389 protein-coding genes, 2 tRNA genes, 1 other RNA gene, 2 pseudogenes, 1 CRISPR repeat array and 1 riboswitch are annotated in these 416,735 nt (G+C 41.3%); of the genes and pseudogenes, 84 read left to right on the forward strand and 310 right to left on the reverse strand.

Translation table 11 applies throughout. From position 1 onward, the window contains the following. Positions 1-421 precede the first annotated feature (421 nt). From topA to ODU46_RS00015, 3 genes are all read right to left on the reverse strand, one after another. A complete protein-coding gene (topA, locus tag ODU46_RS00005) occupies positions 422-2,515 on the reverse strand; it encodes a type I DNA topoisomerase (protein ID WP_024408846.1) in 2,094 nt (697 codons plus the stop codon). 92 nt (positions 2,516-2,607) lie between these two features. Next, positions 2,608-3,450 (reverse strand): DNA-processing protein DprA, encoded by an 843-nt coding sequence (dprA, locus tag ODU46_RS00010; protein ID WP_336372164.1) that lies wholly within the window; start codon positions 3,448-3,450, stop codon positions 2,608-2,610. Between the two features lie 60 nt (positions 3,451-3,510). Then, the gene (locus ODU46_RS00015) at positions 3,511-4,068 is read right to left on the reverse strand and encodes a sugar O-acetyltransferase (protein WP_398579033.1); all 558 of its coding nucleotides are present in this window, start codon (positions 4,066-4,068) and stop codon (positions 3,511-3,513) included. 129 nt (positions 4,069-4,197) lie between these two features. On the opposite strand from ODU46_RS00015, the gene ODU46_RS00020 reads away from it, so the two are divergent. The 4 genes from ODU46_RS00020 to ODU46_RS00035 all read left to right on the forward strand — a co-directional run bounded on the left by ODU46_RS00020 (position 4,198) and on the right by ODU46_RS00035 (position 7,548). Beyond that, complete coding sequence (locus ODU46_RS00020; RefSeq protein ID WP_336372162.1) at positions 4,198-4,509, forward strand: rhodanese-like domain-containing protein; 312 nt, start codon at positions 4,198-4,200, stop codon at positions 4,507-4,509. A gap of 279 nt (positions 4,510-4,788) precedes the next feature. After that, the gene (locus ODU46_RS00025; protein WP_336372161.1) at positions 4,789-5,979 is read left to right on the forward strand and encodes an IS110 family transposase; all 1,191 of its coding nucleotides are present in this window, start codon (positions 4,789-4,791) and stop codon (positions 5,977-5,979) included. A 389-nt stretch (positions 5,980-6,368) separates the two neighbouring features. Further along, positions 6,369-6,908 carry a DUF1836 domain-containing protein gene (locus ODU46_RS00030; protein WP_105211929.1) on the forward strand — a complete coding sequence of 180 codons (540 nt, stop codon included), beginning with the start codon at positions 6,369-6,371 and terminating at the stop codon, positions 6,906-6,908. Then, a complete protein-coding gene (locus ODU46_RS00035; protein WP_398579034.1) occupies positions 6,898-7,548 on the forward strand; it encodes a hemolysin III family protein in 651 nt (216 codons plus the stop codon). The genes ODU46_RS00030 and ODU46_RS00035 overlap by 11 nt, the downstream gene beginning before the upstream one ends. Before the next feature lie 33 nt (positions 7,549-7,581). Here the strand turns inward: ODU46_RS00035 and ODU46_RS00040 are convergent, their stop codons facing one another. From ODU46_RS00040 to ODU46_RS00105, 14 genes are all read right to left on the reverse strand, one after another. After that, positions 7,582-8,592, reverse strand: a complete 1,011-nt coding sequence (locus ODU46_RS00040) for a YdcF family protein (protein WP_398579035.1) — start codon at positions 8,590-8,592, stop codon at positions 7,582-7,584. 2 nt (positions 8,593-8,594) lie between these two features. Continuing rightward, positions 8,595-9,368, reverse strand: a complete 774-nt coding sequence (locus ODU46_RS00045; protein WP_398579036.1) for a ribonuclease HII — start codon at positions 9,366-9,368, stop codon at positions 8,595-8,597. Further along, on the reverse strand, positions 9,355-10,206 hold the full coding sequence (gene ylqF / locus ODU46_RS00050; protein ID WP_105133934.1) for a ribosome biogenesis GTPase YlqF: 852 nt from the start codon (positions 10,204-10,206) through the stop codon (positions 9,355-9,357). The genes ODU46_RS00045 and ylqF overlap by 14 nt, the downstream gene beginning before the upstream one ends. A 99-nt stretch (positions 10,207-10,305) precedes the next feature. Further along, complete coding sequence (locus ODU46_RS00055; RefSeq protein ID WP_398579037.1) at positions 10,306-10,794, reverse strand: YkgJ family cysteine cluster protein; 489 nt, start codon at positions 10,792-10,794, stop codon at positions 10,306-10,308. Positions 10,795-11,123: 329 nt separating this feature from the next. After that, on the reverse strand, positions 11,124-11,798 hold the full coding sequence (locus ODU46_RS00060) for a nucleoside triphosphate pyrophosphatase (RefSeq protein ID WP_205025950.1): 675 nt from the start codon (positions 11,796-11,798) through the stop codon (positions 11,124-11,126). Positions 11,799-11,849: 51 nt separating this feature from the next. Beyond that, on the reverse strand, positions 11,850-13,964 hold the full coding sequence (nt5e, locus tag ODU46_RS00065) for a cell surface ecto-5'-nucleotidase Nt5e (RefSeq protein WP_398579038.1): 2,115 nt from the start codon (positions 13,962-13,964) through the stop codon (positions 11,850-11,852). A gap of 130 nt (positions 13,965-14,094) precedes the next feature. Then, positions 14,095-15,363: a dihydroorotase gene (locus ODU46_RS00070; protein ID WP_398579039.1), complete on the reverse strand. Its 1,269-nt coding sequence runs from the start codon at positions 15,361-15,363 to the stop codon at positions 14,095-14,097. Positions 15,364-15,402: 39 nt separating this feature from the next. Then, positions 15,403-16,056 carry a uracil-DNA glycosylase gene (locus ODU46_RS00075; RefSeq protein ID WP_024407153.1) on the reverse strand — a complete coding sequence of 218 codons (654 nt, stop codon included), beginning with the start codon at positions 16,054-16,056 and terminating at the stop codon, positions 15,403-15,405. A gap of 9 nt (positions 16,057-16,065) precedes the next feature. Beyond that, positions 16,066-16,992: a glycosyltransferase family 2 protein gene (locus ODU46_RS00080; RefSeq protein ID WP_105184236.1), complete on the reverse strand. Its 927-nt coding sequence runs from the start codon at positions 16,990-16,992 to the stop codon at positions 16,066-16,068. A gap of 108 nt (positions 16,993-17,100) precedes the next feature. After that, entirely contained in the window at positions 17,101-17,733 is a 633-nt protein-coding gene (pyrE, locus tag ODU46_RS00085) for an orotate phosphoribosyltransferase (RefSeq protein WP_014637891.1), read from the reverse strand. 137 nt (positions 17,734-17,870) lie between these two features. Beyond that, positions 17,871-18,197, reverse strand: a complete 327-nt coding sequence (locus ODU46_RS00090) for an inorganic diphosphatase (protein WP_015646807.1) — start codon at positions 18,195-18,197, stop codon at positions 17,871-17,873. Next, positions 18,190-18,885 carry an orotidine-5'-phosphate decarboxylase gene (pyrF, locus tag ODU46_RS00095; RefSeq protein ID WP_289888235.1) on the reverse strand — a complete coding sequence of 232 codons (696 nt, stop codon included), beginning with the start codon at positions 18,883-18,885 and terminating at the stop codon, positions 18,190-18,192. The genes ODU46_RS00090 and pyrF overlap by 8 nt, the downstream gene beginning before the upstream one ends. Positions 18,886-19,049: 164 nt before the next feature. After that, positions 19,050-19,991: a dihydroorotate dehydrogenase gene (locus ODU46_RS00100; protein ID WP_398579041.1), complete on the reverse strand. Its 942-nt coding sequence runs from the start codon at positions 19,989-19,991 to the stop codon at positions 19,050-19,052. A gap of 9 nt (positions 19,992-20,000) precedes the next feature. Continuing rightward, positions 20,001-20,774: a dihydroorotate dehydrogenase electron transfer subunit gene (locus ODU46_RS00105; RefSeq protein ID WP_024383447.1), complete on the reverse strand. Its 774-nt coding sequence runs from the start codon at positions 20,772-20,774 to the stop codon at positions 20,001-20,003. Positions 20,775-20,988: 214 nt separating this feature from the next. On the opposite strand from ODU46_RS00105, the gene ODU46_RS00110 reads away from it, so the two are divergent. The 5 genes from ODU46_RS00110 (at position 20,989) to glgB (ending at position 27,686) form a co-directional block, all read left to right on the forward strand. Next, complete coding sequence (locus ODU46_RS00110; RefSeq protein ID WP_012775137.1) at positions 20,989-21,900, forward strand: LysR family transcriptional regulator; 912 nt, start codon at positions 20,989-20,991, stop codon at positions 21,898-21,900. A 165-nt stretch (positions 21,901-22,065) separates the two neighbouring features. Beyond that, positions 22,066-23,193 (forward strand): glucose-1-phosphate adenylyltransferase, encoded by a 1,128-nt coding sequence (locus ODU46_RS00115; protein ID WP_024415421.1) that lies wholly within the window; start codon positions 22,066-22,068, stop codon positions 23,191-23,193. A gap of 12 nt (positions 23,194-23,205) precedes the next feature. Beyond that, positions 23,206-24,321: a glucose-1-phosphate adenylyltransferase subunit GlgD gene (gene glgD, locus ODU46_RS00120; protein ID WP_011922501.1), complete on the forward strand. Its 1,116-nt coding sequence runs from the start codon at positions 23,206-23,208 to the stop codon at positions 24,319-24,321. Between the two features lie 8 nt (positions 24,322-24,329). Then, entirely contained in the window at positions 24,330-25,775 is a 1,446-nt protein-coding gene (gene glgA / locus ODU46_RS00125) for a glycogen synthase GlgA (RefSeq protein ID WP_009909891.1), read from the forward strand. A 72-nt stretch (positions 25,776-25,847) separates the two neighbouring features. Beyond that, positions 25,848-27,686 (forward strand): 1,4-alpha-glucan branching protein GlgB, encoded by a 1,839-nt coding sequence (glgB, locus tag ODU46_RS00130; protein ID WP_012775138.1) that lies wholly within the window; start codon positions 25,848-25,850, stop codon positions 27,684-27,686. Between the two features lie 127 nt (positions 27,687-27,813). Here glgB and ODU46_RS00135 read toward each other — a convergent pair whose 3' ends face one another. The 6 genes from ODU46_RS00135 to uvrB form a co-directional block, all read right to left on the reverse strand. Continuing rightward, positions 27,814-28,614: a transporter substrate-binding domain-containing protein gene (locus ODU46_RS00135; protein ID WP_011922504.1), complete on the reverse strand. Its 801-nt coding sequence runs from the start codon at positions 28,612-28,614 to the stop codon at positions 27,814-27,816. A gap of 171 nt (positions 28,615-28,785) precedes the next feature. Next, positions 28,786-29,595, reverse strand: coding sequence for a transporter substrate-binding domain-containing protein (locus tag ODU46_RS00140; protein ID WP_024410508.1), 810 nt, complete (start codon positions 29,593-29,595; stop codon positions 28,786-28,788). 199 nt (positions 29,596-29,794) lie between these two features. Then, entirely contained in the window at positions 29,795-30,262 is a 468-nt protein-coding gene (locus ODU46_RS00145) for an 8-oxo-dGTP diphosphatase (RefSeq protein ID WP_398579042.1), read from the reverse strand. After that, entirely contained in the window at positions 30,255-30,758 is a 504-nt protein-coding gene (locus ODU46_RS00150; RefSeq protein ID WP_024408815.1) for a GNAT family N-acetyltransferase, read from the reverse strand. The genes ODU46_RS00145 and ODU46_RS00150 overlap by 8 nt, the downstream gene beginning before the upstream one ends. 77 nt (positions 30,759-30,835) lie before the next feature. After that, positions 30,836-36,901 (reverse strand): ZmpA/ZmpB/ZmpC family metallo-endopeptidase, encoded by a 6,066-nt coding sequence (locus ODU46_RS00155; protein WP_398579043.1) that lies wholly within the window; start codon positions 36,899-36,901, stop codon positions 30,836-30,838. Positions 36,902-37,087: 186 nt separating this feature from the next. Next, positions 37,088-39,073 carry an excinuclease ABC subunit UvrB gene (gene uvrB, locus ODU46_RS00160; protein WP_015646791.1) on the reverse strand — a complete coding sequence of 662 codons (1,986 nt, stop codon included), beginning with the start codon at positions 39,071-39,073 and terminating at the stop codon, positions 37,088-37,090. 197 nt (positions 39,074-39,270) lie between these two features. Between uvrB and ODU46_RS00165 the strand changes: the two genes are divergently transcribed. Together ODU46_RS00165 and ODU46_RS00170 are read left to right on the forward strand one after the other, a co-directional pair. Next, a complete protein-coding gene (locus tag ODU46_RS00165) occupies positions 39,271-41,469 on the forward strand; it encodes an ABC transporter substrate-binding protein/permease (protein WP_249549847.1) in 2,199 nt (732 codons plus the stop codon). Beyond that, positions 41,469-42,209 carry an amino acid ABC transporter ATP-binding protein gene (locus ODU46_RS00170; RefSeq protein WP_002940438.1) on the forward strand — a complete coding sequence of 247 codons (741 nt, stop codon included), beginning with the start codon at positions 41,469-41,471 and terminating at the stop codon, positions 42,207-42,209. Before ODU46_RS00165 ends, ODU46_RS00170 begins: the two co-directional genes overlap by 1 nt. Before the next feature lie 60 nt (positions 42,210-42,269). Here ODU46_RS00170 and ODU46_RS00175 read toward each other — a convergent pair whose 3' ends face one another. After that, positions 42,270-42,761, reverse strand: a complete 492-nt coding sequence (locus tag ODU46_RS00175; RefSeq protein WP_074391072.1) for a GNAT family N-acetyltransferase — start codon at positions 42,759-42,761, stop codon at positions 42,270-42,272. Between the two features lie 298 nt (positions 42,762-43,059). Here ODU46_RS00175 and ODU46_RS00180 point away from each other — a divergent pair, with 298 nt between their 5' ends. Then, on the forward strand, positions 43,060-44,586 hold the full coding sequence (locus ODU46_RS00180) for an ATP-binding cassette domain-containing protein (RefSeq protein WP_398579044.1): 1,527 nt from the start codon (positions 43,060-43,062) through the stop codon (positions 44,584-44,586). Positions 44,587-44,659: 73 nt separating this feature from the next. On the opposite strand, the gene ODU46_RS00185 is transcribed toward ODU46_RS00180, so the two are convergent. Continuing rightward, on the reverse strand, positions 44,660-45,940 hold the full coding sequence (locus tag ODU46_RS00185) for an O-acetylhomoserine aminocarboxypropyltransferase/cysteine synthase family protein (protein WP_398579045.1): 1,281 nt from the start codon (positions 45,938-45,940) through the stop codon (positions 44,660-44,662). A gap of 262 nt (positions 45,941-46,202) precedes the next feature. On the opposite strand from ODU46_RS00185, the gene ODU46_RS00190 reads away from it, so the two are divergent. Then, positions 46,203-46,439 (forward strand): hypothetical protein, encoded by a 237-nt coding sequence (locus ODU46_RS00190; RefSeq protein ID WP_032515138.1) that lies wholly within the window; start codon positions 46,203-46,205, stop codon positions 46,437-46,439. A 174-nt stretch (positions 46,440-46,613) separates the two neighbouring features. Here ODU46_RS00190 and ODU46_RS00195 read toward each other — a convergent pair whose 3' ends face one another. Continuing rightward, positions 46,614-47,156: a hypothetical protein gene (locus ODU46_RS00195; protein WP_074391075.1), complete on the reverse strand. Its 543-nt coding sequence runs from the start codon at positions 47,154-47,156 to the stop codon at positions 46,614-46,616. Between the two features lie 19 nt (positions 47,157-47,175). Further along, positions 47,176-47,646, reverse strand: a complete 471-nt coding sequence (locus ODU46_RS00200) for a hypothetical protein (protein ID WP_074391076.1) — start codon at positions 47,644-47,646, stop codon at positions 47,176-47,178. Between the two features lie 130 nt (positions 47,647-47,776). Here ODU46_RS00200 and ODU46_RS00205 point away from each other — a divergent pair, with 130 nt between their 5' ends. Beyond that, the gene (locus ODU46_RS00205) at positions 47,777-48,577 is read left to right on the forward strand and encodes a helix-turn-helix domain-containing protein (protein WP_398579046.1); all 801 of its coding nucleotides are present in this window, start codon (positions 47,777-47,779) and stop codon (positions 48,575-48,577) included. Between the two features lie 671 nt (positions 48,578-49,248). Here ODU46_RS00205 and mutY read toward each other — a convergent pair. The 8 genes from mutY to ODU46_RS00245 all read right to left on the reverse strand — a co-directional run bounded on the left by mutY (position 49,249) and on the right by ODU46_RS00245 (position 57,838). Further along, positions 49,249-50,400 carry an A/G-specific adenine glycosylase gene (mutY, locus tag ODU46_RS00210; protein ID WP_398579047.1) on the reverse strand — a complete coding sequence of 384 codons (1,152 nt, stop codon included), beginning with the start codon at positions 50,398-50,400 and terminating at the stop codon, positions 49,249-49,251. A gap of 233 nt (positions 50,401-50,633) precedes the next feature. Continuing rightward, the gene (locus tag ODU46_RS00215) at positions 50,634-51,026 is read right to left on the reverse strand and encodes a PaaI family thioesterase (RefSeq protein WP_398579048.1); all 393 of its coding nucleotides are present in this window, start codon (positions 51,024-51,026) and stop codon (positions 50,634-50,636) included. Next, on the reverse strand, positions 51,010-52,752 hold the full coding sequence (locus ODU46_RS00220) for an ABC transporter ATP-binding protein (RefSeq protein WP_395382069.1): 1,743 nt from the start codon (positions 52,750-52,752) through the stop codon (positions 51,010-51,012). Before ODU46_RS00220 ends, ODU46_RS00215 begins: the two co-directional genes overlap by 17 nt. Beyond that, positions 52,739-54,478, reverse strand: a complete 1,740-nt coding sequence (locus tag ODU46_RS00225) for an ABC transporter ATP-binding protein (protein WP_395382070.1) — start codon at positions 54,476-54,478, stop codon at positions 52,739-52,741. Before ODU46_RS00225 ends, ODU46_RS00220 begins: the two co-directional genes overlap by 14 nt. Position 54,479: 1 nt before the next feature. Then, positions 54,480-55,454 (reverse strand): phosphate acetyltransferase, encoded by a 975-nt coding sequence (gene pta, locus ODU46_RS00230; protein WP_012775151.1) that lies wholly within the window; start codon positions 55,452-55,454, stop codon positions 54,480-54,482. A 17-nt stretch (positions 55,455-55,471) separates the two neighbouring features. Then, a complete protein-coding gene (locus ODU46_RS00235) occupies positions 55,472-56,365 on the reverse strand; it encodes an RluA family pseudouridine synthase (protein ID WP_012027041.1) in 894 nt (297 codons plus the stop codon). Next, positions 56,365-57,183 carry an NAD kinase gene (locus ODU46_RS00240; RefSeq protein ID WP_002935241.1) on the reverse strand — a complete coding sequence of 273 codons (819 nt, stop codon included), beginning with the start codon at positions 57,181-57,183 and terminating at the stop codon, positions 56,365-56,367. The genes ODU46_RS00235 and ODU46_RS00240 overlap by 1 nt, the downstream gene beginning before the upstream one ends. Next, the gene (locus ODU46_RS00245; protein WP_002935242.1) at positions 57,167-57,838 is read right to left on the reverse strand and encodes a GTP pyrophosphokinase family protein; all 672 of its coding nucleotides are present in this window, start codon (positions 57,836-57,838) and stop codon (positions 57,167-57,169) included. Before ODU46_RS00245 ends, ODU46_RS00240 begins: the two co-directional genes overlap by 17 nt. Positions 57,839-57,924: 86 nt before the next feature. Between ODU46_RS00245 and ODU46_RS00250 the strand changes: the two genes are divergently transcribed. The 7 genes from ODU46_RS00250 (at position 57,925) to ODU46_RS00280 (ending at position 62,760) form a co-directional block, all read left to right on the forward strand. After that, complete coding sequence (locus tag ODU46_RS00250; protein ID WP_230332897.1) at positions 57,925-58,491, forward strand: CYTH domain-containing protein; 567 nt, start codon at positions 57,925-57,927, stop codon at positions 58,489-58,491. Positions 58,492-58,635: 144 nt separating this feature from the next. Then, the gene (locus tag ODU46_RS00255) at positions 58,636-59,613 is read left to right on the forward strand and encodes a ribose-phosphate diphosphokinase (protein WP_012775438.1); all 978 of its coding nucleotides are present in this window, start codon (positions 58,636-58,638) and stop codon (positions 59,611-59,613) included. Positions 59,614-59,624: 11 nt separating this feature from the next. Continuing rightward, complete coding sequence (locus ODU46_RS00260; protein WP_205027917.1) at positions 59,625-60,740, forward strand: cysteine desulfurase family protein; 1,116 nt, start codon at positions 59,625-59,627, stop codon at positions 60,738-60,740. 1 nt (position 60,741) lies between these two features. Further along, positions 60,742-61,086, forward strand: coding sequence for a DUF1831 domain-containing protein (locus ODU46_RS00265; RefSeq protein WP_024402190.1), 345 nt, complete (start codon positions 60,742-60,744; stop codon positions 61,084-61,086). Position 61,087: 1 nt separating this feature from the next. Then, the gene (locus tag ODU46_RS00270) at positions 61,088-61,291 is read left to right on the forward strand and encodes a DUF4649 family protein (RefSeq protein ID WP_205027916.1); all 204 of its coding nucleotides are present in this window, start codon (positions 61,088-61,090) and stop codon (positions 61,289-61,291) included. Between the two features lie 134 nt (positions 61,292-61,425). Next, the gene (locus ODU46_RS00275; RefSeq protein ID WP_002935251.1) at positions 61,426-62,064 is read left to right on the forward strand and encodes a redox-sensing transcriptional repressor Rex; all 639 of its coding nucleotides are present in this window, start codon (positions 61,426-61,428) and stop codon (positions 62,062-62,064) included. A gap of 3 nt (positions 62,065-62,067) precedes the next feature. Beyond that, entirely contained in the window at positions 62,068-62,760 is a 693-nt protein-coding gene (locus ODU46_RS00280; protein WP_029171701.1) for a gamma-glutamyl-gamma-aminobutyrate hydrolase family protein, read from the forward strand. Here the strand turns inward: ODU46_RS00280 and radC are convergent. From radC to gyrA, 3 genes are all read right to left on the reverse strand, one after another. Continuing rightward, positions 62,757-63,437 carry a DNA repair protein RadC gene (gene radC / locus ODU46_RS00285; RefSeq protein WP_002935253.1) on the reverse strand — a complete coding sequence of 227 codons (681 nt, stop codon included), beginning with the start codon at positions 63,435-63,437 and terminating at the stop codon, positions 62,757-62,759. The genes ODU46_RS00280 and radC overlap by 4 nt on opposite strands. A 113-nt stretch (positions 63,438-63,550) precedes the next feature. Continuing rightward, positions 63,551-64,300 carry a class A sortase gene (locus ODU46_RS00290; RefSeq protein WP_002940809.1) on the reverse strand — a complete coding sequence of 250 codons (750 nt, stop codon included), beginning with the start codon at positions 64,298-64,300 and terminating at the stop codon, positions 63,551-63,553. 6 nt (positions 64,301-64,306) lie between these two features. Continuing rightward, positions 64,307-66,751, reverse strand: a complete 2,445-nt coding sequence (gene gyrA / locus ODU46_RS00295) for a DNA gyrase subunit A (protein ID WP_105143083.1) — start codon at positions 66,749-66,751, stop codon at positions 64,307-64,309. Positions 66,752-66,939: 188 nt separating this feature from the next. Here gyrA and ODU46_RS00300 point away from each other — a divergent pair, with 188 nt between their 5' ends. Continuing rightward, the gene (locus ODU46_RS00300; RefSeq protein ID WP_002940816.1) at positions 66,940-67,923 is read left to right on the forward strand and encodes an L-lactate dehydrogenase; all 984 of its coding nucleotides are present in this window, start codon (positions 66,940-66,942) and stop codon (positions 67,921-67,923) included. Positions 67,924-67,965: 42 nt separating this feature from the next. Here the strand turns inward: ODU46_RS00300 and ODU46_RS00305 are convergent, their stop codons facing one another. From ODU46_RS00305 to ODU46_RS00350, 10 genes are all read right to left on the reverse strand, one after another. Continuing rightward, positions 67,966-68,199 carry a dihydrofolate reductase family protein gene (locus ODU46_RS00305; protein WP_024418114.1) on the reverse strand — a complete coding sequence of 78 codons (234 nt, stop codon included), beginning with the start codon at positions 68,197-68,199 and terminating at the stop codon, positions 67,966-67,968. A gap of 20 nt (positions 68,200-68,219) precedes the next feature. Then, on the reverse strand, positions 68,220-68,495 hold the full coding sequence (locus tag ODU46_RS00310) for a dihydrofolate reductase family protein (protein ID WP_153309122.1): 276 nt from the start codon (positions 68,493-68,495) through the stop codon (positions 68,220-68,222). Between the two features lie 253 nt (positions 68,496-68,748). Then, positions 68,749-69,702 carry an ABC transporter permease gene (locus ODU46_RS00315; RefSeq protein WP_012775589.1) on the reverse strand — a complete coding sequence of 318 codons (954 nt, stop codon included), beginning with the start codon at positions 69,700-69,702 and terminating at the stop codon, positions 68,749-68,751. A 1-nt stretch (position 69,703) separates the two neighbouring features. Continuing rightward, positions 69,704-70,765 (reverse strand): ABC transporter permease, encoded by a 1,062-nt coding sequence (locus ODU46_RS00320; protein WP_002935270.1) that lies wholly within the window; start codon positions 70,763-70,765, stop codon positions 69,704-69,706. Continuing rightward, complete coding sequence (locus ODU46_RS00325; protein WP_002935272.1) at positions 70,758-72,293, reverse strand: ABC transporter ATP-binding protein; 1,536 nt, start codon at positions 72,291-72,293, stop codon at positions 70,758-70,760. The genes ODU46_RS00320 and ODU46_RS00325 overlap by 8 nt, the downstream gene beginning before the upstream one ends. 194 nt (positions 72,294-72,487) lie before the next feature. After that, on the reverse strand, positions 72,488-73,555 hold the full coding sequence (locus ODU46_RS00330) for a BMP family protein (RefSeq protein ID WP_002940836.1): 1,068 nt from the start codon (positions 73,553-73,555) through the stop codon (positions 72,488-72,490). Between the two features lie 80 nt (positions 73,556-73,635). Then, positions 73,636-74,025 (reverse strand): cytidine deaminase, encoded by a 390-nt coding sequence (locus tag ODU46_RS00335; protein WP_024418110.1) that lies wholly within the window; start codon positions 74,023-74,025, stop codon positions 73,636-73,638. Continuing rightward, positions 74,012-74,674, reverse strand: coding sequence for a deoxyribose-phosphate aldolase (gene deoC, locus ODU46_RS00340; protein WP_024418109.1), 663 nt, complete (start codon positions 74,672-74,674; stop codon positions 74,012-74,014). Before deoC ends, ODU46_RS00335 begins: the two co-directional genes overlap by 14 nt. Before the next feature lie 15 nt (positions 74,675-74,689). Beyond that, positions 74,690-75,967 carry a pyrimidine-nucleoside phosphorylase gene (locus ODU46_RS00345; RefSeq protein WP_024418108.1) on the reverse strand — a complete coding sequence of 426 codons (1,278 nt, stop codon included), beginning with the start codon at positions 75,965-75,967 and terminating at the stop codon, positions 74,690-74,692. Continuing rightward, complete coding sequence (locus tag ODU46_RS00350; RefSeq protein WP_024418107.1) at positions 75,964-76,554, reverse strand: class I SAM-dependent methyltransferase; 591 nt, start codon at positions 76,552-76,554, stop codon at positions 75,964-75,966. The genes ODU46_RS00345 and ODU46_RS00350 overlap by 4 nt, the downstream gene beginning before the upstream one ends. Positions 76,555-76,662: 108 nt before the next feature. Between ODU46_RS00350 and coaA the strand changes: the two genes are divergently transcribed. Next, complete coding sequence (gene coaA / locus ODU46_RS00355) at positions 76,663-77,583, forward strand: type I pantothenate kinase (RefSeq protein ID WP_002935283.1); 921 nt, start codon at positions 76,663-76,665, stop codon at positions 77,581-77,583. 58 nt (positions 77,584-77,641) lie between these two features. Continuing rightward, a complete protein-coding gene (gene rpsT, locus ODU46_RS00360) occupies positions 77,642-77,890 on the forward strand; it encodes a 30S ribosomal protein S20 (RefSeq protein ID WP_012027069.1) in 249 nt (82 codons plus the stop codon). Positions 77,891-78,153: 263 nt separating this feature from the next. Here the strand turns inward: rpsT and ODU46_RS00365 are convergent, their stop codons facing one another. From ODU46_RS00365 to ODU46_RS00475, 23 genes are all read right to left on the reverse strand, one after another. Then, complete coding sequence (locus ODU46_RS00365; RefSeq protein ID WP_253215086.1) at positions 78,154-79,383, reverse strand: transglutaminase domain-containing protein; 1,230 nt, start codon at positions 79,381-79,383, stop codon at positions 78,154-78,156. Positions 79,384-79,483: 100 nt separating this feature from the next. Beyond that, positions 79,484-80,863, reverse strand: a complete 1,380-nt coding sequence (locus tag ODU46_RS00370; protein WP_136628201.1) for a cell wall metabolism sensor histidine kinase WalK — start codon at positions 80,861-80,863, stop codon at positions 79,484-79,486. Then, complete coding sequence (locus ODU46_RS00375) at positions 80,856-81,527, reverse strand: response regulator transcription factor (RefSeq protein ID WP_024385291.1); 672 nt, start codon at positions 81,525-81,527, stop codon at positions 80,856-80,858. The genes ODU46_RS00370 and ODU46_RS00375 overlap by 8 nt, the downstream gene beginning before the upstream one ends. 191 nt (positions 81,528-81,718) lie before the next feature. After that, positions 81,719-82,144 carry a hypothetical protein gene (locus ODU46_RS00380; RefSeq protein ID WP_398579049.1) on the reverse strand — a complete coding sequence of 142 codons (426 nt, stop codon included), beginning with the start codon at positions 82,142-82,144 and terminating at the stop codon, positions 81,719-81,721. 165 nt (positions 82,145-82,309) lie between these two features. After that, the gene (gene phoU, locus ODU46_RS00385; protein ID WP_024413748.1) at positions 82,310-82,966 is read right to left on the reverse strand and encodes a phosphate signaling complex protein PhoU; all 657 of its coding nucleotides are present in this window, start codon (positions 82,964-82,966) and stop codon (positions 82,310-82,312) included. A gap of 26 nt (positions 82,967-82,992) precedes the next feature. Continuing rightward, on the reverse strand, positions 82,993-83,751 hold the full coding sequence (gene pstB / locus ODU46_RS00390) for a phosphate ABC transporter ATP-binding protein PstB (RefSeq protein WP_105178519.1): 759 nt from the start codon (positions 83,749-83,751) through the stop codon (positions 82,993-82,995). 11 nt (positions 83,752-83,762) lie between these two features. Next, positions 83,763-84,566 carry a phosphate ABC transporter ATP-binding protein PstB gene (gene pstB, locus ODU46_RS00395; protein WP_002940866.1) on the reverse strand — a complete coding sequence of 268 codons (804 nt, stop codon included), beginning with the start codon at positions 84,564-84,566 and terminating at the stop codon, positions 83,763-83,765. 24 nt (positions 84,567-84,590) lie between these two features. Further along, complete coding sequence (pstA, locus tag ODU46_RS00400) at positions 84,591-85,478, reverse strand: phosphate ABC transporter permease PstA (protein WP_014635996.1); 888 nt, start codon at positions 85,476-85,478, stop codon at positions 84,591-84,593. Then, positions 85,468-86,385 (reverse strand): phosphate ABC transporter permease subunit PstC, encoded by a 918-nt coding sequence (gene pstC / locus ODU46_RS00405; RefSeq protein ID WP_002937619.1) that lies wholly within the window; start codon positions 86,383-86,385, stop codon positions 85,468-85,470. The genes pstA and pstC overlap by 11 nt, the downstream gene beginning before the upstream one ends. A 2-nt stretch (positions 86,386-86,387) precedes the next feature. Next, entirely contained in the window at positions 86,388-87,257 is an 870-nt protein-coding gene (locus ODU46_RS00410; protein ID WP_024406953.1) for a phosphate ABC transporter substrate-binding protein PstS family protein, read from the reverse strand. A gap of 137 nt (positions 87,258-87,394) precedes the next feature. Then, a complete protein-coding gene (locus ODU46_RS00415; RefSeq protein WP_105118899.1) occupies positions 87,395-88,696 on the reverse strand; it encodes an RsmF rRNA methyltransferase first C-terminal domain-containing protein in 1,302 nt (433 codons plus the stop codon). After that, entirely contained in the window at positions 88,696-89,454 is a 759-nt protein-coding gene (locus tag ODU46_RS00420; protein ID WP_105242438.1) for an inositol monophosphatase family protein, read from the reverse strand. Before ODU46_RS00420 ends, ODU46_RS00415 begins: the two co-directional genes overlap by 1 nt. Continuing rightward, positions 89,444-89,722: a UPF0223 family protein gene (locus tag ODU46_RS00425; protein WP_105242439.1), complete on the reverse strand. Its 279-nt coding sequence runs from the start codon at positions 89,720-89,722 to the stop codon at positions 89,444-89,446. The genes ODU46_RS00420 and ODU46_RS00425 overlap by 11 nt, the downstream gene beginning before the upstream one ends. Positions 89,723-89,727: 5 nt before the next feature. Then, positions 89,728-90,129, reverse strand: coding sequence for a Spx/MgsR family RNA polymerase-binding regulatory protein (locus ODU46_RS00430; RefSeq protein ID WP_024381367.1), 402 nt, complete (start codon positions 90,127-90,129; stop codon positions 89,728-89,730). 73 nt (positions 90,130-90,202) lie between these two features. Further along, entirely contained in the window at positions 90,203-90,940 is a 738-nt protein-coding gene (locus ODU46_RS00435; RefSeq protein WP_398579050.1) for a potassium channel family protein, read from the reverse strand. Beyond that, positions 90,933-91,856, reverse strand: coding sequence for a bifunctional riboflavin kinase/FAD synthetase (locus ODU46_RS00440; RefSeq protein ID WP_398579051.1), 924 nt, complete (start codon positions 91,854-91,856; stop codon positions 90,933-90,935). The genes ODU46_RS00435 and ODU46_RS00440 overlap by 8 nt, the downstream gene beginning before the upstream one ends. Positions 91,857-91,890: 34 nt before the next feature. After that, positions 91,891-92,766 (reverse strand): tRNA pseudouridine(55) synthase TruB, encoded by an 876-nt coding sequence (truB, locus tag ODU46_RS00445; protein ID WP_161948754.1) that lies wholly within the window; start codon positions 92,764-92,766, stop codon positions 91,891-91,893. 51 nt (positions 92,767-92,817) lie between these two features. Continuing rightward, positions 92,818-94,143: a DUF438 domain-containing protein gene (locus tag ODU46_RS00450; RefSeq protein WP_398579052.1), complete on the reverse strand. Its 1,326-nt coding sequence runs from the start codon at positions 94,141-94,143 to the stop codon at positions 92,818-92,820. Beyond that, positions 94,140-94,373 (reverse strand): DUF1858 domain-containing protein, encoded by a 234-nt coding sequence (locus tag ODU46_RS00455; protein WP_029172144.1) that lies wholly within the window; start codon positions 94,371-94,373, stop codon positions 94,140-94,142. Before ODU46_RS00455 ends, ODU46_RS00450 begins: the two co-directional genes overlap by 4 nt. 12 nt (positions 94,374-94,385) lie before the next feature. Beyond that, on the reverse strand, positions 94,386-94,880 hold the full coding sequence (locus ODU46_RS00460; RefSeq protein WP_105179513.1) for a GNAT family N-acetyltransferase: 495 nt from the start codon (positions 94,878-94,880) through the stop codon (positions 94,386-94,388). A 1-nt stretch (position 94,881) separates the two neighbouring features. Beyond that, positions 94,882-96,135, reverse strand: coding sequence for a DUF2130 domain-containing protein (locus ODU46_RS00465; protein WP_398579053.1), 1,254 nt, complete (start codon positions 96,133-96,135; stop codon positions 94,882-94,884). 15 nt (positions 96,136-96,150) lie between these two features. After that, positions 96,151-96,621 (reverse strand): ATPase, encoded by a 471-nt coding sequence (locus tag ODU46_RS00470; protein WP_398579054.1) that lies wholly within the window; start codon positions 96,619-96,621, stop codon positions 96,151-96,153. Between the two features lie 69 nt (positions 96,622-96,690). After that, a complete protein-coding gene (locus ODU46_RS00475; protein ID WP_398579055.1) occupies positions 96,691-97,146 on the reverse strand; it encodes a GNAT family N-acetyltransferase in 456 nt (151 codons plus the stop codon). A 101-nt stretch (positions 97,147-97,247) separates the two neighbouring features. Between ODU46_RS00475 and ODU46_RS00480 the strand changes: the two genes are divergently transcribed. From ODU46_RS00480 to ODU46_RS00490, 3 genes are all read left to right on the forward strand, one after another. Beyond that, positions 97,248-98,063, forward strand: a complete 816-nt coding sequence (locus ODU46_RS00480) for a Cof-type HAD-IIB family hydrolase (RefSeq protein ID WP_398579056.1) — start codon at positions 97,248-97,250, stop codon at positions 98,061-98,063. A gap of 9 nt (positions 98,064-98,072) precedes the next feature. Further along, positions 98,073-99,293, forward strand: a complete 1,221-nt coding sequence (gene pepT, locus ODU46_RS00485; protein ID WP_398579057.1) for a peptidase T — start codon at positions 98,073-98,075, stop codon at positions 99,291-99,293. A 125-nt stretch (positions 99,294-99,418) separates the two neighbouring features. Then, positions 99,419-99,856, forward strand: coding sequence for a DUF5684 domain-containing protein (locus ODU46_RS00490; RefSeq protein ID WP_398579058.1), 438 nt, complete (start codon positions 99,419-99,421; stop codon positions 99,854-99,856). Here ODU46_RS00490 and ODU46_RS00495 read toward each other — a convergent pair. After that, the gene (locus ODU46_RS00495; RefSeq protein WP_398579060.1) at positions 99,853-100,533 is read right to left on the reverse strand and encodes an AEC family transporter; all 681 of its coding nucleotides are present in this window, start codon (positions 100,531-100,533) and stop codon (positions 99,853-99,855) included. The genes ODU46_RS00490 and ODU46_RS00495 overlap by 4 nt on opposite strands. Before the next feature lie 683 nt (positions 100,534-101,216). Here ODU46_RS00495 and ODU46_RS00500 point away from each other — a divergent pair. From ODU46_RS00500 to ODU46_RS00515, 4 genes are read left to right on the forward strand one after another with little or no spacing between them, the layout of a single operon-like run. Continuing rightward, on the forward strand, positions 101,217-101,534 hold the full coding sequence (locus tag ODU46_RS00500) for a PadR family transcriptional regulator (RefSeq protein WP_002940906.1): 318 nt from the start codon (positions 101,217-101,219) through the stop codon (positions 101,532-101,534). Further along, a complete protein-coding gene (locus tag ODU46_RS00505) occupies positions 101,531-102,643 on the forward strand; it encodes a DUF4097 family beta strand repeat-containing protein (RefSeq protein ID WP_395382079.1) in 1,113 nt (370 codons plus the stop codon). The genes ODU46_RS00500 and ODU46_RS00505 overlap by 4 nt, the downstream gene beginning before the upstream one ends. A gap of 11 nt (positions 102,644-102,654) precedes the next feature. Beyond that, the gene (locus tag ODU46_RS00510; RefSeq protein ID WP_114866419.1) at positions 102,655-103,233 is read left to right on the forward strand and encodes a DUF1700 domain-containing protein; all 579 of its coding nucleotides are present in this window, start codon (positions 102,655-102,657) and stop codon (positions 103,231-103,233) included. After that, positions 103,220-104,074: a DUF4097 family beta strand repeat-containing protein gene (locus tag ODU46_RS00515; RefSeq protein WP_105136207.1), complete on the forward strand. Its 855-nt coding sequence runs from the start codon at positions 103,220-103,222 to the stop codon at positions 104,072-104,074. Before ODU46_RS00510 ends, ODU46_RS00515 begins: the two co-directional genes overlap by 14 nt. 35 nt (positions 104,075-104,109) lie before the next feature. Here ODU46_RS00515 and ODU46_RS00520 read toward each other — a convergent pair whose 3' ends face one another. Together ODU46_RS00520 and ODU46_RS00525 are read right to left on the reverse strand one after the other, a co-directional pair. Further along, positions 104,110-104,469, reverse strand: coding sequence for a DUF1304 domain-containing protein (locus ODU46_RS00520; protein WP_024401803.1), 360 nt, complete (start codon positions 104,467-104,469; stop codon positions 104,110-104,112). Positions 104,470-104,488: 19 nt separating this feature from the next. Further along, positions 104,489-104,914 (reverse strand): MarR family winged helix-turn-helix transcriptional regulator, encoded by a 426-nt coding sequence (locus ODU46_RS00525; RefSeq protein WP_395382080.1) that lies wholly within the window; start codon positions 104,912-104,914, stop codon positions 104,489-104,491. Positions 104,915-105,075: 161 nt separating this feature from the next. Between ODU46_RS00525 and ODU46_RS00530 the strand changes: the two genes are divergently transcribed. The 3 genes from ODU46_RS00530 to ODU46_RS00540 are packed head-to-tail and all read left to right on the forward strand — an operon-like array spanning position 105,076 to position 107,540. Further along, complete coding sequence (locus tag ODU46_RS00530) at positions 105,076-105,834, forward strand: threonine/serine exporter family protein (RefSeq protein ID WP_395382081.1); 759 nt, start codon at positions 105,076-105,078, stop codon at positions 105,832-105,834. A gap of 3 nt (positions 105,835-105,837) precedes the next feature. Then, positions 105,838-106,290, forward strand: coding sequence for a threonine/serine exporter family protein (locus tag ODU46_RS00535; protein WP_074391097.1), 453 nt, complete (start codon positions 105,838-105,840; stop codon positions 106,288-106,290). Positions 106,291-106,346: 56 nt separating this feature from the next. Continuing rightward, positions 106,347-107,540 (forward strand): cation diffusion facilitator family transporter, encoded by a 1,194-nt coding sequence (locus tag ODU46_RS00540; RefSeq protein ID WP_395382082.1) that lies wholly within the window; start codon positions 106,347-106,349, stop codon positions 107,538-107,540. Positions 107,541-107,719: 179 nt separating this feature from the next. On the opposite strand, the gene ODU46_RS00545 is transcribed toward ODU46_RS00540, so the two are convergent. The 6 genes from ODU46_RS00545 to ODU46_RS00570 form a co-directional block, all read right to left on the reverse strand. Further along, on the reverse strand, positions 107,720-108,550 hold the full coding sequence (locus ODU46_RS00545) for an amino acid ABC transporter substrate-binding protein (protein WP_024385321.1): 831 nt from the start codon (positions 108,548-108,550) through the stop codon (positions 107,720-107,722). A 26-nt stretch (positions 108,551-108,576) separates the two neighbouring features. Beyond that, complete coding sequence (locus ODU46_RS00550; protein ID WP_009909533.1) at positions 108,577-109,209, reverse strand: amino acid ABC transporter ATP-binding protein; 633 nt, start codon at positions 109,207-109,209, stop codon at positions 108,577-108,579. Positions 109,210-109,218: 9 nt separating this feature from the next. Further along, on the reverse strand, positions 109,219-109,860 hold the full coding sequence (locus ODU46_RS00555; RefSeq protein WP_002940990.1) for an amino acid ABC transporter permease: 642 nt from the start codon (positions 109,858-109,860) through the stop codon (positions 109,219-109,221). Between the two features lie 153 nt (positions 109,861-110,013). Continuing rightward, positions 110,014-111,825, reverse strand: a complete 1,812-nt coding sequence (gene glmS / locus ODU46_RS00560; RefSeq protein WP_398579061.1) for a glutamine--fructose-6-phosphate transaminase (isomerizing) — start codon at positions 111,823-111,825, stop codon at positions 110,014-110,016. Positions 111,826-112,014: 189 nt separating this feature from the next. Then, positions 112,015-112,557 (reverse strand): signal peptidase I, encoded by a 543-nt coding sequence (lepB, locus tag ODU46_RS00565; protein WP_105119428.1) that lies wholly within the window; start codon positions 112,555-112,557, stop codon positions 112,015-112,017. A gap of 42 nt (positions 112,558-112,599) precedes the next feature. Further along, positions 112,600-113,217 carry a GDSL-type esterase/lipase family protein gene (locus ODU46_RS00570; RefSeq protein WP_074391101.1) on the reverse strand — a complete coding sequence of 206 codons (618 nt, stop codon included), beginning with the start codon at positions 113,215-113,217 and terminating at the stop codon, positions 112,600-112,602. Between the two features lie 84 nt (positions 113,218-113,301). Here ODU46_RS00570 and ODU46_RS00575 point away from each other — a divergent pair, with 84 nt between their 5' ends. Further along, a complete protein-coding gene (locus ODU46_RS00575) occupies positions 113,302-114,411 on the forward strand; it encodes an FAD-binding oxidoreductase (protein WP_274719188.1) in 1,110 nt (369 codons plus the stop codon). Positions 114,412-114,606: 195 nt separating this feature from the next. Here the strand turns inward: ODU46_RS00575 and ODU46_RS00580 are convergent, their stop codons facing one another. The 7 genes from ODU46_RS00580 to ODU46_RS00610 form a co-directional block, all read right to left on the reverse strand. Further along, complete coding sequence (locus tag ODU46_RS00580; protein ID WP_029172157.1) at positions 114,607-114,930, reverse strand: hypothetical protein; 324 nt, start codon at positions 114,928-114,930, stop codon at positions 114,607-114,609. Between the two features lie 353 nt (positions 114,931-115,283). After that, entirely contained in the window at positions 115,284-115,736 is a 453-nt protein-coding gene (locus ODU46_RS00585) for a hypothetical protein (protein WP_024385326.1), read from the reverse strand. 644 nt (positions 115,737-116,380) lie between these two features. After that, on the reverse strand, positions 116,381-116,833 hold the full coding sequence (locus ODU46_RS00590; protein WP_024401815.1) for a hypothetical protein: 453 nt from the start codon (positions 116,831-116,833) through the stop codon (positions 116,381-116,383). Positions 116,834-117,111: 278 nt separating this feature from the next. Next, positions 117,112-120,774, reverse strand: a complete 3,663-nt coding sequence (locus tag ODU46_RS00595) for an IdeS/Mac family cysteine endopeptidase (RefSeq protein ID WP_398579062.1) — start codon at positions 120,772-120,774, stop codon at positions 117,112-117,114. Between the two features lie 160 nt (positions 120,775-120,934). Further along, positions 120,935-122,440 (reverse strand): pyruvate kinase, encoded by a 1,506-nt coding sequence (pyk, locus tag ODU46_RS00600; RefSeq protein ID WP_398579063.1) that lies wholly within the window; start codon positions 122,438-122,440, stop codon positions 120,935-120,937. Positions 122,441-122,505: 65 nt separating this feature from the next. Further along, the gene (gene pfkA / locus ODU46_RS00605; protein ID WP_024385330.1) at positions 122,506-123,516 is read right to left on the reverse strand and encodes a 6-phosphofructokinase; all 1,011 of its coding nucleotides are present in this window, start codon (positions 123,514-123,516) and stop codon (positions 122,506-122,508) included. 84 nt (positions 123,517-123,600) lie between these two features. Continuing rightward, entirely contained in the window at positions 123,601-126,711 is a 3,111-nt protein-coding gene (locus ODU46_RS00610) for a DNA polymerase III subunit alpha (protein WP_208542103.1), read from the reverse strand. 153 nt (positions 126,712-126,864) lie between these two features. Here ODU46_RS00610 and ODU46_RS00615 point away from each other — a divergent pair, with 153 nt between their 5' ends. From ODU46_RS00615 to ODU46_RS00625, 3 genes are read left to right on the forward strand one after another with little or no spacing between them, the layout of a single operon-like run. Then, on the forward strand, positions 126,865-127,239 hold the full coding sequence (locus ODU46_RS00615; RefSeq protein WP_014638280.1) for a GntR family transcriptional regulator: 375 nt from the start codon (positions 126,865-126,867) through the stop codon (positions 127,237-127,239). Continuing rightward, positions 127,232-127,939: an ABC transporter ATP-binding protein gene (locus tag ODU46_RS00620; protein ID WP_014638281.1), complete on the forward strand. Its 708-nt coding sequence runs from the start codon at positions 127,232-127,234 to the stop codon at positions 127,937-127,939. The genes ODU46_RS00615 and ODU46_RS00620 overlap by 8 nt, the downstream gene beginning before the upstream one ends. Before the next feature lie 16 nt (positions 127,940-127,955). Continuing rightward, positions 127,956-128,738, forward strand: coding sequence for an ABC transporter permease (locus ODU46_RS00625; protein ID WP_398579064.1), 783 nt, complete (start codon positions 127,956-127,958; stop codon positions 128,736-128,738). Between the two features lie 43 nt (positions 128,739-128,781). On the opposite strand, the gene add is transcribed toward ODU46_RS00625, so the two are convergent. From add to ssrA, 3 genes are all read right to left on the reverse strand, one after another. Then, positions 128,782-129,783 carry an adenosine deaminase gene (gene add, locus ODU46_RS00630; RefSeq protein ID WP_161948765.1) on the reverse strand — a complete coding sequence of 334 codons (1,002 nt, stop codon included), beginning with the start codon at positions 129,781-129,783 and terminating at the stop codon, positions 128,782-128,784. Between the two features lie 157 nt (positions 129,784-129,940). After that, positions 129,941-130,028, reverse strand: a tRNA-Ser gene (locus tag ODU46_RS00635). Between the two features lie 2 nt (positions 130,029-130,030). Further along, positions 130,031-130,378, reverse strand: a transfer-messenger RNA (tmRNA) gene (ssrA, locus tag ODU46_RS00640). A 109-nt stretch (positions 130,379-130,487) separates the two neighbouring features. On the opposite strand from ssrA, the gene ODU46_RS00645 reads away from it, so the two are divergent. Further along, on the forward strand, positions 130,488-131,081 hold the full coding sequence (locus ODU46_RS00645) for a TVP38/TMEM64 family protein (RefSeq protein ID WP_024385388.1): 594 nt from the start codon (positions 130,488-130,490) through the stop codon (positions 131,079-131,081). Between the two features lie 37 nt (positions 131,082-131,118). On the opposite strand, the gene aguB is transcribed toward ODU46_RS00645, so the two are convergent. The 9 genes from aguB to dnaG form a co-directional block, all read right to left on the reverse strand. Then, a complete protein-coding gene (gene aguB, locus ODU46_RS00650) occupies positions 131,119-131,994 on the reverse strand; it encodes an N-carbamoylputrescine amidase (RefSeq protein ID WP_105116372.1) in 876 nt (291 codons plus the stop codon). Positions 131,995-132,100: 106 nt separating this feature from the next. Further along, on the reverse strand, positions 132,101-133,204 hold the full coding sequence (gene aguA, locus ODU46_RS00655) for an agmatine deiminase (RefSeq protein ID WP_398579065.1): 1,104 nt from the start codon (positions 133,202-133,204) through the stop codon (positions 132,101-132,103). Further along, a complete protein-coding gene (nspC, locus tag ODU46_RS00660; protein ID WP_398579066.1) occupies positions 133,201-134,328 on the reverse strand; it encodes a carboxynorspermidine decarboxylase in 1,128 nt (375 codons plus the stop codon). The genes aguA and nspC overlap by 4 nt, the downstream gene beginning before the upstream one ends. After that, positions 134,329-135,588 (reverse strand): saccharopine dehydrogenase family protein, encoded by a 1,260-nt coding sequence (locus ODU46_RS00665; protein WP_105119421.1) that lies wholly within the window; start codon positions 135,586-135,588, stop codon positions 134,329-134,331. Continuing rightward, complete coding sequence (speE, locus tag ODU46_RS00670; RefSeq protein ID WP_024385393.1) at positions 135,588-136,445, reverse strand: polyamine aminopropyltransferase; 858 nt, start codon at positions 136,443-136,445, stop codon at positions 135,588-135,590. The genes ODU46_RS00665 and speE overlap by 1 nt, the downstream gene beginning before the upstream one ends. A gap of 2 nt (positions 136,446-136,447) precedes the next feature. Then, positions 136,448-137,896 (reverse strand): aminotransferase class I/II-fold pyridoxal phosphate-dependent enzyme, encoded by a 1,449-nt coding sequence (locus ODU46_RS00675; RefSeq protein WP_105116375.1) that lies wholly within the window; start codon positions 137,894-137,896, stop codon positions 136,448-136,450. Positions 137,897-138,414: 518 nt separating this feature from the next. Continuing rightward, a complete protein-coding gene (locus tag ODU46_RS00680; RefSeq protein WP_002935553.1) occupies positions 138,415-138,738 on the reverse strand; it encodes a metal-sulfur cluster assembly factor in 324 nt (107 codons plus the stop codon). Between the two features lie 231 nt (positions 138,739-138,969). Further along, on the reverse strand, positions 138,970-140,088 hold the full coding sequence (rpoD, locus tag ODU46_RS00685; RefSeq protein WP_002935555.1) for an RNA polymerase sigma factor RpoD: 1,119 nt from the start codon (positions 140,086-140,088) through the stop codon (positions 138,970-138,972). Between the two features lie 2 nt (positions 140,089-140,090). After that, complete coding sequence (dnaG, locus tag ODU46_RS00690) at positions 140,091-141,881, reverse strand: DNA primase (protein ID WP_105119419.1); 1,791 nt, start codon at positions 141,879-141,881, stop codon at positions 140,091-140,093. Positions 141,882-142,062: 181 nt separating this feature from the next. Here dnaG and mscL point away from each other — a divergent pair, with 181 nt between their 5' ends. Then, positions 142,063-142,428 (forward strand): large conductance mechanosensitive channel protein MscL, encoded by a 366-nt coding sequence (mscL, locus tag ODU46_RS00695; RefSeq protein ID WP_105119418.1) that lies wholly within the window; start codon positions 142,063-142,065, stop codon positions 142,426-142,428. Positions 142,429-142,518: 90 nt separating this feature from the next. Here mscL and galE read toward each other — a convergent pair whose 3' ends face one another. The 7 genes from galE to hemW all read right to left on the reverse strand — a co-directional run bounded on the left by galE (position 142,519) and on the right by hemW (position 147,911). Then, positions 142,519-143,535 carry a UDP-glucose 4-epimerase GalE gene (galE, locus tag ODU46_RS00700; RefSeq protein ID WP_105136189.1) on the reverse strand — a complete coding sequence of 339 codons (1,017 nt, stop codon included), beginning with the start codon at positions 143,533-143,535 and terminating at the stop codon, positions 142,519-142,521. Between the two features lie 104 nt (positions 143,536-143,639). Beyond that, positions 143,640-143,816 (reverse strand): 30S ribosomal protein S21, encoded by a 177-nt coding sequence (gene rpsU, locus ODU46_RS00705; protein WP_000048054.1) that lies wholly within the window; start codon positions 143,814-143,816, stop codon positions 143,640-143,642. 97 nt (positions 143,817-143,913) lie between these two features. Further along, on the reverse strand, positions 143,914-144,543 hold the full coding sequence (locus tag ODU46_RS00710; protein WP_105136188.1) for a TIGR01906 family membrane protein: 630 nt from the start codon (positions 144,541-144,543) through the stop codon (positions 143,914-143,916). Further along, positions 144,533-145,306 carry a TIGR01457 family HAD-type hydrolase gene (locus ODU46_RS00715; RefSeq protein ID WP_044755313.1) on the reverse strand — a complete coding sequence of 258 codons (774 nt, stop codon included), beginning with the start codon at positions 145,304-145,306 and terminating at the stop codon, positions 144,533-144,535. Before ODU46_RS00715 ends, ODU46_RS00710 begins: the two co-directional genes overlap by 11 nt. A 9-nt stretch (positions 145,307-145,315) precedes the next feature. Continuing rightward, complete coding sequence (locus ODU46_RS00720; RefSeq protein WP_024417634.1) at positions 145,316-145,933, reverse strand: NUDIX hydrolase; 618 nt, start codon at positions 145,931-145,933, stop codon at positions 145,316-145,318. Beyond that, a complete protein-coding gene (locus tag ODU46_RS00725) occupies positions 145,920-146,660 on the reverse strand; it encodes an acyl-ACP thioesterase domain-containing protein (protein ID WP_114866399.1) in 741 nt (246 codons plus the stop codon). The genes ODU46_RS00720 and ODU46_RS00725 overlap by 14 nt, the downstream gene beginning before the upstream one ends. 123 nt (positions 146,661-146,783) lie before the next feature. Then, a complete protein-coding gene (gene hemW / locus ODU46_RS00730) occupies positions 146,784-147,911 on the reverse strand; it encodes a radical SAM family heme chaperone HemW (RefSeq protein ID WP_114866398.1) in 1,128 nt (375 codons plus the stop codon). 111 nt (positions 147,912-148,022) lie between these two features. Here hemW and ODU46_RS00735 point away from each other — a divergent pair, with 111 nt between their 5' ends. Continuing rightward, positions 148,023-148,601: a VanZ family protein gene (locus ODU46_RS00735; RefSeq protein ID WP_336370117.1), complete on the forward strand. Its 579-nt coding sequence runs from the start codon at positions 148,023-148,025 to the stop codon at positions 148,599-148,601. A 23-nt stretch (positions 148,602-148,624) separates the two neighbouring features. Here ODU46_RS00735 and ODU46_RS00740 read toward each other — a convergent pair whose 3' ends face one another. From ODU46_RS00740 to cas3, 13 genes are all read right to left on the reverse strand, one after another. Then, the gene (locus ODU46_RS00740; RefSeq protein WP_398579067.1) at positions 148,625-150,889 is read right to left on the reverse strand and encodes a glycogen/starch/alpha-glucan phosphorylase; all 2,265 of its coding nucleotides are present in this window, start codon (positions 150,887-150,889) and stop codon (positions 148,625-148,627) included. Between the two features lie 175 nt (positions 150,890-151,064). Then, positions 151,065-151,778, reverse strand: coding sequence for a purine-nucleoside phosphorylase (gene deoD / locus ODU46_RS00745; RefSeq protein ID WP_398579068.1), 714 nt, complete (start codon positions 151,776-151,778; stop codon positions 151,065-151,067). A gap of 32 nt (positions 151,779-151,810) precedes the next feature. Further along, a complete protein-coding gene (locus ODU46_RS00750) occupies positions 151,811-152,620 on the reverse strand; it encodes a purine-nucleoside phosphorylase (protein ID WP_014638303.1) in 810 nt (269 codons plus the stop codon). An 11-nt stretch (positions 152,621-152,631) separates the two neighbouring features. Next, entirely contained in the window at positions 152,632-152,988 is a 357-nt protein-coding gene (locus ODU46_RS00755) for an arsenate reductase family protein (protein WP_398579069.1), read from the reverse strand. Further along, positions 152,988-154,199: a phosphopentomutase gene (locus ODU46_RS00760; RefSeq protein WP_398579070.1), complete on the reverse strand. Its 1,212-nt coding sequence runs from the start codon at positions 154,197-154,199 to the stop codon at positions 152,988-152,990. The genes ODU46_RS00755 and ODU46_RS00760 overlap by 1 nt, the downstream gene beginning before the upstream one ends. A gap of 327 nt (positions 154,200-154,526) precedes the next feature. Further along, a complete protein-coding gene (gene rpiA / locus ODU46_RS00765; RefSeq protein ID WP_002935597.1) occupies positions 154,527-155,201 on the reverse strand; it encodes a ribose-5-phosphate isomerase RpiA in 675 nt (224 codons plus the stop codon). A gap of 149 nt (positions 155,202-155,350) precedes the next feature. After that, a CRISPR array of direct repeats spans positions 155,351-160,654; the repeat unit is 32 nt; unit sequence ATTTCAATCCACGCACCCGTATGGGGTGCGAC. A 145-nt stretch (positions 160,655-160,799) separates the two neighbouring features. After that, positions 160,800-161,093: a CRISPR-associated endonuclease Cas2 gene (gene cas2, locus ODU46_RS00770; protein ID WP_395382017.1), complete on the reverse strand. Its 294-nt coding sequence runs from the start codon at positions 161,091-161,093 to the stop codon at positions 160,800-160,802. 10 nt (positions 161,094-161,103) lie between these two features. Next, positions 161,104-162,129 (reverse strand): type I-C CRISPR-associated endonuclease Cas1c, encoded by a 1,026-nt coding sequence (gene cas1c, locus ODU46_RS00775; RefSeq protein ID WP_172082081.1) that lies wholly within the window; start codon positions 162,127-162,129, stop codon positions 161,104-161,106. Beyond that, a complete protein-coding gene (cas4, locus tag ODU46_RS00780; protein ID WP_398579071.1) occupies positions 162,126-162,797 on the reverse strand; it encodes a CRISPR-associated protein Cas4 in 672 nt (223 codons plus the stop codon). Before cas4 ends, cas1c begins: the two co-directional genes overlap by 4 nt. A gap of 1 nt (position 162,798) precedes the next feature. Then, the gene (cas7c, locus tag ODU46_RS00785; protein ID WP_395382018.1) at positions 162,799-163,647 is read right to left on the reverse strand and encodes a type I-C CRISPR-associated protein Cas7/Csd2; all 849 of its coding nucleotides are present in this window, start codon (positions 163,645-163,647) and stop codon (positions 162,799-162,801) included. Positions 163,648-163,650: 3 nt separating this feature from the next. Next, complete coding sequence (gene cas8c / locus ODU46_RS00790; RefSeq protein ID WP_398579072.1) at positions 163,651-165,543, reverse strand: type I-C CRISPR-associated protein Cas8c/Csd1; 1,893 nt, start codon at positions 165,541-165,543, stop codon at positions 163,651-163,653. Beyond that, positions 165,543-166,280 carry a type I-C CRISPR-associated protein Cas5c gene (gene cas5c, locus ODU46_RS00795; RefSeq protein WP_395382020.1) on the reverse strand — a complete coding sequence of 246 codons (738 nt, stop codon included), beginning with the start codon at positions 166,278-166,280 and terminating at the stop codon, positions 165,543-165,545. Before cas5c ends, cas8c begins: the two co-directional genes overlap by 1 nt. Before the next feature lie 502 nt (positions 166,281-166,782). Continuing rightward, on the reverse strand, positions 166,783-169,224 hold the full coding sequence (cas3, locus tag ODU46_RS00800) for a CRISPR-associated helicase Cas3' (RefSeq protein ID WP_395382021.1): 2,442 nt from the start codon (positions 169,222-169,224) through the stop codon (positions 166,783-166,785). Between the two features lie 142 nt (positions 169,225-169,366). Between cas3 and mnmE the strand changes: the two genes are divergently transcribed. Next, positions 169,367-170,740, forward strand: a complete 1,374-nt coding sequence (mnmE, locus tag ODU46_RS00805; protein WP_398579073.1) for a tRNA uridine-5-carboxymethylaminomethyl(34) synthesis GTPase MnmE — start codon at positions 169,367-169,369, stop codon at positions 170,738-170,740. Positions 170,741-170,943: 203 nt separating this feature from the next. Then, on the forward strand, positions 170,944-172,020 hold the full coding sequence (locus ODU46_RS00810; RefSeq protein WP_205041123.1) for a hypothetical protein: 1,077 nt from the start codon (positions 170,944-170,946) through the stop codon (positions 172,018-172,020). 121 nt (positions 172,021-172,141) lie between these two features. Here the strand turns inward: ODU46_RS00810 and ODU46_RS00815 are convergent, their stop codons facing one another. The 14 genes from ODU46_RS00815 to cdaA form a co-directional block, all read right to left on the reverse strand. After that, the gene (locus ODU46_RS00815; RefSeq protein ID WP_161943645.1) at positions 172,142-172,450 is read right to left on the reverse strand and encodes a hypothetical protein; all 309 of its coding nucleotides are present in this window, start codon (positions 172,448-172,450) and stop codon (positions 172,142-172,144) included. Positions 172,451-172,521: 71 nt separating this feature from the next. After that, positions 172,522-173,991, reverse strand: a complete 1,470-nt coding sequence (locus ODU46_RS00820) for a flotillin family protein (RefSeq protein ID WP_024410620.1) — start codon at positions 173,989-173,991, stop codon at positions 172,522-172,524. 11 nt (positions 173,992-174,002) lie between these two features. Further along, complete coding sequence (locus ODU46_RS00825) at positions 174,003-174,584, reverse strand: LemA family protein (RefSeq protein WP_024413347.1); 582 nt, start codon at positions 174,582-174,584, stop codon at positions 174,003-174,005. Between the two features lie 72 nt (positions 174,585-174,656). Then, positions 174,657-175,439, reverse strand: coding sequence for a TPM domain-containing protein (locus tag ODU46_RS00830; protein ID WP_398579074.1), 783 nt, complete (start codon positions 175,437-175,439; stop codon positions 174,657-174,659). 71 nt (positions 175,440-175,510) lie between these two features. Then, complete coding sequence (locus ODU46_RS00835) at positions 175,511-176,089, reverse strand: uracil-DNA glycosylase family protein (RefSeq protein ID WP_172115060.1); 579 nt, start codon at positions 176,087-176,089, stop codon at positions 175,511-175,513. Next, entirely contained in the window at positions 176,076-176,534 is a 459-nt protein-coding gene (locus ODU46_RS00840) for a GNAT family N-acetyltransferase (RefSeq protein WP_172115063.1), read from the reverse strand. The genes ODU46_RS00835 and ODU46_RS00840 overlap by 14 nt, the downstream gene beginning before the upstream one ends. A 202-nt stretch (positions 176,535-176,736) precedes the next feature. Continuing rightward, positions 176,737-178,137 (reverse strand): dipeptidase PepV, encoded by a 1,401-nt coding sequence (gene pepV, locus ODU46_RS00845; RefSeq protein ID WP_395382025.1) that lies wholly within the window; start codon positions 178,135-178,137, stop codon positions 176,737-176,739. 314 nt (positions 178,138-178,451) lie between these two features. After that, a complete protein-coding gene (sstT, locus tag ODU46_RS00850; RefSeq protein WP_239017147.1) occupies positions 178,452-179,627 on the reverse strand; it encodes a serine/threonine transporter SstT in 1,176 nt (391 codons plus the stop codon). A gap of 398 nt (positions 179,628-180,025) precedes the next feature. Next, entirely contained in the window at positions 180,026-180,805 is a 780-nt protein-coding gene (locus ODU46_RS00855; RefSeq protein WP_398579076.1) for a trypsin-like serine peptidase, read from the reverse strand. A gap of 173 nt (positions 180,806-180,978) precedes the next feature. Further along, a complete protein-coding gene (locus ODU46_RS00860; RefSeq protein WP_395382026.1) occupies positions 180,979-181,755 on the reverse strand; it encodes a class I SAM-dependent methyltransferase in 777 nt (258 codons plus the stop codon). A 131-nt stretch (positions 181,756-181,886) separates the two neighbouring features. Further along, positions 181,887-183,431 (reverse strand): ABC-F family ATP-binding cassette domain-containing protein, encoded by a 1,545-nt coding sequence (locus ODU46_RS00865; RefSeq protein ID WP_009910410.1) that lies wholly within the window; start codon positions 183,429-183,431, stop codon positions 181,887-181,889. A 52-nt stretch (positions 183,432-183,483) separates the two neighbouring features. After that, entirely contained in the window at positions 183,484-184,836 is a 1,353-nt protein-coding gene (glmM, locus tag ODU46_RS00870) for a phosphoglucosamine mutase (RefSeq protein ID WP_398579078.1), read from the reverse strand. Positions 184,837-184,848: 12 nt separating this feature from the next. Beyond that, positions 184,849-185,553: a YbbR-like domain-containing protein gene (locus tag ODU46_RS00875; RefSeq protein WP_012775246.1), complete on the reverse strand. Its 705-nt coding sequence runs from the start codon at positions 185,551-185,553 to the stop codon at positions 184,849-184,851. Next, positions 185,543-186,397: a diadenylate cyclase CdaA gene (gene cdaA / locus ODU46_RS00880; RefSeq protein WP_024385422.1), complete on the reverse strand. Its 855-nt coding sequence runs from the start codon at positions 186,395-186,397 to the stop codon at positions 185,543-185,545. The genes ODU46_RS00875 and cdaA overlap by 11 nt, the downstream gene beginning before the upstream one ends. A gap of 181 nt (positions 186,398-186,578) precedes the next feature. On the opposite strand from cdaA, the gene murT reads away from it, so the two are divergent. After that, positions 186,579-187,922: a lipid II isoglutaminyl synthase subunit MurT gene (murT, locus tag ODU46_RS00885; protein ID WP_105119403.1), complete on the forward strand. Its 1,344-nt coding sequence runs from the start codon at positions 186,579-186,581 to the stop codon at positions 187,920-187,922. Continuing rightward, entirely contained in the window at positions 187,922-188,710 is a 789-nt protein-coding gene (gene gatD / locus ODU46_RS00890) for a lipid II isoglutaminyl synthase subunit GatD (protein WP_012027408.1), read from the forward strand. The genes murT and gatD overlap by 1 nt, the downstream gene beginning before the upstream one ends. A gap of 140 nt (positions 188,711-188,850) precedes the next feature. On the opposite strand, the gene ODU46_RS00895 is transcribed toward gatD, so the two are convergent. The 12 genes from ODU46_RS00895 to trpX form a co-directional block, all read right to left on the reverse strand. Then, on the reverse strand, positions 188,851-189,678 hold the full coding sequence (locus ODU46_RS00895; RefSeq protein ID WP_105119402.1) for a putative RNA methyltransferase: 828 nt from the start codon (positions 189,676-189,678) through the stop codon (positions 188,851-188,853). Position 189,679: 1 nt separating this feature from the next. Beyond that, complete coding sequence (locus tag ODU46_RS00900) at positions 189,680-190,156, reverse strand: DUF3955 domain-containing protein (RefSeq protein ID WP_105119401.1); 477 nt, start codon at positions 190,154-190,156, stop codon at positions 189,680-189,682. 197 nt (positions 190,157-190,353) lie between these two features. Continuing rightward, positions 190,354-192,252 carry an ABC-F family ATP-binding cassette domain-containing protein gene (locus ODU46_RS00905; protein WP_398579079.1) on the reverse strand — a complete coding sequence of 633 codons (1,899 nt, stop codon included), beginning with the start codon at positions 192,250-192,252 and terminating at the stop codon, positions 190,354-190,356. A gap of 100 nt (positions 192,253-192,352) precedes the next feature. Continuing rightward, on the reverse strand, positions 192,353-192,718 hold the full coding sequence (locus ODU46_RS00910) for a hypothetical protein (protein ID WP_105105617.1): 366 nt from the start codon (positions 192,716-192,718) through the stop codon (positions 192,353-192,355). A gap of 10 nt (positions 192,719-192,728) precedes the next feature. Continuing rightward, entirely contained in the window at positions 192,729-193,424 is a 696-nt protein-coding gene (locus tag ODU46_RS00915; RefSeq protein ID WP_336372095.1) for a M57 family metalloprotease, read from the reverse strand. A gap of 65 nt (positions 193,425-193,489) precedes the next feature. Beyond that, positions 193,490-194,266 (reverse strand): alpha/beta hydrolase family protein, encoded by a 777-nt coding sequence (locus tag ODU46_RS00920; RefSeq protein WP_014638333.1) that lies wholly within the window; start codon positions 194,264-194,266, stop codon positions 193,490-193,492. A gap of 64 nt (positions 194,267-194,330) precedes the next feature. Beyond that, positions 194,331-195,992 (reverse strand): ribonuclease J, encoded by a 1,662-nt coding sequence (locus ODU46_RS00925; protein WP_024406880.1) that lies wholly within the window; start codon positions 195,990-195,992, stop codon positions 194,331-194,333. Positions 195,993-196,247: 255 nt separating this feature from the next. Continuing rightward, positions 196,248-196,652: a hypothetical protein gene (locus ODU46_RS00930; protein ID WP_014638335.1), complete on the reverse strand. Its 405-nt coding sequence runs from the start codon at positions 196,650-196,652 to the stop codon at positions 196,248-196,250. Then, complete coding sequence (locus tag ODU46_RS00935; RefSeq protein ID WP_398579081.1) at positions 196,649-197,143, reverse strand: prolyl-tRNA synthetase associated domain-containing protein; 495 nt, start codon at positions 197,141-197,143, stop codon at positions 196,649-196,651. Before ODU46_RS00935 ends, ODU46_RS00930 begins: the two co-directional genes overlap by 4 nt. A gap of 182 nt (positions 197,144-197,325) precedes the next feature. Beyond that, the gene (locus ODU46_RS00940; RefSeq protein WP_230333086.1) at positions 197,326-198,084 is read right to left on the reverse strand and encodes an ABC transporter ATP-binding protein; all 759 of its coding nucleotides are present in this window, start codon (positions 198,082-198,084) and stop codon (positions 197,326-197,328) included. Continuing rightward, complete coding sequence (locus tag ODU46_RS00945; RefSeq protein ID WP_230333088.1) at positions 198,081-198,947, reverse strand: ABC transporter permease; 867 nt, start codon at positions 198,945-198,947, stop codon at positions 198,081-198,083. Before ODU46_RS00945 ends, ODU46_RS00940 begins: the two co-directional genes overlap by 4 nt. Positions 198,948-198,969: 22 nt before the next feature. Next, positions 198,970-199,971 (reverse strand): tryptophan ABC transporter substrate-binding protein, encoded by a 1,002-nt coding sequence (gene trpX, locus ODU46_RS00950; protein WP_398579082.1) that lies wholly within the window; start codon positions 199,969-199,971, stop codon positions 198,970-198,972. A gap of 829 nt (positions 199,972-200,800) precedes the next feature. On the opposite strand from trpX, the gene ODU46_RS00955 reads away from it, so the two are divergent. After that, the gene (locus tag ODU46_RS00955; RefSeq protein WP_398579083.1) at positions 200,801-202,459 is read left to right on the forward strand and encodes an NFACT family protein; all 1,659 of its coding nucleotides are present in this window, start codon (positions 200,801-200,803) and stop codon (positions 202,457-202,459) included. 25 nt (positions 202,460-202,484) lie between these two features. On the opposite strand, the gene budA is transcribed toward ODU46_RS00955, so the two are convergent. The 3 genes from budA to ODU46_RS00970 are packed head-to-tail and all read right to left on the reverse strand — an operon-like array spanning position 202,485 to position 205,590. Then, on the reverse strand, positions 202,485-203,201 hold the full coding sequence (gene budA / locus ODU46_RS00960; RefSeq protein WP_029172203.1) for an acetolactate decarboxylase: 717 nt from the start codon (positions 203,199-203,201) through the stop codon (positions 202,485-202,487). Positions 203,202-203,204: 3 nt separating this feature from the next. After that, entirely contained in the window at positions 203,205-204,434 is a 1,230-nt protein-coding gene (locus ODU46_RS00965) for a tetratricopeptide repeat protein (RefSeq protein ID WP_336372092.1), read from the reverse strand. Further along, positions 204,424-205,590, reverse strand: coding sequence for an AI-2E family transporter (locus ODU46_RS00970; RefSeq protein ID WP_002935690.1), 1,167 nt, complete (start codon positions 205,588-205,590; stop codon positions 204,424-204,426). Before ODU46_RS00970 ends, ODU46_RS00965 begins: the two co-directional genes overlap by 11 nt. Before the next feature lie 135 nt (positions 205,591-205,725). On the opposite strand from ODU46_RS00970, the gene ODU46_RS00975 reads away from it, so the two are divergent. Then, positions 205,726-206,730, forward strand: coding sequence for a lactonase family protein (locus ODU46_RS00975; protein ID WP_208573818.1), 1,005 nt, complete (start codon positions 205,726-205,728; stop codon positions 206,728-206,730). A gap of 63 nt (positions 206,731-206,793) precedes the next feature. Then, positions 206,794-206,979, forward strand: coding sequence for a hypothetical protein (locus ODU46_RS00980; RefSeq protein WP_002935693.1), 186 nt, complete (start codon positions 206,794-206,796; stop codon positions 206,977-206,979). 32 nt (positions 206,980-207,011) lie between these two features. Here ODU46_RS00980 and ODU46_RS00985 read toward each other — a convergent pair whose 3' ends face one another. Together ODU46_RS00985 and eno are read right to left on the reverse strand one after the other, a co-directional pair. After that, positions 207,012-207,653 (reverse strand): HAD family hydrolase, encoded by a 642-nt coding sequence (locus ODU46_RS00985; protein ID WP_398579084.1) that lies wholly within the window; start codon positions 207,651-207,653, stop codon positions 207,012-207,014. Between the two features lie 327 nt (positions 207,654-207,980). Beyond that, positions 207,981-209,288 (reverse strand): surface-displayed alpha-enolase, encoded by a 1,308-nt coding sequence (gene eno, locus ODU46_RS00990; protein ID WP_002935704.1) that lies wholly within the window; start codon positions 209,286-209,288, stop codon positions 207,981-207,983. A gap of 149 nt (positions 209,289-209,437) precedes the next feature. Here eno and ODU46_RS00995 point away from each other — a divergent pair, with 149 nt between their 5' ends. Beyond that, positions 209,438-209,890 (forward strand): DUF1694 domain-containing protein, encoded by a 453-nt coding sequence (locus tag ODU46_RS00995; protein ID WP_024377924.1) that lies wholly within the window; start codon positions 209,438-209,440, stop codon positions 209,888-209,890. Positions 209,891-209,899: 9 nt separating this feature from the next. Here the strand turns inward: ODU46_RS00995 and ODU46_RS01000 are convergent, their stop codons facing one another. Together ODU46_RS01000 and ODU46_RS01005 are read right to left on the reverse strand one after the other, a co-directional pair. Beyond that, complete coding sequence (locus ODU46_RS01000) at positions 209,900-210,127, reverse strand: hypothetical protein (RefSeq protein WP_398579085.1); 228 nt, start codon at positions 210,125-210,127, stop codon at positions 209,900-209,902. Then, a complete protein-coding gene (locus ODU46_RS01005) occupies positions 210,118-211,245 on the reverse strand; it encodes a glycerate kinase (RefSeq protein WP_114866365.1) in 1,128 nt (375 codons plus the stop codon). The genes ODU46_RS01000 and ODU46_RS01005 overlap by 10 nt, the downstream gene beginning before the upstream one ends. Before the next feature lie 107 nt (positions 211,246-211,352). On the opposite strand from ODU46_RS01005, the pseudogene ODU46_RS01010 reads away from it, so the two are divergent. After that, positions 211,353-212,002, forward strand: a pseudogene (locus ODU46_RS01010) (HAD family hydrolase). Between the two features lie 173 nt (positions 212,003-212,175). Here the strand turns inward: ODU46_RS01010 and serB are convergent. The 8 genes from serB to ODU46_RS01050 form a co-directional block, all read right to left on the reverse strand. Then, a complete protein-coding gene (serB, locus tag ODU46_RS01015; RefSeq protein ID WP_024406868.1) occupies positions 212,176-212,811 on the reverse strand; it encodes a phosphoserine phosphatase SerB in 636 nt (211 codons plus the stop codon). A gap of 51 nt (positions 212,812-212,862) precedes the next feature. Then, positions 212,863-214,587: a septation ring formation regulator EzrA gene (gene ezrA / locus ODU46_RS01020; RefSeq protein WP_024385447.1), complete on the reverse strand. Its 1,725-nt coding sequence runs from the start codon at positions 214,585-214,587 to the stop codon at positions 212,863-212,865. Positions 214,588-214,675: 88 nt separating this feature from the next. Then, positions 214,676-216,628, reverse strand: coding sequence for a DNA topoisomerase (ATP-hydrolyzing) subunit B (gyrB, locus tag ODU46_RS01025; protein ID WP_024385448.1), 1,953 nt, complete (start codon positions 216,626-216,628; stop codon positions 214,676-214,678). A gap of 181 nt (positions 216,629-216,809) precedes the next feature. Next, the gene (locus ODU46_RS01030; RefSeq protein ID WP_015647132.1) at positions 216,810-217,349 is read right to left on the reverse strand and encodes a DJ-1 family glyoxalase III; all 540 of its coding nucleotides are present in this window, start codon (positions 217,347-217,349) and stop codon (positions 216,810-216,812) included. Positions 217,350-217,362: 13 nt separating this feature from the next. After that, positions 217,363-218,592, reverse strand: a complete 1,230-nt coding sequence (locus ODU46_RS01035) for an FtsW/RodA/SpoVE family cell cycle protein (RefSeq protein WP_029694034.1) — start codon at positions 218,590-218,592, stop codon at positions 217,363-217,365. Positions 218,593-219,105: 513 nt separating this feature from the next. After that, a complete protein-coding gene (locus ODU46_RS01040) occupies positions 219,106-219,348 on the reverse strand; it encodes a type B 50S ribosomal protein L31 (protein ID WP_012027466.1) in 243 nt (80 codons plus the stop codon). A gap of 118 nt (positions 219,349-219,466) precedes the next feature. Continuing rightward, positions 219,467-220,495 carry an FAD:protein FMN transferase gene (locus ODU46_RS01045; protein WP_114866362.1) on the reverse strand — a complete coding sequence of 343 codons (1,029 nt, stop codon included), beginning with the start codon at positions 220,493-220,495 and terminating at the stop codon, positions 219,467-219,469. Continuing rightward, positions 220,482-221,426, reverse strand: a complete 945-nt coding sequence (locus ODU46_RS01050; protein ID WP_114866361.1) for a bifunctional oligoribonuclease/PAP phosphatase NrnA — start codon at positions 221,424-221,426, stop codon at positions 220,482-220,484. Before ODU46_RS01050 ends, ODU46_RS01045 begins: the two co-directional genes overlap by 14 nt. 94 nt (positions 221,427-221,520) lie before the next feature. On the opposite strand from ODU46_RS01050, the gene ODU46_RS01055 reads away from it, so the two are divergent. The 4 genes from ODU46_RS01055 (at position 221,521) to ODU46_RS01070 (ending at position 223,927) form a co-directional block, all read left to right on the forward strand. Further along, positions 221,521-221,982, forward strand: a complete 462-nt coding sequence (locus tag ODU46_RS01055; RefSeq protein ID WP_012775265.1) for a flavodoxin — start codon at positions 221,521-221,523, stop codon at positions 221,980-221,982. 141 nt (positions 221,983-222,123) lie between these two features. Further along, positions 222,124-222,393 (forward strand): 30S ribosomal protein S14, encoded by a 270-nt coding sequence (rpsN, locus tag ODU46_RS01060; protein ID WP_002940393.1) that lies wholly within the window; start codon positions 222,124-222,126, stop codon positions 222,391-222,393. Between the two features lie 81 nt (positions 222,394-222,474). Further along, on the forward strand, positions 222,475-222,753 hold the full coding sequence (locus ODU46_RS01065; protein WP_105184144.1) for a chorismate mutase: 279 nt from the start codon (positions 222,475-222,477) through the stop codon (positions 222,751-222,753). Next, positions 222,743-223,927, forward strand: a complete 1,185-nt coding sequence (locus ODU46_RS01070) for a chloride channel protein (protein WP_398579086.1) — start codon at positions 222,743-222,745, stop codon at positions 223,925-223,927. The genes ODU46_RS01065 and ODU46_RS01070 overlap by 11 nt, the downstream gene beginning before the upstream one ends. A gap of 106 nt (positions 223,928-224,033) precedes the next feature. On the opposite strand, the gene ODU46_RS01075 is transcribed toward ODU46_RS01070, so the two are convergent. From ODU46_RS01075 to ODU46_RS01120, 10 genes and pseudogenes are all read right to left on the reverse strand, one after another. Continuing rightward, positions 224,034-224,105: transfer RNA gene (locus tag ODU46_RS01075), tRNA-Arg, on the reverse strand. A gap of 265 nt (positions 224,106-224,370) precedes the next feature. Then, positions 224,371-224,490 (reverse strand): LPXTG cell wall anchor domain-containing protein, encoded by a 120-nt coding sequence (locus ODU46_RS01080; RefSeq protein ID WP_181728904.1) that lies wholly within the window; start codon positions 224,488-224,490, stop codon positions 224,371-224,373. Positions 224,491-224,940: 450 nt separating this feature from the next. Further along, positions 224,941-230,205, reverse strand: a pseudogene (locus ODU46_RS01085) (DUF445 family protein); the annotation flags it as partial. A 293-nt stretch (positions 230,206-230,498) separates the two neighbouring features. Beyond that, positions 230,499-232,523, reverse strand: a complete 2,025-nt coding sequence (locus ODU46_RS01090) for a bifunctional metallophosphatase/5'-nucleotidase (protein ID WP_398579087.1) — start codon at positions 232,521-232,523, stop codon at positions 230,499-230,501. A gap of 263 nt (positions 232,524-232,786) precedes the next feature. After that, positions 232,787-233,392: a superoxide dismutase SodA gene (sodA, locus tag ODU46_RS01095; RefSeq protein WP_013730459.1), complete on the reverse strand. Its 606-nt coding sequence runs from the start codon at positions 233,390-233,392 to the stop codon at positions 232,787-232,789. Positions 233,393-233,504: 112 nt separating this feature from the next. Then, positions 233,505-234,536, reverse strand: coding sequence for a DNA polymerase III subunit delta (gene holA, locus ODU46_RS01100; protein WP_172076129.1), 1,032 nt, complete (start codon positions 234,534-234,536; stop codon positions 233,505-233,507). A gap of 358 nt (positions 234,537-234,894) precedes the next feature. Beyond that, positions 234,895-240,489, reverse strand: coding sequence for a ZmpA/ZmpB/ZmpC family metallo-endopeptidase (locus ODU46_RS01105; RefSeq protein ID WP_398579088.1), 5,595 nt, complete (start codon positions 240,487-240,489; stop codon positions 234,895-234,897). 316 nt (positions 240,490-240,805) lie between these two features. Then, the gene (locus tag ODU46_RS01110; RefSeq protein WP_398579089.1) at positions 240,806-243,043 is read right to left on the reverse strand and encodes a DNA internalization-related competence protein ComEC/Rec2; all 2,238 of its coding nucleotides are present in this window, start codon (positions 243,041-243,043) and stop codon (positions 240,806-240,808) included. After that, a complete protein-coding gene (locus ODU46_RS01115; RefSeq protein ID WP_398579090.1) occupies positions 243,027-243,689 on the reverse strand; it encodes a helix-hairpin-helix domain-containing protein in 663 nt (220 codons plus the stop codon). Before ODU46_RS01115 ends, ODU46_RS01110 begins: the two co-directional genes overlap by 17 nt. 66 nt (positions 243,690-243,755) lie before the next feature. Then, positions 243,756-244,502, reverse strand: coding sequence for a 1-acyl-sn-glycerol-3-phosphate acyltransferase (locus ODU46_RS01120; protein WP_024407568.1), 747 nt, complete (start codon positions 244,500-244,502; stop codon positions 243,756-243,758). Between the two features lie 360 nt (positions 244,503-244,862). Between ODU46_RS01120 and ODU46_RS01125 the strand changes: the two genes are divergently transcribed. The 5 genes from ODU46_RS01125 (at position 244,863) to ODU46_RS01145 (ending at position 250,224) form a co-directional block, all read left to right on the forward strand. After that, entirely contained in the window at positions 244,863-246,308 is a 1,446-nt protein-coding gene (locus tag ODU46_RS01125; RefSeq protein ID WP_398579091.1) for a UDP-N-acetylmuramoyl-L-alanyl-D-glutamate--L-lysine ligase, read from the forward strand. Between the two features lie 151 nt (positions 246,309-246,459). After that, positions 246,460-247,245 (forward strand): ABC transporter ATP-binding protein, encoded by a 786-nt coding sequence (locus tag ODU46_RS01130; RefSeq protein ID WP_336372453.1) that lies wholly within the window; start codon positions 246,460-246,462, stop codon positions 247,243-247,245. A gap of 12 nt (positions 247,246-247,257) precedes the next feature. Beyond that, a complete protein-coding gene (locus tag ODU46_RS01135; RefSeq protein WP_398579092.1) occupies positions 247,258-248,187 on the forward strand; it encodes an ABC transporter substrate-binding protein in 930 nt (309 codons plus the stop codon). A 13-nt stretch (positions 248,188-248,200) separates the two neighbouring features. Then, positions 248,201-249,226: a FecCD family ABC transporter permease gene (locus ODU46_RS01140; RefSeq protein WP_398579093.1), complete on the forward strand. Its 1,026-nt coding sequence runs from the start codon at positions 248,201-248,203 to the stop codon at positions 249,224-249,226. Continuing rightward, complete coding sequence (locus ODU46_RS01145) at positions 249,223-250,224, forward strand: iron ABC transporter permease (protein ID WP_053866960.1); 1,002 nt, start codon at positions 249,223-249,225, stop codon at positions 250,222-250,224. Before ODU46_RS01140 ends, ODU46_RS01145 begins: the two co-directional genes overlap by 4 nt. A 198-nt stretch (positions 250,225-250,422) precedes the next feature. On the opposite strand, the gene tnpA (ODU46_RS01150) is transcribed toward ODU46_RS01145, so the two are convergent. Further along, positions 250,423-250,887 (reverse strand): IS200/IS605-like element ISSsu4 family transposase, encoded by a 465-nt coding sequence (tnpA, locus tag ODU46_RS01150; protein WP_029172398.1) that lies wholly within the window; start codon positions 250,885-250,887, stop codon positions 250,423-250,425. A gap of 252 nt (positions 250,888-251,139) precedes the next feature. On the opposite strand from tnpA (ODU46_RS01150), the gene tnpA (ODU46_RS01155) reads away from it, so the two are divergent. Next, on the forward strand, positions 251,140-251,613 hold the full coding sequence (gene tnpA / locus ODU46_RS01155) for an IS200/IS605 family transposase (protein ID WP_398579094.1): 474 nt from the start codon (positions 251,140-251,142) through the stop codon (positions 251,611-251,613). Positions 251,614-251,744: 131 nt separating this feature from the next. On the opposite strand, the gene ODU46_RS01160 is transcribed toward tnpA (ODU46_RS01155), so the two are convergent. Both ODU46_RS01160 and ODU46_RS01165 read right to left on the reverse strand, forming a co-directional pair. Continuing rightward, on the reverse strand, positions 251,745-252,227 hold the full coding sequence (locus tag ODU46_RS01160) for a glutathione peroxidase (protein ID WP_398579095.1): 483 nt from the start codon (positions 252,225-252,227) through the stop codon (positions 251,745-251,747). A 13-nt stretch (positions 252,228-252,240) separates the two neighbouring features. Further along, entirely contained in the window at positions 252,241-252,957 is a 717-nt protein-coding gene (locus tag ODU46_RS01165) for a pseudouridine synthase (protein ID WP_398579096.1), read from the reverse strand. Between the two features lie 132 nt (positions 252,958-253,089). On the opposite strand from ODU46_RS01165, the gene ODU46_RS01170 reads away from it, so the two are divergent. Continuing rightward, a complete protein-coding gene (locus ODU46_RS01170) occupies positions 253,090-254,052 on the forward strand; it encodes a glutathione S-transferase family protein (protein ID WP_398579097.1) in 963 nt (320 codons plus the stop codon). Positions 254,053-254,310: 258 nt separating this feature from the next. On the opposite strand, the gene dltD is transcribed toward ODU46_RS01170, so the two are convergent. The 9 genes from dltD to ODU46_RS01215 all read right to left on the reverse strand — a co-directional run bounded on the left by dltD (position 254,311) and on the right by ODU46_RS01215 (position 261,969). Beyond that, positions 254,311-255,576: a D-alanyl-lipoteichoic acid biosynthesis protein DltD gene (gene dltD / locus ODU46_RS01175; RefSeq protein ID WP_398579098.1), complete on the reverse strand. Its 1,266-nt coding sequence runs from the start codon at positions 255,574-255,576 to the stop codon at positions 254,311-254,313. Continuing rightward, positions 255,569-255,808 (reverse strand): D-alanine--poly(phosphoribitol) ligase subunit DltC, encoded by a 240-nt coding sequence (dltC, locus tag ODU46_RS01180; protein ID WP_002937198.1) that lies wholly within the window; start codon positions 255,806-255,808, stop codon positions 255,569-255,571. Before dltC ends, dltD begins: the two co-directional genes overlap by 8 nt. Positions 255,809-255,850: 42 nt before the next feature. Further along, on the reverse strand, positions 255,851-257,092 hold the full coding sequence (dltB, locus tag ODU46_RS01185; protein WP_398579099.1) for a D-alanyl-lipoteichoic acid biosynthesis protein DltB: 1,242 nt from the start codon (positions 257,090-257,092) through the stop codon (positions 255,851-255,853). Then, positions 257,089-258,624 carry a D-alanine--poly(phosphoribitol) ligase subunit DltA gene (gene dltA, locus ODU46_RS01190; protein ID WP_398579100.1) on the reverse strand — a complete coding sequence of 512 codons (1,536 nt, stop codon included), beginning with the start codon at positions 258,622-258,624 and terminating at the stop codon, positions 257,089-257,091. Before dltA ends, dltB begins: the two co-directional genes overlap by 4 nt. Before the next feature lie 16 nt (positions 258,625-258,640). Beyond that, a complete protein-coding gene (gene dltX / locus ODU46_RS01195) occupies positions 258,641-258,766 on the reverse strand; it encodes a teichoic acid D-Ala incorporation-associated protein DltX (protein WP_002937209.1) in 126 nt (41 codons plus the stop codon). A 474-nt stretch (positions 258,767-259,240) separates the two neighbouring features. After that, positions 259,241-259,588, reverse strand: coding sequence for a hypothetical protein (locus ODU46_RS01200; RefSeq protein ID WP_105119444.1), 348 nt, complete (start codon positions 259,586-259,588; stop codon positions 259,241-259,243). Positions 259,589-259,697: 109 nt separating this feature from the next. Beyond that, complete coding sequence (locus ODU46_RS01205) at positions 259,698-260,042, reverse strand: SSU0592/SSU0593 family protein (protein WP_105119445.1); 345 nt, start codon at positions 260,040-260,042, stop codon at positions 259,698-259,700. Positions 260,043-260,459: 417 nt separating this feature from the next. Further along, the gene (locus tag ODU46_RS01210; RefSeq protein ID WP_105119446.1) at positions 260,460-260,804 is read right to left on the reverse strand and encodes an SSU0592/SSU0593 family protein; all 345 of its coding nucleotides are present in this window, start codon (positions 260,802-260,804) and stop codon (positions 260,460-260,462) included. 460 nt (positions 260,805-261,264) lie between these two features. Then, entirely contained in the window at positions 261,265-261,969 is a 705-nt protein-coding gene (locus ODU46_RS01215; RefSeq protein WP_398579101.1) for a glucosamine-6-phosphate deaminase, read from the reverse strand. Positions 261,970-262,316: 347 nt separating this feature from the next. Here ODU46_RS01215 and queA point away from each other — a divergent pair, with 347 nt between their 5' ends. The 5 genes from queA (at position 262,317) to ODU46_RS01240 (ending at position 268,279) form a co-directional block, all read left to right on the forward strand. Next, complete coding sequence (gene queA / locus ODU46_RS01220; protein ID WP_044671593.1) at positions 262,317-263,345, forward strand: tRNA preQ1(34) S-adenosylmethionine ribosyltransferase-isomerase QueA; 1,029 nt, start codon at positions 262,317-262,319, stop codon at positions 263,343-263,345. 63 nt (positions 263,346-263,408) lie between these two features. Beyond that, a complete protein-coding gene (locus ODU46_RS01225) occupies positions 263,409-263,882 on the forward strand; it encodes an arginine repressor (RefSeq protein ID WP_002941715.1) in 474 nt (157 codons plus the stop codon). Positions 263,883-264,110: 228 nt separating this feature from the next. Next, positions 264,111-265,097, forward strand: coding sequence for a hypothetical protein (locus tag ODU46_RS01230; protein WP_398579102.1), 987 nt, complete (start codon positions 264,111-264,113; stop codon positions 265,095-265,097). Then, positions 265,094-266,755: an Hsp70 family protein gene (locus ODU46_RS01235; RefSeq protein ID WP_024411622.1), complete on the forward strand. Its 1,662-nt coding sequence runs from the start codon at positions 265,094-265,096 to the stop codon at positions 266,753-266,755. The genes ODU46_RS01230 and ODU46_RS01235 overlap by 4 nt, the downstream gene beginning before the upstream one ends. A 3-nt stretch (positions 266,756-266,758) precedes the next feature. Then, a complete protein-coding gene (locus tag ODU46_RS01240; protein ID WP_398579104.1) occupies positions 266,759-268,279 on the forward strand; it encodes a hypothetical protein in 1,521 nt (506 codons plus the stop codon). 52 nt (positions 268,280-268,331) lie between these two features. On the opposite strand, the gene ODU46_RS01245 is transcribed toward ODU46_RS01240, so the two are convergent. From ODU46_RS01245 to ODU46_RS01320, 16 genes are all read right to left on the reverse strand, one after another. Next, the gene (locus ODU46_RS01245) at positions 268,332-272,612 is read right to left on the reverse strand and encodes a family 16 glycosylhydrolase (protein WP_398579105.1); all 4,281 of its coding nucleotides are present in this window, start codon (positions 272,610-272,612) and stop codon (positions 268,332-268,334) included. 370 nt (positions 272,613-272,982) lie between these two features. Beyond that, positions 272,983-274,323 (reverse strand): dipeptidase, encoded by a 1,341-nt coding sequence (locus ODU46_RS01250; RefSeq protein WP_105119453.1) that lies wholly within the window; start codon positions 274,321-274,323, stop codon positions 272,983-272,985. A 118-nt stretch (positions 274,324-274,441) separates the two neighbouring features. Beyond that, the gene (locus tag ODU46_RS01255) at positions 274,442-275,944 is read right to left on the reverse strand and encodes a YfcC family protein (protein WP_013730305.1); all 1,503 of its coding nucleotides are present in this window, start codon (positions 275,942-275,944) and stop codon (positions 274,442-274,444) included. A 342-nt stretch (positions 275,945-276,286) separates the two neighbouring features. Continuing rightward, positions 276,287-277,234, reverse strand: coding sequence for a carbamate kinase (gene arcC / locus ODU46_RS01260; RefSeq protein WP_024385497.1), 948 nt, complete (start codon positions 277,232-277,234; stop codon positions 276,287-276,289). A gap of 314 nt (positions 277,235-277,548) precedes the next feature. Beyond that, positions 277,549-278,562, reverse strand: a complete 1,014-nt coding sequence (gene argF, locus ODU46_RS01265) for an ornithine carbamoyltransferase (protein ID WP_011922164.1) — start codon at positions 278,560-278,562, stop codon at positions 277,549-277,551. Between the two features lie 18 nt (positions 278,563-278,580). After that, a complete protein-coding gene (locus ODU46_RS01270) occupies positions 278,581-279,021 on the reverse strand; it encodes a GNAT family N-acetyltransferase (protein ID WP_105151202.1) in 441 nt (146 codons plus the stop codon). Next, entirely contained in the window at positions 279,021-280,250 is a 1,230-nt protein-coding gene (gene arcA, locus ODU46_RS01275) for an arginine deiminase (RefSeq protein WP_029744503.1), read from the reverse strand. The genes ODU46_RS01270 and arcA overlap by 1 nt, the downstream gene beginning before the upstream one ends. Positions 280,251-280,511: 261 nt before the next feature. Further along, positions 280,512-281,207, reverse strand: a complete 696-nt coding sequence (locus ODU46_RS01280; protein ID WP_105147931.1) for a Crp/Fnr family transcriptional regulator — start codon at positions 281,205-281,207, stop codon at positions 280,512-280,514. A 287-nt stretch (positions 281,208-281,494) separates the two neighbouring features. Further along, complete coding sequence (gene whiA / locus ODU46_RS01285; protein ID WP_029171851.1) at positions 281,495-282,412, reverse strand: DNA-binding protein WhiA; 918 nt, start codon at positions 282,410-282,412, stop codon at positions 281,495-281,497. Further along, on the reverse strand, positions 282,409-283,383 hold the full coding sequence (locus ODU46_RS01290) for a YvcK family protein (RefSeq protein ID WP_024400159.1): 975 nt from the start codon (positions 283,381-283,383) through the stop codon (positions 282,409-282,411). Before ODU46_RS01290 ends, whiA begins: the two co-directional genes overlap by 4 nt. Next, positions 283,380-284,267, reverse strand: a complete 888-nt coding sequence (gene rapZ, locus ODU46_RS01295; protein ID WP_024412169.1) for an RNase adapter RapZ — start codon at positions 284,265-284,267, stop codon at positions 283,380-283,382. Before rapZ ends, ODU46_RS01290 begins: the two co-directional genes overlap by 4 nt. Positions 284,268-284,288: 21 nt before the next feature. Continuing rightward, positions 284,289-284,666 carry a RidA family protein gene (locus ODU46_RS01300; protein WP_029171852.1) on the reverse strand — a complete coding sequence of 126 codons (378 nt, stop codon included), beginning with the start codon at positions 284,664-284,666 and terminating at the stop codon, positions 284,289-284,291. Between the two features lie 183 nt (positions 284,667-284,849). Next, positions 284,850-286,169: an MATE family efflux transporter gene (locus ODU46_RS01305; RefSeq protein WP_398579106.1), complete on the reverse strand. Its 1,320-nt coding sequence runs from the start codon at positions 286,167-286,169 to the stop codon at positions 284,850-284,852. A 102-nt stretch (positions 286,170-286,271) separates the two neighbouring features. After that, positions 286,272-287,618 carry an asparagine--tRNA ligase gene (gene asnS, locus ODU46_RS01310; protein WP_205014481.1) on the reverse strand — a complete coding sequence of 449 codons (1,347 nt, stop codon included), beginning with the start codon at positions 287,616-287,618 and terminating at the stop codon, positions 286,272-286,274. A 14-nt stretch (positions 287,619-287,632) separates the two neighbouring features. Beyond that, on the reverse strand, positions 287,633-288,814 hold the full coding sequence (locus ODU46_RS01315; RefSeq protein ID WP_398579107.1) for a pyridoxal phosphate-dependent aminotransferase: 1,182 nt from the start codon (positions 288,812-288,814) through the stop codon (positions 287,633-287,635). Further along, complete coding sequence (locus ODU46_RS01320) at positions 288,811-289,308, reverse strand: DUF5590 domain-containing protein (protein WP_205041087.1); 498 nt, start codon at positions 289,306-289,308, stop codon at positions 288,811-288,813. Before ODU46_RS01320 ends, ODU46_RS01315 begins: the two co-directional genes overlap by 4 nt. 213 nt (positions 289,309-289,521) lie before the next feature. Between ODU46_RS01320 and ODU46_RS01325 the strand changes: the two genes are divergently transcribed. Next, the gene (locus tag ODU46_RS01325; RefSeq protein WP_009909619.1) at positions 289,522-289,971 is read left to right on the forward strand and encodes a MarR family winged helix-turn-helix transcriptional regulator; all 450 of its coding nucleotides are present in this window, start codon (positions 289,522-289,524) and stop codon (positions 289,969-289,971) included. Between the two features lie 62 nt (positions 289,972-290,033). Further along, positions 290,034-290,579, forward strand: coding sequence for an NADPH-dependent FMN reductase (locus ODU46_RS01330; RefSeq protein ID WP_398579108.1), 546 nt, complete (start codon positions 290,034-290,036; stop codon positions 290,577-290,579). Positions 290,580-290,677: 98 nt separating this feature from the next. On the opposite strand, the gene glf is transcribed toward ODU46_RS01330, so the two are convergent. The 19 genes from glf to yaaA form a co-directional block, all read right to left on the reverse strand. After that, complete coding sequence (glf, locus tag ODU46_RS01335; protein WP_398579109.1) at positions 290,678-291,790, reverse strand: UDP-galactopyranose mutase; 1,113 nt, start codon at positions 291,788-291,790, stop codon at positions 290,678-290,680. A gap of 634 nt (positions 291,791-292,424) precedes the next feature. Then, on the reverse strand, positions 292,425-293,108 hold the full coding sequence (locus ODU46_RS01340; RefSeq protein ID WP_398579110.1) for a sugar phosphate nucleotidyltransferase: 684 nt from the start codon (positions 293,106-293,108) through the stop codon (positions 292,425-292,427). Between the two features lie 11 nt (positions 293,109-293,119). Further along, positions 293,120-294,040: a DMT family transporter gene (locus tag ODU46_RS01345; RefSeq protein ID WP_398579111.1), complete on the reverse strand. Its 921-nt coding sequence runs from the start codon at positions 294,038-294,040 to the stop codon at positions 293,120-293,122. Continuing rightward, positions 294,033-295,562 carry a phosphotransferase gene (locus tag ODU46_RS01350; RefSeq protein WP_398579112.1) on the reverse strand — a complete coding sequence of 510 codons (1,530 nt, stop codon included), beginning with the start codon at positions 295,560-295,562 and terminating at the stop codon, positions 294,033-294,035. The genes ODU46_RS01345 and ODU46_RS01350 overlap by 8 nt, the downstream gene beginning before the upstream one ends. A 20-nt stretch (positions 295,563-295,582) precedes the next feature. Then, positions 295,583-296,602 carry a hypothetical protein gene (locus tag ODU46_RS01355; RefSeq protein WP_044768747.1) on the reverse strand — a complete coding sequence of 340 codons (1,020 nt, stop codon included), beginning with the start codon at positions 296,600-296,602 and terminating at the stop codon, positions 295,583-295,585. Then, on the reverse strand, positions 296,602-297,807 hold the full coding sequence (locus tag ODU46_RS01360; protein ID WP_044768749.1) for a glycosyltransferase: 1,206 nt from the start codon (positions 297,805-297,807) through the stop codon (positions 296,602-296,604). The genes ODU46_RS01355 and ODU46_RS01360 overlap by 1 nt, the downstream gene beginning before the upstream one ends. 14 nt (positions 297,808-297,821) lie before the next feature. After that, complete coding sequence (murJ, locus tag ODU46_RS01365; protein ID WP_398579113.1) at positions 297,822-299,300, reverse strand: murein biosynthesis integral membrane protein MurJ; 1,479 nt, start codon at positions 299,298-299,300, stop codon at positions 297,822-297,824. Between the two features lie 16 nt (positions 299,301-299,316). Continuing rightward, positions 299,317-300,366, reverse strand: coding sequence for a polysaccharide pyruvyl transferase family protein (locus tag ODU46_RS01370; RefSeq protein WP_398579114.1), 1,050 nt, complete (start codon positions 300,364-300,366; stop codon positions 299,317-299,319). Positions 300,367-300,404: 38 nt separating this feature from the next. After that, positions 300,405-301,496 carry an EpsG family protein gene (locus tag ODU46_RS01375; protein ID WP_398579115.1) on the reverse strand — a complete coding sequence of 364 codons (1,092 nt, stop codon included), beginning with the start codon at positions 301,494-301,496 and terminating at the stop codon, positions 300,405-300,407. A gap of 30 nt (positions 301,497-301,526) precedes the next feature. After that, complete coding sequence (locus ODU46_RS01380) at positions 301,527-302,507, reverse strand: glycosyltransferase family 2 protein (protein ID WP_398579116.1); 981 nt, start codon at positions 302,505-302,507, stop codon at positions 301,527-301,529. Between the two features lie 13 nt (positions 302,508-302,520). Continuing rightward, complete coding sequence (locus ODU46_RS01385) at positions 302,521-303,495, reverse strand: glycosyltransferase family 2 protein (RefSeq protein WP_398579117.1); 975 nt, start codon at positions 303,493-303,495, stop codon at positions 302,521-302,523. A gap of 8 nt (positions 303,496-303,503) precedes the next feature. Beyond that, positions 303,504-303,872: an acyltransferase gene (locus ODU46_RS01390; protein ID WP_398579118.1), complete on the reverse strand. Its 369-nt coding sequence runs from the start codon at positions 303,870-303,872 to the stop codon at positions 303,504-303,506. 137 nt (positions 303,873-304,009) lie between these two features. Next, positions 304,010-304,990 (reverse strand): glycosyltransferase family 8 protein, encoded by a 981-nt coding sequence (locus ODU46_RS01395; RefSeq protein ID WP_398579119.1) that lies wholly within the window; start codon positions 304,988-304,990, stop codon positions 304,010-304,012. Between the two features lie 5 nt (positions 304,991-304,995). Then, positions 304,996-306,375, reverse strand: a complete 1,380-nt coding sequence (locus ODU46_RS01400; RefSeq protein WP_398579178.1) for a sugar transferase — start codon at positions 306,373-306,375, stop codon at positions 304,996-304,998. A gap of 46 nt (positions 306,376-306,421) precedes the next feature. Next, positions 306,422-307,150, reverse strand: a complete 729-nt coding sequence (gene cps4B / locus ODU46_RS01405) for a capsular polysaccharide biosynthesis protein Cps4B (protein ID WP_398579120.1) — start codon at positions 307,148-307,150, stop codon at positions 306,422-306,424. A 42-nt stretch (positions 307,151-307,192) separates the two neighbouring features. Beyond that, entirely contained in the window at positions 307,193-307,879 is a 687-nt protein-coding gene (locus ODU46_RS01410) for a tyrosine-protein kinase (RefSeq protein WP_398579121.1), read from the reverse strand. Positions 307,880-307,888: 9 nt separating this feature from the next. Beyond that, complete coding sequence (locus tag ODU46_RS01415) at positions 307,889-308,578, reverse strand: YveK family protein (protein ID WP_398579122.1); 690 nt, start codon at positions 308,576-308,578, stop codon at positions 307,889-307,891. Between the two features lie 15 nt (positions 308,579-308,593). Then, entirely contained in the window at positions 308,594-310,039 is a 1,446-nt protein-coding gene (locus tag ODU46_RS01420; RefSeq protein ID WP_398579123.1) for an LCP family protein, read from the reverse strand. Positions 310,040-310,139: 100 nt separating this feature from the next. Beyond that, positions 310,140-310,874 (reverse strand): peroxide stress protein YaaA, encoded by a 735-nt coding sequence (gene yaaA, locus ODU46_RS01425; RefSeq protein WP_398579124.1) that lies wholly within the window; start codon positions 310,872-310,874, stop codon positions 310,140-310,142. Positions 310,875-310,996: 122 nt separating this feature from the next. On the opposite strand from yaaA, the gene ODU46_RS01430 reads away from it, so the two are divergent. Further along, positions 310,997-312,256, forward strand: coding sequence for a PLP-dependent aminotransferase family protein (locus ODU46_RS01430; RefSeq protein WP_398579125.1), 1,260 nt, complete (start codon positions 310,997-310,999; stop codon positions 312,254-312,256). Positions 312,257-312,354: 98 nt separating this feature from the next. On the opposite strand, the gene ODU46_RS01435 is transcribed toward ODU46_RS01430, so the two are convergent. Continuing rightward, on the reverse strand, positions 312,355-313,206 hold the full coding sequence (locus tag ODU46_RS01435) for a DegV family protein (protein ID WP_398579126.1): 852 nt from the start codon (positions 313,204-313,206) through the stop codon (positions 312,355-312,357). Between the two features lie 126 nt (positions 313,207-313,332). Here ODU46_RS01435 and ODU46_RS01440 point away from each other — a divergent pair, with 126 nt between their 5' ends. Beyond that, positions 313,333-313,737 carry a TetR/AcrR family transcriptional regulator gene (locus ODU46_RS01440; RefSeq protein ID WP_398579127.1) on the forward strand — a complete coding sequence of 135 codons (405 nt, stop codon included), beginning with the start codon at positions 313,333-313,335 and terminating at the stop codon, positions 313,735-313,737. 26 nt (positions 313,738-313,763) lie between these two features. On the opposite strand, the gene proC is transcribed toward ODU46_RS01440, so the two are convergent. From proC to ODU46_RS01460, 4 genes are all read right to left on the reverse strand, one after another. Beyond that, positions 313,764-314,549 (reverse strand): pyrroline-5-carboxylate reductase, encoded by a 786-nt coding sequence (gene proC, locus ODU46_RS01445; protein ID WP_398579128.1) that lies wholly within the window; start codon positions 314,547-314,549, stop codon positions 313,764-313,766. A 9-nt stretch (positions 314,550-314,558) separates the two neighbouring features. Beyond that, positions 314,559-315,797 (reverse strand): glutamate-5-semialdehyde dehydrogenase, encoded by a 1,239-nt coding sequence (locus ODU46_RS01450; RefSeq protein ID WP_024407525.1) that lies wholly within the window; start codon positions 315,795-315,797, stop codon positions 314,559-314,561. Between the two features lie 64 nt (positions 315,798-315,861). After that, the gene (gene proB / locus ODU46_RS01455) at positions 315,862-316,938 is read right to left on the reverse strand and encodes a glutamate 5-kinase (RefSeq protein WP_029998657.1); all 1,077 of its coding nucleotides are present in this window, start codon (positions 316,936-316,938) and stop codon (positions 315,862-315,864) included. 154 nt (positions 316,939-317,092) lie between these two features. Then, positions 317,093-319,561 (reverse strand): bifunctional DnaQ family exonuclease/ATP-dependent helicase, encoded by a 2,469-nt coding sequence (locus ODU46_RS01460; protein ID WP_398578128.1) that lies wholly within the window; start codon positions 319,559-319,561, stop codon positions 317,093-317,095. A gap of 107 nt (positions 319,562-319,668) precedes the next feature. Here ODU46_RS01460 and ODU46_RS01465 point away from each other — a divergent pair, with 107 nt between their 5' ends. Further along, positions 319,669-320,307 (forward strand): MBL fold metallo-hydrolase, encoded by a 639-nt coding sequence (locus ODU46_RS01465; RefSeq protein WP_024407523.1) that lies wholly within the window; start codon positions 319,669-319,671, stop codon positions 320,305-320,307. Between the two features lie 45 nt (positions 320,308-320,352). On the opposite strand, the gene ODU46_RS01470 is transcribed toward ODU46_RS01465, so the two are convergent. The 13 genes from ODU46_RS01470 to rplK all read right to left on the reverse strand — a co-directional run bounded on the left by ODU46_RS01470 (position 320,353) and on the right by rplK (position 330,443). Then, positions 320,353-320,856: an N-acetyltransferase gene (locus tag ODU46_RS01470; protein WP_024407522.1), complete on the reverse strand. Its 504-nt coding sequence runs from the start codon at positions 320,854-320,856 to the stop codon at positions 320,353-320,355. Further along, complete coding sequence (locus tag ODU46_RS01475) at positions 320,846-321,868, reverse strand: PhoH family protein (protein WP_024407521.1); 1,023 nt, start codon at positions 321,866-321,868, stop codon at positions 320,846-320,848. Before ODU46_RS01475 ends, ODU46_RS01470 begins: the two co-directional genes overlap by 11 nt. Before the next feature lie 78 nt (positions 321,869-321,946). Beyond that, complete coding sequence (locus ODU46_RS01480; RefSeq protein WP_009910192.1) at positions 321,947-322,162, reverse strand: YozE family protein; 216 nt, start codon at positions 322,160-322,162, stop codon at positions 321,947-321,949. 5 nt (positions 322,163-322,167) lie between these two features. Further along, positions 322,168-322,623, reverse strand: a complete 456-nt coding sequence (locus ODU46_RS01485) for a DUF1801 domain-containing protein (RefSeq protein ID WP_172115115.1) — start codon at positions 322,621-322,623, stop codon at positions 322,168-322,170. Positions 322,624-322,632: 9 nt separating this feature from the next. Beyond that, positions 322,633-323,553 carry a 2-dehydropantoate 2-reductase gene (locus ODU46_RS01490; protein WP_398579130.1) on the reverse strand — a complete coding sequence of 307 codons (921 nt, stop codon included), beginning with the start codon at positions 323,551-323,553 and terminating at the stop codon, positions 322,633-322,635. A 9-nt stretch (positions 323,554-323,562) separates the two neighbouring features. Further along, complete coding sequence (cvfB, locus tag ODU46_RS01495; RefSeq protein ID WP_105212063.1) at positions 323,563-324,417, reverse strand: RNA-binding virulence regulatory protein CvfB; 855 nt, start codon at positions 324,415-324,417, stop codon at positions 323,563-323,565. 130 nt (positions 324,418-324,547) lie between these two features. After that, a complete protein-coding gene (gene frr, locus ODU46_RS01500; protein ID WP_024391695.1) occupies positions 324,548-325,105 on the reverse strand; it encodes a ribosome recycling factor in 558 nt (185 codons plus the stop codon). A gap of 192 nt (positions 325,106-325,297) precedes the next feature. Next, on the reverse strand, positions 325,298-326,032 hold the full coding sequence (pyrH, locus tag ODU46_RS01505) for a UMP kinase (protein WP_015445263.1): 735 nt from the start codon (positions 326,030-326,032) through the stop codon (positions 325,298-325,300). 166 nt (positions 326,033-326,198) lie between these two features. Beyond that, complete coding sequence (locus ODU46_RS01510; protein ID WP_398579179.1) at positions 326,199-327,839, reverse strand: oligosaccharide flippase family protein; 1,641 nt, start codon at positions 327,837-327,839, stop codon at positions 326,199-326,201. Positions 327,840-328,093: 254 nt separating this feature from the next. Further along, entirely contained in the window at positions 328,094-328,882 is a 789-nt protein-coding gene (yghU, locus tag ODU46_RS01515) for a glutathione-dependent disulfide-bond oxidoreductase (RefSeq protein ID WP_398579131.1), read from the reverse strand. Positions 328,883-328,890: 8 nt separating this feature from the next. After that, positions 328,891-329,181, reverse strand: a complete 291-nt coding sequence (locus ODU46_RS01520) for a hypothetical protein (RefSeq protein WP_012775208.1) — start codon at positions 329,179-329,181, stop codon at positions 328,891-328,893. 106 nt (positions 329,182-329,287) lie between these two features. After that, entirely contained in the window at positions 329,288-329,977 is a 690-nt protein-coding gene (gene rplA, locus ODU46_RS01525) for a 50S ribosomal protein L1 (RefSeq protein ID WP_004194879.1), read from the reverse strand. Between the two features lie 40 nt (positions 329,978-330,017). Further along, positions 330,018-330,443 (reverse strand): 50S ribosomal protein L11, encoded by a 426-nt coding sequence (gene rplK / locus ODU46_RS01530; RefSeq protein WP_002935890.1) that lies wholly within the window; start codon positions 330,441-330,443, stop codon positions 330,018-330,020. Positions 330,444-330,597: 154 nt separating this feature from the next. Between rplK and ODU46_RS01535 the strand changes: the two genes are divergently transcribed. Further along, a complete protein-coding gene (locus ODU46_RS01535) occupies positions 330,598-330,966 on the forward strand; it encodes a DUF3397 domain-containing protein (RefSeq protein WP_004194874.1) in 369 nt (122 codons plus the stop codon). 367 nt (positions 330,967-331,333) lie between these two features. On the opposite strand, the gene ODU46_RS01540 is transcribed toward ODU46_RS01535, so the two are convergent. The 10 genes from ODU46_RS01540 to ODU46_RS01585 all read right to left on the reverse strand — a co-directional run bounded on the left by ODU46_RS01540 (position 331,334) and on the right by ODU46_RS01585 (position 341,877). Continuing rightward, entirely contained in the window at positions 331,334-331,720 is a 387-nt protein-coding gene (locus tag ODU46_RS01540; RefSeq protein ID WP_398579132.1) for a VOC family protein, read from the reverse strand. Then, a complete protein-coding gene (locus ODU46_RS01545) occupies positions 331,720-334,089 on the reverse strand; it encodes a DNA translocase FtsK (RefSeq protein WP_395381919.1) in 2,370 nt (789 codons plus the stop codon). Before ODU46_RS01545 ends, ODU46_RS01540 begins: the two co-directional genes overlap by 1 nt. 125 nt (positions 334,090-334,214) lie before the next feature. Next, the gene (locus ODU46_RS01550; protein ID WP_398579133.1) at positions 334,215-335,573 is read right to left on the reverse strand and encodes a glycoside hydrolase family 32 protein; all 1,359 of its coding nucleotides are present in this window, start codon (positions 335,571-335,573) and stop codon (positions 334,215-334,217) included. 18 nt (positions 335,574-335,591) lie between these two features. After that, positions 335,592-337,202: an ABC transporter substrate-binding protein gene (locus tag ODU46_RS01555; protein WP_395381917.1), complete on the reverse strand. Its 1,611-nt coding sequence runs from the start codon at positions 337,200-337,202 to the stop codon at positions 335,592-335,594. 254 nt (positions 337,203-337,456) lie between these two features. Next, a complete protein-coding gene (locus tag ODU46_RS01560; RefSeq protein ID WP_109371251.1) occupies positions 337,457-338,344 on the reverse strand; it encodes a carbohydrate ABC transporter permease in 888 nt (295 codons plus the stop codon). A 9-nt stretch (positions 338,345-338,353) separates the two neighbouring features. Then, a complete protein-coding gene (locus tag ODU46_RS01565; protein ID WP_398579134.1) occupies positions 338,354-339,274 on the reverse strand; it encodes an ABC transporter permease in 921 nt (306 codons plus the stop codon). A gap of 154 nt (positions 339,275-339,428) precedes the next feature. After that, complete coding sequence (locus ODU46_RS01570) at positions 339,429-340,418, reverse strand: LacI family DNA-binding transcriptional regulator (protein WP_398579135.1); 990 nt, start codon at positions 340,416-340,418, stop codon at positions 339,429-339,431. A 103-nt stretch (positions 340,419-340,521) separates the two neighbouring features. After that, positions 340,522-341,061 carry a hypothetical protein gene (locus ODU46_RS01575; RefSeq protein ID WP_044682120.1) on the reverse strand — a complete coding sequence of 180 codons (540 nt, stop codon included), beginning with the start codon at positions 341,059-341,061 and terminating at the stop codon, positions 340,522-340,524. Next, positions 341,062-341,439, reverse strand: coding sequence for a VOC family protein (locus tag ODU46_RS01580; protein ID WP_024407510.1), 378 nt, complete (start codon positions 341,437-341,439; stop codon positions 341,062-341,064). 84 nt (positions 341,440-341,523) lie between these two features. Continuing rightward, positions 341,524-341,877 carry a DUF2500 domain-containing protein gene (locus ODU46_RS01585; protein ID WP_024376769.1) on the reverse strand — a complete coding sequence of 118 codons (354 nt, stop codon included), beginning with the start codon at positions 341,875-341,877 and terminating at the stop codon, positions 341,524-341,526. A 143-nt stretch (positions 341,878-342,020) separates the two neighbouring features. On the opposite strand from ODU46_RS01585, the gene ODU46_RS01590 reads away from it, so the two are divergent. Further along, positions 342,021-342,824, forward strand: a complete 804-nt coding sequence (locus tag ODU46_RS01590; RefSeq protein ID WP_167786841.1) for a peptidylprolyl isomerase — start codon at positions 342,021-342,023, stop codon at positions 342,822-342,824. Between the two features lie 264 nt (positions 342,825-343,088). On the opposite strand, the gene ODU46_RS01595 is transcribed toward ODU46_RS01590, so the two are convergent. The 15 genes from ODU46_RS01595 to ODU46_RS01665 all read right to left on the reverse strand — a co-directional run bounded on the left by ODU46_RS01595 (position 343,089) and on the right by ODU46_RS01665 (position 358,712). Further along, the gene (locus ODU46_RS01595; RefSeq protein WP_205028648.1) at positions 343,089-343,964 is read right to left on the reverse strand and encodes a class C sortase; all 876 of its coding nucleotides are present in this window, start codon (positions 343,962-343,964) and stop codon (positions 343,089-343,091) included. 21 nt (positions 343,965-343,985) lie between these two features. Continuing rightward, positions 343,986-345,524, reverse strand: coding sequence for a SpaH/EbpB family LPXTG-anchored major pilin (locus ODU46_RS01600; RefSeq protein ID WP_105136309.1), 1,539 nt, complete (start codon positions 345,522-345,524; stop codon positions 343,986-343,988). Continuing rightward, positions 345,511-349,743 carry a SpaH/EbpB family LPXTG-anchored major pilin gene (locus ODU46_RS01605; RefSeq protein ID WP_398579136.1) on the reverse strand — a complete coding sequence of 1,411 codons (4,233 nt, stop codon included), beginning with the start codon at positions 349,741-349,743 and terminating at the stop codon, positions 345,511-345,513. Before ODU46_RS01605 ends, ODU46_RS01600 begins: the two co-directional genes overlap by 14 nt. A 344-nt stretch (positions 349,744-350,087) precedes the next feature. Beyond that, a complete protein-coding gene (locus ODU46_RS01610; RefSeq protein ID WP_044679714.1) occupies positions 350,088-350,618 on the reverse strand; it encodes an ECF transporter S component in 531 nt (176 codons plus the stop codon). Continuing rightward, a complete protein-coding gene (locus ODU46_RS01615) occupies positions 350,615-351,463 on the reverse strand; it encodes a pyridoxamine kinase (protein ID WP_044693637.1) in 849 nt (282 codons plus the stop codon). Before ODU46_RS01615 ends, ODU46_RS01610 begins: the two co-directional genes overlap by 4 nt. 350 nt (positions 351,464-351,813) lie before the next feature. Beyond that, positions 351,814-352,503, reverse strand: a complete 690-nt coding sequence (locus ODU46_RS01620; protein WP_398579137.1) for a 5'-methylthioadenosine/adenosylhomocysteine nucleosidase — start codon at positions 352,501-352,503, stop codon at positions 351,814-351,816. Positions 352,504-352,511: 8 nt separating this feature from the next. After that, positions 352,512-352,832: a cell wall synthase accessory phosphoprotein MacP gene (macP, locus tag ODU46_RS01625; RefSeq protein WP_002936700.1), complete on the reverse strand. Its 321-nt coding sequence runs from the start codon at positions 352,830-352,832 to the stop codon at positions 352,512-352,514. A gap of 10 nt (positions 352,833-352,842) precedes the next feature. Continuing rightward, positions 352,843-353,388 carry an NUDIX hydrolase gene (locus tag ODU46_RS01630; RefSeq protein WP_043025385.1) on the reverse strand — a complete coding sequence of 182 codons (546 nt, stop codon included), beginning with the start codon at positions 353,386-353,388 and terminating at the stop codon, positions 352,843-352,845. A gap of 8 nt (positions 353,389-353,396) precedes the next feature. After that, a complete protein-coding gene (gene glmU, locus ODU46_RS01635) occupies positions 353,397-354,779 on the reverse strand; it encodes a bifunctional UDP-N-acetylglucosamine diphosphorylase/glucosamine-1-phosphate N-acetyltransferase GlmU (RefSeq protein ID WP_024411955.1) in 1,383 nt (460 codons plus the stop codon). Positions 354,780-355,092: 313 nt separating this feature from the next. Then, positions 355,093-355,407: a hypothetical protein gene (locus tag ODU46_RS01640; protein WP_136628137.1), complete on the reverse strand. Its 315-nt coding sequence runs from the start codon at positions 355,405-355,407 to the stop codon at positions 355,093-355,095. A gap of 64 nt (positions 355,408-355,471) precedes the next feature. Next, entirely contained in the window at positions 355,472-355,945 is a 474-nt protein-coding gene (locus tag ODU46_RS01645) for an ASCH domain-containing protein (RefSeq protein ID WP_318802845.1), read from the reverse strand. Between the two features lie 11 nt (positions 355,946-355,956). Beyond that, the gene (locus ODU46_RS01650) at positions 355,957-357,225 is read right to left on the reverse strand and encodes an RtcB family protein (protein WP_398579138.1); all 1,269 of its coding nucleotides are present in this window, start codon (positions 357,223-357,225) and stop codon (positions 355,957-355,959) included. Further along, positions 357,215-357,772, reverse strand: coding sequence for a GNAT family N-acetyltransferase (locus tag ODU46_RS01655; RefSeq protein WP_398579139.1), 558 nt, complete (start codon positions 357,770-357,772; stop codon positions 357,215-357,217). Before ODU46_RS01655 ends, ODU46_RS01650 begins: the two co-directional genes overlap by 11 nt. A gap of 12 nt (positions 357,773-357,784) precedes the next feature. Then, the gene (locus ODU46_RS01660) at positions 357,785-358,483 is read right to left on the reverse strand and encodes a 3-oxoacyl-ACP reductase (RefSeq protein ID WP_318802850.1); all 699 of its coding nucleotides are present in this window, start codon (positions 358,481-358,483) and stop codon (positions 357,785-357,787) included. Further along, positions 358,476-358,712: a DUF2829 domain-containing protein gene (locus tag ODU46_RS01665; RefSeq protein ID WP_004194840.1), complete on the reverse strand. Its 237-nt coding sequence runs from the start codon at positions 358,710-358,712 to the stop codon at positions 358,476-358,478. Before ODU46_RS01665 ends, ODU46_RS01660 begins: the two co-directional genes overlap by 8 nt. Before the next feature lie 340 nt (positions 358,713-359,052). Here ODU46_RS01665 and ODU46_RS01670 point away from each other — a divergent pair, with 340 nt between their 5' ends. Next, positions 359,053-359,145 carry a type I toxin-antitoxin system Fst family toxin gene (locus ODU46_RS01670; protein WP_109371243.1) on the forward strand — a complete coding sequence of 31 codons (93 nt, stop codon included), beginning with the start codon at positions 359,053-359,055 and terminating at the stop codon, positions 359,143-359,145. Positions 359,146-359,464: 319 nt separating this feature from the next. Here ODU46_RS01670 and ODU46_RS01675 read toward each other — a convergent pair whose 3' ends face one another. The 7 genes from ODU46_RS01675 to ODU46_RS01705 all read right to left on the reverse strand — a co-directional run bounded on the left by ODU46_RS01675 (position 359,465) and on the right by ODU46_RS01705 (position 365,454). Continuing rightward, positions 359,465-360,259, reverse strand: a complete 795-nt coding sequence (locus ODU46_RS01675; RefSeq protein WP_398579140.1) for a hypothetical protein — start codon at positions 360,257-360,259, stop codon at positions 359,465-359,467. A gap of 1 nt (position 360,260) precedes the next feature. After that, on the reverse strand, positions 360,261-360,578 hold the full coding sequence (locus ODU46_RS01680; RefSeq protein WP_029179536.1) for a PadR family transcriptional regulator: 318 nt from the start codon (positions 360,576-360,578) through the stop codon (positions 360,261-360,263). Then, positions 360,575-360,739, reverse strand: coding sequence for a hypothetical protein (locus tag ODU46_RS01685; protein ID WP_170241524.1), 165 nt, complete (start codon positions 360,737-360,739; stop codon positions 360,575-360,577). Before ODU46_RS01685 ends, ODU46_RS01680 begins: the two co-directional genes overlap by 4 nt. Positions 360,740-360,926: 187 nt before the next feature. Continuing rightward, positions 360,927-362,930: an ABC transporter permease gene (locus tag ODU46_RS01690; RefSeq protein WP_398579141.1), complete on the reverse strand. Its 2,004-nt coding sequence runs from the start codon at positions 362,928-362,930 to the stop codon at positions 360,927-360,929. Position 362,931: 1 nt separating this feature from the next. Then, complete coding sequence (locus tag ODU46_RS01695; RefSeq protein WP_398579142.1) at positions 362,932-363,690, reverse strand: ABC transporter ATP-binding protein; 759 nt, start codon at positions 363,688-363,690, stop codon at positions 362,932-362,934. A gap of 95 nt (positions 363,691-363,785) precedes the next feature. Beyond that, entirely contained in the window at positions 363,786-364,778 is a 993-nt protein-coding gene (locus ODU46_RS01700; protein ID WP_398579143.1) for a sensor histidine kinase, read from the reverse strand. Beyond that, positions 364,771-365,454 carry a response regulator transcription factor gene (locus tag ODU46_RS01705; RefSeq protein WP_002936735.1) on the reverse strand — a complete coding sequence of 228 codons (684 nt, stop codon included), beginning with the start codon at positions 365,452-365,454 and terminating at the stop codon, positions 364,771-364,773. Before ODU46_RS01705 ends, ODU46_RS01700 begins: the two co-directional genes overlap by 8 nt. A 169-nt stretch (positions 365,455-365,623) precedes the next feature. On the opposite strand from ODU46_RS01705, the gene ODU46_RS01710 reads away from it, so the two are divergent. Then, complete coding sequence (locus tag ODU46_RS01710; protein WP_398579144.1) at positions 365,624-366,811, forward strand: DUF2974 domain-containing protein; 1,188 nt, start codon at positions 365,624-365,626, stop codon at positions 366,809-366,811. Between the two features lie 9 nt (positions 366,812-366,820). Here the strand turns inward: ODU46_RS01710 and ODU46_RS01715 are convergent, their stop codons facing one another. The 8 genes from ODU46_RS01715 to ODU46_RS01750 all read right to left on the reverse strand — a co-directional run bounded on the left by ODU46_RS01715 (position 366,821) and on the right by ODU46_RS01750 (position 374,153). Then, positions 366,821-367,951, reverse strand: a complete 1,131-nt coding sequence (locus ODU46_RS01715; RefSeq protein WP_398579145.1) for an aminotransferase — start codon at positions 367,949-367,951, stop codon at positions 366,821-366,823. Between the two features lie 146 nt (positions 367,952-368,097). Further along, positions 368,098-368,859: an ester cyclase gene (locus ODU46_RS01720; RefSeq protein WP_136628130.1), complete on the reverse strand. Its 762-nt coding sequence runs from the start codon at positions 368,857-368,859 to the stop codon at positions 368,098-368,100. Positions 368,860-368,868: 9 nt separating this feature from the next. Then, complete coding sequence (locus ODU46_RS01725) at positions 368,869-370,380, reverse strand: ABC transporter permease/substrate-binding protein (protein WP_136628129.1); 1,512 nt, start codon at positions 370,378-370,380, stop codon at positions 368,869-368,871. Next, the gene (locus tag ODU46_RS01730; RefSeq protein WP_015647177.1) at positions 370,380-371,111 is read right to left on the reverse strand and encodes an ABC transporter ATP-binding protein; all 732 of its coding nucleotides are present in this window, start codon (positions 371,109-371,111) and stop codon (positions 370,380-370,382) included. The genes ODU46_RS01725 and ODU46_RS01730 overlap by 1 nt, the downstream gene beginning before the upstream one ends. Continuing rightward, positions 371,104-371,553, reverse strand: coding sequence for a MarR family winged helix-turn-helix transcriptional regulator (locus ODU46_RS01735; RefSeq protein ID WP_024384984.1), 450 nt, complete (start codon positions 371,551-371,553; stop codon positions 371,104-371,106). The genes ODU46_RS01730 and ODU46_RS01735 overlap by 8 nt, the downstream gene beginning before the upstream one ends. Next, a complete protein-coding gene (locus tag ODU46_RS01740; RefSeq protein ID WP_222759976.1) occupies positions 371,540-372,517 on the reverse strand; it encodes a zinc-binding dehydrogenase in 978 nt (325 codons plus the stop codon). The genes ODU46_RS01735 and ODU46_RS01740 overlap by 14 nt, the downstream gene beginning before the upstream one ends. A 77-nt stretch (positions 372,518-372,594) precedes the next feature. Then, the gene (locus ODU46_RS01745) at positions 372,595-373,341 is read right to left on the reverse strand and encodes a protein-ADP-ribose hydrolase (RefSeq protein WP_222759974.1); all 747 of its coding nucleotides are present in this window, start codon (positions 373,339-373,341) and stop codon (positions 372,595-372,597) included. Beyond that, positions 373,329-374,153: an SIR2 family NAD-dependent protein deacylase gene (locus ODU46_RS01750; protein WP_398579146.1), complete on the reverse strand. Its 825-nt coding sequence runs from the start codon at positions 374,151-374,153 to the stop codon at positions 373,329-373,331. The genes ODU46_RS01745 and ODU46_RS01750 overlap by 13 nt, the downstream gene beginning before the upstream one ends. Before the next feature lie 178 nt (positions 374,154-374,331). On the opposite strand from ODU46_RS01750, the gene ODU46_RS01755 reads away from it, so the two are divergent. Then, positions 374,332-374,667: a helix-turn-helix domain-containing protein gene (locus tag ODU46_RS01755; RefSeq protein WP_024384988.1), complete on the forward strand. Its 336-nt coding sequence runs from the start codon at positions 374,332-374,334 to the stop codon at positions 374,665-374,667. Positions 374,668-374,694: 27 nt separating this feature from the next. Here the strand turns inward: ODU46_RS01755 and ODU46_RS01760 are convergent, their stop codons facing one another. The 4 genes from ODU46_RS01760 to hprK are packed head-to-tail and all read right to left on the reverse strand — an operon-like array spanning position 374,695 to position 377,349. Further along, a complete protein-coding gene (locus ODU46_RS01760) occupies positions 374,695-375,231 on the reverse strand; it encodes a YtxH domain-containing protein (RefSeq protein ID WP_014637092.1) in 537 nt (178 codons plus the stop codon). Further along, positions 375,215-375,625, reverse strand: a complete 411-nt coding sequence (locus ODU46_RS01765) for a DUF948 domain-containing protein (protein ID WP_024376744.1) — start codon at positions 375,623-375,625, stop codon at positions 375,215-375,217. Before ODU46_RS01765 ends, ODU46_RS01760 begins: the two co-directional genes overlap by 17 nt. A 13-nt stretch (positions 375,626-375,638) precedes the next feature. After that, the gene (gene lgt, locus ODU46_RS01770) at positions 375,639-376,415 is read right to left on the reverse strand and encodes a prolipoprotein diacylglyceryl transferase (RefSeq protein ID WP_398579147.1); all 777 of its coding nucleotides are present in this window, start codon (positions 376,413-376,415) and stop codon (positions 375,639-375,641) included. A gap of 1 nt (position 376,416) precedes the next feature. After that, on the reverse strand, positions 376,417-377,349 hold the full coding sequence (gene hprK, locus ODU46_RS01775) for an HPr(Ser) kinase/phosphatase (protein WP_004194807.1): 933 nt from the start codon (positions 377,347-377,349) through the stop codon (positions 376,417-376,419). Between the two features lie 217 nt (positions 377,350-377,566). On the opposite strand from hprK, the gene manA reads away from it, so the two are divergent. Further along, a complete protein-coding gene (gene manA, locus ODU46_RS01780; protein WP_398579148.1) occupies positions 377,567-378,508 on the forward strand; it encodes a mannose-6-phosphate isomerase, class I in 942 nt (313 codons plus the stop codon). Positions 378,509-378,654: 146 nt separating this feature from the next. Here manA and ODU46_RS01785 read toward each other — a convergent pair whose 3' ends face one another. The 9 genes from ODU46_RS01785 to ODU46_RS01825 all read right to left on the reverse strand — a co-directional run bounded on the left by ODU46_RS01785 (position 378,655) and on the right by ODU46_RS01825 (position 390,023). Further along, a complete protein-coding gene (locus tag ODU46_RS01785) occupies positions 378,655-378,927 on the reverse strand; it encodes a PspC domain-containing protein (protein ID WP_002936774.1) in 273 nt (90 codons plus the stop codon). Continuing rightward, on the reverse strand, positions 378,917-379,678 hold the full coding sequence (locus ODU46_RS01790; RefSeq protein ID WP_029188257.1) for a hypothetical protein: 762 nt from the start codon (positions 379,676-379,678) through the stop codon (positions 378,917-378,919). Before ODU46_RS01790 ends, ODU46_RS01785 begins: the two co-directional genes overlap by 11 nt. A 69-nt stretch (positions 379,679-379,747) precedes the next feature. Next, entirely contained in the window at positions 379,748-380,182 is a 435-nt protein-coding gene (locus ODU46_RS01795; RefSeq protein WP_398579149.1) for a SprT family protein, read from the reverse strand. Continuing rightward, positions 380,169-382,325, reverse strand: coding sequence for a Tex family protein (locus tag ODU46_RS01800; protein ID WP_230333312.1), 2,157 nt, complete (start codon positions 382,323-382,325; stop codon positions 380,169-380,171). The genes ODU46_RS01795 and ODU46_RS01800 overlap by 14 nt, the downstream gene beginning before the upstream one ends. A 60-nt stretch (positions 382,326-382,385) precedes the next feature. Beyond that, positions 382,386-383,237: a class C sortase gene (locus ODU46_RS01805; protein ID WP_318802909.1), complete on the reverse strand. Its 852-nt coding sequence runs from the start codon at positions 383,235-383,237 to the stop codon at positions 382,386-382,388. A gap of 67 nt (positions 383,238-383,304) precedes the next feature. Next, the gene (locus tag ODU46_RS01810) at positions 383,305-384,945 is read right to left on the reverse strand and encodes a SpaA isopeptide-forming pilin-related protein (protein WP_318802911.1); all 1,641 of its coding nucleotides are present in this window, start codon (positions 384,943-384,945) and stop codon (positions 383,305-383,307) included. 26 nt (positions 384,946-384,971) lie between these two features. Continuing rightward, on the reverse strand, positions 384,972-387,965 hold the full coding sequence (locus tag ODU46_RS01815) for a SpaA isopeptide-forming pilin-related protein (RefSeq protein ID WP_318802912.1): 2,994 nt from the start codon (positions 387,963-387,965) through the stop codon (positions 384,972-384,974). 584 nt (positions 387,966-388,549) lie between these two features. Then, positions 388,550-389,392: an aldo/keto reductase gene (locus ODU46_RS01820; RefSeq protein WP_398579150.1), complete on the reverse strand. Its 843-nt coding sequence runs from the start codon at positions 389,390-389,392 to the stop codon at positions 388,550-388,552. Between the two features lie 115 nt (positions 389,393-389,507). Further along, positions 389,508-390,023, reverse strand: a complete 516-nt coding sequence (locus ODU46_RS01825) for a QueT transporter family protein (RefSeq protein WP_012027540.1) — start codon at positions 390,021-390,023, stop codon at positions 389,508-389,510. Beyond that, positions 390,021-390,123: riboswitch (PreQ1 riboswitch) on the reverse strand. (Overlaps the previous gene by 3 nt.) A 28-nt stretch (positions 390,124-390,151) precedes the next feature. Between ODU46_RS01825 and ODU46_RS01830 the strand changes: the two genes are divergently transcribed. Then, on the forward strand, positions 390,152-390,589 hold the full coding sequence (locus ODU46_RS01830) for a GtrA family protein (protein WP_024384996.1): 438 nt from the start codon (positions 390,152-390,154) through the stop codon (positions 390,587-390,589). A 161-nt stretch (positions 390,590-390,750) separates the two neighbouring features. Here the strand turns inward: ODU46_RS01830 and ODU46_RS01835 are convergent, their stop codons facing one another. The 9 genes from ODU46_RS01835 to ODU46_RS01875 all read right to left on the reverse strand — a co-directional run bounded on the left by ODU46_RS01835 (position 390,751) and on the right by ODU46_RS01875 (position 399,508). After that, positions 390,751-391,680 (reverse strand): YihY/virulence factor BrkB family protein, encoded by a 930-nt coding sequence (locus ODU46_RS01835; protein ID WP_044763545.1) that lies wholly within the window; start codon positions 391,678-391,680, stop codon positions 390,751-390,753. Positions 391,681-391,727: 47 nt separating this feature from the next. Next, positions 391,728-392,588, reverse strand: a complete 861-nt coding sequence (locus tag ODU46_RS01840; RefSeq protein WP_024384998.1) for a methionyl aminopeptidase — start codon at positions 392,586-392,588, stop codon at positions 391,728-391,730. Then, positions 392,585-393,157, reverse strand: a complete 573-nt coding sequence (locus ODU46_RS01845; RefSeq protein WP_398579151.1) for a GNAT family N-acetyltransferase — start codon at positions 393,155-393,157, stop codon at positions 392,585-392,587. The genes ODU46_RS01840 and ODU46_RS01845 overlap by 4 nt, the downstream gene beginning before the upstream one ends. Before the next feature lie 95 nt (positions 393,158-393,252). Further along, positions 393,253-394,512, reverse strand: coding sequence for a UDP-N-acetylglucosamine 1-carboxyvinyltransferase (locus ODU46_RS01850; RefSeq protein WP_398579152.1), 1,260 nt, complete (start codon positions 394,510-394,512; stop codon positions 393,253-393,255). 150 nt (positions 394,513-394,662) lie between these two features. Continuing rightward, complete coding sequence (locus tag ODU46_RS01855; RefSeq protein ID WP_105120019.1) at positions 394,663-395,274, reverse strand: NAD(P)H-dependent oxidoreductase; 612 nt, start codon at positions 395,272-395,274, stop codon at positions 394,663-394,665. Positions 395,275-395,304: 30 nt separating this feature from the next. After that, positions 395,305-396,495: a methionine adenosyltransferase gene (gene metK, locus ODU46_RS01860; protein WP_114866283.1), complete on the reverse strand. Its 1,191-nt coding sequence runs from the start codon at positions 396,493-396,495 to the stop codon at positions 395,305-395,307. 753 nt (positions 396,496-397,248) lie between these two features. Beyond that, positions 397,249-397,716 (reverse strand): cytidine/deoxycytidylate deaminase family protein, encoded by a 468-nt coding sequence (locus tag ODU46_RS01865; RefSeq protein WP_014638424.1) that lies wholly within the window; start codon positions 397,714-397,716, stop codon positions 397,249-397,251. A gap of 18 nt (positions 397,717-397,734) precedes the next feature. After that, entirely contained in the window at positions 397,735-398,472 is a 738-nt protein-coding gene (locus ODU46_RS01870) for a hypothetical protein (RefSeq protein WP_395376091.1), read from the reverse strand. A 1-nt stretch (position 398,473) separates the two neighbouring features. After that, the gene (locus tag ODU46_RS01875; protein ID WP_398579153.1) at positions 398,474-399,508 is read right to left on the reverse strand and encodes a M42 family metallopeptidase; all 1,035 of its coding nucleotides are present in this window, start codon (positions 399,506-399,508) and stop codon (positions 398,474-398,476) included. Positions 399,509-399,572: 64 nt separating this feature from the next. On the opposite strand from ODU46_RS01875, the gene birA reads away from it, so the two are divergent. Continuing rightward, positions 399,573-400,529, forward strand: coding sequence for a bifunctional biotin--[acetyl-CoA-carboxylase] ligase/biotin operon repressor BirA (gene birA / locus ODU46_RS01880; protein WP_044693680.1), 957 nt, complete (start codon positions 399,573-399,575; stop codon positions 400,527-400,529). On the opposite strand, the gene ODU46_RS01885 is transcribed toward birA, so the two are convergent. The 6 genes from ODU46_RS01885 to udk form a co-directional block, all read right to left on the reverse strand. Beyond that, entirely contained in the window at positions 400,495-400,683 is a 189-nt protein-coding gene (locus ODU46_RS01885; protein WP_002936839.1) for a DUF3272 domain-containing protein, read from the reverse strand. The two genes, birA and ODU46_RS01885, sit on opposite strands and share 35 nt — an antisense overlap. Positions 400,684-400,879: 196 nt before the next feature. Continuing rightward, a complete protein-coding gene (dnaX, locus tag ODU46_RS01890) occupies positions 400,880-402,547 on the reverse strand; it encodes a DNA polymerase III subunit gamma/tau (RefSeq protein ID WP_398579154.1) in 1,668 nt (555 codons plus the stop codon). Then, positions 402,547-403,044: a GAF domain-containing protein gene (locus ODU46_RS01895; RefSeq protein WP_398579155.1), complete on the reverse strand. Its 498-nt coding sequence runs from the start codon at positions 403,042-403,044 to the stop codon at positions 402,547-402,549. The genes dnaX and ODU46_RS01895 overlap by 1 nt, the downstream gene beginning before the upstream one ends. Before the next feature lie 64 nt (positions 403,045-403,108). Further along, positions 403,109-403,378 carry a DUF1294 domain-containing protein gene (locus ODU46_RS01900; RefSeq protein ID WP_002940218.1) on the reverse strand — a complete coding sequence of 90 codons (270 nt, stop codon included), beginning with the start codon at positions 403,376-403,378 and terminating at the stop codon, positions 403,109-403,111. Between the two features lie 87 nt (positions 403,379-403,465). Continuing rightward, entirely contained in the window at positions 403,466-404,005 is a 540-nt protein-coding gene (locus ODU46_RS01905; RefSeq protein ID WP_024400271.1) for a PadR family transcriptional regulator, read from the reverse strand. A 1-nt stretch (position 404,006) separates the two neighbouring features. Beyond that, positions 404,007-404,636, reverse strand: a complete 630-nt coding sequence (gene udk / locus ODU46_RS01910) for a uridine kinase (protein WP_002936217.1) — start codon at positions 404,634-404,636, stop codon at positions 404,007-404,009. 82 nt (positions 404,637-404,718) lie between these two features. On the opposite strand from udk, the gene ODU46_RS01915 reads away from it, so the two are divergent. Then, entirely contained in the window at positions 404,719-405,705 is a 987-nt protein-coding gene (locus ODU46_RS01915) for a Gfo/Idh/MocA family protein (protein WP_398579156.1), read from the forward strand. After that, a complete protein-coding gene (locus ODU46_RS01920) occupies positions 405,695-406,777 on the forward strand; it encodes a DEAD/DEAH box helicase (RefSeq protein WP_114866280.1) in 1,083 nt (360 codons plus the stop codon). Before ODU46_RS01915 ends, ODU46_RS01920 begins: the two co-directional genes overlap by 11 nt. 66 nt (positions 406,778-406,843) lie before the next feature. On the opposite strand, the gene ODU46_RS01925 is transcribed toward ODU46_RS01920, so the two are convergent. The 3 genes from ODU46_RS01925 to ODU46_RS01935 all read right to left on the reverse strand — a co-directional run bounded on the left by ODU46_RS01925 (position 406,844) and on the right by ODU46_RS01935 (position 409,763). Further along, complete coding sequence (locus tag ODU46_RS01925; RefSeq protein WP_398579157.1) at positions 406,844-408,241, reverse strand: polysaccharide deacetylase family protein; 1,398 nt, start codon at positions 408,239-408,241, stop codon at positions 406,844-406,846. A gap of 340 nt (positions 408,242-408,581) precedes the next feature. Continuing rightward, complete coding sequence (locus tag ODU46_RS01930) at positions 408,582-408,965, reverse strand: VOC family protein (RefSeq protein WP_395381871.1); 384 nt, start codon at positions 408,963-408,965, stop codon at positions 408,582-408,584. A gap of 105 nt (positions 408,966-409,070) precedes the next feature. Then, on the reverse strand, positions 409,071-409,763 hold the full coding sequence (locus ODU46_RS01935; RefSeq protein WP_024378952.1) for a phosphoglycerate mutase: 693 nt from the start codon (positions 409,761-409,763) through the stop codon (positions 409,071-409,073). 225 nt (positions 409,764-409,988) lie between these two features. Between ODU46_RS01935 and ODU46_RS01940 the strand changes: the two genes are divergently transcribed. The 3 genes from ODU46_RS01940 (at position 409,989) to ODU46_RS01950 (ending at position 413,839) form a co-directional block, all read left to right on the forward strand. Then, entirely contained in the window at positions 409,989-411,173 is a 1,185-nt protein-coding gene (locus ODU46_RS01940) for an acetyl-CoA C-acetyltransferase (protein WP_398579158.1), read from the forward strand. A gap of 28 nt (positions 411,174-411,201) precedes the next feature. Then, positions 411,202-412,371, forward strand: coding sequence for a hydroxymethylglutaryl-CoA synthase (locus ODU46_RS01945; RefSeq protein ID WP_398579159.1), 1,170 nt, complete (start codon positions 411,202-411,204; stop codon positions 412,369-412,371). Positions 412,372-412,579: 208 nt separating this feature from the next. Further along, on the forward strand, positions 412,580-413,839 hold the full coding sequence (locus tag ODU46_RS01950; RefSeq protein WP_398579160.1) for a hydroxymethylglutaryl-CoA reductase, degradative: 1,260 nt from the start codon (positions 412,580-412,582) through the stop codon (positions 413,837-413,839). 20 nt (positions 413,840-413,859) lie between these two features. On the opposite strand, the gene ODU46_RS01955 is transcribed toward ODU46_RS01950, so the two are convergent. The 4 genes from ODU46_RS01955 to ODU46_RS01970 form a co-directional block, all read right to left on the reverse strand. Next, positions 413,860-414,327, reverse strand: coding sequence for a GNAT family N-acetyltransferase (locus ODU46_RS01955; RefSeq protein ID WP_395381866.1), 468 nt, complete (start codon positions 414,325-414,327; stop codon positions 413,860-413,862). 664 nt (positions 414,328-414,991) lie between these two features. Further along, entirely contained in the window at positions 414,992-415,267 is a 276-nt protein-coding gene (locus ODU46_RS01960) for an HU family DNA-binding protein (RefSeq protein ID WP_024385016.1), read from the reverse strand. A gap of 89 nt (positions 415,268-415,356) precedes the next feature. Continuing rightward, the gene (locus ODU46_RS01965; RefSeq protein ID WP_105184164.1) at positions 415,357-415,953 is read right to left on the reverse strand and encodes a YpmS family protein; all 597 of its coding nucleotides are present in this window, start codon (positions 415,951-415,953) and stop codon (positions 415,357-415,359) included. Continuing rightward, on the reverse strand, positions 415,925-416,735 hold an 811-nt coding region (locus ODU46_RS01970), incomplete at its 5' end, for an SGNH/GDSL hydrolase family protein (protein WP_398579161.1). The genes ODU46_RS01970 and ODU46_RS01965, both read right to left, overlap by 29 nt.

Here is a 416,735-nt window from a genome sequence, read left to right on the forward strand (position 1 = left end):
TTACTTTGAGACGTCTCAGAGCCAGTAACTTTAGTGTACTCTTTTTTTCAACATTTTCAACCCTAAAAATTCCTTGAATCTGCAGCTTTAGGCAAAAACAGAACTTAGTCTGAGACTAAATTCTGTTGGTGTTATGCAGTTTTCTCAAAGTAACTTCTGGAAGGACGGGAACTAGAACTTACTTTGAGAATTTACCATTTTTTTAAACATTTTTTCAAACATTTTTTCAAACTGGTATTGCCGTTTATTTCACTTCAGTTGTAGAGGTCAGACTTGGAATGTGAAACACGAGATGTTGACACTAACCTTGAGAAGTGATGATGGACTTTTTACCCAGCTTCTCGCTTATCTAAGTAAACTAAGATAAACTAACATGACTATAAAAAACAACTGCCATTCCCTTGAGAATAGCAGTTTAATCTTATTTAATCTTGTCTTCTTCGTAGTCACCATTTGGACAGACAACTTGTTTACCACCACCACGAACTTTTTTCTCAACGAGATAGTGGTCGCATTTCGGACAAGAACGCCCGACTGGCTTGTCCCAAGAAGTAAATTCACACTCTGGGTAGCGATCGCAACCATAGAAAAGACGATTGCGTTTACTCTTGCGTTCAATCACTTGCCCTTTTTGGCAAACCGGACAAGTCACACCGATTTCTTTAGTGATTTGCTTGGTATTGCGACAGTCTGGGAAATTGCTACATGCATAGAATTTTCCAAAACGTCCTAATTTAATAACCATTTCATGTCCACAAACATCACAGTCAAAGCCAGCTGGTTCATCCTTAATTTGGATTTTTTCCATCTGTTCTTCTGCCTTAGATAATTCTACCTTGAATGGCTGATAGAAACCGTCAATGACCTTCTGCCACTGCTCTTTCCCGATTTCTACATCATCTAATTTTTGTTCCATATCGGCTGTAAATTTGACATTGACAATATCTGGGAAGAACTCAACAATCAGCTTATTAACGATTTCTCCGAGTTCAGTTGGTTCAAATCGCTTAGCCGCAAGCTTAACATAGTAACGTTTTTGAATGGTTTCAATTGTTGGTGCATAGGTTGACGGGCGACCTACACCATTCTCTTCTAATGTTTTAATTAAGGTTGCTTCAGAGTAGCGAGCTGGTGGCTGAGTAAAGTGTTGTTCTGGATTTGTTGACGCGCGTACCACCGTGTCACCTTGTTCCATATCTGGCAACATTTTATTTTTATCAGCGTCGTTATAGACCGCCATATAACCATCGAATTTTACTTGGCTACCATTAGCAGCAAAAACAATACCATTTTGACCCAAACGAACACTCATGGTATCAAAAACTGCTGCAGCCATCTGACTTGCGACAAAACGATTCCAAATCAGTGTATATAGTCGCAACTGGTCCTTGTCCAGATATTTTGCAATTGATTCAGGTGTTAAGTTAACATTTGATGGACGAATGGCTTCGTGGGCATCTTGTGCACCACTGGCATTTTTTACTTTGTTACCATGCTTTGAATAGGTAGCACCAAAACGCTCCGTGATAAAGTCAGCAGCTTGTGCTTGTGCAACAGGGCTAATACGTGTTGAATCCGTACGCATATAGGTGATCAAACCTTGGGTACCACCTGCGCCAAGACTGACACCCTCATAAAGTTGTTGGGCAACCATCATGGTTTTACGAGTACGGAAATTGATTTTATTAGCCGCATCCATCTGCATAGTAGAAGTTGTGTAAGGCAGAGGTGCATTTCGTTTGCGTTCCTTACGCTCAACCTGTTCTACTAAGAAATCATCCCCATCAAGTCGGGCGAGAATTTCTTTAACCTGCTCATTGTTTTCAATTTTAGTTTTCTTTCCATCTATACCGTAGAATGAAGCCTGGAATTTCTTGCTCCCCTTTTTGAAGGTTGCATCAATTGTCCAATATTCTTCTGGTTTAAAATTGCTGATTTCATTTTCACGGTCGATTATTAATTTGAGAGCAACCGATTGAACACGTCCTGCTGACAGACCTTTTTTGACTTTCTTCCATAAAATAGGTGATATGGAGTACCCTACAATACGGTCTAAGACGCGTCGAGCTTGTTGGGCATCTACCAAGTCTAGGTTAATAGCACGTGGCTCCTGAAAGGCATTTTTTACTGCATCTTTTGTAATTTCATTAAAGACAACACGGTTTTTATCGTTTGCGTCCAATCCCAAAATGTGAGCCAAATGCCAAGAAATTGCTTCTCCTTCGCGGTCCGGGTCACTCGCAAGAAAGACTTGCTTTGCATTTTTTGCTTCTTTTTTCAAAGAATTGATGAGTGGCCCTTTTCCACGTATGTTGATGTACTCAGGTGCATAGTTGTTATCAAAGTCAATAGACATACTAGATTTCTTCAAATCTCGAATATGCCCGACTGAAGCAACGACCTTATAATTTTTACCAAGATATTTTTCGATTGTTTTTGCCTTAGCAGGCGACTCTACAATAACGAGATTTTTCTTGGTTGTTGTTTTTTTCTTACTAACTGTTTTTGTAGCCATTCTTATACCTTACAAATATTTTTAACCTCACAAAGAATATACTATTTTTCAGTCAGTGTCAAGATATTTATTTTCCTATAGGAAGACTTGTTTTAAAATTGATACTCAGAAATGATGTCCAAGCCTGATGTGATGCACTTTGCCCCCTCTTGAATCAGATGATGACAACCATCTGATTTTCCGTCCATAATGGAACCTGGAATAGCATAGACTTCTCTTCCTTCTTCCAAGGCACGTTCGCAGGTAATCAAGCTACCAGACCGCATTTTTGCCTCACAGACCACCAGACCTTCTACCAACCCAGCAATGATGCGGTTACGTTCTGGGAAATGGTATTTGAGTGGCTGAGCACCAGCTTCATACTCTGTCAGCACCAGATGGTGTTTGCCAATATAGGTCTGCAAGTCCTTGTTTTCTTTGGGATAGACCTTATCCAAACCTGTTCCAATTACAGCAATGGTTTGGCCTCCATTTTTCAAACTGGCGATGTGGGCAGCCGTATCAATTCCTCTTGCCAAACCACTGACAATGACAAAACGGTTATTGAGTTCCTTGATAATTTTCTGAACAGATTGGATACCATTTTTACTGGCATTTCGTGTACCAACAACTGCCAGCTTTGATTTTTCTAGCAATTCTAAATCCCCTTGATAAAACAAAAGTATAGGTGGATTGTAAATCTGTTTGAGTGCCAAAGGATAGATGTCATCTAAAATTGAAAATGATGGATACTTATTAAATTCCTCGCGACAGGCTTTTGTATCTAGATTCTTATAATTTTCCATAAATAGCACTGGATTTTTACATTCAGACACTACAGCGACGTTACGTAAGGTCAATTTTTTACCGTGTTTTTCTTGATAGGCCAAAACTTTATTAATATTAAGATTGGTCAAACCTGCTTTTTTCCATTTAAACAATTCAAAATTATTCATTTTCTTCACCTCATTCTTATTGTTCGTAATGGAAAGAAAAAATTCTCCCAAATGGAAGAATTATTTTTGAGGTATTTCTTTGATAACACGCGCAGGATTTCCCGCTAAAACGACACTATCACCAAAAGACTTGGTTACAACAGAACCAGCACCAACAACGACATTGTCCCCCAAGGTCACGCCTGGTAAGATTGTCACACCACCACCAGCCCAGAAATTATCACCAATGGTAATAGGTGCGCCATATTCCAAGCCAGAATTGCGTTCGTCAGGGTTCAAGGGATGCAAGGGAGTCAGCAGTTGCACATTGGGACCAAGCATGGCATTTTTCCCAATTCGTATCGGACAAACATCAAGCATAGTACAGTTGAAATTAGCATAAAAATCCTCTCCGACATGAATGTTACTTCCGTAATCACAGTAGAAATTTGGCTCCATGTAAATCCGCTCACCTGTAGTTCCAAACCAGTTTTTCAAGATTTGAGAACGTACAGAGCCATCTAATTCATTATTGAAGTCCCGCATCTTTTGGCGAGCCAGCGTTCTAATTTGTCTAAGTTCTGGATCGGCAGCTATATAAAATTGCCCAGCTATCATCTTTTCTTTTTCAGTCAGCATACATCTGCTCCTTTTTTTATTCTTACTACTTATCATAGGATTTCTCATTCTAAAAGTCAATCCTTCTTGACAAGTCCAGCTAAGATTTGGTATTGTTCTTATTAATTTAAACCAACGAAAGAGGGAATCATGCAAGAAAAACATGAACAAACTATAACTTTGACTGCTGCAGAATTGCTCGACTTGATGCAAACCGAATCTGTCCAATTGCTAGACGTTCGTGACCCAGAAGAATATTCAGCTGGTCATATTGATGGTGCTATTAATTGTCCCATGGATCGGATTGCCACATTTGATGGACCAGTCGACCAACACTATCTCCTCATCTGTAAGAGTGGAAAACGTAGCAAGCTGGCCAGAGAAATCATGTCATCTAAGGGATATAAGGCAAATGATATTGCAGGTGGCATGGATGCTTGGGACGGTTCAATTGTGAAATAAGGGAGTAGGACAGAACTCGACCAGTCTAAAACATACTAAGATTAGTAGTGAGGAAATCTCCGACGGGAGAGAGTACTCACTACTTTTTTCATTCTCAAGATGATAAAGTAGAGGTGTCTTGTTAAGTCGTGGGACTTTTTGACGCTAGACGTCGCATCAAAAACTGGCAAGGCACCTGTTTTAGAAAGAATGTTATCAAAGTATGTGGGACGCCAGACGTCGAGTATTGAAAATGACATCACTAAAACAAGGAATCATTCAAGACAAAGAGGTAATATCATGCGAGTAGTATTTGGGATTGACGTGAGTAAGGTAAGTTCAGAAGTAGCCATTCTAGTCAATGGCGAGAAGGTTCATGGCTATACCATGTCCAATGATGCCATTGGCTTTTCTCGGCTACTTGGCGATTTGAAAACCGTCCACAAGCCTGAAATCATCTTTGAAGCAACAGGCGTCTATTCTCGTCGTCTTCAAACTTTTCTAGAAGATAATGGCTATGCTTATCCCTTAGAAGCTAAGAAGCAACTGGATAGCTTGCGTGTGCGGAAAACAGATCAAATTGACGCTGAAAAACTGGCTCAGTCTCAGTTTTTACTGAATCGTAAACCGACCTATGTCCAAGAAGAAGTCTATCAAAATCTGCGAGATTTAAGTCGATTCTATCAGAATCTGACCGAGGATATCGTTCGGGCTAAAAACCGCCTGCACAAGGTCTTACAGGTCACTTTCCCTGAATTGGAAACTATCTTGTCAACACCAACTGGTGAACAATACTGGAACTTAGTTATAGCTTTTCCTTGTAAGGACTTCGTGCTTGAGTTAAGCAAGGATAAACTCTCAGAAAGCATTCGTCAATCCACTTCAAAACGGATTTCTGACAAGCGTGTGGCGTACTTAGCCGAGAAACTGATAGCACTAGCTAATCAATCTTATTGTACCGTCAAGAAAACCTCTCCAATGCTGGAAGAGGTCCGTTACTATACAAAAGAATTGCTTAGACTTTCTGAACAGAGACAGGCAGTCTTAGACGAAATGGTGGAACTAGCTCAACCTTTACCAGAGTATGACATTCTGCTCTCTATTCCTGGAATAGCTGAGACTACTGCAACAAGTATTATTGGCGAACTGGGAGATATTCGCCGTTTTCAGTCTGCCAATCAAATCAATGCCTTTATCGGTATTGACCTGAGACACTATGAATCTGGTAACTTCATCGCTAAGGAACACATTACCAAGCGTGGAAATCCCTACGCTAGAAAGATTCTGTTCAAATGCATTCACAATATCGCTTCAGCTAGTCATACCAATCCTTGCCATATCGCAGACTTTTATGAGAAACGAAAAAGACAATCGCAAACGACTTCAACGAAGCCACACACGATTGCCTCCATACATCGTCTCATTCGGACAATGTATTACCTCATTACGCATAATAAGCTTTACGATTATACTTCTACCCAAAATCGGTAAAACTGTTTATGCTCTATCATTGTAACACCTTATCAAAAAATTTCAACATAAGGTGTTGCTTTTGTATACACTTTTTACACTAAACTTTAGTCCAAAATAAAATAATTTCCTTATTTTGACTACTGAATTCAAAATATTGTTCATCAAATACCTTGAAAGGCTTGACAAATGGTAGAAAAAGAGTTCGTCTTCCCACCCCCGCACAGTTGATTAGGTCAGATTTGGAATGTGAAACACGAACAAAGCTGCTAATCAACCACTGCGCTGAGATGTTGACACGAACTCTGAGAATCGAGGCTGAACTTTCTGCCAAGCCCTTTTTCTTTACTTTATTTTTTAAAAATTATATAATCTAGTTATCGATACTAGATAAAAGAAAGTAGATAACCATGAAACAAACTATCCCCTACTGGCATGAATTACCTGATTTAGATTTGTATTTGGACCAAGTTCTGCTGTATGTTAATCAAGTAGTCCATTCTCAGGAAAGCCTTGAACAGAAGAGTTTATACTACAGTAGCCTAGGAAACGAAGCTGATGATAAAACTGGGGTTCATCAAGGCAAGTTGACAAGGGATAATGTTGATTTTCGAAGAGTATTAACTGCTGCAATGATCAACAACTACGTCAAACATAAACAGCTTGAAAAACCTATTAAGAAAAAATATCAAAAACAGCAAGTTGCCCGCTTGATAGCATTGACTATCTTAAAAAATGTCTTTTCCATTCAAGAAATCAGTCAGACCTTAAATCTTCTTCTCCACTCGAACAACTCTGAAACCTTATACAATCATTTTGTTGACTGTATGCGAAATGAGGAGAGCGATGAAACTCCTGAAATCATTCGTTATGCCTGCCAGTCTGTTAAACTATATTACAAAACCCGTCAACTCACTATGGAGTTAGAAAGGAGTCACCATGAATCCTAGTTTGAAATTGAGCCTGCAACTATCCTTTGGAGAGGAGGTTGCTAACAGTGTCACACATGCGGTTGGAGCTCTATTGATGCTTGCTTTGCTTCCTGTTACAGCTATTCATTCCTTTGAAGATTATAATGTGACAGCGATAGTTGGCATGTCTATCTTTGTCATCAGCCTATTTCTCATGTTCCTATCCTCTTCCATCTACCACTCCATGCCCTACGCTTCTACTCACAAATACATCCTAAGGATTATCGACCACAGCATGATTTACATTGCTATCGCTGGAAGCTACACACCTGTTGCCCTATCCTTGGTCGGTGGTTGGTTGGGTTACCTGATTGTTGGCTTGCAATGGGGATTAACCATTTTCGGCATTCTCTATAAAATTTTCGCCAAAAAAATCAATGAAAAATTCAGTCTTTTTCTCTATCTCTTTATGGGCTGGTTGGTTGTCTTTATTTTGCCAGCCATTTTGCAAAAGACAGGACTTGTTTTCGGAATTTTGATGCTAGCTGGTGGTTTATCTTACACCATTGGAGCCCTCTTCTACGCCAAGAAAAAGCCTTATTTCCATATGATTTGGCATCTCTTTATCCTACTAGCTTCAGCACTTCAATATATCGCCATTGTCTACTTTATGTTATAAGAAAACAGCTTCTAGAAACCTAGAGGCTGTTTTTTAATGCATTAAACTGATGATCACTCCAATCAGATAAAGGGCTGACACGATGCTCAAAAAGACCAAATGCGCCTTTCGGCTCATGACCACATAGCCAACAAATTCCCGAATGAAGGCATTAAGGCTAAAGTAAAATCTGGTTTTTGCGCCGTAGCCGATACATTTGATTTTCAATTGTCGTGCCAATAGCAGAGCTCTGAAAACGTGATAGTAATTGGTGACAAGGGCAAATCGACTGCCAGGTTTCATCAGGGCATAAGAAAATTTCAAATTTTCTTCGGTGTTAGTTGATTGGTTTTCTATCACAATATCTTCCACAGGAATACCCTGTTCCAAGGCATAATTAGCCATAGCCTGTCCTTCTGCCATGAGCTCATCTGGACCCTGTCCGCCTGACATGATGAGCTTGCTGCCAGGATGTTTCTGGTAGATCGCTATGCCTTTTTCAATCCGCGAAGCCAAAAGTGGCGTTACCTTGTCACCAATCAAGCCAGCACCTAAGACCACCACATAATCAAGCTTTCCCGGGAATAGATTGACCAGGTTGACAAAACTAGACGTGGTATAGAGCATGCTGATGATAATGGCATAGGACACCAAAAAACCAACGTAGACGAACAGCATGTTAAAAAAGCTGATGCCTGAAAGGGATTGAACCACAAAGGGAGCGATGAAGAGATAGAAAGTCAGGGCGATCGCCAGTCCCATGGATAGGAAATTATGGAAGCGAACCCCTTCTCTCTTCAAAATCTGAAAGCCATTCAGATAAAGTGTGAAAAGTAAGACAAATGGGCCGCTTAACAAGGCTAAAAAGAGCACCATCGCCACGGCTATAGCCAGCAAGCGCAAGATTTCATTGTTTTCGAGAATGCCTGTTGAGATAATCCATGCCAAGGCCCAGACGAGGAGGTTCAAGGCAAACAGTGAGATAAAAATCGACCGCCGCTCCCAGAAATAGATGAGAGCAAACAAACCGATAGCCGCTAAAAATAACCAGAAAAAGACTGTCAAGACTAGTTTCCCCCTGCTACCATAGACTTAATGGGCTCAAAGGTTTTGCGGTGAATGGGCGTGATGCCTTGCTTGTTCAAGCCTTCCAAATGCTCTGCCGTTCCATAACCAGCATTCTTGGCGAAGCCGTAGCCTGAGAACTCCTTGTCATAATCCACCATCATCTTGTCCCGCGTCACCTTGGCCACGATAGAGGCCGCTGCGATAGAAAGGCTGTTGGCGTCCCCCTTAATGATAGAGATTTGCGGTATGGAGGTATCCAACTTCATTGCATCTATCAAGAGATGTTCAGGCTCTTGGTTCAGCTTTCCCAAAGCCTCTAACATAGCTAACTTGGTCGCCTCGTAGATGTTGACCTGGTCGATGACAGCTGCATCTTTGACACCTACACCGACTGCCAGAGCCCGCTCCATGACTTCTTGGTAGATTGCTTCATGTTTGGACTTAGGGATTTTCTTGGAGTCGTTGAGGTAGCGGATTTTGCACCCTTTGGGCAAGATAACCGCAGCTGCCACCACAGGACCTGCTAGAGGCCCCCGGCCGACTTCGTCGATACCAGCGATTAACTCCACCCCATTTTCATAAAGGGCTTTTTCGTAGCATAGCATAGCTTCTAAGCGAGCGTCTTCTGCTGCTTCTTTTTCCAGCTCCTTACGGCGTTTCTTGATAGCAGACTGGACCCCTGTTCGCACGTCCTGAGCCAACTCTGCCCAGACAGGGCTGTCTAGACTGTCCACCTGAGCCAGCAGAGCAGTCACTTCCCTAATCGTTGCCATCTAAGTCACTCACCTTATCCAATGTATAGGTGCCCAAACGCCCGTCTCGAACGTCCTTGACAAATAGACTATAGAAACGGTCATAATCATCACGGAAGCCCAATTTCTTGGTCCAGTCCATGATGAGTTCAGGCGTTTCCTGCTCCAAATCCATGCCCTTGAATCGTTCTTGTAAACGTTCTGGGTAGTTGGCCTTGAAATAGTCCAAACCAAAAATAGTGACCTCGTCCATAGGCAAGAGCTGATCCTTAATGGCTCCTGTCAGAGCCAACTTCAGTCCAACTTCCTGGTCCTCAAACTTAGGCCAGAGAATACCTGGTGTATCAAGGATTTCAAGATCCTTGTTTGACTTGAGCCACTGTTGACCTTTGGTCACACCTGGTTTGTTGCCGACAACGGCGATTTTCTTACCAGCCAGACGGTTCATGAGGGTGGATTTTCCAGCGTTTGGAATACCGATAATCATGGTTCGCAAGGTCTCCTTTTGAATCCCTCTTTCGCGGAGACGTTCAATCTTGTCTTTCATCAGACTCTTGGCTGCGTCGGTCACTTTTTTCACCGTCGCTTGCTCTTTTGAGTTGATAGCCAGGGTGCGAATACCCTGACCTTCAAAGTAGCTCTGCCATTCTTTGGTACGAATAGGGTCAGCCAAATCGACCTTATTGAGAATCATGAGCTTGGGCTTGTCGCCAACAATCTTGGTCAACATAGGGTTTTGGCTGGATAGGGGCAGGCGGGCATCGACCAAAATAGTCACGAAATCAACGTGCTTGATGTTCTCCTGCACCTGCCTGCGAGCTTTTGACATGTGGCCCGGAAACCATTGAATTGTTGCCATGGGGTCCTCCTAAATATAATTCATTGAAAAAAGCCGTAAAAACGGCTTGTTTTTTTATTATTATAGCAGAAAATCAATATTTTGTCTTTCTTGTTCCTCTTAAATTCTCTCCCGTAACTTTTCGACAAAGAGATAGGCTGCGGGACAAATCAGAGTATTTTTTATTGTTAAATTGTTGATTTGGTAAATTTTCTTGCGGTCAGTATGCGGAAATTCTCGACAGGCTTTGGGACGAGCATCATAGATACTACATAGATTATCGCCTCCAAGGAAGGGACAGGGCATGGATTGAAATACCTTATCTCCGTCCTCATCCACACGCAAGTACATGTCCTCAAAAACTGGAAGGTTCATGCGCAAATGCTTGGCAATTCGGGTAATATCTGCTTCTGTAAAGAGCGGTCCCAACGTTTTACAACAGTTGGCACACTCTGTACAGTCGATTTCAGAAAATACTTCGGCATGAATATCTTGAACAATTCTATCCAAATTTTTAGGTGCTTTTTTCTTCAAATTTGCTAGAAATTTTCGATGTTCTCCTTGCTTCTGCTGGGCCAATTGCTTGTATCTTTCAATGTCGACGGTCATAAACTCTCCTTTTCGACCACTATTATACCACAAACTAGCTATTGAGCTCTGCTATTTTTCTGCTGAGCTAAATTATAGCATCACTTAATAAGGTTAGTGTCAGCATCTCAGCGCAGTGGTTGATTGGGTTTAACAGTCCAGTGGACTGTTAAAGGTTGGAGATAAGATTTGCGAAGCAAATCTCAGCAATTCGCGTTTCACACTCCAAATCTGACCGTTACGACTGTTGCGAACAAAGTTCGCTCTATCTCCAACCTCAAACTGTCTCCCAGACAGTTTGAGCTGTGCGGGGGTGGGAGTGAAACAGTCTGGAAATAGACTGTTTCAGCTCAACAACTAGAAATAAAGACTTGCTTGACGAACTCTTTTTTCCCACTCCCAAAAATCCTGCGGGAAACTTCGGCTACAGGTAGACCAATAATGGTGTGAATATCCCCAGAAATACCTGCTACAAAGCGTGGGTCAAGCTCCTGAATACCGTAGGCACCGGCCTTATCCAGTGGCTGCTTTTCACGGATATACGACTGAATAACCTCTTCAAGGGCTGGATAATAGTCGACAAAATCAATCTGTGCAACCGTATAAAAAACATCCAGTGAGTGACTTGTCCGTAGGCAGACAGATGTTACAACATGATGGCTCTTTCCAAAATAGGAACGTAACATGGTTTCAGCTTCTGTCAAATCTTGAGGCTTGTTAAAAATTTGCCCATCTGATACGACGATTGTATCTGCAGAAATGTAGAGATGGCCAGTTACCAAATCCATGTCCGATTTGGCTTTGGAAATTTCACAACAGGTTTTTGCAGCTCGAGTGAGAAAATCATCTGTAGCGAATTGTTTCATAAAATGTTCTTCGATACCACGCTCATCCACTTCAACTGATGCGATTTGTGGTTGTAAAAATCCCAATAATTGTTTACGACGTGGGGAGTTGCTAAGCAGAACGTAAGTACTAATCTGCTCACGATCCCCCTCTTTTTGATATTGAAATACAGTTTGCATGTTTCCTCCAGTCAAAAACAGAGTCCGAAGACCCTGTTTTCAGATGATTGATTAATTTTCTTTTCTACGACCTACTGCCATAGCCAGTCCTGCAAGACCTAAACCAAACAGGCTGAGCGTCAGATTCATCTGGTCACCAGTATTTGGCAAGACTCCTGCTTTTGTAGTTTTTACTGGACTTGCTACTTCTGGTTTTTTATCTCCTACTTTCGGAGAATCAACTGGGACCTTCTTGTCCGTTGCCGAAGTATTTTGTACTTGATTAGATGGTGAATCTGTATTTTCGGCTGGAACAGTTTCTGGACTTGATGCTGGATTTTCTGGATCAGTATCCAATAAAATCTCGATAAAGTCTGGGTAGCCATCTTCATCCGTGTCAATGCTTGAATTTACAGGAATGATACGTGAATATGGGTTGACAACCTCATAAGCTGATAAGTCAGCTGTCTTTAGGTATTCAGCAAAGACGCTGTCCATTGAAGGACCTTCTTCACGTGCTCCGCCAAGCATTGTGTAGCCGTCACCACCAGCAGCAAGGAAGTCATTTGTTGCTAAATAGTACGTTTTTTCAAGATCCAAGGCGTCATATTCGCCAGTCTCTGGATTAAGAATACCGATAAGAAGAACACGTTCTTCTACAGGAAGAGTTGGATCGTAGAATACATTTGCTCCTGAAATGTGTAGGAATCCACCACTAGCTTCAAAGAGTGGCATACCATTTTCATCTAAAAGCATCTCGCCAGTTTCTGGATTCACTTGCAATGTAGATGATAAAGACTTGGTAAACATATCATAAATTTGCTGACCAGTCACAGTGATTTGAGAAACAATGTTACCAAATGGCAAGACTGCAATAATATCACCTTTTGTAACAGGCTGATCTTTATCAATTGTTGCACGTAGACCACCACCGTTAGTCACAGCAAGGCTAGTTTTGTTTGAAAATCCTGTTTGACCATAGGCATAGATTGCATCTGTCACTGCATTCCCCAAGTTGGTTTCACGAACACGCACGTTTGAGCGGTCTCCATTTAATTCCACTGGGTTATTTTCAATAACTACTTGAGCATTTTCAGCTTCATATTTTGCTTTAATTTCATCAACCAAGGCTGCAATTTTAGCATTTGGCGTCACATTTTTAGTATCTGCGGCAGAAATCAAACCAGCTTCACCCAATAATTTATCGGATTTCAAGGTTACTTTACCGATATTGTTCAAGTAAGAGCCTGTTTGATTATAAGTAACGTTATCTCCATAGGTAGTCGCTTCTACCGTGTGGGAATGACCGTCGATAACAATAACACGTTTACCAGCTAATTTACTATTTTTAGAAAGTGCTTCAGCAAGAGTTGAGCCTCTCCATTCAACAGGCGTTGTAGAATCAACACCTAGGTGAGCTAGAATGATATAGTTCTTGTAAACACGATTATCTGCTAGAGCACGTGCTTCCACTTCGTCAATCACTTTATTGACTTCTGTGACTGGGTCGGTAAATGTTACTCCCTCAACATTTTTCGGATGGGTTTTTGTAGCAGTTTCAGGTGTTGTTACACCGATAACTACAAATTCATCACCTACAACAGTTGGAGTTTTATCGACGATAGTTGAAGCTTCAAAAACACGAGCGCCATTAACGTAAGTGTTAGCACTCAATAGCGGGAAGTTCAAGGTTTCCTTGTACTTGATTGCTTGATCCATCCCAAAGTCAAATTCATGGTTACCAACAGCCATTGCATCATAGCCGACTTGGTTCATGATATTGGCGCGGTCTTCACCTTTTGTAGAGTTGGAAATTGGAAGTCCTTGGAAGGCATCACCAGCATCTACTACAATTGTATTCTCTACTTTGGCACGTTCTTCTTCAATGACTGCCGCAGCCTTTGCGTCACCGATGACATTCTTTTCTTCAAGAATGCGACCGTGAACATCGTTTGTGTGGATAATGACTGCCTCTACTGTTTCTTCCGCAGCAGGGACAACAGTTTCCTCCGTTGCTACGTTTTCAACTGACGTTGCTGGTACCGTAGCAGTTGCATCAGTCGTTGCTGGCTGATTGGTTGTGGTAGCTGCAGTCGTTGTCTCAGCAGCTTGTACTTGTTGAGCTAAAACAAATGGAGCCAACAAGAGTGTGGACATTACAGGCAACAAGATTTTTTTCTTTTTCATAAATAGACCTTTCTTCGGCATTTTTTATATCTCTATTATACACTTTTTAACAAAAAACAAAAACATTAAAATCGCTTACATGTTAAAAATGTTCGAAATAAGCGAATTAACTATCTAATCCGCTCATTTCCTATTTACCAAATACTATTTGTCCATTTGCAATGGTGTAAAGGACCTGTCCTTTCAGACTATCACCAACAAACGGAGAATTAGCAGACTTCGAGGCAAAATCCGCTGTGACCAACCGATTTGCATTTGGGTCAAAAATAACAAGATCAGCTGGGCCATTTTCAGCAAGATAGCCAGCATCAAGACCATAGAGCTTGGCTGGATTAATCGTCATTTTCTCCAACAATTGCACGAGTGTCAGATGCCCTTCTTCCACCAGATGCGTCAAACCAAGTGAAAGCGAGGTTTCCAAGCCTGTCATTCCTGACGGTGCTTGAGTGACATCCTCAACGTTTTTCTCATCGGCATGGTGAGGAGCATGATCCGTCGCAATGACAGAGATAACACCAGATTTCACCCCATCAATCACAGCCAAGCGATCACTTTCTAATCGTAGCGGAGGGTTCATCTTAGCATTGGCACCTTTTGTTAGAAGTAAGTCCTCAGTTCGTGAAAAATGTTGGGGTGCTACTTCTGCCGTGACGTTTGCTCCGAGACCTTGAACAAATTCAACCACCTTGACCGACTCAGCTTTGGATAGATGCTGGATATGAACACGCGCACCCGTTTCATAGGCAATCATGACATCGCGAGCGACCATGCTGTATTCTGCTACGCCAGTTGCTCCACAAACATGAAAATGTTTTTCAGCTACTTGCTCGTTTAGTCCCAAGACACCATTCAGGTCAGGGTCTTCTTCATGCAGACTGATGAGACAGCCCTGCTCTTTGGCTAATTTCATAGCTTGTCTAACCACGCCAGCATTTGTCAAAGGAATACCGTCGTCCGAAAAGGCCACCGCTCCAGCTTCTAGCAAAGTAGGAAAATCGGTCAGATTTTGCCCATCGAAATGATCTGTAATGGTTGCCACACTATAAATATGAATAGCTTCTTTTTTAGCGGAATCCAATACTTCTTTTAAGGTTTCAACATTTGAAATCGTCGGATTGGTATTAGCCATCATGACAACAGAAGTAAAACCACCCGCTGCTGCAGAAAGAGCTCCTGTATGAATATCTTCTTTATGGGTCTGACCAGGCTCCCGAAAATGCACATGAACATCGACCAAGCCAGGAGCAACGACTAATCCTGTCGCATCAATCACCTGTTCAACGTCAGCAGAAATTAACTCCGCAATCTTAACGATCTTACTTCCGTCCATCAAGATGTCGCAAACCTTGTCTAAACCGGATTGCGGATCCAATACTCGACCATTTTTCACTAATAACATTCATATTCTCCTTTGTAGTACCAAAGCCATTACCATCTACTATCGAAGCCAATCAATTCCTGTTCTGCCTTGTGAAGTCAAGTAGGCATTTGCTTGTGAGAAGGGCTTGCTTCCAAAGAAACCTCGATAGGCTGAAAGAGGGCTTGGATGAGCAGATTCGATAACCAGATGTTTTGGATTGGTTATCAACGCCTTTTTCTTGCGAGCATAAGCACCCCAAAGAATATAGACGACAGGCTGGTCTAAGCTATTGACCACCTTAATAACAGCGTCCGTAAAAGGCTCCCAGATTTGCCCTGCATGTCCATTTGCCTGACCTGCTGGAACAGTTAAACAAGCATTGAGCAAAAGCACACCTTGTTCCGCCCATGCTGTCAAATCATGATCTTGTTTGACGCCAATATCATCCGTCAATTCTTTTAAGATGTTTTGAAGAGATGGCGGAGCTGGTACCGAGTTCGGAACAGAAAATGACAAGCCCTGTGCCTGACCAGGTCCGTGATAGGGATCCTGTCCCAAAATAACTACTTTAACCTCTTCCAAATCCGTTGTTTGAATGGCAGCAAATACCTTCTCACGAGGCGGATAAATGGTTCCACCAGCATAAACATGATCTAAAAACTGATTGATTTTACAAAAATAATGCTCTGGCAACTGTGCCTTTATCAATTCGTGCCAAGCTGAATGTTCCATAAACTGCTCCTAGTTTGAACTTTTCTCTTTAACAATATAAATCGGACGTTTCTTCGTTTCCAAGAAAACTTTTGCCAAATATTTACCGAGAATACCAATGGTCATCAACTGCAGACCTCCCAAAAATAGGATGATACAAATAGTCGACGGCCAGCCAATTGTAGGATCTCCGAACGCCAAGGTTTTGAAAACCACAAAAACCATTAGAACTAGCGACAACAGGAAGGTGAAGAAACCTGTATAGGAGGCAATATTCAAAGGTGTATCTGAAAAATTGATGATTCCTTCAATAGAATAAGAAAGCAATTTCCAGAAAGACCAACTAGTTTCACCAGCAACCCTCTCGACATTTTCATATGGCAAGTATTCTGTCTCGAATCCAACCCAGGCAAAAATTCCCTTTGAAAAGCGATTGTATTCAGACACAGATAGAATAGCATCTACCATGTGACGACGCATGAGACGGAAATCACGGGCACCGTCTACTACCTCGACCTGGCTGATTTTATTCATCAATTTGTAGAATAATTTTGCAAAAAAGCTTCGAATCGGTGGCTCACCATCACGACTGACACGACGGGTTCCAACGCAATCTAAATCTGGATTTCCATCCAACATAGCCTTCATTTCCATCAACATTTCAGGTGGATCTTGCAAATCAACATCCATGACAGTCACTAGCTCACCTTGCGCAGCTTGTAGACCTGCATAGAGAGCAGCTTCTTTCCCGAAATTCCTTGAAAAGGAAAGATAGCGAACAGCTCGGTCTTGACCAGACAATTGGCGTAAAACCGTTAGTGTCCTATCCTTTGAACCATCATTGACAAAAATATACTCAAATTGTTCCCCCATCTCCTTACGAACTTTCTCCATAGCATCGTAAAAATAGGGAATTGCCTCTTCTTCATTAAAACAAGGCACGATAACTGAAATCATGTTCTTCTCCTCATACGGTCAATTATTGTATTCTCAAAATACGTTAGAGACTATTATACCATTTTACAGGATAAGTTCCCAGAAATCGTGCGTGGGCTCGTTTTAAATCTAGTCTTCCTGCCAAGTTTCTTGATTTTGACGGAACTTTTTAAGCAGATTCAAACCATCTGCATTGATATATCCCTGTACTTTTGCGACCTTGATTAACTCTGAATAATTGCTGAGCGTCACCAATTTCACGCCAGCATTGTCAAAATTACGATCTGCCTTTGGCAATTCATAAGTAAAGATTGCCACAACACCAATAACGTCAGCGCCTTCGCGCTCAGCTGCTGCTACGGCATCTAGAACAGAGCCTCCAGTAGAAATCAGATCTTCAACGACAACCATTTTTTGTCCCTTGACGATGCGCCCCTCTAATTGATTCCCTGCACCATGGTCTTTTGGTTTGCTACGGATGTAAGCAAATGGCAAATTCATCCGATCTGCAATGATAGCACCATGAGGAATACCTGCTGTGGCCGTTCCGGCAATCACCTCAACCTCAGGAAATTCTTCTTCAATACGTTGGACAAAGCCATCTTCAATCAGATTTCGAGTTTCAGGATAAGATAGTGTAATACGATTATCTGTATAGATAGGGGATTTGATACCTGATGCCCATGTAAACGGCTTTTCAGGGCGCAGATGAACTGCCTTAATATCCAATAAGTGTGATGCGATTTCTGTTGCTAGTGTCATAATAGACCTCCTTCTAAATGCGTACCATTCCAACATGACCATCCCGCCGAATAGCCTGTCACTCCTAAAGTATTGGTTCAATCTATGAACCCTACAAAAAACTATATTTATCCCTGTTGAATTCTTACAGATTTCTCTTAGTCCACCATTTCAATCCATGAATCAAAATACTGTTCAATGAAATTAGTTTTCTCTTTTATTTCTGTCACGGTAAGTTTTTCATCAAGACCTGTCAGAACCCATTTATCCTCAACATCATCTCTGCGATGGATAATCGCGACCAATTTCCCCTCGAAAGCTGTCAAGGGCTGCCGAACAGCTTTGGAAATGATGTAAACATCTTGCTCTTCACCATCTCCAGCCAATAGATTTGGAACATAGCCGTAATTAATGGGGTACTGGTTGCCAAATTTATCAATATACCCGAGAGGTCTATCGATTATAATCTGATAAATCTTATCCACGATTCCACTCCTCTTTAATAGACAAATAGGTCTGGTAAGGATGTTCTGATTTTGTAATCGGGCGACCTACCACAATGTAATCACTACCGATTCGAGCAGCATCTGCTGGTGTCATAACTCGTTTCTGATCGCCTACTTCACCGCCAGTCGGACGAATCCCTGGCGTCAGGCACACAAAATCAGAACTCGTAGCATCTTTAATCAAAGCCACCTCATGCGCTGAACAAACCACCCCATCAAGACCAGCTTCTTGTGCTCTTTGAGCATAATGAACAACCGCTTCCTGCAAACTAGTCTGTATATTCTGGTCTGTTCTCATCTGCTCTTCTGAGGTAGAGGTCAACTGAGTGACTGCTATTAAAACCGCAGCCTTACCCAATCCCCTTCGTGCTGCCCGCATCATCTCAACTCCACCTGCAGCGTGAACGTTGGTCATATCCACACCGAGTTTTGCCAAGACTTTCATAGCAGACTCGACGGTATTAGGAATATCATGCAGTTTCAAATCTAGAAAAATACTGTGACCGCAGCCTTTCAAATAATTGATAATACCTGGTCCCTCCGCATAATACAACTCCATTCCAACCTTTACATAGAGTTTCTCATCTGGTGGGAACTGTTCCAGAAAAGACTGAACTTCTTCTTTACCTGCAAAGTCAAGGGCAATAATTGGTCTTGTTTCTTTCATAAAATCCTTTCATTTACACAAAAATCCCTGCCAAATCGGTCAGGGATGTGCACGAATTCAGCTTGAAAATCACCTTTCAAGCATATTACATGACACCTTCCTAGCCTCTCTGGACTTAGTTAAAGGAGATATTTTCTTTATATTACTCTTTTATTTTACCTTTGTCAACGCTTACCCAAGCTATGTCTAATTTCTCGGCGTAAACCTTCCAAACTATCAATACCATAAACTTCCATGCGTTTCGGCAAGTCTTGAATAATCTTTGGACAAGCAAATGGGTCTGTAAAGTTGGCTGTTCCTACCCCTACAGCTGAAGCTCCTGCAACCATCATCTCTATAGCCTTGTCCGCCGTATCCACACCACCCATACCAATAATTGGTAAATCAGTCATCTGAGCAACCTGACGAATGAGTTTGAGAGCAACCGGAAAAACTGCTGGACCTGACATTCCTCCTGTACCATTTGCTAAGATTGGTTGTCGAGTTTTGAGATTGAATCGCATACCAACCAAGGTATTTATCATCGTCAAGCCAGTCGCTCCAGCATCCTCAGCAGCCTTGGCCAACAGGGTTATGTCTGCTACACTTGGTGTCAACTTAACGTAAACAGGTACAGATGAGGCTTCGACTGCTGCTTTTACTGCTTGATAGGCTAATTCTGGCACCTGTCCAATCAAGAGACCATTATTTCCGTGGTCCACATTGGGACAGGAAATGTTCAACTCGATAGCTTTTACATTAGGAGTTTTTGAAATTTTCCCTGATACATAGGCATATTCTTCATTGGAAAAACCAGCCACATTGGCAATGATGGGCAAATCTGGGAAATGTTGCTCTAACCATGGTAATTTTTCAGATAAGACCGCCTCAATACCCGGATTTTGAAGTCCAATGGCATTGAGCATACCTGCTGGTGTCTCGGCTACACGGGGAGTCACATTGCCATAACGAGGATGACGGGTAGTCGCCTTAATCATAATGGATCCAAGCTGGTTAAGGTCATAATAATCTGCATACTCCTGACCAAAACCGAAGCAACCAGAGGCTGGAATGATGGGATTTTTCAAGTCCAAGCCTGGTAAAGAAATCGCTAATCGTTTTGTCATATCAACCTCCTATAAAATCAGACTACCAGTCGCAAAGACTGGACCTTCCTTGCAGACACGCTTGTTCTCGTGTTCTTGTCCCTCTTTGGGTTTGACAACACAGGCATAGCACGCCCCCATCCCGCAAGCCATCCTAGCCTCCAGTGAAATGTAGGCATGAGGATGTTCCTGAAAGCGTTGGTCAACATAGTTCATCATAGCTGGCGCCCCACATGAGTAAATGGCTGCAAACTCGTTTGTCAGCTCTTCAACGACCGTTGCGACATTCCCCTTACGCCCATAGGAACCATCATCTGTTGTAACATAGACCACCCCATAACTTGCCAGCTCCTCTTCCAAAATGACGGCCTCTTTGGTGGCAAAGCCAATGACTGACGTGACTTTGGCGCCACGGTTCGCCGCCTGTTTTGCTACTTCCACCAAGGGAGGAACACCGATTCCTCCGCCAATGATGAGAATGCGGTCACCTTCTTTGAGAAAGTCTACTTCAAACCCTTTCCCAAGCGGTCCCATAACATCCAAATACTGCCCAACAGTCATTTTCGAAAAGACTTCCGTCCCTTGACCTTCCACTCGGTAAATAATCCGACATTGAGACTTATTCCGATCAATCTCGGAAATAGATATTGGTCTCCGCAAGAGCATGGAATCATCTGGGACACGAATATGGATAAACTGCCCCATTTTCATATCTTGGACCATATCACCCTGCAAGGTCATAGCAAAAATTCGTGGTGCTAGTTGGACTTGGTCCACCAGTAACATCTGTTCTTTTAAAATCATCTTTTCTCCTATTCTATATAACAATGACACAGAAAACAAGAAAGTCGATATAGAGAAAAAAACCTTGCTGGCTAGCAAGGTTACACGAAAAGAAGGCAGTATTTGCCCTATTTATCACGTTCCCTTCTTCGCCTCTCTGGACTCAGTTAAAGGATATATTTTCAGCATTATACATTTTTTAGAATAATTTGTCAAATCATGTTACAATAGAGGTATGAGAATCCAACAATTATACTATATTATCAAAATTGCAGAAACAGGCAGTATGAATGAGGCTGCCAAACAACTCTTCATTACCCAACCCAGCCTTTCCAACGCTGTAAGAGACCTGGAAAAAGAAATGAAAATTAAAATCTTTTTCCGTAATTCTAAGGGCATTACCCTAACAAAGGATGGCATGGAGTTTCTTTCCTACGCTCGTCAAATTGTTGAACAGACAGAGCTTTTAGAAGATCGCTATAAAAATCCGAATGCAAAACGCCAACTCTTCAGCGTATCTTCCCAACACTATGCCTTTGTGGTTAACGCCTTTGTCTCGCTTTTGAAAGAAACTGAGATGGAGGATTACGAACTATTCCTACGTGAAACACGGACCTGGGAAATCATTGATGACGTTAAGAATTTCCGCTCAGAAATCGGAGTGCTTTTCCTCAACCATTTCAACCGTGATGTTCTGCTGAAACTTTTGGATGACAATCGACTATCCTATACAACTCTCTTCACTGCCAAACCACATGTATTTGTCAGCAAAACCAATCCTTTGGCACAAAGAAAGTCAATCACTCTCGATGATTTGGTAGATTTCCCCTATCTCAGCTACGAGCAAGGTATTCACAACTCCTTCTACTTTGCAGAAGAAATTCTAGCCCAGGAACACCATAAAAAATCGATTGTCGTATCTGACCGTGCCACACTCTTCAATCTCTTAATCGGTCTAGATGGCTATACAATCGCAACAGGTATCCTTAATTCAAACCTTAACGGAGATAATATTGTATCAATTCCTCTGGAATTTGATGATGAAATCGAATTGGTCTATATTCAACACGAAAAGGCATTGCTGTCCGACATGGGAGAAAAATTCATCAATTACCTACTTGAAGAGGTAAAATTCGACCAAAAATAAATACCATTTTATATAGACAAACAAAATACAATATGTTATGATACATTTATGAAAGACGTTGAAAAGAAAAATGAAAATAATTCATTTTTCTTTAAGGAAACGCTTTCATTTTTTTATACTCTATGCTATAATACATGTATCATATATATATTAAGGAGTGGTTAGATGGCTCAAAATAAAATGTTAGCTATGATTCTTGCTGGTGGACGTGGAACACGTCTAGAAGGGTTGACAAAAAAAGTCGCCAAACCAGCGGTCGCATTTGGCGGAAAGTACCGCATTATTGACTTTCCTCTTAGTAACTGTGCCAACTCAGGTATTGATATTGTCGGAGTTTTGACTCAGTATGAGCCTGTTCTCTTGAACTCATACGTTGCACAGTCTCAACGTTGGGGGCTTGATGTACAAGGATCTGGCGTCTTTGTATTACCACCGAGTGAAAAAATCGAAGGTTTCGGACTTTACAAAGGTACAGCCGACGCTATTACACAGAACATTGATTTCATTGATCTTCACGATCCAGAGTACGTATTGATTTTGTCTGGTGACCACATCTATAAGATGAACTACGACAAACTCCTTGATACACATATTCAGAAAAAAGCAGATGCCACGATTGCGGTTATCGAAGTTCCAATCAAAGAAGCTTCACGTTTTGGTATCATGAATACGGACGATGATTACCGTATTGAAGAATTTGAAGAAAAACCAGAAAATCCTAAGAGCAATTTAGCATCAATGGGTATCTATATCTTCACTTGGAAGACCTTGAAAAAATACCTTCAAGAAGATGACAAATTGGACACTTCATCTCACGATTTTGGGCACGACATCATTCCGAAATACTTAGAAGATAGCCGCACTCTCATTGCCCATCCATTCCGTGGTTATTGGAAAGACGTAGGTACCGTTAACAGCCTCTGGGAATCCAATATGGACTTGATTGACCACGCTGGAGATTTGGACCTTTCTGACCGCTCATGGAGAATCTATTCAGAGGATAAGGGATCTCCTGCCCAAGTCATTGGTGCAACTGCAACGGTTAAATCTGCCTATATTGATAAAGGGGCAATCATCGATGGTACTGTAGAACATTCTGTTATTTCAACAGATGTGCAAGTCAACCAAAATGCCGTAGTAAAAAATTCTGTCATCCTACCTGGTGCTATTATCGGCGAAGGTGTTGAGCTTGACTACGTCATCGTCGCTGAAAATATTAAAATTGCTGACGGAGTTAAACTCACAGGAGACATCGACCATATCCTCTTGATCGACAAGAATGTAACCAAGTAAGAAAGGACTGCTATGCTAAGAAATACTCTCGGAATTGTAAATATTGAAGGAAACAACGTACATTTTGGTGACGTGATGAAGCACCGTGGCGTACAAGCTTTCGGTTTCTTAGGTCGTTATCGCCTAATCGACTTTGCTCTATCCAATATGTCAAACTCTGGAATTACAGAATTCCAAGTATACATGCCTGCCGAAATGCGTTCAACAATTCAGCACGTTGGTACAGGAAAACACTATAATATCAACAGCAAACGCGGTACCCTTCGCTTGCTCAATAGCGCAACAGACCCAAATAGTGTCTATCGTCACGATATTAATGCCTTCACAGAAAACATCCACTACATCGAAAATTCTACAAAAGATTATGTGCTAGTTGCTCCATCTTACTTCATCTATAGCCAGGATTTTTCAAAAGTCATGGATGACCATATTGCAACGGATGCTGATATTACTGTTCTTTATAAAAACGTTTCAGATGCTAAAGAAAATTTCATCGGCTGCCAAACTCTCAAATTTGGTGAAGACCGTCGTGTCGTAGCTTTTGAAGAAAACCACGGTAAATATAAAAACCGTCCCGTTTCCCTTGAAGCCTACATTATGAAACGGACTACATTTATCGACTTGATTAAACGTGCTAACAAAGTGTCGTCTCTCTACTGGTTAAAAGATATTTTACGTGATACAGTTGACCAGTACAAGATTATGGGCTATGCACATCGTGATTATGTCGCATGTATCAATACGACAGCTTCCTACTTCAATACTCAAATTGAATTGATTGACCAAGATACCCGCAAACTCCTCTTCAAACATGATTGGCCAATCCATACTCAAACAAGTGATAGCTCACCATGTTTATATGGTCCATTGGCAGAGGTCAAACGTAGCCTAATTTCAAATGGAGCGAATATCAATGGTCAAGTTGAAAATTCAGTCATTGACCGCGATGTTATCATTGAAGAAGGTGTTGTTATCAAAAACTCAATCATTCTCAATGGCGTGACAATCAAGAGTGGGGCGAATATTGAAAATGCAATTATCGATAAAGCAACTAAAATTATTCACCCAATTGACATCAAGGGAAGCGAAACTTCGCCTTCATACTTGAAACCACACCAAATCATTTAGGAGCTAACATGACAAAAAAATCTGTTCTCTTTGTAGCATCCGAGGGACTTCCATTCATCAAGACTGGCGGATTGGCTGATGTTATTGGCTCTTTACCAAAAGAATTGGTGAAACAGGGTTTAGATGTCCGAGTCGTTCTACCACTATACAAAAAAATTGCAGTAAATAATCACTCTGATTTCGATTACGTATCAAGTTTTGATGTGCGGGCTGGCGACATCCAATCTATGGCAAATGTTTACAGTCAGGTTGTTGATGGAGTAACATTCTATTTTATTGAGCACCGCGATTTCTTTGAACGCGATGAACTATATGGATATGACGATGATGCCATGCGTTTTGGCTATTTCCAACATGCTACATGTCGTCTGTTAGAAGCACTTCATTTCTTCCCGGATGTCATGCACACACATGACTGGCACACTGCTGCCCTTCCATTCCTTTGCCGTACTTTCTATAGCTACCGCGAAGAATTCCGCAATATCAAGCATGTATTCACTATTCATAACTTGGCTTTTCAAGGTATTTTCCACAAACAAGCACTTTGGTCAGCGCTTGGCATGGACTATAGCTACTATTTGGATGGTATTGCACGTTTTCATGATGAATGTATCAGCTTCATGAAGCTTGGTATCCTATACGCTGACAAGGTTACTACAGTTTCTGAAACTTATGCTCGCGAAATCCTAACGGAAGAATTCGGCGAAAACATGCAACATGTACTAGAGTTGCGCAAATATGACTTGGTTGGTATTGTCAATGGTATCGACTATGACAGTTGGGATAGTCAAACAGACCAGTACCTTGTGAGAAATTATAGTCTTGAAACGATTGAAAGTAAAAAGGCTAATAAACTGGCCCTGCAAGCACAATTTGCCCTTCCACAAGATGAGAATGTCCTATTGATAGGTATCGTCTCTCGTTTGACATGGCAAAAAGGGTTCTACCTCTTGACCGAGGTACTTGGCCATCTTCTTCAAGCCCATGTCCAATTTGTTATCTTAGGCAATGGTGAGGAAGACATTGAAAATGCCTTTAATCACTTTAAACATGCTTATCCTGATAAATTTGCATTCTACCGTGGTTACAATGAACCACTTGCCCACCAAATTTATGCAGCAAGTGATCTCTTCCTTATGCCTTCTATGTTTGAACCATGCGGCATTAGCCAGTTGATTTCAATGCACTACGGAACACTCCCTCTAGTGCGTGAAACAGGTGGCTTGGTTGATACTGTAGCACCATACAATATGTCTACCAAGGAAGGAACTGGCTTTAGCTTTGGAGGGCGTGACGCTTACAATATGCGACAAGTCTATGATTTAGCCCTTCAAACCTACTATGACCGTCCCGATGACTGGTATGCCATGGTTGAACAAGCTATGAAGCGTGATTTTAGTTGGACAGCTTCGGCAGAGAAATACATCTGGCTCTACCGTGAAATTAGTGGTTAGGAAATAAGATGAAAAAATATACTGAATCGGAGTGGGACCCTAGTCCACTCCTTTTCGGCAATGGAGATTGCTATGACAGAATTTACTGACCTAGATTTATATTATATGAATACTGGTGAGCATACCACTCTTTACGAAAAAATGGGTGCTCATATTATAAAAGAACGAAACAAAATTATCGGAACCCAATTTCGTGTCTATGCCCCAAATGCCAGAGAAGTATTCTTAGTTGGCAACTTTAACGAGTGGCAACGCAGTCACTCTATGGAGCGTGAAATTGATGGAGTATTTCAACTTTATGTAGACGGATTAAAATCCCTTGAAGATTATAAATACCTGATTATCACACACGATGGGCGTGAAATATATAAGGCTGACCCTTATGCATTTTTCAGCCAAGTTCGTCCAGACACTGCCTCTACAACCTACAATTCGCGTTATAAATTCAAAGATGACATCTGGATGTATAATCGTGTTAACTATGATTTTAAAGAACAGCCAGTATCCATCTACGAGGTGCACTTAGGTTCGTGGAAGCAAAAATTTGCTAATAAAAATGAAGGAGGAGCTCCTGTAGAAGCTTTCAATAGTTATAAGGAAATTACTCCACTTCTCATCGAACATATCAAGGAAAATAACTACACACATATTGAGTTATTGCCAATTACCGAGCATCCTCTCGATGCGTCTTGGGGCTATCAGGTAACAGGCTACTACAGTCCAACTAGTCGCTATGGCAAGCCAGATGAACTTAAGTATTTAGTTGACCAATGTCACCAAGCAGGAATCGGAGTGATTCTTGACTGGGTACCACTTCATTTCTGTAAAGATGCTCATGGGCTCTACCAGTTTGATGGTAGTTGGCTATACGAATACTCCTACGAACAAGACCGTGAAAATCACCAGTGGGGGACTGCTAATTTTGACCTTGGAAAAGGACTGACTCGTTCTTTCCTTCTTTCTAATTTAAAATACTGGTTGGAATATTTCCATTTTGATGGCATCCGTGTTGATGCACTATCTTATCTCCTCTATTGGCGTGGTGAAACAGATGAAGATAAGATAAATCATGCCGCAATTGACTTTATCAAACGTGTCAATGCCATGGTCCATACCGACTATAAGGGAGTCTTGATGATTGCTGAAGACTCTTCAAGCTTCCCTAAAGTCACACATCCTCTAGAAGATGGCGGTATTGGATTTGATATGAAATGGGATCTGGGCTGGATGAATGATACACTAAAATTCGTGGAACGCCCTGCTATTTATCGAAAATATCACTCAAATGAAATCACTTTTGGTATGTACTATAACCAAAACGAGCAATTCTTACTACCACTTTCGCACGACGAAGTTGTTCATGGGAAACACTCCATTATCGAGAAGATGAATGGCGACTACGAAGATAAGTTCCATCTGGCTCGAGTCTACTACAGCTTTTACTTTGCCCATCCTGGAAAGAAATTACTCTTCATGGGAAATGAATGGGGTCACATCCGTGAATGGCACGAATATACAGAAATGGACTGGGGACTGCTACAATTTCCAATCCACCATTCTTTCTATCAAATGATGAAAACACTATCTACTTTCTATAAAGAACATGATGCTTTCTGGAAATATGACTACCAAGCCTATGAAAAAGGATTTAATTGGGTAAAAATAGATGAAGAAGCAAGCCTGTATGCTTTTTCTCGCACTAGTGATGTGCAAGAAATCTTGACTATTCATAACTTTAATGATCAAGAACTATTTGATGTACACTTGGATTTGCCAGCTGACAGCGAATATAAACTTGTCTTCTCATCTAATGCTATTCCAATGGACACATTTAGCCTCTATCCCGATGAAAATGGAGCCAGAATTACTGTACCACGTTTGACCAGTTTTTATCTAGAGCGTGTGAAATAATTATCTATAAAAAATGGAGTATTGAACCGACCCAAATTTTCTGTCTAACTTTTGGTGTGTGGCTCATTTACTCCATTCTTTTTTGCATGCAAAAACAACCACCGTTTCCGATGATTGTTCATTTCTCTTATTCAACACTTGTATATGTTGCAGCTTTCTCAAGGAAAGTATCAAACTCACCACTTGCTTTTACTTCTGCGATAACCTTGTCTATCGCAGTTTTTAGTTCTGTACTACCTTTTGGCAAAGCAATGACTTTCGAATTCTCATCAATCGTTGGAAATTCAACGGATGCAACGGCTAAATCTGAATTCTGTGAAACATAACCAGCAGCAACTGGAGAATCCATTAAAATAGCATCAACTTTTCCTGATTTGAGCTCATTTACAGCTTCACCCATCAAGGTTAAAGAAATTAGGTTAGCTTGACTAATGTTTTCCTGTGCATAGGATTCTTGTGTTGAACCCTTTTGTACCGCGAGAGTTTTCCCGCTCATAGCATCAATTGAAGTGAGTGAATTGGCGCTATCTTTTTTGATAAGTAATACATCAGAAATTTGATAGTAACTTTCAGAGAAATCAAAAACTTTTGCACGCTCTTCCGAATAAGATAGACCAGCAATTGCAATATCAGCTTTGCCATTCTGAACGCTAGACAATACATTGTCAAAACTCATTGCTGAAACTTCAAGCTTGACCCCAAGTTCGTCGGCTATTTTTTGAGCCAACATAATATCTGCACCAACAACTTCATTCTTTCCATCAACTAGTGCCTGAAACTCGAATGGAGCATAGTCTGGACTAGTTGCCACTACTAATGTTCCTTTTTCTTTAATTTTATCTAATGCGGATTGTGATGACGTCGAAGAACAAGCTGCCAATGTCAGTCCAGCTAAAACTGTTGCTGCTAATGCCAAGATTTTTTTCATATTTCCTAAATACCTTCTCTTTATTTTAATAAAATACTTATTCTAAAAAACACAAGCTTATTGATTTTCATTGTATTTTCTTGCATTTTTTCAGAATGTATTCTCATTTTAATTCATTTTTATACATTTGTCAAGAAAATATTATTTTTATTCACTTTAAATGTATAAAATTTAATTGTTAGCAATGGATAATTCATAGGCTTCTTGAACAAATTGATCCATCTGTCCAGATTCCACTAGTTTTGTAATGACAGAGTCAACTTTTTCCTTTAAAGCTGTACTTCCTTTTGGCAAGGCAATAGCATAGGCATCTGAATAGCTACTTTTTATCTCAGTATCTAAAATAACCAAATCATCATTTTTGGCAACATAGGCTTTCGCAATCGGCTCTTCAAAAATAACTGCTTCTACCTTCTGTGATTTTAATTGATTAATTAGCTCGCCGTTCGAAGCTAGAGCAATAACCGTGGAGGACGGAAGCTGTTCTTTAATAATTTGTTCTTGAATAGAACCTTTTTGTGCTCCTATATTTGCCTCAGCTAGAGAATCAAGCGATGTATATTGTGCAAGATCCTCTTTATTTATAATAACTTTATTGGTTGAGGTGTAGTAAGGAATGGAAAAATCATACACTTTTGCACGCTCTTCAGTGGCTGAAATTCCTGAAATGGCAATATCCGATTGCCCTGACTGGACATTGTTCAAAACATTATCAAAACTCATCGCTGAAAATTCGACTTCTACACCCAATTCTTGACCAATGGCTTTTGCAAGCTCAATGTCAGCTCCAACGATTGTATCTTTGCCATCAACCAGTGTTCTAAACTCAAATGGTGGAAATTCTGGATTCAATGCAACAATTAGTTTTCCCTTTTCCTGAACATCCTTCAAAGAAGTATCTTCTTGAGTAGCATTTCCACTACAAGCACTTAGGGTCATCGTTGCCAGTAAAACCAAGCCTGTCATAATATATTTTTTCATCATCATATTCTCCTTTAAAATAATCCTGTGCATACTTATACCGTTTTTTATATAAAACATCGGACTTTCATTGTAGTAAAATGCATATTTTTTCTCCTTTTTTGAAAGATAAAAACATTTTATTTCATTTTTATACATTTGTCAACTTATTTGTTGTATTTTTATTCAAATAACATAAAAAAGAAGCTATTCCTAGCTTCTACCTAAAATTCTTGTCCCACTCTCCATCGTCATTTTTTCTAGTATAAAAGAACTCGGACAAATCTGGCTCATCCATGACTTTCAGGATTTCTAGTAAGTCATAGGCCAAATCCATCTGAGGCAGGTCCGACTTCTCGACCCAACGAACTTCACCCTCTTCCGTTGAATGAAGCGTACCAGTAAACTCCGTTGCCTTATAGAGAAAGACCATATAACGATGCCCTTCCTTGTCCGGCCAATGTTTAAGACCAACCAAGCGAGCATCAGTGACTGTTAAACCCGTTTCTTCTTGCACTTCTCTAACAACCGAATCATGGAAATTCTCGCCTTCTTCAATATGTCCACCTGGAAAGGCAACACCAGACCAACGATAGCGTTCAGGCTCCCTAATTTGCACGACGACCTTCCCTTCCTTGTCTTCGATTAGACACATGTTGGTCAAAGTGACCATTTCTTTTCTAGCCATTTTCTCTCTCTTTCTGTTTTAAAATCATTCTATATTCTGTACGTTCTGCACCTAAATTGACCGTTTTTTTGACACCATCAAATCGGAAACCTACTTTTTCATAGAAGGCAATGGCACGCGCATTCCCCTCCAATACCCAGAGAGTAACTGTTTCGTAGCTCTGCAATTTTTCCAAAGCCACCTGCATGAGCTGGTAACCAATCTTCTGATCATAATAGTCCGCTAAGACATAGAGGGCGTAGAGCTCCCCTGCCCCTTGCAAATCCTCCTGACTAGACGAGCCGTAACAGGCAAAACCAACCACCTTATCATCCATCACAGCTATCAAGATATTCTGAGGATACCGAACCGCCCAGTCTTGACAGCGTTCTAAGGTGTAAGTATTCTTTAAAAATTCCTGAGGTAACAAGTCAGCATAGGCTTCCTGCCACGATTTCCAATGAACATAGGCCTTGCCTAGCATTTCACTTTCCGTTTCCAGTGGTTTAATCATCATCTAATGTACCTCCGAATTTTTTCCTCTAGTATACATTAAAAAACAAGTTGGCACAAGACCAACTTGTTAATGATTATTTAATTAAAAATCGATGTTCTGAAGTCATTTGTAGAGTTCATCAAGGCTTGATAAACTTTCACTTTGAGTGCATGAACACGACTATTGTTCAAGTTGAGGCTGTTCGCTTGGATGTCTGCCTCCATGGCTTCTTTCATCAAGTTTTGCAACTGTTCAAAGCTTGTGACAGTCACTTCCTTGGTCGAATCAGCAACACCAAGTTCATACTGCATGGTAAACGGTTTGAGTTGGCCTGCTGCAGCTTTTTCCAAACGCTCAGTAAACATGGCTTTCTTGAAGTCAGCCCATGATGCGTATTGACCTTGGAAGACATAGTCTAAGACAAGATTGTCTGTAATCAAACCAACATCTTTTTTAGTCCATGTATCGTAAATCTTAGAGCCTTTTTCCATGGCTAGGTCGGATAATTGTCCGGAAGCATACGGCACAAAACCATCTGTGTAGCCTTTAGCTGCAATCAATTCAAAGGCCATACGGCGGAACATGATGTCACCTGGTGAACCGTTTGAGTTTGAAAGGGCTGAGAAGTTAGCTGCAAACATTGGAACGCTGACATAGCTATTTCTATCCCATTTCTTGCTTGTGTTAGTTGGATTGTTGACATATTGGCGCTGAACGATAATGCTCTGATCAATCAAATCATTGAAGGACTTCAAGCTTGCAACTTCATCATCTGTCAATGCACGCGCAGAGTTTCCAGCATGGGTATCAACACCATTATTTTGGACATAGTAGTTTTCAATCTTACGCAACCATGCTTTCTTCGCTGCATCCGATTGAGCCAAAATATTTGTACCTTCTAGGTAATCCAACAAGTAAAGTACATCGAACTGATTATGGTAATACTCATTGAAATCAGCTTCGCTATTGAAACGTGCAACTGGATCTCCGACATGGACACGGTTGGCATCATCGCTATTATAGACAGCGTTGAATCCAAGGTTCATCTCAGTGACATTGAAGACATTTTGCAGAAGACCTTGGGCGTAAACTTCCATACCTTGACCAATACGGCGACCATAGCCTTTCAGATAAATATCGCCATCTTGGTTGTGGACCATTTCGTGGGTATAAAGGGCTGTGCCATAATCTGACAGCATGTCGTAAGTGATATAGTAGGTCTCACTTCCATCCGCAAAAGCAGTCTTAATAGACGGATGCTCACGGTACCACTTGTTGATAGGACCGTAGAAATCTTGGATAGCGTCAACATCGGATGTCAAGTTGCGATAAGACTTCATGCCATCTTTACCGTACATGACGTAACCTTCGTTATTGAGGACAGATCTGAAGAGCTTGTCACGGTTGGCTTCGTCCATCATCTTATACCAGAAGTCTGCATTATCACGCTGACGTTCTGCCGCCAAATCAACCATCTGACGAACCTTATCACGATTTTCAACTGTTGAATAATCATCTACATAGTGCTCGTATGAACCAATCGCGATGGTATTCATGTTGGTGATGATAAAGATATTTTCTTGTGGCAGGGTCAAGAGTGGCAAGAGCATGTGGTTGTACTTCCAAGTTGGGTTAGACACCGTATCATTCACAATCTTGCTGTAGGCACCGACATTGTACTTGCTGTAAGTATCTGTCGTTTCCTGCTTAGCAGCTACTTCTGGAATCAAGGACTTACCTTCAACCACATAGGCTTTAGTCGTTTGTTTGAACCATTCGTTGTTGGTCATTTCTGGTAAGAAGAGCTGACGATAGTCTTCCAGCATATCGAAAAGCTTGGTCTGATTATTTTGTTTACCAATGATGGATGCAAAAGTGGTCACGTTATTGTGGGCACGAAGAACATCATAGCCACCATTACCAATTGCAAGAATCATATCAAGGGCAGATGCTGCATCATTTCCGAAGAAGTCAGGTTCAAATATTGTCAAATCTTTGGTATTCATCTCTCCAAAGTTGATGTCATACCAACGGTTCAAGTAGGTCAAACCGAGCACAAAGGCTTCTTTGTTGTTGGTGATTTTCTCTTTGATGTAGTCTTCAGAAGCCTGACCTTGACCATTTAGACTAGCAACCAAAATCTTACGAACGTTGCTTTCTAGGTTGGCCATCACTTGGTCATAGCTTTCACCAAAGTAGAAGTCTTTTGCTGTGCCAGTCTGAGTATCCGCATTCAAAGTCGTTGGATAATTGATAAGCGCCTTCATAGCATCCGAGTCGAGGACAACCGTAGAAAGGCTGCTTACCAAGTCGTTGACAAGGGCACTTCTGTCATTCAAGAATGATTCTGGCGTGTAAATCAAGTCCGTACCTGATATAGTGTACTCGACCACATGATTATTCTTGAAGTCTTCTAGATAAGAAACTGTCTTGTAGTCCACAGTGCCATCTGCATAGTGAAGCATAATCTTATTGATATTGGCCTTCTCAGCGTAGACATCAGCAACTACAACATTGTCCTTCATTGGAACAACATCCAGCAAACGAACCTTGTTGAGCTTATCGTCTGTCGCAATCTTGTTTCCATAATAGACAAGAAGTTCCTTGTTGTAGAATGGCAAGATTTTCTCCATGTTGTAGTAGGCGATTTCATGGTCAGCCTGTGCCTTATCCAAGGTCAAGTAGTCTACAGAATAGTTGTTTAAGTTGAGCGGAACTGAATCGTCAATTGTCGCTTGAATAGCCATAGCTTCCACTTTTGCTTGCGCTTCTTCATCAGTGATAACAGTGACATTACTCAAGCTATCGGATGTTGTTGTAAATCCGTCTTTAATCTTACCATTTGGATTTGCTGGTTGACCGATAATGCTTGTCGCACCAGTCATATCACTGATAACATTGTTAACATTACCACTATATGGAGCATAGGCACCCATTACTTGGTTGGCACCTGCGATTCCGCCGACAATGGCTGCCGATTCAGGCGTCACAATGGAACCAGTTGCATAAGAATTATAGACGCTTCCTGGTACATCGTAGACAAGCATGGTACGACCGACGATACCACCAGCTACTTGATTTGCCGTACCTGGGAGGGTAATGGTCGCATCAACCTTGGCATTTCCAACACTTGCCATCGTACCGTTACCCAAGATACCACCAGTTAGGCTGGCTTCAGTTCCAGTTACTTCAATACTTCCCTTGAAGGATACATCCTTGATAGTAGAGTTGGTTGCAGAATGAACTAGACCAGAAACATGTTGCGGACCTTTAAGGCTTGCTTCTACTGCTACGTTTGTAATGGTTGCTCCATTGGCATTGATAGCAATTGTCGCAAGTGGGTTCTTAGAGGTTGTGTTTAGGCTAGCATTTTTGATGTCCAAGTTTTGAACTTTACCACCAAGGTTAAAGAACAATGGTGCTTTCAAGTTGCTAATAGAGAAGGCGTAGCCGTCATTTAATCCATCCAAGGTACCGCTAAAGTTGGTCACATACGATGCAACATCTCCAACAGGAACTTCACTTGCGTCCAAATGCGCTCCTAGTTTGAAGGTGCCTTTTGGATTTGCCTTCATAGCATCAATCAAAGCCTTGAAGGATGTGTAGGTATTTGCATCAGTCGCCATCTTTGGAATGTAGAATTCACGGTTGGCAATGTATTTGGCATCCTTATCTTGCACCAATTCATCAAAGGATGAAACTAGTTTGAAGACTGCCTTGCCATTCAAGGTTGTTTCTTCAATGCTTGACACAGGTAGGTATACTTCCTTGAAGCGGTCCGAAGTCACCTTGATAAACAACTCATCTGTGTTTGTTGGCAGTTCTTCCAAGAATTCTTGACCGATGTAACTACCATTCTTACGACGGTAAACAGTCACCGCATCAATATCCTTGATTTCAATCTTCTTGTAGACCAAATCAAATTTGCGCATGCTTTCAAGAACAGCTTCTTGTTCTGAGCTTTGCTCCTGCTCTGCCATTGTGTAAAAAATCTTAGTCTTAACAGTGTAATCTGTGTAGAAATCAAGATTTTCAAGTGTCAACTGGCCATTTGGATCTGTAATGGCCTGTTCCTGTACCAAGGCACCTGTATTATCATAGAGAAGAGCAACAGCTCTTTGGAAGTTGGCAGTTTCATCTGTCAACTTGTAGCTAATTGTCGCTGACTTGGCATCGTCATTTTCAACCAAGTCTGTGATAATCACTTGTGGGACTTTTTCAACCTTTGTACCACGCGCAATCACTTGCTTGACTGGTTGTTTGGTGATTTCTTCTGTTACAGTAGGATTTTCCTGACGAACTCCCTTAATAGTCTGGTAAGTTGTTGTAACTGTCTTAGAGCCATTTACACCCGCCGTTACAACTTTGGTCTTACCTTCTAGCAGTGTCGGGTCATCAACATACTCTGTTTCAAAGGTAATTTCAACTTGATTAGTTTCGGTTTCCGTACCCTCTATTGGTTTTGTTCCTTTGAGAACCTCTTTCGTTGTTGGCTCTTCAAGGACTTTCTCAATCACTGTTGGGTTTGGTTGACGGACTCCGTTGATTGTCTGATAAGTAGTGGTAACTTCCTTAGAACCAACCTTACCTTCATTAACAACTTTTTCTTCTCCAACATAAAGTTCTTCTGTTTCTGTGACTGTCGTTTCAAACGGAATCTCTTCTGTTGCGACAACGGTTTCAACTCCAAGAACCTCTGCTGTTTTCGTGCCGACTCTTACAACTTCTGTTACTGGCGCTTTTGTCACTACATCTGAAACTTGTTCGGATTTAATTAGTACGCCATCGGCATAATAATTCTTAGTCTCGATTGTCCGAACACCAGCTTGTCCCTTCTGTTCAACTTCACGGCTGCCTTCTGCCAAGTTTGCATCATAGATTTCTTGCACATCAAAGGCAATAGCTTCTGTATGAGTAAGTGTTTCTTCCGTTAAAGAAATCGTTGGAACTTCATGGCTAGGTGCCGAATCTGGTACACTTGTGACTGGCTTTGTTCCAACATGGATGATCTGTGGAGCAGCAGTTTGGTTAATCGTTTCAGAAACGGTTTCTGTTTTTACTAAAATACCGTCGATGTAGGTTTTCCTTGTCTCAATTGTCTTTTGTCCAGCTTTACCTTCTTGCACAATCTGTCTTGTACCTTCTAGCAAGGTGTCATCAGCAACTTCTTGTGTTTCAAAAGGAATAGACTCCGTGTAGGTAGATACTTCTTCTGTTATCTGTAAGGTAGGTAACTCGTGACTAGGCGCTGTATCTGGTACTTCTGTAACAATATCATCGGTTGCTTGTTTTGTACCAACTTCAACAATCTTTGGAACAGCAGTTTTTGTAACCGTCGAGGAAATCTCTTCTTCCGAAATAATTTGACCTTTTGAATGGATTTGTTTAATCGTTATAGTACGCTCCCCATCCTGTCCTTCTTGTACCACTCGCTCTGTCCCCTCAGATAATTGGGGATTTTCTACGGTTTGAATTTCGAATGGAATGGCCTCTGTCTTGTTGACAATGATTTCTGTACGGATTCCTTCTGAAGCTGGGAATTCCGCTGTTTTTTCCTCTTCCGAAGTAGTTTGTTCAATAGCTTTGCTATCCTTCAAATATCCTACATACACGTAGCCATCAATCTCAGCTGGGGCCGGTAACGCTTGTTCAGCAGATATTTCGATAGCATGGTTATATTGAGCCAAAATTTGACTCGTCAATGCGGAGCTAGTTGGACCCCAGAAGCTTGCTCCTGTAGCTGTCAAAAGGATGACGCCCGCCAACTCTTTCTTACCTTTTTTACCAAATCTAACAGCCAATAATAGGAGAGACACTCCACCCGCCACCAATAGTCCAGTTTCTACGGAGCCAGTATTTGGCAAAACTTGAGACGTGCTTGTCGATGAAGTAGATGCTGTGCCAGTAGCTGGACGATAGATCAGGTAATAATTTGCATCCGCTTCCTGAGCTAAGCCAGGCAAGTCACGAATAATCAACTCCTTTTCTGCATCTGTCAATTCTTGCTCTGTCACATAGGAATAATTGATAGACTGAGCACTAGCTGACGGTGCTGCTGCGACCGACGATGCAAAAAACAAACTTGCTACAGCTGCCGAGACAAGTCCAATTGACAGTTTCCGAAAACCGAACCGCTGTCGTTTTTCACCAAAAATATTTTTCATAAAAACTCCCCTATTCCCTAAATAGTATAGAAACCATTATAACCTTTTATAGGGACAGGGACAAATTTTTTGTCCCTAAGTCCCCAAGTAAAAATTTTAAGTATTATAAAAGGTGGCAGGTCAATTTCTACCTGCCGCCTCTTGTAATTTCAATCTGCTAAAAATCATGGAACCTAGCAACTCTTACTACATATTCTTCAACTCAATAACCATGTCACGAATCTGGGCTGCCAGTTCAAAGTCAAGCACTTCTGCAGCTTCCTGCATTTGACCTTCCAGTTTCTTGATCATAGCCTTGCGTTCATCTTTGTTAAGAGCATTGAAGTCCACCACTTCTTCCTTGTCCTGAGTGACAGCCTTGGTCACGCTAATCAGGTCACGGATTTCCTTTTTAATAGTTTGTGGAATGATGCCATGTTCTTCATTATAAGCCATCTGGATTTGACGGCGGCGAGCTGTTTCGTCCATAGCCTTGCGCATGGACTCGGTGACCTTGTCCGCATACATAATCACATGTCCCTCAGAGTTACGAGCCGCCCGACCAATTGTCTGGATGAGCCCTCGCTCATTACGGAGGAAGCCTTCCTTGTCAGCATCTAAGATAGCCACCAGACTGACCTCTGGCACGTCAATCCCTTCACGAAGCAGGTTAATCCCTATCAAGACATCAAAGACACCCAGACGCAAATCACGAATAATCTCCGTACGCTCCAAGGTCTTGATATCCGAGTGCATATACTTGACCTTGACGCCCATTTCTTTTAGGTAGTCAGTCAAGTCCTCTGCCATTTTCTTAGTCAGGGTAGTGATAAAGGTCCGCTCACCCTTCTCAACACGGGCATTGATTTCACCCAAGAGGTCATCCATTTGACCCATGGTTGGACGGACTTCCACTTCTGGATCCAAAAGCCCTGTCGGCCGAATGATCTGCTCGACAACGGTATCGGTCTGCTCCATTTCATAGTCACCCGGCGTCGCAGATACATAGACAATCTGGTGGACATGGCTCTCAAATTCTTCCCTGCGCAGCGGACGATTGTCCAGTGCACTTGGGAGGCGGAAACCATAATTGACCAACATCTCCTTGCGTGAGCGGTCACCATTGTACATCCCCTTAATCTGCCCCATGGTCATGTGGCTCTCGTCAATCATGATCAGATAGTCTTCAGGGAAAAAGTCCAGCAGTGTGTACGGAGGCTCGCCCTCGCTTCGCCCGTCCATGTGTCGTGAATAGTTCTCGACTCCGTTGGTGTAGCCCATTTCCCGAAGCATCTCGATGTCGTAGTCGGTTCGTTGTTTCAATCGCTGAGCTTCTAAGAGTTTTCCTTCTGCTTCAAAGACCTTGAGCTGCTCTTCCAGTTCCGCCTGAATCTTGGCAATAGCCGTTTCCATGTGGTCATCGTTGGTCACGAAGTGGGTGGCAGGGAAAATCGCCAAGTGGTCCACATCGCCCAAGACCTTACCTGTCAGGCTTTCAATCTCACGAATGCGGTCGATTTCATCCCCGAAAAACTCCACACGAAAGGCATGCTCATCGCGAGAAGCTGGGAAAATCTCCACCACATCTCCACGTACACGGAAGCGTCCCCGTTGAAAGTCAATGTCGTTGCGCTCAAACTGAATATCGACCAAGGAATTAAGCAACTGGTCACGGGAAATCTCCTGACCTGGGCGCAGGCTGACCACGCTATCTGAATATTCCTTAGGCGATCCCAAACCGTAGATACAGGAAACGGAGGCCACGACGATGACATCGTTGCGTTCTAGCAAAGCTGAGGTCGCTGAGTGACGGAGTTTGTCAATCTCATCATTGACCGAACTGTCCTTCTCAATATAGGTATCGCTAGACGGTACATAGGCTTCTGGCTGGTAGTAATCATAGTAAGACACGAAGTATTCGACCGCATTTTCTGGGAAGAATTCCTTGAACTCACTGTAGAGCTGACCAGCCAAGGTCTTATTGTGGGCGATAACCAAAGTAGGCTTATTGACACGGGCAATGACCTGACTCATGGTGTAGGTCTTACCAGTACCAGTCGCCCCCATGAGAATCTGGGCTTTTTCGCCCCCCTCGATGTTATCAACCAAGGTTTCAATGGCTTGGGGCTGGTCACCAGACGGTGCATATTTTGACACAAGTTTAAATTGGTTTTCAGTATTTCGATTGATCATACTCCTATTTTATCATAAGTTCGACTAATGGAGAAACATTCTAAACCATTCACGACCATGTCCAAAATATTAAATTTTCTCACATTTTAATGACTTTGTATGTCAGAAATTCTAACATTGCAAAAACCTCAATTTTGCATTAATTTTCAGAATATGATATACTAGGACAGTTATTTTATAATAGAAGGAGTATGGAAATGAAGAAAAAACTACTCATGTTATTGGCAAGCATTCTGCCAGTATTCTTTATTTTTACTGGCGTTAAAGCTGACGATACTATTGATGTCGTATTTGACAATGCTTACGCCCCATTCGAGTTTAAAGACTCAGATCAAATTTATAAAGGATTAGATGTTGACATCATCAACGAAGTAGCCAAGCGCTCAGGTTGGACCATGAATCAAAGCTTCCCAGGATTTGATGCAGCTGTCAACGCTGTACAGGCTGGATCTGCGGACGCCCTAATGGCAGGTACAACTATCACCGAAGCGCGTAAGAAAGTATTTACTTTCTCAGACCCTTACTTCGACACTAAAATCGTTATCGCTACCACAAAGGCAAATACCATCTCTTCATATAAGGACCTTAAAGGCAAGACTGTCGGTGTCAAAAACGGTACCGCAGCCCAAAACTTCCTAGAAGAAAATAAAGACAAGTACGGATACAACGTAAAAACTTTTGATACTGGCGATTTGATGTATAATAGCCTTTCTGCTGGTGCTGTTGATGCTGTAATGGACGACGAAGCGGTTATTCAGTACGCTATTCAACAAGGTCAAGATTTAAGCATTGATATTGACGGCGAAGCCATCGGTTCATTCGGTTTCTCTGTCAAAAAAGGTAGCCAATATGAATATCTTGTTGAAGACTTTAACAAAGCTTTAGCTGAGATGAAAAAGGATGGTACCTACGAAACAATCATGAACAAATGGTTGGGAGCTTCTACCACTTCTACCGAAAGTGCCGACTACTCATCTCGTTTAAGCTTAACAGGAAACGCATCAGCTAAAGCAACACCTGTCAAATCAAGCTACACAATTGTGGCAGATTCTTCTTTTGCTCCATTTGAATACCAAGATGAATCAGGTAACTATGTCGGGATTGACATGGAATTAATCAAGGCAATCGCTGAACAACAAGGATTTACTATTACCATTCAAAACCCTGGTTTCGACGCTGCACTAAATGCTGTTCAAGCTGGACAAGCTGATGCAGTTATTGCAGGTATGTCTATCACAGATGCTCGTAAGGAAATCTTTGACTTCTCAAACGCCTACTATACTTCAAACATCCTATTAGCTGTTAAAAATGGTAGTGACATCGCTTCTTACGAAGACTTAAAAGGGAAAACTGTCGGGGCTAAAAATGGTACTGCTTCATATAGCTTCTTAGAAGAAAACAAGGCAAAATATGGTTACACCCTAAAAGCCTTCGACGAAGCTTCAAGTATGTATGACAGTTTAAACTCTGGTTCTATCGATGCTCTTATGGATGACGAAGCCGTTCTTCTATATGCCATCCAACAAGGTCGCAACTTTGCAACACCAATCCCTGGCGAAAAATCAGGTGAATACGGATTTGCCGTAAAAAAAGGTGCCAACCCAGAATTGATTGAAATGTTTAACAACGGTTTAGCTGCCCTGGTTGAATCAGGCAAGTATGATGAAATCCTTAATAAGTATTTCAACTCAACTGAAGAAGCAGGCGCAACAACTTCAACTGTTGATGAGACAACGATTGTTGGTCTTTTGAAAAACAACTACGGTCAGTTGCTCTCAGGTCTTGGTATCACAATTGGACTTGCCCTTCTATCATTTGCTATTGCAATTGTCATCGGTATTATCTTCGGTATGTTTGCAGTCAGCCCAGTTAAAGCACTCCGTGTTACTTCATCTGTTTTTGTAGATGTTGTTCGTGGTATTCCGCTCATGATTGTCGCTGCATTCATCTTCTGGGGTATTCCAAACTTAATCGAGTCGATTACTGGTCAACAATCTCCAATCAATGACTTTGTCGCTGGTACGATTGCCCTATCCCTCAACTCTGGTGCCTATATTGCTGAGATTGTTCGTGGTGGTATTCAGGCAGTTCCAGCTGGTCAAATGGAAGCATCTCGCAGTTTGGGTATTTCCTACGGAACAACCATGCGTAAGATTATCCTACCTCAAGCTGGTAAAATTATGTTGCCTAACTTTATCAACCAGTTTGTTATTACTCTGAAAGATACTACTATCATTTCTGCGATTGGTTTGGTCGAACTCTTCCAAGCAGGTAAAATCATTATTGCACGTAACTACCAATCCTTCCGTATGTATGCAATTCTTGCTATCATTTACTTGGTAGTTATCACACTCTTGACTCGCTTAGCACGCAAACTCGAAAAAGGAGGCAAATAATGGCTCAATTAAAAATCAACGTCCATGACTTACACAAGTCTTATGGAAAAAACGAGGTCCTCAAAGGTATTACTGCTAAGTTCTATGAAGGGGATGTTGTTTGTATCATCGGCCCTTCTGGTTCAGGTAAATCGACCTTCCTTCGGACAATGAACTTACTTGAAACCATTACAAGTGGTCAAGTAACAGTCGATGGATATGACTTAACCGATCCTAAGACAGATGTTGACGCCTTCCGTTCAAATGTCGGAATGGTATTCCAACACTTCAACCTCTTCCCGCATATGTCTGTACTTGATAACATCACATTTGCGCCAATCGAACACAAATTGATGGACAAATCTGAAGCTGAAAAAGTCGGCATGGAATTATTGGAAAAAGTTGGATTGGCAGACAAACGCGACGCTATGCCAGACAGCCTTTCAGGAGGTCAGAAGCAACGTGTTGCCATCGCTCGTGCCCTCGCTATGAACCCAGACATCATGCTCTTTGACGAACCAACTTCCGCCCTTGACCCTGAAATGGTTGGAGACGTTCTTAACGTAATGAAAGACTTGGCTGAGCAAGGTATGACCATGTTGATCGTCACACACGAAATGGGCTTCGCCCGCAAGGTTGCTAACCGCGTTATCTTCACGGATGGCGGCGAGTTCCTTGAAGATGGTACACCAGAGCAAATCTTTGACAACCCACAACATCCACGTTTACAAGACTTCCTAGATAAAGTATTGAACGTGTAAAAATACAAAAAGCCTTTGACCAAGTGTGTCAGAGGCTTTTTAACATCTCACAATTAATACCTATAACATCTTTTTGTAAGACCAACCTTTCTCTTTCTTCTTTACTGCTTCAAAACCACATTTCTCAAATAGCTTTCGTGAACCAAGATTCCAATCGTAAATTTCTTCGACAAGTATTTCTACAAAGCCAAGCTCCCTTGCACGTTCTACCATTCGCTGCAATACCTTGGTTCCAATTCCTTTGTTCCAATACCGCTTATCTCCAATGGCAATGGCAAAATCATCTGCAAACAACGTCACATCACCAATTGGGATAAACTGTTCGTCTTCAAAAATTTCAATAAAGTAACATTCGCCATTTGTTGCCAAATAGCCATACATACGATTGAGCCGATCAAAAGTATAAGGTTCCTCATTTCCATCAACCAGCCAGACCAATTCTAGATCTTGGTGCCATTCAAAAGCAAAATCATGCTGACCATCATACCGACGTAAACGGACTTGTTTGTCTATTTCTAAAATGTCTGCTTGCTCAATTCCAGTGATTGCCATTTCGGATCCCCTCTCATTTACAATAAGTTCATTTTAACATATATCTCTATCAAAATCTATGAATATTATAGCACACGATTGACAAGCTTCTATCGATATGCTATATTAAAACAAATAAAGCATGCGAGGTAAGGAGAAATGGACAATAACAAGTAAACTCAATTTAAGTTCTATACTTATTTAGTAGTTTTCTTGCGTCCATTTTTCTGTTCCCTCTATTCCTTGAATAGGGTCTTTTTGAGCAGATTTCGACACACTACTAAATAGGTAGTGTGTTTTTTCTTGTAAAGGAGGCCTTATGCTACTAACCACTCAACACCTAACCCTCGACCATCAAAAAGATTTGAGAAATCTGGTTCATGACCTAAACCTCATTGTTAACTCTGGCGATAAAATAGCCATCATCGGCGAAGAAGGAAATGGAAAATCCAGTCTATTACTCACCTTGATGGATTCAACTCTTGTCGCCGACTACCTGCTCATATCAGGCAGCATTCACCGATATTTTCACTCGCCAGTCTACATTCCCCAAAGTCTTTCACTGGAAATGGCAGAGCTAACCTTGAACGACTACTTCTTTGGAGATATAGAGAGCAATATTGATTACGGCCTACTCTACCTCTATGCTGACCAGCTCCAGTTTGACAGTGAGCGATTTGCCAGTCAACAATTGATTGGAAGCCTGTCAGGTGGCGAAAAATTAAAAATTCAGTTAATCAAATCTCTAGCAACTCCATCTGATATTATTTTTCTGGATGAGCCGTCCAATGACTTGGATTTAGATACCTTACTTTGGCTTGAAAACTATATCATCACGAGCCCAAAGACCATCCTATTTGTTTCTCACGATGAAGACTTTCTTAGCAGAACAGCTACAAAAATCATTCACCTAGAATCAGTAAAAAAGAAAACACTTGCTCAGACCAAGGTTGAAGATCTTGACTACCAAGATTACGCATTGAGACGCCAACAAGCCTATAAGAAGCAAGTCCAACAAGCTCGGAACGACAAAAAAGAATTTGACAAAGCCATGAACAAGCATCTACGACAAAAATCACAGGTGCGCAATACCTTGCTCAATACACATGATGCTACTATGGGACGCCTCATTGCCAAGAAGATGAAGAATGTCTTATCACGTGAAAAACGCTATGAAAGAATGAAGAAAAATCTCACAGAAGTACCTTTTCATGAAGATGCCATTGCCCTCTTCTTCTCGGACATTTCACCACTACCAGCTAGAAAGCAAGTGCTTCACTTAGAAAACTTCCAATTGAACGTTGAAGAACGACAATTAGTTAGCAATATCCATTTCAACTTAAATGGACAAGAGAAAATTGGCATCATTGGAAAAAATGGAATTGGTAAATCCAGTTTTCTAAAGCTAATCTATCAAGAACTCAGGCAACGAGCAGATATAAACTTGGGATACATGCCCCAGCGCTATTCAGAAGTCCTTGATGAGTCTAAAACTCCACTTGATTTTTTATTTGAAAATGGCAATCGTGAGCAGGAACAACTCATCTTAACACATCTAGCCAGTCTGCAGTTTACACGACAAGAAGTTCAACACAGGATCTGTGAACTTTCAGGGGGACAAAAAGCCAAGTTACTCTTGTTAAAAATGGTTCTTGAACAAGCCAATTTTCTCTTGTTAGATGAACCCAGTCGAAACTTCTCTCCTACTTCTCAGCCATATATTCGTCAACTATTTGCCGATTATCCAGGTGGCTTGGTATGTGTATCACACGACAGACGTTTTTTGAAAGAAGTTTGTCAAAGAATCTACCGACTAACTGAGACTGGACTGGAAGAACTACAATAAATAATAAAAGGAAATTGGCGCACATGCCAAATTTCCTTTTCTAATAGTATTTCGAATGTATTCGCTTTACAGCTTATAGTTTATCAAGAGCAAGCTGTAAGTCCTCAATCAAATCATTGACATTTTCAAGTCCGATGGATAGGCGGATTTGATTTGGTGTGACACCAGCAGCAAGTAAATCTTCTGGAGCTAACTGAGCATGCGTGGTTGTAGCTGGATGAACTACTAGTGATTTGGCATCCGCGACGTTTGCTAAATTGGAAAAGATTTCCAAACTATCAATAACCTTACGCGCTTCTTCTGCTCCACCTTTTACTTGGAAAGAGAAAATAGAGCCAACTCCCTTAGGCAGGTATTTATCCGCCAAAGGCTTATAAGGACTATCTGGAAGTGATGGATAATTGACCGACTCTACCTGAGGATGACTAAGTAAAAAGTCAACAATTTTTTCAGCATTAGATACATGACGCTCTACACGGAGAGACAAGGTTTCTAACCCTTGCAAAAGCAAGAAGGCGTTGAATGGAGAAAGGGCAGCACCTGTATCACGAAGTAATTGTACACGAACTGCTACAATAAATGCAGCTGCACCAATATCACGAGTATAACTAATGTTATGATAGCTTGGATCTTCTTCAACAAATTGCGGAAACTTACCAGATACCGCCCAATCAAACTTGCCGCTATCGACAATCACACCGCCAATGGTCGTACCATGCCCACCGATAAACTTGGTTGCTGAATGGACGGCAATATCAACACCATGAGAAAATACATTAATCAAATATGGAGTTGCGAAGGTATTATCTGAAACAAGCGGGATGTGGTGGTTGTGTGCAATTTCTGCCAATTTTTCAAGATCAGGAATATTGATAACAGGATTTCCCAAGGTTTCAATAAATACAAGTTTTGTATTATCTTGAATGGCAGCTTCTACTGCTTCAAAGTCATCAATATCTACAAAGCTTGTTGTAATACCATAGCGAGGAAGAGTTTCTTTGAATAGGTTAAAAGTCCCACCATAGAGTGTCATTGCCGCCACAATGTGATCGCCAGCATGTGCCAATGCTAGAATAGTGTATGTGATAGCTGCCATTCCTGAAGAAGTGGCCAAGGCACCAATACCACCTTCTAAAGCTGCCACACGATTTTCAAAAGTAGAGACCGTCGGATTAGTGATACGAGTATAGATATTCCCTGATTTACGCAAGGCAAATAAATCTTCTGCTTCTTGAGCGTCTTCAAAAACATAGGAAGTAGTTTGATAGATGGGTACAGCACGTGATTTTGAAGTAGAATCAACTTCTTGTCCAGCATGGAGTTGAAGGGTTTCAAATGAAAATTCTCTAGTCATAAAGGTACTCCTTTGGTCTTTTTCTGTATTCTACCTCATTTTTACCATCTTGACTAATTCTTAAATATTAGAGATATGTATAGTTAACAACTATAGCCATAGGATCAGTTATTCTAGAAAAATAATATTCATTTTCCTTGAATAAAATAAGGACAAGATTTACAATAAGATTATGAATACCTTAATAGAATATATCGGTCCGATTATCCTCATAGCACTAATAATCTCTTATAGCATCTATCGCAGATGCCATCCTAATAATATGGACACTAAACAAGCGCTCAAATGTCCAAAATGTAAGTCAATAAAACTGCAAACTTACGTTCCAACACAAAAAAGATATTCTCGTAAAGCCGGTATGATTGGTCATGCAATCAATGGCATAGAGGGAGCTATGTTTGCAATGCTCTATGAAGCTGATCGGACTTATTATCGTTGTCAACATTGCGGTTACCGATTTTCTAGAAAGGAGAATCGTTTTATTTCTAACATCGAATAACCGCCATAATTTTAATAGCTATAATTCAAAAGTATTCACTCCAATTTTTATTAGCTGAAATATAATCCCATAAACGCATCATCAGACTTCTTCCTTTAAGATTCTAAGCTGATGCGTTTTTTTATTTATCTGTTACTCCAATCAGCATGAGATGTTTTCCTACAACTGTATCGGTTAACTGACTAGCTTAAAAATTCCTGTCCAATTTAGAAATGCCTTTCGACGCATTTGTTCAATTTCACAGCGAAATAATCCTGCTAAGGTTGCTCTATTTAAAACAATATCATTCTTACGAGAAAGGCTAGTTACTTTATTTACAAGCATCTCGACTTCTTCACCATCTCTAATTCCCATATCCCATAACTCTTGAAGTACTGATTTTTTATACATTTTCTCATATTCTGCCATACCTTGTAGTGTCCAGTAACGTTCATTATTCTCAACTTCTAACCATTGCCACACAATTTCTGTATCGGCTACATTAGGTTTTTCATGCTGACAGGATAGACAGAGGACCATCTGATTAGCCAGGCTCGTATCCTTGCTCCATTTGCTTGATACAATCTGACACACAGCTACACCATGAGAACTTTTACATCTCCAGCATTTTCCTTCAAGCAATTCATCAGCGCTCAAAATTCCTCTTTCTATCAAAGTATCATTCCAATACTCTGCAACTTTCGATACTTCAGCTTTCTTATTCAACAAATTAAACATTTTCATTCTCCTGTTATAATTACTTTTCTAATATCTGTGTCCGAACCATACTAGCCTGCAACATTGCTAACTCAACTACACAAGAATAATGACTTAAATCAAGATTTTCCAACAAACGATAAGATACAAATAACTTCGGTTGCAATCGTGTGAGAGGTTTTGACCATATTACTGCTTCTGACTGGAATTGTTTGAGTGCCTGAAAATAAATCTGATTGACTGTAAGATAGGCTCTACCATTTAGTAAATATGCATAATCTTGTATTAAATCTCTACAAAATGAAGCTACCCAAATAGCTGCGGTCTTCTCAGAATCAGCATCGTAATCGGCTAATAAGTCCAGCGTAATCAGACCTCCTTTTCCAAAATCCTTCGATTTCTGATTTCGCAATTTTTCAGCATTTATCGGAGTCGTCAAACCAAAATGATTAGCATAGGTTTCCCACTCTTTATAAATATCATTCCAAGAAATCTCTGTCATCCTTTTCATTTGCGACTCCTATTTTTCTTTTTGTGAGATTATCATAACACCGTTTTGATTTTTTGTCAAACGCGTTAAACAAAAATTGCAAAAAATATTTTTTAATGGTATAATTAGTTAAACAGATAAGGAGACAACCATGATTTTAGGTGATATTTTAAAAGAATACCGAAGCAAGAATAAATTATCAATGGATAAATTCGCTGAATTATCTGGTTTAACAAAAGGCTATATTTCTATGTTGGAAAAGAACCAGCATCCCAAAACCAAAAAAGCTCTCCTGCCAACGATGGATACACTAGAAAAAGTCGCTAAGGGCATGGCTATATCGGTTGGTGAGCTAATCGAGCAACTAGATTCCAATCAGGATATAGCTTTAACGATTACTCCTTCCCAATTTAAACTCTTTCAACAGCCTATTCATCCAGAGGTTCAAACCTTGGACAATGAATTAAAAGGTGATTTCCATGCACGATGGTTAACTTTTGGTCAAGAACAGTTAGCAGCTATGCAAACTGCCTCAGTTACTCCTTCTGCTTCTATTCTTCACTTGGATGACTACCGGGAGCGAATCGAATTACCTGTTCCTGGTAAGGTTTCTGCCGGTACAGGTTACTGGCAGGATACAGATATGAACAATCTTGTATCGTTCTATAACGATGAGATTCCGAATAACCAATCTTATGATACAATCGCTCAGGTTGTGGGAGATTCTATGGCTCCGCATATCAAGGATGGAGACTATCTCTTCATTCGCCTAACTCCTCATATTCCTCTAAATACGATTGGAATTTTTTCAGTCAATGGCGAAAATTTTGTTAAAAAGTTCAAAGGTGACTATTTGCAATCACTCAATTCTGACTATGATAACATCTATTTTAGCCCAGAAGACGATATTCGACCTATTGGTCAAGTTGTAGATATTTATAGTCCAGATTGATTTCTAAGCCTAGTTAATCACTAGTTATATTGGCTACATTCCTCCATCTAGTTTTGGAAAGTCTGTTCGTATAGCTGGCTTTTTTTCCTACTGAAAACAAACTGAAAAGCACAGTAAAAGGAGGCTATGACAGCCTCCTTTTATATGTCAAATTGGAAAAGTCCATTACCAGATAGTTATTTGACAACAAGTTAATGATTAAATAATTATTCTGCTACCCTTATGTCTCTGATTGTCCTCTTACTATTTGTCTAAAGTGTGGAGATTGCTTATTATGATGAAAATCGCTAGAGGTTTTTGTGATTTTCTAAGGTTATGTTCAAAAGTTACAACATCTTGAACACATAGTAGTTACGACACGAATAATCTTAGCCTACTTCTGATTGAACCGGGTAGCAAGGCTAAATAATGAGTTAATGCTATGCATTTGACAATGGATATCACAAATAGATATAAAACAGGGATAACGGACTTTTCCCCCTACTAGCATCCCTCTCTTTTTATTAGAGAAAGATGGCTAATAGTATATACACTTCTACGAACGCTAAAGAACTCCTTTCAGTAATTCAGATGGCGTTCAACATCTTAACTAACTCTTTCCTTTTTTCAATTAGATTATACCACTATTATAAAACGCTTTCAAATAATTATGTGCTCCAAAGTCAACTTTTTTACTTTTCTTTTTCCTTGATGAAGGTTTCCCACATTTTTTGTTGCGGCTTAGCAAATGGGTAGGTAGGAAAATCTTCTACAGAAACCCATTTCAATTCTTTTGATTCTGGAAGGTTAAGTGTTTCTGCCACACCTTCTACCATTTCTATCTGCCATTTGCGGTGACTAAAAATGTGCTGGACGGTATCAAATTCTTGCTCTTGCCAATCAACAGTCAGACCATAAAGTTCCGTAAAGCTCTGCCGAATATCTGGCTGAACAACTTCTTCTGCAACTTCAAAGAGAGAGACTTGTTTGTCAACGATTGCTCCTTTTTCCAAAAGCGGAAAAGACCAGAAACCTGATAGAAGACCTGCTTCATTATTTTTTTCCAATAAAAATTGATTGTCTTTATTTCTAATGAGAAATCCCTGGTAGGCCACGGGAATCGGCTTTTTCTTTGGTGCTTTGATTGGATACTTATCCATTGTACCGTTTAAGTAGGCTGCGCTAAAGGCTTTGACTGGGCTGTCCTGGGGACGTGGATTAACTGGCGATTCAATATCCGACCCCAGATCCATCAGGGCTTGGTTGAAATCGCCCGGTCGCTCTGGATCAATCAATAGCTCCATCATCGCTTGGAAAATCTTACGATTGGCAGGCAAACCAATATCATAATCAACCTCAAACAAGCGGCTGAGAACCCGCATCACATTGCCATCTACCGCTGGTTCTGGCAAGTCAAAAGCAATACTGGAAATTGCTCCAGCAGTATAGGGACCAATGCCCTTTAGGCTTGAAATGGCTGCATGCGTGGTCGGAAATTGCCCATCAAAATCTTCTACCATTTGCTGAGCCGCCTTTTGCATATTCCGCACGCGCGAATAATAGCCCAATCCCTCCCAGAGTTTGAGAATGACCTCCTCTGGTGCTTGTGCTAAATCACTAATCGTAGGCAAGTGATGGAGAAAACGTTCATAATAAGGAATGACCGTGTCTACTCTTGTCTGTTGAAGCATGATTTCAGAAACCCATATAGCATACGGGTCCCTTGTCCTTCTCCAAGGCAAGTCACGTTTATTAGCATCATACCAATCTAAGAGTGCCTTGCGAAAAGCTTGAATCTTTTCCTCCGGCCACATTTCGATTCCATATTCTTTCAAATCTAACATACATCTAGTATAACACAAAGAAAGGGAGTCAGCTTTTGCCAACTCCCTTATATCGTTTATAATCAAAATCAAACTAGCTCCAAAGGTTTGGGGAACCTTTGGAGGTTGGAAATAGAGCGAACGAAGTTCGTCTCTACAAAGGTTTGAGGAAACTTTGGAGGTTGGAGATTGAGCGAATGAATTTGTTTCTCTAAATCTAGCCAAGACTGTCTGTTTTTGATGTTCGAAGAATTTTATTCTACTTTACCTGTTACAAACATGGTAAAGCTTGCTGAAGCAAGTAGATGTTTATCTTGGTTTTCTATCTTAACTTCAACGACCTTTGTCCTGCTTCCATCATGTGTGCAAGAGCCTATTACTGATAAGGTATCACCCAGTTTAGCTGCCTTCATATAATGTATATTGGACTGTAGGGTAACAGAATAAGTCCCCCTTGCTACCGTTGTCAGACCTGCAACTGAATCTGCCAATGTGAAAAGAAAGCCTCCATGTGCTATGCCGTATGGATTGAGAGATTTTTCCGTCACCTTTGTGGTCAGTAGCACCTCTTTCTCATTGAGCATTGTAGCTTGATAGTCATCTAAAACCGTAATCGGTTGTAAGTTTAATTTATCTAACACTTTCATCCTCCTCTGTCTGCTGACTTGTTTGCATTTGATAATAAACGCCTTGTTCAGCCATCAATGCTTCATGATTTCCTTGTTCAACAATTTTTCCGTCCACCATGACCAAAATCAAGTCAGCTGATTGAATGGTTGATAGGCGATGAGCAATAATAAAGCTAGTCCGTCCTTCCATCAATTTGGCAAATGCTTCCTGTACTAAAATTTCTGTCCGTGTATCAATAGAGGAAGTCGCCTCATCTAAAATCAGGATTTTAGGTATTTTAACAAAGACACGCGCAATAGACAAAAGCTGACGTTGTCCCTGGGATAAGGCTTCACCTCCATCTGCCAAAACTGTATCGTACCCCTGCGGAAGCTGACGAATAAAGAAATCTGCATTAGCTGCCTTAGCCGCCTCAATGACCAATTCTCGTGTGGCATTTGGATAGCCATAGGCAATATTATCATGAATGGTACCAGATTTGATCCATGTCTCCTGTAAAACCATCCCAATCTGTCTGCGAAGATTCTCACGACTGTACTGGCTAATCGGAACTCCATCTAAAGTAATTTGACCAGCCGTTACATCGTAGAAGCGCATAAGCAGGTTAATCATGGTTGATTTCCCTGCACCAGTAGGTCCAACAATGGCTACCTTTTGGCCAGATTTGACATTAATGTTCAACTGTTCTATAAGAGAACGGTCAGGGCTATAAGAGAAAGACACATTTTCAAAGGAAATAGCTCCCTTCAGCTCCTCAGAGTCAATTTCCCGCTCAGCCTGATCGTCAATGCTATCTAAAGCCAAGATAGCAAACAGTCTGTCTGCACAAGCTAAGGCGCTCTGCAATTCCGATAGGACCGAGGAAATATCATTAAAAGGCTTGCTGTACTGACTAGCATAATTGAGAAAGGTTGTCAGCGATCCCACTGTGAAATTCCCTGTCATAATTCTCAGAGCTCCAAGTCCTGCAAGCAAGGCATAAATAATAGCATTGATAAAGCGAGTGCTTGGATTGACCGTTGAAGAGGCAAAGATAGCCTGTTGGGAATAGGTCGCATATTGGTCATTCACAACTTGAAAACCTTGCGTAAATTGCTCTTGAGCATTGAAAGATTGAACCAGTGTCAATTGACTGATGGACTCTTCCAAATGCTGAGATTGCTTCCCACGTGCCTGAGTCTGTTGTCTATAATAACCATAGGATTTCTTAGCGATATAGCGTGCCACAAGCAGAGAAACTGGAGTTAATGCCACAACCAGCAACATCATCGTCAAGTCAAGCCTAGCCATAGTGAAAATGGTTAGGAAAATGGTCAAGATACCAATGAAAAATTGATTGAAAATCATCAAGAGACCATTTGTTAATTGCTCACTATCACTTGAAAAACGAGCCACCAAATCACCGACTGATTGACGATCAAGATAAGATAGGGGCATCTGGTGCAGCTTCACATAGACCTGTTCACGCAAATCGGCCACCATTCCGTAAACCAAGCGATTGGTTACCAAAGGTAAGTACCATTGCACCAGCGTATTAAGCAAGATAACCATTACCATTTTGCCTAAGATACCGAGTAAGACCTGACCATCTGCTATCAATACTGCATCGACTGCCTGACCAATCAAAATCGGCAGATAAACTGTCAGAAGCACTTGCACCAAAGTTCCCACCAACATCAAGGACATTCGAAGAGGCTGGCGTAAAACCAATCTGACCAGTTCCTTAAAACTAGATTGTCTCATAGCTATCCTCCTCTCCTTGTTGTTGCGATTGGTGAATTTCTTGATAAATAGCAGAGCTTCTCAGCAAGTCCTCATGGCGACCAAGTCCAACTTGACGCCCTTGTTCCAAGACTAAAATCTGATCAGCTGTCCGTAAACTATTGGTTCTTTGTGACACCATGATTAAGTTTTGACCTGGTAATTCCTGGCGAATCGCCACTAATAACCGACTCTCTGTCAGATAATCCAGAGCAGATGTTGCATCATCCAAGATTAAAATCGGCGCTTTCTGTAAAATAGCGCGTGCAATGGTCAAACGTTGACGCTGTCCACCAGAAAAATTCTTACCAAAGGCTTCGACTGGGCTATCCAAACCACCCTTGTCTTCTATGAAAGATTTAGCTTGAGCAATTTCTAATGCAGACCATAAGTCACTATCAGATATTTCTTCCAATCCTAAAGATAGATTAGAACGAATAGTTCCAGCAAAAAGCTGAGCCTGTTGCGGAACGATAGCAATTCGCTGCCGCCATTCTTTTAAATTCTTGGGACTTTTTCCATCAATGAAGAGAGAGAGCTGATTTATTGGCACTGAATAGAGTGCCTGCAATAAATCTACTAGGGTGGATTTACCTGACCCAGTTCCCCCGATAATTCCCATAAACTGTCCCTTACGTAAGTCAAAAGCAATGTCAGACAGGGACTCCTCAGCAGATTTTGGATACGAAAAGGAAAGGTGGCGCACAGAAAAGATGATCTCCTTATCCTCGCTAACCACTTTTGGCAAACTAGACTCTACATCCTCAGATGTTTGGTCAAAAACCTCTTGAATACGCTGTGCTGAAATGTAGGTCTGGTTGAGAGTAGACACGACCATAATCATCTTGACCAATTCTACTAAAATTTGAAGAAGGTAGTTGATAAGAGCGACCAACATCCCCTGTTCCAACAAATTGTGTGAAATGGCTATATTTCCCTGCCAGATGAGAATGAGTAAGGTGCCGTTGACCACTAAAAATGTCAATGGTGATAAAAGACTAGACCAAAAACCTGCCCGCAACTGTTGCTTCTTATAAATCTGATTTATGCCTTGAAAAGCCTTAATTTCCCGCTCTCTTTGTCCAAATGCACGAATCACTCGCCAACCAGTCACTGTCTCACGTACCTGCCCCACCAAACCATCTAATTCTTTTCGCATCGATTGATAAATACGGCTGGTCATAACAGAAATGACTGTCACTATAAAAATCAATAGGATAATCATTCCTAGAAAATAGGCAGATAGACTTGGGCTAATATAGAATGCCATGATGAGCGAACCAAATACGACAATTGGAGCACGTAAAAACAAACGAAGAAAAGTATTAATACCCGTTTGAATTTGTAAAGTGTCGCTGGTCAATCGTGTCAGCAAGCTGGATGAGGAAAGAATATCTCGGCTAGACTTGGGAAGGGAAAGAACCTTCTGATACAAGTCATTCGTCAACTCTTTAGTCACTCCAACCGCTGCTTTAGCTGAATAATATTGCGCTATTAGTGAGACAATAATTCCAATACATGCTAGACCAACCAGTAAAAAAAGCATAGCAACCAGGTTTCCCTGGCTGCCATTTGGAATAATTGTATCAACGATATAGGCGATAATTAATGGTACCAAAAGCTCAAAACAAGCTTCCAATAGTTTGAAAACTGGACCTAATATGGATTCCTTAATATAGTCCTTAAAATATCGTGATAAAAATTTCATATTAACGGTGCTCCAAAGCCTGAACCGCAGTAATCAAGGTCAAGTTGTAAACATCATCAGGGTTACAACCACGAGACAAGTCGTTTACAGGCTGATTCAAACCTTGTAAAACAGGACCTACCGCTGCAAATCCACCCATACGTTCGGCAATTTTATAACCAATATTACCAGCTGAAATACCTGGGAAGATAAATACAGTCGCTTGACCAGCAACACTCGAACCTGGTGCTTTTAATTTACCTGTAGCAGGGACAAAGGCAGCATCAAATTGCAATTCACCGTCCAAATCCAACTCCGGACGCAATTTTTGAGCAATTTTAGTTGCTTCAACCACCTTATCAACTTTAGGACCTGAGCCAGAACCTTTTGTTGAATAGCTGAGCATTGCAACTTTTGGATCAATACCAAACATTTTAGCAGTACGTGCTGAGTTGATAGCAATTTCTGCCAAGGTTTGAGCATCTGGATCAATGTTGATAGCACAGTCACCAAAAATATAACGCTCTTCACCTTTTACCATCAAGAAGGCACCTGATGTTTTCGATACACCTGGCTCTGTTTTAATGATTTGAAGAGCTGGACGAACTGTTGAAGCGGTTGAATGAATCGCACCAGATACCATACCTTCTACTACGCCCATATATACCAACATAACACCAAAGTAGTTAACATCTTTCAACAACTCATGTGCCTGCTCTTCTGATACCTTACCTTTACGGCGCTCTACCAAAGCAGCTACCATCTCATCATATCTATCATAATGAGCTGGGTCAATAATTTCAAAACCTTCTGTAATCCCTTCAATGTCAAGGTAAATCTTAATACGATCTGGGTTTCCAAGCAAGACCGGTACTACATCCGACTCATTTACCAAACGTTTTGTCGCTTGCAAGATACGTGGTTCTTCACCTTCTGGCAATACGATACGTACTTTTTTACCCTCTAGCTTTGTAGCTAATTGCTCAAAAATTTTCATGAACAAACTCCTTAAATTTATTTACTTATTAACTGATTGATAACAGCCTGAAAATCCTCAGGAAGCGGTGCTTCCAAATCAATCCTTTCGGCTGAAAAAGGATTGTCGAAGGCTAAATTATGACAATGTAAGGCTTGACGTTCTATCCCACATTCCAAACTTCCACCATACATATCATCTCCTAACAACGGAAATCCAATGTGAGAAAAATGAACACGAATCTGATGAGTCCGCCCAGTATGTAGTTGAATATCTACTAAATGAATATCTCCCCAAGATTGTACAACACGATAGGAAGTATGAGCATATTTTCCATTCTTTGTCACACAACGGGTAATGATGCTATCTTCTGGACGACCGATAGGGGCAATAATATCCCCTGTCTCTTCTAGCTGCCCATTCCCCTTCACCAAAGCATAATAACGTTTATGAATAAGCTTGGCCTGTAACTGCTTATCGAGTCGTGCATGGGCATAGCCGTGCTTGGCAAACAGCATGACGCCTGATGTATCCCTATCCAGACGAGTCACAATATGAACCTGCTTATTCTCATAATTCTGCTCAATAAGATAACCTTTTACAAAATTTGCAATTGTAGATGAATGCAAGGCAGAAGGAATGGAGGCGTAGCCAACCGGCTTATTTATCGCCAGAAAATGATCATCTTCATAGACAATATCCAACGGAAAGAAAATCGGCTTTAAACTACCAGTCAAATCCTCTTCAGCAGGTATGTCAATTGTAACCCTATCTCCAATATCAAGCAAGTAAGTTGCATTTTGCTCAATATCGTTGACCCAGATATTGCCGCCGGTATACTTAATCTTTGCTAATAGGCCTTTAGAGACACCGTGTTTTTTAAGGAAAGTCTTTATTTTCGTATGTTGGTCAGCAATGAATTCAAACCGCATTACTCCACCTCTCCAATAAAGGCGTCCTTAACCCGATTCCAAAAACTAGTATGGCTCGGTGTTGCAACAAAATGAATCTTACTATTGTCTATCTGATACTCTATACTTTCAATACTATCATAGACAAAAGTCTTATTGTCCACCGCAATCGAGTAACGGTCACTATGCTTTGGTTCAATCACAATCTTGTCTTTTTTAGGGACAACAACGGATGAACCCAAGGTGCGGTAAACACGATTGTTCAAACTTGCCACTTCTGCAATCTGCAATGCCTCGATTGTTGGATGTAAAACAGCACCACCTAATGACTTGTTATAAGCTGTTGAGCCTGTTGGCGTTGAAACCGAAATTCCATCCCCTCTAAAGCGTTCGAAGGGCACATTGTTAATAATAATATCTGCGACCATGGTCTTAGAAAGACGTTTTACTGTCGCCTCATTTAAGGCACGCGCCTCGACAATGCGGCCATCTGTCATCTTGACCTTAACATTTAAAATCGGATACGATACTCTAGCACCTGTATCAAGCTTAAGATTTTCAATCAGCTTGTCCACTTCAAAATCGCGATAATCTGTATAAAACCCCAAATGACCCGTGTGAATTCCTACAAAACGTACACGATCAATCAACTTTTCATATTTGTGAAAAGCAGATAAAAGCATCCCATCTCCACCGATAGAAATGACAATATCTGGATTTTTAGGAGTCAAAATAAAATTTGCTTCTTTTAACTTTGTCCATAATTCTTTGGACACCGCTTCACTCTTAGGATTTCGACTAGCGAGCAGAGCGATTTTTTTTCTACCTGTATTCTTCATCTGTATCATCACTGTTGCCCACACCGTCATTCAGTTTGCGATAGGCAGGATCAAATAAGGCCTGCGCTTCTTGAATGTCGTTGCGGATTTTTCGCATCTCCTCATCTAATTCATAGGCAATTTTTGCTGTAACTTCCAAGCGTTTCTTGATTTCTTCTGGAAAATTCCCCTTATATTTATAATTCAGAGAATGTTCAATTGTAGCCCAGAAATTCATGGAAAGGGTTCGAATCTGGATTTCTGCCAGAACCGTCTCGTTGCCATTTATAGTATCCACAGGATACTCAATCACCACATGATATGAACGGTAGCCAGAAGCTTTCATATTGTTGATATAATCCCGTTCATGCACAATTTGCATATCCTTGCGTTTCCGCAAAATAGCTAATACTTCTTCAATGTCGTCCACAAATTGAACCATAATCCGAAGACCGGCAATATCTTGCATATCTTGAGCAAGATTTTCCAATTTGATATGTCGCAGGGCCATTTTTTCTTTAATGGATTCAATCGGTTTTACCCGTCCTGTGACAAACTCAATTGGAGAATGCCGATTAGCCTTGCGATACTGCTTGCGAATCCCCCGCAGTTTGATTTTCAATTCACCAACTGTCTGAATATAGGGGTCTAAAAATTCTTCCCAGTTAAAGTCCATACGGCCCCTTTCTTGTCAAAACTTTTAAATTGTATTAGAATAACACAAAGACTAATCTATTATAACACATTGAAAGGGTTTACTGCATGAAAAACCACCTTGAAATTGAGTATAAAACCTTATTGACCAAATCCGAATACAAACGCCTGCTTACTGACTTTTCAGATGTGAGCCCAATTCTTCAAACAAACCACTACATTGATACCCCAGACCTAGATATGAAGAACCACCGCTTTTCACTCCGTATTCGTACATTTGAAGACTCAGCAGAACTAACCTTAAAAATTCCACAAGAAGTCGGAAATCAAGAATATAACCAAGCTCTAGACATCCAAACTGCTCATAATTTACTGGAAAATTTTCAACTACCAGCAGGACAAATTTCTGACATTATTTCTGCAACAGAGATTCCACTTGATAAACTTGCTGTCTGGGGAAGCCTCACGACAAAACGCTATGAGAAACAGACATCTATAGGTCTTATGGCTCTCGATGAAAATGATTATGTGGGACAAAAAGATTATGAATTAGAAGTCGAAGTGACCGATGCAGATGCAGGGAAAATTCTTTTTGATGAATTCCTTAAGAAGAAATCAATTCAATTCAAATATGCTAGTAGTAAGGTCGCACGAACAGCTGCCTACATGAAATAACTATAAAAAATCAGCCAAATAAGGTTGATTTTTTAGTTTCACTACTGAAAATTTTTCATTTTTTTGATAGAATAGAACTATCTATTGTAAAAAATACTTTTATGTCATCATAAAAGCTCAGTGTGTAAAAGGAGTTACTTTAAAATGGTACAACCACTCGGTGAACATAACATTAAATTATTCTCACTCAATAGCAACCGTGATATTGCTGAAAAAATTGCTGATTCTGCTGGAATTCCTCTTGGAAAACTGTCTTCTCGTCAGTTTTCTGATGGTGAGATTCAAATTAACATTGAAGAATCTGTACGTGGCGTAGACGTCTACATTATCCAATCAACAAGCTATCCGGTCAATAACCACTTGTGGGAATTATTGATTATGATCGATGCTTGTAAACGTGCTAGTGCCAACACCATTACAGCGGTCATCCCTTATTTTGGCTATGCTCGCCAAGACCGTACCGCTTCTCCACGCGAACCAATTACAGCTAAATTAGTTGCAAATATGCTGGTTAAAGCTGGTGTCGACCGTGTATTGACTCTTGATTTGCACGCTTCACAAATTCAAGGTTTCTTTGACATTCCAGTGGACAATCTCCTTACGGAACCACTTTTTGCAGCCTACTACATGGAAAAAGGACTCTGCGGAGAAGATGTCGTCATTGTGAGTCCTAAAAATTCTGGTATCAAACGAGCTCGTAATATCGCTGAATTTCTAAATGCACCGATTGCGATTATCGACTACGCTCAAGATGATTCTGAACGTTCTGAAGGCTATATTATTGGTGATGTTGCTGGTAAAAAAGCTATTTTGGTGGACGATATTCTCAATACTGGTCGCACTTTCTCACAAGCTTCAAAAATTGTCCAAGAAGGTGGTGCTACTGAAATTTATGCAGTTGCCAGCCATGGCCTCTTTGCGGGAACTGCAGCCCAACTCTTAGATGAAGCACCAATCAAAGAAATATTAGTTACCGATTCTGTTGCAAGCAAAGAACAGCATCCTAAAAATATCGCCTTCCTAACAGCTAGTGACTTGATTGCAGATGCCATCCACCGCATCCAAGAACATCAGCCACTCAGCCCACTTTTCAAATTTACTAGTCCTGAAAAAGAAAACTAGGAGTAAACTCTTTGATTTATTTAGATAATGCAGCGACCACTGCTCTATCTCCTACTGCACTCCAACGGATGATGGAAGTGGCTCAAGAAAATTATGGAAACCCCTCCAGTATCCATCAAAGCGGTCGGAAAGCCAATCAATATCTTAGACAAAGTCGTCAAGAGATTGCTCAGATTCTCTCCGCCTCTCCTGAACAAATTATTTTCACATCTGGAGGCTCCGAAGCTGATACTTTAGCTATTCAAGGCTATGCACTTGCACATCAATCCAAAGGAAAACACCTGATTACTACGGCTATCGAACACCATGCTGTCCTCCATACCATGCAATATCTAGAGGAGCGGTTTGGGTTCGAGGTAACCTATATCCAACCAGTCGATCAAGTAATCACCGCTCAACAAATTCAGGATGCCCTTCGACCAGATACTATTTTAGTCAGCGTTATGTTTGCTAACAATGAGACCGGTCAGCTACTTCCCATCAAGGAAATTGGAGAGCTCCTAGCCGATCATCAGGCCGTCTTTCATGTAGATGCTGTTCAAGCAATTGGAAAAATTGCAATTGCTCCCACTGACTACGGAATTGACTTCCTCGCAGCCTCTGCCCATAAATTCCATGGTCCAAAGGGGATGGGATTCCTGTATAGTAACGTTCATAAATTTGATTCCTTGATCCACGGCGGAAAGCAGGAACAGCAACATCGAGCAGGTACTGAGAATCTCCCTGCTATTGCTGCTATGGCGACTGCCCTAACAGAACAATATGAGTCCTTAGATACGCATCATAAGCATGTCAGTGAACTGCAACAACATATTATCAAGGGATTGTCTGGCTTAGACTATTATCTCAATCAGGCTGGACCTCATCTCCCTCATGTCCTTAATATCGGTTTTCCTGGTAAACTTAATGAACAACTACTCATGCAACTAGATTTGGCAGGTATCGCTGTTTCTAGCGGTTCCGCATGTACGGCAGGTGTTGTCCAAAATAGCCATGTTTTAGAAGCTATGTATGGAAAAGACTCCCATCGTCTGAAAGAATCCATTCGTATCAGCCTATCTGAAATCAATACAAAAGAAGAGATAGATACTCTTATCATCGAACTAAAGAAAATACTTGGAGGTTAAAATGGCATTCCAACAATCAGTTACCTTAAAAGATTGTAATTTTACTTATCACATTAGCCCTGCTATCAAAAAATATACACTCCGTGATAACACCTTTGAACAAAGCAAAGCAGGTCACTATCAGCTTACACGTCTTCTGGAAGAAATTCCAAATTCAAACCAAGGATTCCTCTTGAAAATTATTATCAATCAAGACCTAACTGGTTTTAAAATTAACATTACCGACAAGTCTGGTCTTCATCTGGTAAACATTTTTAAGCCAGAAAGTAATAAGGTTATTCAAGAAAAATTCTATTTCCTCATGGATAGCTTGATTGACCGTGACATCTTTACAAAAGAGGGTTAGTATGATTGAAATTCACTATCTTGACGCTTACAAGCAAGAGCGTATCCAAACATTTGAGAATAAAGATGCAGCCATTCTGGCTTTTTCTGGTTGCTTAACCCTCCCAGACTATTATCCAGTTACCAGCATTACACAAGACGGACAAGCTCTGGATTACAAAGGGACAATCGGGAATCTCTATCGCTATTTACAAACACTAGATTAGACAGTTTCCTGTTTAATCTTTTTTTAAAATCAATCTGTTGATTTTTTCACAAACTTGGACTAGAATAGAATAAAGAACTGTTTAATATATAAATAATCGATAAAGCGTATTCTATCGAAATAAAGGAGTCTAAAGTGAAAAACGATAAAAAATCTGATATTCCACGCGCAACTGCCAAACGTCTATCCCTCTACTATCGCATTTTTAAACGTTTCTATGCAGGAAATATTGAAAAAGCTAGTTCAAAAGAAATTGCTGAAGCTATCGGAATCGATTCGGCTACCGTCCGCCGAGATTTTTCCTATTTTGGAGAGCTTGGTCGTCGTGGCTTTGGCTACAATGTCAAAGAGTTGATGGATTTCTTTGCGGATATTCTAAATGATACCTCCATCACCAATGTTATGCTTGTTGGAGTCGGGAATATGGGGCGGGCCTTGCTACACTATCGCTTCCACGAACGAAATAAAATGAAAATAGTCATGGCTTTTGAAGCAGATGATAATCCAGCTGTTGGAACGACAGATGAAAATATCCCAATCCATGCAATCTCAGAAATCAAGGAACGTATCAGCGAAGCAAACTCTCAGACAGCCATTCTAACGGTACCCAGCGTCAAGGCACAAGAAGTGACCGATATTCTTGTTGAGGCTGGTGTTAAGGGGATTCTGAGCTTTTCGCCAGTTAACTTGTCTGTCCCAAAAGATGTCGTTGTTCAGTATGTTGATTTGACTAGTGAATTACAAACACTACTCTACTTTATGCGAAAAGGATAAGCAATGAAAAAACCAGTTATTGGTATTTCTGGAAATGAATATAAAACAGGGGATCATACAGAACCCCTGCTTTCTTATACCCAGACTTGCCTCGTACAAGCTATTGAAGATGCCGGTGGACTCCCACTCATCCTTCCTGTTACAGAGCCTGATTTGGCAAAATATTATATCCATCTTATTGATAAACTCATCCTAACAGGAGGACAAAATGTCCAGCCAAGTTACTATCACGAAGAAAGGACTATTGACAGCGATAATTATCTACCAAAGCGTGACGAGTTTGAATTAGCTCTCATAAGGGCTGCCCAAGAAAATCAGAAACCTATCTTCGGTATCTGCCGAGGTCTACAGCTCTACAATGTAGCTCAAGGTGGTAGCCTTCATCAATCAATTTCTGAACATTGGCAAGACATAGACGGACAAGAAGTCAGTCAAACGATTCAACTGACTCAAAATAGTCCACTTTACGACATATATAAGTCCGATCCGAGTGTAAACTCATTTCACCGCCAGGCTATCAAAGACTTAGCACCTGACTTAGAAATCATTGCACTATCGGATAATCAACAGATTATTGAAGCAGTTCATTCAGCCTACCCAACTAAATTTTTAGGGGTTCAATGGCATCCTGAACTACTCTACGGTAAACGTGAGATTGAAAAAGACCTCTTCCACTATATTGTCAATAAACTTTAAAATAACTCACTTTCTTCTCTAAAAGAATAGTAATCCTTATTTCCAACAATTAAATGATCTAATAATACCAGTCCTAGCTTTTCGCAGGACTCTTTTAAATTCTCCGTAAATAGCAAATCATTCCTACTCGGTTGTACTGAACCCGACGGGTGGTTGTGAACGATGATAATCGATGTTGCCATACATTTTACTGCGTAATGCAAAATTTCACGTGGTTCTGCAATGCTACGATTAACACTCCCAATAAAAATCGTTTTTTGACTGATAATCTGGTTCTGTGTATTGAGATAAAGTGCAACAAGATGCTCCTGCTTCTTATGCCCGATTTCATGAATCATCTTACGTCCCAACTTCTCACTTCCCAAAATTCTCTCATTTAAGAGTAGCTCTGATTGATTGATACGTTTTCCAAGTTCAATCATAGCCTTAATTTCAATCGCCTTGACGCGCCCAATTCCAGTCAAACTTTGCAATTCTTCAATTGATAATTCTCTTAGAGCCGCTAAACTCTCTAAACGATTCAATAATTTATTGGAGAGAATAGAAACAGGTTCTTTTTTTGTTCCAGTTCTAATAAAAATTGCTAGTAATTCCTGATTACTGAGACGCTCAGCTCCAACTTCTACTAAACGTTCTCTAGGTAGAATAGCCTCTTCTTTAAATTCAATTTGATACATAATTTCCTCCTCACCTATCTATTCGTAAAATCTTGCAAAAAAAGAAGCCATATAAAACCAAAGAATATCTCCTCAGTCTTATACCACTTCTTAATCCTTAATATATAGATGTTTTATTGTCCATAATCATACTGATTATAACTCTTATTGAAGGAATCTAAGATGTCTTTTGCAGTTTCATTATATGGAGTTGTTGATTCAAGAACTCCTTTTACAATGATACGTTGTGTTGCATTATAGTCCGTACATGTTACCAAGGTAACTTCTGTACGTCCTTCTACATCATCAATGACATAGACACTTTCAGGCGAAACAATTTCCACACTATCAATAACGTAGGTGTAAACATTGGTCTTGTCAGTAATATAGATTTTCATGCCGTTTTTAGCACGATCAAGCGGTGAAAAGAGAACATCTGCCGCACCAGTTACACCAAAAATATGGTGGCTGGCCAACGCATAATTTCCTTTCCCCATCTCTTGATTTTCCTTCATGGTACCAGCTCCATACATGAGCGAAGTATTGAAGACCCCTTTAAAAATAGGAAGATTGATACCAAGCTCGGGAACCGCAATTCCACCAATTACAGGTAAGCGTTGTGCATCCCACTGTGCTGCTAAAATAGCCTCTGTAGAAATAGACTGAACCTGATCGAAATCAAATGTTGTTTCAGCCTGTTTATTCTTTTCTATATCCTCTGTCGTAACATTGCTAATCTGGTATTTATTCGTATTCCAGCCGATAATAAAATTACGGATAGAGGTGTTGAATATCAACGCTAGGGAAATCAGTATCAATACAACTGTTAAAAGATTGCGCCAAAAAGAACCTTTACGCTTCTTCTTGTTTTCACGTTTTGACATGACTATTTATTCCTTTTCTTCTTTAATTTCGGCAGCATCTACCAAGGCAAAGGTCATGATTTTCGCTTCATCATTCAAGCGCATCACTTTTACACCCATGGTTGAACGACCAGTTTGAGAGATATTGGCAACACTTGTACGAATAATAACGCCAGTATCGGTAATAACCATAATATCTTCATCACCAGATACCGTTGTCAAACCTGCCAGAGAACCATTCTTCTCAGCAACTTTAAGAGTCTTGATCCCCTTACCACCACGACCTTTGGTTGGATACTCACTAGCTGGTGTACGTTTACCAAAACCTTTTTCCGTCAATACGAGTACTTCTTGGTCATCAGAAATCATAGTAGCGCCAACTAACTGGTCTCCCTCGCGTAAATTGATACCACGAACACCTGTTGCTGTACGGCCCATATTACGAACATCTGTTTCAGTGAAACGTACAGAATAACCGAACTTAGTCCCCATAATAATGTCTGCTTGGCCATTTGTTAAGAAAACATTGATGAGTTCATCGTCTTCTTTCAAATTCAAAGCTTTCAGACCGCTCTGGCGAATATTGGCAAATTCTGACACACTAGTCCGTTTTACAACACCTTGGCAGGTTGCAAAGAAGAGATAGCTATCTGCCTCCTGGTCCTTAGTTACATTGATAATGGTTTGAATTGCCTCGTTTTCTTCCAATTTAAGCAAATTGACCACTGGAAGTCCCTTTGCAGTACGACCATATTCTGGGATTTCATAGCCTTTGAGACGGTAAACACGTCCCTTATTAGTGAAGAAGAGCAAGCGATCATGAGTGCTTGTAGAGACTAATTCTCGTACAAAATCATCATCCTTGACGCCAGTTCCTTGAACCCCACGTCCTCCACGTTTCTGAGCTTGAAACTCATCCTGTGCCAAACGCTTGATGTAGCCTTGGTTTGACAAGGTGATTAAAACATCAGTTTCTTCAATCAAGTCCTCATCTTCAAGGGAAAGAACTTCACCAACCATCAATTCTGTACGGCGTGGGTCAGCATATTTACGTTTTACTTCTTCTAATTCGTCTTTAATAATCTGAACAACACGCTCAGGCTTAGCTAGAATGTCAGCCAAATCCGCAATCAAGGCCACTAACTCATCATATTCTGATTGAATCTTGTCGCGTTCCAAACCTGTCAAACGACGAAGACGCATATCAAGAATGGCCTGACTCTGACGTTCAGAAAGGTCAAATTTCTCCATCAATTCAGCTTGAGCAATAGCATCAGTTTCTGAATTACGGATAATACGAATGACTTCATCAATATGGTCAAGAGCAATCAGCAAGCCTTCTAAGATATGAGCACGCGCCTCAGCCTTTTCTTTATCAAATCGTGTACGACGAGTGACTACTTCTTTTTGGTGTTCAATATAAGACTCTAGAATCTGACGTACAGAAAGGATTTTCGGTACACCATTTTGGATGGCCAACATGTTGAAACTAAAGTTGGTTTGAAGCTGTGTTTGCTTGAATAGGTTATTCAAAATAACGTTAGCAGAAGCATCACGACGAACTTCGATAACAAATCGTACACCCTCACGGTTGGATTCGTCTCGAACAGCAGTGATTCCTTCAATACGTTTTTCTTGGACTAATTTAACAATATGTTCTTGAACCTTGGACTTATTGACCATGTATGGAAACTCTGTAACAACAATGCGTTCACGACCATTTCCATATTCTTCAATTTCTGTGCGGGAACGAAGAACTATTGAACCTTTACCAGTTTCATAAGCACGGTGAATTCCAGATTTCCCCATAACCAAGGCACCTGTCGGAAAATCTGGTCCAGGCAAGACTTCCATAATCTCACGTGTTGTTACCTCGGGATTGTCCATAACCAGCTTAACTGCCTCGATAGTCTCACCCAAGTTGTGTGGAGGAATGTTGGTAGCCATACCAACGGCGATACCGGTCGTTCCGTTAACCAGAAGGTTAGGGAAACGAGCAGGTAAAACCTCTGGCTCACGTTCACTCGCGTCATAGTTATCCGCAAAATTTACCGTATTCTTGTTAATATCACGAAGCATTTCAAGCGCAATCTTGCTCATGCGTGCTTCTGTATAACGCTGAGCGGCTGCTCCGTCGCCATCCATGGAACCAAAGTTTCCGTGACCATCAACTAACATGTGACGGTAGCTCCACCATTGTGCCATACGAACCATTGCTTCGTAAATCGCAACATCTCCATGCGGGTGATATTTACCCATAACATCCCCTGTGATACGGGCTGATTTTTTATGTGGTTTATCCGGTGTAATTCCTAATTCATTCATCCCATACAAAATACGGCGATGAACCGGCTTCAGACCATCACGTACATCAGGCAGAGCACGTGAAACGATAACACTCATCGCATAGTCGATGAAGGATGATTTCATCTCATTGGTCAGATTAACCGTTACTAAATTTTTATCTTGCATTATATGCCTCTTTCAACAGTCATTGTGCTTCTATTATACCATATTGGCGAATAAATTTCTTTGTTGGAAACTAGCATGTAAACATTTTCAAAGGCGCTTTCACAAGTGACAAAAAGCTTAAAACATGCTAGAATGTATTATGGTCGGGATGAAGTCATCCCCAAATAAAACTAAGGAGATGTTTAGCAATGACTGCAACTAAACAACACAAAAAAGTAATCCTTGTCGGTGACGGTGCCGTAGGTTCTGCTTATGCTTATGCTCTTGTTAACCAAGGGATTGGTCAAGAATTGGGTATCATCGATATCAACAAAGACCGTACTCAAGGTGATGCAGAAGACTTGAGCCACGCATTGGCCTTCACATTCCCTAAAAAAATCTACTCTGCTGAGTATTCAGATGCTCATGACGCAGACTTGGTTGTATTGACAGCTGGTTTGCCACAAAAACCAGGTGAAACTCGCCTTGAATTGGTAGAGAAAAACCTTCGTATCAACCAACAAATCGTTACAGAAATCGTCAACTCTGGTTTCAACGGTATCTTCCTTGTTGCTGCTAACCCTGTTGACGTATTGACTTACTCAACTTGGAAATTCTCTGGTTTCCCTAAAGAGCGTGTTATCGGTTCTGGTACTTCTCTTGACTCAGCTCGTTTCCGTCAAGCATTGGCTGAGAAAATCGGTATCGACGCACGTTCAGTTCACGCTTACATCATGGGTGAGCACGGTGACTCAGAATTTGCAGTTTGGTCACATGCCAACGTTGCTGGTGTGAAATTGTACGACTGGTTGCAAGATAACCGCGATATTGATGAGCAAGGTCTTGTTGACTTGTTTGTATCTGTTCGTGATGCAGCCTACTCAATCATCAACAAAAAAGGCGCAACTTACTACGGTATCGGTGTTGCACTTGCACGTATCACTAAAGCAATCTTTGATGATGAAAATGCAGTACTTCCATTGTCAGTTTACCAAGCTGGCCAATACGAAGGTGTTGAAGATGTCTTCATCGGTCAACCTGCTATCATCGGTGCCCACGGTATCGTTCGTCCAGTCAATATCCCATTGAGCGAAGCTGAATTGCAAAAAATGCAAGCATCTGCTAAACAATTGAAAGACATCATCGATGATGCTTTCGCAAACCCAGAAATTGCAGCTGGTGTTAAAAACTAATTATATAAAATAGTAAAAAAGGTGAGCAATAGCTCGCCTTTTTTACCTTCTAATATCATAACGTAACATAGCAATTCCATCTGTGACAGTGGACTCTACCAAGAGCAATTTCTTTTCTTCCAAAAGTGAGGCGAAAAGTGGAATGCCGTCACCCAAAATAGTAGGAATAATCCCAATAATAAGGTGATCAATCACTCCCGCCTCTAAACAGTCCTGAACCAGACTTGCTCCACCAAACAACCAAATATCTCCACCTTCTCTAGAACGAAGTTTCATAATCTCCCCGATGATGTCCCTTACGAAACGCACATTACATAGTCCGTCTGCTCGGTACGACTCGCAACGATAAATTGCTTTTCCTGATATCCTTCAATCATTTCCAACGGACAATCTTCTAATGATTTTCTCCCCATCACAACTGTATCACAGTTGTTAAAGAATTTTTGATTATCAAACTGTAAGACCGTATCGTATTTATTGGTACCATGTCCTTCAATCCAATCGTAGCTTCCATCCTTACGTGCAATAAATCCATCTAAACTCATTGCAATATTTAACACCAATCGTCTCACAATTAACCTCATTTTATACCTTAGTGACAAACTATTATACCAGTCATTCTCCCTATTCTCAACCCAAAGTCCCTATAACTCCTCTTCCTTTGAATAGGACAATTATTCATTTCCTGTACAGCAAAGAACATGATAAAAAGGTCCACTGGACCTTATTCGCTTCCGTATTTTCAAGCTCATGATAAAAAGGTCCACTGGACCTTATTCGCTTCCGTATTTTCGAGCTCATGATAAAAAGGTCCACTGGACCTTTTTATTTAGATTTGATATAGTTGATACCGTCTGCTTTAGGAGCGACTGCTTTACCAAAGAAAGCAGACAGGGCAATAACAGTAATCAAATATGGTGCAATTTGAAGATAAACCGTTGGAATATCTTTCAATCCTGGTAATTGTCCACCCACTACTGCTAAACTTTGCGAAAGACCGAAGAATAGACTGGCAAGCATAGCGCCAATTGGATTCCACTTACCGAAAATTACAGCTGCTAGAGCGATGAAACCTGAACCTACGATTGTTGTTGCAGAGAAGTTGATATTCACTGATTGAGCACTTACAGCTCCACCAACACCACCAAGGAAACCAGCAATCAACACACCTGCATAACGCATAGCGTAGACATTGATTCCCAAAGTATCCGCTGCCTGCGGATGTTCACCTACTGAACGAAGGCGCAAACCGAACTTGGTTTTATAAAGGATGAACCAAGCAAGAAATGCTGTTGCAATAGCTACATAACCCATCAAGCTTGTATTTTTGAAGAAAATTTCACCAATGATTGGAATATCTGCCAAGATAGGGAATGAAAATTTACCAAATGATTCAGTAATACTATCAGTTTGCCCCTTATTATAGATAACCTTGACTAGGAAAACTCCCAATGCTGGAGCCAAAAGGTTCAACACCGTACCTGAGACAACGTGGTCTGCACGGAAATTAATCGTCGCCATCGCATGAATAGCGGCAAAGACAACACCAGCAAGACCTCCTACAATAACAGCTAATAATGGAGTAGCATTACCAAATGTCCCTGCAAATTCGATATTGAAAACAACACCAGCAAAGGCACCGATAACCATGATTCCTTCTAGACCAACGTTTACAATACCACCGCGTTCAGAGAAAACTCCTCCAAGACTGGTAAAGATTAAGGGTGCTGAATAAATCAACATTTGCGAAATGAGTAAGGCAAGAATTGAAACATTCATCTTATTTCGCTCCTTTCGCTTTATTTCTAGATTTTAATAATTGTTCAAAAATAAATTTCACACCGATAAAGAAAATGATTGATGCCGTAACAACGTTGATCAATTCAGGTGGAATCTGTGCACGTACCATACCTGGGGCACCGACAGAAAGAACACCGAATAGAAAGGCAGCCAATGGAATACCTAACGGTGAATTAGAAGCTAAAAGCGCTACTGACATACCATTAAAACCAATATCCAAGTTACCGCTTTGAATGTAAACGTTTTGGAAAGTACCCAAACCTTGGATAGCTCCCCCAAGACCCGCAAGAGCACCTGAAATAATCATAGATAAAATAATCGTACGCTTCGCAGACATACCCGCATAATCCGATGCTGTTGGGTTAAGCCCCACTGAGCGAATCTCAAAACCAAGAGTCGTTTTGGTCAATAGGAACCAAATCACAAAAACTGCAATAATGGCAAAGAAAATACCAATATTCATACGTGAGTTATCTGTCAATGCACGGAGCCACTCTGTTTGGTAAGAGGCATTTGCTGACACGTTAACTGTCGAGTCTGTATTCTTCATCAAACTATCTGCAAATACATCACGAATGATATAGTTACATGAATAGAGTAAGATGTAGTTCATCATAATCGTAACGATAACTTCACTTGTTCCCAAATAGGCACGTAGAATACCTGGAATAGCTCCAGCAATACCGCCTGCCAACATAGCAATCAAGACTGTTCCCAAAATCAAAACTGGACGTGGTAAGTCAGGATTTGCCAAGGCAAACCATCCAGCAAAAACCCAACCAACATAGGCCTGACCAGACAAACCAACGTTGAAGAAACCTGCACGACTAGCTACTGCGAAACCGAGAGCAGTGAAAACAAGTGGTGCCATTGCACGGAAAATTTCACCAATTGATTTGATATTACCAAAAGCTGAATAGAATAACTCTTCATAGCCCCAAATTGGATCGTAGCCAAAAACAAGCATGACAATCGCTCCAAGTAGGATACCACTGACCACAGCCATTAATGGAAGGGCCAAATTCTTATATTTATTAAGCATGTTCTTCTCCCTTCTCAATATGTCCACCTGCCATCAAGACACCTAACTCTTGTTTATTGGTCTTAGCTGGTTCAACAATACCATGGATGACACCATCATGGATAACAGCAATTCTATCTGATACATCCAAAATTTCATCCAATTCGAAGCTGACAACAAGAACAGCCTTACCCTTATCACGTTCTGCAATGAGACGCTTACGAATATACTCAATAGCACCAACGTCCAAACCACGTGTTGGTTGGCTAACAATGAAAAGGTCTGGGTTGCGATCGATTTCACGCGCGATGATAGCTTTTTGCTGGTTACCGCCTGAAAGAGCCTTGATTGGAACGAGTTCACTCGCCCCACGAACATCAAATTCTTCCATTAACGCGCGTGCTTTTTCATTAATGATATTATAGTTCAAGATACCATTTTTTGAAATCGGTTCTTTATAGTAAGTTTGAAGTGCAAAGTTCTCAGCAACAGTCATCGGAAGAACGAGTCCATCGCGATGACGATCTTCGGGAACGTGGCTCACTTGCATTTCTGTAATTTTACGTGGAGTTTTACCAACTACCTCCTCACCTTTGATAGTGATTGAGCCAGATTTTACCTTACGTAAACCAGTGATTGCCTGAATCAACTCACTTTGACCGTTTCCGTCGATACCGGCAATACCAACAACCTCACCTGCTCGAACATCAAGCGATAAGCCCTTAACTGCTGGGATACCACGGTTTTCATTGACCACCAAATCCTTAATGGACAAAATGACTTCTTTAGGACTCGCTTCAACTTTCTCTGTTTTAAAGGAAACGGAACGTCCAACCATCCACTCAGCCAAATCTTGGTTTGTTGCACCTTCAACGGCAACTGTTTCGATTGATTTACCTCGACGAATAACTGTTACACTATCGGCAACTGCACGAATTTCATCCAATTTGTGCGTAATCAAAATAATAGATTTACCTTCTTCAACCAAGGCTTTCATAATTTTCAAGAGCTCTGCAATTTCCGCAGGGGTCAATACAGCTGTCGGCTCATCAAAAATTAAAAGGTCTGCTCCACGGTAAAGTGTTTTAAGGATTTCTACACGTTGCTGTGCACCCACAGAAATATCTGCAACCTTTGCAGTTGGATCAACTTCAAGACCATACTTAGCAGAAAGTTCTTTAATTTCTGCGATAGCTTTTTTAAGGTCAATCACGCCACCTTTGGTGGTTTCAGAACCAAGAATGATGTTCTCAGCAACTGTGAAAGCATCAACCAACATAAAGTGTTGGTGCACCATACCAATACCCAATTGGGCTGCTTTGGATGGAGAGTCAATCTTCACGGATTGACCGTTGATAACAATTTCACCGCTTGTAGGTTCCAACAAGCCAGCAAGCATGTTCATCAGAGTAGATTTACCCGCACCATTCTCACCAAGAAGGGCATGGATTTCACCACGTCTGACATTCAAATTGATGTGGTCATTTGCTACAAATTCACCAAATATCTTAGTGATATTGCGCATTTCAATGACATAATCCTTAGTCATAATCTATTATCCTTTCTGACTATAGCCTTCTGAAAATTCTTCAGTACTACTTTAGTACCTTAAAATTCTTCATCAACTATACCATTTTTGTCAGTAAAACCTACCATAGCTGATAGGCTTTACTGAGAAAAATCTCAGCCCGAAAACGGCGACCCCGTCGGGTCGCCGAATCGGAATTGTCGAAAAGAAATTCATTAAGGTTTTTCAGGAACTTCTACTTTTCCATCCAAGATAGCTTGCTTAGCATCTGCAACTGCTTTAGAAGCATCTTCTGAAAGGTTAGTTTCTGCCAATTCAACACCTTTATCTTTCAATGAGAATTGAAGTACTTGACCACCAGGGAATTCACCTGCGACAGCTTTAGTTGCAATATCTTTAACTGAAGTACCAACTTGTTTCAATGTTGAAGCCAATACAAAGTTAGAAGACTTACCATCTTTAGAAGTGTATTCACCTTCTGCTGATTGGTCACGGTCAACACCGATTACCCAAACTTTATCTGCTTCATTACGAGTTTCATTTTCTGCTTTAGCAGCAGCAAATACACCGTTACCAGTACCACCAGAAGCGTGGAAGATAACATCTGCACCTGCAGCATATTGAGCAGCTGCAAGAGTTTGACCTTTAGCAGCATCACCAAATGAACCTGCATAGTCAACTGTAATCTTGATGTCTTTGTTTACAGACTTAGCGCCCGCAACGAAACCAGCTTCAAAGCGATCGATGATAACACCTTCCATACCACCGATGAAACCTACGTGGTTTGTTTTAGTTGACTTAGCTGCAGCAACACCAGCAAGATATGATGCTTCATGGTCTGCGAAACCTACGCTAACTACGTTGTCTTGATCTGGAACAACACTATCCACGATTACATAGTGTGTGTCAGGATTATTTGGTGCAACCTCAGCAATCGCACTCTCCAAGGCAAAACCAATACCGAACACAAGGTTGTAACCACCAGCAACAGCTGAATCAAGGTTTGTGATGTATTCTGATTCATTAGCTGATTGGAAGTAATCGTAGCCATTACCTTTAGAAAGACCAGCTGCATTACCCCATTCTTGAAGACCTTCCCATGCAGATTGGTTAAATGAACGGTCATCAACACCACCAATGTCAGTAACGATAGCAGCTTTCACAGATGTGTCCGCTGATGAAGATGCTTCTGAGCTACTGCTTTTTGAAGCACGGTTACCACATGCAGCCAAAGATACAGCCGCAACAGCTGCTAGACCAAGTCCAACAAGTTTCTTGTTCATTTCTGAACCCTCCTAAAAATCTTTTTGCAACTACATTGTTGCAGAGTAATATTGCTACAGTCAAATGACTGTCATACAGACTAGGTTAAGTCTGTAAAGGAATATGGAAGTAATTCCCCGACTGTCATCTCGACTGTCGATTTATCTTTAGCGACCAAGGTCACTTTTAAATCCTTATCAAAAAATTCTGCCATAACTTGGCGACAAGCTCCACAAGGAGATATTGGCTTTTCTGTTTCACCATAAATAATGATTTCAGAAAAATCTTTCACTCCTTCAGAAATGGCCTTGAAAATAGCTGTCCTTTCAGCGCAATTGGTCAAACCAAAGCTCGCATTTTCAATGTTTACACCCGTAAATATTTCCCCTGTCTTAGCTACAAGAACTGCACTAACTGGAAACTTTGAGTACGGTACGTATGCTTTTTGACTGTTTTTTACAGCTAATTCAATTAAATTAATAGTCTCCATCCGCCTGTGCTCCATTCATGATTGCCACGCCTGATGACGCACCAATACGAGACGCTCCTGCTTCGATAAAGGCAATAGCATCTTCATACGAACGTGCACCACCAGAAGCCTTCACTCCCATGTCAGGACCTACTGTTTTTCTCATCAAAGCAACATCCGCTACTGTAGCACCACCTGTAGAAAATCCTGTAGATGTTTTAACATAGTCCGCACCAGCTTCTTGAGATAATTGACAAGCCTTCACTTTCTCATCGTCAGTAAGGAGACATGCTTCGATGATAACTTTGACTAGTTTATCACCACTTGCTTCTACAACAGCTTTAATATCCTCCAAAACCAAATCGTAATTTCCAGTTTTCAGAGCACCGATATTGATAACCATGTCAATCTCATCTGCTCCATTTGAAATTGCATCTTTTGTTTCGAATGCTTTTACAGCAGGTGTGTTTGCTCCGAGAGGGAAACCAATAACCGTACAAACTTTTACATCACTATCTTTCAAGCTTTCAGCTGCTAAAGCGACCCAAGTTGGGTTAACACAGACACTTGCAAAATCGTATTCTTTTGCTTCTGCCAAAATCTTTTCAACCTGCTCTTGTGTTGTCTCAGGTTTCAAGATTGTATGGTCAATATATTTATTCAATTTCATGGTTTTCTCCGTACATTAAGAAATAATCTCTATGATTTCTTTCGTTTTTACACTTTCTTTATCTATTTTAACATTTTTTCGGAAATTTGTAAGCATGTTTTCCGAAATATTTTCATTGGCATAAATCGTTGCGATTTGTTCACCCTTAGAAACAGCTTCCCCTACTTTCTTATGGAAGACAATACCTGTTTCATAATCTAAATCGTCTGTCTTGACTGCGCGACCTGCACCAAGTTTCATTGCAAAGAGACCGAATTCCAACGCAGGAAGCCCCACAAGGTATCCATCCTCCTCCGCAAGAACTGGAACTTGCTGTGTAACCTGAACTGGACGATATAAATCTTCTAAGTCACCACCTTGGGCAAGGACCATCTCTTCAAATTTCTTCAAAGCTGCACCATTGTCAATATGTTGGCGTACTTCTTCAATGCTTTTCTCAACATTTGCAAGCTCCAACATAATTTGAGCTAGTTCACAGATAAATTCGGTAACATCTTCTCGACCTTTACCCTGTAAAATTTCAATAGCCTCTAAAATTTCCAAACGATTTCCAATCGAAGTGCCAACTGGTTGAGACATGTCAGTCAAAACTGCAACTGTCTTACGCCCAACCGCCTTCCCAAGATCCACCATGGTTTTAGCTAGAACCCGTGCTTCTTCAACGGTCTTCATGAAGGCGCCTTCTCCCACTGTTACATCTAGAAGAATCGCATCCGCACCTGCGGCAATTTTCTTAGACATTACCGAGCTGGCAATCAGTGGAATAATGTCAACGGTTGCTGTCACATCTCGAAGGGCATAGAGCAATTTATCAGCTTTGACAAGATTGTCTGACTGTCCAATAACTGCAACACCAGTATCTTGAACTTGCTTGATGAAATCTTCTTGACTAACTTCAATCTGGTATCCTTTGATTGACTCTAACTTATCCAAGGTTCCGCCAGTATGACCAAGTCCACGACCGCTCATCTTTGCAACTGGAATATCAAAACTTGCTACCAATGGCGCTAAGATGAGTGTGACCTTATCTCCGACACCACCTGTAGAATGCTTATCTACCTTGATGCCTGGAATTGCAGACAAATCAATCTGTTCACCCGTTGCAACCATGGACATTGTCAAATCAGAAATCTCACGTGTTGACATCCCTTTGAAATAAATCGCCATCGCCAAGGCTGACATTTGATAATCCGGTACTGTCCCGGCTACATATCCATCAATCAACCATTTGATTTCTTCAGACGATAGTTCTAAGCCATCACGCTTTTTTTGAATTAAATCAACTGCTCTCATTCTCTCACACTTTCAAGGATGTAGTAACCCTTGTCTTTCTTTATAATCTGGCAGTTGCCGAACACCTCTTCCATCTTAGCCTTGGCACTCGGTGCACCTTGTTTCTTTTGAATGACAATGGTCAAGGTTCCGTTTGCCTCTAAGCGTTGAAAGGCTCCAGCAATTACTTCATGTACAACCGATTTTCCGGCCCGAATAGGTGGATTTGAAACAATATGATTGAATGTTTCGTCCACGTTTTCGTAGATATTGGATTGATAAATTTTAGCGGTAACACCATTCCTCTCAGCATTTTTTGTAGCTAAATCCAAAGCTCTGCTATTAATATCAATCAGTGTTGTGTTGGTGCTGAACACCTTAGCAAGTGTCAAACCAATTGGGCCATAACCACAACCAACATCCAACACCGACGCCCCTTTTTCAAAATGAAGGGTTTTTAAAAGCACTTGACTACCATAATCAACCATCTTCTTGCTAAAAACACCTGCATCTGTCATGAAAGACATTGGGGTGTCTAGTAAGTTTACGTGGATTTCATGAATATCATGTGCTACTGTAGGATTTTTTTCGTAATACATATTGGACATGTACTTATTATAACATTTCCTAAAAACGTTTTCAAGAGTTTTTCTTACATGAAAAATATGATAAAATGAAATCGATATTGAAACGCTTACCTATAGGAAGAATTATGTATGAAAAATGAATTTTTAAATTTTGAACAAATTGACCGAGCCACTTGGCAACAACTACATCGTAAGACTACCATTCCACTTAGTCAAAGCGAACTAAATTCTATTAAAAGTTTTAACGACCGCATCCAATTACATGAGGTTTCTGACATCTATCTTCCTTTGGTTAATCTTATCCATATCTATCGGAAAGCACGCAAAGACCTAAATTTTACGAAGAGTTTATTTCTACAGAAAACTATCAAGCCTCAGCCATTTATCATTGGCGTTTCTGGAAGTGTTGCTGTCGGCAAATCAACAACTAGTAGATTGCTGCAAATTCTTATCGCTCGGACATTTAAACACGCCAAGGTTGAATTAGTGACAACGGATGGATTTCTCCATCCAAATGCGGTTTTAGAAGAACGGCAACTGTTAAATAAAAAGGGGTTTCCTGAGTCCTATGACATGGAGAAATTAATTGATTTCCTTGATAAGATAAAAAACGGCTACGACTGCCAAATTCCTGTCTATTCACATGAAATCTATGATATTGTCCCCAACAAAACTCAGGAGATTAAGTCTCCAGATTTCTTGATTGTTGAAGGAATCAATGTATTTCAAAATCCACAAAACCAGCGCCTCTATGTCAGTGACTATTTTGACCTGTCTATATACGTTGACGCTGATGTGGAACATATTGAAACCTGGTACTTGGAGCGATTCCAAAAATTATTGACATTGGCAAAAAATGACCCTAACAACTATTACCATCGTTTTACCCAGATGACGTACCCTGAGATTCTATCTATTGCCCAGAATACTTGGAAAAACATTAATCTAGCTAACTTAGAAAAATTCATTGAACCAACCAGAAACCGTGCTGATATTATTCTTCATAAGGCCGAAAACCATGAGATTGATAAAATTTATCTAAAAAAATAAATTTCACTTGTCAAAAATACTCTTTTCAGATATAATGGTATAGTTAGTACAAGAAAGGGTGGAGGTGAAACCATTGGCAAACATTAAGTCAGCTATCAAACGCGCTGAATTGAACGTTAAACAAAACGAGAAAAACTCAGCACAAAAATCAGCTATGCGTACTGCAATCAAAGCATTTGAAGCTAACCCATCTGAAGAGCTTTTCCGTGCTGCTAGTTCAGCAATCGATAAAGCAGAAACTAAAGGTTTGATTCACAAAAACAAAGCAAGCCGCGATAAAGCACGTCTTGCATCAAAACTTGCTTAATTAAAAAAGAAACCTTTGGGTTTCCTTTTTTTTATTTTTTCCACCATAAGGAGGCGAGACAAAGTGGATCAATTTTTCCCTCGATGAATAACATCATTAACTCGTCAACCACAAAGCCCTCACTAAGATTCTACACCTAGTGAGGGCTTTATGTTCGTTTTCATTATTCTGTGGGTGAGGCGGAGCCATCATGGATGTCTTTCCCACTCCCTATTTTTTTATTATTAGGGAAGAATACGCTCCTTGAGATTCAAACTAATTCGTTAGAACCAATCTGCCAGTTCAAATGTATAGGTTTGATCATTATAATAGTACTGATACTCTCCTACATCGCCCAAAGCCTGAAAAATAGCATTATTTTCAGTAGAGGCCAATGTAATCATTTGTTGCATTGCTTCTGCTGTTCCGAATTGCAAGACTACTTTATCCGTACCTTGTAGTCGCTGATCAGTGATGGACTGTAAAACTGCAGCTTCATCAAAGCTTGTGAAATAGACTCCCTTTTGAACATAGTAATTCAATGAATTATCTGTGCACTTTGGATAGGTCAATGCTCTAGGTTCGTAATATTGTTCTTCTCCCCAGTAGTCGAGGAGGTCGGTATCAGCAATTCTACTTCTCTCTAAGATTTCATCAGGGACACATAGATAATCGTATGAAATATCTGTATGTGCTTCTCCACTTATAGCTTGATCAAAAACTGGGTCTCCCCAAGTCGTATCAACACCATAGTATTGTCCATTTATCTTGACTAGATTCCAAGCATGCCCAAACTCACTGTTTTGCCCATTTTTTGCAAGCCCTGTGACATAGATACAATCAATGCCTGCTTTTTTACATAAATATTGGAAGGTACGACTATAGCCAGCACAAACTGATTTCTTATCTAAGAGTACACTGGTAATTCCTTGGCTTCTCCACGTGACAGAGTTGGTCTGTAGGGCTTCAAGGTCGTAATCCGTTTGCTTTATAATCACCTCGTAAAAATATTTAACCTTCTCATAGTCCGACCCTGTTGGTGCCTGAGCAAGTATCTTATTCACTTCCTCTTCTATTTTATTTCGTGTCGGAGATAAATCAGTCGGATACGCTGGCTCTTCTAAATCCAATATATCCACTCCGCCAGTCATTGCCGCTTCATCTGTTAGCCAGTAAAATTCTGGATAATCATGAGCGACAGAAAAATAGACGCGCGAATATATTTCATCATTAACAGAATCAATATCAATCACTTGCATCCGCTTGCTGAGTCCATTAACAAATTGGAGATAGACACGACGTTCCTTATCAGTATCCAATTGTTGGTAGTAGAAATTTCCTTGAACCTCTTCTTTTAATGCTGTTAATTCTGCTTCTAGTTGCTTTTTTTCTTTAGAAAATTCAATTTTAGCTGCTTCCAAACGTTCACTCAGCTCTTGTCCTCCTCCTGAACAAGCAGAAAGGACTGTCGCCGACAATAATATGGTTAAAACGCCACGAGAAACTTTCCTCATATTTACCTCCATTCTTGTTTAAGTATAACATAATTAGGAGGCTTCTGACGAACTACACAAAAAAATTAGACTAGAATTTTCCTAGCCTAATAATATTGTTTTATTTAGGTAATCCTACCTCAAAAATAGTTCCTTTCGGTTGGTTATCTCTAACAGAGATTTTCCCACCTAGTGTCTTAATAATTTGCTGAGCCAACGATAATCCTAGACCGAAACCACCTTTTTGACGTGTTCTGGCCTTATCAACTCGATAAAAGCGATCAAAGATTTTCTTCTTATCGGCATCGCTGATTCCCAAACCATTGTCGGCAACTGTGAAGTAGACAGATTTATCCTTGATATTAGCTGTAATTTGAATTCTGCCATCATCGTCGGTATACTTCATGGCATTGTCAAATAAAATGGTGAGCAACTGTTTAATCAGGACCTTGTCTGTTCGAATCGGCTGATGAATCAAATTATTAACTGTTAGTGTTTTTCCATTTTCTTCGGCAATCATAAGGTAATTAGCAAAGATTTCATCAAAATAATTCGGTTGGACATCGATCATATCGACTTTTAAGCCATCATCACGACGAGCCAAATTGAGCAGGTTTGTTGTCAATAATCGCATATTTCGAACTTCTTCCAAACTAGATCCGATGCTTTCACTACTCTCTAAAATCGTCGCTTCGGGATGGCGAAACAGGCTCTCCAAACGATTTTGGAGAACAGCCAGCGGCGTACGCAACTCATGACTAGCATTTTCGACAAAGTCCTTTTGTTTTTGATAGCTGATTAGAATTGGACGCATGCTAAGATTCGATAGGTAAATACTGGCCAAGATAGAAATGAGCCAAGCTGATACCATAACAATAGCAACTGTCGATTCATAGGTCTCAATGGAGGATTTTATCTGGCTGACATTCACTAAAATTGTCGCATATTTTATATCATAGGACGAATAATAACCTAGTTCATCTGTAGCCAGCTCAATCGTCACATAGCGATAATCTTCAGACATACCGAAGCTTGATTCAACTGTTGCTTCCTTAATTTCGCCCAATTTTTCCTTATCTAACAGTAGGTCGGCCAAACCAGTAAAAGTATCCGGATTGACCATTTCTCCACTTTTACTATAGAGTAAAACATGAGTATTGACACCTAATCTCAGCTGATCTCCATCTCTAGTATTTTTTTGTTCTTTAGGAACAGGCATGCTATCTGAGCTAGAGCTCGTCGTTTCTTCACTAGTTGGGCTATCTTGAAGTATAAAGACAGAGTTGGGCTCATAGGTTCTTGCGATCGCAAAACCAACAGCCATCGCTGGTTCTTCCTTAATCCGTTTCAAGGTATTATCTGAATTTTGATACATAGTTGAACGCATTAATTGAAAAATGATAGCTGTCATCAAGCCAAAAATCAGGGTAAATACTGCAAAATAACGGATAAAGAAGGAAAATTTATCCGTATACACTAATTTTCTGATTCGCTTAGGCATTTTTTAGAATGTACCCGACACTACGCAGGGTTTGAAGATTTTCCCCGAAGGTCGTTCCTTTCAACTTTTTCCTAATTTTAGAAACATATACTTCTACTACTGAAATAGTAGTGTCACTGTCAAATCCCCAAATACGGTCAAAAATTTGAGTTTTTGGCAAGATAACATTTTGATTTTGCAAGAAGTAGACTAGTAGATCGAATTCTTTTCCTAGCAATTCAACTTCTTCGCCATTTACAGTTGTAGAGTTTGTCGATAAGTCAACGGTCACGTCCCCATAAGTTAGTGTGTTTTCATTAAACTTACCCGCTCGTTTTAATAGAGCTTGAATTCGCATCTTCAATTCTTCTAAATAAAACGGTTTTGTCAAGTAGTCATCAGCTCCCAATTCAAAACCATGGCCTTTATCCTCTAGACTTTCCTTGGCTGTTGTAATCAGAACAGGTGTCGTAACACCTTTTTCACGTAACTCTTTCAAAACTTGGAAGCCATCTTTTTCAGGCAACATCAAATCCAAAAGAATCAAATCATAAACGCCTGTTTCCGCCTCATAAACGCCCTCTTCACCATCAAAAACCTGCATAACATCCGCAAAATCATCTAAGAAATCAAAAACAGAATTTGATAGGCTTAAATCATCTTCCACTAACAATATTTTAATCATCATATACTCCTTACGTTTCGGTTTAATAAACAAACCAAAGACCTGGACACAGGGCATGGTCTTTAATAGAAATGGTTAGATAAAGTCCCACGTGACCATCTAAAAATGAATGATCGGGTAGGCTTTATCTGACTATTTATTGATACGTGTTCATTATATCATGGAACAAGTAGAAACCAAAATCTCAATGTTTATTGATTAGAAGAACTACTATCTCCTGAAATTTGAGCTTTAATTTCTTGATTCCTCTTTTTTAAAGCATTCACTTCATCAGAAGAAGTACTCGAGTTTGACTGGGTTGCTCCACTTGTCGCATCAGGAGGAGTTGTACCTTGTCCAGATGGCATGCCTTGTGTAGGACCTCCTTGACCTGGTGGCATGCCTTGGCTAGCTCCACCTTGGCCTGGTGGCATACCTTGGGTATTCGCAGATGCGGCTACCTGTCCATTCGTTGCTGCAGAATTATTTTGCACCAAACTTGCCTGATTTTGTGTTGAAACTCCTGTTGAGCTTTTCGAAATGCTCATTCCCCCTGCAAAACCCAAGGTAGCAGCTGAAATAGCAACAGCAGCTAGTACTGTTTTTGACTGTGACTTAAATTGATTAATAAATGACATGAAATTCCTCTTTTCAATAGAATATTATCAGAATGAGGCCCACTAAATAACTCCTCTTTACCTGATGATAATAGTATAGTATTAAAAACTTAAACTAAGCTAAAGAAGTCCAGCATTTTTATAAAAGTTTATTGCATAAAAAAGAAGCCCTCTCGGACTTCTGAATTACAACTCTGTAATATCACCTGTGCGTAGATAAACAACCCACTCACAAATATTTTTAGCATAATCACCGACACGTTCCAAGTAGGTTAAAACTTGGTAATAGTCGCGACCAGCAACCAAGGATTCTGGATTCTTCTTGATTTCTTCCGTTGTCAATTCTTGGATACTTGAATAAAACTCATTAACAACCTCATCACGAGCAGCTACTTCATATGCGACTTCCATATCCGCATCACCAAGATAAAGCTCCAAAGTTTCTTCAACAAGTTTTCGAACTTCGCGCCCCATCTTCTTCACTTCATCTTCAACTACTGGAATACGGACTTCGCCTTTCATACGAATAGCAGCTTTTGCGATCGAAACTGCGTGGTCTCCCATACGTTCTAAGTCACTTGTTGCTTTCAAGACAGTGATTACTCGACGTAAATCTGTAGAAACTGGTTGTTGCAAAGCAATAATCTCTAAAGATTTCTTTTCGAGTTTAATTTCAAAATCATTGATTTTTTTATCGGCTTCGATCACTTCTTTAGCCAATTCACGATCATGAGTTGTAAAGGCACGAACAGCATTATTAATTTGAGCCAAAACTTCATTTCCCATCGCGTAAAATTGATTGTGAAGTTTTCCTAATTCTTCTTCAAACTGCGCTCTTAACATATAAACCTCTTTTCTTTTTAACAGGCCTAACCAAACTTACCTGTAATATAATCGTCTGTCTCTTTGTTTGCAGGGTTCATGAACATTTCTTTTGTCAAATTGTATTCTATCAAATCGCCATCAAGGAAGAAACCTGTTCGATCTGAAATACGTGATGCCTGTTGCATAGAACGTGTTACTAGCACCATTGTATACTTATCTTTCAGACCATAAAGTGTGTCCTCAATTTTACCAGCCGAGATTGGGTCAAGGGCTGAAGTTGGCTCATCCAACAAAATAATTTTTGGGCTTGTCGCCAATACGCGGGCCACACATACACGTTGCTGCTGACCACCTGAAAGTCCAACTGCCGAGTCATGCAAGCGATCTTTCACTTCATTCCAAATAGAAGCACCAATCAAGGAACGCTCAACTGCTTCGTCCAAGACCTGCTTGTCCTTGATACCGTTAATACGTAAACCATAAACGACATTCTCGTAGATAGACATAGGGAATGGGTTTGGTTGTTGGAAGACCATACCGATTTCCTTACGAAGATCAACAGTATCCGTACGAGGACTGTATATGTTTTTTCCGTTGTAATCAATCGCACCTGTCAATGTTACCTCTGGATTTAAATCTCCCATACGGTTAATAGAACGCAAGAGGGTTGACTTACCAGAACCAGATGGTCCAATCAAAGCAGTAATTTCATTTGGATAGAAATCGATTGACACATTATTCAAGGCTTTTTTCTTGTTATAGTAAACAGACAAATCTTTTACTTGTAAAATAGGTGATGTCATTTGTTCCCTTTCTATCCAAAATGTCCTGAAACGTAGTCACTAGTTGACTTGAGTTTTGCATTCTGGAAGACGTTTGCTGTCTTATCATATTCAATCAAGTCACCCAGATAGAAGAAAGCTGTGTAATCACTTGCACGAGCTGCTTGTTGCATATTGTGCGTAACAATGATAATGGTGTAGTCCTTCTTCAATTCAAACATAGTTTCTTCTAACTGCATAGTCGCAATCGGGTCCAAGGCTGATGCAGGCTCATCCATAAGCAAGATTTGTGGTTTTACAGAGATAGCTCGTGCAATACACAAACGCTGTTGCTGTCCACCTGATAAGGTAAAGGCTGACTTGTGCAAGTCATCTTTTACCTGATCCCAAAGGGCTGCTTGTTTCAGAGAAGTTTCAACAATCTCATCCAAAACCTGCTTATCTTTCACGCCTGCACGTTCATGTGCAAATGTGATGTTACGATAAATAGATTTTGCAAATGGGTTGGGACGTTGGAATACCATTCCGATATGCTTACGAATTTCGTAAACGTTCATATCTGGTCTGTTAATATCGATTCCTTCATAAAGAATTTGACCGGTTACCTTAGCAATATCAATAGTATCATTCATACGATTAAGACTGCGAAGATAGGTTGATTTCCCACACCCTGATGGTCCAATCAAGGCTGTAATTTTATTTTTTTCGAACTGCATATCAATGCCCTTGATCGCTTCATTTTTACCATAGTAAACATGAACATCTTTTGTCGAAAGGGCGATATTCTCCTCTGGAAAAGTAATGATATGGCGTTCATTCCAGTTGTAATCTGCCATTTTTTCTCCTTATAAGTCAGACTTCTAGGCTGCTGAAGTCATTTTCGCATGAAGTTTCTTACCGATATATCGTGCAGAAAGGTTGAAAATCAAGATGAAAACCAAGAGAATAGCTGCTGAACCAGCAGAAACTTGGGTTGCATCTGGGATTGTCCCTTCGCTGTTTACCTTCCAGATATGAACCGCAAGGGTTTCTGATTGACGGAAGATAGAAATCGGACTAGTAACACTCAATGGATTCCAGTTTGACCAGTCAAGAGCTGGAGCTGACTGACCTGCTGTATAGATAAGGGCAGCCGCTTCACCAAAGATACGACCAGATGCCAAGACGATACCTGTGACAATCCCTGGAAGTGCTTCTGGAATAACAACATGAAGAACAGTTTCCCAACGTGATAGACCAAGAGCCAAGCCTGCCTCACGTTGCGTATGGTGAACGTGACGAAGGCTGTCCTCTACGTTACGCGTCATCTGTGGTAAGTTGAAGACTGTAAGAGCCAAGGCACCTGATAAGATAGAAAAACCGTACTCAAACTGAACAACGAAAATCAAGTAACCAAACAAACCAACTACAACGGACGGTAGGGATGACAAAATCTCAATACAGGTACGGATAAAGTTAGTCAATGGACCTTTTTTAGCATATTCAGCCAAATAAATACCTGCACCGGTTGACAAGGGAACAGAAATTAAGAGCGTTACAACCAATAGGAAGAATGAGTTGTAGAGCTGAATTCCAATACCACCACCTGCTTTGTAAGATGAAGATTTACTTGTCAAAAAGTCCCAGCTTACATGTGGCAGACCACGTAGCAAGATGTAAAGAATCAGTGATGTCAAGATAACGACAATCACACCAGCGATTGAGTAAAGAATACCAGTCGCCAATTTATCAAATTTTTTAGCGTGCATAGTTTTTCTTACCCTCTCTCGTAATAAATTTCATAATCATGTTAAAGATAAGGCTCATCAAGAGCAAGACTAGGGCCAAGGACCATAGGACGTTGTTCTGAACAGTTCCCATAACCGTATTACCGATACCCATTGTCAAAACAGAAGTCAAAGTCGCTGCTGGCGTTGTCAAGGAAGTCGGGATAACCGCAGAGTTCCCCACTACCATCTGAATCGCCAAGGCTTCACCAAAGGCACGCGCCATACCAAAGATAACGGCCGTAAAAATACCTGGCTTAGCTGCGTTCAAAATAACACGCCAAATCGTCTGCCAGCGAGTGGCTCCCATAGCCAAACTTGCTTCGCGGTAGTGACGAGGTACTGCACGCAAACTGTCAACCGTCATAAAGGTTACTGTTGGCAAAATCATAACGAAAAGTACAAATACACCCGACAAGATACCGAAACCTGTTCCACCGAAGATTGAACGTACAAATGGCACAACTACTTGCAAACCAATAAAACCATATACAACCGATGGAATACCAACCAACAGTTCGATAACAGGTTGTAAGATTTTTGCACCACGTTTTGGTGATATTTCTGTCATGAAGACCGCTGCACCGATTGCGATAGGTGTCGCAACAACAGCTGACAGAATCGTAACAATGAAAGAACCTGAAATCATTGGCAGGGCACCAAATATTTTCGAGCTTGGTTCCCACTTGCTTCCAAATAAGAAATCAGTGATGCTCACACCGTCAACAAAGAAAGTCGATAATCCACGCTGCGCAACGAAAATCAAAATCATTGCAACAATAAAGACAATCAATGATAGACAAAGGAATGTAATTACCTTACCAAACTTCTCTAATCGAGAATTTTTAGATGGAGACGATAACTCTTTTGCTAGTTGTTCGTTTTTCATGCTTACTCCTTCTCAGTCACCGTGCCATCAGCACTTTTCACAACTTTCATATCGTTGATAGAAATGTATCCCATACTTTCAACGATACCATTTTGAACTTCATCTGACATCATGTAATCTAAAAATTCTTCTGTCAAATCAGTCGCTTTTCCCATCGTATACATATGCTCATAGGACCAAATTGGCCAATCATTTGTTGCTACATTTTCAGCAGTTGGTTCAAAACCGTTTAGCTTAATTGTTTTAACGGAATCATCTATATAAGCAAATGATAGGTAGGAAATTGCACCTGGTGTCTGAGCAACAATAGATTTTACCATACCGTTAGAATCTTGTTCTTGACTCTGAGCTGCGGTTTGTCCATCCATGATAACACTATCAAAGGTCGCACGTGAACCTGAACTAGCTGCACGGTTAATGATTGAAATTTCCAAATCCTTACCACCCAGTTCTTTCCAGTTGGTAATCTCACCAGTAAAAATTTTACGCAGATCTTCTGTAGTAATATCTCTAACCGATACTTGCTCATTTACAATAACGGCCAAACCAGCTACTGCTACTTGATGGTCAACAAGTTTACTTGCATCAATACCATCTTTTTCCTCAGCAAATACGTCAGAGTTACCAATCTGAACAGCTCCAGACTGAACTTGTGACAAGCCAGTACCTGATCCTCCACCCTGAACATTGATGGATTTACCGATATTGACACTACCAAATTCATCTGCTGCTGCCTCAACAAGTGGTTGAAGCGCTGTCGAACCTACGGCTGTAATAGACTCTCCTCGATCGATCCAAGAAGAACAACCAGAAAGAGCCATACTACTCAAAAGAAACAAAGCTGCAATTCCAAGCTTCTGCTTTTTTTTCATTTCGTTTTTTCCTTTACATTTTTCAGTGGAATCTCCTAAAATTAACTCTGTATTTTACATAGAATTTACAAGATATTTCCACTCATCCACTATATCATATAAAAAGACAAGTTGCAAAAAAAATCTGCTGATTTATTTTAAAATCTCAGCCCTTTTGGAAAGCCATTTTTAAGCGTTCCAGATACAATTTTTGCGAAACCAAGACCGTTCCCCTGAACTGCTACCTGATACCAGCCATTAGCTAAATCCTTGGACACAGCTATTGTATGTCCAGCAGTGTAGGACGAGAATTCTTCTAAGCTGATTTCTACTCGATTTTTAACCTCCGAACTATGGAGTGCTAGACCTAAAGCAAAACTTGGTTCAAATCTTTTTTTCTTAAACGTCCCCAAGTGAAGACCATTTCGAGCAATCTTTACTTTTGACAAATCAGGAAGGCCCTGTGGCAGTAGATAGAGATTGTCGCCAAAAACCTGCAGTAAACCATCCAATTGAACCTTTAAATGCTTCTGTTCAAATTCTTTCCAGAGAGCTTGCTGTTCTCTATTCAAATTGGATTTTCCTGGTTTTAATTTTTTCTGACTGGCTTCCCCTAGAAATCTAAATTTGGCAACGAACTGACCTTCTCCTGCAAAATGGTGGGGATACATACGAGCAACTTCTGTATAGCCGATTCCTTCTACCATTCCATTGATTTTAGGAATGTCTATCAGTTCCAAATCATATTGTTCTAAGAGCCAAGTCACTACTTCTTCATTTTCCTCTGGTGACCAAGTGCAAGTAGAATAAATCAATTGACCATCTGGAGCCAACATGTTCAAGGCCGATTCTAAAATCTCTCTTTGTAAGCTTGCACATTGTGCTGGATAATGTTTGGACCAATATTGAATCGCATCGGGGTCTTTTCGAAACATCCCTTCACCTGAACAGGGAGCATCTAGGACAATCATATCGAAATATCCTGGAAAGACCTTTTCCAAGCGGTCTGCTGATTCATTTGTTACAACAACATTCCTCGCTCCGAAACGCTCAATATTTTCAGCCAAGATTTTTGCTCGTTTGTTGGAAATTTCATTACTAACCAAGAGCCCTGTATTTTCTAAGTATGAAAGCAAGTGAGTAGACTTTCCTCCTGGCGCTGCTGCCAAGTCCAACACTTTCATCCCTTTTTCCGGAGCTGCAATCTGACCGACAACCTGTGCAGCCGGCTCTTGTGAGTAGACTAAGCCAGTTACATGTTCTGGAGACTTTCCTGAGACCTTACCATAGTATGACCAAGTCATATTAGGGATTGGTTGCTCAAAGTCCAATTGGCTTTCTTTAAGAGGATTTGTGCGAAATCCTGAGATTGGATCTTGTTCAAAACTCTCAAAAAATGCTTGGGCTTCACTACCAAGCAAATGATTATATTTATCTATAAAATCCTGTGGCAATTGCATTAGAATATATACCCCTTCACTTCCTCAAGATGGGATTCTGATACTAGCATAACAAACTCTCGTTTATCATAGGCCAGACTCGGACCATCAAAACTTAACATGACTAAACCTAAAGAGGAGCCAATAATACTGGCTGCTGCGTAGTCCCATGGACACAGATAAGAAGCATAGGCAAATAATCTTCCTTCCAGAACGTGGGCGAAACCAATTCCAGCACTTCCTACAGATCTTGTACCTAAACTTTGATTTGCTAATTCTGCCACTCCATGTGCATTGGCTGCATACAACTGTGCATTGATCCCTATCAAACTCTGGCGAAGAGGGCGCAGCTCTGGTTTCTTTAAGCGTTCTTGATTGCAATAAACAGGAAACGAATCTCCTCCATGGAAAAGTTTGTCTCGCATGACATCATAAATGATACCAAACTTTCCTACTCCATTTTCAAAATAGGCAATCATAATGGCAAAATCAGTTTTCTGAGCAATAAAATTTGTGGTGCCATCAATTGGATCAATAACCCAAACATTTCCCTCATGAATAGAAGAAACATCTCCACCTTCCTCACCTAAAATCCTATCACCCTGATAGCGAGATTGAATCTGTTGAGTCAGCATTTCTTGCACTTGTTTATCAAGGTGCGTTACCAAGTCTGTAAAGTCACCCTTTTCTTCAATCTGAAGATCATCATGTAGATGCTGTCGGAGAAAATTTCCAGCCTCCAGGACAATCGTTTGGGCAAAGTGATACTTAGTTTCCAAAACGAATAACTCCTTTCCCCTTATCTCGAGCAGCCTTAACAACTCGATAGGTTGAATAACCCGAAACTGCTTCAAAGTCACGATCAATTTGACGTTCCTGTCCCTTACTTTTAACAACATCTTTGAAGCTTTTATAACTAGCTAATATAGCTACCGCATCTGCTCCTTTTTCATAAGCCGTCTCCACCTGATTCAAAAAAGAAAGCACGGAGGAAATCTCCTCTGTGCTCCACGAAAAATCAAGTGGATATGAATAATTTTTGTTCATATCTTTTATCCTATTTCTGCTCGTAATGTGGCATTTCTCAATTCTTGTTTGCGGTACTTGCGCGGAAGAAATGCACGAATTTCATCTTCGTTAAAACCAATCTGCATCCGCTTCTCGTCCAAAATAATCGGACGTCGTAAGAGACTTGGATAGGTTTCAATTAACCCAATAAGTTGCTTCACAGAAAGCTCATCAACATCAATATCTAGCTTCTGAAAAACTTTTGAACGGGTAGAAATCAAATCATCTGTCCCATTTTCTGTCAATGCTAAAATGTTCTTCAATTCCTCAGCAGTTAGAGGGCTAGTCATAATATTGTGCTCAATAAAAGGGACTTCGTGACTTGTCAGCCAAGCACGAGCTTTACGACAACTGGTACAACTCGGTGACAAAAATAAAGTAATCATGTCTTCCATCCCCTCTAAAAACATTTTTCTTCTTATATTATACTCTAACTTAAAAGAGTTTTCAATAGTAAATCTAATCTCTTCCCTGTAATTTTTCCAAAGATTCTATTTTTTTCTCTAAGCGTAGCAATATTTCGTTTTGTTCATCAATTTTTGCCATCAAGGTATCCAACTTCGTTTCACGCTCTGTTTCAGAGAAAAAACGAGTTATCGTGGAGGTAACCATACCAAAAGTACAAATACCAACCAACATCAGGAGGATGGCTATAATTTTAGAAATCGTATCTTGGGGGACAATATCTCCATACCCTACAGTTGTCATCGTTACAATGGACCACCAAAGTGCATCGAAGAATGATTTCCCTTCAATCACTGATAATAAGACACTTGCAACTAGCACCGCTGAGATATTTAACATCAACACTTTAGATAAACTGTTGGTATGCAAAAGCTTGTTGATTGTATCCCAGAATCGATTAGACAGGGCAAATATTCTCGTTACTTTGACCAATCTGAAGAGTCGTGCAAGTCTTCCCAAGCGAAGAAAACTGAAGAATGAATCAAATGGAATAATGGCAATTAATTCCAAGATATGCCCCTGTACATATTCAAGTATGTTATCCGCATAATAAAGCTGAGCAAAATAATCGCAGACAAAGATAAACCACAGGAGCCAATCCAGTACCCGATAGCCATTAGAATTGGCAATACTAGCATCCATTAATTCAAGTACGATAAGAAATACATAGACTACAGCTATGTAGGTCATAGCCTTCTCATAAAAAGGATGACGAATCAATCGTTTAAGCATATTTCCCCCATTGCAAGGCAAATTCCTCATCAGATTTCATCTGCTCCATCAAACCTTCAATCCCATCAAATTTGACCATATCTCGAATTTTTTCAAGCCAAAAAATAGTTATTTTTTCTCCGTAGATAAAGCGGTCAAACCCCAAAATATGAGCTTCTATCCGCATCTCAGTTCCATCAAAGGTCTCATTTTTCCCAACGCTTGTCATAGCTCGATAGCGTTTTCCATCTACTTCGACATCAGCGACGTAGACTCCCTCAGATGGTAAATGGACTCGGTCAAAAGGAGCCAGATTTGCAGTCGGATATCCAATAGTGCGCCCTCTGGCATCTCCATGAACAACAATTCCCTCCGTCATAAATGGATAACCTAAAAGTTGATTTGCTAGAGAGACATCCCCTGACTGGATAGCCTGACGAATGCGAGTTGAAGAAACTTTTTCTCCGTCCAGGCTCACTTCACTTACAATTTCTACCTGGCCATCAAATAGCTCTGTCAAATCTTTGACATCTGCTCTGCAATTTCCAAAATGATAGTCGAAACCTGCGACCAAAATCTGGGCATTGAGACCTTTGATATAGCGCTCCAAAAACTGCTGAGGAGTATTGTTAGCAAATTCACTAGTAAAATCAGTCAAAATAAGATTATCAACACCATATTTTTTCAATAAGAGGTAGCGTTGCTCTTGACTAGTCAAATGCAGTAAAAGTTCTGGGCTAAAGCGAGAAAAAGCCAACCGAGGTGACTCTGGAAAGGTCAGAACAGTTACTATCAAACCTTGCTCATCTGCTACTTTTCTTGCTCGATCAAGTAAAGCCTTGTGCCCAAGATGAATCCCATCAAAGTAGCCTAGTACTAAAACCGTCGGCTCCTCTTGATTCAATTCACTATAATCTTTAATTGTTCTAATGTTCATGTTTTCTATTTTATCACAGTTATTGAGAAATTTCTTAGACCAAAACCTTGCTCGGTTTATACAGCTGGTCGCGTTTTTCAAAAATAGCAATCAACTGACCATCATGAAAGCCTGCTAAGCGCTCTGCTTCTGCATTCAATTCTACAAATCGACCAAATGTAGCATCTTGCACCTGCTCTTCTTTCAATTCTACAACAGGTAAATCCCCGATACCACGTTCAATAGGTTGGAGAAATGAAAAATCATTTTCAGCTACCAGCGAAGAAATTTCTTCCAAAGTTAAGGCGTCCGCTAGGTCCATTCCTGCTGACCCAGTTCGTTCCAACTTAGACATGTGACTGGCGTAGCCTAACTTAGCCCCTAAGTCAACAGAAAGAGTACGGACGTAGGTGCCCTTTCCACAACGAACACGGAAGGTAAACCGAGCACAGTCATCTGCCAATTCAATAGGACTGGTACGTTCAAAACTATATATGTCAATTTGGCGTTGGGGACGTTCGACTTCTTCACCCGCCCGTGCGTATTCGTATAACTTGCGACCATTTACTTTAACGGCGGAATACATAGGCGGAATCTGGGTAATAGTACCGACAAAACTAGCCATAGCCTCATCAACTACCTGCTCTGCTATGTCCAAAACCGGTGTTCGCTCAACAAGGTCGCCAGATGCATCTTCTGTCGTGGTCGAGTAGCCAATGGTAATCTCCCCCTCGTAGATTTTCCCCTCGTCCTGCATAAACTCAATCATACGAGTAGCCTTTCCGACTGCAATTGGCAGAACCCCTGTCACATCTGGATCTAGCGTCCCACCGTGTCCAATCTTCTTCTCCTGCAGAATCTTTCGGAGTTTAAAAACTGCATCATGCGAGGTCATCCCCGCCTCTTTTTTTAAATTAATAATTCCTGAAATCATGTTTTCATTATAACACAAAGGACCGCTCTTGTGGGCGGTCCGGTTGGATTAAATTTCCCGATGAAAATCGCTGTCAATTTCAAAAAATGGTTGGATATTTTGGACGTATTCCAAGACGCCTTGAAACTCTCCCTGGTCATCACGCACGGCCTTATAGACCACATAGACAAACTTGCCCATACTCTCGGACTTGAACCACATGGTCACCTGGTCTTTTTGCCCTGTGCGGAGCAATTCAAAAATCTTCTTGACCTTGTCTAAGATTTTGGGCGGATGGCAGAGCTCCACATGACGTCCAATCTGGCTCGGAGTACGTTTGAAAATCATGTCTTCAACAGGGTGGCTGTCATTATAGTATTGGAAAATATCGTCCTTGTTGACAAAGGTGAGTTCCAACGGTAAATGGTTGAGAATAAGATTGGCCTGTTCGACAGACAAATAGCCATTACCAAAGCTCTGCGGACTGGTCCTGTCCTGAACAGATTCCGATTTTTCCTTGGGCGTGAAGGTAATGGTGAACTGGCCTTCTGGCGTATCGATAATCTGCTGGTTTGACCCAGCTGGCTGCGGAGCAAGACTGCCGGCTGCCTGCTCTGCTATTTCTCCAAAAGCCTCCCGATGAGGCACCCACTTGGCTGTCGGCTTGACAATGGCGTAACCGTAGGCGTCGCTGTCCTCTGCCACTTGAAGCCAATCATCCTGAGTGAATGTCTCCAGCAAAATCATGAGAAGTATGGCTTCCTCCTTGAAAATCATCTCCTCGAACTCCTTGGCGAAGTTTTCAAAGTAAGCACGTGTCGCAACTAGGTCACCTCCTTCAAGTGCCTTGCGAGCCGTCTTGAAGAGGTTGCGAATCTCGTCGTCCACGCCCCACATGACCTTAGGCGGTGCATCGTGACCGTAGCGTTCCATAATGGGAAAGAAGACCTTTTCCTTGCGCATGTAGTGGTTCTCAAACTGACCGAGGAGGCCAAACTGGCGTGTCAATCCTTGCTGGAGCTGGTCTTGCAGTTCCGCATCTTCTGTCTGCTCATACTGGTCAAGAATACGGCGGATGCGTAAAAGAACCGCCCGCAGTGCTAGGTTTTCCTGCTTAAAGACATAGACAGGGTGTCCTTCCTGGTCCATATCCGCCACTTCCACATCTGCAATGGCTCCTTTGAAAAGGTTGGCATGGATATTGCAGAGGCTCATGACGTCTTCAAAAGTGATGCCCGTGTCACTGGACATGAGCTCATGCTCCATTAAGGAGATTTCGAGGGCAGAAACACCCGTAAAATGCTGATTAAACTGGTCCTGAACAGACTCTGGACTGGCACCATTATGCAAATCCAGTAGAATGTTCTTCAAAATGTCAATCCGTTGGTCTGTCATGCTTCTCCTCCTATTACCTCGTAGCCGTTGCATTCCAAGACCTGCTGAATACGGTCTAACGGAATCTTGGTCATCTTGGAGCCTGTCTTCAGACTGGTCACCTTGCCAACTGTGTTCAGCATGGCTGGATTTGCCAAAGGCTTGAAACCAAGCTCCACCAGAATCTCCTTGACTTCTGGGTGCTGGTTGATAATCTCTGCAACAGGCAGATTTAGGTCGATGGTGTTCATTTTACTTTTCCTCTATAACTTTTTTGTAAAATACAAGGCCAATTCATCATCGTTATAGGCTTTGGCACCTACCGGCAAAGAGCGCCCTCGGTACCAGACACCGCTTCCGTCTGGTATAAAACCATGTTTTACATAGAGCCGTTGAGCCTTTCCATAATTTGCATTCAAACCAACTCCAATACCTACTATATCCGTGAATTCTGAGGCAAGCTGACAGATAGCATCTAATAGTTGCCAACCTATCCCCTGATTTTGAAAGTCTTCAAAAACATTGAAATCAGCAATTTCAGGTATTCCAGATTGGTAAAATGGTCCCTCCTTCACTTGCTTAATCAAGGTGATATAACCTTTACAAACTCCTGCTTCTTCGGCAACTAGGACGATACGTTCTCCCTTTTCTTGTTCCCTTAGATAGTTGGTTAAAATCTCTTTGCGGGAGGGCCAACCTTGCTTCTGGAAGGCCTCATCAAGTTGAAGTATATGCTCAAATTGTAGCGGAACAATCATCTCAATCCTCCCTCAACGCCTCAAACTTGGCTTTCATGGTTGGGTTATTGCGGGTTAGTTTTTTGACGGAGACATCGTCTAGTTTATTATTAGCTAGGCGAAGCTGGTTTTCGCTGGTGGTCAGGGCTGCCTTGACAGCTTCCATTCGCTTGATTGCCTTGTCGATTTCATCAATAGCCTTTTGGAAATTGTTGCTGGCCGATTGATAGTTTTTTGCAAAAGCATTCTTGAAAATTTCCAAATCTTCTTCAAAATGAGTAATATCGATATTCTGCTCCTTAACCAAGGCTAACTCCTGCTGATATTGCAGACTATTGAGCGCAGCATTTCGTAAAATTCCGATTAATTGGATAAAGAACTGTGGTCGGATAACATACATCTTCTCATATTCATGACTAACATCCACAATCCCTGTATTGTAATAGTCATTGTCCGCCTCTAGCATGCTGACTAATACAGCATATTCGCATTTTTTCTCCCGACGGTCCTTATCCAACTCCTTAAAGAAATCAGCGTTTTTATGCTTGGTCTTGGTCGTATCTGCCTCGTTTTTCATTTCGAACATGATGGAAATAAATTCCAAGCCCGACTCGTCAAAATCACGGAAGATGAAATCTCCTTTTGAACCGGACGCTGATACTTCGTTGTCCTTCGCAAATTTGGCACGTGGAAAAGCATAGGAGCGAACCTTGTTAAACTCCGCCTCAGCAAACTGCTCCAAGCTCTCACCAATTGCCTTGGTAGACTGCTGGGCCTTGAAATTTTTGTAAAATTCCACCTGCTCATCCGCCGCCTTGAGCCGTACTTCGTACTCCTGACGAGTGGTCGCCAGGGCTAACTCTTGCTTTTGTTCCTGCAAAACCAAAGCATTTTGTGCCGCATCCCGCTCTTTTTCCACCTGAGCTACCGCCTGCTGCAACTCCAAATCCTTGGCAAGACCGATTTGCCCCAACTGAGCCTTAAGCTCTTGGATTTCTTGGTCTTTTTGGGAAATAGCAGAGCTGATTTCCAGTTCCGTCTGACTAGCAAATTTATCAAGTTTTGCGGTCAGTTCCAGAATCTCCTTATCCTTATCACTCAATCTAGCCTGCAAATCATTTTCAGCCCTCTGCTGTAATAATTCCCGTTCCCGCTCCAAGCGGTCATGGATTTCCTTATCAAACTCCGCACCACGCACCTGGGCTAACAGCTGACTGTATTCTGTTTCATTGACCGTAAAAACGGTATCGCAATGGGGGCAAGTAATCTTGTGCATAGCCTTCTTCCTTTTCTAAACCTGTTTTAATTCTTCTGCCAAAAACGCAGTCCATTTTTCCTGCAAGGGCTGGCGGTCTGGTAATGCTTGACCGTGTAAGAGGGCTCGGATACAGTCATTCTGCACCAGCCAACCTGTCATATCTTTTTGAGCATCCGCAAATTCATTGCCAAAATCGACTGGAATATCTTCTTCAAAGCTGATTTGCGTTTGCTTGTCCTGCTGGCTCAAGCTAAAGGAAACCCTGGCTGTATCCCAGGTGTAAGCAATCGCTTCATGCGGTCGGTAAGCCAACAAGTCCATGCTTTCACGGAAGTCTTCCATTTCAAAGACCAGCTTGTCTCCCTCCACCCTCAGCTGCGGAAACCAGCGGGCAAAACCACTATCCGTTGCCAGCAAGTCCCATGCCTCCACCAAACTAGCTGGAACAGTATAACAAATGCTTAGTAGATATTTCTCCGTCTCTTTTTTAACAGCAATCTTCATATGACACTCCTATTCTATCCTTTTATTATACCAAAAAACACCGGTCCATAACCGATGTTCTCTATGTGTTTATAATTTTTTGACCATGATCAAGCAGGGATTCCATTTATCCCAGAGGCTTGGAAATACTTCTAACTTGACAAAACCGCAGGATTTATAAAAAGCAACGGTCTGGTCGTATTCTTTATAATGCCCTTCATCCACTGTCTTGACTTGTAGATAGGCATAGTCCTTCCGAGCCTCTTCCTCCAAAGCCTGCATGAGCAAACGACCAATTCCCTGGCGATGATAGGCTTTCTTGATGCCTATACAATGAACATCTCCGCAAGCCTCCGAAGAATTAGTCAGGGTCACAAAACCGACAACTTCATCATTAACGTAGGCAGCCCAAAGTAGCAAGGCAGAGCCGTCTTTGATGTACTCTTTGGTACTCTCAGGCAAGCCAAACCATTCTGGCAAGTCCGCCAATACCTCCTCGATAATCCTTGCCTTGTCAGCAACAGTTGATACAGTTACAATCTTCATTTCTACTCCTTTTGATTTTATTATATAGGATTGAGCTTAGTATTTCAATCACTCCTCCCCCATTTTATGCTATACTAGTCTTATGAAAAAAGGAGGTTTGTATGATTAAACTAATCGCCCTTGATATGGACGGAACGCTCTTGGATGAGCAAAAAGAGTTGAAACAACCGCAGATTGATGCCATTCACCAGGCTGTTGAAGCGGGAGTCAAGATTGTTCTCTGTACTGGTCGGCCCTTGGCTGGCGTTAAGCCTTTTGTAGAGCAGCTCGGTTTTGACACCGAGGAAGAATTTATCATTGTCAATAACGGCTGTTCAACCCATTCAACAAAGGATTGGAGCCTGATTGACTGGGAGGAACTATCTAGTCAGGATATTGTCTATCTGGACAGCTTTACAGCCTCAGATCAGGTACAGATTTCCCTCTTCGATGAAGAAGATTACTTTGTTCTTGCTGAAAAAGCTAATGCACGCGTCAACCTAGACGCTGGTTTGGTAGGCATGATACCAATTTCCATTGATTTGGCAGAGGCAACATCTGGCAAACACCGTTTCTTTGAAGCCATGTTTGTCGGTGAAAAAGAAGCCATTGATGCCTTTGAAAACCAGTACAATGACACCTTGAGCAAGGACTACACAACCGTTCGTTCCCAAGACTATCTCTTGGAAATCCTGCCCAACGGAGCTAGCAAGGCTTCTGGTCTAAAAAAATTGGCAGACCGCCTAGGAATTCTCCCCGAAGAAATCATGGCCATGGGGGATGCCAACAACGACCTTGAAATGATTGAATTTGCTGGACTTGGTATTGCCATGGGCAACGCCAACGAGCAAGTCAAGGCGATTGCCCAAGACATCACAGATACCAATGAGAATAACGGCGTTGCCAAGGCCATTGAGAAACATATATTGAACAAATAAGGAGACAATATGAAATACCCAACACTTTTAGATCGCTTTTTAGTCTATGTCAAAGAAAACACCCGCTCAGATGAAAACTCGACCACCACACCTTCTACCCAAAACCAAGTCGAGTTCGCACAGAACATCCTTCTGCCTGAAATGGAACGCATCGGCTTGCAGAATGTCCACTACCTGCCAAACGGCTTTGCAGTGGGAACACTGCCTGCCAACGACCCAAGTTTGACGCGTAAGATTGGCTTCATCGCCCACATGGATACGGCGGATTTCAACGCAGAAGGTGTGAATCCTCAGATCATCGAAAACTACGACGGCAACCCAATTGCCTTGGGAACTTCTGGCTACGAATTGCATCCAAAAGACTTCCCACAACTTGCCAACTACCAGGGTCAAAACCTGATTACCACAGACGGTACCACCTTGCTAGGCTCTGATGACAAGTCAGGAATCGCAGAAATCATGACAGCGATTGAATTCCTAGTCCAAAATCCTGACATCAAGCACTGTGAAATCCGTGTGGGCTTTGGTCCTGACGAAGAAATCGGTGTTGGTGCAGACAAGTTTGATGTAGAAGACTTCGATGTGGACTTTGCCTACACTATGGACGGTGGACCGCTGGGCGAACTCCAGTACGAGACCTTCTCAGCAGCAGGTGCCAAGATTGATTTCCTTGGACGCAATGTCCACCCTGGTTCAGCAAAAGACCAGATGATTAATGCCTTCCAGTTGGCTATTGACTTCCACAATGCCCTTCCTGAAGCAGACCGCCCAGAAAAAACGGAAGGGTATGAAGGTTTCTTCCACTTGATGAACATGGAAGGTAGTGTCGATACTGCTTCTACCACCTACATCATCCGTGACTTCGAGGAAGCAGATTTCCAAGCCCGCAAACAGCTCATGCTGGACATCGCTGAAAAGATGAATGCCAATTTTGACACTCCACGTGTCATTGTCAACCTGCACGACCAATACTACAACATGAAAAAAATCATCGAAAAAGATATGACTCCAATCAACATTGCTAAGGACGTCATGGAAAATCTAGGTATCAAACCACTGATTGAGCCTGTTCGCGGAGGAACAGACGGCTCCAAAATTTCCTTCATGGGCATTCCAACGCCAAATATCTTCGCAGGTGGTGAAAACATGCACGGCCGCTTTGAGTTTGTCAGCCTCGAAACCATGGAAAAAGCTGTCGATGTCATTCTCGGAATCGTCTCTTACAAATAAAATTTCAGACGGCTTTCAATAGAAAGTCGTTTTTTCTGAAAAAATTTTAAAAAATGCAATTTTATATTGTGTTATTGAACTAATACTGATATAATAGAACTATAAAAAAGAAACGGAGTTTTATTATGACAGAAGAAACATTAGCACAGGGAATTCTCATTGGCATTTGGGGTACAACACTACTATTTTCATTTATTTGGTATATTCTTGTTGCTATTTCCAACTACATCCTCTTCAAAAAAGCAGGCTACGCTGGTTGGAAATCATTGATTCCAATCTACAATCTCTATATCCAACAATGCATCACCTTTGGCTATGAAAAAAGATGGTTCATTCTATTCTTACTAATTCCACTAGCAGGACCATTATATGGCATCTATCTCGTTTACAATTTTGGTCGTAGCTTCGGTTTGTCAGCTGTACAAGCTATCTTCTACGTTCTTCTTACACCTATCTTCAACCTCTACATCGCCTTTAATGATGGAAGTCGTTACCAAGGTCCACAAGAATTCTTTATTGACCAATATACAATCAAGCCCCCGCACACGCGGAGGCTTTTTTAAACGAATAGAAAAATAAGAAGAACCATCATGACTAGACTGACCAAAATAGATAAGGAGTTAACATTGGCAGGTTCAGCTGAGCGACTACCTAACTTTAATGCATATATTGGGGACATGACTGAAATCGGAGAGACTAGACAGACCAGCAACATGATTTTCATCGTTTTATCAATAGGTAGAAGAAAATAAATGACTCCTGCTATTAGAATATTCGCACCCAGTCTCAAAGAGAGAAGATAGGCCAATCGACTAATTTCTTTCCAATTCAATTTTAAATCAAGCAAGATTCCCAACATGAGCATGGCTAAAAAAGGATTGGCGTTACTGGCTATCGTCAGCGCAAAGATAAGTTCGCGTGGAAGTTTGATAGAACAGACTGCTAACGATAGGCTAACTAGATAGACTACTAGTGGAACTGAGCGTGAAAGATTCTTTATAAAAGTTGCAACGGTCATTCTTTCCTGCTCTTCATCCACACCAGCTGCGATACTGTAATTCCCACCTAGAACCATGATTGCATTCCCCGCATCAAATACGATGACGCTTAGTAGACTAGAGAGCGGAAAAAAAGCTTGCACAAATGGGAGTGTAAAGGTTCCGATATTATAGCCTGATAACTGCATAAGACCGACGGAAGTCTGTTGACCAGACTTCTTTGCCTCCCAGTATCCCACCATATCCAAAAAAAAGTTTACAAAGAATCCCTAATATGAAGGGAACGTATAAATCTATAGATACTTGGGCTGTCGCTGAAGCTACAAGGAGAGAAGCTGGTAGCGTAATATTCATCACTGAGCAAGAAAAGATTGTCGCATCCTCCCTTCGAACAATCCCTCTGACTTTTAATGTATAACCTAAACCGATAACAAAGATAAAACCAAGAGCACGAGCTATTATAGTCATTTAGTTTGCTTTTAGTACAAGGCAACGAGCTGCAGGCTGTACTGAAGTACGGCAAAGCGAGTTCAAACAATCCAGTGGAGTGTTTGAAGTTGGAAATAAGGAAACGGAGTTTCCTCTTACGTCGAAGTAATCAAAGATAAACTAGTGACTATAATTCAAGTTCATTCATGAAACTAGTACAGCACATAGAAAAGAATTTTGATGATATATAAAAATTTTATATAATCGCTTGATTTTGCCAAACAATAGGTATATAATTTATATATAAAATAATTATACATAGCCTTTCAGTTTGCTTTTAATACTCGCTCCAACTATCTGGGAGATAGTTGGAGACTGGAAATAAAGCGAACAAAGTTCGTGTCAATTTCTGTAGGCTGTACTAGCGTACGGCAAAGCAAGTTAACAAAGTAGTAAAAGATAAACTGGATGGCTATAAAGATAAAGAGGTGAGTTTATGTACTACCCTGTATCCTCTATCTTGATAGAATTTCTGGTCTTAGCCATCGTGGAAAAGCAGGATTCCTACGGCTATGAAATCAGTCAAACCATCAAGATAGTTGCTGATATAAAGGAATCCACACTCTACCCTATTTTGAAAAAATTGGAAAAGGCTGGCTATGTCACCACCTATACCCAAGAATTTCAAGGGAGAAAGCGGAAATACTATACCATCACTCCTGCTGGACGTGAGCACATCCCCTTCCTGCAGGGTGAATGGAATAGCTACAAAGACCATATTGACGGAATTATAGAAGGGAGCTTACGAAAATGACACGCGCAGATTATTTGAACCAACTGGAACAAGCATTATTTCAACTTCATCCAAGTGCCAGACAGGAGGCTTTAGACTACTTCAATGAATATTTTGACGAAAAGGATAACGATGAGGAAGCTATTATAGAGCTAGGAACACCTGATGAAGCAGCAAAAGAAATCATTGCCAATCTACCTGAAGATGCCCTAATCACCGAGAAAGACCAAGCAAGTCCACATTCATCTAAACCATTTGATTTCAACTTTGATTTTGACTTTCAATTTGACTGGGAGAATTTTTTCAACAATTTCAAGCATTCAGCCTATCAAGCTAGGGAAAGGATTGAATTGAAGGCGAAGATTGAAGAATTACCTGATTTTTCAAATCTACAGATTATTCTCGAAGATCAGGCTCTTAGTGTTCAATGCTATGAAGGTGATAAGGTAGTATTGCACAATCTATTTTCTGAAGAGTTGTCCTACCAGGCTTTTGACTATCAACTGGTTCAGGATAGTTTGTACCTATCTAGCAAGCCACTCCCTAACCACCTCTACTTCTCAAACAATCAAACCAGCTCTGCTATTCTCAAAATCCCTAAAAGACTCCTGCCCCTTACTAGTCTCAATCTGAGAACGACAGATAGCAGTCTGACGATGGCGGCTGTGCATGCGAGCGAACAGCTAGTCATCAATGCTGAAGATAGCAGCATCAGCATGACGAAAGTGAGCTGTCCAAGCTCTGCTCTACGGTTAGAAGACTCTACACTAACTATCTCAGATGGACAGCTGAGCGAGTTAAAATTGGAAGCCAGCGATGCCGTTATTACTCTCTCAAGCATGAGCCTTTCAGATGCAAGGATAACATTAGAAGACTGTGTCTGGAAGTTGAAGGAATTTGTCCTAGAAAAGAGCCTTAACTGCCAGGCTGAAGATTCTGTCCTAGCCTTTAAACCAAATACGGACATCAGTTTGGACATCTGGGAGGAAGATTCTATCCTTAAACTTCCAAAGGATATGGCATTTACAATGATGAAAGAGGATGACATCACTCATCTCAGCTACAAGCAAGAAATTAGCCCTGCTCAGCTAGTTATTCATTGTCAAGACTGCCAGCTAAATGTGGGATAAAGGAGGTTCCTATGAATCGCAAGGAATATTTACAGAAACTCGAGAAACAGCTAAAGCATCTACCAAAAGAAGATTTTCAGGATACCTTAGACTATTTCAATGAATATTTTGACGAAAAGGAAAACGATGAGCAAGCTATTCAAGAGCTAGGCAGTCCAAAAGAAGCAGCCCGTGAAATCCTAGCAAATCTCTATGATAAAGAGAGGATTGAAGATAAGCCAAATACAAGCAATATGGTCTGGTTGACCATCCTCGCTATCCTTGCCGCACCAATCGGCGTCCCCCTAGCAATCACTTTGGTCGCCCTCTTCATCACCCTTCTCCTAATTTTCTTTAGCCTCTTTCTGCTCCTTATCTCACTCTGGATTGTCCTCCTCAGCCTGGCGATAGCCCAGCTACTCCTCGCCTTTGACCTCTTCACACTATCATGGTCTACCTCCCTGCTCTTCACAGGCCTGGCCCTCATCTGCTTGGCCCTCACTCTATTGGGTAGTAAATTCACTCTAGACCTTGGAAGCAAAACCTTCTTGCTTGTTTTACACTGGATACAAAGAACGATCCGCAAAGGAGGCTATCATGAAACAGCTTAAGCCATTTACAAAAATCAGTCTGAGCCTGCTAGGTCTTGGAGCCATTCTAAGCCTCATTGGCTACCTGGCTGGCGGGTGGACAAATATGAGACTTATTGCAGAAAACTATTTTCAGCCCCAAACAGCCAGTTTTAGTAACATTAGGGCTATAGAAGTTAATGAAAAACTGTCCATTATGCCCTCGCCTGACAACCAATTCCACCTCCACTACTATCGAAATCAGCATAAAGACATCGACCTCCTCAGTCACCAAGTCCAAGGTGGGAAATTAACCATTTCTAGTACCTATCAAGGCATCGTTACATATGATGGTTTACTCGAACCTATCTTAAATCTTGTCAATGACCAGAATGTTGCCTGCTACCAACCTGTCTTACAGGTCCCTAAAAATAGCACAATCGAATCACTCACAGGTAACCTTGAGGGAGATCTGTATCTGGATAAAGTGACTATTCGAGATCTTGATCTCACTGTAGAAGATGGAGACATGTTGATTGAAAACAGTCAAATCAGCCTTGCTCATTTATCACACCTCAATGGAGAAGTCGCAATCAATCATTCCAAATTAACAAATCCAGCAGACATCACTAATACTGCCGGGAGTATTTTAACTGTTGAGAATGGGGATTTTAAAGCGGAAAACCTAAAACTAGAAGGAAGGCATAGCATCAGTAATTACGATGGCTCAATCGATATTTCTCTTCATTCACAAACAAAAACAGACATCTACATAGATGCCAGTCAAAATAATAGCGGAATTGACCTTCCAAACTATATTAATCCCAAAGCTACAAATTACCTCTATATCTCTACATTAGATGGAGAACTGAATATTCGGTAATTACAAAAAGCCCTCCTCACGGAAGGCTTTTTAACTTATTTAAACAACAAAATAGAGATCAGTGCCAAGATGGCTGGTCCACCTTGGGTCAAGATAATTTTTGGACTAGATGTCACAGCTCCATAACCTGCTGCTCCAATAACAAACAAGACAAAAATAGTTGTAATTTCAAGGTTTCCTGTGAAAATTCCATACAAGAGAAAGACAGCCAACAAACCATTGTAAATACCTTGGTTTTTGAAAAGTGTCGTCACAGACTTACGTTGCAATTCATCCTTTGCCATATTAAAGACACGACTAGTAGAATCTGAATGGGTCGCAAAGGTTTCCAAGTACATGATATATAGGTGCTCAATAGCTACGATACTAGCTAGAATAGTGGTAAAAATAGACATAATGTCTCCTCTCAAAAAATTATATAGGTAGATTTTGCAAGCCAATCAACAGTTTATCAAGAGTGGCTAGGAATTGCTCGCTCTCCTCAACAGTTATAATCTGATTCATCGAAGCTTTAATAGCTAGGTGGTGAGCAGAAGGACTCGTGACTAGCGCTTCCCTAGCCTGCTCAGTTGGCCAGACAAGTACTTCTCTCTGATTGTCAGGATTTCGCTTGCGAATGATATAGCCGCTCTCCTCCAACAATTTGAGATGACGCGTAACCGCTGCGCGGTCTATCTGAAGCTTCTCCTGCAAAGCCAACTGATGCAGGGGTGCATCTTTTAATAATGCTTGCAATATTGAATAGCGTGTCAAACTGATTCCCAACTGCTTTTCAAAAAGATTGGAAATCGTCTCATCTGCCACTTTCAGTCTGTATAACAAATCTTCCATTTCTTGCATTATCTACCTCTTTTGATTGATTAATCAATCATTGATAAGTCAATTATACTACAATCCGAACAATTTTCAACTATTTTGCCTAACTATTTAAAAAATATGTTGTCTACACCTATATTTTGTTATAATTAAGAAAATAACTAGCAGAGGGATGGGACTTACTTATGGAAAACACTCCTAGACTAAACTTGGTCATAGATGTGCTCATGCTCGCTGGTGCCATTTTGGCACAAAGCGGTGCAGAAATTCACCGAGTTGAAGATACCATGATTCGGATTGCACATTCACAAGGAATTGAACAGGCCAATGTCCTTGCCATCCCTGCTGCTATCTTTTTCTCCATCGACCATACGAATATTTCGCGTATGAAACGCATCGTAAATTCAAATTACGACATGCAGAAAGTTTGTGACGTCAACCAAATCTCCCGTTCCCTAGCCAATAAAGAAATCAGCCTAGAAGACGCTTGGATCCAATTAAATGCAATCAAACAACAAAAGCCACCTTATAACAATATGCAAATAACCTTAGCTGCCGTAGTAGCCGCACCATTTTTTACCATTATGTTCGGAGGTTCTCTTTTAGATGCAGCAGGTGCTGTCCTCGCAACGGCTTTGGCTTTCCCTATCTCACTGATTGTCGAGCGCTACGTTGGAATTGATTTTGTTACCACCTTCGTTGGCGCCTTTATCTTCTCACTTACCTCTTACTTATTAAGCACAACCACTACTCTCCCCATTAATCCCAACTTAATTAACGCAGGGGCAGTCATGCCTTTTGTACCAGGGATTGCTTTTACAAATGCTGTAAGAGACCTTATGACCAATCATATCAATACAGGGATGACCAAATTTTTCCAAACAGCGCTTATTATCTTATCGCTCGGTGCAGGTACAACTGTGGCCTTTATGCTTGTGAGGTAATCTATGACACTAGTTAACTTCTTATTACAGGCACTCGCCTCTTATATCGCTATCGCAGCCTTCTTAATTGTTCTCAATGTTCAAAGAAAAATGCTGGTCCCTGGTGGACTCCTAGGCATGCTAGTCTGGCTCATCTATCTTTCATTATTAGGACCAACTAATGTACTGATTGCAACCTTCCTTGCAGCAATTATCGGATCTTGCATTAGTCAAATCATGAGTATTTTACTTAAAACACCATCTGTTATTTTTTCACTTGCTATCCTAGCACCGCTTGTTCCAGGCTATCGAGCCTACATGACCACGACTTATTTTGTTTCTGGTGACCACGCTCAAGCCCTAACCAATATCACTACCGTCTTAACTTTAGCCTTAGTCATTCCCATCGGTATGGCCAGCGGAACAATATTATTACGCCTTTATAAGGTTCTTCGAACAGGCAAAAAAACAGCCTAACCCCTTGAAAATAAGGGGCCTTTTTGTTAAAATGAAAACTTATCAAAGGAGATGCTATGAACCAAAACGTAACCAATCTAAAACTTGCTGAACGTGGTGCCTTGCTATCTATCGGTGCCTATATTATCTTATCAGGTATCAAACTCGTTGCAGGACAGCTCTTTCATTCAGATGCCTTACGAGCAGATGCCTTCAATAATATTTCTGATATTATCGGTAATATCGCTGTACTTATTGGACTAAAAATGGCACAGAAACCAGCTGATACCGATCATAAATTTGGACACTGGAAAATGGAAGATTTAGCAAGCTTGATTACATCCTTCATCATGTTTGTCGTTGGTTTCCAAGTACTCTATGATACCCTCCAAAAACTAATCAGCAATTCTTCTATCGAAGTAGACATTATGGGGGCCATTGTCGGAATTTTTTCTGCACTAGTTATGTTAGCTGTTTATTTATATAATAACCGCTTGGCAAAAAAAGTACGTTCCAAGGCCTTAGAAGCAGCTGCCAAGGATAATCTATCCGATGCAGTCACTTCCATAGGAACTTCTATCGCAATCTTTGCTGCAGCTTTCAACTTCCCTATTGTCGATAAAATTGCAGCCATCATCATTACCTTCTTTATCCTAAAAACAGCCTACGATATTTTTATGGAAAGTTTCTTTACCCTGTCTGATGGATTTGATGAAAATTTATTGAAAAAGTACGAGGAAGATATTCTCAAACTCCCAAAAATCGTTTCTGTCAAATCACAACGTGGTCGGACTTATGGAGCCAATATCTATCTTGATGTTGTTTTAGAAATGAACCCAGACTTATCCGTTTATGAAAGTCATGAAGTGACTGAGCAGGTTGAGCAACTCCTAACACTCAAACATGGAGTTTTTGATGTGGATATTCACGTAGAACCATCTGAAATTCCACACGATGAGATGTATGAGCATGTGTACGATAAACTCTTCCGTTTTGAAACAGAGATACAAGCTCATGCGAATGGGTATGAAGAATTGATTGACGACCAGTATCTCTTAATTGATGCCAAAGGCCGCTATCGAAATAAAACTCAGATGCTTGCCGACCACCCCATCCAAACGACGTATTTATCCAATTACCAAATGACCCCCATTAGCCAAAAATCAAAATTAGTTACGTTTGAAATTGGTGATTATGTTCATACGTCACTTTGGCGCCGTCATGAAAATTGGACTGTTATTTTCCACCAGATCTCAAAAAAACAAGCCTAGTCGAATGACTGGCTTTTCCTTTACCTTAAATTTTGGTTTTATACTCAATGAAAATCAAAAGTAGCCTAGGAAACGAAGCCGAAGATAGAACTGGAGTTCATCAAGGCAAGGTGACAACGGATAATTTTGATTTTCGAAGAGTATTAAAAAAGAGCGCATGGCTCTTTTTCTTTATATTATTAGTTTTTTACTGCATCGGTTGCAACATCCTCACCAAACCATTTTTGGGAGATTTCTTGGAATTTACCTTCTTTATATAATTCAGCAAATGCCTTATTAATGTTTTCTACGAGTGTAGTATCTGATTTACGAGCACCGACTGCGAAGGCTTCATTTTCAAAACCTGCATCAATGATGTTGTAATCTGCAATAATTCCCTCTTGTTGCAAGTAATAATTTGCATACACACGGTCAATCAAGAGGCCATCAATACGATCGTTTTTCAAGTCAATCAAGGCTTCATTGAAGGTCGCATACTGACTTGCATCGTTATTTTGAACAATATCTTTCAAAATAGCTGGTTGTGATTCAAATACTGAATAGCCAGATGAACCTGCTTGCGCACCTAAAATCTTATCCTTCATATCAGATACTTGGCTAATATTGGAAGATTTTTTGGTTACAAGAACTTGTTGGTTATCCATGTAGGGATTTGTGAAGAGAACTTTTTCCTTACGCTCATCAGTAATAGAATAACCATTCCAAATTAAATCAATATTCCCGTTATTCAATTCGGTTTCTTTCAAGTCCCAGTCAATTGGTTGCCATTTTACAGTAATTCCATACTTTTCAAAGACTGCATTAGCCAAGTCAATATCGAAACCTGTGTAAGAACCATCTGTCTGTTCAAATCCCATTGGAACAAAGGTCTTATCAAAGCCAATCGTAACGGATTTTTCAGACTCGTAGGCTGTCCAATTATCAGACTTAGTAGCCGAATCATTGGAGCCACAAGCAGCAAGAGTTAAAGAAGTTACAAGAGCAAGAGCTCCAAGCATCATTTTTTTAATATTCATCATCATATTTGTTCCTTTTCTTAGTGTTTCGGTTCAATTTTGATGATTTCATCTGCGATATTCTCAGCAAACTGCATATCATGGGTGACCACAATTTGCGTGATTCCAGTAGCCCTATTTTCAAGAATCAGTTTCTCAACTTCTTTTCTTAATTCAGGGTCTAGGGCCGAAGTTGGTTCGTCATAGCCGATAATCTCAGGATCAATCATCATCGCACGCGCCAAAGCCACACGTTGTTTCTGTCCACCCGATAATGAAAATGGGTAGGCAGTTGCGTGGTTAGCAAGTCCAAGAGTATCCAAGAGTTTAAGGGCCTTGTCTTCCGCCTCTGAACGCGACATATTTTGCGTTTTCATAGGAGAGAGAACCAAGTTTTCCAATACGGATAGGTGCGGGAAAAGCTGGAAGTCCTGGAAGACAAAGCCCAGCAAATGTCGTTTTCCCAACTCCTCTAATGGCAGTTCTTGACCATTATACATCAAAGTTCCTGAATCAATAGTCTCTAAACCAGCCAACATCCGTAAAAGAGTTGTCTTACCACCGCCAGATTGACCAACGATGGCAACAATTTTCCCTTCTGGAATGACCAAATCATAGTTGGAGAAAATCTGTTTATCTTCAAAGCGTTTTGACAAATTGCGTAACTCTAACATGACTTCCTCCTATCTATAATAATCAAATTTCTTTTCTACTTGTTTCGAAATCAGTGTTACCGCACCGATCATCAATAGGTAGATTGCACCTGCGATAAACATAGGCGCCAAGCTGGCATCACGATTGGCAGCAGTACGACTAGCCAACAACAAATCACTAACCCCAAGTGCATAGACCAAAGAAGTATCCTTTACCAAAGTCATGACTTCATTGAAAACACTTGGCAGGACAATTTTCACGACCTGTGGTAAGACAATATAGCGAATGGTCTGAACAGGGGTAAATTTCAATACCTTAGCCGCTTCATACTGACCTTTTGGAATAGCTTCAATACCACCACGGAAAATTTCAGAGAAATAGGCCGCATAGTTGAGCGTAAAGGCCAGAATCACAGCAGGCATTCGGTCAAATGTAATACCCACACTTGGTAAAACGTAATAAACAAAAATTAATTGTAAAAGCAAGGGGGTTCCTCGCATAATTAATACATAGAAATGCAATAACCATTGTAAGGGTTTAAATTTAATCTGCATTAAAAAAGCGAAAACAGCTCCTAATGGCAAGGATAATATCAATACTAGAAAAAATACTTGCAAGGAGACTGCTGCACCATTTAGTAGACTGGGCAGAACTTCCAAAACATAATCCATAGAGCTCTCCTAAAAGAATTATTAGGTTCTAGTATATCAAAAAATATCTTTAATTTCAAAGAATTTTTCAGAATTTTTAATAAATTTAACAAAATTTTGTATATTTTTTCAACAGTGCAAAAAGAAGGCTGGAAATCCATGCCTTCCTTCTTCTTATTCAACAGTAACAGACTTAGCCAAGTTACGTGGTTTATCAACATCCAAACCGCGTTGCAATGTCGCATAGTAAGCAATCAACTGTGTCGGAACGACCATAGCAATCGCTGACAAGAATGGATGAACAGTTGTAACAGTGATGTCATCTTCTTCCTTAGCTACTGCTTCATCTACAATTGTCAAGACATTGGCACCACGCGCCACTACTTCCTGAATATTGCCTCGAGTATGGCTTGCAAGGTGTGGATGATTTGAAATCAAGGCCAAGACTGGAACACCATCTTCAATCAAGGAAATGGTACCGTGTTTCAATTCACCAGCCGCAAAGCCTTCACATTGGATATATGAAATTTCTTTCAATTTCAAGCTGGCTTCCATCGAAACGTAGTAGTCACTACCACGACCGATATAGAATGCGTTGCGAGTGGTTGATAAGAGTTTTTCAACTTTTTCAGCAATCACATCTTTTTCTGACAAGCTGGCCTCGATAGATTGAGCTACGATGGACAATTCATGCACCAAGTCAAATTCTTTCGCGTAGGCATTGCCATTCGCATCACCGACAGCCTTAGCCAAGATTGCCAAAGTCGCAATCTGTGCAGTGTAGGCTTTTGTAGAAGCTACCGCAATTTCTGGACCTGCATGGAGCAACATGGTGTAAGTTGCCTCACGTGATAGGGTAGAACCAGGAACGTTGGTTACGGTCAGACTTGGAATGCCCATTTCATTAGCTTTAACCAATACCTGACGGCTATCAGCAGTTTCACCTGACTGGCTAATCATGACAAAGAGTGGCTTTTTGCTCAAAAGCGGCATATTATAGCCCCACTCAGATGAAATTCCCAATTCCACTGGTGTATCTGTCAATTTTTCCAAGAAGTCTTTTGCAGCAAATCCTGCGTGATAGGAAGTTCCAGCAGCCAAGATATAGATACGGTCAGCTTCTTGTACTGCCTTAATAATATCCGCATCAACTGTTACCTGACCAGCTTCATTTGTATAGGCGCTAATCAATTTACGCATAACAGTTGGTTGCTCATCAATTTCCTTGAGCATGTAGTATGGATAAGTTCCCTTACCAATATCTGATAAATCAAGCTCAGCTGTATAGCTACCACGTTCAATCGCATTGCCATCATAATCCATGACTTCAACACTATCTTTTTTCACGATAACTAATTCCTTATCGTGAATTTCCATGTATTCACTTGTCTCACGAATCATAGCCATGGCATCTGAGCAGACCATGTTATAGCCATCGCCCAAACCAATCAAAAGTGGAGATTTATTTTTGGCAACGTAGATAGTATCTGCATCCCTAGCATCAATCAAGGCAAAGGCGTATGAACCTTGAATAATCTTCAATGCTTTTTTGAAGGCTTCTAGAGTTGACAAACCTTCTTCTGCAAATTGACCAATCAAATGCACAGCAATTTCTGTATCTGTCTGCCCTTTCAAGTCATGACCTGCAAGATACTCTTCCTTGATTTCTGCATAGTTTTCAATCACACCATTGTGAACAAGGACATGCCCAGCAGTTTGAGAAGTGTGAGGGTGAGCGTTGTTCTCAGTTGGTTTCCCGTGGGTCGCCCAACGAGTATGACCGATCCCTGTTGTCCCTTCGGTCTTATCGCCAACTTTTGCAGACAATTCTGCAATGCGACCAACAGCTTTCACAAGATGAGCTTGCTCACCACCCGTCACAAAAATACCTGCTGAATCATAACCACGGTATTCTAATTTTTCAAGTCCTTGAATCAAAATATCAGCTGCGTTTGTATTTCCTACAACACCAACGATTCCACACATACATATCACCTACGATGTTTGTTAACATCGGCTTTCATTTCTTTAAAAATTGGTCTAGTCTAATTTATATCTAAAAAGACCAGTGAAATCAGTATATAACAAGATTTCATCCTTGTCAACATTTTAATTGGTCTAGTCTAATTTCAAAATACAGATCCAGTCATCTCATACTCAATAAAAAAGCTGATTCTACTGAACCAGCCCTGTCTTAATAAAACCAAATTCTGAAAGTGGACTAATCCGAAAAGTCAGTCTACCAACAATATCCTCACTAGAAATCAAACCAAAACTACGACTATCCTGTTGATTCGTTCGTACATCATTCAACACCAAATAGTGCCCCTCTGGAATGACGTTGTACTTTCCATTTGTCAAGGTTTCCAATGTAAAGTCATCTGTATAACTTTCTTGTGAATGAGGCGTTTTTAAATAGTTCTCTGTAACAATAATATCATTACGATAGAGAACATCATCCATATAGGTAACCGTCTCGTTTTCCAATGCAATCACACGACTCACATACTCTTTTCCCTCATGGTTATACAAAATAAAATCTCCATGAATCGGGCGGACATTTCGCACTGTCATGATAAAGTCGTTTTCCTTCAAATAACTATTTGCCATCTCAGGGGTAATCATGACTGGCTCAAGTAACCAAAATCGTAGGCCAATGATTCCAAAAATCAATAAGACCAATAAACTGATTTGTTTTATTAAATCTCTTTTTACCATAATCTCTCCATTTCACTAGTATTATACCACAATTTAGAGCTATTAGTGTCTGAGATGCTGGTAAATCTCTTCAGCAATAACTTGATTTCCTAGCGGTGTCAAATGAAGACCGTCGCTATAGTATTCAAGATGTCCCTCCGTCACAGTGTAAAGGTTAATAACTGGTAAACCAAGTTCATTTCCGATAGCTGGGATAATCTTTTGTAATTCATCTTCAATAATTTGATTATTCAATCCAAAACGACTGGTTGGTACGTAAGGCGGGATGACTAAATAAACATCCGGCTGGCTTGCTAAAGCCATATACTGCTCGGCCATTTCCCTATACTCTCGAATAAATCTCTCCCTATTCCAATATGGTCCTCGGCTGTCGTTACTACCAATCATGATGATGACAATATCTGCTTCACTCTCAAGTGAAAGTTGGGCATTCTTTTCTTTAAAGTAAGGAAAATCTGCAGTTGACTGAAGTGAACGCCCACTCAATCCGTAATTTGAAACTTGATAGTGATGCCCAAGTTTCTCAGCTAGAATACAAGGATAGGCATCTTTTTCACGATTCTCCAAGCCATATCCATAAGTCAAACTATCTCCGACTGTTGCAACTTTTACGGCCCCACTTCCAACGGTTAGGACCTCAGGATACATTATATCTGACACACGAACTCCTCAATTTTTCTTATTTTCTATTGTATCATGTTGAAAAAAATAAATAAACTTCTGAATTTGTGATATAATTAACTTATGAAAAAACAAGTTATTATTATAGGCGGAGGAATTGTTGGCTCTACTGCAGCCTTTTATCTCTCCCAAGAAGAACAAGTCAATCTTACTCTCATTGATTCAGGTATTGGAACAGCCACACGAGCTGCTGCAGGTATCATCTGCCCATGGATGGCTCAGAAAAAAAATAAAGACTGGTACAAGCTGACTTCCGATGGTGCTGTTTTCTACCGTCAATTGGTAGCCGATTTGGAAAAATCGGGTGCTACTGAAATTCCATTCAAACAGACTGGAACCATCGGCCTAAAAAGTAAGCCTGAACTACTTGATAAAATCCAAAAAATTGCCGAGGAACGTCGCGTAGATACTCCGACTATTGGCGAAATTACTCCGCTTGTAGGCTCGGAAATTAACCAGTACTTGCCACTACTTAAACCAGACTATTTTGGTATCCATTTAGAAGGTGGCGGTCGTATTGATGGTGGGCGTTTGATTGATATTCTTCAGGAACAATTTTTGAAAAATGGTGGTACACGTATCTACGGACAAGCAAAACTGCTCGACAACCATACTGTCGAAGTAGATAATCAAGTGCTTACTGCTGACCATATTATCTTAGCCACAGGGGCCTGGTTGCCACATATTCTTGAACCTCTTGGTTATCAAGTGGATGTTCGACCACAAAAAGGACAATTGTTCGAATTAGATACAGAATTCGATACTGATAATTGGCCAGTTTGTATGCCTTACGGAGAGATTGACATCCTACCATTTGAAAATGGAAAAATCATTATTGGTGCAACTCATGAAGATGATATGGGCTACGATTTAGAACTAGACCCTGAAAAAATCCAAGCCATGCATGATAAAATAGCTGAATTCATGCCTGATTTGGCAAACTATCCTGTAGCCAGAACTCGCATTGGAACGCGCGCCTATACTTCAACTTATTCACCATTCTACGGAAATATTGAGGATATGCCCAATGTCTGGGTAGCTAGTGGTCTAGGCTCTACCGGCCTGACAAATGGCCCAATTATCGGTTGGCAAATTGCTAAAGAAATTCTCAATCAAGAAACAAACTTTGACCGTACACCATATTCTCCAAATAGATATATTCTCAAAAAATAAGATACAATAAGTTTAGATTCTACTAACCCTTTAAATGTAGATACTAAGACTAGTTGTTATCCAATCAATAAATACAATAAGCAACGGGGGAACCTCGTTGCTTATTTCTATCTAGGATGCTACTATCCTAGTTTCAAACAATTTAACATGCGACTATATCAATTCAAATACTATCTCTATATTAGATACATCATATCAGAACTGACTAGGGAACTCAGAAAAGTGATTTATGAGAGCTAAAACTTCTGTGCTACTGCCAAATTCGACCAATGATAAGTACTTGGCTTTCTGACGTGGAGACAAATCACTCTTATTGATGAGACTTGCAGCCTCCGCTTTTTGCGAAGCAAGACAGACGTCTTTTTCATCTAATAGTACTTTCCGCTGAACCTCAGTCAGATTCTGATGAAGTAAAACATCATCATACGAACAGATTGCTTGCGCCGAAGCAGAAGCCATAGGAAAAGCTAAGCCTCCAGCAAGGGCTAGACCCAAAACTGCTTTACCGAGTTTATTCATATTATTACCTCTCTTCAAATATAACATAAGATTTGATAGAATTATTACCTTTGTGGTGCGCATCACAAATTTTTTCTTTTGTAATAACTAGAATACTTCTATCTAGTATACCAGCCACTACACTATTATTATAAACAACACCCCTAAACTCACCGTCAACTTTTTCTGATTTTAATCTATTATATGATTTAGCATTATAAACTACAAATTCTCCTATCCTCGAGATTGGTTGAATATGAAAAGACTGAACCTGAGTCCAGTCTTCCACTATTTCTGACGTCGTTGCTTTCTACGATAGTTGCTGAAAGCATCAATTAAAAAGGGGGTATTTTCGACAAATTTTAAATCTTATCTTAACGACGGAAACTTGATTCTAGTTTGAATGATTTACTTTCTACAATATGCTTATGTGTTCCGTAAGGGATTTTGCTAATAATTTCAACATGGAAATCTTTTGAGCCCTTCAAATCCTCATCTGTCAAGTTAGCAATATAGGATCCTGACGCTGTGCGTTCAAGCGGAATACAGTTATGTTCCCCAAAAACGAAGTAAACATCTGGCGCTTCGTCATAGTATTGTTTCAAGAATACTTCTACTTGCGCACCAGGAACACCAGTTTGTTGTGTCAATTTCACATCCACATATGAATTGCGGGTGTAATTAGCTGTTTCTCTTGTGTTATATTTTACGTAAGTATTTGATTCAGCTGTATTGGCGCTGACAACAGGGGCAAGCGCTGTAAGACCTGTACTCATGCAAGCTACTGAAAGCATAGCAAAATTTTTCATTTTCTTTGAAAAGTTCATAACATTTTCTCCAATTTCTATTATCTTATGTCCATATTACCCAAACTCAAACTATAAAATGGTAATATGATGAACTAATCCGACTGGAATAGTTTCTTTCGTCCGTAACAAATTTTTTGAATGCATTCTGTTGATTGTTACAAGATAATCCTAATTGAAATTTCTGTTTATAGCAACAGATTTTCCCAGCTTTTTATCTATTTTTCATGAGTTTTTCTGGCCGTTCTTAAATAATTCCCTATGGCAGATTTATTCATATCCACAGCTCTGAAGCTGTGAGAAACGGGAGCAGGAAAGAACTTGACTTGACAAAAGAGTTCGTCAACAAGTCTTTATTTCTAGTTGTTGAGCTGAAACGGTCTATTCCCAGACTGTGAATGATGTGAGCTGACTACCGTCAGCCTATATCTCCTACTTCAAAAGGTTCGGGGAACTTTTGGAGCTTGGAGATATAGCGAACAAAGTTCGCATCAGTCGTAGAGATCAGATTTGAAGTGTAAAACACGAACAAATCTGACAATCAACCAATGCGCTGAGATGTTGACGCAAACTCTAAGAAACGAGGCTGGACTTTACGCCCAGCCTCGTTTCCATTAACAATCATATTAAAATGAGCTAATTTTTAACAAATTTTAAACCTTATCCTAGCGACGGAAACTTGGCTCTAATTTGAATGATTTATTCTCTACAATGTTCTTTGCTGAACCGTGTGGAATTTTACTAATAATTTCTAAGCGGAATCTTTTTGCACCTTTCAAATCTGCATCTGTCAAATTAGCTGCATAGTCGCCAGATGGTGTTTGATCGAGTGGGATAACATAGTTTTCACCCAAAATGAAGTAAACATCTGGTGCTTCTGCATATTTCTGTTTTAGTTTTACCTCTACTCGTGCACCTGGAATACCTGTTTTTTGTGATAATGTCACATCCACAGCTGAGCTGCGACGGTAAGTAACCGTCTCTTTTGTATTATATTTTACGTAAGTATTTGATTCAGATGTATTGGCGCTAACAACAGGAGCAAGCGCTGTAAGACCTGTACTCATGCAGGCTACTGAAAGCATGGCAAAATTTTTCATTTTCTTTGAAAAGTTCATAACATTGTCTCCAATTTCTATTATCTTGTGTTCATATCGCTTAAACTCAAACTATAAAATAGCAATATGATGAACTAATCCGACTGGAATAGTTTCTTTCGTCCGTAACAAATTTTTTGAATGCATTCGATTGATTGTTACAAGATAATTTTAATTGAACTCCCCACTTATAGCAATGGATTTTCCCAGCTTTTTATCTATTTTTCATGAGTCTTAATATACTTCCGAAGTAAATTTTACAATAGATAATCACTGATTATTCACTCTCTAAACCTCGATTATTGCTTTCTACTTGCTTTTTTTAATAGTCCCCAAACACTACCAAGTAAGAGAGTGAATAGGCTAACTCCAATAATCTGCCCAGAAGCATTTGTACCTGGTTTTGAAGATTGTTCCACACTTGAAACTTGCTTTGTATCCGTTTTGGAGTGAAGAGCCGGATTCTGACCATATTCCCTCATATTATTTGAGGATTGAGAGGTGCTTCCTACAATTGCCACAGATCCAACCATCTCAAATAGCTCGGTTTCTTTGCGTTCTTCATCCATTTCTCTTCTGAACATCTGAGGCTCTCTCTCTGGAACTTCTGGCAACACAATCTCCTGAGAACTCCTATCCATTTTGACACTGTCCAATGATTTGGATTTAGGGACCAAGATTTTTTCTTTACTCTCCAAATCATTCATCAATGTATTCGGTTGAATCACCTTTGTTTCTGTTAAGATTGAAGACCTATCTGCTTCAGCCAAGACGCTTTCTGTCGTTACTTCTGTCAGAAATTCAACTCGAGGAGCATTCGACTCATTAGTAACCCCCTCAGAATCCACTTTTAATGCGGAAGAAACTCCGTCATCTACAAACTTGTGTTTTTCAGAAATAGTAGATGATGTAGCTACTGATTCGACCACACGAATTGCTGAATGCCCAGGTAAAACTGGAATATCCTCAGCAACAGGAACTAAAGTTGTTTCAGTTTGGATGACTGTTTCACTTTCTGCACTAGCTGGTTCGTCGAGAGAGGCTTCAACTACTGGAGCAGAGATGGTTTCTGGCAATGCAACAGGAGGAATAGCTGTTTCTCCTACCTCCACAGAGACTTCTGGTTGAACGGGAATAGCTGACCTGTCTGGAGACGAAATCGGGGCTGGTTGGGAGACGGGTTCACTTTCTGAACTAGCTGGTTCGTCGAGAGAGGCTTCGACTACTGGGGCAGAGACCGTTTCGGGCAATGCAACAGGAGGAATAGCAGTTTCTCCTACCTCCACAGAAACTTCTGTGACTTCTGGTTGAACGGGAATAGCTGACCTGTCTGGAGACGAAATTGGGGCTGGTTGGGCGACGGTTTCGCTTTCTGAACTAGCTGGTTCGTCGAGAGAGGCTTCAACTACTGGGGCAGAGACCGTTTCGGACAATGCAACAGGAGGAATAGCTGTTTCTCCTACATCCACAGAGACTTCTGGGACTTCTGGTTGAACGGGAACATCTGACCTGTCTGGAGACGAAATCGGGGCTGGTTGGAAGACTGGTTCGCTTTCTGAACCAGCTGGTTCGTCGAGAGAGGCTTGGACTACTGGGGCAGAGATGGTTTCTGGCAATGCAACAGGAGGAATAGCTGTTTCTCCTACCTCCACAGAGACTTCTGGTTGAACGGGAATAGCTGACCTGTCTGGAGACGAAATCGGGGCTGGTTGGGAGACTGGTTCGCTTTCTGAACTAGCCGATTCGTCGAGAGATGCTTGGACTACTGGAGCAGAGATGGTTTCTGGCAATGCAACAGGAGGAATAGCTATTTCTCCTACCTCCACAGAGACTTCTGTGGCTTCTGGTTGAATGGGAATAGCTGACCTGTCTGGAGACGAAATTGGGGCTGGTTGGGAGACTGGTTCGCTTTCTGCACTAGCTGGGTCGTCGAGAAATGCTTCGACTGTTGTGTCTTTTGTGGTGGCAGGTTGTTCAGTAACAGTCGTCGCAACTTGATCTTCTTTTTTTACATTTACCCCCTCCATGCCTATGGGACCTGATAGAAGTTCTGACCTCTGATTCTCAACTGTTTCTGATTCAAGAAGCTCTTCCACAGGGACTACCTCATCATTTTTCACAGCATCTTGATCAACTACTACTGGTAGATTGCTCCCCTCTACTTGAGTTTCCTCCTCTAAAGCTATAGTTGACTGGCTCTGGTTTTCATTAGCAACTAACTGTTCATCATTTACTGGTTCACCAATGACTGCTACAGGCAATATCGCCTGGTCGTCTACTGGTAAGACGGGTTGATTGATACTATCTACAACAAGGGCAACATCCCCTTTTTCTTCTTTCCCATCTGCAGAGCAGATTTCTTGAGATAGCTGAGAATTTTCATCTGCATTGGGCGGAAGCTCGCCTGCTGGCAACTCCACTGTCAGAGCTTCTCCAACTGCTGACATAGGGAAGTCTAAACTTTTTAAACTATCCTCTAACGCAACATTAAGTAGTTCGGAGCTTTCTGCTTTTTGAATGGCTAACACACCTTGATCATATAGCCTATCTAACTTTTCAAGATATGTTACACGTGCCGATTCGGATAATTCAGATTGTCCTTGAATAGACAAAACCAACGCCTTCTTTGTATCAGCTAGTATCTGACTAGCTATTTCTTTGGCTTTTGCGAGCGGATTGAAATATTCTTCCCATAAGTCTTGACCAAGACGAATCGTATGGACATAATCCAAAAGCGCCCCAGCTGAATTGTTTTTCACATGATTATTCAAACGTGGATTTCCAGAAGCGTCACGAGTGATTCCCATACGCTTCAAACCAATTTGTTCTTGTTGATCATCAGAATCAGTGATATAGACAGCCCTAATCTTACCTTGATTATCGTACTCAGCACCCCATACCGTCACAATATGCGTTGCATAGCCTAATGTTCTATAAGTTAGACCGAGTAATCCTTTGCTCTCCAAAACAGTTCGAACATCCTCACCAAAACGCTCATAGCTGCCACTGAAAATACGATTTGTCAGTTTTTTCTCTTTGAAAACGTCGTAGAAAAAGCCACCCCTACTATCTGGTACTAACTGGCTATCTTCCAGATTGACACCACCCTGTACCTTAGGCTTATATCCGTTAATAAACAAATCAACTAAGGCATCTGACACAAAACCATTTGTACGATAACCGTAGTAAGTTTTGAACATATCAAAGACTCGACTATTTTGCTGATCCTGGAACGAATCAATATAGCGACGTAGGTCCGTTATTGCATAGTTTTCCCCAACATTTACTGTACTATTTTTTTCCTTGAGATATCGCTCAACATAGGAACTATTCTGTTCCAACCACCAATGTACCATGTTGGAAGACACGGCCGCAAAACACAGGTTAAGGTCAATAAATGAAGCATTGAGACTTTTATTGGTATCATAATAGCCTTTTCCTGCCTCAAATGGTGCTGTATAGTTTAAATAGTCTCCATACTTTTCCTTTACAAAACCACCGCTTTGTTCCATTGCAGGAGGGGTAATTCCATGAGCCCATATAATTTGTCGTTGCTCGCCACTCTCCGTTTGATAACTGGTCTGATTCAAAATTTCTTTTGTCTCAGCAACCTCTATCTGATTTTGCTCACTCGTCGTAACTTCTGTATCATTTCTAGAAACTACATTCTCGGTCCCTCCGTCAACTTTCATCTCTACCGCTATTTCTCCTTCAGCGATAACAGGTGATGGGATGTTGTCTGCTATTTCCTCTACAATTTCAAGATTAGAACCATCTAGGGATTCATTTTTTTCTGATTCAATAGATGCCTCATCTTTGACTTGTGATTCTTCAATTATTTCATTCACTCCTGTAACAACTGTATCTGCAGCAACAGTGGATGTATGAATAGCACATAGCAAAGAGACTGAGACCAAGCCAACCGCTGATTTTCTCAAAGAAAATCGTTCTTGAATGTTCATCTTTCCTCCGTTTATCATCAAAAATTTGAATAAACTATTCTACTTACGACTTATTTTTATTTCCACATCCCCCAAGAAAATATTTATAAACAAGCGTTTGAAAGAAATTCATAGTCTATTTCCATAATCACGACAAAAAGGTCCAAGAGGACCTTTTTGATTATTTTACTGTACGAACACGCATAGTGTTTGTTGAACCTGCAACACCTACAGGCACACCAGCAACGATAACAATATCATCTCCTGCTTCAACAAGACCTTGCTCTTTGGCAATACGTTCAGCCAAATCAAACATATCGTCAGTTGAATCTGGACGGTTTGTTACAACTGGGATAACACCCCAGTTAAGCATCAATGATTTTTGTACTTTCTCAGTAAATGTTACTGCCAAGATATCAGCATCTGGACGGTATTTAGAGATTGAACGAGCTGAGTAACCAGTTTCAGTAACTGTTACAACCAACTTGATGTTCATTGAGTGACAAGCGTCTTTTACTGCAGATGCAATAACTTCTGTTTTAGATGCACGGTTAAAGTGATCAGAGTTCAAACGACCGTATTCGTTAAGAAGAGTTTGTGCGTTTTTAGCAATAGTTGCCATTGTACGAACTGATTCAACTGGATATTTACCGTTTGCAGACTCACCTGAAAGCATTGTTGCGTCAGTACCGTCGATAACTGCGTTGAATACGTCTGATACTTCTGAACGAGTTGCACGTGGTTTTTCAGTCATTGTTTCCAACATGTTTGTTGCTGTGATAACTGCTTTACCAGCTGCATTCACTTTAGTGATAATCATTTTTTGGTAAACTGGAACCATTTCAAATGGTACTTCGATACCCATGTCACCACGAGCAATCATGATACCATCTGCTGCTTCGATGATTTCATCGATGTTGTCGATACCTTGTTGGTTTTCGATTTTCGCAAACAATTGAACGTGATCGTTACCAGTTTCTTTACAGATGTTACGAACAACTTCTACGTCTTTTGCAGTACGTACAAATGAGATGGCAATGAAGTTCAAACCTTGCTCAAGACCGAAGCGGATATCTGCGTTGTCACGGTCTGCAAGTGCTGGGAAAGGAATTTTAGTGTAAGGAATGTTCACACCTTTTTGTTTTGCGATAACGCCATCGTTTTCAACCAAAACAACAAATTCACGGTTTACAGCATCTTTTTCAACAACAGTCAAGCCAAGTTTACCGTCGTCAACAAGGATTTGTTTACCAACTTCAACATCGTCAAAGATATCCAAACCACCTGCAACGTTCAAAGCAATCACTTCTTTGGTAGATTTGATACCTTGTTTTGTAGCAACACGCAATTTGTCACCAGTTGTATATGCATATTCTTTTGCATCATCTTCAAACAATTCTGTACGGATTTCTGGACCTTTTGTATCCAACAAGAAACCTACTTTTTTGCCAGCGATTTCTTCTGCACGACGAACTGTTGCCATACGGTCACCTTGCTCTTGGTGGTCACCGTGTGAGAAGTTGAAACGGAAAACATTAGCGCCTTCTGTAATCAAAGCAGCGATTTTCTGTGCTGATGCCTCAACATCCAATTTTTCACCCCAGTAACCATCGTCACCGAATTTTTTACCACCGCGGATTTCTACCGCTGGACCAAGGGTTGCAACAATTTTAACACGTTTGTTCATCTTAACAAAACTCCTTTTATTTCAATGGTCTTATGACCCTAATTAACACTTTAAAACAACGATGCCTAGATTGACAAATTACGGTTCAAATCAGCCAATTCCAAATCTGCTTTATGCGGATTATTAACCACAATCTTACCGTCAGCAGTCAAGCTGAACAATGCACCTTCTTCTGCAGTTCCAAGAATTGGGTTTTCAACCATCTGCTCGTTACGGATACCTACTGCAAGACCTCCACGGCCTTCTTTAAGCAATTTAACGGCATGAGCCCCCATACGAGAAGCGAGTACACGATCACGCGCTGTCGGAGAACCACCACGTTGGATATGACCAAGTTCTGTCACACGAAGATCACTTGTATCGCCTGCTGCTTTCAATTCTTCAGCAAACTGTGCAGCTGGCATAACACCTTCAGCCAAAACAATAATGCTATGTTTCTTACCATTGTCGTAGCCCGCTTTAATACGGTCAACAACATCGTTGATATTGAAGTCTTCTTCTGGAACAACAATAACATCTGCACCAGAAGCAATACCAGCCCAAAGAGCGATATCACCTGCATGACGTCCCATTACTTCAATGACGAAAGTACGACGGTGACTTGATGAAGTGTCGCGGATTTTATCAATCGCATCCATAGCAGTTGTTACAGCTGTATCAAAACCGATTGTAAAATCTGTACCCACGATGTCGTTATCAATTGTACCAGGTACACCAATAGCTGGGAAACCATGCTCCGTCAAGCGCATTGCTCCGTGGTAAGAACCATCACCACCGATAACAACTACACCTTCGATACCATGTTTTTTCAATTGCTCAATCCCTTTAAGTTGCCCTTCTAATTTGGCAAATTCTGGATAACGAGCTGAACCAAGGAATGTTCCTCCACGTGAAATAACATCACCTACAGAACGCGCAGACAATTCATGGATATCACCCGCAACCATACCTGCGTAACCTTCGTTGATTCCATAAACTTCCATTCCTTCTGAAATTGCTTGGCGAACAACTGCACGAATAGCAGCGTTCATACCAGGGGCATCACCACCACTGGTCAAAACAGCAATACGTTTCATTCGTTAATGCTCCTTTAACTTTTCATTTTAACTGCCCTATTATAACATACTTAACCTAAACTTGCTTGACTTTTTGCTATTTTTTTATCGAAAAATCGTTTTCATAACAAATTCACTTAACTCTTCTTCTAATTGAGGCGTTTTCATAACCATGTGATGCTCAGCCTGAATTGTCTGATTACTATCTTGATAATGAAGTACTACTGGAATGCTTCCTCTATATTTATCCAAAATACGAGCAACGGCATAATCGTGTTCTCGATTTTCCAAAAGAATCCAAAATTTCTCCAAACTGACAGGCTCTAATTTTTCTAGAACTAATTGCAACTGTCCATCGCGCTCTTGCACTCTACCTGTGATGTAGCCCATTTCCCCTTCTTCCAAAATAGCAGCATATTGGCGATAAGATTCTGGGAAAAGAGTCACGTCAAGCGTCCTCTTGGTATCTGTCACTCGAAGAAATGCCATCTGCTCCCCAGTCTTTTTGGTACGAATCAATCGAATAGCTTGAATCTGCACAAGAACGGTCGCTCGATTGCCAACCGCTAAATCAGCCAAATCTGTAAAACTACGCTTAGACTCTCGACAAATAGTGACTAAAGGATGCGGACTAATACCAACACCTAGCAATTCCTGCTCTAGCATAAATTTTTCGCTGTCACTGTAATCTTCTACATCTGTCCAACTATAACTCTCCTCTGCAAAAAATGTACCAATCGCCTCTGCAAAGACAAAGAGATTGTCTAGATTTTCAATAATCTTTTTACGATTGGCGTCAAAATCATCAAATAAACCAATCTGAATAAGAGGGATTAGTAAATCTTTTTTCTTGAAATTATCTGGCAAGCGCAAAATAAAATCTTCTACAGACTTATAGGGACGATGATCCAATATCCACAAAGCTAAATCTTTAGGCAAACCTTTTAGTGTTTTTAATCCTAGGTAAACCTTACTTTTATCAAACTTATCGTGATAAGGAATATTGTTAATCGTGAGTCGAGCCACCTCAAAGTCAAACTGCATCGCATCTTCAATATAAGCACTGCTAGAATGATTGAGCATGACATCAAAAAAGACATCCGTATAGTGACTCTTGAAATAAGCCATTTGAAAGGCTAAGGCTGAATAAGCATAGGCGTGGCTACGGTTAAAACCATAACCAGCGAACTTAGCCATCATGCCAAATATTTCCCTTGCATTCTCTTCAGCATGTCCGTTTTTCAGTGCTCCCTGTAAAAATTCCGCTTCCATTGCCTGCATTTCTTGGGCATTCTTTTTAGACATAGCCCTGCGGAGTAAATCCGCCTTTCCAAGCGTAAAGCCTGCATAGACCTGTGCAATCTGCATGACCTGTTCCTGATAAAGCATGATACCATAAGTCGGTTGTAAAATAGGAGCAATGGTTGGGTCCAATAAATCAACTGCCTCTTGTCCATGCTTGCGTTTTACAAAGTTATCCGAATAATCACTAGCCCCCGGTCTATTCAAACTCGTTGTTGCAACTATATCTTCAAATCGACCAGGTTTGACCCTTCGAAGCAGGCTAATCGCACCAGGCTGTTCAAATTGAAAAATTCCCTTAGTCCGACCAGCAGCAAAAAGTTCCAAGGTTTTCTTGTCTTCTAAATCTATCTTGGCAATATCAATTTCCTGCTGATAACGTTCACGTACTCCTTCTGCCATTTTTTGTACAAAGGTCAGATTTCGTAAGCCAAGGAAATCCATCTTCAACAGACCATTCGCCTCAACAGCATGTGCATCATATTGGGTTACCAGCATGTCATCCCCTATTTTAAGAGGGATGGTATCTGTCAAATCCTCATCACTCATCACTATCCCTGCCGCATGGATAGAAGTCTGTCGGGGTTGCCCTTCAATTTGTTGAGCAATCGCAAAAGCTTTTTGGTACTCTATCTTACTATTGATAATCTGACGAAAAGCGGCATTTCGCTGATAGGCAGAAGTAAGACTATCTCTAAATGAAATTTTCTTGGTTATATTACTTAACTCATATTCAGGTGTTCCGAAACGCTTAAATACATCACGAATGGCCTGCTTAGCTCCAAATGTCGAGTAGGTTACAATTTGAGCAGCATGGGTTGAACCATAACGATCTCGTACATAACGAATAAAATCTGCTCGATGAATATCTGGAATATCAATATCAATATCGGGCATTGAATAACGTTCAGCATTGAGAAATCGTTCAAAGAGAAGATTATGCTTAACTGGGTCGATACCTGTGATATTTAAGGCGTAGGCAACTAGGCTTCCAACAGCTGAACCGCGCCCCATTCCCATGTAGTACCCCTGGCTACGTCCAAAACGAAGTAGGTCCCATACAATCAAGAAATAATCATCAAATCCCATTTGATGAATAATGGATAATTCCTTTTCCAAGCGTTCCTTATACAGTGAATTAGTCAACCCCTTCTCTTCTAATCCTTGATAGGAGCGCTCGTATAATTCTTCCACTGCAGGTCTGTCACGATTAAAACGTGGCAATTTTAAATCTGTATTTAATTGATAAGAAATCCCTGCAACCAAGTCACGTAAATTATCAACTGCTTGCGGAAACCGATTCGAAAATAGATTGGTTAAGCTATCAGCCGATAAAAGCTTTTGTCGATTATCTATATCTGCAACTTGATTAAGTGGAATATTATCTCGAATAGCATGGAGAACCTGTAGACTTTCCAATTGTTCCTCTTCAAAAAAACGAACCGTATGAATCGGGAGTATTGCTTGCTTAAAGTCTTGAACTGGTGTGTCGACCGTCACTCCGATATAATAGTTAGTACCTAACTCAAGGTGCTCAATGCCAGAAAAATAAGGAACAACCACTGCTATGTCGACTAAATATTGACGAATGGTTTCAAAATCATCTTGCCCTGTCATCTTAGCAGTCGAAATTTTCAATAGATTGCGATAACCTCTGGTTGTCAGAGCAATCAATTTAGTAGTGACGTCCTGCTCCTCTCCCTGTAATTTCCAGTCCAGTTCACAACCAATAATTGGTTGAAGCCCCATTTTGTTACAGGATTCCATAAAACTATAGGCTGCATAAAGACTGTTTTTATCCATTATCCCCAATGCGTGATAACCAAGCTCTTTAGCCCTGCCTACATAATTTTCTATCGTCACCATGCTATCCATAAAGGTATAAACTGTCTTTGTATCTAATTGTGCCAGCATGGTATTCTCCTTTTCATGTTTCTTCTATTATATCAAATATTTATCCAAAAATATTTTTTAAAAATTCAAAACATTTTTCTTGCTAATTTATATAGTTTGTTGTATTATTAAGATAAGACATAAACACGGTGTCATCCTAGAAAGGAAATGATTATGGCTTGGAAATTTGATAATAACATCCCCATCTATATTCAAATCAGCAATACTATTAAATTGCAGATTGTGACTAATCAATTAAAATCTGGAGATAAACTTCCCACTGTTCGTGACTTAGCCGAAATTGCTGGCGTCAATCCAAATACCGTTCAGCGCGCTTTGTCTGATTTAGAAACGGAAGGCTTTGTTTACTCGGTTCGCACAACAGGTCGTTTTGTAACAGATAATCAAGAATTGATTACACAAACTCGCCTACATTTAGCACAAAAGGAACTCGAGAATTTTGTGAACAATATGTTAGATTTGGGGTTCAAACACGACGACCTCACTGGCCAGTTAGATGATTATTTGAAAGGAGTCACTTATGAATAACGCATATACTTTGGTTGAGCTACAACAAGTTTCAAAATCTTATGGTGGAGCTGTCGCCCTAAATAATGTCAATTTGAAGTTGACTGCTGGAAAAATCATAGGACTTTTGGGACCAAATGGTTCAGGTAAAACAACCATGATTAAATTGATCAACGGTCTGTTGCAACCAGAATATGGTCAAGTATTGATCAATGGTCGCACCCCATCGCCAGAAACCAAGGCAATTGTATCTTATCTCCCAGATACGACTTATCTCGATGAGCATATGAAAGTGCTCGAAGCAATTACATTTTTTGAAGATTTTTACGCTGATTTTGATAAGGAGCGTGCTCTCCATCTTTTACAAGATTTGGGCATTGATTTAAACAGTCGTATGAAACATCTCTCTAAGGGGAATAAGGAAAAAGTCCAACTCATTCTGGTGATGAGCCGCCAAGCGCAGCTGTATGTTTTAGACGAGCCAATTGGTGGTGTTGACCCTGCCGCCCGAGACTACATTTTAAAAACCATCGTCAACAACTACTCTCCGACTGCCTCTGTTATTATCTCTACTCACTTAATTTCAGATGTCGAGCAAATTTTGGATGAGGTTATTTTCCTACACTACGGAAGTGTTATTCGCCATGGAAATGTAGATGACTTGCGAATTGAAAGCGGAGAATCTATTGATGAACTCTTCCGCCAAGATTTTAAGGCTTAGTTAGAAGGAGATTGCTATGTTTAAAAAATTATTGAAATACGAATTTCAATCCGTAGGTAAATGGTATTTGGGAATTTATATTGCAGCTCTAGCCCTATCAGCAGTACTTGGTTTTTGGCTACAAGCATTGACCCTCCGTGCACAGGCTGGTAATACTGAACCTGGTGGTGGTGAGATGGTCTTATTGGGAACCTCCTTTATGACTTTCGGAGTTTTGATTGCGGCACTCTTCCTATCAACATTTGTCCTAGTCATCAATCGTTTTAGAAAAAATGTTTATGGCCGACAAGGTTATCTCACTATGACCTTGCCCGTATCTAGCCATCAAATCATCTTAAGCAAACTGCTTGCATCTATTGTTTGGTATATCTTGGCAGGGATTACGTGTTTACTTTCAATCGGAATCATTTTAGCTGTTCTCATGCTCGGAACCGAGGAAATCATGATTCCTGAATTGCATACTGTTGTACAAGCATTAGACTGGCCTGTCATATTTGCACATCTATTCTATATGCTGATTGAGTCAACAATGGGAATCTTGCTGATCTACTTCTCCATCTCTGTTGGTCAACTGTTTAAAGATCACCGTCTACTGTTTGCCATTTTAACCTATATCGGAATTTCAATTGTTCTCGGTGTGTTTGGAGCTCTCATTTTTACCAATTATCTAGAGAACCTTTATAATGCCGCACTACCATTATATCCTAGTCCAGTCTTAGCATTAGTCAATATTATCCTAGCTTTTGCTTACTACTTTGGAACCCACTTCATTATGACAAAGAAATTAAATCTACAGTAAAAAGCTCTTTACTGGTCTAATCGACCGGTATAGAGCTTTTTTCTTAATACTGTTGGTCTAGGAGTTCCAACAAAACTTTCTTTTCTTCTTCGCTGGCAAAACTTGCCTGAATAGCGTTTTGATTGAAGCGATAAAAATCAGCCTTGCTAGTCCCAAAATATTCTACAAATAACTGATATTCTCTATTAAGTGTAGTATTAGAAACAGTACGATTATCTGTATTGATTGTGATGTTTGCTCCCGCCTCAACTAGCTCACGATATGGAAAATCTTCAATCGAATCAGCTGCACCAGTTTGAAGATTCGATGTTAGGCACATTTCAAGTGTTGCTCCGCTATTGACAAAAGCTTGGATAGCTTCAGGATTGCGAGTAAGTGCTGTACCATGACCAATCCTTATAATCCCAAGTTCAAGAGCTTGAATCACATTGGTCACACATCCACATTCTCCGGCATGGAAAGTCATGGGATAACCTAGTGACTGAGTAAATTGAATAATATCCCGAAGTTCTTCCGTAGGATAGTCTACTTCATTTCCTGCGAAATCAAATCCCACAAGTCCTTTTGGTGCCAAATCAGCAATAGCCGAAAAAAGTTCCTTCGTTTGATTCGGTTTTGTTTGCTTTAAACCACAAACCAAAAGTTTAGCAACCACTCCAAAATCTTCCTGCCCCCTGTTTAGTCCAACTAAAACTGCTGAGACCGCTTCTAAAATAGTCAAGTCTTTATCCGTCGACAGTTCTGGTGCAAAACGAACCTCAATGTAAATGATCTTATCTCTTGCAGCTTGTCGTACAAGATCATAGGCTGCCAATTCTAAAGCTGATGCAGTTTGTAAGAGTGGGCGAACAAAATCAAATAACTTTAAATAAGCCATTAAACTATCAACTTTTCCATGAACACTAACTAATTTTCTTAATGCTTCATCTTCTGCAGGAATAGTGATTTTAGCCATCTGTGCCAATTGTCGAATGACTCCGAGGGACAATGAGCCATCCAAATGACAATGCAACTCTGTTTTGACCAATTCATTTACATTCAACACTGTTAACACAACCTCCGTCTGGTATATTGTTAACTATCATATCATATTTTTGAAGAAAAATAAGAATTTTACCATAAAACCTGAACTTTCACTTGTTTTCAGTTGCATCATTCACAGACAAAAAAAGAACGACTACCAGTCGTTCTTCAATAACATACGGAAGACATGGGATTCGAACCCACGCACGCTGTTACACGCCTACCGCGTTTCCAACACGGCCTCTTGAGCCTCTTGAGTAATCTTCCATATATGGAGCTGGTGGGAGTCGAACCCACGTCCAAACACCTGCTAACTTATTCGTCTACAACCATAGGTTATGTCTTGCTTTAACTTGAACTCGATACATAACTCAAACCTAGACCAAGCGAGTCAGTAAATCTCTTTTGGAACTGCCTGACTCAATCCCAACGTAGCTTGCTATTTTAAGACCAATCAGCAAACACAAGCAATTCGCGACTGGTCACGCAGGCAGGTTATTAAGCTGCTAATGCGTAAGTGTTTGTATTTTTTGCAGTTATATTTAACTGGCATTTTTACATCTGCCGATGAGTTGCAGAACAAGCCTCATAATGCCTGTCGAATCCGTAACAACCCCGTAGGATTTGATACAGGAATTATTATAGCAGAATTTTTTATAAATAGCAAAATTATTTTACATTTTCCTTACAATTTAAAAAAATTTTGAAATATGGTAAAATGAAAGTATGTATAAATTTTGGCAAAAAACCATTCAAGTATTAAGTATTTTGACCCTTATCGGGACTGCTATTTTTCTGTTTTGGCTCTATAAGATTGGCATTTTGAACGACCAAAATGTCTTAAGCGATTTAATCAAAAGCCAAGGTGCTTTAGGTAGCCTCTCCTTTTTAGCTATTCAGATTATTCAAGTTGTATTTCCGATTATTCCAGGCGGTGTTACGACTGTTGTGGGTTTCCTCGTATTTCATTTTTGGTGGGGATTCTTTCTCAATTATCTTGGAATTTCAATCGGTAGTATCATCCTTTTCTGGTTGGCTCGTCGCTATGGAAAGAAATTTTGTCTCCTCTTCATGTCTGAAGATACGTTTTACAAATATGAAAGCAAAATTGATAATAAACGTAGTTATGAAATTTTCTTTATTCTCTGCATGCTTTCTCCCATTTCTCCAGCTGACATAGTGGTGATGATTACTGGATTAACAAGCATGAGTTATCGGAAATTTATTATTATTACTTTACTTTGTCGCCCTTTCTCAGTTGTGGCCTATAGCTTCTTTTGGATCTATGGAAGCCAATGGTTGCAGCAATTATTAGGATAAAGATGAACACCCTTATCTTCGGACAAGGGTGTTTTGTTTATTCTACAATCTGCTGATACATATACGGTCGACGGTCTCTAAAGAGTCCCCAATCCAAACGCTCACGCGCTCCCTTGTCCAAATCATAAGTAGCAAGTAAGATTGTCTCTTCCTCACGTCCAGCCTTGGTCAAAATGTCTCCTGTTTCATCTGTCAAGAAAGAGGAGCCATAGAAACGCAAGCTAGACGATTGACCACCATTTTCTTCAGAAGGCTGCACTTCTTCCAAGCCGATACGGTTGGCTGCAATGACCGGCGTGATGTTGGCCGCCGCATGGCCCTGCATAGTCCGCTGCCAATGGCCTTGACTGTCTGTAGCCAAAATCGGCTCTGAGCCGATAGCTGTTGGATAAAAGAGTAATTCTGCTCCATTCAGCGCCAAACAGCGAGCTGTTTCTGGAAACCATTGGTCCCAGCAGATGCCGATGCCAATCTTAGCGTAACGTGTTTCCCAGACCTTGAATCCAGTATTTCCAGGCGTGAAGTAAAACTTCTCCTGATAATAATGATCGTCAGGGATATGAGTCTTGCGGTAAACTCCCAAAACACTACCATCCGCATCAATGACCGCAATAGAATTGTAGAGGCTATTTCCATCTTTTTCATAGAAGGAAATAGGCAAGACAACCTGCAATTCCTTGGCAATAGGAATAAAGTGCTGAACAGCATCATTTTCCTCTACAGACTTAGCATAGTTATAATAATCATACTGGCGTTCTTGACAAAAATAAGGACGCTCAAAGAGTTCAGGCAGGAGAATAATCTGCGCTCCCTGACCAGCAGCCTGTCTGACCAAACGCTCTGCAGTTGCCAGATTTTCCCAAAGATTCTGACTACACTGCATCTGGACAGCTGCTACAGTAACATTTCTCATATTATTTATCCTTTTCATAAATTCTTTATGGAAGATAGAATGTACCTGTGATAAGGAAAGGCGGTACAGGCTATACTAGAGTATGCCAAACCGACTTGACGCTATATCAGGGACATTTAGCCCCATAAAGGGGGATTTGCTGGGTAATACAGTGAATATTCCCACCTCCAAGTAGGATGTCGCGGGCTGGTATGCCGACAACTTTTCTGGTTGGAAAAAGCTGCGCTAGGAGATGCAATGCCTGCGCATCATGCTCATCATCAAACTGGGGCACCAGAACCGCACCGTTGCTGATATAAAAATTAACATAGGAAGCTGCCAAGCGTTCGCCAGCAGTCCGTTCTTCTTCCCCTTCTTCATAGACATAGCCTGGCAAGTCCTCTTCTGTCACCAAAATGGGATTTTTAGGGATAGGCAGTTTATGAACGGTCAACTTTCTGCCCTTGGTATCTACTTGCTCTTCCAAGTAGTCCAAATCAGCCTTGGACATGGTATATTGGGGGTCTGCCTCATCATCCGTCCAGGCTAAAACGATCTCAGCTGGACCGACAAAGGCCGCAACATTGTCCACGTGTTCATTGGTTTCATCATTGAAAATTCCGTATGGAAGCCAGAGGACCTTTTCAGCTCCGAGAGTATCTAGAAGCACTTGCTCAATCTGGTCCTTGGTCAGATGAGGATTGCGGCCTGGGCTGAGCAAACAGGATTCGGTCACCAAGATGGTTCCTTCACCGTCACTGTGAATGGCTCCTCCTTCTAGGACAAAGGGATGGGTATCATGAACTGGCAGACCGATGGCCTGACTAAATCGACTAGCCACCTGATCATCTGCCTCATAGTCCTGATAAAGACCATCATAGCTTCCGCCCCAAGCGTTAAAGGCCCAATCGACAGATAAAGCTCTGCCATTTTCATGAACCAAGACCGTCGGACCTGTATCACGCGCCCAAGCGTCGTTGGTGGGGATGTCCAGGTAGGCAATGCCAGCCCCCAGCATGGATTGAGCCTCCTCACGGTGTGCCTCATCGACCAAGAGATAGACCTGCTCGCTTTCAGCAATGGTTTTAATGACCTGGCTGAAGGCTTTTTTTGCCCCCTGACCATCAAAGGGCCAGGAACCAGGACGGGTCGGCCACACCATTAGTGTCCCGTGATGGGGCTCATACTCAGCAGGCATGCGGTAGCCAGCCGCTTTTGGACTTTCTATCATGACAACCTCCCCTTGAAATCTTCATAACCAAATTCCTTGATAATTCGGCAGTCACCAGTCTTGTCCATCAAGACCAAACTTGGCAGACCGATGCCGTTGAAAGTATTGTTTTTGACAAAAGAATAGATGGCCATATCTTCAAAATAGAGTTTGTCACCAATCTCCACAGGCTTTTCAAAGGAATAATCGCCGATGATGTCACCCGTCAGACAGGTATTGGAAGACAGTCTGTAAGTAAAAGCCTTCTCCCCTTCCTCAAAGCCATTTCTCAGAGGTGGACGATAGGGCATTTCTAGAACATCCGGCATGTGGCAAGTGGCTGATGCGTCTAACACAAGCGTCTCAATGCCATTTTCGACAATATCCAGAACCTCTGTCACCAAATAGCCCGCATTGAGGGCAATGGCTTCACCAGGCTCAATGTAGACTTCCAGTCCATATTTTCCCTGCATGTGCTGGATAGAGGAAATCAGCAAGTCCAGATCATAATCCGCCCTGGTCACATGGTGACCGCCGCCCATATTGAGCCATTTAATACGGTGGAGGTAGGGACCGAATTTGGCCTCGACAGCATCCAAGGTTGTTTTCAAATCATCCGAATTTTGCTCACATAGGGTATGGAAATGCAGACCATCCACCAAGTCCAGCAGGTCTTCTGAAAACTGGTCAATGCGAACACCAAAACGTGAACCTGTTGCGCAGGGATCATAGAGGGCATGATCCCCTTGGGTCGAGCACTCTGGATTGATCCGCAGGCCGACACTGACTCCAGCTGCTCGGCATTTGTCCACGTGCTTGCGGAGTTGTCGCTCTGAATTGAAAACTATATGGTCCGCAATTTCCAAAATCTCCTCCAAATCCGCATCCTTAAAGGCAGGGGCGAAAACATGGACTTCGCCCCCAAATTCTTCACGACCTAATTTGGCTTCGTAAAGTCCTGATGCGGTTGTTCCAGCTAGGTATTGGCTGATTAGGGGGTAAGTGGCATACATGGAGAAGGCTTTTTGGGCCAAGAGGACCTTACAGCCTGTGCGTTCATGGACCGACTTAAGAATTTCTAAATTGTTGACCAGCTTAGCTTCGTCAATGACATAGGCTGGTGTTGGGAGTTGATCGATTCTCATCTAGTCCACCAAAACAGGATTTTCTACTACTTGCCAAGGCAATCCATATTGGTTGAGCAAGTCCATAAATGGATCTGGATCCAATTCTTCCAAGTTGTATACACCTGGTTTTTTCCAAATTCCGTCCATGACAAGCTTGGTTCCAATCATAGCTGGCACGCCAGTTGTGTAGGAAATAGCTTGTGAACCGACTTCCTTGTAGCACTCTTGGTGGTCACAAACATTGTAGATGTAAATGGTTTTCTCAACTCCGTCTTTGACACCTGTGAAAATACAACCAATATTGGTTTTCCCAACAGTACGTGGACCAAGGCTGGCTGGGTCTGGCAGGAGGGCTTTGAGGAATTGGATTGGCACTACTTCTTGTCCATTAAAGTTGATTGGGTCAGTCCGCAAGAGTCCAACATTTTCCAAGCATTTCATGTGAGTCAAGTAGGATTGACCAAAAGTCATAAAGAAGCGGATGCGTTTGACACCTGGAATATTTTTAGCAAGCGACTCGATTTCTTCGTGGTGGAGAAGATACATGTCTTTCTGACCCACTTCTGGGAAGTCATATTCTCGCTTGATAGACATGGCTTCAACTTCTACCCATTTGCCATTTTCCCAGTAGGAACCTGGGGCAGAAACCTCACGCAAGTTGATTTCAGGGTTAAAGTTGGTCGCAAATGGATAGCCGTGGTCTCCACCGTTACAGTCTAGGATGTCGATATAGTGGATTTCATCAAAATAGTGCTTCAATGCGTAGGCTGAAAAAACACTGGTCACACCTGGATCAAATCCGGATCCCAAAAGTGCTGTCAGCCCTGCTTTTTCAAAACGCTCCTTATAAGCCCACTGCCATGAGTAGTCAAAGTAAGCCGTAAAGCCCTCTTCAGCACAGCGTTTTTCGTAGATGGCCCGCCATTCAGGGTCCTCGGTGTCCTCGCACTCATAGTTGGCCGTGTCAATATAGTCCACGCCCGTCGCCAAGCAGGCATCCATAATGGTCAAATCTTGGTAGGGAAGGGCCACATTCAAGACAGCTTTTGGCTGGTAGCTTTCAATCAAGGCAATCACTTCTTCTACCTTATCCGCATCCACTTGGGCAGTTTCAATTTTTACGGAAGTTTTTCCTTCTAGGGCAGCCTTCAAATCATCACATTTGGACTTGGTACGGCTGGCAATCATGACTTCCTTGAAGCTATCTTCTGCCTGGCAAACCTTGCTGATAGCAACTTGGGCAACTCCGCCACAACCAATAACTAACAAACGACTCATTATTTTTTCTCCTCTTCTTCTAAAATGTCTTCCACGTATCGAGGCAAGAGAAATGCTCCGATGTGGAGGTTAGCGGTATAGTATTCTGTGAAAAGCTGGCGCGCCTTCCATTTTTCCTTATCATAATCTTCAATTGGATGGTATTTTTTAGAAGCAAATCCAAACAACCAATAACCCGCCGCAGATGTCGGAATATGGGCCTGATAAACACGGCTGATAGGGAAGGATTGGGTAGCCTTCCGATGCATGGAACGAAAAGCCGATTCATCTTCATCATAGAATGGCGAACCATGTTGGTAGACCATAATGCCATCTTCCTTCAAAGCCCTGTATGCATTACCGTAAAATTCCTTGGTAAACAATCCTTCCGTATGTCCAAATGGATCTGTCGCATCATTGATGATGATGTCATACTCATTTTCACAGTTGCGCAAGAACCGCAAACCGTCCTGCAAATATACCTCTACACGCTCATCTTCAAGTCCTGATGCATAGTCTGGGAAATACTGACGACAAACTTCCACAAGGAGTTCATCTGGCTCTACAACGTCAATACGTTCGATTTCAGGATACATACTGAGAACTTGGGCAACGCCACCATCTCCTCCACCCAAAATCAATATTTTCTTAGGATTTGGATGAACTGCCATTGGTACATGTACTGCCATCTCATTGTAGACAAAGTCGTCCGCATCTGAAAAGAGAACCCGACCGTTAAGGGTCAAAATCTTTCCAAAGGCTGGCGAGTCCAACACAGCAATGTCCTGAAATTCACTCTTGCCTGCATAGAGCTGCTGGCTGGTCCGAATGGATAACTTGACATCTGGCGTTTGGACTTCTGAAAACCACATTTCCATGACTAGACCTCCTTAATGACATTGATGAAGTTGACATCTGGATCTTCTGTCCCTTGGACGGAGCAGCCGCGCTCCTTAGCAAAGATGATGTAGTCAACAATTTCCTGGGTCACTCGTTCTCCAGGGGCCAAAAGAGGAATACCTGGCGGATAGCACATAACAAATTCCCCGCAGACCTGACCAACTGCTTCTTGCAGGGAACGGCTTTCCCGCTCTGCATAAAAGGCTTCCTGCGGTGACAAAACCAGCTGCGGCTGGATGTATTCTCCTGAGATCAAATCCGAACCATCTCGTGAATAGAGTCGCTTAATGTCAGCCAGAGCCCCCACCAGCCGCTCAATGTCCTGCAAGCGGTCACCGATTGAAATATAAGCCAAGATATTGCCAATGTCGCCAAATTCAATCTGGATGTCGTACTCATCCCGCAATAAATCATAGACTTCAATCCCTGTCAGACCAATGCCCTGCGTATAGATGGAGAGCTTGGTTACATCAAAATCATGCACCGTTTTACCATCAATCAATTCTTTAGAATAGGCATAGTAGCCACCGATGGCATTGATTTCACGACGAGCATACTCAGACATTTCAATGACTTTTTCAAAAGACTCTTTCCCACGAAGGGCCAGATTTCTCCGTGAAATATCCAAACTAGCCAGCAAAAGATAGGAAGCGGATGTTGACTGGGTCAGATTGATAATCTGGCGGACATACTCCACATTCATATCTGGACCGACCAATAGGAGCGAGCTCTGTGTCAGACTACCACCTGATTTGTGCATGGAAACAGCCGCCATATCAGCCCCCACATCCATAGCCGCCTCTGGCAATTTGTCTGAAAAATGCAAATGCGCACCATGAGCCTCATCTACCAAAACTTTCATGCCCGCTGCGTGAGCTTTTTCAGTCAAGGTTCGCAGGTCCGAGCAGATGCCATAATAGGTCGGATTGTTAATCAAGACAGCAACAGCATCAGGATGCTCTGCAATGGCCCGTTCAAAGGCAGCATTTTCCAAGGCAAGAGCAATGCCAATCCGTGGCTCCACGCTCATATCCACATAGACAGGGATGGCGCCACAAAGGACAAGGGCATTGAGGGCGGACTTGTGGACATTTCGGGGAAGGATAATCTTATCGCCCGCCTTACAGGTCGCCAAAATCATGGTCTGCACTGAGGAGGTTGTTCCTCCAACCATGAGAAAGGCATGACTGGCACCAAAGGCTTCTGCCGCCAATTCCTCCGCCTCTCGAATAATGGAGACAGGATGCCCTAGATTATCCAAGGGCTTCATGGAATTGACATCAATCCCCACGCATTTTTCTCCTAACAGTTCGACCAACTCAGGATTTCCGCGCCCTCGTTTGTGTCCTGGGACATCAAAGGGAACAATCCGTTTTCGGCGTAACTGTTCCAACCCCTGATAAATAGGGGCTTGGTGTTGATTTTTCATATTGAAAAACTCCTTTGCTTGATGGACTCCCACCCTTTTTTAAACAAGTAAAAAGAGCAGGGTTCATCCTGCTCTACAATCCAAATCGACGTTTTTTATTCTTCTCTTGAGTTTATGTGCCTACCGTTTCCTACTCTCCAGTGCAAATATATACGTACTTTATTGACCGTTTCACAAGATGACGTGTGCTTTCACCACACTAAATTTGATATACGAATTAGGGATGAACCCTAAAATCAACTTATAAAATGTAGGCTTTTAACCCTATCAATAATGTGGCTTACGCCACGCTTCGGCATTCGACCCGCCTGTCCGTAGGCTTTGGTTATGATCAATAGCAGAGCTACTCATCCCATATAGGTCTGATATTTGCTAGAATAGGTATGACTACTTTTCCTAGGCCTGTTTATTGTAACACGGAAATTTCTCTTTGACAAGTATAATTTTTGATATTTTTTACAAAAAATCCAAACATTAATAAAAAAATGGCTTCAAACGTTCGAAACCATTTTATTTTTTTATTTAATTCCTAATGCAATTCGAGCATAACGACTCATTTTTTGAACGGTCCAAGCTGGTGACCAAACCAGTCTCACATCTACTTCTGTTACTTCAGGAACATCCTTCAGCACATCATGAATTTGATCGGTGATTAGATCAGCTAATGGACAACCCATGGTCGTCAAGGTCATATCAATTTCAGCCTTGCCCTCAATAAATCGGATTTCATAAATTAGCCCTAAATTGATAATATCAATACCTAGCTCAGGGTCAATCACATCTTCAAGAGCATGAAAAATACGCTCCTGAATGTCTTTAATTTGATCTTCTGTGTACGTCATTTTTCTCTCTTTCTTGTTCACAAGTTCAATACTAGAAAAGAAACAAACCAAGTTTGTGTCAAAAAGTCCACTGGACTACGCTCCCTTTCTCATTTCAAGGGGAGCGGTTAAAAAGGTTCCCCGAACCTTGTCCGCTTTCGTGTTTCTAGGCGGCCATAAAAAACCTCCCCCAGAAAATTAGGCCTGCTCTCTTATTTTCAAGCAGGCGTTAAAAACGTCCACTGGACGTTTTTAATCCTCAATAAAGTCTCTGAGTGGTTTGCTGCGGGATGGGTGGCGGAGTTTGCGAAGGGCTTTGGCTTCGATTTGGCGGATGCGTTCACGGGTTACGTTAAAGACTTTACCAACATCTTCAAGCGTGCGCATTTTACCATCATCTAAACCAAAACGAAGACGCAATACGTTTTCCTCACGGTCAGTAAGAGTATCCAATACCTCATCTAACTGTTCACGAAGAACGACACGAGTTGTGTAATCAACTGGGTTTTCAATGACTTCGTCTTCGATAAAATCTCCAAGATGACTATCATCTTCTTCACCAATTGGAGTCTCAAGTGAAACAGGTTCTTGGGCAATCTTGAGGATTTCACGAACTTTCTCAGGCGTCATATCCATACGCTCAGCGATTTGCTCAGGAGTTGGATCTTGGCCCAATTCCTGCAAGAGATTGCGTTGTTCACGGACCAATTTGTTAATGGTTTCTACCATGTGAACAGGAATACGGATTGTACGCGCTTGATCCGCAATGGCACGAGTGATAGCCTGACGAATCCACCAGGTTGCATAGGTTGAAAACTTGAAACCTTTAGAGTAGTCGAACTTGTCAACGGCCTTCATCAAGCCCATGTTTCCTTCTTGGATAAGATCAAGGAACTGCATACCACGCCCTACATAACGCTTAGCAATGGAAACAACCAAACGCAAGTTGGCTTCAGCCAAACGTTGCTTGGCTTCTGGGTCACCTGCTTCAACCGCCAATGCCAATTCTTGCTCTTCCTCGTTGGTCAAAAGAGGTACAACACCAATTTCTTTCAAATACATGCGAACTGGGTCGTTTACTTTTGCAGAAGTGCTTCCGAGCAATTCTTCATCAGATAATTCTGGTTCTTCCTCTACCTGCATAGCACGAGCAGAAGGGTTCCCTTCTTTATCGACAATTGAAATCCCTGCGTCCTGAATACGTTGGAGCAAATCATCGATTCCGTCAGCATCAAGCGTAAATGGAATAACCAGTTGGTCATTGATTTCATCGTCTGTAGCTGAACCTTGTTTTTTATGGTTACGGATAAATTCGGCAACTTGTACATCAAAAGTAGTTACTTCTGTTTTTTTATCTTTTTTATTTGTCATATTTACTCCATTTGTCTTCTTCTATCGAGGAGTTTTTGCAACTCATCGAGGGCAATATCTGCATTTCCCACATGGGAATGTTCACGGATTTTCCGTGCTAGGTGCTGGTTCTCCTTCTTTAACAATTCCTTGTCTCGCCGAATTTCTAATTCTTCGATTTCGTGTGGAGACACTTCATTAGGTAAACGTTCTTCCTGCATACGATACCAAGCCTGTTGAGCGGAATCGTTCAACTGTGATAGTTCAAAACTGGTAATTTCCCCAGATTTTTTTAACATATCATAAATAGCTTGCAATTCTGGCGTCGCAAAATAAAAATCTTCTCGTAAACGGAACTCATTGAGAATATAAGGATGTTCAACCATCCGATAAAGTAAATGGTTTTCCGTTCGAATAAGACTCGTTATACGAGCAATCGTTTGGACTGGTGGCAAATAAGACTGACCAGTCTGTGATTGAAATACCTGTTGTGTTCTCTCCTGGCGCTGGTTCAGACGAACAGCATTTACTGCCTGTTCCACCTGATTATAATCAAAGTCAGAAAGTAAATCCGCCACCTTATAAATATAAGAATTTTGAGCTGTAATGGATGATACTTTGGCAATAATTGGTGCAATCTTATCTACAAACTCAATCTGCATTTGTAGATTGTCAGGATTTTCAGGTTTCAAGTATTGAATCAAAAACTCTACATTGCTGATTCGTGACTTGGTTAAAACCTGTTGCAAGGCTTCTTCCGAATTTTTCTGCAAAAATTCATCTGGGTCCATATTATCTGGCAAACTCACGATTTCAACCTGAAAATCTTGTAGTTCGTCCAGCGCCTTCATGGTAGCTGCCTGTCCAGCCTTATCCCCATCATAGGTCAGAACAATTTTCTTACAAAACTTAGCTAGGTGTGCAACATGCTCTCTTGTCAAAGCTGTTCCCATGGAAGCCACTGCATTATCAATCCCTACACGATGAGCAGCAATAACATCTAGAAAACCTTCCATGAGATAGGCTTCACGTTGCTTCTTAATAACCGCTTTAGCCTTGTCCAAATGATACAATTCATAGCTTTTATTGAAAATCGCAGTACTACGAGAGTTTTTATACTTAGCTAATTGTTTATTGTTTCGATCTTCTTCGGTCCAAATCCGACCTGAAAAAGCTACAATTCGACCATATTCATCCGCCAAGGGGAAAATAATCCTCGCTTGAAAGGCGTCATAAATAATATTATTCTCACTTGGATTGAACAAACCCGAATTCAATAGACTTTCTTCGTCATATTGACCAGATAGTTTTTGGTAAAGAATATTCTGTTCGGCCGGAGCTAAGCCTAGCTGGAATGTTTTTATGACATCATCTGTCAAGCCACGTTGGTGTAGATAAGCTCTAGCTTCCTCACCCATTTTGGTTGTCATCAAAAGGGCATGATAAAACTTTGCGGCATCCCGATGAATATCATACAGGACCTGATGCGGACTAACCCTTTTCTCCTCTTGATGATAGGAAGGAGTTATATCTACTTGAAACCCTGCCTTCTCAGCTAAGATAGCTGCCGCATCCGCAAAAGAAACACCACGAACTTCTTCGACAAACTTGAATACATCCCCGGACTTACCACATCCAAAACAATGGTAGAACTGCTTGTCTTCAATCACATTGAAAGACGGGGTTTTCTCCCCATGAAAAGGGCAAAGACCGACATAATTACGTCCGGCCTTAGTCAAAGCAACCGTTTCACCAATAACGTCAACGATATTGAGAGCTTGTTTTATTTCAGTAATTTTATCCTTTGAAAGCACATTCCCTCCTCATATCATACTAGCTAATTTAAAAAGTGAACACTCTTCCCTTAGTTTAACATACTCTATTGTATACTAAATACGGGAAAATGTAAAATTTCTAAAACAAATTGCTTGTAAAATATTTTTTTATGGGTATAATAGGTTAAGTAAAATATTTATGAAAGGACATATTTAGGATATGTTGAAAGAATTGAAAAATTTCTTGTTCCGTGGGAACATTGTTGACCTTGCTGTTGCGGTTGTAATCGGTGCTGCGTTTGGCGCTATCATCACTTCTTTTGTTGATGACATCATCACTCCGTTGATCTTAAACCCTGCTTTGAAAGCAGCAAACGTTCAAAACATCGCTGATCTTGCTTGGAACGGTGTTAAATACGGTAGCTTCTTGAGCGCTGTTATCAACTTCTTGATTATCGGAACTTCAATGTTCTTCGTTGTTAAAGCAGCTGAGAAAGCAATGCCTAAGAAGGTTGAAGAAGAAGCTCCAACTGGACCAACTCAAGAAGAATTGCTTGCAGAAATCCGCGATTTATTGAAAAAATAATCAATAATATATTGAAAAACAGGTCTCCATACCTGTTTTTCTCTTCCATAATTACAAAAATAAGATGTGAGCCTCCACTCACATCTTTTCTTATCCTTCGTATCCATTTGGATTTTTCGATTGCCAGTTCCACGTATCGCGACACATGTCTTCAATTGTTTTTTCTGTTTTCCAGTTGAGTTCAGCCAGAGCTTTGTCTGCATTCGCATAAAAGGACGGAAGGTCTCCTGCTCGATTTGGTGCAAATCGATACGGAACATCTACACCTGTTACTTGAATGAAAGTATTTACCAATTCTAAGACACTTGTTCCTTGACCAGAACCTAGGTTATAGGTATAAACCTGATTAGCTTCATCTAATTTTTCTAATGCTCGTACGTGTCCTTTGGCCAAATCAACAACATGGATATAGTCTCGTACACAAGTCCCATCTGGCGTATCGTATGCATTACCAAAAATATTGAGAAATTCACGTTTACCAACTGCTACCTGAGCTACAAATGGCATTAAATTATTTGGAATGCCTGACGGATCTTCCCCAATCAAGCCTGACTCATGAGCTCCAATTGGATTGAAATAGCGCAACAACGAAATAGACCATTCTGAATCAGAAACATAAATGTCGCGAAGAATCTGTTCACACATGACTTTCGTTTGACCATACGGGCTTGTTGGAACTCCTACTGGCATGTCCTCTTGATAAGGAGAGGGATTAAAACTGCCATAAACAGTCGCACTAGATGAAAAGACAATTTTCTTCACATCAAACTCAGCCATCACTTCAACCAATGAGAGAATGGACATGATATTATTTTCGTAATAAGCACCAGGTTTTTGAACTGATTCTCCTACTGCCTTAAATGCAGCAAAATGGATCGCTGACTCGATATTTTCTTTCTCGAACACCTGACGCAATCCCTGTTTATCTGCTACGTCTAGCTGATAGAAGGTCGGTCTCTTTCCTGTAATTTCTTCAATACGATCCAATACCTGGATGTTTGCATTAGATAAATCGTCAACAATTACTACTTCTTTACCTAAATTTAACAATTCGACAACCGTATGACTACCAATATAACCTGCACCACCAGTAACTAAGATACTCATCTCTTTACTCCTTTTCACCTGGACAAAAATTCTATATCCCTATTATATGTTACCTGTTGTAAAAAGTAAACAAAAAACAGCCTTTCGGCCGTTTTCAAATTCAATTAGAATTTTTTACGCTTGCGAGCTGCTTCTGATTTACGTTTACGTTTTACAGATGGTTTTTCGTAGAATTCGCGTTTGCGTGTTTCTTGAAGAGTACCAGCTTTAGTAACCGCACGTTTGAAACGACGAAGAGCATCATCAAGTGATTCGTTCTTGCGTACTACTGTTTTTGACATTTTTTTCACTCCCCTCAATTTCAAAGTCTTTATCATTTTACTATGATTCAACTCATTTGTCAATATTTTTTAATTCTAAAATATGAATTTTACGCTCTTATCCTATCCTGTTCTTTTTTCCTGTCCACGCCAGTATTGTCCAAAAGAACAATTCGTAAAGGACAAAAAATAATACAAAGCAATGCAAGAAAAACTCTTGTGGTAAAATATATATGACAGGATCCTTTGCAGGGTTAAATAGCCATGTAGAATCCCCTGGAAATAGCACCGTATGAAATAATACAAAAAACTGATCAAAGCCAACAAGAACACCTAATAAACCGATTATCATTGGCGTAAGCATGGTCCAGAAAATGACCTTTTTAACCAAGTCTCCATAACCTTTTAGCAGAATGTTTTTTACAAAAAGCACAAAGGCAGGGAGTGTGAGGATAAAAATCCCCTGAGTTAGATGGAATAAATGTTTCACATCCGCAAAATGTTTCAGACCATCAGCTGAGGATGAAAAATTTGGCATGTCTAAAACACTTGCAAATGGATTGGTCAGATAGTTCATCAAGATATTGAAATTATAGGAAATATCTGTCGCTTTCATGTAGACCACTTTTTCCAACCCCAAAAAAGAAATCTCAAACGGATAAACTAGCCAAGCTAGGTAGATGGTTCCTAGAACTGCTGCCGACAAGACAAATAAAATCGTTCCGATAATCTGTAACTTAGTTCTCATCAAAACTCCATTCATCTAGGCTGTTGAGGACATGGGTTGGAGCCAGGGGTAAGTCTGCTACTTCTTCTGGCTTGGTAAATCCAGTCAGGACTAAAAGAGTTGGAAATCCATTGTCAATCCCTGCGCGAATATCCGTCAGGTAGTTATCTCCCACCATAACCGTTTGGCTGCGTTCTGTGCCTAAAATCTCCAGAGCCTTGTCCATGATAACGGCTTCAGGCTTACCGATAAAGGTCGGCTCTACTCGGGTAGCTGCTTTCAAAAGTGCAATAAGTGAGCCTGCTCCTGGCAAATGACCTCTTTCAGTCGGAATGTTCAAATCAGGATTGGTACCGATAAAGGTCGCTCCCTTTTGAATAGCCAAGGTGGCAATGGTTAGTTTTTCATAAGTTAACTGAGTATCCAAACCGACAACAACATAGGCTGGATTTTCCGTATCTTCCACATAACCTGCCTCAAAAATGGCAGACTTGAGCCCGTCTTCTCCAATGACATAGACTGTCTTTTCCTTGCCCAAATCATTCATATAATCTACCGTTGCCAGACTGGCTGTATAGATTGTTTCAAGCGGTGTCTCAATGTTAAAGTTTTCAGCCAACATAGCCTGCACCATCTCAGGACGGCGGGTGGTATTGTTGGTCACGAATAAATAGGGAATCTGGCGTTCCTGCAAGCGATGAATAAACCGCTCACCAGCAGGAATCCGCTTTTTCCCTTCATAAATCGTACCATCCAAATCAATCAAATAACCTGTATATGTCATTTTTCCTCCTTAATCAAATCGTGTTTCCCAATGCTCAGACCGACTAGCTTCCAAGCAAAGTGCTAACTGCTCAGCTGTATTTTTCCCAAGGTAGAGCGGTGGTAAGTCATCTAGACTGAAAAAGCCACTGGCAACTGTTTCCGAATTGGGCTGAAACTCCCCGCCAAGGAGACGACATAGAATGAAGACCTTGGTCACGCGGTGGGCTGACTTGGCAGGATTGTTCTTGTGCTTGTCCAAAATCGCAACGACTCGCAGAGCCTCCACATCCAGCCCCGCTTCTTCCTTTACTTCCTTAACTACATTGTCTTTGACGGACTGGTCCACATCGCACCAACCACCTGGCAAGGACCAGAGTCCATCGTTTTCCTGGACAAGCAGGATTTTATCCTCTTGGAAAATAGCTGCGCGGGTATCCAACTTAGGTGTCTGATAGCCTGTTTCATTGCAAAACAAGTCTTTCACCACCTCCAAGGGCTGTCCAGATGGCTCTACCAACATTTCCGCCGCAATCTGTCTGATTTCTTCGAAACGCTCCATGTCATAAACATCTTTTCCATAGGCCAATCCTGTCTGAGCCAAGGCTTGTAGGCGAATAGCCCATTCCAACCACTTATCCTGCGACATGGCTTTCCCTCCATTCTATGATAGCTTGAGCATGGATATGCCCATCCACCACAATCTCATGCTGACTGACACCAGCTTCTGCCACCATGCGTGAACTCACCAAGCTAGTTGCCTCTACTTCCTTGAGATACTTGAGTTGGATTTTTTTAGGGACATGGCAGAGCAGAAAATCATAGCCCAGTGCTTCATACATCCATTCCAAGTACTTGCCATTATTGACATGCCCATTCATATCCAAGTCAAAATAGCGAACAGGAAATTCTTGAACAGATGGATTTTCCAAGAGCTGATACTTGGGAGCCCGAGGTAATTTCTTGACCTGCTCAGACTGATAAGGGGCAATCAAGGCTTCTGGCACAGGAGCCACCTTGCGAGTCTCAAAATCAATCAGGACAAAATAGCAGAGAATGTCCAGCAAAAGATTGCCCGCCTCATCGTAAATATAGAACATCCGATGACAGAAAAACTTGTTGTAGGCAACCGCTTCTGTTTTTATCGTGATGGTTTCATTGTACTTGGGCAGGCTTTGAATAGTTAATTCATAATCTGTCACCACCCAAATCAAGCCAAATTCCTGAAAAACATAGAGGTCACTGCGACCCAGTTCTTCCGACTGCCGACCTGACACACCAAGACAGTAGGAAATAAAGTCAGGCAGTTTGATTTCTTGTTTGACATCCACCATATCAAAAGGAATGGTGAACTCTTCTTGGTAGCTTAGTCCCATTGTGTCCTCTTTCTAGTCTTAAAGTATAGTCTTTCAGTTTGTTTTTAGTACTAGGCAACGAGCTGCAGACAGTACTGAAGTACGGCAAAGCGAGTTAACGAAGTAATAAAACAAACTGAATGACTATATGAAACGCTCTGCAACTGTATCGCCCAGAAACAATCCCTTTTTCGTCATCCGAAGCCAACGGTCTTCTTCTTGCAAGAGACCTTCATTTTTCAAGTCCCTGACCACCTGACCGTAGCGTTCTTCAAAGGAAATGCCAAACTTTTCCTCGAATCGCTCAATGGACACGCCAGTTTTTTTCCGTAGGCCCAGAAACATCTCTTCTTCCATCTGCTCGGTCTGGCTGAGGAATTCTTCGTGTAAGCGAGAATGGCCTTTTTCGCGGATGGATTTGAGGTAGTGCTGGATGGGGCCACGGTTGCGATAGCGCATGCCGTCGATGTAGCCAGATGCTCCAGCTCCTAGACCATAGTACTCCGAGTTGTCCCAGTACATGAGGTTGTGGCGGCTTTCAAAACCAGGTTTGGTGAAGTTGGAGATTTCGTAGTGCTCGAAGCCGTTTTTCTCCAGCTCTTGTAGGATGTAGTCAAACATATCGGACTCCACATCTTCGTTGGGCAGATGCAGGTTGCCACGGCGTTGGCGGTTCATGAAGACCGTGTGGTTCTCCAAAATCAAGCTATAGAGGCTCATGTGGGGAATGTCCAGCTCCAAGGCCTTGGCGACATTGTCCACCACCTGCTCCATGGTCTGACCAGGCAGGGCATAAATCAGGTCAATGGAAATATTGTGAAAACCCGCTTCCTTGAGGGCTGCAATGGTTTCATAAATCTGGGCCTGGTTGTGGCTACGACCGATTTTTTTCAGCATACGGTCATCAAAGGTCTGAACGCCAAGCGACACCCGATTGCACTTGGACTTTTTCAGAACCGCAATCTTATCCGCCGTCAAGTCACCTGGATTGGCCTCGATAGTGAATTCTTCCAGCTGTGACAAGTCCAGCAAGTCCTCTAGATTGGTCAGGAGATAATCTAGCTGGTCTGCCGAAAGAGCCGATGGTGTTCCGCCTCCGATATAAAGCGTGCGGAGGGCTGGCAGGTCGTAAAACTTGACCTCTTCCATGAGGGCTGCCAAATACTCGTCAACAGGCTGGTTCTTAATAAAGACCTTGGAAAAGTCACAGTAGTAACAAATCTGGGTGCAAAATGGAATGTGGATATAGGCAGATGTCGGTCGTTTTTTCATAAGAACTATTATAGCACACTGTCTATAAAAATATTTTTTACAGCCATCACTTCCCCTCAAAACAATGATATAATATAGTAAACTTACAAAATCTACAAAAGGAATTAAGTCATGAACAAAAAACGATTCTATGATGTCATCAACGCTATCTTATCATTCTTATTCTGCCGCTGGCTCTTTATGACCTTTCTTTTTTACCAGTTCTCGACCATTTTTATGACGGTTGATTTTTTACCTAGTCTTACAGCAATACTATTGATGACTGGGGTTTGCTTTACTCTCTTTCGACTGGTCTATCAGCCAGGTATTTCCCGACTGACTATTTTGTTTTTCTATGGATGCTATGGCTTTCTGCTGCTTTACCTCCTCTTTTTCAAAAGCATGGGCGTCAGAGGTGTCAACTGGGATCTCCTTAGCACCTTCTCTCAAGACCTACTTCTCAATCCTGCTATATTGGTCTTTAACCTCTTACTCTTTTTACCACTTGGGTTGCTTTTTTCATTTTCTTGGAAAAAACTTTCTCTCTTTGTAGGGGCCATATTGCTAGTTGAAGCCTGTCAATTCTTCTTTTCACTGGGCTTCTTTGACCTTGGCGACATCTTACTTAACACCTCTGGCTTTGCCCTTGGAAACTTCTTGGGACAATCCGCAATCGCCCACTCTTTCAAAAATAGAATACAGAAAAAATGACCCCGAAAGGTCATTTTTATATGCTACGCTTCCAAATGCCAGATGTCTTCGTTGTACTGTTGAATAGTACGGTCTGACGAGAAGAAACCTGCTTTAGCGATATTGACGATGACTTTTTCCAACCAGCTGTCGCGATTTTCGTAGTCTGCTAACATCTGCTCTTTAGTCGAGATATAATCTTCCAAATCAAGCAAGGTCATGAAGTGGTCATTGTGCTTAAGGTTGTCCTGCAAACGCCAGAGACGCTCATCGATCCCACCAGCATGACGAATGGTATCCGATGTAATGAAGTCAATCAATGGACGAATGGCATCACGTTCGTAGAAGGAATATGGATGGTAGGTCCCATTTGCATAGTGGTCGATAACTGTTTGGCTATCTTGGCCAAAGATATAGATATTTTCATCACCTACCAACTCATGAATTTCCACATTGGCACCGTCATCTGTACCGATGGTCAAGGCTCCGTTGAGCATGAATTTCATGTTACCTGTACCAGAAGCTTCTTTGGATGCAAGGGAAATTTGCTCTGAAATATCTGCCGCTGGAATAATATAACTCGCCTCAGTTACGTTATAGTTTTCAATCATAACGAGTTGCAAGTGCGGTGCCACATCAGGATCATTTTTAATCACCTGTGATAGAACTAAAATCAAATGAATGATGTCCTGTGCGGTTGTGTAGGCAGGTGCAGCCTTTCCTCCAAAGAATACCGTCAATGGGCGGGTAGGAATGTTACCTGCTTTAATATCCAGATACTTATGGATAACATAGAGAACATTCATCTGCTGACGCTTGTACTCGTGCATGCGCTTGATTTGTACATCAAAGATGGATTCTGGATTAACATGAACACCTTGTGTCTTGGCAATATGACGCTGCAATTTGCGTTTATTATGCTGCTTTGTCTTTTCCAACCAAGATTTCAATTCCTTATCATTTTTGTAATCCAATAGCTTTTCGAGTTCACTTGCATCGTGATGGTAGCCATGTCCAAGTAGGCCGTCCAGGTAGCTTGCTAGACTTGGATTAGCATGCATGAGCCAGCGACGGAAGGTAATCCCATTTGTCTTATTATTGAATTTTTCAGGATATAGCTCATAGAAAGCTTTCAACTCTGAAGTTTTCAAGATCTCTGTATGAAGTGCCGCCACCCCATTAATAGAATAACCATAATGAATATCCATGTGTGCCATGTGAACACGGCCATGTTCATCGATGATATTGACAGCAGGATCATCCTTCACTTCTTTGGCACGACGATCCAATTCTACGATGAACGGTACCAAGTGCGGAACCACATAGTTCAGAAAATCAAGCGGCCATTTTTCCAGCGCCTCTGACAAGATGGTATGGTTGGTATAAGCAGTCATTTTCTTAGCAATTTCAACTGCCTCATCAAACGAAATACCACGAAGCTCCAAAAGGCGAATCAATTCTGGAATAACAAGTGATGGGTGAGTATCGTTGATTTGAACAACAGCATAATCAGGCAGGTCATGTAAGTTTGATCCCTTAGCAACCGCTTCGTCAATCAATAGTTGCGCAGCGTTAGAGACCATGAAATACTGCTGGAAGATGCGGAGAACTTTTCCTTCATCGGTCGAATCATCTGGATAGAGGAAGAGAGTCAAGTTTCGGAAAATGTCTTCCTTGTCAAACTCTATTCCGTCATAAATAATATTGTCATCAACTGAACCAAGGTCAAACAAGCGAAGACGATTCTTGCGTTCCATTTTATAACCAGGTACATCGATGTCATACAACTTAGATGTCAAGGTAAAGTTAGCAAATGGCACCTGATAAGAAATCGGTGACTCCGTTAACCATGAACGTGGTGTAATCCACTCGTTTGGCACAGCAGACTGCTGATGGTATTCAAATAATTGTCTAAACAGTCCAAAGTGATAATTCAAACCAACCCCATCACCATTAAGACCTAGACTAGCAATTGAATCAAGGAAGCAGGCAGCCAAACGACCCAAACCACCATTTCCTAGTGATGGCTCCATCTCCACATCTTCAATAGCAATTAAGTCTTTACCTGCTGCTGCAAGCTGGCTCTTCACCTCATCATAAACACCCAAGTTGATCAAGTTATTAGACAAGAGCTTACCAATTAAGAACTCTGCTGAAATATAGTAGACCTTTTTCTTTTGGTCATTTGTATACTTAGCTTCACTCTGCTGTTTTGTAAAAGCAAGCAAGGCGTAATAGAGTTCTTGGTCTGTACAATCTTCAATGCGTTTGGCATACATAGACTGAACAAAATTTTGTAAATTAATCATAAGGCTTCTCCTGGATATATTAACGTAATCATTCAGAAAGGTTTCGCTCTACCTTTGTAAACGTTTTCTTAATTATACCCTATTTATAAAAAAAAGACAAGCCAACTTCCGTACAAATAGAAATTGGTTCGTCTTTTAAACGATTGCAGTTTACTACAATCAGAATTATTCTTAATTATTCTGCAATCAGAGTTTCCAAACCAACTTTCATCATATCCGTGAAAGTATTTTGACGCTCTTCTGCTGTGGTGTCTTCCTCTGGATTAACCAAGCTATCTGAAATCGTCATAATGGCAAGCGTTTGAACGCCAAACTTAGCACCTAGGTAATAAAGTGCAGCTGCTTCCATTTCTACAGCCTTGACACCTAGTTGACCTAATTCTAAGTTGCGACTAAACAATTTTGGAGAATAGAAACTATCTGATGATAAAACATTGCCAACATGCGTTGTCATGTTGAGTTCTTTGGCGATATGATAAGCCTTATCTAAAAGATCAAAATCAGCGATTTGTGGCAAATCGTACTCTGGCCAGTCAATATTAATCATACGAGAGTTGGTCGCAGCTGCCTGAGCCAAGACCAATTCACGGACATGGACATCCTCGTTCAAAGAACCTGCTGTTCCCACACGAATTAGTTTTTTCACACCATATTCGTTAATCAATTCATGGGCATAGATAGATATGGATGGCATTCCCATACCTGTTCCCATGACAGAGACACGATGACCCTTATAGGTACCTGTGTAGCCGAACATATTGCGAACTTCGTTGAAGCAAACTGCATCTTCAAGGAAATTTTCAGCAATAAATTTAGCACGGAGTGGATCACCAGGAAGCAAAATCTTATCAGCAATTTCGCCTAGTTTTGCGGAAATATGGATAGACATGTAATGTACCTCTTTGTTCTATTTTCGAATGCCTACAACTCAGCCAAGATAGCTTTGACCAAGCCTTTGAAGTTGCCCTTGATTTGCTCGGTTACTTCTACAACTTCTTCGTGGTTGAGTTCAGATTGGAAACCAGCCGCAAAGTTTGTGATAGCAGAAATACCCAAGACTTTCATACCTGAGTGAGCTGCCACGATAACTTCTGGCACAGTTGACATACCGACTGCATGGGCACCCATAGTCTTGAAGGCCAAGATTTCTGCAGGTGTTTCATAGGTAGGACCTGTCACACCGAGATAGACACCATCGTCCAACTTGATACCCAATTTTTCCGCAATGGCATGGGCTTTTTCACGGTATTCTTTAGTGTAAGCATTTGACATATCTGGGAAACGTGGACCAAATTCTTCCAAGTTTTCACCAATCAATGGATTTTGACCAGTCATGTTGATGTGGTCTGTAATGGCCATAAGGGTACCTGGACCGTAGCCGATACCACCTGCAGCATTGGTTACAATCACGCCTTCACAACCAAGGGCTTTCATAACACGGACTGGGAAGGTCACAACTTCCATCGGATTTCCTTCGTAGAAATGGAAACGACCTTGAAGAGCTAAGACCTTACGTCCTGCCAAATCACCGTAAACCAACTTACCAGCGTGGCCTACAACTGTTGACTTACCCCAGTTTGGAATATCTGCATAGTCGATGACAATGGCGTTTTCAACTTCTTGGGCCAATTCACCCAAGCCAGAACCCAGAATCAAACCGAATTCAGGTTTTACCAAACCTTTTTCTTCCAAGAACGTTTTTGTTTCATTGATTTTTGCAAGTAAACTCATATTTTCTCCTTTTATAAATAATCCGACCAGTCATATTCTGGCATTTTTTCTTTAATGATTTCAAGCGGACGACAGAGGAAGGCTGTCTGTTCTCGCTCGATAATGGGACGGTTGAGAAGAGCAGGCTCTTTAACTAAACGCTCAAAGAGTTGTTCTTCTGACAAACCTGCTCGCTCTTCTTCTGTCAACCGAATAACTGCTGAAGGTTGACTGCCCATTTTTTCCAAGAGAGCTGTCAATTCCTCTGCTGTCAGTGGATTTTCTAGATAATTAACCCAATTGACTTCCATATCCTGACTGGACAGCAATATTCTTAATTTTTTACACTTGCTACAGTCAGGATTGTAATAGACCGTTAGCTTCTCCATTAAACCAATTGTGACAAGAAGCTTTCGCCAATCATGGCTGTATCCACTCCGAAGTTTTCCGCAACGGTTGCTGAAATGTCCGCAAAATGACCTACTGGCAAGACACCACTACCTTTGAAAGCCTTGCTGTATGCCAAGAGTGGCACATATTCACGTGTATGGTCTGTTCCAGCATAGGATGGATCATTGCCGTGGTCTGCAGTAATCAAGAGTAGGTCATCTTCACGCATATTGTCAATAATCTCTGGAATACGTGCATCAAACTCTTGCAAACAATCGCGGTATCCTTCGATATTGCGACGGTGACCATAAACGGCATCAAAGTCAACCAAGTTGGTAAATGAGAAGCCTTTCTCGAAGTCTGATAACTTCAGAGTATCAATCAACACATCGACACCGTGCATGTTGGACTTGGTGTGCCCCATATCATTTGTAATACCTGAACCATTGAAAATATCACTGATTTTACCAACTGAGTAAGTTGGTACACCCGCATCTGCCAGTTTGTTGAGTACTGTTGCTTCAAACGGTGATACTGCATAGTCGTGACGGTTGGCAGTTCGTGAGAAATTGCCTGGCTCACCAACGTATGGACGGGCGATGATACGGCCTAGAAGAGCTGGGCGTTCAAGGGTAATGGAACGAGCGTATTCACAGATACGATACAACTCATCAAGTGGAATAATGTCTTCATGGGCTGCAATCTGAAGCACAGGGTCTGCGGAGGTATAGACGATCAACTCTCCTGTTTCCATTTGGCGAGGGCCAAAGTCATCAATGACAGCTGTACCTGAATACGGCTTGTTTGCTTCGCGGATGATTTTACGACCTGAGAATTCTTCGATTTTTGTCAAAATCTCTTCAGGGAAACCATCCCAGAATGTATCAAATGGCTCAGTAATATTGAGACCCATAATTTCCCAGTGTCCAGTCATGGTATCCTTGCCGAGCGATACTTCTTCCAACTTGGTCACGTAACCAGTTGGATGACTTTCAGCAGGAACTGTCGCAAGCGCTGTATCTCGAGGGATATTTCCAAGACCAATCTTGGTCATATTAGGCACCTCAAGCCCAGCTTTTTCAGAAATGTGACCGAGAGTATCAGATTCTGTATCTGCTACACCCGCATTGAAAAATTTATCTGAGTCTGGTGCTGCGCCGATTCCGACAGAGTCCATAACTACCAAGTGAACACGTTTAAATTTAGGCATAATTGTCTCCTTTATTTGAATAGTTAGATTCAACCAAAATCAACGTCCAACCAAGTTGCTAGACTGGAAATTATCGTTACCACATCTAAACATTTTAATGGGGTGCAATACTTATACAGTCACAGCTCTCGGCATCAAACTTCCTAACCATCAAAACTAGATACTGTTACTCGCTTCACTGCCTGCTGTTCAGCTATCGCTTTTTCAGTACCTATCGTCTGACTGCTACGAGGTAAGGGGATAGATTTTTGAAGAGTCTAAACGTTCGTGTTTTCATTATACCATAAAAAAGCCTCTCATTGTAGCAAAATGAGAAGCGTTTTCAATTTATTTCTTTTCGATGATGTTCGGTCCTTCTGGTGTACCAACAATTACCTTGGAAATCAATCCAATAAAGAGACCGTGTTCTACAACACCGACGGTCCGATCCAATTCTTCCGCCAATGCATATGTGTCTTCTATTCTGCGCAAATCAAGGTCAATGATAAAGTTCTGCATATCCGTGATATGTTTTTCTCCATTACGCATACGGAAACTTGGACGATACCCTTTTTTCTCAAATAGTCGGAAAAGATTTTCCGCACCGTACTGTACAACTTCTACCGGCAACTTGAAAGCTCCTAGGGTTTGAACCACCTTAGACTCATCCACAATCCAGATGCAGTCCTTACTGTTGACCGCGACCACCTTCTCCATGAGAAGCGCTGCACCACCGCCTTTAATCCCATTGAAGTCTCCATCAACCTCATCTGCTCCATCCACCGTCAAGTCCACATACTCGACTTCGTCGATATTTTTTAGTGGAATCCCAAGGGACGCAGCATGTTCTGCCGTAGCATGAGAGGTCGTTACGCCTGTGATCTGCAAGCCCTCTTCCGCAACCCGGCGACCAATCTCCTGCACGAAATAGTATGCCGTCGAACCAGTTCCCAGCCCAACAATCATCCCGTCCGTCACAAATTCCGCCGCCTTAATCCCAACCTGCTCTTTTAGGTTTGTCATCTTTGTCTCCTTTTAAAAAACTGATACAACTATTATAGCATGAAGCAAGCAAGACAAAACAAGAATTTTCGAAAATTGTGGGGGAGATGAGTTAAAGGAGGAAAACTTCGAACACGTCCATACCAGATATACTGTGTTAAGCAAAAACAGTTTCAACCTACGCATACGCAAAGAGTACGACCGGTCCGTCCGAGCAGCTAGTCTGTCGATACGTTACTTCAACCCACGCACTCGTGAAGAGTGCGACAACCATTTGACCTTGCGACTGCGCTGACCTACATATTTCAACCCACGCACTCGTGAAGAGTGCGACTCAAAATCCTTGCCTGTTTATTTTGAGACTGATATTTCAATCCACGCACCCGTATGGGGTGCGACGCTTGACAAAAATAAAAGTTCGTGATTTGGTTTTATTTCAATCCACGCACCCGTATGGGGTGCGACTGCCGATAGTTCCTATGCCTACCGATACCGAACTAATTTCAATCCACGCACCCGTATGGGGTGCGACCAACGCAAGGAAACAAAACGGTAGGAGACATAATATTTCAATCCACGCACCCGTATGGGGTGCGACTCAAGTATTCCTATGACATCCCACGACTTATCCATTTCAATCCACGCACCCGTATGGGGTGCGACTTCATCGTTACCAATGCGACCTACCACACTATCAAATTTCAATCCACGCACCCGTATGGGGTGCGACCCTACCCTATTGATGTGTGTAATTAAATTATTTTATTTCAATCCACGCACCCGTATGGGGTGCGACTTGTAAATAGCATGGATTGGGCTCGATGAAGATATTTCAATCCACGCACCCGTATGGGGTGCGACTTGCAATCTAAATTCTTTATTCAACGACGTTATCTTAATTTCAATCCACGCACCCGTATGGGGTGCGACTGGAGCATGTGAAGTCTGCCAAGCCTTGGACAGATTTCAATCCACGCACCCGTATGGGGTGCGACAATGCACCACGGGTTCAAATGATTGGATTTTATTATTTCAATCCACGCACCCGTATGGGGTGCGACTGACGGCTAGCGCTTCAGCAGTCCGAAATGGTGATTTCAATCCACGCACCCGTATGGGGTGCGACCAACCAACGTGAACGGTGGTACGTTGGGTATCATATTTCAATCCACGCACCCGTATGGGGTGCGACTGGTTGATAACGGTTTAGCCATTATGTTTGGTTTATTTCAATCCACGCACCCGTATGGGGTGCGACAATATGGGAAACTTGCAAGCGAACCAGTCACACATATTTCAATCCACGCACCCGTATGGGGTGCGACTGTAGTCAGAAACAGTTGTATCAATCTTAGTACCAATTTCAATCCACGCACCCGTATGGGGTGCGACCTGGTGCTATCACAAATTTCAATAGTATTGGTGTAATTTCAATCCACGCACCCGTATGGGGTGCGACGATAGGGTCAGTTGGTGTGTTGTTTGACTTTTTATTTCAATCCACGCACCCGTATGGGGTGCGACCATCTTCAACCAAGAGGTCAAAGTCTATCAAGTGATTTCAATCCACGCACCCGTATGGGGTGCGACAGAATGCGGAAGAAGCTAACAACGCAACCGTTTTAATTTCAATCCACGCACCCGTATGGGGTGCGACGTAGTTTTATACACACCACCTAAGTCTGAGAATATTTCAATCCACGCACCCGTATGGGGTGCGACGGCTCAAACTCTTGAAATTTACCACCTAAGTCCTATTTCAATCCACGCACCCGTATGGGGTGCGACGTCGCCACCTTCCACAAACATAATAGCGAGGTATTTCAATCCACGCACCCGTATGGGGTGCGACTACTTCGATATTTGCGGAAATTGCTCCTTGATTAATTTCAATCCACGCACCCGTATGGGGTGCGACGTGATACGATTCTCTTGCTTTGTAATTTTAGCTGAATTTCAATCCACGCACCCGTATGGGGTGCGACAACAGTCCACTGGACTGTTAAACCCAATCAACCACATTTCAATCCACGCACCCGTATGGGGTGCGACTCATCATGACTGACCGTTACCGTATCGCCGATTCATTTCAATCCACGCACCCGTATGGGGTGCGACGATTGTAACAGATAGCCTAGTTTTTCATCTTCAAAATTTCAATCCACGCACCCGTATGGGGTGCGACAATGTTCAACGGGGCTAGTTGGGTAAATTTTAATATTTCAATCCACGCACCCGTATGGGGTGCGACACAATCGCAGGTAAAGAGGCACTAGCTGACCTTATTTCAATCCACGCACCCGTATGGGGTGCGACCATTCTTCAAATAATGCTAGAGGTATTGGATTTATTTCAATCCACGCACCCGTATGGGGTGCGACTTAATTTTACCTAAAATAAAGCCATGGTGTGTTAATTTCAATCCACGCACCCGTATGGGGTGCGACGAAGAATCGAAAAATGTTATAATTTCAAATCCAAATTTCAATCCACGCACCCGTATGGGGTGCGACGATTTATTTGTAGAACAGATTGCTTCCCACCGAGATTTCAATCCACGCACCCGTATGGGGTGCGACTTTTCGTCCATATCATCATTTTTATCAAAAATAATTTCAATCCACGCACCCGTATGGGGTGCGACAATGTAATTAATTTTTCAAGTGACTTTATTTATATTTCAATCCACGCACCCGTATGGGGTGCGACGCTTGGGCTGACTCGGTGTGGTGGGCTTATTCAATTTCAATCCACGCACCCGTATGGGGTGCGACTTTACCATACCGCTAGAGTTTAAACCAAGAAAAATTTCAATCCACGCACCCGTATGGGGTGCGACTTGCAGCTATGTTGAAAATTAGAGAGCTAAGTCATATTTCAATCCACGCACCCGTATGGGGTGCGACGTTAAAAATACTGACATAGGCTATTCTCCTTTCGATTTCAATCCACGCACCCGTATGGGGTGCGACCTTTGCTCAACTAATTACCCGATTAAACGATTTAAATTTCAATCCACGCACCCGTATGGGGTGCGACTGAAAGTTGTATGACTTTCATTCTTGTCAAACCAATTTCAATCCACGCACCCGTATGGGGTGCGACTGACGATGCAACGGCTAACGGCAATGCCAATATGATTTCAATCCACGCACCCGTATGGGGTGCGACGGTTTTACATTTGCATTTATGACAGACAATCACCAATTTCAATCCACGCACCCGTATGGGGTGCGACTGCTGGAGTGGCACAGGCAAGCAGTGGCAATCTTGATTTCAATCCACGCACCCGTATGGGGTGCGACGTTTTTCAGTTTATTGGACTTGTCCAAAATTTTATTTCAATCCACGCACCCGTATGGGGTGCGACCTTACTATTGATGGCACGATTGACCAATTAAACATTTCAATCCACGCACCCGTATGGGGTGCGACTATTATCAATCTGTATTATGTGCTTTCAATTATGATTTCAATCCACGCACCCGTATGGGGTGCGACCTAGCCGTCCAGAAATTTTCTGGGGCGGTGGTATTTCAATCCACGCACCCGTATGGGGTGCGACATTGTCTACTTCTGCCTTGCTCTTGGTCTATCGATTTCAATCCACGCACCCGTATGGGGTGCGACGATTTATCGCACAGACTAATGCTATTCCTAATAAATTTCAATCCACGCACCCGTATGGGGTGCGACCCAGCTGGTTCAGGAAACTCTTGCAGGGAAATATGATTTCAATCCACGCACCCGTATGGGGTGCGACCAATCCTAATAGTCGACCTTCCGCTAGGGACTTTATTTCAATCCACGCACCCGTATGGGGTGCGACTTGGTGTCTGTCGTATTGGTAACGTGCCAATAAATTTCAATCCACGCACCCGTATGGGGTGCGACACAATCCAGTCGGTGTTCCTAACGCTACACCAGTTATTTCAATCCACGCACCCGTATGGGGTGCGACGGAATTTTGATAGCAATTCTCAAACTTAATGTATTTCAATCCACGCACCCGTATGGGGTGCGACGTTATCAAGGTTGGTGACCCAATCCCTGAATATTTATTTCAATCCACGCACCCGTATGGGGTGCGACAAATGTTTGTTATTCGTGATTTGACAGTCGAACAATTTCAATCCACGCACCCGTATGGGGTGCGACGTGTGTACATTTTTTCGTTGTTTAGTTTGTGATAATTTCAATCCACGCACCCGTATGGGGTGCGACAAGGGGTTATTTAACATTGTAGCAGGGTACATAATTTCAATCCACGCACCCGTATGGGGTGCGACTTGTGTTCAAAACCAAGCTCTGACAGTCCTGCCTTATTTCAATCCACGCACCCGTATGGGGTGCGACTCAAGCCCCCTCAGTATATCTCCAAGGTCAAAAAATTTCAATCCACGCACCCGTATGGGGTGCGACATATTGGCCAGGGCGTTGCTGAAGGTATTAATCATTTCAATCCACGCACCCGTATGGGGTGCGACGCGTCATTCGGATAGGTTAGCACGGACAACAGAATTTCAATCCACGCACCCGTATGGGGTGCGACGATACCTATAATATCCTAAAATGGCTAGGAGTGATTTCAATCCACGCACCCGTATGGGGTGCGACTTGCCAGAGGGCTTCCAATAGTTCCAGTCCCAAACATTTCAATCCACGCACCCGTATGGGGTGCGACAGTAGGAAAGAGCCATCAAATTTTAGATTATGAAATTTCAATCCACGCACCCGTATGGGGTGCGACCTGACGCTCTGGATGTCAGCCTGGATGAATTTAATTTCAATCCACGCACCCGTATGGGGTGCGACGAATAACTCCGTGAAGGTAATTTTTGAGATGAATTTCAATCCACGCACCCGTATGGGGTGCGACAGTATCACGCCTGAAATTCGAGCAATGGGGCTTATTTCAATCCACGCACCCGTATGGGGTGCGACAACATATCCACGAGCTGGAAGTATATAACTGGAAAATTTCAATCCACGCACCCGTATGGGGTGCGACTAAAAGATTGTCTGGTAATTTATCTACCTGTTCCTATTTCAATCCACGCACCCGTATGGGGTGCGACAGCAAGTTCAGCATCTCGGTCATTCTTGGAAATAATTTCAATCCACGCACCCGTATGGGGTGCGACGCTATGACTTGGAAATCACAGCAGTTGGTGCATTTATTTCAATCCACGCACCCGTATGGGGTGCGACAAAAGACTTTTCAAAATTATCTGGTCGTATTGTAATTTCAATCCACGCACCCGTATGGGGTGCGACTTTATCCCTTAAACTCAACAATAAAGTAGGTTGATTTCAATCCACGCACCCGTATGGGGTGCGACCAGCAAGTCCAAGCAGATCGTTGAGGTTATCTATATTTCAATCCACGCACCCGTATGGGGTGCGACTAAAGGGTTATTTAACATGGTTGCAGGGTACATAATTTCAATCCACGCACCCGTATGGGGTGCGACAGTGCCATTTGACACTATTTTGTAAAAATAAAGTTTCTACAGATATAGAATATACCATAAATTCACTCTATTTTCACTGTTTTTCATATGCTTTTCACGCGAATCTCCCCACATTTAATGAGTGAGCCCGATTCGCAGAGATAATCTATAACAGAAGGACTCCTTGATCTGGATCATAACTAGTATCTCGCCCAATCGTTTCCACACGATTTTGCCAGTTTTTTCCTAGCATATAAAAGCGGATACTGTCCTGTTCCTTGTCAATGATTTCCAATAATCTATTCTTTACTTCAACGAATTCTGCTGGAGTGACTGAACATTCGAAAACAGAATGTTGCACACGTTGTCCAAAGTCAATGCACAGATTGGCTACTTTTCTCAACCGCTTTCGTCCAGCTGCTGTTTCTGTATTGACATCATAAGTCACTAATACCATCATAATATAGCTCCTATATCATAAAGGGAGGATAACTGTCCAACTCGCCTCGAATAGCCTTTGCAAGCAATTGTGCCTGAACGTAGGGCAGTAACATCAATTTGACTTTTTCCTGCGTAAATGGATGCTCGACTTCTGTATGTTTCCGCTTTTGCCAGGCTTCAATGAAAACTGCTCTGCCTTTTTCAGTCAATAAAACACTCCCATTTTCTTTGATATCAAAATGTTTTTTCGTTAGCTGCCCTCTATTGATTAAGGAAAATACAAACCGATCAACAATGAAGGAACGAAATTCCTCAACCAAATCCAAAGCCAGACTCGCACGACCAGGACGGTCTGTGTGGAAAAATCCAACATAACTATCCAGACCAACCGCTTCAAGTGCTGATTGGCATTCATAGGTCAACAGACTGTAGCCGAAGGAAAGTAAGGCATTCACACAGTCCAATGGCGGCCTTCTGCTGCGACCATTGAATTGAAACGTCTCCTTATCAGTCAAAACCATTTCGTTGAATAGGCGGAAATAGTGATTCGCTGCCTGCCCCTCAATTCCAAGCAGTGTCTCCTTATCCAGAGCGGTTTGAACCATTTCCACTGCCCAAGTCAGCTCTGTATTGACCTCTTCAAATAGATTCCCATCCACCCTATCTTTATGATCTCTACGAAATCGCAACAGGTATTTTCTGGAATTAGAGATTTTAGACAGAATAAAACGTTTGGCAAATTCCAGAGACAAAGCATCATCAGCTAAGCGATACTGTTGCCGTCTTAACAGAACATTTCCATTCGTCGGACCTACAAACCGGCCACAAAATCGACCTTGAGGTGTATGGAAGGAAAGGTTAATTTGATGTTCCGCACACAGTTCAATCAAGGACGGAGAGGCTCCAAGATAAGAAAAACACACAATACCGTCTATAATGCGATAGGGAAAGCGATGAACAGCAACGCCATTTTGCTTAATGACAATATTGTCCCGCTCTCTAGTCAAATAAAAATCTTCCTGAGTCAGATAGAGTGTATTCAGCAGTTTCTTCATAACCCCTCCTCGCTTGCCATGGATTGTTGGATATAATGAGCAACACTACACGTTTTTTTACTCAATCTAGGCATACAAATATCTACCAGTGAGCAAAGTTGGCAATTCTTAAAATACTCAGCCTTTGGCAAATCTCGTTTCTGATAAAGTTCATGCATTTGTCTGGCTAATTCAACAACCATATGCCTCAATTCAGCACTAATGCTAATTTCTACTTTTTTATTGACACTATGATAGTACAGATAGCCCTTATCAATTTTGCAACCAAGTGCTTCCTCCAAACACATGGTCTGTGCGACCAATTGAACAATATCCCGTTCATCTTTTTTCGGCTTACCACGCTTGTATTCAACGATAGTTGGAATCCATTTGCCACGTTTTCCACTCAGTGAAATGCCTGCCTCATCTTTATGGAATTCCACAACATCCAAAATCCCGTAAAGCCCTAACTCCTTAGACGATACCTGCATCGCCCTAGAAATCAAGAAATCCTTACGTTTTTCTTTGATATAGGGATTGTCAGCTTTTTGATGAAGAAACTGACCGTGAGTGGTTGCTTCATTTTCAGCCCATTCTTGATAAATATGGATCAAGGCCCATTGACGTTTGCAGAACTGAAAATGTTGAATACCAGACAACATCAAATAATCATCTTCTGCATAGGCCATCTTACAATCCTTCTAAAATCTCAACTTTCAATCCCTTAGCCTGAAACTCAGCCAGCTCTTTCTGATTCAGTCCAATCGCATACTCTTCATAGCTTGACTTGTCTTGTTTTTCCTTATCAAATTCTAACAAGTCAAAGATGCGTGCACTAGAAACATTGCCCAGTTTATTGGAATGAGTGAACCAGAAAACTTCACGAACACGCATTGAACCTTCTGGACGAGCTGATGATGCATCGTTTTCAAATAAGGTAATCAGGGTTTCTTTCAAGACCTCAGCATCTTTTACCGTAAAGCCTGTCTTCTCTGCAAAATAAGCATTGATAGACCCCTTGATAACATACACACCATAGTCTACAAAATGCTTGGTTCCCATGGTATCAGAAGAACGACCGCTCTCATTTTTAGCTTCCATACCGTTAGTACTACGAGTAATTTGCAAACTTGAAATTACGATGGGTTCTAACGATTTGGCCATACTAATAGACACCGGTCCACGAACACCAATTGATTTTTTCAAGTAAGTGAAGACTTGACCAAATGAACGGACATCCAGCCATAATTTATTAGCAGTTTCTTCAATCTCACTGTCAGGAGTTTTTGCAGTAAAATGATTGGAGAAACGTTTTTCCAAAGATTTGAATTCATCTTCAATCCGATCATTTGCTTGGACAAAAATAGAATGTCCCATGTCTTGCATACGATTGCGAATTTTCCGCTTAATCGCAACATCACTAATAATCCCCTGGTTATTTGCATTCGTACGTGGCATATTTCCTGATAAAGGATCACCATTAGCATTGGCCTCACGCACCTCAATGGTTACCATAAAATCAATTTTCTGTTCCAACATTCTTTATTCCTCACTTTCAATTTTTTCTTGTTTTGTGTAGAAGTATTGCTTCTCAGCATAATAACCAAATATAAAGCGATAGTCTAATGGATCATTGATACCACGGTCTTGCATCAAGGGACTCAGTAAATCCATGATTTCTTCCCTCTCTTTGTCCAATTTCTTAAAGATGCCAGGACTGTTTAACTTGACTGCCTCTTCATAAGGTTTGATTTTATTGGTCAAATTCATCATCAACTTAGCTGGCTGACTGGTATAAGCAGTCCAGTAGCGTTCTGCATTGGTGATGCGATCATTTTTTGAACCATCTAACTGATACCGTTGAAGTTCTAACAATTCAAAAATCGCCAACAATCGTCCAAACAAATAGGAACGATTCTTATTCTCGTGGTCTAACATTGGTGTAAATTCCTCCTTATTATTTTTATGTAAAAGAGCCAAGGAAACAAATAATACCTTTTTCCATGTGTTACCATATCTCTGACGTTGCTTGATATTGTCTCTCAATTTACCAAGAATCGTTTCAGGAACATCTTTCCCGTCAATCATACTAGTAGCCAACTTTTGGAACTGATCACTTTTGAACTTGTCGTTATCCAGTTCCAAGAATCGACCTCTGTCTACCCCATAGGCTGCCAAAATAATATCTATATAACTCGGCGGACACTCAGCATACCCCCCGTTTTTCTTTTTAAACGGCCAAGAATACTTGTCCTGCCATTTGTTGAGATTATCTAGTAATTGTGAGACAGCTAGTTGTCTAAAGTATTTAAGGGCAACACGACCATCATTGGTCTTGTTAACGATAGCGATATAGTAGGTCGCCCCATCACCAAATTCTTTTTTACCGTGGATAAATGCAGAGCGGATTTTCTTATTTGCCTCTGTTACTTGAAATTTTGGGCTATCATCTGAAGACGTTTCTCCAAAATCAAACATTCCAGTGTCTTCCACTTTTGGAGTGGTGATATCTAATTGTGTCTCATTGGTCAAATCATCACTAAACCAGTTGATTAAATGCTGTCCTGACCCTAGCCATGCGTGGGTATGTTCATTCTCCAACAAAAATTTTGCCATTAAATGAATCTTTTCCGAAGTCTGATTCCCAACTGTAAAGACATCCTCTCGTTCCTTGAAGCGTCCTTTATAGGTTTCAATGTTATTGCTGACTGAAATCAGTTTGGCATTTCCTATCAATCCGCGGTGCTTGGCAGCCAGCACTTCTTGCTTCCCACTAATATTACAGATGATATCTGCTTGCTGATTCGATTCCACATACGAAATGTAAGCCTTATGCAAGTCTACATAATTGGTAACAGAAACTGTTTGATAGCCATTGAATTGATCAATTTTAAATTCTATAAAAGCAGTCGATAGGTCAGTAGTCTTTTCACTATCATCACTGTTCAGAAAAGTTACTTTTAATCCCTCTCTACCGGTTACTCTACCATAGAGGGACTGAACAATTTTATCTATAAAATCATCCTGTAACAGAAAATGCTGGATATGACTCAAAAATCTTTTAACTTCTGGTTCCTGACACTGAGAAATCCATTCATCCAGCTGATGATGATAGGTATCATACTGTCCTTGTTCTATCTCTGAAAGATAGTAAGTTAATTTATCAACCAAGGGGTGCGGAGCTGGATTTTTCCCTGAACGAGCCACCGAGTCAGAAGTCACAGGAAAGATGATGCTCTCGCCATCAGCCATAAAATCTGCCTTCATGAAGTTTCCTTCATTGTCTAGTAGAACAGCTATCGTGTCCTTCCCATTTGAACGACGACTGGTATGGTAAATCGGTAGGAGGGGGCTGGTTGATTTTTGAGCATTGTCTACCCAGCCTGTGTCCTCAGCTGCTTCATAAGCCCGTAAAAGTGCTGTAAAGAAATCCATTAGCGACCTCCTTCCTCATTTTCTTGATCTCGTGAGTATATCTCAAATTCTTCTTCTACTGACTTGATGTTCCCCGAGGTCTTGAAAACATAATTTGAAAGTGTGTTTACAATCTCGCAGTCTTCTTGCTCCTTAAACCGTATGACACCGTTTTCCATGACGGTCCTTGTAAAATAGGAACGAAGCGGTTGATTAGATTCTGTTGGATAGGCAAATGAATGAAACATAATTCCAAAATCAATTGTCTTATCTGCATACTCTAATTTAGCTGTTTCATATTCTTCCTGGCTAATGACTTCAACTAAACCAAGACATTCCCTGGTTCCAAGAAAGACATCTCGCCGTCCACCTTTTTTGATAGACCTTTCCATAATTGCCTCATGTTTGTTGGGCAAACGATCATGCACTAAATCTGGGCGATGTTCATTCCAGATAAAGTGAAATTTGACCAGGTATTCCACATTGCTGAGGTAAGAGACATAACTTAGGTCAGCTCCATAATTAGCCAGCAAGGCTCGGACTCCGTGAAGCTCCGTTTGAATTTGATTGACAACCTTCACTTCTGTTACAACATTTGTGATGGTTGGTTTATAGTAAATCGCATCCACCACACCTTTTAAGGCCTGTCGAGTAGGAACGGCATAGCTTGACCTCTCTCCACCACCCTTGGTCGCAGGATTCGTAAAGAGAGCCAGATCACCCTTCACCCGCAGGTAAAAATTCCGTGAACGATACAAAATCGAGTTCCTCCTTTTCTTTTTTTATCATAGCAAAGATAGACTACAACAGAAATGTACAACCTAACTAACAGGATAGCCAGCGGTGGTCACTATAGCCTTCAACTACAGTAACCACTGACTAACTCGTAAAAGTAATTTTTTAATAACAAAAACTACTTATTCTTATTTCCTGATTGGAAGGCAACAACCAGATAAGCTACGGCCGTTAGAATAGCTGGTAATCGCTCCAACAATTTATCTATTAGTTGAAAAACATTTTCCGTTATGCCCCTTCACCTCCTTAGTAGTAATCATTATAGCAAAAACTCTGCTATTTGACAATTTTTCATTTCTATCTTTTTATTTTATGAGTAACTTGCACTGATTTTAGTTCTTCCGAAGAACTTTTTTGATTTATAGTTCTTATCGTGATAAAATCAATTCATCATAGTAGACTATGCGGATTGAAATTATGTTTTTATTTTATGTAATAAAAGCTGGCAGAGCTTTCTATCTTACCTTACAAGATAGGAAGGTTTGCCTCTTTTTTTAATCCAAGCTTTTCATCATCATAATACTCTTCTTGCAGTATTAAGACCTGTCCCTCTAAATAATATCGGACAGCTTGTAGCCGACTGTCATATTTTCCCAGATTGACTGTGAAAGGCTGTAAACTCTTGAGAGTTTGTTTAATTTCAACTAAGTCTTGCCCCCTTGGATAAGGATTATCTACCAAACGTTCTTCCAAGTCAGCGATTATATCCGCTCCATCACCATATGGAACTAGGACGCCAATACTATCGTCTTTGATTAAATCCATTTTCTGCCCTGCCGTCTTGAATGACTGTCTGACTTTGCAGTTCGGACTTCCTTTGAAGCGACTTAGGCTGAGATAATCATAGACAGATTCATTGGTAGATAGTGGATAATCAAATTGTTTGCTATTGTCGGCATAGTAACGTTCAAAAAATAGGCGATTTAAGGCTCCTGCATCAATAGGTGACCTTTCTTTTATCAAAATAGTCTCTGTCGCCTCCTTCTTATGCTTAATTTCTTTAAGATAGGTGAGGCTTTCTTCTTCCTTGGATAAATTTATCAATGTTACCTGACCGACATCACGTTTTCCTTCACGGTTACAACGGCCAGCTGCTTGGACAATTGAATCTAGTCCTGCATAAGATCGAACTACTCGTTCAAAATCAACATCTACCCCTGCTTCAATCAATTGCGTACTGATACAAATTAGGGGGACATCTTCTTTCAACTGCTCTTTGATTTCTTGGATAACGTCGAGACGGTGCTGGGCACACATATTGGTCGAGAGATGATAAAGTGGTCTGTCTGTTTGGAATTCTAATAGACTATACAGTTTTTCTACTGCTGGTTTGGTATTGAGAATGACAAGCGTGGAAGTATCTTCTTCCAAGATAAAACTGGCTAAGTCAGACAATCGGGAAACCGCATTGCTTTCATCGAACTTGCGGAGTTCTGTCCTCTTAAACACCTCTTGCTCTTCAGCGGTTAAGGTGACAATATCTGCCTGCTCTGCTATTTCCCCTCCATATAAAAGTCGGTGGCTTATGGAAACCGAATCATAGGCAGGTTGAGTCGCTGTACAGAGGACAAGTGTAGCACCCATGACACGACTCAAAAAATTCATGGTCAGATTAAAGAGCGTGGTGACCTCAATGGGAAGGGATTGGACTTCATCTAAAATCAAGATGCTGTTTGCTAAGCTGGAGAAGCGTCTGATATTAGCTGACTTGGTCTTAAAGAGGGTTTGAAAGAACTGAACCATGGTGGTCAAAACCACCGGGCTATCCCAGGTATCAATCAAGTAATCTGTCATTAGACTATTGACCGTTTCCTCTCCATACTCTTCATCCTGAGGTGTGGCATCTTGTTGTTCTCTGACTAGATTAGAATGGTGCTCTAAGACACCCTCCTTACCAATAATTTCCTGAATCGCTGCTGCATTTTGTTCTAAAACAGACAAAAAAGGCGTCATGTAGAAGAAACGTTCTTTACCTTTCTGTGTCAGTTGATGAACTGCGTAACGGAGGGACAGGTTGGTTTTTCCTGCACCCGTCGGAAGATTGAGGCGATAAATACCTGAAGAATCAGTAGCTCCACGTTGTTTAACCCGCTCTCCCAAGGCTGTTCGAATACGGTTTAGTTCAGTGGTTGGATTTCCAAATCCTGCATAAACGTCTTCTACTGATTGAAAATACTTCTGAACGAGTTCACTATTTTCCTCAGTAGTTTTTGGCTCGATAACAAGGTCATAGGCATTGATCGTATCCAAAATATCCGCATTCTTCAAATAAGACAGGTAGAGTCGGACAAAACAAGAGCTATAAAAAGCTGATTCGCTATCATCGTTGATACATAATTTCGCCCAAGCGGTTTGAAAATTTTCAAATGATTTTGTCACCAAATCATCTACATTTTGATAACCAAAGCTAGGCAGTTGTTCTTCCAGTAACTTGGCATAGGCCTTTATATCTTCTTCATAATGATAGTCTGCTCGTGGCTGGCCAATCCGATAAAATAACTTACTATACCGATATCTACCTGCTCCTTCCATATCTTCAGGTAGAGGGACGTCATAAACACCGTGGTGGGCTGATATAATATAGGCTATTATTTCACGAAAAAGCTGTGCATCGTTTGGGTTTCTCCCCGAGCGTTGGAAGACTTGTACAATCTCTTGAAATAGGTAACGTGCTCCCGCATATGAGTGATCTACGTGCAGACTTGGCTCCGATTTCATTTTTTTCTGAAAAAGCCTATCACTCTTACCCAAATCATGATAAAGTCCTAGTAAGAACAAAATATCCCCTTGGCCAATCGCTTCCGCAAGCGCTCTCGCCCCCATCGCAACGTTGAACAGGTGGTCCTCTAGATATTGAAATCGACTTTCTTTTTCTCTATTTTCAATATGCGCTAAATTCATTCTCATGCCTCCTGTTTTATAGTATTATTTTACCATTTTCTGATATGTATAGAAAGCGTTTACTGATTTTTTAACCTCTATTTTTTCATCGGTTTTAAAACAAAGTGCTATAATAGTACTATTACTAAACTACAGAAAGACCATTTCTATGATCACCAAAGAATTCGATACAATAACTGCCATTTCAACTCCTCTCGGTGAGGGGGCTATCGGGATTGTCCGCCTGTCTGGGACGGATGCATTTGCTATTTCCAGCAAGGTTTTCAAGGGAAAGGATTTGGCGACTGTTCCTAGCCACAGCCTCAACTATGGCCACATTATTGACCCTGCGACAGGGCAAGTGCTTGACGAGGTCATGCTGGGTGTCATGCGTTCCCCACGCACCTTCACCCGCGAAGATGTCATCGAGATTAACACCCACGGAGGCATCGCCGTTACCAACGGAATTCTCCAGCTCCTGATTCGCCAAGGTGCTCGAATGGCTGAACCAGGCGAGTTTACCAAGCGTGCCTTTCTCAACGGCCGTGTGGATTTGACTCAGGCAGAGGCCGTCATGGATGTTATACGTGCCAAGACCGACAAGGCCATGCACAATGCCGTCCGCCAGCTTGACGGCTCCCTCTCCCAGCTCATCAACGACACCCGCCAGGAGATTCTCAACACGTTGGCACAGGTCGAGGTCAATATCGACTACCCTGAGTACGACGACGTCGAGGAGGCGACGACAGAGCTGGTGCGTGAAAAGACCCTCCAGTTCCAAGCCCTTTTGGAAAATCTCCTCCGTACTGCCCGCCGTGGAAAAATCCTGCGTGAAGGCATCGCGACCGCTATTATCGGTCGTCCCAATGTGGGAAAATCCAGCCTGCTCAATAACCTCCTCCGCGAAGAAAAAGCCATCGTTACAGACATCGCAGGAACAACACGCGACGTTATCGAAGAATACGTCAACATCAAAGGTGTCCCCCTCAAGCTGATTGATACCGCAGGTATCCGTGAAACAGATGACATCGTTGAAAAAATCGGTGTGGAACGGTCTAAAAAAGCCCTTGAGGAGGCCGACCTGATCCTGCTAGTCCTCAACGCATCCGAGCCACTGACCGAACAAGACCGCAACCTCCTAGCCATTTCAGATTTGGCAAACCGTATCGTCCTGCTCAACAAGACCGATTTGGAAGAGAAGATTGAAGCAGACCAACTGCCTGAGGATGTCATTCGCATTTCCGTCTTGAAAAACCAGAATATCGACCAAATCGAAGAAAAAATCAACCAGCTCTTCTTTGAAAATGCTGGTCTGGTAGAGCAAGATGCCACCTACCTCTCCAATTCTCGTCATATTTCCCTGATTGAGCAAGCCGTCCAAAGCCTGCAAGCTGTCAACGACGGTCTGGAAATGGGCATGCCCGTAGACTTGTTACAGGTTGACCTGACACGCTGTTGGCAGATTTTAGGAGAAATCACAGGTGATGCTGCTCCAGATGAACTCATTACCCAACTCTTTAGCCAATTCTGTCTTGGAAAATAAGAAGAGGCTAAGTAAGTCTTAAAAATAGAAAATAGCTTAGAATTACGTCGTAAGAAACCGTGATTCTAAGCTATTTTTAATGATTCAAATTGTGATTGAAGATGAAAGGTTCAGTTTTTGCACACTTTTTGTATATTAACAGATTAAAACTTGTCCTTCTCTAAAAAATAAACTATACTATGAATAGAAAGAAGGCTTACCCTATGAAAAAAATGATAATCGCTTTACTTGCCGCTTTTTGCCTTATTTTTTCCTTTATCGCTTGGAAATTGGCAACCTATCAGCACGCCAAAGTAGAACTCGATTCAAATGCTGACTTCTATCTCGTTTATCCAGGTAAAATCGAAGCCTTTCAATTATCTAATGACCAACCCAAGCTCATTCACACTCAAAAAATGAATTCGGACAACTATTTCGGCTCTGGAAAAAACCACATTCTAGACAATCAATATTTAGTTTTTGCCAATGACCAGCAGAAATTTACCAATGACAATTTGGTTTCTATTGATTTCAAAACAGGAGAAATTCTTCGTAAGCCAAGCAAATACGCTACCTACATCAGCGGAACTGATGGACAACATTTTTATACAGCAGGTCCTTTCCATGCCTTATCGCAGTTTGATAATATGTTCAAATTAAAAAATCAATTAAAACTAGATGATGATTTTTTCCCACTTCCATATGTCTATGCAGATGATACATTCATTTATTTAAACGGCAATCAAATAACCACTGGTCAATCAGATTCTCAAAAAAATGTTCTCTATATCATCGATAAAACAAGCTTTACAACATCAGATATAGTCGAATATGACAAAAATCTAGTAACTCATGAAGGACTCCTTGCAAAGGATACACTCTATCTTCCAATCACTAGTCACCATGCTTTAGATTACAAGGATATTGAGACTTCCTATGATATTTTGACCTTCAATACAAAGACACGTACATTTTCCTCCATAACCTTATCACAGCCTGCACCAGGAAGCATCCAACCACTCAAGGAAGATAACCTATTATTCATTGAGCACGAAAGCGATTGGCTATCTGCAATCTCTTTCACCATTTATAATACCCAAACAGGTCAAGAGAGCTACCATCGTCTAGACGAGCTTAATCCTCGTCCTTATTATATTGACCACGTCCGTCAACTAGACGGTAATAGATTATTATTGATTCTGGCTGGTAAGGCACTCATCTATGACTGGCAAGCAAAAAAAGTTTTAAGTCAAACCATTCTATCTGAGGATTATGTCAGCGGGGTGTGGGTAAATGACTGATAAACAAAAACGAATCTCAATAAAGATTGTAAAAGTCCCAAGATTGCTCTTTCTTGGGACTTTCGCATATTCTATCGAAGTTGCATAGCACAATCAATGTACTTACAAATCCTCGGAACCACTATCTAATCGAAGTAAACGCCATTCCCAAAGCAGAACCAAAATAATATTTCCACCTTTCTTGCTCTAAATAGCGCTTAAACATCTTTAATTTATCCGATTGAATCCTATTCAAAGCTAGTTCTTCCAATACATATGGATATACTTTATAGGAAAGATAGCTAATCTTACTACCTTTTTCACACAACTCCATCGCTTCCAACAACTGGAATTTCAATGCTTTGCTCAACTTTAATTCTGAATCAGATAATAGTTCATTTATTTTTTGTATAAACAACTTACTTTTTTTACTGTTTCTAAACATTTTCATTTTTAAAGACAATCATGCGATGGAAATGATGGTGTAAACCTACTCAGTCACCCATCTCTTCCAACTGCTTATTATTTTTCTTTGTCCTCTTCCGCTTCTTTTGTTTCTTGTGCAGTCAGTAAACCTGTTGACATGGCACGACCAGTTAGGGTTGCGCTGATTAAATCACGGACATTGAGGCCTAGACCTTCTGTTGTCTTGTCCATGGTCGTCATCAGGTCTCCCACCATTTTTGAGGCATTCCCTTCGCCGTACATGGTAATCTTATCAACATTTCCAAGTGGTGCTGCAATATTCTTGGCGATTTCTGGAAGGACATTGACCACCATTTCAGTCACGGCTGCATCGTTGAACTTGGCCATGGCATCCGCTTTCTTGCTAAGACCTTCTGCCTCGGCTTCGAGTTTCAAACGGATGGCTTCTGCTTCGGCACGTCCTTTGGCCTCAATACCTGCCGCTTCTTGCTCCGCAGCATACTTGGCAGCTTCTGCACGCGCTTTTTGAGCTTCCGCTTCACGCTGCGTTTCGTAGAGTTCTGCTTCTGCCTTGCGTTGACGTTCAATCAAATCTGCTTCTGCAGCTTGCTGGCGAGCATATTTTTCTGCCTCTGCCTGTTTGCGGATAGTAGCTGAGAGCTCTTGTTCACGGACCTTAACTTCCTCTGCTTTTACTTCTGCTTCTTTTTGTTGCTTGACGATATTGGCTTCAGCGGTTGCACGCTCGATTTCTTTCCGTTGAGCTTGCTCCTCAATGCCATAGGCTGCGTTTGCCTGTGCCAGTTGGACATCTGACTGGCGTTTTAGATTAGCTTGCTCAATAGCTAGTTCATTCTGTTTCTTGGCGATTTCTAAGTCTGCAGCAACACGCGCATCATTAGCCGCCTTATCCTCACGAGCACGGACTTCTGCTTGTTCCCGCTCTGCTTTGGCACGAGCATTTGCAGCATCCTTCTGGATGGTCACAATATTGTCAATACCTAGGTTTTTAATGACATCGTTGTCATCTGTGAAAGACTGAACCGTAAATGCGATGATTTCCAGCCCCATTTTAGCCAAGTCAGGAGCCGCGTTGGATTGGACTTTTTCTGCAAAAGCCTGGCGGTTATTGACCATGTCACGCAGTTCCATCTGACCAATGATTTCACGCAGATTTCCTTCCAAGACATCTTGAATAGAGGCAGAAATATCTGCAGTTTTCCAGTTAAGGAAGTTTTGAGCTGCCGCATTGAGCAATTCATCGGACACCCCAACCTTTACTTTTACGACCGCATCAGCTTTTACGTTGATAAAATCAAGAGTCGGTACAAAATCTGTGGTCTGCACATCTGTTGAAAACTGCTCAATAGAGATATAGGAGCGTTTTTCGATAAAGGGAATCATAAAACCAGAACGACCAATTAAGGTCCGAGGTTTGCCCAAGCCGGTAATGACAATCGCTTCGTTAGGCTTAGCGGACACATAACCAAATACAAACAATAAAACAAATAGTACAACAACAATAATTGGTATCATAATTGCCAATATATCAAATCCAAAGTCCATATTTATCTCCTTTATTCCTTATCGCTCAAATCCACACTTGGCACGGTTGTCGCTGCATCATTTGTTGCCTGGAAGAGCTCTACTTTTTCATATCCGAATAGACCTGCATAGATGGAGGTCGGGAACCGCTTAATTTTTTTATTGTAGGTAGTTGCCACCGCATTATAATCTTTACGGGCTACCAGTATCCGATTTTCCGTACCTTCAAGCTCTGTAATCAGGTCTGATACCTGTTGGTTGGCTGTCAATTGAGGATAATTCTCAGCCACTACCAACAATCTAGATACTGCAGAATCTAGCTGACTTTGAGCTTGATTATAGTCACTCGTTCCCTGTTGACTGGAGCCGATTTTAGCACGCGCTTCTGCAATAGCAGTAAATATTTCTTCCTCGTGTTCCATGGCGCCTTTGACAGCTGCGACTACATTGGGTATCAAGTCATAGCGACGTTGCAACTGTGTGTCTACATTGGCTTGTGCATTTTCAACCTCAGCATAACTGTCAACTAAGCCATTGTATTGCCCAACTGCTCCCATTCCTAAAAACAGCAGAGCTAGGACTGGTATGAGGATGACCAACCATTTCTTTTTCATAAGATTTCCTTTCTAACTACAATTAAATATTCGTAAAAAAGCAAACAACTATCAGAAGCCCTATACGATGCCTTACCATCCAGAAGAGGCTCCGCCACCGCCGCCTCCACCACCTGACCAACTACCTCCGCCAAAACTAGACGATGAGGAATTAGACGAGTGATGATTGTGATAGTGATGATGGTCATCAACCAACATCCAGAGTAGATTACCTGGTCCGCCACCACCACGACTAGATTTGTCAATGATACCAAATAGGATAGCGATCAGAATAACTACGAGAAACAGCCAGAAGCCATCATCCTCCTCACTTGTACCTTCTTCTATAGTAGCTAACTGATTTTTACCGATGCTTGTACCATAAAATCTATCCCCAATGGAGTTGACGATATAGGAAATTCCTCTACTGTAGTCTTCCTGTCGAAAGAATTCCCTTGCATTCTCTAGAATATCCTTGGCTTCTACATCCGTGATGACTGTGGCAGCATTGTCTGAGGTTTCTATCCGAAATTCCCTGTCAGCTATGGCAACCACTAAAAGAACTCCGTTGTCCGTTCCTGCAAAACCGACCTGCCAGTGACGAAAGGTTTCATTAGCCAAACTTTCAATATCACTGGACAGACTTTCTGTTACATAAACACCAACCTGTAAAGCTTGCTCGGTGCTTGCCCAACTTCGATTGAGTTGATCAATTTCTGCAATGGTCTCACTCGAGAGTAACTGCGTCTCATCCACTACCGTTGTACCTGTGGGTCGGTCTGGGATCTGATTTGCTCTAGCTAGTGTGGGTGCAAATAGCAAGCAAACCGTTAGAATAGCGAAACAGCCAATGACAATTTTTTTCCATTTTCTCATCAGAACACCTCCTTCGATGAACAAAGATAAGAAAAATTTATTAGGTATATATATACAATTATATCATATTATCATTTTCCCAACAATATATTTATGTTGTTTTTCAGTAACGGTAGAGTCTGTTCAACAAACCAAGGATGTTTAGCTTGCCAGATATTGTTCCTTGGCGATGGATGAGGTAGGGGAAAATAGGTGGGTAGGTAATCAGCTGCATTCTCCACTCTCTCGGTCACAGTCCTATGGGATTCTCCTAAATAATAGTCCTGGGCATACTTACCAATCAACAAGGTCAGCTCAATCTGGGGTAGTTGCTTCATAATGAGTGGGTGCCATTTGGACGCAAAATCCTTTCGAGGTGGCAAATCTCCAGACTTCCCCTTTCCTGGATAATAGAAATCCATAGGAAGAATAGCAAAATAGCCAGATTCATAGAAGAATTCCCTATCTACTCCCAACCATTTACGAAGATTATCTCCACTAGCATCATCAAAGAGGCGACCTTTTTCTTGTGTTTTTAATCCCGGCGCCTGTCCAATAATGAGGATTTTTGCGGTAGAAGATGCTTGGAAAAGCGGCTTTATCCCATTTTTCGTAAAAGCTTGATTGGGTAAATCTTCCATAATCGCCTGACGAATATCAGCAAGTTCCATGATGTCCTACTTTCTTGACCATGGTCACATCTTCTTCTAAGGCACGAAAACCGCATTTTTTATAAAAGAAAAAGGCTGGAAGAGTGCGTTCTGTTTGCAGGAGAATATGAACAATCTTTCTCTCGACCAGCTGCTCCTCAATTCTTTTTAGAAAGTCCTTACCAATTCCTCGTCCTTGGTAGTTGCGAGCAATACAGAGCTCTTCAATACGGTATTCGGTCCCCTCATACCAGTAGCGAATGTGCCCTAGAGAAAGGGCAATGAGGCTACCTTGGTCAAGCAATCCAAAGCAAAGTGCTCTTGGGTGTGACAGCAAATCGCCTAGATAGCGGTCTAATTGTTCCTCGTCAGACCAATCGTCATTCCATGGCTCCTGACTAAATACAGATAAGAAGAGCTGTTTGACCATTTCTATATCTGCAAGTGTGAGTTCTTTCAGTTCCATTTTCCCTCCTAAAAAAGACGGGCGAACCCGTCTTGATATGAACCCGTATTCACAAGTAAAGTACTTTGATATAAGAGATAATTTTTCGCTAATCAAGGCAGTTTTTTGAAGGAATACCGACTGTATTTTGAAAAAAACGAACAATGAGTAGCTGAAAAACTAGCCTTAGATAAAAGTGCTGTACTGTAAATATGGGTTCGTATTATTTGATCAATTCATAAATAGCTTCTGCGTAAATGGCAGCTGCGCGGTAGAGTTGCTTCACTTCGATAAATTCGTTGGCTTGATGCATGGTATTGACATCGTCTGGGAACATAGCTCCGTAGGCAACACCACGTTTGAGCAAGCGTCCGAATGTTCCGCCACCGATTACTTGTTCGTGACCTTTCAAACCTGTGTGTTTTTCATAAACAGATAAGAGGGTCGCAACCATTGGGTCATCGATTGGGCAATAATGTGGAGTGTGACCATGCTCAGACAGGCTAACAGCTTCTACGCCAAGTTTTTCCAAACCAGCCTTGATAGCTTCAGGGTTAGTATTTTTTGGATAACGGAAGTTGAGGGCAATGGTGTTGTCAGATGAGGTTTCATCAAACTTGAAGACACCTGCGTTCATAGAAAGAGCTCCCATCTGCTCATCGTAAATGGCTACACCGAGTTTTTTAGCGTCATGATCTTCTAGGAGGACTTGTCCTGCCAAGTCAAGATAGGATTTGGCTGCTCCGTCAAAGGCGAATTGGCTGAGGAATTTAGCCAAGTAGGTTGCTCCATTGACACCTTCTTCTGGGGTTGAACCGTGGGCTGATTTTCCGATGACGGTGACTTGAACTTGACCGTTTTCAAGGTTTTCCGCGTCAGCTTTTAGGCCATAGGCTGCTGTGAAATCTACCAACTTGCTGTCTAGGTCTGCCAGGTCGCCAGAGATAATAGCTGTCGCAGACTCAGGCACCATGTTCTCACGCAAACCGCCTGCGAAGGAATGCAGTTTAGCAGCTCCGCTATTTTCCCCCGCAAAATGAAGATAAGCTGTGATATTGCCCTTTTCTCCGTTGATAATCGGGAACTCGGCGTCTGGAGAAAATCCGAAATCTGGCAGGGGAAGGCCGACGTGCTCGAAGTAGTAATCCATGTCCGCCCAGCCTGACTCTTCGTCGGTACCGACGATGAAGCGGACTTTTTTAGAGGTCGGAAGACCCAGTTCCTTGATAATTTTCAAGCCGTAGTAGCAGGCCATGGTCGGTCCCTTATCGTCAGAAGATCCACGGGCAAAGAGCTTGCCGTCAATGATTTGCGGCTCATATGGGTCAGTGTTCCAACCGCTTCCTGCTGGCACCACGTCCAAGTGACCGAAAATACCAAGGACTTCGTCGCCTTCACCAAACTCAAAGTGACCTGCGTAGTTGTCAACGTTCTTGGTCGGATAGCCATCACGCTGAGCAATTTCTAGAAACTTGTCCAAGGCACGCACTGGTCCTGGCCCAAATGGGTGTTGGGCATCTGCCTGGCTGTCGTCACGCTCAGAATTGATGCGTAAGAGGTCAAAGAGGTCCGCTAGAAACTCATCTTTGCGTTTGTCAAACTCTGCTCTAAAATCTACTGTCATAATTTCTCCTTTTCAGTATCGTCATTTGTTTTATCTTTTATTACGTCGACGCAAGTGGAAAGTTCGTTTCCCTATTTCCAACTTCAAATAATTTCATCATTATTTGAACTCGTTTTGCCGTACTTCAGTTATGCCTGCGGCTGTTGACACAAACTTCGTTTGTTTCATCTCCGACCTTCAAAGGTTCCCCGAACCTTTGAAGCTAGTAATAAAAGTAAACCAAAAGACTAGATTAAAGTAAGTCTATTTTATCACAAAATGAAAGAGATTTCAGAAGTAAAGCGAAGAAAAAAAGTTGGTCTCCCAACTTCTTTCTATTTTTTCCAGGCAGATCGTTCTGCTACAACTGTAAACAAAACATCGGTTGATGAGTTGAGGGCTGTTTCACAAGAGTCCTGAATCACTCCGACCACAAATCCGACTCCAACTACTTGCATGGCTAACTCATTTGGAATGCCAAAAAGACTACATGCTACTGGGATGAGGAGAAGCGAGCCACCTGCTACCCCAGATGCTCCTGCTGCTGATAGTGATGCAACAACGGATAAAAGAAGAGCTGAGCTGAAATCAACACTGATGCCAAGTGTATGAACAGCTGCCATTGTTAAAATATTAATCGTAATAGCCGCGCCAGCCATATTAATTGTGGCACCGAGCGGAATGGATACTGAGTATGTATCTGGATCCACTCCTAAACGTTTGCAGAGCTGCATATTGACAGGAATATTAGCTGCTGAACTTCTTGTAAAAAATGCCGTAACCCCACTAACCCGAAGACATTCAAACACCAGCGGGTAAGGATTTTTCTTCATTACAAGAAAAGCAATTAAGGGATTGACAACAAGCGCGACAAAAACCATGCTTCCAACCAAGAGTAAGAGCAGTAAACCATAGTCTTTTAAAGCTGTCAGACCATTATTTGCAATGGTATCGAAAACCAAGCCCATGATACCAAATGGTGCCAGACCAATAATCCAGCCTACAACTTTAGAAGTTACTTCCGCAGCAGATTGCAATAAATCTTTGGTTGTCTTGCTTGCATGACGAAAGGCCAAGCCAAACACTGCCGCCCATGTCAAAACACCAATATAATTAGCCGTTGCAAGTGCATTGATTGGATTGTCAACGACCTTCAACAAGAGGTCTTGGAATACTTCAGCAATCCCTTGTGGAGGAGTAATGTCCGTAGTCGTTGTAGTAGAAAGAACCAATTTAATAGGGAATAAATAGCTTGCTCCTACAGCAATGAAGGCCGCAGCAAAAGTGCCAAATAGATACAAGCAGATAACTGTCCTCATATTCGATTTTTGACCAGCAGGAGCTTGTGATAGAGCATGTGCAACTAGTGTCAGAACCAAAAGAGGGGCTATAGCTTTCAATGCTCCTACAAATAGACTACCAAATAGAGCAATGACCGTTATTTTTGGAGCAATTAAGCCTAGTAACACTCCCAAAACAACACCAATTCCGATTTTTCGGATTAAATTCATTTTTTTCCATACAGATATTATTTTATTCACTCATTTACCTCCAAACAAACATTTTTCAATCATAGCAGAAAAATCCAGTCAGGTCAATAGCCTTCGCTTCTAAAATCTATTTTCTGCATGATGTAATCTATGTGTGGCGCCCATATTTTTACGAATAAATATACATCTGTAATCAAAACAAAATACTTTATAAGCTTTATCTACTTACTGCCCAGACCTCAACGATTTACGCAATCATTTTTTTACCTAAACAGATGACTCCACTACTTACTTTTATTTCAAATGACAGCTAGGTAACATTGACCTATCATTTTTTTATGTGCGAAAAATGTGTTAGGATTGCAATTAAAAGCCCTGCCTTGTCAGTAAAGCAGGACTTTGACAGCTCAAGAATATCACTAGTAAATATCAATATTTTTGATACCATTCTTATCAAATAATTGTGTTTTCATCTCCATAGTCAATGGAGTAATAACGATTTTTGAATTAGAATCAATATTGGATACGACACCAATAATGCGACCGTCTACAACAACAGGAGAGCCGGATTGCCCCTTAACACCTGTGATATTGGTTTGAAGCAAACCGTCATAACGGACTTCCGTAATGGTTCCATATTCGTATTCCCAACGTCCGTAGAGATTAATGCTGTTGCTGACCATTAGAAATTGGCGGCCAACTAGGTCATAGGTGTTACGGTAAATTCCTAGCCGAGCATTTGCCGTATTGGCTGTCTGTGTTTTTCTGCTAGGAGTGGTGATTTTCACAAGGGCTACGTCACGACTAGCATCCCATGTTCCACCATATCCTGGCATCGGAATGAAGGGATTAAAGGTATTGGTTCTCTTAATTTCTGACAGTTCATAGTATGGTGAAGCATCACCCCAAACAGCATTTCCAGACCAAGTTTGGCTGGTCACACGTCCAGTCCCATCATCAGCCACTACGTGAGCTGCGGTTAATAAAGTATTCGGAGCTATCAGAATGGCTGAACCTTTTTTGATTTGACCGGAACCAACATTTACTTCCAAATAATGAGATAAATTATATGGATAACTATTGCGTAGAGCTGGATCTGAAACGTGAGTCGTCTGTGCTTCAACCTCTACTATTGTAGGAGGAGCCACCGATAGACCGACACTAAGAAGGGCTACGCCAAGCAGTAATTTCGTTTTCATTTGAAAACCTCCTGTTTTTCTTTCATTATATCAATCCTAATTACAAAATGCAAGCGTTTTCAAGTTTTTTATTCAACGATTTAGGCTCATCTCATCCATTGACAATAGCTCAAAAATAGGACTAGTACTTCTCTAACTAGCCCTGTTAAAATACTTTCTGTCAGAAGATTTGCCTACCACTTTATCGATAAATTCGCTATATAATCTGAGGCAAATTGAGTCAAGCGATTGCGACTATCTTTGGATTCATAAAAATCAATCATGGCAAAACCAGCTCGTAATTGCCCAGCAATCTGCTCTTCTAAGGTGTGGCTAAATTCATAGCCATATTCTGGGTCAATTGTAATTTGTCCTGTTTCTTCTAATTGTCGTGCATTGAAAGGTAGGCTGTACATTGGAACCAATGCTCTGTCTGGATGCTCCCAAACATCATCAGCATCAAAGACATAAATCCAAGGGTTCATGTAACCAACCATGAGCAGTCCACCTTTTTTCAAAACCCGATAAGACTCCTGCCACATATTTTCCAAGTCTTCGATATAGACATTTGAAACAGGGCAAAAAATGATGTCAAAACTCTCGTCTTCAAAAGGAAAAGGCTGTGTCATATCTGCCTGTACCGTTTGCAAATCCAGATTTTCTCGCTCAGCAACTAGCCTATCCTTGTCCAACTGTTCCTTGGAGAAGTCCATAATGGTCGTTTGGTAACCATGAGCCGCAAACATCGGCCCCTGTTGACCACCACCACAGGCCAGCCCCAACAATTTCTTGCCTTGGGCCTTTTCAAACCAGTCAAGCGGCACCGTCTTTCCAACCGTCAGGGAAACAGATAAGGGCTTGTCTTTGGCAACAAGAAATTCCTCATGACTGAGCGGAACCGTATAGGCATTTCCCTGTCTAGCTGAAACTCGATTCCAACGTTCTTGATTGTAGTTTACATAATCTGTCATTCTTATTTCCTCTAGAGAGGCCTAGCAAATCTGACCTCGTTCTATTCTTTTCATATTTTTACCTCCTTTACTATGCTCATTCTATTATAGTATAAGCACAAAGAAAAAGCTACCTTTCGATAGCTTGTTCCTTAAGTCAATTCATTAAAATCCCATACATCGTCCACCCAGCCTTCATAGAAATCAGGCTCGTGGCAGACCATGAGAATTGAGCCCTTATAGGCTTGAAGGGCACGTTTGAGTTCATCCTTGGCATCCACATCCAAGTGGTTGGTCGGCTCGTCGAGAACCAAGACATTGTTTTCACGGTTCATAAGCAAACAGAAACGAACTTTGGCCTGCTCACCACCTGAAAGAACTTGAATTTGGCTTTCTATATGTTTGGAAGTCAGACCACAACGAGCCAAGGCAGCCCGTACTTCCGCCTGGTTAAGGGCTGGAAAGGCATCCCAAACGGCTTCCAGCGGGGTCTGACGATTGCCGCCAGCTACTTCTTGCTCGAAATAGCCTAGTTCCAGATACTCCCCGCGCTCCACAGAACCGCCCAGCGGTGGAATAATCCCCAGCAAACTTTTAAGAAGAGTAGATTTACCGATACCGTTGGCACCGACAATGGCAATCTTCTGGTTGCGTTCAAAGGTCAAATTGAGCGGTTTACGTGTCAATACACGGTCATAACCAATTTCCAAATCAGTCGTTTGGAAGATAAAGCGACTTGGAGTTCGAGCCATTTTGAAATCAAATGATGGCTTTGGTTTCTCTGCTTGAAGCTCAATAATCTCCATCTTGTCCAGCTTCTTCTGACGAGACATGGCCATGTTTCGAGTTGCAACTCGGGCCTTGTTACGGTTAACGAAGTCCTGCAAATCTGCGATCTCCTTCTGCTGGCGCTCATAGGCAGCCTCCAACTGAGCCCGCTTCATAGCATGGACTTCTTGGAATTGGTAGTAATCACCTGTGTAGCGAGTCAAAAGCTGATTTTCCACATGGTAGACAATGTTAATCACATCATTCAAGAAAGGAATATCGTGCGAAATCAAGACAAAGGCATTTTCATAGTTCTGCAAGTAACGTTTGAGCCAGTCAATATGCTCGGCATCTAGATAGTTGGTCGGCTCATCCAGAAGCAAGATGTCAGGTTTTTCCAAGAGCAATTTTGCCAAAAGAACCTTAGTCCGTTGACCACCCGATAACTCCGTCACATCCTTGTCCATGCCATAGTCCATGACACCAAGCGCACGCGCTACTTCGTCAATCTTGGCATCAAGTGTATAGAAATCACGGCTTTCCAGACGGTCTTGCAGCTCACCAACCTCTTCCATGAGGGCATCCATATCGGCACCCTCTTCTGCCATAGACATATAAATATCATTGATACGAGCTTCTGTCTTGAAAAGTTCATCAAATGCTGTCCGCAAGACATCACGGACTGATTGACCTTTTTCTAGTTTAGCATGCTGGTCTAAATAACCTGCCGTTACATAACGTGACCATTCAACCTTGCCTTCGTCTGGCTGCAGCTGACCTGTCACGATGGACATAAAGGTCGATTTCCCTTCTCCATTGGCACCGACAAGACCGATATGTTCCCCTTTCAAGAGACGGAAGGAGACATTCTCAAAAATCGCACGATCACCAAAACCATGACTCAAATTCTTTACTTCTAAAATACTCATAATTTCCTCACAAAAGAGGCTGGAAATCCTTCCAGTCTCTGTTTCATTCTTCTTAATCTAATCCGATTTCCGCACGGACCACATCGGCAATGGTGTCCACGTAGTAATCGACTTCAGCATCCGTTGGCGCTTCTGCCATGACACGCAAGAGGGGCTCAGTGCCACTTGGGCGAACCAAGATACGACCGTTGCCAGCCATTTCTGCTTCCATTTTTTCAATGATAGCTGCAATAGCAGGCACTTCCATTGCCTTGTCTTTCATGCTGTTTTCCACACGGATATTGACCAATTTTTGTGGGTAAATGGTCACTTCTGCTGCCAATTCTGACAACTTCTTACCAGTTTCTTTTATGATTTTGGTCAATTGCACAGCGGTCAACTGGCCGTCGCCTGTGGTGTTATAATCCATCAGAATCACATGTCCTGACTGCTCACCACCGACATTGTAGCCTTCCTTGCGCATTTCTTCAACCACATAACGGTCACCAACTGCGGTCACAGCTTTTTCAATACCTTCACGATCCAAAGCCTTATGGAAACCAAGGTTGGACATAACTGTGGTCACAATTGTATTTTTGGCCAATAGACCTCGATCAGCAAGGTATTTACCAACGATGTACATGATACGGTCACCGTCTACCAAGTCACCATTTTCATCGACAGCAATCAAGCGGTCGCTGTCACCATCAAAGGCAAGTCCAATTTGACTACCTGTTTCCTTGACCAGTTCTTGCAATTTTTCAGGATGAGTTGAACCAACGCCCTCATTGATATTCAAGCCGTCTGGCTTTTCAGCCATTACTGTCAAATCTGCTCCCAAATCTACAAAAATTTGACGTGCAGATGTTGCTGCAGCACCATTGGCTGTATCGAGTGCAACTTTCATACCGTCCAAATCTGTACCAGTTGACACCAAGAATTGCTGGTATTTACGTAGACCTTCTGGATATTCTACCACATCTCCTAAACCTTGAGCAGATAGGCGTGGCAATGTGTCTTCCTCAGCGTCAAGAAGAGCCTCAATTTCCGCTTCCAATGCATCATCCAATTTGAAACCATCACCAGCAAAGAATTTGATACCGTTATCTTGCGCTGGGTTATGACTTGCAGAAATCATGACACCTGCACTTGCTTTTTCAGTTTTGACTAGGTGAGCAACACCCGGTGTCGCTAAAACTCCCAATTTATACACATGAATCCCTACTGATAGAAGTCCTGCAATCAAGGCAGCCTCTAACATTTGACCTGAGATACGTGTGTCACGCGCCACAAAGACACGAGGAACATCCGTCTCATGCTGGCTAAGGACATAACCACCAAAACGACCCAATTTGAATGCTAATTCTGGCGTTAATTCTACGTTTGCTTCTCCACGGACACCATCTGTCCCAAAATATTTACCCATTTTCATAACCTCTTATTTTGTTTTTGTAAGTATAATTTGCATATTTGCTTCCGTCTGAGACAGTACAACTGGCAAGACATTGCCATCGCTGTCTACAGCCTGTAATTTAGCTGTGCCACTATAGTTCTCAGACAGATTGCTCACATCCATCGCAACAGCTTCGACCCGATCAATCTTAGCCATTGTTTCTTCATCCGTTGTCACTTTAACGGTATCTACGTTGACTGAGACCTTAGACAGACTGTAACCTTCTGCCAATTGATTACTATAGACTCGACCTGCTACTGGGAATGCCTTGCTAACTTTTTTACCAATCTTGACGGTAATCGCATCAGGTGCCAGTGTCGCACTCACTCCTGCCGGCAAATTGGTCAATTGTAGCTTGACAGTTTGTGTCCCATCACTCAACTCTCTCAAATCCGCTGTCACTTGAAAAGTCCGAGTTGACTCATCTGATTCTCTCTGTAGGAGAACACGATTAGAGCCCCTTAATTCAACTGCCACCGTCGAAGAAAATCCGGAAATAAAATACTTGTTTGTATCATATTCAATCTCAATCGGTACATTGCTCAATGTGTGAACATAGGTTTCTGACTCCGTGTTCTGTGCAGCTGATTCTGAATTTTTATAGTTGGTGGTTGTTGCATAGAAAAAGAGCAACAATGCTAGGAAAATAGATAGGGCTAAGTGACCTACAGCTTTAAACTTATCGTTCATGTTTGCCACCTCCTAATCGCTTCCAGATGGACTTTTTCTCTACATTTTCAGAAATAAAAGTCGCTCGCAACTCTGCTTCAAACTCATCCAAAGTCAAGTCATGTTTGAATATCCCGTTTCGTGCAATAGAGATACTGCCAGTTTCTTCAGAAACAATAAACACAAACGCATCAGATACCTCCGATAAGCCAATGGCTGCACGGTGTCGTGTTCCAAATTCCTTTGAAATTCCTGCGCTCTCTGACAGGGGCAAATAAGCACAAGCAACAGCTACCTTGTCTTCCTTGACAATTACGGCCCCATCGTGTAGCGGTGTATTCGGGATGAAAATATTTATTAACAATTCCTGAGATATCTCCGCATTAAGAGGAATCCCCGTTGCTCTATATTCTTGTAATGTTTGGGCTTGTTCTACTGCCACAAGTGCACCAATTTTACGCGGAGACATATAAGCAACAGATTTGAGAAAAGCAACAATTAGCTTTTCTTCTGCACTCACAGTATTTGCCCCAAAAATCTGAGTTGTCCTGCCGAGTTTTTCAAGCATGGCACGCAACTCTGGTGCAAAAATAACTACTGCTGCAATAACTCCATACGTGATTACTTGATTAATCAGCCAAGCAATCGTCTGCAGACCGAATAAACTAGCTATAATCTGGACAATAATGAAGAGAAAAACCCCTCGAATCAATGTCATAATTTTAGTACCTGCAATAGCCTTACTAAAATTATAAATCAAATAAACAACTATACTAATATCAATTAGGTGCAACAGTGCGGTCCAAGGACTGGCTATCAAACTCGACCAATACCCTGTATCCAGTAACTGGTTTAGGTTTAACATATCATTCTCATACTTTCTAACTCATACATAGTAATGTACTCATTATACCATATTTTTTCCCCTTTTCTTTAGAAAATAGTGACCTTCCTGTTAAAAATATTACAGATTTACTGCAGGAATATATCACATTCCAACACACTCCATTCTAGAAAATCAGTGACCTTTATGATAAAATAGTCCCATGAAAATAAATACAGCTTTGGGTATTCTAGCAGGAAAAAGTTCCCAGTTCATTTTGAAAAAACTAGGACGTGGTACTACCCTGCCTGGAAAAATTGCCCTCAAATTCGATAAACATATTTTAGATAGTTTGGCTAAGGATTATGAAGTCGTTGTTGTGACAGGTACTAACGGTAAGACCCTGACCACCGCCCTGACAGTTGGCATCCTCCAAGAAGCCTTTGGAGAAATTACGACCAATACCAGCGGCGCCAATATGATTACAGGGATTACAGCCACCTTTTTATCTGCCAAGAAAAATAAAAATGGCAAGAAGATTGCCGTCTTGGAGATTGATGAAGCCAGTCTGGCCCGTGTCACCGACTTTATCAAGCCTAGCCTGATTGTCTTCACCAATATCTTCCGCGACCAAATGGACCGCTATGGTGAGATTTATACCACCTACCAGATGATTTTGGACGGGGCTGCCAAGGCACCTCAGGCAACCATTCTCGCCAATGGTGACAGCCCGCTTTTCAACTCGACCACCGTTATCAATCCAGTAAAATACTACGGTTTTGCGACGGACGAGCATGAGCCACGTCTGGCCCATTACAATACCGAAGGCGTTCTCTGCCCGCATTGCCACCAGATTATCCAGTACAAGCTCAATACCTACGCTAACTTGGGTAGCTATATCTGTAACAACTGTGGCTTTAGCCGACCTGAGCTGGACTACAAGTTAACAGAGTTGAAGGAAATTACTAATACTTCTTCTACCTTTGCCATTGACGGTCAGGATTACAAAATCAACATCGGTGGGCTTTACAATATCTACAATGCCCTAGCAGCTGTCAGCGTGGCAGAATTTTTCGGCGTATCTCCTGAGAAAATCAAGGCTGGTTTTGACAAGTCTAAGGCAGTCTTTGGTCGCCAAGAAACCTTTAAATTGGGCGATAAAGATTGTACTCTGGTCTTGATTAAAAATCCTGTCGGTGCAACCCAGGCTATTGAAATGATGAAACTGGCTCCTTACGATTTTAGCCTGTCCGTCCTTCTCAATGCCAACTACGCTGACGGAATTGATACCAGCTGGATTTGGGACGCCGACTTTGAACAAATCACTCAAATGGACATTCCACAAGTCTTTGCAGGCGGTGTTCGCTCGTCTGAAATTGCCCGTCGCCTCCGTGTGACTGGCTATCCAGAGGACCAGATTACTGAAACACCAAAACTGGAAGACATCATGACCTTGATTGAGCAGTCCAGCAGTCAGCATGCCTATATCCTCGCAACCTATACGGCTATGCTGGAATTCCGTGACTTGCTGGCTCAACGCCAAGCTGTTGGAAAGGAGATGAAATAATGGTCTATACGTCATTAAAAAGTCCTGAAAAAGACTACACTTATGATCTCCACATCGCTCACCTCTACGGTGATTTGATGAATACCTACGGTGACAATGGCAATATCCTCATGCTCAAGTATGTAGCTGAAAAGCTGGGGGCTCGTGTTCAGGTGGACATCGTTTCACTGACAGATGAATTTGATAAAAATTTCTACGACATCGCCTTTTTCGGCGGTGGACAGGACTATGAACAATCCATTCTAGCTAAGGATTTACCAACTAAAAAAGACAGCTTGGCAGACTTCATCGAAAATGACGGTGTCATGCTGGCTATCTGCGGTGGCTTCCAATTGCTCGGTCAATACTACATCGAAGCTGGCGGCCGCAAGATTGACGGTCTAGGTATCATGGGTCACTACACCCTCAACCAGACCAATAACCGTTACATCGGTGACATCAAAATTCACAATGATGAATTTAACGAAACCTACTATGGGTTTGAAAATCACCAAGGCCGTACCTTCCTAGCTGACAACCAAAAACCGCTGGGCAAGGTTGTCTATGGTAATGGTAACAACAAGGAAGACGGTGGCGAAGGCCTGCACTACAAAAACACCTTCGGCAGCTACTTCCACGGACCAATCCTGTCCCGCAATGCCAACCTAGCCTACCGCCTAGTCACTACTGCCCTCCGCAAAAAATACGGACAAGACATCCAACTTGCCAGCTACGCTGACATCCTCAGCAAAGAAGTCGCTGAAGAATACGGCGATGTAAAAAGCAAGGCAGAATTTGATACTCAATGAAAATCAGAATTAGACTAGGCGACGCAGATGCAGATAGAACTGAAGTTCATCAAATCAAGTCAACAACGTCTGACTTTGATTTTCGAAGAGTATGAGAAATAAAGCAAAACCGCTTCTGAAATCAGAGGCGGTTTCATTTTTTATATCGTTCCTACCAAAAGCACTCCCTCAACCGTAATCTCGGTCAACTGGCTCAAATCCAACTTGGACTGGTCCACTTGGAAAAAGAGGGGCGTCATGTCTGCCAAGACTTGGGCATGAGCGGCTGTAATCGGCAGGGTCCGGCTGACCAGCACTTGCTCCACCTGCCCCACGTAAGACCTGAAATGGTCCACGATATCCTGGTTATCATAGGCTTCCTTACGGAGTTGGTCTTTGGCCAAATGGCGGAGCTCCTTGAGGTGATTGGGTCCTGGGACCAGCTTGAGAATAGCCCCACCAGTTTTCAGTACTCTGGCAAACTCATGATAATTGGCTGGGGAAAAGATGTCCAAGATGCCGTCAATGGTCTTGTCTTGAATGGGCAACTTGGTCAAGTCACCGACAAACCACTTGACCGACTTGGTGCTGTCTGTCTTTGCTGCCAAGAGAATGGAATGCTTAGAAATATCAAAAGCAAGAATGTCCAAGTCCATTTTCTCGGCTAATTTGCGGGAATAAAAACCTTCCCCACAGCCGATGTCCAAGACAGACCGTAAGCCCAGCTCTGCTATTTTCCCCTCCAAAACCTCGTAGAGATGATCGTAATAGCCCGCCTCTAAAAAGGCCTGGCGATTTTCAAAGCTAGACTTGTGGTAGTTGGCGGACTGCTTGACCTGGGGTGCCAGATTGACATAGCCCTGCTTGGCAATGTCGAAGGTGTGGCGGTTGGGGCAGCGGAGGCTGTTGAGATCAAGACCAAGAGCCTGCCCACAATGTGGACAGGCGAAAAATTGGTCGCTATTAAGGAAACGTGGGTGTTTGGTCATTTTACTTATTTTCTTTTCTAAAGCGGTGCAGGGCTAGTCCTGATAGGAGCGTGGCAAGGGCTCCTGTAAAGACTAGCAAGTAGCCGACTGGGAGCAGGTAGAAGTTTTCGTGTAGAATGCCATTGGAATCGACATATTCGACGGAATTGGCCTTGATGATAAAGCAGACAAGGCCTAAGACCATGAGAAAGCTTCCGATAATGGTAATGGTCAGGTGCATCTGGGTACGGCGACCTTCGCGACCGTCCTTGACAAGTTTTTCTGTCATGTTGTTCATGTCAGTTCCTCCTAAGATAAGTTGATCTAGGGAGATTGAAAAGACAGAGGACATGAGAATCAAGAGTTCCAAGTCGGGTAGGTTTTTGTCATTTTCCCAGTTGGAAACAGCCTGCCGTGTCACATTTAGCTTGAGGGCAAACTGTTCCTGGGTCAAGCCTTCCTTCTTACGTAAGTCTTTGATTTGTTGTCCAAAGTTCATTTCATTCTCCTCACTAGGCCCTGTCTGGCAGGTCCTAACTTTATCTTAGCTCGTCGGTCGATGTTTGCCAAGAAAGTCTAACTTGCAATAGAACTTTTGACCGCAAGGTCATGTTGCAGCAGAGTTTTTCCCTCGCAAGACCTGCTTGCAGGCTTGATTTGATAGCGTTTCTGACAGACTGTCAACTCCCTGTCAACCTAGCCCATCTGCTCAGATAATGCTTCCCATTCTTCCATGAGGCTTTCTTGTTGGGCTGTCAGTTGGTCGATTTCTTTCTGGTAATCGGTCAGCTGGCCGATGTCGTTGGTTTCTAGCATGGCTTGGTTGAGCTCGCTCAGGCGGTTTTCGATGTTCTCAATTTCTGCCTCGATTTGCTCGATGCGGCGGGCCAATTTGCGTTGCTCTTTTTGGTTTTCCTTTTGGGCTTGGTAGTCCATAGCTCCGGCTGATTGGCTGGTACTTTCTAGCTGGTCAGGCTGGACTTCTACTTCCAGCTCTGCCTTTTTCTCCAGATAATAATCATAGTCGCCCAGATAGAGCGTGGAGCCAGTTTCCGAGATTTCCAGCACCTTAGTGGCGACGCGGTTGATGAAATAGCGGTCGTGGCTGACAAAGAGCAGGGTGCCGTCAAAGTCAATGAGGGCATTTTCCAGGACCTCCTTACTGTCGATGTCCAGGTGGTTGGTCGGCTCGTCAAGAATGAGGAAGTTGTTGTTTTCCATGGACAGCTTGGCCAAGAGCAGACGAGCTTTTTCCCCACCCGATAGCATGGACACGGACTTTTTGACATCATCTCCTGAGAAGAGAAAGGCTCCAAGGCGGTTGCGGATCTCCACTTCAGGCGTAGTCGGAAAGGCTGACCAGAGCTCCTCCAAGACTGTATTGGAAGGTGTTAGGGCTGACTGGGTCTGGTCGTAGTAACCCACTTCCACATTGGCACCTAGTTTGGCTTCCCCTTTGATAAATGGCAGAGCTCCGATGATTGATTTGAGCAGGGTAGTTTTTCCGATTCCATTCGGACCGACAATGGCAATGGCATCCAGCTTTCGTTGGTCAATGGAAATAGGCCGAGAGAGAATGTCTCCATCGTAACCCACCGCAGCATTTTCCACTGTCAAGACGATATTGCCAGAAGTCTTGTCCGACTGGAAAGTCATGTTGGCAGACTTCTGACCAGTTGTTGGCTTGTCCAGTCGCTCCATCTTTTCCAACTGCTTGCGTCTAGCCTGAGCACGCTTGGTGGTCGAAGCACGGACAATATTTTTCTGGACAAAGTCTTCTAGTTTGGCAATTTCCTTCTGCTGCTTTTCATAGTTTTGCAATTCCGTTTGCAACTTCTGCTCTTTGAGCTCGACAAACTGAGAATAATTGCCCACATAACGGTCCAAGGAATGCTTGGTCAAATCCAGTGTCAGTGTCGCCACCTTGTCCAAGAAATAGCGGTCATGGCTGACGATAATCAAGGCTCCCTTGTAATGCACGAGGTAGTTTTCCAGCCAGGCAATCGTGTCAATGTCCAGGTGGTTGGTCGGCTCGTCGAGGACCAAGAGTTCTGGGCTTTCAAGAAGCATTTTTGCCAGAGCAAGTCGAGTGTTTTGACCGCCAGAAAGTTCGGAGATTTTCATGTCCCACATGGTCTGGTCAAACTTAAAGCCGTTCAAAATAGCACGGATATCTGCCTCATAGTTAAAACCACCTGCCAGACGAAATTCTTCCGACAGACTATCGTAGGTCTTCATGAGCTGGTCGAGTTCATTACCAGACAAACTGCCCATTTGCTCTTCCATAGACCGCAGGCGTTTCTCCGTCATCCGCAGGTCATCAAAGACATGGAGCATTTCATCATAAATGGTATTTTCCGACTCAAAACGGCTGTCCTGTGCCAGATAAGAAAGGGACAAATCACGCTTGGTTGAAATGTCACCGCTGGTCGCAGCTTCTTCTCCGACAAGGATTTTGAGCAGAGTAGACTTGCCTGCTCCATTTTTTCCGACAAGGGCAATCCGATCTCGCTCGTCGACCTGAATGTTGATATTGTTAAATAAAACCTCGCCCGCAAAAGAGCGTTCAATCTTGTTTCCACTTAGAATAATCATAAAAATATTGTACCATAATTTAGGGTAACAGTGCGGAATCCTTTTTCTGATTTCAACAAAAAACAGCGACTTTACCGTCACTGTCCTTCTCACAAAATATTTAGACCAAACCGCTAAGCAATTCCTTATTCTGCCAGAGCAGGTAAAGACCACCGCCGATAATAATCAGCATGATGACAAACTTAATCAAGCCCTTGACAAAGCGGATGACCAGCATCAATATCATAGATACAATCAGCCATCCCCAAGCGGAAGAATTGAGTAAGGTTTGCATACTCTCTAGACTTGCACCTGTCCAGGCCTTGATAGGTTCGGGGATTTTATCAAACCAAGTACTATCTATACCGATTTGTTCCATAATCGAATGGCTGGTAGACTGCATCCATGCAAAAATCCCAGCATTATAGAGAAAGAGCAGAGCTTGCTCAGGATAACGTTTTATTGTGTTTGTAATTGTTCGAAGCATATTTTCTCCTCTATTCTGAATACAAGGCAATGACCGCATCAATATCTGCCTGCTGAATACCATGATTAGAACCTGCCGATTCCATAACGGAGGTCTGACTATCTTCATGATCTAGGCCAATAGCATGACCCAATTCATGCTCAGCTGTATGGATAATTCTATCCATATCATAGCCATATTGGTCGTTTAATAAATAAAAACTATTCAGACGCACCGTTACAGAGCTATAATAATTTGTCAATAAATTAGTCGTTGAATTGGCCTCGCCTGCTGCCTGAGTATTTCCATCATTCATCTCAGTAGCAATAATATCAGCCTGATTTGGATCACTTGTCATCACAAAAGTGAAGGCCCCTGTCGCATTCCAATTTGCAATGGCTGTTTCATAGGCAGCTACAAATGTTGGATTCTGGGTTTCAAGGTAAACAGTCGCAGTATTGCTTTCCCATCGACCATGATCGGCTGTATTAACCGTATCAGTAGTCAGGTGTTTAATGGTATTAACACCTTCTTCAATCGTCACTTCAGACTGCCCTTTGACCATCAATTGCACTTCTTGAGCTAGAGTTTGTAACATCTGAGGCGCTGCTTCCTGTTGAAAATAGAATAACAGACCTAGACCACAAGCAAATAACACCATTGATAACCAAATCAGACCCCAAAATGTCCGCCAAATCCACCATAGAATATTTCCAATAAGTTTCATAGACTATACCTCTTTCTAGAAATAGCTTTTAGTATAGCCATAATTTCTGAAACTTTTCTTAAAAACTAGGACAGTCTTTCTTCCAATTTGAAATCAATTGGCAACCAAGCCAATACTTTCTCAATCTGCTGATTCCAGTAGTACCACTCATGTTTACCAGGTCCGAAACTTGCCTCTATATCAAATCCCAGCTCTTTTAACTCCTCAACTGCCTTTTGATGCCCCTCAAAGAGAAAATCTTCCTCACCACACCAGGCATAAAATTTGGTCTTTTTATCGGATTGTTTAGCAATTTCTAACAAATTATTTGGATTCTGTTTATCAGAAATATCACCAAATACTCCTCGCCAATACGAAAGACTTCCCAATTCTGCTGCCGCTGGATTATCAAAATCAAAATACAATGCGCCTGAAAGCGAAGCTGCGTGTGAAAAACGATTGGTCATCATAGCAATCTTGAAGGTCCCATAACCACCCATAGACAAACCAGCGATAAAATTCTTCTCCCGCTTGTCAGACATATTTGGGAAAAATCGTTTGAGAATTTGAGGCAACTCTACTGCAATGGCATCATAATAATTCATGCCATAGGTGGTATTGGTATACCAGCCTTTATCTGTATTGACCATAACCACGATAAGATTGGTATAACGAACCAACCGTTCCACTGTAGAACGATTCAGCCAGGAATCCTGATTTCCTCCCATACCGTGCAAAAGGTATAGGACAGGAATGTCGTTGTCATCAGGATTTTCCACACGATTGCGATCTGGATATAAAACCGTAACCTGTCTAGACATATCTAGAGCTTCTGAGTGGTATTCAATTTTCATTATTGCCATAAATCTTCTCCTTATGGTAAAGAGCCTGAGTTTCCCTCGGCTCTTCTTATGTATATAAATCAGCTTACTTAACTTCCATAATTACCGGTAAAATAGCTGGGCGACGTTTGGTTTGGTCAAAGAGGAATTTTGCTAAATCATCGCGAACAGCACTCTTAAGCTCTGTCCAGTCAAAGCTATCCTTTGTAAAGTAATTTTCCACCGTTGTATTCACCAATTCTGATGCCTCACGCAAGATGTCCTTGCTCTTTTTCACGTAGACAAAACCACGAGTATTGACCTTGGCTTTAGAAATGATTTTTTTCTCACGGCGGTTGACAGTGATAGCCACGATAAAGATACCGTCTTCTGAGAGGATCTTACGGTCACGAAGGACGATATTTCCAACATCGCCCATGGCATTTCCGTCAATCATGACATCACCAGCAGGAACCGCTCCGCTATGGACAAAATCTCCCTCTTCAAAAGCCATGACATCCCCACGCTTAACGATGATAATGTTTTCTGGATACATACCGATTTCAAGCGCAGCCTTAGCGTGAGCATCCAATTGACGATACTCCCCTTGAACTGGGAAAAGATATTTAGGCTTCATGATGTTGAGCATGAGCTGCAAATCACGCGCATTCCCATGCCCAGATACGCGAAGATTCTTTGTGATAGATTTTACGGTACCACCAGCCTTGTAAATCAAGTTCTCCACACGAGCAACAACCGCTTCTTTTGAAATACTTGGAGTGGTAACAATATAAACTAGATCACCTTCTTTGATTTCAACGTAGCGATGTCTACCGATAGACATTTTACGCAATCCATTTAACGGCTCGCCCATACGACCAGTTTCTAAAATAATCAATTCATGGTCTTCATACTTGTTCATATCCTTTGGTTTTACCAACAGGCGTTCGCTGACCAAACGAAGTTTTTTCAATTGAATCGCTGTTCGGACAATGTTTTCCACATCATGTCCTGTCAATACGACACGACGACCAGTTGCTTCTGCCGCATCAAAAATCTGTTGAATACGTACAATATTGCTGGCAACTGCTGCCACAATAACACGCCCATCACAGTCAGCAATCGTATTGAGAATTTCCTCCCCAGCCTCATGCATGCTCGCTACTTGAACATTGCTATCTGCGTTAGCTGAGTCTGACAAGAGGGCCAACACACCTTCGTTACCGATTTCAGCCAATCGCCCAAAATCCGTACGATAAAACTTATCTGCCGCCTGGTCAAACTTAAAGTCACCTGTGTAGACAATATTTCCTTCATCCGTCTTAACGACAATTCCTAAACTCTCTGGAATAGAGTGGGTCGTCTGAAAGAAAGATACCACTGAATCCCCGAAATCAATTTCAGTGTCAGCATTGATAACATGGAAATCATTAAATTTCTTAGTAGCATTATTCCCCTTGACAAGTAGCTTAGCCAATTCGATAGTCAAGTGCGAACCAAATACTGGCACTTTCACTTTCTCCAAGAGATAAGGAAGCGCTCCGATAGCATCCGCATGCCCGTGAGATAAAAAGACCCCTGCTACACGGTGCTTATTTTCTTCCAAATAATCGAAATTAGGGACGACTACATCCACACCTAACTGTTCATTCTCAGGATACTTTGCCCCTGCATCCAAAACAAAAATATGTTCATTCACTTCGGCAATGTACAGGTTTTTTCCGTTTTCCCGCACACCTCCAAGGGCCATAATTTTAATTGTACTCATCTTTACTCCTTTTGGACATCCCACAGGTGTCCATTTTATTTTTCTTACCAACGGTCCTTGGGAATTCCAAGTCGAATTACAGTCTGCTATGTCGGAGCTCTATTTGCAAAAGACACACTTTGGTTCAACATTATATTCAACCATCAAAGCAACTTTTAAATAGAAATTCCTAAATAGCTATCGCTTCTATTATACATTTTTTCAAGAAAATTTACAAAAAACTCCGCTGAAAATCAACGAAGTTCTACATATACATTAGTAACCATGTCCCTTATGTTCCCACTTACCACCAACATTCCGCACTAAAATCCATTTCCAATCCGTATGAGTACTATTAGGTTCTAAGGTGGGCTCTGCCCCCTCAGCTGCTACCTTAAAAGACGAAGTTAGGATAATAGCTTCCTCTGCACCATAGTGCTCCGCCCACTCATCAAATTCCTTTTCATTATCACCACTATAACCGATAGTCAACAATTTACAACTTTTAAAATGGTGATCAAAGTAATCTTCAACTACAAGAATAGCCGCTTCAATCTCTTTTTCCGTATACAATTCTGATTGTTCCATCGGTTCAATCTCTGCCTGATAAGCTGCTCCTGTCCGACATCCTACCAAAAAGAGACAACACAACAGACTACAAATAGCTAAACATTTTCTCATCTTTGTTCCCCCAAGTCAACAATCGTTGCTGAAAAGCCAATCTCTTCGACGAAACGTAAAATATCCTCTGTCTTTACAAAAATTGTTTTCGTATTAACATTGGGGTGGAAGGTTAGAATGGGTTCAGAAAGGATTTCTTTATCAAAAAAGACTTGAATATCCTTATCAACATTATGTAACAAGCCAAAAACAGATACCACACCCGCAGGCAAGTGCATTTTTTCCATCAAGCTATCACTTGAGGCCATGCGAATGCGGTTGGCTCCCACCAAATCACAAAACTGGTCCATATCCAGCTGCTTCTGGTCATCCATGATTAGTAAATAAAATGCAGTCTTTTTCTTATTAGTCAGAAACATGGACTTGGTCCGTACTCCTTCTAACCCTTCAATGTAACGGTCTGCTTGCTCAGTTGTCAGAGCTGGTGGATGCTCTACAATGGTGTAGTCCATTCCTAAGTCAGCTAAGCTTTCAAAAACCAATTTATCCATGGCAGCACCTCTTGATATATTTAGTATATTATACTTCTTTTTAACTAAAAATTCAAAGGATAAGAAAAGCCTGGATTACTCCAGACTTTAGACCTGTATTCACAAGAGATGTGTTTGATATAAGATTCAGTTTTAGCCAAAACCAAACTTGGTTGGAGGTTGCGAACTATACACACAGGTTCTTAATCAAACAACTTATAATAATCTTCCAGTTTCATCTTGGATTTTTCTTCAGCCGTTTGGTCCTGAATAATCTGACCATTTTTCATGACAATCAAGCGATTACCGTGACGCAGCGCATCTTCCATCTGATGAGTGACCATGAGGGCCGTCATTCCCTTGGTCTCAATCAATTCGTCTGTTAACTGCATCAAGGATTGACTGGTTTTGGGGTCAAGGGCTGCGGTATGCTCATCCAAGAGCAGGAGTTCAGGCTGTTTCAAACTCGCCATCAACAAACTCAATGCCTGGCGTTGACCACCTGATAAGAGCCCTGCTGGCGTGTCCAGATGTTTTTCTAGACCATTTCCCACTCTCGGCAAAAGCTGGGTAAATTCTTCCGTCTGTTGGGCCAATCTGCGTGGCACTAAGCCCCGTCCCTCGCCACGATACTTAGCGATAAGCAGGTTTTCTGCCACCGTCATCCGCGGAGCTGTTCCCATTTTGGGATCTTGGAAAACACGTGCCAGATACTTGGCACGCTTTTCTGCAGGCCAATTGGTCACATCCTCACCAAGAATATAGACTGAACCACTGGTCAAGGGTAGGGTTCCAGCAATGACATTAAAGAGGGTTGACTTCCCAGCCCCATTTCCACCCAAAATAGTAATAAAATCACCCTGGTAGATGGTCAGATTGACATTGTCCAAAATCACACGTTCTTCATCAAAACCGTTTGTCACCACCTTGGTGGCATTTTTTAATTCAACAATTGCTTTCATCGTGAGAGACTGGCTCCTTTCAGAAGTTTATTTTTCAACTCAGGAACCATGAGGCAGACCGCCAAAATCATGGCTGAGAAGATACGGAGGTAGCTGGTATTGATACCGAAGGAAATAACCACCAAAATTAAGAACTGATAGAAAATCGCTCCGACAACAATTGCTAAGAATCGTTCTAACATAGTAAGGTTACCATAAATTACCTCACCGATAATCAGACTAGCCATACCGACTACAATGACACCAATGCCACGCGACACATCCGCATAGCCTTCTTGTTGTGCAATCAAGGCACCTGCAAGAGCGATGATCCCATTTGAAAGAACAAGACCTAGCAACTCCATTCGACTTGTATTGATACCAAAACTGCGTGCCATATCTGGATTATCCCCTGTTGCAATAAAGGCCTGTCCAAGGCGAGTATAGAGGAAGAACATCAAGGCACCAATCACCACCACTAGGCTACCTAGACCTAGCAAGAGACCATTAATTTGCTCAGAAAAAGGAAGGAAATCTTGTAAACGTTTGGTATTCAGTAATCCTAGATTTGCCCTACCCATGATAAATAGAATAACAGAGTGACAGGAAGACATGACCAAGATACCAGCCAGGAGAGTGGGAATTTTCCCCTTGGTATAAAGCAAGCCTGTGACAAAGCCCGCCAAACAGCCAACAAGAACTGCTGCTAGAGTAGCCAAGATAGGATGAACTCCTTGCGTCAATAAGGTAACAGCAACCGCTCCTCCAAGTGGGAAAGAGCCCTCTGTCGTCATATCAGGAAAATTCAGAATCCGAAAGGTAACGAATATTCCCAAACCTAGTACAGCCCATAAAAGAGCCTGTGAAACTGTTGATACAATCATATTTTTCCTTTTCTCTTATCTCTTATTCGATAACCTTGCTTGCTTTACTAATCACATCATCTGACAAGGTAATTCCTAATTCTTTAGCAACTTTTTGGTTAACGACAACGGTTCCTTCGTTAAAGATTTGTACAGGTGTATCCGATGGATTGGCACCATCAAGAATTTTTGCAGCCATCTTACCAGTTGCCACACCCAAGTCATATTGGCTAAGGGTAACAGATGCAATACCTCCACCTTCTACCATGTCTTCTACGCTGGTGAAAATTGGAGTTTTGGTTTTATTTGCCACAGATACGACAGTTGAAAATGCTGAAGCAACTGTGTTGTCTACTGGTGTAAAGAGAACATCTGCTTTACTACTTGCGACCTCTACTGTCGCTGCAATTTCATTACTAGAAGCAACTGCATATTCAAGAACAGTATAGCCAGCCTCTTCTGCTGCTGCCTTAAATTCCGCTACTTGAATTTTTGAATTGTCCTCATTTGAAGAATAGAGGACACCGATAGTTTTAGCGTCTGGTGTAATTTCTTTAATGAGAGAAACTGCATCTGCTACTGGTGTCTGGTCAGATACCCCTGTGATATTTCCACCAGGATTTTTCAAATCCGTCACCAGGTTGGCTCCGACTGGATCTGTCACAGCTCCCATGATAATGGGTAATTCTGTGGTTGCATTGGCAAGACCTTGTGCAGCAGGTGTTGCGATACCAATCAATAATTCATTGCCATTGTCCACCAATTTTTTACTCATGGTTTGAACTTGGGATTGATCACCCTCAGCATTCATAAAATCAATCTCCAGATTGTCTGTTGTAGAATACCCACCTTCTTCTAGTCCAGCCTTAATTCCCTTGTAAATCTCATCTAGTGAATCATGCGTCACAAACTGCAGAACTCCAATTTTAACTTTTTCTGTGCTATTAGATGAATTGTTCTGTTCTTTTTGCGTCAAAAACAGGGCAGCAACTACCATAACAGTGAGAGCAACAATTGTAGCAAGTAAATTTTTATTTTTCAACATATTCATTCTCCTTTAAAAATACACAATATTCAATCTCTATATCATCAATATATTATCCCACCATCGCCATCGTTTCATCATGATTACCTCGTTTTGTTAATAATTGTCAAAGTAGATTGCTTTTAGATTAGGAACGGAGGCGCAGACATAACTTGAGTTAGGCAAGCCGAACGTGACGCAATATAAAAGTAATCTACGAAGACAATGGAAAAGCCCCCGCATATTGAAAAACAATACGCGAGGGCGTCAATGACACGGTGCCACCTCACTTATGGGAATTGTCTAGAATCCTCCCATATCTCATCTCCTCTAACAAGGAGTTGCACTGTAAGGTGTGCGGACCGAACTATCATTGTTTTAAGTTCATTTGCGTGACTGTTTCGGCTGAAACCTTCGTTAGCTCTCCTTGCTATACCGCTAGTATAAGCTGCGTCGACCTGCCTCGTACTCAGCCAAAACAGTCTACGCAAAGTATGCTATGCCAAACAATCCTTGTGAATTTAGGTCATTTTAGGACTAGGCAGTCGGGTGAAGGCAGTACTGGTGGTACGGCAAGACCGACTAACGACGTCATAAAATAAACATAAATACACATCAGCCCATTTCATAAAACTCCGCCACCCGTTCCCAGTACCACAGGCTCCCTGAAGACTTCTGCTTTACTACTTCTTCTGATTACAGACGATTATACGGCATCCATCAATCTTTGTCAATACTTTTGATTAAATTTTCAGAAAATTTTTCTTCCGGCTCCGTGCTGGGTCTCATCAAAAAATCTATGAAATATGATATACTAGACTGAGTTATAGCGATTAGAAAGAGGAAAACCATGTCTTTTGACGGATTTTTTTTACATCACATGACGGCTGAGTTAAGGGCCAATTTAGAAGGCGGGCGGATTCAGAAAATCAACCAGCCCTTTGAACAGGAAATTGTCCTCAATATCCGCAGCAACCGTCAGAGCCACAAGTTGCTCCTATCCGCCCACTCGGTCTTCGGTCGGGTTCAGCTGACCCAGTCAGACTTTACCAATCCCAAGGTTCCCAATACCTTTACCATGATTCTGCGGAAATATTTGCAAGGTGCCATTATCGAGGACATTCGTCAGTTGGACAATGACCGCATCCTAGAATTTTCGGTATCCAACAAGGACGAGATTGGCGACCATATCCAAGCTACCTTGATTGTGGAAATCATGGGCAAGCACAGCAATATCATCTTGGTGGATAAGTCTGAACAGAAGATTATCGAGGCTATCAAGCACATTGGTTTCTCGCAAAATTCCTACCGGACCATCTTGCCAGGCTCGACCTACATTCGTCCACCGGAGACGCATTCTCTCAATCCTTACACGGTATCTGACGAGAAATTATTTGAAATCCTATCGACTCAGGAACTGAGTCCAAAAAATCTCCAACAGGCCTTTCAAGGTTTGGGTCGGGACACAGCTTCTGAACTGGCCAGTCATTTGCAGTCAGACCGTCTGAAGAACTTCCGTGCCTTTTTTGACCAGGCAACACAGCCTAGCCTGACAGACAAGTCCTATGCTGCTCTGCCATTTGCCAATAGCCCTGAAAACCAGCCACACTTTGAGAGCCTGAGCAGTCTGCTGGACTTCTACTATCAGGACAAGGCGGAGCGGGATCGGGTGGCCCAACAGGCCAATGAGCTGATCAAGCGGGTGGCCAGTGAGTTAGAGAAGAATCGCAAGAAGCTGGTCAAGCAGGAGCAGGAATTGGCGGATACGGAGACGGCGGAGTTGGTGCGGCAAAAGGGCGAGCTCTTGACCACCTATCTGCATCAGGTGCCCAATGATCAGCCGAGCGTGATTTTGGACAACTACTATACAGGCCAGGAGCTGGAGATTGAGTTGGATGTGGCTTTGACTCCTAGCCAAAATGCCCAGCGTTACTTCAAGAAGTACCAGAAACTCAAGGAGGCGGTCAAGCACCTGACCAACTTGATTGAAGAAACCAAGGCAACCATCATCTATCTGGAGTCCGTTGATACCATGCTGGGACAGGCTAGTCTGGCAGAAATCGATGAGATTCGCGAGGAATTGATTGAAACAGGTTACCTCAAGCGTCGCCACCGTGAGAAAATCCATAAGCGTCAGAAGCCTGAGCGATACTTGGCGACGGACGGGAAGACCATTATTCTGGTAGGAAAAAATAACCTGCAAAATGATGAGTTGACCTTCAAAATGGCAAGGAAAGGCGAACTCTGGTTCCATGCCAAAGACATTCCAGGCAGTCATGTGGTCATCACAGATAACTTGGACCCAAGTGACGAAGTCAAGACAGATGCGGCTGAATTGGCCGCCTACTTCTCCAAGGCTAGACATTCCAACTTGGTTCAAGTCGATATGATAGAAGCTAAGAAACTGCATAAGCCAACAGGTGGCAAGCCAGGATTTGTGACCTACCGCGGTCAGAAGACCCTCCGCGTCACCCCAACTGAAGACAAAATAAAATCCATGAAAATCTAGTTCATGGATTTTTCTGTATTGAAATCTACTCCGCCTTATCAATATCTTCTCTGACTTCCTTGGCATTGAACTTAGCGAAAAGATACTGGCGGTCTTGGACTGGAAAGCGTTGATCCAGCTGATCGACTGGTCCCACTTCCACCATTCCTTCTGAAATAATATAGTCCATGACATGACCCCCAAAGGTCAAATCATCTGAGATAAAATGCAAATGATAGCCCGCCACGCTGACCCCGTGGAAAATTTCTGGCGTCCAAATACCAACTATGGTTCCCGAAATGTTCTCAGCGGTATACTCAGGCTGGCGACTAGCCACTTCCGCAAAACGGACATCCGAAGCCGATTTGGGAATCATGCGGACATGCATCCGAGCGAAAGTCCCCTTGATTTTGATGGAGCGAAAGAGATTTTCCCCATCATAATAGGATTCAATTCGCTGATGCAATTCCTCATGAGTCATTTCAAAGCGTTGTTTGAAAATGACTTCTGCCTCATGGAAAATGACCGCCGCATAGGGGACCTTCATATCAGCAGGAACTTCAACCACTTCTGGTTTTTCCCCTGCTCCCTTGGCCTGATAGGCCTTTCCATCCAAGACAATCAGCTCGCCGTCAATGGAATCCAGGGTTCCCAAGCCCAAATCACCATGTTCCAACAATTCACCAACCGTCAAGGAGCCGCCATACAGTCCAGCCATCAAGGCACCGAGTGTATTGTATTGAAATAATCGATTTACTTGCATAACCTACTCTTCATTCAAAAATTCTTGCATGGCTAAATCGTCTGGCACCAATTGGATATAGCGACTAGCTTGCTCTTTTGCCTCATCCAAGCGACCAAGTTGACGTAAAACCGCTACGTAATCAGCTAAAAATTCAGGATTCTCAGCCAATTCTCCGGCCAATTCATCGTAAAGCTCAATAGCTTCATCATCTCTTTCTAGAGCTTGATAGGCTTTGGCCACATTCCAGCGAGCTAGAACGTTATCTACCTCTTCATCAAATAAAGCCATAACCTCTTCAAATCGCTCCTGTTCAAGATACAGATTGGACAAACGTAGAGCTAGTTCGTTACTATCATCTGCCACCTCTTTTGCCCGTAGAAGATAATCTTCTGCCACCGCCTCGTCATGCAATTCATAGGCATACTGAGAAGCCTGGAGCAAGAGATTGGCATCAAAGTCATTTTTAGCCAAGCCTTTTTGTGTCATAACCAAGGCTTCATCAATCTTATGCTCGGCATGAAGCGACTGAGCATAGGCATATTCATAGCCCTCAAAATCAGGATTGATGGTATCCAACTGCTTGAAATAGAGATTGGCTTTTTGGTATTCTTCTCGTTCAAATAGCAGAGCTGCCAATTCAAAGACCGTCTGATCATCGTATTCCAACTCAACAGCTTTTTCCAAAAATTCAATGGCCGCTTCAAATTTCCCTAAACTTGCATAGGCAATACCAATTCTCTGATAGGTGGAAACTCCCGTTAATTCGTAGATTTCACGATTGTCTAACTGGGCATAATAGGAAATAGCCTCATTAAAAAGCTCCAGTTCCATATCCAATTCTGCTAAGCCAAAAAGGATGATGGGTTCATCTGATAAGTGACTTGCTTCCAACAATTTTTCACGCGCCACATCCGACAAGCCTTCTGCCTGATACAGGTCCGCCTTGACCAACAAGGCTTCCACATAGACAGGACTGTCTTCCGAAATTTCCTCCAAGTATCCGAAAGCTTCTTCAACCAAGCCATCTTCAAAAGCAATCTGAGCCAGATTGATCAGTACTTCGGGAAATTCTTCTTTGACCTGTTCATAGATTTGTCTAGCCTGTGGGAAAAAACCAATGCCTTCTAAGTAGGCTGCCAAGGACAAAAGCGTTTCACTATCATCTTGCGCCAAGGCGCGCTTGAAATACTTATCTGCCTTATCTAAATCCTGTTGGTCCAAACAAACCAACATTTTTTCACTATTGTTCATTCACAACCTCATTTTCTTCATCTTCATACAAACTACTGTGTGCCTTGTACCACTCAAATGCCGCTTTCACTAAAACCTTAATAGAGGCATATATTGGAATTCCCAGAAGAACTCCTAGGACACCGTACATCTGACCAGCTGTCAATAATACAAATAAGATGGTAATCGGATGAATACTTAGGGAGCTTCCGATAATCAATGGTGTCACAAAACGACCTTCTATAGTCTGCTCAATCATAAAGACTACTAAAACCTTTATCAGCATGATTGGACCAGCAATCAATCCTAAAATAACAGCTGGAATCATGGCCAAGAAAGAACCCAAATACGGAATTAGATTGAGGAAACCAGCCATCACCCCCAAGGTTATTGGATAGCTAAGACCAATGATTGAGAACATCACTGAGAACATCAGGGCAACAATAATCGCAACGGTCACCTGACCACGAACATAGTTTGATAATTGCCCATTCACATCTGATAGTACTGTTCCAATCGGTTCTCTCCACTTGGTTGGTAGATATTGGGTGATGTGTTTATTCAAATACTGACCATCCCGTAACAGATAAAAGAGAATAAAAGGCATAATCAAAATAGCAACAATAATCTGTGAGGCGGTTGAAATCAAATTACTTGCCCAATTCACAGCGCTTGAAGAAAACTTCTGAGCATAGGCAACGATCTGATCATTGACCTTATTTAACATCTCCAGAGCTGTTGGTCTAAATTGTTCAAAGCGCTGATCCTGTAGGAGCCCAGTTACCTGTCCTTCGATTTTCTGGATATTCGAAGGAAGATTTTGCGCAAAAGATGTCACTTGCTCTTGAATACTCGGAATTGCCACCGCCAGTCCCCAGATAATGAGAAGACTGATTAAAACAAAGAGAATGGAAATACCAACTGTACGAGAAATTTTATGCTTTTCCATCCAGTCAACCATCGGATTTAATAGGTAATACAAAAGACCTGTTAAAATCATCGGTAACAATACAATTTCTAAAAAGCTTCCTATTGGTCTGAATAAGAAACTAATTTTACTAAAAATAAATATGGTCAAAAAAGTCAGCAAGGTTACTAATAAAAATGTCACCGCTTGGCTATTCAAAAACAAGCGGAAAAACCAAGTCAGACTAAATTTTTGATGCTTATCCTCCATCTAATACACTCCTAGTCTTTTTTTCTATTGTAACATGGAGAAAGGATTTTTGTAAAAATCAACTACAGAATTTATACGACTTTCTCAGAAAAACATGGTATAATTTTATCAATCATTTCCAAAAAGGAGAATCCTATGACTATCTATTTCGGTACCTACACAAAACGTGAATCAAAAGGAATTTATAAAGCAAATTTTGACTCTGAAACAGGACAACTTAGGAATCTAGAATTGGTCACTGAAGAACCTAACCCTACCTACCTTGCCTTTGATAAGGCCGGACATCTATACTCCGTCGGCGCTGAAAATGGTCTAGGAGGTATCGCTGCCTTTAATGCTGACTATACCCTACTCAACCATGTTGTATCAGAGGGCGCACCACTTTGCTATGTCGCTGTAGATGAAGCAAGAGATTTAGTTTATGGCTCCAATTTCCACAAAGGGCAACTACTTGTTTATAAACGTTTGGCGGATGGTTCACTAGAATTAGCTGATATCGCTCAACACGAAGGATCTGGGCCGCACGAAAACCAAGCTTCCGCTCACGTTCACTTTTCTGATTTGACGCCCGATAAATTTTTAGTAACCTGTGATTTAGGATGTGATCAAGTGGTAACCTATAAGGTATCTGACCAAGGAAAAGTAGAGAAAATCGCAACCTATCAGGCTGCACCAGGAAGTGGTCCACGTCACATTGTCTTCCATCCTGTCGCAAAAATCGCCTATCTCATCTGTGAACTCAATTCAACTATTGAGGTGCTTATCTATGACGGCTGGGGACAATTTGAACACCTACAAACTGTCTCTACTCTCCCAGAAGACCATACTGGTTTCAACGGTACTGCCGCTATTCGCATCACAAAGGATGGTAAATTTATTTATGGATCCAACCGCGGAAACGACTCTATCGCAGTCTACAAAACGCTTGCTGATGCCAGCTTAGAATTAGTTGAAATCGTCCCAACAAATGGAAAAACTCCTCGCGATTTCACGCTTAGTCCTGATGAAAAGCATTTGATTGTTGTCCATCAAGATTCTGACAATGCAACTGTATTCGAAAGAGATGCCGAAAATGGCTGTTTGACTGAGCTTTCACACGATTTCTATGTTCCTGAAGCAGTTTGCGTTACATTTTTATAAGTCGTTTCAGTTGTGAAATCCGTCCAGTTTTGGTTTAATAGTCTCATAGGAGGTGATTTCAACATGAATCCAGTAGATCTTTTTAACCAAGTAAAAGAATTGATTGCAAACAAAGACTTTGATGGTGCAAAACAATTTATCGAAGAAAACAAGGACCAATTCGGTGAATACTTGGAACAAGCAAAAGGCTTGTTATCAGGTTCTGAAGGTGTTAACGGTCTTTTAGATAAAGTTAAAGGCTTGTTCTAATACATGTAAAAACTAGGCTGAGAATGTTCAGTCTAGTTTTTTGTTTGTTCAAAAATATTTGTTATCTCTTGCAATGAAGGAATTACCCAATCACTCTTCAATTTTTCATTTTCACTGGCATGCTTCCCAAAACCTGTCAGTATCCGTACAGTCCACATTCCCAAAGATTTAGCAGGTAGAATATCATTATCATACCTATCCCCGACATAGGCAACTCTATCTGTAGGGATATTTGCTTTTTGCAAGGCAAGTGTGAAAATAGTTGTATCTGGTTTAGATAGCCCAACCTCTTCAGAGAGGATGATGAGTTGAAAATACGACTCAATTCCCCACTCTTTAAGCAGTTCTCTAATACTACTAGACTGATTGGCAATAATCCCCAAACGATAGTTTTGTGATAACTTCTCTAGAGCATCTATTGTTTCAGGATACAGGCTCACACCCTTATTTGTCCACAAAGGACGTGGCTCAGTCGGTGCAAAATATTGCCAGGTCGCACGAATGGGGTCCAGTGACTTATGAGCATACTCCACCATTTTCTTTTTATAAGAATCTGATGAAACCTCTATATCCAGAGACTCTAACTTCTTCACACACTTGTCTATATAATAACCATAAGCAGCCTCTTCATCTAAAAGCGTCGAACCCAAATCAAAAAATATCCACTCTATCATCCCACTCTCCATCTCTTTTCAAAATGAGAATACTTAAGTTGATATGCCTTTTTAGAATATCATTTTATCAATATCAAGACAAAGAAAACTCCCTAGAGAGTTTTGCTGTCCCTCACTTTGTTAGCCCGAAAATAAATTAGCACACTGTACGACGAAAAAACAAGTCTGGAGCTTTCCAGACTTGTTCTTACTATAGCCCTCGCTATACTAGCTCGGGGATAAAACAGTCTCCCAGACATTGAAAAACAAGTCCGAAAATTTTCGGACTTGTTCTTACTATAACCCTCGCTATGCTAGCTCGGGGATAAATTAGTACACTGTACTAATTTATTTTTTCAAGTTGTAGAATGAGTTCAAGCCTTTGTAGACTGCAACTTCACCAAGTTGATCTTCGATACGAAGCAATTGGTTGTATTTAGCGATACGGTCTGTACGTGACAATGAACCAGTCTTGATTTGGCCAGCGTTAGTTGCAACTGCGATGTCAGCGATTGTTGAATCTTCAGTTTCACCTGAACGGTGTGATACAACGGCAGTGTAGCCAGCTTCTTTAGCCATTTCGATAGCTTCAAATGTTTCAGTAAGAGTACCGATTTGGTTAACTTTGATAAGGATTGAGTTAGCAGCACCTTCTTTGATACCACGTGCAAGGTAGTCAGTGTTTGTTACGAAGAAGTCGTCACCAACCAATTGAACGCGTTTGCCAAGACGCTCAGTAAGAGCTTTCCAGCCATCCCAGTCGTTTTCATCCATACCATCTTCGATAGTGATGATTGGGTATTTGTTAACCAATTCTTCAAGGTAGTCGATTTGTTCTGCAGATGTACGAACAGCAGCGCCTTCACCTTCGAATTTAGTGTAGTCGTAAACTTTACGCTCTTTGTCGTAGAATTCAGATGACGCACAGTCGAAACCGATCATGATGCCGTTTTCGCCAGCTTCGTAACCAGCAGCTTCGATAGCTTCGATGATTGTTTCAACACCGTCTTCAGTTCCTTCGAACTTAGGAGCGAAACCACCTTCGTCACCAACAGCTGTTACCAAACCACGAGCTTTCAAGATTTTCTTCAAAGCGTGGAATACTTCAGCACCCCAACGAAGACCTTCTTTGAATGAAGGAGCGCCAACTGGCAAGATCATGAATTCTTGGAAAGCGATTGGAGCGTCTGAGTGAGAACCACCGTTGATGATGTTCATCATTGGAGTTGGCAATACTTTAGTGTTGAATCCACCAAGGTAAGTGTAAAGTGGCACTTCAAGGTAGTCAGCAGCAGCACGCGCAACAGCGATAGAAACACCGAGGATTGCGTTTGCACCCAATTTACCTTTGTTAGGAGTACCGTCAAGAGCGATCATAGCGCGGTCGATAGCTTGTTGATCACGAACGTCAAAACCGATGATAGCGTCAGCAATCACGTTGTTCACGTTGTCAACAGCTTTTTGAGTACCAAGACCAAGGTAACGAGATTTGTCACCGTCGCGAAGCTCAACTGCTTCGTGCTCACCAGTAGAAGCTCCTGAAGGAACCATACCACGTCCGAAAGCACCTGATTCAGTATAAACTTCAACTTCAAGTGTAGGGTTACCGCGTGAGTCAAGGACTTCGCGAGCGTAAACATCAGTAATAATTGACATTATATTACTCTCCTTTGAGTTTAAAATTGTTACATAGCTATCATACCCTAAAAGAAGGGATTTTTCAAGAAAAAACAGGTTATTTTACTGAAAGAAATAATGTAAACGCCTTCCTTTTCAAAGTTAACTGAGTATGTTATACTGAAACCATGAACGATTTAAATACTACCATACTACAGAAAGCCTCTGGCGAAACACGATTGAATCCAGATGAACAACGTCTATACATGGGAACCTATCGCGAACGGGTTGTCCTGCTCGTTTCCTTTGACGATTTGAGTAGTGAAGTCGTCGGAAATAAGTTCGATACAATTTGCCAAAAACTAGCAAACAGCTACTCTCCTCTATTCCTCAAACTCTCGCCAGCCCTGTCTGACAAGCAACAAATTTCACTACTAAAAATTGCTCAGAACTTCGGCATTACTACCGCTATCATCGATGAAAAAATAGGACAGTCTCCCTACGCACTTGTCTTTCACACAAATCACGCTGTGGATAATGAAGAAGTTAGCTTAGAATCTATATTTCCAAATCTTATCTCAAAACCAGAAGAAAAAAAGGAAGATGCAAAACCTTCCTTCTGGAAAAAATTATTTGGTTAGACTTATTTATCAATAAAGCAGTATAAATATTAAAGTAAAAATAATACAGGTTAGACAAAGGATTCCCAGCAATCTGCCTCTTTCATTTTTTTCATTGAAAAAGAACATTGCTCTATTTGCCTTTATTACATCCGTTTCCATTCCTCTTTCTTTTTCGGAAAGTCTCAAAACGGATACTAGTTTTGCAAGACCAATAAAAATAAATAAGATAATAGCCATATATTTTACTAATGCCATCTTTGTTGGCCTCCTAACTGAAGAATTCTTGCCACCTGTTCTGCCGTGCGGACCAGGTTTTTTTCTGCTTTTTGAAGCGTGTCCTCCAAACTTTCAACGCTTGCAATGATCGGAAAAGCGGCGCAGATATTTTCAAAAGGAAACTCGGGAAGATCGTCTTTGAGGCTACCACAAATTGCAATGATGGGAATCCCAGTCGGCGTACGTCTAGCTACTCCTATCGGAGTCTTCCCTGATAAGCTTTGAGCATCCATCCGCCCTTCTCCGACCACAACCAGATCCGCTTTAGCAACACGATGATCAAAGTCCAACTGGTCCAAGACAAAGTCGATGCCTTTTTGAATGCGAGCACCAGCAAATTGGACTAAACCTGCTGCCATACCTCCTCCAGCACCCGCTCCAGCTAAATCGAGTAGCATTGGATTAACCAATTTATAAAAGGACTCCATTTTCTTGTCTACTAGTTCAAATTCAGCAGAGGCAAGACCTTTCTGACCTGCAAAAACAAATGTGGCTCCCGCTGGTCCACAAAGCGGATTCTCCACATCCGTTACCAAATCAATCCTGACCTGAGATAAATCTACCAACATATCCTCTGTGGAAAAGCTGACAATCTCCCCGATATGAGCTCCAATTGCCTCTACTTCTTTTCCCTCTCGATTATAAAATTTCACTCCTAAACCTGCCGCCATTCCGATACCACCATCATGACTGGCAGAGCCACCTACTCCTATAAATATGCGTTTAACACCATTTTGAACGAGCTCTACAATCAGCTCCCCAACCCCTTGTGTCTTAATAAAGAGAGGACTCCTTTTTCCATGCGGGATACTTGCCAGCCCTACAATCTCAGCCATTTCAAAAACCGCAAGATCATCTTTAACCGCATAGGAAACCTTAATTTTATCGCCAAATGGACCTGTCACCCAAGTCTGGGTTACATCCAAGGATAAGGCCTGCATTAGACTCTCAACTGTCCCTTCGCCACCATCTCCTAGGGGAATTAAGTCATACCCTGCTTGTGGATAAACCTTAGAAAATCCTTTTTTAATCGCTTCAGCAACCTTTGTAGCTGAAAGAGACTCTTTAAATGAATCCGGAGCAATGAGAATATGCATGATACTAACCTCCTTTATATTGTTAGTATATCACGCTACTATTCAGCTTTCAATAAATCTTTTCTGTTTTTCATCGTCTGTGTTATACTGAAAGAAAGGAGATAAGTATGTATCAAACTATATTATTTGACTTAGATGGAACTCTTACTGATTCTGGACAAGGAATCTTAAACTCCGTCGCCTACGCACTAGAAAAAATGGGAATTGAAGAACCAGATACAGCCAATTTAAACCGATTCATCGGCCCGCCACTCTATGAATCTTTTTCACGATTCTACCAACTCAGCCCTGAAGATACACAAAGTGCAGTTGACGCTTTCCGTGTCTATTTTAAAGAAAAAGGAATGTTTGAAAATCAACTCTATCCTGGAATCATCCCTCTGCTTGAAGAATTGAGAACAGCTGGAAAAACACTAGTAATTGCTACCTCAAAGCCAGAAATATTTGCCAAACAGATCCTAGAACATTTTGGTATTGCTCACTACTTTGATGTCATTGCCGGTGCTAGTCTGGATAGTAGTCGCATCAGTAAGGCGGACGTCATCGGCTATGCTATAAATCAATTGGAAGCATTTCCAAACCATGCTGTAATGATTGGAGATAGGGAACATGATATTGAAGGAGCACGCAAACACCAACTTCCCGCCATCGGTGTTCTTTACGGCTATGGGAACAAACAGGAATTTGAAAAGGCTGGGCCACCATGATAGTCGAAACCGTCCAAGATTTGAAAAGGATTTTACTGACAACAGAATAAAGAGGCTGGGCAAAAAGACCAACCTCTCTTCTCAGGGTTCGTGTCAACATCTCAGCGCAGTGGTTGATTGGCAGATTTGTTCGTGTTTTACACTCCAAATCTGACCTAATCAACTGTGCGGGGGCGGGAAGACGAACTCTTTTTTTGACTAGTCGAGTTCTTTCTCGCTCCCATTATTTACTATCTAAAATCTCTATTAGTTTATAGAGATTTTTTTCATTTATTTGGTAGGGCGCCTGTTCTTGGACAATCGGTTTAGCACAGAAAGCTACTCCAATTCCTGCTCGTTGAATCATTGGTAGATCATTTGCTCCATCCCCCATGGCAATCGTTTGAGATAGACTCAGCCCATTTTCTGTCGCCCATTCTTCTAAACATGCTTTTTTAGTATCTTTCGTTACAATTTCACCCAATACTTGTCCCGTCAATACTCCATCTACTACTTCTAATCGATTAGCCCGAACATAGTCTAACTCTAACTGTGCAGCTAGTCGATCGACTGTTTCATGAAACCCGCCTGAAACGACTGCTACCTTATAGCCTCGCATTTTTAATTCTGAGACTAATTCTGCTGCTCCAGGCGTAAAGTGGATTTTTTTGATAATTCGATCAAACACAGAAACAGGCAGTCCCTTTAACAACGCCACACGTTCACGTAAGGCTTCTTCAAAATCCAATTCCCCACGCATAGCACGTTCGGTAATTGCTGCAACTTGCGCTCCTAAGCCGGCCTCTTCTCCAAGTAAATCTATTCCTTCTTCCAAAATTAATGTTGAATCAACATCCATAACTAATAATCCAGTTGTCATTTCCGATATTCCTTTCAAAGTATAAAAATAAAAAGCCAAATGGCTTTTTATCTAGTAGCGAATAGCTTCACGTGTTTTTTCGTATGAACGTACAAAACGCTCTGTTACACCAGGTTCAACTGTTTCCAAAGCAAATGAAATTTCTTCAAATGCTGCTTGGTAATCAAAATCTTTTTCAAAAATTGATAATGAACGGTTAAATGCTTTTTGCACACTTTCATCGAATGAACGATAACGGTTAGAGTATTGTAGCAACTGCTCTGTTAAAGTCGCATTTTGCACAATCAAATACGCTAACTCTTCCAATTGATTCATATCATACGTTGCATTTTCCAACAAACGGTTAACAACTTCGATATTGATTCGTTTATAGTCTAACTCGGCAATCAAGGCTTCCACATGATCGCTCGTTCTAAAGAAGTTTGTTAAAAATTCAGCTGGAATTCCTGGAAGGTTGCGTTTTTCCATATAACGCTTAAGGGTATGCAATTTGTTGATATAAAGTGTAGCTTTCTTACGCGCTGTGCTCTCTGACAATTCTTGTGATTTAAGATAGTCAGCTAAAACAAGCTGCTCCTCTTCGATTTCTTTCAAGCTTGCCAATGAATGGTCCAAACGCTCTTCCAAAATAGAATATGCAACCTGTGGATTTTCAATGTCCTCCACACTTTCTGTAACAACAATTTCAATCGATTCCAAACGAGCTTTAAGCTGATTGATCCGTGAAAGTTTGCTATCTGCCAGCAAGTAAGTTGCGTTTAGGCGTTGGCTTTCCTCATCCAAGAGCTGTGTATTTTGGACAACATGCTCCAAGAATTTTGGCAAGTTTTTACTAATCTTAACAGCTTCCTTATTCGCTTCGATTTCACGATTAAAGACTTTATACAAATGATCAATTTTTGCTTGAATTCCCTCATTTTCAGCTTCTGCCGCATCCAAATCAAAGGAAACAATCAAAGCAGTATTTTCACGAATTGAAACGCGAATATTTTGGAACTGTGACTCGATGTTAGCTTCTGTGAACAAATAATTCTGCTCAACCAGTTTCCGATAACCCGACTCCAAATCTTCCAATTGCTCTGGGAAATCTTTTGTAACTCGTTCAATCAAACTTGGAATGCGATCCATGATTTGATTGAGAGCAATCATATGCTCTTCAGTCTTATCAAGGATTTCAGAAGCTTCAATCGGATCACCTGAGGAATTGAGCATCACAAATTCAGAAAACTCAACTTCAATATTTTTCAATTGTTTCTCAAGTTCTGGTAGTGTCTCACCGTAGCTATCTGGATTTTCACGAACAGCTTCCTGTAAACTATCGAACAAGTTTAACGCATGTTTTACGCGACCAGAGTTTTTCTCTTCTTGCTCCTTCAACTCCATCAAACCATGACGGATAGAGGCGATGTCTTCTTCAATTAAATCAATTTGGCTTTCGATACTGTCGATAGCATTCTTTGCACTCACAAAGCGAAAGGCATTGTTATAGCCTTCTGCCTCAAAGATATGATTTTCAATGTCGGCAAATGAATTGAGCGACAAATCAACCCATTTTTGATTCCATTCACGGAATGACACCTGACTTTGACCAATCAAATGAAGTGCTTTGACAGCTTCTACTTCTTCATTAACTGGAAGGTTAAATAGCTCTTCCTTACGTTCTTCCAATGCAACCAAAAGGTTGTCATTTCGTTTACGAACAATCAGGCAAGCTACATAGGCAATGATTAAAATAATAACAATCGAAACGATTAAGATGATTGTTCCTGTAGGCATGTAAATCTCCTTAGCTCATAGTAATTACTAGAAAATATCGCTTAATTATACCATAAATCTCTAGTATATGCACTTGTTTTTTTAGTTTTTAGACATCCAATGTTGAATAAACAGCATTTTCCTCGATAAACTCTCGACGAGGTTCAACCTTATCCCCCATTAGCATGTCAAAAATCTTATCGGCTTCTGCCGCATCATCAACTGAAACGCGTGCCATGAGACGATTTTCAGGATTCATCGTAGTTTCCCACAACTGATGATCATCCATTTCTCCCAAACCTTTGTAACGTTGAATCGTTGGCTTGGACCGTCCCGTACTATGTCTTTCTAAGGCATCTTGCAATTCTTGCTCTTGATTAACCCCAGGTTGAATATATTCTTTTATCTCACTTCCAACCTTGATACCGTAAATAGGTGGTTGAGCGATATATACGTATCCCGCTTCTACAACAGGACGCATGTAGCGGTAAAATAATGTCAGAAGGAGTGTCCGAATATGGGCACCATCGACATCGGCATCTGTCATAATGACTAATTTTTGATAACGTGCCTTGCTAACGTCGAAATCCGCACCAAAGCCAGTTCCCATAGCTGTAAATAGACTACGGATTTCTTCGTTGGCCAAAATCTTGTCCATGCTGGCTTTTTCTACGTTCAAAATCTTACCACGAATCGGTAAAATAGCCTGAAATTCACGGTCGCGACCGGATTTAGCTGAACCACCGGCTGAGTCCCCCTCAACGATGAAAAGCTCTGTCTTCGTTGCATCATTTGAGGAACAGTCCGCTAACTTACCTGGGAGGTTTGAGATCTCAAGACCCGATTTCTTACGAGTTACCTCACGCGCACGCTTAGCAGCAATACGGGCCTTGCTTGCCAAGATCCCTTTTTCAACAATCCGTCTAGCAATCTGTGGATTTTCCAAAAGAAATTCTGCAAAGGCATCAGAGAAAAGGCGGTTGGTAATTTTGACCACTTCACTATTGCCAAGTTTTGTCTTAGTTTGTCCCTCAAATTGAGGACCTGGGTGCTTAACAGAAATGACCGCTGTCAAGCCTTCACGCACATCTTCACCAGTCAAATTGTCCTCATTTTCTTTGAGAATTTTATTTTTCTTGGCGTAGTCGTTGATAACACGTGTCAGAGCTGTACGGAATCCTTGCTCATGGGTACCACCTTCATGCGTGTGAATATTGTTGGCAAAACTAACTACGTTTTCATGATAACTCGTTGTATATTGCATGGCAACCTCAACGGTAATATCATCCATTTCACCTTCTGTATAGATAGGAGTCTCAAAAATGACATCCTTGTTCTCATTAAGATACTCAACGTAGGAAGCAATACCACCTTCGTAGTGATATTCCTTTGTTTGCTCTACTCCCTCACGTTTGTCCGTAATAGAGAGATTTAAACCACGATTTAGGAAGGCCAATTCTTGGATCCGCTTATTTAATTTTGCAAAGTCGAACTCAGTCGTCTCAGTAAAAATTTCTGGGTCAGGTGTAAAATGTACAGTTGTACCAGAACGGTCTGTTTCTCCAATAACCTCCAAATCTGCAACGACTTCACCTCGTTTATACTCTTGGAAATAGACCTGACCATTTTTGTAGACATGAACGTCTAGCTGAGTAGATAGGGCGTTTACGACTGATGAACCTACGCCGTGCAATCCCCCTGAGACCTTATAACCGCCTCCGCCAAATTTACCACCTGCATGGAGCACTGTAAAGACAGTTTCTACCGCTGGACGACCAGTTTTTTCCTGAATATCTACCGGAATACCACGTCCATTATCAATAACCGTGATGGAGTTATCTGGCTCAATATAAACTTCAATTTTATCCGCAAAACCAGCCAGCGCCTCATCGATTGAGTTGTCGACAATTTCCCAAACCAAGTGATGGAGACCTTCTTTAGATGTTGAGCCGATATACATCCCTGGACGCATTCGAACAGCTTCAAGACCTTCCAAGACTTGAATCTGACTGGCATCATATTCTTGAGCCTTCTCTTGTAAATCTTTGATTTCTTCTGTCATTTCTTTTCCTTATTTTCTATTTGTTGCTCCTTAAAAATAGAAAAGCCAATCCATCTGGATAAAAGCGAGACATATTTTTAGAGCAAAAATCATTCTAACGAATACCCTTTATTATACCATATTTTCTAATATTTTGATAGAAAAAAGAAGAGGAAACATTAGCTCCATCTTCTTCATTACTTTAACTATGATAAACCATTGTTTGAGCTAGGCTTTCCCCATCTCCACCAAATAAATCAACCAATTTATAGGCGAAATCCAAACTTGTTCCAGCGCCTCGGCTAGTGATAATTGGACCATCAACGACCACATCCTCTTCCAGATGAATACCTGACGGAATGTCTTTTTCTTTCCCTGGGAAACATGTATAGTGACGACTATCTAACAAACCAGCCTTATCCAAAACAATTGGTGCCGCACAAATTGCTGCTACTGATTTTCCTGATGCAACCGCTCTTTGCAATTCCGTAATCAGTGACTCTGAATCTCTAAGGTGAACAGAACCCGGCATTCCTCCTGGTAAAACAATCAGATCAAAGGAAGACAGGTCTCCATCAAAGACTTGGTCAGTTTGAACACGAATACCGTGCGATCCCTCCACTTCATGACTATCTAAACCAACAATCTGACAGTCAAAATGAGCTCGACGAAATACATCTACAGGGGCCAATGCTTCGATTTCTTCAAAACCATCGGCTAAAACAACCGCAACTCTTGTCATATAAACCAACTTTCTAACGTTTTATCGTAATTTTCCTATAGCGACGGGATCGATTTATTTCCTTCTCATCAGCTAGTCGTGACTGATACCCCATTGACAGCACTAGACCGACACCAATCAGATTTGAAACCATGGACGAACCACCTTGGGAGATAAACGGCAAAGGAATACCTGTCAAAGGTAACAAACCAGTTGCAGCGCCAACATTTTCAAACACATGGAACAACAGCATCATGATATAGCCAGTTGATATGTAAGTGTAGTATCGATTGTTTGACTTCAACGTTACCCGCAGCATTCGATAAATGAGCAACAAGTATAGTCCAATCAATACCGTCCCTCCAATAAAGCCAAAATCCTCGCCAATCACCGTAAAAATCATATCACTTTCTCGAACAGGGATAAGAAGATTTGTTTTATTGAAACCTAGTCCTTTTAAGCCACCACTTCCGATAGCTATCAAACTTTGAGCTTGCTGGTAGGTCGTTGATTGGGCATTTTTAAAGGGATCAAGCCAGGCTGCAATACGATTGATTTTATAAGTATCCATCCCCAAATTGTGGAGGAATGTTGTTCCACCAGGAGAAATAAAAATCAGCATAAATCCACCAACCAAAACGATCCCCGTTAAGGCAGTCGGTAATAGAATTTTCCAAGAAACTCCTGATAATAGAAGCATTCCGCTAAAGATTGCTACAAATACTAAGGAAGTTCCTAAATCTTTCTGTAAGGCCAACAAAATCAGGACAGGGATAGTAAACAGTGTCATATAACCAATCAACATAAAATCCTCACGAATTTTTCGATTTGGATAATACTTATGAAAGGTAACAATCACCCTTGACAACATAATGATGTAGGCTATTTTCATAAATTCGGATGGTTGGAAAAGAGTCATTCCACCAATCGTTACCCAGTTTTTTGCTCCCGTTGACGCTACTAAGTCTGGACTGTAGAAAAACAAAGGCAATACCATAAGTCCTAGCCCAAGTACGTACAAGTAAGGTGTGATTTGCCACAGAAACTTAGTGGAAAAGAACATGACCAAAAAAGCTGCCACTGTTCCAATTCCTATCCAAGCAATTTGTTGACCAACCATCTGTACAACATTATCCGGATAATCTTGACTAACCGCAATGTAGAGAGAAATAATCCCCACAACTAATAAAAAAAAGACCGGTAAAATAAGTGAGTAGTCTACTCGACTATCGATTGTGCCCCTATTTTTCATCAATTTCCTCATACTTTCACTTCAAATTCTTACTCGTTCCATTATAGCAAAAATCATCTCTCATTGAAACTAAAAATCTAGTTACATCTGAGGGGATACGATTTATACTCAACGAAAATCAAAAGTAGCCTAGGAAACGAAGTCGAAGATAGAACTGGAGTTCATCAAGGCAAGTTGACAACGGATAATTTTGATTTTCGAAGAGTATTACTAGTGCACAAATCATAAAATACGTATATCTTCATACCTTCGAACAGGCGAAATATAATGCTTTACCTTCACACACCCCATAAGTTTGCTCAATTCATGAGTATGTAAACCAATGGCAATCATTTTGGCAATCACGCACCAAAAAAGCCCTCTCCAATTTCTAGAGGCAAAGAAAAAATGGCTGAAAAGTTTGTCCAATTTTTGGGAATGTAACGCCCGGCCGTTACCATTTCCGTTACTTTTTCAAAAAGAAAACCATTCCCATAGCTCGGGAATGGCTTAAAATCAACGTTTCTAACGCTTCTATAACGCTGATTATTTGAGACCGTATTTTTTGTTGAAGCGATCCACACGTCCATCTGCTTGAGTGAACTTTTGACGTCCAGTATAGAATGGGTGTGAGTCTGATGAAATTTCCACACGGATCAATGGGTAAGTTTCACCTTCGAATTCAACTGTTTCGTTAGATTTCTTAGTTGAACCGCTAAGGAACTTGTAGCCAGTAGTTGTGTCCATGAAGACAACAGTGCGATATTCTGGATGGATATCTTTTTTCATTTTAAAATTCCTTTCTGCCATGGACTCTTTCCGAGCCATAGATTATAACCATTTAAGTTTACCAAAAGTTTGTTCTTATGGCAAGTCTTTTTACCTATTTTTTTAATATTTTTTCAAGTTATAGTACGGAAGCACCTGAAGCAAGGTCAGAAGTTACTCTGGCGCCAAATCCTCCTCTTGAAGGACTGCCCAAGCTATCAGAAATCCTTTCTTTACCAGCAAGAACTTTCTCAGAAAGCCCTGAGGTCACTAGAATCCTGCCATCCAGCCCAATCAGAACCGACTCGATACCATCAGTTTCTTCTACCATCTTATAAATCCGAGTTATTTCCTGACCAAACAGTCGAGTCGTCCAAATCTCACCATCAACAGATTGTTTGGACACAATGGTCAAACTAGCCAGCTGCGACTCGATTGGATAGCCGGTCTCGGGACTCAAAATATGATGATAGGTCTTTCCATTCACGGTAAGGGTTCTTTCGTAAATACCAGAGGTGACTACCGATTCTTCTCCTATTTTGAGGACGAGGGCATTTTCACCACGTGGTTTCTGAGGATCCTGTATACCAATTCGCCAATAGCCATCGGCATTGTGAGGAGCTTGACCAAAGGTCAGGACGTTGCCACCCAGGTTAATCAGTCCAGCCTCCACACCTATTCTTTTAAGGAAGTCGACAATCTTATCTGCCACATATCCTTTAGCAAGAGCACCCAAGTCGATCGCCATGCCTTCTTTTTTCAAATAGACTGTCTGCTCCTCATCATCTAATTCAATGTCCCTTGGATTGATGAGTTGGAGTTTTTCACTGATCATTTCTTGGGTTGGAAGTTTGGCATCACTAAATCCAATCCGCCAGCTTTGCACAAGGGGACCAATGGTAATATTCAAAAAAGATCCCTGAGCCAGACTGTGTTCTTTGCCCAACTTAATCAATTCATACAAGTCATCAGCAACAGGAACCGCCTGAACACCTGCATTGAGGTTGACCTCCATCAATTCAGAAGTCAAGTCATTGGCAGAAAAGCGGTCCTTGTAGAGATAGAGAAGCTCTTCTACCTGATCCAAAATCGGTTCTGCCTGAGGATGCCATATTCTGGTTTCAATGATGGTTCCCATAAGACGAAGGGAACGACTACTTGCTTGCATTCCTCACTACCTCTTGGATTTCTTGGTATATTTGTTCATTTTCGGAGAGTGAATAAGAATTAGCACCACTTGCTAGTGGGTGGCCACCGCCATCGTGGCGTTTGGCAATCTCGTTGATTGGAAGATACTTGCTGCGCAAACGGACTCTGTAATTTCCGTCAGTTTGTTCCACAAAAATCCCCCAAGATTGAACGATTCCAATCCGTCCTGGTGCTCCTACGATAAAGGAAGTGTCCGCATCGGTCACGCCATATTTTTCGAGAATATCCTGTGTCAAAACGACACGTGCCGCACCATGTTCATCCACTTCCAAGTTGTCGTAGACGTAACCTGTCAACTTGGCAATCTTGAAATCAATGGTATCCATCTGACGAGACATCCTTGCAAAGTCAAAATCTTCTTGGCGGAGACGAGCGACAATCTCAAAGGTGCGCGAGCTGGTTGCTGGATAGAGAAAGCGGCCTGTATCGCCCACAATTCCTGCATAGAGTAGACGAGCAATCTCTCCATCTAGTTCCAGTTGGCTCTGGATGGCCAGTTCCGCAATCATTTCACTGCATGAACTGGCTTCCGTATTGACCCAGAGCAGGTCGCCATAAGGCTCTTCGTTGGGGTGATGATCGATTTTAATCAAGAAATCTCCTTGAACATAGCGGTCGTCATCCACACGCGCCGTATTGGCAGTGTCTGTCACGATAACCAAGGCTCCTTGATAGTCTTGGTCTGCAACTACGTCCATTCCTGCCATCCAAGCAAGATTTGGTTCCTCAAAACCAGTTACCTTGATGGTTTTTTCAGGAAAATTCTTCTGCAAGAGTTTCTGCAAGCCAACTTGACTACCAATGGCATCCGGATCTGGTCGTTTATGTCGATGAATAATAATCGTGTCGTATTCGTGAATTTTTTCAATAATTTTACTGTAAATTGTCATAGCAACTCCTTTTCATCATTTTAGCATAAACTTCCCCTTTTGAAAATGATGGGAGTGTGGTATAATGGAATTACTATGTAATTTGGAGGAAATTATGGCACTAGCAAAAATAGTTTACGCTAGTATGACTGGTAACACAGAAGAAATTGCTGACATCGTCGCCAGTAAGCTAGAAGAATTAGGCTTGGAAGTACAGGTTCACGAATGTACGACTATTGAAACAGAAGAAATCTTGGATGCGGACCTCATCGTGGTAGCCAGCTACACCTATTCTTACGGTGGAGACGGTGAGCTTCCAGATGAAATTGTTGATTTCTATGCTGACCTAGCGGACTTAGATTTGACTGGTAAGGTCTACGGTGTTTGTGGTTCTGGCGATACCTTCTATGATGACTTCTGTAGTGCAGTAGATGACTTTGATGTCATGTTGGGTTCACGTGGTGCAACTAAGGGTGCCGAAAATGTTAAGGTAGACCTTGCCGCTGAAGATGAGGATATTGTTAATCTTGAGCAATTCGCGACAGACCTTGTTGCAAAATTAGATACAATGAATTAACTGACAAACAGACTGGCTTATCAATAGGTCTAGTCTGTTTTCTTTTAGCCTTTTATTAAGATTGTACACCTATTGTTTGCAATCTTTATTTTTTTGATATATAATTAACTGGTTAAGTTTTTTTAAAAAAAGGAGAATTTTATGGCTAAAAAATCAAAAATGGCACGCTATCAGAGGCAATTGGAATTAATCGAACGTTATGCAGATTTGCGAAAAAGTCTCAAAGAAAAAGGTGACTATCAAGCACTTCGAAAATTGCCTCGCGACTCAAATCCAAATCGACTGAAATACCGCGACAGGACCGATGGCCGTCCGCATGCTTATATGCGAAAATTCGGTGTGAGTCGGATTACCTTCCGTGAATTAGCCCATCTTGGTCAACTTCCTGGAGTAAAAAAAGCAAGTTGGTAACTTCCTCAAACAAGGCTAGTATTCTGCCTTGTTTTTTGCTATACTAAAAAACAACTGAAACAATATACGGAGGTCTATAAGATGAATTTGGATTGCATCCGCGAACAGATTAACACGATTGATAGCCAATTGGTTGAACTACTTGAAAAACGAATGGAGTTGGTCGACCAAGTCACAGCCTACAAACGAGCAACAGGTAAGCCTGTTTTGGATACCAGCCGAGAAAATGCTGTCCTTGAAAGAGTTGGAAAATTAGTTCAAAAGGAGGATTACCGCTCTGCCATTCAAGCAACCTTTAGCGATATTATGGCCCAATCAAGAGCCTATCAATCTTCCAAGTTAGCGAAACATGAGGAATAAGATGAAACAAGCCATCCAACTCCTTTTCTTTTCTTGCTTAATTGGAGCCGGTGCAGGAATTATCACCACACTTTTTGGGAAAATTCTACTAGGAGTTGGAGACTTACGATCTGAATATTTTACTTTTCTAATCCCCTTTCTACCACTTGTAGGGGTGTTGATTGTTTTCATTTATCAAAAATGGGGGAGGGAAGTCCAAGCAGGCATGGGCTTAGTCTTCAAAGCTGGACAAGGTGAGAATGTGCAAATTTCTCCAGTTCTCGTTCCGCTCATCATCTCTACAACTTGGCTCAGTCATCTTTTTGGTGCTTCCGTTGGTCGCGAGGGGGTAGCTGTCCAACTTGGAGCCAGTCTCTCACACTGGTTAAAAAAACATGGTTTCACACACTTGCCCAAAGACATGGTAACAAAGATTGGTATGGCCGCAGGTTTTGCTGGGCTATTTCAAACACCATTGGCTGCTAGTTTCTTTGCCATTGAGGTTTTAATCGTTGCCCAATATTCTTGGACTAGTCTCCCCTATTGTCTAGTTGCCGCTTTCACGGCTTCTACTACTTCCCATTTACTGGGATTGGAGAAATTTTCGTATGCCATCGCGACTACCTCATTCCATTTTACAGATAGCTTCAAATGGCTTCTAATTGCCATCTGCTTTGGAGTTGTCGGTAATTTATTTGCTTGGTTTCTGGCGCAAGCAAAAAGCATCTCAACTCGATGGCTTCCAAATCCTTACATTAAAATAGCTATCATGGGAGTTGGACTGACCATTCTACTATTTTTCTTCCATCAAGGTCGTTATGCTGGTTTGGGGACCAATTTGATTGATGCCAGTCTAGCTGGGGAACAGGTGTTTGCTTACGATTGGCTACTAAAACTCCTACTAACCTGTCTTTGTTTGGCTGCAGGTTTTCAAGGAGGCGAAGTTACTCCACTCTTTGCGATTGGAGCAAGTTCTGGGGCTGTTTTAGCAGGATTACTAGGTCTACCAACTGAACTTGTTTCAGCCCTTGGCTATTGTGCCGTATTTGGAACAGCCACCAATACCTTACTGGCTCCCCTCTTCATTAGTTGTGAAGTATTCGGTGCTAATATCCTGCCCTATGCTATTCCTGTACTTGCCATAGCCTATCTTATAAACAGAAAACAGACTATTTATGGGGTGCAGGTGAGATGAACTATTGGATTCATAGTTTGCCCCTTTCTTGCCCCTCGCTCACATTTTAGAAAAAAACAAAACCCTTGAAAACATTGATATTTCAAGGGTTTTTGTTGTATTTTTATCTCCCCTGCAGGAATCGAACCTGCAACTAATTCTTAGGAGGAATTTGTTATATCCATTTAACTAAGGGAAGTCTGCCTCTCTATTGTACCCCAGAAGAGAGCAGATTGCAAGAGTAGATTATACTAGCAATACTACCATGATAAAAAGTTAATGATAGTTCACTACTTGCTACTTCTGTAATAATCTTCCTCTACCTTCTTTATAATTATCACTATATTTCATTGGTTTTACCAATGAATCTTTTCACTACATATTTCAATCACATAAAAAAATAGCGAAGCTTCCTCAAAAAGGAAACTTCGCTATTTTGGATTTATTTTCCGAAATAAACTAGATTATTTCACACTATCTTGTTCTTCCTCTTCTTTTTTACGGCGTTTATACAACCCACCAAGAAGAAGACCTGCCCCAAGGATTCCAGCCCAAGCTGAAGACTGTTCACCTGTATTTGGCAATACGCCTTGTCTACGTGGAGTTTGAGACTGACGAGATGGAGTTGATTCTGACTCAGAAATTGATTCAGAGACTGATTCAGAAAGGGATTCGCTTACCGACTCGGAAATGGACTCTGAGACGGATTCTGAAATCGACTCGCTGACTGACTCGGAAATTGACTCAGATGTAGATTCCGAAATAGATTCGCTCACTGACTCTGAGATAGACTCGCTAACTGATTCTGAAAGGGACTCAGATGTAGATTCGGAAATCGATTCACTTACTGACTCGGAGATAGATTCAGATACGGATTCAGAAATAGATTCGCTGACCGACTCGGAGAGGGATTCAGATGTAGATTCGGAAATAGATTCGCTTACTGATTCTGAGATAGATTCACTTACCGATTCTGAGATGGATTCTGAGACAGATTCAGAAAGAGATTCGCTAACTGACTCGGAGATTGATTCTGAGACTGACTCGGAAATTGACTCTGATGTAGACTCAGAAATTGATTCACTTACTGACTCGGAAAGGGACTCTGATACGGATTCTGAAAGGGACTCGCTCACTGATTCAGATACGGATTCTGAAATCGACTCACTTACTGATTCTGAGATGGATTCAGATACGGATTCTGAAATGGATTCACTTATCGACTCTGAGATGGACTCAGATACTGACTCTGAAATGGATTCGCTGACTGACTCTGAGATAGACTCGCTTACCGATTCTGAAAGAGATTCGCTGACTGATTCTGAGATGGATTCTGAAATCGACTCGCTGACTGACTCGGAGATAGATTCTGATGTAGACTCGGAGATGGATTCAGATACGGATTCTGAAATAGATTCACTTACCGACTCTGAGATGGACTCAGATACTGACTCTGAAATGGATTCGCTGACTGATTCTGAGATGGATTCTGAAATCGACTCGCTGACTGACTCGGAGATAGACTCAGATGTAGATTCTGAAATCGACTCGCTGACTGACTCTGAGATGGACTCAGATACAGATTCTGAAAGGGATTCGCTAACTGACTCGGAGATAGACTCAGAAACTGATTCTGAAATCGACTCGCTGACTGATTCTGAAATTGACTCAGATGTAGATTCAGAAATCGACTCGCTGACCGATTCAGAGACAGATTCGGAAATTGATTCACTCACTGACTCTGAAAGTGACTCAGATGTAGATTCAGAGATAGATTCAGAGACGGATTCGGAAATAGATTCACTTACTGACTCTGAGATAGATTCTGAGATGGATTCTGAAAGAGACTCGCTAACTGACTCGGAAATGGATTCTGAGACGGATTCTGAAATTGATTCAGATGTAGATTCTGAAATAGATTCGCTCACTGACTCAGAGATAGACTCGCTGACTGATTCTGAAATTGACTCAGATGTAGATTCCGAAATCGATTCGCTGACTGACTCTGAGATGGATTCTGAAAGAGACTCGCTGACTGACTCTGAAACTGACTCTGAAAGAGATTCAGATGTGGATTCCGAAATTGACTCGCTGACTGACTCGGAAATGGATTCTGAGACGGATTCTGAAATTGATTCAGATGTAGATTCTGAAATAGATTCGCTCACTGACTCAGAGATAGACTCGCTGACTGATTCTGAAATTGACTCAGATGTAGATTCCGAAATCGATTCGCTGACTGACTCAGAGATGGATTCTGAGACGGATTCTGAAAGAGACTCGCTAACTGACTCGGAAATGGATTCTGAGACGGATTCGGAAATTGATTCAGATGTAGATTCTGAAATAGATTCGCTCACTGACTCTGAGATGGACTCAGAAACTGATTCTGAAATTGACTCGCTGACTGACTCGGAGATAGACTCTGAGACTGATTCGGAAATTGACTCGCTGACTGATTCTGAGATAGATTCTGAGACGGATTCGGAAATTGACTCGCTAACTGACTCGGAAATGGATTCTGAGACGGATTCCGAAATTGATTCAGATGTAGATTCTGAAATAGATTCGCTCACTGACTCTGAGATGGACTCAGAAACTGATTCTGAAATTGACTCGCTGACTGACTCGGAGATAGACTCTGAGACTGATTCGGAAATTGACTCGCTGACTGATTCTGAGATAGATTCTGAGACGGATTCGGAAATTGACTCGCTAACCGACTCAGAGATAGACTCAGATGTAGATTCAGAAATTGATTCGCTTACCGACTCGGAGATGGATTCAGAGACTGATTCCGAAATAGATTCGCTGACTGATTCTGAGATAGACTCTGAGACGGATTCGGAAATTGACTCGCTGACCGATTCAGAGATAGATTCACTTACTGATTCTGAAATTGATTCGCTCACTGACTCAGAGATAGATTCTGAGACGGATTCCGAAATAGATTCGCTAACTGACTCTGAGATAGACTCGCTGACTGATTCTGAAATTGACTCAGATGTAGATTCCGAAATAGATTCGCTGACTGACTCAGAGATGGATTCTGAGACGGATTCTGAAAGAGACTCGCTGACTGACTCTGAAAGAGATTCAGATGTGGATTCCGAAATTGACTCGCTGACTGACTCGGAGATAGATTCTGAGACGGATTCGGAAATCGATTCGCTTACCGATTCAGAGATAGATTCACTTACTGATTCTGAAATTGATTCACTCACTGACTCTGAGATAGATTCTGAGACGGATTCGGAAATTGACTCGCTAACTGACTCGGAAATGGATTCTGAGACGGATTCGGAAATTGACTCGCTGACCGATTCAGAGATAGATTCACTTACTGATTCTGAAATTGATTCGCTCACTGACTCAGAGATAGATTCTGAGACGGATTCCGAAATAGATTCGCTAACTGACTCTGAGATAGACTCGCTGACTGATTCTGAAATTGACTCAGATGTAGATTCCGAAATCGATTCGCTGACTGACTCAGAGATGGATTCTGAGACGGATTCGGAAAGAGACTCGCTGACTGACTCTGAAACTGACTCTGAAAGAGATTCAGATGTGGATTCCGAAATTGACTCGCTTACTGACTCGGAGATAGATTCTGAGACGGATTCGGAAATCGATTCGCTTACCGATTCAGAGATAGATTCACTTACTGATTCTGAAATTGATTCGCTCACTGACTCAGAGATAGATTCTGAGACGGATTCCGAAATAGATTCGCTAACTGACTCTGAGATAGACTCGCTTACTGATTCAGAGACGGATTCGGAAATCGATTCACTTACTGATTCTGAAATTGATTCAGATGTAGATTCAGAAATAGATTCGCTGACTGACTCGGAGATAGACTCGCTAACTGATTCTGAAATTGACTCAGATGTAGATTCAGAAATAGACTCGCTGACTGACTCGGAGAGGGATTCAGATACCGATTCTGAAATCGACTCACTTACCGACTCGGAGATGGATTCACTTACTGACTCGGAAATTGACTCAGAGACGGATTCGGAAATCGATTCACTTACTGACTCTGAGATAGATTCTGAGACTGATTCTGAAATTGATTCACTCACTGACTCTGAGATAGATTCTGATACTGATTCTGAAATTGACTCAGACGTGGATTCAGAAATTGACTCGCTAACCGACTCGGAAATTGACTCAGATACAGATTCGGAAATTGATTCAGATGTAGATTCCGAAATAGATTCGCTGACTGACTCTGAGATAGATTCTGAGACTGATTCTGAAACGGATTCACTCACTGATTCTGATACCGATTCAACTACTGACTCACGGACTGATTCCGACAAGGATTCAACTACTGACTCGGAGAGGGATTCAGATGTAGATTCTGAAATCGACTCGCTGACTGACTCTGAGATGGACTCAGAGACTGATTCAGAAATTGACTCACTTACTGACTCGGAGATGGACTCAGAGACTGATTCAGAAATTGACTCACTTACTGACTCGGAGATGGACTCAGAGACTGATTCAGAAATTGACTCACTTACTGACTCGGAAATTGACTCAGAGACGGATTCGGAAATCGATTCACTTACTGACTCTGAGATAGATTCTGATACTGATTCGGAAATCGATTCGCTGACTGACTCTGAGATGGATTCAGAGACTGATTCGGAAATCGATTCGCTGACTGACTCGGAGATAGACTCAGAAACTGATTCTGAAATCGACTCGCTGACTGACTCGGAGATGGATTCAGATACCGATTCTGAAATTGATTCAGATGTAGATTCAGAAATAGATTCGCTAACTGATTCTGAAATTGATTCAGATGTGGATTCTGAAAGGGACTCGCTGACCGACTCGGAGATGGATTCAGATGTAGATTCTGAGATAGATTCTGAAACGGATTCACTCACTGATTCTGATACCGATTCAACTACTGACTCACGAACTGATTCTGATACCGATTCAACTACCGACTCGCGCACTGATTCTGATACCGATTCGACTACTGACTCACGCACTGACTCAGAAATAGAGTTTGAAATCGAATCTGAAAGCGACTCTGAATTTGAAATAGATTCTGAAACAGATTCAATAACCGACTCAGAAATAGAGGTTGAAATTGAATTGGAAAGTGACTCTGAAGTAGAGATAGATTTCGATTCACTTTCAGATGCTGAAATACTTTGTGAGATGGAAGTGCTATCTACCTTCGTAACTGAAAGACTAGCTGTAACGATATCTACCTGTCCATCAGGTTTTGTATAATGTGAACCCGTAGAATTATCAATAATCGTGAAATTAAATTGATATGTCCCTGTCAAACCTTTTTCAATGGCTTCAGCAAGAGTTTGTACGTATTTTGATCCAACTCTAATATAGTTTAGTTGAGCACTATAGCCTGATTCAACAATCAATAAATCAGTTGCACTAAAACTTTTTAATTCATCCAATGATTTGGATGTCACACTAGTATTTAAAGAAGCTTTGGAACCATTAACTGCTGCACGTAAAGCAGTATATGCACTAGATGATACCGTACTTGTAGTTTCAGCTTTTTCTATGCGGAATTGAATAACATTCGTCTGTTTTTCAACAACTTCTTTTTCTGCAACACTTGACTGATTCTCAGCCAAGCGATAGCCTGATGGAATTTGTGTTGCTGTTTCGGTCACAGTTGTTTTGGCAATCAAATCAGTAGTGGTTACCATTGCTGAACGTGGATATTTTTTAACCACTTTTCCTGTTTCATCTACATATTCAACACGATAAATAATACCAGTAGTTCGGCTAGTCGTACTAGCAGTTTCCGAACTTAGGGCTGATTCACTAGCTGATACTGACTCACTTGTGGAAATTGCTTCACTTTCTGAAACAGATTCACTTGTAGAAATTGATTGACTAACCGATTCTGAGTTGCTTGTCGATTCAGAGATACTGTGCGATTGTGAAGTTGTATCTGAATCAGCATTAACATTGCTCATGCTCACGGTATCTTCATTAACCAACACAGAGGTGGTTACTTCGGTTGCCATCACCGTATCCTCTGCAAGGACTTGGTCTACAGAGACCCCACCACCAACTACAGCACTCGCAGCTATCAAACCACGTAATACTTTTGTTGCAGAAACTTGTTGTGGTGTTGGAGACAGTTTCACCTTAGTTTTTTCAGAAGTAGTTTGTTTGCCTAATTGGATAAGTCCAATTTGTGACATCACCGTACGCACCCAATGTTTTCCAGATTTGTGCATCTTTACTCGGCTTTTGCGCGAGACTTCTGTATAATCGTTCCTTTTTTTGCTACTCATGTTAGCTCCCCCATATAACTTCTCCTAAGTTGAATAAACAGCTACACCTTTATACTCCTATATATATTTAGCATAGATATTTTAACACTCAGCACCCCATTCTATCCCAAAAATACTAGTTTGTCAATTGATTATACGTACATCAAATAAGAATATGTTTACATCGTATATATTAATATAGCATTTTTGTTTTATGTATCATTTATTCAGCATGAATGAAATTAAAAAGCCAGGACAAACCACCCTGACTTTTTGCATATAAATATTACTGAATCTGTTATCTAATCTAAAAATTATTCCTCTTCCTTACGTCTCATTGAGACAGCCATTCCGAGTGAAACTAAGCCACCCAAGCTAATAAGAAGTGAGCCTAGGGCTTCTTGACCGGTATTTGGAAGTGTTTGATTTCCTGATGCTTTTTCAGCTTTCTTATTTGAAATAGGAGCTACACTTCCAGATGGTGCCGGTTGCTCGTTTGCTTTCTGATTTGCTACACTATCGCCACCGTCGCTTGCTTTTTCAGGTGTTTTCGTATCGGTAGTTGTCCCAGCAGTATCTCCTTTTTCTTCTGCTTTTGGTTCTTCTACATACTCCTCGACAAATGCTTTTCTACCTGTAATAGTTGCACTAATCGTTTGACCTGCTTTTTCTAAATCAGTCAAATACTCCACAAATACTTCTGTATCTAGATTGATAGCGCCAATCAGCTTAGCTTCTTTGAAAATCGAGAAACCATCCCCACCACCAAATAGGAAGTCATTGATGACAAGTGTATAGGTTTCTGTCGGAACAATCTCTGTTCCATCTTCTTTGAAGGCTTTAACAACCTTGTAAGGATTTTCTTCCGTTGGATTATCTGCTTTCGTGTAGATATATTTGATTCCAGACATTTGAAGGAAATATTTTTCGCCTTCATCGTATTGTTGATTTAAAGCTGTATAAATCTGTTCACCTGTCATTTGAACGACTTGTAGGATATTCCCAAATGGTTGAACAGCCTGTGCTGCTCCCCAAGTAACGGTTCCATCCTCTTGGACCTTCAAATCTGCCCGAATCCCGCCATTGTTGGTCATTGCAAAGTCAACATCATAACCTGATTTCTTAGCAATAGCTAATTGAGCCGATGTTACTAAATTGCCCACAGCACTTTCTTTAAATTCATTTACCTCGCGAGAAATATCTGTCGCTTGACTAGCCGTACCAATTTTTTGCTCTGTTACTTTTTTAACAATGGTATTTGCTTCGTCTACAATCGCCTGAATTTCTGAACTTGGTGTTTTCTGCCCTGGTGCCACTGCAATAATTTTCGCAGTCGGAACAGCTTTAAAGTCGGCAATATCTGTATCATAAACAGCTCTAACATCTGCATAAGCCTTACCTTGTGAGGTAGCTTGTACAATCAAGGTTTTTCCTGTTGTACCGTTTGTATAGACATGGTTGTGACCGGCAAACACAAGGTCAACTGAGTGTTCAGGATAGATTTCATTTAGCTTAGCAATCATATCTGCAGCTTCACCAGCAGCCACACCATCCTTACTTGTAGCTGGGACGTGAGCCAGTACAACTATCGCATTTACACCTTTTTCAGCTAACTCACGCGCATATTTAGCAATCGTTTCTGCCTCATTCAAAAAAGTGTACTGCTCATAGTTTTTCTTCAAAACAAGATTAGGAATTTCTGTCGTAACTACACCAATAAAGCCAATATTTGCTTCTTTATCATTTACAGGAATAGTCTTAATAGCATATGGTTTCCAGCCATACGGAATTTCACCCGTCTCTTTGTCAATAACGTTAGCGATAACAATCTCCTGTTTGGCAGCTTCATGAGTATAATTATCTACAATCTCATTAAACTGACCTTCTTTCGGAGCTTCACCAGTCATGATACGGTTATACTCATCAAGTCCCTCATCAAATTCATGGTTCCCCAAAGTACCATATTCAACATCCATTTTGTTAAAGACTTTTACAGTTGGTTCATCTTGTAAAAGTCCAGAATTCGATGGACTTGCACCAACCATATCTCCGGCTTGAACACGGATAGACTCTGCAGGTGTTTCTGTTTCTGCTGCTGTTTCTTCAAATTCTGCTTGCGAATCATCCATGTAAGCATCAAGCAAGGCGGCAGTTCCTGCATTCCGAACTGTTTCCCCCTCCAATCGCGCTGTCCCTGTCGTATCAAGCGCACCATGGAAATCATTAACTCCCATAATTTGGACAGCTAATTCATCTGCTAAAACAGCCTGTGTTGTAATGACACTAAAACCAGCTACAAGAGCTAGTACACTGCTTTTCAACCGAATATTCTTTTTCATAAGCAAATCAATGCTCCTTCTATTTTTTGTCATATTGACATATCTATAATAATCCTTTTCTTACGGCTTTTCAATATTAAATCAGTCATTTATAACAAAAAATTATAAAAATATTCGTTTATTCTTACTTTTACATCATTTTTCTGAAAATATCTTGTTATTTTTATCCATAATACGAAAAATCACCCCTCTTTCCTTACACAATTCTCTCCAAAGTACTCTTCGCAACTAAAAAATCTCTTCCAAACGGAAGAGAACTGTTCTTATTTAGCTGCCTTATAAAGTTCGTTAACCTTGTCCCAGTTGATTACTTCAAAGAAGGCTTTGATGTAGTTTGGACGGACATTGCGGTAGTTAAGGTAGTAAGCATGTTCCCAAACATCCAATGCCAAAATTGGTTTCAAACCTTGCATGATTGGTGTGTCTTGGTTAGCAGTTGAGATAACTTCCAACTTGCCTTCTTTATTAACAACCAAGAAAGCCCAACCTGAACCGAAACGAGTTGTTGCTGCTGCAGTGAAGGCTTCTTTGAAAGCATCAAATGAACCAAAAGTTGCATCAATGTCTGCTGCCAATTCTGCTGAAATTTCTGTTTTTTCAGGTGAAAGCAATTCCCAGAAAAGAGCATGGTTCAAATGACCACCACCGTTGTTGATCAAAGCTTGGCGGATGTCAGCTGGAATTTGCTCCACATCTGACAAAAGAGCTACCAAGTCTTCGCCAATTTCAGGGTGTTTTTCAAGGGCAGCATTCGCATTTGCAACATAAGTCGCATGGTGCTTATCGTGGTGAAGGGTCATTGTTTCTGCATCAATATGTGGTTCCAAGGCATCGTATGCGTATGGAAGGTCTGGTAAAATAATTGCCATTTTCGTTTTCTCCTATACTAAGTGATAGTTCTATTCTACTCCAATGTGAGAGCCTTTTCAATTTATTTGTCTGAAACTACGGTTGACCCTCGGTCTAAAAATACTCTTTTTACTATGTGGTCGCAATTTTTAATAATGCCAAATCAAATAAATAATCCTTATCAAATTGGCCTGTTTTAATTTGAAAATCTGTATCGATTAGGAGCTTGACGACTTTTTTCAAAAATCCAATGGACAGATGGCGTGAATCACGCAAAGCATACTTTACTTGGTATGGATTCACCTTACGCCCCATAATAGTTGATAACTCAGCTACTATCTGCTGTTCCCCTCGGCCTTGCTCTAGTAGTATTTGCACCTGTAGATAGGTTCGAAATTGGGTTAACATGATGGCAATCAACTTAACCTCTTCCTCCCCTTGTAACCGCAAGTCACGAACTAAGTTGCGAGCCTCGTCTACCTTGGATTGTAGAATTAACTGTGTTAAATCAAAGATATTATCTTGTAGTGTTTTGGGGATAGCCGCATCAATATCTGAAATTTCAATCGTCTCTTTACCCTTATAAGATTGAAGAAAGGCCAGATTCTTACTGATTTCTGCAAAATCAAAATTGGACTTTTCTAAAAGATATTGAAAAACCTCTCCTCCCATCTGCAATCCAAGATGCAGTATCTCTTTCTGGAAATGATTTTTCAAATCCAGCTCCTTCAGGGGATTGGCTTCTAATACTAGTCCATCTCGTTTGAGGAGTTTGACCAGACGACGCTTACTGTCCAACTTACCCGGTGCTAGAATGACCAAACGTGTTGTTTCGACAGGATTTTCCAAATAGGCCTCAAACTGTTTGAGTTCATCATCCGTCAAATGCCGTTTTTTATCTGTCGTTAAATCTGCAAAATAATCAAGAATCACTATTTTTTCATCTGAAAAGAAAGGAAGAGAAACTAAGTCCAAATCTACCTGATGATAATCAGCCTCCGACATATCAAAATAGGCAAAACCTAAATCTGCCGCATCAAAATCAAGCTTCCTCAGAAGTAAGTCTTTCGCTATTTGGTATTGTCCGATGTCTTCACCGCATAAAACGGTCAGAAGCTCTAATTTCTCTTTTTTTAATTTTTCAATCTGTTCAATAACTAACATGTATACCTCTAATTCTTAATAAATTATACCATGTTGAAATAAAAATAGAAAACAAACTCATTAATAAAAATAGATTAGTCATACTCAATTAAAATCAAAACCAAACCGTTTTCAATGGTCGGGGAATCATTTCGAAGTTGGAGCTAAAACGAACAGTTCGTTTCGACATGTGCGAATAGAACTTTTGTTTTCAGCTAGCAAGGTTTGTTTTTGATTTTTGAAAAGTATCAATTCTTCTATCAATTATAAAAAAGGGCAGAAACTAATACATTTAGCTTCTGCCTTCAAAATTAGGATAGAATTCGATTCGTAGTATTTAAGGGAATGAATACTCAGTCGAAACTGGGATTCATTGCTACTATTTCTCATCTCCTCTATAAAGAGAATGATGAGATTTCTTACCATGCTTCAAAAAGACCAGATTAAAGAGTGCAAGCATTAAGCCAACCAGGACAAGATCATTCTTGTCTCCTGTTTCAGGTAACTGCCTATTAGACAATTGTTTCTGTTCAACAGCACTCACAGGGACTGCCATTTCTTTTGCGGCTGGCTTTGGACTATTTTCTCCTGTCCCTTTCTCTGAAACCACAAAAGTTCCTTTAGCTACTTCTAGCGGGGGAAGAACACCGACTGGCAGTTCATGTTTGACGCCCTTGCCATTTTCTACAAAGAGAATATGAAGAGGAACGGCGACTTCTTCTTGACTACGATCATCATAAACCACTCGAACGATAATAGAATAATCACCGCTGGAATGTGGTAGTGAACCTACAACTTCAAAATCAACTTGACCGGCTGCGGTCGGAAGACTGATTTGCTTCAATATTTCAGCCGCAGTTGCTTCACTAGTGCTAGTTGGAAGAACTTGGGCTGTTCCTGTAACCTGAGCTTGATAGAGATCGGATTTTGGAAGAACACCGACTGGCAGTTCATGTTTGACGCCCTTGCCATTTTCTACAAAGAGAATATGAAGAGGAACGGCGACTTCTTCTTGACTACGATCATCATAAACCACTCGAACGGTAATAGAATAATCACCGCTGGACTGTGGCAGTGAGCCTACAACTTCAAAATCAACTTGACCGGCTGCGGTCGGAAGACTGATTTGCTTCAAGATTTCAGCCGTGATTACTTCACTAGTGCTAGTTGGAAGGGCTTGGGCGGAACCTGTAACCTGAGCTTGATAGAGATCGGATTTTGGAAGAACACCGACTGGCAATTCATGAGTGACTCCCTTGCCATTTTCTGTTTTCTGGACAATCACTTGAACAAATACCTGCTCCTGACTGCCGTCATCAAATCGAACAAGGACTGGAATAGTATGTTCACCAAGGGTTGTGGGAAGAGGATTTACAAGACTCCTTTCAACAGGACCTGCCTGGGCATCAACCTGAACCTTGGCCAAAATAGCAGTTCCCACCGCAGTCAAATCGTCATCTGTTTCATAGACATACTTATCTCCGACAGTAACCGAATAAACATCTGCTTTCCATGGGATAACCTGAATTGGAATAGCCACCTCATGAGTGTCCTTACGGAGTTGCAGACTAGTAACTTGTGGGGTCAGGGTGACAGGCACCACTTCCACACCGTACTCCTTGAATTGGTCTGGAGTGATGGTTTTGGATAGACCTTGATTGTCCACTAGCTTCACTTGAAGACCTGCCAATTCCACTGTTTCAGCTGGACGATAGTCTGTCTTAGTCGGTGGGGTCACCAATTCAAGACCTGTAACCGCAGTTTTATCGAATACTTTAACTGGTAGGGCAGGGGTGATTAATTCCAATGGAATCTCAATTGTCTGAGATATTTGCAGGTTGTTCAATTGAGTCTGGTCAAAACTTGATGCAATTTCATAATGTCCTTGGGCTGGTTGAGGCAAACGTGCTACCAAATCTGTCACAGAGGAACCTACTTGCAAGGTCAAGTTTTCTTCTTTGACTACTGTTTCACCTTCTTTGAAACGAAGGTTGATTTGGAGGTTCTGTGGTGTCTGAGTCGGCTCTGTTAAACGATAGGAAATTCCCTCATTGCTCAAGCTAAAACGGTCCGATTGGTTTTCCAAGGCAATTCGAATAGTATCTGCAAAGCCACCTTCAGCAGTCACGAATACCTTATCAACATGAGGACTTAGATTATGCTCAAATCCTCTAACAAGAACTTCAACAGTACCTTCAATGCTACCTGTTACTGCTAGGCTAGCTGTAGCTGGGACAATGACTTTTCCTTGACCAGATAGATTTCCCAGAGTTACTGGATCATTGGCAATGATCAACTGCGTGCCAGTTGCAAGTTCTACACCTGTTGAAATCTCAGATACCTGACTGGCTAAACTAACATCTGCCTTATTGACCAATTCTAAAGTTTGGATATTTTGTACATTCAATCCGTGAATGCGTGCAGTGTCAATCGTAACCTTATTATCCAAACTACCATTACCGTCAATTGATTTCAAACTACTAGATTTTGAAATAACAGACACTGGTCCCTCAACAAGCTCCCCATTAACACCTGACAGTTTAATACCTTGATCGGCATTGACAAAATCCGACAGGATTGAAATTGTCACAGGAATGCTGCTTGCTGAATCTGCATTTCCTGCGTAGATTGTGTTAAATCGTGTATCTGAACTTCCGTTGGTAATAGTAATTTGCCCACGGCTTCCTGCTGGATCGCCCGTACGAGAGCCGGCAACCAGGCTTGGACGGAGATTGCTTTGAGCTTGACTTATGGTTGTAGAAACTCTATCAAAGGTCAAATGGTAACCATTGGCATAGAGCGTTGCTTGTTGACTGGCATCTACAATCATATTCAGCGTCATGTTGGCAAAGGTTACATCATTACCCAATTCTACATTTGGACCTCGGAAGGTGAGGCGATGCCCTTGACCATCAATTGTGACCGCCTTATTGATAAGGAAAGGCGTTTCTTGACGATGTTGAACATCACTTACCAATTTGATGGTATCACCATCCCTAGCTTGAGAAAGTGCATAAGTCAAGCTATGATATGGATTACTTTCTGTTCCTTGACCGTCTCTGGATTGCTCATCTCCCTGAGTGACATACAGGTCACGCGCCTGAACTTCTTGATAAATACTTGAACGGAAGTCATCTGTATCCTTCAAATAAGCCTGGAAGATGCTCTTTTTCAATTCTTGAACAGCTGAAACTCTGGTTGACAAGGCTGCCTTGTTGGTTGCATTAAGTTTCATCTGTTGCAAATCTTTGGCAATGGCTGCATCCATCAAACTCTGAATAGCAGCGAAATCGCTGGCTACACTAGTGGATTTTAGTTCGGTAACCTTGGCGATGCGACGGTCAAACATAGCTTTCTTAAAGGTTGCTAGGTCTCCTCCATATTCTGGCATAATGGCATTCAAAGCTGCCTGATCATTGGCATGCTGGCCAGAAACATAGGCTACCATTCCTTTTTCATAACCACATTCTCCTAGAATATCATAGGCATTTCTTCTAAAGCTAATATCACCTACTGTTCCTGCATTGTTTTGCAGACCTGCATAGATAGGCTCAAAGAGAGGAATGGTGTAGTAAGAATTGGTTCGAGCTATTCCTGTGGTATTGAGACCATCAAACTTGTAGCGACCGGAAATCAATTGATTATCTACAAAATCATGGACAGATTGCAAACCTGCTGCTAAATCTCTCGAAATCGGTTGAGATTGATCTGTCTGACCACCATTGGCACTTGCGACAAGGCTCAGCTGATTAAGTAGGACCGCCCTGTCTTCAGGTATCTGACCCAAGATAGACTGAGCTTCTGCGTAGTCTAAAGTGTACAAGACGTCCAAGATACCCTGCATATAGGTCTTGAGGTCATCACTTGTTTGGAAACGGTCTGGACTAGCATTTTGTGTCCGATTGTCTCCCATGCGAAAGGCGGTATTGATAATAAAGCTCGGGTCTTGATAGGGTGTTTTGGCAACATCCATAGACTCAAACATTCCTCTGGCAAAAACTTCTTGTAACTGGCTAGCTCGTCTATCATAGCCATTTAACCAAACGTTCTTATCAAACATATGGGTCAATTCATGGGTATAGACAGACTGACCTGCCTCAGACAGGGATTTTTTCAAGAAGAGGTTAATAGAAGTCTTTCCATTGGCCTGACCATCAGCTTGTAAAAAGTTGGCATAAAGGTTGAGCGGTCTGATAAATTTCTCGACCCCTTCTAAAACACTTGAACCATATTTTGGTGAATAAAGTTCTTGAACGCGCTGAGTAGCTGTCCCTAGTTTCTGCGGACTATCAATCACAATAATGGTTTCATGATTGGCTAGAATATCCTTGTTCTGACTGATACGATGCCAGAATTTCAAAAAGCTTTCCTGGTCATCAGCATAGGATTGTAAGTTAGCTTTAAATATTGCCAAGCCGGTCTGGTCACCTGGTCGAACATAGGATTCCGTCAAACCGTAGTTGACTGTGTTTGAAGTGCTAATGGCATATATGAGATCACTAGGTAGGGTCAGGAGAGGAATGAGGTGGTTATTTAGACGTGCATTGCTCTTTAATTTCTGATAGAGTGAAGAATCGCCGTAAGGAGATTGGGACTCTGCCAGATGAGCCTTACTGGTCTCCTTAAACCATTGCTCCCCTGTTTTACTTGGCTCAAAAAGGCTAACTCCCTTCTCCACAAAGGAGAAAATATCAGCTTGATTTGTAATTGGAGCTAGTTTGGTTTGGTAAGTAGTCGCTGACTGTCCCAAGGTCAAATCACGATAGGTCAGGGTATTCAAGATAGTAAGAGTTCCAAGAGGACTCCCGCCACCACCAAAAACCTGAGGGTGATACAAGATTAAATCTTGGGCCTGATGTTGACCAAATTCAAAGGAATATTGACGATCCAGATAGGAAAGACCTGCTAAAATCTTCTCCTTATTACGACGGATATCCTCTACATTGACTTGGCTTGATTTCTCAAAAATACCCGTCAGACTCGTTTCAATCTTAGCCTTTACTCGCTCAAAACTCTCCCTCATATCCAGCATATCCATATAAGCTGTCTGCTTGAGAGACTGCAGCTGGTCGGCTGACAGAGCATTTCCCCCATTTTCCTTCCGAATGGCCGTCTCTAGAGCATTTTTTTCAAGAAAACTTTCTTGATGGCCCAAGTAAGGATAGAGTGAGTCATAGGTCACAGCCGCAAAATCATTTTTCAGCGAAGCAACCTGCTGCGCAACTGCCTCTCTGGTCTGGCTTGTCGTCGGCTGAGTCGTCGCAGGGACTATCTGACTACTACCATCCGAATAAACCACTTGAAACTGCTGAACTGTTTTTCCATTGACGGAGGTCATAAGCTCCCCTTGGTCATCTAGTGGCAATTTAGCAACTTCATTGGCAGCTACACTACGAGCCATGGATACTGAACGAAGTACGGGTTGGACTACTTCTTTTGCTAGCTGGTCAGTCGGAGCAGATTCTACTGTTGCTGTTTCTGCTACCTGAGCTGTTGTAGCTGGCTCTACTGCTGATTGGCTTGGGTTTGCAACAACTGTTTGAGGACTTTCTGTCGCTATACTAGGTTCACTGACTTTCGCTTCCGACAGGGGTTGAACTGAGTTTGCCTTTTCTTGATCGAGTGTTGTTGATTGATTTTCTTGGGTAACTGGGGTCTGTGAGACGATTGAATCAGTTTGTGTAGACTGAGCTACTGGAGACAAAGTCTCTGCGGGAACTGTTGCTAATAACTCCGTCCCCACTATTTCCGCAGTTTGATGAACTGTTTCATTAGTAATTTGCACTTGACTTGGCTCATCTGTTACTGACTGACTAGTTTGTTGACTACTAGTAGGCACTTGACTTACCTCTCGCGCAGCCGCAACCTGCCCTCCAAGGACGCTAAAGCTAATGGCCAGAGCAACTGACACGACACCGATGGAAAACTTACGTATACCAAAATGGTGCTTCTTTTGTAAAAAATTTAAATTCATTAAAATATAGTCTCCTTTTGAGCCAAATAAAAAATACACTACAATTATATAAGTAAAAAGAATGAAATGCAAAGAAAACGCTAGCAATCTCACCAAAACAAGAAAATGGGAGTGGGAAAGAACTCGACCAAGATAAAAAGAGTTCGTCTTCCCACCCCCGCATAGTTGATTAGGCCAGATTTGGAGTACAAAACACGAACAAATCTGCCAATCAACCACTGCGCTGAGATGTTGACACGAACTCTGAGTAGTGGTCCTGGGCTTTTTGCCCAGCCTCAACTAAACAAACCATAATTATATAGCTTACTACCAAAATCTACTCCCTCACCGTTTCAATCCTCCACTCCTTCCAACCTCGGAAGCGGATAGCTCCTTGCTGGTCGGTGCGATAGACTTGGATATTTCGACTGTCAAAGCGGTCCAAGGTTTCTTGGTGAGGGTGCTTGTAGCGGTTGTTTTCTCCTGCTGATACCAGGGCAATCTTGGCTCCGATATGGTCTAGAAATTCAGGATAGGAAGAACCTTGGGAGCCGTGGTGACCAGCTTTGAGGACATCAACAGGTAGCTGCGGATAGCTTTCTACCAAATCCAGCTCCCCTTGCTCCAAGTCCCCTGTAAAGAGGAAATTGGTTTCCAGCAAGCGACCGTAAAGGACAATGGAATCATTATTGCCACCGTCGCCTGTCCCGTCTGGATAGAGGACCTCCAGATAGGAGTCAAAAATCGGCAAGCGGTCGCCCACCGCCACCACATGAACAGGGACATTGATTGCTTTCAAGGTTGCTACAAAGTCAGGCACCGTCAGGCTTCCTGGCGACACGTAAATCCGACCAATCTGGACCTGCTTAGCCACTTCCAGCACATCGCCCACATGGTCCGCATCGGTATGGGTCAGGACCAAACTATCAATCCTGTCCACACCCCGACTATGCAGATAGGGAATCAAGGTCCGCTCTGCATTTGCCTGTGAAGACCGCTCCTGCCACTCCTCCTTGGCCGCAAAATCAACCCGACCGCCCACATCAATCAGAACCGTCCGCCCCCGCATATCCCGCAAAAAGATGCTGTCCCCCTGCCCGATGTCCACCACCGTCACCTCATTTTCCAGCGGGTGTTTGGTCGTGAAAAATAGCAGAGCGAGGACCAGGCTCAGTCCTAGGAACCATTTCTTTTTCCTGTGGAAATCGTAAAGTAAGAACAGGCTGACCAGCAAAAGCAAGAGAACCAGCCCAGACGGCTTGCCCAGTATCCAAGGCCGAAAGCCCAAATCCGCCACCCAGACAATGATTTTTTCCATAAAGACAAAAAATCCGTTGACCCAGGTTACCTTGACAACTGGCGACAGGAGAAAAATGACCGACAAGCCTGGCAAAAGCAGGACATCAAAGACAAAAGAAAAGGCGAAGGTCAGGAGAATGGACAAGGGCTGAAAGGCATAGAAATAGCTCATAAGCACCGGCAAAATTCCAAGAGAAATACTAAGACTTTCCACCGCAGCCTTTTTGACCTGCCCCAAGTCCTCAAAATCAAAGACCGTCAGCAAGAAAGCATAGGTAAAAGTCAGCATTCCTCCTGCTGTCAGTAAAAATCGGGGCAGCATCAGCAGACAGACAAAGACCGTCACCGCAAAATTATCCAACTTCCGCAAGCCCATATTGCCCAGAATTTTCTGGACCAGCGATCGCACCACTGACACCGAAAAGCCTGTCAAACCAGCATAGACAAGGGAGAAGGGAATCTGCAACTTATCCACCGTTTCCTTGGTCAAGCCCAAACGCAACAAAATCCAACGAAACTTATCGATGAAAAAGCCCACCTGCATACCCGACAGGGCGAAGAGATGAATGATACCCAGACTAGAATAGAGGTCGCTCATCTGGTCAAACTCGCTGTCCAAGTCCCCAAACAAGAGCCCTGTCATGTAGTGGCTCATGGGTGCTGGAAAATTGGTTTTGATATAGACCAAGGCCTGCCTCCGCCAGCTTGACAGCCAGTCAAAAACATTCCAAGACTGGACTGGGACAATCTTCTTGATTGCCGTAATCTTGACTGTCCAATAAATGCCCTGTGTTTTCAGGTAAGCCTGATAGTCAAAGCCCTTGAAATTCCGCTGACCAGCTGGCCGGCTGACTTCTGCTTCCACTTCTAGCTGGACCAAACCTGTCAGTTTTTGAAAATAAGCCTGCTCCTCCTGACTGGCTAATTTGTAGAAAACCTGATAGGTTTGTCCATCAGCCCGACCCCGAAAGGACAGGCTGTCCCCGTTAATATCAATGGTATCTGGAATGACCTGCACAGCCGTTACTTGCTCTGGGGCTGATTGGGCTGCCCGCTCCCATTGGACTTTCTGGCATCCGAAAAACAGACCACACAGGGCTAGAAGCGGCAGCGTTCTGAGGAAAACTGTCTTACCTTGCCGAAACCCAAAGACCAGCAACAACAAACTCAGCAGGCCTATTGTCAAGAGGGAAAAAGAATGGACTGCAAAGTAGGCCGCCACCGCCAAGATTGCCAGGTGAATGGGCTGGCAGGGGAGCTTACTCAACCGTGACATAAGGCCGGATGCTTTCCATGGTCTTGTCGCCGATGCCCGAAACATTGTTGAGGTCGTCCACCGACTTGAAGCCACCGTTGGCCTCACGGTAGGCAATAATGTCCGCTGCCCGCTTGGCACCGATGCCCGAAATGGTCTGCAGGTCAGCCTCGGTCGCCGCATTGAGATTGACTAGACTGGTGTTTTTTTCTTCTTGGGACATAGCAGAGCTGGCAGTCGTGCTGGCAACCACTGAGACATTTTCATCCTTGCTGGCCACATAGACCACCGCTTCGTCGCTGAGCTTCTGAGCCAGATTGATAGACTTGGGGTCTGCCTGACTGGTCAAGCCACCAGCTGCCTCCACCGCATCATTGACACGCGCACCAGCTTCTAAAGTGTAGAGTCCTGGCTTTGCTACCGCTCCTTTGACATCAACGACCAGCTGGCTGGGCTCCTCACTTACTTCTGTACTGGTTTCCTCGATCAACTCAGAGCTATTAGAAGTTTGCTCTAGCTGTGGAAAATCTGGTAGTCCTGTGTGATCAGACTTGGCTGGTTGGCTGAATATTAAGAATGTCGTCAGAAGCAAACCTGCAAGTGCTGGCAGAGCAATCTGCCACTTGTATTCTTTAAGCATTTCAATATAAGTTTTAATCGTATCCATAAATTACCTCCACCTATATAGTTCGCAAAAAATACAAAAAACCCGCAAGCTGCGAGTTTCATTTACTTATTTTTTATCCAACTGAGTACTTGGTTGCCAGAAGAAGCTGGCGATATAGCTAAAGGCATAGGTCAATCCCAAGATAAGAGCAACCAGCAAAAGAACTGGGATACGATAGATATAAGTCAAGATATTTGGCTTTTTCTTGGTTTGGAAGGATGCCGCATGGTCATCTAAGCGTTTGAACTCAGCCTCGATTCGGCTAGTTACTTCTGCTGTACCTGCATCATCCATACGCTTGATGTCCGAAACATCGATAGGATTTCCAAAAGCCACATCGATTCGCTCACCAGCTAAGAGCCCCTTGATAGTCATGGGACCCACATAGGTAGCTGGCATGAGTTTGACCTTGGCTGACTTGGCAATGACCGCCACACCACCTTTGAGCTCAGATGAATGACGGCTTCCTGAAGGAAACATGACCAGCGAACGGTCACTTTTTTTCAACATGTTAACTGGATACTTGATGGCTGCCATACCAGGATTTTCACGGTCAATCGGAAAGGCTCCACATTTTGAAATCCACCAGCCAAACCCACGGTCCTTGAAGAGTTCTTTTTTAGCCATAAAGATGAACTGCTTAGGAGCAGCTGCGTAGCCAAGAAAGACTGGATCCCAGAAGGTTTTGTGCGGAGCGATAAGAATATAATTTTCCTCCTGTGGCAAAATCTTCTCTCTATCATGATAGTGAATATTGCCATTGATGGCCCACAACAAGAATGTTAATAGTGTTCGTAGATAAGAATAAAACATAAACTTCTCCTTTTTCAATCCCTCCTATTATAGCACAAATTTGCGTCAGAACGAAATGTCACATGTAATCATTTTAACAATCAAAAAGCCTGTATTTATAGTCTTTTAGTTTACTTTTAGTACTCGCTCCAACTATCTGGGAGAAAGTTGGAGGTTGGAAATAAAGCGAACAAAGTTCGCGTCAGAAGCCGCAGGCATAACTGGAGTTAGGCAAGGCGAGTTCAAACACTCCAGTGGAGTGTTTGAAGTTGGAAATAAGGAAACAAAGTTTCTTCATTCGTCGAAGTAATAAAAGAAAAACTAAATGACGATACAAGGTCCCGACTTGTAAAAACCACTAGATAGGTTTACAATAGAAGCATGATTAAAATTGAACGTGTAGTAGACATCTTAAAAGCGGATGACAACTTCCGCCATATCAAACAAAATAACCAGACTGACAGCACGTGGACGGATGTCCAGTTTGATGCCCTCAGCTATGACAGCCGGACTGTTAGCCCAACAACCCTCTTTTTTGCCAAGGGTTTGGCTTTTAAGAAAGAATTTCTGGAAAAAGCTATCGAGGCTGGGCTGGCTTTTTACGTGTCTGAAATCGACTATGAGGTCGGCATTCCTGCTATCATCGTCCACGACATCAAGCAGGCTATGAGCCTGATTGCCATGGATTTTCATGGTCATCCCCAGAAACAGCTCAAACTCCTAGCCTTCACCGGCACCAAGGGTAAGACAACGGCGGCTTATTTTGCTTTTAACATCCTTAAACAGAGCAAGAAACCTGCCATGCTTTCGACCATGAACACCACGCTGGACGGCAAGACTTTCTTCAAGTCCACCTTGACCACGCCTGAAAGCCTGGATCTCTTTGCCATGATGGCGGAGGCGGTCCAAAACGGCATGACCCACTTGATTATGGAGGTGTCCAGCCAGGCTTATCTGGTCAAGCGGGTTTACGGGCTGATCTTTGATGTCGGCGTCTTCCTCAACATCAGCCCCGACCACATTGGCCCCATCGAGCACCCGACCTTTGAGGACTATTTCTACCACAAGCGGCTTTTGATGGACAATAGCAGAGCGGTTATTGTCAATGCTGGAATGGATCATTTTGAGGTGGTGAAAGACCAAGTCAGCTCCAAAGACCATGACTTTTATGGGCCGACTTCTGAAAACCAGATTAGCCAGTCAGCAGGTTTTGACTTCACAGCGACTGGCAAATTAGCTGGCCATTACGACATCCAGCTAATCGGTGGCTTCAACCAGGAAAATGCCATCGCAGCCGGACTGGCCTGTCTTCGCTTGGGGGCAAGTCTGGAAGATATTCACACAGGGATTGCCCAAGCCAATGTCCCTGGCCGTATGGAAGTCCTAACCCAGCAAAACAGGGCCAAGGTCTTCGTTGATTATGCCCACAACGGTGATAGTGTCAAGAAGCTAATTGATGTCGTCTTGGAACACCAGACAGGCAAGGTCATCTTGATTCTGGGAGCTCCTGGTAACAAGGGAGAAAGTCGCCGCAAGGACTTCGGTCTGCTACTCAATGACTATCCGCAGATTGAGGTAATCCTGACAGCTGATGACCCCAACCGTGAAGATCCAGCTGCTATTGCTGAACAAATCCGTGCCCACATGACCCGTCCAAGCGACTTTATCTTGGACCGGGAAGAAGCCATTCGCACAGCCATGAGCCTGACAAACTCTCCTAAGGATGCTGTCATCATCGCAGGCAAGGGGGCTGACGCCTACCAGATTGTCAATGGCGAAAAGGCCGCCTATGACGGTGATTTGGAAGTAGCAAAACAATATTTGTAACATAGGGTCCTTGTTCACAGACAAGGACTTTTTTATAACGATTCTCATTAAATTAAAATTTTCAGAAAACTCTTTGTTTTGGTAAATTTTTTTGATATAATACTGGTCGGAACAAATTATTAATGAATCATATTCTGGAAAGGAGGAGTTTGTGTCTTCTATTCAAGCGGAAAATATCCAAGTCTCTTACGACAATCGGATTATTATTGATGAATTATCAACAAGTATTCCAAAAGGAAATATAACGACGATCATTGGTGCCAATGGCTGTGGAAAATCGACCTTGCTTAAGGCGTTGACAAGGATTATCCCTGTTCAAGAAGGGGCTATCTATTTAGATGGACAAGCCATTTCACAACTGCCAACCAAAGAAGTCGCAAAAAAATTGGCCCTGCTCCCTCAGGTCTTAGAAGCGACTGAAGGGATTTCCGTCTATGAACTAGTCTCCTATGGTCGCTTTCCGCATCAAAATGGGCTGGGGCATCTCACTGATCAGGATAGAGAGAAAATCAACTGGGCCTTGGAGGTCACTCAGACCGCTCCCTACGCTAGGTTACCAGTTGATGATTTATCAGGTGGTCAGAGGCAACGTGTGTGGATTGCGATGGCACTTGCCCAAGATACGGATACCATTTTCTTAGATGAACCAACAACCTATCTTGATCTCAATCATCAATTGGAAGTCTTAGAACTTTTAAAAGAACTGAATCAAAGCCGACAGAAAACCATTGTGATGGTCCTTCACGATGTCAATTTATCAGCTCGATTTTCAGATTATATGATTGCCATGAAAGAGGGAGATATTCGCTACCATGGGTCTGTGTCCAATATTATGACAACTGAGATACTGAGGGACATTTTTAGCATTGACCCTCAATTGATGCAGGTTGCTGGTCAAGATTACCCTATTTTGCTAACTTACGATTTAAAAAAATAATAAGGAGAAAAAATGAAAAAGTTTTTAGCTATTTTTAGTTTATTTGTTGGGCTGGTTTTCTTAACAGCTTGTTCTACCTCTTCCTCTTCAACAGACGTAGAATTGTCTAGCATGCCAAAGATTGAAGGAATTACTTACCACGGTGACATTCCAAAAAATCCTAAAAAAGTTGTCAACTTTGCTTACTCTTACACAGGCTATCTCTTACAATTAGGAATTGATGTATCTAGCTATAGTCTAGATTTAGAAAAAAATAGTCCTGCATTTGGAGACAAACTAAAGGATGTTCCACAATTGACAACGGCAGATACAGAAGCGATTGCCGCACAAAAGCCAGATGTCATTCTAGTATTTGCTGGTGATGATAACTTAGAAACACTGAAAGAAATTGCTCCAGTTATTGAAATCACTTATGGAAAGAGTGACTACTTGAAAATGCTGACAGATATTGGTCAGATTTTTGGAAAAGAAAAGGAAGCACAAGCCTGGTTAGATCAATGGGATAAGAAAGTTGCTACTGCGAAAGAGGAATTGAAAGGATTGATTGATACAAGTTCAACATTTACCGTCATGGACTTCTTCGATAAGAACATCTTCCTTTATGGTAATAACTTTGGTCGTGGTGGAGAATTAATCTATCGCGCTCTCGGTTTTGTCGCTCCTGCAAAGGTTCAAGAAGACATCATCAATAAAGAAGGCTGGTTTGGGGTATCTCAAGAAGCTCTTCCAGAATATGTTGGCGACTATGTGCTTGTTAACGTCAATGATAAAACAAAAGAAGCAGCTGCCTCTCTCAAAGAAAGTGATATTTGGAAAAATCTACCTGCTGTAAAGAATGGTCACGTCATCGAGATAGACTATAACCTCTTCTACTTCTCCGATCCGATGTCTTTAGATTTACAAATTGACGCCTTTGTCTCAGCAATTCAAAAACTTCAGTAAAAGGACTGGATATATGAACAAACTAGCGAGTTCTCATTATCCCAAAACAAAGCCAAAGAATATTTGGCTTGTTTTTTTCATCATCTGTCTTTCTTTCATAGCTGGAGTCTATCTTAGTTTACGCTTTGGAGCTATTTCTTATAGCCACCAACAACTGATAGAAACCCTAAAGCATCCACTGACAGATTCTTCCGCTCAGGATGTTATCATCGATTTACGCCTGCCTAGAATGGTAGCCGCCATCTTGGTGGGAGCTGCCATGGCTCAAGCTGGGGCAATGATGCAAGGAATTACACGCAATCCGATTGCTGATCCTGGCTTATTAGGAATCAATGCTGGCGCAGGACTTGCTCTCATTGTTGCCTATGCTCTATTTGGTGGTTTGCACTACAGTCAAATTTTATTAATATGTTTACTGGGCTCCTGTCTGGCAGCTGGTCTAGTCTTTGGTCTAGCTTATCAGGTACAAAAAGGCTACAATCAACTACGGTTAATTTTATCTGGTGCCATGGTAGCAAGTCTATTTTCTGCTATTGGTCAGGCTATTACTATCTACTTTGGTTTATCAACTGCAGTGATTGGCTGGCAAGCAGGGGGATTGGTACAGGTAAACTGGAAGATGCTGGCCATCATCGCTCCTCTTATCATCATTGGTCTCATCCTTGCTCAACTCTTTTCACATCAGCTGACCATCCTGGGCCTCAACGAAACCATTGCTAAAAATCTAGGGCAACGAACCTTACTGATGACCTTGATTTTGTTGGGAATTGTCCTTCTACTCTCAGCTTCTGCGGTAGCTCTTGTGGGCTCACTTTCTTTTGTCGGGCTCATTATTCCTCACTTTATCCGCATGTTTACAGGGAAAAATTACAAGCTACTCTTGCCATTAACTGCCTTTGCAGGGGCTAGTTTCCTCATCTGGGTAGATTTGGTTTGCCGTTCTATCAATCCACCTGTTGAAACTCCCATTAGCGCAGTCATCAGTATCATTGGTCTCCCTTGCTTCCTATGGTTGATTAGAAAGGAGAAACACTTTTGATAAGACATCACAACTCTCTAAAAATATTCACATTCCTACTAATCCTTTTATTTGTCATTTTCCTACTTTCCTTATCTATCGGCTATAGCAATTCATCCTTTTCTGATCTCATTGACATCATGAGTGGTCGTGCCAGTTCATCGACTCTACTTATCATTGGGCGAATTCGCTTACCTAGAATAATCGCCTCCATTATCGGAGGGGCTTCTCTGGCTTTGGCTGGTTTGTTGCTACAAACTTTGACCCGCAATCCTCTGGCAGATTCTGGAATATTAGGAATCAACGCTGGAGCTGGTCTTGTTGTGGCATTATTTGTCGGTCTCTCTTCAAAAATCAGCCCTGTCTTATTGAGTCTCATGCCTCTATTTGCTATGATGGGCGGTGGATTAACCATTTTTCTAGTTTACTGGATTGCACGCAAGAAGCTGTACGGCATCCATCCTGCACGCTTAATTATCACGGGAGTTGGAATTTCGAGCATGTTATCTGGTATCATGGTTAGCATCATCAGCCAATTAGATGACTTTAAGATGGAATACATTGTCCAGTGGCTCAGTGGTCGAGTAAATGGTGGAGATTGGAAAACTATCGCAATCTATACTCCTCTTCTTCTCTTGATATGGCTGGCAACGTTTAGTCGAAGTCGCTCACTCAATATTATGAATCTAAACGACCAGACAGCCATGGCTTTGGGACTCCACTTACAGCGTGAAAGGCGGATTACCTTGGTATTGGCTACCGCCCTAGCCTCTCTTAGTGTCATTTTAGTTGGTAATATCACCTTCGTCGGTCTCATTGCTGGTCACATTGTGCGTAAATGGTTAGGAAATGACCATCGTGTCATCATTCCAGCTACTATGATAATAGGAAGCTTCATTCTACTTCTAGCGGATACCATAGGACGAGTACTACTTGTCGGAACAGGCATCCCAACCGGCATCATCGTCTCCCTTATCGGCGCCCCCTATTTTCTTTGGTTACTAAAACAAGAAGGCTAGATGACTCCAGCCTTCTTATTATTATGGCTTCGAGCCAGTTTTTCTCGTAGAGAAAAATCATGACCACCCGTCAAACGGGTGGTTTGAACAAGGGCTATAAGCCCACATCACCAGCCAGCGCCTAAAGACGCTGGCTTTCACTTTGTTCAAGCCTCACTGCTTTTGACTCGTCACTAGCCTCTTAAAGAGGCATTCGTACTACTTGCCATTATCCCTAAAGGGATCTTCATACTCTTTTACACTTAATTTATCAAGTGCTATATCATGTTTTTCCTGTTCTTGTATATATTTCTTAATTGTGGCTTCATTAAGTCCAACCGTACTTACATAATATCCCTCTGCCCAGAAATGACGATTGCCAAATTTATATTTGAGATTGGCGTGTTTATCAAACATCATAAGAGCACTCTTACCTTTTAAATAACCCATAAAGCTTGATACACTTAATCTCGGAGGAATACTGACTAACATATGAACATGATCCGGCATCAGATGTCCTTCGATAATTTCTACGCCTTTATAACTACACAAACGTCGGAATATTTCTCCCAAACTACTTCGATATTGATTATAGATGATTTTTCGTCTATACTTAGGGGTGAAGACAATGTGGTACTTACACAACCACTTTGTATGTGATAAACTATGTGCCTTTTGTGCCATACTTTTCTCCTCTCGCTTTACAATGGCTTGAACACCTTTATTGTATCGCGTTTGGAGTTTTTTGGTATAACCTTCGTCGCGCACCCGCATAGCGGGTGGTTTATTTGTCACGCACCTTACGGAGCGTGACGGACTAAAAGTCACATAACAAGAAAACCACCAGCTATGCTGGTGGCTGACAAGGCTTTGAGCTTCCATTTCTTTTTCCTGATATAATCTAATTGTTCAGGTTAGATAAAGGAGGAAAAAGAAATGGCTAAAACCAGTTACAGTTTATCACATACCAAATGGATGTGCAAATATCACATAGTTTTCACACCTAAGTACCGTAGAAAATCCATTTACTATAAAATAAGGCAAGACTTAATTGATATTTTCCGTCATCTATGTCGATACAAAGGCGTGGAAATCATTGAGGGACACATGATGCCAGACCATGTTCATATGCTTGTCTTGATACCCCCAAAACTTTCGATTTCCGATTTTATGGGATATTTGAAAAGTAAAAGTGCTCTAATGATATTTGATAAACACGCTAATTTGAAATATAAGTATGGAAATCGAAAGTTTTGGGCTAGAGGCTACTATGTTAGTATCGTTGGGCTGAACGAAAAGACAGTTGCGAAATACATTCGCGAGCAGGAGAAAAATGACATTGCACTTGATAAATTGAGTGTCAAAGAGTATGAAGATCCATTTTCAGATGGCAGTTTTAGAACAAGATAAAAGCCCGTTGTTACGGGCATTAGTCAAGTAATTATAGCACTAACCTGAACGAAGTTCAGCGAACGTCTTTAGACGTCGCTGGAGAGAAACGGCTTATAGCCGGTGTACAAGCCACCCGTTTTCACGGGTGGTTATGACTTTTCTAGGTAAAGTTCAATATCCTCTTTAAGTTTTAATGGACTAGTCGTTGGTAAATAGCGTTTGACCACACGCCCTTGTCTATCCACCAAAAACTTGGTAAAATTCCACTCGATTCGACCTCCTAATAAGGTCGATTTTTCTTTCTTAAGATAGCGATATAGCGGACTAGCTTCAGATCCATTCACAGCAATTTTAGCAAAACGAGGAAAAGTTGTTCCATAAGTTAAACTGCAGGTCTGATTGATTTCTTCAGCAGAACCGGGAGCCTGATTTAAAAATTGATTGCAAGGAAAATCGAGCACGACAAAACCTTTGTCTTTATAGCAATTATATAACTCCTGTAGTTCCTTGTATTGAGGTGCCAACCCACAACCTGGCGCCGTATTGACAATCAAAAGCACCTGTCCTTGATAATCAGCCATGGACTGGTCTGTACCATCTTGTTTTTGTACTGTAAAATTATAAATGCTCATTATATATCCTACTCTAGTCAAAATAAGTGAATAAATGTTCCAATTCATTTGGAGTGAGTTGTCTGTATGCACCTCGTTCCAAATCCCCCAGCTCAAAACCTCCAAAGGAAATCCGCTTGAGATAAGTGACCTTGACACCGTAGGCTAAAAACATCTTTTTGACCTGATGAAACTTACCTTCTGCCAGCTTGATGGTCGCTCTGCTATGGTCCAAAGAAGCCTCCAAGACAGTCAAATCTGCGGGCTGGCAACGAGTGCCGTCCAAAAAGGTAACACCTGAAGCAAAAAATGTCGGGGCATCTGGACCCAAGGGGCCGTTAACCTCCACATAGTAAACCTTGTCCACATGGTGGCTGGGATGGAGCATACGATAACCGAGCGGACCATTGTTGGTAATGAGGACTAGGCCCTCGGTATCCCTGTCCAGGCGACCGACGGGGTAGAGACCTTCCCTACTGTCTCGCGAAGAAATCAAGTCGATGACTGTCTGATGCTCCTGGTCTGTCACAGCAGAAACGACTCCTGCTGGTTTGTTGAGTAAATAGTAGACCGAGCCTTTTAGCTCGATTTTTCGCCCTGCCACCTGAATCTCTTGGAGTTCTGGGTCAACAATCTGGCTTAGGCTTTGAGCTGCTTGTCCGTTAATCTTGATTTGCTGGGCTTTGAAAAGTTTTTTAACTTGCTTGCGCGAGCCAATCTGAGCCGCCTCCATACATTTGTCTAATCTCATGGGACTATTGTATCACAAATCATATGGCTTGACTCTTTTTAAAAAACCTTTACAATACTAGTTAGTGATATATTTTTTTACAAAGGAAATCCATAATGGAATTTCCTATTTTTTCAGTAAGGGAGAAAATTCATGGGACTTTTACAAGATGGTAAATGGGTGGATCAATGGTATGACACCAAGTCAACAGGCGGTAAATTTGTCCGTACTGTCACGCAATTTCGCAACTGGATTACACCTGATGGACAAGCAGGACCGACAGGTGAGGGTGGTTTTAAGGCTGAATCTGGACGTTACCATCTCTACATTTCTTTGGCCTGTCCTTGGGCCAGTCGGACCTTAATCATGCGAAAATTGAAGGGTCTGGAAGACCATATTTCCTTGTCTGTCGTCCATCCCCTCATGTTAGAAAATGGCTGGACTTTCGCGGACGGACCTGGTGTTATCAAGGATTCCCTCTTTAACAGCGACTATCTTTATCAAGTTTACTTGAAAGCAGACCCAAATTACACTGGCCGTGTGACCGTTCCTGTCCTTTGGGACAAAGAAACAAATACCATCGTCAGCAATGAATCTGCTGAAATCATGCGCATGTTTAACTCTGCTTTTAATGATATTACTGGAAATTACGATGACTACTATCCAGCAAACCTGCAAGCGGAGATTGATGCCATGAATGACTTTGTCTATCCAAACATCAACAATGGCGTCTACAAGGCTGGATTTTCAACCAACCAGGCAGTCTATGAAAAAGAGGTCAAGAACCTTTTTGCCGCCTTGGATAAATTGGAAAAGCATTTGGCAGACAAGGACTATCTGGTGGGCAATCAATTAACGGAAGCAGACCTTCGTCTCTTTACTACATTAGTGCGGTTTGATCCAGTTTACTTTGGGCATTTTAAGTGCAATATCAAGGCCTTGGTTGATTATCCAAACCTATGGAACTATACCAAACGTCTTTACAATCATGCTGGTATTGCAGAAACGGTGGACTTCGACCATATCAAACAACACTACTACGGTAGCCATAAGACCATTAACCCAACAGGTATTGTCCCAGTCGGCCCTGACTTGGACTGGACACTTGAAAACTAAAGGCAAGTAGGTTTTACTAAATTCCTCAAACTTTAGCCTCCGATTCCACTTAATTCCTAGAAGTCTATTTAACTCCTGCAAATCTGGACTCTCTTGTAACCTATAGTAATTATCTTGTAGACGTGTCGCCTTCGTACGTTTTAAGCCTCTTTCACTTCTCTCTGGACTAAAAACAAGTTTTTCTCGGGATTCGTACAAAAAAAGCAAGGAGACTTCCTAATTCAAAGCCTTCTTGCTTTTTATTATAACTGTATCTAACTATTTCAAAAATAAGTTTAAATCTCCCTTATATGCAGCCCATTCGGAAGTCAAAAATTCTTTTTTTAACTGATAATGAACAGGTGCCTGTTGTTCTGTCAAGAATGGGTGGATATACTTATCGAGCTCCAGCCAGCCTTGCCAACCGATGTGGATCGTATCTTGCATAAAATAATCTATCCCCCCCTGCTCCGACAAATCAGCAATATGATTGAAACCTTGACTGGTCAACTGGTACTTAATCTTTGCTACTGTTGCCCGATACATATCTTTATTGAGACCAGTGTAGTTCATCCAACGTTCATTAACCGGGGGAATTACAAATAGTACATCGGTCTGATGTTTAGCAAATTCATTCAAAACCAGCTGAAAATCATTGTACTCCGGTGATTGCAGATAAGATATTTTTGTCTGGGATTGTTTGAGTTTTTTGATTTTTGACTGAAGACGATTTCTATAAAACCTATCATCAATTTGGAAATCATTTGATTGAGTAGAACGACTCCCGTCCTCATTAGCCACTTTACTCAAGCGGTCATAGGAAAAAGTCTCTGGAAGTTTCATCGCTTCCGTTTCTACCAATCCTAAATTACTACCAGAATCAGCAAAGCGACTAAATAAGGCATCTTGCTTTTCTAATAAATAGGCTTGCCAGGTCAACTGCTCTCTATCCCATTTCGACAATTCCTTACCACTAGCTACTTTTTGAAACATTCCTGTCAAACTACAGTCTGATTTAAGCTCTAAGAAACGCTTTGCTACATATCTATCATAGTCATCCCCAGCACTTGTTTGCAGAAAATGAGTGGCTTGATCACTACTAAAATATTGTTCAAATGCCTTGGATGATGCCCCTTTGGGTGAAAACCATTGAGGAGAAACAACATAGATAGCCTGACTATTTTTTAAATGTGCCCCAATCTGTTGCATGCCAAAATATTGTGTCAGCGAAGCTGCACCACGTTGTCCTAACAAATAGGGAGTATACTCTCTCTGATAGGCATCTGCCAACACTGACGGATGCATACTATCAAAACGTGACCATTCACTTGACCCAAAGAAAGGAACAAAACGATGATTTTTGTCTCCCAGAGCCCTATTTTTCTTATATTTGCTCTTAAAACTAATATAAGACAATGCTACTGCATCTTGTTTTTCTTCTTTGAAATTTGGCCGAGAAGAACTCGGGAAAAACAACAAGGTGAGAATAACTAAAAACGTTGCACAAATCACAGGCCCAAAAATCTGCCACAATTGCTTACGCATGCATCAACTCCACAACACCAGAAATGATTTTGTTAGCTGTATTCCAATCTTCACGACCAAACTCTGAAACTGGAACTGTAATATTAAAACGACTTTCTAACTCCACAATAAGTTCTACAGTACCCATACTATCTAAAACACCCGCATCAAATAGGTCTTCATCCATCATTTCAGATACATCTTCCATAAATAATTCTTCGATAATATTCAATATTGTTTCTTTTACATCCATTTTATATTCCTTTCTACGATTCATACAATCGTTACCTATTGTCTACTTGAACCACAATTTATCTAAAAATCCTGAAAATATCAAGAAAGAGAACATGACCGTATGGAAGGTCACAAACATACCAGCGAAACTCGTCCAACGATTATCGGGCAGTGGTTCTTGCCCAGCTTTTTTTCGAGCTAAATTAATTGATTTCTTCTTACGAATCCAAGCATCATTGATGATCAACCCCAAAGCATGAAAGAGACCATATGCAATATAATACCATGTTACACCATGCCACAAGCCCATCAAGAGCATATTTAGCAGATAGGCAACATTAGATACCGTATTTCGATTTTTGAAAACCTTATGTTTCAACAAAGTCTTAACCAGACGCATGAAGACGAAATCACGGAACCAAAAAGATAAGCTGATATGCCATCGATTCCAAAATTCCTTAAGATCACGCGATTTGAACGGTTGATCAAAGTTAATTGGGCATCGAATACCCATAAGATTGGAAATACCTATGGAAAACATGGAATAGCCTGCAAAGTCAAAGAATAATTCAAAACCATAGAGATACATAACTCCAATAGTAGGTAAGTTAAACCATCCACCTTGATCCAAGGCTACTGCCTTTAAAGGCTCCAGTAAAGTATGCCCGATAAAATAGGCTAGAATAAACTTATATAAGAAGCCCATCATAATATAATGCACAGTCTGATCGAGCATATTTAATAACTCAGTTCGCTCTGGAATTTGTTTGTAATCTTCCGTAAACCGTCTATAACGATCAATAGGACCACTCGAAATAGTTGGCATAAATAGCAAAAATCGCAAAAAACTTCCCAAACTAAATTCCGTTAGTAAACCGTCCCGCATTTCAATCACCATTCCGACCGACCGAAACGTTAAATAAGAAATACCTAAAAAACCGAAAATTGCCCCATGCTGACTAAAAGTCGGTGCCAACTTTACCCAAGTCAACGGAAAAACAGCTAAACACACGATTATATAGAAGACCCAGCTTCGATTTGCCCGTTGACGATAATGCTTGTAGAAAAAAATCAACATTGTCTGCCAAATAATATAGGCCAATAAAGACAGCAACTGCATTGTCTTTGTACCTGTAAACATCAAGACAATGAAGGCTAAACTAACACCTGTTTCATACAAGGGGAAACGTTTTTTAAAAAAGAGTCCTATAAAAATTGGTACTAGCGCCAAGACTAGATAGAAAAAGTACAATGGATTTCCATAAGGCTCTAACTGAGGTAGCTGTTTGAAAAACTCCATCATTGAGCATTCACCTCAGCGATCAACCCCTTAATATCAATCTTCCCATTTGCAGTCAAAGGAAGACTGTCTCGATAAATAAACTTCGAAGGCATCATATAATCCATCATCCGTTCTTTTAACTCCTGCTTGATAACCTTGGTTAACTCCAACTCTCGATCGAACTGCTCCATAATCCCTGCTTTAGGAACAACATAAGCTAACAGATTTTGCACTTTATGGTCAGCATTATAACGTGGAACAGCCACCGCAGCCTCAATGTAGGTCGATTTATTTAAGTGTTGGGCAACTTCTTCCAACTCGATACGATAACCATTATATTTAATTTGGAAATCCATACGTCCGCCATAGAGTAACAGACCTTCATCTGTCATTACACCCAAATCCCCAGTATGATAGGCCTGTAAGCCGTCAAACTGGAAAAATGCCGCCTCGGTTCTCTCAGGATTATTCAAATACCCTTTAGAGACAGCAGGACCTGATACAACAATTTCTCCCTGTTGACCATTCGATACTACTTGACCATCCTCATCCAAAATAAAAGTTGGCGAGTCTGGTTTGGTATAACCAATCGGCAAACGTTTATAATTCACCAGCATCTCATCAGTGATGGCAACTGCTGATAAGGCGACTGTAGCTTCGGTCGGTCCATAAGCATTAACAATCACAGCTTTTGGAAAACGTTCGCGGAGCTTCTGAGCTGTTTTTACAGTTAACTCCTCTCCGTCAAAATAGAAATGCGTCAAATCTGGTAAATGTTCCCCATCAAACTCACGAGATAGCAAAGCCATATCTACAAATGATGGTGTCGAAGTCCAAATCTTAAATGGCAAAGTTTGAATAGCTGCAAATAAGGTCTTAAAATCCAAAGTCAACTCTTTCGGTAGAGCAAATAAGGTCCCACCAAGGGCAAGCGTCGGAGCCCAATACATAACCGACAAGTCAAACGAATAGGAAGGTTGAGCCAACATTTGTGGTCGCTCTGGTAGCGCAAACTCCTTATCCCTTATCATCCAGTTAGTAAAGCTGAGCAAATTGTCATGCGAAATTTGCACCCCTTTTGGTTTACCCGTCGTCCCAGAAGTGAAGATAATATAGTAGGTATCATCTCCGCTTACAGGATGCATCAACTGATAAGTCGATTTCTTCTCAAAAATGGCTTCAACTTCAGACAAACCAAGCACTGGCAAACTTGTCTCTAGCGAAAAGTCTACTACCGCAAACACCAAACTCGGCTCTGCTATTTCCAGAATGGCTTCAATCCGATCCAAAGCAGAATGACTATCTACAGGGATATACGGATGACCAGCCTTGGTTAAAGCAACAAAGATTGCCAACATCTGGTACTCCTGTCCGCCAAAAACAAGGACAGGAGAGTTTGCTGGTAAATCCAAACTATCAATATGGGCTGCTAAAGAATCTGAATCTGCCTTTAAATCCCCATAACTATACAACTGTCCTAGATAATGGTAGACAGGGTAGTCAGGATTTTCTGTTGCAAAATGCTCTACCCGCTCTAACATGCTGCTAATCATTTTTATACTCTCCTCCTTAAAACTCATTATAGATAAATCCTCCCTGTCCAATGTCTAAATAACTATACAGATACAAAAGTAGTAACAATATAAAAAAATAGAACAGGGTTCTACAGATAAATCGTACAACTGGATGTTGCATGTTCTATCTCCTTCCATCTCTTATTTCTGCGAATTGCTTTAAATACAATGTCTAGTCAATCTTGACTTACTTCGAACTCATTCCATTCATTAACTGATTAATTTTAAATCAACCCATATTTTACCATAATTTTGTCAATTTATTTCTTTTTTCACTAAAAAATACAAGAATATACCTGTTATACAAAGACTGTATTTTTTATCAATGCAATAAAAAAAGTTTAGAACAATTACAATATCCTAAACTTTTCACTCTTTAATTTATCTAAGAAAAATTACAACCGAGACTCAAGAAATATGGAATTCGTGTCAATATCTCATCCGCAAAAAATGTTAGGTCTATTACATAATTTCTTGCACAATCTCTAATTTAGATGCCTAGATCTCTCCAATATTTCATACGCTTTTCATTTGAATAAAAGCTCACATGAATCACTGTTCTCTATCCATATGAAGTCAATAAAAAATAGAAATCTTAGCTAAAAATATTTTTGACAAAAGTTGTAAAACGATTCCAAAGATCCCAAAACCATGAAGAGTTTTCAGGAGTCTTTGGCTGTTGTGTTTTAACTGTTCCAATAATACTTATCTCTTGATTTTTGAACTTGGTATTTTCAAATTTAGCTTGTATCTTAATATTATTTGGATTTCTATCTCCAATCGCTTTTTGAAGCTGCTCATCCGTAATCGGTTTGTGTTTTCCTGCTACAGTCTGATCAGCAGTTACTTTCTCCTCAGCATGCACCGTTGTCCCAATAACAGAGGTAACTGCAAGAGTTGTAATGAGTGTTAAAGCTACTAGTTTTGAATTAGCTCGTTTCATGAAACGTCTCCTTTTACAAAGTAGTAGTTTTTTTAATATGAAGGTTTATAAATTAATTGTGCTAAATATTACAAGATTATGAACATTTGAATAACACTTTAATTATTGACTACTTAAATCCAAATAATCTTTGTATACCGAAACCTTCACGAAATCTTTTGAAAAACAGTTTAACTTTGTCCCAAAATTTCCAATACCAAGACTCGTTCAAATTATTTGGATTAGTATTTTGATTACTAATAGATTTCACCACGATTCCTTCATTTTCAATGAAATTAGATGAAGATTCCAATTTCATAAACACTCCTTCGCTCATTGGTTTCAGTTCTCCAGATGAAGTGACATGGTAATCTTTTGCACCAGCGGTTACGCCACCTGCAGTGCTCATCAGAAGAGCAAGAGCCATAGCACACAGACCAACTTTATAACTACGTTTTGTTACAATACGTTTCATTTTTGAAATGTCTCCTTTATACAATATTCGCCCTTTTTTTAGACAATGTAGTGCCAGTATAGCACAAAAAAATAACGTAAATCCCAACTTTAGAGAAAGATTAGATAAAAAACCATTAAATTCCAAAAAATAAAAATATTAATATAAAAATCAGGAAATAGGATACGATCCGTTCAAGAGAACCTTGTCTCGAATAAGCGAAACAATAAAAAAAGAATATCTCTAAAAAATTTAAAACCCTCTATTTTCACAGAGGGCATACTATTTTGAGTTATATTATTAAAGCTATGAATGTATAGATGAAAAAGATTTTTAAGAGGGTAATATATAGAAAATTAAAAATTTAAGAAAGATTAATGAAGGTATGAAGGATTTGCAAATTTAATTGACTAAATATTACAAGATTATAACTCTATGTTATTTACTAACTTTGAGCCCAGTTAGTCCCACAGAACAACATAATGCATTCCAGAATGTTTTTACACCACCCCAAAATGAACCAAACCATGATTTTTGTACAGAAGGGGCTACTTGAGGCATAGGTGAGTTGATAAGTTCTAAATTACTAACCTCTCCTTCATTGAAAGTCTGGTTTGATTCTTTCAATTTTAGAAGTACATCACCACGTTGTACGAAGCCAGCCGGTGACTCAAGGCGCTGATCTGCATTTACAACTGCACCACCTGCAGTAGTCATCAGCAATGCAAGTGCCATAGCGCATGCGCCAACTCTATAATTACGTTTTGTTACAATATGTTTCATGATGAAACATCTCCTTTGTATAGATATTTGCTTCCTCCTATCGGAAACGTAGTAACAGTATAGAACAAAAAAATAACTCAAAAACCAACTTTAAAAAAAGATTATATAAAAACCAGAAAACTACCTGAAAAAATGAAAACGTTATACAAAACGTAGAGAAAATGATACTGTTTCGCTCATTTCACTTGTCCCTATCAATTTTCAACATGATAAAGGATAGCAATATCTCTTGTTGAAAGTTTCTCTCACATCCAACTTTATGTTATAATCCATTCAATATATAACAACTGATATGGATTATCAGAATAGCAAAAGGCATGCCCTTAAAAATATAAGTTACATGCCTTTTCACAATTTTTGTCAAATTCATAATGGAAAAAGAACCTAGATTCATTCAGAAATTATACTTATTGTACTGTTACAACCAACTTTATGTCTAAGAATAATCGTTTACAACATACTACACTAATTTACTCGCTGCGGCTTGGTCGAGGATAAGAACGACATCGTCATGGTTTTGGAGGACGCTTGCTGGGACATCTTCTGTCACAGGACCTTCCACAGTCGCCTTAATGGCGTCAGCTTTTTCCTGACCATAAGCCATGAGGACAATGGTCTTGGCTACCATAATATTGGCGATGCCCATTGAGATAGCTTGTTTTGGTACATCTTCTGGATTGTCAAAGAAGCGTGCATTGGCTTCAATGGTTGATGGCGCCAATTCAACCAGATGGGTCTGACCATCAAATGGAGCACCTGGTTCGTTGAAACCGATATGGCCGTTGCGACCGATACCCAAAATTTGGAAATCAACTGGATGTTCAGCCAGAATTTTATTGTAACGTTCTGTTTCAGCAGCTACATCTGTCGCCAAACCATTCGGTAAATAAGATTGTTTAAACGGTTTATCATTGAAAAGATTTTCCTTCATAAAATGGATATAGGATTGGTCGCTCTCCTCACCTAAACCAACATACTCATCTAAGTTTACAGATGTCACATCCGAAAAGTCTAAATCCGACTCACGAATCAATCTGTAAAATTCTAACGGACTGGAGCCTGTTGCCAGACCTAATACCTTGGCACCTCCGTTCAATTTTTCTCTCAAAATGTCTAATGCTACATTTGCTCCTTCAACTTGATTGTTTACTACATGAATTTTCATAGCGCACCTCTTTGGTCTATACCATTTATTGTTTTTCTTTATTATATGGTATAGACCAATTTTTGTCAAGAATTTATACTTATAAAGTATTACATCAACACGAATAATTTTAATTCTCTTCCCATCCATCAAGACTTAAGTGTCTAACTATGATATAATACATTTATGACAGATGTGCTTTTTTACTTATTTTTTATTGGTGTTCTGTTCTGCCTTACTGGCTATTTTATTTCTAAATCAAAGGTCCTAAAGTTTATTTTCTACCTGATTGGTAGTTTATTGGTGGCTTTGCCATTTGCCCTATTGATTTATTTTACCTATATTTTATTTTAGTCTAAGGAGTGAATATGAATACTGCAGATTTTGATTTTGATTTACCCGAAGAGCTTATCGCTCAAGTTCCCCTTGAAAAGCGCGACAGCTCTAAACTATTAATCCTCGACCGCGAAAAACGGAGCATGGTTGACAGTCACTTTGACCATATCATCGACCAGCTGAATCCCGGTGATGCTCTGGTCATGAACAATACACGTGTTCTGCCTGCCCGTCTCTATGGCTACAAGCCTGAAACTATGGGACATGTTGAGCTTTTGCTTTTGAAAAATACCCAAGGTGATCAGTGGGAAGTTCTTGCCAAACCAGCAAAACGTCTGAAAGTCGGTACCACAGTTGCCTTTGGTGACGGACGATTAACTGCTACTATCGTAGAAGAATTAGAACACGGTGGAAGAATTGTTGAATTCTCTTATGAAGGTATCTTCCTTGAAGTCTTGGAAAGCCTAGGCGAAATGCCACTTCCACCTTACATTCATGAAAAATTAGAAGACCGTGAACGCTATCAAACAGTTTATGCCAAGGAAAACGGTTCTGCCGCAGCTCCAACTGCTGGACTACATTTCACCCAAGAATTACTCAAAAAAATCGAAGCTAAAGGAGTGAAACTAGTCTATTTGACTCTTCACGTTGGGCTTGGGACCTTCCGACCAGTCTCTGTTGATAACGTTGATGAGCATGAAATGCACTCGGAATTCTATAACCTATCAGCTGAAGCTGCTCGAACACTCAATCAGGTCAAAGATAGCGGTGGGCGTATCGTCGCAGTCGGCACAACATCCATCCGCACCCTCGAAACCATCGGTAATAAATTTGATGGCCGTTTGGAAGCTGATTCTGGTTGGACAAATATCTTCATCAAACCTGGCTACACCTTCCGAATCGTTGATGCCTTCTCAACCAATTTCCACCTACCAAAATCTACTTTGGTTATGCTAGTTTCTGCCTTTGCAGGTAGAGAATTTACCTTAGATGCCTATAAACATGCTGTTGAAGAACGCTACCGCTTCTTTAGTTTTGGGGATGCAATGTTTATTCAATAGGCTGTTATCACCAAATTATTCTGAGTTCAGATTTTATTTTCCTTATATCTCAAGGAGGGCCCTATGAACAAGATTGAAAGTCGCCATCAGCTGATCCTGTCTCTAATCATGGAGAAGAAAATACATACTCAGCAGGAATTGCAAGAATTACTAGAGGTCAACGGAGTCTCCGTCACCCAATCTACCCTCTCCCGTGACATCAAGATGCTCAATCTTGTCAAAGTCAACGAAGATGATTCTTCTCACTATGTCATCAACCCCATCGCCCCTACTCGCTGGGAAAAACGACTGCGACTCTATATGGAAGATGCTCTGGTCATGCTAAAACCTATCCAACATCAAGTGGTTCTCAAGACCCTACCTGGATTGGCTAACTCATTCGGTTCTATTTTGGATGCCATGGAGATTCCTCAAATTGTAGCAACCGTCTGCGGTGACGATGTCTGTCTCATCATTTGTGAAGATGTCGAGGGGGCACAAGCTTGCTTCGAGCACTTGAAACAGTTTACTCCACCATTTTTCTTTAGTAAATTATAAGGCTGGGCTCAAGCCCAGGACCACTACTCAGAGTTCGTGTCAACATCTCAGCGCAGTGGTTGATTGGCAGATTTGTTCGTGTTTTACACTCCAAATCTGGCCTAATCAACTGTGCGGGGGGGTGGGAAGACGAACTCTTTTATCTTGGTCGAGTTCTTTCCCACTCCCATTAATTTTTCGCAACAAATATGCTATAATAAATTAAGTATCCATAAAGGAGTAATGAATATGAAAAGTTGTTGGCAAGAGTTGCAAATTGCTGCAACAACAGATCAACGTACTATAAAATTAGCATACGCTGAACGGATTAAAAAGGTCCATCCTGAAGAAGACCCCGAAGGTTTTAAACGCCTACAGCATGCTTATAAAGCAGCCTTACAATACGCTAAGCAAGCAAGACCAAAGCCAAAACAAACATTTACTGAGTTTGGAGAACAAAGTAACCTTGAAAATCAGCAGAGTGCGACATCGTTCGATTTCTTTGATGATCGCAACGAGAATAAAACTGAAGATATTTCTCATTCCACTTTTGATTTCTATACTTTCTCACATTCGGAAGAAATTCCCGAACAGGAAGCAAGCGAACAAACTATCGCTGCCAACAACCAACTATTTGAAAATACCAACTTTGTAGACAATATAAAAACTGCCTGCAAAAACTCCCCTTACTACCATCTTCTATATCAAATTTTACTTTCCGATGAATTCAATTTCCATATCAGAGATATAGAAATACAAAAGCAACTAATTGCTGAACTCAGTCAGCTTACTTTTTACGGGGAAGAATTTGAACGCAAAAAGGTCATTGAGCAGTGTGAACTACTGGGGTTAGATGAACTAGCTCTTTATCTATCACAAGATAAACAAAAGCAATTAGAAGATCAATTTAGTACCGATACAGAATCAATAGCACTAGCAGCAGAAGAGTATTTAGCAAAATTATTGTCTTCTCTCGAATTGGTAAGCGATTTTTATTTACTATTGAAAGCCTTTCGCAGTGATGACTTCCGCTATTTTGTAGCCAATGAACAATTCTGTAACAAACTAACAGCCCATCTTTTAAACTACTACTTCTTTGGCCCTTGGAAACACCGTATTGAACTTGTTCAACTCTGTCAAAATTATGGTTTAAATGAACTGGCTGGATACATTTATTGGATAGGATTAAATAATCCTGAGACTCAAAAAGGTTTATCAACGGAGAGATTAGTATGATTATTGGAATCGATTTAGGAACAACAAATTCACTAGTTGCAACATGGCGTAATAATAAGGTAGAACTCATTCCCAACAATTTGGGCGATTTCTTAACACCTTCTGTAGTCGGTTTATCTGACAACGGAGATATCATCGTAGGAAAATTTGCTAAAGAACGGTTGATGAGTCATCCTCATCTTACACAATCAAGATTCAAACGCCTAATGGGAACTGGGAAAAAATTGCCTCTAGGTGATCAGATGTATCTACCTGAGGAGCTTAGCGCCTTCATATTGAAAAAATTGATTGAAGATGCCGAAGAATTTCTAGGTGAAAAGGTTGATGAAATTATTGTCAGCGTCCCTGCCTATTTCAGCGATGATCAGCGCGCAGCAACAAAAATTGCTGGTCACTTAGCAGGTGTCAAAATTGAACGAATTATCAATGAACCATCTGCTGCCGCCCTTGCTCTCCACCACAGTCGAGAAGAAGATGCCACTTATATGATTATTGACTTCGGTGGGGGAACACTTGACATTTCAATTGTTGATGCTTTTGCCAATGTTATTGAAATCGTATCGGTTGCTGGAGAAAACCACTTAGGTGGGGAAGACTTCACTCAACAAATTGTTGAAGACTTCATCCAAAATCTTCCTTATAAAAAATCAGACTTGTCTGACGAGGTAATGGGATTTCTTTACCAGGAAGCTGAAAAAGCAAAATTAGCCCTCAATAAGGAAGATAGCGTTCGAATGTCTGTAAACATCAACGATAGTCTTCATGTGTATAAATTAACCAAGGAACGATATGTGGAGATTTGTCGTTTTCTCCTTGCAAAAATGAATGCCCCTATTCAAAATGCCCTACGAGATGCCCAGATACATGCTGAAGACTTGACCGATGTCATCCTAGTTGGCGGCTCAACTAAAATGAAACTCATTCAAGACTATCTAATTTTTCTGCTCAAACGTCCCATCTCCGTTAAAGTTGATCAGGATAAAGCCGTAGCTATGGGGTGTGGTATTGTAACAGGTATTAAAAAACGTGACAAGGGTATCAAAGATGTTGTGTTAACAGACATTTGTCCTTTTACATTAGGAACTGCCATTGTTGGAAATGTCTTCTCACCCATAATAGAAAGAAATACAACACTTCCTGCCTCCTACGTCGAACGCTACTGGACGAATGAATTAGGGCAGCAACATGTTCTATTTACCATTTATCAAGGAGAAAACTACCAAGCCGACACCAATCTTCTTCTCGGTTCCTTGGATATTCCAATCCCTGTAAATCATGAAGAACATGAAGCAATAGACTGCCGCTTCTCCTATGATATAAACGGTATTCTCGATGTAGATATTACCGTTCTTTCTACCGGAAAAGTGTACAACAAAACAATACTACGTGATCGACAACAGCTATCCGCCGAAGAAATATTGGAAAAAAGAGCAAAACTAGCTTCTTTGAAAATCCATCCTCGAGATAGTGAACATTACCAATTATTACGAGCACGCGCAGAACGTCTATTCCGGACCCTATTAGCCGAACAGCGTGATTATTTGATGAACTGTATTCAGCGATATGAAAAAGTAATTGAGACCCAAGATGCAAAACGCATCGCGAAAGCTAACAAAATATTTGAAAACCAGCTAGATGGACTAGAGGAAAGTTGGTAGGACATGCTAGATGTACACACTCTATTAACAACCTTAGCTTCTAGCACAAATCGCTCCTATGCACGCTGGAAGGCCCTACTATCATATCATCCAAGTCAGATGGCTTTGATACTCGAGCAATTGAACGAATCAATCCTTGATTCAATATATGATATTCGAGTCATACGACTCATTGAGCGACGAGCAAAATCTTGTCGTAAAGCAAGTAACAGAGCCTATCTTTTAGAATGGTGCAAAACGCGGCGAGCTCAATTCGAAAATAAAAATGATAACCGACTATTATTAGCACTATCAATATTTATTGGAATTGCGCAATTCTTATCTCTACTCACTTTGCTTATTTCTCTTACCTGTCTTACGGGAACTACAATTGAACTGGGAGATGAACAAATCAGCTTCCTTCTCAGCAATATTTGGGGTTCCTTCTTGACCTTGCGGGTCCTAAATCGTCTACAAAAAAGGAGATGCTCCTTAGACTACGAACCTGTATTTCAGAAGGATTTTAATAGGCATTTGTATATACTAGGAGGCATTATTGCTCTATGTATGATTCCTAGCTTTATAGGTGCATCTCTGGATATTTTTGAATACCATGTTTTTAGTCTTACCAGTATCTTTAGAGGATTTGCTTACGCCTTAGCTATCTACTTATTATTCCAAACTACTAAGACCGAGTTTATCCCATCTAAATCTCGTCATAATGTAACGACTATCTATCTGATACTATTTACACTATTCACTTACCTACTTAGTATTTTTGATTATGACTACCGCTTCCTTTTCTTTATTATTCTATGGAATCAGCTGAGTCTACTCTTTAACTATAAATACCTTGGTTCTCCCGAAGTTGAAGAGGTAGTGAAGCCATTACGTTACTTGAATAAGCGAGTACATCCGCTAATTAGCGGTACGTGTCTTTTATTAATCCATTATTCCATCCTGACAGGTTTTCCCATTCAATATGGCTTTTTAGGTCTAACATTCTTTATTGCCTTTATGACTTTCTTAGCCACTTATAACGCAAAACTTTCCCTAGGTGATAATCATTTAAAAGAAGCACTGCGAGATATTCCTAACTTTTACTTTGCAAATCAGATTATCTTTTACCGCCTTCAATACAAAAATAAACTTTCTTTTAAAATCGAAAGATTTCGCTGTGTTCCCAACTATTCCGAACAAAACATACAATCTTGGAACGAACTATATTTATTGATTACCTCTATTGAGCATAACGGTATCTACAAAACGCTATCCTCTCGATATTTCGCTCAAAAAATCCCTTTGTTTATAAATCATTTAAAGAAATGGCAAATTTCCTACTTAGTTGATGATTTAGAATCTCTCCTGCCAGTCCTACAACAAGGAGAAGAAATCGGATGGTCTAAACAAAACCTTAAAAAGTTCCTTTTACTGTATCAGCAGCAGTTACTTCGAGTTGATGATGCCTTTTTACAACAGTCAACACTCATCCAATGGCACCTTTATCAGGAATATCAAAGTTTTGAAGACGCTTTTAAGATATAATATAACACCATCCCAACTTAACTTCTGGGATGGTGTTATTTGTAAACAATACTTATTTACCGTCTGTTGCTTTCCTCCGACGACTAGCAGCTGCTAGGCCGATAAGTCCAAGAAGAGTGAATCCAAGACCATCTACTGCGCCTGTATTTGGCAATTCTTTCTTCTGAGAAGCTGCTTGCTTGGAATTTGACTGCTCACTGCTTGGTTTTGATACAAGGGATAAAGGCGTGACAGAGGGACCATAGTTTGGTGTCAGGTATCCCTTAAAGGCGGGACGTGGTTCTGCTTGGACACTTTTTCCCTTAGTGGTAATCAAAGGTAACTGCCCTACTGGTAAGGGCTCCGCTTTGACGCTATCTCCTTTTGCTGTCACTAATGGTGGCAGAGGAACTAACGCTTCACGCGCAGCTTTTACCTCTGCTAAATAACCATCTACAAATGCCTGGTTATTTTTACTGAGTTTCCAGTCAATCTTGTCTAAAACCTCTTTTAAGTTTGCTACGCTCTCTGGACTATAATCACTCAAATCAGCAGGAAGCTTACCAATTTCTTCGTGCAAATCAACATAATCAGCTAAAAAGTAAGTTGGATTCGCCATTACAAACTCGTACATGAGGCGATGAACAGAATCATAACTGTATTCTTTGCTTGGTTCATCTGCCCAGACAGCAACCATACTACCAATTACCGGTATCTCTGAGTTTTCATTTTTGTGAACAACTTCCAGTGGTGTTGATTCAATTCCACGCAGACCCTGATCAAGATTATACCATCCCCAACCTTCTGCTTCACGTCCAATAACATAGTACCAAGCATCATTGGTATTTAAAATCTTATGGCCTTTGTCAGCAAGAAACTTAGATGAGGCAACGTCATATCCTCCCCAGCCACCAGTCCAGAAAGAAGCAATAATGTCCTTGTCAAAAGTACCTGAACTAGTATCGTGGTTATAATAGATACCGTCATTGAAAGCCATTGGCTCTAGACCATGCTTCTTGACGATAGCTGCTAAATCATTGGCATATTGAATAAATTTGCCATAGTCTCCCTGAGATTGAAGGATGCGCCAGCCCGACGCATTTGTAGCATCATTTGCATATTCGTCCAGACCGATATTGAAAATTTTGGCCTTATCTGAAAAATATCCAGCATATTTATCAATTAATGCTTTGGTAAAAGCAATCGCTTCTTTGTTATTTAAGTCAACTGTTCGCGCAGAAGTTTTACCGTTGTAAGTAAATTTAGGAGATGGGATACCAAGCTCTTCCATGGCTTCTAAAATAGCATCCATGTGTCCCGGGCTATTTACAGCTGGAATCAAACGAACATTACTTGCCTTAGCATAAGCAATCAGTTCATCCATCTCTGCCTGGGTAAGATAATTTCCATTTGGATCATTGTAATAATGATTATTTCCATTGATAAGGGCCTGCTTCACCGCATCGCTGGTATAGGTCTTATCACCAACCGTCAATTCCATATCATCCAATAGGAATCGCATGCCATCATTACCCACCAATAGGTGCAAATCTGTATAACCATAATAAGAAGCCAAATCAACAATCTCTTTTAATTGGTCAACTGAGAAATATTTACGGCCAGCATCTAGAGAGAAAACTTTGGATAAACTTAATTTACGTTCGTCAACAATCGGTTTTTCTGGCTCTGCACTCGGGTCTGCAGCTACAAAGGTAACTTTTGCCAGTTGAACATCACTAGCAACCACTGCTTTTTCAGCTCCGCTTTCCAATTTATAGGATATACCTGATAATTCTGGAAAGACAATCTTGATATACTTGGTTCCTCTTCGGATGTCTCTAATATCAAATGTCGTACGTGCATAGGCTGGTGTCGCCTCTACAAAGTTATCAACTACGCTTGTTGTTTCCTTATTCCAAGATTTCCCATCAACAGATGAATAGACGGTAAAATCAATTGCCCCTTCAGCTGCTCCAACCAAGTGTTTACGAATAGATTTTCCTTCCTTGGCCCATGCCTTATCATTGTATACTGCATAATCTTCCAAGGTTTTATAATAAGTTGTAAGATGGACTGCTTTTGGATCATTCACCTTATAAATGAGTGCATTCTCACCTTGACCATCTGCATATAGACGACTTGTTTCGTAACGTGGTTGCCCTCCATAATAAAAGTTATTTTTATTTTCATACGCAGCCTGACCGTGTGAAACTGATACTAATTGACCACGTTTCTCACTTGGTTTAATTGTATAGTCACTAGCAGTTGCATCGTCTAGATTATCAAAGTAAACCTTATCTTGTCCTGCTTTTTGGTAAACACGTACCCAGTCAATCAGGTATTCACTATCTTGCTTGGTCATATTTTTGCTGTAGTCAACGTCACCAACCCAGCCATCACCAACTTGGGTTTCCAGTATTGGGAACATAGGGCGGGTGTGCATACCATCCCTATCCTTACCACGCATGGTTTGGAAAACAAATTTTCCATCAATATACCATTTGATAACATCTGGAGTCCACTCTACTTCATAGACATGGAATTCCTGACTCCAGGCCTCATAATTCTTAATCGGTACACCGTGAGATTCCTTATTTTTAGCTAGAATGCCAAAATGATTGGTTGTCCATGCCTCCCATGGATTTTGCCCTAGATATTCCAAAACATCAATTTCGTCATGCCCAGTCTCATCCTGTGCCAACATCCAAATAGCCGGCCAGATTCCCTTAGAGTCATTTACCTTAGCTCGAACAGCCATTCGACCAAATTGGAAAGAATATTTATCCTTAGATTCTAGACGGCCAGATGACCAGGTTACTTTTTCTGGCAATTTCGTATCATTATAGCGGTCCAAACCAACTGCTTTTATTAGCTCATCTGTCGTATTATGATTGGTAGTGCGAATAGATAAATAGCTCTTGTCTCCTTCTTTTTTAATAGAAACAGCTTTCCGATTGTAGATAGCTGCGTGGTTCCACATGCCATCAATAATCTGCCACTTGCTTTCGTCAATCTTATCTCCGTCAAATTCATCAGACCAGACTAAGGTATCGTAATCAGATTTTGGCGGAAGGTATTCAGGTGCGGCTTCATCATATGATTTTCCATGTCCCATAATTTGGATTTCTGAATAACGGAGTGCTTCTCCGTCAGCAGATTCCCCTGTAAATCGAACGTATCTTGCTTTAGAGCCTTTCGGAACCGCAATCGTCAAAATCTCCCCTTCATTCACAGAAAGATTGCTTGCTTGATAAACTGTTTTATAGGTGTTCCCTGCATTGTAATCATCATCTAAATCTACACGAAAATGAGAATAGGTCCCTGGAGCTAATTGAACCTTGATTTCCTCGATAGTGTAGACATTTTTAAATTCATACTGGAGATAGGCTCCCATGCCTTTTGATTCCTGAGTAGTATAATTCTCATCAAATTTGCCATCATTAATGGCTTCTGGATTGGTGGGAGCTTTTCCATAAAAATACGGCTTCTTCAATTCGGCAAGATTGACTAGCTCGGTCTGTGGATTTTCGTTTGTACTTCCGTCTGCTTCAACCTGCGCCAAGACTTCTATCTCGTTGAAGAGAACGCCATTACTATATCCCTTCCAGGAACTGTTTGTATTTTGGATATAATGCCCCCGTCCCCAAATACGCATATAACGTGCATCAAACGGTGACAGGAGTTGAATAACTTGTGGTTTCCCCTTGTTTGTTACTGTCTCTTCTACATCTGCCTGTTCGAAGATGACCCTCGTAGTTTCAGGAGAAAAGTCTGCGCTGGTGGACAACTCGACCTTAACATCTTTAAATGTAGAGATTGCATTTTCATAGGTATTACGGTAAATATTTACAGCATGGACAGGAACTTCCTTTTCAAAGTCATACTGAACATAGACATGATCCCACTGAGAATAGCCATTATCAGCACCTCCCGTTTCTTCACCTGCAATAATTTTTGTATTGTTGCTGGCATCATCTGAACTACCGTAAGCCACACCATCCGTTGCTTTCTCTGGATTTTTTATGGCAACCGAAGGAATGGTCGTCAATTCTGAAGCCATCAAGTGCTGACTGTTGGTAGTCGGCTCTTTTCCTTCTATCACATTTTTCTCAACTACCTTTGGTTCCTCCTGTTTTTCTTTTGGAGTTGAAGCTTCTATCTCAGTTAATGGAGTAGCTTCCACAAGTGGTTTTGCTTCAATAGTAGGGGGAACATCATTGTTGATTGCTACTGATTCTCCCGAAGACACTTCCTCTGCTGCAACGGTCTGTCCTGCCCATACCAAAAAACTGGTACAGATAAGAAGCTGACCAAGGATGACTTTTTTCGTAAACTTACTTGTTTCTTTTTTCATTATTTCCTCCTATAAAATCTGCAAGTTTATCCTACCTATAGCCAAAATAAAGCAGTTTGTAAACCTATTTAGTCTCGTATAAGACTCAAAATTCAGTTTACTGGTTGATGTGCGATCGCATTTCTGTCACAAATATAACATGTAAGCGTTTTATTGTAGAATAGTCTAACTTGACTTATTCTATATGCAGATGGGGTCTATTTCTAAAACAGCATATAATAAGTCACACTTTCATATATTTTTGTATACTTCTTGTAAATAGTGACACATTTCTATCTCATCTTTTTAATGATATTCTTCATAAGAAAAGCCCTTAGATATTTCACTAAGTGCTTTTAAACTGTAATTAAATATTCAATGCTGATAATGGCTATTCCGCAGCTAGGCGATAGACTGCCTCAGCATAAATATCCATTGTTTTATATAAGTCTGCTAATGGCATCCGTTCATTTTCCTGATGCTCTGTTTGTTCTGTATCTGGGAAACATGCACCAAAGGCCACACAGTTTGGCATAGTACGAGCAAAGGTAGCCCCACCTGACGAGATTGGCTCGCTTGTCAAATCTCCTGTCTTATCTTGATAAACAGACATGAGCGTAGATACCAGCTGGCTGTCTAATGGCACATACAAGGAAGCAAGGTAGTCGTACTCTTCATAGGTCAAGCCACATGATTGCGCTTTGGCTTGTAAAGTAGAAACTAGGGCTTCTTTATCCGCAGTGACAGGAATACGAATGTCCAAGCGAATTTCTGATTTTTTTGCGCTAATGGTTAGACCTGCAATATTGAAACTGAGTGTCCCTGATGGTTCATCAGTCACATCACCAAAAAGCTTAAATCCTGTGGCATCTTCACCAACTGCATTGACGATAAAGTCCAAGGCTGGATGGCTTTCGAAATGTTCCAAGGCCTTTGCCAAACGAACGATGGCATTGACCCCCTCGGCAGCATCCTTGGCGTGCCGAGAAATACCAAGAACCGTTACTTGATCATCTTTGGTTTCATAATCAAAGCCTAATTGATCTAATTCCGCAATAACTCCTGCTAATAAATGACCAGAATAGCTTGCCTTGGCAGGTACTACGTTATAGGCAGTTCCCGCTTCGATACTCAGACAAGGATGACCTGGACCATGCAATTTGGCCTGTAGCAATCCTTTTTCAGCATAAGTCAAAGGGAAGGAAGAATCTGGTGCAAAGCCCATAGTTGCCACTTCTTCCAACTGATTGTAGCGGTTCATACACCGCCATAAGGTCTCTTCATCTGTTCCAAAAATGAAACGAATCCGTTTGTTAAATTGGACTCCTGCATCAAGAAGTGCTTTTACTGCAAATAAGGCCGCCATCGAAGGACCTTTATCATCCTGAACCCCGCGTCCAATAATATAGTCTCCCTCTACCACAGCCTCAAAAGGTGGCGTCTGCCATTGACTAAGATCACCAGCAGGTACCACATCTAAGTGGCAAAGGATGGCTAATAATTCTTCGCCTTGCCCAATTTCAGCATAGCCATAATAGCCAGCAGGGTCTAAATAAGTTTTAAAACCCATTTTTTCTGTCAAAGCCAACGTGTGCTCCAGAACATCCTGAATCGCTTGACCAAATGGCGTATCTGCCTGATGTTCTTGCAAAACAGAAGGAAAAGCAACCAGTTCTTGGATGGCTTGAATACATGCCTCCTGATGCGATGACTGAATAAAACTTGTTCTCATTGTGTCCCCTTTCAACATAATAAGATATTATATATTTTATAGCACTATTCTATCATAAAAGGAAAAACTGAGCCAAATTTTATCTGTATTCGTGATAAAATCTGACCCAGAATTTCGATTAGAAGAATGTCGCAATGACCAAAATAGCTATGGAGGCAATCATGATGCCTACGATTAACTTACCTACAAATTTATACCAAGTACCAATTTCAACACGACCAAGTGCCAAGGCTCCCATTACAATACCTGATGTTGGAGCTACCAAGTTCAAGAGACCTGATGCAGCTTGGAAAGCTGTGATAACCAAGCTCGCTGGTACATTTACAAACTCACCAAGAGGTGCCATGATACCCATAGAAGCCCCTGCAAGACCTGATGAAGATGGAATCAAGAAGGACATTGGTAGGTAGAAGAGATAGGTCAAAATGATGAATACTTGTGAAGACAAACCTTGCAATCCTTCTTCGCCCATGTGGAGAATAGTGGCAGTAATCATACCATCGTTCATGATGACTTGAATACCACGCGCGATAGCACAAATCAAAGCTACGCTGAAAATATCAGCCGCACCGAACATGAAGGATTTTACCAAACGTTCTTCACTCATACCATAAACTAAACCAACTACAATCCCTGCGATACCAAAGAGCATTGCTCCTTCTGGGAAGTACCAAGTACCAAGAGCAGCTGTTGAAGAACCAATCACTTGACCGATGAATGGAAGACCAATCAACCAATCTTTAAATTGTGTAAAGATAGTCACACCCAAATCTTCCCATGGAATAAAGCTACAAATCATGAGAACAAATGTTAGTACAAATACCCAGAGAACACGTTTTTGAGCTGGTGATAATTCTGCATTCACTTCTTGAGTTGCTGTTACATTAAAGTGTTGCATATCTGCTTCACGCTGTTTGTAAACTAAGGACTTAGTCGGATCGTTTTTCACTTTCTCAGCATAGTTTGCTACAAAGAGAACCCCCATCAAGAGAATAACAACGAAGAAGACCAAGCGCCAAATCATACCGTCCGCAACACTTACACCTGCTGCATCAGAAGCTACAACCGTTGCAAATGGGTTTACAGTAGAAGCCAAACAGCCGATTTGAGAACCCAGCAAGATGATGGCTACACCAGTAATACTGTCAAAACCAACCGCCATCATAACAGGAACAAGGAGTGGGAAGAAAGCCATTGTTTCTTCACCCATACCATAGGTTGAGCCTCCCAAGGCAAACAAAGGCATGAGAATGTAAATCAACATTTTTTCACGACCTTTGAAGCGTTTTACAATAGAAGCAATCCCTACATCAAGTGCACCTGTTTCGTTAACTACACCAAGAAAGGCGCCAACCATGATGATGAAGAATGCTACGTTAATCGCTGCTTCAGTCGCACCATGACCAAGCATGGCACGAACTGGAGCCATAAAAACATCGTAAATCCCTTGTGGATTTTGAGCAACCTTCTCATAGGTACCAGCCACCAAACGTCCGGCTTCATCAACCTGATACTGACCTGCTGGAATAATCCATGTCATCACTGCCATAAAGGCAATAATGAGCATCAATATTGTATAAGACGAAGGCAATTTAAAGCCTTTTTTCACTTTTTCGCTCATCGCAAAAACCTCCTATAATATTTTAAAAGTTTATCCCCTATTTAAGGGAAATTGTATCCGTAATAACCGTATCAAATATCCACCTATCTTCAAGAGATGTCTATCTCCTTCAGTCTATTATCTGAAATCATTGCTTATAGATAGATACTTGATAGGAAATGGATGAAAGGGGAGGGAGCTTAGAAGCCCAGACCTTCATGTTTCGATTAAAGGGAACCCTTGTAGGACTATCAACACTTCCACTCCCCTAACTCCATCAATAAATAACCCGTCTAGTTTAAAAACTATATTTGCATGCAGAGTGCATCAATAAATAGAAGCCTCAACGATACATACAGCTACTTAACCTTTGACAATGATAGTGCCGCTATCGGATTCAATCAAAGCGCCTAAGTTTTCTAATGAGGTAATGACTGCTTTTGATTGCGGCTTATTGTTTACAAAAGCAATAGCTGCTTCAACTTTCGGTAGCATGGAACCTGGTGCGAATTGATTTTGTTTGATATATTCTTCCAATTCAGCTACGGTAACTGTTTCTAATTTTTCTTGGTCTGGTTTGTTGTAGTTAACAAAGACATAGTCTACACCTGTCAAGACGATAAACAAGTCTGCGTCAACCAATTCTGCCAAACATTGGGAAGCAAAGTCTTTATCAATAACTGCTTCCACACCGGTAAGAGTACCGTCTGCTTCTTGGACAACTGGAATACCTCCACCGCCAGCAGCTACGACAACTTCACCTGCATTGAGAAGGGTACGAATGGTACCAATTTCTTTGATTCCTACAGGTTTTGGCGAAGCAACGACTTTGCGCCAGCCACGACCGGCATCTTCTTTGAAGGTTGCACCTGTCTTTTCTGCTTCTGCTTTCGCTTCTTCTTCTGTATAGAATGGTCCAATCGGCTTGGTCAAATTTTCGAAGGCTGGATCATTCTTATCCACGATAACCTGGGTCACAACAGATGCTACATCTTTTTCAATGCCTTCCTTGATCAATTCATTTTCCAAGGCATTTTGCAACCAGAAACCAATCGAACCTTCTGTCATGGCTACCAAACTGTCTAGTGGAAAAGCTGGGTTCTTTTCCGAATCAGCAGCAAGGTTTTGAAGAAGTAAGTTTCCAACCTGAGGACCATTACCATGCGTGATAATAAGGTCATCCCCATTTTTTATCAATTTTACAAGGTGCTTGGCTGTTTGTACCAAGGCCTCTTTTTGTGCTTTAGCCGATGGGTCGGACGATAAAATGGCATTGCCACCCAAGGCTACTACAATTTTACGATTTGCCATATCTCTTGCTTTTTCCTCACTTTCGCGAAATAGTAATCGCTTACACATCTATCCTCAAAATAAGGGGGCTGGGTGCCAGCCCCCGGAGGTTGCGATGACTAGAGAATATACTCAATGAAAATCAAAATCAGACTTGCTCCAAAGGTTCGGGGAACCTTTGGAGGTTGGAAATAAAGCGAGCGAAGTTCGTTTCAACATATGAAGATAGAACTCCGTTCCTTTTATACTTCAAGGGAACAGGCTGAAAACCTCCACTGGAGCTTTTCAGTCATCAAATCGAGGCAACAACGTATGAGTTTGATTTTCGAAGAGTATTACACACGTGGAACAAATGGATCCCCTAAAGTAGCCGCCATCACCGCTTTAATTGTGTGCATACGGTTTTCAGCTTGGTCGAAGTGACGAGCATACTTGCTACGGAATACTTCGTCTGTTACTTCCATTTCTTCTACGCCGAATTTTTCAGCGACATCTTTACCATAAACAGTGTTTGTATCATGGAAGGCAGGCAAGCAGTGCAAGAAGATGAGATTTTCATTTTCTGCTTTTTTCACCAATTCCATATTCACTTGGTATGGTTTCAAGAGAGCAACACGTTCAGCGAATTTATCTTCTTCACCCATTGATACCCAAACGTCTGTATAGAGAACATCTGCGCCTTTGACTGCTTCGTCAGCATTGTCAGTAATGAGAACACGTGCTCCACTTTCTTTCGCAAAACCTTCAGCCAAGGCAACTACTTCTTCTTCTGGGAAGAGTTCTTTTGGAGAGAAGATATGGACATTGACACCAAGGATAGCGCCCGTTACCAAAAGTGAGTTAGCAACGTTGTTACGGCCATCACCACAATAAACCAAAGTCAATCCTTCCAACTTGCCAAAGTTTTCTTTGACAGTCAAGTAGTCAGCTAACATTTGAGTTGGGTGCCATGCATCTGTCAAACCATTCCATACTGGCACACCAGAGAATTCTGCCAATTCTTCCACCATTTTTTGACTGAAACCACGGAATTCAATACCGTCGAACATGCGTCCCAAAACTTTAGCAGTATCTTCTGTAGATTCTTTCTTACCAAGTTGGATGTCATTTGCACCAAGATATTCTGGATGGGCACCAAGGTCAATAGATGCTACTGTGAAGGCAGCACGAGTACGTGTTGATGTTTTTTCAAACAAGAGGGCAATATTTTTACCTTCCAAATAACGGTGTGGAATATTGCGTTTTTTCAAATCTTTCAAATGAGCTGAGAAATCAATCAACCATTCCAATTCTGCGCGTGTGAAATCTTTCTCTGCAAGGAAATGTCTGCCTTTAAATACGTTTGTCATTGTCTCTTCTCCTAATGTTTAAATAAATTTTGTCAATGTCTGGCACCATTCTCCATCTTCTTGATAAACTTCAGAAGTTGCTTGGTAGCCGACTGACTCATAAAAAGTCTTTGCAGTTAACTCCGAATGTATATCCAACTGATGAAAGCCTGTTTCACGTGCATAAGCTTCCAAAGAGCTGATAATCATTTTTCCATAGCCTTTTCCACGAAAATTCGGTAGAGTGGCTATTCGGGTTAGACGAGCTTGACCAGGACCGACAGGAAGAAAACGTCCCGTTGAAACAGGCTCCTCACCAATAAAGAGATTGGCGTAAACTCTTCCTTCCGTATCATTCTGGTCAAATTCATCTTCCTTTGCAATGCCACGCTCAAGAACAAATACCTTATAGCGGACATAGATAGAGGCTGCGCGTTGCCATTCTTCCGAACCGATAGATGTTCGTTCTATACTTGGCATTAGATGTCTTCCCGTTCAAACGGCATTGACATACAACGAGGTCCACCACGACCGCGAACCAATTCGCTTCCGCCAATCTTAATCAAACGAAGCCCTTTGGACTCGAGGATTGCATTGGTAATCGTATTGCGTTTGTAAACAACTACCACACCTGGTGCAATGGTCAATGTATTTGAACCATCATTCCATTGCTCACGACCAGCAGCAACCATATCACCGCCACCACAACGGATCAATTCTACTTTTTCAAGACCAAGGTTCGCAGCCAAAAGTTCTGCCAAGTCACCATGTTCTTCTTCAATATGAAGCGTATCATTTTCATAGGTTACAGAGAAGACGCGAAGGTCACCTTCAATTTCTGGGTGAATAGTAAACTTATCATAGTCAACCATGGTAAATACCGTATCCAAATGCATGAATTTACGGTTGTTAGCAAATTCGAATGCCAATACTTTCTTGAAGCCAACATGCTGTTCAAAGATATTTACCAATAGTTTTTCAATTGATGCAGCATCGGTACGTTGTGAAATACCTACTGCCAAAACATCTTTTGAAAGAACCAATTCGTCCCCACCCTCGATACGAGTAGTTTCTTCACGATTGTAAACCAATGGAACTTTTCCACCATATTCTGGGTGATGAGTGAAGATATATTTACCATACAAGGTTTCACGGTTCCGTGTTTCTGAATACATGTGGTTAAGAGAAACAGCATTACCAATCGTAGCAAATGGATCCCGTGTGAAGTAAAGGTTTGGCATTGGGTCTATTGCAAATGGGTAAGAGGATTCAACCAAATCTGTCAAACCTTTTTCTTCAGAAGGGATTTCTGGCAATTCTGCCTTTTGAACACCGGCCATCGTTTTCTCAACCAGTTCTTGATTATCTTCAATAGACAACAACAACTTGCGAATTGCCTTCTTAGTCGCCCGACCACGAATGTTAGCTTCTTCGAGATATTCATCAATAAATTGTTCACGAATTTCAGGTGTAACAAGTGACTCAGCAGCTAATTTTTCCAAGTAGAGCACTTCTACCCCCTCATCACGAAGAGCTTGAGCAAAAGCATCATGCTCTTTCTGTGCATCTTCTAAGAATGGAATATCATCGAAAAGTAGGCGTTCTAGGTAGTCAGGCATCAGGTTTTCAATTTCCTTACCTGGTCTGTGTAACATAACTTTTTTCAGCTTACCAATTTCTGAAAAAACATGAATTGGATGGTTTGACATGATCTGTCCTCCTTGTAGATTTATACATGATGGGAAACGAGGAGGACCGTACGCTTTCCTGCCTCTCATTTCCTCTTTACATCCATAGTTTAACAGAGGAAAAAAACAAAAACTTGAAAACGCTCACATTTATTTTGAGAAATTCTTCACATTTTTAACCTTATATATAAATAATTATCGATTATATCACCTATATTCTGCATAATTCTTTCCGTTATATCATTATATGAATTTTTATTTTTTTATAAAAAAACAGAAACTTCAATGAGTTTCTGTCAAATTTTCTAAGAAATAATGAATATCTAAATAAGTTAACTGTTTATGGCTATAAGCAATTTTACCATCCTGTTTCAGTTGCTTCAAAACATGGCTAACCGTTTCCCGTGTCGTAGCGGCTAAACGCGAAATCTCTTGAATATGAATTTCAAATGGCAAGGTAGCAAACTGATCGCGCTGGCACATATCCCAATAAAGAAGAGCCAAGGCTTGAACGACTCGATCTGATGCCTTGGAACGCATCGCATTTCGCAAGCGCAACTCTTGAAAACGAAGCACTTTGGATAATTTTTGACAGATATAAGTCATTTGACTAGGATTTATCTTCGACAAGGTTTCAAACAAGACCATCGGCACAATAAAATACTCTAGGTCCGTTATGGCAATGGCAGTATAATGATAAGGTTTGTCCTGAAACATATCTCCAAAAGGAAAGGCACCGCCCTGCCGAATATAGTCTAAATACGTAAAACTATCCGTCTCATCATATTGCTCAATCCGAGCATAGCCCTTATACAATACAAATAGATAATCTCTAGGATCCTCTGCGTAAAAAAAGATTTGTCCCTTAGGAATCTTTCGAAAACGAATATGCTTAGCTAATTGATCAAAGCTATCACGTGTCAAACGTTCAAAAGTTGGATGTGCCCTTAGATAATCATATTGTTCGTTGCTTATCATCAAAACTCCTTTCTAGCTAAAGTATCCTTCTATCTATTTTAACATATATTAATGTTCTATGCTAATCATTACTGAAAAATTCATAAAACAGGATCATTCCAGTGAAGAAGATTGCTATCACAGCATACAAAAAACTGGTCCTCTCGAACCAGTCTTAATATCGTCGAATGAATGAATTAACTTTCAGACAAGGAACTGAGGTGCAAGCAATACTAGAGTACGGCAAGCCGAAAGTAACGATGTATCAAAGTTAATTCAAAAGACTATAGCATTCTATGTATACCTATCTATTCAGTCAATTCATCCGCAATCTTATTGATTTTCCGCAAACGATGGTTGACACCACTTTTAGTGATCGGTACCGTTAGACTATCCGCCAATTGCTGAATGGAATAGTCTGGATGCTGAATTCGCAACTGGGCAATCTCCTGCAAGTCACCTGACAACTGATCTAGACCGATAGTATCCATAATTTTGATAATATTATTAATTGTTTTCATACTAGCATTGACCGTCTTTGCAATGTTAGCAGCTTCCGCATTGGTAGCTCGATTTAGATCATTGCGAGCCTCACGAAGCAATTTAACATTCTCAAATTCTGTCTTTGCCTCTTCTGCTCCAATCACCAAAAGAAAATCCATAATGTCCTCTGCACGTTGCAGATAGGTAATGGTTCCCTTGCTTCGCTCAATGACTTTGGCGTCCAAAAGAAATTTCTGCATCAGATTGGCCAGGTCATTGGCATGGTCACTATAGACAGAAGCTATTTCAAGCTGGTATTTTCCTTTTTCAGGATCTTTAACAGAGCCTGCCGCTAAAAATGCTCCACGAAGATAGGCTTGACTCCATGAATCATTTTCCAAAACCAAGGGGGAAATCCCCGTCTCTAATCCAAAGAAGCTATCAGCCAAATACAAATCATTCAATATCTCATTCACGCCGTCTTCTATCAAAACTGCATACACACGATTCTTTTTGAGATTAGGTTTTTGATGATGGCGAATCTCAGCCTTAATCTGGTAGAAATGAAGTAACAGTTCATAAATGTGACGGGCAATCTTTGCATTTTCCGTACTGATAGAAAGAGTCAAACCTGATGAAGCTAAGCCCAAACTGCCTGATAATTTGATAATAGCAGATAGCTCGCTCTTATTTTGGCTAGACTGAAGCAGCAATTCTTCCTTTACTTGTACTGTAAAACTCATGACCGCACCTGCAAAATCTTGAGCAACTCTTCTACCACCAAGTCACCATCATGGAAAGCTCCGCCATTTTCCAAACGAAGAAAATTCGAAGAAATCACACGATTAGCCTGTTTTTGCAAACCTGCAAAATCGTGTTTTACCTGTACCAAGTATTCATCAAACTGATTGCTATTCATATACTCTTGTGGAACTGGTTCAATATTGACCAAAACTGTATCAATGAATTGTTCAGCTAGGTGGGCATTGAGAACCGCCACATGGTCCGCATCTGAGAAAAACTCAGTCTCTCCCCGTTGGGTCATAATGTTACACACATAGGTCACTTCAGCCTTGGTTTCTTTTAGGGCTTTGCCAATGTCAGAAATCATCAGATTCGGCAAGATCGAGGTAAAAAGAGAACCCGGTCCAAGTACAATCATGTCACTTTCCATAATCGTTTCAACTACTTGGCGACTGGCTTTTGGTTCATCATCGTTATAAGAATTTGTCACATAGACATGATCAATCATCCCATTATGCTTGGAAATCTTGCTCTCACCTGCTACCTCAGTCCCGTCTGTAAAAATAGCATGAAGGGTCAAGGCCTGTTCGCTAGATGGATAAATCCGCCCTGTCGTATGGAAAAAGCGTGTCAACAACCTCATTGCATTGTAGGTTGAACCCTGCATTTCTGAAATACCAGCAATGATGAGATTGCCTAGCGGATGACCAGCCAAGGGACCATCTGAATCCGCAAAACGATACTGGAAAATTTGTTCATAAAGTTTGGGCATATCCGACATAGCCAAAAGGACATTACGCAAATCACCTGGAGGGGTCACCTGCAAAGCCTGACGAATTTCCCCCGAAGATCCTCCGTCATCAGCTACCGTCACGATAGCGGTAATCTCTACATCCTTATCCCGCAAACTCTTCAAGATGACTGGAATACCAGTCCCGCCCCCGATAACTGTAATCTTTGGTTTTCTCATGAGCGGTTGACCGTCTCCTTCCGTCTGTCCTTATCACGATGACTACGATTGACATTCCAATTTTTCTCTAAATCGTCTGCCAAACGTTTAGCAAAGGCTACGCTTCTATGCTGACCACCCGTACATCCAACGGCAATCGTTAGAACTGATTTTCCTTCCTTCTGATAACCAGGAAGAATCGGTTCTATCAAGCCGAGCAAATGACTATAAAACTCTTCCGATTCTTGATGCTCCATGACATAGTCAAAGACAGGCTGATCTAGTCCTGTAAGATTCCGCAACTCTAACTTGTAGTAGGGATTTGGTAGGAACCGAACGTCAAAAACCAAGTCTGCATCCAGAGGTAGCCCATATTTGAAACCAAAGGACATCACTTCTATGCGAAACGACGGTTGATTATCTTGACTAGCAAACTGCTCCGAGATTTCCTTACGCAGATTACGAGGAGTCAGCTCTGTCGTATCAATAACATTTTGACTCATATTTTTCAAGGGAGCCAAAAGTTCACGTTCTAGCTGAATCCCGTCCAAAACACGACCATCAGCCGCCAAAGGATGGGAACGACGAGTTTCTTTATAGCGAGCAACCAATTCACTATCCGTTGCATCCAAGAATAGGACTTTAAAATCTAAATCCTCTGCTCCCTCAATCTCATCCAACACCTCTCGAATCTCCGAGAAGAAGGAGCGACTCCGCATATCTACAACAAGAGCAATTTTATTGTTATCCTGGCTATGGCGAATCAACTCTAAAAACTTTGGCAAGAGAGTCGGTGGCATATTATCAATGGTAAAATAACCCAAGTCTTCAAAAGACTGAATGGCTACCGTCTTACCAGCTCCAGACATCCCTGTCACAATCACTAAATGGAGTTTGTCCGACATGACATTCCCTCCTTTTCTCTTCTAATCAATAACTGCAATAACTTCAATCTCAACCTTAACATCACGTGGCAAGCGAGCAACTTCCACCGCTGAACGAGCTGGAAAATCTGCTGAGAAAGCTGTTTTATAAACTTCATTAAAGGCTACAAAATCATTCATATCTTTTAGGAAACAAGTCGTCTTCACCACATGGTCAAAGTCTGTTCCCGCTTCTGTTAAAATTGCTGCGATATTTTTCAAGACTTGCTCAGTCTGCTCCTGAATGGTTTCACCAACCACTTCACCAGTTTCAGGTGACAAAGGAACTTGACCAGAGGCAAAGAGGAAATTTCCAACAACCTTCCCTTGAACGTATGGGCCAATTGCTGCAGGTGCCTTATCTGTGTGAATGGTTTTCATATCTCTATCTCCTTTTAATTTTTTATATCTATTATAGCACAAGTTCTGTATAAAACAGCTCACCTACTACTATCCTACACCTATTTTCTTTTATAAAAAAGGAATTGAGATAGTATCATCAACATGAAATAAGGCAATATATAATCTATTTCTAAAACTACCTGCTTATACCAAAAAACTAGCCTATTCAGCCAGTTTTCTTGTTTTCACTGTAAATCTCCAAGTCAGAAAAATCGCTCGCAAGAGCAGGTCAATCAAAATCGACAGCCAGACGCCGGCAATTCCTAAACCGAACATCTGACCTAAGACGATAACACCTACGACGCGCAGCCCCCACATCCCTATCACTGTGGAGTAGAGTGGCGACTTGGTATCCCCCAAGCCCTGCAGAGCGCCAGCCATGATCAAAGAAACTGCAAGGCCTGGCTGGTTGAAAGCATCGATCCGTAAGGCTGTGACGACTTGACGGACGGCTTCTAGGTCTTTGGTAAATAGCAAAGCAAAACTTGGAGCTCCGACAAACAAGACGACTCCCAGCAGGGACATGATGGCTACTCCATAGGCAGAGCTGAGAAAGGCGACTCGTCTAACTGTGAGGATGTCCCTCTTTCCCAAGGCTTGACCAATCAAAACCGCTGCCGCTGTCGCAAGACCATAGGCTGGCATATAGGTAAAACTCTCGATATTGCCTGCAATCATGTGAGAAGCATAGACAGTCGTGCCCAGCCCCACAATCAAGCTGAAATAGACCACCTGTCCCAACCGCATAACCAAGCGTTCGGCTGCTGCAGGTAGGGTCAAATCCACCATTTCCTTAGGACTTCCGAAATGGAACAATTGTTTGAGATCAACTGCCAAGTCAGTCTGTTGTACCTTTCGGTAAAGCAAGACAGTACCAAGCAAGCGAGCTAAGACGGTTCCCAAGGCCGTTCCTACAATCCCCAAACCTGACCAAGAGCCAATACCAAAAATCAAGAAATAGTCCAAGACCACATTAAAACCATTGGTCAGTAAGCTCATTTTCATAGGAGATACTGTATCCCCAGATGCCCACAGGATTGTTCCCAAAATGGTCATCAGAGCTTGGAAAATCGTCAGGCCACCAACCCAGTAGAAAAATGCCTGGGCGCCAGCCAAACTCTCCGCATCTGCTCCCATCAAAACCAGCATCTGCCTCCCGAAAATAAGGGATAGTAAACCCAATAGCAGACCTACACCTACTGAAAGTACTAAAGCCTGACGTACCTGATAGGCGACCGCTTCCTTGTCACCCGCACCAATGGACCGAGCAATCAAAGCCGTTGCCCCAACTCCCAAAGCGATGTACACCGCCAAATAGACATTCAAAATCGTATTGGCAAGACCAACTGCCGTCACCGCTACCAGACCCAGCTGTGCAATCAAGAGGGTATCCACAAAACCAACTAAGGTCTGAAAGATATTTTCCACCGTCGCAGGAAAGGCCAATCGAATAATCTCTTTTCTCGAACTGCTCTCTTTCATAACTATTCCACCCTATTATTTAGAATAATTATAAATAAAATCCAGTGAAAAAGCAAGAAAACAGACCACATTTGTAGTCTGTCTGTATATCTATTGATTTGCTTACGGATGCAAGCGGTGCAACATACGTGGGAACGGAATGGCTTCACGGATGTGTTTTGTACCAGCAACGAAGGTTACCATACGTTCAATACCGATACCGAAACCACCGTGTGGCACAGAGCCGTATTTACGAAGGTCAAGGTAGAATTCGTATTCTGACTTGTCCATGCCGAGTTCATCCATTTTAGCCACCAAGGCATCGTAGTTGTCCTCACGCATAGAACCACCGATGATTTCACCGTAGCCTTCTGGCGCCAAAAGGTCCGCACAGAGCACGCGCTCTGGATTACCAGGAACTGGTTTCATGTAGAAGGCCTTGAAGCTTGCTGGATAGTTAACAACGAAAGTCGGTACACCAAAGTAGTTTGAAATCCAAGTTTCATGTGGCGAACCAAAATCATCCCCATGCTCGATGTGTTCGTAGTCCGTATCTTCATCAGCCTCATGCTCTTGCAAAAGGGTAATGGCATCATCATAAGCCACACGTTTAAATGGTTCTGCAATATAGCGTTTGAGAGCATCCACATCACGCTCAAGAGTTTCCAAGGCTTGTGGAGCACGGTCGATAACACCTTGAATCAAGGCTTTGACATAAGCTTCTTGCAAATCAAGTGACTCTTCATGGCTGAGGAAAGAATACTCGGCATCCATCATCCAGAACTCTGTCAAGTGACGACGAGTTTTTGATTTTTCCGCACGGAAAACAGGACCGAAGTCGAAAACACGACCAAGGGCCATAGCACCAGCTTCCAGGTAAAGCTGACCTGATTGACTGAGATAAGCTGATTGACCAAAGTAGTCTGTTTCGAATAATTCTGTTGAATCTTCTGCCGCATTTCCAGACAAGATCGGGCTATCAAACTTGATAAAGCCATTCTTTTCAAAGAATTCATAAGTCGCATAGATGATGGCGTTACGGATTTGCTGGATAGCGACCTGTTTACGAGAACGCAACCAGAGGTGACGGTTGTCCATAAGGAAGTCCGTACCGTGTTCCTTTGGTGTAATTGGGTAATCTTGTGACTCACCGATGACTTCAAGGTCTGTCACATCCAACTCATAGCCAAACTTAGAACGCTCATCTTCCTTGACAATCCCTGTCACATAGACAGACGTTTCTTGGCTGAGACGTTTTGCTACATCGAACTTCTCCGCACCTGCTTCTTCGCCAAATTTTTCAATAAAGTTTGGCTTGAAAGCAACAGCTTGGAAGAAGGCTGTTCCGTCACGCAACTGCAGGAAGGCTAACTTGCCCTTGCCTGATTTGTTGGCAACCCAGGCACCAATGGTCACTTCTTGACCGACATAATCTTTTACTTGGTTAATGGTAATCAATTTTCTAGACATTATTTTTCCTCTTTTTATTTTTTCATAAACATATGTAGTCGAGCCACTGCTTCTTTGAGCGTGTCCATATCTGTCGCATAGCTGAGGCGGATATTTTCAGGAGCTCCAAAACCAGCACCTGTCACCAAGGCCACACCGACTTCTTCCAGGATAGCTGTGGTAAATTCAGTCACATCTGTATAGCCCTTCATTTCCATAGCCTTTTTGACATTTGGGAAGAGATAGAAGGCACCTTCTGGCTTGATAACTTCAAAACCAGGCACCTCTGCCAGCAATGGATAAATGGTATTAAGCCGCTCTTCAAAGGCCTGACGCATGGTTTCTACCGTATCTTGTGGACCTGTAAAGGCCTCAATGGCCGCATACTGAGCAACTGCTGTCAGGTTTGAAGTCGTTTGTCCGACAATCTTACTCATAGCCGCAATAATCTCAGGATTACCAACCGCAAAGCCAACCCGCCAACCTGTCATGGCATAGGCCTTGGCCACCCCATTGACAACAATAGTCTGCTGGCGAATGCTTTCTGAAATGCTTGAAATCGGTGTGAAGCTATTTCCATTATAGACCAAACGACCGTAAATATCGTCTGCCAAGATGAGAATATCGTGCTCTACAGCCCAGTTTCCAATAGCTTCCAATTCCTCACGACTGTAAATCATGCCCGTCGGATTGGACGGACTATTGAGCAAGAGAACCTTGGTCTTATCCGTACGAGCCGCTTCCAGCTGGTCAACCGTTACCTTGAAATTGTGCTCTTCTGTCGCAGTGACAAAGACAGGCACCCCATCATTCATCTTGATTTGATCTGCATAAGAAACCCAGTAAGGTGTCGGAATAATCACCTCATCACCAGGATTGATGACCGCCGCAAAGAAGGCATAAAGAACAAACTTAGCACCTGTGGCAAGAACGACCTGATTGCGTTCGATAGAGTAGCCGTAGAAGTTCTCAAAGTAGGTATTGACTGCGTCCTTCAATTCTGGAAGTCCTGAAGCTACCGTATAAAAACTCGCCTTACCATCTTCGATAGACTTAATAGCAGCTTCTTGAATATTTTTCGGTGTGACGAAGTCTGGCTCACCCAAGGTCAGCTCTAAAATATCACGTCCTTCTGCCTTCAAGGCTTTTGCACGCGCACCTGCTGCCAGAGTTACACTTTCTTCCATCTCTAAGACTCGTCTTGATAACTTGCTCATAAGCCCTCCCGTTTGATAAAGTTCCCTGTTTCAAATTCAACTAAATAGTAGGCAGTACCTGACTTGACTTCCCAAATCGGCTTCGCATCTCTGTAGCCAAGAACCGATTTTTCTATCTCTCCAGCACCATTCTCTGTAGCGACTGCCTGCGCTTCTTCCTTAGAAATACCATTCGCCATTGGATAAACGTACACAGTATTTGTCTCTTCAGGAATGATAACTGCAACCATTTCCCCCTGACTCGTCTTTCCTTGCACGCTAAAGTATGTTTCTGCCCCGTTATAGATAGAGACATCATCAACAACCTCTATATCCGCATAGTCTCGAGCTACAGAAATAGCGTGATTCTGTACATCAGAAAAAGGCTTAGCTGCAAGGTCCCAAATAACAAATATCGAAAAAGTCATGACACTTAGGAGTATAAAGGAACCAGCTATCAGCTGTCCCTTCTTCGTTGCCAATACTTCCAAAAGTTGAAAAATCTTTTTTTCCATAGTAGTCCTATTATACTACAAGTTAAAGCATATTTCCATTTTTTCCGTAATTGAATTGTGAATAAACTTTCATTCTCCTTCAGACAGAGAACGAATATAAGAACTGGGACCCACAGTTCAGCTCCTCCATGCTATAGAAAGTACTTTACCTATGAATATAGGATCTAACTTTTTTTGCTTGATAACCGAACTATTTATTGCTAAAATATTCTCATGAGAACTGTTGAACAATCTTTAAATGAGAACAAGCATGCACTTCACAGTCTAGTCGTCTTTCGCAGAGCAGCTAATACTATCGCAAAATCAGAATTAGAAACAATCAAAAAATACGGACTGACAGTTTGTCAGTTTGGAGTGATGGAGGCACTCTACAATAAAGGAAATCTGCGGATTCAAGACTTAATTGATAAATTATTAAGCACATCTGGCAACATGACTGTCGTTATAAAAAACATGATTCGAGATGGCTATATCTACAAGACGATCGATACAAATGACCGTCGTGCTTCCTTGATTGCTCTCACTCCACTTGGACGCGAAACCATTGAAAAAATCCTTCCAGAGCATTATGATCACGTTGGAGAGATTTTTTCTGTCCTTAGTTCAGAAGAACAAGACCAATTAGCCGAGATACTTAAAAAATTCAAGAATCAGCAGACCTAGAATTGCCAACAAAAGACAAATACGATATACTAAATTTATGTTTTTATGAAAAGGAGGCCATCATGGCAAACGTATTGTTTTTAGTTGGTTCACTACGTGACGGTTCTTTTAACCATCAAATGGCAAAAAAAGCCGAAGCGTCCTTGGCTGATAAGGCTCAAGTATCTTACATTGATCTTGCAAAAATTCCCCTATTCAACCAAGACATCGAGACACCTATCCTTCCTGAAATTGCAGAGCTACGTGCACAAGTAGACGCTGCGGATGCTATCTGGATTTTCTCACCAGTATATAACTATGCAATCCCAGGCATCGTAAAAAATGCTCTCGATTGGCTCAGTCGTTCGCTCGATTTATCCAATCCAAAAGGACCATCTATCCTACAAGATAAAATCACAACTGTCTCTGCCGTCGCAAACAGTGGTCACGACCACCTATTCAAAGACTTCCAACACCTTCTTCCATTTATCCGCACACAGATTGCTGGTGAATTTACAGGTTCAACCATCAATCCAGAAGCATGGGGAACAGGTGCATTGGAGTTATCTGACGAAACTCTAACAAAACTCGAACAACAAGCAACTGACCTGTTGGCAGCAATTCAATAATCAAAAAAAACCAGAAATTCTGGTTTTTTTTGATTAACATTTTAAGAGCATTCCGACTTCTGACAAGAATCAATTACTACTTTGATGACTTCTCAAAATCATTCCCCAACTTCACTTCTCACACACTGCAAAGCAGCTCCGAGGACTTGATGCATATCATAGTAACGATAATGACCAAGACGTCCACCAAATATAACGTTCTCTTGTTGTTCTGCGAGGCGCTTATAAGCAGTATAAAGTTTGTTGTTACGATCATTGTTCACTGGATAATACGGCTCATCGCCTCGTTTCCAGGTCTTCGAATACTCACGTGTAATAATGGTTTTCGGTTGTGTACCAAATTCGAAATGTTTGTGTTCGATAATACGAGTAAATGGCGTTTCACTATCTGTGTAGTTGACAACTGCATTCCCTTGATAGTTTTCCATATCCAACACTTCTGTCTCAAATCGAAGGCTACGATATTCCAATTCACCAAGTTGGTAATCAAAGAACTCGTCAATCATTCCTGTAAAGACAATCTTCGGATAGGTAGCTAAATAGTCTTCCTTATTGGCAAAGAAATCAACATTTGTCTCAACATCAATATTCTCATGATCCAACATTTTTTCAACAATCTGCGTGTAACCGCCGATTGGAATACCTTGGTAGCTATCGTTGAAATAGTTATTATCATAAGTCAAACGCACGGGTAAACGACGGATGATAAAGGCAGGTAACTCCGTACATGATTTTTCCCATTGTTTCTCGGTATATGACTTGATCAATTTTTCATAGATGTCTGTACCAACTAGTGAGATGGCTTGTTCTTCCAAGTTCTCAGGTGTTTTTCCTCCCAAAACAGCTCGTTGCTCTGCAATCTTGGCTTCTGCTTCAGCAGGAGTCACCACGCCCCACAGTTTATTGAAAGTATTCATGTTGAACGGAAGATTGTAGATTTCACCTTTGTAGTTGGCGACTGGTGTATTTGTATACCGGTTGAACTCCGCAAACTGATTCACATAATCCCAAATTTCTTTTTCAGAAGTATGGAAAATATGTGCGCCATATTCATGGACTTGAATACCTTCTACTTCCTTTGTATAGATGTTACCTGCAATGTGGTCTCGTTTTTCGATAACCTTTATTTTTTTACCCTTTTTAGCTGCCTCATGAGCAAAGACAGCACCGAACAGCCCTGCACCAACAACTAGATAATCGTATTTTTTCATATTGTTTTTACATTTAACTTTCTAAGGAAGTCAATTCTCCAAATCTTTTACTAGACTATCATTTACACCATCGTCTCATTACCAATAAAGAATGAGTTGTGATAATCTCTTCCCTAAAACCTTTCACTTAAAGCTTGCAATATCCAATATTATAACAGACAATACAACCTTCATCAAGTTTAGCAATAATAGAGAGAATAGTAGGAAATAAACAATATATAGTCATTTGAATTAGCTTTGATCCATCGTCACTTTCGACTTGCCGTACTCTAGTACAGCCTGCGCCTCAGTTCCTTGTCTGAAAGCTAATTCATTCGACTATAAAAACCCTAAAAACATTTACTAAAAAATTTTTTAAACTATATATATGTTTACACTAACAACAATATGTAGTATTTCGAAAACATCAAAAAAGGCGACTTCCAAACTAGGAAATCGTCTTTTCTTGGCTCTATAATTTCTGTAGTGGGTAAATCCACTGTAGGGAAAAGATAATTTTATCTTCTCTGTATAGAGTGGAATTTGTAGTAGTAAAAAATTCACTTCGTACTTCATACTTCCAAAATACTATACCTATCGCAAATAATTATAGGCAATCATAAAATATTTATCAATTAGAGGGGTAATACCATTTCTATGACTGTAAAAACTCTTTGAGCTGTTCTAGGTCATCAAGATTATCAATCTCAAAAACAGCATCAGAAGGGATATCCTTTTTATAAACTATTAATTTATCTAGATTATCTTTTACAAGATTGTCCCAATATAAATTTTCAAAATCATTTGATTCTACAGTCTCCTCAAGAAGACGATTCAAAACTTGACCAGCTTCTGTATTCCAGTATGAGACACCAGATAGAATAGTTCCCTCACCACTATCAACTACAATTTCTTTAACCAAGCCCTCACTATCGCACTTCAGAAGCCATTCATCCTTAAAATTTCTTTTATAAGCTGAAAAATAGGTAGAAACTGTCACCTTAGCATCCAAGAAGTTGGTATGTAGATAATTATCCGCATCAATTACATAGGCATCACTCAAAAACTCTCTCACAAGATACATAGTGTAAAAGTTATTATAAATATCATATTTATCGTTGTGAATTAACTTAATTCCATATTTTTTTTCTAAAAAGCCAAACTTTTCTGCCAAGTATCCTGTTACAACAATAATGTCTGAAATGCCGATTTCGTTCAAAAATAAAATTTGTCGCTCTATTAATGTCTGCTCTCCAATTTTAATCAAAGATTTAGGAGTTGTTAATGTCAGGGGTCTCAATCTAGTACCCATTCCTGCTGCTAAAATAATCGCTCGCATAGATTCTCCTCTTAGTTTTTTATAACAAATAATGTCCCAATAATGATGAGTATGCTACTAATGACTAACTTTATATCTAATTGTCCTCCAAAAAGAGATAGTGAAAAAATGACTGTCCAAATAGAGTAAGTCACATTTAAGCCCGTCGCTTTTACAGGACCAATAGTATCAATAGCTGAATAATAAGAGAGATAGGAAAGAGTACCTATAAGTGCTAAACCAATAATAAAAAGAATCGATTGTGAAGCAATAATGGTTGATAGACTGTAGATAACATCACCTTCTGCAAACATAAATAACAGATAGACTAAACTTGAAACCCACTGCCTAATCAATAAAGCTTGTTTCGGCAAAATATCATCCTTCATACCGTAAGCGGTAATAACACTTTCCGAAGCCCACCCCAGTACACATAACCCTGCTGCCAAGAAGCCAATAAAATCTCCCCCCGCGTTAGAACTTCCACTATAACCAAGAAAAATTACTGCTACCATTGTCAAAGAAAGTCCAAACCATCCCCGTTTGGTCAAATAATCTTTTAACAAAATCGCCCCTAATAAGGCTGCGATAGCAGGATACAGGGCAGATATAGTTGCAGTTAGCCCCGTCCCTAACTTTTCTACCGCATACAGATAAGCTCTCATCCCTAAAGGACCAGCAAACAATGCCGCTATCATTACAAAATACGCACTTTTACTTTTTAATTTTTGAATTGTCATTTTGAGCTGACCTCTGACAGCTAGGTCAGAAGTTAAAATAGTTGCTGAAAAAAAATCATGAAAAAATGCTAATAATAAAGTAGAGGACAACAGCTTATCATCTCCAGAAATGAAAGGACTCATCAATAAAACCAGACCATTTAAAGATGTATCTAAGCCCCAAAACATTCCAGACAATAGACCTTGTATTGTCCCTTTTAGACGACTATTCATATATCCCCCGTTTTCTAAGTTCGGTTGTTAACCAAGAACTATATTCTCTTGCAAAGTCATATTGTTTCTTAGCATAATCTCCAAAGTCCACACCCAGCATATGCTTATATTCACACCAATTGCTCCATAACAGGCCGCAGGATGCAATATAGCAGTAAATTTTCAAGCGAATCTCTTCTGAACAATTATAATCAAAATAGATATCAATCAACCGGTCAATCTCTTGCTGATTGTACAAAGAATAGATACAGAACATAGCTATATCAACATGAGGGTCCTGCATACCAGCATACTCCCAATCAATTAAACGAATTTCTTCTTGGCATTCTTTGGAATAAATCAAAAAATTGTCTGGAATTGCATCAATGTGTGTTAAAACCTTCTTTTCGATATGCTTTTCAATAAATGCGGAGAGATTAAAAACCTGTTTCTTCACCTGATCATAATCATCATATGCAGATTCATACCCATTACGCAACGACTCATAAAAATCTATTTGAGCAAATATATCAAACTCATGTTCAACTTTTAACTCTAAGCTATGAAACTCCCGTAATTTAGACATACATTTTTTCAAGTCAGATAAATCATTTGGATCACAGTTTCTAGCACCATCCACAAATCTAGTAATTTTATAGCCATTATCTGGATTCAAGTATATGATTTCATCACATATTCCTTTTCCATCCAATGTTCCATAAACCATGGCTTCTTGTTGGCGATTAATAAGCAGGTCAGTTCCCTCGCCTGGTATCCGCATAATATACTTATCACCCCTACAAGAAAATAGAAAAGATCGGTTGGTCATTCCCTTTTTTAGAGCAATAATATCACTAATATCATCCGAACTTATCGAAAAGACATGACAGATTAATTCTATTATTTCTGAATGAAGGTGCACTGATTGATTATCGATTCCTCTCAAATCTTCAAAGCTATCAATCTGATGTACAGAATCTCGAGATACAAATACTGGTGTAATCCATAATCTTTCACTATCATAGAGCACTTCTTCCCAGAAAGCATCTTTTCCTCTATCGCTCTCTACAACAAGCTGTAATGAATCACGTATTTTATCACCATCTTTTTCTGAAATGTAGGCAATACCAGTCATTGAATCCCAATAGTCTGTCTTCTCAGAATTACTATTTTCATAAACTAAATAGAATGAATCTGACGAACCATTAAAAAATGGATTTTCTTGACACCAAATATCACAGGGTAAAATATATGTATTTGAAATTTTATCTGCAACAAGCATCAAAGAATAAAGGTTATTCATCTCGGAGTACCTCGAATTATTAACCAAGGTTACACCGTATTTTTCGCCAAGATACTTCAGTCGTTCTCCCATATAACCGATAACAATTGTAATATCAAAAATATCCGCTTCTTGTAATTGATGTATCAAACGCTCAATTAGAGGAAGACCAGATACATCTAATAATGCTTTAGGAATTTCAGTATTAATTGGAACCATTCTCATTCCAAAGCCTGCTGCTAGAATAATAGCATTTTTCATGTAATGTTCACCTTCTAGTTCTACTCAGTTACAATACTTTCAAATGGATACAAATACTCTTCTAACTCATTTTCAATATATTTAATTTCTTCCAAATCACATTGAATCCTTTTCCAAATCTGAGTATTATTTTTAGATTTTGCTGGATCAAAAAAAAGTTTTTTATTCGTATGACTAGACTCTATTAGCTGTAACCACATTCTAATTTGTCTTGTTGTCTCCTCATAGTTGTAAACCATGTCTTCAAATTGGATAAACTTAACCTGTGGTGAATCCATCGTTTCAAACTTTCTATGATTTCTTGTGTATTTGAACCACTTACAAAATTCTTCTACATTACTAGGGATGATACCGTCTTTCCAAAAATATTTTTCTAAGACAAAAATATCTCTTGGATCCCTGTCAACAACTACAACTTGTATATCATTAAAATATCTTAAATACCGCTTCAAATTTGTAGGTGGCACAATCTGATCAACCATTACTATTTCAGAGTCTCCACTGACTGAGCCAAATAAATTTTCTATATATCTTTTAGTCGCGTCTAAAAACTTTTCTTCTGAAGGATTTGAACAGTAGGTTATCTCATTTTTTAAAGTATTTAATGTTCTTTCGGGAGTATGACGCCACAAGGTTAGCTTTAATATTTTATTAAGAATTCTCTTTCTAAAATAATATAATTCTCCCTTATCCATTAAATCATACTGCCACCATCCTTGATAACTGAATTCTACCAATTCTTCCAAGTATTTATTTGAATAATACTCCCAATTATTACCAAAAAAATGTGCATACTTCTTGCCAAAGATATTACCTGAATAAAATTTAATCAGTTTTTTATACCTCTTTATTGCATGACCAGAATTGTGCCTATTGAAATTCTCGACAATATTGTACTCTAAATCAGATATGCCATCTGGATCTTGAATGAAGCGAAATTCTTCATTTGTAAAAGAGTACACATTTTCAAATTCTGATACAAAATCTGTGATAGCACTGGAACCAGTACCGTAATAACTCGCACAGGTAATAAACTTCATTATTTTTCCTCCAATATTAATTTAGAGAGCATTTCCTCCAGCTGGAACTGTATATTTTGGGGACTGAAATCTTCCACTCTCTCTTTACTTCTTAAGCGGTACTTATCATATAAATCTGAATTGGTTAGGAGTTCATATATTTTATCTGCCATATCTTCAGGATGTTTAACTGAACTTAATAAACCATACTGATTATCACCCAATATTTCCCTTGGACCAGTCTTAGAATCCGTTACAACCATAGGCAACTGATAGGATAGACCTTCTAAGATTATCGTTGGTAAGCCCTCTCCAGCAACACTCGCATGAACCAATAATTTTGCTGAAGCATAATAATTCTCCACATTTTTCTGAGCCCCCATAAAGTGAATATGCTTAGAAACTTCTTCTGGCAATTTTGCCACAAACCTCTTTACCAAGTCTTCTTCAGGACCATCTCCGATAAATAATAGGTTGGGAAGTAACCCGTACTTTTCATTTAGGATTTCTAAAGCTTTGGCTACCGTGTAGTGATCTTTGTGTGGATACGAAAATCTTGACACCATGATAATGAAATCACCATAGCGTGCTTTTAAAGAAGAAATAAGGTCTTGTTGAAGAGGCTTATGAGCGATAAAAGTTGGGTTATATAGCTTAGTAATATTTAATTGTTTTTCCAATCCACTATGATAGCTCAGTACTTCCTCTTGCGCATCGTCAACCAGTACTACCAAATTTTGAATTTTTCTATATAAATTTAAATAACCATCAGAAATGAGTAGATAACTATAAAGTGCCCCATGTAACCAACATAGCTTCCGCTTATTTTTAATGAAATTATTGGCAACAAATGTTAAATCATTGAAATGACCAGAAAAAGCTATCACAACATCAAACTCTTTTTGAAAACGTCTATCAAAAAGAATAAACACTTTTAACAGTACATTGAATAAACTTAGTAAAGTAAAAATTATCGGATATGCACATTTATAAAAATAACCTTTCTTTACTAATTGTGTATACTGCTCTGGAGCAAACTTTCTAGAATATGAATAACGAATAATATTACATTCCTCAGGAAAATTCTCTTCCATATCTGTCAAACTAGGATTTAGATTGAAAATCGTAACCTCGTGATTATTGGAAACAAGTAATTTTGCATAGTCACTCCCTACTCTCTCAATACCTCCTATTTGTAAACCATCAAATACCAAAGCAATTTTCATATATAATCCTCTCACTACTCAAACATACTTTTGATATATTTCCGCAAGTCATAGCCTAAACCACTCAAAAAACCAATATATACAAGGAATGCTGCTACAGCCTCAAACAGATGACCAAAAACAGTTACGGGATAGACAATTTCTAGCAAATATAGTAAAAAAATTAGGCTAGCAGATAGAACCAAGAGTAGTCCCTGCCTCATATAAAAATGATACCCTAACGATTCATAATATTTGCTAAATCTCCATTGAATCATCATAAAAGAAAGAATAGAACTAAGTAAAGTTCCTAAAATGATTCCGTAAAATCCAATTATTTGAGTAAGAGCAACACTGAGTACAAAATTTAGCAAACTCACTATAATGCTGTTGTAAAAAGTAGACTTCGTATCTCCTTTGGCATAGAAAAAACGATACACTAAATCCCTCAACATATTGATAGGGAAACCCAGAAGGTACAAAGTCACACAATTATAGTAAACTTCAAAGTCATCTTGCTGAAAGTTACCTCTCAGTATTAAAAATTCCAGTACATCTCGTCCCAAAATAAAGAACAGAATCAAAATGATATAGCCCATGATAGAAATAAAATAGCTAATATTTTTGAAACGCTCAACTCCCTCTTTTAAGCTAGTCAGAAGGGATTCACTTAATTTAGGATAAGCCATAATCATAATATTACCAACAACTAACGTATTTAGCATTCCAACAATCGCATTAGAATGACTCAGTATCGTAACATTTCCCTCACCAGCACTACTCGAAAGAAAAGAATCAATCAAAAGATTGAACTGATACAACCCGGTACTAAAGACCGTTGGTAAATAAATTTGCATCATCGTACGAAATCCACTGGATTTGAATTCAAAATTAAACCTAAATCGCATCCCATATTGAACACAATAATAAAACTGAATCACCGCATTTATAATAGTAACTACTCCCGTAACGATAGATAAAATATAAACATCAGCATCCAGATAAAAAAGAGAAAGAACAAGGAGGAGGTTTGTCACTAAAGTCGCCCATTTGGGAATATTATACTTTCCTTCAACCTGTAAAAATGCTGTCGTAACCCCAATAAAAGTATTAAAGAATTGAGAAAACACCAAGACGCTTATAATAGACTGGGCCGTTTGTTCAAACACAAGATTTCCATTCGAAATCAAAGTGATAATCGGTGTTCTTACAATTAAAAAAAGGCCAGAAACAGCTACTGCCGCTAGGTAAATAAATGTTAAAAATGAATTAATGACACTATCTTTTTCTTTTTTAACATAAGCAGGGATTAAAACTGTCGTAATCCCTGTTGCAAAAAAACTAAAGATAAAGACGGATAAACTCAGCAGTAAATTATACGCATCAATAGAAGCACTGGCTCCATACTTTGAAGCCAACAATGAGGACTTTATTAATGAAACTACCTGTGTCATAAGTGTCAATACTAACATCAACAAAAACTGCACTGAGTCCTTTTTTAATAAACTTTTCACTTTATTACTCTCTATCTCACACATTATTTCTAAATTGATTTTTCGCCTGTTCTCTTACTAGTTCTAAATTTTGGAATTCTGAAAACCAGCTATCATCAATTAATGTACTATCTTCCGGAAAATTACTTATATCAATATAGAATGAATCTGGATTCAATTCATCAATAACATTAATTGTCTTAGAGCTATAAGCTATCGGTAGGACCTTTGCTCCAGATAACCAACCTAAAATCATACTATGGAAGCGCGTTCCAACAACATAAGAATAGCTTGCAAACAAGTCCAAAAATTGATCAATTGCCCCATTATAAGCAATAAGTGTTACATCATCGTTGAACTCCTGCTTTAATCTATCACACATATCTAAATCTCCCTCAGCTTCACAAAAAGAAAGCAAGTGGACGCGATATCCTTTGGATAGAAAGGAACCTATGATTTTCTTCATAAAAGAAACATAGGACATTTCATATTGTTGAAGTTCAGGGCGATTGGCCAAATTCACTACAGAGATACCAACTATATTTTCTTTTTCTGCGGTAGGAAGCTCAAGGTTAAATACTGCATCAGGTGCAAGGGAGATATTGTCAAATCCCGCAAAATACTCTACTGAAGTTTTATCTCTAAAAACAATGCCATCGAACTTACTAAATAAGTCTTGATAAGCTGACAAAAAATAATCCGTCTTAACTGGGCCAAAATTTGCACCTACAACTGTTATCTTTCTTGAGAGTTGTTGAAGACGATCATAGTAGTAATAGTTATCCTGCCAACGACCTTCCTCCATAAACATCGATCCTCCAATAATAAGAGTCTCATTATACTTTGATAACTCTCTTTTCAAAAAAGGTGTTTGCTTAAATAACTTATAGCAAACCTTATCAAATCTTCTGCATAATCGCGAATATTCCCATACGTTAAAACCATATTTTTCTAAATACGAAGCCTCATTTTTGTCACTCACAAAAACGGTGAACTCCCGATTAGGAAACCAATCTTTTAATACCTTGAGAAATAAATCATCTCCTAAATTTTTATTGACATATGCATATACAAAAACTTTTTTCATCTATATACCCTATTTCTACTTACAAAGAAAAATACATCTTAAAACCCAAATTGAAAAGGATATGTCTCATGATAACCAAAATAGATAAAGAAGGTATACCAGTAGACAACCAATGCTAGCATATAAACCACAGTTATCAATTGTTTTCCATAATGTTTGGAAGAAACTAACACCGTCAGGTTTGGTAACAAGACTATTTCAAACAATGAGAAATAGGCACTTACACGCTGTGTCAGATAATTTGAATTAGTAAACAGGAGAACAAAAATTAAAAATAACATTATTCTCCAAAACTTGCTTAACCCCAAGCTAAAATCTTTGGTATATAGGCTATAAAATATATATATGGACAAAACAAAACCTACCAAAGCAACCTTATACCAATCTACGCCCAGACCCTCTCCTAGAGTTAGATAAACACGATACTTATCAGATGAAATTAAACCTAATCGCAAAATAAATTCAAAAATTGCATTAACAATAAAAGGAACTATCATAACTGCAACTTGGACAACTGTCGTTAAGCCATACTTACTTTTCATCAGATAGTATAACAGAACCATCGCAATAGCAACCGAGGAGGACCTGTGAAATAGATAAGCTAAGAGTAATAAGACTACAATATTTTTGAAATTTAGTTTTTCTATCTTTGAAAACAAATAAAAAATTACAGCCATTGCAAGCATTTGTCGCATCATGTTCAATGAAATATTATAGTATAAAAAACAATATGTAAACCACTGAAGCCATTGAGGGCAACTTTTGAAATTCTTTATCCCTAGCAAAACAAATAGATTTGTCAGGAAAGATAAAATAAATAATACAAAGCTAGGAGTACCAAAAATCTTGGCACCTACATATTCTAGTGCCAAAAAACTGGCTTCAATCTCATTAAAATTGATGCTTAAAAATTCTTTTAACCCATAAGGATAGGACTTCGCAATTTGAAATACTGGCAAAACATATACTTCAATATCAGTGCCTATTGTGTAGTGTCTTAACCCAGCAACAATAGATACTAATAAAACTGCTATAAGGCCAAATACTGTTGCTTTCTGTTTACTTGAAGTCTTTTCTGAAGCATATATCAGCAATGTAGAGGCTATAAAAATGAATAAATAAATAAACATGACTTCTCTATTCTATTGGACCTAGGTCCCTTATTTTCTATTTTTTAAAGAAAGAAACTTATTTTCAGTTGTTAATACACCAAATAATAACCGAAACTTTCTTATCGTAAGCAACTTCAACTGAAGAGTTCTCCGTGATGACAAGGTCAAATAAGAATACCTAAGAAGATCACATACATAGGCATAATCAAATGATAACATCAACTGATTTCTAAATTCCACCCAGGAAGAATAACTAGCCAAAAACCGCAAAGTTGATAGGTAGTCACCTAGGGACTTCTCGTAAAACTCTTCCTCACATTCAGGGTAATACTCTAAAAATTGTTTTTTTGTTTCAAACACTGTATGTCTATCTTGAAAACTAACATTTTTCTGATAAGAGGCACTAGCTTGATTATCCACATAAGTATAGATTGAATCAGGGAAATAGACGATATTGGTACAGTGACTGAGATACTGCCCAACAAAGATAGCATCTTCTCCAATTCTGATTCCCTTAGGAAATCGAATGTTATGCTCGTGAATAATCCTTTTTTTGAACACTTTACACCAAGGACCATTTAGGCGATCTGTCAGCAGATACGTTTTACATATGGTATCCAAATCACTCTCACATTTTGAAAACATCGGAACAACAGGCTGAATCTGACCATCTAGCTCACGTTGTAATTCAAAAATTGTTAAGTCCTTATTTTGCTCTTGAGCAACTAAATAGGCTTGTCCCCAACCAGATACAAGATAATCATCACTATCAACAAATAGAATGTCTTCACCATTAGCTAGCTCTAAGCCATGGTTTCTAGCTATAGAAACGCCTGCATTCTCTTGGTAGACATATCTAACTCGCAAATCACGACTGACATAGCTCTGACAGATCTCCTGTAAGTTATCAGCACTGCCATCATCAATCACCAAAACTTCAAACTCAACACTAGTTTCTACCAATATGGAATCTAAACAACGCGAGATTAATTGCGCATTGTTGTAGACTGGAATAATAATGGATAACATGATTCCCTTCTCCTCATTTTCTCATCTGAAATATTCTCTGTAGAGTATCAAAACCTACTAATAAGGATAAAATAAGAGCTGTCCTTACTTTCAAGGGAGTAGCCGAATACATAAGAACACTAATCCTATATTTTCTAATATAATTTATGACCCGTATTCTTTCATCACGATATTCTTCAGCAATTGGTATCATGAATAGTATCACAATAGCCATATTCACAATCCGCGTCATCAAATTCATATAATTTCTATCAGAGTTAGCAGATGTTAAAAAATTTTCAAAGTAAGATAACGATTCAAGTTTTTGCTTGTTGAATCCATTTCGCATAGCACTACTTGGTCTAATCAAATAATGATAGAGTGGCGCACTAATATAAGTAATTGAAGTACATGAATGAAATAAGCTATACTTAAATAGAAAATCTTCTCCTACTGTCACATTTTCTGCAAAAGAAAAGCCTTCTATTATTGAGTGTTTATATAGAGTTCCCCATACAGCTGTCACTTCCATATCTTTATATGGTTTTTCAAGGTGACATAAATCTCTAATTGCTAGATTAGCTTCTACAACCTCAGTCTCAAATTCCTCAATATTCTCAAACGACTGCATTGTCTCAACAGTCTTACAAGAACAGATAATACAATCTGAATTTGTTCTTTGTAGTTCGGAAACCATCATTTCTACCATCTGGGGATGGATGGAATCGTCACTATCAACAAAGGTAATATATTCACCTTGAGCGTATCGTAAACCTAGATTTCTAGCTACTGAAACTCCTGCATTTTTTGTATGAAAGACTCTAATCCGTATATCCTTTTTAGCATATTCCCCACAAATCTTACCACTTTCATCCGTGGAACCATCATTAACTAATAATACCTCTATATTCTTATACGTCTGCTGTAAAATAGATATAATGCAGTCCCTTAAATACTCTTGAACGTTATAAACAGGAACGATAATCGATACTAAGTCACTATTTTTCATTCCAGCTCCTACTTAAAAATAATATCTCTATATTCTAGTTCTCTCCGTTGAGTTACAATCTTACCGTCACCAATATTTCCTGAAAGAACTGTACCTGCACCTACGATACAATTGTCTCCTATAATGGTCCCTTTTAAGATGACAACATTACTTCCAATCCAGCAGTTCTTACCAATATGTACTGGCTCTGTGGAAAAACCTTGTTTCTTCAATAACTGTTGTCTGTCAGCAAACCTATGGTTATGATCATAGATTTTAACATTTTCTCCAAAAATTGTTCCTTGACCGATTTCTATACGCTCATTCGCATTTAGAGAACAGTAATTATTAAAAAAACAATCGTTACCAATTATTACACTAGCACCTGTATCAATCATGATGGATAGTGATTTCCGCCAAACAACATTCTTTCCTATTTGTAACTTTTTTCCATAAATAAGTTTATAACATAGCCAAGTTAGGTACATTTTTAGATAATGTAATAGTTTTATACTCTTCATTCTACTCCTAACAATTATCGCTTTCTCTGATAATTAATAACCATGGGTCTTATATGTAGCTGAACAAACGATAATATATTCAAAACTGCTTTTCTAAGAGGGGTTTGTAACAGAGTACGTACCACTCTTCTTGATTGCTTTTCATTATAAGGTGATTTTTCAATACCCAACTCTTTCATATAACCATTCCATTTTTCTACACCAGAAACGCTACTTTGTGCATACCATGGTCTGATAGAAGAGATACTTGTTGTAAAGTGTCGGATAACAACTTCTTTTTTTGCCTGTTCCAGACAGGAATCACTATAATATTGAGAGGGTTTCTTAAAATGCAACATCTCTTTATAGGCAAAATCATAAAAAGCGGTCATCATATTGTATTTAGGATTCAGCTCATAGTAGCAATCGTATAACAATGAATTTAATAATCCCAAGTCACCCTGCAAGGGATTGCCTTCAAAATATTCTAGTTGCTTTAATAAGCGTTCCTCAAGATGTAATGTTCTCCATTTCACTAAATCAATAAGCATTACTCCTGGATTGAACATAGAATGTTCAATTGGAATATTCAATAGCTTTTTATAGGTCTCATTAAAGACATCTGTGACTGCTGCTACAACCTTATCACTGATGTCCATGTAATACAAATCTGTTACTGAACCTTGGATCATGATATCACTATCTAAATAAATAACCCGTTCGACCTCCACAGGAAGCAGACTACCTACTAGTAATCTATCATATGAGCTAACTGATCCCCTGTCAAGATTGATATTTGTATTAAATATTTGCGTCGTCAGTTGAATAAAAGTAAGTGTAGCATTCGGAAATTCCGCAACCAACTCTCTAAGCTCTTCTTTTTTTATTTCAGATATCTCATTGTCAATAACCCAGATACGAATTTTCTGCGTGCCTTCTGTATTTCTCAATAGTGATAAAACAGAAACTTTCAGAACATCTGCAAAATTATTATCGCTAGCATAAACAATATTCATCTTACTTACTTGCTTCCCTCTCTCTTAATCACAACTTGAACAGTTTTTAACAAAATCTTGATATCTGACCAAATGTTCCAATTATCAATATATTCAACATCAAGTTTGACAACTTCGTCAAAATCAGTAATATTGCTTCGACCACTGACTTGCCATAATCCTGTAATACCTGGTTTAAAACTTAAACGACGTTTCTGACTTGGTGTGTATTTTTCAAATTCATCAACAGTTGGCGGACGCGTGCCAACTAAGCTCATGTCTCCAATTAAAACATTGTAAAACTGAGGTAGCTCATCCAAACTAGTCTTTCTAATGAAATGACCAATTGGTGTTATGCGTGGATCGTTATCCATTTTGAACATACCACCTTGCATCTGATTTTGAGCCATTAATTCTTTTTTCCGCTTTTCAGCATCAATATACATCGAGCGAAATTTATAGAATTTGAAAATGCGACCATTTTTTCCTACACGTTTTTGGACAAAAATAGCAGGGCCGCCATCACGTCTGATAAGTGGTACCAAAACTATTGAAGCCAATCCACACACAAGCAAGCCCACAATAGCTCCTACAATATCCAAAATTCGTTTCATAAGGATATGACTAGGCTTATAGAAATTGGTAGAAAACGTTACAATACTATGGTCACCTAACAGTTGAATTTTTTTATTTTTCAAAGCACGGAAACCAAATGAATTTACATCAACACTCACATCGATGCCTAGAATCTCAAATTCTGAAACAATTTGTTTTAAATCAAAGTGTTCACTTGGTAAGTTAATAAAAATCTGGTCAACAACTTCTCGAGTAGAAAACTCAACAGCTTCTTCTACAGTGTTAAATTTTGGAATCTTTAGTTTAACATTGGTTCCAACTTGATCTAAAAAGACAAGAGCCACTAAATTTTTCTGAAATAGTTTCTCTGTTTCAAAAAGCTTTTGCATACTTGCCCAGCGATCTGTTGTAGTTATCAAGACCGTTTTTCCTTTATATTCTGAATTTAGAAAAAGAATACCTTTAAAATGTCGAACTGTGCAATTTAACAAATAAATCAGGACTGAGTTCATTAATATAAAATAGATAAGACCTCTCCTAGATAAACCAAAGTTATCTTCTAAAAAAAATGAAATAACTGTTAAAAGAATGGAAAAAACCAAACTATACCATAGAGTTTTTTCAAATTCTTTTAAAAAACCACGATTTTCAAAGTCACGGTATAAATTTGATAAATAAAAAGCAAAAAAGTGCACCATCAAGATAATATGAATTCCTGAACGACTTAAATCTGAATTCGGAATCTGACTCGTAAGAACAGCCGCTATCAGAACTGCGATCATATCATAAAGAGCCAATTTTGCTTGGAAATAACCTATTTCGTTACTCAAATCTTTACCCCCCGTTACCATTAATTATAAGCTTTTTTTTCTAAAATCAAACCTGATTTTTTAATATCATTAAAGGATTTTTCTTAAATAAAGCCTTTGCCCTATCTTCTCCATATTCTTCTTTGACGATCTGATAGGCTTGCTTCATAAATGGAGGACGGACCGTCGTATTATGCATATCACTCGCCACACAATGAACCAAGTTATTCTCAAGAAAGAACTGTACTCGTTTCTTAAATTCCTTCGAACGGTCGCCAAGCAAACCTGGTTTTAAAACATGACTACTGTTGACCTGAGTATAACACCCTTTATCTAGCAACGCCTCAACACGCTCTGCATAAAAGGCCAAGGCATCATATCTTTCAATATGTGCAATAACTGGCGTCAATCCCAGAAGGTTTACTTCATTTACTGCCTTTTGAATATCTTTCCAAGGAGTATTCATACTAAACTCTAGCAAAATATAGCGTGAGCCATTGATGGTTGGAACCTTGTTTTTTTCCAATTTTTCCATCAAGTTTTTACTATAGTAGAGTTCGCCACCATAACATAGTCTCAAGTCTGGATATCTTTCTTTAACAGCTTCTTTCAATTTATTAAAGTTAGCCATAATGACTTTTTCAGGTGTTTCAAACATCCCTTTACGTCTATGCGAAGTCGCAACAATAATGCGAACTCCTTGTTGTCTAGCAACTCTGATTAATTCCAGACTTTCTTCAATAGTCTTTGGTCCATCATCGACTCCAAAGATAATATGCGAATGAATATCAATCATCTTACACCTATTTTAAAGTTCATCTTATACAGAGGAAGGTAACTAGGCTTTTTTGCCATAGTTACCATAATTACCATACTCACCATATCTCTCAGCTGTGACATCGTATTTATTTAAAATCACACCCAAAAATGGAGTTCCTGTTTGTTCTAATTGCTCTTTTACTTTTTTTACAGCTGAACGCTTGACTGTTCCAGCCTCAACAACTGCTACCATTGCGTCACATTTTTGAGCGATGATTGCTGCATCGATGACCATTCCAAGTGGTGGACAGTCAACAATAACGTAATCATAATAGCGTCGAAGAGTCGCCAAAAGATTTTCAAAATTCTTACTTTGTAAGAGGGCAGTTGGGTTAGGAGAAACCTTTCCAGACTCAATAACTGTTAGATTTGGGACATCTGTATCACAGAGTCCTTGAGACAAATCTGTCGTACTAGACAAGTAATCCGTCAAGCCAGTAATTTTTGTCGTTGGTTTGAAGAAACCTGACATAACAGAATTACGGATATCTGAGTCAACCAAAACCGTCTTATAGCCTGAACGAGCATAGGCCATTGCTAAACTTGCTGCCGTTGTACTCTTTCCTTCATTTGATTGAACAGATGTAATACCTACAACTTTAATATCCGATCCACTTAATTGGATGTTGGTACGAATAGCATTAAAATACTCTTCTGTCTTACCTACTAATTCTTTTTTCGTGCGTGCAATTTCTAATGTCGCCATGTCTTACTCCTATTTCAATTTTTTCGAATCTGGTACTACACCTAACAAGGTCAAGCCCATCACTTCCTCAATATCCTGAGGACGTTTCACACGATCGTCTAAAATTTCAAAAATCAGCACTAAACCAACAGCAAGTACTCCACCGCCCAAGAGACCAACAGCAATATTTCTCGATGTTTTTGGCGTAGATGGAGTTTCTGCTGGTACAGCTTCTTCCAAAGTTGTCACATCACTGACCTTAGTCACTTCGATAATTTTTTGAGCAGCAACTGTCCGTAAGCTGTTAGCAATACGAGCTGCTTCATTTGGATCAGCATCGCTAACTGTAATGGATAGGATACGAGTATCAACGGGAATATCAACGGTAACTTTGTTAGACAAATCAGTAGTAATATTGAGCTCTGACTTTACTCTAGATAACACATCTTGTGATAGGATGATTTCCTTATAGTCTTTAACAAGATAAGTACCAGCCTGCAGTTCCTGGTTGGTCAAACCTGCGCCAGCCTCAACATTTTGACTAACAACATAAATACGAGTTGTTGAGTCATACTGAGGAGTAACTAAGAAGCTACTAAAGACAAATGCAATCCCTGCTCCCAAAAGAGCTGTAATAATGATTAGAAATTTCTTTCTCCATAAGGTTTTTAACAACGATAATACATCAATTTCAATTGTATTTACTTCTTGATTATTCATAATCTCTCCTATTTATTAATTTCCATCCAAGACTGACTGGATGGCTGATTTTACTTGTGCTAAACTATCTTGATTAATCTCCATCATATACAACTGTGAACTTGGCATTGCGTATGAAGTCAAATCATTACGCCCTGTCCCTGTCAAAGCCTGAGATGTGACTGAGAACTGGGTACCTGATTCCAATTGTGTATTAACAAGGCTCATAATAGTTTCAATACTCAGGTCTGTTTGGATGGAACCTTCCAGACCAGCTAGAATTTCCTGGTAGTTACTGAGGTTATCCGGGGAACTTAATTTTTTGATGATGGCTGCAATAACTTTCTCTTGGTTTTTTCCTCGATCATTGTCGCCATTAGCTAGAGAATAGCGCTCTCGAACAAATCCTAGTGCATGATCCGCGTCCAAATGTATATCGCCTTGAGGAAAGTAATAACCTTTATATAAGCCAGTAAATTCCTGTTCATTGTAAACATCTATTCCACCAACCAAATCAATCAACTGCAAGAAGGAGGTAAAGTTCAATCGGATATAATTGCTGATGTCAATACCGTATAGATTTTCTAGTGTGTGAACAGATGCGTTCACTCCGTAGATCCCTGCATGAGTCAGTTTGTCGTATTGATTTTGACCACCGTCAGCAATTGCGACATAAGAGTCCCGTGGTGTGGTCGTCAGCAAGATTTTATGGGTTGTACGATTGACTGTCATAATGATATTGACATCAGACCGTGAAACGGTCGAAATTGGTCCATAGGTATCAATCCCACTGATGTAGATATTGAAGCTAGCCCCACTTGCCTGCTCTACAGTTGTCTCCACTTGTTTTGTGACCTTAAAGGTATAGAGCTTTCTGACTTTATTGGCAAAATCTGGATCTTCCGATTCTAGAATATTGGTGAAGACGCCATTAAATACCATCGCTTGTATCTCACCATTCATCATGGATTGATAAGCAGTTAGGTAAGAGCTAGTTGGAGTCGTCGATAACTGAACCGATTTCATCTTCGTAACGTCATCCAATAATGCGGTGACATTCTCTTGGTCGTAATCAGCTGGTGCTGTGACTGTGGATAGCTGACTGATATCTGTAATCTCGCTGTCCGCTGGCACGACGACACTCATTTCATACTCAGAAAATGTCGAGTTGGAATTCAAGCGATTTGAAAACCTAACGACTTCATTCATCCCGTAGGCCCCGAGGGAAGCTACTAGTAAGGATAGTACTAACAAGATCATGGTAAAAACACGCGCCTTCTTCCGCCATATCAACCAGGCTGTCAAGACTAGAATCCCACTTGATACCCCTGCAAGGATATGATTCAAATATCTAAAATCTAAAATATCGTACCGGTACATCATATAGAGCGACAAAGTCAGAACAATAACATACAAGAACCATAAAGCGTAATTGACAATCTTTAATCGTGAAGATTTTCTACGTCCACTTCTCTTTTTCATAAACAACCTTCCTTTTACTTATAACTTACCCATTATATCATAGAAATTAATATTTTCCTACCCTTCTTTAGTGCTGGAAAACGTTATCTTGTTCGTTTTTTCACATTTTGATTGATCGGATGAAGGTAAGTTGGTTTGCCGTTGATTCGGAAGCACAATAATCAAAACCATCCACCTTAAAATCTTGAATGTCCGATAATTTCTGAATATTGTTCTTAGCCAACCAGGACAGCAATCTTCCTCTACCTTTTTTTGATATAGTCGAGTGAACTTTTAGCTGCCCTGCTTTTTCTTCCATGAAAAGAATTTTAACTAATCTTTTCTGAATCTGTGGAGAAAACACCTGCTCAAATTCTGACGAAGCCAATGAGAGAATCAGTTCATCATCACCAACTTCTTGGTCATAATACGGTCGCCAGTACTGTTTTAAAGACTGATTGCCTATCTTTAAGCTCCCTTGAAAATCTAAGCGGTGAGGTGAAATGAATTCAAAAGGATGAATCAATCCGTATAAGGCTGTCGCAACACGAACGTGGTCACGTAGGTAATTTTCTTCTTTCGAATCTATACCTCGCCTATCCATATAACGATACATGAGACCATCATATAACTCCCAGGCTGGATAGGTTTTTGCTTGACCTGTCCTGATTCGATGCCAACGATCAGCTTCTAACTCAGCCTTTTCTTCATTCAATTTATAAAAGGCAGCCATCTTTTTTACATCAAATTGACTTATGGCATCCAGTACCTGCTTGCTTCGATCAGACAGGGGATAAAACGGGGCATTCTCTAGATTTGTATTTACTTCTTTTGCATTAGGTATAATTATTTTCATCACTTAATTATACCATAGAGTAGCTTAATTCCTGAACCTCAACCCCATTATTCATATATTGTATTTCTGCAACTTTTCCTATATACTAGCTAGTAACATAGTCTATAAAAAAGGGGGCTTAGATGAAAAAATATCAAGTTATCATCCAAGATATTTTGACTGGAATAGAGGAACACCGATTCAAACGCGGAGAGAAATTACCTTCTATCCGTCAACTCAGCGAGCAATATCATTGTAGCAAAGACACTGTCCAAAAGGCTATGTTGGAATTAAAGTACCAAAATAAGATCTACGCTGTCGAAAAAAGTGGTTATTATATCTTAGAAGATAGAGATTTCCAAGACCATACTGTAGAGCTCAATCCAGCAGACTTTCAAGAATTACCCTATGAAGATTTTCGGATTTGTCTAAACGAAAGTCTTATTGGGCGGGAAAATTACCTATTCAACTACTATCACCAGCAAGAGGGATTGGCAGAATTGATTTCCTCCGTTCAAAGTTTATTAATGGACTATCATGTCTATACAAAAAAAGACCAGCTGGTTATCACAGCTGGTAGTCAACAAGCTCTATATATTCTCACACAAATGGAAACCTTGGCTGGAAAAACGGAAATCTTGATAGAGAACCCTACCTACTCACGAATGATCGAGCTCATTCGACATCAAGGAATCCCCTATCAAACAATTGAACGGGATTTAGATGGAATTGACCTAGAAGAATTGGAAAGTATCTTCCAAACTGGAAAAATTAAGTTTTTCTACACAATTCCTCGCTTGCACAATCCTCTCGGTTCAACCTATGATATAGCAACAAAAACAGCCATCGTAAAATTAGCAAAGCAATACGATGTCTACATCATTGAGGATGACTATTTGGCAGATTTCGACTCTAGTCATAGCCTACCTTTACACTATCTTGATACAGATAATCGTGTCATCTACATAAAATCTTTTACACCGACACTCTTTCCTGCCCTCCGAATCGGTGCAATCAGCCTTCCTAACCAGCTACGTGATACCTTCATCAAACATAAGAGTCTAATCGATTACGATACCAATCTTATCATGCAAAAAGCTCTCTCACTCTACATTGATAACGGTATGTTTGCACGAAACACACAGCATCTTCATCATATTTATCACGCTCAGTGGAATAAAATAAAAGATTGTTTAGAGAAATACGCTTTGAACATCCCATATCGAATTTCCAAAGGGAGCGTGACCTTTCAGCTAAGCAAGGGAATTCTTTCACCTAGCATCCAACACATGTTTGGAAAGTGTTATTATTTCAGCGGACAGAATGCTGATTTCTTACAGATCTTCTTTGAACAAGATTTTGCAGATAAGCTGGAGCAATTCGTAAGATATTTGAATGAATAAAATCTAATAACCTCATACAAACAATCCCCCTCGAACTTAAAAGACGAGGGGGATTGTTCTATAGTGGAAATTACATCCCAAAATTGTTACTCTGTGAATCACGCTTTCACTTCATAGCCCATCAAAAGTCCACCTTCTTCAGCATAAAAACTGCATAGACCTGATGTTGCAACTTCGTCAATAACAGCCGTTGGAAAACTTGCTTTTACCAACTCTGAGAATTGTTGGAAAAACTTGGCATTGTTGCGGTGGGCCATGACAATTCGACCACCATCATAGCCTGCTTTTTTCATTTCTTCAAAGGCCGCTGTCACAGATTTCTTATGGCCACGCGCCTTTTGAAGCAACTCTAATTTTCCTTCAGCGCTTGCCTCACCAACCATACGGATATTGAGAAGACCAACGACAGTGCCTACCAATTTGCTCAGTCTTCCATTCTTAACAAGATTATCAACCTTCGCTAAAACAAAGAGGAGCTTACTGTGTTCCCGATAGTGAGTTATCGCTTCTACTACTTGTGGAAAATCTAATCCTGAACCAATTAATCGATTGATTTCGTCTACAAGTAAATCCATTTCCCCACTGGCTGACAAACTATCTATCAAATGGATATTGACAGTCGGATGCTCTTCGATATACATATCCCTAGCTACACGTGCCGCATTAAAACTACCCGATAGCCCACCTGTAATCGTCACAACGATAATGTTCTCAGCTCCCTCAAAAGCTGCCTGATAAGCCTGCGGACTTGGACACGCCGACCCAGCTGCAGACTTAGATGACTCCATCACCTCCATCATGTAATCAATATCCAAGCTTGCATCATCAACAAATGCTTGTTCTCCAACCTGGATGGTAAGTGGCACACTAATAAATTCAGTATCCGGAGCTAGATTAGCTAATTGACGATAGTCGCAGCCCGAATCTGCAACAATTTTCCATTTTGACATAATATTCTCATTTCCAATTTTACTTTTTTATTTGACAATAAATCTCTATTTACTTACAATTATATCATTAAACTACCCCATCTGAAAGCATTTTCTTTCAGATGTGACACTCGGAAAAGGAAAACTATGGCAGGTCGTAAAATTTCACCCCAATCTTTGAAAAACCTCTATCAATCAAACAAGGAAGCCAATCAACTGACTAAGGAATCAATAGAAACTGCTCTGCTATTTCTCCTAGAGAAAAAGGAGCTCAAGCAAATTTCAGTATCTGAATTGGTTCGTAAAGCGGGAGTTTCTCGTAACGCTTTCTATCGCAATTATAAGTCAAAAGAAGAAATTTTAGAGATTTATTACGAACGGACTTCCAGCAACCTTAAAAAGAAATGGCATGATTTGCAGGACAAGGTTCAAAAGGACGGTGTCAAGCAAAGTTTTGCGGATTTTGTACAAGATCAAAAACGTAAAGCGGAGCAAAACAAAACTCTATCCAATGTCAGCCAATGGATCAAGGAAAAAACAAAACGGGATTAAAAGTCCCGTTTTTTGCTATTTTCTCACTATTTTTTGCCTAATTTTCTAGTCTTTTTGAGGGCGGCAGCGACTGCCTTGATAACGGCGTAACGGAAGCCTTCTTTTTCAAGAGCCACTACGCCTGCAATAGTCGATCCACCTGGCGAGGTCACTTCTTGCCTCAACTGGGCTGGATGCTTGTCGCTGGATAATACCATTTGAGCAGTTCCAGCCAAGGTTTGTGCAGCCAAAATTTTCGCATCTTCCGCTGTTAGACCATTCTGCACACCCGCATCTGTCAGGGCCTCAATCATCTGATAGACGAATGCAGGTCCACAGCCCGCGATAGCCGTCGCAGCATCTATCAACTTCTCTGACACTTGCTGTACCTTGCCAGATTTTTCTAAGATTTGTTCCAATAGCGGAGCGAGCTCTGGATTGACCACGCTATAGGTTGTCATACCCTGGCCGATAGCGACAGGTGTATTGGGCATGATACGGATGACTTTATCTGCCGACACAAATTCTGCCAGGCTGTCAATGGGCACTCCAGCTGCCATGGAAATCCAAATGGCTGACGGATTCTGACTAATCTGGTCCTGTAAGCCTGATAAGACTGACTGAATCAGGTGAGGCTTGACCCCAAGGAAAATCACCTCGGCCTGCTCTGCTATTTCCCCATTAGAAAAAAGCTGACCACCCACCTTCTCTTGAAGAGCCTGGGCTTTTGCTGGGTTGTGGTTGCTGAGTAGGAGCTGGGTATCTGATTGCTGGCTGACCGCTTGGGCCAGGGCCGCTCCCATGTTGCCCAGTCCGATAAATCCAATCTTCATCTTGTCCTCCTAACGAATGTGGCCGTCGCCTGTGATGATGTACTTGTAGGTGGTCATTTCACGCAAGCCCATTGGGCCACGGGCATGCATCTTCTGAGTGGAAATACCCAACTCGCAGCCTAGACCAAACTCGCCACCGTCTGTGAAGCGGGTCGAGGCATTGACATAGACCGCAGCCGAGTCCACATGGAGTGTGAAAAGTTCTGCCGTTTGGCTGTTTTCCGTCACGATGGCCTCGCTGTGCCCTGTCGAGTGTTGAGCGATATGACTGATAGCCTCTTCTACGTTTGAAACGACCTTGACAGCCATGATATAGTCTAAAAATTCCGTGTCAAAATCTTGGTCGCCTGCTGGTGTGGATTGGTTTAGAATAGCCTGGGCCTGGCTGTCTGCACGTAATTCCACCTGCCCAGCCAGAGCTTCTTCCAAGCGAGGTAGGAAGTGGTTGGCAATTTCTTTATGGACCAACAAGACTTCCGCCGCATTGCAGACTGAGGGGCGACTGGTTTTGGCGTTGACCACAATTTGAAGGGCCTTATCCAAATCCGCATCCTTGTCCACATAGACATGGCAGATGCCTGTGCCTGTTTCGATAACTGGCACAGTCGCATTTTCTACAACAGCTTGAATAAGACCTGCACCACCACGTGGCACCAAGAGGTCAATCTTGCCTTTGGCAGTCATCAACTCCGTCGCAGAGGCACGGCTGGTGTCTTGAACCAACTCAATGACCTTTGGAGAAAGACCAGCCTGTTCCAAACCAGCCTTGAGGGCTGTGACAATGGCTTGAGCCGAGTGAAAGGCTTCCTTGCCACCACGCAAGATGACTGCATTTCCGCTCTTGATAGCAAGGGCTGCAGCGTCTGAAGTCACATTTGGACGGCTTTCGTAAATCATTCCTACCAAGCCAAAGGGAATGGATTTCTTGCGAATGTTCAAGCCGTCTGCCCGAGTGGATTCTTCTAAGACCAGCCCAACAGGATCTGGCAAGTCAATCAAGGCACGAATGCCGTCTGCCATAGCTTCAATCCGCTCAGCTGTCAGAAGCAAACGGTCCTGCATGACCTGGCTAATCTTGCCTTGGGCATTTTCCATATCAATGGCATTGCCTGCTAAAATTGCCTCAGTCTGAGCAACCAACTGGTTTGCCATAGCTGACAGGGCCTGGTTTTTCTGCTCGGTTGTCGCTAAGTTGATTGAAGCCTTGTGGGCCAATAAACTATCTAATAATGCTTGTGTTGTTGTCATAAATTTCTCCTATTTAGTCTTTCAGTTTGCTCGCTCGTCAACATAATCAAGATAAACTGAATAACTATAAGCTCACCCAATCGTTGCGGTGAATGAACACGCCCTCTGCTCTGCCATTTGCCAACTGGTCCTGTAAGTCTTTAGAGGACAGTTTGACCCGCCCTTTACCAATCAAACGGTGGTCTGCCTGGCTGTAAACTTCCACAACCTGCCCCACTTCAAAGTCACCTTCAAGAGCTTTGACACCAGCAGCTAGCAAACTGCGACCTTGGTGCAACATCGCCTCAACAGCTCCCGCATCCACTTCAACCGCTGCATCTGTTCGGGCGTAGAAGGCCATCCACTGCTTGCGTTGGTTCATAGCATGGTCATCTGCTAAAAAGAGGGTGCCACGGTTGGCTTGGGTGACTGCTTGTAAGAGAGCGGTATCCTCTTTTGAAGAGCAGATAAAGACGGGCACGCCTGACTTGGTCGCAATCTGTGCCGCTTGCAATTTTGTGGTCATGCCACCAGTCCCGTTGGACGAGCCTGCTCCTGCCGCCATGGCAAACAAATCTTCCGTAATTTCCTTGATTTCAGGCAAATGCTGGGCAGTCGGATCGCTGTTGGGATTGGCTGTGTAAAGCCCGTCCACATCCGTCAAAAGCACCAAGAGGTCTGCTTTCAAGAGCGAAGCCACCTGGGCAGACAGGGTATCGTTGTCCCCCACCTTGATTTCCTCAATGGCAATGGTATCATTTTCATTGATAATGGGAATAGCCCGTTGCTTGAGCAAAACCTGCAAGGCCTGAGAGGCATTCTGATAACGTCTGGCATCCGCAAAATCATCCTGAGTCAGCAAAATCTGAGCCGACACAATACCGTCTTTCATCAGATTCTGCGTGTATTCCTCAATCAGCAAGCCCTGACCCACTGCTGCAGAAGCCTGTTTCTCCGCAATCTTGGTCGGTCGCTTGTCAAATCCCAATCTCCGAAAACCAGCAGCAATTGAGCCCGAAGTCACCAGCACAATCTGGTAGCCCTTCTGATGCAACTGAGCCAACTGATTGGTAATCCGAGCAATCTTGATCCGGTCCAGGCTGCCATTTTCTTGGGTCAGAGAGCTGGTGCCCACCTTAAATACGATTGTTTTTTCTGTCATAATCTCTTCTCACAAAAACTAATATTTGGAAAATTATACCATATTTTAGGTATAAAGAAAATCAATGTTATTTAGCAGAGAATGAGGGAAAATTCCTAGAAATAGGTAAGCTTATACTCAAAACTAAAAGGAGAACTTGTCGCCTCCCTTTAATCTATTCAAAAAATTCCTGTGAGATTGTTACCATTTCACTTTCGCTAGGCTGTAACACTTGATAATCCTTCTCAAAGAAGGAGAGAACTTGCTGTCCATAGCGTTTGGTATGGATGCGAGGATCTAATACCAAGACTAGAGAATCTTGTTTGTCATGTCGATTGGTGCGTCCAATGGCTTGACGCAACTTAATCATCATCATAGGTAGGCTGTAATCATAAAATGGATTTTTCCCTTCCTTACGTAGATGGTGATTGATTTTCTGGACAAAACGGTCCTTTGGATTGTCGAATGGCAGCCTTGTAATGACCTGAATCAATTGGTCCTGGCTGGCAAAGTCAGCTCCCTCCCAGAATACGCCTGTGCCGAGTAAAATTTGGCATTCCCCTCGTTCAAATTTGCGTTTGAGTGTCATTTCCTGTCCATGCTTGTGCTGGGCTAGGTGGGGAATGTTATTGTCTTCTAACAAATCCGACACCTGCAAGAGCAGAGAAATCGATGTGAACAAGACCAAAATCGGTCGTCCCAGCTCTGCTATTTCTCTTAAAGTAGTAGCCAAATAAGCTGCATGCTCCTCCTTGGTCCAAGCGAGGATGTCGGGGAGATGAGTCGGAAAAAGCAGCTGCTGGTTGGTCACAGTTTGAGTCGGTATCAAATCCAAAGTGACCTGCTCAAAGCCCAGCAGATCCGCCAGACTGACCTTTTTGCTGATGGTCAAGGTGGCGCTGATGCAGAAAATCTTGGTATCAGGCAGGTAGCTGGTCGCATTTAGGAGACTGTCCTTGGAGCCCCGCAAATAGGCAAGCCGCTTTTCTTCTAAATTTTTCTCCTCCAACCAAAAGGTATCGTAATAGTCTATGAGCTGATGCAAGTCGTTCAAATCAACATCTCCAAGCTCCACCAGGTTCTGACCAAGTTGATGAAGTTCAGCCTTTTGAACCTCTCGTTGACCATGCTGGCGAAAACGACTCAAAAAATGGTTGAGTTCAAACTGGCAAGACTCATACAAGCGTTGGTCCAAAATAGTCGTCGCTCTGTCCTTTTTACTTTGCAATACTTGTAACATACTTGTCAAATCTTGCGAAGCCGTCGCTAGATTTTCAGCAGCCAAGAGAAACTTTTGAGCTTCATCAATCACCACCAGACGCTTATCCATGAGAGGGTCTTGATCCTTAAGATGGTTGAGAAAATAAGCGTGGTTGGTAATGAGCAATCTACTAGAGAGAGCTTGTTGGTTCAACCGTTGCCAAAAATCCCAGCCCCCAAAAAGACTTTCAGTCTCCAATTTCCCATCGTGGGCAATCTCATCAAAGTAGGCTTGATAGCGTTGTTTCTGCTTGAGTTCGTCCAAATCGCCTGTGTGAGTTTCTGTCAGCCAGACCAGGACCTGCATCTTAAATTGATTGACCAGGCGATTATCATCCTGCCTTTGCAGGGTTCTCCAATAGCTGTCTAACTTGATAAAATGCTTGGGCGATTTTAGAGAGACTATGGGAATACGAAATATCTCTTTAAGCTTGCTCCCTTCCTTTTCCATAATCTGCTCTTGAAGGAGCTTGGTCGGTACGGTGACCAATAAAGGCTGGTCTGACTTAGCAAGTAAAGGCAAGAGATAACCGTAAGTCTTCCCCAAGCCTGCCTGTGCCTGTATAAAATGCACTTTTTCTGCATCTGCCAAGCGTTTTTCTACTACTTGAGCAAATGCAGTTTGTTTTTTGCGTTCATGCAAGCCGAGAAGGGCAATATTGGTCGAAAAATCTTCAGATAATCGGTAGGCCGACTTGATTTCTTCTGGCTTTTTCAAGACCAAGCCATGAATAGATTCTAAATCGTATGATAGGTTTTCTGACAGAACAGGCACCATTTCATCAATGACCAGACGGGATTCAAAGAGCAGATTGTCCGCCAAATCAAGAATCTTTTCAACAATAGACCTGGGTAAGCTCTTTATTTTCTCTTGAATTTTGATGAGCAAGCGCGCCGTAGCCATGGCATCTGATATGGCCGTGTGCGCCTGGTCCAAACCAAGTTCCAAATGCTCTGCAAGATTTCCCAAGCTGTATTTTTCAAAAGTCGGGAAAAATAGCTGTGATAATTCCACCGTATCTACACGTGGCGTCAACAGTTCATAGCCTTCAAAAAAGAGTGCTTCTGCCAAGAGATTGGCATCAAATTTGACATTATGGGCTACAAAAATAGCATCTCCAATCATGTCATAAATGGTACTTGCTACCTGACCAAAATCCGGAGCCTGACTTAGCTGTTGGTCTGTGATACCTGTCAGATTCTTGATATGGTCATCCAGTAGCTCATAGGGATTGATGTCCGTTGCGTAACTGTCAATGATTTCTCCATTTTCAACGAGAACAATCCCGATTTGAATGATTTTTGCATCGGTACCTGTACCAGTTGCTTCCAAATCCACAACGGCATACCGATTGCTTGTTCTTGTGTCTTTCATACTGTTCATTATAGCATATTCCCTCTCATGGAAAAAGCTCCAAACAAATTCCATGAAGAAGACGTGTTTTTTTGTTAGACTAGTAACATCAGTAACTGTTAGAAGAAGGAAAAAGAATGATTATTCACAAATCTGTCAATCCTGTCGCTTTTCAAAATACCTACTACCTTGAAAATGATACCCATCTGATTATCATTGACCCTGGGAGTGACTGGACAAAAATTCAAGCAACTATCGAAAAAATCGGAAAACCAATTTCGGCTATTCTCCTGACTCACACTCACTATGACCATATTATGAGCTTGGACATTCTGCGTGAGACCTACAATTTCCCACCTGTCTATGTGGCTGAAAGTGAAGCCAGCTGGCTCTACACACCAGAGATGAATCTATCAGGTCTACCTCGTCATGATGATATGGAAAATGTAGTCTGCCGACCTGCTGAAAAAATCTTCCAATACCAAGAAGACTACCAGTTTGACGGTTTTCATTTCAAGGTTGTGCCAACACCCGGCCACTCCATCGGTGGGGTATCCTTTATTTTCCCAGAAGCTGAAGCGGTCATTACAGGTGATGCTCTCTTCCGTGAAACGATTGGGCGTACAGACCTGCCAACCAGCAATTTTGACGACTTGATTGCGGGTATCAGAGAACACATTTTCACCCTACCAAACCACTACACTGTCCATCCCGGTCATGGTCAAAATACCAGCGTTGGACATGAGAAAAATTTCAATCCATTTTTTAGAATGTAAAATAAGTACTGCCCAGTTCTGATTGAACCAGGCAGTTTTTTATTATTATTCATCTAATGCATGTTCAGCTATGACGATTGTTTTTCCAGCTATTTCTTTGACCTCACCAGTTGGACAAAATCCAACTTTGGACCAAAAATGACTGGACTGAGGATTGCTTTCTACATAGCCTAGACGCACTTTTTTGAAGTGACTTGCTAACTGAGATAGGAGCTCCGCTATGATCTTTGAGCCAAGACCCTGACCAGCCAATCTTGAATCCACCATAAAAAGTCCGATATAGGCAATCTCTGCAGTCGGATAACCGTCAATTAGGTCTAGGATGGCAACTAATTGCTCTTTATCCCAGAATCCTAGAAAATATTTATCTGGTAGCTCCTTACCTGGCGGACAGTCGACAAGGTCATTTGCTAAACTTTCCAGACTAGGCAAGGGTGGAAAATGTTCAAAATAGAGAGGGTTGGTCTGGTAGAGTGCCAAGACCTGCTCCAAGTCGGCGTCTGCTAACTTTCGTACTTGATAACGATTTGAAAATTGACTAATCTTCATCCTCTTCGCTCCGACTAGGCTTCCCAATCGTTTCAAAACTTGCTCGACTATCCGCTGCCAGAGCCTCCTGCTCGTAGGCATTGATAATCTGGGCAACAACTGGGTGGCGGACCACATCCTTGGCTGAAAAATACACGAAATCAATCTGCGGAATCTTGCTTAATTTCTCTGTCGCATCAATCAGGCCTGACTTAACCTTGCGCGGCAGGTCAATCTGACTAATATCCCCATTGACAATCATCTTGGAATTAAAGCCCAGACGGGTCAGGAACATCTTCATCTGCATAATGGTGGTATTTTGCGCCTCATCTAAGATGACAAAGGCATCTTCCAAGGTCCGCCCCCGCATATAGGCCAGCGGTGCAATCTCGATAATCTCGCGCTCCATTAGGCGCGTGGTCTGCTCCTTGCCCAAAATCTGGTAGAGGGCATCATAGACAGGACGCAAATAGGGGTCTACTTTTTCTTTTAAGTCCCCTGGCAAAAATCCTAAACTTTCGCCTGCTTCTACCGCAGGACGTGTCAGGACAATCCGCTTGACCTGTCCCCGCTTGAGGGCTGTTACAGCTAGAGTAACCGCCAAGAAGGTCTTACCTGTACCAGCAGGACCGATTCCAAACACGATGTCATGACGCTTTACGCTGTCCACGTAGAGTTTTTGTCCAAGGGTCTTTACGCGAATGGGTTTGCCATAGTTGTCCTTGATAATCTCTTCTTCATAGAGGGCAACGAATTTCTCAATCTCATCATTTTTTGCCATGGAAATAGCTGTCACCACATCTGGTGTATTGATAACCAAACCACGACTCACCAAGACAAGGAGAGACTGGATAACAAGACGCGCTTGTTCTACATGTTCTTCCTGTCCAATTACCTGCACTTTTTCCGTACGGGCATGAATAACCACACCTAGTTCCTGTTCCATCAATCTCAGATGGCGTTCATTCGAACCAAATAGACTAAACGAATCATCTGGATGCTTGAGTTGAATATCAATTGAATGTTCTAGCAAGAGTTGCTCCTTTTCCTGTGCTTTTCTCTATTATAACAAAAATAGCCCAAACAGGGCTATTTTGTACTATTTTATCCATCAATGTCCCAAATAATCTTCCCAAATCGCATCAAAATCAGACATGGAAAAGGCAAAGCTGGCCGATTCCTCCAAAAAACGACTGACTTCATCGAAATTATCTGATTGCTTAGGAAAATCAGATTCATCAAAGGCATAATCTGCCAAGATAGCTACTGGTTCATTACTTTTCGGGTTGCGCTGGGTCATCAACCAAGAATAAAAACTTCTTCTCACTACATCTACTTTCTATAATTTTTTTCGTAGAGCTCTATATAGCGCTCCATAGACATCTTACTAACCAATTCCCCTATCAATTCATAAGGAATATTCTTGGGATTTTTCATGCGAACACAGGACTTGCCCATATCCAGTTTGGTAGGCACCTGTGCTTGATAAGCAGCAACGAACCAATCATTCAATTCTTGATCCATATAGATTCCCATGTGGTAGAGGGCGATGTGTGCCTTTTGTGATGCCAAGGCAAGGAAAGGCAGGGGCTCTCCCGGTGTGCAATGATAACCATCAGGGTAGGCAGTAAGCGGCACATAATAGTTAATCATACCTCCCAAGATGCCTACTTCAAAACCAGCTGGTAACTGTTCCACAATCACTTGATGGAGCCGTTCAACCGCTTCCTTCCGATTCTCAGGCAAGGCAGCCATATATTCTTCAATCGTTTCCACTTCAATCAGCATGACTTTCTACTATCTCAACCCCAGCATACTTTCCTTGGCGTGAACCATGTCTGTTATCATCTGACAGTATGGCGTAGGGATGCCTGCTCGCTTACCTTTGAATACAACTGCTCCATTCAGATAATCAATTTCTGTCTTTCGACCATGTTGGACCAAATCCTGGTGCATAGATGGATAGTGATTAGAAGCCTTCTTCGAAGCATCAATAACATATTTCCAAATAACTTCTTCGTCAATTCCATCTGCCTCAGACTTAGCAACAGCAATAAATTCTTTGAAAATCCCCTGTACTAGATTCAGTCCAGCCTCCGTACCAAATAATTCACCAATTGTACAGTCTAAAATGGTACAAGTTGGATTCATCACACCATTGACACAGGCTTTCTGCCAAATAGCACTGACAACATGATTGTCATAGGTCACATTTAGCCCAGCTTCATTCAGCATTTCAATAATATCCGCAACTGATTGCTCATTACCAAGAATATGCTGAACAGACATAGAACCCGGACCTTCTAAGTGAGCATGTCCAGGACCCTTTAGTCCCGCCAACCACATGGTCACCCCAACCATGATACTTTCATCTGGCACGTACCGACGCATGGTCGTCGCATGCCCCAAACCATTCAAGAGACTCAAAACCTTGGTAGTTGGACCGATAATCGGCTTAATATCCCGCAACATCTTTGGCAACTGATCAGCCTTTGTCAATAGAATGATAAAATCTGCTTCTCTCGTTGCTTCGGTCGGTTTCATGATGGGTAAGTGTACAATTTCCTCTACATCTCCAGTCACTTTCAAGCCGTTTGCTCGAATCGCTTCGATATGCTCTTCCCAATTATCCAACAAAATCACTTCATGATTTGTCTTAGACAATTGATAACCAAACCGACACCCCATTGCCCCACTACCAGCAATATATACTAGCATAGACGCCCCCTACACTAACTCTGTTCCCAAAGAATCCTGTTTAATTTTTCCAGCCTTCATCAGACCTCCAAGAGCTTTTTTGAATTGCCCTTTGGAAATACCAAAGGTAGCCTTGATGTCTTCCGGAGCAGACTTATCGTTCAAGGTCATGAAACCTCCATTGCTTTCCAGATAAGTCAATATCATCTGGGCATCATTTTCCAGCATCTCAAATGAACGTGGCTTGAGAGACAAGTTCAAGGTCCGATCAACTGCACGGTAGCCGATGACACGCGCCTCTAAAACCTGACCCAAACGTGGTTCCGCAAAGCGTTCGCTCGGATGGATAAAACCAAGCATGTTGTTGTCTGGCAAATAAACAAAAGTACCATTCATTTTCAAACGATAGACAATCGCTCGCAGATTTTGGTTTTGCATATTGTCATAGGCAGGTCCAGCCATTTTCTGAAAATCTTCCTGAAAAGCTGGCAGAGCCCAAATGCGGTCCTTCTTATCGACGTCTAATTTGACGTACAACTGATCCCCTTTTTTCGGCCAGAGTTCCTTGATTTCAGGCAAAATGTCCAAGGAAACAACCACTTGCTTGTCTGGCAGACCTGTATCCACAAAGACACCCAAATCCTTACGTACCTCTGTGACAGTTCCCCAACCAAAGCTGGTACGACTCGCCCCAACTTCCTTAGTTGTCAAACGGAGTTTTTGTTTCATATCGATATAGGCAAATCCCTTAACAGATTGACCTAGACTATGTTCTCCTTCATCCTTAGAAAGAGCAAAGGTTCTACCCTCTTTTTGGACAAAGTAAAACTGATCGTTTTCGTCAGTCACTAAACCAACGATATACTGTGCTAATAAATCATTCATGATTTTCTTCTTTCTGATTAAAAAGTGGGGGAAGTCTTGTCTAACTCCCCCCATTAGATTTCTTATTGGTTCACCACTGGAAGTTAGACAGCCCGGTGATGATCTGTTTTGTAGCCTAAAAACGTGTTGATTAAACTTCCAACAATTCTTTTTCTTTGTCGGCAGTCATTTTATCAATTGTTTTGATAGCATCATCTGTTACTTTTTGAATATCTTTTTCAAGTGACTTCAATTCGTCTTCAGTGATTTCTTTTGCTTTTTCAGCTTTTTTAGCATCATCCATAGCATCACGACGGATATTGCGGATAGCAACTTTAGAGTTCTCACCCACTTTTTTCACATCCTTCGCTAAATTCTTACGAGTTTCCTCAGTAAGAGCAGGAATAACCAAACGGATAACAGTACCGTCAGACTGTGGTGTCAAACCAAGGTCAGATGCGTTCAAAGCACGCTCGATATCCTTCAAGATTGACTTATCAAACGGAGTGATCAATAGAACACGCGCTTCTGGCACTGTAATACCAGCCAACTGGTTCAATGGTGTTGGAGAACCGTAGTACTCAACTGAAATACGGTCCAACAAACTAGCATTGGCACGGCCAGCACGAATGTGGCTAAATTCACGTGCCAAACTCTGATGAGATTGATTCATGCGCTCTTGCGCTTTAGCAATAATTTCTTTAGACATAAGACTTCCTTCTTTGTATTTTTTTACAGTCTTTTAGTTTACTTTTAGTACTAGGCAACGAGCCACAGGCATAACTGAAGTTAGGCAAGGCGAGTTCAAATACTCCAGTGGAGTATTTGAAGTTGGAAATAAGGAAACAATATTCCCTCAATCGTCGAAGTACATAAAAGAAAAACTAAATGACGATATGATTTATTTTTCTTCTGAAGAATTTGAAACGGTAGTACCGATTGGCTCACCGAAGACAACACGTTTAATATTTCCTGGTTCATTCATATTGAACACGACCAAATCAATATCATTGTCCATTGAGAGAGTTGATGCCGTCGCATCCATAATTTTCAAACCACGACTAATCACTTCACGGTGGGTCAATTCATTGAATTTAACTGCATTAGCATCCTTCTTCGGATCAGCATTGTAGACGCCATCCACACCATTTTTAGCCATCAAAATCGCATCCGCTTCAATTTCTGCAGCACGAAGAGCCGCTGTCGTATCCGTTGAGAAGTACGGAGAACCAATACCAGCTCCAAAAATAACAATGCGACCCTTTTCAAGATGACGAAGAGCACGACCACGAATATAAGGCTCTGCAACTGACTGCATCGCAATCGCTGTCTGCACACGTGTATCCACACCAAGCTGTTTAAGGGAATCAGCCATTACAAGAGCATTCATAACAGTCCCCAACATGCCTGTATAGTCTGCTTGAACTCGATCCATACCCGCTTCAGCAGCAGGTTCTCCACGCCAAAGGTTACCACCACCAATAACAAGGGCAATCTGAATACCTGATTCTGCGACTTCCTGAATTTCCTTTGCCATTTCCTGAACAGTTTTAAGGTCAATACCGACACCACGTTCACCAGCCAAGGCCTCACCAGATAGTTTGATTAGAATACGTTCGTATTTAGGTTTCATCATCTCTCTCCTCTTTTTTATCCCTACTATTCTACCACAAAAACCGTTTTTTTTATACTGAAATCTCCAAGAAAAAAGGAAAATCCTCAACGAACTTTCCTTCTCACATTCTAAAACGCCTCTTTTTCCCAGCTTTTCAATAGTAGAAAATAGAGATTTTTAAAACAAACTAGCCTAGGCGCAATTTCCTCCGTAAACTCTGAGCCCGACTTCCAATTAAACGATCTAGCTGACGAGTCTTCAATGTCAAGATGACAAAAACAAGCATACCTGCTCCACCTGCAACAGCCAAGTGGATAAAGCTAGATACATAGCCATTTGCTGGAAGAATAAGATTCAGGACAAATTCAATCCCCCATACAACGAGTCCCATTACGATAGAAATCCAACTAATGGTCGCAATATCTTTTATCACTAGTCTTTCATCAATATGCAGAACCTTGTCAATTCGTCTATAGAAGAGGTACAGCATAATTCCCAACCCAAATATCGTTGAGATAAAGCTACCATATACCTTAAAGACATAGATCATTGGTACTTGTAAAACGATTTTCACTAGCATCCCAATCAAGAAATAATAAATCGCTCTTCTATTTTCAAATATTGCTTGAATGACCACACTAATGACAGAATATAGGCCCAGAGGTAAAATTAAAAATAAGTTCCAAATGAATAGAGTAATGGCGATAGGCTCTGACGGTCCGTAAAAAATCGTATAGAGTGGCCCAGCTAACAGGACTGTTCCAACAATTGCCGGTATAGTGAATATAAAGAGTAATTGTAGATTATCCGCCACTAAATGAGACGCCGCCTTCAAATCTTTCTTGACAAATTTCTCTGTAATCAATGGAATAGCAACACTTCCCAAACTCAGTGAAATCCCGATAATCATCATCGTAATCTTACTTGGATTGGCAGCCATATACGAATAAAGTTCCAAAAGTTCCGAATTACTGTAATTCGTAATTCTTTCCATAACACGAATAAATGTGACTTGGTCAATAAACTGCAATAATTGAATCGTTAGACCTAAAATGATAATTGGAATCGCATCTCGAACAGTTTCCTTAATAAGTTGACCTGTATCCAAAGAAATCTTTTGTTTCTTAGCATGAAGCAACTTACCAAGGTAACCTTGCTTCCATAAAGTATAAACTAAAATCCCAACACTAGCAATCATCCCGACAAAAGCTGCAAAGGTAGATTGGACAACTGCTTCAAGATAGTCACCGCTACCCAACTTCATAATCATAAATGTTGCTGCCAGTATCCAGATAACCCGTACCAGCTGTTCTGCAAGCTGGCTAATCGCATAGGGTTTCATATCGTGCTGACCTTGAAAAAAACCACGCAAGATACTCATGGCTGGGAAGATAAAGAGAGGCGGGACTAGACTATACATGACTGGAAGTAACTTTTCCTTCGACCCCGATGCGTCTGCCAACCACGGAGCACTTAGATACATGACTCCTGCAAAGACAGCTCCAAAGACCAACATGAGCTTGAAGAATTCTCTGACCAAGTAGAGCGACACCTCTTCTTTACCCAAGACATTGTATTTAGCTACTTGTTTGGCAATAGCTGTCGGAAGACCAGCTGTTGAAATCAATAAGAAGTTGGCATAGATTTGATACCCCATACTAAAGAGGGCATTTGCTTCAGCTCTATATTCCCCTAACCAAATATACCAGGGAATAACATAGGCAACACCAAGTAGGCGACTAAGAATATTTCCAGCAGTCAACCAAGCCAAGCCTCTGGCCATTGTCGCCTGTTCTTTGGACTGCTGCATTTCAACTTTTTCGGACATTTTTCTATTACTTTCTATGTAAATATAAGACAGGAAAAACTCATACTCTTCGAAAATCAAAATCAGACGTTGTTGACTTGATTTGATGAACTTCAGTTCTATCTGCATCTACGTCGCCTAGTCTAATTCTGATTTTCATTGAGTATCAATTATTAATTTCTGTTTTTGGATTTTCACAAAGTCTAACTCTTTCATTATAAACTTTTATCATACCAAAGTAAAAGAAAAACCCACCCATAAGGTGGGCAAGTCAATTAATTATCAATTGAATGATATTTCACTGTCAACCCTCGTTGTACAGCTGGGCGTTGGGCTATTTTCTCTACCCAGGTCTTTAGATGCTTGTAAGAATCAACATCTAAAAATTCTGCCGAGCCTGGATATAGTTCTCCTTGAACCAAGCGACCATACCAAGACCAGATAGCAATATCTGCGATGGTATAGGTATTTCCAGCTACATATTCTCTTGTCGCCAATAGTCGATCCAAGAGATCCAGCTGACGCTTGGTCTCCATTGTATAGCGATTAATCGGATATTCTTGCGCTGTCGGAGCGTAATGGAAGAAATGTCCAAATCCTCCACCAACAAATGGAGCGGCACCAGTTTGCCAGAAGAGCCAATTAAGAACCTCTGTCCGCTCTGCCCATGATTTTGGCAAAAAGGCTTCAAACTTTTCTGCCAAGTAGAGGAGAATATTGGCTGATTCAAAGACCGAAATCGGTTCTTGCTCGGAATAATCTACCATAGCTGGTATTTTGGAGTTGGGGTTGATGGCAACAAAATCGGAGCCAAATTGGTCTCCTTGACCGATATTGATGAGAAAGAGGTCATAATCAGCTTCCGAAATACCTAACTCTTTCAACTCCTCCAACATAATAGCAACCTTAATGCCATTCGGCGTCCCCAATGAATAGACTTGGAAAGACTTCTCTCCCTTTGGTAGCTCTTGCTCAAAGCGACTGCCCGCTGTTGGACGGTTGCCAGATCGGTTGTCATTTTCATCTTCCCACTTCCAAACGAGTGGTTTTGTATATTCTGTCATGTTTTCTCCTATTTTACCTTTCCTGGAAAAAGACTAGCATAGCGATAATGGTTTTGAACCTCTTGAAGGTAATGGGCTAGTTGCACCAATTCCTTAGGCGCTCGGCAAGTCAGAGCTGTTAACTCTGCATTGATAAAGCGACTTAAGTGTCCTGCCAATATATAGAGATTTTCCTCCTTGTCCAGCTGACCTGCTACCTCCAATATTTTTTCACGCAGGGCTTCTGAAAATGCTTCCTGCGGAAGGTTGTAGGCTGCAGAAAGGTATTTATAAAGCTCTTCTTTCTCTGCTACTTTCATTGGATAACTCCTTTTATGTAAATTGAATATAGTATAAATCGAAATCAAGTGCTTGTCAAGAAAATCTCAAGAAAAAAAGATTGCCTTAAGACAATCTTTCTATTGATTAAAGTGAGTTAGGATCAACTTTGATACCAACACCTTGTGTTGTTGTGATTGATACTGAAGTCATGTAAGTACCTTTAGCTGTAGCTGGTTTAGCTTTAGCCATTACATCGTGGAAAGCTTTGAAGTTTTCAACGAGTTTGTCAGCGTCAAATGATACTTTACCGATAAGAGCTTGTACGATACCTGCTTTGTCAGCACGGTAAGTGATTTTACCACCTTTAGACTCTTCAACTGCTTTAGCAACATCCATTGTTACTGTACCAGTTTTAGGGTTTGGCATCAAGTTACGTGGACCAAGTACACGACCAAGACGTCCAACAACTGCCATCATATCTGGAGTTGCGATAACAACGTCGAAGTCCAACCAACCACCGTTGATTTTAGCAACGAGGTCATCTTCACCAACAAAGTCTGCACCAGCAGCTTTTGCTTCTTCTGCTTTAGCACCACGTGCGAAAACAAGAACGCGTGAAGTTTTACCAGTACCGTTTGGCAATACCATTGCACCACGGATTTGTTGATCAGCTTTACGTACGTCGATGTTCAAGTTGTAGGCAACTTCAACTGACGCATCAAATTTAGCGAAGTTAGTTTCTTTTGCAAGAGCAACAGCTTCTTCTACGCTGTAAAGTTTTGTGCTGTCGATTTTTTCAAGAGCAGCACGCAAGTTTTTGCTTTTTTTAGCCATGTTATATGTCTCCTTGTAATCAGATAATCTTGGGTGCTACTTAGTCAGTAACAGTGAATCCCATAGAACGAGCAGTACCTTCGATCATACGCATTGCAGCTTCAAGAGATGCAGCGTTCAAGTCAGGCATTTTAGTTTCAGCAATTTCTTGTACTTGTGCACGAGTAACTGTTGCAACTTTAGTTTTGTTTGGTGTACCTGAACCTTTTTCAACACCTGCAGCTTTTTTCAAAAGAACAGCAGCTGGTGGTGTTTTAGTGATGAAAGTGAATGATTTATCTTCATACACAGAGATAACTACTGGGATGATCATGCCAGCTTGGTCAGCTGTACGAGCGTTAAACTCTTTTGTGAATCCCATGATGTTGATACCTGCTTGACCAAGTGCTGGTCCGACTGGTGGAGCTGGAGTAGCTTTACCTGCAGGAATTTGAAGTTTTACGAGTTTTTCGACTTTTTTAGCCATGATATAAAATCCTCCTATTGTGGTTTTGGCGGTAATTAAAGATTTTTACCTCCCACAAATATGTGTTTTACACATACCTTTTCATTATACACGAATTTCAAAGAAATGCAAGCTTTAGGTTTACTTTTTTTCACATTTTTTATAGAATGAATGTATGTTTGAATCGATTATATTTTTAAAAATAGTAGCCTTTCTATTTATCTTTCTAACCTTGGCCATTTCGATAATTGCTGTCAAGTTTTTTAGGTTGCAAAACCGAGGATGGAACTTTGCAGACATTGCCTTTCCTCTCTATGCAATTGAATTTTATCTGATTTCGGACAAGGCCTACTATAACAGTCTACTGCCTCAGCTTGTCCTAGCCCTATCACTACTAGCGATTGGTCTTTGTGGTTTCTTCCTTTTAAAGAAAAAGAATTTTTTATATCGCCGTTTCTTCAAGGTTTTCTGGCGAGCTAGTTTTATCTTGACCTTTTTGATGTATCTAGCTTTAGTTATTGCGGTCTTCACTTTAAAATCCTAAAATCATCCATCCTTTCATAGATGGCATAATAAATCCCCATTGCAGGCGCAGCGGGGATTCTTTTTATACTAAATCATACAAGGCGACGTAGATGTATAGTCGAATGAATTAGCTTTCAGACAAGGAACTGAGATGCAGGTTGCTAGCACAGCCTAGTGGCTGTGCTAGGTTGGAGATATAACTTGCAAAGCAAGTCACTTCTGCAGAGTACGGCAAGCCGAAAGTGACGATGTATCAAAGTTAATTCAAATGACTATAGATAGAACTGACGTTCATCAAATCAAGTCAACAGCGTATGATTTTGATTTTCTAAGAATATTAATTAGTTGTCATATTGATAGGCCTCTCTGGACATGAAAAGATGGACTTATTCATGAATTTCTAGAGGGAGGCCATCTGGATCAAAGAAGAAGGCCATCTTTTTACCATCAAAATCATCTGTTCGCAGGACTTCATGTCGGATGTCCAAACGGTCAAACTCTTCCAGACAGGCTTCCACATCTGCAACCTGGAAGGCTAGATGGCGTAGACCTGTATGTTCAGGATGAGGCATGGCTGGTCTCAGCGGAGCATCTGGTTTGATGAAGATTTCCAAGATCAGATTGCCTTTTTTGACATTGAAGAGAATATCATTTTTTTCTGGGCGAATATGTTCATCCACCTGTTCAAAGCCTAGTTTTTCAACATAAAATTCTCTTGTTTTGTCATGGTCACTACCGATAATTGCAATATGATGAACTGCATCAAATTTCATTATTGTGTTTCCAATACCTTTCTAGGTTTTGTTCCTTCAGCTGGACCAATGACACCCGCTGCTTCTAGCTCTTCCATGAGGCGTGTTGCCCTGTTAAAACCAACAGACAAGCGTCGTTGAATCATAGAGGCGCTGGCTTTTTGTGTCTCAACTACCAAGGCACGTGCTTCGTTGAAAAGTGGATCTCCTCCAGCATCACCAAAACCTGCATCGCCATCACCTTCTGCCACTTCACCTGGATCAAAGGATTCATCATAATCTGCATCTGCCTGATCCTTGATAAAGCCAACTATTGCTTCTACATCATCATCGGATATAAAGGAACCTTGCAAACGGACTGGATGGTTTTCATCAATCGGTTTAAAGAGCATGTCACCGCGGCCCAAGAGTTTTTCAGCACCATTTTCATCTAGAATCGTCCGACTGTCTGTACCGCTTGATACGGCAAAGGCGATACGAGATGGTACATTGGCTTTAATCAAGCCTGAAATAACATCAACAGATGGTCGCTGGGTAGCAAGAATCATGTGGATACCTGCTGCACGAGCCTTCTGTCCCAAGCGAATAATGGCATCTTCCACTTCCTTGCTGGCTACCATCATCAAGTCTGCCAACTCATCTACGATGACCACAATGAGAGGAAGTGGAATCTGTTTTTCTTCTGAACGGCTATTAAATTCTTCGACCTTCGCATTATAACCTTCTAAGTTTCGGACACCAATTTGACTAAACAACTCATAGCGTTTCTCCATTTCATCCACTACTTTTTGAAGAGCTCGAGCAGCCTTGCGTGGGTTGGTCACAACGGGAATCAAGAGGTGGGGAATATCATTATAGACCGATAATTCGACCATTTTGGGGTCAATCATCATGAACTTAACTTGGTCTGGACCAGCTTTCATAAGAATTGAAGAGATGATACCGTTGACAGCAACAGACTTCCCTGAACCAGTTGAACCAGCCACCAATAGATGGGGCATACGTGCTAGGTTAAAGGAACGGACGGAGCCATTTACAGCCTTACCGAGAGGAATTTCCAGAAGCTTGTCTGGGTCTGTTTTAGATTGTTCCCAGAGCTCACGGAAAGGTACTGTAGCCACTTCGGAGTTTGGAACTTCAATACCGACCAGAGATTTTCCTGGGATAGGAGCTTCAATACGGACATCTTTAGCCGCAAGAGCTAGAGCCAAGTCATCAGCTAGGTTAGAAATCCGATTGACTCGGACGCCGACTGCTGGTTTGACTTCATACTTGGTTACCGATGGTCCAATCTCAGCACGCTCAACCACCACCTTGATTCCAAAACTGGCAAAGGTGTCTTCTAAAACTTTAATATTCTGGCGAACTATCCGTTTTTCATTGGACTGACTCTTAGCTTTTATAGGAGCGAATAAGTCTATGGACGGAAGTTTATATGCTAGTCTCTGCTTAGGCTTGAAATCAATCTGCACATCTGCCTCGTCCTTCTCAAACTCATTTGGTTCAGAATCCTGGCTTGCCGAGTTTGATTGTGCTGGTTGGTCATCTTCTGCCAACATAATAGGAAATTCATCTTCTATGTCTAAGTGGTCATATTCTGAAATAATCGGTACTTGAACAGGCTCTTCTTCTAGGATTTCACCTGTTTCTAAATCGACATGTCTATCTACCAGTGCCAAAGCCCGAGCTGACTCTTCCTCTTCCTCTAGACGAAGGCGTTCCTCTTCTAGACGAGCTAATTCTTGCTGACGTTTTTCTTCTCGTTCTGCTTTCTTCTGTGTTCGAAGCTCTGCTCTTTTTACCTGCGTCTCCGCCAACTTATCTTTGGCAACCGCCAAGCCATCGGCAACATCATAAACAGACCATGGGCTTACAAAAAAGATACCAAATGCTATCACTAGAAGACCGATGAAGAAGGAACCGACATTTGCAAAGAGGAAGGAGACTGGCAGATAGAAGATACTTCCAATCATCCCTCCGCCTAGAAATGCTGTTACCTGAAACTTAGCTAGGTCTGACAAGGCCAATTTTAGAGTATGACCGAATAGGTCACTCCCTTGATAGGTCCAGTCTAAATAAGCCTGAAATTCAATTAATAACCCGATAACAATCAGCCAGAAGCCCGATATGGTCCCTTCTCTTTCGCGTAAGACTTTGGGAATAAGAAGGTAGATAAATGCACCTGCCAATAATAGATAGGCCAGACTACCAAATAATAGCCGGAAAATATTGTAGCTAGTCACTCCAAACACACCTAGGCGACTGGCTGCAAAGACAATGAATAAAAGCCCCAATACTCGAAGGGTGATATTTTTAACACGTTCTTGCTGTGCTAATTCTGCCTTGGTTGGGCGCCTCGTAGCCTTTCCTTTTTTTCTTGTCTTTCTCATAGATACCTCAACTTTCTCAATCTCTTTATTTTATCATAATTGGGAAGAATTTTCATGATAGAAAAAACCCTGCAAATACAGGGTTTCTCTTGGAGTGAAAGAATAATTTAAGAGGGCAAATAATATTATAGAGCGTTTAGAATAATCTGACCTTCTACGTAGAAGGTCGATGTCAGGGTTTCTTGACCATCGTTAACAAAAATTTCCAAACAGTTGGTGTCAACCAAGACCTCTAGCTCTGTCGCTTGAACAGTGACCGCTCGACGAACGGTTGACCATTCCTCTTCACCAGCTTGCTGGATCTTGAGAGAGCTGCGGTCGATATAGACTTCTTGTCTTTCTTTATCATAGCCAAATTGAAGATAGTCTTGGTCAGTCCCCAGTTTCAAGTCTAGACTGTCGTCCAGTTTGAGGGAGAATTTGCTTGGACCTTGAATAACTTGACCGATTTCAATGTCGTCAAAGCTGTTCAAGATACTTGCTGGCAAGACCTGTCTGAGTCCATTCTCACCTTGCTTAAGTAGACGAGGTAGGGTCATTTGACCATACCACTTATGTCCCAAGTCATTGGTTACAAGCGGACGTCCCCATGTATGCATCCAGGCAATCATGACACGTTCCCCTTCTGGACCTTCAGTTGTTTGAGCTGCATAGAAATCATGCCCATGGTCGATTTCCTTGAAGGAATCTGCCACAAAGACTTTCTTGTCCCAGTCCACATGACCAGTCACAAAGATATTGGAATTGATATTGACAAAGTCATTATCTTCTTTTTGATAGCGCATCGGCGAAACAATCAGGTACTCCTGCCCATCTACTTCAAAGTAATCAGGACATTCCCAAACGTGACCTTGGTGGGCCTCACCTTTTAAGAAGATGGACTCAAATTGCCAGTCCAGCAAATCGTCAGAGCCAAGTAGGACGATACAGCCGACACCGTCTTTATGCTTGGTCGCTACGACGGAGTAATAGCGGCCGTCTTTCTCAAAAATCTTCGGATCACGGAAGTCATTGGCGATGACTTCTTCTGGTAGAAGTTCCTCCGTCGCAACAGGGTTCTGTGCGATTTTTTCAAAATGAATCCCGTCTGTCGAATAGGCCATGTTCTGCACCTGTCTGACAGACCCATCTTCATTGACGATGTTGCCCGTGTACATGAGCCATAGGGTATCTTCTTTGACAATAGCAGAGCCCGAGAAACAGCCATCCTTATCGTAGTCCTTGTCTGGAGCCAGGGCAACTGGGAGATGTTCCCAGTTGACCAAGTTCTTACTTTTGGCGTGGCCCCAATGCATTGGTCCCCAAACACTTTCATAGGGATTGAATTGATAAAAGAGGTGGTATTCTCCTTTGAAATAGACAAATCCATTTGGGTCATTGATCCAGCCAATTTCTGGAACAAAATGACGCTCTGGTCTAAATGTCGGATCAAGGGTTACTTTTTCTGCTTGAATATATGCATTGGCTTTTTCAACTGTTTTCACAGGCAGCCTCCTTTTTGATTACTGATTTTCTTTGTACTGATCGTAGTATTTTTGCTTGATAGCTAACCAGTCAGATAGACCGTAGCTTTCCAATTCTTTCAAATAGCTATCCCATTCTTCTTCGATACCGCCGTTGACAATCCATTCTGCACGTTTGCGGTAGATGAAGTCGTTCATATCTGCTTCAACTTGAGCAATCTTATCCAAATCTTCTTGTTCCATGAAGACACGAGGGTAAATATCATCGTTGGTTACATAGTCAAGATAAGTAGCGTGCATCAAGTCCAAACGCCATTTAGCGTCATCTGGCATGGTGGTTACTTTGCCGTAGTATTCGTCAAGAATAGCAAGAGGTCCACCAACTTCTGTCTTCTGACGCAATTCGCCTGGAGCTGTACCGTTCAATGGTAGGTGTTTGAGGCTATTAGTTGCTGTGTCAAGTTCAAAGATATTTTGTTGGCTTTCATCTCCATAAGTACCCCAGTTGTTTTGGACAGATTGGAGCGGAGCGTATTGGGCATCAATCCACTTGGCTGTCAATTCCAAGTTTTTATTAGCTGATGTGATGACCATGCGGTCACGTTGGAAGCCCATACCGTTTGTACGAGTGATGTGCTTGGTTCCATCAGGACCTGCCAAGACTGGCAAGATGTCATAGGTATCGTTCATACCTGTCACATTTGCCTTATCCCAAGTAAAGTAAACACCGTAGAGATTTTCACTTCCTTTAGAGATGTAAGTATTCCAATCTTGTTCAAACGCTTCAGGATCTAGAAGACCTTTTTCTTGAAGGGTGCGCATAAATTCAACACCTTCTTTGTAGTCTTCATTGTCCGCTGTGAAGTCAACAGTTCCGTCATTGCTGACAACTAAGTGGTCATCATTATCACCTACACCGAATGCACCAAAAAGAATTTTGAAGTCCTCATTTCCTCCACCATTGATGAAGCCCATTGGAATTTCATCCGCCTTGCCGTTTCCGTTTGGATCTTGGGTCTTGAAGGCTTCAAGGACCTTAATCAAGTCATCCGTTGTTTTTGGCATTTCAAGACCGAGTTTGTTCAACCATTCTTTGTTAATCCAAGCAATATCGTTAACGGTGTGAATTGATTCCTTACCTTCGCCCAATTCTTCAATCCATGGGAATGAGTAGATATGTCCATCTGGAGCCGTAATCATTGAACGGTATTCTGGGTTCTCATCAAGAATTTTCTTGAGGTTTGGCATATGCTCATCAATCAAGTCTTCAACTGGTACGATAACCCCTTGCTTCGCCCAGTTCATCAATTCCACATCAGAAGCCCCGTCATTATGAATAGCATCTGGCAAATCACCTGAAGCAATATCTAAGTTCCGTTTTTCACCAAAGTCTGACTGATAATTTGTCCAGTCAATATGAACGCCTGTTTCCTCTTCTAATCGCTTGAAAATTAATTTTTCATTCGGATCTGCTGGAGCTAAGGGCGAACTTGCAGTCATAAACTTAAGCGTAACTGATTTTTCCAAAGGGAACTGAACATCCTTTAATTCATAATCAGGGCTTGATGCGGTATTTTTTGAACCACAAGCAGCCAATAAAACGGTACTTGCAAGAAGCGTAACAACTGTTTTTCCAAATTTGTGTTTCATCAGAAACAACCTCCTATTTTGTTTTCTTAAAAATAATTGATACTTATACTCAATGAAAATCAAAAACAGACTAGCTCCAAAGGTTTGGGGAACCTTTGGAGGTTGGAGATAGAGCGAACGTAGTTCGTTTCTACTCACGCAGATAGAACTCTGTTCCTTTTATATTTCAAGGAACAGGCTGAAAAGATCCACTGGATCTTTTCACTCATCAAATCAAGTCAACAACGTCTGATTTTGATTTTCGAAGAGTATTATTAACCTTTTAATGAACCAGCCATGATACCCTTGTCAAAGTATTTCTGGAAGAATGGATACATGACAATGAGTGGCAAGCTAGAGATGACAATAGTCGCATACTTAATCATTTCTGCGATTCGTTTCATTTCATTCATGGCAGCCTGGGCACCAATCATATCCTTGGCAGGCTCACTCTGAATGAGGATTTTCCGTAGCACGAGTTGGAGCGGTTCCAAGTCTGGATCCTTAATGTAAATCATGGCATCGAAGTAAGAATTCCATTGACCGACAAAGGCATAGAGGAAGAGGACAAACATAATTGGTTTTGCCAGCGGGATCATGATTTTCCAGAAAATCTGAAATTCATTGGCCCCGTCCATTACCGCTGCTTCTACCAACTCATCTGGTAAGCCTTGGAAATAAGTTCGTGCCAAGATGATATTCCAAACATTGACTGCACCAGGGATAATAATGGCCCAAACGGTGTTCAACATTCCCAAATCTTTGACCAAGAGATAGGTCGGAACAAGGCCACCACCAAAGAACATAGTGAAGACTAGGAAGGCATTGATCCATTTTTTCCCGACCAAGTCTTTTTTCGAGAGAGGATAGGCAGTCATGACCGAAATGGCTACAGTCACAAAGGCAAAGGAGAAAGAATAAAAGAGGGAGTTGAAAAATCCACGTAGGATAGACTTGTCTGAAAAGACTCGTTGGTAGCCTTCTACTGTCCAGTCCTTTGGATCAAAGCTAATTCCCTTGCTGACCAAGGCCTGTGGGTCCATGAAGGAAGCTACTAAAATGTAAGTCATAGGCACAACTGTTATGAGAACAAGAAATGCCAGCAAGATTTTATTGACAATCAGCATTCGCTTGTCAAATTTTGTGTACATTTGTGTATTCATACGAACCTCCTATAAGCCTTGTCCGTCGTTAATGCGTTGGACAATCTTATTGACTGCAATCAGCAGGATAATATTGATAAGGGCGTTAAATAAACCAACCGCTGTTGAATAAGAGTAGTCACCTGACACCAAACCGATTTTATAGACATAGGTTGAAATGATTTCAGAACTGGTTAGGTTGAGGGAGGTCTGCATCAGGAAGGCTTTTTCATAGCCAACGTTCATGATGCCCCCAGCTGCCAGGATAAATTGAATGACCATAACTGGTTTCAATGCAGGCAAGTCAATGTGCCAGATTCGTTGGAAGATGTTGGCACCGTCTAGTTTAGCCGCTTCAATCAAGGCCGGATCGACATTGACCAAGGTAGCCGTGTAGAGCGTTGATGCCCAGCCCATTCCCTGCCAGATACCACTTAAGATATAGAGTGGTCTGAAGAAGTCAGGATCAGTCAGGAAGTTGGCTTCAATACCAAATAGACTAAGGATTGAGTTGACTGGTCCTCCTACTGAGAAGAAGAGGAAAATCATACCGACGATGACAACGACCGAGATGAAGTTTGGTGCGTACAGTACCAACTGAATCCGTTTTTTAGCCTTATCACTCAATAGTTGGTTGAGCATGATTGCCAAAATAATGGGTGGGAGAAATCCCAAGAGCAAACCATAGACACTCAATTTTAAGGTGTTGGCAAGTAAGGTGCCGAAATTTGGAGAAGAGAGAAACTTGGTAAACTCTTCAAACCCAATCCACTCACTACCAAGCACCCCTTTTAAAGGATTATAATCTTTAAAGGCAATCAAGACCCCGTACATGGGGATGTAACGGAAGATGAAAGTCAAGACCAAACCTGGTAGTAACATCAGTAACAAGAGTTTCTGTTGCTTGATTCGATCCAAGAGCCCAACTTGTTGCAGTTTTGATGTTTTCATAAGAACTCCTTTTTGAAACGTTTCAAATTCATTGCTTTCAAAAAGAGGATGCGAACCTCTTTTTGAAACGTTTCATTTTTCTTGTAAAAATAAAACCAACTGTTTATTGATGATTTTATTTTATCATTGTAACCGTTTTCTGTCAACTGCTTTTTTAAAATTTTTTTGTAGTTTTTCCGTCCACATAAGAAATTGGTAACGTAACTTGGAGAGGACGCTCCCTTTTCTCGATGACATCGACTAGACAGGCAACTGCTTCCTGGGCCATAGCCTCTAGAGGCTGACGAATGGTGGAAAGTTCTAAAGAACGTTCGCTTGCCAACTGAATACCATCATAGCCGATCACCTGCACATCTTCTGGAACCCGTCGTCCCAGTTTTTCCAAGACAGCAAGAGTATCTAGGGCTACAAAATCATTGATGGTAAAAATGGCGTCAACCTGTGGATTTTTAAGCAAAAAGACTTCGACTTGATCGACAAAGTCATCATAAGGCTCTTCCAAGTCCAAGACCTGACAAGGAAAACCTGCTTCTAAAATCCGCTTTTCAAAGTACAATCGACGCTTTTTAGTTTCATTGATGGTTTTATTGTGCCCGCCGATAAAGGCAAAATGGCGACCTCCTTTTGCAATCAAGGTATCCGCTGCCAGTTCCGCACCAGCTTGGTTGTCCGAACTGACACAAGGGATTGCCTTGTTTTCATAGGTGCGGTCGATACTTACAAAAGGAATATTGGACGATAGGTAATCATCAATGGGACTGTAGGTAATTGCAATAATGCCATCCACCTTATTTTGCTGGAGCATGGTTAGGTAGTCCAGTTCCCGCTTTGGTCCTGAGATATTGCAGAGCAAGAGCTTGTAATTCTTCTTGCTCAGGGCCACTTCGACATGATAGGCAAACTCTCCAAAAAATGGATGCCAGACTGTCGGAATAATCAAGGCAATGGTTTCCGTCCTGTTCTTTTTCATCCCACGTGCATAAACATCTGGGATGTAATTTAATTCCTGAATGGCAGTCTGAACTTTTTCAAGTGTGCTTTCCTTAATACCTGGTTCCTTATTAATAACTCGAGAAACCGTACCAACACTGACCCCTGCAACTCGAGCTACATCTTTCATAGTAATTGATTTTTGCTCTGCCATTGTTTGCTCCTTTCTATTTTGTTTTTGAAACGTTTCAATATTTTATATTAGAATACCATTGATAACGATTTCTGTCAAGAAAAAATAGACCAGCCTTGCCAGTCTACATCTTCTTCTTTGGGTGTTTGTCAATGACTTCTGGGTGATTTTCCAGAGCAGCTCTGCCTTTTTCCGTCAGGGCATAACCACGAACAGCAAAGTAGGGAGCTAGTTTTTCTTCTGTCAAGTGGTCCTTGAGGGCAGTGTCGAGGTCGGCCGCCTTCATCTTGGACAGACCGGTCACGCCTTCTGCCTTGAGGATATTCTTCTTGGCAGTGGAGGTAATGTGGTCCAGCGAATCAAAGGCTGACTCTAAATAAACATAGCCTTCCGCCAACAACTTTTCCATGTGGGCAGGTCCGTTGATCCCGTAAATGTACTCAAAATACTTGGAATAGGGCGTCGTAGTTGTAAAGGTACCAAAATTGACACGCCAGAGGAGGATAATGTCCCCTGCCAGCAGACCTTCTTCTAGCCGAATCATATTGCGTTTGGGAACGGGCTTGGCCTCCAAAAGCCAGGCTGCCAGGTCACGTTCAGGGGAAATATAGGGCTTGACCTCATGGTCTTTGTACATTTCTTCAATCCGATTCTGAATTGACATTTATTTTACCTCTTGTACTGCGTAATAGTTGCCTTCTTCGTCGCTAAAGTTGAAAGTTTTCATAAATCCAAGATCCATAACTGGGTTGGCATTGACACCGCGTTCGATAAATTCTTGGTAGGTTTTTTCAACATCTGCAGATGCCATCAAGATGGATGGAATACCAAGAAACATCTCTGGATGCATTTCAGCAACTGCTGCCTTATCATGAAGAACAAATTGAACATCGCTATCTACTTTTGGCGCGATAACATAAGAAACTTGCGGACCTTGTTCTTGGCGTTCTACACGCTCAAAGCCAACTTTTTCATTCCAGAATTTTGCGGCTGCTTCAGGATTATTGACATACAGCATAACCTGTCCGATTGATTGAATCATTTTAAATACCTCTTTTGTGTTGTACGAATATCTATTCAGACCATTATACACTATGTAGGGATATTTTCAAAAGAAAAACGACTCTTAGAGCCGTTCAAAACCTAGGAAGCGAGTCCCCTGAAAATGCAGTCTGCCTACATCTCCCTCTGCCAAGAGGGCATACTCATCCGAGCGTACACGGAACTCCTGCCGTCTTCCCTCCCATTCAAACGTTACATAATAATTGGTTCGTGCTACTTCATTACCAAAAACATGAGTTCGTTTTGAGACAAGCTTGGCCCTGTAGGATTCTTTTGGGGCCTGATTGTTATGGTGCCATTCCATAAAATTTTTAATAATATGGAAACAAACCGTCGCTAATATGATTGCAGAAAAACTGTAGAAAAGGACCGTATGCCATACTAGGCTTCCATCTGGGCCAAACAAGTTCTCAAACATCACTATTCTCCTTTTTACATTTGTGAATATAGTATATCATATTGTTGAATTAGATACACTTTTTATACTAGATAAAAATTGAAAAAATCCATATTTCATGGTAGAATGAGCATAATTTTGAACAAGACAAGAAAGGATTTTCAATGAAAAAAATACTAGCTCTTGCTCTAGCTTCGAGCATCTTGCTAACTGCCTGCACAAACAACTCGACAGCTAATAGCTCATCTTCTACAGTATCTAGCTCTAGTTCAAGCTCGACTACGACAGCTGATACAACTGCTTCTAGCCAATATGCCAAAGATTTGGCATACGCCATTAACAATCCTAAAGCTACATTCCCCCAACTTTCCAATGAAATTGGTGAAAATGAGGCTGCTGTTAAAATAAAAACAACCGAAGGCGACATCACTATAAAACTCTTCCCCGAGCAAGCTCCACTAACTGTGGAAAACTTTCTGACCCATGCCAAGGAAGGATACTATAATGGAACGATTTTCCATCGTGTCATTAAGGATTTCATGATTCAAGGTGGCGATCCTCTTGGAAATGGTACTGGTGGAGAGTCTATCTGGGCCGGAAAAGATACTACTATCGATGCTGGAAATGGTTTTAAAGACGAGATTTCAGCTTTCCTTTATAACATTCGTGGCTCACTTTCTATGGCAAATGCTGGTGCAGGAACAAATGGAAGTCAGTTTTTCATCAATCAAAATACAACAGACATGTCTAGCCAACTTTCTAGTTCTAGCTATCCTGGTAAAATCATCGATGCTTATAAAAACGGAGGCAACCCAAACTTAGATGGCAAGCATACCGTATTTGGTCAAGTCATCGAAGGGATGGACATCGTAGATAAAATCGCTTCCGTCGAAACAGATGATAGCGATAAACCTAAAACAGATGTAAAAATTGAGTCTATTGAGATTCTGAAAGATTACACCTTTTAAAAAAGAAACAGAGTGCCCACCTCCTGTCGGAGAGTAGGCACTCTGTTTCTTTTATCACGTGAAAACCAGTTACTGTTTGCTAGGGTCTTTCAGCTTACTCTTACTCTATAAAGAAAAATTATCGGTATTCGGAAAGAAGAAAACAATCATCCCTAAGTAACAAAAGGAAGACGAAAGACATAAATTGGAGATTATATTATGAAAACAGGGGTGTCAACTGTTTTTCACGAGTTTAAAGACATTATTTAAAGAAGCCAAGCTGGATTAATTTCTCTTATGACTTTTACGCGACGGCTTCATTTTTCCGTAGCATTTCTTTAACAATATAACCAAAAAGATAAATGAAAGAGGTATTCCAATAAATAGAGGGATGTAATTGACTGGAAGGACCGCGACTTGCTTCACTTCTGCTTCCATTATCTCCGCTTTGTATGGGATACGATGTCCCCTAACCAAAATCCTGTGGCTATTTACCATATAAGGTGTGCAAGTCACCAACGTGACATAATCCTGTCCTTCAACAATCTGTAGGCTACTAACGTCACTAGGATCAACAACTTGAATCTTGTCTACTTGGTAGGCATGAATTTCAGACTCTTTGAGCTCAATATAAAATCTATCCCCTTCAACCAGGTCTGGTAAGTCTGTAAACAATTTAGCTTCGGTCAAGCCACGATGTCCAGAAATAACCGAGTGCGTCGATTCTCCACCGATTGGGAAGGAGGTCCCTTCTAGATAGGTTGCGCCACGCGCGAGAAAGTCCTCCCTGGTTTGGTCAAAAATAGGCAATCTGATTTGGATTTTAGGGATAGAAATAACGCCCAAAACATGGTCTTCATAGACCGTTTTTAAATCTTCAACTTTTTTGGCCTCTTCGGAGAACGGATCAAATCCGGGAGAAATATTTTGATAGGCAAATTGCTTATTTTTTGCCTCCATTTCGGCTAATTTTTGTTGATATTCCTCGGTACTTTTTTGATTTGCTTGCTGCTGGTAATGTTGAATGATTTGTTGGTTCATCAAGTCATTCAAACTATTTCTAATGAATGGATAGGAGAGAATGCCGATACCACAGGCCAGAACGACCCCCATAACAGTATCCACTATTTTTCTTTTTGTATTTTTCTTGGTTCGCTCCATATTCTCCCCTGTTCATTATCATTATGCTGCTTTACGACGAGACACAAAATAGGTACCTGCAAGAGCAATCATTACAGCTCCAAGTGCAACGAAAAGAACAATTCCTGTACCACCTGTAGAAGGAAGGAAACCTTTCGGTGTATTGACGAGTTTATGCGGAGCTCCTGTAGTAGTCGTATAAGAATTAGCTGTTACTTCAAATTGAGTGTAGGCTGCCATACCAGTCGGTAAAGCGTAGCCCTCTGGAGCTTTTGTTTCTTGAAGTTGGTAGGTACCATATTCGAGACCTTTTACATCCACAATTCCTGTTGAATCAGTTGTATATTTTGTTGCTTCTTCATAAGAAGTAACCCATTGACCACCCTCGGCACTTGCTTTGAAGTATTCTGCAGAATCAGTAGTATTTTTGCGAACGACGAATTCTGCTCCCTCAAGAGTTTTAGCCTCATTGTTCACATCAACTTTTTTAAACTTATAACCACCTGTTTTTACTGTTTCAAAATCTTCTGGTGTTTCTTTGTCCCATTTATTGATACCTGTAGTACCATCGTTACCAAAAATTGCTTTTGCAGTATTGACGATGCCTGTATCAATATATTGGAGGGAATGAATCTTCATTTGATAGCTAAAAGCAATTTCTTTATTGGCATGACTTGCTAATTTTTCAATACCTGCTTCTGTTAATTTCGTTGTGACAGTGGTTTTACTACCTTGTTCTGCTACTGTTACAGTATAGTCCTCAGTTGCTACCAATACAGGACCGTCTGCCACTTTTACTGAGTAAGTAGCTGGTTCATTGATAAAGACAAGTTGGTCTGTTTCAAAACTATCTACAAATTGGAAAACATTGTACAATTTTTTAGCTACACCATCGACTAATTTGGTTGCAGCGATGTCTGCTGGGATGGTGGTTTTTAATTTATAATCAATGGTTTGTCCAATAGAGAAATCCGTTTGTTTTGCACTATTTTTTTGACTGGTAATATCTTTGTCAAACGGTGTATCTTTTGTGATATTCTTTGGATAGAGGTGAATGGATGTCAATACCGTATCATTTGTCCCCTGTTTATAGATTGGAAGACTTACCACCAAATTATCAGCAACAGTTGTTACCCCTTCGCTCGCTTGTTCTACAAAAAGATATACTGCATTACGGCCAGAAGATTTGGCATTAAGGCTGAATGTAGTACTGCCATCTGGACCTGTTGTTTGAGTTGCAGATGCAACCTTACCTGATGGAGCCACTCCAGCTGTTCCTTTGACAGTGGCAACCGCATCATTTACCGCCTGTGATACTGACTTTGTCGCAACAGAGGCATCATAGGCTGCATAATATTCTGTCGTTACATCATAAACATCAAAGGTAATTCCAGGAAGAAAGTTAAAATCTCCTGCTAGGATTTCACCTGTATTGGTAATCGTACCTGTATAGTCCTTTACCTTATGTAATGTAATTGATACTTTTTCTGTTTCGTCAGCCGACACAAACGGTGTCAGTAAACTGCTAAACGTACTCACTAAAAGAGTCGCTAGTAATGCAAAAAACTTAAACTTTTTCATTATATTTCTCCTTTTTAGACGAGCATCTGCTCCTATTCATCATAATGGATGATACTAAACATAATAATCCGATAACTGCTAACGATGTTGTTGCTGTCCCTGTTTTAGGAAGCTGAATCCGAGGTTTTTCAACATTATATATTGATAAAATCGGCCCTTTCGTAAAAGTAGAGGTAGAGATAGTAAATGTAATCGGCTTTTCATTTAAGATGTAGCCTGATGGCGCTTGTATCTCACTTAGAAGATAGGTGCCATAACTCAATCCCTTTATCTCAAAATGACCTTGGGCATCGGAAGTCAGTTGAACAACATCCTTTTCCTCAGGGGTTACCTTTTCAAATTGATACCTACCTTCCTTATAGGTAAGGATTGTTTGATTAATGGGATGCTTGATAATAAATTTTGCATTGGCTAAGGGAGCCTTGTTTCCGCCTGCCTTTTGCTTGATAAATCGAAAACCGCCTGTTATCACCTGTTCCCTATCAACTAATGGAGTTAGATTTCCAGGATAGAGAGTTGCTGTATTTATCAATGGTTGATCTATTGCAGCTTCATCGGTAATAACCATATTGTAGGTAAGGTCTAGTGTTTTTCCGCCAAACTGAGCGACTTTTGCAATATCAAACGATAGTTTAAAACGATTTTCTGACTGGCTGATTGACTCTATGAGACCCGCTTGTTCCTGTCCATCAATCGAGACTCTCAGACTTTCACTGATAAATTCCAAACCTACATCATAAACATCTTCTAATTCATAACTTGCTAAGTTTACAATATCTTGTGGAAGAATAGTAGACAGACTGTAATGAATGGGTTCTCCCAAACTGTAACTGTCCCTCTTTCCATCTATTGTTTTATCAAAAGTAAAGGTTCCCTGTGATTTAGGATAAACCGATATTTGAGACCGCTCTTTCCCTTGATCATCTAACAGGGGTAACACTACCACAAGCGGCTCCATAGGTGTAACTGCAACAGGTGTTACCCTTTCCCTGATGAGGTAGACCGCCGGGTGGTCTCTACTTATTTTTTCTACAGTAAAATATGCCTTTCCTTTATCGTCCGTTACAGCCTGACCTACTTTCTCACCTTGGACATTTTGCGCCTTACTCAATATTTCCTGCGCCTCTAGTCTCGATAAGGATTTCAAGTGGACTAGGTCGTAAAATTCATTCGTAACATCAACAATTTCCAAGTATGCCCCTGCTACTGGACTTCCTGATTTGTATTGAGTATCCGTTACTGGATAAATCAGACGATTGACCTCAATGGTGACCTGCCCTTGCTCTTGTGCAAAAATCCTAGTATTCTGCCCAATAAGCCCTGTTGTTGCAATGATGATCACAAAAAGCCATTTGACAAATCGCTTTCGTGTGAAAAAGAGTAAAGCAAGAATCGTCTGACTGCCACCAATGACGATATAGAGTACAATCCCATTCCCACCTGTAATGGGTAACATTGACTTCCGCTTATTATAGACTGCTAAAGTACCTTTGTAGATAGTGTCGTCTGCCCTAGTAAATTCAAACGGCCTCGAATCTTCTTCTCCATCTGCTTTCGTATAAGTAATATTGATACCATCTGTTTTGGATGTGGTTATCGTAAAGTAACCTTCTAAACGTATAAAACCATCAATCGTCTGACTTTCAACCAAATAATAGGTTTTATCAGCTTTTAGAATATCCTTTCCAAAAACAATTTTTCCTTCTGAATTTGTTCTGACTCTTGCCAACTCTCCAGAAAAAGTATCTCCATTACGTGTTGAATAAAGTTTGAATTCAACATTCTCAAGCGGTCTTTGGAATGTAGAGGATTTTTTCTCCAAGAATAACTCAAAATCCTTAGGTTGATTCGTAACGGTTGTTGTATCAAAGATATAATTATGATACACTTGGTCAACTTCCAGCCCCTCACGATATGCTACTACAAAACCATCTTCATTTGGATAATATTGCTGACTAAGTTGGTAACCTACCGGAGCTTGTTTTTCCTCCCATCGATACCGCCCAGCAGCGAGATTTGGAATGCTGATTTTTCCTTCTAGATTCGTAGTGAATTCTGTTTTCCCGCTATAGCTGACAGGAATCCATTCAGAACCAACTTTTTCCTGTAAAGCAAAAACAGCTCCTTGCAAGGCAGCATTGGTGTCACTACCTTTTTTCTCTAAGTTGATTTGGAACAATCGTTCATTTCTTTGACTAGCTGTATAGCTGTATTTATTATCGGCTACAGTAGTAAACGCTCCACTCAGAATCGTTTTAGAATTGTATCCATTCGGTACGGACACTTCTTTCCAAAAGAGATTCGGTGCATCTGGAAAATACTGGATGCTGATTTTTCCATCTTCTCCAATTTGCTCAGAGACTTGGCCATCTGCCCCTATAGAATAGGATTTGCCAGATAGAAATTGTTTGGCCTCGCCCTCTATTCTTGTCCAATCAAAGCCAGTGTTATCTGCCTTGATTTTCAGATAATGTGAGATGTCATTTTCAATCTTTGAAATAACAAAGGGCACATCATTTATCGCCTGACCCGTATCTGCATCAGTTTTTATTAATTCAAGTTGATATATTTTTTTATTTGTAGCCGTATAAACAAAGGCATTTTCTTTGAGAGATTCCGCATAATTAACAACAAAACCATCCTCATTTGGATAATATACCTGATCAAGCTGGTAGCCCTCAGGAGCTGCTATTTCTTTCCAACGGTAGGTTCCTTCTGTTAATTGCGAGAGTTTCAAAATCCCCTCTTCTCCAACTACACCTTGATAGAATCGGTGTGAGCCTGTAGAAATCTGAGAAACTGTTCTTCCAGTCCTTGGGTTGTAAAATTCCAGAGGAATCCACTCACCTGTATCAGGATTTTTCTTTTCAATTTCAAAGATAGCATCAGAAACTAAATTGCCATCCTGGTCTTCTTTCCTCAATTCAGCATTGTAATACGAGATTGGTAATTGCACCATTTGAACAGCCTGATTATTCAGGAAACCTCCTGTCGACCCTGAGAAGCCCCAGTAAACCGTATGATTTAGATCTGAAATACCAAATACCTTTTCAAGGGAATAGTCACCTGTTCCGATTGCGACATCATAAGAGATAACATCCGTACCATCTTTGGAGCGATCGTCGCTATATTCGATATTACGGGACCCCTCATGACCTTGCTTATATATCGTATAATTCAAATTCCCTGTATTACTAGCAGTATCTGGTGTCCAAGTCACCTCGAGGCGATGCCATCTACCATCTGCTAAACTACTGGTTGGCCAGTTAGAAAGATTCCAACTGTAAAGATTAGTCTTATCCGCTACCTCGCCATCCCATCCCAAACTAAGCTTTATTTTATGCTTGTTAGCTGTTTTATCTGGCTCTTTATTGTAATTTGCTCGATTATTTTTAAAATCATTTAATAAATTTATGGCAATGTGACCGTACTGCGTATTGCTGTGGTTCTCATTGTAGATAATCGAAGTCAGGTCATTATCTGAATGTTGGGTAGTATTATTATCGTTGAAAAAGGTATCAAACTCCAATGTAATCCCATTTTCAACACCACGCCAAAAATCAACCATATTATTTTTTTCACTGCTGACGTTTGCGCTAAAGTTTGAACCATATACTCCCAAGCCGTTCCCCAGAGCACCGTAGGCATTTATTCCTGTATTGCTCAGGTCTCCCGAACCAATCTTATTCCCCGCTTGCATATCTGCAACGGATTTCTTGTCATTGTGCATCGTGAAGGTAATACCATCCGCACCACCGAGACCATTAAAATTCTTATCATATTGGGTTCTGTTCCCTAGATAAACATAACTAACCATCTGGAAGGGTTCGTTGAGCTTAATTTTATTCTCTTCCAAACTCCACATAACCCCTGATTGCCATCTGGCATCACGTGTGATGACGGCTACGGATGTATCAATATCCGTGACATAGGAACGATTTTTAGCCAACTTACCTGTCTGAACAGCATCATCGGATATTGAACCTGTATATATCAGCTGTGGATAATGAAACATATCCGCCATATCTACAGTGTTAGCTATAGCAGGAGGGGCAGGTAGGTCGCTGGCAACATAGTTGCTGTCTTTGGTAGGCCACTCACGCAAACTTTGGTCAGGAAAGTCCGTATAAGGACTCCATGCCACTGTTTCCAGCGAGCCACTAGCTAAGGTTACAAAAACAACCAAAAGCCCTGCCAATAATTTCTTTAAAAACTTCATAGGCATCTCTCTTTCATTTATTTAAAAATCAAGAACATCACTATACTGTTTTCTTTCGACAATCTCCACTTTGTCTTTATGCAAACGTTTTCGTAAAGCATAATAACACATTTAAGATGAGCTGGCAAGCTTCCTGAAAAAGCTATCTAATCGCGGAAAAACCCTTATTTGTCCATGTTTTCAATGCATTTTTATACATTTTCATAAAAAAATTAAATAAAATTGATACCGATAACAATTTTAAAAATCTATTCAAATTGAGCCAAAATATAAAATACAACAATAAAAGTACCCCCATTGAAATACCTTGTATTCAATGAGCGTACTTTAACACTTTATATAAATTATTTTCTCTTATATAACTTTTTACATACCTGATAAAGAATAGGTACAGCAATGATGGTCGTAATTGCAGTGCCATAGGTTCCTAAAATCCTACCCAAAGCAGCTAAAAGTGATGCTGATGGCGTTAGTCCACCGACTAAACTCCCCGTCAATGTGTACTTCAACAGGTTTAAGATAATTTTTGTGAGGGCTGCAACTATCCCAACCAACATAATATTTGATAGACTATCGTTTGCCTGTAGGAATTTCTCATAAAATAAGTGGAGGACAAAACAGACAATGAGTGATTCTAGAATGGTAATCCAAGCAACGGAAGCATATCCCGACAGTAAATCAAAGATGCCTAGACCGAGTGAGGCTGCCAATGCCCCTTTTTTGGAACCAAAGATTAGTACTCCTACTACCACCAGAGCATTGCCTAGATGGACAAATTGACTCCCAAAAGGAATACGAATAAAGAAGACAACCACACAAATAAGGGCTGCAAATAAACTAACTTCGGTTAATTGACGCAATTGATTCTGTTTCATAATTTCTCCTTTAATGTTTGAAATGCCTGCTGTAATTCTGCTAGAAAAGGTTCAAAGGAAATCCCAAATTTCAAGTCTCTATCCAAAGCGAGAGTACGCTCTAAACTCTTGTCAATAAATTCTAAAGCTAGAGGGATGGCTTGATGGAGATTGATTTGTTGGATGGTTGCTACAGCCAACAAGGTAGATAGAATGTCACCTGTTCCAAAGAAATTTGCTGGATATTTTTTAGACATATAGGTAGTTATTTTCCCTGTTTCCTGCTGAAAATAGGCCACACCTATTTGGCTATCATCAAAGGAAATCCCTGTCAGTACAATATCTGCTGATACCTGCTCTGCTAAAGCTTCCAGTAAGTCCTCAATAGCCGCCCTATCGTAGCAAGCTCCCAAATAATCCCTCCCTGTCAAAAAAGCTGCCTCTGTTACATTGGGGAGAATGAGCTTGGCCGACTGAATCAATTCTTTCATGGCTTCTACATAGGTAGGGGTGAAACCTGTATACAACTTCCCTCCATCCCCCATGACCGGATCAACAATCAACGATGTCTCTGTTTGTTTAGCATACATAGCCAATTGACTTAGTTGCTGAGGATTTCTACAGTAGCCAGACAAGATGCCTGCCAACTCCAAATTCAAGTTCTTCCACTGTTCAAAATAGGCTCGATTCAAGTCAGTCATATCTTTAACGACAACATCTGGAAAACCACCCGTATGAGAAGAAAGTAGTACCGTTGGTAAAAGAATCGTTTCTACCTGACAGGCTGCTGCAATTGGGATGCTAGTGGCTAGGGCAACCTTGCCCACACCAGGCAAATCATTTGCAAGCAATAATCGCTGAACCATAACAACCTCCTAAATTATTTTTCTTAAACAAAATTGTAAAGTATTTTCACGAGCTTTTCAATAACTCTTATCAGAAATTGTATGGGGACAGATGGCTGAAACCTTATAATATCGGGCTCAAATCACTGCATAAGAAAAACAGTAACAACTTTTTGCTACTGTCATCCTTTTCAATGTATTGTTGTCAAAATCTGCTTATACTCAATGAAAATCAAAAGTAGCCTAGGAAACGAAGCCGAAGATAGAACTCTGTTACTATCTTATTTCAAGGTAACAGGCTGAAAACCTCCACTGGAGCTTTTCACTCATCAAGGAAGTTGACAACGGATAATTTTGATTTTCGAAGAGTATTAATTTTTCTCCAGAAAGGCAATCAATGTCTGGGCAGAACGTTCTCCTGCTTGAATAATAAATTCATCAAAGGTGATATTGGCATCTCCCTGAGCTGTGTCACTCATGGCACGGATAACCAAGAATGGCTTACCTGTATTGACAGCTGCTTGAGCGATAGCTGCTCCTTCCATCTCTACGGCAAGGACTTCTGGAAAATGAGCTTTGATTGTAGCGATTCTCTCCTGACCTGCGATAAAACTGTCACCTGTCACAATCAGACCCACATGGCTAATCATTTCCTGCTCTGCTAAAACGGTTCTTAGCTGTTCTAACAAGACTTGGTCTGCTGGATAATACAATTCCTGCCCTGCCATTTGCCCGTAAGCATAGCCGAAAGCCGTCACATCCACATCGTGGTAAGCCAATTGATTCGCTACAACCACATCACCGATGGCAATACCATCAGCAACAGCACCAGCTGAGCCAGTATTAACAATGACATCAACCGAAAAACGATCTGCCAAAACAGCCACGGACATAGCTGACATAACCTTACCGATACCTGACTGAACAAGAACGACTTCATGTTGACCGATTCGTCCCTGATAGTAAGTTCGACCCAAGACATCGATTTCAGTTGCATCTTGTAGATGCTCGACCAAAATCTTTAATTCCTGAGGCATGGCTGCGATAATTCCAAATTTCATCTCTTCTCCTAAATAAATAATACTGCAATGATAAACATTATCAGTAAGATGATGACCCAAAAAAGGATTTTGTTTACCTTACTGCGGAAAGCTTCTCGCTTGATGGTTTCGATACGGCGACTTTTTACTACAGTAGGTTTGACCGGGATTCGGATCGTTTGTCCCTCTTCATATCCCTGATAATCTTCTTCTAGATATGGATCGAATAGAGCATCATCCATTGATATATCCTGGTTTGGACGATAGTGTCCAAACTGGCTAGATTGGTCGGAATACTGTTTCTTTTTCACTTTCTCTAAAATTTCATCCGTCAACAAGGGCTTGCCCATTGCTAGTTTCCTACTTTCTCATGAGTTGTAAATATTGGATAGCCATGATGGTCTTTGCATCACAAATATCGCCAGTAGCCAACAAGTTCAAAGCCTCTTCCAAGGTTACCTCATGTAATTCGATAACCTCATCTTCATCCATTGGACGAGGATTTTCAACCTTGATAAGGTTATCTGCTAAATAAAGGCGAATTCGTTCATTACAAAAACCGATAGCTGAGTAAAAGTCTGCCAACAAGGTCAGTTTGTCACTAGTATAGCCTGTTTCTTCTTCTAATTCACGCAAAGCAGCATCTTCAAGCGTATCTTCTTCGCCCAGCTCCAATTTCCCCGCCGGAATTTCATAAATAGTACGTTCAATAGCCTTGCGGTATTGTTTGACTAAAATCATTTTACCTTCTGGTGTGACGGCTAAAACGCAAACTGCTCCCTTGTGGAAAATGAGTTCGCGCTTACCAGTTCCACCATTTGGCAGGGCAACATCATCTACTACTACATCAAAAATGTGCCCTTTAAAAATTTCTGTCCGCTCAATGGTTTTTTCTTCAAAATTCATACGATTACCTATTTTTGACTTGGATGGAACGGAAAACGAGTCGCATAACCTTCTTTGTTTTCTTGACGACCACGACCAATACCGATGGCATCCTCTGGAATATCTTTTGTAATAACAGAACCTGCAGCCAACAAGGCATTGTCCCCAATAGTTACTGGTGCGATAATGGTTGAGTTAGAGCCAACAAAGGCATTATCTCCAACGGTTGTTTTAAATTTATTTTTACCGTCGTAATTGACAGTGATGGTGCCAGCACCAACGTTAACATTATTGCCAATCGTTGCATTTCCTAGGTAGGTCAAATGACCAGACTTCGTTCCTTGACCAAGTGTAGAGGCCTTGATTTCCACAAAGTTTCCAACGTGAACATCTTTTTTCAAAAGACTACCTGGACGAATATGGGCGTATGGTCCTACCGTCACCCCTTCTTCAATGACAGATTCTTCAATGTCTGAGTTGCTGATGACGACATCTGCTGCAATTTTCGCATCGCGTACACGAGTACCATTGGTTAAGACAGTGCGTTCACCAATCACCGTTTGACCTTTCAAGACAACATTAGCTTCGATAACAGCTTCTGCGCCAATCTCAACATCAATATCAATATAGGTAGCATCTGGGTTGATAAATGTCACACCATTGACCATGTGTTTTTCATTGATTCGTTTGCGCATCACAGCTTCTGCAGTCGCAAGAGCGACACGGTCATTGACACCCAAACTTTCATCAAAATCACGCAATACATAGGCACCAACCTTCTCGCCTGCCTGACGGAAAATCGAAATAACATCTGTCAGATAGTACTCACCTTGGGCATTATCCGTATTTATGTCTTTAAGCGCTTCAAAAAGACGTTTATTATCAAACAAGTAGGTTCCTGTATTGATTTCTTTCACTTGTTTTTCAAAGTCGTTGGCATCTTTTTGCTCAACAATTTTTTGCACTTCCCCATCAGCATTGCGAATAATCCGACCATATCCGAATGGGTTATCAGCCTGAGCTGTCAAGATAGTCGCAACGTTCTTGTGGCTGACATGGAAGTTAATGAGGTTCTTCAAGCTTTCTCCTGTAATCAGCGGTGTATCCCCTGCGATAACAAGGGTCTGACCTTCCAAACCTGCAAGAGCTGGCTCAGCCATCATAACGGCGTGACCTGTCCCCAACTGTTCAGATTGAAGTGCAAACTCTGACTGCCCTTCGAGAACAGTCTGCACCAATTCCGCCTTGTGACCGACAATGGTTACTGTTTTAGCAGGTTCCATAGCATCTACAGCCCGTTTGACATGCTCCAACATGGTAATTCCTGCCACTTTGTGTAAGACCTTTGGCAAGTCAGACTTCATGCGAGTTCCCTTACCCGCCGCTAGGATAATTGCATAGTTATTGCTCATAGTTTTCTCTCTTTTCAATGATATACTCCTATTATAGCAAATTTTGATGTTTTTGGAAAATAGCGGAAGAAGTGAAATAGAACTCGACAAAATGCAAAGTATCCCTCTCACTTCCAAGCATCTAGTCTGGGCTAACTGTAGTCCCTGAATGATGTGAACCTACTACCGCCAACTTCCCAACTTTTTCCTCACTTTTACCTTTCTAGGTTTAGGCTGAAACACTTCACTGAATAGCCTAAAACCACTGGACTGTTTTGATGCCAGGTTCAAGGAAGATGCTACAATCTAGGATAGAAAAAGGAGCCTGAGCTCCTTAGATTGTTAAATGAAGGCCTCGTTGACCATCTTCTCTTGCTTTCTCTGTCAAGGCTTTAAACTCTTCCCAAACAGGGCGTTCTTGGTCTGTAAAACGGAGATTGGCTCCTGGAAGACTAGCCTTAGAAATGATCTGCACAAATCCTGACAAACTATTTGCCAAAGCCACTCCTTCCTTACTAGCCACATCTTCCTTGGCAACAAGCAAGGCCGACTGCAACTTCCCTGTCTTCTCTTTGCCAATCTCCTCCTCTTTTCCAGCAAGAATAGAAGAAAGCTGGTCCAATAAATTGATGACACGTTCCTTATTCATAGGAACCTCCTTGTTTAAGTTTATATTATTATAATATAAATAACTAAAATAATCAGGCAAGGATCTAATTTTTAGGGTAAACCAATTCAAATTCTTCACAGACGACCAGCATATCTCCTGAGAAGGACAGGCCTGCTTCTGCCAGCCAGATCGTGAAAAGCTCTTCATGAACCTGCCGCCAGTGGGTCAGACTTTTCGCTTTTATGTCAGACAAGTCACCTCCCTGACGGAACTCGCCTTCTTTATAGGCATGGTCCGCTGTCACTTGGGAAAAGGGCGTCACATAGACCTTGGTGGTCTGGATAATGCACACAGCCTGACCTTGTACGTCCAGAATGATGTCATAGCCACCAGCTCTTGGAATGTCTTCTCCCTCTACTGCGTAGAGTGCATGAGCAGAGCTGGTCGAGGTTTTGATGCCTTTAGTCACCAAGTCAGCCAGTCGATCAGCTTCCGCCCCAAAGGCCCAGGCCTCCGGCTCAGGACCTGCTTGGGGATTGATTGCAAGAAATTCTTGCCAAAGTTGTGTAGGGGTCATAGGGGGCCTTTCTAGTGTGCTTTGAAATTGTAAACTGGCTTGACAATCGTTTCAATCGTTACTGTGTCTTTTATATTCTCAACGATTTCATCTAAGGGCTTATAAACACTTGGAGCCTCGTCTAGCGTTGCTTCACCGATAGAGGTTGAATAAATCCCCTGCATACTTTCCTTGAAGTCCGCCAATTGTACCTGTTGTCTTGCCTGCGTTCTACTAAGCAAGCGACCTGCACCATGCGGGGCAGAAAAATTCCAATCTGGATTTCCCTTACCTTTGGCAAAAATAGAGCCGTCTTTCATATTGATAGGAATAATCAGACGTTCATTTTTCTGTGCAGAAGTTGCACCTTTACGAACAATACCAGCCTCTATGTCAACATAATTGTGCATGGATTCAAAGCCGTCCTTCACCTGAAAATTAAACTCTTTCACTAGGGCATCTAACATCAATTTTCGATTCAGACTGGAGAAAACTTGGGCAATGTGAACATCGTTAAGGTAGTCTTCTAACAAGTCCCCTGTTAGATACTCTAAACCTGGACTGGCAGGAACAAACACTTCTGGAAATTCTGATAAGATTTCCTGTATTTCTGAAGTGATTTTTTCCTCCTTCCAAGCCAGTTTGACTGACTGAATCTCCGATTGACGATTTGTTCTTTTCAAGGTATCTACTAGAAAATCAAATTGTCTTGTTCTATGCCGCTCTTTTTCTGCACCTGCAATCTGTTGGTGATGATTTGCCACCAAAACACCGAGATAACGTGACCCTGAATGAACGGTAATCCAGTAATCTCCCTCATCATCACACCCCAGTTCATAGAAATGATTTCCTCCACCCAAGGTACCTAGCGAACACGAAATCCGTTCTCTTTGTTGAGCACTTAAGGAAAAAGTCAAACCGTCTAAGAGCTGATTAATTTCTTCTTGAGGCAGTAAGGGTTTCTGGTGAACGCGGTGACCAGCAGGAACTAGACGATGCACTGCCTCATCAAAGACACTTAAATCTAGCTGCGACTGGACTCCAATATTGACGGTCCGCATGGAACAACCAATATCAACGCCCACAACATTCGGACAAATCTTCCAATCCTTCCGATTTTCTGGCAATCGAATCGTGGTACCGATTGTCGCGCCTTTTCCGTAATGTACATCCGGCATAATCCGTACTTGAGTTTGTTCCGTAATCGCATTGTCTAACATTTTCTCAATTTGTTCAACGGCACCTTGGTCAATATTGTCTGTAAAGACTTTGGCCAAGCCATTTTTTCCTTTAATTTCCATAATGCTCCTCTCTTTCTAACCACAACTCTCTCGTCAATAAACTCACTCGTTCGGTACGAACTTCATCAATGAGCGGGAAATGTACATCTTCCAAGAGGTATTGGTGTTCAAAACCCAGCTTTTCTTGGACACGTAGGGACTTGCTATTTTCTACAAATGCACAACACCAAATCTTATCTAAACTCAACTGGGCAAATCCGTAATCCAGTAAAACTTGACTAGCTTCTGGAATGAGACCCTGTCCCCAAAACGATTGACCAAGCCAATAGCCCAGTTCGGCTTCTGAATCAGGTAAATCAAGACCACTCTGTTTGCCAATCATCAGGCCAATGCTGCCAATTACCTGTCCTGTTTCTTTCAGGACTAAGGCATAGGTTTCGGGCTGACTCAGGACAGTCTTGATGATTCCTTGACTTTCTTCCGCGCTCTGATGAACAGGCCAACCCGCTGCGGGTCCCACATCTGGATGACTGGCCTGAGAAAATAAGTTAGTTGCATCTGTTTCACCCCAAGGGCGGAGCACCAGACGATTGGTTTCTAACATCATAAAATTTCCTCGCTACTTCAAACTCCAGCCACCGTCAATGGTGATAATTTGGCCTTGCATGGAGGCGAATTTGCCAGTAGCCAGCATGAAGGTCAGCTCTGCGATTTCGCTGGGCTGGGTCCAGCGTCCGATAGGGGTCTGGTCTGCCACCCAGTCGGCTAATCCCCCTGGCTCAAAATCTTTCTGGGTCATGCCTGTCTGGACGGCACCAGGGGCAATGCCAAAGACCTGGACCTTGTCCTTGGCATAGTCCAGTGCCAGCTGCTTGGTAAATCCTGCCAAAGCGTGCTTGGAGGCAGTATAGGCTGAGCCTCCTCCACCTGCTAGACTGGAGGCAATGGAGCACATATTGATAATGATGCCCGACTGTCTGTCCACCATTTGCTGCAGATAGGGACGGGTCAGTCTGGTCACCGCAAAAAAATTCACCGCAAAGATGCGAGCTAATTCATCCTCCTCAATATCGAGGTGGGTTCGGTAATCGTCTAGAATGCCTGCGGTGTTACAGAGGACGTCGACTGTCTGGCACCAGGAAAAGACTGGGCTTAAATCATCAGCCAGGTCCAGCTGTAGAAAGTGGAAATCCCCTGGCAAATCAGGCTTGCTGGCCTGGTCAATCCCGTAGACACGCCAGCCATTTTCCAAAAAAATCCTTGCCTGAGCTAGTCCGATGCCACTGGAAACGCCTGTGATGAGGGCTGTCTTAGTCATGGACTTCTACCCAGTCGGTCGCAAGGACGTCACAAGGTGTCGGGCTCCACATGGAGAATCCTTCGCCCTCGCCTGTCACGTTGATGAGGAAATAGGGGGTCGCCTCCAGCTTTTGTCCGTGTACCTCAATGGTGTCAAAGAGCTGGACGTAGTTCTCCGCTCCGCCCCAGCCTGTGCGAACGTACTTTTTCTTGGCCTTGAGGCCTGGTAAAATCTCTTCAAATGTCATGGTTTACTCCTTTGTTGTTTATAAATCTTGATTTAATAAGGTTTCTGTAACCTTGTAATGCGTTGATTTAGTAATTTGTTCACCCTCGTATTCACCCTAGAGATTATTGATGGCTTTTTTGTAATATGAAACAGCATCTTTTTTCTGCAGGTCATCTTCTGTCTCCTATTTTACTGGATATTCCGTTTAAACAGGGGTGCTTCTTGCTAGAAAGCAGAAAATATCCATAATTTGATTAAAAAGAAACAAATAGGGATGAATTCGAGCGATTGAAAGGTCAATCGGTATTCTGATATACTTTCCTTGCCCCTTTGGGATAGAAAGGGGGTGAAGTGTTCTAATGGAACTTTTTATCATCACGTTTGTTGCTCCTTTGCTGGTATCTATCCTGACAGCATTGTTTGAGTATTGGCTCAACTCACGCAACAAATAACCCTAGGGCATAGCTTGAAAAAGCTTAGAGCCAAAAAGAAAACCCTCAACGCTGCAACGTTGGGGGCTTTTTGTGTTCCTTTGGAACTCTCATCATCATTACTTAGAGTATAGCACCCCTTTATTCAATTGTCAAATGGTTTATTTACGTTAGCTATTCATAGACTATCTCTGAATTGGCAAAATATAGTCTAGTATAAGAATACCCCCGCAGTTTACCTGACACGAGGGGCTAGCATAACGCGCCGAAGGTGACTTCTTATTTCCAGTCTATCAATCGAACCCTATAAACCTCACTCTATTATACCAAAATATGCCTCCTATTTCTTTTTCCTCACCAACAAAACCGCAGTTCCAATCCAAAAGGCCATGGCTGGAAGAATGACCAACATCAGATTGAGCCAAACTGGGACGGTCATGACCATATTTACCACACCGCCAACAATCATAAAGAGATAGGTCGGTAAAAAGACATAGCGGACTAATTTTTCCTTTTGGAAAAATAGCAGAGCGAGACCGAGCAAGGTGAGTGGTACTAGTAGCCCCCAGCCAGTCAAGACTAAGTCAGGTTCCTTGGGCATTGCCCAGAGACGAAGTCCACAAATCACGAGAAAAAGAAGGGGGATGCAGAGAAAACTTGCCCAAACCTTGATTTTGCTGGTCTGGTAAATCAGACCACGAATGATGAGGAAAATCCCAGCGGGGAGGAGGAGGCTAAGTACCGCGTCGCATATCAGGTCCAGCCAGTTGAGGGAGATGGTTCCTGTCCCTGCAAAGTCCATTAGCCATTGGCTACCTAGATAGATGACCAGCATGAGGCCACTCAGATTGGCGACTTCAGAAAAACCAATGGGTGGGAGATAGCTGAGTAGGTCATCCGCCATCTGCTTGCTGTCTTTGCCCAGAAAATCCTCCGCCGAAAGCCCGTCTTTTTGGGCTTCCATCACATCTTGGTAAATAGACAAGAGCTGGGCAGTCACTGCTTCTTCCTGCCTATGAAAGACAGAGGCAATCATCATATAGCCATTGATACGGCCCATATACTCCTTGTTTTCCTTGGTCAACTGGCTTTCAATCACTTCAATCTGCTTGCGGTATTCCATTTGTTTGCTCATCTTATTCTCCTTTCAATCGCTGAACCTTTTGGACCAATTCCGTCCATTGGCTCCAAAAATCTTCTAGATAAGCCTTTCCCTGGTCTGTCAGATAAAAATACTTCCTATCAGGTCCATCTGGCGATGGCTTATTCTGACTAAGAATCAGGCTATTTTTTTCTAACTTCTGAAGGAGGGGATAGACTGTCCCTCCGACCATGTTTTCAAAGCCCTGATTTCTCAACTCCTGAACCAGCTCATAACCGTAAATTTCCCTTTGGCTGATTATTTGCAATACACAGCCATCCAGGACCCCCTTGAGCATCTGGGTTTCTTTCATAAGCCCTCCTCTTCCTCTGCAAAAAATCCAAACAGCAAGCCTGATGCTAACATGATGCCTAAGATCAAAATAGAATCCAAGGCCCAACCTGTTATAATCGCCGTCACAAGCGTGATGCCTGCTAGTTTCCAATTTTCCCGACTTTTCTTATCCAACTTCATACTGCCTCCCTACCTAGTTTGTAATACCGACTAGTTTGATAAAAATAAAAGTGATTTTCTTTGTCTTCTATCACTAGTTTGTTTTACCTATTAGCTTTGTATCTATAGTATAACACAAGGTTGCTAGTATGTAAAACAAAATAGTTAAAATTTGTAAAGAAAATAAAAAACTTGGGTCACCCCAAGTTTAGGAAATAATCTGTTTGTAAGATCGTGTTGTGATGGCATAGACCACTAGGTAGAAGAGGAGATAGCCTCCACAGATGCCTGCTGTCACCTGCAACATAAGCCCTGCATTAACCACGCCTATAGACAAAAGAATGGATGATAGCATCTTGTAGGCAAAGGCAAGATGGACAAAGGCAAGTAGGATAGGTAGAAAAAAGACGGTCAGCAATTGCTTGCGAATGGACTGTCTCGTCTGATCCTCATCCAGACCAACCTTAGTCATAATGACGAAGCGATCTCTGTCTTCATAGCCTTCTGAAATCTGTTTGAAGTAAATCACCAGCACCACCGCCATCAAAAAGATGAGCGATAGCAAGAGGCCGATGAAGAAAAGTGAACCTGCAAAACTGAAGAAACCACGCATCGCATAGGCACGATAGGCCAGACTGATGGCGTTCGTTCCATTCGGTAATATATTGGACTCCCAAAGCTCACTTTCAAAACTTCCTGATAAAAAGGTGTCATGGCTATCTACCTGCTCTTCTTCTGATAGACTGCTTTCAAATCCCATATAATAGCGATTTTCGGCTTGATTTTCAAAAACAGCCAAGTCTTGAACAACAATGACCAGATACTGGCTGAGAAGGAAGGAACCATGGTCTGGTAGATGTCCTAAAGTCACATTCTTGGGCAAGACTTGGGCAACTTCCATCTCCTTTTCATCAAAGGTGAGGGTTTGACCAGCTTTATACTGGACTCCCTTACTAAAAATTGCCACTTGGTCAGATGCCAACTGGAGTGCTTCTCCTGTCATCTTTTCATAGCTGGCTTGATCAAGGACAAAACCGATCCCCACTCGATCAGAGAAATCCATACCAGCGGCCTCTTCATCCGTCAAAAATCTTACTTGCTGGTTTGTCACCTCAGAAAAATAGGCTTGCAGATAAGGATAGACTACCTTACTTTCAACTGGAATATCTGTCTCTTCTAAGATAGCTTCCGCCCACTCCTCCGTTTGTTCTTTTGAAGTGGTTGGTTGCATTCCAACATCGATCGAATAGTCATTTGGATTTTGATTGGCAATATAATCTTTGCCACCGATGTATATATTAAGTCCTCCAACCATAGTTACCAAGAACATACTGGAGAGGATGGTAATGGTCGCAAGGCCCAGAGCATTTTTCCGCATGCGAAAAATCAAGTTGGATACAGAAATAAAATTCTCAGGCTTGTAGTAATAGGTCTGACGGTTCTTTAGCCAGTTTAAGAGACTGATGACACCTGCGTGGAAGAGCAGGTAAGTCCCAAGGATAACCAGAAGAGTCGCTCCAAAGAAACTCGGAACCGCCTGAAAAGGATTGGTCACTAGCTGGGCAATGGCATAGCCTGACCCCAGTAAAATAATAGCTAAGAGGGTTTGTAGCCAGAGGAAGCCAGTTTTCTTATCCCCACGCTTCTTGCCCTGAACTAGTTTGAGCGAGTCGGTCAAGCCCAACTTCCCAATATTAAAGAGGCTGACCAAGGCGAAAATACCGAAGAGATAGATAAGTACAGTGACTAGACTTTTCAACTGGAAGGTTGAAGCCAGGACCACAGGCATCTGCATGGCTTTCAGCAAGAGCGCATAGAAGAGTTTATCTAGAGCCAGTCCCAAGAGCAAGCCAGATAGAATGGTACCGACTGAAAATACCAGATTTTCTAGGAAAGTCATCAAGAGAAGGTGTTTTTTCTCCAAGCCTAGGATACTATAGACACCGAACTCTTTTGACCGCTGCTTCATGACAAAACTATTGGCATAGAAGACCATGATGGCAACTGCCAACATGACTACAATCATACCGAAGCCCAAAACCATGGTTACCCCATTGGCTCCCTTGACCTGACCTAAATCAGGATGGAAGGCAAGCGCGGTGAAAATATAGGCAATGGCTGTGGACAAGATGGTCATCAGGGCATAGGGAAAATAGAGCCTGCAGTTCTTTTTGAGATTGGTCAGAGCCAATCGAAAGGTTAGTCCAAACATATTACTCACCTCGATTCGCCATGACTGTCAAGGTATCTGAAATCAGTTGGTACATCTCCTGATTGTTTCTTTCACCTCGGTAGATTTGATTGTAGAGGATCCCATCCTTGATAAAGAGGACCCGTTTGGCGCGACTGGCTGCCGCTGTTGAATGGGTTACCATCAAAATGGTTTGCCCATCTTGGTTGATTTTTTCAAAAATATCGAGAAGGGTTGCCGTTGATTTGGAATCGAGGGCTCCAGTCGGTTCATCCGCTAAGAGGATTTCTGGCTGGGTGATGATGGCACGCGCCACCGCAACTCGTTGCTGCTGACCGCCTGAAAGCTCATAGGGCATCTTGTCTTGCAAGGTCGCAATTCCCAGGCTATTAAGCGTATGAACCAGTCGCTTGTTCATCTCATCAATCGGATAGCGGGATAAAACCAGAGGTAAGAGCACATTATCCTTGACAGAGAGGGTGTCCAAGAGATTGAAATCTTGGAAGACAAAGCCCAATTTCTCCCGACGAAAGACTGCCGCTTCCTTGCTCTTGATAGACTGGGTATCCAATCCGTTAAGCAAGACCTTGCCCTGCGTTGGCTTATCAAGGGTTGCCAAAATATTGAGCAAGGTGGATTTTCCAGAACCAGACTCACCCATGATGGCGACATACTCACCCTTTTCCACTGTAAAATGAATATCCTTCAAAGCCTCAACCTGTCCCGCCTTAAAGAGAGAACTGTATATCTTTTGAACGTGTTGAACATCTAAAACTGACATAACTTGACTCCTTTTCTTTTTCTACCTTCATTCTACACGGTCCCAAGATAAACTACCATAGCCTTAGCTTTCATTTACATGACAGTTTTGTAAGATTAATCAAAAATCAACTCCACTACTTTGATACCGATTCGCACCTCTGTTCCCCGACCCACTTTTGATTTTAGCTTTAGGGAATAGCCCAGCTCCGCAGCAATTTTCCGTGAGAGATAGAGCCCCAGACCCGAAGATTGCTGGGTTCTGCGGCCATTGAAACCTGAGAAACCACGCTCAAAGACCCGTTCCAAGTCACTCTCAGCAATCCCAATTCCCGTATCCCGAATGACCAAATCATCTCCATCCAAAACAATCGAAATGGTCCCTTCCTGACAATACTTGAGGGCATTGGATAAAATTTGCTCTATCAACAGGCCCAGCCAGCGTTTATCTGTCTTTACGCTCCTATCCAGCTGCCCCAGATCCAGGCTGGTATTGGCCTGGATAAAAAAGAGGGAATATTTCTTGACCAGACATCTGACCAGCTCTTCCAAATTGACAGATTCAATAACCAAATCATCATGGAAGGATTGTAAACGGAGGTAGTTCAAGACCAGACCTGTGTATTGCTCAATCTTGAAGAGTTCTGATTCCAGTTGGTGACGGACTGGACTACTATCTACTTCCTTGACCAAGAGCTGACTGGCTGCAATAGGTGTTTTCATCTGGTGGGCCCAGAGGGTGTAGTAGTCGTCTAATTCTGTCTGTTCCTGTCTCTGTTTTTCTAGTATTTGCTTGTTCTGAACTTCTAGCCACTCCACTTTTTCCTGCAACAAACGCTCACTGGCTGTCCCAGTAGCCACTTTCTGACCACGCCAGATTTTTCCAAAGCGGGAAAATTCCCTGACAAAATCCCAGAGGAGGGCGAGAATCCAGCAGATAGTGAGCAGGGTGAGGGCGTAGAAAACCAAGTTTCTTTTGATGTCAAAGAGGCTACTATAAGCCAGAATAGCCACAGCAAAAACGGCGTAGGCTATCAGAAAAATCAAGCGATGACCAAGCCATGATGTCAAAAATCCTGGTACTAATGAGTCAAAATCATCCTTATTCATGTGTCCACACCAGGCCGTAGCCTACTCCTTTCTTGGTGGCAATCACATCTGGCAGACCCAGTTCTGCCAACTTTTTACGCAGGCGAGCAATGTTAACCGACAAAGTATTGTCATCCACAAAAATATCACTGTTCCAGAGTTCTCTCATCAGCTCCTCACGGCTGACCACTTCCTTGCCATGTTCAAAAAGCACCCGTAAAATCTGAAATTCATTTCGCGTCAGCTCTTCCACAACCTGTCCATAGGACACCTGCATGGTCTTTAAGTCTAAGGAAATCTCCTCAAACCAGAGTAAACTTTGTTCACCAACAAAGTCATAGGTTCTTCTGAGAAGCCCCTGTATTTTGGCCAGGAGAACCGTCATTTCAAAGGGCTTGGTCACATAGTCATCCGCCCCCATATTGATCGCCATAACAATATCCATTGGCTGGTCATGGGAAGATAAAAACATAATGGGCACACGGGATGTCTTGCGAATTTCCTGACACCAGTAATAGCCATTGAAAAAAGGCAGGCCAATATCCAGTAAAATCAAATGGGGCTGAAACTCTTCCATCTGTTCCAAAACCATCTGAAAATCCTTGACTTCTTGCACCTGGTAACCCCAGTTTATCAAGTTTTTAGCAACTAGTTGGCTAATCGTTTTATCGTCCTCGATAAGAAGAATTTTCTGCATAACTATCTCCTTTCATATCCCTACTATTTATTATAGCTTACATTGGAACAAATTTGAGTATTTTTATACATTTACACAAGAAGTAGACTATAAAACCAGGTCATCAGTGGTGCAAATTTGTCATTCCCCACATATTTCGTTATACTAGATAAAAAAGGAAAGGACTGCTATGCCGAATTTATTAACCTATATTGAAGAAACTCAATACGATAATTTTTATGATAAACCTATCAATAAGCTAGATATTCTGGCTCTGACCGAACTTTCCTACCTCCCTTTTGATAATCTGGTCCCCTACTCTTTTACAGAAAATGGTGTACGACTTGATCGGTTGGCAGCGGCCTTTGAAGAGACCTACAAAAATAATTTCCCTCCCTTTTCTATGGTGACCAAAAACCGCCTAGCCTTACTTGGACTTCTAGCCAAATCCAAACGCTTCAAATCTATCAAGGCATTTGGCTTCGTTGACGATTATCAGTTGGAACAGGAAAAGCAGTTTTCAGCAATCAGCTATCGCATTGACCGAAAAACGATTGTGACTTGCTTCAGGGGAACAGACGACACCATTATCGGTTGGAAGGAAGACTTCCACATGACCTATATGGATGAAATTCCTGCCCAACGTGCAGCGAGTGGCTACTTAGAAAAACTTATGATGCAGCAGATGGGCCATTTTTATCTGGCCGGTCATTCGAAAGGCGGAAATTTAGCCCTCTATGCAGCATGCCAGCAAGCTACAGACCAACAGGATAGAATCCTAGCTATCTATCCCTTTGATTCACCTGGCTTACACAAAAAACACTTGGAAGCACCTAGTTACCAAGCTATTCACCAACGGATTTTCCCCGTCATTCCCCAGAATTCAATTGTCGGTATGATGTTAGAAACACCAGAAAATGCTCAAATCGTTCAGAGTAATACCCTCGGCATTCTACAACACATCAGTTTTTCTTGGGAGGTTGACGGAAGCGACTTCAAACTAGCCCCTGCCCTGACCAGCGATAGCCTACAAACCGACCAAGCCTTAAAAACTTGGACGGCTAGTTTAACAGACGATGAATTACGAGACTTCTTCGATTTGTTTTTCGGCATCTTCATCAAAGCAGGAATTGAACGTTTTAGCGACATCACGGTAAATCCCCTACAGAAATTACAGGAAATTGATCGACTGAGAAAAGAAGTAGCTCCAGAAGAAGCTGAGATGATGGACAAACTCATTCGGCTACTCTTTGACACCCGCTACCAAATTTGGAGAGATAATCTCAACACTATCTTACCAAGTCCAGAAATTTCCTTACCCGATTGGCGAACTTTTTTTCAACGTTCGATAAATAATGAAGATAATCAAGAAAACTAGCTTAGAATTCTAAGCTAGTTTTTCTGTGCCAAATCTTCTTAAAAATTGGGATAGTTTTTCTAATCCTTTGATTAGAGTTTCTTGTTCACAGGCAAATCCTAGACGGACATAGCCATCACGATCAAACCGATTGCCAGGCACTAGAAGAACACCGTATTCCTGCAAAAGTTGCAAGCAAAAATCTTCCATAGGCATATCTACTGCAATCTTGACAAAGCTGGTAGAAACAACCGCTGGACGGATATAGGAAACGAGGGGTTCATTCTCAATCCATTGGTCCAAAATTGCTAGATTTTCTTCTAAAATGCGCCGATTGCGTTCTAGAATTTCTTGATAATGGGCCAAAGCTAATTGAGCCACCAGGTCGTCAAAGACACCTGCACAAATCATAGTGTAATCCCGATAATCTCTCAATATATCTGTCACTTCAAGATTGGCAGCCACCCAACCAATGCGAATACCTGGCAGGGAGTAGGTCTTGGATAAGCTATTTACAGCAATTCCTTTATCATAGACTTCTATAATAGATGGCACATCCAGCTCAGAAAAGGAACGATAGACTTCATCCGAGAGTATGTAAGCTCCAACTTCACCAGCAATTTCCGCCAATTCTTCCAAATAGACCCTATCCATGACAGCACCTGTTGGATTATTGGCATTGTTGATGCAAATCATCTTAGTATTAGGACGAATGAGCTGACGCAGTTTTTCCAAGTCTGGCAACCAGTCATTTTCCTCCTCAATCTGCCACAAATCCACTTCTGCTCCCAAGGACTTTGGAATATCATAGAGTTGTTGGTAGGTCGGATAAAGGGAAATGACATGGTCTCCTGGTTCAATCAAACTATAAAGAACTAACAAGTTGGCCCCTGTTGCCCCGTTGGTCTGGAGAATTTGTTCTGGCTTGACGCCTGTATAGAGTTGACTAACCGATTTTTTAAATGCTGGCGAACCTTCTATCCAGCCATAGTTGAGCTTGGTGCCCTGCAATTTCTCATAAAAATCCTCAGGCTTGGTGCCCGACAAGGCAAACAATTCCTCCAAAGTCAATGAAGAAATGGACACCCCAGCTATATCATAAATCGCGCTATTTTCATGGACATTCAGCCATTCCTCAACGCCAAAACGTGGTAATTTCATAAGACTTCCTACTTTTATTTATTCTGCTCTTATTGTACCATATTCTTTCAAAAAATGTATAAATATGCAGTGCAACAAGTAAAGAATGTTGCTGTTATAAAAAAAGTAGACAGTCTCAACCGAGCTTGCCTGCTTTACTTTTTTCATTAAAACTTCCCTAGATTGGTCAAGTCTTTCTTCTCTGGCATGACTTCCTTGTTGTCCCAGTGCTCGACAATCTTACCGTCTTTGAGGCGGTAGATGTCAAAGTGGGCGTAGTCCTGACCTGCAATACAGACTTTCGAATAAGCCACGACATAGTCCCCCTGTCCTATCACCTTGAAGACAAAGTCGTAGTCAACAGCCTTATCGACCAGATAGTCCTTATAGGCTGCACCGCCTTGGGCAATCTCTTGGTTGTGCTGAATCAGATCAGCTGCCACATAGTCGTAAAACTTGTCGATTTCCCCATTTTGAAGGACATCGACCAAGAAGCGACGGACGATTTTCTTGTTGTCCTCAGTCTTATCTAGGTCTGTCAGCTCAAAGTCTGCGTAAATCGGGTCTGTTTGGCCAATGGTTTTTGGATAGGCATCGATAACATCCCAATGCTCGACGATACGACCATTTTCATCCGAACGGAAGATGTCCGCCGTCACCCACTCAGCCTCACCGTCATTGAGTTTCTGGTGAACATGGACAAAGACAAAATTCCCGTCCTCAATGGCACGCACAATGTTGATTTCACGCTTGGGATTGCGTTTGAAAAAGTCCTCAAAGAAAGCCGCAAAGCCCTCTTTTTCATCAGGCACACCCGTACTGTGCTGGGTGTAGCTAGCCCCCATATAGTTGTCTTGTGCTTCCTTGATTTCCCCGTCCCGAATGCCACGAAGGTAAAGATTTTTAGCGTTATCTAGTTGATGTGACATGATGTTCTCCTATTTTAACAATTCTTCTCGTTCCAAATATTCCCTCGCCACTTGCTCTGCCAACTTGCCTTCCACATCGACCGCATAGTTCATCTGGGTCATTTCCTCGGTCGAGATTTTGCTTGCCAAGACCCCTAGGACTTGCTCCAACTCAGGATATTTTTCTAGGGTTTCTTTGGACAATAGCGGAGCAGCCTGATAGGGTGGGAAGAGCTGTTTGTCGTCTTCTAGGATTTTCAATTTGTAAGTGACTACCTTGCTGTCTGTAGAATATGCTTCGATAATCTGCACATTACCACTCTTAATAGCTTCATAACGAAGGGCTGGCTCCATGGTCTTGACATTGAGTTGGAGATTGTATAGATTTTTTAGACCGATATTACCATCTTCGCGGTCATTAAACTCTAATGAGAAACCTGCGACAGCTGTCTGCTGCACTTTTGCCAAATCCGAAATCTTTTCAATGCCATTTTTCTGAGCATAATCTTCCGTTACAGCCAAAGCATAGGTATTCTGGAAAGCCATTGGTGCTAAATACATCAGACCATCCTGCTCCAAAATCGCTTCTTTAGCGTAAGTATAAACCTCCTCAGGATTCGTTGATAAATCCGTTGGTGAATTTTTCAAAAGAGTACTTGTAATGGTCCCTGTGTACTCAGGATAAATATCAATAGAACCTGATTTGAGTGCTTCATACAGGAAGCTAGTCTTTCCGAAATTAGGTTTTATCTCCACCTTGATGTCTGTCTGGTCCTCAATCAACAACTTATACATATTGATGAGAATTTCAGGTTCTGCACCGAGCTTCCCTGCAATGACCAACTGTTTTGTGGAAAAATTAAGCATGGGAACATAACTAGCTCCAACAGTAAATAAAGTCACCAATAGAGCCAACAAAATTGTCTTGGGTTTCTTGTCCTGCAACAGACGAATGCCGTAACCGAAAAGTACTGCAAGGACAGCCGACGATACCGCACCAATCAAAATCAAGGCTGAATCATTGCGGTCAATTCCAAGTAGAATAAAGGAGCCTAGCCCCCCAGCCCCCACCAAGGCTGCCAGAGTCGCCGTTCCGATAATCATAATGGAAGCTGTCCGAATCCCTGACATCAAAATAGGCATGGCAAGTGCTAACTTAAATTTTTTCAACTTCTCCCATTTATTCATACCAAAAGCGGTTGCTGCTTCTTCCAGAGAAGGGTCGATTTCTCCAAGGCCTGTCAATGTCCCCTGCAAGATAGGAAAGATAGCATAAATAACGAGCGCTACTACTGCTGGCAAGGTTCCGATTCCCATAAAAGGAATGAAAAGACCAAGCAAAGCAAGGGATGGAATAGTTTGGAAGATACCTGTTATTTGCAGACTCCACTCAGTCAAGCGTTTTTTACTAGATAGAATCAGTCCCAAAGGTACTGCAATGGCAATCGCAATAATCAAAGCTAGAAGGGAGATGCGAAGGTGTTCAAAAAGAGCAATTCCCCACTCGTCCTTGCGTTCTATAAAGGTTTCAAATAGGTTCATTACATACCTCCTCGAGCTCTGATAAATTCCTTGACAAAATCATTGGCAGGACGATTCCTCAATTCATCAGGACTTCCTAATTGCACAACTTGTCCATCTTGCATGAGACAGATGCGATCCGCCAATTTAACCGCCTCATCCATATCATGAGTAACGAAAACTGTTGTCATCTTGAATTCCTCATGTAATTCCTTAATCAAGTCCTGCAACTGAGCCTTACTGATTGGATCTAGAGCTGAGAAAGGTTCGTCCATGAGCAAGACCTTTGGATTTGCAATGATGGCCCGCAAAATCCCGATCCGCTGTTTTTCTCCCCCTGACAAGTCCTTGGGCAAACGATCCAGATAGCTGTCTGGTTCCAAGCCAACCTTGGTCAAGAGCTCTCTCGTCCTCGTCAAGGTTTCTTCCTTACCCAAACCTTTCATTTCAGGAATAAGAGCGATATTTTCAGCCACTGTCATATTTGGAAAAAGGGCTATCTGCTGAAGAACATAACCTGTCTCCAAACGTAATTCACGCAGGTCGAAATCCTTAAGCCGCTTACCTTGAAAAAAAACCTCTCCCTCAGTCTGCTCAATTAGACGGTTAATCAATTTCAACGTAGTTGTCTTTCCACTACCACTCGGTCCAATCAAGACAAAGAACTCCCCTTCTTGAATATCAAAGGTCAAATTTTTCAAGATTGGTCCGCTAACCTTACAAGTCAGGGATACATTTTGATAATCAATCATCATTTTCTCCTTTTAAAATAGCCATGAGACTCTGACTGTAGCGCTGAATTAATCCTAGCATGAGCTCCTGTTCCTCCTGACTGAGTTGAGACAGCGCCTTATTTTCCGCCTCCTCTAAGGGGTCCAAAATGCGACTAGCAAATTGCTGCCCCTCCTCTGTCAATTTAATTTTCTTATGTCGCTTATCTGCTGGATTCTCCTCTAAAACTACCAGGCCTCCATCCAAAAATTTCTTTACAGTAGCATTGACAACTTGTTTGCTTGAATAGGTCTTCTTGCTGACCCAATTCTGTGTCACACCTCCGGGATTATAATAAATCCACATGAGAATGGATAAGCATTTTGCATTGAGCCCATGCCGGCGAGCGTAGCCCTCATAGAGCCCAACTTGCTGGTCAAACATACGAGCATAATCCTTACTTCTTTTCCTAACTTCTGTCATCGTCACCCTCCCTATTAAGCACAATCACCTTACCAAAAGCCTCTGACCCCTCCAAATAGCGATGCGCTTCTTGTATAGTATCTAGACTAAACACCTTCTCAGGCCCAACTGGCACCTGATAGGTTGCGATATAGTCAAACATCTCCTGCAACTTGTCCTGATTGACATGGCCTGAATAAAAAGTGGTCAGATAGACATTCTGCCGCAACTGCTCAATCGGATCAAAGTCCTCCAGATACCACTTGCCACCCAGCTGCCCCGTCGAGCAGATGATGCCGCCCTCCTCCAGATGAGCTAAGGAATCCGACAGGGTAGCAGGCCCGACCAGCTCAAAAATCTTGCTAAAGGTCAGATCCGTCTGCAAACGTCCGTCTTTTTCAAGGATGACTTGGCTAAAACCAGAGGCAAGCAGCTGATCGGTCTTTTCTAACTTGCGGACAGAAGCGTAGATAGGAAGGTCTGGAAACTGGCTCCGCACCAACTTGACAAAGGCCTGTCCAACCCCGCTAGCCCCCGCACGCACCAAGATGCGGTCTGCCGCTTCCAGCTTGAGATTTTTCATGGAGCCGTAGGCAGTATAGTAGGTTTCAGGGACGCTAGCTAGTTCCGCCCAGCCCAAATCTGTCTCAATAGGGTAGAGAGTTTGATTGGGCACCAGAGCATATTCTGCATAACCACCGTCGAAAGCCCGACCTAGTTCGCCCATGATGGACACAACTTTCTGCCCGACTGGTAGCCTGTCTGGCTCCGTTGTATCCTCTACCACTCCGACTAGCTCAATGCCCAAAATCCGTGGAAAGACCACGCTTGGTGACAAGCCCTGTCTGGTAAAAATCTCCGAATGATTGATACCAAACCCTTTGATTTTTACCAAGGACCAGCCTGTTTTGACCTGTGGCTTTGCTACTTCTCGTACCTCCAAAACCTCTGGACCACCTGCTTTTGAAACTACAACAGCTTTCATAAACTGTCCTCCTTCATCGAATTAGTCAAAGTTTTTTACCATTTTATCAAAAAAAGAAAATTAGTCAATCACTTTGACTAATGTTTTAGTAATTTTTGATAGTTTTCTTTATCCTCATCTTTGAAAACATTAAAAATTACCTTGATTTCTGGATGTTCTTTGATAAAATTCCGCACAGTTCTGACCGCAATCTCCGCAGCCAACTGGTTGGGAAAACGAAACTCGCCTGTACTGATGCAGCAAAAGGCTATGCTGGTCAGCCCATTTGCCACAGCCACTTCCAAACTCTTTTGATAAGAAGAAGCGAGCAGTGCTTCATCTTGAGAACGAACCTCCGCCTGAATAATCGGCCCAACCGTATGAATGACATAGTTAGCTGGCAGATTGTAGGCTGGCGTTATCTTGGCCTGACCTGTTGCTTCCAAGTGCCCTTGAACCTTCATAAGTTGATAACAAGCCAGCCGCAGTTGAAGACCCGCCTGCGAATGAATGGCATTGTCAATACAGCGATGATGCGGCACAAAGCAACCCAAGAGCTGACTGTTGGCTGCGTTGACAATAGCATCTACCTGCAAGCTAGTAATGTCCCCCTGCCAGAGATAAATCTGTGGCTCCACCTCTTGCAAATCGGACAGACTAGTCAGGTTTTTCTGAGCCAACTTTTCCTGTAAATAGGCATCTTGCAAGGTCCAAAACTCTGCTGGCATGCCCCTGGGCTCCCAGATGTTCATCAAGGCTCGCAAGGCCCATTCTTGCTCTTCCTGAGTCTGAGGCAGGTCCAAGTCAGGTGCCAGATAGTGAATCAATTTTTCTAGTTTTTCCATGCACTTACCACCTCCTGCATATCTTGATGAAAGGTCAGAATCCCTTCACGCTCTGGGTCTTCTAGATTGATCCGAATCAGACTGGCACTTGGCAAGGTCTGATTCAAGCGTTCAAAGGGAAACTTGATAATGGTCGGCGTATTGTAGCCCACGCCCAGCTCCAAAAAGATAATTTTCTTCGCCGCATTTTCCTGTAAAAATGCAATATAAGCCTCTTCCTGCTTGTGCCAGTTGGCATCCTCAACAAAACGGTGGTCAATTCTTAAGCGGCTCATCATGTCTGCCCCACACTTGGGACATTTGGGAATATCGTCAGTTCTAACCACCAAACCCTGACGGTTGGCAAGCAGGATTTCCAAGGCTATTTGGTTATTATAAACGCCTTCATGACAAGGCACCGAGCATTGAAACTCCCCGTAATTTCCCTGAACTTCAAAGATATTTTCCTTATCAAAACCAGCTTTCTCAAACTGACTATCCACATTGGTCGTGATAACAAAGTAATTCTTGTCCGCCACCAGCTCATACAAATCCTGATAGAGCGGCAGGCTGCCTGTCTGGTAGCGATTGAGATAGAGGTGCTGACTCCAGTAGCCCCACTTTTTCTCCTTGGTCGCAAAGGGATAAAAGCCAGCGGAATACATATCTGTCAGCCCGTATTCCTTGATAAACGGTGCAAAATGTTCCTCAAAACGTTGACCTGAATAGGTCAAACCTGCTGCACTGGACAGGCCCGCACCTGCACCAATCACGATTGCATCTGCTTCTGCGAGTAATTTTTTAGCTTGGGTTATTTTTCTATCTTCTGTCATCTTCATCCTCTTTCTGTCTTCTTTCCTTGCTTTTTTCCAGCTCTGCCATTATACTAACACTAACAGTATCTTTTGGAAAGTATGCACCTTAAAGTAGGGTAGTTACCTCAAGGTAAGAAATGTATACTTTCAAGGAAAATTAGACTAAAGTTTTTTGAAAAAAATTTTGGAGGAAGCTATGACCAGTAAAAAATTACCCCAAACTCTACCAGCCTGTCCCGTCGAAACGACCTTGCTCTTGATTGGCAGCAAGTGGAACATTCTCATCCTACGCGACCTCATGGACGGCACCAAACGCTTTGGAGAGTTGCAACGTTCCATTGGTTCCATTAGCCAGAAGGTCCTGACCAGCAACCTGCGGGACCTCGAAGCTAAGGGCGTGGTGGACCGCAAGGTCTATCCAGAAGTCCCACCCCGTGTGGAATACTCTCTAACCGAACTCGGACACTCCTTAAAACCAATCCTGGATTCCATGTCGGACTGGGGAGAATGGTACCAAGAACAACAAAACTAGCCTAGAAGATTCTAAGCTAGTTTCTTTTTATCCTTCAACTGTTTCTGAGGCAGTTTCGCTTGCTACTTCTGAAACTGTTTCTGATACAGGTTCGATGATAACATCATCAATTGTAAGCTCAATATCTTCAGACACAACTACAGCATCCTCAATATCTTCTTCTGTCAAATCCACTGTCGGAGCTTTAGCAGTTTTTGCCTTGATAGCTTCCAAAATGTCAGCCGTTGACAAGTTTTGTTCCGCAATTTTTTCCTTGATTTGCTCAAAGGTTTCCAAGGATTTTTCCTTACCAGACTTGACCAAATCTTCTACTGTCAATTCACCAGTTTCAAGTTGAGTTTTTACTTCGGTAAATCGTTCAGTCGCTTGTTTGCCTAAATCTTGTGCCTTAGTGACAAAATCAGCATTGATTTCTTCATGGTTTTCTTTATAGTCATTAGCAAAGTTTACAACTTTTTCTTTGACTGTTTTACCAGTTTTACTTGCTAGAAAAGCAGCTGCAGCAGCTCCGCCTGCTGCCCCTAACAAAAGGCTAGTCCACACGCTACTAGATTTTTTTACCATTTTTTTCTCCTTTCTTACCTAAGAGAGATGAGAGAGTTGACAGAGCTGAAAGAGCTCCGCCGGCTTTTACAGTACTTGCTCCAGCAGACTTAGCTTTGACTGTCAAATCACGCGCTGAAGCATTCAAATCTGATACAGAAGTTGACAAGTCAGCTACCGCTACAAAAAGAGGATCAAGGGTCGAAACCTTACCATTTACATCTTCGACTAAGACATTGGTTTTAGCCAAAAGCTCGTTGGTCTGATAGAGAGTCACATTGACATCGCTGGTCAAGACCTTAAGCGTTTGCTGGGCTTCATCTGTCACCGTACCCAATTTTTTCAACAACAAAACAATATATACTGCCACCGCCGCGATGGACAAGGCAATAATCAAGACAGAAATTTCAATAATCATATCTTCTCCTTTAGGGTTGATAGAATGGAATAGAAGACTTTCTTCTCCGCAACACAACCATGATAATACCAACGAGGATTAACACCCCAGATAGCCATTGTGAAATACGTATTCCCAAGAACATGAGGCTGTCCGTCCGCAAGCCTTCTATCAAAAGGCGACCACAACCATACCAGACTAGGTAGAAAGCTGTAATTTCTCCCTGTTTAAGGAATTTTGGCCGTCTACGTAACACACAAACCAAGCCAAAGCCTAGCAAATTCCAGAGAGACTCAAACAAGAAGGTTGGTTGACGGTAGGCACCATCAATATACATCTGGTCTCGGATAAAGGCTGGCAGGTAGTTCAAACTTTCTACTGCTTTACCATAGGCCTCTTGGTTAAAGAAATTTCCCCAACGACCGATGGCCTGAGCAATCATGACCGATGGCGCTACAATATCCAAAAAATCCAGGGTATTAATAAAGCGATACCGGGTAAAGAAATAAAGGACGATTGCACCTGTAATCAAACCACCATAGATGGCAATACCTCCGTTCCAGATAGCGAAGATAGATAAAATGTTATCCTTATATTCACTCCATGAAAAGGCTACATAGTAAATCCGTGCCCCTATGATAGAAAGCGGAAATGCGATTAGAATAAAATCTAAAATATCATCCTGACGGATTTTCTTTCGTGGTCCCTCTTTTGTCGCCAAATAAACACCTAGAATCAGACCAAGCAAAATGCAGATTGCATACCAACGAATTTCTAAGGGACCTAATTTAATCGCAATAGGATCCATATTAAGCCTCTTCTCTATTGTGTTCAATTAGATTAGACAAGCGTTCTTCGAAGATCTTCGTTGCATCAAACCCCATCTGTTTGGCACGGTAGTTCATGGCTGCAGCTTCAATTACGACAGAAATATTTCGACCGGTTTTTACAGGAATACGTATTTGTGGAATAGCAATTCCTGCTATTTCAATAGTATCGCCAGAGTTTCCCAAACGGTCAAATACCTTACCTGTTTCAAAATTTTCTAAGTAGACAGCTAATTGCACTTCTGATGAATCTTTCACGGCACTAGCACCGTATAGACTCATGATGTCGATAATGCCGACTCCTCGAATCTCTAATAAGTGGCGCAGAATTTCCGCAGGTTCACCCCAGAGAGTGACATCGTCTTTTGCATAGACATCAACACGGTCATCAGCCACCAATCGGTGTCCTCGTTTAACCAACTCAAGACCAGTCTCACTCTTACCGATACCAGAATCACCCTGGATAAGCACACCCATACCGTAAATGTCCATCAAGACACCGTGTACACTCGTCCGCTGAGCCAGGCGACTATCCAAGTAAGAAGACAATTCTCCCGATAGACGACTGGTTGCTGTCTTGCTTCGACAGATAGCAATTTGTTTTTCTTTTGCAGCCTTGTACATCTCCTCAGGGATTTCCAAGCCACGTGCCACTATGACAACAGGGGTTTCTGGCTGGAACATCTGAGAAAGAACCTGATAGCGGTTATGGGCAGTCATGGCCATCAAATAAGACCACTCCTTCATCCCTATCAACTGGATGCGCTCTGGAGCATAGTAATCAAAATAGCCAGTCATTTCCAATCCTGGTCGGGTAATATCTGCCGTCGTAATTTGCTTTTGCAGGAGCTCTTCCGTACTGTAAGCACATTCAATCCGCAGATTATCGACCAAATCTTTCACATAAACGGTCATTTCTTCCCTCACTTTCAGTTTTATTATATTATACCATAAGCTAGGGGTTGGGGGAAAAACAAGTGGCTGATTGGGTAAAAAGAATGAGTTTCTTTCTTTTTCTCACAAAATTAGCAAAACTTCCACAGATTAAATGCACTTCCCTCCCAGTGCTACATATTTCTAACAAATCTGTTATACTTTATATAGATTAATACTTACTACTAAGGAGAAAATCATGGAACCATTGTTTCTCACACCTGTTATGCACGAAAAAATTTGGGGGGGCAATCGCCTAAGAACCAACTACCACTACGACATTCCTAGTGAAAAGACTGGTGAATGCTGGGCTATTTCTGCCCATCCAAATGGCGTAACAACAGTCTCAAACGGTCAATATAAAGGAAGAGGACTGGATGACCTCTATCAGAATGAAAAACATTTATTTGACAATCCAACAGATGATGTCTTTCCATTATTAACAAAAATCCTTGATGCAGACGATTGGCTCAGCGTTCAAGTCCATCCCGATGATAGCTATGGTTTGGCTCACGAAGGGGAACTGGGCAAGACAGAATGTTGGTATATTTTGGAAGCCGAAGACGGAGCTGAAATCATTTATGGTCACAATGCCCAATCCAAAGAAGAACTCCGTCAGCAAATCGAAGCTGGAGATTGGGACAAGCTGTTGACCCATGTACCCGTCAAAAAGGGTGATTTCTTCTTTGTACCAAGCGGCACCATGCACGCCATCGGTAAGGGAATCCTTATTTTAGAAACCCAACAATCTAGCGATACAACCTACCGTGTCTATGACTTTGACCGCCGTGACGATGCAGGCAACCTCCGTGAACTACACATTGAGAAATCGATTGATGTACTGACCATCGGACCTGTTGCTAATTCAACACCTGCCCACCTCAAAGCGGGCAATCTTGACTCGACACTCCTGGTTGCCAATCCCTTCTTTACCGTATATAAATGGAGTATCCAACAAGAAATCAAAATGGAACAGACAGTTCCCTACCTGCTTGTCAGTGTCATCGAAGGGGAAGGTGCTATCCAAGTCGGTGAGACCAACTACCCACTTCAAAAAGGAAGCCACTTTATCTTACCAGCCGATGTGAAAGACTGGACCTTTACAGGACAAATGGACATCATCGCAAGCCACACAAACTAATACTCTTCGAAAATCAAAATTATCCGTTGTCAACTTGCCTTGATGAACTCAAGTTCTATCTTCGACTTCGTTTCCTAGGCTACTTTTGATTTTCATTGAGTATAAGCATACAAAAAACTTGAGCCTTTAAACTCAAGTTTTTTGTATTATTCAAACCAAGACTTATTTATCTTTTCCGCTTCTTTTATCTTACGTGGACCTGTTCCATATCGTTCCGCATCCCTATCTTCCTTATAGGGTAAAAAATAAGCTGCTGCAATATAGAGAGCAATCAGAAGGAGGAAGGATTTGCCTAAGAGGAGACCTGCAATAAATATCGCGCGTGTTACCCAGGATTCCCAGCCCAATTTATGCGCTATGCCGGCAAGAACCCCAGATACTATCTTCCCCTGCCTTACTTTATATAATTCAATCGACATCTTTTATTCCTTTCACGTAAAAGCCCCCTTGACCTGTTTGTACTTTCAAGAAAAGTAAATCATTGCCAGATTTTTCAAACTGATAGGGACTATTTTTCTTTTTCCGGTTAACCAAGACATGACCTGATTGCGACTCAATCTGCCCCCGAATTCCCTGGCCTTTGCCAGTTTGTAAAGTCAAGGGAGCCTGAGCTAGTTGCACATACAAGTGTTGGGGATAACCACCGCAAGTCGTCAAGCGAATATCCTGTTGTTTTTTATCCCTTGAACTGCGGATAGAAATATCTTCAAATGGTAAATAATCCAAGCGAGCATCTGCCTGACCAAGTTCCAAATCCAGCACTGACATCCATTCCTGAGGTAAGTTGATTGTCAAACGACAGGCCAAACTACTGTGAAAATAAAGCCCCTTTTTTTCAACATAAAGACGAGGAAGCTTATCTTCTGGTGCATCTTGATTGTAGCAAATCTCCACACTAATCTGATTATTTTTAGACTTAGCCAAAGTTAGACGTCCCTCAGATAATTTTAAAAAGAGTGATTCAATCCCTTCAAAACTATAGGATTGTTTCAATTTGGAGGAAGCAAAGACCTTAAAACTTGGCAAGGTAAAATTCAATTTTACTTTTTCTTCCACAAAAAGAAAGTCTGGTTCTTGATTCATTTCCTTAAAACAGGCACGCGCCTCTTCCTTGGTCAAGACACCTTTTTCATATAACTCAATTAAGCGTTCTTCTCTCTTTTGCGTCATAGACTCACCTCAATTCTACTCTAGTATATCACATTTCTCCACAAAAAAATCAGCCCGAAGACTGATTCTCTATTCTTTCAAAGTAAGTTTGCCCCTACACTTCCCACATCGGTATTTTTTTAGGTCAATGCGGCGCTTGCGCTGGTAGACTTGTCCACAGGACTGACAGGTATACAGCAGGCTAGGCTTGGTAGTTTGTTCCAGTTTGGGAGCATAGCGCAGACCGTCCACCACAGCCAGCAGTTCCTTGAAGTCCCTATCTCCGTGCCGATAGCCTTTTTTCTCAAAGTAGAGATGGTAGTGGCAGAGCTCGTGGCGGACAATCTTCCGAAAGACTTCTAAGCCTTGTTCCTCCAGATGTTTGGGGTTAAAATCCAAATGCCCATCTCTTGGAAAAAAGCGACCACCTGTTGACCGCAGTCGCCTGTTCCAGACAGCCTGATGCCGAAATTCCTTACCGAAGTCTTGCAAGGAAACTTCTTGCACATACTTATTCAGATCCATTTGGTTTCAAAAGGCTAAGACCGATACGGTTGCGTTTGATGTCCACTTCCACCACCCAGACAGTAACGATTTCCCCAACAGCGAGGACTTCGCTAGGATGAGGTAAGGCTTGTTGGCGTCCATTCTTATCTCGTTTGCGTTTAACCATGCGTGAAATGTGAACCAAGCCATCTTCATGGACACCGATGTCCACAAAGGCTCCAAAGTCCACAATATTTCGGACTGTACCTTGCAATTCCTGTCCGACTACCAGGTCCTTAACATCCAAGACATCTTGACGGAGGACTGGTGCTTCAAAGTCATCCCGCAAATCACGACCTGGTTTGAGCAAGTCTGCAATGATGTCCTTCAAGGTTTCCTGACCAACACCGATTTTTTCTGCCGTATCTGCGATAGCCACCTGCTTCAATTTTTCCTGCGCAGCCTCATCTAAGTGGTCAATAGCTAGAAGTTCTAACAGGTTTTCCACAGCCTTGTAAGACTCGGGGTGCACGCCAGTATTGTCCAAAAAGTTAGTCGCATCTGGGATGCGCAAAAAACCAGCTGCCTGCTCAAAGGCCTTATCACCCAGACGAGGCACCTTCTTGAGCTGCTGACGAGAAGTCAGGGCACCATTTTCCTCGCGGTACTTGACGATATTCTCCGAAATAGTCTTATTGAGACCAGCCACGTGAGCCAAAAGGGCAGGACTGGCCGTATTGACATTGACCCCGACCTGGTTGACCACCGTATCGACTACAAAGTCCAGACTTTCAGACAGAGATTTCTGGTTAACATCGTGCTGGTACTGGCCGACACCGATAGACTTGGGATCGATTTTGACCAGCTCTGCCAGAGGGTCTTGCAGACGGCGGGCGATGGAAATGGCAGAGCGTTTTTCCACAGGGAGGTCTGGGAACTCATATCGAGCCAGTTCAGAAGCTGAGTAGACAGAGGCTCCGCTTTCATTGACGATGACGTAAGAAACTTCTGGGAAATCCTTGAGCAAATCAGCAACGAAGGCTTCCGATTCACGGCTGGCCGTCCCATTTCCGATAGCAATAATTTCCACTTGGTATTGCCCAATCAAGTCTGCTAAGTCTTTCTTGGCCTGAGCAATTTGTCGCTGACCAGCCGGCTCAACTGGATAGATGACCTGGGTTGTCAAGAGTTTTCCAGTCTGGTCAACAACTGCCAGCTTAGCACCTGTCCGAAAGGCAGGGTCAAAACCAAGAACGACCTTGCCTTTGAGGGGAGATACAAGGAGCAGATTTCGTAGGTTTTTAGAGAAGAGCTGGATAGCTCCTTCTTCTGCTTCTTCCGTCAATTCTGTTCGAATACGACGCTCCATAGCAGGCAAAATTTTCTTCTTGATGGCCTGCTGAATGACATCCTTAATATAGCTATTAGACTGTGGAAAACGCAGTTCGAAGAAACGGACCATCTTATCCACATTGTGTTCAAAAGTAACCTTGAGAACACCTAATTTCTCTCCACGATTGATGGCCAGGGTCTTATAACCCTGCATTTTTGCCACTTTCTCAGAAAAATCATAGTAAATCTGAAAGACTTCTTTCTCGTCTGCTTCTTGATCTTTTAGCTCTGAAGTAAGGCTTGAATTGGTCTGTACTTCATGGTAGACCCAGGCCCGCAGTTTATTGTCTTCTGAGATAGCTTCGACCAAAATATCCACAGCCCCAGCCAAACAAGCCTGGGCAGTGTCAAAACCCTCGCAGATAAAAGCAGCAGCCTGTTCTTCCAAGTCAGCCACATTCTGCAAAATTAGACGAGCCAGCGGGAACAGCCCAGCCTCACGCGCCACCGTTGCCTTGGTCCGACGTTTTTCCTTATAAGGCAGGTAGAGTTCCTCCACATCTGCCAACTTTTCCGCTTCCTCGATAGCCTGACGGAGCTGGTCTGTCAATTTACCTTGTTCTTCAATCTTGGCAAGAACGGTAGCCTTACGTTCAGCAAGAGCAGTCAAGGCCTTATCCCGATCGATGATGGACTTGATGACCACCTCATCCAAGTTCCCCGTCACATCCTTCCGATAACGAGCGATAAAGGGAATAGTGTTGCCTTCAGCCGTCAAAGACAGGACAGTATCAATCTGTTTTAAACTAACGCCCAATTCCTGAGCAATTTTCAAATATTTTTCTTCCATAGCTACTATTATAGCATGAAAGCGGTACAAGTGACTCAATAGAAAAAGCACGTAGATAAACTACATGCTCTCTTTATTTTTTCTCTTCTGATCACATTTTTTCATGAATAAAATGATTAGGAGAGATAGGAGGAATCCTAATACACCACAAACCACTTGAACAGCAAGGTAAATCTCATCAACTTTCTTTTGACTAGATTGGGCTTTTTCGTAATCCTTCTTATCATACGGAACTCGTTTTCCGCGAACCAAAATCCGTTCTGTATTTATTCCATAAGGTGTACAAGTGATCAATGTCGCATAATCTTCTCCCTCAATACCGGACAGTGAACTTACCTGATCCGGCTTCACAACTTGAATCCTATCAACTTCGTAAGCAAGAGTCTCTCCCAAAACATGGAAATAGAATTGATCTCCTTTTTCTAATTGCGGAAGATTGGTAAACATTTCTGCATTCGGTAACCCTCTATGGGCTGATACAACCGTATGACTACCATCTCCCCCAACGGGCAGGGCACTACCAAATAGGTGACCAGCTCCTTTTTGTAAGACACTGTCGCTTGTATAGTGATAGATTGGTAATTCAATATCGATTTTTGGAATTTCTACATACCCCATCATCCCATCCTGAGAGGCATTTAATACTGCCTCATACTTAGGATCATGAATCCCCTCACGTAAGGAAAAGGCATCAGGTACAGGCTGAATCCCTAACTCATTATTATAGGATTGAGCAGCTTGCCACATTTTTTCCTTTTCTTTTTCTGGCTGAGTATCTACCCACTCTCTATGAGAACTGATTAATTGTTGGTCACGGTACCGATTCCAGCTGCTACTGATATACGGATACAATAAAATCAGTATCCCCACTAAAATAAGGAAAATATATCTGATACCTGCTCTTTGTTTCACGTCCTTCTCCTAAAAAATGTAGAGAAGGCAACGCCTTCCCTCCATACTTGTTTATTAATTCTGTTACTTATGCTTTTTTATTTTTAGTAAAGTACAAACCTAAGCCAACCGTGAGCACTAAGACACCGATAAATGTGAATAAGTATGTTCCCATTCCACCTGTTGATGGCAATTCTCCTAATTTGGTATTTGGTACGTCAGCAATAGATACTGTCCCCGCACCAGCAGTTGGATTAGTTGTTGTCACAGTTGTATTTTGTGCCGTAGTAGTTGTTGCTTTCAAATAGGCAGCTTGTACATCGGTACCTTCTGGTTTATTATCCAATTTATAAAAGACATTGTTTTTCAACCAACCAACTTGTGTGCTATCCTTTGCTTCACCGACAACTGAGGTGTATTCACTACGAGTTGAGCTTGCACTTGAAGTTGTTGTTGCTGAGGTCCAGCTTGCTTCAGCAGTATATACATTAGTGTTTAATGAGTAGCCTGTTGGTGCAGTAATCTCTTTCAAATAGTAGGTGCCCTTACCAACCTTTGTTGAGATGGCATAACCATCCGCATTTGTAGTTACAATATCTACTAATTGCTTAGTTTCCGCATCAGAGTAAATTCCGAAAACTGCACCAGCAAGAGGTGCTTTCGTGATAGAATCTACTTTTTTAAAGGCGATTTGGTAAGTGTAGACTGTCTCACTGTCTTCTTTATTTGCGATGGTATTGTCATTTTGAGGATTTGGCTTATTATTTGGATCTTCGTACGTATTACCACTGTTAGGGTTACGCGCATAGAAGAACTCAGCCTTGTTGGCATTTCCTGTTCCACCAACAACAGCCTTGTCATTGATGATACCTTTATAGGTTACCACAGGTGCAATTTCATTCAAATTATCATAGACAAATGCCAGATTAAAGCCATTGCCAACTTTAACTGCCTTAGCAATCAAAATATCCCCTTGAGTTTTAAATTGACCAGTAGTGTCAGCAATCAATGTTTGACCATTCCAAGAAATTGTCAAGCTTGCATAATCAAATGTCAAACCTTCAGACATTGTATCTGAAATAAAAACTGTCTTGTTTTTAGCCTGAGTTGGATAGCTTGGAAGCGTCACATTCAAGGAATAAGTCAATACTTGACCTAGTGAAGCAGAATTTTTATCAGCATCTGCAGTCACTCCTGAAACTGTCTTATCAATACTTGGAAGAGTTGATTTGGCTACAGAAGTTTGACCATAAAGATATTTAGCTTTTGAATCAACACTCCCACCTGTCAATTTACCTTCACCGTTGTAAGACGCTGCAAGCAAGATTGGGTTGAAGGAGCGACCATCTGTAGCTCCTGTCAAAATAGCAATATAAACCCCTGCACCTGTCGCTGTATAGGTTGCAGTCCCATTTGTAACTTGGAGAACTTCTGATGCTTTGGCTTGAATTGTATTGTCTAAAATACCATTAGCAATGTTTGTAATTTCTTCTGCAGTTGGTCCAGTTTCTGTTAGTTTAACTCCACTTGCATAATCGAAACGAATAAATGAGTCATTCGTTGCGTTATATACACCTTCACCTATTTTATAAAGGGTAACTGTAGGATTTCCCTCAATGTTGGTAATTTTTAATTCTGCTTGATCCGTATTTGATACAGCAAATACTGGACGTGCATTCATTCCTAAAACGGTTAAAAGAACTGTTAAAAGAGTGAATATTCTTTTCATTTTCTTCTCCTTTGAGCTTTCAAAAATTAAGCAATCTGCTTTCTCTTCTCATAAAAAAGATAGCTTGCTAATGTAATAACCATCACACCTAGTAGGATATAGACTGCGGGACCATACCCACCTGTAGATGGTAATTGATAAAGTTTATGATTCACAATGCGATATTGTTCACCACTTTTGCTTACTGTGTAACCTAGTTGATCTCTGATGGTAATTGTCCCATCAACAGCAACATCTACCGTCCAAGGATTCTCTGGGAGAGTGTAGCCATCTTTAGCCTTGGTTTCATATAGATAGTACGTTTTTGCTCGACGTAGATCTGTGAAGGTTATATTTCCCCTACTATCTGTCTCACCACTTGCAAAGACCGTCTTCTTGTCAGATAATCGTAATTCAAAATGGACATTTTCTAGCAGGAGACTAGTCTCCTTACTATCACTTTTTTGTAGGGTAAATTGACGTGTATCTACTTGCACCACAGGATGGTCGTATTCTTTTTCATAGGGTTGTTCATTTCGAATATAGGTCAATGACGCAACCTTGTTAGATCGGAATCCAACCTGCCCAGAACTGGTACTGTTTCCCGTATAATCAGTTCCAGAATCCCCTTGTGCATTATAACCAGACGCCCTCTTTTCCTCATAAGCACGGTCTGTCACTTTTACATTATAAGAAATTGTATAAGTATAGGTATCATCAATTTTGAAATTATCTACAAAATTCAAATCGACCTTCCCTGTCGAATCACTAGCATCAACAGCCGTATGTGTTACCGATTTTAAAATACCCGCTCCTTGACTTGTTACCGCTCCATTCTGATAGAGAGTTGTAACCTGACCCGTCTGACGATTCGTTTGTACCACTTTCACATCCGGCTGTTCCGCGTAGTAAGATACATATTGACTTAACTGGTCATTGATGGAAACAAGAGATAATTTTGTATCATCAACTATCTTTTGGAGAGTCCGTTCAAGCGCTTGTGAATCGGCAACATGCGAATAAAATCCTCCTGTCTGACTAGACATGTGATTCAATACATATGGATTAGCAGACAAGTTGTCACTATTTCCAAACTCACTAGAAATCCCCAAGGTATAGATAGGTAACTTAGGATACTTACCTATCCAACTGTTGAAATAGTTAAGCGTCCACTCCCTTGTATTATATGGGTTATTTCCGCTAATGGTACCATTTCCATATCGAACACCGTTCACAAATGCAAAGGTCGGAACCCCATCTGAAATAAAAATCATTACCTTCTTCCGACTACTTTGGTTCTGATCCAGAACAACACCAGCTGTTCGTAAACCAGCTGTATAATTCGTTCCGTTATTATAAGGTGGCTGAATATTACTTAGTGCAACCGAGGTAGAACGTCCCCAGTTGGCAATAACCGTCGAGTCCTGATCCCCGCTTGGATAACCTGGATAACCCTGAAAACCAACTATTGCTACTTGATTTTCCGGATGAAAACCAATCAACTTACTAAGCAGCCCTTGCCGTCCCGCGGTTCCATTTAAGGCTTCATAAACGGCTAGATAGCGAGCCTGTGTGTCTACACTATTCATCGGATCAGTCATACTGGTTGATCTATCTACCACAATTATAGTATCAAAGGGCTCCTTTGTACCTGTCATATCTAGATACATCCGATAGAGTTCATGCGTATCTGTATCAATACGGTCATCAACACTAGTATCCGGATTATTCCCACCATCACCTAAATAGTCAATCCGTTTAGACTGTGTGATGGGGGCCTGATCTACCGACGAATTCGATACAGTCGCACTCGCTACACTTCTAAATCCACTAGAAGATCTGTACCCTAGCATCCTCGTGCGAAGCCCCAAAATCATACCAGTGCCTTCGAGCATTCGGTTCTGGAGATAAATTTCTAGAACGTTACTATCTTCTTCACCACTTTCTTGGTGAAATGATGTAACAGGAAATTCGCCATTGAAATACATTAAGCTATCGGTTTTAGACTGATGAGCCTGACGGTAATTCATTTTGACTATATCAAACTTCTCGCTCTCAATTCCCAATAAATTAAAACTAGGTTTCCAAGTGGATAAGACATCAAAGGTCTTTTCTTCTCGAAATGAATCTATTGGACTTAAGATAGTAAAAATACCTGAAGCATCTGAACGAAAAATTTTCACTTTTAGTCGTGCATTTAAAGGAACTTTACTAGCTGTTTGTTCTTCTTCCTCTTCAAGAACATACCCGTCTAACTGCATCTGAACATATTGTCCCAGTGTCACTGTTGTCTTTTCTGCTAATGGCTTAACCATTACCATATGAATATCTTTTCCAAGTATTCCTTCATAGGTCAACCCTATCAAGGTACCTGTCGTATCAAAGTGAAATTCAGCATCATGAAAAACCAAGGAGCCATCTGTATTGGTCGAAACCAACCGAAGATTTTCTTTGGTCACTAAACCGCCACGCAATTCCAGAGAAGTCTTAAAATTAACTGTCAATCTTGGTTTATAACCTTCCTTGACAATCTGACTATCTGAAATTTCTATCCGCTGAACATCAGCAGGCTGTAAATTCTGATTCACGAGGTATTGACTAAGTTGACTTACATACTCTCTTTCAGCATCCCACTTATCCGAATTTTTCATCCGAGGTAGATTTACGCTAAAGCTTTCAACACCATCACCAAAGTATGCGTTTAAATCGGCAGTCACATACTCATCTTCATAGTGCAGGATTTTTTGAACAGATTCTTCAGAATTATCCGCCGAATCCTGAGAAGAACTAGGTGCATCTGACCGATTCGTTTCAGTCTTTTCCTCTGCTTGTTTCATTTCAACAATTTCTTCTGATGATTGACTCATTTCTGTCGTTGTTTCGCTTTTAGAAATAGCTTCTTCCGCTGAAGAAACAACTGAAGTACTTGTTGACTCACCCATATTCTCTAACGCATAACCAATTGTCGGACTGCAATTACTCAAAGTAAGTAACAAGATTGCAAAGATGGAAAGACATCTTTTCCCAAACATAAATTTCATACCCTCCTTTCCATAAGAATCGAAATTTGCCATATTAATCAAATGATTTAGCAAAGAATCTTTTGGTACTATATCACAATGCTCTTCTAAACGTCAATCCGCCCCTAAAAAAACTAAGCTCACATATATTGGTTTTATGTGTGCCAGATATAAAAAACACAGATTAAATACAGATTATTTTTATACACAAAATATTCAAATACTTGAATATAAAGAAAAAACACCTTTTGTCTATCATTACTCTACATAAGGCTAAAAATTCCTTTTTAACAGGATTTTTATATCTAATAGATATTTTACAAAAAAATAAACACATCTATATGTGCTTATTTTTATAACTTTCGTGTGATATATTTTATTGTAACGATCTTTTTTTGTCTTTACATAAAAAACAGATACAAGGTGAAACAATGTGTTGTTCCATACATAAAAAACATTAAAAAAACATACTGTTCTGTGAGGGAAATCTACTTTTTTACATAGAATAATATCCATTCTATACTTTAAAATACATACAACTTCCTTTACAATTAGTCTAGAAACAAAAACAAGGCTGGATATATCCAACCTTATATTCATATTTTTTAAAATTCAGCCTGATCCGGGTCAAGTCGACCTTTCACTCCTTCTAGTTTATCCAACTTTGCAACTGCTGTCGGACTAATAACCAAGCCATCAATTTCCAAATTCGCCTTAATATTTTCTGGACTAGTTGATTTCGGGAGAGGGAGAAAGCCTTTATCTAAAGACCAAGCCAATGCTAACTGGGCAACACTACAACCAGCTTCTTTAGCCAAATCAGCTGCTTCTTGACTTTGGAAAAGAGTCCCTGTACCAAATGGGCTATAGGCCTCCAAGAGAATACCTTTGGCTTTGCAGTAAGCCACTAATTCTGACTGAGGAGTACCTGGAGCTAACATAATCTGATTAGCCATCGGGATAATCTCAGCCGTTTCCAGCAAAGCTTCTAGATGGTGTTCCATAAAGTTAGAAACTCCAATTACTTTCACTTTTCCAGCACGATAGAGCTCTTCTAATGCCTTCCAAACCTGGGCATTCCGTTTTTTCCATCCAATTGTCTCACGACTAGCCTTTGGATTTGGCCAATGAATCAGTAACAAATCCAGATAATCCACCTGAAGTTTTTGCATGGATTCTTCTACTGAAGCAAGGGTATCTTCATAGCCAATCTTATCATTCCAAACCTTAGTTGTTAAAAAAATGTCCTCACGAGCTAGACCACTATCAGCTATAGCCCGACCAACACTAGCTTCATTGCCATAAATTTGAGCAGTATCAATATGGCGATAACCAGCTTCCAATGCATAAGAAACCGCACCGTACGCTACTTCACCATCAGGTATCTGCCAAGTTCCAAAACCAATTTTAGGAACACTTACACCATTTGAAAACGTATATCTTGTCATAAAAGACCTCCTATTTCTTCTATCCCCAGTATAAACTAAATTGTCAATCAATACAAAATAATGCGACCTAAAAATAAAAGACACCCGAAAGTGTCTGCTCACATTTATTGTATACTTACTTTTCAAAATTTATTTTCTTGGATAGTTTATCGATAACAACAGCTCCAACTAATAGAGAAAGCAATTCTCCTGCTGCTGTTGTCAACCAAGTTAGAAAGAATGGTAAATCATATAAGACTTTTAATTCTAAAGCAATGGTAAACATAGTTGCCGCAAAAAAGAATGAGAAATAAAAGAAAGCCTTGTTAAATAATCCACCGAATAGATAGTCCTTCTTGTATTTTTCAAACAGAATAACTCCCAAGGTAACGAAGATTAATGTCGAGAATCCACCCACAAAGAGGTCAATCACGCCAAAACCAATCAAGTTGGAAATCATGCAGCCAATGGTCACAGCGATAATATACTTACGATTATAAAAAGCCAAGAAATTGAGCATTTCAGACAAACGGAACTGAACAGCCCCGAAGGAAATAGCATTCAATGGCGGTGTCAAGGTAAGAGCGACATAAATCGCCGCAACAAGAGCAATTTCTGCCATATCTCTGGCAGTCCATTTAGATGTATTCATAAAATTCTCCTTTAGCGAAAAAGCTTAAAATATGCTTGGGTAAAGTGAGCAAGCCCCAAGGGTCATTGAATTTGTCAACAACGTTGATTAGTATAGCATATTTTTCCTAAAAATGATAGACTAGTCCTATGAAAAAACTATTTTATCAACTCATCAATAACGAAGTTATTCTCTATTTGATTGCAGGTGTGGCAGCAACCCTTGTTTATATGATTACCCGTATGGGACTCTTTCTGTTCATCCCATCCATTCTGCTAGTAACTCTTTTAGCCAATGCAGTAGCCATCCTCTTTGCCTTTTGGACAAATGATCGCTTTGTATTTAAGCAAGTAAGGGAAGGCTGGTTCCAACGCCTCATCAAATTCACTACCGCTCGAATTGTCACTCTTGTTTTGGATATGGCTTTAGCCTATATACTCGTAGCTGCCTATCCACAATTGATTGGACAATTTGTACATAACAACATCAACCTGGTCAATGCCATTGCGACACTTTTCTCGCAAGTCTTAGTTATTGTCCTAAACTACGTTTTAAGTAAATTATTTGTATTTAAAGATAAGAAATGAGGTTGGGCAAAAAGACCAACCTCATTTCTCAGAGTTCGTGTCAACATCTCAGCGCAGTGGTTGATTGGCAGATTTGTTCGCGTTTCACACTCCAAATCTGACCTAATCAACTGTGCGGGGGTGAGAAGACGAACTCATTTTTTGAAAAATAGAGTTCTTTCTCACTCCCATTCTTTATCTATCGCTGTAAATCTTGCCTTGAGCCTATTCAAGATAGAAACAATATCCCCATCTCTGGCATGAAACTCTTCTACCTGCATACTTTGAACCGTAGCATTAATCATTGCACCAACGATGAGTACCTGAGCCATAAAAATGAACCAAAGCATAAAAACAAGAAAGACGACAGCTGTTACTATTCTAAAATCCAGCAACTTATTGGCATAATTATCAACATAAATCGAAAATAACTTTCCAATAGAAGTCATCGTCAACAGAACAAACAAGGTTCCTGGAAAAACATATCGAACTTTTTTTATCCGAACATTTGGCAAAAAGAAATAAAGCATAACCAAGGCGGCAAACAGAGCCATTAAACCTACTAACTGTGTTTGACTAAGAAGTCCCTTCAGCCAGGCATCTTCAATAGGAACCAGCTTATTAATATAAGAAAAAACTGCCTGCCCGAAAGTCAAAAGCGTAATACTTAAGAGGATAATTACCTGCAGACCAATTCCTAAAAATATGCCAATCAAATGCCCAATAATAAAATCACGGTGTTCATTGATGCCATAAGCCTTATTAAAGGCCTTCTGCAAAATGGTCATACTACGTGACAGGGTCCAAAGAGTGGTCAGAATTGAAATCCCTAACCATGATGACGACGGCTTTGTTAATACAGAAGTGATAAAAGATGAAACCGAAGGATAGAGCTTGTCTGGCACAAATTCAGCTATAACCGATAAAATCATATCCACATCAAATGGATAATAGGGTAGTAAATTCGCAAGAGTTAGAAGAATAGGAAAAATAGAAATTAACAAATAGTAAGCTACTGCAACACTTGTTACATCGCTATCAGCAGAACGATAAAAAGAAAAGAAGGTTGAGCAGAATGTTTTCAAACCTTCAACTATTTTGGTTTTCTTCATTCTCTCCTCCTTCCTCATTCACCTATTATTCACGACCTCTCCGAGAATTAATAGGTCCCTTCTTCACCTTGACTCGTCAAAATGACTGGACCATCCTTAGTAATGACAAACTGATGCTCATATTGGCAAGATAAGCCACCATCAAGTGTTTTGTGAGCCCAACCAGTCTTCATATCCGTATCAATTTCCCAAGTCCCTGTATTAATCATAGGCTCGATAGTCAAAACCATGCCCTCACGCAAACGGAGTCCACGCCCTTTAGTTCCATAGTGAGGAACCATCGGCTCTTCATGGAAGGTTGGTCCAACGCCGTGACCCACCAAGTCACGAACAACACCGTAGCCCAAACCTTCTGCATATTCTTGAATGGCTGCACCAATATCACCGATACGATTACCAACAACGGCTTGCTCGATACCACGATACAAACATTCCTTAGTTACGTCCATCAAGTTTTGAACTTCCTCAGAGACCTGACCAACCGCATAAGCCCAGCAGGAATCCGCACAACCACCACGATAGGTCTGGGTGATTTTCTTCATAGCCTTAACATCATTAAAGTTGAGCTTAGAAACATCAATTACCGCTTTGTCTAAGGGCTCACTCAAAACCATATCGACCTTCAGTAAATCACCTTCTTTAAGTTTGTAATGACGCGGAAAGGCATGAGCGACCTCATCATTCAATCCACAACAAGTCGCATAAGGATAATCCATCAATTCTCCATCAACACCAATTTGGAGTGGCAAAACATTCTTTTCCTTACACGTTTTACGGACATATTCCTCTACTTCCCACATGTCCACGCCTGGCTTGATAATCTCTCGCAAACCAATATGAATACCAGCCAGAACATCTCCAGCACGGTTCATTGCATCAATTTCTCGTTGTGATTTAATGGTAATCATTCATTCTCCTCATACATTTCTAAACTAAATTCAGCCCTCTTCAAACTAAATTTTAGATAATTTCTTGTTTTATGGCTATAGCGGTCACTTCCACGATACTGCGCAACCTGTACCAAACCAGCTTTTTTCGCCACCATCTGACTGGCCACATTTTCCTCATGAGTGACAATAACCAGCTCCCTCAGACCAAACTCATAAAAAGCTAGATAGACTAAAGTCCGCATTGCTTCCGTCATCAAACCTCTTCTCCAGTAGTCTTTTTTTAGGAAATAGCTGAGCTCCGCAGAAAGTTGACGTTCATCTATCTTTTCAAAGCAAAGCGCACCAATCATCCTCTCCGAATACTTATCAACCAAGGCCCAATTTCCCAATGGTGAACGCATAAATTTTTCAACCATTGTCGAAAAAGCAATATTTCTGTCCTCCAAAGCTGGAAAGACAAAAGGAAGATTTTCAGGATTTGATACAATTTCATAGAAACTTTCTCCATCTTCAAAAGAAAATGGTCGTAAATACAAACGGTCCGTTTCAAAGCAAGCAAACTTCGCTAGTCTTGTCCAAAGTGTCATAGTGTACCCAAGGGGCTGAGAATTACTCCCAGCCCCAGATTGTTTCGTTTTTTAAATCGATTACGTTTTGAGAAAATAGCTCTCAATTAGACTCTCTAATCCTCAATCAATTGAATATCTGCACCTAATTCTGTCAGCTTATCAATAATATTTGAGTAACCACGTAGAATAAACTCAATGTTTGTAATTTCTGTACGCCCTTGAGCCATTAAACCAGCGATAACCATTGCGGCTCCCGCACGCAAATCAGTAGCTTTAACAGATGTACCAGTCAGTTGATTTGGACCTTCAAAGGCAATATGGTTGTTACGAGTAGAGATTTTTGCTCCAAGATTTGCAAGCTCCTGCACATGACCAACACGTTTTTCATAAATCGTATCAACAATCGTACCAGTCCCTTCTGCCTTAAGCAGTAAAGGTGTAATGGGTTGCTGCAAGTCTGTCGCAAAACCTGGATAAGGTGAAGTTTTCACGCTTACCGCCTTCAATTTCTCTTGCTTTTCAACAAAAATACTATCTTCAGAAATGGTCATGCGAACCCCCATTTCTTCCAACTTAGCGATATAACTCTCTAAGTGTTCATAAAGGACATTATCAATGCGAATACCTTCACCAACAGCAGCAGCAAGGGCAATATAAGTCCCTGCTTCAATACGGTCTGGAATCACTTGATGACGTGTTCCTTTTAGACTATCTACACCATCAATGGTGATAATATCTGTACCCGCACCACGGATACGTGCCCCCATATTGTTAAGCAAAGTTGCTACATCAATAATTTCAGGTTCACGCGCCGCATTTTCAATAACTGTACGGCCTTCTGCTTTGACAGCTGCTAAGATAGTATTAATTGTCGCACCGACGCTGACAACATCCATGAAGATATGTGCCCCTTGAATACGCTGACCATTAGTTGCCAAGCGCATATAGTCACCTTCATAGGTTGTCTCAGCTCCCATTGCTGCAAATGCTTTCAAGTGCAAATCAATCGGACGCGGCCCCAAATCACAACCACCTGGCAAGCCAACAACAGCTTGACCAAAGCGACCAAGGAGGGAACCGTAAAAATAGTAGGATGCACGCAAGCTATTAATTTTGCCAAACGGCATAGGCATGTCTTTTACACCACGAGGGTCAATCTCCAAGGTTTCACCATCACGCTTGACCGTCGCGCCCATTGTTTCCATAATATCAACTAAGCTATCTACATCCGAGATTGCAGGTACTCCGTCCAGAGTAACAATCCCATCTGCAAGAATAATGGCCGGAATAAGAGCAACAACTGAGTTTTTTGCACCACTAACGGCAACCGACCCTTTCAGTGTTTTTCCACCATTAATTACAATTTTTCTCATACTAACATTCACTTTCTTAATTTGCCTAAAAAGGCATACGTTTCATTCTATCATAAAGTCTTGGAAAAAGCTAGTTATATAGCAGGCAAAAGGACCGAGCCAATGAACTCAGTCCTTTATATTTATATACTATTAGTGAATCTCTCTTCATCATTTATGAAAAATTCTCTGAATTTGCTCTCTTGCATCAACGAGATACAACTCCAGCTCTTCTCTCGTTAAATAAGGTACTCGCCCATAGAAGATATGGTCAATGACTTGAGCACCGTTGCTGTTGAAAAGCCATTCTGAGGTCAGGTTTTTCATCGCTTGATCAATCGGTGTCAGACTTCCATCTGCATTTTGTGGCTGCCCTGTTGGCGTAAAGAAAATAGCTTTCTTAGTGGAAAATAATTTACGTGGTTCATCAGATTCAAAACTGTAAGCAAAGCCATGTTGAAATACACGGTCTACGTAACCTTTCATAATAGCAGGCATTCCATTCCACCAACTCGGAAATATATAGACTAGTAAGTCGCTTTCGGCAATCAAATCCATTTCAACTTGAACATCTGCTGGAAAAACAGTTGCCTGACGTACAAATTTACCATCCTCAATATGAATGGTATCTTCTCCACGTAACACGGGATCGAATCCTATTTCGTATAAATCTCGTATGACGACTTCTGCTCCATTTTCCAGCAGAGCTTCCGCCACTCTATCAACCAAAGCATGTGTAAAGCTTTCTTTTCTAGGGTGTGCAAAGACAATTAACGCTTTCACAAACTTCTCACTAAATGGACAACTATTTCATTACAAAACCGCAGTTTTCAAGGCTTCCACCTTGTCTAATTTCTCCCATGGGAGATCAATATCGGTACGTCCCATGTGTCCATAGGCTGCAGTTTGCTTGTAAATCGGACGTTTGAGGTCCAGCATTTGAATAATTCCTGCAGGACGCAAGTCGAAAATCTGACGAACAGCTGCTTCTAATTTGCTTTCCGCTACTGTACTCGTACCGAAGGTATCGATGCGAACTGAAACTGGATGAGCAACACCGATAGCGTAAGCCAATTGAACTTCCGCCTTTTTAGCCAAACCAGCTGCGACGATATTTTTTGCGATGTAGCGTGCCGCATAAGATGCAGAACGGTCCACTTTGGTCGCATCCTTACCAGAGAAGGCACCGCCACCATGACGAGAATAACCACCATAGGTATCAACGATAATCTTACGACCTGTCAAACCAGAGTCCCCTTGAGGTCCACCAATAACAAAACGACCAGTTGGGTTGATAAAGTAGTTGGTTTGATCATCCAGATAATGAGCTGGAATGATTTCCTTGATCACACGCTCAATGACATCCTGACGAATTTGTTCCTGGCTAACTTCTGGATCATGCTGGGTCGAAATAACGACAGTATCCACACGAACAGGTTGATTGTCTTCATCGTATTCAACTGTTACCTGTGACTTAGCATCTGGACGGAGATAAGCAATTTCACCAGATTTTCTCAACTCGGCCAAACGACGCACCAATTTGTGGCTAAGTGAAATTGGCAACGGCATAAGTTCAGGCGTTTCATCTACTGCAAAACCAAACATGAGCCCCTGGTCACCTGCACCAATCAAATCCAATGGATCTTGACTAGCATCTTGACGAGTTTCCAAAGCTTCATTGACGCCTTGGGCAATATCTGGCGATTGCTCTACAAGTGATGGATGAACCCCAACCGACTCAGCTGAAAAACCATACTCACCTTTTGTATAGCCAATATCCGCAATCGTATCACGTACCACACGGTTAATATCCACATAGGCAGTGGTTGAAATCTCTCCAAAGACATGAACACTACCTGTATAAACAGCCGTCTCTGCCGCTACGTGCGCATCTGGATCCTCTGCTAAAATAGCGTCCAAAATGGCATCTGAAATCTGGTCTGCAATCTTATCCGGATGACCCTCCGAAACAGATTCAGACGTAAACAACTTACGTTCTGACATAAAAATGTCCCCCTTAAAATAGAATATATGCTAGAAACCTAGCGGGTTACTAAGGTTACAAAGAACTAGTCAAAGACTAGTTCTTTGCGAAAGACTCCTGTCTTGAGCAAAGGGAAATCCCATTTGCGAAAGACTTCTGTCTTGAACAAAGGAAAATTTCCAGATACTCAACGAGAAAGACAATACCAGACTGTATGAAATCAGCCTTATTTGAAGAAAATGGTGACTGAAGTGTAGTAACGTTTTTACGCTTACTATTCAATGTTACCAGCTTCTTTAATTGTGTTTCAAGTGTTTCTGCAAATATTAACTAGTCTATAAACTACCTTTTCGGGACTTAATAACGTTTCTAGTATAGCATAGATTGACCGACTATCCTAGCATTTTCTTAAAAATAAAGAGGAGGCTGGGTAAAAAGCCCAGCACCGCTTCTCAAAGTTAGTGTCAACATCTCAGCGCAGTGGTTGATTGGGTTTAACAGTCCAGTGGACTGTTAAAGGTAGGAGATAAGATTTGCGAAGCAAATCTCAGCAATTCGTGTTTTACACTCAAAATCTGACCACTACGACTGATGCGAACAGAGTTCGCTTCATTTCCAACCTCACAAGGTTCACTGAACCTTGTGAGCTGTGCGGGGGTGGGAGTAAAATAGTCCAGTGGACTATTTTAGCCCGAACCTAAATGTTTGGAAGTGAGGGGAACTCTTCAATGAATGGTTGAGTTCGTTCCCACTCCCACTCTTCTACAGAATCATTAGATAAATTCGGCATCTGCAATTGCCTGTTTAACCACCTCTAGAGGCAAATGAACCAACTCACAGCCCTTTTCTTTATACAAGTACTGAGCATAGTCATCCATGCGGTATTCATTGATATAGACAACCCGCTTACAACCAACCTGTAACAATTGCTTGGAGCAGTTGAGACATGGAAAATGGGTCACATAGGCAGTAAAACCTTTTGGAATTCCCCGTTCCGCTCCTTGTAAAATAGCATTGACTTCCGCATGCAGGGTTCTAGCGCAATGACCATCAATCATAAGGCATTCCTGATCCAAACAATGTTCGGTTCCTGAAACAGAACCATTGTAGCCTGTTGCGATAACCTTATTGTCCTTAACCAAAACTGCACCGACCTTGGCTCTCTTACAGGTTGCCCGATTGGCAATCAAAAGCGCCTGAGCCGCAAAATACTCATCCCAAGCTAAACGATTTGTTGACATGATTTCTCCTTTCTCCACTCAATCCACCATCCCATAAATCTCTGCCAAGTCCTGGGCTGTGACAATACCAACAAGATCCTCTGGCGAATGAATCTTCCCGCTTGCCTGACGACTGACTAGGACGGTTGTGCGCTTACGCCCCTCAAAATAATTAATTACCTGATAAAGATGGGCTGTTATTGGCAGAATAATTACCTGAATACTATCTTCCTCACAAGCTAGTACGTCTTCAAGACTAGCCTCCACCAATTTTTCACGTATAGAGCCCGTTTCCTTGCTTGCCTTGGCCAACCAATTTGTCAATCCCTTGTCAGAAACCAGGCCTTGATAAACCTTGTCAGAAAAAATAGGAAACTTAGAAAAATGCTCTTGCTCCACAATTTCTAAAGCCTTTATCAATTTGTCCTTGGCCTCAAAAATAACCGGCTTAATTTTCTGGGTCTTTTGTAAATAGTCGGCAATGGTAACCGGTTCTTGGTACTGGGCTATCACTTTTTCCAAAACAGTGATCAATTCCTGCGAAGGTTGGGCTACTTCCTTCAAACCTGTTCGTTTCTCATGAACCATGAGATTGCGGAGCTGTCTGGCCACATAGAGTTTATCCCAGTTCGCCTCAACGGGATTATGTCGCGTCAATTCCTTTGCCTTGGTCAACATAGAGCCTACATCTGCATATTCCCCATCCGCAACACCGCACACCCTACGCAAGACCTTATCCAAGTCATTGAATAACTCTAAAAAACGGGTTTCATTCATCTTAATCTACCATTGCTGATTTCAAATAGGCATCTACCATCCGCTCAGTCGCAACTACAGAATCCAAATGGGTCCGCTCGTAGGAATGGCTAGATTCAATGCCAGCACCCAGTAGGGCATGCTTAACATCTGCACCTGCTCGCATAGCTGCAGAAGCATCGGAACCATAGTAAGGATAAATATCCAGCTTGTAAGGAATTTCATCTCTTTCAGCCAAGGCTATCAAGTGCTGACGGAGTTCATAATGGTAGGGACCTGAGCCGTCCTTGACACAGATAGAAACCGTGTACTCATCCGTCTGCTGGTCATCTCCCATTGCCCCCATATCGACTGCCAAATATTCAACCACCTGAGCAGGAATGCTGGAGTTAGCACCGTAGCCGATTTCCTCATTGTTTGAAAAATAGAAATGTGTCGTATAAGGCAAGGTCGCTCCCTCTTCCTTATAGACTTTCAAAAGATAAAGCAGGATAGCGGCAGAAACCTTGTCATCCAGGTGACGACTCTTGATAAAGCCTGTTTCAGTCACAACGGTCCGTGGATCAAAGGAGATAAAGTCTCCGACTTCAATACCCAAGGCCCGCGTCTGATCTGCACTGGTCACTTTTTCGTCCAAACGAATTTCCATATTGGTCTGATTGCGCTCAGCGGTACTGGCATCTCGGTAGACATGGACAGAGGTCTGGTGCATGAGAATGGTGCCTGTGAAGGTCTTACCATTCTTGGAACAATGAATCAAGCAGTTTTCTCCCTCAATAGAAGGGTATCCAAATCCTCCCACCAAATCCATTTTGAGTCGGCCATCTGGCTTCACTGCACGCACCATGGCCCCCAATGTGTCCAGGTGAGCAGTTACCATGCGGTGTTCCTGGTCATTTTCCCCCGGAACTGTCACCAAAACACCACCTTTAGCGGTCTTACTAGCAGCATAGCCTAAACTTTCAACCTCTGCCTTGATGTAATTCATAATATCCGTCGTAAAACCAGTTGGCGACGGAGTGTTGGTCAATTTAACAATGTAATCAAGTGTCTTCATGAAAACCTCCTTATTTGAAACTATTATATCACGTTTTAGGTAAATTTTTTGCTATAATGAAGGTATGAAAACCTATCAGAAAATATATCTCCTTCTAAAAGAGAGAGAGGATTATGTCAGCGGAGAAGATTTGGCCCAGGAATTGGGGATTTCTCGGACTTCCATTTGGAAAGCCATTCGCCAGTTAGAAACGCATGGTTTAACTATTGAGGCTGCCCGTAATCGTGGCTATAGATTAGCCGAAGGCGATTTACTCCTACCCGAATTAATCTCTCAGGAGCTTCAACTACCTGTCCATCTGAATATGGATAGCGACTCCACCCAGCTAGATGCCAAGCAAGGTATTGAAGCAGGTCATTCTAGTCCTGCCTTATATCTAGCTCCCTATCAGAATAAAGCCAAGGGACGATTTGGGAGACCCTTTTATGCCTCCAAGTCAGGTGGCATTTATATGTCGCTTCGTCTCTCTCCCAATGTTCCATTTCTAGAATTTAAGCCCTACACCATACTGGCCGCTGCCGCTGTTGTGAAGGCCATTCAATCTCTTTGCGACTTGGACGTCCAAATCAAGTGGGTCAATGACATCTATCTCGGACACAAAAAGGTCGCTGGCATCCTCACTGAGGCTATCTCTTCTATGGAAAACCAACGGGTAACCGATGTCATTATCGGTGTCGGCATCAATGTCCGCATAGACGATTTCCCTAAGGAATTACAACAATCAGCAGGAAATCTTTTCGAGGAACAACCACCATTTACCCGCAACCAACTCATTACTGCCATCTGGAAAGCCTTCTTAGAAACCGATGAGAAGGAACTAATTGCCCTTTACAAAGAAAAATCACTTGTCGTTGGCCAACAAGTGAGCTTTGTAGAAAATCAAGTTGAATTTAAGGGTACTGCCATCGCTGTTACTGATACAGGAAATCTGGTTATCCAGTTAGATAACGGCAAAGCAAAAATTATCTCCAGCGGAGAAATCAGCCTTACTTCTTGGTCTGCTTCTCCACCAAACGAATAAATTTAGTCACCTTGTAAGCAAAATGAAGATTCCGATAGGCGATAAAGGCGTAGATACCTGCAATCAAGAAATCTCCTGTCAAAATCGATGCATTCATAAAATAAACAGCTAAAATAGTTGTAATGGCTAAAAAAAGAAATTGTGGAAGTTTCATAAAATAGATTATACCAAAAATTCAGTCAACTGGCTGAATTTTTATATGCTTTCTTGATAGGTTTCGATTCTTTTCTAAACAAGAAAACACCAACTAATCAGTCAGTGTTTCTTAAGGAGATATGAAAAATATTTAGGATTGAATATAGTATAAAATATCTATCAAAACTATTCATCAGTCTTAGGACTGATATTTTTTAATCATTCAAAATCTCTACTGAGTCCGCTAGAAAGCCAAATTCTTCTGGGACTGGGCTTTCTTCTTTTTCTATTTCTTGCGTTTTTTGCCCCTTGGCCTTGGCTGAAAATTCGGCCCGAATGCTGACCCAATCTTCCTGAGCAATGGCTAAAATCTGTGGCGAAAAACCTGCTGCCTTGCTGAGAATATTTCCAAACATGGTATTGAGATTGTCACGCTTCATAGTCTGTTCAGCATTGAGCGGGGATTCAAAGGCTAGAATCGCATGATTTTCATTTGCAGCGACTGGCTGAGAACCAACAAGCAAGGCCCTGTCTGCACCTGATAAACTCTCGATAATTTCTCCCCAGGCATTTTGCAAGCGAGTCAAATTTTCACGCGCCAAGGTTGGATTTTCCATAGCTTCCTGCAAAATAGCATGAACCTTGCTGGTATCCAATCGGTACTTCTTCGGAGCCTGCGGCTTGCGTGAAACTGGCTTAACAGCACTTGGTTGACTGGAGAGTTGGCTTAATTGTTTCTGCAGGTCCGCTACTTGTTGCTGAAGACTGCTTATTTGGCTGACCACATCTGCTGGTAGCTCTGCCATTGCCCCCGAAGGAGAACTATCTTCAGCCAAACGAATGGTCATCATTTCAGCGTAAATCTTCGGTTGAGGACTGGACTTGATGTCCGCCAAACCCCTGGTCACCATCTCAATCATGGTAAAAATCCGTGCCTGCTCAAGAGCTAGATTTTCTGAAAAACCTGTTGTTAAATGCGTATCCTCACCACCCGTCTGCACGATAAGGACATCTCTCAAATAGTGCAAAAGATCTGTCGCAAAACGGCTCATACTCTTTCCTTGGTCAAACAAGGTTTGTAGATGCTGGAGAGCTGTGACACTATCCCCTTGACGCAGACTTGCCACATAATCATCCAAGGCACGCAAGCTGATAGAACCCGTAATTTCCTCAGCAATTTCCAAGGTCACTTGCTGGTCCTGACTAAGGCTGAGAGCCTGATCCAAAATGGATAGGGCATCCCGCATCCCCCCTTCTGCCCGACGCGCAATGATTGTCAGAGCCTGCTCGTCAAAGATTACCCCTTCCTTGGTCAAAATTGCAGCCAAGTGCTCCTGAATGTCCGTCACCTTGATGGACTTAAATTCAAATCGTTGCACCCTAGATAAGATAGTCGCAGGAATCTTGTGCAATTCCGTCGTTGCTAGAATAAAGACCACATTTTCCGTCGGCTCTTCCAAGGTCTTCAAGAGAGCATTGAAGGCTCCAGTAGACAGCATGTGGACCTCGTCGATGATATAGACCTTATAGGTCGCAAGACTAGGTGCATAGGTCGATTTATCACGAATATCACGAATTTCATCCACACCATTGTTGGAAGCAGCATCAATCTCAATCACATCTTCCAGGCTACCTTCCGTAATAGCCTGACAGATATAGCAATCGTTACAAGGCTCGCCTCCAACCTGATTAGGACAGTTCATGGCCTTGGCAAAAATCTTAGCCGCCGATGTCTTACCTGTACCACGAGGACCTGAAAAGAGATAGGCATGGCTAATTTTCCCCTGCTCAATAGCTTGCTTGAGCGTGGTTGCAACCACCTCCTGCCCCACCATCTCCCCAAAGGTCTGGCTTCGGTACTTCCTATATAAAGCTTGGTACATTAGCGTTTTTCTCCAAACATAGCAAAATTCCAGTCCGTCTTCTCCACTAAGAGTGCGACGAACTGCTCAAGGTATTCCTGGTCAATGGTATCGTAATCAGCAACCAATCTCGAATCCAAGTCCAAAACGCCCAGCAACTGGTCGTTTTTCACCATTGGCACAACGATTTCTGATAGGGCTGTCGCATCGCAGGAAATATAGTTATCATGTAGACGAACATCGTCTACGAGAATAGTCTGGCGCTTAGCTGCAGCCTCACCGCAGACACCCTTTCCAAGTGCAATATGAACACAGGAAACGCCACCCTGAAAAGGCCCCAAAATCAATTCTTGACCATCATATAAGTAAAATCCTGTAAAGACAGAGTTTGGTAGAGCTTGATTGAGCAAAGCAGAAGCATTTGATAGATTGGCTAAAGCATTGGTTTCACCATCAAGAAGAGCTTCCAATTGAGCCAATAATAGTTGATAATTTGAAATTTTTTCTTGTTTTGTCATAGGAACATTATAGCATAGTTAAGCCGACTTTTATAGTCCGAGCGATAAAGAAAAAGGCTTGCGCCTATTTCCACATCCAGTACATAATCACTGCATCAATCAATACCCCTATAGCCCAGGCTAGTTGAAAATACTTTTTCTGTGTCTTATGCCGAAAATGGGTTCCACCTGCCCAGGCACCCAGTCCGCCACCAAAATAGGACATGAGTAATAAGGTCTTTTCTGAAATCCGATAGGCGTTCTTTCTTGCCTTTCCTTTATCCATACCATAGGTAATGAAGACAACTAAATTCCAAACTACTAGCGCCATACTAACCATCTGTTTGATTGACATACATTCCTCCAATTAAGTCACATTTCTTCTTACTCTAACATAATCCAAAACAGGACACAAGGAAAAACGATTCGGAAATCCGAATCGTTACATTTCTGCCAGTGTATCCTCTAACCATTTGAGCTGGGCACGGTTGCGTTCAATAGCCCGTGTCAAAATCAAATAGTGTCCATAATTGTCTTGGATACTTTCCTTGGTTGAGAACAGCTCAACTTTACGACTGTCTAGGTGTTTTAAGTGCTTGGTGACTAGTTCAATTTGACTCTGCAACAAACCAGGAATCCGTGGGTCATCCTTTTCACGGATAAAAAACATCTTGATTGAAAACAAGTCTTTTTGCTGAGGCGTTTCTTCATTTGGAATGGATAGCCATTCGTCTAAAATCTGACGACCAGTAGCCGTCATCGCATACTGCTTTTCCTTTTCATTTCCAGGTACTGCATGACAAGTAATCAATTCTTCCTTGGTCATACGTTTTAATTCTGGATAGACTTGGCTATGGGCAACCTGCCAAAATTCGCCTAAATCACGTTGAACATAGTCGGTAATCTGTTTGCCAGTTACCATCTGACCGCTAGCACCCATAATCCCTAATATGATATGAGGTAATATTCTTTGCTTGGGCATCTTAACCACGCTCTCTTAATATACTCTCCACCTTGGTGTTAATCAAGTCGATGGCTACAACGTTGCTGACGCCTTCAGGAATGACGATATCTGCATAGCGCTTGGTTGGCTCGATAAACTGGTGATACATTGGTTTCACCACCGAGGTGTACTGCTCAATGATACTATCTAAGCTACGGCCACGCTCTTCCATGTCTCTCTTAATGCGGCGAATGATACGAATATCGTCATCAGTATCGACGAATATCTTAATATCCATTAAATCCCGCAACCGTTTGTCTTCCAATACTAAAATACCTTCCACAATAAATACATCTTGTGGTTCCTGACGATAGGTCTTCTCTGAACGTGTGTGCTGAGTGTAATCATAAATCGGAATATCCACTGAACGTCCTGCTAATAGCTCACTGATATGGTAAATCATCAAATCCGTATCAAAAGCCAGTGGATGGTCATAATTGGTCAGTATCCGTTCTTCAAAGGTCAGGTGGGACTGATTCTTATAATAAGAATCGTGTTCAATCATAGATATACGAGCATTTGGGAAATTATCCAGAATGGCACGTGACACACTTGTCTTGCCACCCCCAGATCCGCCGGTTACGCCAATAATAATGGGTTTCTGAGTCATCATCATCTCCTTCTATTTTCAATACTATTTTACCATGAAACATGGTATAATGAAAAGGATAACACAAAAGAAATGAGAATTTATGCTTAATTTTGGTATTGTTGGCACCTCAGACATCTCTCATCGTTTTATAGAGGCGGCCCATTTAAGTGGACATTATCAGCTACAGGCTGTTTTCTCCCGTAAACTAGAAACTGCTGCTGTCTTTTCAGAGCAGTATGAAGGAGTCGATTTATACACAGAATGGGTAAAATTTCTTTCTGCTCCCATTGACGTTGTCTATATTGCCAGTCCAAATGCCCTGCACTTTGAACAGGCAAAAGCTGTTCTAGCTGCTGGTAAACATGCTATTGTTGAGAAACCCATGGTTTCTACACCTCAGGAATTAGGACAATTGCGTCACGTTGCCCAAGAAAATAATGTTTTCCTATTTGAGGCTGCTCGAAACTATCACGAACAGGCTCAAACCATTATCCGTGAATTTTTGATGGATAAAACGATTTTAGGTGGTTCATTTGGGTATGCCAAGTATTCTTCTAAGATGCCTGAATTGTTAGGTGGGCAAATGCCAAATATCTTTTCAACTGTTTTTTCCGGTGGTGCTCTCATGGATCTAGGTGTCTATACGCTCTACGCCGCTATCGGCATTTTGGGAACTCCCAGAACGGCCCGCTATGTAGCACAACAGCTACCTTCTAGTATTGACTTAAATGGTTCGGGACAACTCATTTATGACAACTATATCGTCCACATTCAGGCAGGAAAAAATATTACGAGCAATCTAGCGAGCGAAATCTATACAAATGATGGAACACTAACACTCAACGCATGCCAGCATATCAGCTCTGCTATTTTCACAAAACATGACGGAGAGCAAATTGTTTTACCAATCCAAGCGGTCCAGCACCCTATGCTCGAAGAAGCGCTAGAAATTGCACAGGCAATCAAGCAACAAAACCGCGAGCTTGTGGACCAGTGGTTGGCTGTGGCAGAAAGCGTCCATCAAACACTTTACACCATGCGTCAAGACGCAGGAATAATCTTTAAGGCGGATAACAATGAAATCTAAATTTCCCTCCAGCTGGACGGACCAGCTTACCCTACTTGGCTTTGAGGACTTTACTCCTATCCAAGTCCAGGCCTTTGAGCCTATTGCAAACGGCAAGTCCCTTCTAGCTATCAGCCCAACAGGCACAGGAAAAACCCTTGCCTACCTTTGGCCTAGCCTATTAGCCCTAACTCCTAAAAAAGCCCAACAATTGCTCATCCTCGCACCAAATACAGAGCTGGCTGGCCAAATATTTGATGTTTGTAAGACTTGGTCGGAGACAATTGGGTTGACTGCTCAACTATTCTTATCTGGCTCCAGTCAAAAACGCCAGATTGAGCGACTAAAAAAAGAACCAGAAATCCTGATTGGAACACCTGGTCGTATTTTCGAGTTGATTAAATTGAAAAAAATCAAGATGATGAATATTAACACCATCATACTAGATGAATTTGATCAGCTATTCTCCGATTCTCAATATCAGTTTGTCGAAAAGATTATCAACTATGTACCTCGTGACCACCAGTTAATCTACATGAGTGCAACAGCTAAATTTGACCGTCAAAAAATTGCCGAAGGCATTGAAAGCATTGATTTATCTGAGCAGAAATTGGATAATATCCAGCATTGCTATATGATGGTAGATAAGCGTGAACGTTTGGAAACCCTACGTAAGTTTGCCAATATCCCTGATTTTCGTGCTCTTGCATTTTTTAACAGCCTATCAGACCTTGGTGCAAGCGAAGATAAACTACTCTATAATGGTGTGAATGCAGTTTCATTGGCTTCTGATGTCAACGTAAAATTCCGCAAGGTCATCATCGAACGTTTCAAAAATCACGAACTCAATCTTCTACTTGCTACAGATATGGTCGCACGTGGTATCGATATTGATAACTTAGAATGTGTCCTCAACTTTGAAGTTCCTTTTGACCAAGAAGCCTACACTCATCGTTCCGGACGTACTGGACGCATGGGCAAGGAGGGACTTGTCATCACCCTAGTATCTAGTCCTAGCGAACTAAAACAATTGAAAAAGTATGCCTCCGTCCAAGAAGTCATTCTCAAGAATCAAGAGCTCTACAAAATATAATGAACAATATATAAAAGGCTTAGAACCAGTGTTTCTACTAACATGATTCTAAGCCTTTTATCATTCTTACTGGGCTGGACCAGATAATTCTTGTGAATAATAGATTAATTGAGGATTGAGAGGACTGGCGAGTAAGTCTGTTACAGTAACCATATTGTAGCCCTCACCTGTTAAGTATTGCAATACAGACTCGAGGCTATCAACTGTTGACTGATGAATATCATGCATTAGGATAATACTTCCTGGGCAAGTCTGTTCTTTTATTTCTTTCAAAATGGCTTGAGGATTGCGACTCTTCCAATCTTTAGAATCGACCGACCAATAAATCGATGGAAGTCCCATCTGATTGACAACAGCCTGGTTAACCGAACCATACGGAGGACGAACCATTGTTGGTACAATACCTGTAGCTTCAGCAATAGCTGCCTGTGTATCTTGAATTTCTCTCTGTACTTGCTCCCCAGAAATAGTGACTAGATTAGGATGATTCCACGTATGGTTGGCGATGACGTGCCCTTCCGCTACCATTCTACGGAGAATAGCTTCATTCCCAGCTACAGCCTTACCAACAACAAAGAAAGTTGCTTTGGCATTATATTTTTTCAGTAAATCTAAAACTACCGGTGTCGTATTCGGATTTGGTCCATCATCAAAGGTTAGAGCTACCTGTCTCAAATGTTTCTTATCCACAACTTGTGCAGCCATATACTCATCATAGCCAACCTTATCAGCATCTACTAGATAATCACTCTTCACTACTGGGTACAAATCTGAAATTGGTAGAACCAACTGGTTGATGCCGTAACCATCTGGTAATTGTAAGGTTAATTGGCTGTCTCCATAACTAAAGGAGATAGCATTTAAGTCTAGTGTTTCAAACTTTTTGACAATCGCTTCTACATCAGTCTCTTCCATTCCTTGAGCAAGTAAGGCTTCTCTTAGATGATCAACAATAATACTTGCTGCAGAGGATAAATTAGGTAATAAATCTTCCAGGGTAAACAATTCATTGTCCTGCGTCAACAACACACGCTCAGACGGGAGTTTATCCTGCTTTTTAATTTGCAAGTTGTCTACTTTATAGTGCTCCGCTTGAATTTCACGAGCTGTTACATTTTTAAAATTCGTTTTTCCCTCTATTGACGAAACAAAGACCAGTTTTTGAATTTTTCCTGCTGGTTTTTTATGACCAAAGCGTCTTTGAACATAAGAAATCATTCGACTTTCTACAGGTCCTAAGACTTGACCTGCATCATCTGTAGGTAGGGCAGCCACAACATGGGTCGTATCAATATTTCCCTCTTGAATTTTGCCCTTGCCTTTAGCGAGGATGGTTTGTTGTTTTTCCTCGATAAACTGACTAACCTGTCTTTCTTGAAGTCCTGCAAATAACCATAAAGCCAAACTTACCATCATGCCGAGCAAGGCGATGTTGATTCCCAACCAAAAACTAACTTTTTTCATCTCCAACCTCCCATTCAAAACATATATAAACTATGCTAAATCATTTAAAGGCTCTTGTCAAGACAGTTCTATAAAAACTCATAAAAAGATTAGGTAATACTCTTCGAAAATCAAAATTATCCGTTGTCAAGAGCCTTGATGAGTGAAAAGCTCCAGTGGAGGTTTTCAGCCTGTTACCTTGAAATAAGAAAGTAACAGAGTTCTATCTTCGGCTTCGTTTCCTAGGCTACTTTTGATTTTCATTGAGTATAAATAATTGATTTACTTCCTAATCCCCTCTCTTCTGCCATTTTCTGATTTTTTTGAAAAGAAAAAGACTGCCTAGGCAATCTTTTCTAAATTAATCTGCACGAATGACTTCCACACGGTAGCCATCTGGATCTGTCACAAAATAATAACGACCTGGACTTCCTGGCAAGCCCTTGATGTCTGTCGTTAGATAGCCCAATTCTTTATGTTTCGCATTGTCCCCTTCTAAGTCATCCGAAGAAAGAGCTAGATGCGAGAAGCCATCCCCTACGATATAGGGACCATGATCATAATTGTAGGTCAATTCAATCTCAAAGTCATCCCCTTCAAGTGCTAAGTAAACCAAAGTAAACTTGTGCTCTGGATAGTCCTTGCGACGGGTTTCCTTAAATCCAAATGCTTCTTCATAAAATTTTTGAGATGCTTCTAAGTTCTCAACACGCAAACATGCATGTAGCATTTTTTTACTTGCCATAATAAACTCCTCCTACCTTTTAATACCACCAGTATACCATACTCTCTATGAAAAATCCGATATTCAAAACTAAAAAAGCCTGAGCGAACTCAGGCCTTAAATGAATTATGCTTCCAAGTAGTACTCTTTCACAATGTTCAAGTTTTCATCCAATTCGAATACAAGTGGTGGGAAGTTTGGAATTTCCACATCCATGATTTCGTCATCAGACAATTGTTTGATGTGTTTTACAAGGGCACGGATTGAGTTACCGTGTGCACCTACGAATACGTTTTTACCGTCTTTCAATGCTGGAGCAATTTTATCTTCCCAGAATGGAAGGGCACGCTCAAGCGTTACTTTCAAATTTTCTGCATCTGGAATAACTGAATCATCAAGGTGTGCATAGCGACGGTCAGTGTGTGCTGAATACTCATGATCTTTAGCCATTTCTGGTGGCAAAGTATCATAAGAACGACGCCAGATGTGAACTTGCTCATCACCAAATTCAGCAGCTGCTTCAGCTTTGTTCAAGCCAGTCAAACCACCGTAGTGACGTTCGTTCAAACGCCATGATTTTTCAACTGGTACCCACAATTGATCTGCAGCTTCAAGAGCCAAGTTTGTAGTCTTGATAGCACGTTTCAATACAGATGTGAAAGCAAGGTCAAATTCGATACCTGCTTCTTTGATCAATTTACCTGCATCGATTGCTTGTTGTGTACCTTTTTCAGACAAATCAACATCAGCCCAACCAGTGAAAAGGTTAGCTTTGTTCCATTCAGACTCACCATGGCGAGCAAAAACCAATTTTACCATTTATGGATTCTCCTTTAAATTTTGAGGTTCCCCTCTTATACTTCTCTATTTTACACGAAAAGGTAAAAAAATGCCAGCCTTTCCACAATCTGTGTACGCTTTCATTACTCTTTCATGTAAATTCAGTCTCTAGACCTATCTTTCTTCTTAGAAAAAAGACAAAATAATGGTATAATAGTAAGGCTGAACACGACAGTTCAAAACGATACCACTATAGGAGTTATCATGAAAAAAGTAGCTATCGTGTCTGCCTATCGTTCTGCCATCGGCAGTTTCGGAGGTAGTCTGAAAGATATTGAAATCGCTGATTTAGGGGCGCAAGTCCTCGAAACAGCCTTAGCTAATAAAAACATCCCTGCAGACAGCGTTGATGAAGTTATCTTCGGAAATGTTCTATCAGCAGGACAAGGACAAAATATTGCACGTCAAATTGCTATTCGTGCAGGCATTCCTCAGACAGCCTCTGCCTATGCAGTCAATAAAGTCTGTGGTTCTGGTCTCAAATCAGTCCTTCTTGCCACACAATCAATCCTTCTCGGTGACAATGATGTAGTTGTGGCTGGAGGCATTGAAATCATGAGCCAGGCACCTTATCTATCCAAAACTAGCCGGTTTGGTAGTAAATTAGGGCATATTAGTCTGGAAGATTCCATGTTAACAGACGGTTTGACAGATGCCTTCAACGACTATCACATGGGCATTACTGCAGAAAATGTTGCTGAACGCTATCAAGTCAGTCGCGCAGAGCAAGATGCTTTTGCATACAGTAGCCAAGAGAAGGCTGCAAAAGCTATTGCTGAGGGAAGATTTGTTGACGAAATTGTTCCTATTAGACTAAAAAACCGAAAAGGCGAAACTATTTTTGCCACAGATGAGTATCCTCGTCTGACACCAATTGAAAAATTGGCAATACTCCGTCCAGCTTTCAAAAAAGATGGAACCGTCACCGCAGCCAATGCTTCTGGCATCAACGACGGCTGTGCTGTCTTGGTACTCATGTCTGATGAAAAAGCCAGTGAGCTAAATATCCAGCCACTCGCCTATATTGAGGCCTATGCAACAAGCGGTTTAGATCCTGCCTATATGGGGTTAGGTCCTATAACAGCTAGTCAAAAAGCCCTTGAAAAAATCGGCAAATCCGTCGAAGATATTGATTTATTTGAACTCAACGAAGCTTTCGCAGCCCAATCAATTCCAGTTGTCAAACAACTCGGCATTAATACTGCAAAAGTCAATGTCAATGGTGGTGCTATCGCCCTTGGACATCCAATCGGAGCTAGTGGTAGTCGAATCCTAGTCACTCTGATTCACGAATTAATCAAGCAAGAAAAAGAGCTTGGTCTTTGCTCACTTTGTATCGGAGGCGGTCAGGGCATCTCCCTAATCGTTTCCAATGCGCAAACAAGTTAACCTATCATTTGTACACAAAGGATATATTATGAACATCGGTATTGATAAAATCGGATTTGCGGCACCCGATTATGTTTTAGATTTGGCTGATTTAGCCCAAGCCCGCAATGTGGACCCAAATAAATTTAAGATTGGTCTTCTTCAGTCTGAAATGGCTGTAGCTCCTGTAACTCAAGATATTATCAGTCTTGGGGCAAAGGCTGCTGAAGCCATTCTGACAGAAGAAGATAAACAAACTATTGACATGGTTATTGTCGGTACAGAATCTAGCGTAGATCAAAGTAAGGCAGCTGCCGTCACCATTCATGGATTACTCGATATTCAGCCCTTCGCTCGCTCCATCGAGATGAAGGAGGCTTGTTACGGTGCAACGGCTGGACTAAGTCTTGCCAAAAGCCATATCGCTCAATTCCCAGAATCAAAAGTCCTAGTCATTGCTAGTGATATTGCAAAGTATGGAGTCGCTTCTGGCGGTGAACCTACCCAAGGTGCTGGTGCAGTTGCCATGTTGGTAACCGCAAACCCACGAATTTTGGTCCTCAACAATGATAATGTCTGCCAGACACGTGACATCTACGACTTCTGGCGTCCTAACTACGACAAATATCCACGTGTTGATGGTAAATTTTCAACTGAACAGTACACCGATTGCTTGACGACAACTTTCGACTACTATCAACAAAAAACAGGCAAAACCCTCAACGATTTTGCTGCCATGTGCTTACACATTCCTTTCTCCAAGCAAGGCCTTAAAGGATTGCAGGCTATCACTCAGGACGCAGAAACATTGGAACGTTTGACAGAGCGTTTCCAAGAAGCAATCGTATACAATAAGGTTGTCGGCAACATCTACACTGGTTCTATCTTCCTCTCCCTCCTTTCCCTTCTGGAAAATAGCAGAGCTTTAGAGACAGGGGATCAAATCCTCTTTTATAGCTATGGTAGCGGTGCTGTCTGTGAAATTTTCAGCGGTCAACTCGTTGAAGGTTATCGCGACCACTTACAAGAAAATCGTTTAGAACAACTCAATCAGCGTACAAAACTCAGCGTTAAGGAATACGAACAAGTCTTCTTTGAAGAGATTACCCTTGATGAAACTGGTTCATCCCTTGACCTACCAGAAGACCAAACTCCCTTTGCCCTTATCAAAGTGGACAATCACAAACGTATCTATCGTAAATATAGTCGAATGAATTAGCTTTCAGACAAGGAACTGAGGTGCAGGTAGCTAGAACAGCCTAAAGGCTGTTCTAGGTTGGAAATAAGACTTGAGAAACAAGTCACTTTCGTAGAGTACGGCAAGCCGAAAGTGACGATGTATCAAAGCTAATTCAAATGACTATAAAAGCCAAAACGGCGCCCTTTGGCTCTCACCAAGGGGCGCTTTCCTATAGAAAGAGGAACCTATGTCAACTTTTTCCGGATTTTATAAAAAATCACGCCAAGAGCGCATTGATATTCTCCGTCAGAATCGTTCCCTATCGGAAGATAGCTTAGACATTCTATACAAAGACAAAAACCTGCCAGAAGCAATTGCGGGAAAGATGGCAGAAAATCATCTAGGAACGTTTTCCTTACCTTTTTCTGTACTTCCAGAACTTCTAGTGGATGGACAAACTTATTCTGTACCGATGGTTACTGAAGAACCCTCTGTGGTTGCAGCTGCGTCTTTCGGAGCCAAAATTATCGCTAAATCTGGCGGTTTTACAACGACTATTCATAACCGTATCATGATTGGACAAGTTGCTCTCTACGATATTTCGGACCATAGCAGAGCGACACAGGCGATTCTTGACCAGAAGGAGAGTATTTTAGAAACTGCCAATCAAGCACACCCTTCCATTGTCAAACGAGGGGGCGGTGCAAGAGAATTGACTGTTGAGAGTAAGGATGAGTTTTTGATTGTCTATCTTCAAGTTGATGTACAAGAAGCCATGGGAGCCAATATCCTCAATAACATGTTAGAAGCTGTTAAGGATGACTTAGAAGAGCTCAGCAAGGGACAGGCTTTGATGGGAATCCTCTCCAACTATGCAACGGAGTCACTGGTCACCGCCCAATGCCATATTGCCATCTCTAGTCTGGCTACCAGCTCTGCCATTGCTCAAGAAACTGCTCAAAAAATAGCCCTGGCAAGCAAACTGGCGCAAGTGGACCCTTATCGTGCTGCGACACATAACAAAGGGATTTTTAATGGTATAGATGCTGTCGTTATCGCTACAGGAAATGACTGGCGGGCAGTCGAAGCCGGGGCTCATGCTTATGCCAGCCGTGATGGGCAATACAAGGGGCTTTCTACTTGGTCCATTGATGGCGAGCACTTGGTCGGCTCCATCACCCTACCTCTTCCGATCGCCTCCGTCGGTGGCTCTATTGGGCTCAATCCAAAGGTAGCCGTCGCTTTTGACCTTCTCAAACAACCAAAGGCACGCCAATTAGCTTCTATCATCGCTTCTATCGGTCTCTGTCAGAACTTTGCTGCCCTGCGTGCTCTTGTTACTTCAGGGATTCAGGCTGGTCATATGAAGCTCCAAGCAAAATCCCTAGCGCTACTTGCTGGTGCCGAGGAGCATGAAGTAGACCAACTAGCCCAACTCCTGCGAAAAGAAAAGCACAGCAACCTAGAAACTGCTCAAAACTTATTAGCAAAAATGAGAGAACATTAAAAAAAGGGACTCCCTCTTTTTTAATTTATTATTTGCTCCATACGGAACTTTTGCGGTTTCATTCCTTGGCGTTCATAAAAACGGACAGCTCCTGCATTGTCAGCCCATACATCCAAGGTAAGATTATGGCAACCCTGCTCCTTGGCATAGGAAAGAGCAAATTCATAAAGTTGCTCGCCAATTTTTTGACCACGGACAGAGCTGGCTACACACAAATCATCAATAAATAAGGTCTTGATTGTTTCTAAAACATCACCGCTTGTAGTCCTAAACTCACAAAAAAGATGCCCAACCACTTGTCCCTCTAGCTCAAAGACAAAAATAGGCTTATCTGGATTTTCCAAAAGTGCTACTAATTCAGCCTCAGAAAATTTTTGACCTGCACTTTTAAAAATATCTGGTCGTGCCTGGTGATGCACCTGTAAAATATCTTGAAGCAATTCATTTAAAACTGGAATATCAGATTGTCTAGCTTTACGGATTGTCATAAAAAATCTTCCCTTTTTTATTTTTTCTATTATAACACATGTTTATTTTTTAACAAAATAGGTCTACAGACCGATGAAGAATCTGAAAATTCGAGTATACTATAAGTGTATCCTAAAATTTTTCATAAATCTCCTAAAAAATCAGCTGGCCAAGGCTGGTTTTTTTGTTGTCTTAAAACGAGAATGTGTACTGTAGAAAACTACTAATACTCTTCGAAAATCAAAATTATCCGTTGTCAAGAGCCTTGATGAGTGAAAAGCTCCAGTGGAGGTTTTCAGCCTGTTACCTTGAAATAAGAAAGTAACAGAGTTCTATCTTCGGCTTCGTTTCCTAGGCTACTTTTGATTTTCATTGGGTATAAAGCTTCTCCCTCTTTGACGCAAAATGTTTTTGCTTCATTTCCAACCTCCCAGAGTCACTTCCCTGACTCTTTGACGCAAAATGCTTTTGCTTCATTTCCAACCTCCCAGAGTCACTTCCCTGACTCTGGGAGCCCCAAAACACAGAAAAAAGCCTACTGCACAACGTAGAAACGTTGATACAATAGGCTTTTTCACGTTATTCCTCGCTCTTTTATTTCTAGGCGAGGGATAAAACAGTCTATCCCCAGTTTTGCTCTCCCGTTTTCAAGCAAAAGATAAAAAGGTCCACTGGACCTTTTTATTATTTTACAGCGTCTTTAAGAGCTTTACCAGCTTTGAATGCTGGAACTTTTGAAGCTGCGATTTCGATTTCTTTACCAGTTTGTGGGTTGCGACCTTTACGTGCTGAACGCTCACGAACTTCAAAGTTACCGAAACCGATCAATTGTACTTTTTCACCAGCTGCAAGGTAGTCTGCTACTGCTCCGAATACTGCATCAACAGCTGCTGCTGAGTCTTTTTTAGTCAATGAAGTTGCTTCTGCAACTTTTGCAATCAAATCTTGTTTATTAGCCATTTGCTAAGTCCTCCAATAATTTTCTGAGTTATTACTCACTTCTATATAGTACCGAATTTTAGGCGTTTGGTCAAGTTTTTAATGCTATTTTACTGTCTTTTTCTGTAGATATCAACAATGAATTGGTCGTTGTACAAATCAATCGTATTCGCCTTTCCATACAGACCAAATTTGTTATTCAGTTCTGTCAGTTGAACCTGTACTTGCGCTTGTTCTGAGTCTATTTTTACAAAGGCAGGTAGTTTATAATTTTTTTGTAAATAGGCTAATACCTCTGCTTTCGGCAAGGATAAACTTCCAGCTGATATTTCTATTATCCGTAACAAAATACTGCCATCTTCCATTTTGCTAGGTTGAAAATAAATATAGAGTGGGATAGTCACACCAAAAATCTGATAGCTGCCTTCAAAAACAACTTGCTGACTCGTTACGAATAATTGATAGGAAAACTCTTCCGTCTGATAATCTTTTAGATAGTTAGTGAGGGTTTGGTTGAGCTGTTCCCTATTAGTGGAGAAGGTCCCAACCTTGGTATCTTCTGTACTAGTCTGAACGAGCTTTGTTAAATCCTCTCTATCTGTTTGAATCCGTGTATAGAGGACTATTCCGCAACCAATCAACAAAGCCAACTGGGCTAAAAATAGCCATTTCCAAATATTAAGGTTCCCAGCTTTCCGTGGTCTCATTCATTCTCTCCAATATCGCTTTTTTCATAATCTCATATCCAGTATTATTGGGATGGAAACTGTCTTCCTCATACAGTAAATTATTGGTAACTTGGCTACCATTTTGACTAATACCAGCCTCCCCTTCCAATCCTTTATAGAGCAAATCATTGATTGGAACAAAGTAGACATGTTGATATTTTTCAGTTATCTGTTCTGTCATAGTATTCCAATTATCAACAATTGTCTGCATTTCTGTCAATTCAGGAAAATTGAGGTAGAGTGGATTGTAAATCCCGACAACATAGATGGGAAGATTTGGATTATTCTTACGCGCTGTCTTAATAATTGTATCCAATCGTTTTCCGTAATCTTTTGCGGGCTTATCAAAAGTTGAAACTTTGAGATTGGCAATGTTTTTAATAATAGCCTTGCGCAAATCGTTGCCACCAACTGTCAGAGTTAACAGATCTGCTGTTTTTAAGTAGCTTATCAGCTCTCCATCTTCCTTCATTCGCTTAAGAATCTGATTACTGGTATTCCCAGAAACTCCGAAATTTTTATAATCTACTTCATAACCATAATCGTTAGTTAGAGATTGAGCCAACAAGGGAACAAATCCCCCCTGTCCAGTTGTATCTCCAACACCTTCTGTCAAAGAATCACCAAGTGCCACATATCGAAAACCGATTTTTTCTGATACGGTAAGCTCTTGTCTGGAGATACGAGATGAAGCAACAGGAATAAGTTGATGAAATAGAAAAATCGACCCTAGAATTGCCAGAAAAAAGAAAACAAAGCCT

This window comes from Streptococcus sp. 2020WUSS089, assembly GCF_044427405.1.
Lineage (GTDB): Bacteria > Bacillota > Bacilli > Lactobacillales > Streptococcaceae > Streptococcus > Streptococcus hashimotonensis.

Bases quoted from the DNA above. Each gene is read 5' to 3' on its own strand.
- ODU46_RS00465 (WP_398579053.1), bottom strand. From the start codon at position 96,135: ATGCACAAGATTACTTGCCCCCATTGCGATACCGTTTTTACGGTCAAT.
- coaA (WP_002935283.1), top strand. From the start codon at position 76,663: ATGAAAAATGAATTTTTAAATTTTGAACAAATTGACCGAGCCACTTGG.
- eno (WP_002935704.1), bottom strand. From the start codon at position 209,288: ATGTCAATTATTACTGATGTTTACGCTCGCGAAGTCCTTGACTCACGC.
- hemW (WP_114866398.1), bottom strand. From the start codon at position 147,911: ATGAAAAAACGACCGACATCTGCCTATATCCACATTCCATTTTGCACC.
- tnpA (WP_029172398.1), bottom strand. From the start codon at position 250,887: ATGGCACAAAAGGCACATAGTTTATCACATACAAAGTGGTTGTGTAAG.
- dltX (WP_002937209.1), bottom strand. From the start codon at position 258,766: ATGCAACATCCAGTTGTACGATTTATCTGTAGAACCCTGTTCTATTTT.
- pepV (WP_395382025.1), bottom strand. From the start codon at position 178,137: ATGACAGTAGATTTTAGAGCAGAGTTTGACAAACGCAAAGATGAGTTT.
- ODU46_RS00965 (WP_336372092.1), bottom strand. From the start codon at position 204,434: ATGAACAATAGTGAAAAAATGTTGGTTTGTTTGGACCAACAGGATTTA.
- ODU46_RS01485 (WP_172115115.1), bottom strand. From the start codon at position 322,623: ATGCTGATTGAAGTGGAAACGATTGAAGAATATATGGCTGCCTTGCCT.
- ODU46_RS01110 (WP_398579089.1), bottom strand. From the start codon at position 243,043: ATGTCACGGTTGAGTAAGCTCCCCTGCCAGCCCATTCACCTGGCAATC.
- ODU46_RS01800 (WP_230333312.1), bottom strand. From the start codon at position 382,325: ATGGAAGAAAAATATTTGAAAATTGCTCAGGAATTGGGCGTTAGTTTA.
- ODU46_RS01225 (WP_002941715.1), top strand. From the start codon at position 263,409: ATGAACAAGATTGAAAGTCGCCATCAGCTGATCCTGTCTCTAATCATG.
- pyrE (WP_014637891.1), bottom strand. From the start codon at position 17,733: ATGACACTAGCAACAGAAATCGCATCACACTTATTGGATATTAAGGCA.
- ODU46_RS00300 (WP_002940816.1), top strand. From the start codon at position 66,940: ATGACTGCAACTAAACAACACAAAAAAGTAATCCTTGTCGGTGACGGT.
- nspC (WP_398579066.1), bottom strand. From the start codon at position 134,328: ATGAGAATCGATCAACTCCCAACACCAGCCTATGTCATTGACGAAGCT.
- deoC (WP_024418109.1), bottom strand. From the start codon at position 74,674: ATGAAATTGAATAAATATATTGACCATACAATCTTGAAACCTGAGACA.
- ODU46_RS01740 (WP_222759976.1), bottom strand. From the start codon at position 372,517: ATGAAAGCTGTTGTAGTTTCAAAAGCAGGTGGTCCAGAGGTTTTGGAG.
- ODU46_RS00825 (WP_024413347.1), bottom strand. From the start codon at position 174,584: ATGAAAAAGAAATGGTTGGTCATCCTCATACCAGTCCTAGCTCTGCTG.
- ODU46_RS00505 (WP_395382079.1), top strand. From the start codon at position 101,531: ATGACACGCGCAGATTATTTGAACCAACTGGAACAAGCATTATTTCAA.
- ODU46_RS00140 (WP_024410508.1), bottom strand. From the start codon at position 29,595: ATGAAAAAATATATTATGACAGGCTTGGTTTTACTGGCAACGATGACC.
- trpX (WP_398579082.1), bottom strand. From the start codon at position 199,971: ATGTTGAAAAATAAAAATTTACTTGCTACAATTGTTGCTCTCACTGTT.
- ODU46_RS00625 (WP_398579064.1), top strand. From the start codon at position 127,956: ATGTTTAAAAAATTATTGAAATACGAATTTCAATCCGTAGGTAAATGG.
- ODU46_RS01320 (WP_205041087.1), bottom strand. From the start codon at position 289,308: ATGGAAAAAAAGATTTTTCAACTTTTGGAAGTATTGGCAACGAAGAAG.
- ODU46_RS01640 (WP_136628137.1), bottom strand. From the start codon at position 355,407: ATGAATAAGGAACGTGTCATCAATTTATTGGACCAGCTTTCTTCTATT.
- glgA (WP_009909891.1), top strand. From the start codon at position 24,330: ATGACAAAAAAATCTGTTCTCTTTGTAGCATCCGAGGGACTTCCATTC.
- ODU46_RS01390 (WP_398579118.1), bottom strand. From the start codon at position 303,872: ATGATTGATACAGGTGCTAGTGTAATAATTGGTAACGATTGTTTTTTT.
- ODU46_RS01905 (WP_024400271.1), bottom strand. From the start codon at position 404,005: ATGCCCAAGCAAAGAATATTACCTCATATCATATTAGGGATTATGGGT.
- glgB (WP_012775138.1), top strand. From the start codon at position 25,848: ATGACAGAATTTACTGACCTAGATTTATATTATATGAATACTGGTGAG.
- speE (WP_024385393.1), bottom strand. From the start codon at position 136,445: ATGGAAATGTGGTTTTCAGAAGTCCAAACGCCAGATGTCAAGTTATCC.
- pepT (WP_398579057.1), top strand. From the start codon at position 98,073: ATGAAATACCCAACACTTTTAGATCGCTTTTTAGTCTATGTCAAAGAA.
- ODU46_RS00535 (WP_074391097.1), top strand. From the start codon at position 105,838: ATGACACTAGTTAACTTCTTATTACAGGCACTCGCCTCTTATATCGCT.
- ODU46_RS01600 (WP_105136309.1), bottom strand. From the start codon at position 345,524: ATGAAAAAGTTTAAGTTTTTTGCATTACTAGCGACTCTTTTAGTGAGT.
- ODU46_RS01710 (WP_398579144.1), top strand. From the start codon at position 365,624: ATGCCGAATTTATTAACCTATATTGAAGAAACTCAATACGATAATTTT.
- cdaA (WP_024385422.1), bottom strand. From the start codon at position 186,397: ATGTTAAACCTAAACCAGTTACTGGATACAGGGTATTGGTCGAGTTTG.
- ODU46_RS01205 (WP_105119445.1), bottom strand. From the start codon at position 260,042: ATGAAACGTATTGTAACAAAACGTAGTTATAAAGTTGGTCTGTGTGCT.
- ODU46_RS01610 (WP_044679714.1), bottom strand. From the start codon at position 350,618: ATGAAACAGAATCAATTGCGTCAATTAACCGAAGTTAGTTTATTTGCA.
- dltC (WP_002937198.1), bottom strand. From the start codon at position 255,808: ATGGATGTAAAAGAAACAATATTGAATATTATCGAAGAATTATTTATG.
- ODU46_RS01695 (WP_398579142.1), bottom strand. From the start codon at position 363,690: ATGTCAGTTTTAGATGTTCAACACGTTCAAAAGATATACAGTTCTCTC.
- ODU46_RS01135 (WP_398579092.1), top strand. From the start codon at position 247,258: ATGAAAAAGTTTTTAGCTATTTTTAGTTTATTTGTTGGGCTGGTTTTC.
- glgD (WP_011922501.1), top strand. From the start codon at position 23,206: ATGCTAAGAAATACTCTCGGAATTGTAAATATTGAAGGAAACAACGTA.
- ODU46_RS01685 (WP_170241524.1), bottom strand. From the start codon at position 360,739: ATGAAGTTGGATAAGAAAAGTCGGGAAAATTGGAAACTAGCAGGCATC.
- pfkA (WP_024385330.1), bottom strand. From the start codon at position 123,516: ATGAAACGTATTGCTGTTTTGACCAGTGGTGGTGATGCCCCTGGTATG.
- ODU46_RS00330 (WP_002940836.1), bottom strand. From the start codon at position 73,555: ATGAACAAGAAACTTGTTGGACTTGGTCTAGCAGCTGTTGCGGCTGTA.
- ODU46_RS01790 (WP_029188257.1), bottom strand. From the start codon at position 379,678: ATGACGCAAAAGAGAGAAGAACGCTTAATTGAGTTATATGAAAAAGGT.
- rplA (WP_004194879.1), bottom strand. From the start codon at position 329,977: ATGGCTAAAAAAAGCAAAAACTTGCGTGCTGCTCTTGAAAAAATCGAC.
- ODU46_RS01330 (WP_398579108.1), top strand. From the start codon at position 290,034: ATGGCAAACGTATTGTTTTTAGTTGGTTCACTACGTGACGGTTCTTTT.
- ODU46_RS01845 (WP_398579151.1), bottom strand. From the start codon at position 393,157: ATGACACTTTGGACAAGACTAGCGAAGTTTGCTTGCTTTGAAACGGAC.
- ODU46_RS01565 (WP_398579134.1), bottom strand. From the start codon at position 339,274: ATGAAAACATCAAAACTGCAACAAGTTGGGCTCTTGGATCGAATCAAG.
- dltA (WP_398579100.1), bottom strand. From the start codon at position 258,624: ATGATTAGCAGCATGTTAGAGCGGGTAGAGCATTTTGCAACAGAAAAT.
- ODU46_RS01415 (WP_398579122.1), bottom strand. From the start codon at position 308,578: ATGAATAATCAAGAAGTAAATACAATTGAAATTGATGTATTATCGTTG.
- ODU46_RS01360 (WP_044768749.1), bottom strand. From the start codon at position 297,807: ATGAAAATTGCTTTGGTATTTGATGGTTTACAAATAGGAGGTATTGAG.
- ODU46_RS00020 (WP_336372162.1), top strand. From the start codon at position 4,198: ATGCAAGAAAAACATGAACAAACTATAACTTTGACTGCTGCAGAATTG.
- ODU46_RS00810 (WP_205041123.1), top strand. From the start codon at position 170,944: ATGAAAAAAATGATAATCGCTTTACTTGCCGCTTTTTGCCTTATTTTT.
- ODU46_RS01005 (WP_114866365.1), bottom strand. From the start codon at position 211,245: ATGCATATTCTCATTGCTCCGGATTCATTTAAAGAGTCTCTTTCAGCT.
- ODU46_RS01630 (WP_043025385.1), bottom strand. From the start codon at position 353,388: ATGAATTTTGAAGAAAAAACCATTGAGCGGACAGAAATTTTTAAAGGG.
- pyrF (WP_289888235.1), bottom strand. From the start codon at position 18,885: ATGAAAGAAACAAGACCAATTATTGCCCTTGACTTTGCAGGTAAAGAA.
- mutY (WP_398579047.1), bottom strand. From the start codon at position 50,400: ATGTTAGATTTGAAAGAATATGGAATCGAAATGTGGCCGGAGGAAAAG.
- ODU46_RS00280 (WP_029171701.1), top strand. From the start codon at position 62,068: ATGAAAAAACCAGTTATTGGTATTTCTGGAAATGAATATAAAACAGGG.
- macP (WP_002936700.1), bottom strand. From the start codon at position 352,832: ATGGGCAAGCCCTTGTTGACGGATGAAATTTTAGAGAAAGTGAAAAAG.
- ODU46_RS00865 (WP_009910410.1), bottom strand. From the start codon at position 183,431: ATGAGTATTTTAGAAGTAAAGAATTTGAGTCATGGTTTTGGTGATCGT.
- cvfB (WP_105212063.1), bottom strand. From the start codon at position 324,417: ATGAATGATTTATTAGCACAGTATATCGTTGGTTTAGTGACTGACGAA.
- ODU46_RS00195 (WP_074391075.1), bottom strand. From the start codon at position 47,156: ATGTTTAATTTGTTGAATAAGAAAGCTGAAGTATCGAAAGTTGCAGAG.
- ODU46_RS00240 (WP_002935241.1), bottom strand. From the start codon at position 57,183: ATGAAGAATACAGGTAGAAAAAAAATCGCTCTGCTCGCTAGTCGAAAT.
- ODU46_RS00835 (WP_172115060.1), bottom strand. From the start codon at position 176,089: ATGGAACTTGCTGATATTCGTCAGGCGATTATGGAAGATTTACCCAAT.
- ODU46_RS01140 (WP_398579093.1), top strand. From the start codon at position 248,201: ATGAACAAACTAGCGAGTTCTCATTATCCCAAAACAAAGCCAAAGAAT.
- ODU46_RS01270 (WP_105151202.1), bottom strand. From the start codon at position 279,021: ATGCCAAGTATAGAACGAACATCTATCGGTTCGGAAGAATGGCAACGC.
- ODU46_RS01240 (WP_398579104.1), top strand. From the start codon at position 266,759: ATGCTAGATGTACACACTCTATTAACAACCTTAGCTTCTAGCACAAAT.
- ODU46_RS00830 (WP_398579074.1), bottom strand. From the start codon at position 175,439: ATGAGAAAATGGAAAAAAATTGTCATTGGCTGTTTCGCTATTCTAACG.
- tnpA (WP_398579094.1), top strand. From the start codon at position 251,140: ATGGCTAAAACCAGTTACAGTTTATCACATACCAAATGGATGTGCAAA.
- ODU46_RS00365 (WP_253215086.1), bottom strand. From the start codon at position 79,383: ATGAGGAAAGTTTCTCGTGGCGTTTTAACCATATTATTGTCGGCGACA.
- gyrA (WP_105143083.1), bottom strand. From the start codon at position 66,751: ATGCAAGATAAAAATTTAGTAACGGTTAATCTGACCAATGAGATGAAA.
- ODU46_RS00325 (WP_002935272.1), bottom strand. From the start codon at position 72,293: ATGACTAAGGATTATGTCATTGAAATGCGCAATATCACTAAGATATTT.
- ODU46_RS01645 (WP_318802845.1), bottom strand. From the start codon at position 355,945: ATGACCCCTACACAACTTTGGCAAGAATTTCTTGCAATCAATCCCCAA.
- ODU46_RS01160 (WP_398579095.1), bottom strand. From the start codon at position 252,227: ATGAGCATTTATAATTTTACAGTACAAAAACAAGATGGTACAGACCAG.
- ODU46_RS00980 (WP_002935693.1), top strand. From the start codon at position 206,794: ATGAATCCAGTAGATCTTTTTAACCAAGTAAAAGAATTGATTGCAAAC.
- ODU46_RS01230 (WP_398579102.1), top strand. From the start codon at position 264,111: ATGAAAAGTTGTTGGCAAGAGTTGCAAATTGCTGCAACAACAGATCAA.
- ODU46_RS01605 (WP_398579136.1), bottom strand. From the start codon at position 349,743: ATGAAGTTTTTAAAGAAATTATTGGCAGGGCTTTTGGTTGTTTTTGTA.
- ODU46_RS01450 (WP_024407525.1), bottom strand. From the start codon at position 315,797: ATGACAACAACACAAGCATTATTAGATAGTTTATTGGCCCACAAGGCT.
- ezrA (WP_024385447.1), bottom strand. From the start codon at position 214,587: ATGCCTACAGGAACAATCATCTTAATCGTTTCGATTGTTATTATTTTA.
- ODU46_RS01665 (WP_004194840.1), bottom strand. From the start codon at position 358,712: ATGACATTTGAAGAGATTTTACCAGGCCTCAAGGCCAAGAAAAAGTAC.
- ODU46_RS01895 (WP_398579155.1), bottom strand. From the start codon at position 403,044: ATGACAAAACAAGAAAAAATTTCAAATTATCAACTATTATTGGCTCAA.
- ODU46_RS00430 (WP_024381367.1), bottom strand. From the start codon at position 90,129: ATGATTACTTTATTTTTGTCACCGAGTTGTACCAGTTGTCGTAAAGCT.
- ODU46_RS01960 (WP_024385016.1), bottom strand. From the start codon at position 415,267: ATGGCTAATAAACAAGATTTGATTGCAAAAGTTGCAGAAGCAACTTCA.
- ODU46_RS00170 (WP_002940438.1), top strand. From the start codon at position 41,469: ATGGCTCAATTAAAAATCAACGTCCATGACTTACACAAGTCTTATGGA.
- ODU46_RS00215 (WP_398579048.1), bottom strand. From the start codon at position 51,026: ATGAAAGTGTTAGATAAATTAAACTTACAACCGATTACGGTTTTAGAT.
- rpiA (WP_002935597.1), bottom strand. From the start codon at position 155,201: ATGACAAACCTAAAAGAGCAGGTTGGGATTAAGGCGGCGGAATTTGTG.
- ODU46_RS00270 (WP_205027916.1), top strand. From the start codon at position 61,088: ATGATTGAAATTCACTATCTTGACGCTTACAAGCAAGAGCGTATCCAA.
- ODU46_RS00025 (WP_336372161.1), top strand. From the start codon at position 4,789: ATGCGAGTAGTATTTGGGATTGACGTGAGTAAGGTAAGTTCAGAAGTA.
- ODU46_RS01215 (WP_398579101.1), bottom strand. From the start codon at position 261,969: ATGAAAATTCATGTAGTAAACAATCAAGTTGAAGGAGCAAATGTAGCA.
- ODU46_RS01915 (WP_398579156.1), top strand. From the start codon at position 404,719: ATGCTTAATTTTGGTATTGTTGGCACCTCAGACATCTCTCATCGTTTT.
- whiA (WP_029171851.1), bottom strand. From the start codon at position 282,412: ATGAGTTTTACAGTACAAGTAAAGGAAGAATTGCTGCTTCAGTCTAGC.
- ODU46_RS00290 (WP_002940809.1), bottom strand. From the start codon at position 64,300: ATGTCAAAACGTGAAAACAAGAAGAAGCGTAAAGGTTCTTTTTGGCGC.
- queA (WP_044671593.1), top strand. From the start codon at position 262,317: ATGAATACTGCAGATTTTGATTTTGATTTACCCGAAGAGCTTATCGCT.
- ODU46_RS01090 (WP_398579087.1), bottom strand. From the start codon at position 232,523: ATGAAAAAGAATATTCGGTTGAAAAGCAGTGTACTAGCTCTTGTAGCT.
- proB (WP_029998657.1), bottom strand. From the start codon at position 316,938: ATGACAGAAAAAACAATCGTATTTAAGGTGGGCACCAGCTCTCTGACC.
- ODU46_RS00610 (WP_208542103.1), bottom strand. From the start codon at position 126,711: ATGCTGGCACAATTAGATACAAAGACAGTTTATACCTTTATGGATAGC.
- ODU46_RS01170 (WP_398579097.1), top strand. From the start codon at position 253,090: ATGGGACTTTTACAAGATGGTAAATGGGTGGATCAATGGTATGACACC.
- yaaA (WP_398579124.1), bottom strand. From the start codon at position 310,874: ATGAAAATAATTATACCTAATGCAAAAGAAGTAAATACAAATCTAGAG.
- serB (WP_024406868.1), bottom strand. From the start codon at position 212,811: ATGACAACTGGATTATTAGTTATGGATGTTGATTCAACATTAATTTTG.
- ODU46_RS00930 (WP_014638335.1), bottom strand. From the start codon at position 196,652: ATGAGAAAATGTTTAGCTATTTGTAGTCTGTTGTGTTGTCTCTTTTTG.
- ODU46_RS01705 (WP_002936735.1), bottom strand. From the start codon at position 365,454: ATGCAGAAAATTCTTCTTATCGAGGACGATAAAACGATTAGCCAACTA.
- ODU46_RS00920 (WP_014638333.1), bottom strand. From the start codon at position 194,266: ATGGCAATAATGAAAATTGAATACCACTCAGAAGCTCTAGATATGTCT.
- mnmE (WP_398579073.1), top strand. From the start codon at position 169,367: ATGATCACCAAAGAATTCGATACAATAACTGCCATTTCAACTCCTCTC.
- ODU46_RS01750 (WP_398579146.1), bottom strand. From the start codon at position 374,153: ATGACAGAAGATAGAAAAATAACCCAAGCTAAAAAATTACTCGCAGAA.
- ODU46_RS00615 (WP_014638280.1), top strand. From the start codon at position 126,865: ATGGCTTGGAAATTTGATAATAACATCCCCATCTATATTCAAATCAGC.
- rapZ (WP_024412169.1), bottom strand. From the start codon at position 284,267: ATGTCGGACAAACTCCATTTAGTGATTGTGACAGGGATGTCTGGAGCT.
- nt5e (WP_398579038.1), bottom strand. From the start codon at position 13,964: ATGAAAAAGAAAAAAATCTTGTTGCCTGTAATGTCCACACTCTTGTTG.
- ODU46_RS00585 (WP_024385326.1), bottom strand. From the start codon at position 115,736: ATGAACTTTTCAAAGAAAATGAAAAATTTTGCTATGCTTTCAGTAGCT.
- cas3 (WP_395382021.1), bottom strand. From the start codon at position 169,224: ATGAGAATGAATTTAGCGCATATTGAAAATAGAGAAAAAGAAAGTCGA.
- radC (WP_002935253.1), bottom strand. From the start codon at position 63,437: ATGTATCAAATTGAATTTAAAGAAGAGGCTATTCTACCTAGAGAACGT.
- ODU46_RS00895 (WP_105119402.1), bottom strand. From the start codon at position 189,678: ATGACCAAACACCCACGTTTCCTTAATAGCGACCAATTTTTCGCCTGT.
- arcC (WP_024385497.1), bottom strand. From the start codon at position 277,234: ATGGCAAATCGTAAAATTGTAGTAGCCTTGGGTGGCAATGCCATTTTA.
- rpsN (WP_002940393.1), top strand. From the start codon at position 222,124: ATGGCTAAAAAATCAAAAATGGCACGCTATCAGAGGCAATTGGAATTA.
- ODU46_RS00860 (WP_395382026.1), bottom strand. From the start codon at position 181,755: ATGACAGATTATGTAAACTACAATCAAGAACGTTGGAATCGAGTTTCA.
- ODU46_RS01115 (WP_398579090.1), bottom strand. From the start codon at position 243,689: ATGGATACGATTAAAACTTATATTGAAATGCTTAAAGAATACAAGTGG.
- ODU46_RS01325 (WP_009909619.1), top strand. From the start codon at position 289,522: ATGAGAACTGTTGAACAATCTTTAAATGAGAACAAGCATGCACTTCAC.
- ODU46_RS01350 (WP_398579112.1), bottom strand. From the start codon at position 295,562: ATGAAAAATGCTATTATTCTAGCAGCAGGCTTTGGAATGAGAATGGTT.
- ODU46_RS00335 (WP_024418110.1), bottom strand. From the start codon at position 74,025: ATGGAGACTATTAATTTAATTGAATTAGCTGTAAAAAACAGTCAAAAA.
- ODU46_RS01315 (WP_398579107.1), bottom strand. From the start codon at position 288,814: ATGAGCAAGTTATCAAGACGAGTCTTAGAGATGGAAGAAAGTGTAACT.
- ODU46_RS00840 (WP_172115063.1), bottom strand. From the start codon at position 176,534: ATGGAACTGAAAGAACTCACACTTGCAGATATAGAAATGGTCAAACAG.
- pstA (WP_014635996.1), bottom strand. From the start codon at position 85,478: ATGCACGCTAAAAAATTTGATAAATTGGCGACTGGTATTCTTTACTCA.
- ODU46_RS01760 (WP_014637092.1), bottom strand. From the start codon at position 375,231: ATGGTAAAAAAATCTAGTAGCGTGTGGACTAGCCTTTTGTTAGGGGCA.
- ODU46_RS00595 (WP_398579062.1), bottom strand. From the start codon at position 120,774: ATGAACATTCAAGAACGATTTTCTTTGAGAAAATCAGCGGTTGGCTTG.
- ODU46_RS01555 (WP_395381917.1), bottom strand. From the start codon at position 337,202: ATGAAACACAAATTTGGAAAAACAGTTGTTACGCTTCTTGCAAGTACC.
- ODU46_RS01785 (WP_002936774.1), bottom strand. From the start codon at position 378,927: ATGTCGATTGAATTATATAAAGTAAGGCAGGGGAAGATAGTATCTGGG.
- glmS (WP_398579061.1), bottom strand. From the start codon at position 111,825: ATGTGTGGAATCGTTGGTGTTGTAGGAAATACAAACGCAGCTGATATT.
- ODU46_RS00370 (WP_136628201.1), bottom strand. From the start codon at position 80,863: ATGCCTAAGCGAATCAGAAAATTAGTGTATACGGATAAATTTTCCTTC.
- cas4 (WP_398579071.1), bottom strand. From the start codon at position 162,797: ATGGCCTATGCAGAAGATGATTATTTGATGTTGTCTGGTATTCAACAT.
- ODU46_RS01900 (WP_002940218.1), bottom strand. From the start codon at position 403,378: ATGTCAATCAAACAGATGGTTAGTATGGCGCTAGTAGTTTGGAATTTA.
- ODU46_RS01045 (WP_114866362.1), bottom strand. From the start codon at position 220,495: ATGCAAGCAAGTAGTCGTTCCCTTCGTCTTATGGGAACCATCATTGAA.
- ODU46_RS00900 (WP_105119401.1), bottom strand. From the start codon at position 190,156: ATGAACTTTGGACAACAAATCAAAGACTTACGTAAGAAGGAAGGCTTG.
- ODU46_RS01460 (WP_398578128.1), bottom strand. From the start codon at position 319,561: ATGAACAGTATGAAAGACACAAGAACAAGCAATCGGTATGCCGTTGTG.
- ODU46_RS00320 (WP_002935270.1), bottom strand. From the start codon at position 70,765: ATGCTTAATAAATATAAGAATTTGGCCCTTCCATTAATGGCTGTGGTC.
- frr (WP_024391695.1), bottom strand. From the start codon at position 325,105: ATGTCTAAAGAAATTATTGCTAAAGCGCAAGAGCGCATGAATCAATCT.
- cps4B (WP_398579120.1), bottom strand. From the start codon at position 307,150: ATGATTGATATTCATTCGCATATTATCTTTGGAGTCGATGATGGACCA.
- ODU46_RS01030 (WP_015647132.1), bottom strand. From the start codon at position 217,349: ATGACAAGAGTTGCGGTTGTTTTAGCCGATGGTTTTGAAGAAATCGAA.
- ODU46_RS00710 (WP_105136188.1), bottom strand. From the start codon at position 144,543: ATGAGAACTAAGTTACAGATTATCGGAACGATTTTATTTGTCTTGTCG.
- ODU46_RS00525 (WP_395382080.1), bottom strand. From the start codon at position 104,914: ATGCAAGAAATGGAAGATTTGTTATACAGACTGAAAGTGGCAGATGAG.
- rplK (WP_002935890.1), bottom strand. From the start codon at position 330,443: ATGGCTAAAAAAGTCGAAAAACTCGTAAAACTTCAAATTCCTGCAGGT.
- mscL (WP_105119418.1), top strand. From the start codon at position 142,063: ATGTTGAAAGAATTGAAAAATTTCTTGTTCCGTGGGAACATTGTTGAC.
- ODU46_RS01470 (WP_024407522.1), bottom strand. From the start codon at position 320,856: ATGAAGATTAGTCAATTTTCAAATCGTTATCAAGTACGAAAGTTAGCA.
- ODU46_RS01830 (WP_024384996.1), top strand. From the start codon at position 390,152: ATGAAAAAACTATTTTATCAACTCATCAATAACGAAGTTATTCTCTAT.
- ylqF (WP_105133934.1), bottom strand. From the start codon at position 10,206: ATGGCAACAATTCAATGGTTTCCGGGCCACATGTCAAAAGCTCGCAGG.
- ODU46_RS00910 (WP_105105617.1), bottom strand. From the start codon at position 192,718: ATGCTTCGAACAATTACAAACACAATAAAACGTTATCCTGAGCAAGCT.
- ODU46_RS00225 (WP_395382070.1), bottom strand. From the start codon at position 54,478: ATGAAATTTTTATCACGATATTTTAAGGACTATATTAAGGAATCCATA.
- ODU46_RS00105 (WP_024383447.1), bottom strand. From the start codon at position 20,774: ATGATTTTAAAAGAACAGATGTTACTGGTGGACCAAGTCCAACTAGCA.
- ODU46_RS01290 (WP_024400159.1), bottom strand. From the start codon at position 283,383: ATGAGAAAACCAAAGATTACAGTTATCGGGGGCGGGACTGGTATTCCA.
- ODU46_RS01940 (WP_398579158.1), top strand. From the start codon at position 409,989: ATGAAAAAAGTAGCTATCGTGTCTGCCTATCGTTCTGCCATCGGCAGT.
- ODU46_RS00145 (WP_398579042.1), bottom strand. From the start codon at position 30,262: ATGGCTAGAAAAGAAATGGTCACTTTGACCAACATGTGTCTAATCGAA.
- cas1c (WP_172082081.1), bottom strand. From the start codon at position 162,129: ATGAAGAAACTGCTGAATACACTCTATCTGACTCAGGAAGATTTTTAT.
- ODU46_RS01935 (WP_024378952.1), bottom strand. From the start codon at position 409,763: ATGGTAAAATTGGTTTTTGCTCGCCATGGTGAGTCTGAATGGAACAAA.
- ODU46_RS01965 (WP_105184164.1), bottom strand. From the start codon at position 415,953: ATGAGACCACGGAAAGCTGGGAACCTTAATATTTGGAAATGGCTATTT.
- pstC (WP_002937619.1), bottom strand. From the start codon at position 86,385: ATGAAAAACGAACAACTAGCAAAAGAGTTATCGTCTCCATCTAAAAAT.
- ODU46_RS01560 (WP_109371251.1), bottom strand. From the start codon at position 338,344: ATGAATACACAAATGTACACAAAATTTGACAAGCGAATGCTGATTGTC.
- ODU46_RS00415 (WP_105118899.1), bottom strand. From the start codon at position 88,696: ATGCAATTGCCACAGGATTTTATAGATAAATATAATCATTTGCTTGGT.
- ODU46_RS01065 (WP_105184144.1), top strand. From the start codon at position 222,475: ATGAATTTGGATTGCATCCGCGAACAGATTAACACGATTGATAGCCAA.
- ODU46_RS01650 (WP_398579138.1), bottom strand. From the start codon at position 357,225: ATGGAAATTAAAGGAAAAAATGGCTTGGCCAAAGTCTTTACAGACAAT.
- ODU46_RS00115 (WP_024415421.1), top strand. From the start codon at position 22,066: ATGGCTCAAAATAAAATGTTAGCTATGATTCTTGCTGGTGGACGTGGA.
- ODU46_RS00460 (WP_105179513.1), bottom strand. From the start codon at position 94,880: ATGATTGTTCCGCTACAATTTGAGCATATACTTCAACTTGATGAGGCC.
- ODU46_RS01380 (WP_398579116.1), bottom strand. From the start codon at position 302,507: ATGTTATCCATTATTATTCCAGTCTACAACAATGCGCAATTAATCTCG.
- rpsU (WP_000048054.1), bottom strand. From the start codon at position 143,816: ATGTCAAAAACAGTAGTACGCAAGAACGAATCACTTGATGATGCTCTT.
- ODU46_RS01950 (WP_398579160.1), top strand. From the start codon at position 412,580: ATGTCAACTTTTTCCGGATTTTATAAAAAATCACGCCAAGAGCGCATT.
- ODU46_RS00680 (WP_002935553.1), bottom strand. From the start codon at position 138,738: ATGACGTACACAGAAGATCAAATTAAAGACATTCAGGAGCGTATTTTT.
- ODU46_RS01660 (WP_318802850.1), bottom strand. From the start codon at position 358,483: ATGACTAAGACAGCCCTCATCACAGGCGTTTCCAGTGGCATCGGACTA.
- ODU46_RS01355 (WP_044768747.1), bottom strand. From the start codon at position 296,602: ATGAAGTTTATTACCTGTGCGAGTTATTACGGTACTGGTTCCAGTGCT.
- ODU46_RS00060 (WP_205025950.1), bottom strand. From the start codon at position 11,798: ATGCAAACTGTATTTCAATATCAAAAAGAGGGGGATCGTGAGCAGATT.
- ODU46_RS01410 (WP_398579121.1), bottom strand. From the start codon at position 307,879: ATGGCGACATTAGAAATTGCACGCACGAAAAAAGAATTAGTAGGTAAG.
- udk (WP_002936217.1), bottom strand. From the start codon at position 404,636: ATGACTCAGAAACCCATTATTATTGGCGTAACCGGCGGATCTGGGGGT.
- cas8c (WP_398579072.1), bottom strand. From the start codon at position 165,543: ATGGATTTCTTTACAGCACTTTTACGGGCTTATGAAGCAGCTGAGGAC.
- pstB (WP_105178519.1), bottom strand. From the start codon at position 83,751: ATGACATCACCTATTTTACAAGTAAAAGATTTGTCTGTTTACTATAAC.
- ODU46_RS00080 (WP_105184236.1), bottom strand. From the start codon at position 16,992: ATGATTTCAGTTATCGTGCCTTGTTTTAATGAAGAAGAGGCAATTCCC.
- ODU46_RS00580 (WP_029172157.1), bottom strand. From the start codon at position 114,930: ATGAATAAACTCGGTAAAGCAGTTTTGGGTCTAGCCCTTGCTGGAGGC.
- ODU46_RS01870 (WP_395376091.1), bottom strand. From the start codon at position 398,472: ATGAATGAAACCCGTTTTTTAGAGTTATTCAATGACTTGGATAAGGTC.
- birA (WP_044693680.1), top strand. From the start codon at position 399,573: ATGAAAACCTATCAGAAAATATATCTCCTTCTAAAAGAGAGAGAGGAT.
- ODU46_RS00055 (WP_398579037.1), bottom strand. From the start codon at position 10,794: ATGACCGTCGACATTGAAAGATACAAGCAATTGGCCCAGCAGAAGCAA.
- ODU46_RS01545 (WP_395381919.1), bottom strand. From the start codon at position 334,089: ATGAGAAAGACAAGAAAAAAAGGAAAGGCTACGAGGCGCCCAACCAAG.
- ODU46_RS01040 (WP_012027466.1), bottom strand. From the start codon at position 219,348: ATGAAAAAAGATATCCATCCAGAATATCGCACTGTTGTCTTCATGGAC.
- ODU46_RS00985 (WP_398579084.1), bottom strand. From the start codon at position 207,653: ATGATAGAGTGGATATTTTTTGATTTGGGTTCGACGCTTTTAGATGAA.
- ODU46_RS01125 (WP_398579091.1), top strand. From the start codon at position 244,863: ATGATTAAAATTGAACGTGTAGTAGACATCTTAAAAGCGGATGACAAC.
- ODU46_RS00750 (WP_014638303.1), bottom strand. From the start codon at position 152,620: ATGAGTTTACTTGCAAAAATCAATGAAACAAAAACGTTCTTGGAAGAA.
- deoD (WP_398579068.1), bottom strand. From the start codon at position 151,778: ATGTCTATCCATATTTCCGCAAAACTAGGCGAAATTGCTGATAAGATT.
- ODU46_RS01245 (WP_398579105.1), bottom strand. From the start codon at position 272,612: ATGAAAAAAGAAACAAGTAAGTTTACGAAAAAAGTCATCCTTGGTCAG.
- ODU46_RS01120 (WP_024407568.1), bottom strand. From the start codon at position 244,502: ATGTTTTATTCTTATCTACGAACACTATTAACATTCTTGTTGTGGGCC.
- ODU46_RS00520 (WP_024401803.1), bottom strand. From the start codon at position 104,469: ATGTCTATTTTTACCACTATTCTAGCTAGTATCGTAGCTATTGAGCAC.
- ODU46_RS00175 (WP_074391072.1), bottom strand. From the start codon at position 42,761: ATGGCAATCACTGGAATTGAGCAAGCAGACATTTTAGAAATAGACAAA.
- ODU46_RS01520 (WP_012775208.1), bottom strand. From the start codon at position 329,181: ATGAAAGTAGCAGAGAAAGAAGAGCTTTATAAATACCTTTCTGCAGCC.
- ODU46_RS01375 (WP_398579115.1), bottom strand. From the start codon at position 301,496: ATGTTTATTTATTTATTCATTTTTATAGCCTCTACATTGCTGATATAT.
- aguB (WP_105116372.1), bottom strand. From the start codon at position 131,994: ATGAGAAATGTTACTGTAGCAGCTGTCCAGATGCAGTGTAGTCAGAAT.
- ODU46_RS01735 (WP_024384984.1), bottom strand. From the start codon at position 371,553: ATGACAGAAGTTAGGAAAAGAAGTAAGGATTATGCTCGTATGTTTGAC.
- ODU46_RS00515 (WP_105136207.1), top strand. From the start codon at position 103,220: ATGAAACAGCTTAAGCCATTTACAAAAATCAGTCTGAGCCTGCTAGGT.
- ODU46_RS01235 (WP_024411622.1), top strand. From the start codon at position 265,094: ATGATTATTGGAATCGATTTAGGAACAACAAATTCACTAGTTGCAACA.
- ODU46_RS00975 (WP_208573818.1), top strand. From the start codon at position 205,726: ATGACTATCTATTTCGGTACCTACACAAAACGTGAATCAAAAGGAATT.
- ODU46_RS01540 (WP_398579132.1), bottom strand. From the start codon at position 331,720: ATGAAATTTGATGCAGTTCATCATATTGCAATTATCGGTAGTGACCAT.
- ODU46_RS00350 (WP_024418107.1), bottom strand. From the start codon at position 76,554: ATGTCCAATATGTATTACGAAAAAAATCCTACAGTAGCACATGATATT.
- ODU46_RS01885 (WP_002936839.1), bottom strand. From the start codon at position 400,683: ATGAAACTTCCACAATTTCTTTTTTTAGCCATTACAACTATTTTAGCT.
- topA (WP_024408846.1), bottom strand. From the start codon at position 2,515: ATGGCTACAAAAACAGTTAGTAAGAAAAAAACAACAACCAAGAAAAAT.
- budA (WP_029172203.1), bottom strand. From the start codon at position 203,201: ATGCAAGTAAATCGATTATTTCAATACAATACACTCGGTGCCTTGATG.
- dltD (WP_398579098.1), bottom strand. From the start codon at position 255,576: ATGCGTAAGCAATTGTGGCAGATTTTTGGGCCTGTGATTTGTGCAACG.
- metK (WP_114866283.1), bottom strand. From the start codon at position 396,495: ATGTCAGAACGTAAGTTGTTTACGTCTGAATCTGTTTCGGAGGGTCAT.
- ODU46_RS01715 (WP_398579145.1), bottom strand. From the start codon at position 367,951: ATGAAATTACCACGTTTTGGCGTTGAGGAATGGCTGAATGTCCATGAA.
- ODU46_RS01165 (WP_398579096.1), bottom strand. From the start codon at position 252,957: ATGAGATTAGACAAATGTATGGAGGCGGCTCAGATTGGCTCGCGCAAG.
- galE (WP_105136189.1), bottom strand. From the start codon at position 143,535: ATGAGTATCTTAGTTACTGGTGGTGCAGGTTATATTGGTAGTCATACG.
- ODU46_RS01570 (WP_398579135.1), bottom strand. From the start codon at position 340,418: ATGGCAGAGCAAAAATCAATTACTATGAAAGATGTAGCTCGAGTTGCA.
- ODU46_RS00475 (WP_398579055.1), bottom strand. From the start codon at position 97,146: ATGAAGATTGTAACTGTATCAACTGTTGCTGACAAGGCAAGGATTATC.
- rpoD (WP_002935555.1), bottom strand. From the start codon at position 140,088: ATGACAAATAAAAAAGATAAAAAAACAGAAGTAACTACTTTTGATGTA.
- ODU46_RS00540 (WP_395382082.1), top strand. From the start codon at position 106,347: ATGAACCAAAACGTAACCAATCTAAAACTTGCTGAACGTGGTGCCTTG.
- ODU46_RS01370 (WP_398579114.1), bottom strand. From the start codon at position 300,366: ATGAAAAAAGTTTTTGTATATGCATATGTCAATAAAAATTTAGGAGAT.
- ODU46_RS01305 (WP_398579106.1), bottom strand. From the start codon at position 286,169: ATGAAAGAGAGCAGTTCGAGAAAAGAGATTATTCGATTGGCCTTTCCT.
- ODU46_RS00480 (WP_398579056.1), top strand. From the start codon at position 97,248: ATGATTAAACTAATCGCCCTTGATATGGACGGAACGCTCTTGGATGAG.
- ODU46_RS01340 (WP_398579110.1), bottom strand. From the start codon at position 293,108: ATGCGAGCGATTATTTTAGCAGCAGGAATGGGTACTAGATTGAGACCC.
- ODU46_RS00030 (WP_105211929.1), top strand. From the start codon at position 6,369: ATGAAACAAACTATCCCCTACTGGCATGAATTACCTGATTTAGATTTG.
- ODU46_RS01655 (WP_398579139.1), bottom strand. From the start codon at position 357,772: ATGATGTTAGAAACCAATCGTCTGGTGCTCCGCCCTTGGGGTGAAACA.
- ODU46_RS00735 (WP_336370117.1), top strand. From the start codon at position 148,023: ATGAACAAAAAACGATTCTATGATGTCATCAACGCTATCTTATCATTC.
- ODU46_RS00945 (WP_230333088.1), bottom strand. From the start codon at position 198,947: ATGATTGTATCAACAGTTTCACAGGCTCTTTTATGGGCTGTACTAGGT.
- ODU46_RS00410 (WP_024406953.1), bottom strand. From the start codon at position 87,257: ATGAAAAAAAAGCAGAAGCTTGGAATTGCAGCTTTGTTTCTTTTGAGT.
- ODU46_RS00620 (WP_014638281.1), top strand. From the start codon at position 127,232: ATGAATAACGCATATACTTTGGTTGAGCTACAACAAGTTTCAAAATCT.
- ODU46_RS00875 (WP_012775246.1), bottom strand. From the start codon at position 185,553: ATGAACGATAAGTTTAAAGCTGTAGGTCACTTAGCCCTATCTATTTTC.
- ODU46_RS00925 (WP_024406880.1), bottom strand. From the start codon at position 195,992: ATGAGTACAATTAAAATTATGGCCCTTGGAGGTGTGCGGGAAAACGGA.
- ODU46_RS00470 (WP_398579054.1), bottom strand. From the start codon at position 96,621: ATGAAGATTGCTGTTAAAAAAGAGACGGAGAAATATCTACTAAGCATT.
- ODU46_RS01490 (WP_398579130.1), bottom strand. From the start codon at position 323,553: ATGCTAGTATATATTGCTGGTAGTGGGGCAATGGGGTGTCGGTTTGGT.
- ODU46_RS00905 (WP_398579079.1), bottom strand. From the start codon at position 192,252: ATGATTATTCTAAGTGGAAACAAGATTGAACGCTCTTTTGCGGGCGAG.
- ODU46_RS00550 (WP_009909533.1), bottom strand. From the start codon at position 109,209: ATGTTAGAGTTACGCAATTTGTCAAAACGCTTTGAAGATAAACAGATT.
- ODU46_RS00375 (WP_024385291.1), bottom strand. From the start codon at position 81,527: ATGATTAAAATATTGTTAGTGGAAGATGATTTAAGCCTATCAAATTCT.
- ODU46_RS00305 (WP_024418114.1), bottom strand. From the start codon at position 68,199: ATGAAACTTCGTTCTAGAGAAGGTGGAGATATTTGGTTGTTTGGTGGA.
- dprA (WP_336372164.1), bottom strand. From the start codon at position 3,450: ATGAATAATTTTGAATTGTTTAAATGGAAAAAAGCAGGTTTGACCAAT.
- ODU46_RS00675 (WP_105116375.1), bottom strand. From the start codon at position 137,896: ATGAAAAATCAACACCAAGCCCCTATTTATCAGGGGTTGGAACAGTTA.
- ODU46_RS01395 (WP_398579119.1), bottom strand. From the start codon at position 304,990: ATGAATATTGTTTATGCTAGCGATAATAATTTTGCAGATGTTCTGAAA.
- ODU46_RS00645 (WP_024385388.1), top strand. From the start codon at position 130,488: ATGTATAAATTTTGGCAAAAAACCATTCAAGTATTAAGTATTTTGACC.
- ODU46_RS00190 (WP_032515138.1), top strand. From the start codon at position 46,203: ATGGACACTAAACAAGCGCTCAAATGTCCAAAATGTAAGTCAATAAAA.
- ODU46_RS00995 (WP_024377924.1), top strand. From the start codon at position 209,438: ATGAACGATTTAAATACTACCATACTACAGAAAGCCTCTGGCGAAACA.
- ODU46_RS00220 (WP_395382069.1), bottom strand. From the start codon at position 52,752: ATGAGACAATCTAGTTTTAAGGAACTGGTCAGATTGGTTTTACGCCAG.
- ODU46_RS01535 (WP_004194874.1), top strand. From the start codon at position 330,598: ATGTTTGAATCGATTATATTTTTAAAAATAGTAGCCTTTCTATTTATC.
- dnaX (WP_398579154.1), bottom strand. From the start codon at position 402,547: ATGTACCAAGCTTTATATAGGAAGTACCGAAGCCAGACCTTTGGGGAG.
- ODU46_RS01050 (WP_114866361.1), bottom strand. From the start codon at position 221,426: ATGACAATTTACAGTAAAATTATTGAAAAAATTCACGAATACGACACG.
- ODU46_RS00940 (WP_230333086.1), bottom strand. From the start codon at position 198,084: ATGAAAGCAATTGTTGAATTAAAAAATGCCACCAAGGTGGTGACAAAC.
- ODU46_RS00970 (WP_002935690.1), bottom strand. From the start codon at position 205,590: ATGGAGGATAAGCATCAAAAATTTAGTCTGACTTGGTTTTTCCGCTTG.
- ODU46_RS00205 (WP_398579046.1), top strand. From the start codon at position 47,777: ATGATTTTAGGTGATATTTTAAAAGAATACCGAAGCAAGAATAAATTA.
- ODU46_RS01300 (WP_029171852.1), bottom strand. From the start codon at position 284,666: ATGAAAACCATTCACACAGATAAGGCACCTGCAGCAATTGGCCCATAC.
- ODU46_RS00815 (WP_161943645.1), bottom strand. From the start codon at position 172,450: ATGAAAATGTTTAGAAACAGTAAAAAAAGTAAGTTGTTTATACAAAAA.
- ODU46_RS00165 (WP_249549847.1), top strand. From the start codon at position 39,271: ATGAAGAAAAAACTACTCATGTTATTGGCAAGCATTCTGCCAGTATTC.
- glmU (WP_024411955.1), bottom strand. From the start codon at position 354,779: ATGAGCAATAACTATGCAATTATCCTAGCGGCGGGTAAGGGAACTCGC.
- murT (WP_105119403.1), top strand. From the start codon at position 186,579: ATGAAAATAAATACAGCTTTGGGTATTCTAGCAGGAAAAAGTTCCCAG.
- ODU46_RS01745 (WP_222759974.1), bottom strand. From the start codon at position 373,341: ATGGAAAAACTAGAAAAATTGATTCACTATCTGGCACCTGACTTGGAC.
- ODU46_RS01590 (WP_167786841.1), top strand. From the start codon at position 342,021: ATGAAAAAAATACTAGCTCTTGCTCTAGCTTCGAGCATCTTGCTAACT.
- ODU46_RS01435 (WP_398579126.1), bottom strand. From the start codon at position 313,206: ATGTCAAAATGGAAAATTGTTGCAGATTCGGGCTGCGACTATCGTCAA.
- ODU46_RS00725 (WP_114866399.1), bottom strand. From the start codon at position 146,660: ATGGGACTAAGCTACCAAGAAGAGTTCACCATTCCTTTTGATATGGTG.
- aguA (WP_398579065.1), bottom strand. From the start codon at position 133,204: ATGATAGAAAGTCCAAAAGCGGCTGGCTACCGCATGCCTGCTGAGTAT.
- ODU46_RS00855 (WP_398579076.1), bottom strand. From the start codon at position 180,805: ATGAAAACGAAATTACTGCTTGGCGTAGCCCTTCTTAGTGTCGGTCTA.
- argF (WP_011922164.1), bottom strand. From the start codon at position 278,562: ATGACAAACGTATTTAAAGGCAGACATTTCCTTGCAGAGAAAGATTTC.
- ODU46_RS00150 (WP_024408815.1), bottom strand. From the start codon at position 30,758: ATGATGATTAAACCACTGGAAACGGAAAGTGAAATGCTAGGCAAGGCC.
- ODU46_RS00315 (WP_012775589.1), bottom strand. From the start codon at position 69,702: ATGAATGTTTCAATTCTTGCCTTACTCATTTCGCAAATGTTGATTTAT.
- ODU46_RS01615 (WP_044693637.1), bottom strand. From the start codon at position 351,463: ATGGTTCAGCGATTATTGCTTGCAAATGATTTGCCTGGTGTGGGCAAG.
- ODU46_RS01840 (WP_024384998.1), bottom strand. From the start codon at position 392,588: ATGATTACCATTAAATCACAACGAGAAATTGATGCAATGAACCGTGCT.
- ODU46_RS00110 (WP_012775137.1), top strand. From the start codon at position 20,989: ATGAGAATCCAACAATTATACTATATTATCAAAATTGCAGAAACAGGC.
- dltB (WP_398579099.1), bottom strand. From the start codon at position 257,092: ATGATGGAGTTTTTCAAACAGCTACCTCAGTTAGAGCCTTATGGAAAT.
- ODU46_RS01105 (WP_398579088.1), bottom strand. From the start codon at position 240,489: ATGAATTTAAATTTTTTACAAAAGAAGCACCATTTTGGTATACGTAAG.
- manA (WP_398579148.1), top strand. From the start codon at position 377,567: ATGGAACCATTGTTTCTCACACCTGTTATGCACGAAAAAATTTGGGGG.
- ODU46_RS01680 (WP_029179536.1), bottom strand. From the start codon at position 360,578: ATGAAAGAAACCCAGATGCTCAAGGGGGTCCTGGATGGCTGTGTATTG.
- cas2 (WP_395382017.1), bottom strand. From the start codon at position 161,093: ATGATGGTATTAGTGACTTATGATGTCAATACAGAAACAGCAGCTGGA.
- ODU46_RS01670 (WP_109371243.1), top strand. From the start codon at position 359,053: ATGGAACTTTTTATCATCACGTTTGTTGCTCCTTTGCTGGTATCTATC.
- ODU46_RS01420 (WP_398579123.1), bottom strand. From the start codon at position 310,039: ATGAAAAAGAGAAGTGGACGTAGAAAATCTTCACGATTAAAGATTGTC.
- ODU46_RS00155 (WP_398579043.1), bottom strand. From the start codon at position 36,901: ATGAAAAATATTTTTGGTGAAAAACGACAGCGGTTCGGTTTTCGGAAA.
- ODU46_RS00915 (WP_336372095.1), bottom strand. From the start codon at position 193,424: ATGAAACTTATTGGAAATATTCTATGGTGGATTTGGCGGACATTTTGG.
- ODU46_RS00740 (WP_398579067.1), bottom strand. From the start codon at position 150,889: ATGATTAATTTACAAAATTTTGTTCAGTCTATGTATGCCAAACGCATT.
- ODU46_RS01925 (WP_398579157.1), bottom strand. From the start codon at position 408,241: ATGAAAAAAGTTAGTTTTTGGTTGGGAATCAACATCGCCTTGCTCGGC.
- ODU46_RS01510 (WP_398579179.1), bottom strand. From the start codon at position 327,839: ATGTCCGAAAAAGTTGAAATGCAGCAGTCCAAAGAACAGGCGACAATG.
- ODU46_RS01825 (WP_012027540.1), bottom strand. From the start codon at position 390,023: ATGAATACATCTAAATGGACTGCCAGAGATATGGCAGAAATTGCTCTT.
- asnS (WP_205014481.1), bottom strand. From the start codon at position 287,618: ATGTCTAGAAAATTGATTACCATTAACCAAGTAAAAGATTATGTCGGT.
- ODU46_RS01875 (WP_398579153.1), bottom strand. From the start codon at position 399,508: ATGAAGACACTTGATTACATTGTTAAATTGACCAACACTCCGTCGCCA.
- ODU46_RS01000 (WP_398579085.1), bottom strand. From the start codon at position 210,127: ATGGCATTAGTAAAATATATGGCTATTATCTTATTTATTTTTATTGGT.
- ODU46_RS01930 (WP_395381871.1), bottom strand. From the start codon at position 408,965: ATGGCAAGTAAAAAAATGCTACATGCATGTTTGCGTGTTGAGAACTTA.
- glf (WP_398579109.1), bottom strand. From the start codon at position 291,790: ATGAAAAAATACGATTATCTAGTTGTTGGTGCAGGGCTGTTCGGTGCT.
- ODU46_RS00720 (WP_024417634.1), bottom strand. From the start codon at position 145,933: ATGTCGCAGGATAAGTGGTTGGAATGGGCTATTCGCCTACAAGCCTTG.
- ODU46_RS01250 (WP_105119453.1), bottom strand. From the start codon at position 274,323: ATGAGAACAAGTTTTATTCAGTCATCGCATCAGGAGGCATGTATTCAA.
- ODU46_RS01835 (WP_044763545.1), bottom strand. From the start codon at position 391,680: ATGAAGAAAACCAAAATAGTTGAAGGTTTGAAAACATTCTGCTCAACC.
- ODU46_RS01730 (WP_015647177.1), bottom strand. From the start codon at position 371,111: ATGATTGATTATCAAAATGTATCCCTGACTTGTAAGGTTAGCGGACCA.
- pyk (WP_398579063.1), bottom strand. From the start codon at position 122,440: ATGAACAAACGTGTTAAAATTGTTGCAACCCTTGGTCCAGCGGTAGAA.
- ODU46_RS00590 (WP_024401815.1), bottom strand. From the start codon at position 116,833: ATGAACTTTTCAAAGAAAATGAAAAATTTTGCCATGCTTTCAGTAGCC.
- ODU46_RS01920 (WP_114866280.1), top strand. From the start codon at position 405,695: ATGAAATCTAAATTTCCCTCCAGCTGGACGGACCAGCTTACCCTACTT.
- ODU46_RS01200 (WP_105119444.1), bottom strand. From the start codon at position 259,588: ATGAAACGAGCTAATTCAAAACTAGTAGCTTTAACACTCATTACAACT.
- holA (WP_172076129.1), bottom strand. From the start codon at position 234,536: ATGTTAGTTATTGAACAGATTGAAAAATTAAAAAAAGAGAAATTAGAG.
- ODU46_RS00075 (WP_024407153.1), bottom strand. From the start codon at position 16,056: ATGGAACATTCAGCTTGGCACGAATTGATAAAGGCACAGTTGCCAGAG.
- ODU46_RS01700 (WP_398579143.1), bottom strand. From the start codon at position 364,778: ATGAATAAGGATGATTTTGACTCATTAGTACCAGGATTTTTGACATCA.
- lgt (WP_398579147.1), bottom strand. From the start codon at position 376,415: ATGGATCCTATTGCGATTAAATTAGGTCCCTTAGAAATTCGTTGGTAT.
- ODU46_RS00200 (WP_074391076.1), bottom strand. From the start codon at position 47,646: ATGAAAAGGATGACAGAGATTTCTTGGAATGATATTTATAAAGAGTGG.
- ODU46_RS00495 (WP_398579060.1), bottom strand. From the start codon at position 100,533: ATGGTGGGATACTGGGAGGCAAAGAAGTCTGGTCAACAGACTTCCGTC.
- ODU46_RS00500 (WP_002940906.1), top strand. From the start codon at position 101,217: ATGTACTACCCTGTATCCTCTATCTTGATAGAATTTCTGGTCTTAGCC.
- ODU46_RS00245 (WP_002935242.1), bottom strand. From the start codon at position 57,838: ATGGACTTTAACTGGGAAGAATTTTTAGACCCCTATATTCAGACAGTT.
- ODU46_RS00255 (WP_012775438.1), top strand. From the start codon at position 58,636: ATGGTACAACCACTCGGTGAACATAACATTAAATTATTCTCACTCAAT.
- ODU46_RS01035 (WP_029694034.1), bottom strand. From the start codon at position 218,592: ATGAGGAAATTGATGAAAAATAGGGGCACAATCGATAGTCGAGTAGAC.
- ODU46_RS00250 (WP_230332897.1), top strand. From the start codon at position 57,925: ATGAAAAACCACCTTGAAATTGAGTATAAAACCTTATTGACCAAATCC.
- ODU46_RS01850 (WP_398579152.1), bottom strand. From the start codon at position 394,512: ATGAGAAAAATTGTAATTAATGGTGGAAAAACACTGAAAGGGTCGGTT.
- ODU46_RS00715 (WP_044755313.1), bottom strand. From the start codon at position 145,306: ATGACATATACAGGTTATTTGATTGATTTGGATGGTACGATTTATGAA.
- ODU46_RS01755 (WP_024384988.1), top strand. From the start codon at position 374,332: ATGACCAGTAAAAAATTACCCCAAACTCTACCAGCCTGTCCCGTCGAA.
- pstB (WP_002940866.1), bottom strand. From the start codon at position 84,566: ATGGCAGATTACAACTGGAATGAACGCCATATCATTACTTTTCCAGAG.
- ODU46_RS00100 (WP_398579041.1), bottom strand. From the start codon at position 19,991: ATGACAAAACGATTAGCGATTTCTTTACCAGGCTTGGACTTGAAAAAT.
- ODU46_RS00070 (WP_398579039.1), bottom strand. From the start codon at position 15,363: ATGTTATTAGTGAAAAATGGTCGAGTATTGGATCCGCAATCCGGTTTA.
- ODU46_RS00135 (WP_011922504.1), bottom strand. From the start codon at position 28,614: ATGAAAAAAATCTTGGCATTAGCAGCAACAGTTTTAGCTGGACTGACA.
- ODU46_RS01675 (WP_398579140.1), bottom strand. From the start codon at position 360,259: ATGAGCAAACAAATGGAATACCGCAAGCAGATTGAAGTGATTGAAAGC.
- ODU46_RS00755 (WP_398579069.1), bottom strand. From the start codon at position 152,988: ATGGAGAAGCTAACGGTCTATTACAATCCTGACTGTAGCAAGTGTAAA.
- ODU46_RS01255 (WP_013730305.1), bottom strand. From the start codon at position 275,944: ATGAGCGAAAAAGTGAAAAAAGGCTTTAAATTGCCTTCGTCTTATACA.
- phoU (WP_024413748.1), bottom strand. From the start codon at position 82,966: ATGTTAAGAGCGCAGTTTGAAGAAGAATTAGGAAAACTTCACAATCAA.
- ODU46_RS00015 (WP_398579033.1), bottom strand. From the start codon at position 4,068: ATGCTGACTGAAAAAGAAAAGATGATAGCTGGGCAATTTTATATAGCT.
- pyrH (WP_015445263.1), bottom strand. From the start codon at position 326,032: ATGATGAAACCTAAATACGAACGTATTCTAATCAAACTATCTGGTGAG.
- ODU46_RS01430 (WP_398579125.1), top strand. From the start codon at position 310,997: ATGAAAAAATATCAAGTTATCATCCAAGATATTTTGACTGGAATAGAG.
- ODU46_RS01280 (WP_105147931.1), bottom strand. From the start codon at position 281,207: ATGATAAGCAACGAACAATATGATTATCTAAGGGCACATCCAACTTTT.
- ODU46_RS01585 (WP_024376769.1), bottom strand. From the start codon at position 341,877: ATGTTTGAGAACTTGTTTGGCCCAGATGGAAGCCTAGTATGGCATACG.
- gyrB (WP_024385448.1), bottom strand. From the start codon at position 216,628: ATGACAGAAGAAATCAAAGATTTACAAGAGAAGGCTCAAGAATATGAT.
- ODU46_RS00185 (WP_398579045.1), bottom strand. From the start codon at position 45,940: ATGACTAGAGAATTTTCATTTGAAACCCTTCAACTCCATGCTGGACAA.
- ODU46_RS01055 (WP_012775265.1), top strand. From the start codon at position 221,521: ATGGCACTAGCAAAAATAGTTTACGCTAGTATGACTGGTAACACAGAA.
- ODU46_RS00490 (WP_398579058.1), top strand. From the start codon at position 99,419: ATGACAGAAGAAACATTAGCACAGGGAATTCTCATTGGCATTTGGGGT.
- ODU46_RS00345 (WP_024418108.1), bottom strand. From the start codon at position 75,967: ATGAGAGCAGTTGATTTAATTCAAAAAAAGCGTGATGGCTTAGAACTA.
- pta (WP_012775151.1), bottom strand. From the start codon at position 55,454: ATGAAAATTTTTGAGCAATTAGCTACAAAGCTAGAGGGTAAAAAAGTA.
- sodA (WP_013730459.1), bottom strand. From the start codon at position 233,392: ATGGCAATTATTTTACCAGACCTTCCATACGCATACGATGCCTTGGAA.
- yghU (WP_398579131.1), bottom strand. From the start codon at position 328,882: ATGACAGAATATACAAAACCACTCGTTTGGAAGTGGGAAGATGAAAAT.
- ODU46_RS00935 (WP_398579081.1), bottom strand. From the start codon at position 197,143: ATGGATAAATTGGTTTTTGAAAGCTTAGCTGACTTAGGAATGGACTAC.
- ODU46_RS00425 (WP_105242439.1), bottom strand. From the start codon at position 89,722: ATGAACAAAAATTATTCATATCCACTTGATTTTTCGTGGAGCACAGAG.
- ODU46_RS00045 (WP_398579036.1), bottom strand. From the start codon at position 9,368: ATGGCAACGATTAGGGAAGTGACTGCTCTGCTGGCTCAGGTGGACAGT.
- ODU46_RS00440 (WP_398579051.1), bottom strand. From the start codon at position 91,856: ATGAACATTAGAACAATTAAAGATTATAGTGAATTGAATCAAGAGGAG.
- ODU46_RS00555 (WP_002940990.1), bottom strand. From the start codon at position 109,860: ATGGATTATGTTTTGGAAGTTCTGCCCAGTCTACTAAATGGTGCAGCA.
- ODU46_RS01720 (WP_136628130.1), bottom strand. From the start codon at position 368,859: ATGTCACATCAACTAGATAACGCTAAAAATCTTTACCTTCGTGGCATT.
- ODU46_RS01865 (WP_014638424.1), bottom strand. From the start codon at position 397,716: ATGTCAACAAATCGTTTAGCTTGGGATGAGTATTTTGCGGCTCAGGCG.
- arcA (WP_029744503.1), bottom strand. From the start codon at position 280,250: ATGTCAAACCATCCAATTCATGTTTTTTCAGAAATTGGTAAGCTGAAA.
- ODU46_RS00665 (WP_105119421.1), bottom strand. From the start codon at position 135,588: ATGAGTCGTTTGTTAGTTATTGGTTGTGGCGGAGTTGCCCAAGTTGCT.
- ODU46_RS00955 (WP_398579083.1), top strand. From the start codon at position 200,801: ATGTCTTTTGACGGATTTTTTTTACATCACATGACGGCTGAGTTAAGG.
- ODU46_RS00455 (WP_029172144.1), bottom strand. From the start codon at position 94,373: ATGAACACCATCGACCTAAATCTGCCTGTTGCAGAGATTATCAACCAG.
- ODU46_RS00510 (WP_114866419.1), top strand. From the start codon at position 102,655: ATGAATCGCAAGGAATATTTACAGAAACTCGAGAAACAGCTAAAGCAT.
- proC (WP_398579128.1), bottom strand. From the start codon at position 314,549: ATGAAGATTGGATTTATCGGACTGGGCAACATGGGAGCGGCCCTGGCC.
- ODU46_RS01725 (WP_136628129.1), bottom strand. From the start codon at position 370,380: ATGAACCTATTTGAAACCTTTATAGAACGCAAGGACGAGTGGGGAATT.
- ODU46_RS01690 (WP_398579141.1), bottom strand. From the start codon at position 362,930: ATGTTTGGACTAACCTTTCGATTGGCTCTGACCAATCTCAAAAAGAAC.
- ODU46_RS01955 (WP_395381866.1), bottom strand. From the start codon at position 414,327: ATGACAATCCGTAAAGCTAGACAATCTGATATTCCAGTTTTAAATGAA.
- ODU46_RS01595 (WP_205028648.1), bottom strand. From the start codon at position 343,964: ATGGAGCGAACCAAGAAAAATACAAAAAGAAAAATAGTGGATACTGTT.
- cas7c (WP_395382018.1), bottom strand. From the start codon at position 163,647: ATGTTGGAACAGAAAATTGATTTTATGGTAACCATTGAGGTGCGTGAG.
- ODU46_RS00235 (WP_012027041.1), bottom strand. From the start codon at position 56,365: ATGCGGTTTGAATTCATTGCTGACCAACATACGAAAATAAAGACTTTC.
- ODU46_RS01795 (WP_398579149.1), bottom strand. From the start codon at position 380,182: ATGGATCTGAATAAGTATGTGCAAGAAGTTTCCTTGCAAGACTTCGGT.
- ODU46_RS00530 (WP_395382081.1), top strand. From the start codon at position 105,076: ATGGAAAACACTCCTAGACTAAACTTGGTCATAGATGTGCTCATGCTC.
- ODU46_RS00450 (WP_398579052.1), bottom strand. From the start codon at position 94,143: ATGACAGACCAACGGATTGACATTTTGAAGAACATTCTACTGGATTTG.
- ODU46_RS01345 (WP_398579111.1), bottom strand. From the start codon at position 294,040: ATGAATAGTCGTCTAAAAGGGACAATACAAGGTCTATTGTCTGGAATG.
- uvrB (WP_015646791.1), bottom strand. From the start codon at position 39,073: ATGATCAATCGAAATACTGAAAACCAATTTAAACTTGTGTCAAAATAT.
- ODU46_RS00435 (WP_398579050.1), bottom strand. From the start codon at position 90,940: ATGCTTAAACGATTGATTCGTCATCCTTTTTATGAGAAGGCTATGACC.
- ODU46_RS00265 (WP_024402190.1), top strand. From the start codon at position 60,742: ATGGCATTCCAACAATCAGTTACCTTAAAAGATTGTAATTTTACTTAT.
- gatD (WP_012027408.1), top strand. From the start codon at position 187,922: ATGGTCTATACGTCATTAAAAAGTCCTGAAAAAGACTACACTTATGAT.
- ODU46_RS01210 (WP_105119446.1), bottom strand. From the start codon at position 260,804: ATGAAACATATTGTAACAAAACGTAATTATAGAGTTGGCGCATGCGCT.
- ODU46_RS01385 (WP_398579117.1), bottom strand. From the start codon at position 303,495: ATGAAAAATAGTGACTTAGTATCGATTATCGTTCCTGTTTATAACGTT.
- ODU46_RS00820 (WP_024410620.1), bottom strand. From the start codon at position 173,991: ATGGACTTTGGATTTGATATATTGGCAATTATGATACCAATTATTGTT.
- ODU46_RS00380 (WP_398579049.1), bottom strand. From the start codon at position 82,144: ATGTCATTTATTAATCAATTTAAGTCACAGTCAAAAACAGTACTAGCT.
- ODU46_RS01620 (WP_398579137.1), bottom strand. From the start codon at position 352,503: ATGAAATTTGGAATTATCGCAGCCATGCCTCAGGAATTAAAGATTTTG.
- ODU46_RS01815 (WP_318802912.1), bottom strand. From the start codon at position 387,965: ATGAAATTTATGTTTGGGAAAAGATGTCTTTCCATCTTTGCAATCTTG.
- hprK (WP_004194807.1), bottom strand. From the start codon at position 377,349: ATGACCGTTTATGTGAAAGATTTGGTCGATAATCTGCGGATTGAATGT.
- ODU46_RS01575 (WP_044682120.1), bottom strand. From the start codon at position 341,061: ATGTCAATTCAGAATCGGATTGAAGAAATGTACAAAGACCATGAGGTC.
- ODU46_RS01945 (WP_398579159.1), top strand. From the start codon at position 411,202: ATGAACATCGGTATTGATAAAATCGGATTTGCGGCACCCGATTATGTT.
- ODU46_RS01070 (WP_398579086.1), top strand. From the start codon at position 222,743: ATGAGGAATAAGATGAAACAAGCCATCCAACTCCTTTTCTTTTCTTGC.
- ODU46_RS01440 (WP_398579127.1), top strand. From the start codon at position 313,333: ATGGCAGGTCGTAAAATTTCACCCCAATCTTTGAAAAACCTCTATCAA.
- ODU46_RS00760 (WP_398579070.1), bottom strand. From the start codon at position 154,199: ATGCCTAAATTTAAACGTGTTCACTTGGTAGTTATGGACTCTGTCGGA.
- ODU46_RS01810 (WP_318802911.1), bottom strand. From the start codon at position 384,945: ATGAAAAGAATATTCACTCTTTTAACAGTTCTTTTAACCGTTTTAGGA.
- ODU46_RS01465 (WP_024407523.1), top strand. From the start codon at position 319,669: ATGATTATTCACAAATCTGTCAATCCTGTCGCTTTTCAAAATACCTAC.
- sstT (WP_239017147.1), bottom strand. From the start codon at position 179,627: ATGAATTTAATCCGAAAAATCGGAATTGGTGTTGTTTTGGGAGTGTTA.
- lepB (WP_105119428.1), bottom strand. From the start codon at position 112,557: ATGGTAAAAAGAGATTTAATAAAACAAATCAGTTTATTGGTCTTATTG.
- ODU46_RS00180 (WP_398579044.1), top strand. From the start codon at position 43,060: ATGCTACTAACCACTCAACACCTAACCCTCGACCATCAAAAAGATTTG.
- ODU46_RS01820 (WP_398579150.1), bottom strand. From the start codon at position 389,392: ATGACAAGATATACGTTTTCAAATGGTGTAAGTGTTCCTAAAATTGGT.
- ODU46_RS00575 (WP_274719188.1), top strand. From the start codon at position 113,302: ATGAAAAAACAAGTTATTATTATAGGCGGAGGAATTGTTGGCTCTACT.
- glmM (WP_398579078.1), bottom strand. From the start codon at position 184,836: ATGGGTAAATATTTTGGGACAGATGGTGTCCGTGGAGAAGCAAACGTA.
- ODU46_RS00035 (WP_398579034.1), top strand. From the start codon at position 6,898: ATGAATCCTAGTTTGAAATTGAGCCTGCAACTATCCTTTGGAGAGGAG.
- ODU46_RS01580 (WP_024407510.1), bottom strand. From the start codon at position 341,439: ATGATTCAATCAATCGGACAGGTTATGCTGTATGTCAATAATCCTGAA.